Annotated in this window: 313 protein-coding genes, 3 tRNA genes, 1 other RNA gene and 4 pseudogenes; 192 read left to right on the top strand and 129 right to left on the bottom strand. The window is 71.4% G+C overall.

Annotated elements, in window-relative coordinates; translation table 11 throughout:
• Positions 1-64: 64 nt before the first annotated feature.
• From ACFPFQ_RS39385 to ACFPFQ_RS39370, 4 genes are all read right to left on the bottom strand, one after another.
• Complete coding sequence (locus ACFPFQ_RS39385) at positions 65-418, bottom strand: nuclear transport factor 2 family protein (protein ID WP_379628267.1); 354 nt, start codon at positions 416-418, stop codon at positions 65-67.
• On the bottom strand, positions 415-1,644 hold the full coding sequence (locus tag ACFPFQ_RS39380; protein ID WP_379628265.1) for an MFS transporter: 1,230 nt from the start codon (positions 1,642-1,644) through the stop codon (positions 415-417). The genes ACFPFQ_RS39385 and ACFPFQ_RS39380 overlap by 4 nt, the downstream gene beginning before the upstream one ends.
• 180 nt (positions 1,645-1,824) lie before the next feature.
• Positions 1,825-2,028, bottom strand: coding sequence for a cold-shock protein (locus tag ACFPFQ_RS39375; RefSeq protein WP_379628263.1), 204 nt, complete (start codon positions 2,026-2,028; stop codon positions 1,825-1,827).
• Positions 2,029-2,309: 281 nt separating this feature from the next.
• Entirely contained in the window at positions 2,310-3,368 is a 1,059-nt protein-coding gene (locus ACFPFQ_RS39370; protein ID WP_379628261.1) for a 3-deoxy-7-phosphoheptulonate synthase, read from the bottom strand.
• 162 nt (positions 3,369-3,530) lie between these two features.
• Here ACFPFQ_RS39370 and ACFPFQ_RS39365 point away from each other — a divergent pair, with 162 nt between their 5' ends.
• Positions 3,531-4,391, top strand: coding sequence for a LysR family transcriptional regulator (locus tag ACFPFQ_RS39365; RefSeq protein ID WP_379628259.1), 861 nt, complete (start codon positions 3,531-3,533; stop codon positions 4,389-4,391).
• Positions 4,392-4,488: 97 nt separating this feature from the next.
• Positions 4,489-4,638 (top strand): tautomerase family protein, encoded by a 150-nt coding sequence (locus ACFPFQ_RS39360; protein WP_379628257.1) that lies wholly within the window; start codon positions 4,489-4,491, stop codon positions 4,636-4,638.
• Between the two features lie 146 nt (positions 4,639-4,784).
• Here ACFPFQ_RS39360 and ACFPFQ_RS39355 read toward each other — a convergent pair whose 3' ends face one another.
• Positions 4,785-5,471 carry a DUF2848 domain-containing protein gene (locus ACFPFQ_RS39355; protein ID WP_379628256.1) on the bottom strand — a complete coding sequence of 229 codons (687 nt, stop codon included), beginning with the start codon at positions 5,469-5,471 and terminating at the stop codon, positions 4,785-4,787.
• A gap of 86 nt (positions 5,472-5,557) precedes the next feature.
• Here ACFPFQ_RS39355 and ACFPFQ_RS39350 point away from each other — a divergent pair, with 86 nt between their 5' ends.
• Positions 5,558-6,880, top strand: a complete 1,323-nt coding sequence (locus ACFPFQ_RS39350; RefSeq protein WP_379628254.1) for an MFS transporter — start codon at positions 5,558-5,560, stop codon at positions 6,878-6,880.
• On the opposite strand, the gene ACFPFQ_RS39345 is transcribed toward ACFPFQ_RS39350, so the two are convergent.
• Complete coding sequence (locus ACFPFQ_RS39345; RefSeq protein ID WP_379628252.1) at positions 6,852-7,499, bottom strand: GntR family transcriptional regulator; 648 nt, start codon at positions 7,497-7,499, stop codon at positions 6,852-6,854. The genes ACFPFQ_RS39350 and ACFPFQ_RS39345 overlap by 29 nt on opposite strands.
• Positions 7,500-7,530: 31 nt before the next feature.
• On the opposite strand from ACFPFQ_RS39345, the gene ACFPFQ_RS39340 reads away from it, so the two are divergent.
• Positions 7,531-8,319: a carbon-nitrogen hydrolase family protein gene (locus tag ACFPFQ_RS39340; RefSeq protein ID WP_379628302.1), complete on the top strand. Its 789-nt coding sequence runs from the start codon at positions 7,531-7,533 to the stop codon at positions 8,317-8,319.
• 462 nt (positions 8,320-8,781) lie between these two features.
• Here the strand turns inward: ACFPFQ_RS39340 and ppk2 are convergent, their stop codons facing one another.
• Genes ppk2 through ACFPFQ_RS39315 form a run of 5 tightly spaced genes read right to left on the bottom strand, consistent with a single transcriptional unit; the run spans position 8,782 to position 12,836 of the window.
• The gene (ppk2, locus tag ACFPFQ_RS39335) at positions 8,782-9,588 is read right to left on the bottom strand and encodes a polyphosphate kinase 2 (protein WP_379628250.1); all 807 of its coding nucleotides are present in this window, start codon (positions 9,586-9,588) and stop codon (positions 8,782-8,784) included.
• 19 nt (positions 9,589-9,607) lie between these two features.
• Positions 9,608-9,904, bottom strand: coding sequence for a 4a-hydroxytetrahydrobiopterin dehydratase (locus tag ACFPFQ_RS39330; protein WP_379628248.1), 297 nt, complete (start codon positions 9,902-9,904; stop codon positions 9,608-9,610).
• 18 nt (positions 9,905-9,922) lie between these two features.
• The gene (locus tag ACFPFQ_RS39325) at positions 9,923-10,783 is read right to left on the bottom strand and encodes an ABC transporter permease subunit (protein ID WP_379628246.1); all 861 of its coding nucleotides are present in this window, start codon (positions 10,781-10,783) and stop codon (positions 9,923-9,925) included.
• Positions 10,780-11,730, bottom strand: coding sequence for an ABC transporter ATP-binding protein (locus ACFPFQ_RS39320; RefSeq protein WP_379628300.1), 951 nt, complete (start codon positions 11,728-11,730; stop codon positions 10,780-10,782). Before ACFPFQ_RS39320 ends, ACFPFQ_RS39325 begins: the two co-directional genes overlap by 4 nt.
• Before the next feature lie 35 nt (positions 11,731-11,765).
• The gene (locus ACFPFQ_RS39315) at positions 11,766-12,836 is read right to left on the bottom strand and encodes a LolA family protein (RefSeq protein ID WP_379628244.1); all 1,071 of its coding nucleotides are present in this window, start codon (positions 12,834-12,836) and stop codon (positions 11,766-11,768) included.
• 89 nt (positions 12,837-12,925) lie between these two features.
• On the opposite strand from ACFPFQ_RS39315, the gene ACFPFQ_RS39310 reads away from it, so the two are divergent.
• From ACFPFQ_RS39310 to ACFPFQ_RS39235, 16 genes are all read left to right on the top strand, one after another.
• Positions 12,926-13,606: a response regulator transcription factor gene (locus ACFPFQ_RS39310; protein ID WP_379628242.1), complete on the top strand. Its 681-nt coding sequence runs from the start codon at positions 12,926-12,928 to the stop codon at positions 13,604-13,606.
• Positions 13,603-14,946 (top strand): sensor histidine kinase, encoded by a 1,344-nt coding sequence (locus ACFPFQ_RS39305; RefSeq protein ID WP_379628241.1) that lies wholly within the window; start codon positions 13,603-13,605, stop codon positions 14,944-14,946. The genes ACFPFQ_RS39310 and ACFPFQ_RS39305 overlap by 4 nt, the downstream gene beginning before the upstream one ends.
• Before the next feature lie 157 nt (positions 14,947-15,103).
• Complete coding sequence (locus ACFPFQ_RS39300; protein ID WP_379628239.1) at positions 15,104-15,931, top strand: (deoxy)nucleoside triphosphate pyrophosphohydrolase; 828 nt, start codon at positions 15,104-15,106, stop codon at positions 15,929-15,931.
• 75 nt (positions 15,932-16,006) lie between these two features.
• Positions 16,007-16,666 carry a type IV toxin-antitoxin system AbiEi family antitoxin gene (locus ACFPFQ_RS39295; protein WP_379628237.1) on the top strand — a complete coding sequence of 220 codons (660 nt, stop codon included), beginning with the start codon at positions 16,007-16,009 and terminating at the stop codon, positions 16,664-16,666.
• Positions 16,667-16,892: 226 nt separating this feature from the next.
• A complete protein-coding gene (gene typA / locus ACFPFQ_RS39290; protein ID WP_379628298.1) occupies positions 16,893-18,800 on the top strand; it encodes a translational GTPase TypA in 1,908 nt (635 codons plus the stop codon).
• A 125-nt stretch (positions 18,801-18,925) separates the two neighbouring features.
• Positions 18,926-20,704, top strand: coding sequence for an ABC transporter family substrate-binding protein (locus tag ACFPFQ_RS39285; RefSeq protein WP_379628235.1), 1,779 nt, complete (start codon positions 18,926-18,928; stop codon positions 20,702-20,704).
• A gap of 345 nt (positions 20,705-21,049) precedes the next feature.
• Entirely contained in the window at positions 21,050-22,834 is a 1,785-nt protein-coding gene (locus ACFPFQ_RS39280) for an ABC transporter substrate-binding protein (protein ID WP_379628233.1), read from the top strand.
• A 3-nt stretch (positions 22,835-22,837) separates the two neighbouring features.
• Positions 22,838-23,827 carry an ABC transporter ATP-binding protein gene (locus ACFPFQ_RS39275; RefSeq protein ID WP_379628231.1) on the top strand — a complete coding sequence of 330 codons (990 nt, stop codon included), beginning with the start codon at positions 22,838-22,840 and terminating at the stop codon, positions 23,825-23,827.
• 35 nt (positions 23,828-23,862) lie between these two features.
• Positions 23,863-24,927 carry an ABC transporter ATP-binding protein gene (locus ACFPFQ_RS39270; protein ID WP_379628296.1) on the top strand — a complete coding sequence of 355 codons (1,065 nt, stop codon included), beginning with the start codon at positions 23,863-23,865 and terminating at the stop codon, positions 24,925-24,927.
• The gene (locus ACFPFQ_RS39265; RefSeq protein ID WP_379628229.1) at positions 24,924-25,925 is read left to right on the top strand and encodes an ABC transporter permease; all 1,002 of its coding nucleotides are present in this window, start codon (positions 24,924-24,926) and stop codon (positions 25,923-25,925) included. The genes ACFPFQ_RS39270 and ACFPFQ_RS39265 overlap by 4 nt, the downstream gene beginning before the upstream one ends.
• Before the next feature lie 6 nt (positions 25,926-25,931).
• Positions 25,932-26,891: an ABC transporter permease gene (locus ACFPFQ_RS39260; protein WP_379628227.1), complete on the top strand. Its 960-nt coding sequence runs from the start codon at positions 25,932-25,934 to the stop codon at positions 26,889-26,891.
• 344 nt (positions 26,892-27,235) lie between these two features.
• Complete coding sequence (locus ACFPFQ_RS39255; RefSeq protein ID WP_379628225.1) at positions 27,236-28,945, top strand: peptide ABC transporter substrate-binding protein; 1,710 nt, start codon at positions 27,236-27,238, stop codon at positions 28,943-28,945.
• 74 nt (positions 28,946-29,019) lie between these two features.
• Positions 29,020-29,952 carry an ABC transporter permease gene (locus ACFPFQ_RS39250; RefSeq protein ID WP_379628223.1) on the top strand — a complete coding sequence of 311 codons (933 nt, stop codon included), beginning with the start codon at positions 29,020-29,022 and terminating at the stop codon, positions 29,950-29,952.
• A 16-nt stretch (positions 29,953-29,968) separates the two neighbouring features.
• Positions 29,969-30,928, top strand: coding sequence for an ABC transporter permease (locus tag ACFPFQ_RS39245; RefSeq protein ID WP_379628221.1), 960 nt, complete (start codon positions 29,969-29,971; stop codon positions 30,926-30,928).
• Positions 30,929-30,930: 2 nt separating this feature from the next.
• Complete coding sequence (locus ACFPFQ_RS39240; RefSeq protein ID WP_379628219.1) at positions 30,931-33,057, top strand: dipeptide ABC transporter ATP-binding protein; 2,127 nt, start codon at positions 30,931-30,933, stop codon at positions 33,055-33,057.
• A 107-nt stretch (positions 33,058-33,164) separates the two neighbouring features.
• On the top strand, positions 33,165-33,599 hold the full coding sequence (locus tag ACFPFQ_RS39235) for a VOC family protein (RefSeq protein WP_379628217.1): 435 nt from the start codon (positions 33,165-33,167) through the stop codon (positions 33,597-33,599).
• 37 nt (positions 33,600-33,636) lie between these two features.
• Here the strand turns inward: ACFPFQ_RS39235 and ACFPFQ_RS39230 are convergent, their stop codons facing one another.
• Positions 33,637-34,779 carry an FAD-dependent oxidoreductase gene (locus ACFPFQ_RS39230; protein WP_379628294.1) on the bottom strand — a complete coding sequence of 381 codons (1,143 nt, stop codon included), beginning with the start codon at positions 34,777-34,779 and terminating at the stop codon, positions 33,637-33,639.
• 194 nt (positions 34,780-34,973) lie between these two features.
• On the opposite strand from ACFPFQ_RS39230, the gene ACFPFQ_RS39225 reads away from it, so the two are divergent.
• Positions 34,974-35,636, top strand: coding sequence for a TetR/AcrR family transcriptional regulator (locus ACFPFQ_RS39225; protein ID WP_379628215.1), 663 nt, complete (start codon positions 34,974-34,976; stop codon positions 35,634-35,636).
• Positions 35,637-35,717: 81 nt separating this feature from the next.
• On the opposite strand, the pseudogene ACFPFQ_RS39220 reads toward ACFPFQ_RS39225, so the two are convergent.
• Together ACFPFQ_RS39220 and ACFPFQ_RS39215 are read right to left on the bottom strand one after the other, a co-directional pair.
• Positions 35,718-35,918 (bottom strand): annotated as a pseudogene (locus tag ACFPFQ_RS39220) (helix-turn-helix domain-containing protein); the annotation flags it as partial.
• A gap of 94 nt (positions 35,919-36,012) precedes the next feature.
• A complete protein-coding gene (locus ACFPFQ_RS39215; RefSeq protein WP_379628214.1) occupies positions 36,013-36,444 on the bottom strand; it encodes a hypothetical protein in 432 nt (143 codons plus the stop codon).
• A gap of 214 nt (positions 36,445-36,658) precedes the next feature.
• On the opposite strand from ACFPFQ_RS39215, the gene mshB reads away from it, so the two are divergent.
• Together mshB and ACFPFQ_RS39205 are read left to right on the top strand one after the other, a co-directional pair.
• A complete protein-coding gene (mshB, locus tag ACFPFQ_RS39210; RefSeq protein WP_379628212.1) occupies positions 36,659-37,528 on the top strand; it encodes an N-acetyl-1-D-myo-inositol-2-amino-2-deoxy-alpha-D-glucopyranoside deacetylase in 870 nt (289 codons plus the stop codon).
• On the top strand, positions 37,525-37,956 hold the full coding sequence (locus tag ACFPFQ_RS39205) for a hypothetical protein (RefSeq protein WP_379628210.1): 432 nt from the start codon (positions 37,525-37,527) through the stop codon (positions 37,954-37,956). The genes mshB and ACFPFQ_RS39205 overlap by 4 nt, the downstream gene beginning before the upstream one ends.
• 13 nt (positions 37,957-37,969) lie before the next feature.
• On the opposite strand, the gene ACFPFQ_RS39200 is transcribed toward ACFPFQ_RS39205, so the two are convergent.
• Complete coding sequence (locus tag ACFPFQ_RS39200) at positions 37,970-38,947, bottom strand: GNAT family N-acetyltransferase (protein ID WP_379628208.1); 978 nt, start codon at positions 38,945-38,947, stop codon at positions 37,970-37,972.
• A 109-nt stretch (positions 38,948-39,056) separates the two neighbouring features.
• Between ACFPFQ_RS39200 and fdxA the strand changes: the two genes are divergently transcribed.
• Positions 39,057-39,383, top strand: a complete 327-nt coding sequence (gene fdxA / locus ACFPFQ_RS39195) for a ferredoxin (protein ID WP_379628206.1) — start codon at positions 39,057-39,059, stop codon at positions 39,381-39,383.
• Complete coding sequence (gene dapC, locus ACFPFQ_RS39190; RefSeq protein WP_379628293.1) at positions 39,383-40,468, top strand: succinyldiaminopimelate transaminase; 1,086 nt, start codon at positions 39,383-39,385, stop codon at positions 40,466-40,468. Before fdxA ends, dapC begins: the two co-directional genes overlap by 1 nt.
• A 65-nt stretch (positions 40,469-40,533) precedes the next feature.
• On the opposite strand, the gene ACFPFQ_RS39185 is transcribed toward dapC, so the two are convergent.
• From ACFPFQ_RS39185 to ACFPFQ_RS39175, 3 genes are read right to left on the bottom strand one after another with little or no spacing between them, the layout of a single operon-like run.
• Positions 40,534-41,484, bottom strand: a complete 951-nt coding sequence (locus ACFPFQ_RS39185) for a CHAD domain-containing protein (RefSeq protein ID WP_379628204.1) — start codon at positions 41,482-41,484, stop codon at positions 40,534-40,536.
• Between the two features lie 32 nt (positions 41,485-41,516).
• Positions 41,517-42,452, bottom strand: coding sequence for a 2,3,4,5-tetrahydropyridine-2,6-dicarboxylate N-succinyltransferase (gene dapD / locus ACFPFQ_RS39180; RefSeq protein ID WP_379628202.1), 936 nt, complete (start codon positions 42,450-42,452; stop codon positions 41,517-41,519).
• 24 nt (positions 42,453-42,476) lie between these two features.
• On the bottom strand, positions 42,477-43,118 hold the full coding sequence (locus ACFPFQ_RS39175; protein ID WP_379628200.1) for a vWA domain-containing protein: 642 nt from the start codon (positions 43,116-43,118) through the stop codon (positions 42,477-42,479).
• 59 nt (positions 43,119-43,177) lie between these two features.
• On the opposite strand from ACFPFQ_RS39175, the gene dapE reads away from it, so the two are divergent.
• The 9 genes from dapE (at position 43,178) to ACFPFQ_RS39130 (ending at position 49,581) form a co-directional block, all read left to right on the top strand.
• Positions 43,178-44,248 carry a succinyl-diaminopimelate desuccinylase gene (gene dapE, locus ACFPFQ_RS39170; protein WP_379628198.1) on the top strand — a complete coding sequence of 357 codons (1,071 nt, stop codon included), beginning with the start codon at positions 43,178-43,180 and terminating at the stop codon, positions 44,246-44,248.
• A gap of 379 nt (positions 44,249-44,627) precedes the next feature.
• The gene (locus tag ACFPFQ_RS39165; RefSeq protein WP_379628196.1) at positions 44,628-45,392 is read left to right on the top strand and encodes a TIGR00730 family Rossman fold protein; all 765 of its coding nucleotides are present in this window, start codon (positions 44,628-44,630) and stop codon (positions 45,390-45,392) included.
• The gene (locus ACFPFQ_RS39160; protein WP_379628194.1) at positions 45,392-45,958 is read left to right on the top strand and encodes a TIGR00730 family Rossman fold protein; all 567 of its coding nucleotides are present in this window, start codon (positions 45,392-45,394) and stop codon (positions 45,956-45,958) included. Before ACFPFQ_RS39165 ends, ACFPFQ_RS39160 begins: the two co-directional genes overlap by 1 nt.
• Positions 45,955-46,818: a dihydropteroate synthase gene (folP, locus tag ACFPFQ_RS39155; RefSeq protein WP_379628192.1), complete on the top strand. Its 864-nt coding sequence runs from the start codon at positions 45,955-45,957 to the stop codon at positions 46,816-46,818. Before ACFPFQ_RS39160 ends, folP begins: the two co-directional genes overlap by 4 nt.
• Positions 46,819-46,839: 21 nt before the next feature.
• Positions 46,840-47,778: a glucosyl-3-phosphoglycerate synthase gene (locus ACFPFQ_RS39150; protein ID WP_379628190.1), complete on the top strand. Its 939-nt coding sequence runs from the start codon at positions 46,840-46,842 to the stop codon at positions 47,776-47,778.
• A gap of 28 nt (positions 47,779-47,806) precedes the next feature.
• Positions 47,807-48,232, top strand: a complete 426-nt coding sequence (locus ACFPFQ_RS39145; RefSeq protein ID WP_379628188.1) for a DivIVA domain-containing protein — start codon at positions 47,807-47,809, stop codon at positions 48,230-48,232.
• Positions 48,229-48,708, top strand: a complete 480-nt coding sequence (locus ACFPFQ_RS39140) for an SRPBCC family protein (RefSeq protein ID WP_379628186.1) — start codon at positions 48,229-48,231, stop codon at positions 48,706-48,708. Before ACFPFQ_RS39145 ends, ACFPFQ_RS39140 begins: the two co-directional genes overlap by 4 nt.
• Positions 48,701-49,255: a DNA-3-methyladenine glycosylase I gene (locus ACFPFQ_RS39135; protein WP_379628184.1), complete on the top strand. Its 555-nt coding sequence runs from the start codon at positions 48,701-48,703 to the stop codon at positions 49,253-49,255. The genes ACFPFQ_RS39140 and ACFPFQ_RS39135 overlap by 8 nt, the downstream gene beginning before the upstream one ends.
• Before the next feature lie 158 nt (positions 49,256-49,413).
• Positions 49,414-49,581, top strand: coding sequence for a DUF3117 domain-containing protein (locus ACFPFQ_RS39130; RefSeq protein WP_084211001.1), 168 nt, complete (start codon positions 49,414-49,416; stop codon positions 49,579-49,581).
• Positions 49,582-49,675: 94 nt separating this feature from the next.
• On the opposite strand, the gene ACFPFQ_RS39125 is transcribed toward ACFPFQ_RS39130, so the two are convergent.
• Positions 49,676-49,813: a hypothetical protein gene (locus tag ACFPFQ_RS39125; protein ID WP_379628182.1), complete on the bottom strand. Its 138-nt coding sequence runs from the start codon at positions 49,811-49,813 to the stop codon at positions 49,676-49,678.
• Between the two features lie 122 nt (positions 49,814-49,935).
• On the opposite strand from ACFPFQ_RS39125, the gene ACFPFQ_RS39120 reads away from it, so the two are divergent.
• Positions 49,936-50,487: a CGNR zinc finger domain-containing protein gene (locus tag ACFPFQ_RS39120; RefSeq protein ID WP_379628180.1), complete on the top strand. Its 552-nt coding sequence runs from the start codon at positions 49,936-49,938 to the stop codon at positions 50,485-50,487.
• Positions 50,488-50,501: 14 nt separating this feature from the next.
• Here the strand turns inward: ACFPFQ_RS39120 and glgA are convergent, their stop codons facing one another.
• Positions 50,502-51,662, bottom strand: coding sequence for a glycogen synthase (glgA, locus tag ACFPFQ_RS39115; protein WP_379628178.1), 1,161 nt, complete (start codon positions 51,660-51,662; stop codon positions 50,502-50,504).
• 163 nt (positions 51,663-51,825) lie between these two features.
• Here glgA and glgC point away from each other — a divergent pair, with 163 nt between their 5' ends.
• Positions 51,826-53,076, top strand: a complete 1,251-nt coding sequence (gene glgC / locus ACFPFQ_RS39110; RefSeq protein WP_379628176.1) for a glucose-1-phosphate adenylyltransferase — start codon at positions 51,826-51,828, stop codon at positions 53,074-53,076.
• A 13-nt stretch (positions 53,077-53,089) separates the two neighbouring features.
• Here the strand turns inward: glgC and ACFPFQ_RS39105 are convergent, their stop codons facing one another.
• Positions 53,090-53,728 (bottom strand): O-methyltransferase, encoded by a 639-nt coding sequence (locus ACFPFQ_RS39105; RefSeq protein ID WP_379628174.1) that lies wholly within the window; start codon positions 53,726-53,728, stop codon positions 53,090-53,092.
• 249 nt (positions 53,729-53,977) lie between these two features.
• On the opposite strand from ACFPFQ_RS39105, the gene sigE reads away from it, so the two are divergent.
• The 4 genes from sigE (at position 53,978) to tatB (ending at position 57,449) form a co-directional block, all read left to right on the top strand.
• The gene (sigE, locus tag ACFPFQ_RS39100) at positions 53,978-54,589 is read left to right on the top strand and encodes an RNA polymerase sigma factor SigE (protein WP_379628172.1); all 612 of its coding nucleotides are present in this window, start codon (positions 53,978-53,980) and stop codon (positions 54,587-54,589) included.
• Between the two features lie 23 nt (positions 54,590-54,612).
• On the top strand, positions 54,613-55,347 hold the full coding sequence (locus ACFPFQ_RS39095) for an anti-sigma factor family protein (RefSeq protein ID WP_379628170.1): 735 nt from the start codon (positions 54,613-54,615) through the stop codon (positions 55,345-55,347).
• Between the two features lie 85 nt (positions 55,348-55,432).
• Positions 55,433-57,028 (top strand): S1C family serine protease, encoded by a 1,596-nt coding sequence (locus tag ACFPFQ_RS39090; protein WP_379628168.1) that lies wholly within the window; start codon positions 55,433-55,435, stop codon positions 57,026-57,028.
• A gap of 16 nt (positions 57,029-57,044) precedes the next feature.
• Entirely contained in the window at positions 57,045-57,449 is a 405-nt protein-coding gene (gene tatB / locus ACFPFQ_RS39085; protein WP_379628166.1) for a Sec-independent protein translocase protein TatB, read from the top strand.
• 102 nt (positions 57,450-57,551) lie between these two features.
• On the opposite strand, the gene ACFPFQ_RS39080 is transcribed toward tatB, so the two are convergent.
• Both ACFPFQ_RS39080 and ACFPFQ_RS39075 read right to left on the bottom strand, forming a co-directional pair.
• Positions 57,552-58,430 carry a spermidine synthase gene (locus ACFPFQ_RS39080; RefSeq protein ID WP_379628164.1) on the bottom strand — a complete coding sequence of 293 codons (879 nt, stop codon included), beginning with the start codon at positions 58,428-58,430 and terminating at the stop codon, positions 57,552-57,554.
• Positions 58,431-58,433: 3 nt separating this feature from the next.
• Positions 58,434-59,582 (bottom strand): Mrp/NBP35 family ATP-binding protein, encoded by a 1,149-nt coding sequence (locus ACFPFQ_RS39075; RefSeq protein ID WP_379628162.1) that lies wholly within the window; start codon positions 59,580-59,582, stop codon positions 58,434-58,436.
• Positions 59,583-59,760: 178 nt separating this feature from the next.
• Here ACFPFQ_RS39075 and ACFPFQ_RS39070 point away from each other — a divergent pair, with 178 nt between their 5' ends.
• The gene (locus ACFPFQ_RS39070; protein ID WP_379628160.1) at positions 59,761-60,240 is read left to right on the top strand and encodes a MarR family winged helix-turn-helix transcriptional regulator; all 480 of its coding nucleotides are present in this window, start codon (positions 59,761-59,763) and stop codon (positions 60,238-60,240) included.
• Here ACFPFQ_RS39070 and ACFPFQ_RS39065 read toward each other — a convergent pair.
• Entirely contained in the window at positions 60,218-60,754 is a 537-nt protein-coding gene (locus ACFPFQ_RS39065; protein WP_379628158.1) for a DUF1003 domain-containing protein, read from the bottom strand. The two genes, ACFPFQ_RS39070 and ACFPFQ_RS39065, sit on opposite strands and share 23 nt — an antisense overlap.
• Positions 60,747-62,069, bottom strand: coding sequence for a magnesium transporter MgtE N-terminal domain-containing protein (locus ACFPFQ_RS39060; protein WP_379628157.1), 1,323 nt, complete (start codon positions 62,067-62,069; stop codon positions 60,747-60,749). Before ACFPFQ_RS39060 ends, ACFPFQ_RS39065 begins: the two co-directional genes overlap by 8 nt.
• Before the next feature lie 172 nt (positions 62,070-62,241).
• Here ACFPFQ_RS39060 and ACFPFQ_RS39055 point away from each other — a divergent pair, with 172 nt between their 5' ends.
• The 7 genes and pseudogenes from ACFPFQ_RS39055 (at position 62,242) to ACFPFQ_RS39025 (ending at position 69,184) form a co-directional block, all read left to right on the top strand.
• On the top strand, positions 62,242-63,201 hold the full coding sequence (locus ACFPFQ_RS39055; protein WP_379628155.1) for an HpcH/HpaI aldolase/citrate lyase family protein: 960 nt from the start codon (positions 62,242-62,244) through the stop codon (positions 63,199-63,201).
• A gap of 129 nt (positions 63,202-63,330) precedes the next feature.
• Positions 63,331-64,236 carry a hypothetical protein gene (locus ACFPFQ_RS39050; protein ID WP_379628154.1) on the top strand — a complete coding sequence of 302 codons (906 nt, stop codon included), beginning with the start codon at positions 63,331-63,333 and terminating at the stop codon, positions 64,234-64,236.
• A 198-nt stretch (positions 64,237-64,434) separates the two neighbouring features.
• Positions 64,435-65,628 (top strand): acyl-CoA dehydrogenase family protein, encoded by a 1,194-nt coding sequence (locus ACFPFQ_RS39045; RefSeq protein ID WP_379628152.1) that lies wholly within the window; start codon positions 64,435-64,437, stop codon positions 65,626-65,628.
• 73 nt (positions 65,629-65,701) lie between these two features.
• On the top strand, positions 65,702-66,160 hold the full coding sequence (locus ACFPFQ_RS39040) for a hypothetical protein (RefSeq protein ID WP_379628151.1): 459 nt from the start codon (positions 65,702-65,704) through the stop codon (positions 66,158-66,160).
• Positions 66,157-66,897: an ATP-binding cassette domain-containing protein gene (locus ACFPFQ_RS39035; protein WP_379628149.1), complete on the top strand. Its 741-nt coding sequence runs from the start codon at positions 66,157-66,159 to the stop codon at positions 66,895-66,897. Before ACFPFQ_RS39040 ends, ACFPFQ_RS39035 begins: the two co-directional genes overlap by 4 nt.
• An 85-nt stretch (positions 66,898-66,982) precedes the next feature.
• Positions 66,983-68,514, top strand: a pseudogene (locus tag ACFPFQ_RS39030) (ATP-binding cassette domain-containing protein).
• Positions 68,515-68,665: 151 nt separating this feature from the next.
• Entirely contained in the window at positions 68,666-69,184 is a 519-nt protein-coding gene (locus ACFPFQ_RS39025) for a general stress protein (protein ID WP_379628147.1), read from the top strand.
• A 13-nt stretch (positions 69,185-69,197) separates the two neighbouring features.
• Here the strand turns inward: ACFPFQ_RS39025 and ACFPFQ_RS39020 are convergent, their stop codons facing one another.
• From ACFPFQ_RS39020 to ACFPFQ_RS39005, 4 genes are all read right to left on the bottom strand, one after another.
• On the bottom strand, positions 69,198-69,680 hold the full coding sequence (locus ACFPFQ_RS39020; RefSeq protein ID WP_379628145.1) for a methylated-DNA--[protein]-cysteine S-methyltransferase: 483 nt from the start codon (positions 69,678-69,680) through the stop codon (positions 69,198-69,200).
• Entirely contained in the window at positions 69,677-71,176 is a 1,500-nt protein-coding gene (locus ACFPFQ_RS39015) for a DNA-3-methyladenine glycosylase 2 family protein (protein WP_379628143.1), read from the bottom strand. The genes ACFPFQ_RS39020 and ACFPFQ_RS39015 overlap by 4 nt, the downstream gene beginning before the upstream one ends.
• 79 nt (positions 71,177-71,255) lie before the next feature.
• Complete coding sequence (locus ACFPFQ_RS39010; RefSeq protein ID WP_379628141.1) at positions 71,256-72,095, bottom strand: chromosome partitioning protein ParB; 840 nt, start codon at positions 72,093-72,095, stop codon at positions 71,256-71,258.
• Positions 72,095-72,742 carry a metallophosphoesterase family protein gene (locus tag ACFPFQ_RS39005; RefSeq protein ID WP_379628139.1) on the bottom strand — a complete coding sequence of 216 codons (648 nt, stop codon included), beginning with the start codon at positions 72,740-72,742 and terminating at the stop codon, positions 72,095-72,097. The genes ACFPFQ_RS39010 and ACFPFQ_RS39005 overlap by 1 nt, the downstream gene beginning before the upstream one ends.
• A gap of 75 nt (positions 72,743-72,817) precedes the next feature.
• On the opposite strand from ACFPFQ_RS39005, the gene ACFPFQ_RS39000 reads away from it, so the two are divergent.
• Positions 72,818-73,642: a class I SAM-dependent methyltransferase gene (locus ACFPFQ_RS39000; RefSeq protein ID WP_379628137.1), complete on the top strand. Its 825-nt coding sequence runs from the start codon at positions 72,818-72,820 to the stop codon at positions 73,640-73,642.
• 572 nt (positions 73,643-74,214) lie between these two features.
• Positions 74,215-75,216 (top strand): DMT family transporter, encoded by a 1,002-nt coding sequence (locus ACFPFQ_RS38995; protein ID WP_379628135.1) that lies wholly within the window; start codon positions 74,215-74,217, stop codon positions 75,214-75,216.
• On the opposite strand, the gene ACFPFQ_RS38990 is transcribed toward ACFPFQ_RS38995, so the two are convergent.
• From ACFPFQ_RS38990 to corA, 3 genes are all read right to left on the bottom strand, one after another.
• Entirely contained in the window at positions 75,192-76,160 is a 969-nt protein-coding gene (locus ACFPFQ_RS38990) for a DUF5914 domain-containing protein (protein WP_379628133.1), read from the bottom strand. The two genes, ACFPFQ_RS38995 and ACFPFQ_RS38990, sit on opposite strands and share 25 nt — an antisense overlap.
• A 9-nt stretch (positions 76,161-76,169) precedes the next feature.
• Positions 76,170-77,702, bottom strand: a complete 1,533-nt coding sequence (locus tag ACFPFQ_RS38985; RefSeq protein WP_379628131.1) for an alpha/beta hydrolase — start codon at positions 77,700-77,702, stop codon at positions 76,170-76,172.
• A 105-nt stretch (positions 77,703-77,807) separates the two neighbouring features.
• Complete coding sequence (corA, locus tag ACFPFQ_RS38980) at positions 77,808-78,872, bottom strand: magnesium/cobalt transporter CorA (RefSeq protein WP_379628291.1); 1,065 nt, start codon at positions 78,870-78,872, stop codon at positions 77,808-77,810.
• Between the two features lie 289 nt (positions 78,873-79,161).
• Here corA and ACFPFQ_RS38975 point away from each other — a divergent pair, with 289 nt between their 5' ends.
• Complete coding sequence (locus ACFPFQ_RS38975) at positions 79,162-79,665, top strand: MaoC family dehydratase (RefSeq protein WP_379628290.1); 504 nt, start codon at positions 79,162-79,164, stop codon at positions 79,663-79,665.
• Positions 79,666-79,697: 32 nt separating this feature from the next.
• On the opposite strand, the gene ACFPFQ_RS38970 is transcribed toward ACFPFQ_RS38975, so the two are convergent.
• Entirely contained in the window at positions 79,698-80,093 is a 396-nt protein-coding gene (locus ACFPFQ_RS38970; RefSeq protein WP_379628129.1) for an NUDIX hydrolase, read from the bottom strand.
• Between the two features lie 106 nt (positions 80,094-80,199).
• Between ACFPFQ_RS38970 and ACFPFQ_RS38965 the strand changes: the two genes are divergently transcribed.
• Genes ACFPFQ_RS38965 through ACFPFQ_RS38945 form a run of 5 tightly spaced genes read left to right on the top strand, consistent with a single transcriptional unit; the run spans position 80,200 to position 82,952 of the window.
• A complete protein-coding gene (locus ACFPFQ_RS38965) occupies positions 80,200-80,352 on the top strand; it encodes a hypothetical protein (RefSeq protein ID WP_379628128.1) in 153 nt (50 codons plus the stop codon).
• A gap of 3 nt (positions 80,353-80,355) precedes the next feature.
• Complete coding sequence (locus tag ACFPFQ_RS38960; RefSeq protein WP_379628126.1) at positions 80,356-80,904, top strand: PH domain-containing protein; 549 nt, start codon at positions 80,356-80,358, stop codon at positions 80,902-80,904.
• Between the two features lie 18 nt (positions 80,905-80,922).
• On the top strand, positions 80,923-81,795 hold the full coding sequence (locus tag ACFPFQ_RS38955; RefSeq protein ID WP_379628124.1) for a PHP domain-containing protein: 873 nt from the start codon (positions 80,923-80,925) through the stop codon (positions 81,793-81,795).
• Positions 81,796-81,822: 27 nt separating this feature from the next.
• On the top strand, positions 81,823-82,674 hold the full coding sequence (locus tag ACFPFQ_RS38950; protein ID WP_379628122.1) for a RecB family exonuclease: 852 nt from the start codon (positions 81,823-81,825) through the stop codon (positions 82,672-82,674).
• Positions 82,671-82,952, top strand: a complete 282-nt coding sequence (locus ACFPFQ_RS38945; RefSeq protein ID WP_379628120.1) for a hypothetical protein — start codon at positions 82,671-82,673, stop codon at positions 82,950-82,952. The genes ACFPFQ_RS38950 and ACFPFQ_RS38945 overlap by 4 nt, the downstream gene beginning before the upstream one ends.
• On the opposite strand, the gene ACFPFQ_RS38940 is transcribed toward ACFPFQ_RS38945, so the two are convergent.
• The 3 genes from ACFPFQ_RS38940 to ACFPFQ_RS38930 all read right to left on the bottom strand — a co-directional run bounded on the left by ACFPFQ_RS38940 (position 82,915) and on the right by ACFPFQ_RS38930 (position 86,991).
• The gene (locus ACFPFQ_RS38940; protein ID WP_379628118.1) at positions 82,915-83,739 is read right to left on the bottom strand and encodes an oxygenase MpaB family protein; all 825 of its coding nucleotides are present in this window, start codon (positions 83,737-83,739) and stop codon (positions 82,915-82,917) included. The two genes, ACFPFQ_RS38945 and ACFPFQ_RS38940, sit on opposite strands and share 38 nt — an antisense overlap.
• A gap of 118 nt (positions 83,740-83,857) precedes the next feature.
• Positions 83,858-85,150 (bottom strand): hypothetical protein, encoded by a 1,293-nt coding sequence (locus tag ACFPFQ_RS38935; protein ID WP_379628116.1) that lies wholly within the window; start codon positions 85,148-85,150, stop codon positions 83,858-83,860.
• Between the two features lie 8 nt (positions 85,151-85,158).
• On the bottom strand, positions 85,159-86,991 hold the full coding sequence (locus ACFPFQ_RS38930; protein WP_379628288.1) for a DEAD/DEAH box helicase: 1,833 nt from the start codon (positions 86,989-86,991) through the stop codon (positions 85,159-85,161).
• A 306-nt stretch (positions 86,992-87,297) separates the two neighbouring features.
• Between ACFPFQ_RS38930 and ACFPFQ_RS38925 the strand changes: the two genes are divergently transcribed.
• Entirely contained in the window at positions 87,298-87,972 is a 675-nt protein-coding gene (locus tag ACFPFQ_RS38925; protein ID WP_379628114.1) for a ferritin-like fold-containing protein, read from the top strand.
• A gap of 121 nt (positions 87,973-88,093) precedes the next feature.
• Positions 88,094-88,318: a DUF3107 domain-containing protein gene (locus ACFPFQ_RS38920; protein WP_379628112.1), complete on the top strand. Its 225-nt coding sequence runs from the start codon at positions 88,094-88,096 to the stop codon at positions 88,316-88,318.
• 89 nt (positions 88,319-88,407) lie between these two features.
• Here ACFPFQ_RS38920 and ACFPFQ_RS38915 read toward each other — a convergent pair whose 3' ends face one another.
• Both ACFPFQ_RS38915 and ACFPFQ_RS38910 read right to left on the bottom strand, forming a co-directional pair.
• A complete protein-coding gene (locus ACFPFQ_RS38915; protein ID WP_379628110.1) occupies positions 88,408-88,755 on the bottom strand; it encodes a DUF4873 domain-containing protein in 348 nt (115 codons plus the stop codon).
• Complete coding sequence (locus ACFPFQ_RS38910) at positions 88,748-89,464, bottom strand: TetR family transcriptional regulator (RefSeq protein WP_379628108.1); 717 nt, start codon at positions 89,462-89,464, stop codon at positions 88,748-88,750. The genes ACFPFQ_RS38915 and ACFPFQ_RS38910 overlap by 8 nt, the downstream gene beginning before the upstream one ends.
• 70 nt (positions 89,465-89,534) lie before the next feature.
• Between ACFPFQ_RS38910 and ACFPFQ_RS38905 the strand changes: the two genes are divergently transcribed.
• Genes ACFPFQ_RS38905 through ACFPFQ_RS38895 form a run of 3 tightly spaced genes read left to right on the top strand, consistent with a single transcriptional unit; the run spans position 89,535 to position 92,235 of the window.
• Entirely contained in the window at positions 89,535-90,437 is a 903-nt protein-coding gene (locus ACFPFQ_RS38905) for an SDR family NAD(P)-dependent oxidoreductase (protein WP_379628106.1), read from the top strand.
• Complete coding sequence (locus tag ACFPFQ_RS38900; protein WP_379628104.1) at positions 90,434-91,333, top strand: AurF N-oxygenase family protein; 900 nt, start codon at positions 90,434-90,436, stop codon at positions 91,331-91,333. Before ACFPFQ_RS38905 ends, ACFPFQ_RS38900 begins: the two co-directional genes overlap by 4 nt.
• Positions 91,333-92,235, top strand: coding sequence for an alpha/beta fold hydrolase (locus tag ACFPFQ_RS38895; RefSeq protein ID WP_379628102.1), 903 nt, complete (start codon positions 91,333-91,335; stop codon positions 92,233-92,235). The genes ACFPFQ_RS38900 and ACFPFQ_RS38895 overlap by 1 nt, the downstream gene beginning before the upstream one ends.
• A 160-nt stretch (positions 92,236-92,395) precedes the next feature.
• Here the strand turns inward: ACFPFQ_RS38895 and ACFPFQ_RS38890 are convergent, their stop codons facing one another.
• From ACFPFQ_RS38890 to ACFPFQ_RS38880, 3 genes are all read right to left on the bottom strand, one after another.
• A complete protein-coding gene (locus tag ACFPFQ_RS38890; RefSeq protein WP_379628100.1) occupies positions 92,396-93,019 on the bottom strand; it encodes a TetR/AcrR family transcriptional regulator in 624 nt (207 codons plus the stop codon).
• A 78-nt stretch (positions 93,020-93,097) separates the two neighbouring features.
• On the bottom strand, positions 93,098-94,684 hold the full coding sequence (locus ACFPFQ_RS38885; protein ID WP_379628099.1) for a hypothetical protein: 1,587 nt from the start codon (positions 94,682-94,684) through the stop codon (positions 93,098-93,100).
• Positions 94,681-95,640, bottom strand: a complete 960-nt coding sequence (locus tag ACFPFQ_RS38880; RefSeq protein ID WP_379628097.1) for a hypothetical protein — start codon at positions 95,638-95,640, stop codon at positions 94,681-94,683. Before ACFPFQ_RS38880 ends, ACFPFQ_RS38885 begins: the two co-directional genes overlap by 4 nt.
• A 457-nt stretch (positions 95,641-96,097) precedes the next feature.
• Between ACFPFQ_RS38880 and ACFPFQ_RS38875 the strand changes: the two genes are divergently transcribed.
• From ACFPFQ_RS38875 to ACFPFQ_RS38865, 3 genes are all read left to right on the top strand, one after another.
• On the top strand, positions 96,098-97,282 hold the full coding sequence (locus tag ACFPFQ_RS38875) for a DUF445 domain-containing protein (RefSeq protein ID WP_379628286.1): 1,185 nt from the start codon (positions 96,098-96,100) through the stop codon (positions 97,280-97,282).
• A 91-nt stretch (positions 97,283-97,373) separates the two neighbouring features.
• Positions 97,374-97,973 carry a DUF6230 family protein gene (locus ACFPFQ_RS38870; protein ID WP_379628095.1) on the top strand — a complete coding sequence of 200 codons (600 nt, stop codon included), beginning with the start codon at positions 97,374-97,376 and terminating at the stop codon, positions 97,971-97,973.
• Positions 97,973-99,790, top strand: coding sequence for a DUF6114 domain-containing protein (locus ACFPFQ_RS38865; RefSeq protein WP_379628093.1), 1,818 nt, complete (start codon positions 97,973-97,975; stop codon positions 99,788-99,790). The genes ACFPFQ_RS38870 and ACFPFQ_RS38865 overlap by 1 nt, the downstream gene beginning before the upstream one ends.
• On the opposite strand, the gene lepB is transcribed toward ACFPFQ_RS38865, so the two are convergent.
• Together lepB and ACFPFQ_RS38855 are read right to left on the bottom strand one after the other, a co-directional pair.
• Complete coding sequence (lepB, locus tag ACFPFQ_RS38860; protein ID WP_379628091.1) at positions 99,791-100,351, bottom strand: signal peptidase I; 561 nt, start codon at positions 100,349-100,351, stop codon at positions 99,791-99,793.
• Between the two features lie 5 nt (positions 100,352-100,356).
• Positions 100,357-101,289 (bottom strand): Abi-alpha family protein, encoded by a 933-nt coding sequence (locus ACFPFQ_RS38855; protein WP_379628089.1) that lies wholly within the window; start codon positions 101,287-101,289, stop codon positions 100,357-100,359.
• 342 nt (positions 101,290-101,631) lie between these two features.
• Between ACFPFQ_RS38855 and ACFPFQ_RS38850 the strand changes: the two genes are divergently transcribed.
• The 3 genes from ACFPFQ_RS38850 to ACFPFQ_RS38840 all read left to right on the top strand — a co-directional run bounded on the left by ACFPFQ_RS38850 (position 101,632) and on the right by ACFPFQ_RS38840 (position 104,309).
• Positions 101,632-102,636 (top strand): alpha/beta fold hydrolase, encoded by a 1,005-nt coding sequence (locus ACFPFQ_RS38850; protein ID WP_379628087.1) that lies wholly within the window; start codon positions 101,632-101,634, stop codon positions 102,634-102,636.
• Positions 102,637-102,695: 59 nt separating this feature from the next.
• Positions 102,696-103,868 (top strand): adenylyltransferase/sulfurtransferase MoeZ, encoded by a 1,173-nt coding sequence (gene moeZ / locus ACFPFQ_RS38845; RefSeq protein WP_379628085.1) that lies wholly within the window; start codon positions 102,696-102,698, stop codon positions 103,866-103,868.
• A gap of 90 nt (positions 103,869-103,958) precedes the next feature.
• Positions 103,959-104,309 carry a hypothetical protein gene (locus ACFPFQ_RS38840; protein ID WP_379628083.1) on the top strand — a complete coding sequence of 117 codons (351 nt, stop codon included), beginning with the start codon at positions 103,959-103,961 and terminating at the stop codon, positions 104,307-104,309.
• Here ACFPFQ_RS38840 and ACFPFQ_RS38835 read toward each other — a convergent pair.
• Positions 104,306-104,896, bottom strand: coding sequence for an Lrp/AsnC family transcriptional regulator (locus tag ACFPFQ_RS38835; protein WP_379628081.1), 591 nt, complete (start codon positions 104,894-104,896; stop codon positions 104,306-104,308). The genes ACFPFQ_RS38840 and ACFPFQ_RS38835 overlap by 4 nt on opposite strands.
• A gap of 158 nt (positions 104,897-105,054) precedes the next feature.
• Here ACFPFQ_RS38835 and ACFPFQ_RS38830 point away from each other — a divergent pair, with 158 nt between their 5' ends.
• The 5 genes from ACFPFQ_RS38830 to ACFPFQ_RS38810 are packed head-to-tail and all read left to right on the top strand — an operon-like array spanning position 105,055 to position 110,251.
• Positions 105,055-106,665, top strand: coding sequence for an ABC transporter substrate-binding protein (locus ACFPFQ_RS38830; protein WP_379628079.1), 1,611 nt, complete (start codon positions 105,055-105,057; stop codon positions 106,663-106,665).
• Positions 106,640-107,716 (top strand): ABC transporter permease, encoded by a 1,077-nt coding sequence (locus ACFPFQ_RS38825; RefSeq protein WP_379628077.1) that lies wholly within the window; start codon positions 106,640-106,642, stop codon positions 107,714-107,716. The genes ACFPFQ_RS38830 and ACFPFQ_RS38825 overlap by 26 nt, the downstream gene beginning before the upstream one ends.
• Complete coding sequence (locus tag ACFPFQ_RS38820; RefSeq protein WP_379628075.1) at positions 107,713-108,612, top strand: ABC transporter permease; 900 nt, start codon at positions 107,713-107,715, stop codon at positions 108,610-108,612. The genes ACFPFQ_RS38825 and ACFPFQ_RS38820 overlap by 4 nt, the downstream gene beginning before the upstream one ends.
• Positions 108,609-109,430 carry an ABC transporter ATP-binding protein gene (locus ACFPFQ_RS38815; protein ID WP_379628073.1) on the top strand — a complete coding sequence of 274 codons (822 nt, stop codon included), beginning with the start codon at positions 108,609-108,611 and terminating at the stop codon, positions 109,428-109,430. Before ACFPFQ_RS38820 ends, ACFPFQ_RS38815 begins: the two co-directional genes overlap by 4 nt.
• Positions 109,427-110,251, top strand: a complete 825-nt coding sequence (locus ACFPFQ_RS38810) for an ATP-binding cassette domain-containing protein (protein WP_379628071.1) — start codon at positions 109,427-109,429, stop codon at positions 110,249-110,251. The genes ACFPFQ_RS38815 and ACFPFQ_RS38810 overlap by 4 nt, the downstream gene beginning before the upstream one ends.
• Before the next feature lie 10 nt (positions 110,252-110,261).
• Here ACFPFQ_RS38810 and ACFPFQ_RS38805 read toward each other — a convergent pair whose 3' ends face one another.
• Complete coding sequence (locus tag ACFPFQ_RS38805; RefSeq protein WP_379628069.1) at positions 110,262-111,947, bottom strand: hypothetical protein; 1,686 nt, start codon at positions 111,945-111,947, stop codon at positions 110,262-110,264.
• A gap of 108 nt (positions 111,948-112,055) precedes the next feature.
• Between ACFPFQ_RS38805 and ACFPFQ_RS38800 the strand changes: the two genes are divergently transcribed.
• The 5 genes from ACFPFQ_RS38800 (at position 112,056) to ACFPFQ_RS38780 (ending at position 118,382) form a co-directional block, all read left to right on the top strand.
• Positions 112,056-112,298 carry a hypothetical protein gene (locus ACFPFQ_RS38800; protein ID WP_379628067.1) on the top strand — a complete coding sequence of 81 codons (243 nt, stop codon included), beginning with the start codon at positions 112,056-112,058 and terminating at the stop codon, positions 112,296-112,298.
• Between the two features lie 614 nt (positions 112,299-112,912).
• Complete coding sequence (locus tag ACFPFQ_RS38795; RefSeq protein WP_379628065.1) at positions 112,913-115,300, top strand: hypothetical protein; 2,388 nt, start codon at positions 112,913-112,915, stop codon at positions 115,298-115,300.
• 75 nt (positions 115,301-115,375) lie between these two features.
• The gene (locus tag ACFPFQ_RS38790; RefSeq protein ID WP_379628063.1) at positions 115,376-116,203 is read left to right on the top strand and encodes a TIGR02569 family protein; all 828 of its coding nucleotides are present in this window, start codon (positions 115,376-115,378) and stop codon (positions 116,201-116,203) included.
• 98 nt (positions 116,204-116,301) lie between these two features.
• Entirely contained in the window at positions 116,302-117,687 is a 1,386-nt protein-coding gene (locus tag ACFPFQ_RS38785) for a nitrate/nitrite transporter (RefSeq protein WP_379628061.1), read from the top strand.
• A 143-nt stretch (positions 117,688-117,830) separates the two neighbouring features.
• Entirely contained in the window at positions 117,831-118,382 is a 552-nt protein-coding gene (locus tag ACFPFQ_RS38780) for a YdeI/OmpD-associated family protein (protein WP_379628059.1), read from the top strand.
• Positions 118,383-118,989: 607 nt separating this feature from the next.
• Here the strand turns inward: ACFPFQ_RS38780 and ACFPFQ_RS38775 are convergent.
• From ACFPFQ_RS38775 to ACFPFQ_RS38765, 3 genes are read right to left on the bottom strand one after another with little or no spacing between them, the layout of a single operon-like run.
• Complete coding sequence (locus tag ACFPFQ_RS38775) at positions 118,990-120,294, bottom strand: FAD-dependent oxidoreductase (protein WP_379628057.1); 1,305 nt, start codon at positions 120,292-120,294, stop codon at positions 118,990-118,992.
• Between the two features lie 27 nt (positions 120,295-120,321).
• Positions 120,322-120,801, bottom strand: coding sequence for a MarR family winged helix-turn-helix transcriptional regulator (locus tag ACFPFQ_RS38770; protein ID WP_379628055.1), 480 nt, complete (start codon positions 120,799-120,801; stop codon positions 120,322-120,324).
• Between the two features lie 56 nt (positions 120,802-120,857).
• On the bottom strand, positions 120,858-121,844 hold the full coding sequence (locus tag ACFPFQ_RS38765; protein ID WP_379628053.1) for a LacI family DNA-binding transcriptional regulator: 987 nt from the start codon (positions 121,842-121,844) through the stop codon (positions 120,858-120,860).
• Positions 121,845-121,960: 116 nt separating this feature from the next.
• On the opposite strand from ACFPFQ_RS38765, the gene nirB reads away from it, so the two are divergent.
• Genes nirB through ACFPFQ_RS38745 form a run of 4 tightly spaced genes read left to right on the top strand, consistent with a single transcriptional unit; the run spans position 121,961 to position 126,673 of the window.
• A complete protein-coding gene (gene nirB / locus ACFPFQ_RS38760; protein ID WP_379628051.1) occupies positions 121,961-124,474 on the top strand; it encodes a nitrite reductase large subunit NirB in 2,514 nt (837 codons plus the stop codon).
• Entirely contained in the window at positions 124,471-124,815 is a 345-nt protein-coding gene (gene nirD / locus ACFPFQ_RS38755) for a nitrite reductase small subunit NirD (RefSeq protein WP_379628049.1), read from the top strand. Before nirB ends, nirD begins: the two co-directional genes overlap by 4 nt.
• A 26-nt stretch (positions 124,816-124,841) precedes the next feature.
• On the top strand, positions 124,842-125,987 hold the full coding sequence (locus ACFPFQ_RS38750) for a uroporphyrinogen-III synthase (RefSeq protein ID WP_379628048.1): 1,146 nt from the start codon (positions 124,842-124,844) through the stop codon (positions 125,985-125,987).
• Entirely contained in the window at positions 125,984-126,673 is a 690-nt protein-coding gene (locus tag ACFPFQ_RS38745; protein ID WP_379628046.1) for a sirohydrochlorin chelatase, read from the top strand. The genes ACFPFQ_RS38750 and ACFPFQ_RS38745 overlap by 4 nt, the downstream gene beginning before the upstream one ends.
• Before the next feature lie 95 nt (positions 126,674-126,768).
• Here the strand turns inward: ACFPFQ_RS38745 and ACFPFQ_RS38740 are convergent, their stop codons facing one another.
• Both ACFPFQ_RS38740 and ACFPFQ_RS38735 read right to left on the bottom strand, forming a co-directional pair.
• Positions 126,769-127,059: an MGMT family protein gene (locus ACFPFQ_RS38740; protein WP_379628044.1), complete on the bottom strand. Its 291-nt coding sequence runs from the start codon at positions 127,057-127,059 to the stop codon at positions 126,769-126,771.
• Positions 127,056-127,844: an alpha/beta fold hydrolase gene (locus ACFPFQ_RS38735; RefSeq protein WP_379628042.1), complete on the bottom strand. Its 789-nt coding sequence runs from the start codon at positions 127,842-127,844 to the stop codon at positions 127,056-127,058. Before ACFPFQ_RS38735 ends, ACFPFQ_RS38740 begins: the two co-directional genes overlap by 4 nt.
• Before the next feature lie 65 nt (positions 127,845-127,909).
• Between ACFPFQ_RS38735 and ACFPFQ_RS38730 the strand changes: the two genes are divergently transcribed.
• From ACFPFQ_RS38730 to ACFPFQ_RS38720, 3 genes are all read left to right on the top strand, one after another.
• Complete coding sequence (locus ACFPFQ_RS38730; protein WP_379628040.1) at positions 127,910-131,248, top strand: ATP-dependent helicase; 3,339 nt, start codon at positions 127,910-127,912, stop codon at positions 131,246-131,248.
• A gap of 182 nt (positions 131,249-131,430) precedes the next feature.
• A complete protein-coding gene (locus tag ACFPFQ_RS38725) occupies positions 131,431-132,351 on the top strand; it encodes a family 16 glycosylhydrolase (protein WP_379628038.1) in 921 nt (306 codons plus the stop codon).
• A 53-nt stretch (positions 132,352-132,404) separates the two neighbouring features.
• Complete coding sequence (locus ACFPFQ_RS38720) at positions 132,405-135,737, top strand: ATP-dependent helicase (RefSeq protein ID WP_379628037.1); 3,333 nt, start codon at positions 132,405-132,407, stop codon at positions 135,735-135,737.
• Positions 135,738-136,010: 273 nt separating this feature from the next.
• On the opposite strand, the gene ACFPFQ_RS38715 is transcribed toward ACFPFQ_RS38720, so the two are convergent.
• Genes ACFPFQ_RS38715 through ACFPFQ_RS38705 form a run of 3 tightly spaced genes read right to left on the bottom strand, consistent with a single transcriptional unit; the run spans position 136,011 to position 137,345 of the window.
• The gene (locus ACFPFQ_RS38715) at positions 136,011-136,484 is read right to left on the bottom strand and encodes a DUF1697 domain-containing protein (protein WP_379628035.1); all 474 of its coding nucleotides are present in this window, start codon (positions 136,482-136,484) and stop codon (positions 136,011-136,013) included.
• Positions 136,460-137,089, bottom strand: a complete 630-nt coding sequence (locus tag ACFPFQ_RS38710; RefSeq protein ID WP_379628033.1) for a GNAT family N-acetyltransferase — start codon at positions 137,087-137,089, stop codon at positions 136,460-136,462. Before ACFPFQ_RS38710 ends, ACFPFQ_RS38715 begins: the two co-directional genes overlap by 25 nt.
• Positions 137,090-137,123: 34 nt before the next feature.
• Positions 137,124-137,345, bottom strand: a complete 222-nt coding sequence (locus ACFPFQ_RS38705) for a hypothetical protein (RefSeq protein WP_379628031.1) — start codon at positions 137,343-137,345, stop codon at positions 137,124-137,126.
• Positions 137,346-137,421: 76 nt separating this feature from the next.
• On the opposite strand from ACFPFQ_RS38705, the gene ACFPFQ_RS38700 reads away from it, so the two are divergent.
• Entirely contained in the window at positions 137,422-138,525 is a 1,104-nt protein-coding gene (locus tag ACFPFQ_RS38700; RefSeq protein WP_379628029.1) for a saccharopine dehydrogenase family protein, read from the top strand.
• On the opposite strand, the gene ACFPFQ_RS38695 is transcribed toward ACFPFQ_RS38700, so the two are convergent.
• The gene (locus ACFPFQ_RS38695) at positions 138,522-138,896 is read right to left on the bottom strand and encodes a hypothetical protein (protein ID WP_379628284.1); all 375 of its coding nucleotides are present in this window, start codon (positions 138,894-138,896) and stop codon (positions 138,522-138,524) included. The two genes, ACFPFQ_RS38700 and ACFPFQ_RS38695, sit on opposite strands and share 4 nt — an antisense overlap.
• Before the next feature lie 124 nt (positions 138,897-139,020).
• On the opposite strand from ACFPFQ_RS38695, the gene ACFPFQ_RS38690 reads away from it, so the two are divergent.
• Complete coding sequence (locus ACFPFQ_RS38690; RefSeq protein ID WP_379628282.1) at positions 139,021-140,019, top strand: potassium channel family protein; 999 nt, start codon at positions 139,021-139,023, stop codon at positions 140,017-140,019.
• A gap of 89 nt (positions 140,020-140,108) precedes the next feature.
• Here ACFPFQ_RS38690 and ACFPFQ_RS38685 read toward each other — a convergent pair whose 3' ends face one another.
• Both ACFPFQ_RS38685 and ACFPFQ_RS38680 read right to left on the bottom strand, forming a co-directional pair.
• Positions 140,109-141,455 (bottom strand): sensor histidine kinase, encoded by a 1,347-nt coding sequence (locus ACFPFQ_RS38685; RefSeq protein WP_379628027.1) that lies wholly within the window; start codon positions 141,453-141,455, stop codon positions 140,109-140,111.
• Entirely contained in the window at positions 141,452-142,114 is a 663-nt protein-coding gene (locus ACFPFQ_RS38680) for a response regulator transcription factor (protein WP_379628025.1), read from the bottom strand. Before ACFPFQ_RS38680 ends, ACFPFQ_RS38685 begins: the two co-directional genes overlap by 4 nt.
• 125 nt (positions 142,115-142,239) lie before the next feature.
• On the opposite strand from ACFPFQ_RS38680, the gene ACFPFQ_RS38675 reads away from it, so the two are divergent.
• Positions 142,240-142,944 (top strand): hypothetical protein, encoded by a 705-nt coding sequence (locus tag ACFPFQ_RS38675; protein WP_379628023.1) that lies wholly within the window; start codon positions 142,240-142,242, stop codon positions 142,942-142,944.
• Between the two features lie 105 nt (positions 142,945-143,049).
• Here ACFPFQ_RS38675 and ACFPFQ_RS38670 read toward each other — a convergent pair whose 3' ends face one another.
• The 3 genes from ACFPFQ_RS38670 to xylA are packed head-to-tail and all read right to left on the bottom strand — an operon-like array spanning position 143,050 to position 146,761.
• Positions 143,050-144,183 (bottom strand): ROK family transcriptional regulator, encoded by a 1,134-nt coding sequence (locus ACFPFQ_RS38670; protein WP_379628021.1) that lies wholly within the window; start codon positions 144,181-144,183, stop codon positions 143,050-143,052.
• Complete coding sequence (xylB, locus tag ACFPFQ_RS38665; RefSeq protein ID WP_379628019.1) at positions 144,180-145,577, bottom strand: xylulokinase; 1,398 nt, start codon at positions 145,575-145,577, stop codon at positions 144,180-144,182. The genes ACFPFQ_RS38670 and xylB overlap by 4 nt, the downstream gene beginning before the upstream one ends.
• Positions 145,577-146,761 carry a xylose isomerase gene (gene xylA, locus ACFPFQ_RS38660; RefSeq protein ID WP_379628017.1) on the bottom strand — a complete coding sequence of 395 codons (1,185 nt, stop codon included), beginning with the start codon at positions 146,759-146,761 and terminating at the stop codon, positions 145,577-145,579. Before xylA ends, xylB begins: the two co-directional genes overlap by 1 nt.
• A gap of 49 nt (positions 146,762-146,810) precedes the next feature.
• Here xylA and ACFPFQ_RS38655 point away from each other — a divergent pair, with 49 nt between their 5' ends.
• Together ACFPFQ_RS38655 and ACFPFQ_RS38650 are read left to right on the top strand one after the other, a co-directional pair.
• Complete coding sequence (locus ACFPFQ_RS38655) at positions 146,811-147,674, top strand: exodeoxyribonuclease III (protein WP_379628015.1); 864 nt, start codon at positions 146,811-146,813, stop codon at positions 147,672-147,674.
• Between the two features lie 111 nt (positions 147,675-147,785).
• Complete coding sequence (locus ACFPFQ_RS38650; protein ID WP_379628013.1) at positions 147,786-149,048, top strand: aldehyde dehydrogenase family protein; 1,263 nt, start codon at positions 147,786-147,788, stop codon at positions 149,046-149,048.
• 380 nt (positions 149,049-149,428) lie between these two features.
• Here ACFPFQ_RS38650 and ACFPFQ_RS38645 read toward each other — a convergent pair whose 3' ends face one another.
• Positions 149,429-150,370: a helix-turn-helix domain-containing protein gene (locus tag ACFPFQ_RS38645; RefSeq protein ID WP_379628011.1), complete on the bottom strand. Its 942-nt coding sequence runs from the start codon at positions 150,368-150,370 to the stop codon at positions 149,429-149,431.
• A gap of 112 nt (positions 150,371-150,482) precedes the next feature.
• On the opposite strand from ACFPFQ_RS38645, the gene ACFPFQ_RS38640 reads away from it, so the two are divergent.
• The 5 genes from ACFPFQ_RS38640 (at position 150,483) to nudC (ending at position 156,269) form a co-directional block, all read left to right on the top strand.
• Entirely contained in the window at positions 150,483-151,502 is a 1,020-nt protein-coding gene (locus ACFPFQ_RS38640) for a carbon-nitrogen hydrolase family protein (RefSeq protein WP_379628009.1), read from the top strand.
• Positions 151,502-152,506: a phenylacetaldoxime dehydratase family protein gene (locus ACFPFQ_RS38635; protein ID WP_379628007.1), complete on the top strand. Its 1,005-nt coding sequence runs from the start codon at positions 151,502-151,504 to the stop codon at positions 152,504-152,506. Before ACFPFQ_RS38640 ends, ACFPFQ_RS38635 begins: the two co-directional genes overlap by 1 nt.
• Positions 152,507-152,722: 216 nt before the next feature.
• Positions 152,723-153,985, top strand: coding sequence for a M16 family metallopeptidase (locus ACFPFQ_RS38630; protein ID WP_379628280.1), 1,263 nt, complete (start codon positions 152,723-152,725; stop codon positions 153,983-153,985).
• A complete protein-coding gene (locus ACFPFQ_RS38625; RefSeq protein ID WP_379628005.1) occupies positions 153,982-155,340 on the top strand; it encodes a M16 family metallopeptidase in 1,359 nt (452 codons plus the stop codon). Before ACFPFQ_RS38630 ends, ACFPFQ_RS38625 begins: the two co-directional genes overlap by 4 nt.
• On the top strand, positions 155,337-156,269 hold the full coding sequence (gene nudC / locus ACFPFQ_RS38620) for an NAD(+) diphosphatase (protein WP_379628003.1): 933 nt from the start codon (positions 155,337-155,339) through the stop codon (positions 156,267-156,269). The genes ACFPFQ_RS38625 and nudC overlap by 4 nt, the downstream gene beginning before the upstream one ends.
• A 50-nt stretch (positions 156,270-156,319) precedes the next feature.
• Here the strand turns inward: nudC and ACFPFQ_RS38615 are convergent, their stop codons facing one another.
• Positions 156,320-156,673: a hypothetical protein gene (locus tag ACFPFQ_RS38615; RefSeq protein ID WP_379628002.1), complete on the bottom strand. Its 354-nt coding sequence runs from the start codon at positions 156,671-156,673 to the stop codon at positions 156,320-156,322.
• Between the two features lie 54 nt (positions 156,674-156,727).
• Here ACFPFQ_RS38615 and ACFPFQ_RS38610 point away from each other — a divergent pair, with 54 nt between their 5' ends.
• Complete coding sequence (locus tag ACFPFQ_RS38610) at positions 156,728-157,312, top strand: hypothetical protein (RefSeq protein WP_379628000.1); 585 nt, start codon at positions 156,728-156,730, stop codon at positions 157,310-157,312.
• A 50-nt stretch (positions 157,313-157,362) separates the two neighbouring features.
• On the opposite strand, the gene ACFPFQ_RS38605 is transcribed toward ACFPFQ_RS38610, so the two are convergent.
• Positions 157,363-157,671 carry a mycoredoxin gene (locus tag ACFPFQ_RS38605; protein WP_379627998.1) on the bottom strand — a complete coding sequence of 103 codons (309 nt, stop codon included), beginning with the start codon at positions 157,669-157,671 and terminating at the stop codon, positions 157,363-157,365.
• Between ACFPFQ_RS38605 and ACFPFQ_RS38600 the strand changes: the two genes are divergently transcribed.
• Positions 157,666-159,726, top strand: a complete 2,061-nt coding sequence (locus tag ACFPFQ_RS38600; RefSeq protein WP_379627996.1) for an ATP-dependent DNA helicase UvrD2 — start codon at positions 157,666-157,668, stop codon at positions 159,724-159,726. The two genes, ACFPFQ_RS38605 and ACFPFQ_RS38600, sit on opposite strands and share 6 nt — an antisense overlap.
• Before the next feature lie 412 nt (positions 159,727-160,138).
• Positions 160,139-160,492 (top strand): WhiB family transcriptional regulator, encoded by a 354-nt coding sequence (locus tag ACFPFQ_RS38595; RefSeq protein WP_379627994.1) that lies wholly within the window; start codon positions 160,139-160,141, stop codon positions 160,490-160,492.
• Positions 160,493-160,969: 477 nt separating this feature from the next.
• Here the strand turns inward: ACFPFQ_RS38595 and ACFPFQ_RS38590 are convergent, their stop codons facing one another.
• Together ACFPFQ_RS38590 and ACFPFQ_RS38585 are read right to left on the bottom strand one after the other, a co-directional pair.
• Positions 160,970-162,310 carry an ABC1 kinase family protein gene (locus ACFPFQ_RS38590; RefSeq protein ID WP_379627992.1) on the bottom strand — a complete coding sequence of 447 codons (1,341 nt, stop codon included), beginning with the start codon at positions 162,308-162,310 and terminating at the stop codon, positions 160,970-160,972.
• A 186-nt stretch (positions 162,311-162,496) separates the two neighbouring features.
• Complete coding sequence (locus ACFPFQ_RS38585; protein WP_379627991.1) at positions 162,497-163,480, bottom strand: hypothetical protein; 984 nt, start codon at positions 163,478-163,480, stop codon at positions 162,497-162,499.
• A 223-nt stretch (positions 163,481-163,703) separates the two neighbouring features.
• On the opposite strand from ACFPFQ_RS38585, the gene ACFPFQ_RS38580 reads away from it, so the two are divergent.
• Complete coding sequence (locus ACFPFQ_RS38580) at positions 163,704-164,195, top strand: M48 family metallopeptidase (protein WP_379627989.1); 492 nt, start codon at positions 163,704-163,706, stop codon at positions 164,193-164,195.
• 35 nt (positions 164,196-164,230) lie between these two features.
• Here ACFPFQ_RS38580 and ACFPFQ_RS38575 read toward each other — a convergent pair whose 3' ends face one another.
• On the bottom strand, positions 164,231-165,700 hold the full coding sequence (locus ACFPFQ_RS38575; protein WP_379627987.1) for a zinc-dependent metalloprotease: 1,470 nt from the start codon (positions 165,698-165,700) through the stop codon (positions 164,231-164,233).
• Between the two features lie 176 nt (positions 165,701-165,876).
• Between ACFPFQ_RS38575 and ACFPFQ_RS38570 the strand changes: the two genes are divergently transcribed.
• The 5 genes from ACFPFQ_RS38570 to ACFPFQ_RS38550 all read left to right on the top strand — a co-directional run bounded on the left by ACFPFQ_RS38570 (position 165,877) and on the right by ACFPFQ_RS38550 (position 172,050).
• Complete coding sequence (locus ACFPFQ_RS38570; RefSeq protein ID WP_379627986.1) at positions 165,877-166,893, top strand: PDZ domain-containing protein; 1,017 nt, start codon at positions 165,877-165,879, stop codon at positions 166,891-166,893.
• A 186-nt stretch (positions 166,894-167,079) separates the two neighbouring features.
• Complete coding sequence (locus tag ACFPFQ_RS38565) at positions 167,080-170,037, top strand: UPF0182 family protein (protein WP_379627984.1); 2,958 nt, start codon at positions 167,080-167,082, stop codon at positions 170,035-170,037.
• Positions 170,038-170,308: 271 nt separating this feature from the next.
• A tRNA-Met gene (locus tag ACFPFQ_RS38560) sits at positions 170,309-170,382 on the top strand.
• Between the two features lie 661 nt (positions 170,383-171,043).
• Positions 171,044-171,117, top strand: a tRNA-Met gene (locus ACFPFQ_RS38555).
• Positions 171,118-171,276: 159 nt separating this feature from the next.
• Positions 171,277-172,050: a putative protein N(5)-glutamine methyltransferase gene (locus ACFPFQ_RS38550; RefSeq protein ID WP_379627982.1), complete on the top strand. Its 774-nt coding sequence runs from the start codon at positions 171,277-171,279 to the stop codon at positions 172,048-172,050.
• On the opposite strand, the gene ACFPFQ_RS38545 is transcribed toward ACFPFQ_RS38550, so the two are convergent.
• Positions 172,037-172,264 carry a hypothetical protein gene (locus tag ACFPFQ_RS38545; protein WP_379627980.1) on the bottom strand — a complete coding sequence of 76 codons (228 nt, stop codon included), beginning with the start codon at positions 172,262-172,264 and terminating at the stop codon, positions 172,037-172,039. The two genes, ACFPFQ_RS38550 and ACFPFQ_RS38545, sit on opposite strands and share 14 nt — an antisense overlap.
• Positions 172,265-172,400: 136 nt before the next feature.
• On the opposite strand from ACFPFQ_RS38545, the gene ACFPFQ_RS38540 reads away from it, so the two are divergent.
• From ACFPFQ_RS38540 to ACFPFQ_RS38530, 3 genes are read left to right on the top strand one after another with little or no spacing between them, the layout of a single operon-like run.
• On the top strand, positions 172,401-173,570 hold the full coding sequence (locus ACFPFQ_RS38540; protein ID WP_379627978.1) for a sensor histidine kinase: 1,170 nt from the start codon (positions 172,401-172,403) through the stop codon (positions 173,568-173,570).
• Positions 173,567-174,256 (top strand): response regulator, encoded by a 690-nt coding sequence (locus ACFPFQ_RS38535; protein ID WP_379627976.1) that lies wholly within the window; start codon positions 173,567-173,569, stop codon positions 174,254-174,256. Before ACFPFQ_RS38540 ends, ACFPFQ_RS38535 begins: the two co-directional genes overlap by 4 nt.
• A 26-nt stretch (positions 174,257-174,282) precedes the next feature.
• Entirely contained in the window at positions 174,283-174,525 is a 243-nt protein-coding gene (locus ACFPFQ_RS38530) for an RNA-binding S4 domain-containing protein (protein ID WP_379627974.1), read from the top strand.
• Here the strand turns inward: ACFPFQ_RS38530 and ACFPFQ_RS38525 are convergent.
• The 3 genes from ACFPFQ_RS38525 to ACFPFQ_RS38510 form a co-directional block, all read right to left on the bottom strand.
• A complete protein-coding gene (locus ACFPFQ_RS38525) occupies positions 174,519-175,328 on the bottom strand; it encodes a transglycosylase SLT domain-containing protein (protein WP_379627972.1) in 810 nt (269 codons plus the stop codon). The two genes, ACFPFQ_RS38530 and ACFPFQ_RS38525, sit on opposite strands and share 7 nt — an antisense overlap.
• 258 nt (positions 175,329-175,586) lie before the next feature.
• Positions 175,587-176,696 (bottom strand): S-adenosylmethionine:tRNA ribosyltransferase-isomerase, encoded by a 1,110-nt coding sequence (locus ACFPFQ_RS38515; RefSeq protein WP_379627970.1) that lies wholly within the window; start codon positions 176,694-176,696, stop codon positions 175,587-175,589.
• Positions 176,693-177,379, bottom strand: coding sequence for an SDR family NAD(P)-dependent oxidoreductase (locus ACFPFQ_RS38510; protein WP_379627968.1), 687 nt, complete (start codon positions 177,377-177,379; stop codon positions 176,693-176,695). The genes ACFPFQ_RS38515 and ACFPFQ_RS38510 overlap by 4 nt, the downstream gene beginning before the upstream one ends.
• 52 nt (positions 177,380-177,431) lie before the next feature.
• Between ACFPFQ_RS38510 and soxR the strand changes: the two genes are divergently transcribed.
• Positions 177,432-177,905: a redox-sensitive transcriptional activator SoxR gene (soxR, locus tag ACFPFQ_RS38505; RefSeq protein ID WP_379627966.1), complete on the top strand. Its 474-nt coding sequence runs from the start codon at positions 177,432-177,434 to the stop codon at positions 177,903-177,905.
• A gap of 67 nt (positions 177,906-177,972) precedes the next feature.
• Here the strand turns inward: soxR and ACFPFQ_RS38500 are convergent, their stop codons facing one another.
• On the bottom strand, positions 177,973-179,097 hold the full coding sequence (locus ACFPFQ_RS38500) for a polysaccharide pyruvyl transferase family protein (RefSeq protein WP_379627964.1): 1,125 nt from the start codon (positions 179,095-179,097) through the stop codon (positions 177,973-177,975).
• A 165-nt stretch (positions 179,098-179,262) separates the two neighbouring features.
• A complete protein-coding gene (locus tag ACFPFQ_RS38495) occupies positions 179,263-180,711 on the bottom strand; it encodes an AMP-binding protein (protein ID WP_379627962.1) in 1,449 nt (482 codons plus the stop codon).
• A gap of 28 nt (positions 180,712-180,739) precedes the next feature.
• Here ACFPFQ_RS38495 and ACFPFQ_RS38490 point away from each other — a divergent pair, with 28 nt between their 5' ends.
• Both ACFPFQ_RS38490 and ACFPFQ_RS38485 read left to right on the top strand, forming a co-directional pair.
• Positions 180,740-181,060 carry an NIPSNAP family protein gene (locus ACFPFQ_RS38490; protein WP_379627960.1) on the top strand — a complete coding sequence of 107 codons (321 nt, stop codon included), beginning with the start codon at positions 180,740-180,742 and terminating at the stop codon, positions 181,058-181,060.
• Between the two features lie 43 nt (positions 181,061-181,103).
• Complete coding sequence (locus ACFPFQ_RS38485) at positions 181,104-181,862, top strand: tyrosine-protein phosphatase (protein ID WP_379627958.1); 759 nt, start codon at positions 181,104-181,106, stop codon at positions 181,860-181,862.
• Between the two features lie 3 nt (positions 181,863-181,865).
• On the opposite strand, the gene ACFPFQ_RS38480 is transcribed toward ACFPFQ_RS38485, so the two are convergent.
• Together ACFPFQ_RS38480 and ACFPFQ_RS38475 are read right to left on the bottom strand one after the other, a co-directional pair.
• Entirely contained in the window at positions 181,866-182,258 is a 393-nt protein-coding gene (locus ACFPFQ_RS38480) for a hypothetical protein (RefSeq protein ID WP_379627956.1), read from the bottom strand.
• Positions 182,259-182,268: 10 nt separating this feature from the next.
• Complete coding sequence (locus tag ACFPFQ_RS38475) at positions 182,269-182,526, bottom strand: hypothetical protein (RefSeq protein WP_379627954.1); 258 nt, start codon at positions 182,524-182,526, stop codon at positions 182,269-182,271.
• Between the two features lie 116 nt (positions 182,527-182,642).
• Here ACFPFQ_RS38475 and ACFPFQ_RS38470 point away from each other — a divergent pair, with 116 nt between their 5' ends.
• The 14 genes from ACFPFQ_RS38470 to ssrA all read left to right on the top strand — a co-directional run bounded on the left by ACFPFQ_RS38470 (position 182,643) and on the right by ssrA (position 197,303).
• Entirely contained in the window at positions 182,643-183,812 is a 1,170-nt protein-coding gene (locus ACFPFQ_RS38470; protein WP_379627952.1) for an acyl-CoA dehydrogenase family protein, read from the top strand.
• Positions 183,813-183,823: 11 nt separating this feature from the next.
• The gene (locus ACFPFQ_RS38465) at positions 183,824-184,840 is read left to right on the top strand and encodes an acyl-CoA dehydrogenase family protein (RefSeq protein ID WP_379627950.1); all 1,017 of its coding nucleotides are present in this window, start codon (positions 183,824-183,826) and stop codon (positions 184,838-184,840) included.
• A 481-nt stretch (positions 184,841-185,321) separates the two neighbouring features.
• Positions 185,322-186,269 carry an ABC transporter permease gene (locus tag ACFPFQ_RS38460; RefSeq protein ID WP_379627948.1) on the top strand — a complete coding sequence of 316 codons (948 nt, stop codon included), beginning with the start codon at positions 185,322-185,324 and terminating at the stop codon, positions 186,267-186,269.
• Positions 186,266-187,213: an ABC transporter permease gene (locus ACFPFQ_RS38455; protein ID WP_379627946.1), complete on the top strand. Its 948-nt coding sequence runs from the start codon at positions 186,266-186,268 to the stop codon at positions 187,211-187,213. The genes ACFPFQ_RS38460 and ACFPFQ_RS38455 overlap by 4 nt, the downstream gene beginning before the upstream one ends.
• A complete protein-coding gene (locus ACFPFQ_RS38450) occupies positions 187,210-189,282 on the top strand; it encodes a dipeptide ABC transporter ATP-binding protein (RefSeq protein WP_379627944.1) in 2,073 nt (690 codons plus the stop codon). The genes ACFPFQ_RS38455 and ACFPFQ_RS38450 overlap by 4 nt, the downstream gene beginning before the upstream one ends.
• A gap of 43 nt (positions 189,283-189,325) precedes the next feature.
• Positions 189,326-191,005, top strand: coding sequence for an ABC transporter family substrate-binding protein (locus ACFPFQ_RS38445; protein ID WP_379627942.1), 1,680 nt, complete (start codon positions 189,326-189,328; stop codon positions 191,003-191,005).
• 76 nt (positions 191,006-191,081) lie between these two features.
• On the top strand, positions 191,082-191,918 hold the full coding sequence (locus tag ACFPFQ_RS38440) for a leishmanolysin-related zinc metalloendopeptidase (protein WP_379627940.1): 837 nt from the start codon (positions 191,082-191,084) through the stop codon (positions 191,916-191,918).
• Between the two features lie 97 nt (positions 191,919-192,015).
• A complete protein-coding gene (locus tag ACFPFQ_RS38435) occupies positions 192,016-192,531 on the top strand; it encodes a PadR family transcriptional regulator (RefSeq protein WP_379627938.1) in 516 nt (171 codons plus the stop codon).
• A 39-nt stretch (positions 192,532-192,570) separates the two neighbouring features.
• Complete coding sequence (prfB, locus tag ACFPFQ_RS38430) at positions 192,571-193,677, top strand: peptide chain release factor 2 (protein WP_379627936.1); 1,107 nt, start codon at positions 192,571-192,573, stop codon at positions 193,675-193,677.
• 116 nt (positions 193,678-193,793) lie between these two features.
• Positions 193,794-194,483 carry a cell division ATP-binding protein FtsE gene (gene ftsE, locus ACFPFQ_RS38425; RefSeq protein WP_379627934.1) on the top strand — a complete coding sequence of 230 codons (690 nt, stop codon included), beginning with the start codon at positions 193,794-193,796 and terminating at the stop codon, positions 194,481-194,483.
• 6 nt (positions 194,484-194,489) lie between these two features.
• Positions 194,490-195,392 carry a permease-like cell division protein FtsX gene (gene ftsX, locus ACFPFQ_RS38420; RefSeq protein WP_379627932.1) on the top strand — a complete coding sequence of 301 codons (903 nt, stop codon included), beginning with the start codon at positions 194,490-194,492 and terminating at the stop codon, positions 195,390-195,392.
• Positions 195,393-195,448: 56 nt separating this feature from the next.
• A complete protein-coding gene (gene smpB / locus ACFPFQ_RS38415; RefSeq protein ID WP_379627930.1) occupies positions 195,449-195,937 on the top strand; it encodes an SsrA-binding protein SmpB in 489 nt (162 codons plus the stop codon).
• Positions 195,934-196,848 (top strand): amidohydrolase family protein, encoded by a 915-nt coding sequence (locus ACFPFQ_RS38410; RefSeq protein ID WP_379627928.1) that lies wholly within the window; start codon positions 195,934-195,936, stop codon positions 196,846-196,848. The genes smpB and ACFPFQ_RS38410 overlap by 4 nt, the downstream gene beginning before the upstream one ends.
• A gap of 75 nt (positions 196,849-196,923) precedes the next feature.
• Positions 196,924-197,303: a transfer-messenger RNA gene (gene ssrA / locus ACFPFQ_RS38405) on the top strand.
• Positions 197,304-197,571: 268 nt separating this feature from the next.
• Here the strand turns inward: ssrA and ACFPFQ_RS38400 are convergent.
• Positions 197,572-198,180 carry a TetR/AcrR family transcriptional regulator gene (locus ACFPFQ_RS38400; protein WP_379627926.1) on the bottom strand — a complete coding sequence of 203 codons (609 nt, stop codon included), beginning with the start codon at positions 198,178-198,180 and terminating at the stop codon, positions 197,572-197,574.
• A gap of 67 nt (positions 198,181-198,247) precedes the next feature.
• On the opposite strand from ACFPFQ_RS38400, the gene ACFPFQ_RS38395 reads away from it, so the two are divergent.
• The 4 genes from ACFPFQ_RS38395 (at position 198,248) to ACFPFQ_RS38380 (ending at position 202,375) form a co-directional block, all read left to right on the top strand.
• The gene (locus tag ACFPFQ_RS38395; RefSeq protein ID WP_379627924.1) at positions 198,248-199,432 is read left to right on the top strand and encodes a cytochrome P450; all 1,185 of its coding nucleotides are present in this window, start codon (positions 198,248-198,250) and stop codon (positions 199,430-199,432) included.
• Positions 199,433-199,545: 113 nt separating this feature from the next.
• Positions 199,546-200,793, top strand: coding sequence for a cytochrome P450 (locus tag ACFPFQ_RS38390; protein ID WP_379627922.1), 1,248 nt, complete (start codon positions 199,546-199,548; stop codon positions 200,791-200,793).
• Positions 200,794-200,795: 2 nt separating this feature from the next.
• Positions 200,796-200,984 carry a ferredoxin gene (locus ACFPFQ_RS38385; RefSeq protein ID WP_379627920.1) on the top strand — a complete coding sequence of 63 codons (189 nt, stop codon included), beginning with the start codon at positions 200,796-200,798 and terminating at the stop codon, positions 200,982-200,984.
• A 134-nt stretch (positions 200,985-201,118) separates the two neighbouring features.
• Positions 201,119-202,375, top strand: a complete 1,257-nt coding sequence (locus tag ACFPFQ_RS38380) for an MFS transporter (protein WP_379627918.1) — start codon at positions 201,119-201,121, stop codon at positions 202,373-202,375.
• A gap of 18 nt (positions 202,376-202,393) precedes the next feature.
• Here ACFPFQ_RS38380 and ACFPFQ_RS38375 read toward each other — a convergent pair whose 3' ends face one another.
• Positions 202,394-203,125 carry a VIT1/CCC1 transporter family protein gene (locus ACFPFQ_RS38375; protein WP_379627916.1) on the bottom strand — a complete coding sequence of 244 codons (732 nt, stop codon included), beginning with the start codon at positions 203,123-203,125 and terminating at the stop codon, positions 202,394-202,396.
• A gap of 103 nt (positions 203,126-203,228) precedes the next feature.
• On the opposite strand from ACFPFQ_RS38375, the gene ACFPFQ_RS38370 reads away from it, so the two are divergent.
• Positions 203,229-203,705 carry a MauE/DoxX family redox-associated membrane protein gene (locus tag ACFPFQ_RS38370; RefSeq protein ID WP_379627915.1) on the top strand — a complete coding sequence of 159 codons (477 nt, stop codon included), beginning with the start codon at positions 203,229-203,231 and terminating at the stop codon, positions 203,703-203,705.
• 1 nt (position 203,706) lies between these two features.
• Entirely contained in the window at positions 203,707-204,462 is a 756-nt protein-coding gene (locus tag ACFPFQ_RS38365; RefSeq protein ID WP_379627913.1) for a DsbA family protein, read from the top strand.
• A gap of 86 nt (positions 204,463-204,548) precedes the next feature.
• Here the strand turns inward: ACFPFQ_RS38365 and ACFPFQ_RS38360 are convergent, their stop codons facing one another.
• Entirely contained in the window at positions 204,549-206,561 is a 2,013-nt protein-coding gene (locus ACFPFQ_RS38360; protein WP_379627911.1) for a S9 family peptidase, read from the bottom strand.
• A gap of 83 nt (positions 206,562-206,644) precedes the next feature.
• Between ACFPFQ_RS38360 and ACFPFQ_RS38355 the strand changes: the two genes are divergently transcribed.
• From ACFPFQ_RS38355 to ACFPFQ_RS38345, 3 genes are all read left to right on the top strand, one after another.
• Positions 206,645-206,717, top strand: a tRNA-Ala gene (locus ACFPFQ_RS38355).
• A gap of 797 nt (positions 206,718-207,514) precedes the next feature.
• A complete protein-coding gene (locus ACFPFQ_RS38350; protein WP_379627909.1) occupies positions 207,515-208,483 on the top strand; it encodes an AAA family ATPase in 969 nt (322 codons plus the stop codon).
• A 124-nt stretch (positions 208,484-208,607) separates the two neighbouring features.
• Entirely contained in the window at positions 208,608-211,007 is a 2,400-nt protein-coding gene (locus ACFPFQ_RS38345; protein ID WP_379627907.1) for a S8 family peptidase, read from the top strand.
• Positions 211,008-211,489: 482 nt separating this feature from the next.
• On the opposite strand, the gene ACFPFQ_RS38340 is transcribed toward ACFPFQ_RS38345, so the two are convergent.
• From ACFPFQ_RS38340 to ACFPFQ_RS38330, 3 genes are read right to left on the bottom strand one after another with little or no spacing between them, the layout of a single operon-like run.
• On the bottom strand, positions 211,490-211,897 hold the full coding sequence (locus ACFPFQ_RS38340; RefSeq protein WP_379627905.1) for a DUF6527 family protein: 408 nt from the start codon (positions 211,895-211,897) through the stop codon (positions 211,490-211,492).
• Complete coding sequence (locus ACFPFQ_RS38335; protein ID WP_379627903.1) at positions 211,894-213,147, bottom strand: ThiF family adenylyltransferase; 1,254 nt, start codon at positions 213,145-213,147, stop codon at positions 211,894-211,896. Before ACFPFQ_RS38335 ends, ACFPFQ_RS38340 begins: the two co-directional genes overlap by 4 nt.
• Positions 213,122-213,403, bottom strand: a complete 282-nt coding sequence (locus tag ACFPFQ_RS38330) for a multiubiquitin domain-containing protein (protein ID WP_379627901.1) — start codon at positions 213,401-213,403, stop codon at positions 213,122-213,124. The genes ACFPFQ_RS38335 and ACFPFQ_RS38330 overlap by 26 nt, the downstream gene beginning before the upstream one ends.
• 188 nt (positions 213,404-213,591) lie before the next feature.
• On the opposite strand from ACFPFQ_RS38330, the gene ACFPFQ_RS38325 reads away from it, so the two are divergent.
• Both ACFPFQ_RS38325 and ACFPFQ_RS38320 read left to right on the top strand, forming a co-directional pair.
• Positions 213,592-213,900, top strand: coding sequence for a hypothetical protein (locus ACFPFQ_RS38325; RefSeq protein WP_379627899.1), 309 nt, complete (start codon positions 213,592-213,594; stop codon positions 213,898-213,900).
• A 26-nt stretch (positions 213,901-213,926) separates the two neighbouring features.
• Positions 213,927-215,021 carry a helix-turn-helix transcriptional regulator gene (locus ACFPFQ_RS38320; RefSeq protein WP_379627897.1) on the top strand — a complete coding sequence of 365 codons (1,095 nt, stop codon included), beginning with the start codon at positions 213,927-213,929 and terminating at the stop codon, positions 215,019-215,021.
• A 339-nt stretch (positions 215,022-215,360) separates the two neighbouring features.
• Here the strand turns inward: ACFPFQ_RS38320 and ACFPFQ_RS38315 are convergent, their stop codons facing one another.
• The 4 genes from ACFPFQ_RS38315 to ACFPFQ_RS38300 all read right to left on the bottom strand — a co-directional run bounded on the left by ACFPFQ_RS38315 (position 215,361) and on the right by ACFPFQ_RS38300 (position 221,615).
• Positions 215,361-218,399, bottom strand: a complete 3,039-nt coding sequence (locus ACFPFQ_RS38315) for a type I restriction endonuclease subunit R (protein ID WP_379628279.1) — start codon at positions 218,397-218,399, stop codon at positions 215,361-215,363.
• A gap of 42 nt (positions 218,400-218,441) precedes the next feature.
• Positions 218,442-219,635 carry a restriction endonuclease subunit S gene (locus ACFPFQ_RS38310; RefSeq protein WP_379627896.1) on the bottom strand — a complete coding sequence of 398 codons (1,194 nt, stop codon included), beginning with the start codon at positions 219,633-219,635 and terminating at the stop codon, positions 218,442-218,444.
• Positions 219,628-221,199 (bottom strand): type I restriction-modification system subunit M, encoded by a 1,572-nt coding sequence (locus ACFPFQ_RS38305; RefSeq protein WP_379627894.1) that lies wholly within the window; start codon positions 221,197-221,199, stop codon positions 219,628-219,630. The genes ACFPFQ_RS38310 and ACFPFQ_RS38305 overlap by 8 nt, the downstream gene beginning before the upstream one ends.
• Positions 221,200-221,372: 173 nt before the next feature.
• On the bottom strand, positions 221,373-221,615 hold the full coding sequence (locus tag ACFPFQ_RS38300; protein ID WP_379627892.1) for a hypothetical protein: 243 nt from the start codon (positions 221,613-221,615) through the stop codon (positions 221,373-221,375).
• A gap of 136 nt (positions 221,616-221,751) precedes the next feature.
• Here ACFPFQ_RS38300 and ACFPFQ_RS38295 point away from each other — a divergent pair, with 136 nt between their 5' ends.
• Genes ACFPFQ_RS38295 through ACFPFQ_RS38285 form a run of 3 tightly spaced genes read left to right on the top strand, consistent with a single transcriptional unit; the run spans position 221,752 to position 226,631 of the window.
• Positions 221,752-222,834, top strand: a complete 1,083-nt coding sequence (locus ACFPFQ_RS38295) for an ISAs1 family transposase (RefSeq protein ID WP_379627890.1) — start codon at positions 221,752-221,754, stop codon at positions 222,832-222,834.
• A 60-nt stretch (positions 222,835-222,894) separates the two neighbouring features.
• Positions 222,895-224,127 carry a tyrosine-type recombinase/integrase gene (locus ACFPFQ_RS38290; RefSeq protein WP_379627888.1) on the top strand — a complete coding sequence of 411 codons (1,233 nt, stop codon included), beginning with the start codon at positions 222,895-222,897 and terminating at the stop codon, positions 224,125-224,127.
• The gene (locus tag ACFPFQ_RS38285) at positions 224,124-226,631 is read left to right on the top strand and encodes a tyrosine-type recombinase/integrase (RefSeq protein WP_379627886.1); all 2,508 of its coding nucleotides are present in this window, start codon (positions 224,124-224,126) and stop codon (positions 226,629-226,631) included. Before ACFPFQ_RS38290 ends, ACFPFQ_RS38285 begins: the two co-directional genes overlap by 4 nt.
• Before the next feature lie 670 nt (positions 226,632-227,301).
• Here ACFPFQ_RS38285 and ACFPFQ_RS38280 read toward each other — a convergent pair.
• Entirely contained in the window at positions 227,302-227,991 is a 690-nt protein-coding gene (locus ACFPFQ_RS38280; RefSeq protein ID WP_379627884.1) for a prepilin peptidase, read from the bottom strand.
• 773 nt (positions 227,992-228,764) lie between these two features.
• Between ACFPFQ_RS38280 and ACFPFQ_RS38275 the strand changes: the two genes are divergently transcribed.
• Positions 228,765-230,060, top strand: coding sequence for an IS256 family transposase (locus ACFPFQ_RS38275; RefSeq protein WP_379627882.1), 1,296 nt, complete (start codon positions 228,765-228,767; stop codon positions 230,058-230,060).
• Between the two features lie 153 nt (positions 230,061-230,213).
• On the opposite strand, the gene ACFPFQ_RS38270 is transcribed toward ACFPFQ_RS38275, so the two are convergent.
• The 14 genes from ACFPFQ_RS38270 to ACFPFQ_RS38205 all read right to left on the bottom strand — a co-directional run bounded on the left by ACFPFQ_RS38270 (position 230,214) and on the right by ACFPFQ_RS38205 (position 248,516).
• Positions 230,214-231,380 (bottom strand): L,D-transpeptidase, encoded by a 1,167-nt coding sequence (locus ACFPFQ_RS38270; RefSeq protein WP_379627880.1) that lies wholly within the window; start codon positions 231,378-231,380, stop codon positions 230,214-230,216.
• A gap of 218 nt (positions 231,381-231,598) precedes the next feature.
• Complete coding sequence (locus ACFPFQ_RS38265) at positions 231,599-232,099, bottom strand: L,D-transpeptidase (RefSeq protein WP_379627878.1); 501 nt, start codon at positions 232,097-232,099, stop codon at positions 231,599-231,601.
• An 87-nt stretch (positions 232,100-232,186) separates the two neighbouring features.
• Positions 232,187-232,639, bottom strand: a complete 453-nt coding sequence (locus ACFPFQ_RS38260; RefSeq protein WP_379627876.1) for a L,D-transpeptidase — start codon at positions 232,637-232,639, stop codon at positions 232,187-232,189.
• 992 nt (positions 232,640-233,631) lie between these two features.
• Positions 233,632-235,986 (bottom strand): penicillin-binding protein, encoded by a 2,355-nt coding sequence (locus ACFPFQ_RS38255; RefSeq protein ID WP_379627874.1) that lies wholly within the window; start codon positions 235,984-235,986, stop codon positions 233,632-233,634.
• Positions 235,987-236,137: 151 nt separating this feature from the next.
• Positions 236,138-237,586: an LCP family protein gene (locus ACFPFQ_RS38250; RefSeq protein WP_379628277.1), complete on the bottom strand. Its 1,449-nt coding sequence runs from the start codon at positions 237,584-237,586 to the stop codon at positions 236,138-236,140.
• A gap of 206 nt (positions 237,587-237,792) precedes the next feature.
• Complete coding sequence (gene ctaD / locus ACFPFQ_RS38245; protein ID WP_379627873.1) at positions 237,793-239,547, bottom strand: cytochrome c oxidase subunit I; 1,755 nt, start codon at positions 239,545-239,547, stop codon at positions 237,793-237,795.
• A 601-nt stretch (positions 239,548-240,148) separates the two neighbouring features.
• Complete coding sequence (locus tag ACFPFQ_RS38240) at positions 240,149-241,570, bottom strand: NADH-quinone oxidoreductase subunit N (protein ID WP_379627871.1); 1,422 nt, start codon at positions 241,568-241,570, stop codon at positions 240,149-240,151.
• Positions 241,571-241,575: 5 nt separating this feature from the next.
• Positions 241,576-243,084: a complex I subunit 4 family protein gene (locus ACFPFQ_RS38235; protein WP_379627869.1), complete on the bottom strand. Its 1,509-nt coding sequence runs from the start codon at positions 243,082-243,084 to the stop codon at positions 241,576-241,578.
• A 7-nt stretch (positions 243,085-243,091) separates the two neighbouring features.
• Positions 243,092-244,975, bottom strand: a complete 1,884-nt coding sequence (locus tag ACFPFQ_RS38230) for a proton-conducting transporter membrane subunit (RefSeq protein ID WP_379627868.1) — start codon at positions 244,973-244,975, stop codon at positions 243,092-243,094.
• A 7-nt stretch (positions 244,976-244,982) separates the two neighbouring features.
• Complete coding sequence (gene nuoK / locus ACFPFQ_RS38225) at positions 244,983-245,288, bottom strand: NADH-quinone oxidoreductase subunit NuoK (protein WP_379627866.1); 306 nt, start codon at positions 245,286-245,288, stop codon at positions 244,983-244,985.
• Positions 245,285-245,848 (bottom strand): NADH-quinone oxidoreductase subunit J, encoded by a 564-nt coding sequence (locus ACFPFQ_RS38220; protein WP_379628275.1) that lies wholly within the window; start codon positions 245,846-245,848, stop codon positions 245,285-245,287. The genes nuoK and ACFPFQ_RS38220 overlap by 4 nt, the downstream gene beginning before the upstream one ends.
• Positions 245,849-245,864: 16 nt before the next feature.
• The gene (locus ACFPFQ_RS38215) at positions 245,865-246,809 is read right to left on the bottom strand and encodes a complex I subunit 1 family protein (RefSeq protein WP_379627864.1); all 945 of its coding nucleotides are present in this window, start codon (positions 246,807-246,809) and stop codon (positions 245,865-245,867) included.
• Positions 246,802-248,175, bottom strand: a complete 1,374-nt coding sequence (locus ACFPFQ_RS38210; protein WP_379627862.1) for a hypothetical protein — start codon at positions 248,173-248,175, stop codon at positions 246,802-246,804. The genes ACFPFQ_RS38215 and ACFPFQ_RS38210 overlap by 8 nt, the downstream gene beginning before the upstream one ends.
• Positions 248,166-248,516, bottom strand: coding sequence for an NADH-quinone oxidoreductase subunit A (locus ACFPFQ_RS38205; protein WP_379627860.1), 351 nt, complete (start codon positions 248,514-248,516; stop codon positions 248,166-248,168). The genes ACFPFQ_RS38210 and ACFPFQ_RS38205 overlap by 10 nt, the downstream gene beginning before the upstream one ends.
• Before the next feature lie 270 nt (positions 248,517-248,786).
• On the opposite strand from ACFPFQ_RS38205, the gene ACFPFQ_RS38200 reads away from it, so the two are divergent.
• Positions 248,787-249,287, top strand: coding sequence for a response regulator (locus ACFPFQ_RS38200; protein WP_379627858.1), 501 nt, complete (start codon positions 248,787-248,789; stop codon positions 249,285-249,287).
• Positions 249,288-249,472: 185 nt separating this feature from the next.
• Here ACFPFQ_RS38200 and ACFPFQ_RS38195 read toward each other — a convergent pair whose 3' ends face one another.
• The 3 genes from ACFPFQ_RS38195 to ACFPFQ_RS38185 form a co-directional block, all read right to left on the bottom strand.
• A complete protein-coding gene (locus ACFPFQ_RS38195; protein WP_379627856.1) occupies positions 249,473-250,132 on the bottom strand; it encodes a tyrosinase family protein in 660 nt (219 codons plus the stop codon).
• A 376-nt stretch (positions 250,133-250,508) separates the two neighbouring features.
• Positions 250,509-251,816, bottom strand: a complete 1,308-nt coding sequence (locus ACFPFQ_RS38190) for a lipopolysaccharide biosynthesis protein (RefSeq protein ID WP_379627854.1) — start codon at positions 251,814-251,816, stop codon at positions 250,509-250,511.
• 599 nt (positions 251,817-252,415) lie between these two features.
• Positions 252,416-252,760 (bottom strand): response regulator, encoded by a 345-nt coding sequence (locus ACFPFQ_RS38185; RefSeq protein WP_379627852.1) that lies wholly within the window; start codon positions 252,758-252,760, stop codon positions 252,416-252,418.
• A gap of 458 nt (positions 252,761-253,218) precedes the next feature.
• Between ACFPFQ_RS38185 and ACFPFQ_RS38180 the strand changes: the two genes are divergently transcribed.
• Entirely contained in the window at positions 253,219-254,970 is a 1,752-nt protein-coding gene (locus ACFPFQ_RS38180; RefSeq protein WP_379627851.1) for an IS1634 family transposase, read from the top strand.
• A 380-nt stretch (positions 254,971-255,350) separates the two neighbouring features.
• On the opposite strand, the gene ACFPFQ_RS38175 is transcribed toward ACFPFQ_RS38180, so the two are convergent.
• Positions 255,351-256,814, bottom strand: a complete 1,464-nt coding sequence (locus ACFPFQ_RS38175) for an ArnT family glycosyltransferase (protein WP_379627849.1) — start codon at positions 256,812-256,814, stop codon at positions 255,351-255,353.
• A 340-nt stretch (positions 256,815-257,154) separates the two neighbouring features.
• Positions 257,155-258,210, bottom strand: a complete 1,056-nt coding sequence (locus tag ACFPFQ_RS38170) for a class I SAM-dependent methyltransferase (protein WP_379628273.1) — start codon at positions 258,208-258,210, stop codon at positions 257,155-257,157.
• 1,250 nt (positions 258,211-259,460) lie between these two features.
• Between ACFPFQ_RS38170 and ACFPFQ_RS38165 the strand changes: the two genes are divergently transcribed.
• From ACFPFQ_RS38165 to ACFPFQ_RS38115, 11 genes and pseudogenes are all read left to right on the top strand, one after another.
• Entirely contained in the window at positions 259,461-262,595 is a 3,135-nt protein-coding gene (locus ACFPFQ_RS38165) for a protein kinase domain-containing protein (protein WP_379627847.1), read from the top strand.
• An 8-nt stretch (positions 262,596-262,603) separates the two neighbouring features.
• Positions 262,604-262,744, top strand: a complete 141-nt coding sequence (locus ACFPFQ_RS38160; protein WP_379627846.1) for a hypothetical protein — start codon at positions 262,604-262,606, stop codon at positions 262,742-262,744.
• 157 nt (positions 262,745-262,901) lie between these two features.
• Entirely contained in the window at positions 262,902-263,132 is a 231-nt protein-coding gene (locus ACFPFQ_RS38155) for a YncE family protein (RefSeq protein ID WP_379627844.1), read from the top strand.
• A 1-nt stretch (position 263,133) separates the two neighbouring features.
• A complete protein-coding gene (locus ACFPFQ_RS38150) occupies positions 263,134-263,334 on the top strand; it encodes a hypothetical protein (protein WP_379627842.1) in 201 nt (66 codons plus the stop codon).
• 219 nt (positions 263,335-263,553) lie between these two features.
• Positions 263,554-265,086, top strand: coding sequence for a multicopper oxidase family protein (locus ACFPFQ_RS38145; RefSeq protein WP_379627840.1), 1,533 nt, complete (start codon positions 263,554-263,556; stop codon positions 265,084-265,086).
• 7 nt (positions 265,087-265,093) lie between these two features.
• Entirely contained in the window at positions 265,094-265,636 is a 543-nt protein-coding gene (locus ACFPFQ_RS38140; protein ID WP_379627838.1) for a hypothetical protein, read from the top strand.
• Positions 265,637-265,763: 127 nt separating this feature from the next.
• A complete protein-coding gene (locus tag ACFPFQ_RS38135) occupies positions 265,764-266,474 on the top strand; it encodes an iron dependent repressor, metal binding and dimerization domain protein (RefSeq protein WP_379627836.1) in 711 nt (236 codons plus the stop codon).
• Positions 266,475-266,637: 163 nt separating this feature from the next.
• Positions 266,638-266,988: pseudogene (locus ACFPFQ_RS38130) on the top strand (divalent metal cation transporter); the annotation flags it as partial.
• Positions 266,989-267,010: 22 nt separating this feature from the next.
• Positions 267,011-267,997 (top strand): NRAMP family divalent metal transporter, encoded by a 987-nt coding sequence (locus tag ACFPFQ_RS38125; RefSeq protein WP_379628272.1) that lies wholly within the window; start codon positions 267,011-267,013, stop codon positions 267,995-267,997.
• A 51-nt stretch (positions 267,998-268,048) separates the two neighbouring features.
• Positions 268,049-268,246: a hypothetical protein gene (locus ACFPFQ_RS38120; protein ID WP_379627834.1), complete on the top strand. Its 198-nt coding sequence runs from the start codon at positions 268,049-268,051 to the stop codon at positions 268,244-268,246.
• A gap of 235 nt (positions 268,247-268,481) precedes the next feature.
• Positions 268,482-269,198, top strand: coding sequence for a L,D-transpeptidase (locus tag ACFPFQ_RS38115; RefSeq protein ID WP_379627832.1), 717 nt, complete (start codon positions 268,482-268,484; stop codon positions 269,196-269,198).
• 398 nt (positions 269,199-269,596) lie between these two features.
• Here the strand turns inward: ACFPFQ_RS38115 and ACFPFQ_RS38110 are convergent, their stop codons facing one another.
• A complete protein-coding gene (locus ACFPFQ_RS38110) occupies positions 269,597-270,817 on the bottom strand; it encodes a HoxN/HupN/NixA family nickel/cobalt transporter (RefSeq protein ID WP_379627830.1) in 1,221 nt (406 codons plus the stop codon).
• Between the two features lie 547 nt (positions 270,818-271,364).
• On the opposite strand from ACFPFQ_RS38110, the gene ACFPFQ_RS38105 reads away from it, so the two are divergent.
• From ACFPFQ_RS38105 to ACFPFQ_RS38095, 3 genes are all read left to right on the top strand, one after another.
• The gene (locus ACFPFQ_RS38105) at positions 271,365-271,646 is read left to right on the top strand and encodes a metal-sensitive transcriptional regulator (RefSeq protein WP_379627829.1); all 282 of its coding nucleotides are present in this window, start codon (positions 271,365-271,367) and stop codon (positions 271,644-271,646) included.
• Positions 271,647-271,712: 66 nt separating this feature from the next.
• Entirely contained in the window at positions 271,713-271,919 is a 207-nt protein-coding gene (locus tag ACFPFQ_RS38100; protein ID WP_379627827.1) for a heavy-metal-associated domain-containing protein, read from the top strand.
• A gap of 83 nt (positions 271,920-272,002) precedes the next feature.
• Positions 272,003-274,330 (top strand): heavy metal translocating P-type ATPase, encoded by a 2,328-nt coding sequence (locus tag ACFPFQ_RS38095; protein WP_379627825.1) that lies wholly within the window; start codon positions 272,003-272,005, stop codon positions 274,328-274,330.
• Here the strand turns inward: ACFPFQ_RS38095 and ACFPFQ_RS38090 are convergent.
• Together ACFPFQ_RS38090 and ACFPFQ_RS38085 are read right to left on the bottom strand one after the other, a co-directional pair.
• Positions 274,320-274,616: a hypothetical protein gene (locus tag ACFPFQ_RS38090; RefSeq protein WP_379627824.1), complete on the bottom strand. Its 297-nt coding sequence runs from the start codon at positions 274,614-274,616 to the stop codon at positions 274,320-274,322. The genes ACFPFQ_RS38095 and ACFPFQ_RS38090 overlap by 11 nt on opposite strands.
• A 391-nt stretch (positions 274,617-275,007) precedes the next feature.
• Entirely contained in the window at positions 275,008-277,071 is a 2,064-nt protein-coding gene (locus tag ACFPFQ_RS38085) for a heavy metal translocating P-type ATPase (RefSeq protein WP_379628270.1), read from the bottom strand.
• A gap of 97 nt (positions 277,072-277,168) precedes the next feature.
• Between ACFPFQ_RS38085 and ACFPFQ_RS38080 the strand changes: the two genes are divergently transcribed.
• A complete protein-coding gene (locus ACFPFQ_RS38080) occupies positions 277,169-277,534 on the top strand; it encodes an ArsR/SmtB family transcription factor (protein ID WP_379627822.1) in 366 nt (121 codons plus the stop codon).
• Between the two features lie 52 nt (positions 277,535-277,586).
• On the opposite strand, the gene ACFPFQ_RS38075 is transcribed toward ACFPFQ_RS38080, so the two are convergent.
• The gene (locus tag ACFPFQ_RS38075; protein ID WP_379627821.1) at positions 277,587-278,291 is read right to left on the bottom strand and encodes a TetR/AcrR family transcriptional regulator; all 705 of its coding nucleotides are present in this window, start codon (positions 278,289-278,291) and stop codon (positions 277,587-277,589) included.
• 41 nt (positions 278,292-278,332) lie between these two features.
• Between ACFPFQ_RS38075 and ACFPFQ_RS38070 the strand changes: the two genes are divergently transcribed.
• The 3 genes from ACFPFQ_RS38070 to ACFPFQ_RS38060 are packed head-to-tail and all read left to right on the top strand — an operon-like array spanning position 278,333 to position 280,102.
• On the top strand, positions 278,333-279,199 hold the full coding sequence (locus ACFPFQ_RS38070) for an alpha/beta fold hydrolase (protein WP_379627819.1): 867 nt from the start codon (positions 278,333-278,335) through the stop codon (positions 279,197-279,199).
• 52 nt (positions 279,200-279,251) lie between these two features.
• Positions 279,252-279,539 (top strand): hypothetical protein, encoded by a 288-nt coding sequence (locus ACFPFQ_RS38065; protein ID WP_379627817.1) that lies wholly within the window; start codon positions 279,252-279,254, stop codon positions 279,537-279,539.
• Between the two features lie 5 nt (positions 279,540-279,544).
• The gene (locus ACFPFQ_RS38060; protein ID WP_379627816.1) at positions 279,545-280,102 is read left to right on the top strand and encodes a DUF2269 domain-containing protein; all 558 of its coding nucleotides are present in this window, start codon (positions 279,545-279,547) and stop codon (positions 280,100-280,102) included.
• Between the two features lie 429 nt (positions 280,103-280,531).
• Here the strand turns inward: ACFPFQ_RS38060 and ACFPFQ_RS38055 are convergent, their stop codons facing one another.
• The 4 genes from ACFPFQ_RS38055 to ACFPFQ_RS38040 form a co-directional block, all read right to left on the bottom strand.
• Positions 280,532-280,696: a hypothetical protein gene (locus tag ACFPFQ_RS38055; protein ID WP_379627814.1), complete on the bottom strand. Its 165-nt coding sequence runs from the start codon at positions 280,694-280,696 to the stop codon at positions 280,532-280,534.
• A 575-nt stretch (positions 280,697-281,271) separates the two neighbouring features.
• On the bottom strand, positions 281,272-281,664 hold the full coding sequence (locus tag ACFPFQ_RS38050; RefSeq protein ID WP_417715047.1) for an ArsR/SmtB family transcription factor: 393 nt from the start codon (positions 281,662-281,664) through the stop codon (positions 281,272-281,274).
• 105 nt (positions 281,665-281,769) lie between these two features.
• A complete protein-coding gene (locus ACFPFQ_RS38045) occupies positions 281,770-283,005 on the bottom strand; it encodes an MFS transporter (protein ID WP_379627811.1) in 1,236 nt (411 codons plus the stop codon).
• Positions 283,006-283,321: 316 nt separating this feature from the next.
• A complete protein-coding gene (locus tag ACFPFQ_RS38040) occupies positions 283,322-283,888 on the bottom strand; it encodes a class I SAM-dependent methyltransferase (RefSeq protein ID WP_379627809.1) in 567 nt (188 codons plus the stop codon).
• A 206-nt stretch (positions 283,889-284,094) separates the two neighbouring features.
• Between ACFPFQ_RS38040 and ACFPFQ_RS38035 the strand changes: the two genes are divergently transcribed.
• From ACFPFQ_RS38035 to ACFPFQ_RS38015, 5 genes are all read left to right on the top strand, one after another.
• Positions 284,095-284,427, top strand: a complete 333-nt coding sequence (locus ACFPFQ_RS38035) for a metal-sensitive transcriptional regulator (protein WP_379627808.1) — start codon at positions 284,095-284,097, stop codon at positions 284,425-284,427.
• Positions 284,420-286,792 (top strand): heavy metal translocating P-type ATPase, encoded by a 2,373-nt coding sequence (locus ACFPFQ_RS38030; protein ID WP_379627806.1) that lies wholly within the window; start codon positions 284,420-284,422, stop codon positions 286,790-286,792. Before ACFPFQ_RS38035 ends, ACFPFQ_RS38030 begins: the two co-directional genes overlap by 8 nt.
• Positions 286,783-287,025 carry a hypothetical protein gene (locus ACFPFQ_RS38025; protein ID WP_379627804.1) on the top strand — a complete coding sequence of 81 codons (243 nt, stop codon included), beginning with the start codon at positions 286,783-286,785 and terminating at the stop codon, positions 287,023-287,025. The genes ACFPFQ_RS38030 and ACFPFQ_RS38025 overlap by 10 nt, the downstream gene beginning before the upstream one ends.
• Positions 287,025-287,711: a DivIVA domain-containing protein gene (locus ACFPFQ_RS38020; protein WP_379627802.1), complete on the top strand. Its 687-nt coding sequence runs from the start codon at positions 287,025-287,027 to the stop codon at positions 287,709-287,711. Before ACFPFQ_RS38025 ends, ACFPFQ_RS38020 begins: the two co-directional genes overlap by 1 nt.
• Positions 287,712-287,824: 113 nt before the next feature.
• Complete coding sequence (locus tag ACFPFQ_RS38015) at positions 287,825-288,172, top strand: response regulator (protein ID WP_379627801.1); 348 nt, start codon at positions 287,825-287,827, stop codon at positions 288,170-288,172.
• Positions 288,173-288,247: 75 nt separating this feature from the next.
• Here the strand turns inward: ACFPFQ_RS38015 and ACFPFQ_RS38010 are convergent, their stop codons facing one another.
• The 3 genes from ACFPFQ_RS38010 to ACFPFQ_RS38000 all read right to left on the bottom strand — a co-directional run bounded on the left by ACFPFQ_RS38010 (position 288,248) and on the right by ACFPFQ_RS38000 (position 289,921).
• Entirely contained in the window at positions 288,248-288,466 is a 219-nt protein-coding gene (locus ACFPFQ_RS38010) for a cation transporter (protein ID WP_379627799.1), read from the bottom strand.
• Positions 288,467-288,566: 100 nt separating this feature from the next.
• Positions 288,567-289,661 (bottom strand): sulfite exporter TauE/SafE family protein, encoded by a 1,095-nt coding sequence (locus ACFPFQ_RS38005; RefSeq protein WP_379627797.1) that lies wholly within the window; start codon positions 289,659-289,661, stop codon positions 288,567-288,569.
• A gap of 116 nt (positions 289,662-289,777) precedes the next feature.
• Positions 289,778-289,921 (bottom strand): hypothetical protein, encoded by a 144-nt coding sequence (locus ACFPFQ_RS38000; RefSeq protein WP_379627795.1) that lies wholly within the window; start codon positions 289,919-289,921, stop codon positions 289,778-289,780.
• 7 nt (positions 289,922-289,928) lie between these two features.
• Here ACFPFQ_RS38000 and ACFPFQ_RS37995 point away from each other — a divergent pair, with 7 nt between their 5' ends.
• A complete protein-coding gene (locus ACFPFQ_RS37995) occupies positions 289,929-290,219 on the top strand; it encodes a hypothetical protein (RefSeq protein WP_379627794.1) in 291 nt (96 codons plus the stop codon).
• A 288-nt stretch (positions 290,220-290,507) separates the two neighbouring features.
• On the opposite strand, the gene ACFPFQ_RS37990 is transcribed toward ACFPFQ_RS37995, so the two are convergent.
• The 5 genes from ACFPFQ_RS37990 to ACFPFQ_RS37970 form a co-directional block, all read right to left on the bottom strand.
• Positions 290,508-290,879, bottom strand: coding sequence for a DUF1707 SHOCT-like domain-containing protein (locus ACFPFQ_RS37990; protein ID WP_379627792.1), 372 nt, complete (start codon positions 290,877-290,879; stop codon positions 290,508-290,510).
• Positions 290,876-291,571, bottom strand: a complete 696-nt coding sequence (locus ACFPFQ_RS37985; protein WP_379627790.1) for a TlpA family protein disulfide reductase — start codon at positions 291,569-291,571, stop codon at positions 290,876-290,878. Before ACFPFQ_RS37985 ends, ACFPFQ_RS37990 begins: the two co-directional genes overlap by 4 nt.
• A gap of 125 nt (positions 291,572-291,696) precedes the next feature.
• A complete protein-coding gene (locus ACFPFQ_RS37980; protein WP_379627789.1) occupies positions 291,697-292,884 on the bottom strand; it encodes a YncE family protein in 1,188 nt (395 codons plus the stop codon).
• 92 nt (positions 292,885-292,976) lie between these two features.
• A complete protein-coding gene (locus ACFPFQ_RS37975; RefSeq protein WP_379627787.1) occupies positions 292,977-293,939 on the bottom strand; it encodes a M56 family metallopeptidase in 963 nt (320 codons plus the stop codon).
• Positions 293,936-294,304 (bottom strand): BlaI/MecI/CopY family transcriptional regulator, encoded by a 369-nt coding sequence (locus tag ACFPFQ_RS37970; RefSeq protein ID WP_379627786.1) that lies wholly within the window; start codon positions 294,302-294,304, stop codon positions 293,936-293,938. Before ACFPFQ_RS37970 ends, ACFPFQ_RS37975 begins: the two co-directional genes overlap by 4 nt.
• Before the next feature lie 278 nt (positions 294,305-294,582).
• Here ACFPFQ_RS37970 and ACFPFQ_RS37965 point away from each other — a divergent pair, with 278 nt between their 5' ends.
• The 11 genes from ACFPFQ_RS37965 to ACFPFQ_RS37915 all read left to right on the top strand — a co-directional run bounded on the left by ACFPFQ_RS37965 (position 294,583) and on the right by ACFPFQ_RS37915 (position 302,227).
• Positions 294,583-294,822, top strand: a complete 240-nt coding sequence (locus tag ACFPFQ_RS37965; RefSeq protein ID WP_379627784.1) for an SHOCT domain-containing protein — start codon at positions 294,583-294,585, stop codon at positions 294,820-294,822.
• 160 nt (positions 294,823-294,982) lie between these two features.
• Positions 294,983-295,951 (top strand): cytochrome c biogenesis CcdA family protein, encoded by a 969-nt coding sequence (locus tag ACFPFQ_RS37960; protein WP_379627782.1) that lies wholly within the window; start codon positions 294,983-294,985, stop codon positions 295,949-295,951.
• Entirely contained in the window at positions 295,948-296,652 is a 705-nt protein-coding gene (locus ACFPFQ_RS37955; RefSeq protein ID WP_379627780.1) for a redoxin domain-containing protein, read from the top strand. The genes ACFPFQ_RS37960 and ACFPFQ_RS37955 overlap by 4 nt, the downstream gene beginning before the upstream one ends.
• A gap of 83 nt (positions 296,653-296,735) precedes the next feature.
• On the top strand, positions 296,736-297,032 hold the full coding sequence (locus tag ACFPFQ_RS37950; protein WP_417715046.1) for a glutaredoxin family protein: 297 nt from the start codon (positions 296,736-296,738) through the stop codon (positions 297,030-297,032).
• A 148-nt stretch (positions 297,033-297,180) separates the two neighbouring features.
• Complete coding sequence (locus ACFPFQ_RS37945; protein ID WP_379627776.1) at positions 297,181-297,906, top strand: TlpA family protein disulfide reductase; 726 nt, start codon at positions 297,181-297,183, stop codon at positions 297,904-297,906.
• The gene (locus ACFPFQ_RS37940) at positions 297,903-298,721 is read left to right on the top strand and encodes a cytochrome c biogenesis CcdA family protein (protein ID WP_379627774.1); all 819 of its coding nucleotides are present in this window, start codon (positions 297,903-297,905) and stop codon (positions 298,719-298,721) included. Before ACFPFQ_RS37945 ends, ACFPFQ_RS37940 begins: the two co-directional genes overlap by 4 nt.
• 57 nt (positions 298,722-298,778) lie before the next feature.
• On the top strand, positions 298,779-299,471 hold the full coding sequence (locus tag ACFPFQ_RS37935; protein ID WP_379627773.1) for a response regulator transcription factor: 693 nt from the start codon (positions 298,779-298,781) through the stop codon (positions 299,469-299,471).
• Positions 299,472-299,568: 97 nt separating this feature from the next.
• On the top strand, positions 299,569-300,885 hold the full coding sequence (locus ACFPFQ_RS37930; protein ID WP_379627771.1) for a HAMP domain-containing sensor histidine kinase: 1,317 nt from the start codon (positions 299,569-299,571) through the stop codon (positions 300,883-300,885).
• Positions 300,886-300,950: 65 nt separating this feature from the next.
• Positions 300,951-301,289: a hypothetical protein gene (locus ACFPFQ_RS37925; RefSeq protein WP_379627769.1), complete on the top strand. Its 339-nt coding sequence runs from the start codon at positions 300,951-300,953 to the stop codon at positions 301,287-301,289.
• Between the two features lie 97 nt (positions 301,290-301,386).
• Positions 301,387-301,722 carry a hypothetical protein gene (locus ACFPFQ_RS37920; protein ID WP_379627768.1) on the top strand — a complete coding sequence of 112 codons (336 nt, stop codon included), beginning with the start codon at positions 301,387-301,389 and terminating at the stop codon, positions 301,720-301,722.
• Positions 301,622-302,227, top strand: a complete 606-nt coding sequence (locus tag ACFPFQ_RS37915) for an ImmA/IrrE family metallo-endopeptidase (protein ID WP_379627767.1) — start codon at positions 301,622-301,624, stop codon at positions 302,225-302,227. Before ACFPFQ_RS37920 ends, ACFPFQ_RS37915 begins: the two co-directional genes overlap by 101 nt.
• 84 nt (positions 302,228-302,311) lie before the next feature.
• On the opposite strand, the gene ACFPFQ_RS37910 is transcribed toward ACFPFQ_RS37915, so the two are convergent.
• The gene (locus tag ACFPFQ_RS37910) at positions 302,312-303,022 is read right to left on the bottom strand and encodes a hypothetical protein (protein ID WP_379627765.1); all 711 of its coding nucleotides are present in this window, start codon (positions 303,020-303,022) and stop codon (positions 302,312-302,314) included.
• 273 nt (positions 303,023-303,295) lie between these two features.
• On the opposite strand from ACFPFQ_RS37910, the gene ACFPFQ_RS37905 reads away from it, so the two are divergent.
• From ACFPFQ_RS37905 to ACFPFQ_RS37890, 4 genes are all read left to right on the top strand, one after another.
• On the top strand, positions 303,296-303,520 hold the full coding sequence (locus ACFPFQ_RS37905) for a hypothetical protein (RefSeq protein ID WP_379627763.1): 225 nt from the start codon (positions 303,296-303,298) through the stop codon (positions 303,518-303,520).
• Entirely contained in the window at positions 303,520-303,756 is a 237-nt protein-coding gene (locus ACFPFQ_RS37900) for a hypothetical protein (RefSeq protein ID WP_379627762.1), read from the top strand. Before ACFPFQ_RS37905 ends, ACFPFQ_RS37900 begins: the two co-directional genes overlap by 1 nt.
• A gap of 135 nt (positions 303,757-303,891) precedes the next feature.
• Positions 303,892-305,274, top strand: coding sequence for a prolipoprotein diacylglyceryl transferase family protein (locus ACFPFQ_RS37895; RefSeq protein ID WP_379627760.1), 1,383 nt, complete (start codon positions 303,892-303,894; stop codon positions 305,272-305,274).
• Positions 305,275-305,452: 178 nt separating this feature from the next.
• Positions 305,453-307,531 (top strand): copper resistance CopC/CopD family protein, encoded by a 2,079-nt coding sequence (locus ACFPFQ_RS37890; protein WP_379627758.1) that lies wholly within the window; start codon positions 305,453-305,455, stop codon positions 307,529-307,531.
• A gap of 49 nt (positions 307,532-307,580) precedes the next feature.
• Here the strand turns inward: ACFPFQ_RS37890 and ACFPFQ_RS37885 are convergent, their stop codons facing one another.
• The gene (locus ACFPFQ_RS37885) at positions 307,581-308,270 is read right to left on the bottom strand and encodes an ArsR/SmtB family transcription factor (RefSeq protein WP_379627756.1); all 690 of its coding nucleotides are present in this window, start codon (positions 308,268-308,270) and stop codon (positions 307,581-307,583) included.
• A gap of 136 nt (positions 308,271-308,406) precedes the next feature.
• On the opposite strand from ACFPFQ_RS37885, the gene ACFPFQ_RS37880 reads away from it, so the two are divergent.
• The 4 genes from ACFPFQ_RS37880 to ACFPFQ_RS37860 are packed head-to-tail and all read left to right on the top strand — an operon-like array spanning position 308,407 to position 312,200.
• Positions 308,407-308,772 (top strand): DsrE family protein, encoded by a 366-nt coding sequence (locus ACFPFQ_RS37880; protein ID WP_379627754.1) that lies wholly within the window; start codon positions 308,407-308,409, stop codon positions 308,770-308,772.
• A gap of 31 nt (positions 308,773-308,803) precedes the next feature.
• On the top strand, positions 308,804-309,577 hold the full coding sequence (locus ACFPFQ_RS37875) for a methyltransferase domain-containing protein (protein ID WP_417715045.1): 774 nt from the start codon (positions 308,804-308,806) through the stop codon (positions 309,575-309,577).
• Entirely contained in the window at positions 309,574-310,935 is a 1,362-nt protein-coding gene (locus ACFPFQ_RS37865) for a rhodanese-like domain-containing protein (RefSeq protein WP_379627749.1), read from the top strand. Before ACFPFQ_RS37875 ends, ACFPFQ_RS37865 begins: the two co-directional genes overlap by 4 nt.
• Positions 310,932-312,200: an MFS transporter gene (locus ACFPFQ_RS37860; protein WP_379627748.1), complete on the top strand. Its 1,269-nt coding sequence runs from the start codon at positions 310,932-310,934 to the stop codon at positions 312,198-312,200. Before ACFPFQ_RS37865 ends, ACFPFQ_RS37860 begins: the two co-directional genes overlap by 4 nt.
• A 484-nt stretch (positions 312,201-312,684) precedes the next feature.
• Here ACFPFQ_RS37860 and ACFPFQ_RS37855 read toward each other — a convergent pair whose 3' ends face one another.
• Both ACFPFQ_RS37855 and ACFPFQ_RS37850 read right to left on the bottom strand, forming a co-directional pair.
• On the bottom strand, positions 312,685-313,086 hold the full coding sequence (locus ACFPFQ_RS37855; protein ID WP_379627747.1) for a TOBE domain-containing protein: 402 nt from the start codon (positions 313,084-313,086) through the stop codon (positions 312,685-312,687).
• Positions 313,087-313,537: 451 nt separating this feature from the next.
• The gene (locus ACFPFQ_RS37850; RefSeq protein WP_379628268.1) at positions 313,538-314,539 is read right to left on the bottom strand and encodes a cation diffusion facilitator family transporter; all 1,002 of its coding nucleotides are present in this window, start codon (positions 314,537-314,539) and stop codon (positions 313,538-313,540) included.
• 266 nt (positions 314,540-314,805) lie between these two features.
• Here ACFPFQ_RS37850 and ACFPFQ_RS37845 point away from each other — a divergent pair, with 266 nt between their 5' ends.
• Positions 314,806-315,171: an ArsR/SmtB family transcription factor gene (locus tag ACFPFQ_RS37845; protein ID WP_379627745.1), complete on the top strand. Its 366-nt coding sequence runs from the start codon at positions 314,806-314,808 to the stop codon at positions 315,169-315,171.
• 52 nt (positions 315,172-315,223) lie between these two features.
• On the opposite strand, the gene ACFPFQ_RS37840 is transcribed toward ACFPFQ_RS37845, so the two are convergent.
• Entirely contained in the window at positions 315,224-316,174 is a 951-nt protein-coding gene (locus ACFPFQ_RS37840; RefSeq protein ID WP_379627743.1) for a cation diffusion facilitator family transporter, read from the bottom strand.
• A 211-nt stretch (positions 316,175-316,385) separates the two neighbouring features.
• Between ACFPFQ_RS37840 and ACFPFQ_RS37835 the strand changes: the two genes are divergently transcribed.
• Together ACFPFQ_RS37835 and ACFPFQ_RS37830 are read left to right on the top strand one after the other, a co-directional pair.
• Positions 316,386-316,739, top strand: coding sequence for an ArsR/SmtB family transcription factor (locus ACFPFQ_RS37835; protein WP_417715048.1), 354 nt, complete (start codon positions 316,386-316,388; stop codon positions 316,737-316,739).
• Entirely contained in the window at positions 316,736-317,467 is a 732-nt protein-coding gene (locus ACFPFQ_RS37830) for a cation transporter (RefSeq protein WP_379627741.1), read from the top strand. Before ACFPFQ_RS37835 ends, ACFPFQ_RS37830 begins: the two co-directional genes overlap by 4 nt.
• 60 nt (positions 317,468-317,527) lie before the next feature.
• Here the strand turns inward: ACFPFQ_RS37830 and ACFPFQ_RS37825 are convergent.
• A pseudogene (locus ACFPFQ_RS37825) lies at positions 317,528-317,632 on the bottom strand (hypothetical protein); the annotation flags it as partial.
• A gap of 191 nt (positions 317,633-317,823) precedes the next feature.
• Between ACFPFQ_RS37825 and ACFPFQ_RS37820 the strand changes: the two are divergent.
• A complete protein-coding gene (locus ACFPFQ_RS37820; protein ID WP_379627739.1) occupies positions 317,824-318,093 on the top strand; it encodes a cadmium resistance transporter in 270 nt (89 codons plus the stop codon).
• A 712-nt stretch (positions 318,094-318,805) separates the two neighbouring features.
• The gene (locus ACFPFQ_RS37815; protein WP_379627738.1) at positions 318,806-319,189 is read left to right on the top strand and encodes a hypothetical protein; all 384 of its coding nucleotides are present in this window, start codon (positions 318,806-318,808) and stop codon (positions 319,187-319,189) included.
• Here the strand turns inward: ACFPFQ_RS37815 and ACFPFQ_RS37810 are convergent.
• From ACFPFQ_RS37810 to istA, 3 genes are read right to left on the bottom strand one after another with little or no spacing between them, the layout of a single operon-like run.
• Positions 319,111-319,554: a hypothetical protein gene (locus ACFPFQ_RS37810; RefSeq protein ID WP_379627736.1), complete on the bottom strand. Its 444-nt coding sequence runs from the start codon at positions 319,552-319,554 to the stop codon at positions 319,111-319,113. The two genes, ACFPFQ_RS37815 and ACFPFQ_RS37810, sit on opposite strands and share 79 nt — an antisense overlap.
• A complete protein-coding gene (istB, locus tag ACFPFQ_RS37805; RefSeq protein WP_379627734.1) occupies positions 319,551-320,345 on the bottom strand; it encodes an IS21-like element helper ATPase IstB in 795 nt (264 codons plus the stop codon). The genes ACFPFQ_RS37810 and istB overlap by 4 nt, the downstream gene beginning before the upstream one ends.
• 41 nt (positions 320,346-320,386) lie before the next feature.
• The gene (istA, locus tag ACFPFQ_RS37800; protein ID WP_379627732.1) at positions 320,387-322,057 is read right to left on the bottom strand and encodes an IS21 family transposase; all 1,671 of its coding nucleotides are present in this window, start codon (positions 322,055-322,057) and stop codon (positions 320,387-320,389) included.
• 253 nt (positions 322,058-322,310) lie between these two features.
• Between istA and ACFPFQ_RS37795 the strand changes: the two genes are divergently transcribed.
• Together ACFPFQ_RS37795 and ltrA are read left to right on the top strand one after the other, a co-directional pair.
• Positions 322,311-322,661 carry a hypothetical protein gene (locus ACFPFQ_RS37795; RefSeq protein WP_379627730.1) on the top strand — a complete coding sequence of 117 codons (351 nt, stop codon included), beginning with the start codon at positions 322,311-322,313 and terminating at the stop codon, positions 322,659-322,661.
• Positions 322,662-323,672: 1,011 nt separating this feature from the next.
• Positions 323,673-325,499 carry a group II intron reverse transcriptase/maturase gene (gene ltrA / locus ACFPFQ_RS37790; protein WP_379627728.1) on the top strand — a complete coding sequence of 609 codons (1,827 nt, stop codon included), beginning with the start codon at positions 323,673-323,675 and terminating at the stop codon, positions 325,497-325,499.
• A 127-nt stretch (positions 325,500-325,626) separates the two neighbouring features.
• Here ltrA and ACFPFQ_RS37785 read toward each other — a convergent pair whose 3' ends face one another.
• Entirely contained in the window at positions 325,627-326,721 is a 1,095-nt protein-coding gene (locus ACFPFQ_RS37785) for an IS110 family transposase (protein WP_379627726.1), read from the bottom strand.
• Between the two features lie 324 nt (positions 326,722-327,045).
• On the opposite strand from ACFPFQ_RS37785, the gene ACFPFQ_RS37780 reads away from it, so the two are divergent.
• Both ACFPFQ_RS37780 and ACFPFQ_RS37775 read left to right on the top strand, forming a co-directional pair.
• Complete coding sequence (locus tag ACFPFQ_RS37780; protein WP_298799458.1) at positions 327,046-328,113, top strand: IS110 family transposase; 1,068 nt, start codon at positions 327,046-327,048, stop codon at positions 328,111-328,113.
• Positions 328,114-328,390: 277 nt separating this feature from the next.
• Positions 328,391-329,098: a magnesium transporter MgtE N-terminal domain-containing protein gene (locus ACFPFQ_RS37775; RefSeq protein ID WP_379627724.1), complete on the top strand. Its 708-nt coding sequence runs from the start codon at positions 328,391-328,393 to the stop codon at positions 329,096-329,098.
• Positions 329,099-329,148 lie beyond the last annotated feature (50 nt).

The following is a 329,148-nucleotide window of genomic DNA, read 5'->3' as shown; positions in this document are numbered from 1 at the left end:
ACCGCTCCGAACTCATCATCGCCGCGATCGTGTTATGGCTGCGCACCGGCTTACAGGACACGCCCTAGTCGTGCCCGGTGTGCTCCAGCGTGTAGCGGACGGTCTGGACGCTGATGCTGTCGCCGTCGAACACGAACGTGTCGACGCCGTCGGTGGCCTGGGTGGCGGCGGCGACCGCGCTCCAGGTGATGAACAGGACGTTGCCCTCGAAGATCTGCGTCGGCACGTCCCACGCTGCGGACGGCAGGTCGGACAGGAGCGCGGTGAACGCGGCGCGGACACCGTCCTTGCCGTGTTGCGTGCCGCTGGGGGAGATGAAGACGGCGTCGTCGGCGTAGTCGGCGACGATCTCGTCGATGTCGCCTGCCATCAGAGCCACCGCGTGGTGCTGGAAGATCTCCTGCGGAGTGCGCGTCATAGCTGTCTCCTTGCGCTAGCGGGCCATGTGACCAACCCTGGCCTCAACGTCCGGAGCTGTCCAGCAGCCCCGGCCAGCGCCAGCAGCAACGCCAGCCCGGCGGCGGCCGGCGCCACGGCGAATGCGCCCGCGCTGCCGTGCTGGTCGGCGAGCACTCCGGCGATCCCGCGGCCGGCCGCGGTGCCGGTCGGCCCGCCCGCGCACAGCGTCGCGATGGCGAGGCCGGCGCGGTGTCGCGGTGCCAGCCGTTCGGTCAGGGCGTAGAGGCTGATCATGTACGGCGCGATGGTGACGCTCAGGATGGCGACCGCGAGCGGCACCGCGAACCCGACGCCCACACCCAGCAGCGGTAGCGAGCCGAGCAGCAGCGTCGCGGCGAACACCAGGTAGCGGGCCCGCAGCGAGAAGCGGGCCGGGAGCAGGCCGCAGGCCATGCCGGCGACGGCGCTGCCGACCCCGAGCAGTGCGTAGATCAGCCCGGCCGCGTCCGGCCGTCCGGTGGTCTCCGCGTACACGGTCACACCGGTCTGAACGGCCCCGAACACCGCGCCCAGCGCGGCCATCGCCAGGAACAGCATCCCGAGATCTCGCCACGGCATGGGTTCCGGCGAGCCGGTGGTTTCCGCCAGGGCCGCCCGCTGCTGCGGTGGCGGGATCGCCGGCGGCCCGTAGCGCAGTGCGAACGGCAACGTGGCCGCCACGAGCAGCGCCGCGCCGGTCGCGAGCGGGACGATCGGACCGAACAGCCCCAGCGCGCCGACCAGGAACGGGCCGACCACCCAGCTCGTCTCGTCGGCGACGGTCTCGTAGGAGAGGGCGGCGGCGAGCTGTCCGGGCGCGCTGCGCTCGCGCAGGAGCCGCGACCAGTACACCCGCACGAGCGCGCCGGTCGGTGGCTGCGTGAGGCCTGCCAGTGCGGCGGCCGCCACGACGGCGGTTCGGTCGACGTCCACGGCGATGATCAGCCAGACGAGCGCGGCCGCGGTGCAGAGGGCACCCGCGGCTCCCACGACCGGATGGCCGTACCGGTCGGCGAGCGCTCCCAGCAGTGGCCCGCCGGCAGCGGAGGCCAGCCCCTGTGCGGCACCGGCGATGCCGGCGAACGCGAAGCTGCCCGTGGCCGAGGCGACGAACACCAGCGTGCCGAGCGGTGCGATGGGCAGGCGGGCCAGGAAGCCCAGAACGAAGAATCCGGGGTGCGCGAGGCGCAGCACGGCAGGCGACATCGGGCGTCTCCACAGATCGAGGAGACGCGCCGCCCACCACTGACGCGTCGAGACCCTGAGCAGTTCGGACGCTAGAAGGCGCCGCAGAGCCCGTCAACCGTCTCGTGCGCCGTGCGGCTCACCAACGGCAGGAGCCCGCCTCCCCGAGGGGAAGCGGGCTCCTGAACGAGCGTGTGAAAATCAGACGACGCGAACGCCCTGAGCCTGGGGGCCCTTCTGGCCCTGGCCGATCTCGAACTCCACGCGCTGCCCCTCGTCGAGGCTGCGGAAGCCACCGCCATCGATCTCGGAGTAGTGGACGAAGACGTCAGCGCCGCCCCCGTCGACCGAGATGAAGCCGTAGCCCTTCTCGCCGTTGAACCACTTCACGGTTCCCTGTGCCATGCGAACTGCTCCCTGCAGGTGAAATGGGCCCGCACCGTGCGGTCCCCGGCGGCCCCGGGCGCCCGCCTCTCTAGGCGAGCACCTGGACGTTCCTGCGAGCGTGCTGCACACGAACACCGAAACAACGACCGTTCACCACAACTCTGCCACGTCTTGGTGCCGAGCGGGGCATCAGGGGCATTCCTCCAGTTGGGTGGATCATTGCGAACGGGCGACGCCGAACGCCCGATCAGCGGCCTCGCAGGCGTTTTCTTAGTCCGTTGGAGTGAATGATCGGCGGTTCAGCGTCGAGCGGACACGCCTGCCGCGAGCTCGTCGAGCAGTGCGGCGGTGGTGTCCCAGTCCATGCAGGCGTCGGTGATGGACTGTCCGCGGGTCATGGTGGGGCCGAGGTTCTGGCGGCCGGCGACGAGGAAGCTCTCCAGCATCACCCCGGTGATGCCGCGTTCGCCGTCGGCGATGCGGGTGGCGATCTCGCGGGTGACCTCGGCTTGGCGGAGGTGGTCCTTGCCGCTGTTGCCGTGGCTGGCGTCGACGATGACCCGGGCGGGCAGGTCGGCTTTGGCGAGCAGCTGCAGGGCGGTCGTGACCGATGCCGCGTCGTGGTTGGGGCCGGTGGTGCCGCCGCGCAGGATCACGTGGCAGTCGGGGTTGCCGGAGGTGGTGATGAGCGCGGCGAGGCCGTCGGGGTTGATGCCCATGAACACGTGGCTGGCCGCGGCGGCGCCGACGCCGTCGATGGCGACCTGGATGTCGCCGTCGGTGCCGTTCTTGATCCCGACGGGCATGGACAGGCCGCTGCAGAGTTGGCGGTGGACCTGGCTGGCGGCGGTGCGGGCGCCGATGGCGCCCCAGGTCACGATGTCGGCGATGAACTGTGGGGTGATGGGGTCGAGGAACTCGCAGCCCACGGGCAGGCCCAGCGCGGTCACGTCGAGCAGGAGTGTGCGGGCGATGCGTAGCCCGGTGTTGACGTCGAAGGTGCCGTCGAGGTGTGGGTCGTTGATGAGGCCCTTCCAGCCGACGGTGGAGCGGGGCTTCTCGAAGTAGGTGCGCATGACGATGCGTAGTTCGTCGGCGGTCTTCTCAGCGTGGGTGGCGAGGCGGGTGGCGTAGTCGAGTGCGGCGTCGGGGTCGTGGATGGAGCAGGGTCCGACGATGACGAGGAGGCGGTCGTCGGTGCCGTCGAGGATGTCCTGGACCTCGGTGCGGGTGCGGGTGACGGTGTCGGCGACGGACCCGTCGATGGGCAGCTCGTGGCGCAGCAACGAGGGTGAGAGCAGCGGGCTGATCCGCGTGGTGCGGTGCTCGTCGAGTGCCGGGACGGCGATGAGCGACATGACGGGGGCTTCCTTTCGGCGACAGCCGCCCCGTCGAGATCCGCGAGCCGGCGTGTCGTCCGGCTCGTGGATGGAGGTTCAGTGCAGCGGTTGACCCGCCGGCCCATCCAGGGCCGGGGCGGTAAACCAGTACGCGCGCTGCATGCCGTCCACAATAGCGCCATGGAACTGCGGCAGCTCCAGTACGTCGTCGCCGTGGCCGAGGAATGTCACTTCGGACGGGCGGCCGAGCGGCTGCACATCGGCCAACCCGCCGTCGGCCAGCAGATCCGACGGCTGGAGCGGGAGCTCGGGGTCGCGCTGTTCGACCGCTCCCCGCGCCACGTGCGGCTCACGGAGGCCGGCCGGCGGTTCCTGCCGGCAGCACGAGACGTGGTCGCGGCCGCCGACCGAGCCCGCTTCGCCGCCGCCGGTACGGCGGTGCTGCGCCTCGGGCTGAGCGCGGGGCTCGGATCGCGCCTCGACCGCGTGCTGGCCGCGCTGCGGTCGCCGTCGCTGGTGGTGGAGCTGGAGACCGCGCCGACGGCGGTCCGGGTGGAGCGGGTGGCCGCGGGGCGCCTCGACGCGACGTTCGTGCGCGGACCCGCTGCGCACGCGCGGGTGCGGGCGCTGCCGGTGTGGCGCGACGAGCTGGTGGCGGCACTGCCCGCGGACCACCCGCTGGCGGCGGGGGCCGATGTCTCGCTGGTCGACCTCGCCGCTTTGCCGCTGCGGATGACGGCGCGCCGGAACAACCCGCCGCTCGTGGACCTGGTCCTCGCCGCCTGTCAGGACGCGGGGTTCGACCCGATCCCCGGCCCGCCCACCGACGCGGTGCCGGACCTGCTGGCGGGCATCGGGTTCGGGACGCCGATGTGGACGGTCATGTACGCGGCCCAGACGGAGGTGCTCGTGCCGCGCGGGGTCCGGTTCCTCCGGTTCCGCGGCGACGGGCTGTGGATCACCGCATCGCTCGTCGTGCGCCGCGGGGCACCGACGGCGCACCTCGACGCGCTGTTGCGGGCCTGCGATCACGAATCGTGATCGCTGTCGGTCCGGATCGCGCCTGGTTCGCGCGCGTACTCGGGCCTGGAATGGGTGGGCAAGCCCGACAACCCGCCCGTCCGTCCAAGGAGAACCGATGCCGATCGTCACCGTCCAGCAGGGTCCGCGCACGCCCGAGCTGCGCCGGGAGCTCGTCAAGAAGGTGACCGACGCGTTCGTCGACGCCCTGCAGATCCCGCCCGAGAGCGTGCAGGTCTGGATCCACGAGGTACCCACCGACGCCTGAGCATCGGGGGCAAGCTCCAGTCGGATCGGTAGGGGCCGCTGCCCGCTCGCTCCCGGACTGCTGCGATGTGGGGTGGGCGCTGCTGACGTTCAACTGCCGCTCGACGTCAGGAGGGACGCCCTGCTGGCATCCGGAGCGGCGGCGCGCTACCCGATCGGCTCCGGCATCCGCTCCACGGCGTAGGAGAGGTCGACCGTCTCCCCGCGCACCGGGTCGGTGAGCTCCACCCGCCACCGCGCCGCGAACTGGTCGACGCCCGGCAGCATCGCCACCGTGCCCGAGAGCAACACGGTGCCGGGCACCAGCAGGTCGGCCGCGTTCTCGAGCCAGTGCCGGGGCGACAGGAGCGCGGCGAGCGGCGAGTCCTGGATCAGCGTCTCCACGCCGTCGTCGGTGACCCAGGCGCGCAGGCGCAGCTCGTCGAGGTGGTCCTCGACGTCCACGAGACGCCAGGCGCGCCGCCCCAGCACGTCGGGGCCGGCGTTCTTGCTCCACGCGACTCCGTGCACCTCGAGGTCGCGGTCAGTGTGGTCGCAGGCCACCGTCAGCAGGAGGTCCTCGGGTGCCTCCCCGGCGACGACGAGCGCCCACTCGGCCTCGCCGGAGGTGCGTCCGTGCTGCACCGGGACGCCGTCGACCTGCGCGGCGAGGTAGGGCGCCACCGGGTAGAGCGCCGGTGTCACCGAGGGGGCCGGGACGCCCAGTTCGGCCAGTTCGGCGATGTGTGCCGCCACCTCGTCCTGGGCGCGGCCGGCGTAGCCGGCGTTGAGCAGTCGGGTCACCGTGACGGTGGCCTCGGAGCCGTCGGGAAGGGCGAAGACGAGCGGGGACATCGGTGATCCTTTCGTTTCAGGACTTGCGCATGCCACTTGTATACAGCAAGTATGACGATCTCGCCACACACTGAGGAGGCCTCCGCATGGCCGAGATCGACAGACGCTCGCTGGTCAAGGCGTTCACCGCGAGCCTCACCGGAACGTCGCTGGAGTGGTACGACTTCGCGGTCTACTCGGCCGCGGCCGCGCTCGTCTTCCCGCAACTGTTCTTCCCCGGCTCCGACCCGCTGACCGGCACGTTGCTGGCCTTCTCGACCTACGCCGTCGGTTACGTCTCGCGGCCGCTCGGCGGATTCCTGTTCGGCCGCCTCGGCGATGTCATCGGCCGCAAGCAGGTGCTGGTGGTGACGCTGCTGCTGATCGGTGCGGCCACGTTCCTCATCGGCCTGCTGCCCAGCTACGCGACGATCGGGGTGGCGGCGCCGATCATCCTGGTGCTGCTGCGGTTCGCCCAGGGCATCGGCGTCGGCGGCGAGTGGGGCGGCGCGGTGCTGCTCTCGAGCGAGTACGGCGATCCGCGCAAGCGCGGCTTCTGGTCGTCAGCGGCCCAGATCGGCCCGCCCGCGGGCAACCTGCTCTCCAACGGCGTGCTCGCGCTGCTGACCCTGATCATGTCCGATCAGGCGTTCCTGGACTTCGGCTGGCGGATCGCGTTCCTGCTGTCGGCCGTGCTCGTCGGATTCGGGCTGTGGATCCGGCTCAAGCTCGAGGACACACCCGTCTTCAAGGCGATCAAGGCCAGGGGCGACCGGCCGGACGCGCCGATCCTGGACGTCTTCCGGACGCAGCGCCGCGCGCTGCTCGCCGCGATCCTGTGCCGCATCGGGCCGGACGTCGCGTACGCGCTCTTCACCGTCTTCGTCCTGACCTACGGCACCACCGTGCTGGGGCTGGGCCGCGGTCAGGTGCTCACGGCCATCCTCATCGGGTCGGCCTGCCAGCTGGCGCTGATCCCGCTGGCCGGAGCGATCTCCGACCGGATCAATCGCCGTGTCGTCTACGGCGTCGCCGCGGCGGCGGCCGGCATCTGGCCGTTCGTGTTCTTCCCGTCGATCTCCGGCGGCTCGATGCCGCTGCTGGTCGTCGGCACCGTCGTCGGGCTCGCCCTGCACTCGTTCATGTACGGGCCGCAGGCCGCGTTCATCACCGAGCAGTTCTCCGCCCGGCTGCGCTACACCGGCAGCTCGCTGGCCTACACGATCGCCGGCGTGTTCGGCGGCGCCGTCGCCCCGCTGGTGTTCACGGCGCTGCTGAGCGGCACCGGGACGTGGGTGCTGGTGGCGGGCTACGTGGCGGTCGCCGCGCTCGTGACGCTGGGTGGCCTGGCGCTGGGTCGCAATCCCGACCCGGCCGAGGACGAGGCCTACCTCGCGGTGTTCACGACTCCAGGAACAGCTGCAGCGTGATCCGCAGATGATCGTCGATCGCCGCGTGGGCGGCCGGCTCGTCGCCTGCCGCCAGCGCGTCCACGATGCGCCGGTGTTCCGTGCAGACGGCCAGCCTGCGGTCGGCCGTGCGGAACAGCGCGGCGACGCCGACGCGGACCTGCCGGGTGCGCAGGCTCGCGTAGGTGCGGGCGATCAGGTCGCTGCCCGCCGCATCCACGAGCGCCTGGTGGAACCGGCGATCCCACTCGATGAACTGCTGGGCGTCCGGGGCGGCGGCGGGATCGATCATCCGTTCCTGCTCGGCGAGCGCGGCGCCGATCTCCTCCAACGGCACCGTCCCGGCCCTGAGCGTGACGGTGGCGGCGTGGCGCTCGAGCAGGCTGCGCAGCTCCATCAACTCCTTGATCTGCCGGCCCGACAGCGGCGGGACGTAGGCTCCCCGCTTGGGCACCATCTCGATCAGGCCGTCGGCCGCCAGCAGGAGCATGGCCTCCCGCACCGGAGTGCGCGAGACGCCGATGGCCTGCGCGAGCTCCACCTCGTTGAGGAAGGTGCCCTGCACTCCCGGGTCCACCAGCACGACCTCGCGCAGGTGGCGATAAGCACGGTCCCGGCCCGACCCCCGCACGTCCTGCATGCAGTAGGTATACATCAATCGGAGGCCCGTGTTGCGCATCGCTCTCGCCCAGATCGCGTCCACCCCCGACGTGGCGCACAACCTCGGCCTCATCGCGGACGGGGTGGCCCGCGCGGCCGCGGCGGGCGCTGAGCTCGTCGTCTTCCCGGAAGGGGCGATGTGCTGCTTCGGCGTGCCGCTCGGGCCGGTGGCCGAACCGCTCGACGGCCCCTGGGCCACGCGGGTGCGCGCGCTCGCGGCCGACGCCGGCGTGACCGTCGTGGCCGGCATGTTCACCCCGGCCGACGGCGACCGCGTGCACAACACGCTGCTGGCCACCGGCGGTGGCGTCGAGGCGCGCTACGACAAGATCCACCTGTTCGACGCGTTCGGGTTCGCCGAGTCCCGCACGGTCGCGCCGGGCACGACGCCGGTGTCGATCGCGGTCGGCGGCGTCACCGTCGGCCTCGCCACCTGCTACGACCTGCGCTTCCCCGGGCTGTTCCAGAAGCTGGCGGGCGACGGCGCGTCGGTGATCGCCGTCCCGGCGTCGTGGGGAGACGGTCCCGGCAAGCGCGAGCAGTGGGACCTGCTGGTGCGAGCCAGGGCTCTCGACAGCACCTCGTTCGTCGCGGCCTGCGGGCAGGCCGACCCGTGGACGATCGGCCGCGACCCCCGTGGGGCTCCGGCCGGGATCGGCGCGAGCGCGGTGGCCGGGCCGCTCGGGGCGTTCGTCGGGCAGCTCGACACGGCACCGGACCTGCTGGTGGTGGACCTGGACCTGGACGAGGTCGCCGCCGCGCGCAAGACCGTGCCGGTGCTGGTGAACCGGCGGTTCTGAGTGCGGCGCCAAGTCACGGCGGGGCCCGTGCCTGGTTGCTGGAAAGCCACTTTGCTGCAACGTCGTTGCGGCAAAGTGGCTTTCCTGCCATCGCCGTGCGAAGGCGGCCTACCAGCGGGACCTACCGGGAACCGCACCCGACACCCCCGCGCCGGCCCCGTTGCGAGAGCCCGCCGCGCCGGGCGAGTGATCAACGCCCACCGGTTCCGGTTCGATCATGAGCCAGTGCGCGCTCGACCACCGGCGCGAAGATCAACGCCCACTGGGTCATGGTCAACACCGAACCAGTGGGCGTTGATCACCCCACCCGCACCGCAGCGCCCCACGCCGGGCCCTCCTGTTGATCTGCCGGCCCGGCGACGGCGCCGTAGCGCGGGGCACGCCCCCCATCCGCAGCCGACGTCCCGTTCTCAGCTTCCATGGCGGCCGAAGGCCATGACGGACTTCCTGCAACCGGAGGTCCTACGGCGCCAACAGCGTCGCGGCGTGGTCGGGCACCTCGTGGAACAGCTCCCGGGGCGGCCGCTCGTAGCCCCGGGTCGGGGGCCGCTCGGGCAGCTCCAGCTCGCGCGAGGGCACCTGCTCCCACGCCACGCTGGACAGCAGGTGGGCGATCATGTTGATCCGCGCCCGGCGCTTGTCCTCGGCCTCCACCACGAACCACGGCGACTCGCGCGTGTCGGTGTGGGCGAACATCTCGTCCTTCGCCTGCGAGTAGTCCTCCCAGCGGCTGATCGACTCGAGGTCCATCGGGGAGAGCTTCCACTGGCGCATCGGGTCGGTCATCCGCGAGCGGAACCGCTTCTCCTGCTCCCCGTCGCTGACCGAGAACCAGTACTTGCGCAGCTGGATCCCGTCCTCGACCAGCAGCTGCTCGAACACCGGGCACTGCCGCAGGAAGCGCGCGTACTCGTCGGGCGTGCAGAAGCCCATCACGCGCTCGACTCCGGCGCGGTTGTACCAGCTGCGGTCCAGCAGCACGATCTCACCGGCCGCCGGCAGGTGGTCGACGTAGCGCTGGAAGTACCACTGCGAGCGCTCGCGCTCCGACGGCGCCGGCAGCGCCACGACACGGCAGATGCGCGGGTTGAGGTACTCCGTGATCCGCTTGATCGCCCCGCCCTTGCCGGCGGCGTCGCGCCCCTCGAACACGACGACGAGCCGGGTGCCGCTCGTGCGCACCCACTCCTGCATGTGCACGAGCTCACCCTGCAGGCGCAGCAGTTCCTCTTCGTAGGGCTTGCGCGGCAGTCGCGGCGTAGACGTCATCCGGACAGTGTCGCAACCCTCAGCCACCGCCGGCGGCGATCTCGGCCGAGATCGCCCCGCAGAGCACCACATCGAGGTCGGTGATGCCGCCCTTGGAGTGCGTCGAGCAGCGGAACGTCAGCGTGCGCCAGCGGATGTCGATGTCGGGGTGGTGGTCCTGCGACTCGGCGATCTCGGCGACGCGGCCCACCACCGCGATGGCGGCCGGGAAGCTCGGCAGCTCGGCGGTGCGCACCAGCGCGTCACCATCGCGTTCCCAGCCGGCGAGATCGTCGAGCGCTGCGGTGACGGCGGCATCGTCCAGGAGTTCGGCCATGCCGCCATCATCGCGCGATCAGGCGTCGCGGCGCAGCATCCGGTACACGGTGAGCCCGCCGCCGACCGCGGCGTAGCAGAGCGCCCGCAGCGAGCTCTGGATCATGCCGTCGAACGGGACGGGGTCGCGCAGCGCGTCGGTGCCCGCCGACCAGCCCGACGTCAGCAGGTAGGGCTGCAGCCAGTCCAGCGTCGGGATCGCCGAGAGCACGCCGAACACGATCAGCCCGCCCAGCACCGACGCGAGCACGACGAGCGGGTGCTCGGTGACCGCGGAGATCGCCATCGCGATCGCGCCGACGGCCACGAGCTGCCCGACGGTCCACAGCACGACGAGCGCGATCCGCCCGATCGCGGAGCCGAGCCCGACCGACGTGCCCGACAGCGTGACGAGCTGACCCTCCGCACCGCCGATGACCACCAGCCCGGCGAGCAGGCCGACGGCCGCGATCACCACCGTGGCGAGCACCGCCACGACGAGCACGCCGAAGGCCTTCATCCCCACCAGCCGCAACCGGCTGACCGGGGAGAGCAGCAGCCCGCGCAGCGTGCCGCTGGCGGCCTCGCCAGCGATGGCGTCGGCCGCCGACATGGCGACGGCCAGCGGCAGCAGCAGGGTGAGTGCCAACGTCATCGCGACAACGGGCAGCACCAGCCCGTTGCCGCCGATGGCGGCGATCAGCCCACCCCCGGGGCCACCCGCCCGCCCCGCCGTGGCGACGCCGATCGCGATCAGGACCGGGATCAGCGCGAAGATGCCCAGCAGCACCAGCGTGCGCGGCCGCCGCAGCACCCACCGGACCTCGGCCGCGAGCAACCGGCCGAGCGGGGCCTGGCGGGGTGACCGGGGCACCACGTCGCTCGCCACTGCGGCGGTCATGCCGTCTCCTCCGTGAGCCGTGCGAACAGCTCGTCCAGGTTGGCCCGGGTGCGCCGGGCCTCGTGCACCGCGACGCCCGCGCGCACCAGCAGCGCGACCACCTCCGGCGTCGGCGGCCCGTCCTCGCCGACGACAACGGCCGGCTCGTCGCCCTCGTCCAGGTACGCGGTGGCGCCCGCGGCGCGCAGCGTCCGGATCGCCAGCTCGACGTCGGGTGTGACCACGACGAGCCCGCCCGTGCCCGTGTCGAGCAGCGTGCGCAGCTCACCGGCGGCCACCAGCGAGCCGGCCTGCAGCACGGCGACGTGCGTGCAGGTGGCCTCCACCTCGGCGAGCAGGTGCGACGACACGATGACCGTGGCGCCACCGGCGTGCAGCTCCGCGATGATCCGCCGCACGTCGCGGGTGCCGGCCGGGTCGAGCCCGTTGGTCGGCTCGTCGAGCACCACGAGCCTGCGGGGGATCAGCAGCGCCGCGGCCAGCCCGAGCCGTTGCTTCATGCCGAGCGAGTAGCCGCGGAACCGCCGGTCGGCGGCGTCGGCGAGCCCGACGCGTTCCAGCGCGATCCCGACGGAGTCGGCGATGTCGGCGGAGGCCAGCAGCGGCTCGGTCGCGGCCACCCGCGTCAGGTTCTCGCGCCCGGACAGGAACGTGTGGAACCCCGGACCCTCCACGAGCGCCCCGACGTGGGGCAGTGCGAGCTCGGCGGCGTCCGGGACCGCGTGGCCGAGCAGCTCGGCGGTGCCGGACGTGGGCCGGGTCAGCCCCAGCAGCATGCGGATCAGCGTGGTCTTGCCCGACCCGTTGGGGCCCAGCATGCCCAGCACCGAGCCGGCCGGGACGGCGAGATCGATCCCGTCGACCGCCACCGTCGAGCCGAACACCTTGCGCAGGGCCGAGGCCCGCGCCGCGAACGCCGTGCCGGCGATGGCTTCCACCGCCGGCACGATAGCGACGTCGGACTCGACCGTGGGGGACGTCGTCACTTCGCGAGCGCTTCGGTCAGCACCTGCTCGGGAACGGCGCCCACGGCGATCCGGCCGTCGTCGGTGATGATCGCGCTGCCGACCGCGGTGGAGATCAGCGTGCCCTTGCCCCAGGTGCCCGAGACCGGGGTGCCGAGCGCCGCGAGGTTCGGCATCGCGCCGCCGGGACGCGCACCCTCGGGAGCGGGGGACTTCGTCGCGTCCTGCGCAGGCATCTTCGCCACGAGGACGGTGTCCCAGCCGTCACCGACGGCAGTGGGCTCGGCACCCCCGACCTTCTCCGGCTTGCCTGCGGGCGCGCCCGCAGGCGCCTTCGGCTCCTCGACGGTGGCACCGGGCGGCGGCGTGAACGTGAACAGCGCGGGGTCCTGTGCCCCGAACGTCAGGTCGGTGAAGCCGATCTGCAGCGCCGGGGTGGTGGAGCCGTTGGCCAGCACGGTCAGCCGCAACGGGGTGCGCTTCTCGGCGTCCACCGCGATGCGGACCTCCCGCAGCAGCGTGCGCTCCGACGGCGCGGGCGCGAGCACCAGCTCGTAGGCGGCGTGCCCGGCGACCTCGGCGGTGCCGTCGACGCGGATCTGGCTGGTGGCCTGCAGCGCCCCGAGCGCGGTGACGGCGGCCTCGGCGGGGTTGGCCGCCGCCGCCTCCGGCGCGATCTTGTCCTTGCCCTCGGGGGCCTTGGTGACCTTCTTGCCGTCGGAGTTCCATGACCAGAGCGTCTGGCCGTCGGCGACGAAGGACTGCTCCCCGCTCGCCGTCGGCAGCTGCAGGCGGCCGCGACCGTCCCCGTCGGACCAGACCCGCACGGTGCTGGAGCCGTTGGCGGCCTGCGGGAGGTTGGGCAGTGCCGGGAGCCCGAGGGCGTTGGTGATCGTGACGGTGCCGCCGAACGGACCGGGGTGGGCCGCGAGCACCGAGCTGACCAGGTCTTCCGCCGACACCGGTGGCAGCGCGGGCGCGGCGCCCGCACCCGCCGGGATCGCGATCAGACCCAATCCCACGATGCCTGCCACCGCGATGCCCGCTGCTGCTGTCCGTCCGGCCCTGCCCGATACCCGCATTCCCATGTGCCCAGCCTGACTGATGCGTGCTGAGAGTGTTCTGAGGTGCTGAGAGGGGTCTGAGGACGGTGGTCCCTGTAGCGTCCCGTCGCGAGATGGCACGCGTGCTGGTGGTCGACGACGAACCGGGGATCCGGACGGCGGTGGCGCGCGGCCTGACGGCGGAGGGCATGGAGGTCGTCGCCCTCTCCGACGGCCCGTCGGCGCTCGCCTCGGCACTCACCGGCAGCTTCGACGCGATCGTGCTCGACATCATCCTTCCGGGCCTGTCCGGCTATCGGGTGCTGGAGCAGCTGCGTGCCGCCGGCGTCGACACCCCGGTGCTGCTGGTGTCGGCGAAGGACGGCGAATGGGACCAGGCCGACGGGCTGGACCTGGGCGCCGACGGCTACCTCGTCAAGCCGTTCGCCTTCGTGGTGCTGGTGGCGCAGCTGCGCGCGATGCTGCGCCGCCGCGACGCCGCGCTGGGCCGCACCGGGCAGCGGGTGCGGCTCGGCTCACTCGTCGTCGACCCCGTCGCCCGCTCGGTGAGCTGGGACGGCGAGTCGGTAGAGCTGTCGCCGCGCGAGTTCGCGCTGCTGCACGCGCTGGCCAGCCGCCCGGACACCGCCGTCGCCAAGGACGAGCTGCTGCGCATGGTCTGGGGCGACGAGCAGGCCGCGAGCCGCAACGTCGTCGAGGTCTACGTCGGGTACGTGCGACGCAAGCTCGAGGCGGTCGGCGCCGAGCACGTGCTCAAGACGGTGCGCGGCTTCGGCTACATCGTCAGCTCGTGAGCGGGCGGGCGCGGCTGCGGGATCGCCTGCGCCGCTGGTGGGCGGCCCGTACCCTGCGCTCCCGGATCACGCTGGTGGTCGGCACCGTCGGGCTGGTCGCGCTGCTGGGCCTCAGCCGGGTCGGTGCCGGGCTGCTCTACGACGCGATGCTCGGCGCCGCCGACGTCGAGCTGCGCGACAAGGCGACGGCCGTTGCCGTGCAGGTCTCGGCTGGCACCCCGCCCACGGCGCTGCGCACGCCTGCGGTGCGGGTGCTCGACACGGCGGGCACGCCGGTCGACGGCGGCCCACCGGTGTCGCTGCGGGAGATGCAGCTGCGGCGCGTCGCGAGCGGTGACGCGGTCGTCGAGGTGAACGGGTCGGAGATCAGCCGGTGGGTGGCGGCGTCCGCGGTTGCGCCGGACGGGTCCACGCGGCTCGTCGTCGCCTCCACGGACCTCGTCGGCGGCGCGGTGCTGCTCGGCCGGGCCATCGGGGGCTTCCTGCTCGGCGGGCTGGTGGTGGCGCTGGTCGTCGCGCTCGCGGCGTGGGTCGCGACGCGGGCAGCACTGCGTCCGGTGGACCGGATGCGGGCGGCCGCCGCCGCGCTGCCACCGGGCGAACGCCTGCCCGTCCCGCCCGCGCGGGACGAGCTGCGCGCGCTCGCCGAGGAGATCAACCTGCTGCTGGCTCGCCGCGACGACGCCGTCGCCCGGCTGGAGCGCTTCACCGGCGACGCCGCCCACGAGCTGCGGTCGCCGGTGGCGGCGATCCGCGCGCAGGCGGAGGTGGCCGTCGCCCACCCGGACCCGGAGCTGGTCGAGGAGACGCTGCGCTCGGTCGCAGACGAGGCCGCGCGCCTCTCGACGCTGCTGGCCGATCTGATGGCGCTGGCGCGTGCCGACGCCGGCCAGCGGCTGCCGTCGCAGCCGGTGGACCTGGTGGCCGCGGCGAGCGCCGCGATGGTGCGGGCGGAGGTCCCCGGCGTCGACGGGCCGGTGCTGGCGCTCGTGGCGCCGACCCCGGCGACGGTCGCTGCCAGCCCGTCGGAGGTCGGGCTGGTGCTGGACAACCTGGTGTCCAACGCCCGGCGCCACGCCCGCTCGCTGGTGCGGATCAACGTGCTGCCGGCCGGCCGCTGGGTGCGGCTGGTGGTGGAGGACGACGGGCCCGGCATCCCGGCGGCGGACCGGCAACGGGTCTTCGACCGGTTCCTGCGGCTCAACCCGGAGGCGGGTGGGGGAGCGGGGCTCGGGCTCGCGCTGGTCGCGGCGCTGGTGCAGGGCCGGGGTGGCACGGTGACGGCCGGTGCGACCCCGGGTGGCGGGGCGCGGATCGAGGTGCGGTGGCCGGCGGGGTGAGATGGGCCGCGGTTGGGCGGCCACAAGGTTCCATGTGGCGGTTGCCGACTCCGCTGGCGAGCCACAAGGTTCCATGAGGCACCGGACGGGCGGCCCCGGGCAGCCACCAGATCCGGGTGCCACCCAACCCCCCACCCCGTGCTGCGACGATCACCCCGTGCCCGTGCTGCGTTCGACTGTCCTGATCGACGCCGAGCCCCGCACCGTGGCGGGCCTGCTGCGTGACGTCGCGACCTGCACCGCAGCCTTCGAGCGCGCCGGTCACCGATGCGAGGCCGACAGCCGGCTGCTCTCACCCGGCGACGAGCTGCGGGTCCGGGTCGCGGTCCTCCCCGGCCTGCGGATCGCCGTGTCGCTCGTCGTGCGGTCGATCTCCGACGCGGGCATGGTCGCGGTGTCCGCGGGCGGCCACACCCGTGCCGCGCTCACCACCACGCTGACCGCGACCGGCGCCGGCACGCTGCTCATGGACGAGCTGCGCTGGGTGTCGCCGCTGGGCCCGCCCGGAGACGTCGTGCTGGTCCGGCGGCTCGTCCTGCGGCTGCTGGCGGCTCGCTCCGCCGTGCTTGTCGAGCAGGCCGCAGCGCTGGCCGCTCGCCCGGTCGTCGTGGCCACCGCGCTGGTCCGCGATGGTCGGGTGCTGGCCGCGCAGCGCACCCGGCCGCCCGAGCTCGCCGGCCGCTGGGAGCTGCCGGGCGGGCGGGTCGAGAGCGGGGAGTCCGAACCGGACGCCGTCGTGCGGGAGTGCACCGAGGAGCTGGGCACCACGGTCCGCGTCATCGGGCGGTTGGGCACCGATCTCCCCATCGACGCGGGCGTCCTGCGGGTGCACGTCGCCGAGCCGGCGCCGGGCGCGCCCGAGCCGCAGGCGCTCGAGCACTCCGCGCTGCGCTGGGTCGCACCCGCCGAGCTCGCGCACGTGGAGTGGGTGGCGGCCGACCGCGCGGTGCTGCCGGAACTGGGTGCGCTGCTGCGCCAACCCTGACCGGGAGGCAGCGCCGGGCGTTCGCAGCTGCAACCGTTGGGGAACCGACCGGCCGCGCCCACCGTCTCACCCGGCATGTCCATCGACGCCATCCTCACCCGGCAGGCCGGCGTGATCAGCCGCGCGCAGGCGCTGGCGGCGGGCATCACCCCGGGCGCCGTCGACCGGTGCGTCCGCGTCCGGCACTGGCTGCCCCTGCACCCGCGGGTCTACCTCGTGGGCGTCCCCGCCGATCCGGACGAGGTGCGCGTGCGCTCCGCGCTGCTGTGGGCCGGGCCCGCCGCGGTGCTCGGCGGTGCCGCGGCGGCCTGGTGGCACGGCCTGCTCGGCAGCGCTCCCACCACGCTGGCGATCACCGTGCCCGGCCGGCGCGCCGGGGCCCGACCGGGGGTGCTGGTGCACCGTCGCGTGCTCGCCGCCGCCGACGTCACCACCTGCCGCGGCATCGCCGTCACGGCCGAAGCGCTGACGGCCGTCGAGGCGGCCGTCGAGCTGGGGCCGTGCGGGGCGGCGTTGCTGGACCGGTGGCTGCGCCGGGGCGTTGGGCTCGGCGACGTCGAGGAGGCACTTCGACGCAACCCCGGCTCGGCCGCCGCCTCCCGGGTGCTCGCCGCCGCGGTCGAGCGCCGCGCCCGTCACATCCGCTGCCGATCGCCCCGCCATGACGTGATCTCGGACACGTCGAGATGGGATCATGGCCCGACGAACGGTCCCTCCGGCCTGCGATCGGGGTGAGCGGCGCCACCGCCACGGCCTGCCGGAATACCGCCCGGCCCGCGATCATTGCCGCTCGTCGCGCCGAAACGGGGGATCGGTTCAGAAAACCGCGCCGCAAGTCCGGACATGCCGGTCGGCCGAACGCGTTGGGCCGTCCGGCTCGTGGAGTGAGGCTATGCTCATATTTGGGCGGTTCCGGCCTCCGGACGGGCTACCTTGAACTGTGAGCACTGCAGCATCCACCATCGCGGCCCCCGCCGACCAGTCTCGCGCGAGCCGTGGCACGGAAGCGCAGTTGCGCAACGTTGCCATCGTCGCGCACGTCGACCACGGTAAGACCACCCTCGTCGACGCCATGCTCCGCGCCTCTGGCGCCTTCGGTGAGCGCGCCGCCGTTGTCGATCGAATCATGGATTCGGGCGATCTCGAGCGCGAAAAGGGCATCACCATCCTCGCCAAGCACACGGCGATCAACTGGCACGGCATGACGCTCAACGTCGTCGACACCCCCGGCCACGCCGACTTCGGTGGCGAGGTCGAGCGCGGCCTGTCGATGGTCGACGGTGTCGTCCTGCTGGTCGACGCGAGTGAAGGCCCCCTCCCGCAGACCCGTTTCGTCCTGCGCAAGACGCTCATCGCCGGCCTCCCGGTCGTGCTGGTGGTCAACAAGACCGACCGGCCCGACGCCCGGATCGCCTCCGTCGTCGACGAGAGCCTCGAGCTGCTGCTCGAGCTCGCCGACGAGCTGGAGCTCGACGAGACGATGACGTCGCACCTGCTCGATCTGCCGGTCGTCTACGCGTCCGGCCGCTCCGGCCGCGCGTCCCGCAACCGGCCCGCCGACGGTGAGCAGCCCGACGAGCCCGGCCTCGAGTCGCTGTTCGACGTCATCGCCGAGACGGTCCCGCCGCCCGCCGACGACGTCAACGCGCCCCTGCAGGCGCACGTCACCAACCTCGACGCCACGCCGTTCCTCGGCCGCATCGCGCTGTGCCGCATCCGCGCGGGTGTCATCCGCCGCGGTCAGCAGGTCGCGTGGTGCACCGCCGACGGCAAGACCACGCGCGTCAAGATCACCGAGCTGCTGCGCACCGAGGCGCTCACCCGCGTGTCGGCCGAGTCGGCCAGCGCGGGCGACCTCGTCGCCGTCGCCGGCATCCCCGAGGTCACCATCGGCGACACGCTCGCCGACCCGGAGAACCCCGTCGCACTGCCGCGCATCCACGTGGACGAGCCGGCCATCTCCGTCACCATCGGCATCAACACGAGCCCACTGGTGGGTCGCGACCCGCACCCGGGCACGAAGCTCACCGCCCGCCAGGTCAAGGGCCGGCTGGATTCCGAGCTGGTCGGCAACGTGTCGCTGCGCGTGCTGCCCACCGAGCGCCCCGACTCGTGGGAGGTGCAGGGCCGAGGCGAGCTGGCGCTGGCCATCCTCGTCGAGACGATGCGCCGCGAGGGCTTCGAGATGACGGTCGGCAAGCCCGAGGTCGTCACGAAGACCGTCGAGGGCAAGGTCCACGAGCCGTTCGAGCAGCTCTCGGCCGACGTCCCCACCGAGCACCTCGGCCCGGTCACGCAGCTGCTCTCGGCCCGCAAGGGCGAGCTGGTCAACCTGGTGCACGGCGACACCCGCGTGCGCATGGACTACCGGGTCCCGTCGCGCGGCCTGATCGGCTTCCGCACCGAGTTCCTCACGATCACCCGCGGCGCGGGCATCGTCAGCCACGTCTTCGACGGCTACGGCCCGTGGGTCGGCGAGATCAACAACCGCCTCCGCGGTTCGCTGATCGCCGATCGCTCCGGCCCGGTCACCGGCTACGCGGTCGACGCGCTGTCGGACCGCGGCGTGCTGTTCGTCGGGCCGGGCACGCTCGTCTACGACGGCATGGTCATCGGCGAGTACACGCGCAACGAGGACCTCGAGGTCAACATCGTGCGCGAGAAGAAGCTCACCAACATGCGCAAGTCCACGAGCGACGAGCTCGTGAAGCTGACGCCGCCCACCATCCTCACGCTCGAGCAGGCGCTGGAGTTCTGCGCCAACGACGAGTGCGTCGAGGTCACGCCGGAGTCGGTGCGCATCCGCAAGGTCGAGCTCGACTCGCACCTGCGTGGCCGCGCGCGCTCGCGCGCGAAGGCGGCCGGCTGAGTCCGGAAGCAATGCGTATGAGGCACCGGGAACCGCACGCTCGACGCGGTCTCCGGTGCCTTTTCCATGCCTGCGAGGATGGCGGACCCGCGGGCCGCCGGTCCGCCCCGCTGCGGAGGTCCACGGTGTACCGGACGAGGGTCGCGGTGATCCTGCTCGTCGGGGCCGTGCTGGCCGCCTGCACGAACCAGCCGGTGGATGCGCCGGCACCGCCTCCACCGGTCGTGGCCACGAAGGCGCCGAACCCGGCACCGACCAAGCTCGTCGTGGGTGTCGATGCGTTGCCTGCCGGGTTCAACCCGCACCTGATCGCCGACTCGTCGCCGGTCACAGCCGCGGTCGCCGGCCTCGTGCTGCCCTCGGTGTTCCGCTTCGACGCGCAGGGCGTGGCCCACCTCGACCCCACGATCGCCACGAGCGCCACGGTGACGTCCACCGCGCCGTTCACGGTGAGCTACGAGCTCAACCTGCAGGCCTCGTGGACCACGAACGCGCCGATCGCCGCAGAGGACTTCGTGTACCTCTGGGAGCAGATGCGCAGCCAGCCGGGCGTCGTCGACGCCGCCGGCTACCGGATGATCACCGATGTGCGCTCCCGCGCCGGCGGCAAGGCCGTCGACGTGGTGTTCTCCCAGCCCTACCCGGCGTGGCGGCAGCTGTTCACCGACCTCCTGCCGGCCCACCTGCTCAAGGACGCGCCCGGTTCGTGGGTCGGTGCCACGGTCGGCGGCCTGCCGGCGTCGGCGGGCCCGTTCAAGATCATCTCGATCGATCAGGGCCGTGGCGAGGTACAGCTCGCCCGCAACGACCTCTACTGGGCCACGCCCACGGTGCTCGACCAGCTGGTGCTGCGCAAGGTCGACGCCACCACATTGGCAGCGGGCCTGATGTCGGGTGACGTGAACGTCGCGATCCCGGAGGCCGATCCGTCGCAGCGCACCACGCTCGGCACCGTGCTGCCCGCACCGCACCTGCAGACCGCGCCGCAGCCCACCGTCACGCAGCTGGGCATGCGGGGCGACTCCGGCCCCGTCTCCGACCCGCGCGTGCGGCAGGCGATCGCCGCGATCGTCGATCGCGTCGCGGTGCGTGCCGTGGCGGCCCCGGAGTCGCTGCCGGCCGACGCGCTCGGGCTGGCGCCGTCGGAGCCCGGGTACACGCCGACGGCGCCGCCCCGCCCCGATGCCAACGCCGCTGCCGCCCTGCTGACCTCGGCCGGTTGGACCCGCGACTCCACCACCGGGCGCTGGTCGGTCGGCGGTGCGCCGGTGCAGCTCACGATCGGTGCGGCCGCCGAGCGTCCCGAGGACCTGCGCGTGGCCGAGGCCGTGGCAGGCCAGCTCCGGGCGGCCGGTATCGCCGTCACGGTGGTGTCGCCGTCGGCCGTCGACCTGTTCAGCAAGGCCACGGTGCCTGCCACCCTGCCCAGCGGGTCACCGACGCCCAGCCCGACCCCCACTCCCACCGCGGCACCCTCGGCGACGCCCACCCCGACCGTCGTCCCGAGCACCACCGGGCCCCCGGTGCCCGCCGGCAGCGCGCAGGTGGACCTGATGGTGTTCCCGCGCTCGATCGGTGGTGACCTGGGCACGGAGCTGTCCTCCGACTACGGCTGCCCGTTGCCGTCGGCACTGGTCCGGGAGCCCCCGCGTTCGACCACGGGCTTCTGCTTCCCGGCGCTGCAGCCGCTGCTCGACGAGCTGCTCTCGCCGTCCCCGCGCCCGGACACCGCCGCGACGGTCGAGAAGATTCTCTGGCAGCAGATGCCCGTGCTGCCGCTGTTCCAGCCCGTGAGCCTCGTGGTGAGCACGGCGGCGGCCGACGCGCTGACGGGGATCGGACCGGGCCCGATCGGCACCGGCCCGCTCACCGGCGCCGAGACCTGGCGAGCCCCGAAGAGCTAGCCAGCGCTCGCACACACCGCGCTGTTGCCGCGCACACCGTGCACGATGTGTGCGGCCACGCTTCGGTGTGTGCGAGCCGGGGATCGTCGTTATTGCGCGTTATCGGGGGAGTTGCGTGGCGAATGCTGTTTCGCCGCGGGCGGTTTGGGCGCGCCTGGTCCGCGTTTCCCGCAGCGTCCTGTCTGTGTGTCGGCTATGAGTATGCGCTGGTCAAGGCGCCGGTAATGCTTGCGTCAACAACCTGATCACCCTTTGGTCACGATTGCCGGCAACGCCTGACGCTCGATGCTGAGCATTTCTAACGTCACCGGAATGGGTAGAACGAAGACCATGTCGCTCATCGCGATGAGCGCGGTCACGGCAGTCGTGTTAGCGGCGTGCGGCAACACCGGCGCCTCCACCGCTGCCCCGAGCGCCGACGCAGGCGCCCGCAACGGCACGGCCGACGGCGCGGTCCGCGGCGGAACGCTCAACCTGCTGGGCTCCGGCGACGTCGACTACATGGATCCCAACGTCAGCTACTACTCCCCGAGCTACCTGGCGCTGCGGCTGTGGAGCCGGCAGCTGTTCACCTACCCGGCGGACCCGGCAAACAACACCAAGGCCGTGCCCGACCTCGCCGAGGCCGTGCCCACCGCCGACAACGGGGGCATCAGCGCCGACGGCAAGACCTACACGATCTCGATCCGGCAGGGCGCGCAGTGGGGGACCACCCCGGCGCGGCAGGTCACGGCCGCCGACGAGGTGCGGGGCGTCAAGCGCACCTGCAACCCGGTGCAGCCCTTCGGCGGCCTGCCTGACTACCAGGACCTGATCGTGGGGTTCCAGCAGTTCTGTGACGGCTTCAAGAAGGTCGGGCAGGACGCGGCGTCGATCAAGAACTACGTCGAGAACACGCCCCTGCCGGGTGTCACGGCGAAGGATGACCACACGGTGGTGTTCACGCTCAACCACCCGGCCGCCTACCTGGTCGACATGCTGACGCTCACCGCGTTCTCGCCGGCGCCGGTCGAGGTGCTCGACCACCTCCCCGGCAGCTCGGACCTGGGCACGCACCAGGTCTCCGACGGCCCCTACAAGATCGATCTCTACGACCCGACGAAGCGGATCGAGTTCAGCCGCAACCCGGCCTGGAACGCGGCGAGCGACCCGATCCGCCAGGCGTTCGTCGACAAGGTCGTGATCGACGAGACGGTGAGCCAGGAGTCCACGCAGCAGCAGCTGCAGACCGGCAACGCCAACGCGGACATGGAGTTCGACAACTTCGTTCCGGCGGCCCAGATCCCGGGCCTGCAGGCGGCAGCCGACCCGAACCTCAACCTGGGTGACACCGCGTCGAGCAACCCCTACATCGTCTACAACACCCGCTCGCCGAACAACAACAGCGCGCTGGGCAACGTCAAGGTCCGGCAGGCGATCAGCTACGCGATCAACCGCGCCGACATCATCCAGGTGCTGGGCGGCCCCGAGGTCAGCCCGCCGCTGACGCACGTGCTGCCGCCCCAGATCGTGGGCTCGAAGGACTCCGATCCGTACCCCTACGATCCGGCCAAGGCCAAGCAGATGCTCGCGGACGCCGGGTTCCCCAACGGGATCACCCTGAAGCTGCTCTACCGCAACGCCTCCGCGGGCAGCAGCAAGGCGTTCGCCACCGTCCAGCAGGACCTCACGAAGGCCGGCATCACGGTGCAGGGCGTGCCCTCGCCGAACGCCGACTTCTACACGAAGTACCTCCAGGTGCCCGACGTCGCGACGCGGGGCGTGTACGACATGGCGATCGCCGGGTGGGGCGCGGACTGGTACGGCAACGCCGCGCTGTCGTTCTTCAACCCGCTGTTCTCCGGTGCGCCGTCGTTCCCGCCGGTCGGCAGCAACTTCGGCTACTACGACAGCCAGGCCACGAACGCGCTGATCACCCAGGCGATCGACGCCCCCGACGCGGCCACCGCATCGGACGCGTGGGCCAAGGCGGACGCGCAGGTGATGGCCGACGCCGCGTTCTTCCCGATCACGGCGCCCCGCCAGCCCAACTACCACGCCGCGCAGGTGCACAACGCCGTCTACATCCCGTCCTTCCAGGGCTTCGATCCGTCGAACGTCTGGCTCGACAAGGACAAGCAGGGCGGCTGAGGCGTGGCACTGCTCGAAGTCGACGACCTGCACGTCTCGTTCGGCACCCCCGACGGGGTCGTGCGCGCGGTGCGGGGCGTGTCGTTCTCGGTGGACCGGGGACGCACGCTCGGCATCGTCGGGGAATCGGGATCCGGCAAGAGCGTGGCGACGCAGACGATCGTCGGCCTGACCCGGGGCGCGCGCGTCTCGGGCCGGGCCACCCTCGACGGCGAGGACCTGCTGGGGGCCGATGTCGCTGCGCTGCAACGGATCCGTGGCGCCAAGATCGGCATGATCTTCCAGGATCCGCTGTCGAGCCTGCATCCCTACTACAAGGTCGGCTGGCAGATCGTCGAGATGATCCGCGCCCACGAGCGCGGCACGTCGAAGGCGGCGGCGCGCAAGCGGGCGATCGAGCTGCTCGACGCGGTCCGGATCCCCAGCCCGAAGATCCGCATCGACAACTACCCGCACGAGTTCTCCGGCGGCATGCGCCAGCGCGTGATGATCGCGATGGCCATGGCGCTGCGGCCGTCGGTGCTCGTGGCCGACGAGCCGACCACGGCGCTCGACGTGACGGTGCAGGCCCAGGTGCTCGACGTGATGCGCGACGTGCAACGCGACTTCGGCACGGCGATCGTGCTCATCACACACGACCTGGGCGTCGTCGCCGACATGGCCGACGACGTGGTGGTGATGTACGGCGGCCAGGTGATGGAGCGCGCGGCCAAGCGTGACCTGTTCTACCGCCATCACCACCCCTACACCGAGGGGCTGCTGCGGTCACTGCCGACGGCCGGCAACGCGGGCATGCTCGTGCCCATCGCGGGCACCCCGCCGAGCCTGCTGAGCCCGCCGCCCGGCTGCCCGTTCGCGCCGCGCTGCACCTACGCGTTCGACCGCTGCTCCGAGCGGCCGCCGCCCGCCGAGATCCCCGGCGGTGGGGCCCACACCTCGGCGTGCTGGCTGCCGGTGGAACGCGCGGACCGGCAGCGGGCGGTCGCGTCGTGAGCGGTCTGGATCCGGGCTCGGCGCCCGATGTCCTGATGCGCCTCGACGGCGTCCGCAAGGAGTTCCCGATCGGCAGGCGCCGGCTCTTCGGCGGCCCGCCACCGGCATTGCGCGCCGTCGACGGCATCAGCATCGACGTCCGGCGCGGCGAGACGCTCGGTCTGGTGGGGGAGACGGGGTGTGGCAAGTCCACATTGGCCCGCTGCATGACCCGGCTGGTCGATCTCACGGCCGGCAGCATCACGTTCGACGGCACCGACATCAGCACGCTCGGCCGGGCCGAGCTGCGGCCGCTGCGCCGCGAGATGCAGGTGATGTTCCAGGATCCCTACGGCTCGCTGAACCCGCGGCGGCGGGTCGGGTCGATCATCGGGGACCCGTTCGCGATCCACGGCGTTGCCGACGGTGCCGAGCGCAGGCGCAAGGTGCAGGAGCTGATGGAGCTCGTCGGGCTCAACCCCGAGCACTACAACCGGTTCCCCGCCGAGTTCTCCGGCGGCCAGCGCCAGCGCATCGGCATCGCCAGAGCACTGGCGCTGCGGCCCAAGCTCATCGTGTGCGACGAGCCGGTGTCGGCGCTGGACGTGTCCATCCAGGCGCAGGTGATCAACCTGCTCGCCGAGCTGCAGGACCGGCTCGACCTGACCTACGTGTTCATCACCCACGACCTGTCGGTGGTGCGCCACGTGAGCGACCGCATCGCGGTGATGTACCTGGGCCGGATCGTCGAGATCGCCAACGTGGACGGACTGCACGAGCGCACCCGCCATCCCTACACCCGCGCGCTGCTGTCGGCGGCGCCCACCGTGGATCCCGACGAGGCGCTCGGCCGGGAGCGGATCGTGCTCACCGGGGACCTGCCCTCGCCTGCCGCGCCGCCGTCGGGCTGCCGCTTCCACCCGCGCTGCCCGAAGGCGCAGGCCCGGTGCGTCACCGAGATCCCCGAGCTCGTCCCGCGCCTCGACGACGGCCCGGAGCACGCCGTCGCCTGCCACTTCCCGATGGAGCCCGGCGAGCTGCTCACCATCGCGCATCCGGCGATCGGCGGCCGCGACCTGCAGTTCGACCCGACAGCGGTTGACGGTGGGTGGACGCGGTGACCGCGCCCGACGTGCACGACGCCCAGCAGCCCGTCCCCGAGCCCGCACCCGGGACCGCGGTGCCTGCCGCGCTCCAGCTCGAGGGCGCGGCCGGGATCCGGGGTCGCAGCCCGTGGGAGCTGGCCTGGGCCCGGCTGCGCCGCGACCGGGTGGCGATGATCTCGTTCGTCGTGATCGTGCTGATCATCCTGGTTGCGCTGCTCGCCCCGGTGATCGCGGCGTTGATCGGGCACGGGCCCGACGACCAGTTCCGGGCGGCCGGGCTGACCCCCGCTGGCCTGCCGGAGCCGCCCACCGGGCAGTTCCTGTTCGGCACCGACGACCTGGGTCGCGACCTGCTGGTCCGGGTCGTCTACGGCAGCCGCATCTCGTTGACGGTCGGCGTGCTGTCCACGCTCGTCGCGGTGGCCGTCGGCGTGGCGATCGGGCTCACCGCCGGCTACTTCGGCGGGCTGGTCGACTCGGTGCTCGCGCGCCTGCTCGACGTCGTGCTCTCGATCCCGTTCGTGCTGGCCGGGGTGGCGGTCGTGTCGGTGACCGGGCCGAACCTGACGGTCACGATCCTCGTGATCGCGTTCTTCAGCTTCGCGGCGGTGGCCCGCATCGTCCGCGGTCAGATGATCTCCATTCGGGAGCGGGAGTACGTGGAGGCGGCCCGCTCGCTCGGCGCGAGCGACATGCGGATCATGTTCATCGACGTGCTGCCGAACGTGCTCGCGCCGGTGATCGTCTACACGACGCTGCTGATCCCGGCCGCGATCGTCGCGGAGGCCACGCTGTCGTTCCTCGGCCTCGGAGTGCCCCCACCCACCGCGACGTGGGGCGGGATGCTCGACGGCGCCACGGAGTACTACCGGGTGGCGTGGTGGTACCTGGTGTTCCCCGGACTCGCGCTGCTGATCACGACGCTGGCGTTCAACCTGTTCGGTGACGGCGTGCGCGACGCGTTCGACCCGCGCTCGGACCGGCTGTTCGCCCTCGCACCCGAGGAGGACTGAGCAGCGATGATCCGCTTCCTCCTCCGTCGCGTGTTGCAGGGCGTGCTGGTGATCTGGGTGATCACGCTGGTGCTGTTCGCGCTGTTCTACGTGGCGCCGAGCAACGTCGCGCAGACGCTCGGCGGTCGCCAGGCGACGCCGGAGACCATCGCGCTGATCCAGCAGCGACTCGGACTCGACCGTCCACTGTGGCAGCAGTACCTCGGCTTCGTGGGCAACGCGCTGCGCGGCGACCTCGGCTACGACTACTACAAGCAGGTGCCGGTCACGTCGATCATCGCGGACGCGCTGCCCAAGACGTTGTCGATCGCGGTCGGCGCCGTGGTGATCTGGATGCTGCTCGGCGTGACCAACGGCGTGGTCTCGGCACAGCGGCCGCGCTCGTTCGTCGACCGCGGGCTCACCGGCTTCGCGCTGTTCTTCTACTCGATGCCGACGTTCCTGCTCGGCCTGCTGCTGCTGTTCTTCCTCTACTTCCAGCTCAGCCTCGCCGGTCTCAAGATCTTCCCGGCCGGCGGGTACGTCGATCTCACGAGCAGCCCGGGGGGCTGGGTGCAGCACCTGATCCTGCCGTGGATCACGGTCGCGCTCGTGTCGGCGGCGGCGTACACGCGGCTCACCCGGACGTCGATGCTCGAGGTGCTGGGGGAGGACTACATCCGCACGGCGCGCTCGAAGGGCCTGTCCGAGCGGCGGGTGCTGCTGCGCCACGGGCTGCGCAGCGCGCTGACGCCCGTGCTCACCCAGTTCGGCATCGATCTGGGCGGGCTGGTGGGCGGGCTGGTCGTCACCGAGACCGTCTTCTCCATCGACGGGCTGGGCCGAACGGCCGTCACCGCGATCAACCAGCAGGACCAACCCGTGATCATCGGCATCGTGCTGCTGGGCTCGGCGGCCGTGGTGGTGGCCAACATCGTGGTCGACCTCGGGTACGCCGTACTGGATCCCCGGGTTCGGCTTCGCTAGTAAACCTCCAACACTTCAACCCCAGGTCAGGAGACTGCAAGCCACTTCGAGGAATGTCGAAGGATCCTCTCACCAGCTGGGCTCGATCTGCACGCAGTGCGTGGAATGTCCGTTAGGGAACGTTCACATCGCACTCGGTTACCAGCAGGTAGTGCAGCGTGTCGCTGTGTTGTTGTCCGGTCACCCTTTGGTCACGATCGGAGGGGCGACGATGACGCGCGCCGTCGCGCTTCCTACCGTGCCGTGGGTCGGTGCGCCTGTTCGCTACATGGATGTGGCACATCGCGTCGATGCAGCCGAGGCGTCCGACCGGGACCGTCCAGCAGAGAGAGGTCAGGAAGTCCATGAGGAGATCGAGGGCAGGTCTCGCGGCCGTCACGATGACGGCAGCGGTGGGTCTGGTGTTGGCGGGGTGCTCGCAGCAGAGCAATCAGGGCACCAGCTCCGGCAATGCCGCGCAGCCGGCCGTGGGATTCCCCGAGACGGCCGACCTGCCCGCGGTGCCGGGCAAGCCGGGAGGCACCTTCCGGCTGGGTATCACCGAGCCGACCGCGATCGACCCGTACAACGTGCAGGAGTCCGAGGGCTCGACCGTCAACAAGGCGCTGTTCACCGGCCTCGTCGACGCCAAGCCCAACGGTGACGTGATCCCGGGTGTCGCCACCAAGTGGACCCCGAACGCCGACTGCACCCAGTGGACGTTCGACCTCAAGACCGGCACCACGTTCTCCAACGGTGAGCCCGTGGACGCGGCCGCGTTCAAGCGTGGCTGGGACCGCACCTCCGCCAAGGCCTCGGCCTCGCAGGTGTCCTACCACCTCGACGAGATCGCCGGTTACGACCAGATGCAGGACGGGAGCGCCACCACCCTCTCGGGTGTCGACGCCACCGACCCGAAGACGCTCAAGGTCACGCTGTCGAAGGCCGACTGCGAGTTCGAGCTCCGCACCATGCACCCCGTGGCCAGCCCGGTCCCGACCGTCGCGGGCGCTGCGGACAACAAGACCTACAACGACATGCCCATCGGCAACGGCCCGTTCAAGATGGACGGCCCGTGGCAGCACGAGAAGGGCATCAAGCTCGTTCGCAACGACACCTACGGGGCCGGCCCGAAGGCCAACCTCGACGCGGTCGAGATCACGATCACGCCGTCTGCCAACGGCAACCAGGTCGAGACCGACGGCTTCAACAACGGCACGTTCGACTGGGCGCGCATGCCCACACCCGTGCTGACGTCGGAGCGGGCGGCCAACGAGCCGAAGAACCAGTGGATCTCCAAGAAGACCGCCGGCATCGACTACCTGATGACGATGGACACCACCAAGCCGCTCGACAGCGCCGACGCCCGCAAGGCGATCTCCATGGCCATCGACCGCAACGCGATCGCGCAGGGTGTGTTCCAGGGCTCCAAGGCCCCGGCCACGTCGCTGCTGCCGCCGTCGTTCACGAAGGCCTACGTCGAGGGCGTCTGCACGGCGTGCAAGTTCGACCCCGCTGCGGCCAAGGACCTGGCCGCCAAGGCCGGACTCACCCCCGGCACCGAGGTCAAGTTCCAGTTCAACACCGGTGGTGGCCACGAGGAGTGGACCGCCGCGGTCAAGCAGCAGCTGGAGACCAACCTGGGTCTCAAGGTCACCTACAGCGGCGTCCCGTTCAAGGACATGCTGACCAACCAGCGCCAGCCGGGCGCCAGCGGCTTCTACCGCTCCTCGTGGGGCGCCGACTACCCGACGCCGGGCAACTTCATCGGCCCGCTGCTGGCCACCTCGTCGATCGGTGCGGCCACGCCCGCCGACGTGGCGACCGGTGACAACAAGGGTCGCTACAGCAACCCGCAGGTCGACGCGCTGCTGACCAAGGCGGCATCGACCACGGACGAGGCCGCCCGCAACGACCTGTACAAGCAGGCCGAGAAGATCTCGATCGGCGACGACCTGGGCATCATCCCGATGTTCATCCGGCAGCAGTTCCGCCTGGCGAACACCGCGAAGTTCGGGAACGTGAAGATGGACTTCTTCGAGAACCCCACCCTGGCCGAGATCACTCTGAAGTGACCAGGTGGTGACGGCCTGCGGACCCGCGAACCGGGTCCGCAGGCCGTCACCGTGTCGGGCGGGAGCTCCACATCATGGGCAAGTTCATCCTGCGACGCAGTGCCCAGGCGATCCTGGTCATCTTCGTCGCCACACTGCTGATCTTCCTGGCCACCTTCGTGCTGGGCGATCCCTTCGGGTCCACCGGTGAGAAGACGGTGCCGCCGGAGATCGCGGCGCTCAACCGGGCAAAGTTCGGCCTCGACAAGCCGATCCCGATCCAGTTCCTGACCTACATCGGCAACATGGTGACCGGCGACTTCGGCATCGACTTCAGCCAGCGCCGCGAGGTCTCCGAACTGCTGGCCACGACCGTGCCGAACACCATCCGGCTCGCGCTCGTCGCGATCCTCATCGACGTGGTCATCGGTGTGACCGCGGGCGTCATCGCCGCCGTCAAGCGCTACTCGTTCTGGGACGTACTGGTCACCATCAGCACCACGTTGCTGATCGGGATCCCGACGTTCGTCCTCGGCATCCTGCTGGTGGCCAACCTCTCCGGGATCGGGCCGTTCCCGATCGTCCCGCGAAGTTTCACGGTCGAGGTGCCCTGGTACCAGGAGGTCCTGCTACCGGCCTTCACGCTCGCCATCGTGGACGCTGCGTTCATCGCGCGGCTGATGCGCGGGTCGATGCTCGAGGTGCTGCGAGCCGACTACATCCGCACGGCCCGCGCCAAGGGTCTGTCGGAACGCGTGGTGATCGGCAAGCACGCCATGCGCAACTCGATGATCCCGGTGGTCACCTACATCGGCATCTCGCTCGGCGTGCTGTTCGGCGGGGCGATCATCACCGAGTCGATCTTCCAGTACAACGGCGTCGGCTACCTGCTGTTCAATGCCATCCGCAACAGCAACGCACCCGTCATCATCGCGATCGTCGTCTACTCCGTCGTGACGTTCGTGGTGCTGAGCCTCATCGTCGACATCCTCTACGCCTATCTCGACCCCCGGATCAGGCTGAACTGAGCGAGGCCAACCCTCCATGACACTTCCCACATCCTCACCCGGTGGCCCGTCCGCCCCGATCGACCCGGGGCTCGAGACCGCCGAGCCGCCACCGCCGTCGTCGGGCCGCAAGGACAAGAAGGCCGACGGGCAGGTCGCCGACATCTGGCGCCGGTTCCGGCGCAACAAGCTGGCGATGGTGGGCCTCACCATCGTCACGCTGCTCATGATCATCGCGATCTTCGAGCCGATTCTGACGCCCTACAGCCCGTTCGAGCAGAACCTGGTCAACGTGCTGCAGCCGCCGTCGGCGCAGCACTGGCTCGGCACCGACGTGCTCGGCCGCGACCTCTACTCGGGGATCATCTACGGCACCCGGCTGGCGATGATCGTCGGCGTGAGCACGGTGGCGGGCTCGCTGATCGTCGGTGTGACGCTCGGGGCCATCGCCGGGTTCAAGGGCGGCGCCTGGGACGCGGTGATCAGCCGGATCACCGACATCTTCCTGTCGTTCCCCGGCCTGATCGGCGCGATCCTGGTGGTCCGCCTCTTCGGCGACGGCGTGGTCCCGGTGATCGTCGCACTCGTGGTGTTCGGCTGGACGACCGCCGCCCGGCTCATGCGTGGCCAGGTGCTGTCGCTGCGGGAGGCCGAGTACGTCGAGGCCGCTCGCTCCATCGGAGCCGGTAACGGCCGCATCATCCGCCGCCACATCCTGCCCAACGCGATCGCACCCGTGTTCGTCTACTCGTTCACGAGCATCGGGGTCACGGTCGTGGCGATGGCGTCGCTGTCCTTCCTCGGCATCGGCGTCCCGCCCGACGTGCCCGAGTGGGGCCGCCTGATCTCCCAGGCGGTCGGCTTCCTGCGCGTGGAGGGCAAGTCACACCTGTGGCTCGCACCCGCAGGCGCGATCGCCATCACCACGTTGGGCTTCGCGTTCGTGGCCGACGGCCTGCGTGACGCGCTCGACCCGAAGCTCCGCGGGGGCAACTGACCATGGCAGACACCACCACAACACGCTCGCCGCTGGGCGCGGAGGACGTGCTCGGCAGCTCCGGGGGTGCCAAGGGCGCTCCCGTGCTCGAGGTCAAGGACCTGCGGGTGCACTTCAAGACGCCCGCCGGCACCGTCAAGGCGGTGGACGGCGTCAACTGGCACGTCAACGAGGGCGAGACGCTCGCCATCGTCGGCGAGTCGGGATCGGGCAAGTCGGTCTCGGCCATGACGATCCTCGGCCTCGTGCCGACACCGCCCGCGGTGTTCCCGAGCGGGCAGGTGCTGCTGCGCGGCCGGTCCCTGCTGGACATGCCGGAGGCGCAGCAGCGCAAGCTGCGCGGCAGCGAGATCGCGATGATCTTCCAGGACCCGCTGACGGCGCTGAACCCCGTGTTCAAGGTCGGCGACCAGATCGCGGAGATGGTGCGGGTCCACCAGAAGGTGGGCAAGCAGGCCTCGTTGCGCAAGGCGGTCGACCTGCTCGGCGAGGTCGGCATCCCCAGCCCGGCCGTGCGGGCCGGGCAGTACCCGCACGAGTTCTCCGGCGGCATGCGCCAGCGGGCCATGATCGCGATGGCGCTGGCCAACGACCCGCAGGTGCTGCTCGCCGACGAGCCCACCACGGCGCTCGACGTCACGGTGCAGGCGCAGATCATGCAGCTGCTGGTGAACCTGCAGGAGAGCCGCAACACGGCGATCGTGCTGATCACCCACGACCTGGGTCTCGTCGCCAGCCACGCCGACCGGATCGCGGTGATGTACGCGGGCCGGATCGTCGAGACCGGCACCACCGACGACATCTTCGCCGCGCCGCGCCACGCGTACACCTACGGGCTGCTGTCGAGCCTGGCGCGCATGGACCACGCCCGGCCGGAGAAGCTGGAGCCGATCCCGGGCCAGCCGCCGAGCCTGTCGCGGGTGCCGTCGGGGTGCGCGTTCAACCCGCGGTGCCGGTTCTCCAGCGAGGACTGCACCGTCGACGTCCCGCAGCTGCTGCCGATGGCCGCCGGGTCGGACCACCTGCACGCGTGCATCCACCCCGACGAGGTGGCGGCGGCGTTCTCCGCCCCCCGCCCGCCGGCGGCGAAGGCCGAGGCGGCGGTGCGGTCGACCACGCCGCCGGTCGTCGAGGTCACGGAGCTGGTCAAGCACTTCCCGATCCGGTCGGGTGTGTTCATCCGGCGCCAGGTCGGCACGGTGCAGGCCGTCAACGGCATCAACCTCGCCATCCAGCCGGGCACCACGCTCTCGCTGGTCGGCGAGTCCGGCTGCGGCAAGTCGACGGCCGCCCGCACGATCCTGCGGCTGCACGAGCCCACGTCGGGCACCGTGCGCCTCGGTGACCGCGACATCACCGGGCTGTCGCTGGGCGAGCTGCGCAAGGCCCGGGAGGACATGCAGATCGTCTTCCAGGATCCCTACGCGTCGCTGAACCCGCGCATGACGGTGCGCCAGATCCTCACCGAGAAGTACGAGCTGCTCGGCGGCGAGGTCACGAAGAACACGATCTCCGAGCTGCTCGACACGGTCGGGCTCTCGGCCGAGTACGCCGACCGCTACCCGCACGAGTTCTCCGGTGGCCAGCGCCAGCGCGTCGGGATCGCGCGGGCGATCGCGCTGAACCCGAAGTTCGTGGTGCTCGACGAGCCGGTCTCGGCACTGGACGTGTCGATCCAGGCCCAGATCCTCAACCTGCTGGAGAACCTGCAGACCGAGTTCGGGCTGACCTACCTGTTCATCGCACACGACCTGTCGGTGGTGCGCCACATCTCCGACCGGGTCGCGGTGATGTACCTGGGTGGGATCGTCGAGCTGGCCGACCGCGACGACCTGTTCGAACGGCCGCAACACCCCTACACGCAGGCGCTGATCTCGGCGGTGCCGATCCCGGACCCGGCCGTCGAACGGGCCCGGGAACGGATCCTGCTCACCGGCGACGTGCCGAACCCGGCCAACCCGCCCAGCGGATGCCGGTTCCGGACCCGCTGCTGGAAGCACCTGGAGCTGTCGGAGACCGACCGGCAGAAGTGCATCGACGTGCCGCCTGCGCTCACCATCAGCAGGCAGTCCGACCAGCACTCGGTGGCGTGCCACTTCGCGGGCACCCGCGAGGTGCTGCGCGGCTGATCCCGCCCGTCGTCGAGAACGCACTCGCCGTGATCAACCGGGCCGGTTGATCACGACAGGTGCGTTCTCGACGGCTGCAGGGTGCGGTGGCGTGGCAGGCTGGGCGCATGTCTGACGCGAGTCCGCCCCCTTCGACGGCGGCGTCCATCGGCGCGCTGCACCACGTCGAGCTGTGGGTGCCCGACCTCGGCCGCGCCGTCGAGGAATGGGGCTGGCTGCTGGGCGAGCTCGGCTACGCCGGACACCAGGACTGGCCCGCCGGGCGCAGCTGGCTGCTCGGCGCCACGTACCTGGTGGTCGAGCAGTCACCAGCGCTGTCGGACGCCACCCACGAGCGGCGCCGGCCGGGGCTCAACCACCTGGCGTTCCACGCGGGTGACCGCGGCGCCGTGGATGCGCTCGTGGCGGCCGCCCCCGCACACGGATGGCACCAGCTGTTCGCCGATCGCTACCCCTGGGCGGGCGGGCCGGAGCACTACGCGGGATACCTCGAGAACACCGACGGATTCGAGGTGGAGCTCGTGGCGGCGCGGGCGGGCTGATCGTTTCGTTCCCTGCCGACAGGGGGAGCTGCCGGGCCTACTGCCCGCCCGGGCCGGAGCCGAAGAACTCGGTCATGCGCTCCAGGCCGTCCGCGCCGAACATGATCTGCAGGCTCTCGGCGGAGTCGGCGGCGCTGGCCTCGCTGCGCGGGAAGAGCGCGTCCTCGTAGGCGGCCAGTGCGGCCTCGACGTCGTCGGGGTGCGCGGCGATCGCCCGGCCGAGCTCCGCTCCGTCGAGCATGGCCAGGTTCGCGCCCTCGCCTGCGAACGGGGACATCACGTGGGCGGCGTCGCCCAGCAGCGTCACGCCAGGTCTGCGTTCCCAGCGATGTCCCACCGGGAGGGCATGGATGCGACGTGGCACCAGTGCACCGTCGGCAGCGGAGATCAGCCCGCGCAGGTCGTCGTTCCAGCCGGGGAACTGAGCCAGTACCGCCTCCCTGGCGACCGCGGCGTCGGTGAAGTCGACGGTGTCCGCCCATCCCTCGTCCACCTTGAGCGCGGTGTAGACGTGGAGGCTGCCGTCGGTCTCCCGGTGGGCCAGGAAGCCACGCTCATCGCCCAGGCAGATGAAGAAGCCCCTGCCGATGACCGCTGCACTGCGCGGGTGGCGGGTGGCGGCGTCCAGCAGGTCGGACTCGACGAAGGAGATGCCGGTGTAGGCGGGCAGGGCGTCCGAGAGCAGGGGTCGGATGCGTGACCAGGCGCCGTCGGCTCCGATCAGGAGGTCGGTGGTGATGGTGGATCCATCGGCGAACGTCACTTCGTGACGCCCGCCGTCCAGTGCCTGCGCGCCGGTGACCTTCCGGCCCCAGTGGATGGCGCCGTCGGGGAGCGAGCTCAACAGCAGCTCGCGCAGGTCTCCGCGATCCACCTCGGGCCGGCCGCCGTTGCCGTCGTCCTCCGTCGAGACGTGGACGGTGCCGTCGCGCCCCACCAGGCGCATCGCCTGACCGCCCTCGTGGATGATCTTGATGAAGTCGTCGTAGAGGTTCGCGGCATGCAGTGCCTGCTGACCGCTCTCCTCGTGGATGTCGAGCATGCCTCCCTGGACGCGGGTCGCCGCGGACGGCTCCAGCTCGAACAACGCCGCCTCGATCCCGTTGGTGTACAGGACCCGGGCGGCGGTCAGGCCGCCGAGGCCGGCGCCGATGATCGCGATCGGGTGGTGGGTGCTCATTGCGGTCTCCAGGGGTCGAGCCACGTCGGCAGATGCTGCACCCAGCGTAGACGAACACGATCGTTCCGAACAGGTTCGTGACACGATCGACGATCGCCCAATCGCTGTGTGGGAGGTCCACGCAGTGCGGCAGTGCGCGGGAACGGGGCCGTTAGGATGATGTTTCCGCAGGTCGGAGGCAGGGGAGGAAGGCGATGACAGACCGGCAACGGCGCGCGCGCAGCCGAGCGGACAAGCAACCGCTCAGCCTGGACGCGTTCGTGTCGGCGGCCTTGTCGCTCCTCCGGCGGGGTGGTACCACCGCGCTGACCCTGCGCGGCGTCGCGCGGGAACTCGAAACGGGTCCAGCCTCGCTCTACGCCTACGTCGACACGATCCAGGACCTGCACGAGCTGGTCCTGGACGCCGTGCTCGGTGAAGTGGACCTGCACGAGGTGCTGCGGGCGCAGCCGCGCGAACGGCTACTGGCGGTACTCGGGTCCTACCGCGAGGCGCTGCTGACCCACGAAGGGCTCGCCCAGCTCGCCGCCGGCACCCTGCCGAACGGCCAGAACTCGATCCGCCTGACCGACACCGTCCTCGGGTGCCTGCTCCGGCTCGGCGTCGCCGATCGCGTGGCAGCCTGGGGCTACGACCTCCTGATGCTCCACGTCACGGCAGGCGCCGCCGAGCGCGACCGCTGGCGTACCCAGCCCGACCCGGTGGCTCGAGCCCGCGGTGCGTACGCAGCAGCCGACGCAGTGGCGCACCCCCACGCTGCGCATCTGCACGACGAGCTGTTCTCGGGCAGCGCGCCCCAGCGCTTCGAGTGGGGACTCACCACACTGCTCACCGGCATCGAGCAGACCCGGCCCTAGGTGTCCCTCGAACACCACGATGATCGCGACGTCGCCGGCTGCCTGCCGAAACTGTCGCGGGAAGGGTGCGGTGGGCGGTTCCCCGAGAACGTCGTGCAGTTTCCGCACCGTGGCGGAGTGGGGTCGTCGGGAGTGTCCGCACTCGAGTTTTCGCAGGCCCCGGACGCTGATCCCGGCCCGCTCCGCCAGCTGCTCCTGCGTCAGCCCGGCCCGGATGCGTTGTCGGCGGATCTGTGATCCGAAAGATTCCGCAATTGTTGAATCCGCAACTGGTGAATCCACAGCGCCCCCCAGCGATCTGCTTCCCCGTTCTGCAGATCGACGGGGGGCGCGTGGTCGTTAGCCCGATCCGGGAATTGCCCGATCCGCGAACTGCTCAGCCTCGGTGCAGCGAGGCGACCACCCCGGTGTGCAGGTGCTGCTGGTCGTCCACCCAGCTGGCGTTGACCTGGTAGTACCGGTGGGCCGGGTCGAATGCGACCGTGCCGGTGCTCAGCGCGTTGACGTCGGCGGCGGTCTTCGTGACCACCGGCACGCACCTCCCTGCGTCGTCACAGCCCATGAGCGTCAGCAGGACGCCCGCGAAGGTGCGGCCCTGGTCGAGCAGCACGTAGCCGTAGACCCGGTTGGGTGGTGCGGCCGACGCCGTGATGCAGGCCTGCCCGCCGTCGAGCGACCCCGAGCAGACCACCTGCGACTGCGGTCCGAAGGACTCGTCCGTTGCGGCCGATGCCGGAGCGGCGACCGCCAGTGCGGCGAGTGCGGCAGCCGCCGTGGTCGCCGCGGCCCTGATGAGGATGCGAGACATGGTTCCCCCTGTGGTCCGTGGGCTGCCGGACCCCCGCGGCCGGTCGATGCCCACGTCCCGAGCAAACCGTCGTGGCGACGTTCGCACCAGGAACAACGGACCGGCACAATCGGGGTGCCGGGGCGATCAGCGCCCACTGGTTCGGGTTGGATCATGAGCCGGTGCGCGTTCGGCGGCGGCCATGGCGATCAGATCACCGCACTAGTCTGGGAACGTGAGTGCGATCCCCGGGCGTCGACTGCTGCTCGTACACGCCCATCCCGACGACGAGACGCTGGCCACCGGCGGCACGATGGCGCACTACGCGGCGCAGCCGGACACGTCGGTCACGCTGGTCACGTGCACGCTCGGCGAGCAGGGTGAGGTCATCCCACCCGCGCTCGCGCAGCTCGCCCCCGAACATGCCGACCAGCTCGGCGGTTACCGGATCGGCGAGCTCGCCGCGGCCTGCGCCGCGCTCGGCGTCACCGACCACCGGTTCCTCGGCGGTGCGGGTCGCTGGCGCGACTCCGGCATGGCGCTGGCCGGGCACGGCGTGCGGGCCGCCACCCCGGAGGTGCTGCACCCGCGCGCGCTGGCCCGGCCGGAGTCGTTCGACGAGCAGGTGGACGCGCTGGTGGCCGTGCTGGAGGAGGTCCGGCCGCAGGTCGTGGTCAGCTACGCGTCCGACGGCGGGTACGGGCACCCCGACCACGTCCGCGCCCACGAGATCACCGTGGCCGCCGTGGCCCGGGTGCCGGCGCGACGCTACGAGTGCGTCATCGGCCGCGCCACGCTCGACGCCGGGCTCGCGCGCGTGGCCGGGGTGGCGGACCTCCCGTTCCGGGTGCCCGCCGCCGACGAGCTGCCCTCCGTGCCGGACGCGGTCGTCACCACGCGCATCGACGTGGCGGCGCAGCGGCAGCGACGGATCGCCGCGATGCGCGCGCACGCCACGCAGATCGCCCTGCACGAGCGCGGCGACGACCTCGTGCTCGCCATGAGCAACCTCGTGGCCCAGCCGCTGCTCGACGTCGAGGAGTTCGTCGCCGCCGACGGCGCCCCGCCGCCGGCCGCCGACCTGTTCGCGGAGGTGTCCCGATGACCGATCACACCGACGGTTCGCCACCGCTGCTCCCGTATCCCGCGCGCGACGACGTCCCCGAGAGCGACGGCGTGGTCACGTTGACGCTGCTGACCGTCGACGGGGCGTTGCTGGCGGCGTTCGGGCTGGTGTTCACGCCCCTGTACTGGAACGCGATCCCGGTGCCGGTGGGTGCCGTGCTCTCGCTGCTGATCATGCCGTGGCTGGTGCGCCGCGCCGGGCTGCTCGACAGCAGGCCGTCGATGGCGGGCGCGCCGCTGTGGGCCTGGCTGGTGATCGTCGCGGTGCTCGGGTTCGTGGGGCCGGGGGGTGACGCGATGATCTCCACCACCTGGCAGTCGCTGCTGCTGATCATGGGCACGCTGGCCACCGGGCTGTGGGCGCTGCGCGGGGTGCTGCTCACCGAGTACGGGCGACCGCGCGGCTGACGCGCGACGGGTCTCACGCCGGTCTGACCGCACCGGTGGCGGGGGGCGGGATCAGGTACCGGTACTGGTGGTGCTCGACGAAACCCAGCCGCTCGTAGAGCGCCACGGCGCCCACGTTGTGCAGCGCGACCTGCAGCACGCCCCAGCGCGCTCCGTGTTCACGACCCCAGGCGGCGACGGCGCGCAGCAGCATCGTGGCGATGCCGGTGCGACGGGCGGCCGGCTCCACCTCCAGCATCGACAGGTGCAGGTGATCGGCGACGACCGTGCCGCGGGCCTGTCCGGTGATCCGCCCGTCCGAGCCGCGGACCTGGGCGAACGTCGTCAGCGGAGATCCGTTCGGGTCGAGGACGTGGCGCTCGGCGGCGCTCGGGTCACCGCCGACGGCGAGCGTCCACCAGTCCGGATCGGGCCGCTCCGGCAGCTCCACCGCGGCCTGGGCGGCGGCGATCGTCGCCAGCTCCGCGACCTGCACCGAGACCTCCGCACCCTTCTTGTGCCCGGCGTCGAGCACCCAGCCCGCGGCGGCGACGGCGCGGTCCCACGGGGAGCCGACCGGCACCTGCACCCGCGGCCCGATCCCGGTGCGCCGCGCGAAGGCGTGCACGGCGTCCAGTGCCGCGGGGAGTGGCAACCCGGGCGACCCGATCGCGAGCGCCGAGTTCGCGCGGCCGGTGTAGCCCCCCGCCGCCCGCAACCGCCAGGCGCCGAGCGGCTCGTCGACCTGTGCCGGCCACGCGTCGGCGCAGAGCGACTCGAGCGCGGTGACGGCGGCCAGCGACGCGCGGCGTGGCACGGGTGGTGGAACCGCGCGCACGGCGACCACCGCCGGCTCGTCCACGGCGACCGGACCGCGGCGGGTCAGCACCGTCAGCGCGTCGTCCACGCGGGTGAGATCGCCCACAGCGTCGCTGTAGAGCGGCCTGCCGTCGCGCTCCCCGACGAGCTGCCGCAGTGACACACGCTGCCCGATCAGCCGTTCCAGCTCCACCCGGACCTCCTCGAATTCGACAGGCGTCACACTGCCCCGGCGCTGGATCCGATCGCCACCCGATACATACTGTGCGGTAGCCCCTGTCGGTCGAGTGGAGGACCACCCCGTGACGTACGTGATCGCCGAGCCCTGTGTCGACCTGCTCGACAAAGCGTGCATCGAAGAGTGCCCGGTGGACTGCATCTACGAGGGCGGCCGGATGCTCTACATCCACCCCGACGAGTGCGTCGACTGCGGTGCCTGTGAGCCGGTCTGCCCCGTCGAGGCCATCTACTACGAGGACGACGTCCCCGAGCAGTGGGCCGCCTACACCAAGGCCAACGTCGACTTCTTCGACGAGCTGGGCTCGCCGGGCGGTGCGTCCAAGGTCGGCAAGACCGAGAAGGACGTCGAGCCCGCGCTGAGCCTGCCGCCGCAGCAGCACGACGAGTGATGCAGAAGGTCGGGCTCCCCGACTTCCCGTGGGATTCGCTGGCGGCCGACAAGGCGCTGGCCGCCGCGCATCCCGACGGGATCGTCGATCTGTCCGTCGGCACGCCGGTGGATCCGATCTCGCCCGCGGTACGGGCGGCGCTCACCGGCTCCGCTGCCGACATCCCCGGTTACCCGACCACGCACGGGCCCGCCTCGCTGCGCACGGCCGTCGCCGACTCGCTGCAGCGGCGGTTCGGGGTCACCGTGGACCCGGTGTCGGTGCTGCCGACGATCGGCTCCAAGGAGCTCGTCGCGTGGCTGCCCACGCTGCTGGGCCTGGGTGCGGGCGACACGGTGGTGATCCCGGAGCTGGCCTACCCCACCTACGAGGTCGGGGCGCTGCTGGCAGGTGCCCAGCCGGTCCGGTCGGATTCCACGGCAGCGCTCGGGCCGGCCAGGGTCGCGCTGATCTGGGTCAACTCCCCGTCCAACCCGACGGGCCGGGTGCTGCCGGTCGCGCACCTGCGCAAGGTCGTGGACTGGGCCAGGGAGCGCGGCGCCGTCGTGGCGTCCGACGAGTGCTACCTGTCGCTGTCCGACGGCGCCCCTTCCCTGCTCGACCCGCAGGTGTGCGGCGGCTCCCACGAGGGCCTGCTGGCCGTGCACTCGATGTCGAAGACGTCCAGCCTCGCCGGGTACCGCGCCGGGTTCGTCACCGGCGATCCCACGCTGGTCGCGGCGCTGCTGGAGGTGCGCAAGCACGCCGGGCTGATCGTTCCGTGGCCGGTGCAGGCGGCGATGGAGGTCGCCGCGGCCGACGACGAGCACGTCGCCACGCAGGTCGGGATCTACGGCAGGCGTCGCGCGCAGCTGCGCACGGCGCTCGAGGCCGCGGGCCTGCGCGTCGACCACTCCGAGGCCGGCATGTACCTGTGGGCCACAGCGGGTGAGCCCGGCCGCGTCACGGTGCACCGGCTCGCGGAGAAGGGCATCCTCGTGGCGCCTGGCGAGTTCTACGGCCCCGCGGGCGCCGAGCACGTCCGGGTGGCGGCCACGGCCCCCGACCACCTGATCACGGCCGCGGCCCAGCGCCTCACCGAATGACCGTCGAGAACGACGTTGTCATGATCAAAAAGCCCTTTCGATCATGACAACGTCGTTCTCGACGGTTACAGGTCCTCGGTGCGGGCGCGGACGTCGAGCCACGCCGGCCACCACAGCGTGCGCTGGTGCGACGCCCGGGTGCGCTCGCGTTCCACCAGCCGCCCCGCCACGAACACCACGAAGGCGTCGGGCATGTCGCCGAGCCCGTCGAGGAGCTCGCGGATGCGCTGCTCGGCCACGCACGCGTCCTGGTGGTCGCCCAGCACCTCCTGCAGCTCCGCGGTGGCCGTCAACAGCTTCTTGACCGCGACCCCGACGTCGGTGCCGCGCAGCCCCGGCTCCACCAGCTCGCCTGTGTAGCGCACGCGCTTGCCGTTGATCCGCAGCGCGTGCAGCACCTCGTCGGGCGGGTTCTCACCCGCCCGCTCGACGGCCTTGCGCAACTTGCGCGCCTCGACCCGGACGAGATCGGTGAGCTCCGGCTGCGCCTGCGTGGCCGACGGGGTGGGCAGCGGCAGCCGGATCGCGTCGGCGAGGCGCTCCAGCAGCGCCGTGTAGCGCGGGGCGTCGAGCGCGGCCAGCATCTCGGCGCGCGCCTGCGCGTGCTCGGCCTCGAGCGCCTCGACGAGCACGCCGCCCGCCTCCTGCTCGAGCTCGGGCAGTACCGCGATCTCCGCGCGCAGCCGCAGCAGCATCACGTCCAGGTCGCGGACGGGGCCCAGTGCCCGGCCCAGCCAGCCCAGCTCGGCGCGCAGCCCGTCGGCCCACGCGGCGTCGAGCAGCGGGCGGGCCGCCTTCAGCGCTGCCCGCATCCGGCGCACCGACACCCGCATCTGGTGCAGGTCCTCGATGTCCGCACCGGTGCGGGTGCCCGGGTCGTGGTCGAGCAGCGCCCGCAGCCGCAGGTCCAGCGCCGCGCGCACGTGGTGCGCGGGCGCGTCGGACGGTGCCGCGACCAGCGGCTCCGGCAGGTCGAGCAGTGGCCGGCGGGAGCGGCGGGGAGTCGCGGTGGGCACGACGACGAACTCTAGTGGTGCCGGGTGAACGGTCAGTGCGCGTGCAGTGCCTCGTTCAGGACGATCCCGTTGCCGGTGCGGGCGAGCACCTCGACGGCGCCGGTGACGGAGTTGCGGCGCAGCAGCATCCCGGACTGGCCCGACAGCGTCTTCGCCTTGGCCGTGGAGCCGTCCGGCAGCGTGACCAGCGTGCCCGCGGTGACGTAGAGCCCGGCCTCGACGACGCAGTCGTCCCCGAGCGAGATGCCGATCCCGGCGTTGGCTCCGAGCAGGCAGCGCTGCCCGATGGCGATGACCTCCTTGCCCCCACCCGAGAGCGTCCCCATGATCGACGCGCCACCGCCGACGTCGGAGTCGGCGCCCACGACGACGCCGCCGGAGATGCGGCCCTCCACCATCGCCGTGCCCAGCGTGCCGGCGTTGAAGTTGACGAAGCCCTCGTGCATCACGACGGTGCCTTCGGCGAGGTGGGCGCCGAGCCGGACGCGGTCGGCGTCGGCGATCCGGACGCCGTTCGGCAGCACGTAGTCGACCATGCGGGGGAACTTGTCCACCCCGTACACCGTGACCGCGCCCCGCGCCTTCAGGCGGGCACGGACGATCTCGAAGCCGGGAACGGGGCACGGGCCGTGGTTGGTCCACACCACGTTGGCGAGGTGCCCGAAGATCCCGGTGAGGTCGGCCTCGTGCGGCTTGACGAGCCGGTGCGACAGCAGGTGCAGCCGCAGCCAGACGTCGTGGGCGTCGACGGGCGGGTCGGCCAGCGAGTCGATCACCGTGCGGACGACCACCGTGGTGACGCCGCGGGCGTCGTCGGTGCCGGCGAGCGGCGTCAGGTCGGCCGTGGTGTCGGGCGCGTCGGGACCCAGCGCGGGCGCGGGGTACCAGGTGTCGAGGACCGTTCCGTCTGCGGTGACGGTGGCCAGGCCGGTGCCGGAGGCGCCCTCGCGGCGCGGTGCGGTGCTCACGGGCGTCGACGGTATCCGGCCCGGTCAGGTGGTGGGAGCAGCGCCCTGCCGCTCGGCGTCGCTGAACCCCGCCGCGGGCGCACCGGGAGCCGCCATGGACCGGCTCGCGTAGGCCGCGACCGCGTGGTACGCGCCGCGCACACCCGGTCCGGACGCGCCGTAGGTGAGCGAGCGGGCCGCGTCGAACCCGAGGTGCTGCCCGACGGTGACGGCGTCGATGTTGGCGCCGAGGAACAGGAACTCCCAGCCGTAGGTCTGCTCCTGCTGCGTGATGAGCGCGCGGATGGCCGCGGGCGTCCACTCCGTGCTGGCGTTCTCGTGCCCGTCGGTCATCACCATCACGATCACCTTCGACGGCCGCTCCGGCTCGGGGCGCGCCGCCAGCTCCGCCCCGACGTCGGTGACGAGCCTGCCGATCGCGTCGAGCAGTGCCGTCGTGCCGCGCGGTTCGAGCTGCAGTGCGGGAACGTCGGCCACCGGACGCTCCGAGTAGACAGCGTCGTAACGGTCGTCGAACTGGGCGAGGGTGACGAGCACCTCACCGGGCTCCGCGCGCTGGGCCTCGACGAACGCGTCGAACCCGCCCTCGGTGTCGGTGCGGATGGACTGCATCGAGCCCGAACGGTCGAGCAGTGCGGCGATCAGGGTGCGGCCGGGCTTCGTCACGGTGCTCCTCGCTGGTGGTGGTTGCGAGCCATCCAGGATAGGCACGTAGTTTCGATGCCGTGGCCGTTCCGGAACTTGATCTCGCCGCCGATCCGATCGAGCTGTGCGCAGCACTCGTCGACACCCCGAGCGTCTCGGGGGACGAGGCCGCGCTGGCCGACGCGATGGAGGCGGCGCTGCGCAAGCAGGCCCCGCACCTGGAGGTGCTGCGCTCGGGCGACGCCGTGCTCGCCCGCACGCAGCTGGGCCGGGAGCGTCGCGTGCTGCTCGCCGGGCACCTCGACACCGTGCCCATCGCCGACAACGTGCCCAGCCGCCGCGACGGGCACCTGCTCTACGGGTGCGGCACCACCGACATGAAGTCCGGCGACGCCGTGATCGCCCACATCGCGGCCACGCTGACCGACCCCCGCCACGACCTGACCGTGGTGTTCTACGACTGCGAGGAGGTCGAGGCCGCCCGCAACGGCCTGGGCCGCATCGAGCGTGAGCACCGCGACTGGCTGGCCGCAGACCTCGCGATACTCGGCGAGCCGACGAACGCCGGCGTCGAGGCGGGCTGCCAGGGCACGCTGAAGGCCGAGATCCGCACCTCCGGACGGCGGGCGCACTCGGCCCGGTCCTGGCTCGGCACCAACGCGATCCACGCGATGGGGCCGGTGCTCGACCGCCTGCGCGCCTACGCGCCGCGCGACGTCGACATCGACGGCTGCGTCTACCGCGAGGGCCTGCAGGCCGTGCGGATCGGCGGCGGGGTGGCGGGCAACGTCGTGCCCGACGAGTGCGTGGTCACCGTCAACTTCCGGTTCGCCCCCGACCGTGACGGCGACGCCGCCCGCCAGCACGTCCACGACGTGTTCGACGGGTTCGACGTGGCGATCACCGACTTCGCGCCCGGCGCGCTCCCCGGGCTGACAGCGCCGGCCGCGGCCGAGTTCATCGCGGCCACCGGTGCCGTACCGGCGGCGAAGTACGGCTGGACCGACGTCTCCCGTTTCGCGGCGCTCGGCATCCCGGCCGTCAACTTCGGCCCGGGCGACCCCAACCTCGCCCACACACGCGACGAGCACGTGGACACCACGCAGCTCACCGATGCCACGGCCGTGCTGCGCCGGTTCCTGACGGGGTGAGGGTGCGGCCCGCCGCCCCGCCCTCGCGTTGCAAGAGCCCGCCGCCGCGCCGGGCGAGTGATCAACGCCCACAGGTTCCGGTTGGATCATGAGCCAGTGCGCGCTCGACCATCGGCATCACCCCACCCGCACCGCAGCGTCATCGACAGGGCCGTGGCGTGCGGCTCGCGCACCCCGGGAGGGCACAACCTCCTCCTGTTGATCTGCCGGCCCGGCGAGGGCGCGGTAGTGCGGGGCACACTCCCCATCCGCAGCCGACGTCCCGGTTCTCAGCTTTCATGGCGGCCGAAGGCCATGACGGACTTTCCCGCAATCGGTGTGACGCGGCCACCGGCACGTCCGAACGGGCCTGAAACGCGTCGTCACTACCCTGGCACCCATGACCGCAAGCGGGGACCGGCGCCCTGACGAGAAGCAGCGAGGGCCGGTGGTCCTGCGCCGCGAGCGCCGGAACGAGGCCACCACCACCGACCAGCGGCTGCTGGACTCGCGGGGGCCGAGCGACTGGGTCCACACCGACCCGTGGCGCGTGATGCGCATCCAGGCCGAGTTCGTCGAGGGCTTCGGGATGCTGGCCGAGCTGCCCCGGGCCGTCACGGTCTTCGGGTCGGCACGCACCAAGCGCGACCACCTCGAGTACGCGCAGGGCCGGGCGCTGGGCACCGCGCTCGCCGAGGCGGGCTTCGCCGTGATCACCGGCGGCGGTCCGGGTGTGATGGAGGCGGCCAACAAGGGCTGCTCCGACGCCGGCGGGCTGAGCGTGGGGCTGGGCATCGAGCTGCCGTTCGAGCAGGGGCTCAACGACTGGGTCGACCTGGGCATCAACTTCCGCTACTTCTTCGCGCGCAAGACGATGTTCGTGAAGTACTCGCAGGCGTTCGTCTGCCTGCCGGGTGGGTTCGGCACCCTCGACGAGCTGTTCGAGGCGTTGACGCTCGTGCAGACGAAGAAGGTCACCAAGTTCCCGGTGGTCCTGCTGGGCACCGAGTACTGGGGCGGGCTCTACGACTGGATCAAGAACACGGTCATGCCCAGCGGCAAGGTGGGGGAGAAGGACCTCGCGCTGCTGCACCTCACCGACGACGTCGACGACGCGGTGAAGGTCGTCCACGAGGCCTACCGCGCCTGGGAGGAAGCGCACTGATGGCGTTCTCCGTCTGCGTGTACTGCGCGTCCATCGAGGGCATCGCACCCGCCAACGTCACGCTCGCCGCCGATCTGGGCACCGCGATCGCGGAGCGCGGGTGGGAGCTCGTGTCGGGGGGTGGCCTGCGTTCCATGATGGGCGCGGTCGCCGTGGCGGCGCGCGCCGGTGGCACCCGCACCACCGGGGTCATCCCGCAGGCCATGGTCGAGCGGGAGTGGGCCGACCACGACTCCGACGAGCTGCTCGTCGTCGACACCATGCGCGAGCGCAAGGCGCTGATGGAGGCGCACGCCGACGCGTTCATCGCGCTGCCCGGCGGCATCGGCACGCTCGAGGAGCTGGTCGAGGTCTGGTCGTCGGGCTACCTGGGTTTCCACCCCAAGCCGGTGGTCATGCTCGATCCCGACGGGCACTACGCCGGGCTGCTGGCGTGGATGCGGGAGCTCGTCGACCGCGGGTTCGTCGTGCCGGCCGCGATGGATCGGCTCATCGTCACCACGGACGTCGCCGCGGCGCTCGACGCCTGCACCGCGCCCGCAGACATGCCACGCCCGCGTTCATGATCCGCTTCGGGACGCGCACGCCTGCCCAGGACCGCGCGCTGGTGATGGCGATCGTCAACCGCACGCCGGACTCGTTCTACGACCAGGGCGCCACCTTCTCCGACACCGCCGCCATGGCCAAGGTCGACGCCGTGGTCGCCGAGGGTGCCGACATCATCGACATCGGCGGCGTCAAGGCCGGTCCCGGTCCCGACGTCGACACGGCCGAGGAGATCCGCCGGGTCGTGCCGTTCGTCGCCGCCGTGCGCGATCGCCACCCCGACGTCGTGATCAGCGTCGACACGTGGCGCGCCGAGGTCGGCAGGCTCGCCGTCGCCGAGGGTGCCGACCTGCTCAACGACACCTGGGCCGAGGCCGACCCGGCGCTCGGCGAGGTGGCGGCGGAGTTCGGCGTGGGCATCGTGTGCTCGCACACCGGCGGCGCGGTGCCGCGGCGGCGCCCGCACCGCGTGCGCTACGCCGACATCGTGGCCGACGTGCTGGAGGAGGTCTGCGGCCACGCCGAGCGACTGCTCGCGCTGGGCGTCCCGCGCGAGGGGATCCTCATCGACCCCACCCACGACTTCGGCAAGAACACCTTCCACGGGCTGACGCTGCTGCGCCGGTGCGACGAGCTCGTGGCCACCGGCTGGCCGGTGCTGATGGCGCTGTCGAACAAGGACTTCGTCGGGGAGGCGCTCGGTGTCGCGGCCGTCACCGACCGGCTGGAGGGCACCCTCGCGGCCACCGCGCTCGCGGCCGCAGCGGGCGCGCGGGTGTTCCGGGCGCACGAGGTCACGGCCACGCGACGTACGGTGGACATGGTCGCGGCCATCGCGGGTACCCGCCCACCAGCACGAACGGTGCGCGCGCTGGCCTAGGAGCACGCCCCGAGGAGCCCGATGCACCCCGTCACCGAGCAGTGGTTCGCCCGCCGCACCTGGCAGGAACCGGCGTGGACGGTCGATGGGCTCGTGGCCGCCAAGGCCGGGCGCTGGGTGTCGGTGGTGCTGCCCGCACTCGACGAGGAGGAGACGGTCGGGGCCATCGTCGCGGCCATCGTGCCGATGACGCTCGGACCGGCGCCGCTCGTCGACGAGCTGGTGGTGATCGACTCCGGTTCCACCGACCGCACCGCGGCCCGCGCTGCCGCGGCCGGGGCAAGGGTGGTGCAGCGCGCGGACGTCGTGCCGGAGCTGGCCCCGCGCCCCGGCAAGGGGGAGGTGCTCTGGCGGTCGCTGGCCGCCACCACCGGCGACATCGTCTGCTACCTCGACTCCGACCTCGTCGACTTCGATCCGGCCTTCGTGCCCGCGCTGCTCGGCCCGCTGCTCACCGAACCCGGTGTCGCGCTGGTCAAGGGCTTCTACCGGCGGCCGCTGCGGCTGGAGACCACGCAGGCCGACACCGGCGGTGGCCGGGTCACCGAGCTGCTGGTGCGCCCGCTGCTCGCGGCGCTGCGCCCCGAGCTCGCCGGGGTCGTGCAGCCGCTGGGCGGGGAGTACGCGGGCACGCGGGAGCTGCTGGAGTCGTTGCCGTTCGCCGCCGGGTACGGGGTGGAGATCGGGCTGCTGCTCGACACCCACGCCCGGCGCGGCCTGGATGCGCTCGCTCAGGTCAACCTCGGCGTCCGCAAGCACCGCAACCGCTCGCTGCTGCAGCTGGGTGTCATGGCGCGCCAGATCATGGCGGCCGCGCTGGTGCGCTGCGGGGTGCCCGACGCAGGCGGCGCGCTCACCCAGTTCGTGCAGGTCGACGGGGAGTGGCTGCCCTCGTCCACCGACGTCGACGTTGCCGATCGGCCCCCGATGAACTCGCTGGAGCGTGGCCGCGTGCGCTGATCCGCGGGCCCATGGTGGGATTGCCCGGGTGGGGACCGCGCTGATCTATCTGATCGTCGTTGCGGCGGTCGCTGCTGTCGTGTTCGGGATAGCCGCTGTCGTGTTCGGCCGCGGCGAGGAGCTCGCACCGCTCGCCCCGGGCGCCACGCCCACCCGGTTGCCCGCCGGCGAGATCGGGGGCGACGACGTCCGCGAGCTGCGCATCCCGCAGGCGGTGCGCGGCTACCGGATGACCGAGGTGGACTGGGTGCTCGACCGGCTGGCCGGTGAGCTCGACCGTGCGGCGGCCGAACGTGAGTCGCTGCGTGCGCAGGTGGCGCAGCTGTCGGGGGTGCCTGATCCCGAACCCGATCCCCGGCCCGGCGCCCTGCCCGGCCCGTCACCGGAGCCCGATCGCGACCTGCAGCCCTACCAGGCCAACCACCGCCGGGCCGTCGACGGCGAGGACGGATGACCGGGCGCGCCGAGCTGGAGCTGACCGTCGACATCGGGGCGCCCGCTGAGCTCGTCTGGCACACGGTCACCGACTGGCCCGCCCAGGGCGAGTGGATGCTCGGCACCCGCGTCGAGGTCGTCGGTGCCGGAGACGGCAGGCGGGCCGGTGCCCGGCTGCGGGCGGTCACGGGTGTCGGACCCTTGGCGTTCACTGACCCCATGGAGATCGTGGAGTGGGCGCCGCCGCACCGGTGCGTCGTGCGCCATCACGGCAACGTCGTGCGCGGCGGTGGCACGTTCGAGGTGCGGGAGCTGGGGCCGCAGCGGGCGCGCTTCGTGTGGGGCGAGCAGCTCGACCTGCCGCTGGGGGCGCTCGGCAGGCTCGGCTGGCCGGTGGTGCGCCCGGCGTTCCGGGCCGGGGTGCAGCAGTCGCTGCGCAAGCTCGCACAGGTCTGTGAGCAGCGGTTCCGGGATGGAGACCACCGGCATGGATGAGCGCGTGCGGTGCGGCTGGGCCGGTTCGGCACCGGAGTACGCCGCCTACCACGACGACGAGTGGGGCCGACCGCTACGCGGCGTCACGGCGATGTTCGAGCGGATGTGCCTGGAAGGGTTCCAGTCCGGGCTGTCGTGGATCACGATCCTGCGCAAGCGCCCGGCGTTCCGGGCCGCGTTCGCCGGCTTCGAGCCGGCGGTGGTCGCCGCGTTCGACGACGCCGACAAGGAGCGGTTGATGGCCGACGCCGGCATCGTCCGCAACCGCGCCAAGATCGAGGCCGCCGTCCACAACGCGGGCCGGGTGCTGGAGCTCGACGTCCCGCTCGACGAGATGCTGTGGTCGTTCGCTCCCGAAGCCACGCATCGCGTGCGGCCTGCCACGCTCGCCGACGTCCCGGCCATCACCGCGGAGTCCACGGCGATGGCCCGCCACCTCAAGAAGAACGGCCTGCGATTCGTGGGACCCACCACGTGTTACGCGCTGATGCAGGCCACCGGGATCGTCGACGATCATGTGCAGGACTGCTGGCGCGCGGCGACCTGACCGTCGCGCAGGGTGAACGACCGAGGCGTTGATCGCTCCGGTTGCACTCCGATGCGGCGGATAAGGAAAGATGTTCGCAGCATCCCCGCCGTGCGCTCCCCCCGCGCAGCGGCGCCCTGCACGCACAACGACTCGTACGACGATGGAGGGAGCAGGAGATGGCGGCGATGAAGCCCCGGACCGGCGACGGTCCCCTGGAGGTGACCAAGGAGGGTCGGGGCATCGTGATGCGCGTCCCCCTCGAGGGTGGTGGCCGGCTGGTCGTGGAGATGTCGGCCGAAGAGGCCAGCGACCTCGGTGACGCGCTCAAGGCCGCTTCCGGCTGACCGAGTCACCCCGCACGCCGAAACGGCGCTGCCCCATCCACTCCCCTCGGGGGCGGATGAGGCAGCGCCGTTTCGTTTCTCCGCCGGCCGCCGATCAGCTCGCGGTGGCGGGCTCCCATACGGGAGCCGCTCGCGTGCCGTCGTCGTCCAGCGTCACGATCTCGATCGACGTGACACCGCACACGCAGCGTCGGTAGCGCACCCACCCCTCCGACGTGTGGTGGGTGGACACCACCCGCATCTCGTCGCTGGGCCAACCGCAGTGCGCGCACCGCATGGCCGCGCCCCCTCTCGATGTAATATGTGTTATTAGTTGAGAGCTTACACCACGGGGCAAGCGGAGGTAATAGGCCAGTGGACTTCATCGGTTACCGCAGCGACGCGCTCGGCGCCGCCGTCACGCTGGTGAACGCGGTCACAGCCGCACCCCGCGAGCAGCAGCCCGCCGCCGACCAGATGCGAGCCATCCTGGTCGACCACGGTTACCTCGCCGGCCGCGCTCCGGCGAGCGTCGAGCCCGCCGTGCGGGCCTGGGCGCGCCGCCTGCGCACGCTGTTCGACGCCACCGACCTCGACGGCGCCGCGGTGGCCCTCAACGCACTGCTCGCCGACGTCCGGGTCGAGCCGCACCTGTCCAACCACGACGACCAGGGCTGGCACCTGCACTACTCGCCGCCCGAGGCCGACGTCGTCGCCCGGCTGCGCTCGACCACGGCATTCGCGCTCGCGATGCTCGTCTCGGAGTACGGCACCGACCGCCACGGACGCTGCGCGGCCGAGGGCTGCGAGCGCGTCTACGCGGACACCTCCCGCAACGCGGCGCGCCGCTACTGCTCGCCGGCCTGCGCGAACCGCTCGGCCGTCGCCGCGCACCGGGCCCGCGCGAAGGCACAGCTGCGAGCCTGACCCCGGAGCTCCGGTCAGGTCAGGGCGTTGTAGATCTCCACGGTGCGGGCGGCAGCCTGCTCCCACGCGAAGTCGCGCTCGGCGCGCTCCCGTCCGGCGGCTCCCATCGCCGCGGCGCGGGCGGGATCGGCGAGCACCTCGTTGACGGCGTCGGCGATGCCGGTGCGGAACGCGTCCACAGCATGCTCGTCGTAGTGCACCAGCAGGCCGGTGCGACCGTCTTCGACGACCTCGGGAATACCTCCGACGTCCGAGGCCACCACGGCGGTGCCGCAGGCCATCGCCTCCAGGTTGACGATGCCGAGCGGCTCGTACACCGACGGGCAGACGAACACGGTGGCCGCGGACAGGATCTGGCGGACCTTCGCCGTGGGCAGCATTCCCTTCACCCACACCACGCCGGGACGGGCCTCGCTCAGGTCGGCGACGGCCTTCTCCGTCTCCGCGGCGATCTCCGGGGTGTCCGGCGCCCCGGCGCAGAGCACGATCTGCGCGGCGGGGTCGATGTGGTGCGCCGCGGCGATGAGGTGCCCGAGGCCCTTCTGGCGGGTGATGCGCCCGACGAAGACGACGCTGGGCCGTTCCGGGTCGATCCCCGCTCCGAGCAGGGCGTCGCGGGCCGGGTCGGGGTGGTAGAAGTCCGTGTCGATCCCGTTGTGCACCACGTGGACGCGCGCGGGGTCGAGCGCCGGGTAGCAGTCGAGCACGTCGGTGCGCATGCCGGCGCTCACCGCGATGACGGCGTCGGCTGCCTCGTAGGAGGTGCGCTCCACCCACGACGACAGGCGGTAGCCGCCCCCGAGCTGCTCGGCCTTCCACGGCCGCCGTGGCTCCAGCGAGTGGGCCGTGACGACGTGCGGGATCCCGTGCAGGATCTTCGCGAGGTGGCCCGCCATGTTGGCGTACCAGGTGTGCGAGTGGGCGATGTCGACTCCACCGAGGCCCGCCACCATCGACAGGTCGACGCCGAGCGTCTGCAGCGCCGGGTTGGCGTCGGCCAGCGTGCTGGAGGGGCGGTGCGCGTACACCCCCGCCGCGCCCTCGCGGGGTTCACCGAAGCAGTGGACGTCGACATCCACCAGCGCACGCAGCGCCGGGACGAGATGTTCGACATGGACTCCCGCTCCTCCGTAGACGTCCGGTGGGTACTCGCGGGTGAGCAGGCCGATGCGCACCCCGGCACGGTAGGCCATCGGAGCGGGATTCCACCGGTCTGCCCGCAGAGTTCGCCGGTTCGCCGCTTCGCCCCTGTGGCCGGGCACCCGGCGAGAGCACTAGTGTCCATTGCGTGACGACGCTGCGGGCCGTCCCGGCCGGGGAACTGACCGGACGGCTGCGATGACGGGGGCACGGGTCTCGTCCGCCTCGCAACTGGGCTTTGCCGCCAATGTGCTGGGCATCGTGCTCGCCGGCGGTGAGGGCAAACGGTTGTGGCCGCTCACGGCCGACCGGGCGAAGCCTGCGGTGCCGTTCGGCGGCAACTACCGCCTGATCGACTTCGTGCTGTCCAACCTCGTCAACGCGGGGATGCACCGGATCTGCGTACTGACGCAGTACAAGTCGCACTCGCTGGACCTGCACATCTCCACCACGTGGCGGCTCTCGAGCGTGCTCGGGCAGTACATCACCACGGTGCCTGCGCAGCAGCGCCTCGGCCGCCGCTGGTACACCGGCAGCGCCGACGCGATCTTCCAGAGCCTCAACCTCGTCTACGACGCGAAGCCCGACTACATCGTGGTGTTCGGTGCCGACCACGTGTACCGGATGGACCCGAGCCAGATGCTCGCGCGCCACATCGAGAGCGGGGCCGGCGTCACGGTGGCCGGTATCCGGGTGCCGCGAGCGGAGGCCAAGGCCTTCGGGTGCATCGCCTCGGACGAGACCGGGCTCATCACGGAGTTCCTCGAGAAGCCGTCCGACCCACCGTCGGTGCCCGACGACCCCGACGTGACGTTCGCCTCCATGGGCAACTACATCTTCACCACCGACGCGCTGCTGGACGCGCTGCGGGCCGACGCCGAGGACGGTGACTCCGACCACGACATGGGCGGCGACATCATCCCGCGCATGGTCCGCGAGGGCGACGCGCACGTGTACGACTTCGCGGAGAACGTGGTGCCCGGCGCCACCGACCGCGACTCGGGCTACTGGCGCGACGTCGGCACCATCGACGCGTACTACGAGGCGCACACCGACCTCGTCTCGGTGCACCCGATCTTCAACCTCTACAACGAGCGCTGGCCGATCCGCACGGCCACCGCGCCGCTGCCGCCCGCGAAGTTCGTGGAGGGCGGCATCGCCCAGGATTCGATCGTCGGCGCCGGCACGATCATCTCGGGGGCCATCGTGCGCCGCTCGGTGATCAGCCCGAACGTCCGGATCGACGCGGGTGCGGAGGTGTCGGACTCCGTCGTGCTGCCGGGTGCTCGCGTCGGACGCGGCGCGGTCGTGCGCGGCGCGATCCTCGACAAGAACGTGGTGATCCCCGACGGCGCGCTGGTGGGCGTCGACCTGGCCACCGACCGCGCCCGCTACACCGTGAGCCAGGGCGGCGTGGTGGTGCTGGGCAAGGGCATCACGGCCCTCTAGGGCCGCGTTGCACTCAGGTGCCCGTCTTGACCGCGGCCAGCAGGCCGTCGCCGAGCGGCAGCATCATCGGCACGAGGCGCTCGTCCTCGCGGGCCTGGCGCGCCGCCTCGCGCAGCGCCGTGCTCTCCGCGTCGTCGGAATCGGCGAGAACGCCCGGGCCGAGCACGCCGTCGAGCGCGACGATGCCGCCGGGGCGCAGCAGCCGGACCGCCTCGTCGAGGTAGCGCGGGTAGTCGGCGCGCGTGGCGTCGATGAACACGAGGTCGTAGCCGCCGTCGGTGAGCCGGGGCAGCACCTCGAGGCCCATGCCGTTGATCAGCCGCAGCCGGGACGGGCCGTAGCGGGCGGCCGTGAACGCGCCGCGGGCGGCGCGCTGGCATTCCGGATCGACATCGATCGAGGTCAGGACGCCATCGGGGGCCATACCGCGCAGCAGCCACAACCCGCTGACGCCCACCCCGGTGCCGACCTCGACCACCGCGCGGGCCCCGATCGTGGCTGCCAGGAAGCGCAGGCCGGCCCCGGCGGCGCGCTCCACCGGGATGCAGCCGAGCGCAGCGGCCCGGCCCCGAGCGTCCGCCAGTACGTCGTCCTCGGCGAGGTAGTCCTCGACGTGGGCGCGCAGCGCGCGCAGGTCGTCCGGGCCCGTCATGGTCAAGAGGCTACTGGCCACGTCGTCGCAGCTCGCGGCTAGCCGACCCGGAAGGCGCGCTGTCGGCTCCCGTTCACCTTTTCGCATTCACAGGTTCCTCTCAGACGACTCTCACCCCTCGTTCACAGGCGTACGGCAACGTGAGCGTCATCGGTCGGGGTCGTCGGCCGGTGGGGGCTCCGGGAACACTCGGGAACGGTGCTTCGTTGGGCAAGAGGCACGACCCGCCGCAGGAGGTGCCACCGCACGATGTCCGAAAGCTCAGTCACGTCCCTCAGCGGCACGGTGCTGCCCGGGGACGGCGCCGAGTGGACGCCGCCGAGCTGGGACGAGGTCGTCCGGGAGCACGCCGACAGGGTCTACCGGCTCGCCTACCGCCTCACGGGCAACCCGCACGACGCCGAGGACCTCACCCAGGAGACGTTCGTCCGGGTGTTCCGTTCGCTGGCGTCCTACAAGCCGGGCACGTTCGAGGGCTGGCTGCACCGCATCACCACCAACCTGTTCCTGGACATGGTCCGGCGCCGGTCACGCATCCGCATGGAGGCGCTGCCCGAGGATTCCGACCGCCTCCCCGGCCTCGGCCCGGAGCCGGAGCAGGTGTTCTCCGACACGCACCTCGACCCGATGCTGCAGGACGCGCTCGACGAGCTGCCGCCCGAGTTCCGGGCCGCCGTCGTGCTGTGTGACGTCGAAGGCCTTTCCTATGAGGAGATCGGCGCCACTCTCGGCGTGAAGCTGGGTACGGTGAGGAGCAGGATCCACCGCGGCCGGGCCGCGCTGCGCAGCTCGCTGGAGCGGCGCAGGGCCGAGCTGGCCGAGGAGTCCGGGCGTGGAGTCTTGGAGGAGGTTCACGGGTGAACGGGTCGCGTCGACGGTTCTCGGTGACGGTCCCCGACTGGGGTCAGGATCACCTGTCGTCCGATGCGATCGTCGCCTACGTGGACAACGAGCTGGCCGACGGACCGCAGCAGCGGGCCACCCGCCACCTCGCCGAATGCCCTGAGTGCGCGGCCCAGGTCGTCGCGCAGGGCCAGGCGCGTTCCGCGCTGCGCGCGGCCGCCTGTCCGAGCCTGCCGTCGTCGCTGCTGTCGAGCCTGCGCTCGATCCCGCAGGACACCGATCTTCCCGGCCCGCCGCCGGGGCTCGCCATGACCGCCGACGGCCAGCTGGTGTCGGTGCTGCGCCCGGAACGCTCCGCCGCGCCGATGCCGCACGGGATCGCGGGCCCCCACCACGTGTCCGGGCCCATGTCCGGGCCCCTTCCACTGGACGAGCCACCCGCCGGCCTCGCCGGCGAGTCGCTCGTGCCGTCGCAGGAGCGGCGGCCGGTGCAGCGCCGGATCCGGCTCGGCGCCGGTGCGGCGGTGTCCGGTCTCGCGCTCGGCGCGCTGGCCTTCACCGCGCCCAACGTCGAGAACGCGCCTCCGCCCACCGCGTCGATCGACCGTGGCGTGCTCGGCGGTTCCGCGTTCGGCACGTCGGCGTTCGGCACCTCCGCGTTCGGCACCACGGCCGACGTCACGGATGCGAGCCTGCGGGTCGCGCCTGCCGGCCAGCTGGAGCCACTGCTCGACCGGATGAGCCGCGTACCCGGCTCGTTCCTCGGCCAGCACTGAGCGCGCGGCTACGCGGACTTCACCGCCGCTGGGGCACGCTGGTGGTCGGATCTGTCCGCATCCCGCACAGGAGCCTCCCACCGCAATGACCGAGCGAGAGCCAGCGGTGGACGACGAGCGCGACAACGGTCCGCAGGCAATGGCACCCGGCGAGGCAGCCGTGGCACAGCCCGCTCTCGTGATCGAACCGGCCGACCGCAACGGTGGGCCCCCGCGCCTCGGACCGCGCCCCCTCGACCGTCCCGCGATCGATCCCGGCTCCGCGTCGGTCTTCGGCCGCCCCGACGGCGTCGACGGTGCCTTCGCGGCACCGCAGGCCCAGGCGGCCGCCACCCGCACGGCGCTGGCTGCACCCCCACCCGCGGCGCTGGCCAGCGCGTTCGGGCGGCCCGATCCCGAGGCGCCGACGCTGCAGCGGCCCCCCACCAACGGGGTCACCGCCGATCCCGGCGAGGGCCCCTTCTGGGGTTCCGACGCCGACGCGGACCCGTGGCGAGACCCCGACAGCTCCGTGGCGCTCGGCCCGCCCGTCGACGGCGAGCCGGAGCCCGCTGCGGCCCCGCTGCCGGCCGGTGCCCGGCTCAGCCTGCGCGACGTCCTCTTCGGCAAGCGCGTGGAGGCGCGCGCGCTGATCGTGCTGGCGCTCGTCGCCGTGCTGGTGGGCGCTGCCGGGGGCCTGGTCGGTCGCGTCACGGCCGAACGCGCCAGTGGCCTCACCGACCCCGACCCGCAGATCACGCAGGCCATAGCGGGCAAGGAGCGCCCGGTGGGCTCGGTCGCCGAGATCGCCAGGCGCACGGTGCCCGCCGTCGTGTCGATCGAGACCCGGGTGGGCAACGAGGGTGGCACCGGCTCGGGCGTCGTGATCGACCCCAAGGGCTACATCCTCACCAACAACCACGTGGTCTCTGCCGCGGCAGGCGCGGCGCAGGCCACGATCGAGGCGATCTTCCAGGGCGGTGCCCGGGTTCCGGCCAAGATCGTCGGCCGCGATCCCAAGACCGACCTCGCGGTCGTCAAGGTCGACGTCGCCAACCCGGTGGTCGCCACGATCGGCGCCACGTCCAACCTCGCCGTCGGCGACAGCGTCATCGCCATCGGTTCGCCGTTCGGCCTGGTCGGCACCGTGACCACGGGCATCGTCAGCGCGCTGGACCGGCCGGTGCGGCTCGACGGCGGCGGCTCCGACACCAACGCGGTGATCGACGCCATCCAGACCGACGCCGCGATCAACCCCGGCAACTCCGGCGGGCCGCTCGTCGATTCCACCGGCGCCGTGGTCGGCATCAACACCGCCATCCGCAGCCTGAGCCAGGGGCAGTCCGAGGGCGGCTCGATCGGGCTGGGCTTCGCGATCCCGATCGACACCGCGCAGGTCATCGCGGCCGACCTCATCCGCACCGGGGTCGTCAAGCACGCCGAGATCGGCATCAACGCGCGCTCGGTCAGCGACGGCACCACCGACGGCGCGCAGGTGCAGAACGTGCAGGCGGGCGGCGCGGCGGCGAAGGCGGGCATCATCGAGGGCGACGTGATCGTCAAGGTCGGGGCCCGGCCGATCCCCGGCTCCGACGCGCTCGTCGTGGCCACGCGCGAGCACAAGCCGGGCGACTCCGTGCAGGTCGATCTGGTGCGCGACGGACGTCCGTTGACGGTGCAGGTCGTGCTCACGTCCGATTAGCCTCTAAGGTGGAGCTGTGTTCGACAGTGTCGGCTGGGGCGAGATCCTGGTGCTCGTCGTGGCGGGCTTGTTCATCCTCGGTCCCGAGCGGCTGCCCGGCGCCGCCGCGTGGGTGGGCCGCAGCATCCGTCAGGTCAAGGAGTACGCCAGCGGCGCACGCGACCAGTTGCGTGGCGAGCTCGGCCCGGAGTTCGACGAGCTGCGCAAGCCGTTCGACGAGCTGCGCGGCCTGCGCGACCTGAACCCGCGCGGCATGGTGCAGCGCGCGCTGTTCGACGACCCGCCGGAGGTCAAGCCCAACGGCTTCGCGACCGGTGCCGGCGGCGCGTTGAACATGAGCAAGGACACCAACCCGCAGACCGCGGCCCCGGAGAAGCTCGGGCCGGGCGAGCGGCCCCCGATCGACCCCGACGCCACGTAACTCGCGCCGCTACCCTCTGTCACCCAAGCCCGTCGAGAACGACGTTGTCGTGATCAAAAGGGCTATTCGATCATGATAACGTCGTTCTCGACGGTCGGGTGGTTACGCGAAGTCGCCGTCTGCGGGGCGGCGACCGAAGAGCTCGTCCGGGGGCAGCGGGGACGCTTGTGCCGTGGCATCCGTGACGGGGTGGGCGCCGCCGGTGAAGCGGTCGAGCTCGGGCCCGTGCTGGACGCGGCCGGGTGCCGGATCCGCGGTCATCGCCGTGGCGATCGCGGTGACGGGCAGCTCCGCGTGCGCGGCCAGCAGGATCAGGTTGCCGAAGCGGCGCCCGCGCAGCACCGGCGGGTCGGCGATCAGGCAGGCGTGCCCGAACACGGCGCGCACGGTCGCCACCTGCGCCTTCGTGAACGCGAGCGCGCCGCCGTCGGCGATGTTGACGGCGTACCAGCCGCCGACGTCCAGCGCGGCCGCAGCGGCCGCCACGAACTCGACGGACGTGAGGTGCGCCGGGGTGCGGGCGCCTGCGAACACGTCGCTGACCACCAGGTCGAACCGGCCGGGTGGGGAGCGCACCAGCTGCTCGCGCGCGTCACCGGTGCGGATCTTGAGTCGCCAGTTGCGGTCCAGCGGCAGCTCGCGGCGCACCAGCTCCACGAGCGCCCCGTCGACCTCGACGGCCTGCTGGGTGGAGCGTGGCCGCGTGGCGGCGACGTAGCGGGCCAGCGACAACCCGCCACCGCCCAGGTGCAGCGCCCGCAGTGGCTGCCGGGGTGGGCGGGCGAGGTCGACGAGCCGGGCGAGCCTGCGGATGTACTCGAACCGCAGCTCACCCGGGTCGTCGAGATGGACGTGGGACTGGGGTGTGCCGTCGATCAGCAGCGTGAACGCGCGGGCGGCGTCGCGGTCGGCCACGAGCTCGGCGAGCCCCGACCCCACGCGTTCGCGCAGAACCTGCGGCGCCGCGCGCCGTCCCGCCACGGTCTACTTGCTGACGGGGCTGATGCTCAGGCTCATCCCGGCGAGGCCGCGCGCCCGGGTGGTGAGCTTGTCGGACACCGCCTGCAGCGCCTTCGCGCTCGCCGACTCCGGGTCGGCAAGCACGATCGGGGTGCCGGAATCGCCGCACTCGCGCAGCTTGGGCTCCAGCGGGATCTGGCCCAGTAGCGGCACGGACGCGCCGAGCATCGTGGTGAGCGAATCGGCGACGGCCTGGCCGCCGCCGGAGCCGAAGACCTCCATGCGGGAGCCGTCGGGCAGCTCCATCCACGACATGTTCTCCACCACACCGGCGAGGCGCTGGCGCGTCTGCAGCGCGATCGAGCCGGCCCGCTCGGCCACCTCGGCCGCTGCCATCTGCGGCGTGGTGACCACGATCAGCTCGGCGTTGGGCACCAGCTGCGCGGTGGAGATCGCGATGTCGCCGGTGCCGGGCGGCAGGTCCAGCAGCAGGACGTCGAGATCGCCCCAGTAGACGTCGGCCAGGAACTGCTGCAGCGCGCGGTGCAGCATCGGGCCGCGCCAGACGACGGCGTCGTTGCCTGGGGTGAACATGCCGATCGAGATGACCTTCACGCCGTGGGCCTGCGGCGGCATCATCATGTTCTCGACCTTGGTGGGCCGATCGGTGGTGCCGAGCATGCGCGGCACCGAGTGGCCGTAGATGTCGGCGTCGACGACCCCGACCGCCAGCCCGCGCGCCGCCATCGCTGCGGCGAGGTTGACGGTGACCGAGGACTTGCCGACCCCGCCCTTGCCCGAGGCCACCAGGTAGACGCGGGTGAGCGAGCCGGGCTGGGCGAACGGGATGACCGGCTCGGCCGCATCGCCGCGCAGTCCGCGCCGCAGCTCGGTGCGCTGCTCGTCGCTCATGACGTCGAGCTCGACCTCGACTCCGCTGATGCCCTCGACCGCCGACACCGCCGCGGTGACGCGCTTGGTGATGGTGTCGCGCATCGGGCAGCCGGCCACCGTCAGGAACACACCCACGTGCGCATGCCCGTCCGGGGACACCGTGACGCTCTTGACCATGCCGAGATCCGTGATCGGTTTGTGGATCTCGGGATCGTCGACGGTGGCGAGCGCGGCCCGAACGGCCTGCTCGATGGTGGTGGTGTTGCCGGAGGTGGACATCAAAGCCTTCCCTGGTGACGCGGACGCGGCTCACGCCGCGACTGCAAACCATGTTACGGCCGTGCCACGAAGCTGCTTCGTCCGTAGCATCGGCTGCCTTGACTGCAGTGCAGTGGTCTGTGGACACGTGCCGCTGCAGTCGGGTCCGGCGCAACCTGCGCCGAGTCAAGGGGGAGATATGACGGAGATCGCCGAGAGATCGGCTGCAACAGCACCACCGGGGCGACCGGGACCGACGCGGGCCCAGCTGGCCGCGTGGCGGGCGTTCCTGCGGGCCCACGCCACGATCACGCGGGCGATGGAGGCCGAGCTGGTAGCGGAGCAGCAGCTCTCGCTGGCGGCCTACGACGTGCTGGTGCAGCTCGCGGAGGCACCGGGGCGGCAGCTGCGGATGACCGAGCTGGCCGACGCCGTCCTGCTGTCGCGTTCGGGGGTGACCAGGCTGGTCGACCGGCTGGAGAAAGTGGGATTGGTCACCCGGTGCCCGGTGGAGACCGACGGTCGGGGAGTGGCCGCCGGGCTGACCGAGGCCGGGCTGCAGCGCCTGCGGATCGCGTCGCGCACGCACCTGGCGGGTGTCGTGCGGCACTTCGCCGCGCGCCTGGACGCCGACGACCTGACGGCGCTGGAGCGGATCAGTCGTCGGCTGGCCGACTGACACGGCCGTTGGCCTGGTCGAAGGATCGGCCCGACCGGCTCGCCCGCGGTCGTTCCGCGATGCGGTCGGCGAGCCGGTCCAGCTCGCCCCGCAGGTAGTCGCGGGTGGCCATCTCGCCCACGGCGAGCCGCAGCGCCGCGAGCTCGCGCGCCAGGTACTCGGTGTCGGCCTTGGTCCGCTCGGCCCGGGTGCGGTCCTCCTCGAGTGACACGCGGTCGCGGTCGTCCTGCCGGTTCTGCGCGAGCAGGATCAGCGGGGCGGCGTACGCGGCCTGCGTCGAGAAGGCCAGGTTGAGCAGGATGAACGGGTAGGGATCCCACTGCAGGCTCAGCGCGAACAGGTTCAGCGCGATCCAGATCACGACGATCACGGTCTGGATCGCGAGGAACCGGCCCGTCCCGAGGAAGCGGGCCACCCGTTCGGACAGCTTCGCGAACCCGTCGGGGTCGATCTCGAACCGCGCGCGGCTCTGCCGGGGCTGGTCCAGCCGCCGGTAGGTGGTCACCTCAGGCATCTGCCACCTCGCTGTCCTCGGTCCGGCCGCTCTCCGGGTAGGTGTCGTCGTCCTCGTGCGCACCGTTCCCGTTCGGGTCGCTGTCGTTGAGCCGGTCGCGCCAGTCCGGGGGCAGCAGGTGGTCGAGCACGTCGTCGACGGTGACCGCGCCGAGCAGGTGCTCCTCCGCGTCGATGACGGGCCCGGCCACGAGGTTGTACGCCGCGAAGTAGCGGGTGATCTCGCCCAACGGCGCGTCCGGGTGCAGGGTGGCGAGCGCGCTGTCGACGAGCCCGGCCACCAGCTCGAACGGCGCCTCGCGCAGCAGCCGTTGGATGTGGACGCAGCCGAGGTAGCGTCCCGTCGGGGTGCCGGTCGGCGGGCGGCAGACGAACACCATGCTCGCCAGTGCGGGCGGGATGTCGGGGTTGCGCACGCGCGCGAGCGCCTCGGCGACGGTGGCGTCGGGCGCCAGCACCACCGGCTCCGGCGTCATCAGGCCGCCCGCGGTGTTGGACGAGTACGTCAGCAGGCGGCGCAGCGGCGCGGACTCGTCGGGCTCCATCAACCCCAGCAGGGCCTGCGCATCGGCGTCGGGCAGCTCGGCCAGCAGGTCGGCCGCGTCGTCGGGGGACATCGCCTCGAGCACGTCGGCGGCGCGCTCGACGTCGAGGTGCGAGATCAGCGTGCGCTGATCCGCCTCGGCCATCTCCTCGAAGACGTCGGCGAGCCGCTCGTCGTCGAGGCTGTCGATGACCTCCAGCCGGCGCTTCTCGGGCAGCGCGGCCAGCGCTGTGGCGACGTCGGCGGGTCGCATGGTGTCGAACACCGACAGCAGCCCGGCGGTGCCCTGCCGGTCCGACAGCGTCAGCCCGGTGACGTCGCCCCAGGCGACCACCTGCACCTGGCCGCGGCGCGTGAGGCCGTGCCGGCGGGTGCGCACGGCGAGCCTGCCGACGATCCAGTCGCGGGAGCGGACCTGCTCGATGGCCGCGTCGACGACCATCACCTCGGTGCCGGAGTCGACGAGCTGGACGTGCGCGTCGAGCAGTTCGCCGATGAGGGCGGTCTCGTTGGGGCGCTGCACGAACTTGCGCAGGCTCACCGAGCCCGTGGCGAGCGTCACCGCGCCGGGGTCGATCGTCGTGACGCGCAGCATCGGCACGAAGATCCGACGGCGGGTGACGAGCTCCACGACCATCCCCAACACGCGCGGCGGCGTCGCGTCGACCCGCAGCGTGGCGATCAGGTCGCGCACCTTGCCGACCCGCTCGCCGTCCGGTCCGAAGACGGCGAGCCCCACCAGCCGTGCGACGAAGATCCGATCGGTGGCCATGGGCGACAGCGTAGGGCGCCGGGGTACCCGTCGGACGTCTCCCGAACGTGGTCGGGAGACGTGTCGGCGGACGCGTCTGGGTGAGAAACCAATCACCTGGGGGCGCAGCGGGCCGGTCGCCGTGTCAACATCCTCGACAAGCTGTGCCGACCTCGATGAGGAGTCCGCAACCGTGACGTCGAAGATCCGTGCCCGTCGGTCCTGCCTGGCAGTCCCGGGATCCAGTCAGAAGTTCATCGACAAGGCCCGCACGCTGCCCGCCGACCAGGTCTTCCTCGACCTCGAGGACGCGTGCGCGCCGCTGGCCAAGCCCGGTGCCCGCAAGACGATCGTCGCGGCACTCAACGAGGGCGGCTGGGGCGAGCGGATCCGGGTCGTGCGGGTGAACGACTGGACCACGGAGTGGACCTACCGCGACGTCACCGAGGTCGTGGAGGGCGCGGGCGCCAACCTCGACGCGATCATGCTGCCGAAGGTGCAGACGGCCGAGCAGGTCGTGGCGCTGGACCTGCTGCTGACGCAGATCGAGAAGACGATGGGCTACGAGGTCGGGAAGATCGGCATCGAGGCGCAGATCGAGAACGCGCTGGGGCTGATCAACGTCAACGCGATCGCCACGGCGTCGCCGCGCGTCGAGACGATCATCTTCGGCCCGGCCGACTTCATGGCGTCGATCAACATGAAGAGCCTCGTGGTGGGGGAGCAGCCGCCCGGCTACGACGTGGGCGACGCCTACCACCACATCCTCATGAGCATCCTGATGGCGGCCCGCGCGCACGACAAGCAGGCCATCGACGGCCCGTACCTGCAGATCAAGGACGTCGACGGGTTCCGCCGCGTCGCCGGCCGCTCCGCGGCGCTGGGCTTCGACGGCAAGTGGGTGCTGCACCCCGGCCAGATCGACGCGGCCAACGAGACCTACAGCCCGCTGCAGAGCGACTACGACCACGCCGAGAACATCCTCGACGCCTACGACTACTACACGTCGGAGGCGGGCGGGAAGCGCGGCGCCGCGATGATCGGCGACGAGATGATCGACGAGGCCAGCCGCAAGATGGCGCTGGTGATCAGCGGCAAGGGCCGGGCGGCGGGCATGGACCGCACCGACAAGTGGACGCCGCCGGAGAGCTGACCAGCTCGCACACACCGCAGCACCACCGCACACACCGTGTGCGGTGTGTGCGGGCACCGGGGGGTGTGTGCGACCGGTGAGTTCCGCCGTTCGGGCCCGCGGCGGCCGTCGCTCCCGCATGCTTTTCGCGTGGACGTTCCCGAGGTCGTGCTGCGCCGCCGACTCCGCGCGGAGGGCTTCCCCGATCACGAGGTGCTGCGCATGCTGAGCGCGGGCGGGCTCACGCCCGTCCGCCGAGGTGCGTACATCATCGGGGGCCTGCCCGCCGCGGCCGAGCTGCGCCATGCACTGCGCGTGCAGGCGGCGGTGGATCATCTGGCGGACGCTGCGGTGGTCAGCCACGTATCGGCGGCCGTGCTGCACGGGCTGCCGGTGTGGGGCATCGCGCTCGACACGGTCCAGGTCACGAAGCCGCGTCGCAGCGGCGGCAGGTGTGGCAGGGAAGTGCACGTCTACACCGCTTCGCTCGCCTCGGACGAGATCGTCGTCGCCGAGGGCGTGGACGCGACGTCCGTTGCGCGCACTGTCGTCGATCTGGCGCGCACTTCGGGATTCGAGCAGGCAGTAGCCGTGGCGGACGCCGCGTTGCACGCTGAGCTCGTCAGTGCCGCCGAGCTGGATGCCGCCCTCGTGCGGGCAACGGGATGGCCAGGCGTACCGCAGGCCCGGCGGGTACTGGCCTTCGCCGACGCGCGGTCGGCCAGCGTCGGGGAGTCACGCAGCCGGGTCGCGATCGCTCGCGCCGGCCTGCCCACGCCCGTGCTGCAGTGGCAGGTGATCGGCCGATCCGGTTGGGTCGCTGATGTCGATTTCGGCTGGCCGAAGCTGCGCACTGTCGGAGAGTTCGACGGCGAGATCAAGTACGGCAGGCTGCTCAAGCCCGGCCAGTCGGCATCGGATGTGGTGTTCGCCGAGAAGCAGCGCGAGGACGCCATTCGCGACGAGGACCTCGGCGTGGTCCGCTGGATCTGGGCAGATCTGAGCAACTTCGCGGACACCGCGAAGCGCCTGCGCCGGCGGTTCCGCTCGGCTTGAACCGCTCGCACACACCGCAGCGTGGCCGCACACACCGTGTGCGGTGTGTGCCGGCACCGGGGGGTGTGTGCGAGCAACCGGCGGTGTGTGCGGGTCTTCACACGTCCGCGACGTGCTTGGGATGTCACTCGGGGGGATACTGCTCAGTAGCCCAGCGCCGGGAGCTTCGCCCCGGCGCCTTCCCCGGAGGTGTTCCTCATGGCTCGGCTTGCTCAGACCGCCGGTCTCACCGAGATCCAGCAGGAGATCCTGGCCACGGTCAAGACGTTCGTGGACAAGGAGATCATCCCGCACGCCACGGCACTCGAGCACGCCGACGCGTACCCGCAGGACATCGTCGACGGGATGAAGGAGATGGGCCTGTTCGGACTCACCATCCCCGAGGAGTTCGGCGGGCTCGGCGAGTCGCTGCTGACCTACGCGCTGGTGGTCGAGCAGATCGCGCGCGGCTGGATGAGCGTGTCCGGTGTGATCAACACACACTTCATCGTGGCGCACATGATCGCCCACCACGGCACTGACGAGCAGAAGCAGCGCTACCTGCCGCAGATGGCGCTGGGGGAGACCCGCGGGTCGTTCTCGATGTCGGAGCCCGACCTCGGTTCGGACGTCGCCGCGATCAAGACGAAGGCCGTTGCCGACGGCGACGACTTCGTCATCGACGGCGCCAAGATGTGGCTCACCAACGGCGGCACGTCCAACCTCACCGCGGTGCTGGTCAAGACGGACGAGGGGCAGCCCAAGCCGTACCAGAACCTCACCTGCTTCCTCGTGGAGAAGCCCGTCGGCTACGGCGAGGTCGCGCCCGGGCTGATCATCCCCGGCAAGATCGACAAGATGGGGTACAAGGGCGTCGACACCACGGAGATGGTGTTCAAGGGCCACCGCGTGGCGGCCGGCCAGATCCTCGGCGGCAAGCGCGGCGGGGGCTTCGCCCAGATGATGGACGGCGTCGAGGTCGGCCGGGTCAACGTCTCGGCCCGCGCCTGCGGCATCTCCATCCGCGCGTTCGAGCTGGCCATCGAGTACGCCCAGCAGCGTTCGACGTTCGGCAAGCCGATCGCCGAGCACCAGGCCATCGCGTTCAAGCTCGCCGAGATGGCCACGAAGGTCGAGGCAGCGCACGCGCTCATGGTCAACGCCGCGCGGCTCAAGGACTCCGGTGAGCGCTTCGACGTCGAGGCCGGCATGGCCAAGCTGCTCGCGAGCGAGTACTGCGCGGAGGTCACCCAGGAGTCGTTCCGCATCCACGGCGGCTACGGCTACTCGAAGGAGTACGAGATCGAGCGACTGATGCGCGAGGCGCCGTTCCTCCTCATCGGCGAGGGCACCTCCGAGATCCAGAAGACGATCATCAGCCGCGGCCTGCTGAAGGAGTACAAGCTCCGCTGACGTCCCGTTTCGCCTGGTCCAGGCGTTTGATCCGGGAAGACGAGCAGGGTCGGCAGGCCCTACCGTCAAGATCGTGGATGCTGGATCTGCGGCCGTCCGGGCCTGGTCCCACGGCCGGCAGGCGACCCGCCTGTTGTGGGCCGCCGGCCGGGCGTTGACGGTGGGTGTCGCCCTCTGGGTGCGCGCCGGCGCCGTCACTCCCGCCGTCGTCGTCGCCGCGCTCGGCGCCGTGGTGGGTGACGTCGCCGACGCCGTTCGCGACGGGTTCGGTGCGGTCGACGTGCAACGCATCGCGATCGCGCTGGTGCTCGCGGGCATCGCCTACGCGTTCTTGCCGGTCCTCGACCCGGTCGGTGCGGCGCTCGGCACGGCGGCGCGCTCGCGGATCACCGGGTCGATGCAGGCCCGGTTGCTGCGCGCCGTGTCCGGCCCCACCGGGATCGGGCACCTCGAGGACCCGGCCGTGCTCGACCGGCTGGCGAGCGCGGAGGGCAGCCTCACCGGCGTCTTCCCCGGCGACGCGCCCGTGTGACGTTCTCCTACCCCGGCCGCTCCGACCCGGTACTCGACGGGATCGACCTCGAGCTGCGCGCCGGCACGTCCACGGCGGTGGTGGGCGTCAACGGCGCCGGCAAGACCACGCTGGTCAGCCTGCTGTCGCGGCTGCGGGAGCCGACCACGGGGCGGATCACCGCAGACGGCGTCGACCTGCGTGAACTGGATCCGGCCGGCTGGCAGCGCACCGTGGCCGTGGTGTTCCAGGACCCGGTCCGCTACCCGCTCTCGGCCTACGACAACGTCGCGCTGGGCGCGATCGAGCACCACGGAGACCGCGAGGGTGTGGAGGCCGTGGCCGAGCGGGCCGGGTTCGCCGGTGTCGTCGAGGGGCTCCCGCACGGCTGGGACACGCTGCTCACCCGCGAGCTGCCCGGCGGGGTGGACCTCTCGGGCGGGCAGTGGCAGCGGCTGGCGCTCGCTCGGGCCCTGTTCGCGGCCCGGCACGGCGCGCGGGTGCTCGTGCTCGACGAGCCGACGTCCGCGCTCGACGTCCGCGGCGAGGCGGCGTTCTACGAGCGCTTCCTCGACATCACCCGCGGCCTCACGACCGTGGTGATCTCGCACCGGTTCGCCACGGTGCGCCGCGCCGGCACGGTCTGCGTGCTCGACAGCGGTCGCGTGACCGAGCGCGGCACGCACGACGAGCTCGTCGCCGCCGGCGGCACCTACGCGGAGATGTACGCGGTGCAGGCGGCGAGGTTCGCCCCATGAAGGCGAGCACGGGGACGCCGCGCTGCTCATCGGCGGGCTGCTCGCGGTGGGCTGGGTGCTCTCGGGCGTCGGCGCGATCGAGGCGATGACGCTCACCGACCGGATCAGCGTGTTCCGCACGGCATCGGTCATGCGGCTGATCGGCAGCATCCCAGGCCTGTCGCACCTGGAGCGGCCGGAGTACCTCACCGAGGTCGAGCTGATCACCAAGAACCGCCGGATGCTCGCCGCCGCACCGCGGCAGCTGCTGGGTAACGTCACCTCGCTCGCCCGGATCGTCGCGCTGCTGGTCCTGCTCGCATTGGTGTCGTGGTGGCTCGTGCTGCTCCCGGTCTGCGCCCTCCCGCCGATGGCCGCCGACCGGCTCGCCAAGCGCATCGTGCGGCGCTCCGAGAACGACGCGAGCCACCCGCGTCGGCTCGCGGACCTGATCTTCGGGCTCGCGACGACCGCCGGATCGGCGGCCGAGCTGCACACCTACGGCCTCACCGATCACCTCGCGGCACAGCACCGGCGGCTGATCTCCGAGCTCGACCGGCGCTCGGGCCGGCAGGCGCTGGCCGTGCTGGCGGTGCAGGGAGCGGGCTGGCTCGTCTACGCCGCGGGGCTGATGGGGGCGATCGCGTTCGTCGTCGTCCGGGCATCGGACGGGCTGCTCTCGATCGGCTCGGTGCTGATGGCGGTCTCCCTGATCCGTCGCTCCCGCACCCAGCTGGCCACCGCTGCCCAGCGGTCCGGGCAGCTGGTCACGACGCTGACCACGGCCGACCGGCTGTTCTGGCTCGAGGACCACGCCGCGCGGGAGGCCGCCGAGCACGGCACCGCCCGGCCACCCGAGGAGCTGCACGACGGCTTCCGGTTGGACAAGGTCACCTTCTGCTACCCCGGCACGGAACGGGTCGCGCTCGACGGTGTGGACCTGCACCTGCCCGCCGGGTCGACCGTCGCGATCGTCGGGGAGAACGGGGCGGGCAAGACGACGCTGGTGAGCTCCTGCTGGGGATGTACCGGCCCGACAGCGGCTCGATCGAGGTCGACGGCCTGGGGCTCGGCACCGTCGACCCGCAGGGGTGGCACGCCCGGTGCACGGCGGCGTTCCAGGACTTCGCGCGGCTGCACCTGGCGGTGCAGCAGTCGGTCGGGGTGGGTGACCTCCCGCGGATCGACGACGCGGCGGCCGTCACGACGGCGATGGACCGGGCCGGGGCCGCCGACGTGCTGACCCGGCTGCCCGACGGGTTGGACACGATGGTCGGGTCCGTGCACACCGGGGGGCACGGCCTGTCCGGCGGGCAGTGGCAGAAGCTCGCGCTGAGCCGGGCGTTCCTGCGCGACGACCCGCTGCTCGTGGTGCTCGACGAGCCCACGGCGAGCCTCGACGCCACCGCCGAGCACCGGCTGTTCCAGCGCTACGCGGCGGCAGCGCGGCGCAACGCCGAGCGCAACGGTGCCGTCACGCTGCTGATCTCGCACCGGTTCTCGACCGTGCGCACCGCTGACCTCGTCGTCGTCATGGAGGGCGGCCGCGTGCTCGAGGTGGGTGACCATGACCACCTCGTCGCCGCAGGTGGCCGGTACGCCGAGTTGTTCTCCCTGCAAGCAGCCGGGTACCGCTGACTACGCTCGGTCGTGCGGGCACGTCCGTTTCCCACCGGCACGCGGTTCGTGTGATGATCGCCGTTACGGGCACTTCGTCCCTGGTCGGCTCGTTGACCAGGGAGACTCCGGCACGTCCCGGAGCCCCCGAACCGAGGAACTGGAGGCCCCCGTGTCCACACCGTTCGGCGGGCCCGCGCGCAATGCGCCCGGCCTGCCCAACCTGCCGACCCCGCCCACCGGTTGGCCGGTCGGCTCCTACGCGAAGTACGAAGAGGCGCAGCGGGCCGTCGACCACCTGGCGGAGTCCGACTTCCCCGTCCGTGATGTCACGATCGTCGGCGTCGACCTCATGCTGGTCGAGCGCGTGATCGCCCGGCTGTCCTGGGGGCGGGTGCTGATGTCCGGTGCCGCGTCCGGTGCGTGGTTCGGCCTGTTCGTGGGTCTGCTGCTGAGCTTCTTCACGCCGGCCGGCAGCCCGTTCGGCCCGATCCTCGTCGGGCTGGCCAGCGGCATCCTGTTCGGCCTCGTCTTCGCCGCCGTCGGCTACGGCGCCTCTCGTGGCCGTCGCGACTTCACGTCGGCGAGCCAGATGGTGGCAGGCCGCTACGACGTGCTCTGCCAGCCGCGCAACGCCGAGAAGGCGCGCGAGCTGCTGGCGAAGCTCGCGATGGGAACCGGCCTGGCCTGACCGTCCGGTCCGATCACCCGCGGGGACGGCGGCCGCGCTCCAGGTCGAGCAGCGCCTGCTTGCGCTGCACGCCGCCGCCGTACCCGGTGAGGCTGCCGTTCGTGCCGACGAGCCGGTGGCACGGGATGACGATGCTGATCGGGTTGTGCCCGTTGGCCATCCCGACGGCCCGGGCGGCGGTGGGACGCCCGATCCGCTCGGCGAGCTCGCGGTAGGTCCACGTCTCGCCGTACGGGATCTGCTGCAGCTGCGCCCAGCAGCGCTGCTGGAACGGCGTGCCCCGCGGTGCCACCGCCAACGTGAACGCCGTCAGCTCACCGTCGAAGTAGGCGCGCAGCTGCTCCCGCGCCTCCGGGAGGCAGTCGGGCTCCTCGGCGCCGAACGTCGTGATGTCGGGCAGGTAGAGCTGGCTGTCCATGTACAGGCCCGACAGGACGCCGTCGGTGGCGACGAGCGTCAGCGGGCCGATCGGGCTGGTGACGACGGTGTGGGTCATGCGTTCCCCGCAGGCAGGCGGTTGATGGGATGGTCGCCGGTGGCCCAGAGGTACTGCACGGCGTAGGCGCGCCACGGTCGCCAGCGCTCGGCGTACCGGCGCAGGGCCGCCGGGGGATCTGGCAGGCCGAGCGACTCGGCGGCGCGGCGGACGCCGAGGTCGGTGGCGATGAACGCATCGGGATCGCCGAGCGCGCGCATGGCGATGGTCTCCACGGTCCAGGTGCCGATGCCGGGCAGGGCGGCCAGCGCGGCGCGCGCCTGCTGCCAGTCGGATCCGGCGCCGAGGTCGACGGTGCCCGCGGCCAGCGCCGTGATCACCGTCAGGAGCGCCGCCCGGCGGGCACGGGGGAAGGCCAACCGCTCGACGTCGAGCGTGGCCAGCGCGTTGACGTCGGGGAACAGGTGGGTCAGGCCACCGTCGGGATCGTCGACGGGCGTGCCGTGAGCGAGCACCAGCCGCGCGGCGTGGGTGCGTGCCGCCGCCGTGGACACCTGCTGGCCCAGCACGGCGCGCACGGCGAACTCGTCGGCGTCGACCGTGCGCGGCACCCGCCGTCCGGGGGCCTTCTGCACCAGCGGGGCGAGCGCCGGATCGGCGGCCAGGTGCTCACCGACCGCCACGGGGTCGGCGTCGAGGTCGAGCAGGCGGCGGCACCGGCTGATGGCGATCGGGAGATCGCGCAGGTCGGCGAGGGTGAGGCGGCACTCCACCCAGCGGCGCGCCGGATCGTCGACCGGCGGGCGCAGCGCGACGATGCCGTGGCCGTGCGGGAGCCGCAGCGTGCGCCGGTAGGCGCCGTCGCGCCACTCCTCGACGCCGGGTACCGCGGTGGCGGCGAGGTGTCCGAACAGGCTGTCGGGGTTCAACGGCGCGCGGAACGGCAGCCGGACGGTGAGCGTCCCCGGGCTGGTGCCGGTCGTCGCCGGGGCCTGCCGGGCCCGGGCGCGCAGCTGGGTGGGGGTGAGCGCGAAGACCTCGAGCACCGTCTCGTTGAACGTGCGGATGCTGGCGAAGCCCGAGGACATCGCGACCTCGCCCATCGGCAGCGCGCTGGTCTCGATCATCAGCCGGGCCGTCTGGGCCCGCTGCGCCCGTGCGAGCGCCAACGGCCCGGCGCCGAGCTCGGCGGAGAGCTGCCGCTCGACCTGGCGCGTGCTGTATCCGAGATGGGCGGCGAGACCGGTGACGCCCTCGCGGTCCACGACGCCGTCGGCGATCAGGCGCATGGCCCTGGCCACGAGGTCGGCGCGCTCGTTCCACAGTGGTGACCCGGGGCTCGCGTCGGGCCGGCAGCGCTTGCAGGCGCGGAAGCCTGCCTGCTGCGCCGCGGCGGCGCTGGGCAGGAACCGCATGTTCTCGGCCTTGGGTGGCACCACGGGACAGCTGGGCCGGCAGTAGATGCCGGTGGTGCGCACGGCGGTGATGAACCAGCCGTCGAACCGCGCGTCCTTCGACCGCACGGCGGCCAGGCAGCGTTCGACGTCTTCGTGCACCTGTCCAGCATCAACCGGTTCCGCCCTGACCGCTGGCGAAAAAGCGACATCGAGATCGCGGGCCGGAAAGCGTCGGATCTCAGCCAGGATCCAGGCGGAGCCGGTCCAGGACCTCGTCGTCCCAGCGGTGCGTGCGCATCAGGCGGTAGCGCTGGCAGGCGAGCTGCAGGTAGGCCTCCGCGTCGGTGCGGTCGCCGACGAGGCCTGCGTGCTCGAGCATGCGCACGACGGGCCGGAACTCCTCGCCGTACCAGCGCCTGGCCACCGTCTCCCGGTCGAGGTAGCGGCTCTCCTGCTGCATCAGCCGGAAGCCCCATGCCTCGACGGTCTCGCTGAGCACCGCGTACGACCACGCCGACGTCACCATGATCGTGCACAGGGCCGGCCCCGTCAGCGGGACCCGATCGAGGAACACGCGCCGCAGGTCCTTGGTGATGAGGTCGCCGCGCCGCGAGATGCCGGTGGCGTCGACCCTCGTGGTGACCTGCGTGACGTACGCGTCGATCTGCCGCAGCCCCATCGCGTGCGCCACCGACACGCGGTGGTGGCCGTCGTTGACGAAGTGCAGCTCACCGATGCGGAACACCTCGATCGGCGGGATCGACTCGCCGCGCCGCTGGGCGCGCGCCAGCCGCTCCCAGCGCTCCCGCGTGTGTTCCGAGCGCGGCCGGAACCAGCGGTCGAAGTCCTCCGTGCGATCGACGCTGCCGACGATCGTGTCGACGTCGATCATCTGCAGCCCGAGCACCCGCTCGCCGGTCGGGCCCAGCGCCGCGACGACCTCGTCGAACGGGAGGATCTCGGAGACGTCGTCGGGTTCGCGGCGCAGCCACGCGGCGAGCCGGGAGAGCACCTGACGGCGCCGGATCCGCTGGAAGTCGTTCTCGGCATCGGACTGCGAGAAGCCCGTGCTCGCCATCAGAGCTCCATGATGCGGCGGCCGACGACGTTGACCACGCGGGTCTCCCCGAGGAAGCGGTCGGGCGCAGGCTGCCCGTACGGGTGAATGTGGCCGTGCAGCAGCAGGCGGGGCGCCAACGCGGCCACCACCCCGTGCAGGCAGTCGAAACCGTGGTGCGGCGCGTCCTCGCCGTCGCCGCAGTGCCGTGGTGGGGCGTGGGTGAGCAGGACGTCGACGCCCCGGCCGTCGCGGCGCCGCATCCTGCGTGCGGCGCGCACCAGCCTCCTGGCCCGGCGCGCCTGCTGGCTCTGCGTCCACTGGTTGGGGCCGGGGCGGTAGCGCACGCACCCGCCGAGACCGGCGATCCGCAGGCCCGCGACATCGACGATCCGGCCGTCGGCGTCGTCGAAACCCGCAGGTCCCGGCCAGGTGTCGGGCAGTCCGGCTCGCGTGCAGAGGCCCGTGCTGTCGGAGAAACCGGACAGGTCGGGGTCGTGGTTGCCCGGTACGAGCACCCCCGGCCGGTCGACGGTGTTGCAGAGATCGGCGAGGTAGTCGAACGGCAGATCACCCGCCGCGATGATCACGTCGACGTCGCAGCGCCGGGGTGCGCACGCGCGCAACCCGGCGTCGACCTCGTCGCTGACCACCAGAGCTCGGACCATCGCGCGCCAGGGTACGGCCGATGGCTCCAGCGAGGGAGCGCGACGCGACGGCCCCGATGCGCCAGACTCGGTGGTGTGAGTGCTGCACGATCGGGTCGGGACGAGCTGAGCGTGCCCCGTGCGTTCGACGCGCAGGCGCGCTTCTACGACAAGCTGGTGGGGGCCAATCCGGGCTACCACGAGCACCTCCGGATATCGGCGCGGCGGATGGGCCTGCCCAACCGCGGTGCCGGGCTGCGCCTGCTCGACCTCGGCTGCGGCACCGGGGCGTCCACCGCGGCGCTGCTGGACGCGGCGCCGGAGGCCGACATCACCGCGGTCGACGCGTCGGCGGAGATGCTGTCGGTCGCGCGGCGCAAGACCTGGCCAGCGGGGGTGCGGTTCCTGCACGGCAACGTCGACGAGCTCGACCGCATCAAGATCGTCGGCCAGTACGACGGGATCATGGCCGCCTACCTGGTGCGCAACCTCTCGGACCGCAACGCCGCGCTGCGGGCGTTCCAGACGCTCCTGCGGCCGGGCGCGCCGCTGGCGGTGCACGAGTACTCGGTGGCCGACTCCGCCCGCAGCCGCATGATCTGGACGGCCGTCAGCTGGGGCGTGATCATCCCGATGGCCCGGCTGCGCACGGGTTCGGCCACGCTGCACCGGTACCTGTGGCGCAGCGTGCTGGATTTCGACGGTGTCGAGGCTTTCACCACGCGCATGGGTGCCACGGGCTACACCGATGTGATCGTGTCCACGATGCCGGGCTGGCAGCAACACATCGTCCACACGTTCCTGGGGCGCAAGCCGGGGCGCCGGGAAACCGCCGCGCCCGCCGACCTGCTTGCGGAGGACCCGGCCGACGCCCCCACCCCGCCGGTGGGGATCGAGATGGGGAAGAAGCCGGGGGCGTAGGGCTGGCCGCGCGGTCCGGCCGGCGGGCCCACCGCGCCAACGCATTGGCCACCGCGCCGATGTCACGACATCGGCGCGGTGGCCACAACGTTGGCGCGGTGGGTGGGGGGGTTGGGCGGCGCCAACGAATTGGCCTCGGCGCCGACGTCCCGACATCGGCGCGGTGGCTGCTGGGTTGGCGCGGTGGTGCGGCCCCCGCCGCTGGACGTCCCACATCGCAGCATGGTGGCCATCCTGCGATCTGACGCTGGGATGGCCACCATGCTGCGGTCCGTCGGGGTGCGGCGCCGGGACGTCAGCAAGGTGGCCTTCCAGACGTTGGACGTCAGCAGGGTGGCCCTCCTGACGTGCGGGAGCCGCCACCCCGCTGGACGCCGGGGAGCTGCGCCCCCGAGAAACCCGAGGAGCCCGGCTCCATCGGGTGCTACCGTTCGCCCGTGCACAGCCTCTTCCCGATCACCCCGCCGCCCGCCTCCTAGCGGGGCCCGGCGCCTCTGTGCGCCCCAGGTGATCATCCGGCACGGCCCCGCTTCGCGACCCCTTTCCCCCTGTCGCAGGAGCGCAGCACAACCATGTCCCTCTCTCCGTCCCGCACTGCCGCGCGCCCGCTCTCGGGCGTGCCCTTCCTCGTCGTCGCCGGCCTCCTCTGGGGCACCGGCGGCCTGTTCGGACGGCTGCTCGCCGAGCAGTCCGGCATGTCCTCCATCGCCGTCGCCACGTTCCGGTTGGGGGTCGGTGGCCTCCTGATCTGCGGTTACCTGCTCGCCACCGGTCGCAGGGTCCCGGCCACCGCCGCGGCATGGCGGCGCGTCGCCGTCATCGGCGCGCTGGCCGCGCTGTTCCAGGGCTGCTACTTCGCCGTCGTCACCCTGACGACGGTCAGCACCGCGACGCTGGTGACGATCGGGTCGGCGCCCGTGCTCGTCCTCCTCGCCGAACGGCTGACGGGGCGCGGACGGCCAGGGGTTCGCTCGGTCCTCGCGGTCGGGCTCGCCCTCGCCGGCCTCGCCCTGCTCGTGGGGCTGCCGTCCGATGGTGCCGGCAACGTGGTCGCCGGCGCGTTGTTGGCCGTCGTCTCCGGTGCCGGGTTCGCCGCGATGACGCTCGTCTCGGCCCGTCCCGTTCCCGGGCTCGACGCACCCACCTGCACCGGGGTCGCGTTCGTGCTCGGCGGCGCGCTGCTGGTGCCCGTCGGGCTGATCGCGTCCCCGGCGGGGCTCGGGTTCGCGGTCTCCCCGGCTTCGGTGGCGCTCCTGCTCGCGCTCGGCATCGTGCCGACGGCGCTGGCGTACTCCGCGTTCTTCCGGGGACTGCGCACCGCACCCGCCCGCGTCGGCGCGCTGCTGGCACTGCTCGAGCCGCTCACCGCCGCCGTGCTCGCCGCACTGCTGCTCGGGGACCGGCTCGGGGCCACCGGCATCGTCGGCGCCGCATTGCTCGGCGTCGCTGTCGTCCTGGGCAGTGCGCATCAGCCGCGCGGGCGCGGAGGGGCGGATCAGCCGCGCGGGCGCGGAGGGGCGGATCAGCCGCGCGGGCGCGGCGGGGCGGATCAGCCGCGCGAGCGCAGCGCGTAGCGCCGCTCGGCGTAGGCGATGTCGTCGCGCCACAGCCGCCGCGCACCGCTCGCGATCAGCGGGCGCAGCGCGGCGGCGACGTGGCGGGCGTGGCCGAACCCGGGACGGTCCGAGTGCGCGACGACGGCCTCGATGACGGCCGTGCGCGGCCGCCCGTCGGTACCGGGGCGCAGCGGCGTCGCATGCGTCTCGATGACCGAGCCCGCACCCTCACCGTCGACGATCTCCATGGTGATGGTGCGGGCGTCCGGACACGTGAACTCGGCGCGGACGGGGACGCCGAGCCTTCGGCTCACGGCAAAGGTCACTTCGACGAGAAATCGGTCCGCCGCAGGCGAGGGCGCGGTGAGCACCCGCAGCGAGGCGAACGAGTACGGGTGCAGCCACACCCCGTGCCACGGGTCGAGGCGGTTGGCGAGCACGTCGCGCGGCTCGCAGCGGCCGATCACCGTGGCCACCGCGTCGAGGGTCGCACCGGTGGGCCGGGGGCCGAGCACCGGCGCCGCGGTGGGTGTCTCGCCGACGTCGTCGAGCCGCACCCAGGCGAGCACGCCGTCGTCGTGGACGGGGAAGGGCGCCCAGCCCGGACGGGCCCGCCCGTCGAGAGCGAGCCCGTGCCACCGGCACACCAGCCGGCCGTCACGCACCGGGGCATCGCACAGCGCGGCCCCGAGATGCGGGCAGGCACCGGGGCCGGCGTGCAGCCCACCTCCCGCGTCGCGCCACGCCACGACCTCGCGGCCGGCGACGATCCGGCCGAATGCCCGGCCGGGCCGGATCTCGCGGCCGCCGGCGAGCACGAACCAGCCGCCCGGATCGCGGGCGATTGCCCGATCGAGCGCGGCGTCGATGAGAGCGGGTTTCGCCGCGCCCCAGGTGGGGCGCTGCTGTGCCCACTCCGGACGTCGCAGCCTGCGCAGCGGATTGATCCGCCCGGCGCTCATCGCGCCAGGCTAGTGCGGCGGAAGCGCGGCACTGGCGGGTGGCTCCTGCTGGCACGTCGCCCCGGGGTCCGGCAGGGCGGCGCTGAGCAGGTAGGCATCGACGCGCTGGTCGATGCACGGACCCGAGGACCGGTAGGAGCCGTGCCCCACTCCCTCCCTGGTCAGCAGCGTGGCCGACGGGATGCCCGCCGCCATCGTCACCGCCCACGGGTACGGCGTCTGGGAGTCCGACCTGCCACCGATCACCAGGATCGGGGGAGCACCCGCGGCGGTCGGCGGGGCGGCGGCGGAACCGTGGACGGGCCAGAACGCGCACGGCAGCAGGAGGTAGCCCGAGATCGACCCGAACCGGTGCACCTTCGCCTTGATCTCGGCCGCGTTGCGGTCGTGCGCGCCGAGGTCGGTGGGCACCGCACGGTCGAGGCAGTTGACGGCCGCGTTCGCCTCGACCAGCCCCGACGGCGAGCCGTCCGGCGTCCGGTTCGGCGCGGTGGCGAGCGCCAGGAGCAGGGCGCCGTCGCCGCGCTGCGCAGCGACGAGACCGGCCGTCAGTACCGGCCACAGCATGCGGTCGAACACCGCGGTCCGGGCGGCGATGAGCACGCCGGCCCCGTCGAGCCTGCCACCGGGCGCGGGGCCCGTCGGGGCAACCGTGATCGGGTTGCGCTCCAACGCGACGACGAGCGCGTCGAACGCCGCCGCCGGGTCACCCGCCCCGAACGGGCAGGCCGGCCCGGCGGCTGTGCAGGACGCGAACCAGAGGTCGAGCAACTCCTCGCCGCCCAGGGCCTGCTCGACGGTGGCGCCGAGCGGGTCAGCGCGCCAGCGCGCGGGATCGACGGGCGCGTCGAGCACCATCCGATCGACCCGCTGCGGGAACAGCGTGGCGTAGGTCGCCCCGAGCAGCGTGCCGTAGGACTGCCCGAAGAAGCTGATCCGTTCCTCGCCCAGTGCCGCGCGCACCCGGTCGATGTCCGCGGCGACGACGTCGGTCGAGAGGTGGCCGAGCAGGTCCGGGGCGACGCCCGCCGCGCATCCCTGCGCGAGCGTGCGGGCAGCGGCGACGACCTCCGGTTGCGGCAGCCCACCGGAGAGCGTCGGGTCGAGATCGGCGGCGAGGTTCTGCTCGCGCTCCGCGTCGGACAGGCAACGCACCGGCTCGCTGCGACCGACGCCGCGCGGATCCATCCCGACCACGTCGTAGCGTGCGGCCACCGCATCCGAGGCGATCCTGGAGACGCCGAGGGTCTGGATGAACTCGGTGGTCGGGGCGCCCGGTCCACCGGGGTTGTAGAGCAGCACCCCGAGGCGCCGGGCCGGGTCGGTGGCTCGGTGTCGCACCAGCGCGATGCCCACCGACCGGCCCTCCGGTTGCGCCGGATCGACCGGGACCTGCACCGTCGCGCAGTCGAGGCCGGCACCGCACGCCTCCCAGGCGGGAGGTGGCGATGCGGCTTGCGGCTGCGGCTGTCCGGCGCACGACGTGACCGCGACGGCCGTCACCGCGAGGACGACGAGTGCTCTGGTGAGTGGATTTCGCACCCCATGAGCGTGTCGTCCGGATCGGGGACGCCCCAGTCGCCGCCGTCACCGGTTCCCGTGACAGCGACGGCACGACGGCGTGACACGCGTCATGCCGTCGATCCGTCAGAGCCAGCGGGACTTGCGGAGCTTGCGGAACACCCCACCGCAGATCAGGACGATGACGATCCACACCATCGGGTACCCGAACGACCAGTGCAGCTCCGGCATGAACTCGAAGTTCATCCCGTAGATCCCGGCGATCATGGTGGGGATCGAGATCAGCCCGGCGTACGCGGTGATCTTGCGCATGTCGTTGTTCTGCCGCATCGTGATCTTCGCGAGGACCGCGTCGACGAGCGTGGTGAGCAGTTCGTTGAACCCCGCGATCCGCTCCGTGACGGTGACGAGGTGGTCGTCGACGTCGCGGAAGTACGAGCGCACCTCGTGGGGTACGAGCGAGCTGTACCCCTCCGTGAGCTTGCGGACCGGCGCCCCGAGCGGCACCACGGCCCTGCGCAGTTCGAGCACCTCGCGCTTCATGACGTAGATCTGCTCGGAGTCCATCTCCGAGCGCGGGCTGAAGACCAGCTGCTCGATCTCGTCGATGTCGTCCTCGATGGCCTCGGTGACGGCGAGGTAGCTGTCCACGACGTGGTCGGCGATGGCGTGGAGCACCGCGGCGGGCCCCAGCGCGAGCTGCTCCGGATCGGCCTCGAGCTTCGCGCGCACGTCGCGCAGCGACGAGTGGTCACCGTGGCGGACGGTGATCACGAAGTCGGTGCCGACGAACGCCATGATCTCGCCGGTCTCGACGATCTCGTTCTCGGCCTTCGGGGCGGTCTTGCCGATGTAGCAGACCGTCTTGAGCACCATGAACAGCATGTCGTCGTAGCGCTCGAGCTTGGGTCGCTGGTGGGCGTGCACCGCGTCCTCCACGGCCAGCTCGTGCAGCCCGAAGATGTCGGCGATGCCGGTGATCTGCTCCTCGTCCGGCTCGTGCAAGCCGATCCAGACGAACGCGTTGTCGCGGCGCCGGACCTCGGCCAACGCCCGATCGTGGGTCCACCTACCGGGTAGGCGGAGGCCGTCGACGTACACGGCGCAGTCGACGATGTAGGCCGACAGCGGCACGCGCAGCTTCGGCAGCAGCGGCTCGTTCTTGGACGGCCGGGTACCGGTGACGCGGATGGTCGGCCGGAATGAGGACAAGGGCGGCACGAGGTACCTCCGTGGAGGGTGCGGGACGCGCGCAGCGCAGCGAGCTCGGCGCGCGAATGTGGATCACGCGTCCCGACCGGGGAGACCTCAGCAGGTCGCCAGGGCGAGAACGCGGCGACTACTGCAACCGGGTGCCGTCGGCACCGCGCTCACCTCCCGTTCTGTGCTCAAGGCCATTCCCGCGAGGGCGGCCCGTCGATCGACCACGGGCTAGATTACCCCCAACCAACCTGGCTTATCGGCGATGGAGGCGACAGCGTTGCAGTTCGGTCGGTACTACGAGGAGTTCGAGGTCGGGGCCGTCTACAAGCACTGGCCGGGCAAAACGGTCACCGAGTACGACGACCACCTTTTCTGCCTGCTGACCATGAACCACCACCCGCTGCACATGGACGCGAACTTCGCCGAGGAGACCACGGAGTTCAAGCGCAACGTGGTGGTCGGCAACTACATCTACTCGCTGCTGCTGGGCATGTCGGTGCCGGACGTGTCCGGCAAGGCCATCGCCAACCTCGAGGTCGAGTCGCTCAAGCACACCAAGCCGACCTTCCACGGCGACACGATCTACGGCGAGACCGAGGTGCTCGACAAGACGCCGTCGAAGTCGAAGGACGACCGCGGCGTCGTCTACGTCGAGACGCGCGGCTACAAGCAGGACGGCACGGTGGTCTGCACCTTCCGCCGGAAGGTCATGATCCCCAAGAAGTCCTACGGCGACGCCCGCGGCGGGGAGCAACCGGGCCGTCCGGTGCCCCAGACCTGATCACGACCCAGAGCTGATCGCAGCGGTCGGCATCAGCGGGGGAGCGCTCCCCACCCCTCGAGCGTGACCAACAGCTCATCCACCAGCGGGAGCTGCCGGAGGTCGGCTGCACTGCACCAGCGCGCGTCGGCGGCGTCGTCGCCGGCGCGCAGGTCGCCGCCGAGCACGGTGCAGCGGTAGTCGGCGATCGCGTAGTGGCCACGCTTCACCCGTCCGATCAGCTCACCGGGTTCGACCGTCAGGCCGGTCTCCTCCGCCATCTCCCGGACGAGTGCCTCGGCGTCGGATTCGCCCAGCTCCACGCGGCCGCCGGGCACCGACCAGAGCCCGCGGCCGGGATCGTTGCGCCGCTGGACGAGCAACAGCCGACCGGCACGATCGTAGGCAAGGCCCCCCACACAGGGGACATCGTCGTCACGAAGCGTCATCGGGCCGCTCCATTCGGGCCCGCGTGCCGTATACCCTGAGACCTCCAGGTGCGGTACAAATCAACTGGAACGATCCTCCTTCGAGCCAGGAACGGCGGTTGTGAACGTGAAGAAGATCGTTGGGCTTCTCGTGATCGCGTTGCTCATCTTCTTCGTCGTCGCACAACCGGACGGCGCGGCCAACTCCTTGCAGAACATCCTCGGGATGCTCCGCGATGTCGCGGTGAACGTCACCCGCTTCGTCACCCACCTCGTCTAGTCCGTGCTCGCGCCCCGGGAGATCGACGAGTACCTGCTCCCCACGGAGCGGCGGGTCATCCGCGTGCGCCAGCACTGGGCGTTCATGTGGAAGCACGTCACGCAGACGGCGCTGTTCCTGCTGATCGTGGTGCTGGGGCAGCGGTACATCCCGACCACGGGCAGCGCCGCCGTGCTCGTCGACAACCTCGCCTTCTACCTGGCGCTGGTGGCCGTGCTGCGGTTCACGGTGCTCACCATCCTGTGGTGGATCGAACGCATCGTCATCACCGACAAGCGGGTGATGCTCGCGCAGGGCATCATCGTGCACAACGTCGGGATGATGCCGCTGGGCAAGGTCACCGACCTCACGTTCCAGCGCACGCTCGGCGGGCGGATGTTCGGCTACGGCACCCTGATCGTCGAGTCGGCAGGCCAGATCCAGGCGCTCAACCGCATCGACTACATGCCGCGGCCGGAAGAGGTCTACGAGGCGCTCTCCGAGCTGGTGTTCGGTGAGAAGGGCAAGACACGGGCCACCGGCCTGCTGGCTCGCCCGCGTTGGCGTCGATAACCCCAGATAGGGTGGTGTGTGGCCACCGCACGGATCGACCTGCACGCACATTCCACGGCCTCCGACGGTACCGACAGCCCGGGTGAGCTCGTCGCCGCCGCTGCTGCCGCCGGTGTGGACGTCCTCGCCATCACCGATCACGACACCACCGCGGGCTGGACGGCCGCCGCGGCGGCGCTGCCGCGCGGGATGCGGCTCGTGCGCGGTGCCGAGTTCTCGTGCGTCAGCCCCACCGGCCGCGGCGACCGGGACGTGGCCGTGCACCTGCTCGGCTACCTGTTCGACCCCACGCACGAGGCCATCGTCGTCGAGCAGGCGCGGTTGCGGGGGGAACGCGACGACCGGCTGCGGCGCATGACCGAGAAGATGGCGGCCGACGGGTACCCGGTCGATGCGGAGGCGGTGTTCTCGCTGTTGCCGCCCGGTGCGAGCGCCGGTCGGCCGCACCTCGCGAGGGCGCTGGTGGCCGCCGGCGTCGTCGAGTCGGTGAACGAGGCCTTCGCGAAGCTGCTCTACAACGGCAGCCCTTACTACGTCCCGAAGGCGGACACCCCCGTCGAGACGGCGATCGGCATGGTGCGGGCGGCCGGTGGTGTCACCGTGTTCGCCCACCCGCTGGCCCGCAAGCGCGGGCGGGTCGTGGAACCCTCGATGATCGCGACGCTCGTCGCCGCGGGGTTGTCGGGAGTCGAGGTGGATCATCCCGACCACAGCCCGCAGGACCGTGACCTGCTGCGCGGCATCATCGCCGAGCTGGGCATCGTCGGCACCGGTTCGAGCGACTACCACGGCACCAACAAGACCACGCCGATCGCCGAGGAGACAACCGCGCCCGCCGTGTTCGAGCAACTCGTGGCAGGCGCCGACGGCGCGGAGGTCCTCGTCGGCTGACGCCGCGTCACGGCTACGGTGGGCTGCGTGACGGCCGGCGCGCAACTCGGGTGGGACTTCGACCTCCCGCGGCTGGTCCGGGTGACGCCCGCGAAGCTCGCGAACTGGGCCGACTGCCCACGCCGTTACCGGATGACCTACCTCGACCGGCCCGCTCCGGCCCGTGGCGGGGCGTGGGCCCACGCCACCCTCGGCGCCGTCGTGCACCTGGCGTTGCGCTCGCTCTTCGCGCTGCCCGCCGCGCGCCGCACCCCGAGCGCCGCCGCCGCGCTCGTCGACAAGCACTGGGTCGGCGAGGGCTTCCGCGATGCCGCGCAGGCGCGCGCGTACCGCGAGCGGGCCAGGGGCTGGGTCAGCGACTACGTGGAGGACGGCGCGGCAACACCCACGGACGTGGATGACGCCGCGGTCGCTCTCGAACAGTGGGTGACGGTCTCGACCGAGCGGATCGTCGTCGAGGGTCGCGCCGACCGGATCGACCGCCGCGGCGACGAGCTCGTGATCGTCGACTACAAGACCGGCCGGTCCCCCCGCGCCGACGAGGCACAGACGTCCCGCGCGCTCGCGCTCTACGCCGTGGCCGCCGAGCGCACCCTGCGCCGGTCCTGCGTCCAGGTGGAACTGCACCACCTCCCGACGGGTTCGGTCACGGCGTGGCGCCACGACCGCGCGTCGCTGGCCGCGCACGTCGCCGCCGCGGAGGAGACGGCCGCCGAGCTGAGCGCCGCAGCCGATGCGCTCGCGGCGGGCGGTGAGGCCGACGCGCTGTTCCCGGCCCGGCCCGCAGCCCGTTGCGGCAGCTGTGACCTGCGCCGGAGCTGCCCGGAGGGCCGCGCCGCCGCACCGGAGCGGGAGCCGTGGGCGCTGCTCGCGCCGTGAGGCGCCGACGAGCGGGATGGCTGCGGGGGCTCTCGGGTCTGCTCGCGGCGGGCCTCGTGGTGCTGGCGCTCGTGGTGGTGGGCGCGGCGGTGATCGGCGGCCGGGCCGGCTCACCGGGACCGGGTGTCGGGACGCTGGTCACGCACGTGACGGCCGCGGTGGTGGCGGTGCTCGCGCAGGTCTACGCCGACCGCCACGAGGGCCCGCGTGGGGCCGCAGCTGCGGTCGGGGTCCTCGCCGTCACCGCGGTGGTGCTGGTCGCCGAGTGGCTCGTCTGACGCCCAGCAGCGTGCCCCGCAGCGTCCACAGCCCGGCGGTGGTGGCGGCCTCGGCGGCCCAGGTGGTGCCGGGGATCCGCGGCAACCCGTAGAGCTGCTTCGCCCAGGGCGGCAGCAACCCCAGCGCGACCGTCGCCACGCCCGTCCACCCGGCTCTGGCCGGTGTGAGCAGCTCCAGGCGCCGCGGCAGCGGTGCCATCGCGAGCCGCCGGGCCGCGCGGACGGCGACGGGGCTCGCCACCAGATCGGGACGGACGGCAGCGAAGTAGGCGTCGACCTCGGCGCGGCTCGCGGGCAGCTCGGTGGCACCCAGCAGCGAGCCGGCCAGCACCTGCTCGGCGAGGAAGGTGTCCTGCTCGGCGTCGTCGATGAGGCCGAGCCTGCGCACCGCGGCCGCGAACGAGCTGACCTCGCAGACGTGCACCCAGCGCAGCAGCTCGGGGTCCTCCGCCGAGTACTCCCGGCCGGTGACGGGATCCACCCCGTTGACGGAGCGGTGGATGCCGCGGACCCGTGCCACGGCGGCGTCGGCGGTGGCCGTGTCGGCGAACGCCAGCGTGGTGACGTAGCCCGCCGTGCGCTGCAGCCGTGGCCAGAAGCCCGCCGGGAACGCGGAGTGCTGGTCGACCCCCGCCATCGCGCGCGGGTGCAGTGCCTGCAGGAACAGGGCGCTGAGGCCACCGATCAGGGCGGCCGGGTCACCGATCACCTTGCGCGTGACGCTCCCGGGCGGGAAGTAGTACGCGGTGCCGGTGGTCTCGGCGGCAGGCTCGGTTCCGGCGCTCACCTGCTCCAGCTTCCTCGCGCCCACCGCCGGTCGCCAGTCGACTCTCCTCGCACACCCTCGTGGGTCGTCGCACGCGCCCCGCACCATGCGACGACCGCGCTGGGTATGCGACGTGCGCTCAGGGGGTGGGGGTGAGGGCTACTACCTCCGGGCCGCGCTTCTCCACGAGGACGTCGCCCGCCGCTGCGATCCGGACGGGGGCGTCGGGGTCGGCGCGGGTGACGGGGATCGTGCGCCGGACGGTGCCCCGCTCGGGATCGACGTCGGCCAGCCCGCCGCGCACCGGGACGAGCAGGCTGCTGCCGTAGGCCGCGGCCGGGCCGAGCGTGGCCGGCAGGGTCCACATCGGGGTGAGGTCGAGAGCGTTGAGGGCCACGGTCTCCGAGCCCGTCCACCAGAACAGCGTGCCGGCCGCGGCCTGCACGGGTGCGACCCGGCCGGGCAGCTCTCGGGTGAGGTCGGCAGCCGGGACGTCGAGGGGCGAGGTGGTGATCGCGAGGCCGTCCTTGTCGAGCACCATCAGGCGCGCCGGGTTCGGCAGCGCCACCACTTCCCGGTCTCCCGACACCGCGACCAGCGTGGCGCCGGCGGCGGGCAGGAGCACCGAGAACAGCTGCTGGGGCTTGTCCGACCCGTCCTTGCCCTCCGGCGAGATGACGCTGAGCCGGTCGGTGGCCTCGCCGGGGCAGCGCTCGATGACGCCGAGGCGCCCATCGGCGATCGCGGTGGAGCCGTACGCGCAGCCGGTGCGCGGCTGCTTGTCGTTCTGCACCGGCGTGGGGACGTTGCCGTACTCGAGCGTGAGGACGAGGTCGTAGCGCAGCACCTCGATGTAGTCGCCGCCGGTGCCGGCCACCAGCGTGCTGTTGCTGATCAGCTGGGTGCCCGGGCGCAGGTCGGGGTTGCGGGCCGCGGCCCGCGCGCCGGTGCCGGCGTGCAGCTCGGTGAGCTCGCTGCACCAGCCGGTGTGGCCCTGGTAGAGCGCCAGCACCCGGCCGAGGCCGTTGTCGAGTGTCGGGAACGCGGATCCGACCGTGCACAGCGGCACATCACGCGTGTAGCTCCACAGCGTCGCGCCGGTGCGGGCGTCGTGCCCGGTGACCGCCGACCCGTCGGCCGTGACCACCCCGGACCCGGCGACGAGCAGCTCCGGCGTGGCCGCGCTGGGCGCATGCCACGCCTCGGTGAACCCGGCCGGTACCGCACCCGCGGGTGCGGTCTCGGCGAAGGGTGCGGTGGCCGTGACCGACTCGGTGCCGGCGGCGTCGCTCGTGCGCCACAGCACGATCGCGGCAGCGAGCAGCCCGAGCGTCAGCACCACGGCGACGATGACGTCGCCGCGGCTGCGACGCTCGGGACGGATCCGCTGCCGCGGTCCCGTGCCGGTACTGGACGCGACGCGCGTCGGCATCGACGGGATCAGCTGGCGGCGACGTCCTGGGCGGCGACGTCCTGGCCCGCGGAACCCTCGATGTCGGCTCCACCCTCACCACTGCGGCGGCGGGCGCCACCCCGGCGGCGACGGCGACGCGGCCGCGTGGCCGTGCCCTCGGCACCACCGGCGTCGGACCCGGCGGAGTCGGGCCCCGCGGACGGGGCAGCAGACGCTGCGACAGCGCTGGTGGTTGCAGCGGTGGCGGATCCGGCGGACGCAGCGGCGGGGGTGCCGTCGCCGCCGCCGTCGGTGCCACCCTCGAGCGTGACGCCACTGCGCGTGCGGGTGCGGGAGCGGGCCTGGCGCGGCCTGCGGGCCGGCGCGACGACGTCCTCCTCGCGCGCCTTCTTGGGGCCGCGCTTGTTGCGGCCGCCGTGGTCGCCCTCGGTGTCGACGTACTCGGCGTCCAGCCCGGCGCGGGTGCGCTGCGAGTGCGGCAGGCGCCCCTTCGCGTTGGTCGGGATCTCGAGGTCGGTGTAGAGGTGATCCGAGGTGGAGTACGTCTCCGGCGCCTCGGGCATGTTCAGCCCGAGGTCGTCGCTGATCGTCTTCCACTTGTGCAGCTCGTCCCAGTCGACCAGCGTGACCGCGACTCCGGTCTTGCCGGCGCGGCCGGTGCGGCCGATCCGGTGGACGTAGGTCTTGGAGTCCTCGGGGCACTGGTAGTTGATGACGTGCGTGACGTCGGTGACGTCGATGCCGCGAGCGGCGACGTCGGTGGCCACCAGCACGTCGACCTTGCCGGAGCGGAACGCGCGCAGCGCCTGCTCGCGGGCGCCCTGGCCAAGGTCACCGTGCACGGCGGCGGCGGCGAAGCCACGGTCGGCGAGGTCGTCGGCCACCCGCTGCACGGTGCGCTTGGTGCGCGCGAAGATCATCGTGAGCCCGCGGTCCTTGGCCTGCAGCACGCGGGTGAGCAGCTCGACCTTGTCCATCGCGTGGGCGCGGTAGACCAGCTGCTTGGTGTTCTCGTGCGTGGAGCCCTGGTCGGCCTCCTCCGCACGGATGTGCGTGGGACGGCGCAGGAACGCGCGCGACAGCGCGATGATCGGGCCCGGCATGGTGGCCGAGAACAGCATCGTGTGGCGCTGCTCCGGCAGCATCCGCATGATCCGCTCGACATCGGGGAGGAAGCCCAGGTCGAGCATCTCGTCGGCCTCGTCGAGCACGAGCGCCTTGACGCGCCCGAGCACGAGGTGGCGCTGCTCGGCGAGGTCGAGCAGGCGCCCCGGGGTGCCGACGACCACGTCGACGCCCTTGCGCAGTGCCGCGAGCTGCGGCTCGTAGGCGCGTCCGCCGTAGATGGCGGTGACGCGGATGCCCAGGTGCCTGCCGGCGTCGGCGAGGTCCTTGGCGACCTGGACGCACAGCTCGCGGGTGGGGACGACGACGAGCGCCTGCGGGACGTCGCGGCTGCGGTCGGCGGCCTCGCCCTCGACGGTGGCGGCGGGCTGCTCGGACGGCGGCGTGACGCGCTGCAGCAGGGGGACGCCGAAACCGAGCGTCTTGCCCATGCCGGTGCGGGCCTGGCCGATGACGTCCTCGCCTGCCAGCGCCAGCGGGAGCGTCAGCTCCTGGATGGCGAACGTGCGGATGATGCCCGCCTCGGCGAGCGCCTTGACGATCTCGGGACGGACCCCGAGCTCGGCGAAGGTGGGGGAATCGGGCTTCACGTCGGCCCCCGCCTGCAGCGGGTGGGCCTCGACGGGCTCCAGCTCGGTCGCGCTCTCCGGGGCTTCCGGAGTGGGGTTCGCGGGGAGCGAGTCCTCGGGGGTGATGCTCTCGGACGTGGTGTCGTTCAGGCCGGACAGGATGATCGCCTCTCTCCGCGCACAGGAGCCCAGGGCCGGTTCATCGACCGCCGGTGACCTGAGCTCGAACGGCGCAGGTCGCGCGGGGCGGGAGAGCCGACGAGGCGCTGCACGCACATGTCGTTGCGGCTCGGTATTTCCGCTCCGATGAGGAACATCAGCCGGGGGCCGCGGGTAGGCGCGCACCCAGTGCGGACGCAGCGCTGCCGCACATCTTACCCGTAAGCGCTCGTCGCGGGCAGTGCGGCGCCCCTACGGCATGGGTGACGTTCACCGCGTCGGCGGTCACCTGAACCCCCTAAGCTGCGATCCATGGTGACTGCGCACGCAGGTGAGGCCGGACCGACCGCAGCCGGACGGGCATCCGTCGACCTGCTCGGGGTGCTGGCCTACGGCGAGCTCTCGGCGTTCGACCGGCTCGCCGAGGACGCGCGCTCGGCGCCGACGCTCAGCGGCCGGGCCGCGCTGTCGGCGATGGCCGCGGCCGAGATCGGCCACTTCCGGCTGATCGAGGAGCACCTGGGTGGCCTGGGCGTCACCGTCGAGGACGCGATGCTCCCGTTCGTGGGCACCTGGAACCGCTACCACGCGTCCACCGCGCCGCGCAGCTGGCTCGAGTCGCTGGTGAAGGCCTACCTGGGCGACGGGCTGGCGGCCGACTTCTACCGCGAGGTCGGGGGCTGGCTGCCCGGTGCCACCGGTGAGCTCGTGCAGCGGGTGCTCGCCGACACCGGGCACAGCGCCTTCGCGGAGCGCGAGGTGCACAAGGCCTGCGAGTCCAACCCGCAGGTGCGCGACCGGCTCGCGCTGTGGGGTCGCAGGCTGCTGGGCGAGGCCGTCACGCAGGCCCAGCACGTGGTGGCCGAGCGCGACGAGCTCGCCGAGTTCATCGTGTCCGGGTCGGGCGACCTGTCCGGGATCGCCACCCTGCTCAAGCGGCTGCAGTCCAACCACGGCAAGCGGATGGCGAAGCTCGGCCTCAACTGAGCTCGCCCGTACCCGCGGTGAACGGCTGTTCGCCGAGGGCGCACCGCCCGTCGCGGCCCCGGTGGCGCCCCTCGACTAGCCTGGGCTGCGCTATCACAACGTCACGACCAGGAGGTTCCCGGTGGAGGTCAAGATCGGCATCGCGGAGAGCGCGCGCGAGCTCGTGGTGTCCAGTGGCCAGACTCCGGACGAGGTCCAGGCACTGGTGGACGCCGCGTTCGACAAGGGCAGCACGCTGGTGCTCACCGACGACAAGGGCCGACGCTACGTGGTGAAGGCCGCGAGCGTCTCCTACGTCGAGATCGGTCCGGAGGACGGCCGCCGCGTCGGCTTCACCATCGGCTGACCTCGCACCTCAGCCCTCAGCACGAGCACGAACGGCGCGCTCGTCCACCCGTTGTGGACGAGCGCGCCGTTCGTTCGTGGCGGCCTGCCTCAGTCCTCGTCGAGGAGCGGGTCGTCCAGCGCGAACGGGGGCGTGCCGACGCCCGTCACCCGGTAGCGGCCCCACGGGTCCACGTCGCCCACCTTCGCCGCCGCCCGGCCGCCGGGCGTGCTGAGCTCCACCGGCCCGGTGCCCGCGGTGATCGCCGCGACCAGTTCGGTCTCCGCGGCGTCCGCCGGACTCAGACGCACGCGGCCGAACCAGTGCATCCGCCCGTCGTGCGGCTCGTGGCGGGCGTCGAGCAGGGCCTCGACGGCCAGCGCGCGACCGGCCACCGTCAGCGTCGCGGGGCCGGTGTAGCCGTCCGCGTGTTCGTCGCCCGGCGCATCCTCAGCCATGTCCCGCACCGGGCTCCCGGTTCGTGGGGAGGAGGTGCAGCGTGGCGCCGGGCGCCTCGGGGATCCCGAGAACGCTGGAGATCCCGCCCCAGATGATCGTGGTGAGGTAGCCGGTGAGCGCGGCCCGGCTCATCGTGCGCCGCTCCAGCCACCAGTCGCCCGCGCTCTGCACCATCCCGACGAGCCCCTGCGCCCAGGCCTCGGCGCCGCCGGAGTCCACGCCCAGCTCGCGCATCCGGTCGCCCATCAGCGTGGCGAGCATCCGGGCGATGTGCTCGCGGGCGTCGTCCACGATCTCGGCGCCGGGTGCTCGCTCGATCGGGTGGTGCACGACGAAGCGCCAGAGCTCGGTCTCCTCCTCGATGACGCCGAGGAAGGCGTCGACGATGCCGCTGACGACGGCGCGGGGCTCGCGCTCGTCGAACGTGAGGTGGGGCGCCATGCGGCCCAGCAGCATCGCTGCCGCTTCCTGGCCGACGGCGCGCTGCAGGTCGGCACGGTCGGTGAAGTGCCGGTAGAGCACCGGTTTCGTGATGCCGGCGGTGGCCGCGATCTCGGCGACCGACACCCCGGGGCCGTGGCGGCGGACGGCCTCCATGGCGGCCTGCACCATCTCGGCGCGGCGCTCGGCCCGGCGTTCCCTGCGGTGCGTTGCCGACGGTGACTCGGGGGGTCGCGGGGTATTGACAGGAGTCTCGTCGAGAGGCACGGTACCAGTGGTAACAGTTACCACTGGTAACAGCAAGGCTCTGGTACCAGCAAGGCTCTGGAGGATCGCCATGGCGGCAACCGGCATCACGGCAGGCCACCGGGTGCTCGTCACCGGCGCGGCCGGTGGCTTCGGAGCGCCCACCGTGGACCGCCTGCGCGCGCAGGGTGTGCACGTGGTCGGCATCGACCGGGTCGGTGATGCGCGCGAGAGCATCATCGCCTGCGACATCACCGACGACCAGGCCGTCGACGCCGCGGTGCTGGAGGCGGTCACCCGGCTCGGCGGGCTCGACGCCGTCGTCCACTACGCCGGGATCGGCACGCCCAACGACGCGGGCGGCCCGCTGCACCCCGACGCCATGCGCGTGATCGACGTCAACCTGCTCGGCGCCTGGCGGGTCACCGCCGCGGCGCTGCCGTCCCTGCTGGACGGGCGGCCCGGCCGCGGGCAGCGGGCGCGCGTCGTCTTCGTCTCCAGCGAGCTGGCCTACCTGACGCTGCCGTTCGTCTCCGCCTACAGCGTCGCCAAGCGCGGGATGACCGCCTACGCCGACGCCCTGCGCCTCGAGTACGGCACCGAGCTGCACGTCAGCACCGTCTACCCGGGCTACGTCGCCACCCCGATCCACGACGCGGGCCGCGAGGTCGGCCTCGCGCTGGAGGGGCAGGTGCGCCGCGAGGAGGTCGACGACATCGTCGGCACCGTGCTGCGCACGCTGGGCGCCGCCCGCCCGCCGCGCGACACCGCAGGCACCTTCGGGGGCGCGCTCGAGCTGTTCGCCGGGCGCCACTTCCCCGGTGTCGTCGGCGCGGCGGTCGTCAACAGGCTCCGCAAACGGGCCGCAGCCGGCCACTTCGACACCTCACCGATCGCCGCCGGGCTGGTGCGCAGGCTCACGGGCCGCGACGTCACCGCGGCGGTTCCGCCAGCACCGCAACCGGCATCGTCGCCGGAAGGGAGCAACCGATGAGTGCACCAGCCAAGGACGTCAACACGCGCGAGGCCACCGCCGAGCGGCTGCTCCGGTCGTCGCTCGAGCACTCCTACGAGCCCAGCATCGACATCGACTGGGTCGCGCCGCTCGTCGAGGGCAAGTGGGGCATCCCGGAGCACCGCGTGTCGCTCTACGGCACCACGCTGTGGGACGGCCTCACCGACGAGCAGCGGCGCACCCTCTCGGTGCACGAGCTCTGCAGCATCGCCCGCATCGGACTGTGGTTCGAGATGATCCTCATGCAGATGCTGCTGCGGTACTCCTACGACCGCGACCCGCGCCGCCAGCACATCCAGTACGCGCTCACCGAGATCGCCGACGAGTGCCGCCACTCGATCATGTTCGCCAAGATGACCGAGCGCTGCGGCGTTCCCGACTACGCGCCCCGCACGCTCGTCCACGAGGGCGGTCGCCTGTTCAAGACCATCGCCTACGGGCCCGCGATGTTCGCCGGCACGCTCTACGTCGAGGAGATCCTCGACCAGTTGCAGCGGGAGGCGATGAAGGACGACACGGTCCAGCCGCTCACCCGCATGGTCAACAAGATCCACGTGACCGAGGAGGCCAGGCACGTCCGCTACGCCCGCGAGGAGCTGATGCGGATCATGCCGAACTGCAACGCGGTGGAGCGCAGCATCGGCCGCCAGCTCTCCGCGGCCGTGGCGTTCGTGGTGGCGCGCAACATCATCCATCCCGACGTCTACAAGAGCGTGGGCATCGATCCCGCGGTCGGGCACAAGGCGGCGCTGGCCAACCCGCACCACCAGGAGACGCTGCGCTGGTCGGCCCGCAAGCTGGTGCCGTTCCTGCGCGAGCAGGGCATCATCGGCGGGCCGAGCGAGGCGCTGTGGCGCCGGGCCCACCTCATCTGATGGCCGCCCACCTGGTTCCGGGCGCCGACGGCGCTTCCCTGAACGTCCGCATCGACGGCCCGGCCGACGCTCCCGTCACGGTCGTGCTGGTGCACGGCTGGACGCTCGACCTCGGCACCTGGGGTCCGGTCGCGGAGTCGTTGCTGGCCACGACGCCGGCCCGGGTGGTGCGCTACGACCACCGCGGCCACGGCCGCTCCGCCGCCGTCGACGAGTCGACGATGACGATCGAGCAGGCCGCCGACGACCTGGCCGCGGTGCTCGACCAGGTCGCGCCCAGCGGGCCGCTCGTGCTCGCGGGCCACTCGATGGGCGGCATGACGATCATGGCGCTGGCCGAGCAGCACCCGCACGTGCTGGCGCGGGTGGCCGGGGTGGCGCTGGTCAGCACGGCCAGCGGCGGCCTGGAGCAGGCCACGCTCGGCCTGCCCGGCCCGGGGGTCGTCGCGTTCCGGGCGGTCGAGCGCAGGCTCTACCCGTCGCGGCGGTGGCGCACCCAGCAGCGGCTGGGCAACCCCACCCTGCTGCGGCCGGCGCTGCGCTGGCTGCTGGTGGGCCCGTCGTCCTCTCCGGAGGCGGTGCGGATCACGGTCGAGACGGTGGCGGCGTGCCGGCCGCTGACGGTCTCGGGCTTCCGGGCGACGCTGGAGGCCCACGACCGCGACGTCGCGCTGGCCGCGTTCCGCGAGATCCCCACGGTGGTGCTCGTCGGCTCGCGCGACAAGCTCACGCCCGTCCGCTACGCCCGCAGGCTGGTGGCGGCGCTGCCGAACGCCTGGCTCACGGTCTACCCGGGGGCGGGTCACATGCTGCCCGTCGAGCGGGTGACGGCCGTGTCGGCGCGGATCCGTGGGCTCGTCGATCGGGCGCTCGTCCCGGCACCCACCCCGGCCACGCCGTAGCACCCCGGTGACGTGTCCCGCGCGGCATCGGGCCTCTGCGGGACGCGACTCGGGCCGCTGTCCTGGGCTCCTGGGACAGCGGCCCGAGGTCTGGCTGACGCACACCGTCAGGTGTCGGCGCACACCGTTGGCGGTGTGCGCCACCCACTCACGGTGTGCGTCAGCCGTGGATGAGGGGGAAGCCCGCCAGGCCGCGCCAGGCCAGGCCCGACATCAGTGCGACGGCCTCGTCGCGGGGGATGTCCTGGTCGGAGTCGAGCCAGTACTGCGCGGCCACCTGGCTCAGCCCGACGAGCCCGACGGCGAGCAGGCGCGCCCGTGGCATGTCGAGCCCCGCGTCGGCGGTGACGGCGGACGCGACGGAGTCGATGCACCGGGTCAGCGCGCCGTCGACGACGGCGGCGGCCTCCGGCTCGCCGCGCAGGTCGGACTCGAACACGAGCCGGTAGGCCTGGCCCTCGCCCGCGACGAAGTCGAAGTAGGCCGAGACCGCGGCGTGCACCCGCGCCTCGTTGTCGGGGGTGGCGGAGATGGCGCGCTGGACGCGCCCCACCAGCTCGTCGGCATAGGTGGTGAGCAGCGCCCGGTAGAGCTCGAGCTTGCCGGGGAAGTGCTGGTAGAGCACCGGCTTGCTGACGCCCGCCTTCTCGGCGATGTCGTCCATCGCGGCGGCGTGGTAGCCCTGCGCCGCGAACACGTCGCGCGCGGCGACGAGCAGCTGGGCCCGCCGCGCGCTGCGTGACAACCGGGCGCCGCGATGCACCGGAGCCGTCGCCTCGCTCATGCGGTGTTGCCTCCTGCGTCAGATCCGGGCTGGAGCGCATACCTTACCCGCCGGTAGCCCCGGACGGGTGCCGCCGCGTCAGGCGGTCGGGCGCTCGGCACGTCCGCGCACCGTGCCGATGGTCACGCACAGTGCTCCGAATGCCGTGGCCGCCCCCGCTGCGGAGGGACCGATCAGCCCAGCGGCGGCGGGCAGCAAGAGGAGCGCGGGGGCGAGCAGCACGGCGGTGACGGTGGCCCGGACCCTGCGGAACGCGCGCCGGGAACGCCGGATCTCCGCGACGACCGACGGCGCGTCGGGCCCGCCGACGGCGTCCGGGCCGAGGTGTCCGGCGATCACGGCGGCGTCCGCACCGACGATCGCCACGGCCCGGCCCGGGCGGCGCTGCGTGCTGATGGCGACCGCCCGTTCTGCGGGTTCGGTGCCGGTGTCCTCGGTGCCGGCCTCCTCGGTGCTGGCGAGCACGTCGGCCGCGGGGATCCCGACCGCGGCGGCGGCCGGTTCCGCGGCGGCGGGCTCGTCGGTGAGCAGCACCGGGGTGAGCCCGGCGGCGCGCAGTTCGTGCACGGTGGCGAGCGCGGCCGGTGCGGCCACGGCGGACAGCGTGATCACGGCCCGCGCGTTGCCGTCCCACGCCACGACGATCGTGCGCAGGCCCTCCGCTGCTCCCGCGCGCCGCACGGCGTCGAGCTCGGCGGGCAGTGCGATGCCGAAGTCGTCGAGCAGGGTTTCGCGGCCCACCACGACGGCATGGGCCAGCACGGTGCATGCCTTCGGTTCTGCGGGATCTCCCGAGAGCTCGGCGACGACGCCGATCACGCCGTGGCCGGGCTTGCCGTCGAACTCGGCGACGTGCGGCAGCGTGCCGGCGCGGTCCTGACCCGCCCGGGTCAGCGCCGCGGCCACCGGGTGCTGCGGGGCACCCAGCGAGACCGAACCGGCGAGCCGCAGCACCTGGTCGGCGTCCTGCCCTGCCACCGGGTGCACGGCGTGCACCTGCATGCGGTCGACGGGGAGCAGGCCCCGTCCGAGCAGCACCGCCCGGTCGGCACGGCGGGCGCCCTCGCTCACGGGACCGGCGCGGCGCAACGCGGCCGGGGTGGCGAGCAGCAGCGCGCCGGGACACCCGACGAGCAGCACGGTGACCGCCGCCGCGGCGGCCGCGGCGAGCGCGCCCGTGCCGAACCGGAAGCCGAAGGCGGCGACCGCGACCGCGATGACGATGGGCACGTACGCGCCGGCGGCGCGCTGCAGCGGGCGCAGCGCGGCGGGCGGGATCCTCTCCTCGAGGAGGCGGCCGGCGAGCAGGAGCGCGACGAGCCCGGCGGCCACCGACAGGGTGAGCGGGGCCGTGGTGGTGGTGGCCGTGACGGGCTGGATCGACCCGGTGCGCCCGTCGGATCCGAGCAGCAGGCCGTACAGGGCCCATGCCAGCGCGGCGCCCGTAGCGAGCGAGCCCAGCGTGTCGATGGTCGTGCGCCCGTGCAGCAGCGCCTGCCCCGCGCCGCGGTGCAACGGCCACGCCCCCCAGACGGCGACCGGGCAGGCGAGTGCCAGCACGATCCACTGCCAGTGGTCGAACTGCAGTGCGGGCACGGCCGTGAGCGCCGTTGCCACCACGGCGAGCGTGGTCGAGCCGGCCAGCCGATGCTGGAGTGCGGTCACGAGGCTCCGCTCGCGACGGTGAAGTCGGCCGTGTGCACCACGTCGCCCTCCCGGAACTCCAGGAACAGCCGGTAGGTGCCGGGCAGCGACACCGACGCCGTGAAGGCGACGGCGGGCCCGGCCCGATCGGTGGGTGCCGGTTCCGCGGTGGAGCTGGCGCTGGGATAGACGTGGAGGTAGGAGAAGTCCTCCTGCCGCAGCGCCACCAGGTGTCCGAACGCTCCGAGGTAGGGCTGCAGGTCGGTGACGGCGGCCCCCGCCCGGCTGACGGTGGCGAAGACCTGCGACGGACTGCCGGGCACCAGCCGGCCGTCGAGCCGCACCGTGAAGCCGTCCACCTGCGCCACCCGGGACAGCGGTGGCGTGGTGAAGGCGAAGTCGCCTGCGGCGAAGAGGTCGGCGCCCAGCACCAGCGCCGGCCCGCCGGACGGGATGAAGTCGGCGAACGCGCGGTAGACCCCGGGCGTCGCCAGTGCCAGCGGGACGTGCCAGGTGCCGTTCGCGTCCCGGGACGGGAGCAGGTGCTGGAAGCCGGTGCCGTCGCGGCGCGCGACGACCAGGTGCATCTGACGGCCGTGCAGCTCGTCGAACGCCGTGACGGGCCTGCCGTCGGAGCCGGTGATGGTGAACGTGAAGTCCACCGCGGTGCCAGGGGTGAGGGTGGGCGTCTGCGGCACGAACGTGTAGCCGGCCGACGTGGTGGTCAGGCCGCCGGAGTCGGCGCCTGCCGGGCTGAGCGGGGCCGCGGTCGGTGCCCCGCCGCCGGATCCACCCATGCCGGGCATGCCATCCATCCCGGCCATGCCGTCCATGTCGTCTCCTGTGGACGGCGCTCCGGACGGCGCCGGGGCGGCCGCGGAGGGGGTGGCACCGACCGAGGTGCCGACGCCCCAGGCGACCCCGAAGACCAGCGCGAGTCCGGCGAGGTACGCGATCAGCCGAGCCACCGTGTTCATCTCCGCCGCCCTCCGTTCCCGCCGCTGCCCATTCTCTACAACGGCGAAGTGCGCCGATCGTTAGCTCGGGTGTCTTGACAACAGGGTGGCCAATTGCGTTACCTTTGGTAACAGTAACCGCCGGTAACGCCTCGTGATCGCGGTTGTGTCGTGACGGCGGCAGCGGCGTCCCGGGCAATGTCGCAGGCAGTGTCACAGGCAGCGTCACGGCCAATATGGATCATGATCGGCGAGCCTTCCGGCCACTCCGGGCGGCGAGCTGGGACCCTCTGGAACCGCCCACCGGCCGAAAGCCGCAATCCGGCGAATGACGGTGATGCACGTCACGTATGGCGCAGTACGCTGCGCTGGATCACCCACACGGGGATGGGCTGTCCGAGGTAGTACCCGGCCTGGGAGGGGTGGATTGGACGAGATTCTCCGGGATTTCGGCGCGAACTGGTACATCTACCTGTCCATGCCGGTCCTGGCCGCGGCCATCGGGTTCGTCACCAAGGTCGTCGCGATCGAGATGATGTTCCGGCCGATCGAGTTCATCGGCAAGCCACCGATCTTCGGCTGGCAGGGCATCGTCCCGCGGCGGGCGGCGCGGATGGCGAGCATCGCCTGCGACACCATGACGGCCAAGCTGATCAGCCCGGGCGAGATCTTCGCCAGGCTCGACGCCGAGCGGGTCGCCAAGGAGATCGAGAAGCCGCTCCTCGACAACATCGAGGAGATCACCCGCCAGGTCGCCACCCAGTTCCAGCCCGGGCTGTGGGAGTCGATCCCGGAGGCCGTGCGCAAGCTGGTGATCGGGCGCGTCCAGAAGCAGGCGCCCACGATCGTCCAGAACATCATGGAGTCCATCAAGGACGACATCGACAGCGTCTTCGACCTCAAGGACATGGTCGTCACCAACCTGGTGCGCGACAAGGTGCTGCTCAACCGCATCTTCCAGGAGGCGGGCGTCAAGGAGTTCGCGTTCATCCGCCGGTCGGGCATCTACTTCGGATCGATCATCGGCCTGCTGCAGATGATCACCTGGGCCATCTTCCGGTTTCCCCTGATCATGCCGTTCTTCGGGCTCGTCACGGGCTGGTTCACCGACTGGCTCGCACTGAAGATGATCTTCAATCCGAAGCATCCGGTGCGCTACCTGGGCATCTTCGAATGGCAGGGGCTGTTCCTCAAGCGCCGCAAGGAGGTCGCCGCCGCGTACGGCGCCCTCATCGCGAAGGAGATCATCACGCCCCACAACGTCATCCAGGCGGTGCTGCGCGGTCCGATGTCGGACAAGCTGTTCGCGATGGTCCAGAAGGAGGTCCAGCACGTGCTGGACTCCCAGACCAGCATCGCGCGCCCGCTGCTCGTCTTCGCGGTCGGCAGCACGAGGTACCAGGAGATGAAGCGCGTCGTCAGCGCGCAGGTCATGGCGGCGCTGCCCGACACGATGCTCTACGTCGAGGACTACGCCGAGGATGCGATGGACATCCGCAACACACTCGTCACGAAGATGCAGGAGCTCTCGCCCGAGGAGTTCGAAGGCCTGCTGCGGCCGGCGTTCGAGCAGGACGAGTGGATCCTGATCACCGTCGGGGCCGCGCTCGGCTTCATCGTCGGTGAGCTCCAGCTGTTGATGGTCGAACACCTCACTCATTGATCTTCCCCACGCACGGTCCGTAACGGAACCGACGTGGGAGTCGTTTACCGGTGCGAGTCACCCTTTCGGGTGACGGTGAAAGGGGTCCTCGATGGTCGCGGAAGCCGAAGGACGCACCCGCTGGGGTGTGTTCGCACTGGTCGCGGCACCCTGCGCGGTGGCGGTGGCCGTCATGGCGGCCGCCGTGCTCAACGGAGTGCTCGCGGCGTCCGTCGCGCTGGCCGGGGTGCCACTGCAGCTGAAGGTCGACAGCCTCGACGGCAACGGCCTCTCGCTCTACGCCACCTCGATCCAGCCGCTGGTCGGCAACACCCTGCCCGTCGCGGCCGCCGGCATCAGCGAGGCGAAGATCAGCGGGCTGTGCCTCGGCATCGGGGCCGACGTCCCGATCCTCGGTCCGATCGGCATCAAGGCCACCTCCAACTCCGACATCACGGCCAGCAACCTCGTGCTCAACGCCGAGTCGCTCGGTGGCGACCTCAAGGCGGGCAACGCGGTCGTCGGGCAGGACGCCAGCGCGTTCACGGTGGGCCCGGCCGCCAACCGCGGCGCCCCCGGCACGCTCGGCCTGCAGGCCGAGACCGTGACCCTCAGCAACGTCACGAACAAGTCCTACGGGCTCATCGCGGGCACGCTGTCGATCAACGGCGTCAGCATCAACGTGGTTCCCGGCTCCACCTCGCCCTGCTGATGGCCCGGCGTCGGACTGCGGGCCCGGCAACCGGGTTCCGGGCGTGGCGCAGATCCCGGCCGTTCTGGGCGGGTGTGTTCACGATCGCAGGCGGCTTCGAGATCATGGTCCTGCCGCTGACGCCGATCGCCAGCCTCGTGCTGCTCGGTGTCGCCGGGGTCTCGAGCCTGCTCACCGGTGTGGTGATGGCCGTGCTGGGACTGTTCATGTGGCTCTCGCCGCCGAACCGGACCCTCGCCGGGGTCCTCACACTGATCTTCGCGCTGGCCTCGTTCATCATCTCCAACCTCGGCGGCCTGATCGTCGGGATGGTGCTGGGGATCATCGGTGGCGCGCTCTGCCTGGCCTGGACGCCCACGAGCCGCAGCGGCGGCGGCAGGCGGCGGTTGGGCCGTCGTGCGGAGCCGGTGACCCAGCCCGTCGCGGCGGGCCCGGGCGCCGACGACCCGGACACCGAGGACTACGCGCCCGGAACGTTCGGGTCCGGCGAGTTCGTGCTCGGCCCCGATCCCGATCCCGACGAGCCGCACCCCGGGTCGCCGCCGGTCGAGCGGCGGCGGCCCTCGCCCGCCCCGCGTCCGGTCGACGGCTCGGGCGGCCCGCAGTTCGGGAGCCTGATCCGGCGCCGCGCGAGCCGTACCGCCGTGGTGCTCGGGTTCGCGATCACCGCGGTGCTCGGCCCTGGCGTCGCACCGGCGCTGGCAGCGCCCGCCGACACCTGCCTGCTCGGGCTGCTGTGCCCGCCCGGTGGTGATTCGCCCGCCCCGACCACGTCGCCCGCCGCGCCGTCGCGACCCCCGCCGACGAGCGCACCCGCCCCGACGCTGACCCCGTCGCCGCAGGCGGTGGCACCAGCGCCGGGAGCGGCGCCCACCCCGACCCCGGCTCCGCTCATCCCCGGCCTGCCGCTGCCCAACCCCCTGCCCGGGGTGCTGCCCACGCTGCCGCTGCCGGACGTCACGGCGCCGGGCGGGCTGCTCCCGGGCCTCACCGAGCTGCTCCCGTCCGGGCTGATCACCCCGCTGCTGCCGCAGCTGGCCGCCGAACCGGGGATCGAGGTGTCCGGGCGGATCGGCACCCTCACGATGGACACGCTGTCGGTCACGAACTTCCAGTTCCTCGGCGTCGTCGAGCACCGCACCCCGAACGGCACCATCAAGGCGCTGCGCATCGTCGTCGACTCCGCCGACATGGGCAACCTCGGTGTGGTCATGCCAGGGCCCGCGGCGTCGGTGCTGGTCAACCAGCTGCCCGGGGCGCCGCACGCGTCCACGGGGCGGCTGACCCTCGACATCCAGAAGATCTCGCTCACGCTGTTCGGCGTGCTGCCGATCGAGTTCTCGTTCGCGCTGCCGCCGCCCCCGCTGATCGTCCTGCCGGTGCTGAGCGCCACGAACGTCAACATCTCCTTCGTCGCGGTCCAGTCGAACCTGAACGGGCCGAACCTCGACATCCGGCTCGGGCCCGGCTCGACCGGCCCCGGATCGAACACGGCCACCGGACCGGCGCCGCCCGCGGCCACGCTGGTGTCGCTCGCGTCGTTGCTGAAGCTGCCCGGACTCCTCGTGCCCTACGGGTTGACGCCGCAGCAGGCCGCCACCGTCGTGCAGAACCACGATGCCGGCCGGGACCTCACGACGCCTGCTCCCGCGGCACCACCGGCGGCCAGCCCGCTGACGCAGGCGCTGGCCGGAACGGGCCTGCCCGCCGCGGCCGGCGCCGACCCGGAGGCACCCGCTCCCGCTGCGGCGGCGAGCCCGACCACGGCCCCGAAGCCGCCTCCCAAGCTGCTGGGGATCCTGCCGCTGGGGCCGTGATCACGGCGCTGTCAGCCGGAACTCCGGTGCCGTCGCCCCGGATCCGAACAGGACGGTCCCGCGGAGCCGTTTGGCGGCCACGAAGCCCTGGCGGCGGGAGTCGATCGAGACGGCGCGGTTGTCGCCGAGCAGGAAGTAGCTCCCGGCCGGGACGACCGCATCGGCCGGGACCGCGCTCGATCGGCCGTCCGCGCCGCAGCAGGCCTCGGCGCCCGTCCACGGCAGCGTCCCGGCTGCGGTCGCCCGCAGCCACGGGCCGGTGCCGGACACCTGGACCTGCACCTCGGGACCCGCAGGGCCGGCGGGGACGATCCGGACGCGGTCGCCGGGCAGCCCGATCACGCGCTTGACCGCGGCGCCGCCCTCTGCCGGGAGGTACACGACCTCGTCGAACCGGGCGGGGGAGTGATCGGCAGGGTTCGCGAGCACGACCGCGCCGTCGGTGAGTGCTGGCTCCATGCTCGGGCCGTGCACCCGGTAACCGCCCAGCGCCAGCGCCCCGCCGACGAGCACCGCGACCACCGCGATCGTCAGAGCAGCGGCGATGGCGGCCCGGCGCACCCCGATCAGCCGTCGCCGGCGGGCGACGTGCCGTTGCGCGCGGCACCGGACGGGGTGGCGGGTTCGAAGTGGGCACCGTCGCCGGGCAGCGCCGTCGGTGTCGGTTGGATGGCGGGAATCGGCTCCGGGGGCAGCAGGTCCTGCCAGTGCACGGGTTCGGCGACGGCGTCGGCCTCGTGCGGATGGCAGGCGTCCCACAGCTCGCGCCCCAGCGACGAGATGTGCACCGTCTGCCGCACGATGCGGGCGCGACCGGCCTCCCGGGCTAGCTCCTCGGCCGTGCGCACCCTGTCGTCGGTCAGCAGGATGTCGTACTGCACCGACAGCGACGGGTCGGCGTCGCCGATCTCGACGAGGTCCAGGTGCAACAGCCGCGTCAGGTAGCGGGGCACGGAGGCCAGCTCGGACGCGCCCGCCGCCCGCCCGACCGTCGAGGCGTTGGACAGGAGGCGTCGCGAGCCCGAGACGCCGTGGCGGCAGTCGACGTGGATCACCGGGTAGGTGCTGCCATCGGCCAGTGCCGACAGGATCCGCGCCTCGTCGGGCAGCAGCTGGCGCAGCACCGCGAGGTAGAGGTACTCCTTGGCGCGCTGCTTGGTCTGCTCCATGGAACGCAGCAGCAGCTCGGCCATGGCGACGCGCAGCGGCTCGGTCTGCTTCGGCGGGGCCACGGCCCGCGCCGGGCTGTCGAGCGTGCTGCCGTCGGCGGAGCGCCCGTCGTGGAGGGGGTCGACGTTGTCGAGGCGGCGGCGCAGCTCGCCGAGCACGGTGCGTTCGAGCTGGTGGAGCTCGGTCTCCACGGCCGCTGCGCCGGGCAGCTTGCGCGCGAGATCGCTGGTGGTGCGGGTGGCCCAGCGGACGAGCTGGCTCGCCTGCGAGACGAGAGCGCCGGCCCGCTCGTCGAAGCGGTCGGGAGACGGGGAGGTCTCGCTCGGCACACCGGCCTCCGCAACGCGATGACGTGGAACAACTTGGGTTACCAACGGTAACGAGTACCGACGGTAACAGCAAATCGGCGTCGGTGGCGTGATGCTAGCGCGATCCCGATCACCGCCGGCCGCACCTTCCTTCCCGACTCGCGGTGCGTTCTGTCCCAACTCGCCGGGCCGTTCGTCCCAACTCGCGGTGCGTTCTGTCCCAACTCGCCGGCAAGCGTCCGTCCCGCCACCCGCGAGTTGGGACGGATGGGCCCGCGAGTTGGGGTGGATGGGCCCGCGAGTTGGGGTGGATGGGCCGGGCGATCCTGGCGAGGGGGCCGGGCGTTGAGTCATGCTCGACGGGTGTTCTCCCTCTCGCCGCCTGCCGTTCGCCCGTTCGCCACCCGCACGACACCCGCGCGACCGGCGGCGCTGCTGGCCGACCCCGGCTCCCTCCCCGCGCTGGACGTGCACCGCGGGCCGTGGCCGGGGCGCGATGTCACCAGCGGGGGTGTGACGTTGCACGTGCGCGAGACGCCTGGCCCGGACGGCACGCCCGCCGTCTACGTCCACGGCCTGTCCGGCTCTGCCACCAACTGGACGGACCTGGCGGCGCAGCTGAGCTCGCGGGCTGCGGGCACGGCTGTCGACCTCCCGGGCTTCGGGCTGACGCGGCCGCTCCCGTCCTGCGACTACACCCCGAACGGTCACGCCGACGTGCTGCTCTGCTTCCTCGCCGGGCAGGGCAGGCCGGTGCACCTGCTCGGCAACTCCCTCGGGGCGGCCATCGCGCTCAAGGTCGCCGCGCGGCGTCCCGAACTGGTGCGCACCCTGACGCTCGTCTCACCCGCGATGCCCGACCGCAGGCCCGACCCGCGGCGCGTCTCGGATCCGCGGATGCTGCTCGCGATGGTGCCCGGCGTGGGCCGCCGGGCCCGTGCCGAGCTGGCCGCGCTGAGCCCGCGCACGCGGGCGGAGCAGGTGGTGCGGCTGTGCTTCGGCGATCCGGGTGTCGCGCCGGAGCACCGGCTGGACGAGGCGGCGGCCGAGATCGCGGCGCGGGGCCGGCAGGTGTGGGCGGGCGAGGCGATCGAGCGCACGGCGAAGGCGATGCTGGCGAGCTGGGTGCGCGGTGAGTCGCTCTGGTCGGTGGCCGCGCGGGTGACGGCGCCCACACTCGTCGTCTGGGGCGATCGCGACCGGCTCGTCGCGCCACGGCTGGCCGCCCGCACCGCCGCGGCCGTGCGGGGCAGGTTGTTGATGCTCGCCGGGGTCGGGCACGTCGCCCAGATCGAGGCCCCGGTCGCCGTGGCGCAGGCGGTGGCGGGCATGTGGGACGCCGTTGCGGATGGCACCTGGGAAGATTGAGCCGTACCGAGACGTTGCCCCAGCAGAGGCACGCACGTCGATTCGAGGAGTTCTCAGATATGGGGCTACCGCCGCTCGTGGAGCCGGCCGCCGAGCTGACCAAGGACGAGGTGGCGCGCTACAGCCGGCACCTGATCATCCCCGATGTGGGGATGACCGGTCAGAAGCGGCTCAAGAACGCGAAGGTGCTGGTTGTCGGCGCGGGCGGGCTGGGTAGCCCGGCGCTGCTCTACCTGGCAGCCGCCGGCGTCGGCACGCTCGGGATCGTCGAGTTCGACGAGGTCGACGAGTCCAACCTGCACCGCCAGGTCATCCACGGCCAGTCCGACATCGGACGTCCGAAGGGTGAGTCGGCTCGCGACTCGATCAAGGAGATCAACCCGTTCGTCGAGGTCGTGCTGCACCCGGTGCGGCTCGAGTCGTCGAACGTGCTGGACATCTTCCGCGACTACGACCTGATCCTCGACGGCACCGACAACTTCGCCACGCGCTACCTGGTGAACGACGCCGCGGTGCTGCTGGGCAAGCCGTACGTCTGGGGTTCGATCTACCGCTTCGAGGGCCAGGCGTCGGTGTTCTGGGAGGACGCCCCCAACGGCAAGGGTCTGAACTACCGCGACCTCTACCCCGAGCCGCCACCCGCCGGCATGGTCCCGTCGTGCGCCGAGGGTGGCGTGCTGGGTGTGCTGTGCGCGTCGATCGGTTCGATCATGGTGAACGAGGCCATCAAGCTGATCACCGGTATAGGTGAGACGCTGCTGGGCCGGCTCATGGTCTACGACGCACTCGACATGACCTACCGCACCATCAAGCTCCGCAAGGACCCCGAGGCGAAGCCGATCACCGAGCTGATCGACTACGACGCGTTCTGCGGCGTGGTGTCTGACGACGCGCAGGCCGCGGCGGCGGGGCACACGATCACGGCCACCGAGCTCAAGGCCATGTTCGACGCGGGCAAGGACTTCGCGCTGATCGACGTCCGCGAGCCGCACGAGTACGAGATCGTCAAGATCGAGGGCTCGGTGCTCATCCCGAAGGACCGCATCCTCTCGGGTGAGGCGCTCTCGGAGATCCCGCAGGACAAGCCGGTGGTGCTGCACTGCAAGTCGGGCGCCCGCTCGGCCGACGCGCTCGCCGCGCTGCACCAGGCCGGGTTCAAGGACGCCGTGCACGTCGGCGGTGGCGTACTGGCGTGGGCCAAGCAGGTGGACCCGAGCCTGCCCACGTACTGACCGAAACTCCGTCGAGAACGACGTTGCCATGATCATCCAGGCCTTTGGATCATGACAACGTCGTTCTCGACGGTCGGGCATGATGCGGGGGTGGCCGCTCCTGTATCCGCGCTCGACCTCGACGGGCGCCGCTTCGCGATGGTCTCCTCCACCGCGAGCGACGTCGATCCCGTCTCGCCCACCGTGTTCGCCTACCACGAGCGCGACGGCATGATCTGGGGCGAGTACGAGGGCGATACCGTGCGCGTCGGCCGCTTCGTCGGCACCCGCGTCGAGGAGCAGATCTCGATCCGCTTCACCCACGTCGTCGACGCCACCGGCGAGGTGGTGGGCGGTGCCGCGCAGAGTCGGATCGAGCCGGTCGACGGGGGCCTGCGGCTGGTGGAGGACTTCCGCACGGCCGACGGCGAGCAGGTCAGCATCTGTGCTGAGGTCCGCTAGAGGGAGTCCAGCCCGGCGTGCCCCTCGCCGGCCCGGATGAACCGCGTCATGCCCACCTGCTGCGCCACCGGCGCGACGGGCGGGATGTCGCTGGGCAGCAGGTACGGCCTGGCCAGCACCTCGTCCATCACGAGCACCGACTCCACCGCCCGGATCTCCGGCAGCACCGACAGCTCCTCGGTGACGAAGTGGTGGACCTCCGCGACGTCACGGGCGCGCACCAGCAGCATTGCGTCGTGCTCCCCGGTGGTGACGGCGCAGTACTCCACCTGGCTCATCTCGGCCACCCGCCGCCGGAACGAGACCCACGTCTGCGGGCGGACGCTGACGAACACCAGCGTGCAGATGCCGAAGCCGACCTTGCGCGGGTCGACGCGGGCGCTGAAGCCGGTGATCACGCCCGCGGTCACCATGTTCTCCACGCGCGTGTAGACGGTGGCCCGCGAGACCCCGACCTGATCGGCCAGTGCGGACATCGAGATGCGGCCGTTGTCGCGCAGGCCGGCGAGTATCCGCTGATCGACGTCGTCGGTCAGACCTTCAGTTCGTCCAGGTGGAGAGCCACCGGACTCCTGCCCTCTGGACATTCTCGGGCCCCCTGATCAGATCGGGTGGATTCCGTCCAAGGTGACATGCATCCTCTGGACGAACTGAAAACCAGTGGAGCATGATACCGCCGAATCGTCCAGACAATGCTGGCCGCGGGTGCAATCCGTCGAGCAGCGACAGGCGTGCGGAGGTGCACATGACCGGTCCGATATCCATCCGCGGCCGTAGCCGTTCGATGGTGCTGGCGGCAGCGGGCCTGGCGGCCGCCCTCAGTATCGCCGCCTGCGGCTCGGGCTCCTCCGGAGGCTCCGGCGGCTCTGCGACGGGCGGCGGCACGCTGGTGCTCGACTCGAGTTTCGACCTCAAGACGATCGACCCCGGCCGCGAGTACGAGCTCACCGGGCAGATGCTCACCAAGGGCATGTACGAGACGCTGCTGACGTTCGCGAACAACGACCTCACGAAGCCGGTGCCGGACCTGGCCGCGTCGTTCGAGCTGTCCCCGGATGCGAAGACCCTGACGCTGCCGCTCGCGCAGGGCCGCGTCTTCTCCGACGGCTCCCCGATCACGGCCGACGACGTGGTGTTCTCGCTGAACCGGCTGATCGGCATGAAGGGCAACCCGTCGTTCCTGCTCGACGGCGTGACCGTCAGCAAGTCCGACGCCACCACGGTCGTGCTGACCAGCGCGAAGCCCAACGCCGCGCTGCCGTTCATCCTGCCCAACCCGGCGCTGTCGATCATCAACTCCAAGGTCGTCACCGCCAACGGCGGCACCACCGACGACAAGGACGGCGCCGAGAAGTACCTCAACGGCGCGTCCGCGGGCTCGGGCCCGTACCTGCTCAAGACCCTCGACGTCGCCAGCCAGGCGGTGCTGACCAAGAACCCGAAGTACAACGGGACGGCCAAGCCGTTCTACGACAACGTCGTGATCCGCAACGTCAAGGCCGCCACCCAGGTCCTCAACGTCCAGAAGGGCGACTCGCAGGTCGCGGTGGACCTCTCCGGTGACCAGGTCAACGGGCTCGACCAGAGCAAGGTCACCGTCACCAGCGGGGCGTCCGCCTACACGATCTTCCTGTTCCTCAACCAGGGCGCCGACGTCTCGCCGGCCACCAGCAACGCCAAGTACGTCTCGGCCGTGAAGAAGGCCATCGACTACACCGGCCTGCTGGGCGTGGCGGGCAAGGGCTCGGTGCAGCCCGCGGGCGTCATCCCGTCGCTGCTGGCCGGCACCCTGCCGCCCGCCAAGGCGCTCAAGCAGGACGTCGAGGGCGCGAAGGCCGATCTCGCCGCCAGCGGTGTCGCGGGCCAGAAGCCGAAGCTCGCCTACCCGAGCGACCTCACCCTCAACGGGCTCAGCTTCCAGACGCTCGCCGAGAAGCTGCAGTCGCAGCTGGCCACGGCCGGCATCGCCGTCGACCTCGCACCGGCCCCGGTGGCCACCGAACTGGACAACTACCGCAACGGCAAGGAGCAGATCGGGCTCTGGTACTGGGGACCGGACTTCCCGGACCCCTCCAACTACCTGGCCTTCGCACCCGGCGGCTTGATCGGCAAGCGCGCCAACTGGCCGGCCACGGCGGCCCCGGACATCGACAAGGCGGCCACCGCGGCGTCCACGGTGGCCGACACCGCGCAGCGCGACGCGCTCTACCAGCAGTTCCAGGAGGACCTGAACGCCTCGGGTCCATTCATCCCGTTGGTGCAGCCGCCCACCAACATCGTCACCGCGAAGTCCGTGACGGGTGCCGGCTACAACCCGATCTGGACGGTCGATGTCAGCGGTATCGGAGCCAAGTAGCGCCCCGCAGCAGGTCGAGTACCGGGCCGGCCATCCGCTGGCCCGGTACCTGCTGCGCAGGCTGGGCGTCTCCGCGCTGCTCATCGTCGGCGTCACGCTGATCACGTTCGTGCTGACGAACCTGGTGCCCGGCGACTCGGTGGCGGCCAACCTCGGCCAGCGCTCGGCCGAGGACCCGGCGATCGTGGCGGCCTACCGCGCCCACTACGGGCTCGACAAGCCGCTGCCCGTCCAGTACCTGACCTACCTGGGCAACCTGACGCGCGGTGATCTCGGCGAGTCGCAGCAGACGCACCGCTCCGTGCTCACCGACCTGCAGTCGGCCGTGCCCGCGACGCTGGAGATCGCCATCGGCGCCATCGTGTTGTCGGTGCTGATCGGCGTCGGCTTCGGCGTGATCGCCGCGGTCCGGCGCGGGCACCTGGCCGACAGCGCGCTGCGCGTCGTGTCGCTCGTCGGGATCTCGGTGCCGACGTTCTGGCTGGCGCTCGTCGCGTTCTACGTCTTCTCCTTCAAGCTGGACCTGGCGCCGGGGTCGGGAAGGCTCTCGCCCGCGACCTCGGCGCCGCCCGACGTCACCGGTCTCTACACGGTCGACTCCCTGCTCGCGGGCCAGTGGGAGACGTTCGCCGACGCCGTCGCGCACCTGATGCTGCCGACGCTGGTGCTGACGCTCTACACGGTCGGGCTGCTCACCCGCTTCACCCGTTCCGCCGTGCTGGAAGTGCTCGACCAGGACTTCGTGCGCTCCGCGCGGGCGAAGGGCCTGCCGGCGCGGACGGTGCTGTTCCGGTACGTCCTGCGCGCGGCGATGGTGCCGATCCTGACGGTCGTCGGGCTCGCGTTCGGTGCGCTGCTCTCGGGCACGGTGATGGTCGAGCAGATCTTCTCGTGGCCGGGGCTCGGCTCCTACGCCTACCAGGCGGCGTCGCACCTGGACCTGCCCGCGGTGATGGGCGTCGGGCTGTTCGTCGGCATCATCTACCTGGTGATCAACCTGGTCGTCGACCTGCTCTACGGCGCGATCGACCCGAGGGTGCGGGTCTCATGACGGCCACGGTCGGCGACCCGCTGCGCGCGGGTGGGGTGCGGGCGCGGTTCCGCAAGAGGATCCCGCAGGCCTGGCGCACGCCGCTGGGCATCACCGGAGCCGTGGTGGCGGGGCTGTGGATCCTCGTCGCGGTGCTCGGCCCGGTGCTGTGGCCCTACGGCCCGCTCGCCCAGGACTTCCCGCGCCTGGAAGCTCCCAGCGGTGCGCACTGGTTCGGCACCGACGAGCTGGGTCGCGACGTGCTGACGCGCGTGCTCGCCGGCGCGCAGGTCACCGTGCCGCTGGCGCTGCTGCTCGTCGGGCTCTCGGTGGTGATCGGCGGCATCCTCGGCCTGGCCGCCGGGTTCTTCGGCCGCTGGGTCGACGAGACGGTGATGCGCCTGACCGACCTGGTCATGGCGTTCCCGACGGTCATCCTCGCGATGGTCGTGGCGGCTTCGCTGGGCGCGAGCCTGATCAACGCGGTGTTCGCGGCGCTCGTCGTGTCGTGGCCCGCATACGCACGCGTCACCCGCGGTCTCGTGGTCGGCATCCGCACCGCCGACTACGTGCTGGCCGATCGGCTGCTCGGCTTCACGGCCATGCGGTCGCTGCGCACCGACGTCGTGCCGATGGTGGTGGGTCCGGTGCTGATACTGGCGAGCCTCGACATCGGCACCGCCACGCTGCTGCTGTCGGGGCTGTCGTTCCTCGGGCTCGGCGCGAAGCCGCCGACGGCGGAGTGGGGCTCGATGGTGGCCACGGCGATCCAGAACTTCGACTCGTGGTGGATGGGTGTGTTCCCCGGACTCGCGATCCTGACCGTGGTGATGGCGTTCAACTTCCTCGGCGACGCGCTGCGTGACGCTCTCGACCCGCGCACCGCGGGGGTACTCGGGAAGGCCGAGACCCGATGAGCGAGCCCGTTCTCGAGATCACCGGGCTGACCGTCGCCATCCGCGGCGCGCAGATCCTGCGCGGCGTCGACCTCGTGCTGGAGGCGGGCCGGATCCAGGGGCTGGCGGGCGAGTCGGGCTCTGGCAAGACGATGACCGGGCTGGCTGTGATGGGGCTGCTCCCGGCAGGCGCCGACGTCGGCGGGGCCATCACCCATGGCAAGCAGGACCTGCTGGCACTGCCGCCGCGGCGGCGCAACGCGCTGCGCGGCACGGAGATCGCGATGGTGTTCCAGGACCCGTCCACGAGCCTGCACCCGATGCTCAGTGCCGGCGCGCAGCTCACCGATCACCTGCGCCACCACCTCGGCCTGGGCCGGGCGGCAGCGCGCGAGCGCGCCGTCGAGTTGCTGGACCGCGTCCGGATCCCCGATCCGGCGAGCGCGCTGCGGCGGTTCCCGCACCAGTTCTCCGGTGGCCAGCGCCAGCGCATCGCGATCGCGATCGCGCTGGCCTGCTCGCCGAAGGTTTTGATCGCCGACGAGCCGACCACCGCGCTCGACGTCACCGTCCAGGCGGGGGTGCTGCACCTGCTGCGCGACCTGGCCTCGGAGATGGGGCTGGCCGTGCTGCTCGTGACGCACGACCTGGGCGTGATGAGCGCGATCGCCGATCGCGTCGCCGTGATGCGTAGCGGTGAGGTCGTGGAGAACGGCGACCGGTTCCAGGTGTTCACCGCGCCCGCGCACCCCTACACGGCGTCGCTGCTGGCCAGCCTGCCCGGCGCCGCCGGCGGCGTGCAGACCCTCGATGACGTGCGCGCGCTGGAGGAGTTGTGAGTCCCCTGCTGGACGTGGCGGGCCTGCAGGTGATCTACCGCGGCCGGCCGCCGGTGCGGGCGGTGGACGGCGTCGACCTGACCGTCACCGCGGGGCAGGTCGTCGGGCTGGTGGGGGAGTCGGGCTGCGGCAAGTCGACGATCGCACGCAGCGTGTGCGGGCTCGTGAAGCCGGCCGCGGGCACCGTCACGTTCGACGGGATGGACGTGCCGCCGCTCGGCCTGCGGCGCCGTCCGGCGGAGCTGACCCGGATCCAGATGGTGTTCCAGGACCCGTACGCGTCGCTGCACCCGCGACGCCAGGTCGGGGCGCAGATCGGGGAGGGTGTCCGCGCGGCGCTCGCCCGCGGCGCCGAGGCGCCGGATCCGGCCGACTGGCTGGTGCGCGTCGGGCTGGAGCCCGACGCCGCGCGGCGCTTCCCGCACGAGTTCTCCGGTGGCCAGCGCCAGCGCATCGCCATCGCCAGGGCACTGGCAGCGCGGCCGGACCTGCTGATCGGCGACGAGCCCATCTCCGCACTCGACGCGTCGACGCAGGCGATCGTGGCGGCGCTGATGCGCGACCTCGCCGTCGACAGCGGCGCCGGGCTGCTGTTCATCTCCCACGACCTGTCGGTGGTGCGGCTGATCGCCGACCGGCTCGTCGTCATGTACCGGGGACGGGTGGTGGAGTCCGGCCCCGCGCAGGCGATCTGGGACGACCCGCAGCACCCGTACACGCAGGCGCTGCTCGCGGCCGTACCCGTGCCCGACGGCTCCGGCACGATGCCCGCCCCACCCGTCGACGGCGTCGCCTACCCGTTGGAGCCCGTCCTGCGCTGAACCCCGTCGGTCAGTCGGTGCCGTCCACCGTGCGCAGCACCCACGGCGCGAAGTGTTCCGAGCGGGTGTGGGCGTGGCTCATGCGCAGCAGCTCGTAGGGGCGGTTGCGACGCTCGTAGCGCAGCCGCTCGATCACCTTCCAGCGGAACGCCTCGAGCCTGCCGTTGATCGGCACCGACTCCCAGCGCTGCGCGAACCGCGGCAGCACGAGGTTCTGCAGGACCCCCGGGTAGTAGCGCTCGTCGTCGCCGTCGATCGTGTAGACCCGGGAGCTGCGCAGCAGCCCACCCGGCAGCTCGCTGGACTCGTGCAGCGTGTGCAGCGCGCGGCCGGAGAAGCTGCGCTGGTGATCCTCCGGAGACGATCCGGGCTGGCAGAACTCCAGCACCGAACGTCCGCGCCCGGCCGAGCCCTCGTTGAGCTTCGGGGTGTCGGCCACGAGCAGCCAGTCGAGGGCGTCGAGCGAGACGAACCGCAGGTCGAGGCGGTACTCGCCGGCGTTCGGCGCCCAGGCCATCACCGGGTCGGCGTCGTCGGCCCACATCGTGATCTTGTGGGCGAACACCGTGCGGCCGTCATCGAGGCCGTGCGTGGCGAACGTGCGCGCCCGCTCGGCCATCGCCGCCACGTCCGCGCGTGCGGCCGCCGCCACGCCGTGCAGCGCCGCGATCGCGTTGTCGAGCAGGCCGTAGTGCGGGAGCACCACCATCAGGTCCAGGTCGGACGCGCGGTCGTCGGGCCGCGCCCCGCGCACCGTGAAGAAACGGCCGTAGTTCACCGAGCCGCCCAGGATGCCCGCCGTCGGCACTCCGGAGAGCACCCGGCGCAACGCGTTGACGTCGCGGTAGCGCCGCGCCGTCTCCACCAGCGACTCGAACGGTCGCGGCCGCCGCCCCGCCGGGCCGGCGTAGGGCCGGAACCGGTCGAACCGGCTGTCGCTGTAGAGCCGCTCGAACAGCGCGGGCGAGATCGTCTCGGAGCGGTCGATGTTGCCCAGGATCGCGAGCGCGTGCAGCACGAGCTCGTCCTCGCGCCCGTAGTAGTTGGCCGCGATCCGCCCGAAGGACTCCGCGAGGAAGCCGACGATGCCCTCGGGGACGAAGTGCGCGTGCTGGTCGCCCGCGATATCGACGCACTGACGGTAGACCCGCTCGACGAGGTCCCAGTCGGCCGTCTTGCGCGCGGCGGCCATCACCTCCGGCACCCGGTGCTCCCGCGTCGTGAAGACGGGGACGGGCGCGGTGATCGGATCCGGCCGGATGTGGCTCAGCTGCGCGAAGGCGATCATCGAGAGCATCTCGTCGGCGAGTGCGGAGAGGATCTGCTGCTCGTAGCCCTTGCGGAACCGCTCCACGCTGACGCCCTGGGCCTGCGCGGCGGCCTTGCGACGGTCGGTGGCGGGACGCAGCTTGGTGCCGCGCGCCAACCCGAACGTCTGCAGCGCCGCGTGCGCCTCTCGGCTCTCACCGAGGCGGTCCACCGCGGAGCGCAGCAGGCTCTCGACGGCCTCGCCGATCGGTTTGCCGTCGTCGAGGTGCCCGAGATCGGACGCGGCGTCGGTGAGGAACGGGATGGCGATGTCGCGCGCCCTGGCCAGCCCCTCCACCCGCAGCACCCGCAGCTCGGCGCTGAGCCGTTCATGGCGCTCGCCGTCGGCCACCGGCAGCACCACGGGGTCGTGCGGTGCGGCGGCCATGACCTGATCGTGCCCGGCCGATGACCTGTTCTCAACCGGGGTGCGACCGGGTCCGCGTGATCTCCTCGGGGTGTGCCGCTCCCAGCGGCACGTGAGGAGGTGATAGCGATGACCGGAACGATCCTCCTGATCGTCACCGGCCTCGCGTTCCTGGTCGGGATGGCGATCGGAGTGGGGGTCCAGGAGGCCAGCACCCGGCAGCGGGAGCGCCGGATCGCGGCCCAGCGCCGCGAGCTGGCCGAGCGGGCCGAAGCGGCGAGGGCGGCCCGGCAGCGGCGTGACGCGGCGCTGCCGACAGCCCGGGCACTGGTGATCGACCAGAACGGCGACGTCGTGACCCGGGCGTCCTGATGGTGCGCTGTTGCGCAGCATCGAACGTGATGTGGGACACGCTCCACGGCCACCGTGTGCGACGGCCGGCGCCACGCTCGCGCCGGCTCCCCTCGCACGGTGGCTACCGGCCTGCTTACCGGCCCGCAGGCGCCGACCGGCACGCCCCCGCCGCCGTCCGCGGGCCGCGCCCGTTCGCCGGTCGCTGACGGTGCATGCCGCCGAGCCCGTTAGCTGGAGCGGCCCCACGGCCGGCAGGACCGTCTCACGCTGCGTGACAAGATCGTCCAAGATGTACGCAGCGTGACCCTGACCAGGCATTGATCTCCACTTGGAGCAGTGACAAGTCTTCACCCGGCCGGGTAGCGTTCCGTTCCCTGAAAGATCAAGACCGATCATGCGGCGCCGCGGGGTCGGGGGCGCATCGCGCAGCCACGGTGGCCTGACGGAGTGCCATCGTCAATCCGACGGGACTCCGTAACCCGGCGATGGGGGTCGCACTGGTGGACGACACTGCGAGGCGCTGTGCTCTGCCCGGATGCTTTGTCCTGATCGAGGACATTCCGGGCCGGCCGGCCCGCCGCTACTGCACGGCCGCACATCGTGCTGCCGCACGGCAGGCTCGGCGAGCGTCGATGCAACCCGAGCAGCAGGCGCGGCTCAGCTCTGCCCTGCCCTGGCTGCGGGAACCGGAGGACGAGGCGCCACCGACGCTGCGTCCCGGCCGACCCGCGGACCTGCCCGCCGCGCCGCCCGCGCCGGCTGCCCGGGCGAGCTCCACCGCGGCGAGCCCGCCCATCCCGCCGCGTCGCTCGCGCCGGCCACCGCGCCGGGCCGCCGGTGGCCATCCCCGCAGGCGGCGGGCCATCGCCGTACTGGGTGCCGCGGGCATCCTCGCCGGCGGCTACGCCGTGGCCGCCTCCGACGCCGCACCGTCCTCGGCGCCGGCACAGGCCGAGCAGCTCGCCCGGTCCGAGGCCGAGTGGGCCGCCCAGGCGCAGGTCACGCTCACCGCGGTCAACCGGCAGCTCGACACCATCGCGCAGACCGAGGAGGCCTGGAGCCGGCTCCCCGACGACAAGAAGGCCACCAGCCCGGCGGCCCCGGTGAAGGCGCTGCAGGACCGCAAGGCGCTGTTGCAGCGGCGCAAGGCCGCGCTGCAGTCACAGCTCGACAGCTACCGCTCGCTCGCCGCCACGCAGCACGACCTCGCCGATTCCGAGCAGCACCTCAAGGCCGTCGAGCAGGCGCTCGGCGATACGCCCGCCCAGACCACGCGCTCCCCGGAGCAGGCCGCCGCCATCGCCGCCCTCGACGAGCAGCGCGACCTGCGGCAACGCCAGCTCGACGCGAAGAAGGCCGAGCTCGCGAGCCTGCAGAACAACGTGCAGAACGCGGCGAAGGCACCGTTGCCCAACGACGGGGACGAGACCACGACCGTCGCCAACAAGGTGCTCGACGTCATCAAGCGCGACGGCAAGCCCGACGCGCCCACCCCCACCCAGCAGCCGACGCGTCCCGACGTGATCGCCGGTCGGGAGGGGCAGGGCCGCGAACGCTCCGACATCACCCAGAGCGCGCCCCCCGACCCGCGCGGACCTCGCGACGAGTCGCAGGAGCGTCCCGACAGCGCGCGCGCCGCAGCACCGGGTGGCGGGCCGGTGGGCAACCTGCTCGGCACCGTCGGCGGCCTGCTGGGCGGCGGTTCGGGCCCGTCCAAGCCGGACGCACCCAAGCCGGATGCGTCCAAGCCCGACGCGTCCAAGGTCCAGGCGCCGAAGGTTCAGGCAGCCAAGCCGGAAGCCCCCAAGCCGCCGGCATCGAAGCCGGAGGCGCCCAAGCCGGCAGCCCCGAAGGCAGACTCCAAGCCTGCGGGGAAGGGACTGGTCGAGCAGCTGGGCGGGGCGCTCACCGGCTCCGGCGGGCAGGCGAAGGCCGACCCGAAGCCCACGTCGCCTGCCGACGGTAAGGCGGCACCGGCCGGCGCCGACGCCGGCAAGGGCAACGCGTCGACGAACGGTGGCCTCGTCGGTGCCGTCGGCGGGTTGCTCGGGGGCGGTGACACCGGGGCGTCGCCGAAGGCCGATGCTTCCAAGGCCGATGCGTCCAAGCCCGAACCGCAGAAGGCTGACGCTGCCAAGCCGGCTGCCCCTAAACCCGCTGCCCCCAAACCCGCTGCCCCCAAGCCCGCTGCCCCCAAACCCGCTGCCCCCAAACCGGCTGCGCCCAAGCCTGCTGCCCCGAAAGCCGCAGCTCCGAAGGCTGCCGTCCCGCAGGCGGCTCCGGCACCGCAGGCCACCATCCCGGCTCCGCGGTCCTCGTCGGGTGGCGGTGTCTCCGCGCAGGATGCGCAGACAGCGCGTTCGGTGGTCTCGTCGGTGCCCGGTGGGTCCGTCGCGGCGCCGATGCTGGATGCGGCGCTGGCGGCGCAGGGCAACCCTGCCCCGTCCTCGGGAGGCAGCTCCACCGCCCGCTCCGCGACACCGCAGACCAGCCCGACATCGGGCACCCGGTCGAGCACACCGCAGCCGAAGAGCCAGAACTCGACGCCCCAGAACTCCACGCAGTACACACAGCTGCCGAGCTGGTTGACCGCCGGGGGCCAGTCGGGAGGCTCGGGCTCGGCCGACTCCACGGGCTCCACTGCCGGCTCCGGCTCGGATGCCACGTCGGTCACTCCCGCGCCCACCACCACGTCCACCACCACGTCCACACCGCAGTCGAAGAAGCAGCGCACCACGCAGCGGTCACAGACCACCACCCAGCCGACCTCCACCGACACGTCCGGTGCCAGCTCGACCGGCAACACGACCACGCGCAACAACAACAACGGATCCGATGCCGACAGCACGTCGCAGGTGAACGTGAGCCGCAATGGCAGCGGTGGCACCACGATGACGCGCAGCGACAGCTCGGGCACGAGCACGTTCACCTCAACGGGCGACGGCGGCTTCACGGCCACCCGGGTGTCGCCGGACGGTGAGCGCCAGACGGTGTCGGTCGGGTCGGGCAGCGAGGGCTGAAGCCACCGCACAGGTGGCATCGCTCTCCGCGTGGCAGCCTCGATCGGCGCTGCGACGCAGGTAGCGTGCCTGACCGTGACAACTGCCCCCGTCCGCGCGCCCGCAGGCCCGTCAGGAGCCGCGCTCCCTCCGCACGTCCGCACGGCGTTCGGCGTGAAGGACAGCGAGCCGAAGCCGGTCGTGTGGGCCGGGCGCCGGGCGTGGCACTGCGACGACGTCCTGATCCGTGCCGTGCCCGACAACGCGGTCGCCGCGTGGTCGGCAGGTGTGCTGGACGGCCTGGAGGTCGACGGTCTGCGGATCGCTCGCCCGGTGCGTTCGTCCGACGGGCGCTGGGTGGTCGGCGGCTGGGCGGCGAGCCGGTTCGTGGCCGGCACCCTGGAACCCCGCTACGACGCCGTGGTCGAGGCGAGCCTGCGGCTGCACGCGGCCACCGTCGCCGTCGAGCGGCCGCGGTTGCTCGACGACGACGACCTGCTCGGCCGTTCGGCCGCTGCGGCCTTCGGCGAGCAGTGGATCACGTTGGACGCTGCCGGCGGTGGCGACATCTACACGCGGCTCGCCGCGCACCGGGAGCCGATCCGGCTCGCGTCGCAGGTGGTGCACCCGGAGCTGTTCGGTGCGGTGCTCTTCGACGAGGACGGCGTCCCGGCCGTGATCGACCTGGTGCCGTGCTGGCGGCCGAAGGAGTGGGCGGCCGCCGTGGTCGTGGTGGATGCGCTGGCCTGGGGCGGAGCCGACGAGTCGCTGCTGCGCCGCTGGGACCATCTCGCCGAATGGCCGCAGGTGTTGCTGCGGGCCGTGCTGCACCGCCTGGCGCTGCACGCGCAGCACCCGGACGCGTCGCCGAGCACGTTGGCGGGCCTGCAGCGCGCTGCCGATCTCGTCGCCACGCTCGTCTGAGCAGCTCACAGGGGGCTCGGCCCGGCCGTGCGATCAGTGTTGCGTCGCCGTCACACACCGACCGCGACCCGGTAACCGCCTGTTCCTAGCGTGGGCGCGTGACCACGACCGCAGCCCAGCCCCCGCCCACCCGGTCCCCGCTCCGCGGGCGCTGGATCGACGAATGGAACCCTGAGGACGCCGGGTTCTGGGAACGCACCGGTGCCCGGATCGCCAACCGCAACCTGTGGTTCTCGATCCTCTGCGAGCACATCGGCTTCTCGATCTGGACGATGTGGTCGGTGCTGGTCCTGTTCATGGGCCCCGAGTACGGCATCGACGCGGCAGGCAAGTTCTTCCTCGTCGCGGTTCCCACCCTGGTCGGCGCCGTGCTGCGGCTGCCCTACACGTTCGCCGTGGCGCGCTTCGGCGGCCGCAACTGGACGATCATCAGCGCGGCGCTGCTGCTGATCCCGACGATCCTCGCCGCGATCGTCATGCAGCCGGGCACGTCCTACGGAGTGTTCATCGCCGTCGCTGCGGTGGGCGGGCTGGGCGGCGGCAACTTCGCCTCGTCCATGGCCAACATCAACACGTTCTACCCGGAGTCCCGCAAGGGCTGGGCACTCGGCCTCAACGCGGGCGGCGGCAACATCGGGGTGCCGGTGATCCAGCTGGTCGGGCTGCTGGTCATCGCCACCGCGGGCATCGCGGCGCCGCGGACCCTGCTGGTGATCTACATCCCGCTGATCGTGCTGGCCGCGGTGCTCGCGGCCGTCTCGATGGACAACCTGTCGTCGGTGCGCAACGACACGGGTGCCTTCCTCGAGTCGCTCCGGGAGCGCCAGACGTGGGTGATGTCGTTCCTGTACATCGGAACGTTCGGCTCGTTCATCGGCTACAGCTTCGCGTTCGGCCTGGTGCTGCAGAACCAGTTCGGGCGGACCCCGCTGCAGGCCGCGGCCGTCACGTTCATCGGACCGCTGCTGGGCTCGTTGATCCGCCCGGTCGGGGGCAGGCTCGCCGACCGCATGGGCGGGGCGCGGGTGACGTTCTGGACCTTCATCGCGATGGTCGTGGCCACCGCGGTGATCATCGCGGCGTCCGCGATGGGCTCGCTCGGGCTGTTCACCACCGGGTTCGTGCTGCTGTTCGTGCTGAGCGGGCTGGGCAACGGATCGACGTACAAGATGATCCCGGCGATCTTCCGGGCCCAGGCCACCGCGGCCATCGCCGGTGGCACCGACGAGCAGTCGGCGCTGCTGCGGGCCCGTCGCGTGTCGGGGGCGGTGATCGGCGTCGCGGGCGCGATCGGCGCGCTGGGCGGGCTGTTCATCAACCTGGCGTTCCGCCAGTCCTTCCTCGTCGCCAAGTCCGGTGACCCGGCCTACTGGTCCTTCCTCGCGTTCTACGTGGTGTGCGCCGTGGTCACCTACGTCGTGTACCTGCGCGCTGTCTCGACCGTGGGGTCGGCGCACCCGCGGCCGGCGCACGCGGGCGTCTGAGCGGGCCGGCGTTCACACATGCAAACATTTCCGCGATTATTTTGAGTGCGGAGAGTGAGCAGGGTCGGTGACCCGCCGTGGTCGCGGCAAGCTCGTGCTTAACGTGCTCAGTACATGCGCACTTTTCCCGGGAGACTGGGTGCATGGACGTGGAGAGCGTGGCCTTCGAGACCGCTGACGAGTGGCTGGCGTGGCTGTCCGAGCACCACGACACGGCGGCCGACGTGTGGCTGAAGATCGCGAAGAAGGGGTCGGCGATGCGGACGCTGACGCTGACCGAGGCCCTCGACGTCGCGCTGTGCTTCGGGTGGATCGACAGCCGGCGCCGGGGCGGCGACGCGGCGCACTACGTCCAGCGGTACTCGCGCCGCCGGGCGGGCGGGGCCTGGTCGAAGATCAATGTCGCGAAGGTGGAGGTGCTCTTCGCCGCGGGACGGATGCAGCCTGCCGGCATCGCGGAGGTCGACGCGGCGAAGGCGGACGGGCGCTGGGAGGCGGCGTACGCGTCGCAGAAGGAGGCCACCGTGCCGCCGGACCTCGCGGCCGCGCTGGACGCCGACCCCGCGGCGCGGCGCGCCTTCGAGCAGCTCGACCGCACCAACCGGTACGCGGTGATCCTCGGGCTGCTCAAGGCCCGGACGCCGGCCGGGCGGACGGCGCGGTTGGCGAAGGCGCTGGCGGGGCTGGCGGGGTGAGGCGGACCCGCGCTCAGGGATGGCAGGAAAGTCCGTCATGGCCTTCGGCCGCCATGAAAGCTGAGAACCGGGACGTCGGTTGCGGGTGGGGGGCGTGCCCCGCGCTACGGCGCCCTCGCCGGGCCGGCAGATCAACAGGAGGGGGTTGTGCCCTCCCGCCGACCTCCCTGACGGGCTATCACGCGCCCGCCCCACGCGCAGGCTTGGGAATGTGGCATCGAGGTGGCGGGGTGGCTGCGCGTGGGGCGGGCGCATGATCGGGCCCTTTCTTGACAGAGAGGGCCAGGTCGGCGGGAGGGCACCACAGTCACCCGGCGCGGACGAGCCGCACCCCGCGGTCCTCGGGACGGCGCTGTGGTGCGGCTCGCGCGGATCATGCTCGCCGAGGCGCACAGGAGGGCCCGGCGTGGGGCGCTGCGGTGCGGGTGATCTTCGTGCCGGCGGTCGAGCGCGCACTGGCTCATGATCGAACCGGAACCTGTGGGCGTTGATCACTCGCCCGGCGCGGCGGGCTCTTGCAACGAGAACCCCGCGGCTGCGGTAGCCCCCGGTCCCCACCGCGCCAACCAGTCACGACGGACGGGGCCGCCGACGGGGCCTCCGCCGCTCACCCGTCCCCGAACCCCGCGAACGCCTTGCGCTTCAGCGCCGGGATCGCGTTCATCGCGCGGAACGCCGTCCGGCCCATGACCCGCCCGATCCCGTTGCCCGAGACGGCCAGCCGCGCCGCGGCGAGCGAGGCACGCACCGCCTCGAAGCCGTAGTCGCGCATCGCGGTCTCGTAGGCGTGGATCCCGTCGAGCAGGGGCGCCTCCCCGAGGTCGGTCGCGACCAGCGCGCGGCGCAGTGCCTGTGCGTCGCGCAGCGCGGTGTTGGCGCCGACGCCCCGGAACGGCGTCATGCTGTGGATGGCGTCGCCGAGCAGCGTGTCGACCGGCTCGGTCGTGCTGATCGGGATCAGCACGACCGTGTCGGTGTCGGTGTCGGTGCCGGCCACGAGGTCGCGCAGCCGCTCGCCCCAACCGCTCGTCACGGTTCGGGCGAGCGCGTGCAGCTCCGCGCCGGTCAGCGACTCCAGCGGCCGGTCGGTGGGGTAGTCCGCACGCTTCGCAGCATGGGCCCAGAAGACGTAGGGCGGGGTGTTGTCGAACAGCGCACCCGGGTGCAGCGCGGCGGCACCGTCGTTGCCGCCCACACCCACAGGCACGACCCGATCGCTCGTGAACTCGTGCGGCGCGACGAACATGCCGCTGCTGTGCGGCGAGATGACGCCGGCCGGGCCCTCGAGGAAGGCGGTGGGGAGGGTGCGGCGGGTCTCGTCGGTGAGCGCGTACTTGCCGGCGATCGTGACGATCCCGGTGTCCACCCGGCGCGCGTGCGGCAGGTACTGCGCGCGGACCAGCGAGTTGCCGCCGTCCGCGCCCACCAGCACGTCGCCGGTCGCGGTGCTGTCGTCGGCGAAGTGCGCGGTGATCCGGCCGTCGGGTCCGTGCTCGTAGCCGCTCGAACTCCTTGTCGAAAGCCACGACGTCGTCGAGGCCGGTGAGCAGGATCTGGCGCAGGGTGATCCGGCTGACGCCGTAGTGGGACTCCGACCGCTGCGTCGCGCCGCCGGTGGTGATCGACTCGTCGAGGTGCAGCAGCTCCGTGCCCTGCTCGGTGAGGAACCGGTACTCGTTGCCGCGCCTGCCGCTGGTGGCGACGAGCGCGTCGAACAGCCCGGGTGGCAGCAGCTCGTGCAGGGCCCGGCTGCCGTGCGGGCTGATGTGGATGCGGATCCCTGCACCCGGTCGGTGCGGTGGCGGTCGCGCTCGTACACCGCGACGCCGACCCCGGCCCGGCGCAGGCCCTGGGCGAGCGCGAGCCCGCCGATGCCGCCGCCCGCGATGATCACGTGGAGGTTCTCGGACATGGCAGTTCCCTTTGGGTTCGTGGGTGATCAGCTCTCGCTCCAGTCGAAGCGCCGCCGCGTGCGCGCGGCCCGCTGCTGCTCCGCGCCGCGCGCTGCCCAGGCGTCGATGAGCCGGTCGAGAAGGGCGGTGAGCGCGACGACGTCGGCGGCCGGCCAGTCGGCCACCACGGCGTGGAAGACCTCGGTCCCCGTGGCGCCGAACTGGGCGGCCTGCTCGCGTCCGGCGTCGGTGGCCTCGATGAGGGAGGCGCGCCGGTCGGTGGGGTCGACCGCGATGCTGACCAGCCCGGCATCCTGCAGCGCCTGGACGTGCCGCGTGGCCGAGGACGGCAGGACGTCGAGCTCCTCGGCGATGGCGCCGGGACGCAGCGGTCCCTGCTCGACGACGACGGAGAGGATGCCGACCCGTACCGGGTCGTAGGCCCGGGACTGCCCGCGCCGGGTGGCGTCGAGCATGCGGGTCACGGTGCGGCTCAGCGCCGCAGCGTCGTCTTTGCTTGCTGGCATGAAGCAAATACAAAAGAGTTGTTTCACCGAAGCAAGTAATGTCGGAAGAGGGCCGCTCAGCCGGGGGTCGTCGAGCGGCGGCGGTGCACGCCGATCTCCAGCTCGCGGACGGTGCCGGCCGCGGCCGACCCGTCCAGCAGGTCGAACAGCAGCCGCGCACAGGCCGCGCCCGCCTCGCGCGGGTGCAGGTCGATCGCGGTGACCGGCGGGTCGGTGAGCAGCAGAGCGGGGCCGTCGACGCAGGAGGCGACCAGCACGTCCGTCCCGACGACGCGGCCGGCATCGCGCAGCGCGGGCAGCGCGGCTGCCGCGGACCCGTCGGGGGCGCAGATCAGCGCGTCCAGGTCGGGGTCGGCGGGGAGCAGCGCGCGCACGCAGTCGGCGGTGGCCGCGGGCGCCGAGCCGAAGGCCGGTTCCCGCTGCAGGACGCGCACGCCGGTGCGCCCGCACCACTCCCGGAAGGCGCGCTGCAGGCTGGCGCCCCAGTCGCCCAGCGCCGTCGACGCGATCAGCGCGGGCCGGCGGGCGCCGGCCGCGTGGAGCTGGTCGAGCAGGACGGTGAGCACCGCCGCGTGGTCGGACGCGACGATGCCCGCCGCCCGGGCGTCGCCGAGGAAGCGCTCGCAGGTGACCACCGGCACCGCTGCGTCCATGAGCGCGTGCACGACGGGATCGGCGGCCAGCGGGTCGGCGAGCACCAGCCCGTCCACGCGCAGCCCGCTGGCCCGTCGCGCGGTGAGCAGCGTGACGTCGTGCTCGTGCCGGGTGGCCTCGTCGACGACGCCGAACACGAAGGACATGTAGTACTCCGAGCGCGTGACGATCTCGGGCACGTGCAGGCCGATCGTGGCCGTGGTGGCCGAGCGCAACGACTGCGCCGCGCGGTTGGGGGAGTAGCCCAGCCGCGCGGCCGTCTCGGCGACGAGCACGCGGGTGGCCTCCGAGACCCGCCCGGACCGGCGCAGGGCGTCGGACGCGGTGGTCTTCGACACGCCTGCCGCCTTCGCGACGGCGATCAGCGTGACGGGAGTGGCGGTGGTCACCGCGTGGACGGTAGTCGCCGGGGTTCACGGTCGCGGGTGGCCGATGTGCGAACCGTGTTACGCCGATGTCACGAAGGGGAGCGCGGGTGTAACCGCGTCTCCTTACCGTCGGCCCGGTGACGCGTGAACTGCTCGTGATCGGCAACGGCATGGTCGGGCACCGGCTCGTCCAGGCGCTGCGCGACCGCGACGTCGAGGGCCGCTGGCGGATCTCCGTGCTCGGCGAGGAGACGCGGGCGGCCTACGACCGGGTCGCGCTCTCGTCCTACGTGGACGGGGTGAGCGCCGAGGAGCTGACCCTTCCCGATGTCGACGACCCGCTCGTGGCCCGGCACCTGGGAGACCCCGCCGTCGCGCTCGACCCCGCGACGCGCACGGTCCGCACGGCCGCCGGTCGGGAGCTGCACTACGACGCGCTCGTGCTCGCCACCGGCTCGGTGCCGTTCGTGCCACCCGTCGCGGGCCGGGACCTGCCGGGCTGCTTCGTCTACCGGACACTCGACGATCTGGACGCGATCAGGGCAGCCGCCGCCGCAGCGGTCGCGCTGCCCCGGCCCGGCCGCCGCTCGGCCGTGGTCGTCGGGGGCGGGCTGCTCGGGCTGGAGGCGGCCAAGGCGCTGCGCTCGCTCGGGCTCTCGCCGCAGGTGGTGGAGATCGCGCCGCGGCTGATGCCCGTTCAGGTCGACGAGGGCGGCGGGGCGCTGCTGCGCCGGCTGGTCGAGTCGTCGGAGCTGGCCGTCCGCTGTGGCGTGTCGGTCACCGGCATCGCGCGGGACCGGGGGCGGCTGCTCGCCACCCTCTCCGACGGCGTCGAGCTCGACGCCGACGTCGTGGTGTTCTCCGCGGGCATCCGCCCGGCCGACACGCTCGCGCGCACCGCCGGGCTGCCGCTGGGCGAGCGCGGCGGCGTGCTCGTCGATGCCCGGTGTCGCACGTCGGACGAGCACATCTGGGCGATCGGCGAAGTGGCTGCGCTGGAGGGCCGCACCTACGGGCTCGTCGCGCCCGGCTACGCGATGGCCGAGGTGGTGGCCGACCGGCTGCTCGGCGGCACCGCCACCATGACACCCGCCGAGCTGGACATGTCGACGCAGCTCAAGATGCTCGGCGTCGACGTCGCCAGCTTCGGTGATGCGCAGGCGGCGACGCCGGGCGCGCTCGAGGTGGTGATCAACGACCCGGTCGCGGGAACGTACGCGAAGCTCGTCATGTCCGACGACGCGCAGACGCTGCTGGGCGGCGTGCTGGTCGGCGACGCGTCGCGCTACGCCACGCTGCGCCCGCTGGTCGGCTCGCCGCTGCCGGCCGACCCGGTGACGCTCATCGCGCCCGGCGGGGTCGAGCTGGGGGCCGACGCGCTGCCGGACTCCGCGCAGGTCTGCTCCTGCAACGCGGTGACCAAGGGCGCGATCTGCGCCGCGATCCACGACGGCGCGCACGACGTCCCCGCGATCAAGGCGTGCACGCGCGCGGGTACCAGCTGCGGGTCGTGCGTACCGCTGCTCAAGACGCTGCTGGTGCAGGAGGGCGTCGAGGTCTCGAAGGCGCTGTGCGAGCACTTCACGCAGAGCCGGGCGGAGCTGTTCGAGATCGCCGCCGCCACCGGGATCCGGACGTTCTCGGCGCTCGTCGCGCGCCATGGCACGGGCCGGGGCTGCGACATCTGCAAGCCCGCCGTCGCGTCCATCCTCGCCTCGCTGGGGGGCGGTCACGTGCTCGGCGGAGAGCAGGCCGCTCTGCAGGACACCAACGACCACTTCCTGGCCAACATGCAGCGCAACGGCACGTACTCGGTGGTGCCGCGGATCCCCGGCGGCGAGATCACGCCGGCCGGGCTGATCACGATCGGCGAGGTCGCCCGCGACTTCGACCTCTACACCAAGATCACCGGAGGGCAGCGCATCGACCTGTTCGGCGCGCGCGTCGAGCAGCTCCCGGCGATCTGGCGCCGCCTCGTCGACGCGGGCTTCGAGTCCGGTCACGCCTACGGCAAGGCGCTGCGCACGGTGAAGTCGTGCGTCGGCACCACGTGGTGCCGCTTCGGCGTGCAGGACTCCGTCGGGCTGGCGATCGCGCTGGAGCTGCGCTACCGGGGGCTGCGCGCGCCGCACAAGATCAAGTCCGGGGTGTCCGGGTGTGCCCGCGAGTGTGCCGAGGCGCGGTCGAAGGACTTCGGGGTGATCGCCACCGAGAACGGCTGGAACCTCTACGTCGGCGGCAACGGCGGCTTCACGCCGCGCCACGCCGACCTGCTCGTGTCCGATCTGGACACCGACACGCTGATCAGGGTCATCGACCGCTTCCTCATGTTCTACATCCGCACCGCCGACCGGCTGCAGCGCACCGCGCCCTGGATCGAGGCCATGGACGGCGGGCTCGATCACCTGCGCGCCGTCATCGTCGACGACAGCCTCGGCATCTGCGCCGACCTGGAGGCAGCCATGGACGCCCACGTGGGCAGCTACGCCGACGAGTGGCGCGGCGTGCTGGACGACCCGGTGAAGCTGGAGCGCTTCGCCTCGTTCGTCAACGCGCCGGAGACGCCCGACCCGACCATCGCCTTCGTCACCGAACGCGGGCAGCCGGTGCCGGCGCCGGTGGTGCTCGGCCTGCCGGGGGTGCGGGTATGACCATGCTGCTGCCCGACCCGACCTGGGTCGACGTGTGCCCGCTCGCGCGGCTGCTGCCCGAACGCGGTGTCGCCGCGCTCGTCGGCGGTGTGCAGGTGGCCGTGTTCCTGATGCACGACGGGGTGGTGCACGCGATCGGCAACCACGATCCGTTCTCCGGCGCCGCGGTGCTCTCGCGGGGCATCGTCGGCGATCGCGGGGGCGTCCCGACGGTCGCGTCGCCGGTCTACAAGCAGGTCTTCGACCTGCGCACCGGCCGTTGCCTCGACGATCCGAGCGTCTCCGTTCCGGTGTATCCGGCCACGGTGTCGGCCGCGCGGCTGCGGGTCGGGATACCGTGACCCTCGCCGTGATCCCAGAGAGCGTGATGACCGAGAACCGAACTGCCGAGGTGCCGCCGCTGGCCGGCTTCACCGTGGGCATCACCGCGGCCAGGCGGGCCGAGGAGCTGGCCACGATGCTGGAGCGCCGCGGCGCGGCCATCCTGCAGGGCCCGGCCCTGCGGATCGTCGCGCTGACCGACGACACCGAGCTGCAGCGCGCCACCCGCGAGCTCATCGCCCGGCCGCCCGACATCGTCGTCGCCACCACCGGCATCGGGTACCGCGGCTGGATGGAGGCCGCCGACGGCTGGGGCATCGGGGAGGAGCTGCTCGCGGCGCTCGGCGCCGGACGGTTGCTCGCACGGGGCCCGAAGGCCCGCGGCGCCATCCGGGCGTCGGGGCTGGTGGACGAGTGGTCACCGCCGTCGGAGTCGTCGGCCGAGGTGCTCGAGTACCTGCTCGACGGCGGCGTCGAGGGAGCTCGGATCGCGGTGCAGCTGCACGGCGAGCCACTGCCCGACGTCGTCGAGGCGCTGACGCTCGCGGGTGCCGAGGTCGTGGAGGTGCCGGTCTACCGATGGGCAGCACCCGCAGACCTGGGCCCGCTGGACCGGCTCACCGACGCCGCCCTCGCCGGAGCCATCGATGCGCTGGCGTTCACGAGCGCGCCCGCGGTCGCCAGCATGCTCGCCCGCGCCGCCGAGCGCGGCCTGCGCGATGACCTGATCACCGCGCTGCAGGGACCGGTGCTCGCGCTGTGCGTCGGGCCCGTCACCGCGGGCCCGCTGATGGCCGTGGACGTGCCGACCGTGCAGCCCGAACGGTCCCGGCTCGGCGCGATGGTGCGCAAGCTGGAGGCCGCGCTGCCCGAACGGGCTCCGCACCTGCCGGTGGCGGGGCACCTGCTGGAGCTGCGCGGCCAGGCCGTCGTCGTCGACGGGGTGCTGCGGCTGCTGCCGCCCACCGGGATGGCCGTGCTGCGGGCGCTGGCGCGGCGCCCCGGCCGGGTGGTCACGCGCGCCGATCTGCTGCGGGTGCTGCCCGGCAGCAGCGACGACGAGCACGCCGTCGAGACGGCCGTGGCGCGGCTGCGCGGTGCGCTCGGGGAACCCAAGCTCGTCCAGACGGTGGTCAAGCGCGGGTACCGGCTCGCGCTCGACCCGGCAGCCGGGCCCGGCGGGCGCTGTTGACCGCCCTGCTGCTCGTCGCACACGGCACACGGGACCCGGCCGGAGCGGTGGCCACCGAGACGCTCGCCGCGCAGGTCCGGGCGGCGCGCCCCGGATCGGCGGTGGCGGTGGCCTACGCCGACGTGCGCGGCCCGACTCCGGCCGACGCACTCGCGTCGCTGCCGGGACCGTGCGTGGCCGTCCCGATGTTCCTGGCGGCGGGCTACCACGCCCGGGTCGACGTGCCGGCGCAGCTGCAGGCCACCGGCCGCGAGGACGTGGTGCTCGCCGACCCACTGGGCCCCGACCCGTTGCTGGTGGCGGCCGCGGCGCAGCGGCTCGTCGCCGCGGGTGCCCGGCCGGGGGACGCGGTGGTGCTGGCCGTTGCCGGGTCGAGCGATCCGGTGGCCCACGCCGACACGGCGACCGCTGCGCGACGGCTGGGCCGGTTGCTCGGCGGGCCCGTGACGGTGGCGACGATCGGGGCCGGTGGCCCGCGCGTCGGCGAGGCGGTGACGATGCTGCGGGTCGAGGGTGCGCGGCGGGTGGCCGTCGCGTCCTGGCTGCTGGCGCCGGGGCTGTTCCAGCAGCGGCTCGACGGGTGCGGGGCGGATGTGGTGGCGGCGCCGCTGGCGGGGCACCTGGCGTTGTGCGAGGTGGTGCTGGCACGGGCCGGGGTGGCGGTGCGGGGGCGGTTGGCGGCCTGACGGCGGGCCCGCGCGTTGCAGGAAAGCCACGTTGCCGCAATGTCGTTGCAGGAAAGTGGCTTTCCTGCAACGGAGGTACGCGGGGCTCCCACCCCTCAGCGCCCCCGCTTCTCCTTCGGCAACCGGCCGTCCACCATCAGCACACCCTCGGTGCGCAGCCGGGCGCTCTGCTCCTGCGCGATGTGGGGTGCGCAGGTGCCGTTCGAGCGCAGGACGCGGTGCCACGGCACGTCGTGGCCGTCGTCGGCCAGTATCCGGCCGACCAGCCGCGGGGTGCTCAGCCCGGCTCGCCGCGCGATCTCCCCGTAGGTCGACGTCTCGCCGGGCGGGATCGCGAGCACGAGCGCCCGGACCCGCTCCACCGTCTCGTCGTCGAGCTTGCTCATCCCCGGAACTCCCGGGCCAGGAACCCGCGGATGTGGTCGGCCACCTCGGCGGGGCGTTCGAGTATCAGCATGTGGCCGGAGTCGATCTCGGCGACGGTGAACGCGTCGCCGAGCTCGGCGCGGCAGGCCTCGACCCACGCCGGGTCGACGTAGTCGGCCTTCGCCGCGGGCAGCAGCAGCGTCGGGACGCCTGCGGGCGGGGTGATCGCGGGTCGGGCCATCTCGCTCCAGGCCGTGACGACGGCCGACTGGCAGATGCGGTAGCGGAAGCGGTCGCCGTCGGCCACGAGGTGCTCGGCGATCTCGGCGGTCACCAGCTCCGACGGCACGTCGGGGCCCCAGCGCTCGGCGCGGTCGGCGGTGGCCTCGGCCACGGTGGCGAAGGAGAGGTCCGCGCGTGACTGCTCGGCCGTCTCCAGCATGTGCTGGGGGTCGAGCCCGAGTGCCGGGTCGAGCAGCACCAGCCGCTCGACGCGCTCGGGCGCCAGCCGCGACAGGTGCACCGCGATGGCGCCACCGAACGAGTGGCCGGCCACGGCGACGCGGTCGAGCCCGCGGGCGTCGAGCACCGCCAGCACGTCGGCGACGTGCTGTTCGAAGCGCCACGGCGGGGTCCACGGCGAGCGGCCGTGGCCGCGCAGGTCGACCGCGATCAGCCGGACGTCGGGCAGCTCCGCCGCCAGCGCCTCCCAGCGCGCCGCGTGGCCCGTGACGCCGTGCAGCGCGAGCAGCGGCCGTCCGGCGTCGGGACCGTAGAGCCGGACGTTGAGCGCGTCACCGTTCACGTCACCGATCGTGCCATCCGGCGGGCCGCGGCCACCGCTCCGGTTCGGCGTGGTTGCATCGCTGGGTGTCTCGTCCCGGTTCTGCCCCGGCCGGCCTGTTCGGCCGGTCGCGCCCGGCCGCGCTCGCGCCCGGCCTGGTCCGCAGGCCGCGCGTCCTCGGGCCCGCACCGGTGTGGGACGCCGCCGGGCAGCGGGTGCTGTCGCATGCGGCGGGTGCGTTGCGGGTGCTGGGCGGGCCCGGCACGGGAAAGACCACGCTGCTGCTCGCCGCGGCGGCGGCCCGGGTGGCCGAGGGCGCCGATCCCGCGCGCACGCTGGTGCTCGTCGGCAGCCGCCGGGCGGCCGACGAGCTGCGGGAGCGGCTGGCCGACCTCCTGCAGGATCCGTCCGACGACGCCGGGCGCACGGCCCGCGAGCCGCTCGTGCGCACGGTGCACTCCTACGCGTTCGGGGTGCTGCGCCTCTATGCCGCCCGCCAGGGCGATCCGCCGCCGCGCCTGCTCGCCAGCGCCGAGCAGGACGCCGTGGTCCGCGACCTGCTGGCGGGCGAGCTGCTGGAGGAGGTGCCCGACTCGGGCTGGCCGGAGCGGTTGCGGCCGGCACTGGGGCTCCCCGGTTTCGCCGCGGAGCTGCGGGAGCTGCTGCTGCGCGCCGCCGAGCGCGGGCTCGGCCCCGAGGAGCTGCATGCCGTCGGCCGTCGCCACGAGGTGGCCGAGTGGGCCGCCGCGGGCCGGTTCTTCCGCAGCTACGAGCAGGTCAACCTGCTGCGGGGGGCCGCGGGCCGCGGTGCGCCGCAGGCCACCGCTCCCGCGCTCGACGCCGCCGAGCTGGTGGCCGCCGCGCTCGACGCGCTCGCGGCCGACCCCGAGCTCCTCGACGCCGAGCGGGCCCGGGTGCGCCACCTCGTCGTCGACGACGCGCAGGACCTCGACCCGCAGCAGATGGAGCTCGTGCGGGTGCTCGGCGCCACCGCCGCCACCGTGCTGCTCGCAGGCGACCCGGACCAGGCGGTCCTCAACTTCCGGGGTGCCGACCCGTCCGGGCTCAAGGCCGTCGAGGCCGAGACGGTGGTGCTGAAGGTGGACCACCGCAGCAGCCCGGCCGTCCGCGCCGCGGGTGCCCGGCTCGTCGCCCGCCTCCCCGGTGCCGGCGAGGGCCGCGAGCGCGTCGCACCACCCCGCGAGCCCGAGCGGGAGGGCCCAGAAACTGACGGCCCGGAGCGTGACGGCAGCGTGTCGGTGCGCATCTTCAACTCCGCCGCGCAGGAGGCCGGCTGGGTGGCCGACCAGCTGCGGCGGGCCCACCTCACCGACGGCGTCCCGTGGTCGCAGATGGCCGTGCTGTCCCGCTCGACGCGCCGCTCGCTGCCCACGCTGCGCCGCGCGCTGCTGGCCGCCGGGGTTCCCATCGCCGCCCCGCCCGACGAGCTGCCGCTGGCCCGCCAGCCCGCGGTGGTGCCGCTGCTGATGGTGCTGCGCTTCGCCACCCGCCCCGGTGAGCTCGACGCCGACGCCGCGACGGCGCTGCTGACGTCCCCGCTGGGCTCGGCCGACCCGATGCGGATGCGTCGCCTGCGGCGGGGGTTGCTGCGACTGCACGCGGCAGCCGCCGACGTCGCGCTGCCGCCCGGCGACAACGTCGACGCCGAACGCCTCGGCAGCGACCCGTTGCTGGTGGAGGCGCTGCGCGCGGCGGCGCTCGGCAACCCCGATCCGCTCGCGGCGCTGCCCCGCCACGAGACGGCGCCGCTGCGGCGCGTCGGCAACCTGCTCGCCATCGCCGGGGATGCCGCCCGCGAGGGGGAGAGTGCCGAGGAGGTGCTGTGGCGGATCTGGCAGGCGTGCACGCTCGGCCAGCGCTGGAGCGAGCTGTCGGCCCGCGGCGGCCCGGTCGGTGCCGCCGCCGACCGGGATCTCGATGCCGTGCTCGCGCTCTTCGACGCCGCGGCCCGCCATGCCGACCGGCTGCCGGGCGCCGACGTCGCAGGGTTCACCGAGTACCTCATCGACCAGCAGCTCCCGGGTGATTCGCTCGCCGCGAGGGCACCGCGGGGCGAGGCCGTCTCGCTGCTGACGGCGCACGCCTCCCGCGGCCGCGAGTGGGACGTCGTCGCCGTTCCGGGCGTGCAGGAGGGGAGCTGGCCGGACCTGCGGCTGCGCGGGAGCCTGCTGGGCAACGAGCGCCTCGTCGACCTGATCGCGGGCGTTGCGGAGCCCGTCGGGTCCACGGTGTCCCGGGTGGCGCCGCTGCTGGCCGAGGAGCGGCGCCTGTTCTACGTCGCGTGCACCCGGGCCCGCCACACGCTGCTCGTCAGCGGCGTGCAGGGCGAGGACGAACAGCCGTCCCGCTTCCTCGACGAGCTCGATCCGGTCCCGGCCGGTCAGGCCGACCGTCCGGTCTACAAGCCGGGGCGGGCGCTGGTGCTCGCCGAGCTGGTGGGGGAGCTGCGCCGGGCCGCCTGCGGGGCCGAGGACGGCGCGCGGGCCGAGCGGGCCGCCGTCCAGCTGGCCCGGCTGGCCGCGGCCGGTGTGCCCGGTGCGCATCCCGACGACTGGTACGGCCTGGAACCGGTGTCGAGCGGGGTGCCGCTGCGGGCCGAGGGCGCCATCGTGCCGGTCTCGCCGTCGGACATCGAGAAGATCATGCGCTGCCCGTTGCGGTGGGTACTGGAGCGCCATGGCGGCGGGGAGGTCGGAGCGCTCAGCGCCGTCACCGGGTCGCTCGTGCACGCGCTGGTGCAGGCGAGCGCGGCAGGAGCGGCCGACGCCGAGCTGGAGGGCGCGCTGCAGTCGGCGTGGGACAAGCTCGACGCCGGCGCGCCGTGGTTCAGCCGCCGCGAGCTCACGCGCGTGCGCGGCATGCTCACCGCCTTCGACGGCTGGGTCCGCTCCAGCCGGGCCGAGGGGCTGCGACTGGTCGCGGTCGAGCACCCCGTCTCGCTGGACCTGGCCACCGAGGTGCCGCGCGGCGGCCCCCGCCTGCGCCTGCGCGGACGTGTCGACCGGTTGGAGGTCGACGCCGAGGGCCGGCCGGTGGTGATCGACGTCAAGACGGGCAAGGTCGCCGTCAGCGTCAGGGCGGCGGCCGAGCACCCGCAGCTGGCCGTCTACCAGCTCGCTGCCGCGCTCGGCGCGTTCGGTGAGCTCCTGGCGGCCGGTGCGCCACCCGGTGGCGCGCGGCTGGTCTACGTCGCCGACCAGAAGGCGGGCGGGGTGGCGAAGGAGCCGATGCAGCCGCCGCTGGACGCCGAGGAGCTCGCGCGTTGGAGCCAGGTGGTGCACCAGTGCGCGGAGGAGACGTCGGGGTCGCAGTTCATCGCCCGCGTCGGGTCCGACTGCGACCGCTGCCCCGTGCGCAGCAGCTGCCCGGTGAGCGAGTCGGGCCGGCCCGTCACCGAGGCTTAAGCCGAACGAGTGAACATCGGCCGCCGTCCGCCGTGCTCTTGATGATCATCCGTAGTCGACGGCTCGCAGTGGCGACACAAGCGGGTACGACATTTGGTCGCGATCGGGGGGCCCGGTACGGTCGGCGCCACGCTGGTGCTCCCCGAGCTCCCCGACCGGCGTCGATCGAGGAGGTCCCTTTCGTGTACCGCATTTCGCCGCGCCTCCGCGTGGTCGTCGCGTGCGCTGCCGTGGCAGTCACGCTCGCGGCGTGCGGTAACCCGTCGATCGCCGCGGCGCCGGAGACCGGTCCGGACCTGTTCGAGTCGCTCCCGGCCACCCCGACCGTCCTGCCGAGCATCACGCCGTCGCCCACGCCCACGGCGAAGCCGACCGTCAGGCCGAAGCCTGCCGCCAAGCCGGCGACGCCCGCCGGTGCGCAGGGCGCGGCACCGCACGGGCCGGTCGGCGGCGCCGATCCGGGTTCCGCGGGCTGGCGCAAGGTCGGCGGCGACGAGTTCAACACCGACACCGTCGACACGACCCAGTGGGGCCTCTACGACAGCAAGGGCGGCTTCGGCACCGGGTACCGCAAACCGGAGGCCATCAGCCAGTCCGACGGCCAGCTGCACATCACCGCTCGCGAGGACGTCTCCGGCGGCATGGGCAACACGTTGGGCCAGCTCTACGGCCGCTGGGAGTTCCGGGCCAAGACCACGCCGGGCCGCGGCTTCGGCTCGGCGATCCTGCTGTGGCCGGACTCCGGCAAGTGGCCCGACGACGGCGAGGTCGACATCATGGAGGTGCCGAGCGAGAACCGCGATCTCGCGCACTTCGTCCTGCACTGGGGCAGCACCAACCAGATCAACGGCAATGCCGTGCCGGGCAACTACACGCAGTGGCACACGTTCGCCGTGGAATGGCTGCCCGATCGCATCACCTGGTACGTCGACGGCGTCAAGCAGTACGAGAACACCGACAAGGCCGCCATCCCGACCACGCCGATGCACCTGACGGTCCAGCTCGACCAGGGCCCGCAGAAGGACTGGATCCTGCCGCGCGACGACACCACCCCGGCCGAGGTCAGCCTCGACGTCGACTACGTGCGGATCTACGCCAAGTAGCACCGACGGTGGGCGCGCGGGGTCCCGTCGGGGTGCTCCGGTAGAACGGGCACGTGGACCTCACCCCGCGCGCGCTGGCCACCGCACTCGGCGTGCCGCCGCCCACCGCCGAGCAGGCAGAGGTGATCGCGGCGCCCGCGGGTCCGGCGCTGGTGGTGGCCGGTGCGGGCGCGGGCAAGACCGAGACGATGGCGGCGCGCGTCGTCTGGCTCGTGGCCACCGGCGAGGTGCTGCCCGAGCAGGTGCTGGGCCTCACGTTCACCCGCAAGGCCGCGCAGCAGCTCGGGGCCCGGGTCCGGTCGCGGCTGCGCCGCCTCGCCGGCTCCCGGCTGCTCGACGAGCTCGATCCCAGCGGGGAGCGGCGTGCCGCGGTGCTCGCCGGCGAGCCCACCGTCTCCACCTACCACGCCTATGCGGGTCGGCTCGTCGCCGAGCACGCGCTGCGGCTGCCCGCCGAGCCGGCCGCGCGGCTGCTGAGCGCCACGGCGTCCTGGCAGCTCGCCCACAGGGTGGTCAGCAGCTGGGCCGACGATCTCGAGCTCGACATCATGCCGGCCACCGTCACCGAGCGGGTGCTCGCGATCGCCGGTGAACTGGGGGAGCACCTCGTCGATCCCGACGCGGTGCGGGCGCACGCCGAGCGCATGATCGCGGCGATGGCCGACGCGCCCCGTGGCAAGGGACAGCGCGCCGAGCCGTCGCTCACCTACAAGAAGTGGGTCGAGGCGCAGCGCCAGCGCGCGGCGCTGCTGCCGCTGGTCGCGGCGTTCACCGCCCGCAAGCGCGCGGAACGCACCGTCGATTTCGCCGATCAGCTGGCCATCGCGGCCCGGGTCGCGGCGGTGCACCCGGAGGTCGGCGCCGCCGAACGCGCCACCTACCGTGCGGTGCTGCTCGACGAGTACCAGGACACCGGGTACGCGCAGCGCGTGCTGCTGCGGGCGCTGTTCGGCACGATGCCCGGCGAGCCGGTCCGCGCCGCGGGCCCGGCCGTCACCGCCGTCGGCGACCCGTGTCAGTCGATCTACGGGTGGCGCGGCGCCAGCGCGGGCAACCTGATCCGGTTCCGCACCGATTTCCCGGCGCCCGACGGCACTCCGGCCGAGGAGTTCGGCCTGCTCACGAGCTTCCGCAACCCGCCGGAGGTGCTCGCGCTGGCCAACGCCGTCTCGGCGCCGCTGCGGGAGGAGCCCGGCGCCGTCGGGGTCGGCGAGCTGCGGGCGGGGTCCGAGGCCGCCGCGGGTGACGTCCGGGTGGCACTGCTGGCCGACATCGGCGCCGAGATCGACTGGATGGCCGACGGCGTCGCGGAGCAGTGGCAGCGTGCGGAGGCCGCCGAGGTGCCTCCACCCACGTCGGCGGTGCTGGTGCGCCGCCGCGCCGACATGGACGCCATCGCCACCGCGCTGCGGGCCAGGGGCCTGCCCGTCGAGGTGGTGGGGCTCGGCGGGCTGCTCGACACACCGGAGGTCCGCGATCTGGTCAGCGCGCTGCACCTGGTGGCCAACCCGCTGGCGGGCCCGTCGGCGATGCGGCTGCTCACCGGTGCCCGGTGGCGGCTCGGGGTCGCCGATCTCGCGGCGCTGTGGTCACGCGCGCGGGAGCTGGTGCCGGCGATGCCGTCGCGGTCCGGCCCGCTGACCCCGGCTGAGCTGGCGCTGGGCGCGCTGCCCGGCGAGCAGGCCGAGCAAGCGGGGCTGGTCGACGCGCTCGACGATCCTGGCCCGCCCGAGCAGTACTCGCCGGCGGGGTTCGAGCGGATCGCACGGCTCGCGCGTGAGCTGCAGTGGCTCCGGTCGCGGGGTGCGGCGCCGCTCACCGACCTCGTCGCCGATGCCGAGCGGATGCTGCTGCTCGACGCCGAGACCGCGGCGCGTCCGGGCCCGGTCGGGCGGGCGCACCTCGATGCCTTCGCCGACGTCGTGGCCGAGTTCGCGGCCGGCGCCGACGTCGCAACGCTGCCGGCCCTGCTCGATTACCTCACCACCGCCGAGCGGGCCGAGGACGGCCTGTCGCCCGGCGAGATCGACGTGGCGCAGGATCGCGTGCAGGTGCTCACCGTCCACGCGGCCAAGGGCCTGGAATGGCAGGTGGTGGCCGTGCCGCACCTGGTCACGCAGGTGTTCCCCGGGCGCAAGATCGGCGGCACGTGGCTCACCAGCCCGGCCGAGCTGCCCGTCGCGCTCCGCGGTGACACGGCCGACCTGCCCACGCTGGTGCTGGTCGACGGCGCCGATCGCAAGCAGCTCGAGACGGCCGTCAAGGAGCACTCCGAGGCGCTCGACGAGCGGCGCCTCGCCGAGGAGCGCCGGCTGTTCTACGTCGCGCTGACCCGTGCCGAGCAGGTGCTGCTGTGCTCAGGGCACTGGTGGGGGCCCTCGGGTGACCGCCCGCGCGGCCCGTCGGAGTTCCTGGTGGAGATCGCCGGCGTGCACCCGGCGCAGCAATGGGCCGAGGAGCCCGCGGGCGACGCGGTGAACCCGGCCACCGAGCTGGCACCGGAGGGGCTGTGGCCAGCCGATCCGCTCGGGGCCCGCTCGGCCGACGTCCACGCCGGTGCTGACCGCGTCCGGGCGGCGTTGCGGCACTTCGACGAGCTCCGGGCCGCGCAGGCCGATGCCGCCGAGCCGGGGTCGCAGCTGGAGCTGATCGACGAGCCTCCGCCCGAGGAGGAGTTCCCCGAGGAGCCCGATCCCGAGGAGGACGACGGCGACCCCGAGGGCTGGGCGGCCGACGTCGGCGTCCTGCTCGCCGAACGGGCGGCCTCCCGCGCCCGGCCCACCGTTGCGTTGCCGTCGCAGCTCACGGTCACCCAGCTCGTCGACCTGGCCGCCGATCCGGCCGGGCTGGCGGCGCGTCTGCGCCGGCCGTTGCCACTGCCGCCCAACCCGTATGCCCGGCGTGGCACGGCCTTCCATGCCTGGCTGGAGCAGCGCTTCGGGGCGTCGCAGCTGCTCGATCTCGACGACCTGCCCGGCGCGGCCGACGAGGGCGCGGTGTCCGACGACGCGCTCAGCGAGCTGCAGGAGGCCTACCTCGCCTCGGCATGGGCGGATCGGCGGCCGATCGAGGTGGAGGTGCCGTTCGAGACGGTCGTGGCGGGCATCGGGGTCCGCGGCCGGATGGACGCGGTGTTCGTCGACCCCGATGGCGGCTACACGGTGGTCGACTGGAAGACCGGCTCGCTGCCCGACGCGGAGCGGATGCCGGCCGTCGCGGTGCAGCTCGCGGCCTACCGGATGGCATGGGCCGCGCTGGCGGGATGCGCGCCGGAGCAGGTGCGCGCCGCGTTCCACTTCGTGCGCCAGGACGTCACGCTCCGCCCCACCGACCTGCTCGACGCCGCAGGCCTGCGCGACCTCATCGCCGCGGTCCCCCTCGCCTGACCCGCGCCCCGAGCCGGGAAGGATGTACCCGCGAGTCGCGACGGATAGCCCGGCATCGCTGATTTCGCCTTCTCAACACGCCGATTTCGCGATCTCGACACGCCGTGTACGCGATCTCGACACACCCGCGGCGGGCAAGGCGTGTCGGATCGGCACACACACCGTGTCGGATCGGCGAAATCAGCGTGCTGGATCGGCGAAATCATCTCGCCGGAACCCGACTCGGGGGCAGTTCGTCCCGACTCGCGGGACCGTCTGTCCCGACTCGCGGGGTCAGAGGAGGTCGGCCAGCTTGGTCAGCGTGTTCCAGTTCCGCGCCGTGACGGCCACGCCCAGCTTCTTCTCCGCGAACGTCGCGATCTGCGGAGCGTCCAGGACACCGTCGGGGCACCACTGGTAGAGCACGCGGTCACCGAGCTGCGCGCGGTCGGGGTCGAGCGCCACCGGGTCGTGCTCGGCCAGCAGCGCCGCATCCGGCGTCGCGGCGAGGATGTGGGCCATCATCCGGGACCCGTTGTCGGCGATCTCCGCGAACGGGTGGCCGTCGACGATCGTGCGCACGTGTTCGGTGGTGAGCACGAGGCACCGGACGTCGAGCCCGAGCTTGTCGGTGATCGCAGCCTCGATGGCGGCAGCCTGCTTCGTCGGATCGGCCTTCCGTCCCGTGACGACCGCGTTCCCGCTGTTGAGCACGGTCTTGACGTCGGTGTAGCCGAGATCGGTCAGCAGCGCGCGCAGATCGGCCATGGCCACGCGCTTGGCCCTGCCGACATTGATCCCCCGGAGCAGGACGACGTAGCGGGACATGGCTGCTCCTCGTGGGTGGTGGTCGCGGGCGCCATCATGGCAGCGGCGACGTCCAGCCGTCGCACGAACGGCAGCAGGGCGTTGTCGTCGCCGGGCGCGGCGATGACCGCGTAGTCGAGCAGGCGGCGCGCCCCGCCCAGACGCAGCCGCGCCACACCGTGCGCGACGAGCCAGGTCGCGATCCCGCGGCGTCGGTGCCCCGGTTCCACCCCGAGGTTCCAGACGTCTGCCCGGCCGGCCAGGCGCGACCGCGTGCCGCCGACGCTGAGGTCACCCTGCACCTCGTAGATCGCGACGACACGCCCGTCGAGCACCGCTGACAGCTGCGTCGCGTGCGGTCCGAGCGCCGTGGCCAGCGTGAGCCCGGGCAGCGGTGCCGGGCCCGGTTGCGGCAGCTCGGCGACGTCGGCGACGAGAACCGCCTCGACGCGCCCGGACGGCCGGTAGCCGGCGCGCTGCAGCGCGGCCACGACGTGCGGCCAGCGATCGGGGACGCCGTAGATCCCCGGTACGGGAAGTGCGCACCCGGCGCCCGCGGAGGCCACCCCCACCCGCCGAACACGCGCAGCGCGGCAGCGGTCAGCGCCTCACCGACGGCGCTGCTGCGATGGCGACGAGCGGCTGGCGCGTGATCACCCACCGATCCACGACGTACTCGCCCGGTTCCCGCTCCAGCTGGCTGAGCACGGCGTTGGGGGAGACGCTCACACCGGGCAGCACCGCATCGATGTGGGCGTTGACGAGGTCGGTGAGCTGGTCACGGTCGCTGCGACGGAACGGGCGGATCTCGATCGATGGCACGGCGCATCCCTGATGATCGCGTGTGAAGGGGCCGCCACCGGTGCGGTACACCGATCAGCCTACGTAGGGTTCGACCATGACGTCGAGGATCGTGCTGCTGGGGGCCACGGGCTACACCGGTGGGCGCACGGCTGAGGCCATGGTCGCCCGAGGGCTGAGCCCGGTGCTCGCCGGTCGCAACCAGGCGCGGCTCGGCGAGCTCGCGCAGCGGCTCGGCGGGCTCGACACAGCGGCAGCCGACGTCACCGATGCGGGATCGGTCGTGGCACTCGTGGACCGGGGAGACGTGCTGGTCAGCACCGTCGGGCCGTTCCAGACGCTGGGCGGGTCCGCGATCACCGCTGCGATCGACGCCGGCGCGATCTACCTCGACTCCACGGGTGAGCCGCCGTTCGTGCGTCGCGTGTTCGAGCAGCACGGTCCGGCCGCCGAGCGCACCGGCGCCGCGCTGCTCACCGCGTTCGGCAACGACTACGTGCCCGGCGTGCTCGCCGGGGCGCTCGCGCTGCGGGAGGCAGGAGCGGGTGCCGCGCGCGTCGACATCGGCTACTTCATCACCGGGGCCGGCAAGGGCCAGGTGTTCTCGCGGGGCACGCTGCAGTCGTTGCTCGGCGTCGCCACCGAGCCCGGGTACGCCTGGCGCGACGGGGAGCTGCGGGTGGAGCCGGCAGGTGCCCGGCTGCGCACCTTCGACGTCGACGGTGTGCCGCAGCCCGGCGTCACGATCGGTGCGAGCGAGCAGTTCGCGCTGCCCCGGCTCGCGCCCGGCCTGCAGGTCGTGGACGTCTACCTCGGCTGGTTCGGGCCCGCATCCCATGCCGTGCACGCCGGTTCCCGCGTAACGTCGCTGCTCACCAAGCTGCCGGGGGCGGCGCGCGCCGTCGAGGTGCTGGGCGGCATCGCCACCAGCCGGGTCGCGGACGCGCCGTCGCCCGAGGCGATCGCGAGTGCGACGTCGCACTTCCTCGCCGAGGTCTTCGACGCTGACGGCACGCTGCTGGCCCGCACCCACCTGACGTCACCGGAGGCCTACGCGATCACCGCCGACCTGCTCGCCTGGGGCGCGGGCCGCGCCGCGGAGCACGGGGTGAACGGCACGGGAGCGCTCGACGCCGTCACGGCGTTCGGGCTCGACGAGCTGGCGGCGGGGGCGGCCGAGGCCGGGATCGTGCCCCGCTAGCGGCCCGCGTCGCGGCGGACCCGCAGCGCCCAGAGGATCAGTGGCAGTTGCAGGGGCAGCCGGCCGTAGGCGACGGCACGGGCCGGTACGGAGCGCTGCGACCAGTCCACGGCCATCTTGACGTTGGCCGGGAACACGGCGACGAACAGCCCGGCCGCGGCCAGCGCACCCCACCTGCGGGTGCGGGGCAGCGCGACGGCCGCGCCGATGCCCAGCTCCGCCGCCCCGGAGACCTGCGTCCACAGCCGGGGCGAGCCCGGGAGCTGCGCCGGAACGATGGCATCGAACTGCCGGGGAGCGAGGAAGTGCATCGTGCCCGACCCGATGAGGAGGGCAGCGAGTGCCGCTGCGGGGCGGGGGCGTCGAAGGATCACGAGCTGATCGTCACACGGGCGGTGCAACCTGCGGTAACGGCGGGGCGCTATCGTCCGCGGCGTGAGCAGAGATCGGCGGCGCCGTTCCATCGCCGAGTCGGCTTTGGTCGGTCCGATCCGGATGCCGGATTCCGGTGTCACCCCGCTGGTGTCGCTGCTGCGCAGGCTCGCCATCGCGATCGGTGCGCTGGTAGCCACCGCGCTGATCGTGTACTTCGGCCGCGACGGCTACCTCGACAACAACAACACCGACGGCATCAGCCTGCTCGACGCCTTCTACTACTCCACGGTGTCGGTGTCGACCACGGGTTACGGCGACATCGTGCCGGTCTCCGACCATGCGCGGCTGCTCACCACGATCTTCGTGACGCCCCTGCGGCTGATCTTCCTCATCACGTTCGTCGGCACCACCGTCGAGCTGCTCACCGAGAGTTCCCGGCAGTCGTTCCGGGTGCAGCGCTGGAGGTCCCGAGTGCGCAACCACACGGTCATCGTCGGTTACGGAACGAAGGGCCGCGCCGCCGTGGACACCCTGCTCGGGGACGGGGCCGAGCCCACGGACATCGTCGTGGTCGACACCGACCGCACGCAGCTCGATGCGGCGTCGGCGCTCGGGCTGGTCACGGTCACGGGCAACGCCACCCGGTCGAGCGTGCTGCGGATCGCCGGTGTGCAGCAGGCGAAGGCGATCGTGGTGGCCACCAACCGCGACGACACCGCCGTGCTCGTCACGCTGACGGCGCGCGAGCTGGCGCCCAACATCCGGATCGTGGCCTCGGTGCGGGAGTCGGAGAACGTGCATCTGCTGCGCCAGTCCGGGGCCACCTCGGTGGTGGTGTCGGCGGAGACGGCGGGCCGCCTGCTGGGTGCTGCCACGATCACCCCGGCCGTCGTCGAGGTGATCGAGGACCTGCTGACGCCCGATGCGGGCTTCGCGATCAGCGAGCGGGAGGTGGAGGAGTCCGAGCTCGGTGGGTCGCCACGGCACCTGCCCGACATCGTGCTCGGCGTGGTGCGCGGCGACGACCTGTACCGGGTGGACGCCTCGGCCGTCGATGCGCTGGAGCGGGGCGACCGGCTGCTCTACGTGCGGAAGGCGAGCCCGGCCGACGACGGCTGAGGGGCGGGCAGCCGGGTTGCAGGAAAGCCACTTTCCTGCAACGTCGTTGCGGCAAAGTGGCTTTCCTGCAACGGGAGACCGCGGGCGGCTCAGAGCGGCAGCGTCAGCTCGAACGCCGCCCCGGCTCCTCCCGGCGGGTCGACGCACCGCAGGTCCCCACCGTGGGCCCGCGCGATGCCGCGGGCGATGGCCAGTCCCAGCCCGGCCCCGCCGTCGTGCGCGGTGCGTGCCTCGTCGAGGCGCACGAGCCGGTCGAAGATCCGTCCGCGGTCGCCGGCGGGCACCCCCGGACCGGTGTCGGTGACCAGCACGCTCGCCATCCGCCCGGCGCCCACCTGCACCGCCACCTGACCGCTCGTCGCGGCGTAGCGCCGCGCGTTGTCGAGCAGATTGGCCAGTACCTGGCCCAGCCGCGCCGCGTCACCCGCGACGGTGACGGCCGCCCCGTCCACCGTGATCGTCCGCTCCGGGTCGAGCAGCCGCACCCGGTCGGCTTCCGCCCGCGCCAGCCCCAGCAGTTCGACGGGCTCGCGCCGCAGCTCGATACCGGCGTCGATGCGGGCCATCGCGAGCAGGTCGTCGACGAGGCGTCCGGCCCGGTGGCTCTCCCGCAGCAGCAACAGGTGCAGGCGTTCCCGCTCGTCGGCGGGCAGCTCCGGCGCCATCGCCGCCTCCGCGACGGCCTGGACGCCTGCCAGTGGCGTGCGCAGCTCGTGGGCGGCGTCGGCGACGAACCGCCGGGTCCGCGCCTCCGACGCGAGCGCCGCCTGCTCCGATCCGCGTGCCTGCCGTTCGGCGCCCTCGAGCTCGTCGAGCATGTCGTCGAACGCGGCGGCGGCCCGCCCGAGCTCGGTGTCGGTGCGGGCCGGAGCGAGCCGGCGGCCGCGGTCGCCGCGGGTGATGGAGCGCGCCAGCGCGGTCATCGCGTCCAGCGGGGCGAGCGCGAACCGGGTGGTGAGCATCGTGACGATCCCGCCGACCGCGAGCGCCCCGATGCTCAGCAGCAGCAGGGTGCGCCGCAGGCGGTCCTGGGCGTCGGTCGTGGGCGCCGCGCTCGCGACGAGCGTGAGCTGGGCACCGTCGTCGAGCGGCTGGCGCAACACCTCGTCGTCGGGTCCGCGGCGCGGTCGGGGCGGCCCGGGATCGTCGGTCGGGTCACCGAACGTGGCGCCGTCGGCGTCCACGATCGCGGCGCGGATCCCCGGGGCCCGCAGCCGGTCGAGGATCTCTGCCTCGCTGTAGCCCTCGGCCTGCAGTGAGGTGGCGATCTGGGCACGCAGGGCCAGCTGGTTGCGCATGTCGACCCGGCTCTGCGCCGCGAAGATGACGTCGGTCAGCACCCCGACGACGATCAGGACCGCCGCCAGCACCAGCATCGACAGCGCCGTGACCCGCGCCCGCAGCGAGTAGCTGCGCAGCCGGCCCGCTTGCGTCATGCGTCGGCCCGCAGGACGTAGCCGAGGCCGCGCACCGTGTGCACCAGCCGCGGTTCGCCGAGCTTGCGCCGCAGTGCCGAGATGTGGACCTCAACCAGGTTCGGGTCGTAGTCGGTGTACCCCCAGACCCGCGTGAGGATCTGTCCCTTGCTGACGACCCGGCCGCGCTGGGCGGCCAGGTAGTCCAGCAGCCGCAGCTCGGTGGCGGTGACGTCGATCGGCACCCCGCCGCGGCGCACGGATCCGGCACCGGCGTCGACGACCAGGTCGCCGACCTCCACGGTGGCCGGCGTGCGCCCCGTGCGCCGCAGCACGGCCGTGACCCTGGCGACGAGCTCGGCCAGCACGAACGGCTTCACGACGTAGTCGTCGGCCCCGCCGTGCAGGCCACGCAGCCGGTCGTCGACGCCGTCGCGGGCGGTCAGCATCACCACACCGGCGTCGCTGTGCTTGCGCACGACGTCCAGCAGCGCGAACCCGTCGCGGCCGGGCAGCATGATGTCGAGGATCACCAGGTCGGGGCGCAGCGCAGCCAGGTCCACCTCGAGCGCCTTGCCGTCCGAACGCCCGGTGGTGGCGTAGCCCGCGGCGGTGAGCCCGGCCAGCACGGCGGCACGGATCGCCTCGGCGTCCTCCACCACCAGCACTCTCGCGGTCACGGCTCCATTGTCGTCCCTCGTGGACGGACCCGCCTGAAGATCGGCTGAAGGTGGCACCCGGTTCAGGTCCCGCTCAGGTGCAGGCGCCAGGCTGGTGGCGTCACACCGTCCGTGAGGAGCACTCGATGACCACGCCCACCCCGCCCGTCACCCCACCGGCTCCCGAGCCGGCCCCGGCGCCGCGGTCCCGGCTGCGCAGCCGCGGTGGGGTGATCGGAGCCGTGGTGATCGCGCTGGTCATCGTGGGGGGCGTGGCGGCGGCGCTGATCATCCCGGGCGGCCCGGGTGGGCGTCCACCCGCACCGGGAGTGGGCCTGTCGAGCGATCTGGGGCCGCTGCGGGGGCCGGAGGGCGGCTCGCCCCGCCCCGGGCCGCCGAAGGGAAGTGGCATCGACGGCTGGCTCGGCAAGGACGCGCTGCTCGCCGGATCGGTCGTGTCGGTCAGTGACGGCACGCTCGTCGTGGCAGTCGACGGTGGCGGGCAGCGCACGCTGAAGGTCGACGACCGCACGCGGGTCCGCGGCGACGGCGCTGCGGCGCTGACCGGGCTCAAGCCCGGTGAGCGGGTGGTCGTGCGGGTCACCGGCACCGGCGACGCGGCCACGGCCGTCTCGGTGATGTCGCCGCAGGCGCGGATCACGGGCACGGTCACGGCGCTCACCGGCGACAGCGCCACGGTGATGGGCATCGACGGCAGGCCGGCCACGGTGAACATCGCGGCGCTGACATCCAAGCCGGCCGTGGGCGACATCGTGATCATCACCGGCACGGTGACGGGCGGCAGCACGATCAAGGCCGAGCAGGTACGGGTGCTGCCGAAGGCGTCGTGAGGGTGGGCCGGCCGCGCGTCCCGGATTGCAGGAAAGCCACTTTCCCGCAACGACGTTGCAGCAAAGTGGCTTTCCTGCAACGGGGCGAGGGGTCGGGGCGCCCCCTCACACCACCCGCACCGTCGGGTCCCGCAACTGCTCCCGCACCGCCGCCGTGGCCGCACCGCGCAGGGCCCCGTCGGCCCCCAGCGTCGAGAGCCGGATCTGCACCGGCCGCGCCGCCACCCGTCCGGAGAGCTCGACGGTGACCGCCTCCAGCAGCGGAGCCCCCAGCCGCGCGTAGAGCCCGCCGAGCACGACAGCGGGCAGGTCCAGCAGGTTCACCGCCCCCGCCAACGCGACGCCCAATGCGCGACCGGCCGTCGCGATCGCCGCAGCCGGCCGGGGCTCACCGCCCCGCGCCACGAGCGCCGCGACATCCGGGACGTCGGCCGCCCGCAGCAGTGCCTCCTGTCCGGCGGCCTGCTCGAGGCAGCCCCGGCCGCCGCAGCTGCACGGCGGCCCGTCCGGATCGACGACGACGTGGCCGATCTCGCCCGCCCGCCCGCCCGGTCCGGCGAACAGCTGCCCGTCGAGCACGATGCCGCCGCCGACCCCGATCTCGCCGGAGACGTGCAGGAAGTCCGCCGGTGCGCCGCCGAACCAGCGTTCGGCGAGCGCCGCGAGGTCGGCCTCGTTGCCCACGCTGACGGGCAGGCCGTCGAACAGGTTCGAGAGCTGATCGCTGACCGCGACGTCGGCCCAGCGCGGCAGGTTGGGGGCGCGCTGCAGCACGCCGTCGTGCCCGACGACGCCCGGCAGCGCCACCGTCACGGCGGCGACGCCGAGCCCGGCCTGCGCCGTCACCTCGACGGCGAGCGCGGCGGCGCGTTCGAGTGCCACCGCCGGTTCCCGATCGCGGTGTTGCGACGGAGCGGTCTGCTGCGCGCGCACCTGCCCGGCCAGGTCCACCACACAGGCGCCGACGTGGTCGACGCCGACCTCCAGTCCCAGCCCGGCCGGTCCGGACCTGTTGAGCTGCAACGGATTCGCCGGCCGGCCGGGTCCGGACGCGGTGGCGCCGAGCTCGGTGAGGAAGCCGCCGAGGAGCAGCTGTTCGACGAGTGACGACACCGTGCTGCGCGTCAGCCCGGTGCGCTGGGCGAGCTGGGCGCGCGAGAGCGGCTCCCGGTCGGCGACCTCACCGAGCACCAGCGCCAGGTTCTGGCGCCGCATGTCGACGCCGCGGGACGCGGTCACGGCATCCGGGTGGCCGTGAGGTCGCGGACCTGCGCGTAGCGGTCGCGTACGGCAGGTGTCGGCTCGGCCCGGAACTCCTCGGTGTCGGCTGCGGCCCACACCGGGGGCGCCGCCGATCCGGCCAGCACCCATGCCGCCTGCCGCGCCGCCCCGTCGGCCACGTACTCGCCGGGTGTGGGACGCAGGACCGGCCGGCCCAGCACCGCAGGCGCGATGGCGGCGACGGCGCCGGAGCGGGCGGCGCCGCCGACCAGGAACGCCCGCTGCACGGTCACCCCGGCCGCCACGATCGCGTCCAGCGCGTCGGCCAGCCCGCACAGCAGCCCCTCGACGGCGGCCCTGGCCAGGTGGGCAGGCGTCGACGTCGCGAGCGTCAGCCCGTGCAGCGCGCCGGTGGCGTCGGGCCGGTTCGGGGTGCGCTCACCCTCCAGGTACGGCACGAGCGCGAGCCCGCCCGCCCCGGCAGGCGCCGAGAGCGCGAGCCGGGCCAGCTCGTCGTGGTCGACGCCCAGCAGCGTGGCCGCGGCGTCGAGCACCCGGGCCGCGTTCAGCGTGCAGACCAGCGGCAGGTGCTCGCCGGTGGCCGAGGCGAAGCCCGCGATGATCGCCGTGGGGTCCGCGGTGGCGACGCTGCTCACCGCCGACACGACGCCGGACGTGCCGAGCGAGACCACGACGTCGCCGGGACCGGCCCCGAGCCCGATCGCGGCACCGGCGTTGTCGCCTGCGCCCGGCCCGAGCAGGACCCCGTCCGGGGTGCGTCCGGCCGACTCCGACGGCCCGAGCACCCGCGGCAGCACGACGTCGGAGCGGCCCAGCCCGAGCTCGAGCAGGTCGAGCCGGTACTCGCCGGTGGCCCCGGAGAAGTAGCCGGTGCCGGACGCGTCGCTGCGGTCGGTGACGAGGTCGGCGAGTTCACCGGTGCCGCGCAGCTTCCACGTCAGCCAGTCGTGGGGGAGGCACACCGCCGCGGTGCGGGCGACGCTGTCGGGCTCGTGGGTGGCCAGCCACCGCAGCTTGGCCACGGTGAACGCCGCGAGCGGGACGCTGCCGACGGCGTCGGCCCACTGCTGCGCGCCGAGCTCGCTGACGAGGTCGGCGGCCGCGGCAGCCGAGCGCGTGTCGTTCCACAGCAGCGCGGGCCGCACGACGTCACCGGCTGCGTCGAGGCAGACCATGCCGTGCTGCTGGCCCGCCACCGACAGCGCCGCGACGTCGCCGAGCCCACCCGCGTCGGCGACAGCCGCCTGCAGCGCGTCCCACCATGCGGCCGGGTCGACCTCGGTGCCGCCCGGGTGCTTGGCGTTGCCGCTGCGCACCAGCGCACCGGTCTCGGCGTCGCGGATCACGACGGTGCAGGACTGGGTCGACGAGTCGACCCCCGCCACCAACATCAGCGCGCCCCCAACACGTGCTCCACCGCCAGCTGGTTCAGCCGCACGTAACCGTAACCGCGCTCGCCCTCCTTGTCGGCGTCGTAGTCCTCGAACGTCGACCGGTCGGCCACCAGGTCGGCCACCGTCTCCCCGACGTTCAGGGTGGGCTTGGCCAGGTCGGCCACGCCTGCCGCCGCGAACGCCTCGATCACCTCGGGGTCGCTGCGGAACGCGGCTGCGCGCTCCTTGAGCAGCAGGTAGGTGCTCATGTTCGCGGCCGCGGACGCCCAGACGCCGTCGACGTCCTCGGTGCGCAGCGGCTTGTAGTCGAAGTGGCGCGGCCCGTCGTAGCGGTTGCCGCCGCCGGGGGCACCGTTCTCGAGCAGGTCGACGGTGGAGAACGCGTTGAGCAGGTCGCCGTGGCCGAAGACCAGGTCCTGGTCGTACTTGATGCCGCGCTGGCCGTTGAGGTCGATGTGGAACAGCTTGTTCGCCCACAGCGCCTGCGCGATGCCGGCCGTGTAGTTGAGCCCGGCCATCTGCTCGTGCCCGACCTCGGGGTTGATGCCCACGATGTCGCCGTGCTCCAGCTCCGCGATGAACGCGAGCGCATGGCCGAGCGTGGGCAGCAGGATGTCGCCGCGCGGCTCGTTCGGCTTGGGCTCGATGGCGAAGCGGATGCCGTAGCCCTGCTCCTTGACGTACGCGGCGAGCAGGTCGATGCCCTCGCGGTAGCGGTCGAGCGCGGCCTGGATGTTCTTGCCGGAGTCGACCTCGGCGCCCTCGCGGCCGCCCCAGAACACGTACGTGGATGCGCCGAGCTCGGCGGCGAGGTCGAGGTTGCGCAGCACCTTGCGCAGCGCGAACCGGCGCACGCCGCGGTCGTTGCTCGTGAAGGCGCCGTCCTTGAAGACGGGGTGGGTGAACAGGTTGGTGGTCATCATCGGCACGACGAGGCCGGTCTCGTCGAGCGCCGCCCGGAAGCGTGCGATCAGGCGGTCGCGCTCGGTGGCATCGGTGCCGAACGGGATCAGGTCGTCGTCGTGGAACGTGACGCCGTAGGCGCCGAGGTCCGAGAGCCGGTGCACGGACTCGACGGGGTCGAGCGCGGGGCGGGTGGCGTCGCCGAACGGATCGCGGGCGGGCCAGCCGACCGTCCAGAGTCCGAAGCTGAAGCGGTCCTCGCGGGTCGGCTGTGCCATGGTGGCCCCTTAATTTGTTCAGACACCGTACTAACTAGTCCACGGTAGCGTGCCGTCCGTGCGTCTGGCTACGTGGAACGTGAACTCCGCCCTCTCCCGGCTCCCGCGGCTGCTGCCGTGGCTCGACGAGCGCGCGCCCGATGTCGTGTGCCTGCAGGAGACGAAGCTGTCCGACGAGGCCTTCGCCGAGGCCTTCGCCGAGCCGCTGACCGAGCGGGGCTACGCGGTGGCCCACTTCGGTGAGGGCCGCTGGAACGGCGTCGCGCTGCTGTCTCGCGTCGGGCTCGACGACGTGGTGCGCGGGCTGCCCGGTGAGCCGCACTTCCCGGCGCCCGACTCGCCCGGTGAGGCCCGCGCCGTCACCGCCACCTGCGGCGGCCTGCGCGTCACATCGGTGTACGTGCCCAACGGTCGCACCCCGGACGACCCGCACTACGCCTACAAGCTGGAGTGGCTCGCGGCGCTGCAGGAGTCGGTGGTGGAGCCGGCCACCACGATCATCGCGGGCGACGTGAACATCGCGCCCACCGACGACGACGTCTGGGACATCGGGCAGTTCGTCGATTCCACGCACGTGACACCCGCCGAGCGCGGGGCGCTCGAGAAGATCAAGGGACTCGGCCTGCACGACGTGGTGCGCGACCGCTGGCCGTCCGACCGCGTCTTCAGCTACTGGGACTACCGCGCCGGCCGGTTCCACCAGGACAAGGGCATGCGGATCGACCTGGTACTGGCCGGCAACGATCCGGCCGGGCGCGTGCAGGCCGCCTGGATCGACCGCAAGGCGCGCAAGGGCACGGGCCCGAGCGACCACGCACCCGTGATCGTCGACTTCGACACCGCGCCCGACGGCGACATCGGCCCGGTCGTGCCGCCACCGTCGGCGCCGGCGAAGCGGCCCGGGCGCGCGTAGGCGCGACGTCGCGCCCCGCGACGTCAGGAGGGACGCCCTGCTGACACTGGACGTCAGGAGGGACGCCCTCCTGCGCATCCGGCGCACCGTGTGACATGGCAACCTTGTCCGGTGAGCACCGCATCGAGCATTCCCGAGGCCATCCCTGAGGCCATCGCCGTCCGCGAGGCAGCCGAGCGCGCCGCCGCGGCCGCCCCGGGCGTGCGGGCCGCGGGTGGCCCGGCCATCGACGCCGCCCTGCGCACCGCGGCCGAGCTGTTGCGCGAGCACGCCGAGGCCCTGCTCGCCGCCAACGCCGCCGATGTCGCCACCGCCGAGCAGGGTGGCATGGCCGCAGGCCTGCTCGACCGGCTGCGGCTCACACCCGAGCGGCTCGCCGAGATGGCCCACCAGCTCGAGGTACTCGCCGCGACGCCGGAGCCGCCGCTGCAGCACGCGGTCCGCACGCTGGACTCGGGGGAGCGGGTCTTCGAGCGCCGCGTCCCGGTCGGGGTCATCGGGGCGGTCTTCGAGGCGCGGCCCAACGTCACCGTGGACGTCGCCTCGCAGGTGCTCAAGGCCCGCAGCGCCGCCGTGCTGCGCACCGGGGCGGCGGCGCTGGGCAGCGCCCGCGCGCTCGTCGAGCTGGTGATCGCGCCCGCGCTCGCACGCCACGGCATCCCCGAGGGCGCGGTGCAGCTCGTGCCCACGCCCGGTCACGCCGGCGCGGACGCGCTGGTCGGCCTGCCCGATCTCGTGCCGCTCGTGGTCGTGCGTGGCAGCGGCGATGTCACGCGTCGGCTCTCCGCGCTGGGTGCGGCGGCGGGTACCCGCGTGCTCGCCCACGCCGACGGCGGCGGCGTGCTCTACCTGGACGCGAGCGCCGACGAGGCCACCGTCGAGCGGCTGGTCACCGAGGGCACCGACCGGCTCGGCGTCTGCAACCGGCTCAACCTGCTGCTCGTCGACGCCCCGGCCTACGACCGGTTGTGGCCGGTGGCGGAGAAGGCGCTGCGCGCGGGCGGCATCACCCCGAGCCTGGCCCCGCACGCCCACCCACTCGGCCACGAGTGGGCGCTCGACTCAGGGGCCGAAGCCCACGTCACCGTTGCCACGGTCGCCGGCCCGGTGGACGCGGCGCTCACCGCGGCCCGTGAGACGTCCGGGCTGGCGGCCACCGTCTGCGCTGCCGACGAGGACGCCGCCACGGCGTTCATCGACGCCTACACCGGCACGGGGGTGTTCTGGAACGCCACCACCCGCCTGCTCGACGGCTACAAGCTGCTGGGCCTGCCGGAGACGGGCATCAACGTCGACCACACGCCCGGTCCCCGCGGGCCGGTGACGTACCTGGACCTGACCCTGCGCCAGTTCGTGGTGCTGCCGCCGGCCTGACTCCCGTTGCAGGAAAGCCGTCATGGCCGGAGGCCGCCATGAAGGATGAGAATCGGCGCTCTCGGGTGCGGTTGGGCAGTGTGCCCCGGCTTCAGGGCGCCCTCGCCGGGCGGGCAGATCAACAGGAGGGCACAACTGGGGTGATCAACGCCTACTGGTTCGGTGGTGACCATGAGCCTGTGGGCGTTGATCTTCGTGCCGGTGGTCGAGCGCGCACTGGCTCATGATCCAACCGGAACCTGTGGGCGTTGACCACTCGCCCGGCGCGGCAGGCTCTCGCAACGGGGCCGGCGCGGGGGCGTCGGATGCGCCTGACAGCCACTATCCCGCAACGACGTTGCAGGAAAGTGGCTTTCCTGCCATTGCTGCGCAGCGCCCGATCACCCGCCCGCCCGCACCTCCCGCGCCGTGCACCCGAACCGGGCCCGGAAGGCCCGGCTGAAGTGCGAGGCGTCGACGAATCCCCAGGCGAAGGCGAGGTCGCTGATCGTGCGGTGGCGCAGCGTCGGATCGCACAGGTCGGCGCGCACCGCGTCGAGTCGCTGCGCCCAGATCCACTCCGCGATCGAGGTGGGTTCGCCCGCGAACGCCCGGTGCAGCGTGCTCACCGAGGTGTGCAGCTGTGCCGCGATCGCCGCCACCGTCAGCCCGGGGTCGCGCAGGTGCGCGCGGCCCACCGCCTTGACCTGCTCGCGCCGCGCCGCCAGCGACGGCTCGGGCACCGGCTCGTCGGCGGCGAGCGAGCTCAGCCCGGCCACGACGATGTGCTCGACGCTCTGCGCGACGGCGGCGGCCGCTGCGGGTTCGAGCACGGCGATGTCGGCCGCGAGCGTGCGGATCATCTCGATCATCAGGTGGCCGGCACCGCGGGCGCCGCGCACGCTGCGCGCGGTGAGAGCGGGGGCGCCGCGCAGCTGCGAGCGCAGCGTCGGGCCGGGCAGCATGAGCACGTACTGCTGGAAGTCGCCGTCGAAGCGCAGCGCGTAGGGGCGGGTGGAGTCGTAGAGTGCGAAGTCGCCGGGGTGCAGCTCGGCCGTGCGGTCGTCCTGCGAGATCAGTCCGACGCCGCGGGTCTGGATGCTCACCAGGAAGTAGTCCTCAGCGGTGGCCGCGATGAGCGACGGCGTGCGCCGCACGTGTTGCGCCGTGGCCGTGACCTGGGAGAGCTCCAGGGTGGCGAGCGAGTCGACCTTGATGTCGCCCACGACGTCGGAGCCGGGCGCCTCGCAGGTGAGCTGCACGTAGGCCGCGGAGACGGCGTGGTTCCAGTAGTCCAGCCGGTCGCATGCGTCCACCTCGTCGGTGGTGAGCAGGCGCGGCATGCACCGACGGTAGGGACACCGCCTCCACCAGGCAAGACGTTGCTCCGCAGAGTCAAAGAGAACGACACGCACGGACCAGCGCCGGCCGGCCGGGGCCGCGACGCTGGCACCCATGAGCATCCAGCACCCCACGTTCCGCGCGGCGGCCGTGCAGGCCGCCCCCGAGTTCCTCGACCTCGACGCCGGTGTCGACAAGGCGATCGCATTGATCGCCGAGGCCGCCGCCAACGGCGCCAAGCTGATCGGCTTCCCGGAGACCTGGCTGCCCGGCTACCCGTGGTTCATCTGGCTGGACTCGCCCGCGTGGGGCCTGCAGTTCTTCCAGCGCTACCACGACAACTCGCTGCAGTACGGCACGCCGCAGGCGGAGAAGCTCGCCGCGGCCGCCCGCCAGCACGACATCACCGTCGTGATGGGCCTGTCGGAGCGCCAGGGCGGGAGCCTCTACATCGCGCAGTGGATGATCGGCCCCGACGGCGAGACGATCGCGAAGCGCCGCAAGCTCAAGCCCACCCACGTCGAGCGCACCGTCTACGGGGAGGGTGACGGCAGCGACCTCACCGTCTACGACACCCCGCTGGGCCGCCTCGGCGGGCTGTGCTGCTGGGAGCACCTGCAGCCGCTGTCGAAGTACGCGATGTACGCCCAGGACGAGCAGGTGCACGTCGGGGCGTGGCCGAGCTTCTCGGTCTACCGCGGCGGCGCGTACGCGCTCGGCCCGGAGGTCAACACCGCCGCCAGCCGGGTCTACGCGGTCGAGGGTGGCTGCTTCGTGATCGCCCCCTGCGCCACGGTCTCGCCGGAGATGATCGACCTGCTGTGCACCGACGACACCAAGCGGGCGCTGCTGCTGCCCGGTGGTGGGTTCGCCCGCATCTACGCACCCGACGGCCAGCAGATGCACGAGTCGCTCGCGGAGGACGAGGAGGGCATCGTCTACGCCGACCTGGACCTCGGCATGATCTCGCTCGCCAAGGCCGCCGCCGACCCGTCGGGCCACTACGCGCGGCCCGACGTCTACCGGCTGCTGCTCAACAAGACCCCTGGCGACCGTGTCGTCCCGTTCGCCGCCCCCGGTGTGGAGATCGGCGGCGAGATCGAGCCGGTCGCGGCGCAGCGGGCGAGCGTCTGATGGAGTCGGCGATCCCGGGTCACCTGGTCGTCGAGCGCTCCCGCCACCGCCGCGTCCCCGACGACTACGCGCCGCCGTACCCGTCGTTCGTGGCCCGGTCCTCGACCGCGGTGCAGCAGGTCGTGATGGCCTACCTGGGGCTGCAGTTCACAGGGGAGCAGCCGGCGCTCACCGCGCTCGATGCCGCGTTCGACGCACCGGACGGGCCGGGCCACCACGACCGCGCCCGCCGGGAGGGCCCGGACGGCACCACCGAGATCGTCTCGATCGCCTACTGGGACGACCCCGCGGCCTTCGACCGCTGGTTCGCCGCCCACCGGGAGGTGTGGCTCGGGGACGCCGCGCGCGACGGCAACGGCCGCTGGGCGGAGATCCTGCGCCCGACCGTGGAGGAGCACGAAACGCTGTTCTCCTCGCTCGGGCGGCCCGAGGGCGTCGCGGTCATCGCCGACGGGCTCAGCGGCGAGATCCAGGAGCACGCCTACTGGGGCGGGATGCGCGACCGCATCCCGGCGTCGCAGACCGACGCGATGGCCCCTGCGGGGGAGCCGGTCGTGGAGCGGGACGGCGGCCGCGTCCGGGTCCGCCCGGCCGACGGTGCCTGCCTGATCCGCTCCGGCCAGGACTGGACCGACACCGACGGCGACGAGCGCCGCATGTACCTCGACGACGTCGAACCGGTGCTGCGCGCCGGGATGGACTTCCTGACCGCCGAGGGGGCCGCGATCGGCTGCTGGTCCAACCGCTACCTCACGGTGGTCGAGGACGGCGTGGCGGTTGACCGGACGTTCGGGCTGAGCTGGTGGCGCAGCCTGGCGGCACTGGAGCGGTGGGCGGAGTCGCACCCGACGCACGTCGCGATCTTCGGGGCGGCGATGAAGTACTTGATGACGATGGGTCCGGCCGCGCGGCTGCGGCTCTACCACGAGGTCTCCGTCGCCACGGCCGACGAGCAGTACTTCGAGTACGTCGACTGCCGGGAGGGCACCGGCCTGGCCGGCTGACCGGCGCGCCCTCGCCCCGACTGCAGCATGGTGGCCATCCCAGCGTCAGATCGCAGGATGGCCACCATGCTGCGATCCCGAGGTGCCGTATTCCGCGATGCTCCGATCCTCACACGGGCGCCTCAGGGCCCGGTCCGCACGAGCGCGCACCGTCCACCGCGGACTAGATTCGGTTCCGTGCCAGTCGAACTGCATCGGGCGACCCTCCCCAACGGGATGCGCGTCCTGATCGTCCCCGATCCCGCTACCCCCGTCGTCGGCGTCGCGGTGCACGTCGACGTCGGGTTCCGTTCCGAGCCCGAGGGCCGCACCGGTTTCGCGCACCTGTTCGAGCACCTGATGTTCCAGGGCAGCGAGAGCCTCGAGAAGCTGGCGCACTTCCGCCACGTCCAGGGCTCCGGCGGGGTCTTCAACGGCTCCACCCACCAGGACTACACCGACTACTTCGAGGTGCTCCCGGCCGCCGCGCTCGAGCGCGCGCTCTTCCTGGAGGCCGACCGGCTGCGGGCTCCCAAGCTGACCGTCGAGAACCTGCGCAACCAGGTCGACGTCGTCAAGGAGGAGATCCGGCTCAACGTGCTGAACCGGCCCTACGGCGGGTTCCCCTGGATCCTGCTGCCGCCGGTCCTCTACGACACGTTCCCCAACGCCCACAACGGCTACGGCGACTTCTCCGAGCTGGAGCAGGCCTCGCTCGAGGACGCCGCGGCGTTCTTCGACACCTACTACGCACCGGGCAACTCCCAGGTCACTGTGGCCGGCTACCTCGACGTCGACGAGACGATGCGGCTGGTCGAGAAGCACTTCGGGGACATCCCGGCCCGGGCCACCCCGACGCGGCCGTCGTTCTTCGAGCCCGTGCCCGGCGCCGAGCGGCGCCAGTCGGTCACCGATGCCCATGCCCCGCTGCCCGCGCTCGCCATCGGCTACCGGCTGCCCGATCCCGCCGCCGACCTCGACGCCTACCTCGGCCACGCGCTGCTGGGCTCCGTGCTCGGCGACGGCGAGGCGGCCCGGCTGCAGCGCAGGCTCGTGCACGCCGACGGGCTCGTCACCGACATCTCGGCGGGGGCCGGCCTGATGGGCTCGCTCGACGCCCGCGATCCCGACACGTTCACGATCACCGCGGTGCACCCGGGTTCGGTCGATCCGGACCGCGTTCTCGCCGCCGTCGACGAGGAGCTCGACAAGCTCGCCGCCGAGGGCCCCAGCCCCGACGAGCTGGAGCGCCAGGTGGCGCGCTGGTCGGCCGGGCTGCACCAGGAGAACGACCGCGTCATGCACCGCATGCTCGGACTCGGCGCCCGCGAGCTGCTCTACGGCCGCGCGGAGATCGCCGTCGAGCTGCCCGACCGGCTCGCCGCCGTCACCCCGCAGCAGGTGCGTGCCGCCGCCGCGGCGCTGCGGTCCGCGGGGCGGGGCGTGCTGCTGGTCGAGCCGAGTTCGAAGCAGGGCCCGGACGAGGAAGGCACGGAATGACCCGCACAGCCGACGAGATCGGCCGCACCGAGACCGGTCCGCGTCCGCTGCCGGAGCTCGGCCCCACCCGGGCCGTGCCGCTGCCCGACGTCGAGGACCGCACGCTGGCCAGCGGTCTGCGGGTGCTCGCCGCCCGCCGCGCCGTCGTCCCGATGGTGGAGCTGCGGCTGCGCGTCCCGTTCGCGGGCGACGCACCGGAGCACCCGGCCGTCGCGGAGCTGCTCTCGGCCACGCTGCTCACCGGCACGCCCACCCGCGACCGCGTCGCGATCGATGACGAGCTCGCCGCCGTCGGCGCCGATCTCGGCGTGAGCGTCGACCCGGAGCGCCTCGTCGTCAGCGGCTCGGGACTGGCCGAAGGGCTGGGCGTCGTTCTCGAGGTGCTCGCCGACGTGCTCGTGGCGGCCACGCACCCCGACGCCGAGGTGGCCCGCGAGCGCGAGCGGCTCGTCGAGCGGATCACCGTGGCCCGGTCGCAGCCGCGCACGGTGGCCCGCGAGGCGTTGCAGCGCAAGCGCTTCGGTGATCACCCGATCACGCGGGAGATGCCGACGGAGGCCGAGGTCGCCGCCGTCACCGCCGAGCAGGTGCGCGCGCTGCAGGCCGCGGCGCTGGTGCCGCGCGGTTCGATCCTCACGCTCGTGGGCGACATCGACCCCGTCGCCGCCATCGAGCAGGTCGAGAAGCAGCTGGCGGCCTGGACGTCCGACGCGGTCGCCCAGGAGCTGTCGGCACCGCCCGCGCCGGTCGCGGGTGACCTGACGCTGGTGCACCGGCCGGGATCGGTGCAGTCGCAGCTGCGCCTGTCGGCACCGGCGCTGCGCCGCCAGGATCCCCAGTACGCGGCTCTGCAGCTGGCCAACCTCGTCTTCGGCGGCTACTTCTCCTCCCGCTGGATGGAGAACATCCGCGAGGACAAGGGCTACACCTACGGCGCCCACTCGGGCACCGAGTTCATCCCGGGCGGCGCGGTGCTGGGCGTCGACACCGATGTCGCCAGCGACGTCACCGCGGCGGCGCTGCTGGAGACCCGCTACGAGCTCGGGCGGCTCACGGCGGTGCCACCGACCGCGGCCGAGGTCGACGCGGCGCGCTCGTACGCCGTCGGCTCGCTACTGATCTCGCTCGACAACCAGGGCGGGCTGGCGTCCACCATCACCGCACTGGCCGCCGACGGGCTCGGCATCGACTGGCTGCGCGCGCACCCGGCGCGGCTCGAGGCCGTCACGGTCGAGCAGGTGGCGGCCGCGGCGCTGCTGTTCTTCGCACCGAGCGCGTTCACCGGCGTCGTCGTCGGCGACGCCGACGTGATCGGCGCGGGACTGCGGGCTCTCGGCGGGATCAGCGCGTCGTGACGTCATTCCACCTGGTCAAGCCGCCAGTGCTCTCGCGCACCGCGGTGCTGCGTGACGAGATGATCCGCGTCGATGCCGAGCGCCAGCTCAAGTGCTGGCCCTCGGCGCAGCTCGTGGTGGTCGACGACAAGGGGCGCACGCCCGTGTCGTGGTCCGACGACGGGGTCGCGCACCTGCGCACCCGGCCCAGCAGCGGCGAGGCGCCGCCCACCGATGCGGTGCTGCTCGGCGAGACCGACGGCGTCGCCTACTGGGCGGTGCGCGGTGAGGTCGACCTCGTCGGCGGCGACGACCCGTCGGAGTGGGAGGACCTGCGCACCACCGGCGCGGTGCTCGACGACCTCGGTGCGGGGCTGTTCACCGGCGCCGTCGCCGTGCTGAACTGGCACGACGCCGCGCAGTTCTGCGGGCGTGACGGCTCGCCGACGCATCCGGCCAACGCCGGCTGGCACCGGGTCTGCGAGGCGTCCGGGCACGAGGACTACCCGCGCACCGACCCGGCCGTCATCTGCCTGGTGCACGACGGCGCCGACCGCGTCCTGCTCGCCCGCCAGCCGATCTGGCCCGCGCGGCGCTTCTCGGTGCTCGCCGGCTTCGTCGAGGCGGGGGAGTCGCTCGAGGCGTGCGTGGCGCGCGAGATCCACGAGGAGGTCGGCGTCCGGGTCACCGACATCGGCTACCTCGGCAGCCAGGCCTGGCCGTTCCCGCGGTCGCTGATGGTCGGGTTCCACGCGCAGGCCGACCCGGCGGAATCACTCGTCCCGGCCGACGGCGAGATCGAGGAAGCGATGTGGGTGACGCGCGCGGAGCTGCGGGCGGCACTCGCGGCAGGCGACTGGAGCGAGCGCGACGAGGCACTCCCGCTCCTGCTACCCGGCCCGGTGAGCATCGCGCGCTCGATGCTCGACAGCTGGGCCGCCCTCAGCTGACGCACACCGTGAGGGCCTGACGCACATCGTTGACGGTGTGCGTCAGCCCCTCACGCTATGCGTGAGTGGGTTATCCACAGGATGTCGATCATGCGATTGCTGCGGTCGCCTTCGCCTTGGACGCTTTTGTCGTGGAAACTCCGCCGCTCACGCTCCGGCCATGGCTCCTGGCCGCCGGGTACTCCGACGATGAAGTGAAAGGCATGCTGCGCGAGCGGCGGTTGTCGCCGATTCGGCGGGGCGCCTACCTCGCGGGTCCACCGCCGGATCGTCTCGCCGACCGCCATCTCCTCCGGGTCTTCGCGGCCGCGGAAATGCTCGGTCCGGAGGCGGTGTTCAGCCATGCCTCCGCGGCCCTCCTGCACGGCCTGCCCGACTGGGGACTGCCGCTGCGTCGCGTTCATGTCACACGGTCGCGCGGATACGGCGGCCGTCGGGGCCGTGAGGTTCATGTGCACGTGGCGACGTTGCAGGCCGACGAGGTCGTGCAGCGGGGCGGGCTGTGGGTCACCTCGGCCGGGCGGACGGTGGTGGACGTCGCGCGGACGGTGCCGTTCGAGCAGGCGGTGGTCACGGCGGACGCGGCACTCGCCACCGGGAAGGTCGACCGCGCTGCACTCGACGTGGCGCTGCACGCCGTGGTCGGCTGGCCCGGTGCCCCGGCCGCCCGGCGAGCACTCGCCTTCGCGGACGCGGGCGCCGAGAGCGTCGGTGAGTCCCGCAGCCGTGTCGCGATCAACAAGGCCGGCCTGCCCCCGCCTGTGCTGCAGTGGGAGGTGCGAGATCAACAGGGTGTCTCGCACTGGGTCGATTTCGGCTGGCCGGAGTTTCGGACCGTCGGCGAGTTCGACGGGCAGATCAAGTACGGCAGGTTGTTGCGCCCCGGTGAGGAACCCGGCGATGCGGTCTTTCGGGAGAAGGTGCGCGAGGACGAGATCCGGGCAACCGACCTCGGAATGGTCCGCTGGATCTGGGACGACCTGGCGGACTTCGCACCGGTCGCCGCGAGGTTGCGTGAGCGTTTCCGCTCACGCACATCATGAGGGGGTCGCGCACACTGTTGACGGTGTGCGCTACCCCCTCATGGTGTGCGTCAGGCGGCGAGCTTCGCCTGCACCTCACGGAGGCTCGGGTTGGTGGCCGTCGACTCGTCGGGGAACAGCACCACCGGCACCGTCTGGTTGCCGCCGTTGACGCTCTCGACGAACTTCGCCGCGTTCGGATCGCGCTCGATGTCGATCTCGCGGTAGCTGATGCCGGCCTGGTCCATCTGCAGCTTGAGCCTGCGGCAGTAGCCGCACCACGTCGTCGAGTACATCGTCACCTGTGCCATGCACGCCTCAACCACCGGGATGGCGTCGCTCTTCCCGTCGGTCCGGGGTGTCAGGATGAGGCGGTGCACGCGCCGACGATCGAAGCCCCGGAGTCCGGCCTCGACGAGGAGCAGCTCGCCGCCGTGATGGCCCCGCGGGGCCCGGTCTGCGTGCTGGCAGGCGCCGGCACCGGCAAGACGCGCACCATCACCCGGCGCATCGGTCACCTCGTGCGCACCGGGCACGTCGCGCCGGGGCAGGTGCTGGCCGTCACGTTCACGGCACGGGCCGCGGGGGAGATGCGCACCCGGCTGCGCGCGCTGGGCGTCGGCGGGGTGCAGGCGCGCACCTTCCACGCAGCGGCGCTGCGGCAGCTGCGGTACTTCTGGCCGCGGGTCGTCGGCGGTCCCCAGTGGCAGCTGATCGACGGCAAGCTGCGCATCGTCGGGCAGGCCGCCTCGCGGCTCAAGCTGGGCACCGACGCCGCGTCACTGCGCGACTTCGCCGGGGAGATCGAGTGGGCCAAGGCCACGCTCATCACCCCCGATCAGTACCCGGTGGCCGTCGCGAAGCTGCGCCGCGACACCCCGGGCCCCGCGGAGCAGGTGGCCGCCGTCTACGCCGGTTACGAGGCGCTCAAGAACCGCGCCGAGATGCTCGACTTCGACGACCTGCTGCTGCACACCGCGGGTGCGCTGGAGGAGCACGGCGCCGTTGCCGAGGAGTTCCGCGACCGCTACCGCTGCTTCGTCGTCGACGAGTACCAGGACGTCACGCCGCTGCAACAGCGCGTGCTCGACGCCTGGCTCGGCGGTCGCGACGATCTCACCGTGGTCGGCGACGCCAACCAGACGATCTACACGTTCGCCGGCGCCACGCCCAAGCACCTGCTGGAGTTCCCGCGCCGCTATCCCGAGGCCGTGGTGGTGCGGCTGCAGCGCGACTACCGCTCCACCCCGCAGGTGGTGGCCACCGCCAACACGCTCATCGGCGCCGCTCGCGGGCGGGTCGCCGGCAGCCGCCTGCAGCTCATCGGGCAGCTCGAGCCCGGCCCCGAGCCCGATTTCACCGAGCACGACGACGAGGTGGCCGAGGCCGTCGACGTCGCGGCGCGGATCCGCAGGCTGATCGCCGACGGCACGCCGGCCAGCGAGATCGCGGTGCTGTTCCGGATCAACGCGCAGTCCGAGGCCTACGAGCAGGCGCTCACCGACGCGGGCATCCCGTACCAGGTGCGGGGCGGCGAGCGGTTCTTCCAGCGGCCCGAGGTGCGCCGGGCCATGATCGCGATCCGGGCGGCGGGCACCGCTGCCGCCCCACTCGTCGACGCCGTGCGCATGGTGCTGGCCCCGATCGGTCTCACCCCGGATCCGCCCGGCGGCGCCACCCAGCGCACCCAGTGGGAGTCGCTGCTGGCGATCGTCGAACTGGCCGAGGAGCTCCTCGCCGTCGAGCCGGCGGCCGACCTGCCCCGCTTCGCCGCCGAGCTCGACGCGCGCGCCGACGCCGCCCACCCACCCACGGTCCAGGGCGTCACGCTCGCATCGCTGCACGCGGCGAAGGGGCTGGAGTGGGATGCGGTGTTCCTCGTCGGGCTCGTCGACGGCACGCTGCCCATCCAGCACGCCGACGGCGACGAGCTCGCCATCGAGGAGGAGCGCCGGCTGCTCTACGTCGGCGTCACGCGGGCCCGCCGCCGGGTGCAGCTGTCGTGGGCGCTGAGCAGGCAGCCGGGCGGCGCCCGCCGCAGGCGGCGCAGCCGATTCCTGTACGGGTTGATCCCGGAGCGTCACCCAGCGTCACGCATTGCCGGCGATGCCGGGCGCAATGCCGTGAAGCCGCGCTGCCGGGTCTGCGGTTCGCCCCTGGTCGGCACCGATGCCATGAAGCTGCGACGGTGCGGCGATTGTCCGTCCGATGTGGACGTCGAGCTGCTCGACCGGCTGCGTGAGTGGCGTGCTGGCGTGGCCAAACAGCAGCAGGTGCCCACCTACGTGGTGTTCACCGACTCCACACTCACGGCCATCGCCGAGCACCGGCCCGTCGATCGTGCAGCTCTCGTGACCATTCCGGGTATTGGCGCGCGCAAGCTCGACAGGTATGGTCCAGACGTCCTCGCGCTCGTCTCCGACGACGCAGAGTGATTGATCAGAGAAGTACCGCTTAAATAGGTTGTGCAGCCGCCACGGTGTGCATAGCGTGAGTCCGGACGGACTCACCAGGCCCGTCTCCACCGCGCCGAGACCCTCGAAGGGGGTGCTCAAAGTGATCACGAAGTCGAACTCCGCCGAAGTGCCCACGGGCACCCGCACGCGAGTGATCTCTGTCGTGGGGATGTACGCGCATGCATGGCGACCGTCCGAGGTCATCCTCGGCGGTTTCCTGGTCACCGATAACAGCACAAGTGTGTCCGCAGCCGAAGAGTGTCGCCTTTTATAGGCGACACGCCACCGGCGCCAGAACCAAGGCCGCGGACCCCTAACCGGGATTCGCGGCCTTTTTTGTTTGTCCTGCCTGATCACCCAGGAGGTAGAAGTGCTAGTCCGATCAGTTCCGTTGGACGGCGGAGCGATCAGTCCAGAACAGTTCGGCAGCGACAGCGCCGGACTGGGGTCCCTGCTCGACGCGGCACCCCGCGCCGGCCTGGACCTGCCGTGTCGTTCCGGCGACGCCGACCTGTGGTTCGCCGAGGCTCCCCAGGAGCTGGAGCGGGCCAAGTCGCTGTGCGGTTCCTGTCCTATCCAGGCCGAGTGCCTGGCCGGCGCGGTGCGCCGGGAGGAGCCGTGGGGCGTCTGGGGCGGCGAGATCTTCGAGCGTGGGGCCGTGATCCCGCGCAAGAGGCCTCGTGGCCGGCCGAGCAAGGCAGATCTCGCCCGTGACCGGGCGTTCGCCGCGATCGTGTCCGCCTGATCGTTCGATCCCACCGACCAGACAACTTCGAGGAGACCGATTTCTGTGAATGAGCCGATGTTCATCCCCAGCCTTGCCGCCGCACCCACTCCGCTCGTCCGCCACCGCGAAGGAAACGCAATGTTGCTCCATGAAGCCCTGGCAAGATCTCGACAGAGAGAAGCTGAACAAGTAGCCCGGGAGCACGCCCGAGCCCGCAGCCTGACCGCAGGCCGTGGCTGGGCGATGCTCGCCGGGTTCGCCGCCCGGCGCGCCGACCGTGCACGCGCGATCGCCGCCTCGGCCCCACCTTCCGCGGTTTCCTGGTAACGGATCGCCGGTAGGTGCGAAGGCGCGGCGCCGTCTGAGTGCGCCGCCCCGGCGCGGCGGCGTCCCCGGGTGTTTCTCCACGGCCCGGGGGCGCCGTCGGCGTCCGCCCGAACGAACGGCACTCCCGCCATCGGCGGGAGTGCCGTTTGGTGTTACTGAGGGTGCCGCTCAGTTGCGCCGGTCGGCCGCGTCGTCGTCAGGGTCGAAGACCCAGGGCTGCCAGTGGCGCACGATCCCGCGCAGCGAGACGTCGGCGTCGAGCTGGCACAGCACGCCGAGTGTGCCCATCGTGACGCGGTGCACCAGCAGGTACTGCGGGGGCAGGTTGAGCTCGCGACCGGTGTGGAACTGCGGGCTGCGCAGATCGCCGACGCGCTCGGCCTGGCGCTGCAGCCAGCGCCGGTTGAACCGGAACGTCTCCGAGCGCAGCGGTTCGGTGAACGGCGCCAGGTACGCCAGCGCGTCCTCGCCGGTCATCTCCGACTGCTGCAGGACGAAGCCCTCGGACCGCATCAGCCGGATCAGGTCGTCGGGACGGTCGGCGAGCGCGAGCCCCGTCATGATCGACAGTGGCCGCGGCAGCCCGTCCGGGAGGCGCGCGACAGCGCCGAAGTCGATGACCATCAGCCGCCCGTCGGGCAGGACCTGGAAGTTGCCGGGGTGCGGATCGGCGTGCAGCAGCCCGACCCGGGCGGGTGCGGAGTAGTGGAACTCGGCGAGCAGCGCCGCGGCGGCGTCGCGCTCGGCCTGCGTGCCGTCGCGGATGACGTCGGACAGCTTGCGCCCGGTGACCCACTCGGTGACCATCGCCCGCGGCGCCGACGCCACGACGCTCGGAACCCTGACCTTCTCGTCGTCGGCGAACGCGGCAGCGAACGCGCGCTGGTTGTCGGCCTCGTCGCGGTAGTCGAGCTCCTCTTCCATGCGCTCGCGCAGCTCGTTGATCAGTGGCTTGATCTCCAGCCCCGGCACGAGCGGCTGGATCAGCCTGCTCATCCTCGAGAGCTGGCGCAGGTCGGAGCGCAGCGCTTCCTCGGCACCGGGGTACTGGACCTTGACCGCCACCTCGCGCCCGTCGCGCCACACCGCACGGTGGACCTGACCGATGCTCGCCGCGGCGGCGGGCACCTCGTCGAACTCGAGGAACCGGGAACGCCAGCCGCGGCCGAACTGCTCGGCAAGCATGCGGTGCGTCTCGGCGGTCGGCATGGGGGGTGCCGCGGACTGCAACTTGACCAGTGACTCGCGAAACGGTGCCGCGAACTCGTCGGGGATGGCGGCCTCGAACACCGAAAGGGCCTGGCCGAACTTCATGGCCCCACCCTTGAGCTCCCCGAGCACCGCGAACAGCTGCTCGGCGCTCTTGGCCATGAGCTGGGCGGAGATCTCGTCGCGATCACCGCCCACCAGCTTGCGGCCCCAGCCCGCCGCAGCTCGGCCGGCCACACCCAACGGGAGGCTGGCGAGCTTCGCTGTGCGTGCCGCGGTACGGCGCGGGATATCGGTCACGACGTGTCCCCGATGGCACGTGGCAGTTCCGCAAGCTCGTTCACCCCGTAATTGTGTCCCCTTGGTGCCGCTCCGCGCTCGTGACTACCCCGTGGCGCATCCCACCGAGTCGGATCTGAACACTCCTGGACGTCATCACGTGGCTGGACGTCATCACGTGGCTGGACGCCATCGTGTGCCTGGACGTCATCGTGTGGCTGCCCGGCACGGACAGCCGGGCACCGCAGGCCAGTGCCGGCGCACCAGCTTCGCGGCGGTGGCGTCGAGTTCGAGGGTGGCGTCGAGTATCGGTGGGGCCGGACCGGCACCTGCGGCGCCGTCGAGCGCAGCGATGGACTGTGCCGTGGCCAGCGCAGCGGTGGCGGCGATGCAGGCCTGGTCGGCGGTTCCCCGGCGGCCGATGAGCTGCGCTGCGACAGCGGGCCAGCTCTCGTCACGGGCCGTGCGGTGCAGCTCCAGGCACCGCAGGCAGGCCGAACGGCCGGGCAGCACCAGCGGTCCGACGATCCCGACACCATCGCGAAGCCGGGCGACGACGTGTGCGGTGCCATCCGACATCAGCCCGAACAGCCGGGCCGGATCGGGTGTCTCGTCAGCCAGCACGACGAGATCCGGGACGAGCCGCCGCGGTGGCGGACCGGTGCGGGAGCTGGGCACGAGCCGGGTGACGGCGGCCCGTATCGCGGCGAGCCGGGGCGATCCGACGTCGGCGTCGTGCAGGCCGGTGCCGAGATCACCCACCCGCACCGTGCCGTCGATCACGGTGTGCACCGCGCCGATCTGCGAGCGGAGCAACCCGATCACGATCCCGACGGCGAGCGGACCCGATCCGACCACGACCGCGGAGCTGCGCCGTCGATGGAGCGCGATGCGGTCGACGGTGGTGGCGTCGATCAAGGCGCCCGCGTCGACGAGGTCGTGGAGCAGGTCATCGGCCGCCGCCGCCTCGGCGCCCCGGGCGACCGCCCCCGCCACCAGCTGGTCGGTGCGGACCGGGCCGCCGAGGTCGTCGAGCATGGCGGCCAGCGGCGGTGACAGATCCCCGACGACGAGTGCCGTGTCGGGATCGAGCCCGAGCATTCGCTCACCGGGGCCCGACGGCAGCACGGATCGGTGCGGTGGGAGGCGGAGCAGCGCCGGCAGCGGCCGGTCGAGCGGTTCGGTCGTCATCACGCGATGGTGCCCGGCCGCCGCCCTCGTCCACACAGCTTGTCCACAGGCTTCGGTCGTTCCTGTGGACAACCTGGATGGTGCCCCGTGGAGCGGGCTCGGGGCATAAGGTGAGCAGATGGCGCACCCCGCGGTCGTCGAAGTCAGACGAAGTGATCGCCGCCGGCGAATGGTCAGTGCCCGGCGCGAGGGCGACACGGTGATCGTCTTCATCCCGGGATGGATGAGCGATTCCGAGGAACGTCGCTGGGTCGACGAGATGGTGCGCAGGCTCGAACGCAGCGAGGCCCGCCGCCGCTCACCCGCTCGCAAGGGCGACGACGAGCTCCGGCGCCGCAGCCTGGAGCTGTCGCGACGGTTCCTGGAGGGTCGAGCCGAGCCCACCACCGTGCGCTGGGTGCCGCCCATGCGCACGCGGTGGGCGTCGTGCACGCCGGCCGATGGCACCATCCGGATCAGCGAGCGCCTGCGCGACACCCCGAGCTGGGTGGTCGACTACGTCCTCATCCACGAGCTCACCCACCTGCTCGAACCGGGCCACGACGCGGCGTTCTGGGCCTGGGTGCACCGCTACCCGCGCGCCGAGCGCGCGATGGGCTACCTCGAAGGGCTCTCCGCGGCTGCCGGGCTGGGCCTGCTCGGCATCGACGGCGACGAACCGGCCCCCGAGGCGGCCGATGACGACACCGCCGAGGACGCAGCCGAAACCGCCTGAGATCGCCCGGCCGTGCCTGGACGGCGACCTCGGCCTCAGGTGGTGGGGGTGCCGCCGTCCTTGCCGTCGTCGTCCTGCGGCGTGTCCTTCTCGTCGGTCGACGGCTTCGGGGTGCTGCCGTCGTCGGCGCCCGGCTGGTTCGCGAGCTTCTCCAGCTCCGCGATCGGGTCGCCGATCTCCTCACGCCCGACGAAGCCGGCGGGGTCGTCGAGGTCGTCGGCCGACGGGATGAGGTCGGGGTGGGCCCACAGCGCGTCGCGGCCCGCGGTGCCGCGCTGCTCGCCGAGCAGCTTCCACAGTTCGGCGGCGGCACGCAGCCGCCGCGGCCGCAGCTCCAGCCCGACGACGGTGGCGAACGTCTGCTCGGCCGGACCGCCGGACGCCCGCCGCCTGCGCAGCGTCTCGCGCAACGCGTCGGCACCGGGCAGGCGCTCGCCGACGGCCTCGGCGACGACGGCGTCGACCCAGCCCTCGATCAGCGCGAGCAGCGTCTCGAGGCGGGCGAGTGCGGCCTTCTGCTCCGGGGTGGTCTCCGGGGAGAACATGCCCGACTGCATGGCCTCCTCGATCGCGCCCGGGTTGGACGGGTCGAGGCCCTGCGCGAGCTCCTCGAGGCGCGAGCTGTCGACGGTGATGCCGCGCGCGTACTCCTCGACGGCGCCGACGAGGCGCTCCTTGAGCCAGCCGACGTGGCTGAACAGCCGCTGGTGGGCGGCCTCCCGGGCGGCCAGGAAGATCATGACCTCGCTGGCCGGACGGCCGAGGTCCTTCGTGAACTTCTCGATGTTCTCCGGCAGCAGCGCGGCGACCCGGTCGGGGCCGACGGGGATGCCGATGTCGGTGGAGGTGAGCACCTCGGCCGCGAGCTGCGCCAGTCCGTTGCCGAGCTGGCTACCGAAGGCGAGCCCGCCCATCTGGCCGAGCATCGCCATCATGGGCCCGGCAGCGGCGCGCGCCTCCTCGGGCAGCGCCTCCACCCAGGCCCCGGCGACGCGCTGCGCCACCGGATCGCACAGGCGCTTCCACATGGGCAGGCTCGCGTCGACCCACTCGCTCGCCGACCATGCCTTGGTCTCGGTGGCGCCGGCGGGGAAGTCGGTGGCGGCGTCGAGCCACAGCTCGGCCAGCTTCACCGCATCGCTGACGGCCATGCGCTGCGCACCCGTGAGCGACGACGTGGTGGCGGCGAGCTGCTGGCGGGCCAGCTGCGCGGCGAGGTCGTAGTTGACCGGGCCGCTGCCGGAGGCCTGCGTCTGGCTGAGCATCTGCCCGAGCTGCGTGAGCATCTGGCCGAGCTGGCTCACGTCGAAGCCCTCGGTGCCGCCCATGCCGGGGAAGCCCTGGAACCCGGGGATGCCGCCGGGCGGCATGCCCGGCAGGTTCCCGAAGCCGAACGGATCCGCCGGACCGTCACCGTCGCGACGCTCAGGACTGTTGTCCTTGTTCTCGTCGCCACTCTTGTCACGGTCAGCGGGCCCGAAGCCGAACGGCGGGTCATCGCTCATCGCACGGCCTCGCTGCGCTCGCCCGACGCTGCGCGAAGGCGCTGTGACATAGATTCGCTCGCACGCTCGCTCATGCCGTCCAAGGTACGCGTGACGAGCCTGATCGGGTGTTCGCCGTCAGCGGTAAGACCCGACCGTACGAAGAATCCACAGGCGATCCCCATAGGCTCGTGATCGTGAACCGTCGCACGTGGACCTCCGTTGCACCAGGATTGCTCGCGCTGACGCTGTGCGTCCTCGCCGTGACGGTGCCGGTGCCGATGGTCGCGCTGGGCCCGGGGCCCACCTACGACACCCTGGGCGATGTCGCGAACACCCCGGTGGTCAAGGTCGACGGCCTGCCCACCTTCCCGACCACGGGGCACCTGAACATGACGACGGTGTCGGTCACCGCCGACCTGACGCTGTTCAACGTGATCGGCTACTGGATGGCCAGTGACCACGGTGTCGTGCCGCGCGACTCCGTCTACCCGCCGCAGAAGTCCGACGCGGAGGTCCAGCAGGAGAATGCCGACGCCTTCACCGCCTCGGAGGCCAACGCCGAGGTCGCGGCGCTGACGCAGCTGCACCTGCCAACCCGCGTGGTCGTGGGCTCGGTGGTTCCCGGTTCGCCCGCGGCCGGCCTGCTCGAGGTCGGTGACGAGATCGTCTCGGTGTCGGGCAAGGCCGTCGACACCCCGATCGCCGTCACCGACGCGCTGGCGTCCACGAAGCCGCAGGAGACCGTTCCCATCACCTACAAGCGGGGCACCGAGCAGCGCGACGCGCAGGTGGTGCTCGCCACCAGCCCGTACGGTCCGCAGGGGATGCTCGGCGTGCGTCCGGGGATCGAGCCCCGGGCGGGTGACATCACGATCAGCCTCGGCGACATCGGCGGTCCGTCGGCCGGGCTGATGTTCGCGCTCGCGGTGATCGACAAGCTCACCCCCGACAACATCGCCGACGGCCGCTTCGTCGCCGGCACGGGCACGATCACGCAGGACGGGCAGGTCGGCCCGATCGGCGGCATCCCCTACAAGATGCTGGGCGCCCGCGGCGCCGGGGCCACCACGTTCCTCGTGCCGGCGGCGAACTGCGACGAGGCCAAGGCCAACGCGCCCGACGGCCTGCAGCTGGTGAAGGTGGGCACGCTGGGGGAGGCCGTGACTGCGCTGACGGCGCTGCGCGAGGGCAAGCCGACCACGTCATGCTGATCTTTGCCGGAAAAAGCCGACGAAACGCACATTCGGGGCCCGAACGGGAACCCTACGTCCCGTCCGTAGAGTTGGGTGAGCAGAGCGTGCCCGTCACCCGAACCACCGGCAGTACTGCCACCTGAACTGCACCGACGGGCCCGATCGGCGCCACACCCCGACATCTCTGGAGCGTGCCCAGTGGCCATGCGGCCCCCGGTGGGAGCACCGACGCTGTCCCGCCGTACCCGGATCCTCCTCATCGTCGCGGGCGTGCTGGTACTCCTGCTGCTCGGTGGCTCCCGGCTGATCAACCTCTACATCGACTGGCTGTGGTTCACCGAGGTCGGTTTCCAGCAGGTGTTCAGCACCAGACTGTTCACCCGCATCGTCGAGTTCATCATCGGCGGCCTGCTGGTCGGTGGCCTCGTGGCGCTGTCGCTGTGGATCGCCTACCGGTCGCGGCCGGTCTTCGTGCCCGTCACCGGGCCGGAGGATCCGATCGCCCGGTACCGCACGGTGATCATCCAGCGGCTGCGGCTGTTCGGGATCGGCATCCCGCTCGTGGTCGGCCTCATCGCGGGCTTCGCCGCGCTGGGTGACTGGCAGACGGTGCAGATGTTCCTGAACTCCACACCGTTCGGCACCAAGGATCCCGTCTTCGGCATCGACGTCAGCTTCTACGCCTTCGAGCTCCCCTTCTACCGGTACCTGCTCGACTGGCTGTTCGTGTCGGTGGCGATCAGCTTCGTCGTGGCCCTGATCACGCACTACATCTTCGGCGGCATCCGGCTGTCCGGCAGGGCCGGGCAGGTCTCCGCGGCGGCAAGGGCCCAGCTGGCGATCATCGCCGGCGTGTTCGTGCTGCTCAAGGCCGTCGCGTACTGGCTCGACCGGTACGAGCTGCTCTTCTCCGACCGCAGCAACATCTTCACCGGCGCCACCTACACCGACCTCAACGCGGTGATGCCGGCCAAGCTGATCCTGCTGCTGATCTCGATCATCTGCGCCGCAGCCTTCTTCTTCGCGGTGTTCCGCCGCAACCTGCAGATCCCGGCCATCGCCACGGTGCTGCTGGTGCTGTCGAGCGTGCTGGTCGGCGCGGCGTGGCCCGCCGTGCTGCAGCAGTTCGTGGTGGCGCCCAACGCCAACGAGCGGGAGGCCACGTCGATCCAGCGCAACATCGACGCCACCCGCCAGGCCTACGGGCTCACGCCCGACAAGGTCATCGAGAAGGACTACAAGAGCAGCTCGGACCTGCCGCCCGTCGCGCAGGTCAAGGCCGACACCGCCACGGTGCCGAACATCCGGCTGCTCGACCCCGCCAAGATCTCCGACACGTTCAACCAGCTGCGGCAGGGCCGCTCGTTCTACGGGTTCCCGTCCAAGCTGGACATCGACCGCTACACGGTCAACGGCAAGACCCAGGACTACATCGTCGCCGCTCGCGAGCTCAACACGTCGAGCCTGGCGGGCAACCAGAGCGACTGGATCAACAAGCACCTCGTCTACACCCACGGCAACGGGCTGGTGGTGGCTCCTGCCAACCAGGTCAACGCGGCGCTCGACGACTCGGGTGGGGCCGGTGGGCTGCCGAAGTTCACCAGCGTCGACATCACCAACAACGAGGCGCCGACCACGCCGGAGGCGCTGCGGATCAAGGATCCGCGCGTGTACTACGGCGAGCTGATCACCGACTACTCGATCGTCGGCGGCAAGGACGGCGTCGCGCCGCTGGAGTACGACTCCGACACCCAGCGCAACAGCTACACCGGCAAGGGCGGCGTCCCGGTGGGCAGCCTGCTCAACCGGCTGGTGTTCTCGCTCTACTACGGCGAGCGCAACATCCTGTTCAACGGGTCCATCAACGACGACTCCAAGATCATGTACGTGCGCAACCCGCGCGACCGCGTGCAGCAGGCGGCCCCGTGGCTGACGCCCGACTCCGACCCGTACCCCGCCGTGGTGGACGGGCGCCTGCAGTGGATCGTCGACGGCTACACCACGCTGGCCAACTACCCGTACGCCCAGCAGATGTCACTCGGCCAGGCCACCACCGACGCGCTGCAGCCGCTGCAGCAGCAGCGCCCGGACCTCAACCGCAACATCAGCTACCTGCGCAACTCCGTCAAGGCCACGGTCGACGCCTACGACGGCACCGTCACGCTCTACGCGTTCGACGAGACCGACCCGGTGCTGAAGACGTGGGAGAAGGTCTTCCCCGGCACCGTCAAGCCGGCCTCGGCGATCTCGCCGAGCCTGCGTGACCACTTCCGGTACCCGGAGGACCAGTTCAAGGTCCAGCGTGAGCTGCTCACCCGCTACCACGTGGACAACCCGATCGAGTTCTACGGCAACGTCTCGTTCTGGGGTGTGCCGTCCGACCCGACCGTGGCAGGCGGTGGTTCCACCGGAGCCCCGCAACCGCCGTACTACATCCTGGCCGGCTCGACCGAAGCACCCAACACGCCGTCGTTCCAACTCACGAGCGCGCTGGTGTTCAGAGGCAGAGAAATCCTCTCCGCCTACGTCTCGGCCAGCTCCGATCCGGCGACCTACGGCCAGATCACCGTGCTCCAGTTGCCCCAGGATCCGCAGACCAGAGGCCCACAACAGATCCAGACCGCGTTCGTCGGCACCCCGGCGCTCAGCCAGGACATCGGGCTGCTGTCCAGATCGGGGCAGAGCACGGTCGAGTACGGCAACCTGCTGACGTTGCCCGTGCTCGGCGGCATCCTCTACGTCGAACCCGTCTACATCGAGAGAGCCGGGCAGGAATCGTCCTATCCGCAACTCGCGCGCGTGCTGCTGATGTACGGCGAGAAGGTCGGATACGGCGCCAGCCTGCAAGTGGCGTTGGAGCAGCTGTTCGGCAAGGGAGCGGGCGACAACGTCGTCGGCGGCACCCCCGGCACACCCGTACCCACCACCGGCGGCACCTCACCGCCCCCGGTCGCCGGGACCGGCGGCACGTCGAGCCCCGAGCTCGCCGCCGCCGCAGCCGACATCAGCAAGGCACTGGCGAGCCTGAAGGCAGCACAGGCCAGCGGTGACTTCGCCGGACAGGGCACGGCACTCGCCGCGCTCGACGCCGCCGTCCAGAAGTTCCAGAGCGTCCAGGCAGCAACCCCGGCAGCACCGGCAACACCGGCCGCGCCGCGCTAGGTCGTGTTTACAAAGGGATGATCGATGGCCTTCGTGATCCAGATTGTTTCCTGAGCTGGCGCCGCCGCGAGCCGTCGTACCTGGTGTACCCGGTCGTGGTGGCAACGCAGCCAGGGACGATCTGGGCGCGGAGGCCGCGATCAGGACTTTGTAAACGCGGCCTAGACCCGCACGAACACCAGCGCCCGCCCACCGGAATCCGGTGGGCGGGCGCTGGCACGTCACCCCCGTGGCGAACACATGTCCCCCACGTGTACTGTCGATTTCGCAACGCGGGGTGGAGCAGCTCGGTAGCTCGCTGGGCTCATAACCCAGAGGTCGTAGGTTCGAATCCTACCCCCGCTACGAGATCGGGAGCCCGTGTCCGCGGAAAGCGCGGATGCGGGCTCTCTTCGCTTTTCCTGGGGGTCTCCCCCCAGACCCCCGGCCAGGGCGGGCTCCGCCCCCCTGGACCCCCCATTCGGGCTCGGCTTCGCCATCGCCCCTCACCTGCGGGGCTCGGGCTTCGCCCATCGGCGCTGCGGGGCTCGGGCTTCGCCCATCGGGTCCGCCGGGGAGGGCCGCCCCGCGAGTTGGGATGGAACGCCCCGCGAGTTGCGGCCCAAGGTCGCGAGTTGCGACGGAGTGGCCCGCGAGTTGCGACGGAGTGGCCCGCGAGTTGGGATGGAACGCCCCGCGAGTTGCGGCCCAAGGTCGCGAGTTGCGACGGAGTGGCCCGCGAGTTGGGATGGAACGCCCCGCGAGTTGCGGCCCAAGGTCGCGAGTTGCGACGGAGTGGCCCGCGAGTTGGGATCGACTGCACCGCGAGTGGGGACAGGACGCCCCGCGAATTGGGGCGAAGTGCCCCGCGAGTTGCTACGGAATGCGTCGGGCTCGGGCTGCCGCAGCGCATCGGGCTGCCCTCCGGGTCGGCCGGTGGCCGGGCCGTTCTTCGAGGTCCAGGGGTTGCCGGGGGGCGGTGTGCGGGGGTGCTGGGGCGCGTTGTATGGTTTGAACACAACAACGGCGCGGGGTGGAGCAGCTCGGTAGCTCGCTGGGCTCATAACCCAGAGGTCGTAGGTTCGAATCCTACCCCCGCTACTACCGCGGAACGGCCCTCAGGATCATCTGGGGGCCGTTCCGCATTTCCGGTGGAATTGCGGCGCGGCCGGCCCGCGTGATCTGGGAGAGTCCACCGATGCCGCCAGCCCTGGCCCACTGACCGTCGCCGTGCCGATCCCGAACAACGACCGTGCGCGCGTGATCGCCCGCCTGCGCGCCGCCGGCTGCGTCTTCGCCGAGGACGAGGCCGACCTGCTCATCGCCGAGGCGACAACCCCCGACCGGCTCGACGCGATGATCGAGCAGCGCGTCACGGGGCTGCCGCTCGAACAGGTCGTGGGCTGGGCCGAGTTCCGCGGCCTGCGGATCGTCGTCGACGCCGGCGTCTTCGTGCCGCGGCGGCGCACCGAGTTCCTCGTCGAGCAGGCGATCGGCCTCGCGCCGGCTCGGGCGGTGGTCGTGGACCTGTGCTGCGGCTCCGGCGCGCTCGGTGTCGCGCTGGCCGCCGCCGCCGACGTCGCGGAGCTGCACGCCGCCGACATCGACCCGCGCGAGGTCGCCTGCGCACGGCGCAACGTGGAACCCGCCGGCGGGCACGTCCACCTCGGTGATCTCTTCACACCGCTGCCCAGCGGGCTGCGCGGCCGCGTCGACGTGCTGCTCTGCAACGTCCCGTACGTGCCGACCTCCGACATCGCGCTGCTCCCGGCCGAGGCACGCAGCTACGAGCCGCGCGTCGCGCTCGACGGCGGCACCGACGGGCTCGACGTCCTGCGTCGCGTGCTCGTCGACGCCCCGCGGTGGCTGGCCCCCACGGGGGCGCTGCTCGTGGAGACCAGCGAGCGCCAGGAGCCCCTTGCGGTGGCGGCCTGTACCCGGGCCGGGCTGCTCGCCCGCGTGGCCTCCTGCGACGAGCTGGGCGCCACTGTCCTGATCGCCACGCTCCCGGCCGGAGACGTCACCGCGTCCTGACCCGCCCGGTGGCGATCAACAGCACCGCACCGAGCGCGGCGACCACCAGGTTGGCGAACACCTCGCGCCCGGTCAGCACCGAGACCTGCGGGATGACGTACCGGTTGATCGCGTTGAGGAAGCCCAACACCGGCTGGTGGACGAGCCGGTCGACGGTGCCGCTGATGCCCATGACGAGCAGGAGCAGCCCGAGTAGCTGCAGGATCGTGCGCATGGGTCGACGCTAGGTCCGCCGGGACGCACCCGGATCGGGCGCCGGGATCCGCGCCGCCGACGAAAGTACCGACGTAGCCGGCATCGGTATCGCGACGGCCCCGAGGCCGCGGCCCCGACCGTAGGATTTCGGGGCGATGGACGAGCTGACCGCAGAGCAACCGAGGACCGCCCCTGCGGTGCAGCGCAGCGTGCGCGACTGGATCGTCGACACGCTGATGTTCCTCTGCGCCGCCGGCCTCGCCGTGTACATGACCAACGACCGACTCTCCGTCGAACCGCTGCCCACGTGGATGTTCGCGGGCGAGCAGGTCCTCGGGGTGCTCAGCTGCCTCTCGATCTGGCTGCGCAGACGGTGGCCGGTGCAGCTGTGTTTCGTGCTGACGTGCCTGTCGGCGGTGTCCGACATGGTGGGCGGGGCCGCTGTCGTCACCCTGTTCACCGTGGCGGTGCACCGCTCCCTGCGCTCCACGGCGTACCTGTTCGTGCTCGGGCTGGTCACATCGGCGATCTTCGCTGCCCTGCGTCCGGACCCCACGGCGTCCTTCGCCACGGTGATGGCGATCAGCGTGCTCCTCCAGGGTGGCCTCGTCGGGTGGGGCCTGGCCGTCCACCACCGTCGGCAGCTGGTGCTGTCACTGCAGGACCGCGCCGCCCGTGCCGAGACGGAGGCCCACCTGCGCGCCGAGCAGGTCCAGCACCAGGTCCGGGAGGCGATCGCCCGTGAGATCCACGACGTCCTCGGGCACCGGCTCTCGCTGCTGAGCGTGCACGCCGGTGCGCTCGCCTACCGGCCGGACGCGCCGCCCGCTGACATCGCGCGGGCCGCCGAGATCATCCGGGAGAGCGCCCACGATGCCCTGCAGGACCTGCGGGAGGTGGTCGGCGTGCTGCGCGCCCCGGTGGGGGAGCTGCTGCCGCAGCCGACGGTCGGCGACATCGGTGCGCTCGTCGCGGAGTCGGTGGCGGCCGGGATGGCGGTCGAGCTGCACGAGGACCGCGGCGGCGCGGTGCCCGTCACAGCGGGCCGTACCGCCTACCGGATCGTGCAGGAGGGCCTCACCAACGCCCGCAAGCACGCTCCGGGGGCCGACGTCGGCATCCGCGTCGAGGGGAAGGCATCCGAGGGGCTCACCGTGGAGGTCGTGAACGGGGTACCGACGGCGGAGCCGGTGCCCGCCGCGACGTCAGGGCACGGGCTGGCCGGGCTCACCGAGCGCGTCGGCCTGGCCGGGGGCCGGCTCGAGCACGGCCCCACCGGGGCCGGTGGCTGGCGCGTGCGGGCCTGGCTACCGTGGCCGGCATGACGAGCAACGATCATGAGTGGCCCCCGGTCGGGGTGCTCGTCGTCGACGACGACCCGCTGGTGCGCGTCGGGCTGGTGATGATGCTCGGCGGCGCGCCGGACCTGCGGGTGCTCGGTGAGGCGAGCGACGGCACCCAGGCGCTGGCCATGGTCGAGGAGCTGCGGCCCGCGGTGGTGCTCATGGACATCCGGATGCCGGCTCTGGACGGGCTGGCCGCCACCGAGGCGCTGCGGGCCCGTCCGGGCGCACCCGAGGTGATCGTGTTGACCACCTTCGACGCCGACAAGTACGTCCTGCGCGCATTGCGGGCAGGCGCGGCCGGGTTCCTCCTGAAGGACACCCCACCCGCGGAGATCGTGCAGGCCGTACGCCAGGTGGCGCAGGGCCGGCAGGTGCTCTCGCCCGCCGTCACGCGCAGGCTGATCGCGCGGGTCGCGGAGTCCGATCAGGACCAGCGCAGGACGGCGGCGGGCAGGCGGCTCGCGCTGCTCAACGACCGGGAGCGCGACGTCGCCGTCGAGGTGGGGCGCGGGCTGTCCAACGCCGAGATCGCGGCGAGGCTGTACCTGAGCGTCCCGACGATCAAGACCCACGTCTCGAGCATCCTGACCAAGCTCGACCTCAACAACCGGGTGCAGGTGGCGCTGCTCGCGCACGACGCCGGGCTGGTCGCCCCGACGGATTGATCGGGCGGCAATGACACGATGAGCGCGTGACCCGTTCCCCCATCCAGGACATCGAGCTCGCCGAGGTGCCGATCCGGCTCGGCCAGTTCCTCAAGCTCGCCGGTTTCGCCGAGCACGGAGCCCACGCCAAGCAGCTCCTCGAGGACGAGGAGGTGCAGGTCAACGGCCGGATCGAGACCCGGAGAGGCGCCCAGCTGCACATCGGCGACGTCGTGGTGGTCGGTGACCTGCGGGCCCGACCGGTGGCCCCGCAGCAGCAGGATCAGTAGCCGACGTACCCGCCGGAGCCGTTGCTGCGGCCACCGGCCTGCAGCGTGCCCACGCCGTAGTGGGCGATCATGTAGCGGATGCCCGCGGTGATGTTGGCGACCGGATCGGTGATCGGACGGTCGGCCAGCGACGGGTGCACGTAGTTGCGGTAGGTGACCGGGATCGTCTGCATCAGGCCCTGCGACGGGCTGCCGGCGCGGGCGTTGCTGTCCCAGTTGTTGATCGCGTTCGGGTTGCCGCCCGATTCCTTCATGATGATGTTCTTGACGCCCGGTGCGAGCGACTGCGGGAGCCCGAGGATGCGCAGTGCCTCGGCGATCCAGCCGTTGAGCCCGCCGGTCTTGATGATCTGGTCGATCCGGGCGTTCTCGGCGGCGGCGCGCTCGGCCGCAGCGTGCTGCTCGGCGAGCTGTGCGGCGATGTCGGTGGCCTTGCCCAGCATCGCGAGGTGCTGGTCGGCTGCGGCGAAGCCGGACTGCGTGTCGTCGGTGTAGCTGACCGGCAGCATGTCCGTCTGGGCCGTGGGGCCCGGGGTCATCAGCGTGCTGGCCGCCGCGAGTACCGCGTGGAACGGGTTGTCCTCGGCCGCCGAGGCGGTGGTGGTGACGCCGTCGCCGGGGGTGGGGATCAGCGCGGTGAGAGTGCCGGTGGAGACGGCGCCGATGGCAGCCGCGGTGGCGATGACGCTCGTGCGGAGCGAGGGCCCGTTCGGTGCCGGCCGGGGAGCCGACAGGTGGCGGGCGAGGGTGGCCTGGGACTCCTGGCGCGCACGACGACCACGGGGGGAGCGGTGTCCTGACACGAACCTGCCCTTCAGCGCTCGGGGGAGCGACCCGGTCGAGCGCAGCCGGTCTGGGGAACCGGATGAGGTTCGGGTGGGGAGTCCCGGGACCTCGTTGTGCTCGTGATCGGATCGTGACGCTAGGCGAGGACCTTACGAGAGCCATGTGATCCGCGACAAGCCCTGAACCGGCCTGTCGGCGCAGCTCGACGGCCGCTCGTCGCTCTGTCGGCGGCGCAGGGCATCGATCAGCGGTGCCGCTCAATAGTCACCGCTCGACTACGGACAGCAATCCTCGGACCCCTGCCGTGCCCGATCGGGAAGCAGCAGGCAGGAGTCGCCGAACTCGTGCCACAGGTAGCCGGCGCCCAGCGCTGCGGCGTATGCGGTCCTCACCAGCGCGGGACCGGCGACGGCCGCCAGCAGGAGCAGATGTGAGGCCTCCGGCTCGTGCCAGCCGGTGATGAGCCCGTTCACCACACGGGTGGCGCGCGCCGGGCCGAGCACCAGCTCGGTCCAGCCGGACCCCGCTCGTACTAGGCCGTTCGGCGCAGCGACGGTCTCGATGGCGCGGGCCGCCGTGGTGCCCACCGCGACGACGCGACGGCCCGCGGCCCGCGTGGCGTTCACCGCGGCAGCAGTGGCTGCCGGTACCCGGTACCGCTCCGGCAGCGGGTGCTCTCCTGCCTCGAGCGACGAGACACCGGTGTGCAGTTCGACCTCCGCGACGGCCACCCCGCGAGCACGGAGCCCGGCGAGCACCACCGGGCTGAACGGTCGGGCCGCGCTGGGCATCTCCGCGCTGCCGAACGGGTCGGTCCGCGTGGCGAACACCGTCTGGTAGTCCGCGAGCGGCCAGCGCCGCGGCACGTAGGAGTAGCGGATCGGACGCCCGGTGGCGGCGAGCCAACCCGTCAACCCGGTGGGCGTCGGGATCCGGGCGATCCACAGCCGGCTCCCCGCGCTCTGCCACGGATCGGGGTGGCCGGCGAGCAAGGTGGCCCGCACACCCCGGGGCAGCGTGACGACCTCGCCCGCCGCCGCGTCGGTGACCCGCCTGCCGTCGGGTGTGCGCAGCTCGACGACCATGGTGTCGGAATCGGCCGCACCCGTGGGTACCGGGCCCGATACATGCAGCACCACGCGCCGCCCGTCGCCCCGCCCGCCGTCGACGGCAGCCGGCTCGGTCATCGAGGTGTTGACCACCAGCAGGTCGCCCCGGCGCAGCGCCACGGGCAGATCGGTGAAGCGAGCGTGCCAGACGTCGGCCCGGTCCGGGCCGCAGGAATCCCGGGCGACCAGCAGCCGGACGCCGTCGCGGGCGATGCCGCGGGCTTCCGGTGGCGCGGTGGCCGAGAGCTCGGGTGGCACCCGGAACGCGGTGGTCACGAACGGCTACTGGCGCTGGTGTACCGGCCGCTGTCGGGACGGTCGGTGAGCAGCTCGAGCAGCGCGGGCACCACCATCGCAGGCTCGGGCCGGTCGGAGATGTCCTCGCCGGGGAAGGCGCGCTGGTGCATCGCGGTGCGCATGTCCCCGGGGTCGAACGCGTACACGCGCAGCGCGGGCTCCTCGACGCCCAGCACCGCGGCCAGCTGGTCCAGTGCCGCCTTCGCGAGCCCGTAGCCGCCCCAGCCGGGATAGGCCTCGACCGCGGCGTCCGAGCTGAGGGTGACGACGGTGGGCGCCGCTGCGGCACGCAGGAGGGGCAGCGCGAGCTGGGTCAGCGCCAGTGGCGCCAGCACCGTGGTCTCGAGCACCGCGCGCAGCGCGCCGAGCGGGTAGCGGGCCAGCGGTGGCAGCGGCGACGGGCCGAGCTCGCCCGCGTTGTGCACGAGCAGGTCCAGCCCACCCGCGGAGCGGGCCGCGTCGACGAGGGCAGCGCGCGCGTCCGGGTCGGTGACGTCCGCGGGCACAGCGAGCACGCCGGGCAGCGAGGCGGTGGCGGTGCGCAGGCGGTCGGCGTCGCGGCCGCAGGCGATCACGGTGGTGCCGGCGGCGGCGAGCGCTGCGGTGAGGGCCAGCCCGAAGCCCTGCCCGGCTCCGGTGACGATGGCGACGGGGGTTCTCATGCGGCTACTGTGCGACTTGAAGTCAGGTTCAGGTCAAGGGATCGGGGGACGGATGGACGCGAAGGACCTGCTCACGATCGGCGAGGTGGCCCACCGCAGCGGGTTCCCGCAGTCGGCGCTGCGCTTCTACGAGCGGGAGGGGCTGCTCAGAGCCACCCGCACATCGGGCGGGCAGCGGCGCTACGAGCGCTCGGTGCTGCGCAGGCTCGCGTTCATCCGGGCGGCGCGCACCATCGGCGTCGGGCTCGACGAGGTGCGTGAGGGCCTCGACAAGCTGCCCGACGGCCGCACCCCGACCCGGGCCGACTGGACGCGGCTGTCGCGGTCGTGGCGCGGGCGCCTCGACGAGCAGATCGCGGCGCTCACCGCGCTGCGCGACGGGCTCGACTCCTGCATCGGCTGCGGGTGCCTCTCGCTGAAGCGCTGCGCGCTGTCGAACCCGGCCGACTTCGCGGCCGAGAACGGCTCCGGCGCGCGCTTCCTCCCGGCACTGCTGCGCCGAACCCCGGCCGAGGGCATCGGCTGACGCACATCGTCAGGTGCCCGCGCACACCGTTGACGGTGTGCGTGAGCACCACGCGGTGTGCGCCGGGTCAGGAGGACAGCAGGCGGGGCCGGGCCGACCAGCGGGCCGGCAGGGTGCGGTCGACCCAGGCGTAGAGATCCTCCACCGGCGGGCGGGTGCTGATGGCCGACTGCTCGTGCTCGGCGAGGAACGCGGTGGTGCGCTCCTCCCAGCCGACGCCCAGGCAGGGCACCCCGGTGGAGACGGCGAAGACGAGCGCGTGGATCCGGAGCCCGAACAGCGCGTCGGCCTCGCCGACCACGGCCTTGGCGAGAGCCGGGGGGAGCTGCGGGCCCAGCACCGGGATGTGGCGGCCGATGCGCTCGCCGAGCTCGGCGATGAGCACCTCGTCGCGGCGGGCCAGCCCGAGCCCGTAGTCGGCGTGCGTGCTGATGGCGAGGCCTGCGACCGCGCCACCGCGCTCGATCCAGCGCCGCGCGAGCGTCTCGGCGGCGTCCTGCAGCGCGTCGACGAGGATCGGGTTGGGCAGTGCCTTCGGCGCCACCAGCAGCAGCGGGACGGCCGGGTCGACGCCCGCGGCCGCGAGCGCGCGCCGGGCGTCGGCCGCCGGTGCGGGGGCGAGACCCATCGCGAGGTCACCGACGACCGGAGCGACGATGTCGTCGCCGAGGGTGGCGGCCGAGACCTCGTCGCGGACGGAGATGCGGCCGGGCTTGCGCACCGAGCGACGCAGCAGGTCGAGCACCCGCTCCGGGGTGCCCGGGTAGACGCCGATGGCGAGGTAGGTGATGTCGCGGCCACGTGCGGTGGCCGCCCAGATGATGGCCGGCAGGGCCTTCACCAGCGGCGACGCGCCGGTACCGAACAGGCCACCGCCGACGACGGCGATGCCGTCGCACCACTTGAGCGCCTTGGTGAAGGACAGGCCCTCCATCGGTACCGCGGGCACGTGGTGCAGCGCCTCGACCATGCGCGGGTTGCGCGAGACGATGCGCACCTCGACGTCGGCGGGCAGTTCCTGCAGCGTGCGCGCGAGCATCGCCTCGTCGCCCGTGTTGCCGTTGCCGAAGTTGCCGATGACGAGCACGCGGGTGGCGCGCGGGGTAGCGCTCCCCGCGTTCGCCTCGGCGGCATGCCGGCGGCCGAGGTCGGCGAGCTGCTGGCGGATCAGGCTGGTGCGGGGGTCCGTCATCGAGTTCCTCGGGTTGGGAGGGGCGCCACTCTCTGTGATCAACGGCAGGAGGCGTCGGACGGTTGCGCAGCCGCGATCACTCGTTCGCCGCAGACTACGGGGTGCTCCGATCCGACCGGACAGCACGTTCGGGGAACAGCCTTCCCGAACGTGCCGGCCGACCGCTCAGCTCCCGGCCCGTGCCGTTCGCCACGCCGACCGCCGGATCTTGCCGGTGTCGTCGCGCAGGGGGACGTCCACCCGCTCGAAGGACGAGGGCACCTTGGCCCGCGCCAGCCGGTCGGCGACGTGGGTCTGCAGGTCGTCGTCGGACACCGGTGCGTCGAGCTGCACGATGGCGTGGACCCGGGCGCCCAGGTCGTCGTCGGGAAGCCCGATGACGCAGGACGACAGCACGTGCGGATGCGAGCCGAGCGCGGCCTCGACCTCGGCCGGGTAGACGTTCGACCCGCCGACGAGGATCAGGTCGTCCCGCCGGTCGGCCAGGTAGAGGTAGCCGTCCTCGTCCATGTTCCCGAGGTCGCCGATCGACTCCCAGCCGTCCTTCTCCCGCGCGGTGGCGCCCACGTACCGGTAGGTGACGGTGTCGGCGGGCGGGCGCATCCAGACCTCGCCGACCTCGCCGAGCGGCAGCGGGTTGCCCTCGGCGTCGCCGATGCGGATCTCGCCGGACACCGGCCGTCCGACGGAGCCGGGGTGGGTGAGCCAGTCAACGCCGTCGATCATGCAGACGGCCTGGGACTCGGTGCCGGCGTAGAGCTCCCACACCTTCTCCGGGCCGAGCCAGTCGATCCACTCCCGCTTCACCGGCTCCGGGCACGGCGCGCCGACGTGCAGCAGCGTGTGCACGGCCGACAGGTCGGCCGCCGCGCGCACCTGCGCGGGCAGCCGCAGGATCCGGCCCAGGAGCGTCGGCACCGCGTAGAACCAGGTGACGCGGTGGTGGGCGACGGCGGTGAGCACGGTGGCGCCGTCGAAGTGGTCGAGCACCAGCAGCGTCGCCCCGTTCATCAGCGCGATCAGGGAGAACATGAACGGGGCGTTGTGGTAGAGCGGCGCGGTCACGGCGAACACTTCGCCGTCGCCGCGGATGCGCAGGCGCGGGGCGCGTTCCAGCACCGCGCTGGTCCACCCCGGCCGGCCGGCCACGATGATCTTCGGACGGCCGGTGCTGCCACCTGAGGTCGGCGCCTTCCAGCTCGGTGGCAGCACCGGTGGCAGCGGCTCGGCCGACAGCGTCTCGTCGGGGGACCAGGTGGCGGGCAGCCACGGCCGTCCGGTGGCCTCCAGCCCGACGACGATGGGCGAGCCGGCCAGCTCGACGAGCGCGGCGAGCTCGGCGGGCGGCAGCTTCGCCGAGACCGGCTGCGGGATCGCACCGAGCTTCCAGGCGCCGATGACCGCCGCGTAGAAGGCGGCGCCGTTGGGCAGCCCGATCGTGACCAGGTCACCGTGGCCGACCCCGAGCGCGGCGAACTCCCGCGCGGCCCGGCTCGATGCGGCGGCGAGCTCGGCGCGGGTCACCTGCGCGCCGTCCGGGCAGATCAGGGCCACGGCGTCGGGGGACCGCGCGGCCAGTTCGTCGAAGCCGGTTCCGACGGGCACGTCGCTCATCGACACCCTCCAGGTGCAGGATCGAGGCATGATCTATGAGATTCGGGAGTACACGACTGTCCCGGGCCGGATGCCGGCGCTCGTCGCGCGGTTCCGAGAGCACACCACGCGGATCTTCGCGAAGCACGGGATGGAGCTCGTGTTCCTCTCGGTCACCGAGCTGGGCAGCAACTCCAACAACGAGCTCGTCTACGTCCTGCGCTTCGACTCCTACGACGACATGGTCGCGAAGTGGGCCGCCATGCAGGCCGATCCCGAGTGGTTGAAGATCAAGGGCGACAGCGAGGCCGACGGTCCGATCGTCGCGTCGATCAACCGGAGAGTGGCGAACCCCACACCGTTCCTGTGAACGTCGGGGCTGCCTCACAGGAGCCCGCGTTAGGGTCGGGTACGTGACGCAGACCGACCGCTGGGTGAAGCTGGAAGGCGCCGACAACGTCCGCGACGTCGGCGGGCTGCCGTTGCGCGACGGCGGCCGCACCCGGAGCGGGGTGTTGCTGCGCAGCGCTACGCTCCACTACCTCACCGCCGCCGACGTGCAGTACCTCGTGCACGAGTTCGGGCTGCGGCTCGTGCTCGACCTGCGCCGTCCCGAGGAGATCGACCGCGACGGCCCCACCGCGGTGGCGGACGCCGGCGTCGAGACGGTCGGGCTCACGTTCATCGGCGAGGGTCGCGAGTCGCTGCCGGAGCATCCCGACGACGACATCGACCCGATGTTGCGCAACTACCTGCTCTACCTGTCCGACCAGCCCGGCAACGTCATCGCGGCGGTTCGGCGGCTCGCGGCGGCAGACGGCGGTCCGGCGCTGGTGCACTGCCTCGCGGGCAAGGACCGCACCGGCACGCTCGTCGCGCTGGTGCTCGACGCGATCGGCGTCGAGCGCGACGCGGTGGTGGCCGACTACGTGCTCTCGAGCGTGCAGATCGAGGCCATGTTCCGGCGCTGGACCACCGCGTCCGGCGAGGAGATGCCCGACGACCTGTCCGCGCACACGCCCCGTGCCGCGGTGATGGCGACGATGCTGGCGCGGCTCGACGCGGAGTACGGGGAGAACGGTGCCGGCGGCGCGGAGGGCTGGTTGCGCAAGAACGGCATCTCCGACGACGAGCTCGACAGCCTCCGCGCGCGCCTCACCGTCTCGGTCTGACCGTCACGGGAGCTCCTCGATCGGCATCGCGGCGTCGAGCTCGCGGAGGTTGCGCGGTTCGCCCGTGACCGCGGGCCAGCCGCGGCGCCGCGCGCTGGCGGCCACCTGGCCCGTGGCGATGTCACCGTTGCCCGCCGCGGCCATCAGCAGTCCCGACTCCTGCGCCGACACCGAACCCAGGTCGTCGATCACCGTGTTGGGCAGGTCCAGCAGCACCTGCAGCGCGGGGTGGTCCTCGGGCGCGAGCAGCGCCCAGGCGCGCCCGAGCGCCGCGCTGGGCACGGCGAGCACGATGTTGGCCTCGACGGCCGCCCACACCAGCGCCCGCATGTAGACGGGACGGCCGGTGGCGAAGGCGGTGAGCGCGGTGCAGTCGAGCACGCGCCCGCCGATCATCGGGCCGCCATCAGACGGTGGAGGGGCTGCTGGAGCGCGGCTGCGGCAGGAGGCGCAGCGTCTCGCGGGCGTGTTCCAGCTCGGCGGGCGGCGGTGGGCCGCCGTAGAGATCGGCGAGCGTGGCCAGCGACCGGTCGCGCAGCTGGCGCGCGGACACGGCCTCGGCGATGTAGGCGGAGATGCTCGGCGCCGCTCCGCGGCCGACGGCGGTACGGGCCTCGGCCAGCAGCTCGGCCGGCAGGCTCACCGTCACACGCTCTGTGCGCATGGCCGGGACCCTACGCCCGAAAGTGGCATCCCAGCAGGGTGCACCGGGATGCCAAGTTACCGACGGGTATGCCAAGGTGGGACGGAGACGGGTGCCTGGCGCGCGAGGAGGCCGCGATGGATCTGACCTACACCGCAGCGGAGGAGGAGTTCCGCAGCGAGCTGCGCTCCTGGCTGCAGTCGAACATCCCGGACGCCTGGTCGGCCCCGGGGTTCTGGGACGCGCTGCCCGACGACGAGAGCTTCGGACTGCGCCGCGACTGGGAGCGCGACAAAGCGCTCGCCGGGTTCGCCGGCATCCAGTGGCCCACCGAGTTCGGCGGCCGCGGCGGCACCCCCGGCATGAAGGCGATCTACGACGTCGAGATGGTGCTGGCCAACGCGCCGCGCACCGTCAACCCGCTCGGGCTGACGTTCCTCGCGCCGACCGTGATGGCCATCGGCACCGAGCAGCAGAAGCGCGACATCATCGGGCCGATGCTGCGCAACGAGGTGATCTGGTGCCAGGGCTTCTCCGAGCCCGGCGCGGGATCCGACCTCGCGGCGCTGTCCACCAAGGGCGTGCGCGACGGCGACGACTTCGTGGTCAACGGCCAGAAGGTGTGGACCACCAACGCCGTACACGGCGACAAGATCTTCACGATGGTGCGCACCACGCCCGGCAGCGAGAAGCACCGCGGCATCTCGATGCTGCTCATCGACATGCACCAGCCCGGCGTCGACGCGCGCCCGCTCAAGCAGATGAGCGGCGCCAGCGAGTTCGGCGAGGTCTTCTTCGACGACGCCCGCGTGGCCGCTGCCGACTGCCTCGGCGCGATCGACGAGGGCTGGCGCACCGCGATGCTGCTGCTGTCGTTCGAGCGCGGCGCGTCCGGCATCGGGCAGTACACGGAGTTCCGCCGCCAGTACGACACGGTCGTCGACGTCGCGCGCAAGCTGGGCCGCGACGCCGACCCGGTGGTCCGCGGGAAGCTGGCCAAGGTGCTCACCGACCTGGAGTGCCTGCGCTACCACGCCATGCACGTGCAGACCCAGGTGGAGCAGGGCCGTGACCTCGGCTTCGAGGCGTCCATGACGAAGCTGATCTGGTCGGAGCCCTCCCAGGACCTGTGGGAGGTGTTCGACCTGATCCTCGGGGAGGACGCGACGCTCGACGAGATCGACGGCGTGGATCTCCGGCCGCTGCACGGCCAGGCCATGTGGTCCCGGTCGGTCACGATCTGGGGCGGGTCCTCGCAGGTGCAGCGCAACGTCACCGCCGAGCGCGTGCTCGGCCTGCCGCGATAGGGGTCGGGCACATGTACTTCGCACTCACCGACGACCAGCGTGAGTTCGACTCCGCGGTCCGGTCCTACCTGGCCGAGCGCTTCGACCTCGCCGCCGTGCGCGAGGTGGTCGAGGCTCCCGACGGGGACGGCCATCCGGCCTCGCTGTGGAAGGCCGCCGCCGAGCAGGGCTGGCTCGCCGTCACGGTCCCCGAGGAGCACGACGGGCTCGGGCTCGGGCTCGTCGAGGCCCAGGTCATCTCCCGCGCCCTCGGTGCGGGAGTCGCACCCGGCCCGTGGCGCGGCAGCGTCCTGGCCGCCGAGGCGATCCGGCTGGCCGGCTCCGCCGAGCAGCAGGCCGCCTGGCTGCCCCGGCTGGCCTCCGGCGACGCGGTGGGCGCGTTCACGCTGCGTGGCTCGGCGCCGGGCACCCTGCGCACCGTGGAGTACGGCGCGATCGCCGACGTCGTCGTGGCCCGCTCCGGCGACGGACTGGCGCTCGTCACCGGCGCCGCCGCCACCCCGCAGGGCTCCTACGACGGCACGACCCGGCTCGCGAGCCTCGATGCCGGTGCGGGGGAGACGCTGCCCGGCGCGACGGCCGACGTGATCGACCAGCTCACCGCGCGGGCCACGGTGCTCGTGGCGGCCGACCTCGTCGGCATCGCCCGCGAGGCCATCACCCGCACGGTGGCCTACGACCGGGAGCGCCAGCAGTTCGGCGTGCCGGTGGGTTCGTTCCAGGCGATCAAGCACGCGCTGGCCGACCTGCACGTGGCCGTGACGCTCGCGGAGCACGCCGCCCTCTACGCCGCGCACGCGGTGGACGTCGGCCTCGACGGTGCCGACCTCGCGGTGGCCGTGGCCAAGGCCAAGGCCAGCGACGTCGCGTTCGACGCCACGGCCGCGATGATCCAGTACCACGGTGGGATCGGCTACACGTGGGAGCACGAAGCGCACTTCTTCTACAAGCGGGCGAAGCGGCTGGCGGGGCAGTTCGGCGACGGTGACGCGCAGCGGGCCCGGATCGCGGAACTGACCATCGGCTGAGCCGGTAAGGCGGCACTCCCCGGTTGTCGATCTGGGCTGTCGTCTATCTGGGCGGGACCTCACCCAATGGTTGGTCCTGATCCGGCGGCCGCGCATTCGGTCGATCATGCGCGGCCGGCGGCGCACTGGCGGCAAGCCCGAACGGGTGACGTCCCGACACCGCCCGTCGTGCCCGATTTGCGCGTTGTGAGATCGATCTGAAGGACAGACGGGCTGGTCAGGACAGGGTTCATCGCCGGTCGGGTATGGGTCGAGGCTCGGTCGGCGAAACGTCACGAATGGGTATCGACTGCTGCGACTGGCTGTGTCTGCAACATTCCAGTATGCAACGGTGACCGCTGATCGCGCTACGGAATTTCTTCGTGCGGACGTTATGCGTTCGCTGTGTGGTCGCACGCGCAACCGCCCGCCCCGCGCCTAGAAAGTGAGCACTGCGCAGGTGCTGAGATACCTCTTCAGGAAGGTCCTCGGTTGGGCAGCCATGATCATCGTGGCTACCAATCTGACCTACTTCCTGGCCAACCTGTTCCTCGATCCACGCGCCAACTACCTCCAGCTGCGGCCACCCCGCTCGCCGGAGCAGATCGCGCGTTCGCTGGCCCAGTACAACCTGGATCCCGGCACCCCGCTGTTCGGCCGGTGGTGGACCTGGATCACCGGCATCGTCCTGCACTGGGACTGGGGCACCTCGCCGGTCGGTGACAGCGTCAACACCCAGATCGGTTTCCGGATCGGGGTGAGCGCGCAGCTCGTGCTGTTCTCGCTGATCTTCGCCACGGCCATCGGCATCGCGCTGGGCGTGTACACGGCCTCGCGGCAGTACCGCTTCGCAGACCGCTTCAACCAGGGCCTGTCGATCATCACGCTCAACATCCCGACCGTGGTCGCCGCGCTGGTGGTGGTGCTGCTCGCGATCTCCCTCAACCAGGGCCTCGGCACCACGCTGCTGTTCGTGGCGGGGGCCCAGTCGCCCACCGTCAGCGGTTTCTGGCCGCTGGTCGTCGACCGCATCCAGCACCTCGTGCTGCCCACCGTCTCGCTGACGCTGATCAGCTACGCGGGCTACCACATGCTGCAGCGGGCGCTCCTGCTCGACAACATCAACTCCGACTACGTCCGGATGGCGCGGGCGAAGGGGCTGACGCGGCAGGAGGCGATCCGTCGCCATGGCCTGCGCACGTCGCTGATCCCGGTGGCCACGTCCATCGCCTTCGCGATCCCGGCGCTCTTCACCGGCGCCGTGATCACCGAGACGATCTTCGCATGGCAGGGCATGGGCCAGTACTTCACGCAGACGATCAGCAAGAACGACGTCCACGGCGCTGTCGCGGTGGCCGCGTTCGGAGCCTTGATGACGGCGGTCGGCGCGATCCTCGCCGACATCGCCGTCGTGGTGCTCGACCCGAGAGTGCGGGTGACCGGATTATGACCGCCAACCTTCCCGAACTGCAGCCGACGCTCGACGACCTCGATGCGGAGCTGTCACCGGACGAGAGCCTCAGCGAGCGGCGCGGCCGCCACATGAGCAGGCGCACGCTCTACACGCGCCGTTTCCTGCGCAACAAGGGCGCCGTGGTCGGGGTCGTGATCCTCGGGCTGCTGGTCCTGTTCGCGGTGTTGGGTGGGTTCCTCACCAGCTACACCTACAGCGACGTCGACTTCACCAACCTCAGCTCGGAGCCGTCGCTGGATCACCTGTTCGGCACCAACGGCAGCGGCAACGACACGTATGCCCAGGCCGCACACGGCCTGGGTCGATCGATGATCATCGCGCTCAGCGTCTCGTTGCTGACCACGGTGATCTCGGCGTTCGTCGGTGCGGCGGCGGCCTACTTCGGCGGCACGGTGGAGCGCGCGATCCTCGGGCTGGTGCACTTCCTGCTGGTCGTGCCGGCGTTCCTGATCCTGGCGCTCGTGTCGCAGAGCGCAGGCGGGGACTGGCGGGCCCTGATCATCGTCCTGACGGCACTGGGCTGGATGTACAACGCGCGCGTGGTGTGGTCGCTGAGCACCTCACTGCGTGAGCGCGAGTACGTGCAGGCAGCGCGGTTCATGGGAGTGGGCTCGTTCCGCATCGTGTTCCGGCACATGATCCCCAACATCGGATCGTTGCTGATCGTCACGTTCACGCTGGGCGTGGTGGCCACCGTGCAGGGCGAGACGGCCCTGTCGTTCATCGGGTTCGGCGTGCAGTTGCCCGACGTCTCGCTGGGCACGATGCTCAGCGACGGCGCAGGCTCGCTGTCGAGCTCGTGGTGGCTGTTCGTCTTCCCCGCCGTGCTCGTCACGTTGCTGACGGTGTCGATGGCGCTGATCGGCGACGGGCTGCGGGATGCGCTCGACCCCACCTCGCGGTCGGGAGGCCGGGCATGACCGCGCCGGGCCCGCCCGTTCTCTCGGTGCGCAACCTCCAGGTCTCCTTCCCGTCGGAGGCCGGCCGGGTCGACGCCGTGCGGGGCATCGAGTTCGATCTCCACGCCGGCCGGACGCTGGGCATCGTCGGCGAGTCGGGTTCGGGCAAGTCGGTCACGTCGATGGCGATCATGGGACTGCTCCCCGACTACGCGGTGGTGTCGGGATCGATCGCGCTGAACGGGCGCGAGGTGCTCGGCCTCGACGACAAGGCGATGTCCAAGATCCGTGGCCGCGACATCGGCATGATCTTCCAGGACCCGCTGTCCTCGTTGACACCGATCTTCACCGTCGGCGCCCAGATCGTGGAGGCGTTGCAGATCCACCAGGACATGGGCCGCGACGCCGCGTGGAAGCGCGCGGAGGAGCTGCTCGACCTGGTCGGCATCCCCGACGCCAAGGCGCGGGCCAAGTCGTTCCCGCACGAGTTCTCCGGCGGCATGCGCCAGCGGGTGGTGATCGCCACGGCGATCGCCAACAACCCCCGCCTGATGATCGCCGACGAGCCGACGACGGCGCTCGACGTCACGGTGCAGGCGCAGATCCTCGACGTGCTCAAGCTCGCGCAGACCGAGACCGGCGCGGCACTGATCATGGTGACCCACGACCTCGGCGTGGTCGCGGGCTCCGCCGACGACGTGATGGTGATGTACGCCGGCAAGCCGGTGGAGAAGGCCGGGGTGGAGGAGCTGTTCGCCGAACCGCGGATGCCCTACACCGTCGGCCTGCTCGGTGCCATCCCGCGCGTCGACGTCACGGAGCGGCGGCCACTCGTGCCGATCATGGGCAACCCGCCGTCGATGGTCGACCTGCCGCCCGGCTGCCCGTTCGAACCGCGGTGCCCGATCGCGATCAGCGAATGCCGCGAGGAGGAACCCGAGCTGATGGCGGTGCAGGCCGCAGCCGGTGGTGCGCACACCGCGGCCTGCATCCGTGCGCACGGCATCCACGGTGGCCTGATCGACGACGCCGAGATCTACCCGCTCGGCCCGCTGCTGGAACCGGCGGTGGCGTCGATCCCGCGCGAGCGGCGCGCGCCGGTGCTCGAGCTCACCGATGTCCGCAAGACGTTCCCGCTGCTCAAGGGTGCGATCCTCAAGCGCAGGGTCGGCTCGGTGCACGCCGTGGCCGGGATCGACCTCGACATCCGGGAGGGCGAGACGGTCGGGCTGGTCGGTGAGTCGGGCTGCGGCAAGACCACGACGCTGCTCGAGATCATGAACCTGCGCAAGCCGGAGACGGGCAGCATCCGGGTGGCGGGCGTCGACGTCGCCGGACTCAAGGGCCGTGGCGAGGAGCGGGCGCTGCGGCGGAAGTTGCAGATGGTGTTCCAGGACCCCATGGGTGCGCTGGACCCGCGGATGACGGTGTTCGACATACTGGCCGAGCCGCTCACCGCGATGGCGGAGAGCAGCCGCAAGGTCATCGAGCAGCGCGTCGACGAGCTGATGGCGCTGGTGGGGCTCGACCCGGGCCACAGCGACCGGTTCCCCACCGCGTTCTCCGGCGGGCAGCGCCAGCGCATCGGCATCGCCAGGGCGCTGGCCACGAACCCCGCGCTCGTCGTGCTGGACGAGCCCGTGTCGGCGCTCGACGTGTCCATCCAGGCCGGGGTCATCAACCTGCTGAACGACCTGAAGGCGAAGCTCGGGCTCTCGTACCTGTTCGTGGCGCACGACCTGTCGGTGGTGCGCCACATCTCCGACCGCGTGGCCGTGATGTACCTGGGGCGCATCGTGGAGATCGGGTCGGTCGACGACCTGTTCGACGACCCGCAGCACCCGTACACCCAGGCGCTGCTGTCGGCGGTCCCGGTGCCCGATCCGAAGGTCGAACGCGCCCGCGAGCGCGTGATCCTGCGCGGTGACCTGCCCAGCCCCACCGACGCGACGGCGGGGTGCTCGTTCGTCAGCCGCTGCCCGCTGCACCTGACCCTCGACGAGACCAAGCGCGCCCGTTGCACGGGTGAAACGCCGGAGCTGACCGGAAAGGGGGATTCCGACCAGCTGAATGCCTGTCACTTCCGCTGATGTGACTCTCACCCTCCGCACCTCGCGAGAAAGAACACACCACATGCATGTCCTGAAGAAATCCGCTGCGCTCGTGGCCACCGCCGCGGTGGCGGTGGCGCTGGCCGCCTGCGGTAACTCCGGGTCGAACAGCGCTGCTCCGGCCGACACCGCAGCAACGCTCGCCGCGAAGTCCGCCTACAACCCGCAGCCCTACGACAACGTCAAGGACGGCGGCACCCTCACGACGCCGACGGCGGAGATCTCGCCGCAGTTCAACATCTTCCAGGGCGACTCCACGAACTACTCGACGCTCCTGTGGCGCTGGTACAACCCCGACCTGATCAGCTTCACCGACGACGGCCAGGCCGTGTACAACCCGGACTACCTGACCGACGTCAAGCAGGAGGAGGTCGGCGGGAACACGAAGATCACGTACACGATCAACCCGAAGGCCAACTACAACGACGGCACGCCGATCGACTGGAAGTCGTTCGAGGCCACCTGGAAGGCCAACAGCGGCAAGGACGAGGCGTACAGCGTCAGCAGCAGTGACGGCTACGACCGCATCACCTCGGTGACCAAGGGCGTCGACGACCGCCAGGCGGTCGTCACGTTCGACGGCATCAACCTGTGGTGGCAGAGCCTCTACAACTACGTGCTCAACCCCGAGGCCGTCACGCCCGACGTCTTCAACAAGGGCTACATCAACACCCCGCACGTCGAGTGGGGCGCCGGTCCCTACACCATCCAGAAGTTCGACCAGCAGAACAGCACGGTCGTCTTCGAGCGCAACCCGAAGTGGTGGGGCAAGAAGGGCAAGCTCGACACGCGGACGTTCATCGCGATGGAGTCCGCTGCCTTCATCAACGCGTTCAAGAACGGTCAGATGGACGCCGTGTCGATCAACGGCAAGGACCAGCTGGCACAGGTCAACGGTCAGGCCGGCACCGAGCTGCGCAAGGCGGCGTCGCTGCAGACCGACTACTTCACGCTCAACGGCACCAGCCCGAACCTCTCCGATCCCGCCGTCCGCAAGGCGATCATGGAGGGGATCGACCGCAAGCAGATCACCCAGTTCCACTTCCAGGGCCTGGACTACTCCTCGGACCCGATCGGCTCGATGAACCTGCTGCCCTTCCAGAAGGGCTACCAGGACAGCTTCGGCAAGGTCATCCAGTACAGCCCCGACCAGGCCAAGAAGGATCTGGACGCGGCAGGCTGGGCGGTCGGACCGGACGGTTTCCGGGTGAAGGACGGCAAGACGCTGGAGTTCACCTACGTCAACACCGGTGACGACGCCGTCGGCAAGGCCGTCGCGGGCGGTACGGCGGCGATGATGAAGAACATCGGCGTCAAGATGGACATCCGCCAGGTCCCGTCGGCCGACTTCTCGAAGATCGTCACGGGCAAGCAGTTCGACATGTTCTACTCCGGAGCCGTGCAGACCGACCCGTTCGGGATCGCGTACATCTGCCAGCTGTTCTGCTCGGACACCCAGTTCATCAAGTCCGGGGTCAACGACCCCAAGAACGATGCGCTGATCAAGTCCGTGAACACGCTGCCCACGCCGGAGGAGCAGTACACGAAGGCCGCCGAGGCCGAGGTTGCCGCGTTCAGCACCTACGGCGTCGTGCCCACGGTGAACCTGGTGGCGATCTACGCCGTCAAGAACGGCCTCGCCAACTACGGCGCAGGCCGCTACTTCACCACCCCGCCGGAGAACATCGGCTGGCAGAAGTAGCCGTCGATCGGTGGATCACGGCGGGGCCCGGCACCACATGGTGCCGGGCCCCGCTGTTTCTGCTAGACCACTGATCGTGACCGACTCCTACCTGGCCGTGGCCGACGCCCGGCGCGCCGCCGTACTCGCCGCCACCGACTCGCCGTTCACGATCGAGGTGCGGTTCCAGGGCGGACTGACCGAGCGGCAGCAGGCCGCGTTCACCGCGGCGGCCGACCGGTGGGCCCGGGTGATCGTCGGCGACCTGCCGCCGGTGCAGATCGGCAGCGAGACGATCGACGACGTGCGGATCCTCGCCGAGGGCGCCACCGTCGACGGTCCCGGGAAGGTCCTCGGCCAGGCCGGGCCGACGCACCTGCGCCCCGCGGCGGCCGGGGTCGCCGCGATGCTGCCCGCGCAGGGCTCGATGACGTTCGACACCGCCGACCTCGCGGCGATGGAGGCCGACGGCACGCTCGACGACGTCATCACCCACGAGATGGGGCACGTGCTGGGCATCGGCACGATCTGGGACCGGAAGGACGTGCTGGTCGGTGCGGGCACCGCCGACCCGACGTTCACGGGTGCCGGCGCGATGGCCGAGTACGCGACGCTGACGGGCAAGGCCGCCGTCGCGGTGCCCGTCGAGAACATCGGGGGGCCGGGCACGGCAGGCGGGCACTGGCGCGAGTCGGTGTTCGGCAACGAGTTGATGAGCGGCTTCATCGCGGCTCCCGGCAACCCGCTCAGCCGCGTCACCACGGCGAGCCTGGCCGACCTCGGGTACCAGGTGGACCTCGCAGCGGCCGAGCCGTACACGCTGCCCGTGCCGGCGCCAGTCGGCAGCGGCTCGGTGCGGTCGGGCCACGGCGGGCTCGGCCGGATGCTGCCGCGCGAGCCGGTCGTGCTGCCCGCAGGGAGCCTCCGGGGCTGATACCCCGGTTCCCGGTCCTCTCCCTTCGTGTCGGTTGTGTACAGCCCGTTGACCACAATGGATGCGGCGACGCCGTTCGGGTGGCACGGTGGGGGGTATGCCGCCCGTACGAGCGACCGCCGTCAATTCCACTGCAGCCGCACTGCTCGGGCTCCTGCACGGGAGCCCCATGACCGGAGGGCAGCTCGTCGCTGCCGCGGGGGAGCGGTTCGGCTCCTTCTTCTCCGTCACCCGAAGCCAGGTCTACCGGGAGCTCCCGGTGCTCGCCGAAGCCGGCCTGCTGAAGCTGGGCAAGCAGGGCCCACGGGCCTCCCAGCAGTACGCGATCACACCGGCGGGCAAGCGGTCGTTCAAGGCGTGGCTGGCGGCAGGCGGCGGGGTCGACGCCGTGCGCAGCCCGCTGGTGCTGCGGCTGCTGCACGCGGGCACGTTGACGCCCAAGCAGCGCGCCGAGCTCGTCAGCAGCAGCCGGGAGGCCTACGCCACGTGGTTGGAGGGAGCGCGCGCCGCCGCGAAGGGGGAGTCCGACCCCTACCTCAAGCCGGTGGCCGACTTCACCGTCGCCCACGTCCGCGCGATGCTCAAGCTGCTCGACGCCATCCCGGCCGACTGAGGAGCACCCGACTCGGAGCGGCGCGTAACCTGGACCGTTGTGAACCCCGACGCCGCGGCCGACCTGAAAGAGCTCACCACCACCCTGGAGAGCATCGAGGCGGTCACCGACCTGCCAGCGCTGCGCGGTGAGATCGCCGACCTGTCCGACCAGGCCGGTCAGCCCGACCTCTGGAACGACACCGAGGCCGCGCAGAAGGTCACGAGCCGGCTCGCGCACGCCCAGGGCGACCTGCGGCGGCTCGAGGAGCTCCGCCGCAGGCTCGAGGACCTGCCGGTGCTCTACGAGCTCGCCGAGGACGAGGCCGACGAGGGCGCCATCGCCGACGCCGACGCCGAGCGCTCCAAGCTGCGCGACGACATCTCCTCGCTCGAGGTCCGCACGCTGCTCTCGGGTGAGTACGACGCGCGCGAGGCGCTGGTCACCATCCGCTCGGAGGCCGGTGGCGTCGACGCCGCCGACTTCGCCGAGATGCTGCTGCGGATGTACCTGCGCTGGGCCGAGCGCCACGGGTACCCCACCGACGTCTACGACACCTCCTACGCGGAAGAGGCCGGCATCAAGTCGGCCACCTTCGCCGTGCACACCCCGTTCGCCTACGGCACGCTCTCGGTCGAGCAGGGCACCCACCGGCTGGTGCGCATCTCCCCGTTCGACAACCAGGCGCGCCGCCAGACGTCCTTCGCGGGCGTCGAGGTGGCGCCCGTCGTCGAGACGAGCGACCACGTGGACATCGACGAGAAGGATCTGCGCGTCGACGTCTACCGGTCCTCGGGTCCCGGCGGCCAGGGCGTCAACACCACCGACTCGGCGGTGCGCCTCACGCACATCCCCACCAACATCGTCGTGTCGTGCCAGAACGAGCGCAGCCAGATCCAGAACAAGGCCTCGGCGATGGTCGTGCTGCAGGCCAAGCTGTTGGAACGGCGCCGTCAGGAGGAGCGGGCCCTGATGGACTCGCTCAAGGACACCGGCTCGTCGTGGGGCAACCAGATGCGCTCCTACGTGCTGCACCCGTACCAGATGGTCAAGGACCTGCGCACCGAGTACGAGGTGGGCAACCCCGGCGCGGTGCTCGACGGCGACATCGACGGCTTCATCGAGGCGGGCATCCGCTGGCGGCGCAACCACGCCGCCGACGCCTGACCCCAGCCGTTCGCCCGCCCGGTCGGCCGGGCAATCTGCCGAGCGGTAGCGGCTGGTCGCCGAGGGGGCGGGGCGGATGGGGAGCCTCGGGCGCCCGACCGGTAGCGTCCCCGGACGTGATCCGCCTCGAACGCGTCACCAAGTTGTACAAGACCTCTACGCGCCCTGCGCTGGACCGGGTCTCGGTGAATGTCGAGAAGGGCGAGTTCGTCTTCCTCATCGGCCCATCGGGTTCGGGCAAGTCGACGTTCCTGCGGCTGCTGCTGCGCGAGGACGTCCCCACCCGCGGCAACATCTTCGTGTCCGACCTCAACGTGGCGAAGCTCCCCCGCCGCCGCGTCCCGCGCCTGCGCCAGCGCATCGGCTGCGTCTTCCAGGACTTCCGGCTGCTGCCCAACAAGACCGTCGGCGAGAACGTCGCGTTCGCGCTGGAGGTCATCGGCAAGCAGTCGGCAACCATCAAGAAGGTGGTGCCGGAGGTGCTCGACCTCGTCGGGCTCGACGGCAAGGCCGACCGGCTCCCGCACGAGCTCTCCGGTGGTGAGCAGCAGCGCGTGGCGATCGCGCGCGCCTTCGTCAACCGGCCGATGGTGCTCATCGCCGACGAGCCCACGGGCAACCTCGACCCCGACACCAGCCAGGACATCATGTTGCTGCTCGAGCGGATCAACCGCACCGGCACCACGGTCGTCATGGCCACGCACGACCACTCCATCGTCGACTCCATGCGCCGCCGTGTCGTCGAGCTCGACCTCGGGCAGGTCGTGCGCGACGAGATCCGCGGCGTCTACGGCGTGGGGCGGTAACGGGGGATGCGTTCCGATTTCGTCGTCCGCGAGGTCCTCACCGGCCTGCGCCGCAACGTCACGATGACGATCGCGATGGTGCTCACCACCGCGATCTCGCTGGGACTGGTCGGCACCGGGCTGCTCGCGGTCCGCACGATCGACCGCACCGAGCAGCTCTACAGCGATCGCGTCGAGGTGCAGGTCGCGCTGACGGCCGACGTCTCCGCGGCCGACGCCGACTGCAGCCAGCCGATCTGCACCGGCATCAAGGCGATCCTGACGAACTCGCCGCTCGTCGAGTCGGTGAAGTTCGAGAGCCAGCAGCAGGCCTACGAGCGCTACAAGGAGCTGTTCGCCGGCCAGTCACTCGCCGACGTCGTGCGACCGCAGTCGCTGCCGGCCACGCTGCGGGTGAAGCTGTCCGACCAGGTCGCGGGCGCGCAAGCGGTGCGCCAGGCCATGAACGGCCAGGTCGGCGTGCGCAACGTCATCGACCAGCGCGACGTCGTTGCCAAGCTCTTCGACTTCCTCGGCGGCGTCCGCAACATCACGTTCGCGCTGGCGCTCGTGCAGGCCATCGCGGCACTGCTGCTGATCTCCAACACCGTCCAGGTCTCGGCCTACACCCGGCGCACCGAGGTCGGCGTGATGCGGCTGGTGGGCGCCACGCGCTGGTACACGCAGCTGCCGTTCCTCATCGAGGCCGTCGTCACGGGTGTGATCGGCGCGCTGATCGCCGCGGGCGGGCTGCTGGCCGGCAAGTTCCTGTTCTTCGACCAGCTGCTCTCGGGCATCGTGTCCAACGGCGTGGTGCCGCCGATCGAGGTCTCCGACATCATCTGGGTCTCACCGATCCTCGTGATGATCGGCGCGGGCATCGCCGCGGTCACCGGCTACGTCACGCTGCGGGCCTACGTCCGACTCTGACGGTGTTCGGCCGCAACAGCGTGAAACCGGTGGCCCGGTCCGCGTAGGCTGGACAGGTGAAGGAGAAAGGCCGATCGGTGATCGCGCAGAACCGCAAGGCGCGCCACGAGTACACGCTGCTGGAGACGTTCGAGGCAGGCGTGGCGCTCGTCGGCACCGAGGTCAAGAGCCTCCGGATGGGCCGGGCGTCGCTCGTCGACGCGTACGCCACCATCGACGACGGTGAGATCTGGCTGCGCGCCCTGTACATCGCCGAGTACTCGCAGGGCACCTGGACCAACCACGAGCCCCGGCGCACCCGCAAGCTGCTGCTGCACCGCGCCGAGATCGACAAGCTCGTCGGTAAGATCCGTGAGGGCGGGCTGACGCTGGTGCCGCTGTCGCTGTACTTCAACGACGGCAAGGTCAAGCTGGAGATCGCGCTCGCCAAGGGCAAGAAGTCCTACGACAAGCGCGCCGATCTGGCCAAGCGCGATTCCGATCGCGAGATCCAGAAGGCCTACGGCCGGGCCGCCAAGGGCCGGGTGCGGGAGCTGCGCGGGTGACCGTGCCCGTGTCGCCCGCGAGCGACGACGACCTGCCGCGCTTCCTTGCCGATCTCGGCCTGCCGGGCCTGGTCGACGCGCACGTCCACTTCCTGCCGGAATCGGTGATGCGCAAGGTCTGGGCGTACTTCGACCAGGGCAGCACCCATTACGGCATGCCGTGGCCGATCCACTACCGGCTCCCCGAGGAGGAGCGCGTCGCCGTCCTCGCCAAGCTCGGGGTCATCGCGTACGCGCCGCTCGTGTACCCGCACAAGCCGGGCATGGGCCGCTGGCTCACCGAGTGGGTCACGGAGTTCGCCGCGCGCACCCCGGCCGCGGTGCCCACGGCCACGCTGTACCCCGAGCCCGACGTCGCCGACTACCTCGGCACGGCCGTCGAGGGTGGTGCGCGAGCGGTCAAGGTGCACGTCCAGGTGGGTGGTTTCGACCCGCGCGACCCGCTGCTGCGCCCGGCGTGGGGACTGCTCGCCGAGGCGGGCGTCCCGGCCGTCGTGCACTGCGGCCACGGCCCGATCCCCGGCTCGTACACAGGCCTCGACATCTTCGCCGAGGTGCTCGCCGCACACCCCCGGCTGCCGATCGTGCTGGCCCACGCCGGGATGCCGGACTTCGGCGCGGCGCTGGATCTGGTGGCCCGCTACGAGCGGGTGTACCTCGACACCACGATGGTCGGCACCGCGTTCTCCCAGTCCATGGCACCGCTGCCGCCCGACTGGCCCGCCCGGCTGGCCGGCATCGCCGACCGCGTCGTGCTGGGCACGGATTTCCCGAACATCCCCTACGCCTACGTCGAGCAGATCCGGGCCATCACCGACTGGGCCGCGGCCGACGAGCGGCTCGGAGCCGGATTCCTGCGCGCCGTGCTGCACGACACCCCGGCCGCCCTGCTGCGGCTCCGACCCGCGTGAGCGGGTAGGTGAATCCGGGATGAACCCCGGCCGCAGACGCGTTACTCTGTAGCGACGCCCGCAGGGGGCGCTGACGGGGGTGAACGGTTTCGACTCTGGCTGTAGATCAAGGGGAAGCGTGCCGAGGAAGGCGACGATGCACTCGTTAACCACACGCGTCGCAAAAAAATAAATGCCACCCATAAGGTGAGCGCGCAGTCCGATTTCGCCCTCGCGGCCTGATCTGACTCGCTGTCGGCCCGGAGGAGTTCCCGCTCCGGATCCCGGCATCATTTAGGGGACTTACCTGCTCGCCCGGTCGTCGGGGCGGGTGGGGAAATCAAACAGCGACTGGGATCGTCACACCGACATGCTCGCGCGATCGGTGGGTCCGAGTAGAGGCACAGCGAGCTGCGCACGGAGAAGCCCTTGTGAAGCAACAGAGGACCCGGGTTCGATTCCCGGCACCTCCACTCGTGGACGGCTCATGCTCATGGAGAGCATGAGCCGTTCTCGTTCTCGGGTGTCTTCTGGGGGCCGAGCCCCCAGACCCCGGCCCGGAGGGGCTTCGCCCCCCGGGACCCCCCTTCGGGGCATCGCTGCGCTCGCCCCCAGCTGCGGCTTCGCTGCGCTCGCCGCCGAGGTGGTGCTGGGTGGCTTCGCTGCGCTCGCCGCCGAGGTGGTGCTGGGTGGCTTCGCTGAGGTAGCTGCTGGGTGGTTCGGAGGGGCGTTCTCGAACCCACCTCATCCGACGGTCTTGCCGTCCAGGGGCAGCCCGCGCTCCAGGTGCGCAAGCGCCCGGTCGACCTCGGCCATGCCGTCCAGTTCGGGGCGGCGGACCCACTCGAACCACGCCGCCATGATCACGCCGACGATCGCGCCCGTGACGTTGCGGACCTCGACGTCGCCCGGCGCGCGCCCGGCCCGCTCGGTGAGGAGTGCCTCGATCGCCCGCACCGCCCCCATGACGTTGTCCAGGCCGGCTGCCCAGAGATCGGGCACCGAGACCATCAGCCGTTCGCGCTCCAGCCCTTCGCTCAGCTCCTGCGGCGTGCGGGTGGTGATGACGGTGTGGAGCGCGTGCCGCACCGCGGGCACCGGGCCCAGCTCGGCGGGTGCCGCGGCCAGCGCGTCGAGGAAGACCGGGGAGCTCTCCAGCAGGACGAGGTCCTCCTTCGTCGGGAAGTAGCGGAACACCGTGCTGGCAGCGACCTCGGCGGCCTCGGCGATCTGCTCGACGGTCGTGGCCGGGTAGCCCTGCTCGCGGAACAGCCGCAGCGCCTCGCGCTGGATCAGCTCGCGCGTGCGGGCCTTCTTGCGCTCCCGCAGGCCCGGGACCGATCGCTCGCTCATGGGGGAGATTCTGACAGACGTCCACCTTTTGCTAGTCGACTAGTATTTAGGAGTCTACTCTCGAAATATGCAGACGTTGACAGAGATCCCCGCCCGCCGCCCGAGCGTGTTCGATCCGCCGTCGGAGCTGGCTCGGCTGCGGCCGGTCACCCGGCTCGTCTATCCGGACGGCCATCTCGGCTGGCTGGTCACCGGCCATGCGGAGGCGCGAACAGTGCTCGCCGACCCCCGCTTCTCGGTACGCCAGGAGCTGCGCCACCCGCCGATCCGCTCGATCCGGGTGGGTGATGCGACGGCGCCGGCGCGACCCGGGTGGTTCGCCAACATGGATGCGCCCGAGCACACGCACTACCGCCGGCTGCTGCTGAGTCAGTTCACCGCCCGCCGGATCAGGGAACTCGAGCCCCGGATCACGGCCATCGCGCACGCGCACCTCGACGCGATGGTGGCCGCCGGGCCACCCGTCGATCTCGTCGCCGCCTACGGCCTGCCGATCCCGTCGCTCGTCATCTGCGAGCTGCTCGGCGTGCCCTACGCCGACCACGGCTTCTTCCAGGAGCAGGCGGCTCGGGCCATCCGGCTGGACGCGGCTCCCGAGGAGTCCGGCGCCGCGATGCAGGCGCTCTACGACTACGTCCACGGCCTGGTGCGAGCGATGCGCGCCGATCCGGGTGACGGCCTGCTCGGTGGGCTCGTCGCCGCGGGTGAGCTGACGGACGAGGAGCTGGCCAACATCGCCCTGATCCTGCTGGTGGCCGGGCACGGGACCACCGCCAACATGATCGGGCTGGGCGTGTTCGCGCTGCTGGAGCACCCCGTGCAGCTCGCGGCGCTGCGCGCGGATCCGGCGCTGCTCGACCCGGCCGTCGACGAGCTGCTGCGCTACCTCACGATCCTGCACCTGGGGGCACCGTTCCGGGCCGCGCTCGCCGACGTCGAACTGGGGGGTCGGCTGATCCGCGCCGGGGAGACGGTGACGATCTCGTTGCCGGCCGCCGACCGGGATCCGGCGGTGTTCGCCGACCCCGATGCGCTGCGGCTGGGCCGCCCCGGGGCGAACCGGCACCTGGCTTTCGGCTACGGCATGCACCTGTGTCTGGGTCACCAGCTGGCGAAGCTCGAGCTGCGGATCGCCTTCGCCGCCTTGCTGGACCGGTTCCCCGGACTGCGCCTCGCAGTGGGACCGGAGGCGATCAAGCTGCGCCCTTCGGTTGCCGTGCTGGGCGTGGAGGCGCTGCCGGTGGCGTGGTGACCTGGTTGCGGAGAGTGGTTCGACTGTCACTCAGTAGTAGTAGCCTGTCGACCGGCTAGCGGGTTATGGTCAGGTGGTCAGCATCCCTGATAATCGAGAGAGGGAGGTCGGCGATGACGGGGACGATCGCCGAGCGACCCGCCCACGAGGCGGCAGAACTACCCGGTTTTCCGATGAGTCGCGGGGGCTGCCCGTTCGACCCACCACCGCCGCTGGCCCAGCTGCGCGAGGAGCGCCCGATCGGGCGGGTCACGCTGTTCGACGGCAGCACACCGTGGTTGATCACACGCCACGCCGACGTCCGTGCGGTTCTGTCGGACCCGCGGATCAGCTCCGACTTCCGTCGGGAGGGCTTTCCGATGATCAGCCCCGCGCGGTTCCGCGGGGCACAGGCCGGGCCGCCGTCGTTCATCTCGCTGGACGACCCGGAGCACTCCCGCCTGCGCAAGATGCTGATCAGCGACTTCACGGTGCGCTCCACCGAGGCGTTGCGGCCGATGGTCGCCGAGATCGTGGAGGAGCTGCTCGACGCGATGGCGGCGGGCCCGCAGCCCGTCGACCTCGTCACGGCGTTCACGTTGCCGCTGCCGTCGATGGTGATCTGCCGGCTGCTCGGCGTGCCGTACTCCGATCACGAGCTGTTCCAGCGGCTGTCGGCGCAGCTGCTCAACCTCGACACCGATCCCGAAGTGGCGATGCGGGCCGCCGCCGAGCTGCGGGACTACCTGCGGTCACTCGTGGAGGCCGAGCTCGCTGCGCCCGAACCGGGCGAAGCGCTGCTCGGCAAGCTCGTGGTGCGACGCGTGCGCACGGGCGAGCTGACGGTCGACGAGGCCGTGGCGATGGGGTTGCTGCTGCTCGTCGCAGGCCACGAGACCACGGCCAACCAGCTGGCGCTGGGCACGCTGACGCTGCTGCAGTACCCCGAGCAGGCCGAGGTGCTGCGCACCACCGACGACCCGGCCGTGGTGGCCCGGGCGGTGGAGGAGCTGTTGCGGCTCCTGACGATCGTGCACCGGGCCCGCGTCCGCGTCGCGGTCGAGGACCTGGAGGTCGACGGCGTCCTGATCCGGGCCGGTGAGGGGGTGCTGGTGTCCAACGAGTCCGCCAACCGGGATCCGGCGGCCTTCGAGAACCCCGACACGCTCGACATCCACCGCTCGGCGCGCCACCACGTCGCGTTCGGGTTCGGGGTCCACCAGTGCCTGGGCCAGCCGCTCGCGCGGCTGGAGCTGCAGGTGGCCTACCCGGCGCTGCTGCGTCGGTTCCCGAACCTGAAGGTGGCCGCGGAGATCGACGACCTGACGTTCCGGTCCACCAACGTCGTCTACGGCGTCAGCGCACTGCCGGTGACGATGTGAGCGTGCATGTGGAGACGGCCAAGGACCGCTGCATCGGGGCCGGCCAGTGCGTCCTCGCGGCGCCGGAGGTCTTCGACCAGGACGACGAGGGCACCGTGGATCTGCTGGTGCCCGACCCGTCCGCGGCGCAGGAGGCCGCGGTGCGCGAGGCGGTGCACGTCTGCCCGGCGCAGGTGATCACGCTGCGCTGATCGCCCCAGCCCACCCGGAGGTCAGGAAAGCCACTTTCCCGCAACGACGTTGCGGGAAAGTGGCTTTCCTGCAACGGGGGGCCGGGCGAGCCGGTGGCGTAACGTGACCGGGGCTGAGTGAGAGGGAGTTCCGGGTGGGCGTCGGCAAGCAGCGCGACGTCGCGCACGCCCGGGAACGGCTGCCGCGCGAGATCTGGGTGCTGGTCGGCGCCTCGTTCCTGATCGCCGTCGGGTACGGCCTCGTCGCCCCGACGCTGCCGGCCTTCGTCCGCAGCTTCGACGTCGGCATCACCGCAGCGTCGCTCGTGATCAGCGTGTTCGCCCTGTCGCGGCTGGTGTTCGCGCCGCTCAGCGGCCGGATCGTGGCCCGGTTCGGCGAGCTGCCCGGCTACCTCGTCGGGCTGTGCGTGGTCGCCGTGACGACCGGGGCGTGCGCCTTCGCCACCGAGTACTGGCAACTGCTCGCGCTGCGTGGGCTCGGCGGTATCGGGTCCACGATGTTCACGGTCTCGGCGCTGTCGCTGCTGCTGCGCCTGGCGCCGGTGCGCATGCGCGGACGGGCCTCCGGGATGTGGGCCACCGGGTTCCTGCTCGGCAACATCATCGGCCCGATCGTGGGCGGCGTGCTGTCCGTCATCAGCATGCGCGCCCCGTTCCTCGTCTACGGGGCCGTGCTGCTGCTGGTGGTGGCGCTCGGCTGGTTGATGCTGCGCAACCGCACCACGGAGACGGCTGCCGAGATCAGCGCCGCCGGCCCGCCCGCGCGGTTCGTCGTCGCGCTCGGGCACCCGGCCTACCGGGCCGCCCTCGCGGCGAGCTTCGCGAACGGGTGGGCCGTGTTCGGCGTCCGCATCGCGCTGGTGCCGCTGCTCGTCGTCGAGGCGCTGGGGGAGCCGGCGGCCTGGGCGGGCTTCGCGCTCGCCGTGTTCGCCGCCGGCAACGCGGCCACGCTCATCATCGCCGGTCCGCTCGCCGACCGACGCGGTCGCCGCCCTCCGGCGCTGGTCGGTCTCGCCGTCTCGGCGCTCGCGACCGGGGTGCTCGGGTTCGTCGGCGACCCGGTGCTGTTCCTGGTCGTGAGCCTCGTAGCCGGGCTGGGCAGCGGGCTGATCAACCCGCCGATGAACGCGGTGGTCGCTGACGTCATCGGGTCGAAGGCCCGCGGCGGCACCGTCCTCGCCGGCTTCCAGATGGCCGGTGACCTGGGCAGCATCCTCGGCCCGGTGCTCGCCGGGGTGCTCGCGGAGACCGTCGGGTTCGGGGCGGCGTTCGCGATCTGCGGGATGGTGCTGCTGGTCGCGCTCGTCACCTGGGTGCTCGCCCCCGAGACGTTGCCGGGGCACGTGCCGACGGCTGCGGTGGAGGCCGCGTGCCCGGCCGGATCCGGCTGAGCCGCCGCCACCGCGAGCTCAGCCGGCGATCCCCACCCCGATCAGCATGCCGACGAGGTACGTGGCACCCGCCGCGATCGCGCCGAACAGCAACTGTCGCGCCCCGCTGAACCACCAGCTGTGGGTGGTGAACCGCGAGGTCAGCGCGCCGACGACGAACAGGCCGACCGCGCCGACCAGCAGTCCCACCGCCAGCGTCGACGAGCCGAGCAGGAACGGGACCAGCGGGATGATGCCGCCGACCGCGAAGCACAGGAACGACGAGATCGCCGCGACCCACGGCGAGGGCTGCTCGTCGACGTCGACACCCAGCTCCTGAGAGATGTGGACCTTGACGGCCAGCTCCGGGTTGGCGTGGATCTCCCGTGCCATCGACTCCGCCGTGGCGCGGGTGAGCCCCAACCGCTCGTAGGCGTCGGCGAGCTCGGCGCGTTCGACGTCGGGATGGCGGCGGATCTCCTCGCGCTCGACGGCGGCCTCGTTCGCGACGGCGTCGTTCTGCGTGCCGACGGAGGCGTACTCGCCCAGCGCCATGGAGAACGCGCCCGCGACGAGGCCCGCCATGCCCGTGAGGATCAGCAGGTGGCGGTCGCCGCCTCCGCCGCCGACCCCGGCGATCAGCGCGATGTTGGTGACCAGGCCGTCCATGGCGCCGAAGACCGCGGCGCGCAGCCAGCCGCCGGAGATGTTCGTGTGATGGTGGTCCTGATCGTGGGCGAGGAGCTCCGCAGGATCGGGCGGTTGCATCATGCAACGAGGGTAGCGCCGGAACCGGTCCACCTCGGCTGTCGGTGCGCCGCGGTCGAGGCGGGCCGAACATCCCTCCGAGCAGCGGCGTCGCTAGGCTGATCGTGTGAACCGGACCGCGGCGCTCGACATCGTCGGAACGCCGGCGCGGCTCGGCCTCGCGGCCGTGTGGCTGATCTCGGGCACGCTGAAGGCGTTGGACCCGGATCAGACATATGTCGCGGTTCGGGCATACGACGTGCTGCCGCGTGGCAGCATCGACATCGTCGCCGGGGTGCTGCCGTGGCTGGAGCTGGTACTCGGCGTGCTGCTGCTCGTCGGGTTCGGCACCCGGGCGGTCGCGATCCTGTCGGCGCTGCTGCTGCTGGCGTTCATCGCGGGCGTGAGCCAGGCATGGGCGCGGGGGCTCTCGATCGACTGCGGCTGCTTCGGCGGCGGTGGTGCGGTGGAGCCGGGGAAGACGGCGTACGTGCAGGAACTGCTGCGGGACACGGGGTTCCTCCTGCTGGCGGCGTGGTTGATCGTGCGGCCCCGCACACTGTTCGCACTGGAATCGCGGCTCGCGCCAGCGGGAAGGACCTGACATGAGCGGATCGTCGCGGAGCGAGAAGAAGCGCCGCCAGGACGACAGGCAGCGGCGGCTGGCAGCGGCCGGCATCCAGGTGCCGCAGAAGGTGACCGCCACCAACCGCACGCCGTTGATCGTGATCGCCGTGGTGCTCGCGGTCGTCGTCATCGTCGGCGCCGTGGTGCTGTACCAGCGCTCGAAGACGACCTCGGTCGACCCGACATACACGGCCACCGCCGCGGGCGCCGTGGTCACGGCAGGCTCCGGGCCCACCGTGGTCGACGTCTACGAGGACTACCTCTGCCCGCTGTGCGACCGGTTCGAGCAGACCTACGGCAACGAGGTCACCACGGCGCTCAACGCCAAACAGATCACCGTGCGGTTCCACACGATCGCGATCCTCGACAAGAGCACCACTCCCAACGGGTACTCGACGCGCGCTGCCGACGCGGCGCTCTGCGCGGTGCCGGCCGGCATCTACCCGAAGTACCACAAGAAGCTGTTCGAATCGCAGCCCGCCGAGGGCAGCGCCGGGCTCACCGACGACCAGTTGATCGCCTTCGGCACCGAGCTCGGGGCCACCGGTGACTTCGCCGGCTGCGTCCGTGGCACCACGCACGACGCCGCGATCACGGCCGAGACCAACACGTCGGCCGGTACTCCCGCGCTGCAGACCAACGGGCAGTTCGGCACCCCGACCGTCGCGGTCAAGGGCGCGAAGATCAACATCGGTGACGCGGACTGGCTGAAGAACGCCATCGCCGGCAAATGATGCCCCGACCCCTGATGCCCCGACCCCTGATGCACTGACGCTGCTGCGGCGCCGTTGCCCACCCGGGCGGCGGCGCCGTTCGCTTGTCACGCGTTGCGGCTGGGGTGGTCCCAGGTGATCTCGGGCCGGCGCCCGCCGAGGTGTCGCCCGAACCAGTCCAGGATGATCTCGGCGCGCTGGACGCGGTGGCGTGGTGAACCGCCGCGCGAGAGCCCGTGCGACTCCTCGGGGAAGCGCCAGTACTCCACCGGCTTGCCGAGCATGCGCAGCGCCACGAACATCTGGTCGGCCTGCTCGACATGGCAGCGCAGGTCGTTCTCCGAGTGGAGGATCAGCACCGGCGTCGAGATGTCCTGGACGTAGCTCATCGGCGAGAGCCTGCGGTAGACCTCGGGCGCCTCCAGGTGCGTGATCCCGAACTCGTAGCGGAAGAAGCCGGCCGCGTCGGAGCTCCACTCCTCGGACTCCAGGTTGTTGCAGGCGCGCTCGCTGCACGCGGCCGCGAAGCGATCGCCGTGCGAGATGAGCCAGCTCGTCAGGTAGCCGCCGTAGGAGCCACCGAGTACGCCCACGCGGTCCGGGTCCAGCGTGCTCTCGCGCGCCAGCGCGGCGTCGAGCACGGCGAGGACGTCGTCGGCATCGATGCCGCCCCACCCGGTGCCGGGGACCTCAGCGGCCTCGGGTGGGCGGATCGCCCGCGCCCACGCCTCGCTCCGCCCCGTGGACCCGTGGGGGTTGGACCAGACGACGGCGTAGCCGGCACCGGCCCACAGCTGCACCTCGTCGAACCAGGTGGCGGTGTACTGGCTCATCGGCCCGCCGTGGATCGACAGCAGCAGCGGCACCCGCTCACCGTCGGCGGCGCCGGCCGGTCGGACGAGCCAGGCGTCGATCTCGCCGTCGCCCGCGGGGGAGGGCACGGTGAAGTGCTCGGGCTCGAACACCGGCACGGCCCTGTGGAACGGTGCGCCGATCGAGGTGAGCTGCCGCTCCTGCCCGTCGACCAGCACGAACAGCTCGGCCAGCTCGGTGGGTGTGCTCGCGACGAACGCCAGCGTGCCGCCAGCGAGGTCGAAGCCGGTGACGGCGCGGGTGCCACCGATGAGCAGTTCGGGAGCGGCGGACCCGTCGACGGCCACGCGGTACACGTGGACGTTGCCGCGGTCCTCGAGGCCGAACAGCAGGTGGTCCTCGTGCCAGATGGGCGCGCGGGCGCCCGGGTACGGTGCGCACTGCAGGTCGAGATCGCGCGTGAGCTCGCGCTGCTCGCCCGTGACGGCGTCGAGCACGGCGATCTGGCTGTGCGACGGCACGATCAGGACGTTCTCGGCCACCGTGGCGATACGGGAGCCGTCGGGGCTGAACGAGGGCCAGCCGTGCGACAGGTCGCGCTGGGTGAGCGGGCGCAGCTCGGCGGTGGGCTCGTCGACGTCCACCAGGTGGACGTCGTGGATCATCTCCAGATCCCAGTCCTTGCCGCGCGAGGTGGTGACGGCCAGCGTGCGGCTGTCGGGCGACCACGCGAGCGCGTAGTGCTCGTAGGGCCCGCCGGCCACGATGCGGGCCGGGCCGGAGCCGTCCACGTCGACCACGAACACGCTGCGTGGACGGTCGATCGTCCAGCCCTCACCGTCGACGCGGGAGAAGAGGCGGTCGATGCGCCGGGGTGGCCGGGCGCGCTCGTCGTCGCCGTCGTCGTAGCGGCCGGTGCGCTCCCGCGACGCGAACGCGATGCGCGAACCGTCGGGCGACCACGCCGGCCCCTCGATCGGCTCGACGCGCTCGCACAGCGTGATCGTCTCGCCCGGGGCGCCGATCGGGACGATGTGCAGCGTGCTGTGCTCCGAGGTGGGCGAACGCCGGCTCGTGAACGCCAACCGCCGCCCGTCGGGCGACCACACCGGCTGCCCGTCGCCGTGCTCGCCCGCCGTGAGCGGATAGGGCGGAGTCGAGCCGTCGGCGGCAGCGAGCCAGACCGCGCTGCGGTACCGGTTGCCCTCCATGTCGACCCGGCGGACCACGAAGGCGACCGTGCTCCCGTCCGGCGAGACCCGGGGATCGGAGACGGTGACCACACGCGCGATGTCGGCAGGCTGCACGATACCGACCGTAGGTGAGGTCAGCGGGGGTGGCGACCCCGTTTCAACGTTCGTCGAGGGGTCGTGTAGGTTCTTCCACGCAAGGGGCTGTGGCGCAGCTGGTAGCGCACTTGACTGGCAGTCAAAGGGTCAGGGGTTCGAATCCCCTCAGCTCCACTCTTGCGTCCGAAGCCCCGCTACCTGAGTAAGCCCAGGTCAGGCGGGGTCTTCTGTTGTTATCGTTGATCTTCAGTGGATCATGGTCAGTCAACTTCGGTTGACAACCTGGAGCAAATCTGGAGCACGGTGGCTGCAGCTGCGAAATGGGGTCAACGTCTGCTCCAGACATCTGCGTCGGCTGGGCGCCGTTCGCGCCGGTCGAAGACGGTTGGGTGCGGTTGCTCAAAATGATCATAACGGGCTCGCTTTGGGGTGCTGTGGGCGGTCAGGGGATCAGCGATATGGATGGCGTTCTCAGCGTTGGCCGCAGGGTCGGGACATGATGTGACTGGGTGCGGTTGTGCCGATGGGCTTGTTCTCCGGCGGCAGGCGGACTGACGGGGCCGGGACGGCCGTCCTGGCGGCGCCGGGGGTGGGCGGGTCTTGCAGGGTCTGTGCCCGGCAGGACACTGCACAGATGGGACCGGCCGGTTGGTAGTCAGCGGGGTGGTCTCGCTTCACGTAGTACGGGGACTCCGGCTGTCTCTGACGGGTCAGGGTTCGAGCAGAACGCCTACGGCGGAGTTTGGGCATCGCTACCCAAACGGACTGCGCTGGTCTGCCCGGAGGCGCGGTCGCGTCGCCATCGCCGTGTTGGTAACGACCTCCCGTCGCCGTACTCGGGCCGTCCGTACAGGAGGATGTCGTTCCCGACGTTGGCGGTGTCAGAGTGATCAGGCAACGCGGGGCCGCCGCCCCGGTAGCGGTCTTGGCCCTAGACTCGCGAGGGAAATCCGGAAGCGAGGAGGTGAACGTTGGCTGGCTCGGGTGAGCACATCAAGGCCTTGGTTCGCAGCCACGCCAGCGGAGACGACGACGCCTTCTACTCCGTTGCTCTGCAGGTGGCCGCGCAGGCCGCACGTCAGGGGCATCACCGGCTCGCGGGGGACCTCAAGGCGGCGGTCGATCGTTCTCGTACCGACCGTCCCGGGAAAGTTACCTCGATCGCACAGCCGCGAGGAGACCTCGCAGAGCTAGTCGTCGCGACCTACCCGACCGTCGAGCTGAAGGACCTCGTGCTGCCCGAGCGGCTAGACGGGCAGTTGCGCCGGGTGCTGGCCGAGCAGCGTCAGCGCAAGAACCTCCTCGATCGTGGCTTCGAGCCGGCCCACCGGCTGCTCCTCGAAGGCCCGCCCGGTACGGGCAAGACCATGACTGCCGCAGTGCTGGCCCACGAGCTGTCGCTCCCCCTCCTCACGGTCCGCCTGGACGGATTGTTGAGCAAGTTCATGGGTGAAACGGCGAGCAAGCTCCGCACCGTCTTCGACGCGGCGGAAGGGCAGCGCGGCGTCTACTTCTTCGACGAGTTCGACGCGCTCGGAGGCGACCGGGCCGGGAACGACGTGGGTGAGGCACGGCGGATCCTCAACTCCTTCCTGCTATTCCTGGAGAGCAGCAGCAGTGCCAGCCTGGTCATCACCGCGACCAACCACCGCGCGATCCTCGACCACGCGCTGTTCCGGCGCTTCGACATGGTGCTGCACTATGAGCTTCCCGATACAGCTCAGGCCACGGCCGTGATGCGTCGCCGTCTGGGCGCTCTCGCGTCCCGGATCCAGTGGGCGGGCCTCGCCGACGTGATCGGCGGCTTGTCCCATGCTGACCTCGTGAGAGCTGCTGAGTCGGCGGCCAAGAGTGCCATCCTCGCTGGGGACGGGCGGGTCGGGGTCGACGATCTCCGTGCCGCCCTGCAGTCGCGACACTCGGGTAACCGTGGCTCCTGAGTTCGTCCACCTCAGTCATCTCCTCGTGGTGGACCGGTCGACCGACGAGGACTTCCGCCGCCCCGGTCGAGGCAACGCAAAGGTTCGCCAGGTCGAGGACCGAGCCCGGCACGGCGTGGGCAGGTTGGACGAACTTCAAGCCTCACTCGCGTCCGGCGGCGGGGCCCGCGAAGAGTTGCTGACCGCGGACGAGCTGCGAGCGCTGGGCACGATCGTCACGCTCGAAGGCGGCGACGCCGCGTTCCCGCTCAGGGTCGACGCTCTCGAACGCTTCACCACCCACCGAAAGGCACCGAAGCGGGCTCGGTGGCTACTGCTCTCCGTGTTCCCGCCGGATCCGGCGTCCGGGCGATCGGAACGGGCAACGGTGTGGGTCAGCGACGAATATCGCGATGCGTTCGTTCAGCTGTTCGAGGACTACCTCCAGCGCGAGACGAAGACCGGGAAGCCGAAGAACAACGGGTTGATCGCCAACATCGCTCACATCCGATCGACCGTCCTCGACGATCTCTGGCAGTCCGACGGGGACCCACCGCGGAGCGGCCGGGTGTGGTGGGAGGTGTGGTTGCGCCCCACGACGGACGGACCCGACCTGTTGCGCCGGTACGCGCAACCGCTGGCACTGACGGTGTCCCCGAGGATCGTGCGATTCGCCGACCGGCACGTGCTGTGGGTCGAGGCGACGTGGGCCGACCTCACTGCCCTTCCCTTCACCGCTGTCCCGGTTGCGGAGATCCGCCGACCCGAGTTCGTCGACACGATCGAGGATCTGTCGCTGGAGGAGCGGGCGGAGTACGTCGATGACCTCGTCGCACGGGTGGAGCCGGCTGACGACCTCGCGCCGGCCGTCTGCCACCTCGACACCGGCGTCGCCCGCACGCACGTGCTGCTGACGGAATCGCTCAGCCCGCAGGACCTCCACACGGTGATCGGCACGAGCGGGTTCGACCGCACCGGCCACGGCACCGCCATGGCCGGTCTCGCGCTGCTGGGCCACCTCGACCACCACCTGACTGGGACTGAGCAGGTCTCGCTCCGCCACCGTCTCGAGTCCGTCCGTATCCTCCCGGCGCCGGACGAGCCCCGGCCACACCCCCTGGCTTACGGCGACGTGACGGCGCAGGCTGTGTCGTTGCCCGAGACCGTCGCCGTCAGGCGACGGGTCTTTTGCATGCCGGTCACCGCCACCGGCGACACACCGGCCCGACCAGGACAACCGACGCTGTGGTCGGCCACAGTTGATGCGCTGGCCGTCGGGACCAGCGTCACGCGGGACGGTGAGGACCTCAGTCTGCTCGGTCCGCCCGACCCGGACGCCCGACGGCTCGTCGTTGTGTCCGCGGGCAACGTCGACCGGTGGGTGCGTGATCACCTGGCCGAGTCCGACACGTCCCCCGTGCAGGACCCCGCTCAGGCCTGGAATGCCCTGACGGTCGGGGCGCTGACCGAGCTGGACATGGTGCCGACCGATCCGACCTACACCGGGTGGGAGGTGGTTGCGCCTGCCGGGGAGCTGTCCCCGCACAGCCGTACGTCGCTCCTGTTCGGCGAGCGTCCGTGGCCAATCAAGCCGGACATCGTGATGGAGGGCGGCAACGTCCTCCACGACGGCGGATCGATGTTCGAGGACCGCCATCCCGCACTCACGCTGAGGACGACGGGCCACAAAAACGATCTTGCGGTGGCGTCGGCGAACGCCACCAGCGCGGCGACCGCGCAGGCAGCCCGGCTCGCTGCACTCACGATGGCCACCTACCCGGAGTACTGGCCTGAGACGGTCCGCGCTCTGCTCGTGCACGCCGCCGAGTGGACCCCGGCCATGCGCCGCCAGCTCATGTCAGCAGATGGCCGGAAGCGGCGGCAGGCGATGCTGAGGCGCTACGGGTGGGGCGCCCCGACCGAGGATCGCGTGCTCTACTCGACGGGCCAGGCCGTGACCCTCGTCGTCCAGGACGAGTTCGTCCCCTTCGTCGGCGACCAGTTCCGGTGCCCGGCCTTCCGCCTTCACGATCTGCCTTGGCCACGCGAAGCCCTGCAGGAGCTGGGTGCCACACCGGTCACACTGCGTGTCACGCTCTCGTACTTCATCGAGCCGACCGCATCGCGGCGGGGCTGGCGCCAGCGCTACGCCTACCCGTCACATCAGCTGCGCTTTGACGCGCAGCACCCGTTGGAGACCGAGGGCGAGTTTGTCCGGCGGATCAACCAGGAACGACGTGACGAGGAGGCGGGCGCACGACCGACCAGCACCCAGGTGTCATGGCTCGTCGGTCCGAACCAGCGCAACCTCGGCTCGCTGCACCAGGACATCTGGGAGTCCTCGGGCGTCGAGCTGGCCCGCTCCGGCAGGCTCGCCGTCTACCCAGTCGGGGGCTGGTGGAAGAACAACGGGACGTCGTCCCGCGTCGACCAGCCAGTGCGGTACGCGCTCGTCGTGTCACTGAAGACCCCGGAGACGGACGTTGACCTCTACACGCCGATCGCCACCCTGCTCAAAGTCCCCACGTCAATCCCTATCGAGTGATATGGAGAAGAGCCTCGGGAGCGTCCGGCTTGGTGCCGTTGAGGTGGGCCACGAGGTCGGCGAAGTAGCGCAGGCACGGGATGCTCAGTTGCAGGAAGGACCAGCGGTGGCCGCTTGAAAGGAGTTCCAGCTGACCGGAGACGGGCCTGATGGAGGTCGATGACGACCAGCCGAAGCACCAACCCGCGCGGCGTTTCGAGTGCAACGCGGTGCGCATGACCTGTGCAAACAGCCGAGATCGGTGCCCCCGGCAGGGACTGGGCAGATGGGGAACCGGCCGGTTGGTGGTCTGCGGAAGGTCTCGCTTCAGTAGCCCGGGGACTCCGGCTGTCTCTGTCGGGTCAGGGTTCGAGCAGAGCGCCTACGGCGGAGTTAGGTGCTATTCGAACTATGCCGATCAGTAAACACCCTCGCGTGCCGCGACGTGATCGCGGTCGTGGAGTGCCGCGTGGATCCGCTCCCTGTCGTTGTGGCGTTCAGCGTCAGCTGCGGCTCAGGATCTTCCGCCCCCACGCTGAGCATCGACGCCACCACGCTGGCCGAACCGCGGTTTGTGCGTGCAGGTTTCGGAGGGCTGCCCGGTCACGCTCGCTGGCGGCGGTGGTCGCGTTGGCGGACATGTCCCGTGCCCAGAGTATTCGGTCCTGGCGGATGTAGTAGTGGGAGCGGCAGGGGAGCTGTCCGTTGCCGATCGACGGTCTCAGGCTGACGGTGCCGTCGAAGACGAGTTGCCAGTCGGCCGGGCCGAGCGGCGTGACGACCTTGGAACTGCAGCCGCAGGCGCACAGGTGCACAGCGGTCGCATAGCCCAGCGAGATGTAGATGATCCCCTCGTCCAGATCAGCCGGGATGTACTGGCTAAAGGTGGGCCGCAAGCTCGTCTCCCTCACGCAGCGACCTCCGGCTCGTGATCGTCTGTCGGGTCCGCCGAGGCGGCGGCCGTCGACAGGTCGGTCTGCCCGTACCGGCTGTGGATCTCGTTGGTGTGGGTGACGTAGACGGAGTGCCGCTCGTCCTCCGCGTCGGCATAGAAGCCACGCAGCTTCTTGAATCGCATGATCGCCTGGACCGCGGCCATCATGTTGAGCTCGGCGACCTGCAGGTTGGTGTCGTACTCGGCGTCGTCTCCGGCAACGTAGGAGATCAGCCCGTTGCGGCTGATGTGGCCGGTGCGCCCCGGGGTGGATGTCGTGACGCGGATCTGGCCGGCGATGCCGTTCGAATCGTTGCTGACCCCGATGCCGGTGTCAATGAAGGGCACGCGCGCGTCGGTGAGCGCCTCGACGATGGTCTTCTTGTCGGGGTTGGAGTCCATCGTGAGGAACACGAAGTCGGCGTCGAGGAGTTCAGCGACGTTCTCGGATGTCACGTGCACGGCGTGCGGGCGGATGCCCCGGTGCATGCGGGCGTACGTCCGCTCGTAGTAGCCGACCTTCATCAGCCCGGCGCGGAGGTCTTCGAGGCTTGCAGCTCCGGGGGCGCGGAACGCGTTGTGGGTGCCGAAGATGTCGTCGTCGTACAAGTGGATCTCGTGGATCGGGGTCTTCGCGAGGAGATCGAGCAGATAGCCGCCGGTGCCTCCAAGGCCGACGATCACGGCCTTCCTCATCGCGAGGTTCTCGTTGAGGGTGGTGATGCCGGCCCGGCTGGAGAAGGTGTCGACGTAGACGAAGACGCCGTCGTCTTCGTCGGTCGCGACCGCCTTGGCCGTCAGCGCCGAGACGCGGAGGTCCAGCGCCCGGGCCTGATTGACCACCATGGCGGCGTAGTAGCTGACCTTCTCGTAGTAGTCGCTGTAGCCATCGGCCTGCGGCTTCTGGGAGAAGCCACAGACAGCGACCAGATCGGGCGAGGCGGCCCATCGCTCGACTCCTGTATTGATCAGACCGTCGATCGGCTGACCGTTCTTGTCGCGCGGTTCGCCTCCAACGAAGCACATGACATGCGTGCTCGGCTTGGCGGTGCGGTCGCCGTGGAGGTCCAGCGGGCAGAGGAACGCGCCCCGCCGGACCTCCGCGGCGTCGTTGACGAACGGGATGTCGTCGACGACCAGGTAGCCGTTGACGACGCGGATCGAGTAGCCCTCATCCAGCAGGCGGGTGAGATCAGGGCTGTTACGAACGAGTCGTGAGCCGGACATCGAAGCTCGTCCCCTCCTTCTTGACGCGGACCGACTCGCCGGCCACGAGGGTGCCGCTGCCACCGTGGGGGCCGATTGCACCGCGGTAGGCGACGGAGAACATCGCCTGGGGATCGTGGCCGGGGTAGGCCAGGTTGCCGAGCTGCTCGTAGGTGACGGTGTCCTCGTCGAGCTCGTGGGGGGTCCCGTTGATCACTACCTCGTAGTTCTTGTCCTTCTTGTCGCGCTCGGTCACGGGTCCGCTTGCCTGGGTCATCTGCAGCTCCTTGCACGGGGAGAGGTGGTCGTCGATCAACCTCCTTGGCACGATCATGCTACACCCGTCTTCACCCCTTGGGTGATGGCAGTATTCCAAGACTCGGGCACGCTGCGCGCATCGCTTTAGGTCGACACCCGCTAACGTCACGCGCGTCATCGGTCAATGGGTGATGGAGAGAAGCTGACGTGGACAGGGAGTACCTGGATGAGGCGCTGCGGCGCCTCGCCACTGACGCCGACTACCGGCCGGAGGGGTGGGATGACGTGGAGATCGCGGACTACCGGCTTCTCGTCCAATGCGCACGCGCTGCGCAGGGCGACGCCGATCTGCGGAACATGCGGGTCCTACGGCTGCGTCCCGACGATGGCAGCCCCGAGGTTGCACGTGCTCGCCTCGGGGCCGGTCGAGTGATCGTCCTCAGGTTCAAGAGCTCCGACGGCCATGTCGCCGTGACGTTAGAACTCCCGACCACCAAACCGAAAGCGTCCCGATGAACCCCTCGCCTCACGACCCACTGCCGGTGGCCCACATCCCGGTCGGCGAGCTTCTCGGTCGCGAACTCGAAGCACGCGGCTGGACCCAAGGCGACTTCGCTTCTGTGCTCGGCCGGCCGACCCAGTTCGTCTCCGAGATCGTCACCGGCAAGAAGGAGATCACACGCGAGTCCGCCGCCCAGATCGCTGCCGCGCTCGAGACCACGACGGAATACTGGCTCCAACTTCAGGACCAGTACTTACTTGCCGAGCAGGCCAAGAGCGAAGCAACCCAATCCCTCCTCAATGATGTACGACGGCGTGCCCGACTCAACAGCAAAGGGCCCATCTCGCTGCTGAAGAAGCGCGGCATCCTCAAGGGCAACACGCTCGACGAACTTGAGGCCGAGGTTCTTGAACTGTTCGAGATCACCTCCTTTGACGAGGAGGCCGCCTTCCTGGCTGCCGCGAAGCGGTCCAACCACGGTGAACCGGTCGCTCCCCTGCAGGTCGCTTGGCTCGCATGCGTCAGGCGAGAGGCGCGGATCGCCATGCCCATGACGCCCTACTCGCCTACCGCGCTGACAACTCTGGCAGCCAAGCTGCCCCGGATGTTGACAACACCGCAGGCGTTCGCCGAACCTCCTCGCCTTCTCGCGGATGCTGGTGTTCGACTGGTCTACGTCGAGGCTCTCCCCGGCGCCAAGATCGACGGCTGTGCCATGTTCGTGGACGGCGTACCCGTCATTGGGCTGTCCGGACGGGGTAGGCGTCTCGACAAGGTGCTTTTCGCACTTCTGCACGAGATGGCCCACGTCCTCCTTGGCCACGTCGATGCTGACACCCTCATTATCGAATCGCTCGACGACGACTCGACCAGTCCGGCAGGAACCGACCACGATGTCGAATCGGCCAATGAGGCAGCAGCCAACTTTCACGCGAAAGACTGGATCCTGCCCAACGGCCTAAATCCCATTCCCCCGCGAATCGGAGCGCCGTGGATCGCCAGCGTCGCAACACGTGAAGGCATCGCCCCAATCGTTCTCGTCGGACAACTTCAGCACGCCAGGCGGCTCGACTGGCGAACCACGTTGGCACGCGAGGCGCCAACCGTCACGGACATCCTCAAGGGGTGGACCTGAAACCCCTGTGCGCGCCTTGACCTACAGCGCCCGGCCGGTGGTGTCGCTTGCTCCTTCACCTGTGACGCAGTTGTCGACGACATCTTGGTGACGGTTCCCGTCCAGATCGCCACGGTGGACGGTGACGACGAGGTCGGGCGGCCCTGGTGAGCATGTGGCGGTAGCCCACCTGTGGGCGAGTACGCGCAAGACGTGCTCCGGTGCGGATCGACGCGTCGGACGAGTCACTGAACATGGTCTCCGGGGTGGCCGCGGTGACAGAGCTGACCGACCGGCCGCTGCCGGTTTGGCGCGGCTGACCGACTGGCCGCCGCAGGTTGCCGGATCTCCGTGCATTTGTCAGTCAACGAGGTAGTGAGCCTCGATGTAGGCGACAGTGGAGTCGTAGGGCTCCCCCACCGGCTTCAACATGTACCGGCGGAAGACTGCGGCGGTGGCGCGGCGAGCGCCTCGGTTGCGAGCGTCGGCGTTGTCCCATGACCGGGCGAGGGTGTGGGTGACCACCTGGTCGATCTCCTCGGCCAGATTCCTCTCCGTGACTGTCAGGCCGGCCGGTGCGTGGTCGTGAATGATCTGCGACAGGACACCCACGCGGTCGTCATCAAGCACGACGACAGCTTCGTCCGGGTGCTTGGCGGCGTTCACGATTGCGCGAGCGACCCGGAGTGCTTCGGCCAGGAACTCCAGTGCGTCCTGGGCGTTCTGGATGATCCGGTCCCGCAGTAGCCTGATCCGCTCAGCGAGGGCGGTGTACTTCGCGGACCCCGGTTCGACGTCCTTGTCGAGGGCGGCCTTGATGTGGTCCAGGATCTCCGCCGCGGACGGCGGTGTCGTGTCCTCGCCGTCGTCCTTGTCGGGCTTGGGACGGACGAGGGCCAGTAGCTCCTTGAGGATGGTGATGCCCTGAGCGTCCAGGACGAGGGTTTCCTCCTGGGCAGCGGCCACGGAGAAGGAGTGGACGTGGGCATTGATGATCTCCAGGACCATCGGCCCCAGCTCGCTCAGCCGTTCCTTCCTCTCCTCGTCGGAGGACTTCTTGAACAGGGTTGTATAGACGGATCCGAACAGCCCGAAGCCGTCCCGGTACTTGGCGACCCGCTTGTCGGTGTTGATGAGCGGATACAGACGGGCCAGGAGCCGGAAGTCCTTGCTGAACACCTTGGCGGCGCCGGGGTTGGCGTCCAGGAACACGTTGATGGCTCGCAAGGACTCGTATCCGTGAACCGTAAGGTCCAGGCCGTCCACATCCACGAGGAGGTCCTCGATGCGGGCGAAGGTGGTGCGGAACTCGGCGACCAGGTCGGACAAGTCGGTGACGAATCCGCCACCCTTTCCAGCGCTCTCTGACGTGGGGCCGACGACAGCCCGCTGGACTTCTTCGGCCAGGCCGATGTAGTCAACGACCACGCCGGAGGTCTTCGCGAAGCCGGTCGGGGACAGCCAGGTGCGGTTCGGGCGGGTGATCGTCTGGAACAAGGTGTGGGCCTTCAGGGGCTTGTCCAGGTAGAGGACGCCCTCGTTGGGTGCGTCGAACCCTGTCATCAGCTTCGCGGTCACCACCAGGAAGCACAGCGGGTCGTCCGGGGTGAGGAACCGCCGCTTCTGCTCCTCCTCCTCGGCCTCCGAAAGCCGGAAGGCTCGCATGGCGGAGTCCTCGTCCTTGGAGTCCGAGACGGAGATGTTCACCTCGGCGGTGATCCGGTCATGCTTCCCCACCTCGGCGAGTACGTGTAGCGCCTCGAAGCCGTCCAGCAGCTCGTTGATCTTGTCTGTGTACGCGACGGCCAGCTCGCGGTTGTAGGCGACGACCTGTGCCTTGAGGCCGTTGCGGTAGGCGCCGGCCAGGTAGTGGTCGACGATGTCCTGGCAGACCGCGTGGATGCGGTCGGGGTTGGCGAACACCGAGGTGAGGCGCCCGAACTTGCGGGACAACGCCTCACGATCGGGGTCGTCGAGGTCGAAGTCATCGGCGAACTGGTCGAACTCGGCCTGCAACGCTTCGTCGTTCATCTCGAAGGCGACCGGTCGCGGGTCCAGCATGACCGGGACGGTCGACTCATCCAGCAGAGACCGGGACACCGAGTACCGGTGCAGCACCCGGCCCGGGTCGGTCTCCTCGCCGAACAGGGCGAAGGTATCGGTCGCGAGGTTCCTGACAGGGGTGCCGGTCATGCCGAAGAACTTCGCGTGCGGCAACGCTGCGCGCATCTGCCCGGCCAGGGACTTCGACCTGGCGGACTGCGTGCGGTGGGCCTCGTCGACCAGCACGATGATGTTGGCCCGGGTCGAAAGGCTCTTGCCGGCGTCGGCGAACTTGTGGATGGTCGTGGAGATGACACCGCGCACGTCATCAGCCAACAGAGAACGTAAGTCCTGGCTGGTGGCGGGCTGATGGAAATAGGCGTCCCCCATCGCGGAGGTGAACACCCCGGAGGTCTGCCGGACCAGCTGGGTTCGGTCGGAGAGCAGGATGATCGTCGGTGACTCGGTGCGGGTGTCGGCCAGCAGCAACGAGGCGGCGAACACCATCAGCAGCGTCTTCCCGGACCCTTGGTGGTGCCAGATCAGACCTTTCGACCCGCCTTCCAGGATCCGCTCGTGGATCAGGTGGGCGGCCTCCATCTGCGGGTAGCGGGGTAGGTACTTCGTGTCCGCCCCACCCCCGGAGGTGTCGAAGAGGGCGAAGTTGGCGAGCATGTCCAGGATCGTGGCCGGGTTGAGCAGCAGCTCGACGGAGCGCTGCACGTCGGCCTGCCCGGCCAGGTTCTCGTCGTCGGCGGTGGACCGGAACGGCTGCCACAGGTTCGTGGGTGCACCGGCGGCACCGAACCGCAGCTTTAGCCCGTCGGAGGCGACGACGAAGACGCTGGGGGTGAAGAACCACGGGTACTCGGTGGCGTATACGTCGTTGAGCTCGCGAGAGGCGTCGGCCCACCCGGACTTCGCGGTTGGTGACTTCACCTCGACCACGACCAGGGGCAGGCCGTTGACCCAGTACACGAGGTCGAACCGGCGGGAGGTCTTTCCGGGGACGGTGATTGTCACCTCGTCCGACACGACGAGCGTGTTCGCGGTCGGGTGTTCGAAGTCGATGACCTTCAGGGCGTGCCACACACCGTCGGCGGCTCGAAACTCCTTACGCCCGCGCAGCAGGTGCAGCACCTGCTCGTTGGCCCGCACCAGCCCGCCTTCCACGGCGTTAACCGTGGCAACGATCTCCTCGACCACCGCGTCAACGTCGAACCCGTCGACAACCCCAGGGTTGAGTCGGACGATAGCGTCGCGCAGCTGGCCGGCGACCACCGTCTGCGTCGTCTCACGCGGCAGCAACCTGCCCGCTGTGAAGCCCCAGCCCATCGGGAGAGACCACCGGATCATAAGGTTCTGGAACTCGCGCTCCCGGATCCCCTTGGCCACAGGTCAGACCTCCCGCTCCGCGTCAGTCAACTCGACGCTGCGGTCCAGTAAACCGGACAGCAGGGCGGCGCGTACCGCACGCAACCGGTCGGCCTCGGTGTGCACGGCCTCGACGCACGCCTCCAGTGCCTGCAACTCGCAGATCGCCCGCTTCTGCTCCTGAGTCGAAGGCATGCCGACTATCGACTGCATCAGACGTTTGCGGCTCAGTGTGCGGTTGCGTCCCGCGCCGCCGGGAGAGCAGCTGGCCAGGAGCTGTGTGCCCGTCTTGGTGGAAAAGAAAAGTCGAAAGAACTCGACGTCCCCGTCACCGGGCCGCCGGTAAGCCGGAAATCGGTGAGATCCGCAGTAGCCCTCGATCTCCGGGGGCACAATGGCGACTGCGCCCTCCCAGGCGAAGACGATGTTTATGACCAGGTCGCCGGGCTCGACCCCAAACACCTTCTTGGATCCGAGGGACTCTCCGGTCACCGCCTCTTTGGTGAACAGGCCGCGCCCGTGGGACCTGATCCCGATCTGCCAGTACTCGGCCTCAGGGTCGACTGCGATCGGGCGCTTCACCTCTTCCAGAACCTGGCCGATCCGCAGCGGGGTGCCAGTCGCAGCATAGTATGCGAACAGTTCTTCCTTGCGCCCCCGAAACAGGGCATCTAGCGCGTCGGCCTCGGCGTCGAGTGCGGCGACTTGGTCGTCTACCGCGCCGATAATCTCGACGATCCGATCCTGCACCGGCGCAGGCGGGATGGGAATCTCGATCAGGTTTAGGTTTGCTCCCGAGATCCGCACGACCTTCGTCTCGGACACGTACTTGATCTTCTGCTCATGGAACAACGATGAAGCAAAGAAGTACGAGACGTACGCAGGATTGAGACCATGACGGAAGATGTAGCAGTCATCGTGTACTGCAACGTCGTCGCCGCCTAGCCACGCGACGGCTTTTCCGACTTCCGCTACATTCTCGCTCGTCGCGGCAATGACCAGGTCGCCAGGGTGAGCAAGTCGCATCCGCGGACGCGATGATTCCGGAAGGAACGTGAGAGGATGCCTCGCAACGGCCTCGAAATGAGTGAATACTTGCGAATAGTGGATGCATCCGAGTCCGGTCTCGACGTAGTCATTCTTAGTGAAACGACGACCACGGGCCAGTTCTCCTACATCGGAAAGAGGCTTGTGCTCCCACTCCGCTTGATCACCCATTGAAGCCTTCGATTCCGGCGGCGGCGAGAACGGTCAGCATGTGCTGCTCGGTCTTCTGGCGCTGAGCTCGCGCGATGTTATGGGCGTCGATGAGTGTGCCGAGATCCGCCTGTTCAGCGGCGGCCTGCTTTATGTAGCGCCCGATGTTGAGGTCGTACCCATTCGCCGCGATCTCCATGGTGGGAGCGAATCGCGCCGCGAGTCCGCCGCCGTCCGCGCCGACCGCGTTGCCGGCGGAATCGAATTTCGAGTGGTAGGTTGTCACGACGTCGGCGATATGGGCGGCGGTGAGGATGTTGCGATTCTTGGCCTTGGCGAAACGCTTAGAGGCATCAATAAACAGCACCCCGTCCCGGCGCTCCTCGGTCTTAGTGCCGGGGGCCCGGAACACGAGGACGCAGGTCGGAATGGTAGTTGAATAGAAGAGGTTCGCTGGGAGGCCAATCACAGCTTCCAGGAGGTCGTCGTCCAGAACGCGCTGGCGAATGGCTGCTTCCTGTCCACCGCGGAAGAGGACGCCGTGGGGCAAGACGACGCCGGCGCGCCCATTTTTGAGGCCCATCGACGCGATCATATGCTGTACGAACGCCCAGTCAGCCGACGACTGCGGGGCGACACCACCGATGACGCGCGGATCTTTGATCCACGGCTTCCATTTCAGGCTGTAGGGCGGGTTGGCGACGATCACATCGAACTGCGCGATGGACCCGTCCGGCTTCTTAAACCGGGGGTCCTTCAGGCTGTCGCCGACCTCGACCTGGAACTGGGTCAAGTTGTGCATGAACAGGTTCATGCGTGCCACACCCGCGGTGTCCGGAACGGCCTCCTGCCCGTACAGGCTGAGCGTGTAGCCACGCCCACCGTGGGCCTTGAGAAGGTTCGCGGAGGCGATGAGCATGCCGCCTGACCCGCAAGTCGGGTCGTACACCGACTCGAAGCCCTTGGGGTCCAGGACCTCGACGATCAGCTCGACGATTTCACGTGGGGTGAAGAACTGGCCGGCGCGGGTGCCGGACCCGTCGGAGAACCGCTTCAGCAGGTACTCGTACGCCCCACCGAGCACGTCGTGGGACATGTTGCCCTCGTGCATCTTCGGGGTGCGGTCCATCGCCTGCATGACCGCTGCCAGAACCGCCGCAGACAGCACCTCTTCGGAGGTCCAGGTCATGGACCCGAACAGGCGGGAGAACTTGTCCGGGTTGGCTGTCTCGATGGCCTGCAGGGACGTGCGGACCCGCTGGCCGAGGCCCGGCTGGGTGATGGTGGCGAGGATGGACGACCAGGAGGCGCGACGCTTCCGGACGGTACCGGGGTAGATGAACGGGATCTCGAACGACTGGTAGTCGCGGTACTCGATCTCGCGGACTTCCTCGGCTGAAAGGCCGTCCAGACCCGCATTGTCGTCCAGGAACTCCTGGTGGTGGTGCTCCCACGTGTCCGACAGATACTTCCAGAACATCAGCGGGAAGACGACCGACGAGTATTGCGCTTCGGGCATCGCGACGCGCAGCTCGTCGGCGGCGTCCCACAACCGGTTCTCGATCTCCTGCTGGGTCACTGGCATCAGTCGGTGGTGTCCTTGCTCGTCAAAGGGCGGCGACCCGAAGGCCGTGGTGTCCTTCGAACACCCTATTGCGGTCGGGCAACCTGTCCGTCGGCGCGCGCTGCTGGAGGGCTGCGTCAGTAGCCAAGTTCCCCGGAACGTCGGCGCTGACCTGCTCGGACTGCGCCACTGCCTCAAGCCCGCCGGCCAGCGGCGGAGCCGACGGGCGTGGTCCGGCGTTCTACCGCGTACTGCGCGCAGGTCTCCGCCATCCCGGCCAGTACGGCGACCTGATGTGTGCTCGGGACGAGTGCGACGACAACGAGGACCATGACCTCGACGGCCGCGGGCCACGCGGCCACGGCAAGCACTGCCGGCAGCCACTGCTCGATCACCGTGGCCGCCGAACGAACGGCGAGGACGCCCCCCGGCGACACCAGGGCCCCGGCAAAGTTGTGGATGAGGTCGGCAGGGCGCTCGCGACACGCCGGGACCTGCGGGTAGTGGTGCGGGCACGACCCTCACGTTGATCATGGCGGTTCCTACGCCAGCCGTGATCACCTGAAGAGAGCCATGCCCGCGCCCGCATCCTCGCCGATCCCTGCCGCGTTCGCCCAACTCGCCACGCTGCAGTTACCCGATCCGGTCGCGGCGCTGCCCGGGTTGCTCGACGTACTCGCCGCAGTGATCGATCCGTGGGCCCGTCGGGGTGTGCGCCACCGGTTGGTGACGATCTTGGCGGTGTCGATCTGCGCGGTGACCGCGGGCGCGCTGTCCCTCGTCGCGATCGCCGAATGGGCCGATGACCTGCCTGTCGATGTGGCGAACGCCCTGGATCTACGACGTCGTCCACCGTGCGAGTCCACGATCCGCCGGGTTCTGGCACGGGTCGACGGCGACGGACTCGATCTCGTCCTGAGCACCTGGATCGCCGCGCGCCTGGATGCAGAGCACCCCCGCCGAGCGGTCGCGGTGGACGGCAAGACCGTCCGCGGCGCCCACACCCCCAGCGGGGACGGTGAGCCGCCCGGCCCGGCCCGGCATCTACTCGCCGCGATCGACCACGACGCCCGCGTCGTTGTCGGACAGGTCGCCGTCGACGGCAAGACCAGCGAGATCGCGCGGTTCGCCCCGCTGCTGGACTCGCTCGACCTGCGGGAGGTGGTGGTGACCGCGGACGCGCTGCACACGCAACGCGGCCACGTCGACTACCTGCACGCCCGGGGCGCGCACTGGGTGCTGACCGTCAAGGGCAACCAGCCCACCCTGCGCCGCCAGCTCGCCAGCATGCCCTGGCGGGCGGTGCAGGTCGGGCACCGCAGCACCGAACGCGGCCACGGCCGCCGCGAGATCCGCACCCTGAAGGTTGTCACGATCGCGGCCGGGATCATGTTCCCGCACGCCGCTCAGGCCATCCAGCTCGTGCGCCGACGCCGGCAGCTGACCAGCGGGACGTGGCACACCGAGACCGTCTACGCGATCACCGACCTGCGCCCGCACCAGGCCCGACCCGAGCAGTTGGCCAATTGGATCCGCGGGCACTGGCAGATCGAGAACAGCCTGCACTGGGTCCGCGACGTTACCTACGCCGAGGACCTGTCGCAGGTCCGCACCGGCCACGCTCCCCAGGTGATGGCCAGCCTACCTGTTAACTGAACTACCTGCGGCGTTTCTGCTGCTCAGTGACCGTTTGCCGGTTGTCTCGTTGATCTGGCCATGCAGGAGTCCGCACGGGATCTGAGCGCTCTGGTCGTGCCGCAGGTCGGTCGTGTCGTCGCGACGGACGACGCGTGGGAGCGCTATCGGCTCGTCGACGCCGACGGGATCGCGGTGGAGTCGGTCGCGGCGTATCTGCGGGATCTGCAGGCGGCGGGTCGGTCGGCGGCGACGGCCCGCTCTTACGCGCTGGACCTGTTGCGGTGGTTCCGGTTCTTGTGGGCTGTCGAGATCGGCTGGGACCGGGCGACCCGGGTCGAGGCCAGGGACTTCTGCCGGTGGATGCAGATCGCGGGCAAGCCGAGGCGCCAGCACTGGCGCCGCCGAGACGAGCCGACGGCGACCGGTGCTTGGCCGGGTGGCGGGCTGCGCGCCCGGCCGTACGCGGCGTCGGTGCGCGCGCACAGCGAGACGGTGCTGCGCAGCTTCTACGACTACCACCTCGACGCCGGCACCGGACCGATCCTCAACCCGTTCCCGTTGGATCGGTCCCGGCGAGGCCACCGCGCGCACGCGCACCGCAACCCGATGGACCCACCACGCAACGAGCGGGCCGGGCTGTATCGCCCGACGGTGCCGACCCGGTTGCCGCGCAGCATCCCGGACGAGGAGTTCAACGACATCTTCGCCCGGCTGGGCTCGCACCGGGACCGGGCGTTGGTGGCCTTCTACGTCTCCACCGGAGCGCGGGCGAGCGAGCTGCTGTCGGTCACCCAGGGTGGAGCCGACCCGGGGCGCGGGCTGATCACAGTGGTGCGCAAGGGGAGCCGCGAGATCGCGCAGCTGCCGGCGTCGCCGGATGCGTTCGTCTGGTTGCGGCTCTACCAGGTCGAGATGGCCGAGCAGATCCCGAGGGGACAGACCCACCCACTGTGGTGGACGCTGCGGGCGCCGTCCCGGCCGCTGACCTATCACGCGGTGCATCGAATGTTCGAGCGGGTCAACGAGCGCGCCGGCACCACCGCGACGCTGCACTCGTTGCGCCACACCGCCGCCTACCGGATGGCCGAAGACCCGGGCCTGCCGCTGACCGATGTGCAGTTCGTCCTGGGCCACGCCCAGCTGACCACGACGCAGATCTATCTGACGCCCCGCAAGCAGGACGTGGTCCGTCGGGTGCTGGCCCACCACGAGGAACAGACCCGACGGGCCGCGGCCCGGGTCGCTCCCGCCGTGGCGCCCGGTTACCGACCGGAGAGCCTGGCGGTGCTGTTCGGGAACCAGCCGTCGTGATCACCGACGTCGTGATCACCGACGTCGTGATCACCGACGTCGTGATCACCGACGTCGTGATCACCGCCGCCGAGCAGGATGTCGCGGTGGGTGATCGCGGTGGCCCGGTGCCGCCGCCAGGGGCGCCGCCGCGCGTCGAGACCCGGTTCGCGCCCCGAGCAGCGGCCGCGGGATGGCCGGGCACCAGCCTGGACCGCGAGCAGGCGCTCGAGCGGTTGACGGTCGGGCCGTTCGCGCTCGACAGCGGCGGCGGCCGGAAGCGACGTCGCCACGGGGTGAGCACGTTGCTGGACTGGCTCGGCGAGCAGCCCGGCCAGACCTGGCAGGACCGGTGGCTGGCCAGCGGGGCCGACGCCGCCGGCACGGCGTGGCGCCGGATTCCCGCGCAGTGGTTGCACCTGACCGGCCGATACTCCCCGGCGCGGGCCGACGCGATCGGCGCGGCGTTCACGGTCGCGATCTGCGCCGATCTCGTGCGACCCAGCACCGGCTGGCTGGTGGCCGCGGTGCCCCGCGGTGGCGCCCTGGTCCGCGGCATGGCCCAGGCCCGTGACGTCGACGGGTTCGCCCGGCTGCACCAGCAGAGCGAGCTCGACGCGCACCTGCCCGCCGCTGCTGGCACACACACTCTGCATCGGGCCGCGGTCATCCTCGGCGCCAAGGGCGGCGTGCTCGGCGAGGTCACCGTCGGCGACGTCCTGGAACTGCTCGACGTCGAGACCGACACTCACCGCAGCCCGATGGCGCACGCCACGGCGTTCTACCGGGCCTTGCACCAGTTGGGGATCTTCGAGTCGGCCGCGCCGACCCAGCTGCAGGAGCTGCGCAGCGCCGGCCAACGCACGCCCGCGCAGCTCATCGACCGGTTCGACCTGGCGTGTCGACCGGTGCGCGACCTGCTGGTGGACTACCTGTGTGAACGCGCACCGGCGTTGGACTACAGCAGCCTGCGCGCTCTGGCCGCCGACCTGGGCAACGTGTTCTGGAAGGACCTCGAACGCCACCATCCCGGCATCGACAGCCTGCGCCTGCCCGCCCCGGTCGCCGCCGGGTGGAAGCAGCGGCTGCGCACCCGGACGAAGACGGTCACCACCGCCGCCGGCGAGAAGACGACACTCACCGTGGAACGCCTCGGCTACCGACAATGCCTGACCCCGGTCCGGGCGTTCTACCTGGACCTGGCCCAATGGGCCTTCGAGGACCCCGCCCGCTGGGCGCCGTGGGTCGCGCCCTGCCCGATCGGCGAAGAAGAGATCAACCAGCGCAAGCAGGCCCGTCGGCGCAAGTCGCGGATGGATGCCCGCACCCGCCAACGGCTGCCCGTGCTACCGATCCTGGTGCGCAGCGTCGAGGCGCGACGCAAGACCACCGACGCGCTCCTGCAGGCGGCCCGCGCAACCCGGCCCGGGGAACGTTTCGCTGTCGCCGGTCACACCTTCACCCGCTCGCTCACCACGGGGCGCAGCGACAAGGTCTGGATCGACGACCCGACCAGCGGGAAACGGCGGGATCTGGCGATGGAGGAAGACCTCGCGTTCTGGGCGTGGGCCACGGTCGAGGTCCTGAGAACCACCGGCGTCCGGATCGAGGAACTGCTGGAGATCACCCATCACAGCCTCGTGCAATACCGGCTGCCCGGCACCGGGGAGCTCGTCCCGCTGCTACAGATCGCGCCGTCCAAGACCGACGTCGAGCGGCTGCTGGTCGTCAGCCCGGAGCTGGCCGACGTGCTGTCCACCATCATCGGCCGGGTCCGCGAGAACACCGGGCCGGTTCCGGTCACTCCCGCCTACGACCGAGCCGAGTGCCTATGGCTGGCGCCCGCACCCTGGCTGTTCCAACGCAGACTCGGCGCCGAGCACCGCAGGATCTGCCCGGGCGCGATCCGCAACATGCTCAACACCGCCCTCGCGCACAGCCCGTTGACCGACCCGGAGACCGGCGGCCCGCTGCACTTCACCCCGCACGACTTCCGGCGGATGTTCATCACCGACGCCATCCTGTCCGGTCTGCCGCCGCACATCGCTCAGATCATCGCCGGGCATCGCGACATCAACGTCACGATGGGCTACAAGGCCGTCTACCCCGACGAGGCCATCCAAGCCCACCTGGCGTTCCTCGCCCGCCGCCGAGCACTACGCCCCAGCGAGGAATACCGCGTCCCGACCGACGAGGAGTGGACCGAGTTCCTCGGCCATTTCGAACGCCGCAAGGTCTCCACCGGCACCTGCGGCCGGGCGTTCGGCACCCCCTGCATCCACGAGCACGCCTGCGTCCGCTGCTCGATGCTCTGGCCCGATCCCGCCCAACGCGAACGGCTCGTCGAGATCCGCGACAACCTCACCGCCCGCATCGCCGAAGCGCAGCGCGAGGGCTGGCTCGGAGACGTCGAAGGACTCCAGATCAGCCTCGACGGCGCCAACCACAAACTCGCCCAGGTCGAACGACGCATACGCCCGGCGGCAGTCGACCTCGGCATCCCCGCCCTCACACCGAGATCCTGACCGGCGAGCACGCACAGCGCAGGTTGAAGATCAAGTTCAGAGAATGCGCAACTTCGCCATCAGCGCCCACCGCCTCGCCGGCGCCGACAACATCGCCTCCGCGCTACGTCACTGCGCACGCAACGCGACCCGCCCGCTGGCAGTACTCGGGATGATCACCTGACGACTTTGCCGGGGCCCTGCCGGCGACACGGCCATGATCTGTTTGACGCGGCGTCTCAGCTTCGCCCGGACCCGTTCACCGTCCGACTCGGGCAGACCGCACGACATCGCAGCCATCTGCCAGGACGTGCCTCCGAGCATTTTGGCCGTCACGGTCAATCTGATAACGGTCTTCTGATATCATGATTCCGCCGGGCAATATTTCTAGAGAATCGCGATAATGAGCAATATCAACATAAGGATGATGGTCACCGAAAGTATGATGCGGCGGAACTTGTGTCGTCGCTCGACGTGCTGGATAGGCCAGACCTGGTGTCGACGTCTCGGGTGACGTCTGCGTCGGCCACGAGGTTGCCTCACCGCTGCGTCCGTCTGGAGTTAGCGATTGGACTGAGACATACAGGGCCAACTACTTGGTTTAAACGGTGGCTGCGCACACCACAATGGACGCTCGATAGGACCAAGAGGGCAAGTGAAACTTCAGACTACGTGATGAGCGGTTGCGTAGTCAGTAGAGCATGATGCCCAGCAATGATCCGAAAAGCAGAAATGGGCCCATAGGGACGGAGCCCCACGGACGCTTCTTCGCGCAACGGATGGTCAGCAACGTGAGCGCCGCCGCGGTCCAGCCAAGGAGGGTGCCGCCGAGGACTGCCTCCCAGCTCTGCCAACCCGACGCGAGACCTAGCAAGCCGCCTAGCTTTACGTCACCGGCTCCGAGCCCGCCGCGGGATACCAGGGCGACGACCAGGTAGGCCCCGATAACCAAAGCAGATGCACTGAGTGCACGTAGCAGATCCGCGAAGGTGTTCTTTGTCAGCGCACCCACGGTGAGCAGACTGACGAGCGCCAGGTAGCTCGGCAAAACAACGACACCGGGAAGCCGCCGCTCGAGCACGTCGATAGATGACAGCACGATCCCGGCAGCAGCAAGACAGCAGAAGGCCAGTAGCCCGACACCGCCGAACCGTGCGGCGAGGACTGCGAACGTAAGACCTGTGGTGGCCGATCCGACAGCTATGAGCGGCCGGGGGCGCGTCGGGCGTACGAGGGCGCGCGGGGTGATGGTGGCGGCGAGTACCGCTCCGACGACCACACCAACGCCAGCCGACACAAGGACGGCAGCAAGCGAAGGGGTCCCTGCCATCAGCGCCCAAGATTCCGCCGCGCGGGACCCGTAGCCCGATCGGGTGAACATCGGCCTATCCCACTTTCCGACCTGAAAGTCCGTGTTGGCGGACTTCCAGGTCCGTAGGGGTCGAGGGTGTAATTGTGCTCAGTATCGCCTCATGATCAGGGGCGCGGGAGCCGCCAGGGAGGCGTTCGGTGGGTGGCAATGAGTCGGTGCGTTGGCAAGCGTGTGTCCTTGCGGTGCTCGTCGTCGTGGGCTCCGTGGCCGGGTGCTCGGGGTCAGCGCCAATGCCAGCGCCAATGCCAGCGCCGCCACCGGTCTCGACGACGCCGTCAGCGCCGACGGCCGCACCGTCGCCCCAGGACCTCGCAGGAAGGGATGCGCTCGCGGCGTACCGCGGGATGTGGGCGGACTTCGTCTCTGCGGCAGCAACATCGGATTGGCAGTCGCCGGACCTCGGCCGGCATGCGACGGGTGTCGCGCTGACAAACCTGTCGCGGGGGCTTTACGCGGACAGCGCGAACGGTCTGGTGACTCGAGGTGACCCGGTGCTGTCACCTGCCGTGTCATCCGCGGAACCCGCGAGCGCGCCCGTCCGCGTGATTGTCACTGACTGCGGTGACTCATCGAACTCGCTGAAATACAGGAAGTCGGACGGCTCGCCTGTGGGCGCGGGGTCCGGGGGGCGACGGTTGATCAACGCCGTTGTGGCGCGGCAGTCGGACGATGAGGTTGTCCCGGATCTCGTGGAAGTTGAGGTGGCGGTCCCCGCCTGAGTCCTGCCGTGCGGTAGGTACTCGGGTGAACCGCCAAGAACACCACGAGGACAGGGGACCGCCGTGCGCAAGCACTACCAGAACGAGAAGATCGACACGAGCCAGCCCGCCGTGCCCGACACGGTGAGCGTCGCGCTGGCAGAGCTGGCCGGGGAGATGCGCGAGGGCCTGCTGGCCCTCGCGGTCGGGACCGGTCTGCAGGTGATGGCCGCGCTGATGGAGGCCGACGTGACCGCGGCGTGTGGCCAGAAGGGCCGCCACGATCCCGAACGGGCCGCGACCCGGCACGGCCGCGGCGCCGGATCGGTGACACTGGGCGGGCGCCGGGTCCCGGTGGAGCGGCCGCGGATGCGCGCGACTGATGGCTCCGGCGAGGTGGCGGTGGCGTCCTACGAGCTGTTCTCCGACACCGAGGTCCTGGGTCGGATGGCGCTGGAGCGGATGCTCGCGGGCCTGTCGACGCGGCGCTACCCGGTCGCGCTCGAGCCGGTCGGGGACCGCACCGAGAAGACCGCCACGTCCACGTCGCGCTCGGCGGTGTCGCGGCGGTTCGTCGCCCAGACCGAGACCGCGCTCGCGGCGCTGCTCGCCGCCGACCTCAGCTCGCTGGATCTGGTGGCGCTGATGGTCGACGGCGTGCACTTCGGTGAGCACACCTGCGTGGTCGCCCTCGGGATCGACATCGACGGCACCAAGCATCCGTTGTCGCTGGTCGAGGGCTCGACCGAGAACACCACCCTGGTCACCGAGCTGATCGTCGGGTTGCGGGAGCGCGGCCTGGACGTGACCCGCCCGGTCCTGGTGGTCCTCGACGGGTCCAAGGCGCTGCGACGCGCAGTGCTGGATGTGTTTGACCGGCCGGTGCTCGGTCGCTGCCAACTCCACAAGATCAGAAATGTGGCTGATCATCTCCCGGAGAAGCTGCGTACGGTCGTCACCTCGCGGATGCGGCGGGCCTATCACGCCGACTCCGCGCTGGCCGCCGAGGCCGAACTGTGCGCCCTGGCTGCCGAGCTCGACCGCACCCACCCCGGGGCGGCGGCGAGCCTACGTGAGGGCATGGCCGAGACCCTGACCGTGCTGCGTCTGAACATGCCGCCCACCCTGGCGCGGACCTTCCGCTCCACCAACGCCATCGAGTCGATGATCTCGATCTGCCGTGATCACGCAAGCAACGTCAAGAACTGGCGCGACGGCACGATGGCCCTGCGCTGGTGCGCCGCCGGCATGGTCGAGGCCGGCAAGCAGTTCCGCCGGGTCAACGGCCACATGCACCTGCGATCGCTACGTGACACGCTGGCTCGGGTCACCGAAACCGTCGGTGCGACCGGTCATGATGAGACCGTCAACGCCGCCTGATTGATCACCAGGCCGCCACCGAAGTTCCACGGAACTCGGGACATCCTCAGTAACCCACATAACATCAGTTGCACGGATCATTGACCGCCCTCACTTGCGGCGAGCCGGTGACCTTCAAACGGAGTCTGCCGATGGGAGATGGGTGTGCGGCTCCTATCGTGTCGTGTTGCCGCCTCGCCATTGGTTCCACGGCATCTCCCAATCGCCGTAGGTGTCCCAGAGCGGCAGGGGCGGGCCGCCGGAGTTGATGATCTCCACGACGTCACCGAGGCCGAAGTGGTCGTAGAACCATTGGGCGTTGGTGGGGGAGAGGTTGACGCAGCCGTGGGAGACGTTGCTGGTGCCTTGTTGCCCGACCGACCAGGGTGCCGAGTGGACGAACTCGCCGTCGTTGGAGATTCGCTCATCCAGGGCGACCTGTTCGCGGTAGTAGCCGGGTTGGCCCTGGCAAACCCCGTACGTGCAGGAGTCCATGATGATGCTGGGTTGTTTGTCGGAGATGACGTGCGGTCCGGAGTGCGACGGGAACCCGGGCGAGCCGAGGCTCATCGGCATCGTCATGACCGGCGTGCCGTTGTGGAAGATCTGGAGTTGCTCGGTGGCGCCGTCGGCCTTCGCGATCCACGCGTCGTGGATGCGATACGTGACGGTACGGTCGGTCTGGCCCCAGGCACCGCCGCCGAGGTTGACCCCGAACACGCTGGCGTGCACGGTGACGGTGCTGCCCGGCTGCCAGTAGGTTTGCGGCCGGTAATGCACGGTACGGTTGTCGATCCAGTACCAGCCCCCGGTCTGCTCGGGCGTGCTTGTGACAGACAGGGCCTTCTCCGCGGCGGCCCGGTCGGTGACCGGGTGGTCGAACGACACGCCGATGATCTGCCCCACCCCGAAGGTCTGCGTGGTGCTGGGCGCGGGTATCAGCGACGGGTAGGTCTGGGTGGCCGGCGACACCGTACGCACGGTGCCGGTCTGCTGCACCGCGCCGCCGTCCGCGCGGACGGCGGTGGCGTTGACCCGGTAGGTCGATCCGTAGCCCAGGACGTTGCTCGAGGTCCAGGACATGGCGTCAGGAGAGAGGGATCCGGCGACGACGGCACCGCTGGCCGTATCGGTCACCGCCACCGCCGTGATCCGGGCACCCGAGGTCTGAACCACGATCGGGGTGCGCGGACTGATCGACGGCTTGTCGGCCGGGACGATACGCATAAAGGACGCAACCCTGTCGGCGCCGACCCCGGGATTCCCACTCCCCGCGGAGCCCGGTCCGGCAAGAGGTGCGACCGGCGAGAGCGGAGAGGCCGCGGACGAGGGGATCGCCACCGCGAGTCCCGAACCCAGCGCTAATGCTACCGCTACCGCCAGGGTCGCTACCCGCAACCGGTGGAGGCCTCCGGCTCGGCCACCCGCCTCAGTACCCACAAAGCCTCCCTTTCGATCTTGCCAGGTTGCGAGCCACCCGACGTCGCCGCTGGTTAACCGCTAGCGACGGACGCGGTGCGGCGAGTCTGTCCTGCTGCACCAACGGTTGGCCATGCCGGTCACTGTAAGATCTGGACGCGGTCGTTGGGTTGCAGTGCGTCGAAGAACTTCTGCGCATTAGCGGGGTCGAGACGGGCGCAGCCGGCGGACTGGCGTGCCGGGTCGCCGGCATGGAAGGCGCGCCCGTTGGTGTCGAAGAACACCGCGTAGGGCATCGGAGCGTTGTTGAACTCGCTACTGCGATGATTCCGATCTTTCCATTGAACGGTGAACATGCCGGTCGGGGTGGGCGTCTGGGAAGCGCCATCGTTCATCAGTACTGGCCCCAACGTGGTGACTCCGGCACCGTCGGTCAGCCATGCCTGGTGCGTCGACAGGCGAACACAGGCTTTCGCGGCCGTCTCGCACGGTGACGCTTCTGGCCGCCCGCCACTCGGTGCCGGGATCCCGGGTGCGGCCGCCGCGACACCGGCCACCGACACGGCGCCGAGCACGGCTATCGACACCGCCCCTACCAGCAGCTTGCGCCGCGCCGTCGTCTTCGTATGCGTGCCCATCATTCTCCGATCTGCTGACCCGTCCGGGTCGCGAAATACTTCGTCTCCGCCACGATGTTGGGTTCGACAATCGGTCTGGCCCACCGCGGGTCAACGCACCTGGACCTGATCGCCCACCTGCAGGTAGCCGAACCACGCCTGTGCGTCGGCGGCGGTGAGTTTCACGCATCCCGCTGAGGGGGTGTCTTGGCGCCCCTCATGGAAAGAGATTCCGCCGGGGGCGAAGAACACCGAGTTCGGCATCGGGGTGCCGTACTCCCGGCTGACCCAGTGCTGGGCCTTCCACTCCACCTTGTAGGTCCCGCGCGGGGTCGGGGCAGCGACGTCACCGTCGGCGAACGACACCGGCCCGCGCACGATCCGGCCTTCGCTCAGGAGCCACGCCGTGTGGGTGGCCAGTTCCACGCATGCTTTCGCCGTCACCGAGCACGGTGTGCCCGCCACCGGGTTCGCCGACATCACGGTGTCGGTGGGGTCACCGGGCGCCGCCGAAGCCACCCCTGCCCCCGCCGCGCCGACCAGGACGGCGGCCGCGACGGCCACCGCCGACCGGGCCGACCCGAGCCTCGAACCCGAACCTTGCCACCACCGCGTCACCAGCCACCTCGCACCTTCAATGATGTCAACATCAACCTGAGCCCTTAACGACGAAGTCGCGGACCGGTTACTACGCGTCGTAGGAGATGCACGATCCGTTGTCAGGCCCGGGATCACCTGGTGCCGGACACAACGCCCGGCGGTGTCACGATCATCACCGGGTGCGTGTGGTGCATGTCGACGATGTGTTGGGGCGTTGGGCCCGAGCCACAGCACCCGCCGCGACTCGAACCGGGACTGCCACACCACCTCGTGGCCGGCCACGCCGAGCTCGGCGGCGACCAACCGGGCGGCCGCGGCGGCCTGCCGCGAGCTGTGCCGCTCCCCGTCCTGTCGGCCGGCGGCGGCGTCCGGGGCCGCGGGAAACCGAGTGCACAGTGAACACCAGCCGTGCGTCTGGCGCGCACCACTGCGGGAAGAAGCGCCCGCACTGCGCCAGCGGTGAGTAGCAATGTACCGGAGGTGGCCGAAGAATAGCCCAGCTTGATCAGCTCAGGGGCGCCGGCCCGACCAGGTCGGGGGCCCGGGCCATGTCCTGCCGGTTCGTGGAGTAGCCGCCACAGGCTCTGGTGGTGCATACCAGCGCCCGTTCCACGCCGCAACTCGCTATGTCCGCGACGGTGTCTTCGACGAGCGGGTGCCAGCTGTGGTTGCCGACTTGGACGGCAGGTCCCTGCGCTCCCCGATGGGGCGGCCAGCTCCGGTTGCGGGGGTTCATCAGGGAGACGCCGTCGAAGGCAGGTCCTGCTGCGCGACGGCGTCGAGTCGCAGAGATGGATCCGGTGTCCGCGGGTGATGTTGTCGACGAAGAGGCGGACATCGTCGGTGTCCTCGGAACCCCCTAATGACAGCACCCGCATGGCAACAGCAGTTATCCCGATCATGAGACCCGAACTCACGGTCCGAGCCCGACCCCATTGCGACGGCGATCATCTCGGTCATCTCGGTGGCGGGGTAGCGCTGACGTAGAGGGTGATGGTGGTTCCCGGTGCGGCATTGCCTTGTGGGCTCTGTCCGACCACGACGCCTGCCGGGGCGGTCGAGTCGATCGTCTGCGTGATGGCCGGGTAGTCGGCCTGCTGCAGTGCTTGCATTGCAGCAGGACCGGTCCGGCCGATTACCAGCGGCGTGATCGGGCGCTCTCCCTCTGCGAGATAGGCGGGGTCGGGCCCGAGAATCGGGACGTCCGGCTTGCCGGCGAGGATCTGGTTCATCGCGGTGAAGTACGGCGGGGCGGCAACGGTGCCACCGAACGCGCCGTTGCCGCAGTTGCCCAGGTAGACCGGTCGGCCTGGGCAGATCGGCCTCGGCCGGGACCCGTCGGCGAAGACCATCGAGGCGGCCGCGTAGCCGTCTACTCCGCCGACGAAGGCCACCGACTTGCTCTCGTTGGTGGTGCCGGTCTTGCCGATGTCCGGGCGGGTCCAGCCGGCGTTACGGGCGGCCGCCGCGGAGGTCCCTGTGGTGGAGTCCTTGCTCAGCCCCGCGGCCAGGGTGCGTGCCAGACCCGGTGAGACGACCTGTTGGCACGGTTCCCGGATGACGTTGACCGGTGTTCCGGTGCGGTCGGTGAGCGACAGAATTGGCTCCGGTGGGCACCACACTCCTCCGGACAGGATCGTTGCGGTGACGTTGGCCATTTCCAGGGTGCTGATAGGGCTGACACCGAGGGTGAACGAGAGCAGCCCCTGGAAATACCGCGACTGGGGTTGGTTGTACTGCGGGTTGCTCGAGAGTGGATCAGCCGGATCGGTCACCGGGATGCCGCCGACGTTGTTGGACGCCAGAGTCTGTCGTAGTCCGAGGCGCTGGGCCATCTGGACGACGGCCGGGACACCGGTCCTGGCCTCCAGCCCGACGAAGGCGACATTTGGAGAGGTGGCCAGCGCGTCCTGCAGACTGATGGGGTCGGGATAGGACGTGCTGTAGTTCGCCACGGGGTAGCAGTTGGTGTAGCGGTTGCTGCTGGGCGGGGTGAAACAGTCCGAGCCCGGGTTGGGCAGCGCGGAGGTGAACCCCACCGAGCCGGTCTCCAGTGCCGCCGCGGTGGTGAAGATCTTGAACGACGAGCCCGCGCCGAAGACGTTGCTCGGGTCGGACACGATGTTGGTGGACCGTTCCCCCTGCGCGGCGTCGGTGCCGTAGTTGCGGTTGGACACCATGGCCAGCACCTGGTGCCCGCCCTGGCCGGGCTGTACCAGCGCGAACGTGTTGGCGACGCCGTCCTGGGTGGTGGGTACGTTCGCCTCGACAGCGTCCTTGATCGTCCGGCTGGCCTGCCGGTCCAGGGTGGTCGTGATCGTGTACCCGCCCGTCGAGATCTGGTCGCCTGTGAAGCCGGCCCGCTTCAGGTATTGCACGACGTAGTCGCAGAAGAACCCGGTGTCCGGAGCGGCTGCCATGCAGGTGCTGCCCGGCACGATCGGCCCGTCCGGCACCACGCCCAGCGGAGCGGTTCTCGCCGAGGCTGCTGTGTCGGCTGCGAGCGACCCGGTCTGCACCATGGCGTCGATCACGGTATTGCGCCGCGCGAACGCCTGATCGGGACGGGTGTAGGGGTTGAAGCGGTTGGGGTTGTTGACCATTCCCGCGAGCAGCGCCGATTGCGGGATGGTCAGCTTGTCCGTCGTCGTGCCGAAGTACGCCTTCGCCGCCGCCCCGATTCCGTAGACGTTCCCGGAGAACTCCACGACGTTGAGGTAACCGGCGAGGATGTCCTCCTTCGGCACGCTCTGCCCGATCTGCAACGCGAGCTCGGCCTCCTTGACCTTGCGGGAGAACGTGTCGGCGCGGTCCTGTCGCTGCGCGGCCGGGTTCTGCCGGTCGATCACGTTGATGAGGTAGTTCTTCACGTACTGCTGGGTGATCGTCGAGGCGCCCTGGGTGCTGCCACCGGAACTGTTGTTTAGCGCCGCGCGCAGCACTGACCGTGGGTCGACGCCGGCTTCGGAGAAGAATCGCCGGTCCTCGATCGCGACGATCGCCGCCGTCATCGTCGGGGAGATCTGCCCGTAGACGACCGGAAGGCGGTACTGGTCGAACAATTGTGCGAGCGGGGCGCCGTTGCGGTCGAGCACCGTGGTCACCAGCGGCATTTGCGTGGAGGTCAGTTGCGACGCGGTCACGTTGCGGGCCGCATCGTTGACCGACCCGCTGACCTGGTTTGAGAGCAGCCCGGCGCCGATCACGACCGGCGAGAGCATTCCGGCAAGCACTATCCCGGCCAGCAGGCACAATCCGGCCAGCCGACCGACCGAACGTAGCGGATTCCCGGTGCGGATCCCCCAATTCATCGACCGTCTCCTATCAGTTCTGTTCTCCGACACGGCGCCGGATCCGTTAATGTCGGCGAGACCGCCGGTGGAGCGGCGCTCCAGGACGGGCCGCCGCACCGGCCGGGCGTTGCTAGTTGTGACGTCCGCCAGATGGTGCGGACGGTCGCGATCATGCGCATCCCATTGCGGACGGTGGCGGTGTCACCACTGCACTCGAAGCAGGAGGAGGCGCCCCGGCAGCGAGGGGTTCGGGCTCGACCGAGGCCGCGGGTGGCGAGGACGTAAGGGCGTTCTGCACCACGTGACGCATGAACTCGATGTCCGCGCGGCTGGTGTTGAACCTGCCATCAGGCTCGTCCCGGTTGGGCAGGTTCGGATCGAATGAGACGCTGTCGAGCGTTATGGCCTTCCCTCCGAGTAGCGATACCAGCGACGGGAGAACCTCTTGAGGGATGTTCGTGGCCACGCTGTCGGTGGTCGCCGCAACGATGGCCTGAAAGCGTGCCAGCACGTCGGTTGGGCTCTTCTGCGCCAGAATGGCCTGCAGCAGGCAGCGCTGACGGCCCATACGGGAGTAGTCGTCGGAGTCGCGGCGCGAGCGGGCGTACCACAACGCCTGGTCGCCGTTCAGGTGTTGCGTTCCCGCCGGGACGAAGCCGTCGGGCGTGACGTGCTGGCCGTTGGGCAGCACACCACCGATCGGCAGCGGTTTCGGGCCGACGTCGAGGGTGACTCCGCCCAGCGCGTCGATGATCGCGGCAAAGCCCGACATGTTGACTTCGATGAAGTAGTCCAGCTGAACTCCGAGCATGTAGCCGACGGTCTGCTGCAGCAGGTTGAGACCCGTGTTGCCGGTGGGCGTGCTGGGGGCCACCTCCGGGTTCTCGAGGCCGTAGGCGTACACCGCGTTGAGCAGGTAGTCCCCTGAGTTCGCGTTGCCGTTCGGATCGTGGAAGCCGCCGGGGAACTTCGCGGCCATCGGTGTGCCCGGCGGGAACCGCGCATAGCCGATGTTGCGGGGAAGCGAGAAGAGGGTGGTGCGGGCCGTAGTCGTATCGACGCTGGCCACCATCATCGTGTCGGTGCGCGCGCCGGTGCGGTCGGGCCCCGCGTCGCTGCCGACCAGCAGGATGTTCAACCGCGGCTTGCTGATCGCCTCCGCCGCGGAGGTGCCCCCACCACCGGTGAACACGTCGTTGAGCAGGTTGCGCTGGGTGTTGGCGAGATTTGCCGCGTAACCCAGCGGGGCCGCGACGACCAGACACAGTGCGGCGACGGTCGCGCCTCCGACGATTTGCCTGCCCCGGTCGAGCCCACGAGGGCGTCCGATGACGTAGGTGCGCACGATGACCACGACCCACGCGGCCGCAGCGAGGAGCAGACCGATCGAGGCGATCGCGAGGGTTCGGGTAGAGAGCAGGTTCTGGATCAGCGCCGGGCGGCCCGCACTGGCTGTGGCCGCGCCGAAGGCGACCCCGACCAGCAGGAACAGCGCGAAGATCAATCCGCCGGTGCGCCGGTGGCGCAACATGAGATGCCCAGTGCCGGGCGCGATCGTGGCGGCCGCCGTCGCCAGCAGCGCGCTGCCCAGCGAGCGGGGCGCCCGCCGTGGAGGCATGCGGTCCACGACAGCGCACCCACGGTTGTCGTCGGCCTCGGCCGGTCGGGGCGGCTCGCGGCGCCGGTCAGCCCGCGGTCGGGGTAAGAGCTCAGGCATGCGACCGTCCGCTCAGGTCCATGCCCGCCATGAGCTTTCGCCGCATCGTGGTCACGGCGTCGGGACTACTCATGATCCGCTCCAATGTCGTGCCGTTCCCAGGCTCGTCAACGCGAGCGCGGGTCCGCGCCCGGGTGTGTCTCGGCGGCCGTTGCCTGTGCGGCCAGCTCGGATGGTGCGGCGTGGCCTCCGGCGTGGGCCTCTTCGCGGAAGCGTTCCACCAGGTGCGGGTAGTGCAGCTCGAAGGCCGGCCGCTCCGACCGGATCCGCGGCAGCTCGGTGAAGTTGTGCCGCGGCGGCGGGCAGGAGGTGGCCCACTCCAACGAGTTCCCGAACCCCCACGGATCGTCGACGGTGACCACCCGGCCGTAGCGGTAGGACTTGAACACGTTGTAGATGAACGGCAACGTCGACGCCCCGAGCACGAAGGCACCGATGGAGCTGATCATGTTCAGCGTGGTGAAGCCATCGGTGGGCAGGTAGTCGGCGTAGCGGCGCGGCATGCCCTCGGCGCCGAGCCAGTTCTGGACCAGGAACGTCAGGTGGAAGCCGATGAAGGTCAACCAGAAGTGGACCTTGCCGAGGGTTTCGTCCATCATCCGGCCGGTCATCTTCGGGAACCAGAAGTAGATACCGGCGTAGGTGGCGAACACGATCGTGCCGAACAGCACGTAGTGGAAATGGGCGACGACGAAGTAGGTGTCGGAGACGTTGAAGTCGATCGGAGGGGACGCGAGGAGCACGCCGGTGAGGCCGCCGAACAGGAACGTGACGAGGAAGCCGAGCGCGAACATCATCGGCGTCTCGAAGGTGAGCTGGCCCTTCCACAGCGTGCCGATCCAGTTGACGAACTTCACGCCCGTCGGGATCGCGATGAGGAAGGTGGTGAAGGAGAAGAAGGCCAGCAGGACCGCGCCGGTGGCGTACATGTGGTGGGCCCACACGGCCACGGACAGTGCACCGATGGAGATGGTGGCGTAGACGAGGCCCTTGTAGCCGAAGACGGGCTTGCGGGCGAAGACCGGGAAGATCTCCGAGACGATGCCGAAGAACGGCAGCGCGACGATGTAGACCTCGGGGTGGCCGAAGAACCAGAACAGGTGCTGCCACAGGATCACCCCACCGTTGGCGGGATCGAACACGTGGCCGCCCAGCTTGCGGTCGACCAACAGGCCCAGCAGGGCGGCGGTAAGCACCGGGAACGCGATGAGGATCAGCAGCGCGGTGACGAAGATGTTCCAGGTGAAGATCGGCATCCGGAACATCGTCATACCGGGCGCGCGCATACAGACGATGGTGGTGATGAAGTTGACGCCACCGAGGATCGTGCCCAGACCGGAGACGACCAGCCCGACGATCCACAGGTCCGTCCCGGCGCCGGGGGAGCGGATGGCGTCCGAGAGCGGGGTGTAGGCGAACCAGCCGAAGTCCGCGGCACCGCCGGGGGTCAGGAACCCCGACAGCACGACCAGGCCGCCGAACAAGAACAGCCAGTAGGAGAACGCGTTGAGCCGCGGGAACGCCACGTCCGGCGCCCCGATCTGCAACGGCACGATGTAGTTCGCGAACCCGAACAGGATCGGCGTCGCATACAGCAGCAACATGATCGTGCCGTGCATCGTGAACAGCTGGTTGTACTGCTCGGTGGACAGGAACTGCATGCCGGGGCGAGCGAGTTCGGCGCGCATCAGCAGTGCCATGGCGCCGCCGGCGAGGAAGAACCCGAACGCCGTGACCAGGTAGAGGATCGCGATGTCCTTGGGGTCGGTCGTGTGCAGCATCTTCAGCAGCATCGAGCCCTTCGGTGAGGGCCGCACCGGATCGGGGTGGGAGGAGATCGGTCGGGGAGCCACAGCAGTCACAAGGATCTTGTCCTGTCCTGAGCCCGGTGAAGGCCCTCGACGCCATCTACTACGTACCATAGTAGGTTTAGCTCTACGTACCGTAGAAGGCGGTCGGCACAGTGCTCACCGCGAGCGTCGGCGTCCAACACGGACGGCATATCAGGCCTGTCGAACACGGTGTCAGGCGAGCGAGCGCTCGGGTGGTGGGGTGGGGTGGGGTGGGGGGCCGTGTTCCCGACGGATTGGCGCGACGACAGAACCGGAGACGGAGACCGTGACGGATGCCGACTCCTGAACGACCGGGCGGGTTCAGACCGTTCCGGTCAGGGCGTTCTGGGGGCGCCCCGGTGTGATATCGCCTACGTATCATAGTAGAGGGCTCCTGGGTGAGGACGCGTGGGGGCCGTGGCTAGCGTCAGGCCGGCACCGAGGCTCACGCGGCGGAGCAGGACACGAGCGGCGACCCGGCAGCCGAATTGGTCGATCACGGCCAGGAGCGCCGCGGGCAACAGCAGCCCGCCCGCACCGACCGCGGCCCTGGCTCCTTCACGACCCTCCGAGGGAGGGGTAGTTCATGACCGCGGTGGCCCCGTTCGGGGCACGTGTCGAGGCGGGGGGTTCAGCGGGTGAGCGGCCCGTCCAGTAGCGCCAGTAGCGCGCCGCCGCCGACGCCCAGCGCCAGCGACAGGCCGGCGGCTGCGTAGGCCGCGATCTTCGACCACGTCCCGGCCGGTGTGAGCACACCGACGGATTCCTCGTCGGTGGCCGGCCGGAAGACCGGGACGATCCAGCGCAGGTAGTAGAAGACGCTGGCGACGGTGTTGGCCACGGCGAGCACCGCGAGCCAGGCGAAGCCGCCGTCGACGGCGGCGGTGAAGATCGTGAGTTTGCCCAAGAAGACCACGGTGGGTGGGGTGCCGATCAGCCCGAACAGGCACACCACCAGCGCGGCGGCGAGACCGGGATGCGCGCGGGCGAGACCGCGGTAGTCGGTCAGGCTGCGGGCCGCGGGGAACTCCGCGACGACCGCGAACGCGCCGAGGTTGGTGACCGCGTAGCCGGCGAGGTAGACCAGCAGGGCGGGTAGCGCGCCGGGTGCGCGTCCGGCGACGGCGGTGGCCATGAGCAGGTACCCGACCTGGCTGATCGTGGAGTACCCGAGCAGCCGTTGCACCGAGGTCTGGAAGAACGCGGCGAGGTTGCCCAGCGTCATGGACGCGGCGGCAAGAACGGCGAGCAGCAGCGGCCAGTCCAGCACCTGCGCCGGGATCGCGACGGCGAGCAGCCGGTAGACCGCGACCAGGGCACCGATCTTCGGGATGGTGGTGACGATCGCGGCGACCGGGGCGGGGGTGCCGTCGGTGACATCAGGCACCCAGAAATGCGCCGGGGCGGCGCCGGTCTTGAACAGCAGCCCGGCGAGGACGGCGACCAGCCCGACGGCCACGGCCGCGGCCGGTGCCCCGGTGAGAGCGGTGGACACAGCGGGGTAGCCGGTGGCGCCGCCGGCCCCGTAGAGGATCGCCGTGCCGGTGAGCATGACGACGCCGGCCAGCGCCCCGGACAGGTAGTACTTCATCGCGGCCTCGACCGCCATCGCGGTCTTGGCCCATCCAGTCAGGGCGTAGAGCGGGACGCTGGCCAGCAGGAACCCGGCGAAGGCCAGCAGCAGGTCGTTCGCGCCGGCGAGCACGATCGCGCCCAGCGCGGCGAGCAGCAGCAGCACCACGAACTCGGTCTCCCGGCGGTGCCCGCCGATGGTGTCGACGCCGATGGCGAGCGCGATCGGGGTCGCGACGAGCACGATCACCCGCACGGCGTGGGTGGCGGTGTCGATGGCGTAGCTGCCGCCGAACACCACCTGGTCCGGCCCGGTCGCCGCCACGACCGTGGCCACCAGCCCGGCCGCGCACGTTGCCACGGCCAGCACCCGGACCAGCGACTGGCGCCGCCGCGGCAGCCACGCCCCCAGCAGCAGCCCGGCGACGGCGGCGAGCAGCAACAGCAGTTCCGGGATGAGCGCGGCGGGGTTCTCGTTCATCCCGGTCACCGCGCCACCAGGTGCAGCAGGGTGGTGGCTGCGGGTTCGATCACGTCGAGCAGCAGCCGCGGGGCCAGCCCGATGATCGTCGCGAGCGCGAGCAGGGGCGCGATCGCGGCGGTCTCGCTGGGGTGCAGGTCGGCGAACACGCGCGGCGTGCCCGGCGCGTCCGGTGTGCGTAGCTCGCCGAGGAACACCCGCTGCAGCGCGAGCAGGAACAGCGCCGCGGTGAGCACGATCCCGAGCACGGCGATCCCGGTCGCGATCGGGGCCGCGCCGAGCGATCCGGTGAAGATCTGGAACTCGGCGATGAACCCGGAGAACCCGGGCAGCCCGAGGGAGGCGAACGCGGCGACGGTGAACAGCCCGGCGAAGCGCGGGGTGCGGGCGGCGAGCCCGGAGTAGGCGCGCATGTCGTAGGTACCGCCGCGGTCGCGCAACACCCCGGTGAGCAGGAACAACGCGCCCGTGATCAGCCCGTGCGACACCATCTGGGTGACCGCACCGGTGGCGGCGAGCTGCCGGGCCTGCTCGTCGCTGCCGGCCAGCAACCCGGCGGCGCCGACGCCGAGCAGGACGTAGCCCATGTGGTTGACCGAGGTGTAGGCGATCATGCGTTTGATGTCGGTCTGGGCCAGCGCGACCAGCGCCCCGTACACGACCGAGACCACCCCGACAATGACCACCACCAGGGCGTAGTGCCGCCAGCTGGTCGGCAGCATCGGCATCGCGATCCGCACGAAGCCATAGGTGCCCATCTTCAACAGGACCCCCGCCAGGATCGCCGACCCGGTCGCCGGGGCCTCGGTGTGGGCGGGCGGCAGCCAGGTGTGGAACGGCACGGTCGGGGTCTTGACCGCCAGACCGATCCCGATGGCCAGAAGCACCAGCCCGCCGTAGACCCCGCCGCCGGCCAGCGGGTTGGAGGCGATCAGGGTGACCATGTCGAAGGTGTGCGGCGTCGCGGCCAGGGAGAGCCCGATGAACCCGAGCAGCAACGCCAGCGAACCGAGGAAGGTGTAGAGGAAGAACTTCAGCGCCGCCGCCCGCGCCTGTTCGCCGTGGCCCCAGCCGGTGATCAGGAAGTACATGACCACGATCGACAGATCGAAGAACAGAAAGAACAGGATCAGGTCCAGCGCGACGAACAGCCCCAGACACACCGTCTGCATCGCCAGGAACAGCACCACGTAGGCCTTGACGCGGCGGGTCTCGCGCAGCGCGAACACCGCACAGGCTCCGAACAGCACCGCGGTCATGGCGAGCAGCGGCAGCGACAGCCCGTCCACCCCGACGTGGTAGGAGATCCCGGCGCTCGGGATCCACGGCACCTGCTCGACGAAGGAGAACCCGCCACCGGGTGTCATGCCCAGCCACACCGCCACGATCAGGGCGAGATCGACGGCGCTGACCACGATCCACGCCCCGACCAGCACCCGCCGCCCGGTACGGCGGGGTACCAGCAGCAGCGCTAGAGCGGCCACAGCGGGCAGGAACACGATCACCGACAGCACGGGGCGCTCACCTCACCAGGATCAGGAACACGGCCAGCACCACCAGGGCGGCGGCGGCCTGGGCGTAGTACTGGTGGATCTGCCCGGTCTGCGGGCGCCGCGCCCACCGACCCGACGCCCGCGCCCCGGCGGCGACCGCCCGGACCAGCCCGTCCACGGACGGCTCCACGCGCCGGGCGACCACCTCCGCCAGGCCGCCCGTCGCGGCGGCCACCCCGGTGACCGCGCGGTCCAGGACGAGGTCGTCGAACCGGGCCACGCCGCGGGCCAGCGCGAGCGTCGGACCGACGACGAGCGTGTGCGCGGCCCGCTCGAGCCCCAACCACCCCACGAACGCGCGCGGCACCGGGATCCGCTCGGCGAGCCGCCACGTCACCGCCACCGCGGCGACGGCGAGGACCCCGGACGTTGCGAGCTCCCAGCCCGACGGCGCAGGGTCGACCGCCAACGGCAGTGCGAGCACCCCGACCCCGGCGGCCAGCCCGGCCAACACCACCAACGGGGGCGCCATCGACGCGGCCACCCGCCCCGTCCCCGTCCCCGACCACGCCCCCGTCCCCGTCCCTGTCCCTGTCCACGCTGCGGCGGGGTCCGCGGCGGTGGCGCGCCCCCCGATGACGGGCCCCGGGGCGTCGTTGCGGACGGGGGCGGGCCGCCACACGAACCACACGGCCTTGGCCGCATACATCGCCGACACCACCGCCGCGGCCAGCCCGACCGCGTACAGGGCGGGGCTCCGGGCCAGGGCCGCGGCGAGCACGGTGTCCTTCGCAACCCACAGCGACAGCGGCGGCAACCCGGCCAGGGATGCCGCGCCGATCGTGAACGTCACCCCGACCAGCGGGAACCGGCGCGCCGCTCCGCGCAACCCGTCCAGACGCCGGGTGCCGAGCGCGACCAGCCACGCCCCGGCGGCCAGGAACAGCAGGCTCTTCGTGGCCGCGTGCGCCACCAGCTGCAGCGCCCCGGCGGTCGTGGCGCCCGTGCCGGCGGCCAGCACCATGAACCCGATCTGGGCACAGCTCGACGCGGCGAGTAGCTGCTTGAGATCGGTCTGTGCGACCGCGACAGCCCCGAGCAGCAGCGCCGTCGCCGCACCCACCCACGCCACCACCGGGCCCGCCCACCCGGCCACGGCGAGCAGCGGACCCAGCCGCAGCAGCAGGTACGCCCCAGCGGCGACCATCGTCGCGGAGTGCAGCAGCGCCGAGACTGGGCTCGGGCCTTCCATCGCGCCCGAGAGCCAAAAGCTGAACGGCAACTGCGCCGATTTCCCCAGCGCCGCCACCACGACCCCGGCCGCGACCACGTGCACCCAGGGGCCGCCGGTGCCCGGCAGCTGCGCCAGCGTGAGGGTCCCGACGCCACCGGCGAGCGCAGCCCCGGCGGCCACGTACAACCCGACGTCGGCCAGGCGGGTGGTGAGCAACGCCGTGTGCGCCGCGGACACCGCCGCCGCGCGGCGCCACTGATACCCGATCAACGCCCAGCTCATCGCGCCCATCACCTCCCACGCCATCAGCAGCGGCGCCAGGGTGGTGGCGGTGACGGTCACCAGCATCGCCCCGGCGAAGATCAGCACCAGCCCGACGAACCGCGCCGTGCGCAGGTCGGGCTCGCCCGCGGCGAACACCAGCACCGCCAGCGTCGCCCCGGCCACCGTGATCACCATCAGCGCAGACAGCCCGTCCACGCCCAGCCCGGCCGACATGCCCGCGAACAGCGGTGCGTCGATGACCGGACGGGTGAGCGCGGCGGCCACGGCCAGGGCGAGGGCCGCGCCGGCGAGGAACACCCCGACATCGGCGGCGACCCGGTCGACGCGCCGCCCGCCCGCCGCGAGCAGCCCGCCGCCCAGCAGCGGAGTCATGACCAGCAACCAGAGCGCCATCCCGGGGTCAGCCTTGCAGGTCCGCGGCGTCATCGGTCATGTCGACCTGCCGGGTCCGGTAGAGCACCGTGGCCACGGCGAACCCGGCGGCCATCTCCACCGCCATCGCGGTGATCACCACCACGATCAGGACCTGCCCGTCGGTGCCGGCCGGGGCCAGGTAGTGCCAGAACGCGGCGGTGGCGACGATGACCCCGTTGAGCATCAGCTCCAACCCCATCATGATCATCACGATGGACATCTGGGACAACGCCCCGTACAGGCCGATCGCGAACAACCCGGCCGCGAGCAGCAGGAACCCCTGCAGCGTCACCGCCCCACCCCTCCCGGGATCGGGTCGTCGGCGACGGGCCGGTCCAGGTCGTCGCCGAGCCGGTCGTAGCGACCCCGGTCGGTGGCCAGCACCACGGTCGCGACGATGGTCGCGAACAGCGCGACCCCGAGCGTCATCATGGTCAACATCTGCGGCCCCATCAGCGCCTCCCCCAGCGCGAAGGTCGGGTCCGGGGCCGCGCGAGCGGGACGGACCGGCCAGTCCACCAGCAGGATCCCGGCACCCAGCACCACGAAGGTGCCGATCGCGATGGTCATCGAGCCAGCCTTGTTGTGGTACATCGACATCGGCATCAACCCGGCCGGGTTCATCATGTACATGATCATGAACACGGCCATGATCACCATCTCGATCACCATCATCAGCGCGATCACCACCCCCAGGTAGGACAGCCCGAGCAGCACCACCAACCCGGCCACGGCCAGGAACGAGGCGAGCAGCGCGAAGGTCACCCGTGCCATCGAGTTCAGCCGGAACACCGCGAACCCGAACACCACCGCGGCCACCGCCAGCACCCAGAACACCACCACGGTCACGATCTCCTCCTTCCGCCGGTCATCGGGCGAGCACGACCAGGGCGACGACCAGCGCCTGGGCGATCGTGAGTGGGATGAGCACCAGCCAGGCGAACTCGGTGTAGCGGTCCATCCGCACGGTCGGGAACCGACGGCGCAGCCAGACCAGCAGCGCGAGGATCGCGGTCGTCTTCACCGCGACCCACGCCCACGCCGGCAACAGCGGCCCCGCGCCGCCGCCCAGGAACAGCGGCACCGCCGTCGCCGCTGAGACGACCAGCAGCAGCCACCGGCCCCCGGCGAAGACCAGCCGGTCCACCCCGGACAGCTCGGCCGCGGCCCCGCCGGCCAGGTCGCGGCCGACCGGGGCGTCGAACGGCCCCCAGAACGCCATCGCGACGGTCGAGAGCAGGAACACCACGAACGCGACCGGCATGATCGCGACGAACCACAGGCCGGTCTGGGCGTCGACGATCGAGGTCATCCGCAGGCTGCCCGCGGCGAGCGAGGCAGTGATGATCGCGAACATGTGCGGCAGCTCGTAGGCCAGGCCCTGGGCGACGAACCGGTAACCCCCGACCAGGCCCAGCACGCTGTTGGCGCCCCACCCGACCATCCACACCGACGCCCACGCCAGCACTTCCATGGCGTTGAACCACACGACCCCGACCGACAGGTCCGCGACCGGGCGCTGTCCCAGCGGCAGCACCGCCGCGCCCAGCACCGCGGCGACCGGCAGCACCGCGCCCCCGACCCGCCACAGCACCCGGTCCGCGGCGGGGGTGGTGCGCCGCTGCCCGATCAGCAGCCGGGCGGTCTCCCGCAGCGGGGCCAGCACCGCCGCGCCGCCGGCCGGGCTCCCCGCGGCGCGGGCGGTCAACGTCCCGTCCAGCGCCACCACCGCCCAGGTCATCACCGCCAAAACCGGAGGCAGTACCAGCACCGACCACCCCGGCAGGGCACCCGGCAGGCTCGGGTCAGCCATGCGGAGTCCCCGAGTGCTCGCCGTGCCCGGGGTGATGGCCGGTGTTGGCCTCCGTTGCGGTGGCCGTGCCGCCACCGCCACCGCCACCGCCACCGTCGCCGTCGCCGTCGTCCTGGGTGGCGGCGGTGTCGGTGTCCGGGTCGAGGGCGGCCACGATCAGCCGGACCGCGGCCAGCTCCGCGCCCACCAGCAGCGACGCCCACCCCGACCCGGCGACACCGGGGGCAGGCGGGTGGGCCTCGGCGGGGGCGGCGGCGGCGCCCGGCGGTGGCGCCGCGAGGGACGCGGTGACCGCTTGCATGCGTTGCTGCAGACGGGCCAGGACGTCCAGGGCGCCCCCCGGGACGGCGCGGGTCAGCCAGCGCAGGGTGCGCGAGCGTCGAACCTGCCGCCCGAGCTGGGCGGTGCGGGCCATCAGCTGCTCGGCGGGGGTTCCGGCAAGCAGCTCGTCACGCAGCCGCCGGGTCCGCGCCGCGACGTCGTCCCAGCCGGTCACGGCGAACAACCGGCCCAGCGAGTCCAGCTCCCGTGCCGCCGGATGTACCCCGTCCCAGAACGACGCACCAGTACCCGGGTCCAGGACCTCGACCCGAGCCTGCTGGACCACGTCGCCCTGCAGCACCACATGCACCACCAAACCGGCGGGCCAGTCCGGCAGCGCCGGACCGAGCCCGACGTGCAGTTGATCGAGCGTGAGCCCGTCGCGGTCGGCACCCAGATCGGCCATCGGCAGGCCACCGGGCATGTCCATCCCGGCGCCGTGGTGCCCCGCGTGATGGCCACCTTCGTGCCCCGGCTCTCCGCCGTCGCCGGGGTCCACGGATTCGCCGTGCTCGGCGAGGGCACCGTTCGGGTCGTCGGCGTCGACCGGGGGATCCGACATCGGCATCAGGTTATGGGCGGGATCGTGGCCCGTCGCGGTGCGGTGAGCGTGGTCGCGACGTTCGGCCCCTCCCCGGTGGTGGCCGTCCGCGGCGGCCGCGAGGTGGTGTGCGGCCGGGGAAGGCGCCGCCGAGGCAGATGGGGTGGGGTGGAGCGCGGGCGGTCGCTGCTGTGAGGCATCAGCCAGGGCCGCCGCGGCGCGATCGAGTTCGGCGGCCGCGGTCGGCGATGTCCGGACATCGGCGCGGGCGCGGGGAGCGGGAACTTGTCGCCACACCGCGTCCACGACCTCGGCCAGCCGCGGCCCTGGTGTTCCCGCCACAATCAGCAGGTCAGTGTCGGCCGGGCTGCCGGCCCTCGGCCAGCCGCGGCGTACGAGCTCGGCCTCGACCGCCAACCGGGCCGCGGTCCCGCCCACCGCGGGCACCACGAACACGTGCGGGCGGACCGCGGTGAACCGCAACAGCCGCGCGGTCAAGTCCACCGCAACGCTCCCTCCCGCCAGGCGTAGAGCACCCCGGCGAGCAGAATGGCGAGGAACCCGAACATCTCGATCACCGCCGAGGCCCCGACCCGGGACACGACCAGCGTCCACGGGTACATGAACAGCATCTCCATGTCGAAGGCCAGGAACACCAGGGTCACCGGGTACCACCGCACGTGGAACCGGGAGTACGCATGCTCGACCGGCGCCAGGCCACCGCTGAAGGGCGCCACCTCCACCACCAGCGGCGCAACACCGACCACGCGTGACAGGCCGTAGCACAACCCCACTACGCCCACCGCGACGCCGAGCAAAGCCAGAACCGGCACGAACTCAGCCATACCCCTCCCATACCCGTACCTGGTGTAGGCATACTGGCCGCTCGGGGCCCGGGCTGTCCACCGCCGCGCCGGCCCCGGGCGAGGACGAGGAGGAAGACCCGACGGTGAGTAAAACGATTGTGCGGAGCAGCGGAACGAGCACCGGACGGGTCACCACGAGCGGTGCAGCAGCTCACCACTGTCCAGGGTTGACCGCGACCGGGGAACGAGGCGTGCATGCCTGACCTCGTGAGCGCTGTCAGCGCTGCGTGGGCAGCAGGGTGTAGCAGCGTGTCGGACGGCGCCGTGCGGGATCGCGGCGCGACCGGCGACGAAACGCGCACCCCAGCGGTGTGCCGCGTGCTGGTGGTCGGCGCCACACCGTTGTGTACGTGGCTGCGCGACCAACTCGAACACGACGGCCACGACGTGCGGGCCGTGCCGCGCGCCGAGGACCTGCACGTCACTGAGCCCCACGGCCCTGACGCTGCTGCCGCTGCCGTCGTCGACCTGCCGACCCGACCCGACCCGGATCGGCTTGCCGGGATCGACGTCGTCATTGTGGCCGACAGCGCCGCGGGAATCCGGCTATGTCGGCTGCTGCGCCGGAACGTCCAGACGGTCCCGATCCTGTTGGTCGGTTCCGGTGCGACCGGTCGGGATCGCGCCGCAGGCCTGGACGCGGGCGCGGATGACTACCTCACCGAACCGATCGACACCGACGAGCTCCGCGCCCGCGTCCAGGGCCTCCAGGTCCTCGCCCGACGCCGACACCGCCCGCGACACGAGTGAAAGCCACGCGGGGGCCAGTCTGCGTGACGAGCCGACGGACCCACCGCGGCCGAGAAGCCGACCCGGTGATTCCAACGCTGCGACGCGACCAGCGGCTGCTCCGCCCGCTCCGCCTCTGCACTGGAGCGTGGTCAGGATCGCGGAGATGTCGTTGTCGTAGCCGGCCCGGCCGGGAAGGCGCTCGTCTAATGGGCACGCCAGTGGTCGTACACGTTGAGCAAGAACGCGTGCAGCGGCCAGAACAGCGGGTCCGACGGCGAGGTGGCCGGGAACGGTAGTTGTCCGCCCGCCGCGTTGTGCACGCGGTTGTGGTAGTCGACCATCTCGGCGTTGACGGCGGTGTAGTTCGGGATGGCAGCGATGGCGCCGGGGCGCAGGGCGTCGGGCAGCGGGAGGTTGGGGGCGGTGTTGCCCTTGTCGAGCTCGACCGGGATGGCCGTCGCGGGGTCCCAGAAGGGCAACGGAACCATGTCGGCGGCTCCGTTGACGACGAGCCAGTTCTCCAGCTTGCCGACGAACACGGCATGCCAGGCCAAGAAACCCGTGTCGTGAATCATCAGGCCCGGGTTGTTCTGAGCGGCGAGGTGCTCGCCGACCGGGTCTTGCGTGGTGATGTAGGTGTCCAGGAGCTGGCGCAGCCGCGTGCGGTCCGCCGCGGTCAAATCCGCGGCGGAGCGGCTGTGTGCACTGGCATGCAGGACCGGGGTGTGTGGCATCATCTCGCCCTTCTGACGGTCGGGATCACCGGTCTCACGGGGAACCGATACCGAGGTGCCGGGACTCGTGTCGGTGATCGGGCATACGTTCAGAGCGCGACACTGCCTGCGCTGATACGCCGCCACCACCTACGCCTGCGTCTGGTGACCAGGTGCTCGAAGCGGGCGTACATCTCCTCACGCCGCGCAGGCCGCGGCGAAGTCTTTCGCCGACCAGCTCACCCGAGCATCGATGTCGGCCTGATCTCGTTTGCCGGGACTGCCGGGACTGCCGGGACTGCCGGGGTGCTGGTGCCCCGCGCCCCGATCGGGACGCTGTCAAAAACATGCGATCGACCGGCCGCAGTTGGCAGAGTCAACCGCGCAAGGGGGAGGCCGATCTTCGCCGCGCTGCAGACGGTCGGCCCGTTCTCCCGGTCCGTCGCCGCGACCAGCGGCGCGGATGCGGGGCACGACGACGCCGACCGTCGGTCGCGGCCCGATCGACGTCCCGGGTTGACTCCACTCAAGCCCCGAGTGGGGCCGGTTCAGCATGCGTCGCCCGTTCGGCGGGGGTCTTCTCCCGCAGGATGTTGATCAGCGGGATGAGGACGACGGCCCCCTCGAGTACCACCGCGATGAGGTAGGCCAGCGCGACACCGTTGATGCCCAACGGTCCGACCAGCAGCAACGCCAGCCCGATCGTGATGAGCGCCGAGGACAGCTGGATAGCGACGACGCGGCCCATCTGCTGCCGGACCCGGGCGGTGGTGCTGTAGAGCGCTGTGATGACGAGGAACGGGATGGCACACGCGAGGATCCGCAGCACCGTGGACCCCTCGGCGGCGTAGGCGCCGCCGAGGAACGTGAGCAGCCACGGCGCCCCGATCAGCATGAACGGCACGCCGAGCCCGACGATGAGCAGGTTGAGCCGGATGGTGCGCCGCAACAGCGCGGCCGCCCGGGGGCCGTCGTTGGAGGCCTCGACCATGTAGGACGAGCTGATGTTCCACAGCAGCATGTTGAACGCCTCGCTGAGCATCCACGGCAGCGTGTAGAAGGCGTTGGAGGCGGTTCCCAGCTGCGCGACGATGATCAGAGGCAGGGCCATCGGCACGGCCACCGTCATGATCCCGGTGGCGTACTCGCCGACGAAGATGATGCCGAGCGCGCGACGGCCGGGGAGCTGCGCGGCACCCGGCTCGGGCGGGGGCCGGCGCGGCAGCACCCGGAACACCACGATGGAGCTGACCACGATCACCGCCAGCGCCGCGGGCACCACCCACGACAGCACGATCCCCCCGACGGGGAACAGCGCAATGAAAACCACCAGCAGGCCCAGCTTCACGAGCGCGAAGATCAGCTGCTCGAGCGGCACCCAGGTGGACGCCCTCAGCCCGATGAGCACCCAGTCCTGCAGCACGAACAGCGACAGAACCATCGTGAAGACGGGGAACAGGAACCGCTCGAGGTCGGAGACGAACAGGGTGCTGTGGAAGAACAGCACGAACCCCGCGCCGAGCAGCACCGCCACCCCGGACGCCGCGGCGTAGCCGCCGAGCACCAGCTTGGCCGATCGCCCGCCGGCGCCGGGCAGGAACCGGCTGATCAGGAGCCCGACGTTCTGGCTGGCCAGCGCACTGAGCAGGGTGGCGGTGGTGATGATCGCCGACGAGCGGCCGACCTCCGACGGGGGGACTCGGGTGGCGACGGCCCAGAACACGAGGCCCACCAGCGCCGTGATCACCGAGGCGACCATCAGCGACAGCGCGCTGAGCTCCAGACCACGGCCGAGACGGAACCGTCCCCACCGCTGTCTGCGCGTCTCGGCCACGTTTGCAGGGTACTGACGGATGCTCTGTGCCCACCGCACCCCGTGCCGCTGCATGGGAATCGGCACCGTGACGGGACCTCTGTGTACACCGTCTCTGCCGACTCCACCGCGACCATCGCCGGGAGCTCACCGGTCCCGGGGCGCCGGGCGACCTTTCCACTGCAGCCTCCGCCGCCTCGGCGGGGTTGTCAGCAGGAGTACTGCACGCCATCAGCGACGACCACGATGTCTCGGTCACCGGCCATGCCAGGCCGGGGATCGCGCAAACCGGCGTCGCTGCGGCACCGGCTGCTGGCCCGCCTCGCTGCCGCGACCCAGATCCTCAGCCGACGCGCTGCCTCGGCCTCCCATGCCCGTGCCCGCACCGGCACCATTCGCGCCCAGCTAATCCACACCCCGGCATGGACCAGTGTGACCTTCGACCCCCGTACGGACGGGCTGTCAGCAATCTTGTCTGAACGATGGAGCAGTTCGCCTGACGGCCAGATCGGCCAAAGCAGGGCTGATCGGACGATCATCAGGGCACCAGAGATTTCCTATAGGACACAGCGCAAAAGCACGAGTGCCTAGCAGTCCGTTTCCGGAAGCTCAATCTGTGGTTACGCTTCGCGGATAGCGTCGAAGAGCAGCGTGTATGGGGCGGACTTCGACAGGCAGTGACGCGCTCCGGCACGGAGCGCCCGTTCGGCGAGACTGCAGCGAGGGGACGCGGTCAAGATGATGATCACGATCTCCGGATGGTCGCTCAGGATCTGACTGGTCGCGTCTGCCCCGTTCATGACCGGCATCTGAAGATCCATGACTATGACGTCGAGCATCACTCGGTCCGCGGTCTCGACCGCATCACGGCCGTCAATGCACTGCGCGACGACGTCGAACTCGTCCTCAAGCTCCAGTAGCCGTGCCAATGACTCCCGAAGGAAAGGGTGGTCGTCGACGATCATGATGCGCTTCACTATCGAAGTCCGTTCATGCCGTGGGACCCCTCGCTAGTTTTCCCGCCCCCGCGGACCGTACGGCGATGTCCTCGGATGTCCTATGGATCATAGTAGAACGCCCGCAGCCTGACCATCGAGGGTTGCTTCTGGACCACGCTGCTCGCCCAGGCGCCGGCCAGGCCGAGCATGCCTCGGCCCGGAAGGATTCCGATTGAGTGCTGGTGGGCATGGGCCTCCGCGGCCGCCGACGGCGCCACCAGCATCTTCGACGTCGCGATGCTGGCTGATCAGACCGCGAAGTTCGGCCTGCGTTCCGCGTAATTCGGCTCGCCTGGAGGTCCTGGCCGGGTGACGTCCGAGGTCAGGGCGGTGCGGGCTGCTCCTGAACCGAGAATCGCCTAGAGACACGCCTCTGACGGATACCTGCTGTTAGCGGGCAGTTTCAGGGTGTAGGTTCTAGAGCGATGTATGTGAAGACAACGGCGCGGAAGACGAAGAGCGGCCCGGTGCGCTACCTGCACCTTGCCCACAACCAGTGGGACCCGGTCGCCGGCCGGTCGGTCCCGAAGATCCTCTACGGGTTCGGTCGTGAGGACCAGCTCGACCGGGACGCGGTCAAGCGGCTGGTCGGGTCCCTGGCCCGACTGCTGGATCCGGCCGATGCGCTGGCCGCGACGGCGGGCGCGGATCTGGAGTTCCTGGAGTCACGCCCGTTGGGTGGCACGTTCACCCTCGACGCGCTGTGGAAACGCCTGGGCATCGACGCCGTGCTCAAGGGTCTGGACGCGACACCGCGCAGGGGCCGACCCCGCGGGGTCGAGGTGACCGAGCGGGTGCTGTTCGGGCTGGTCGCGAACCGGGCGCTCGCGCCGTCGTCGAAGCTGGCCGCCGCGGACTGGATCAACCACGACGTACACATCGACGGCCTGCCCGAGACCTCCGACGATGCCTGCTACCGGGCGATGGACTGGCTCAACGACGTCCGCGAACGCCTGGAGGCCGGGGTGTTTCACCAGGTCGCGAACCTGCTCAACCTCGAGGTCGACCTGCTGTTCTTCGACACCACCTCCACCTACTTCGAGCTGGAGGACCCCGACCCCCCGGTGGATCGCGACGAGCACGGCCACGTGCTGCCCACGGACGGCCCCGAGAACGACGCCCACGGCGACGGGAGCGGCGGGGCGAGCGAGGCGGCGAACAGTGTCGGGTTCCGGACCTACGGCAAGTCGAAGGACTCCCGCGACGACCTACCCCAGATCGTGATCGGGATGGCCGTGACCCGCGACGGGATCCCGGTGCGGGTGTGGTGCTGGCCGGGCAACACGAACGACTCCAAGCTGATCCGCCAGGTGAAAGACGACATGCGGGACTGGACCCTGTCGAAGATCGTGTGGGTCGCCGACCGCGGGTTCTCCCCCGATGCCAACCGCCGCTACCTGCGCCAAGGCGATCACGCCTACATCATCGGGGAGAAGCTCCGCTCGGACTCGGTGGAGATCAAGGCCGCCCTGTCGCGGCAAGGCCGCTACACCGACATCGCGGAGAACATGCGCGTCAAGGAGGTGAAGGTCTCCGAGACCGAGCGGTTCGTGATCTGCCACAACCCCGACGCCGCCGAGCGCGACGCGCACATCCGCGCCCAACTCGTCGCCCAGCTCGAGGAGTTGATCGCCGGGTCAGACACGCTCCCGATCATGAAACGCGGTGAGCTGCGCGGGCTGATCTCGACCAAGCCCGGTCTGAACCGGTACCTGCGGGTGACTCCCGGCGGGCTGCTGCGCATCGACAAGGCGAGGATGAAGACCGAGGCCAACCTGGACGGGAAGTACCTGCTGCGCTGCTCGGACCCGCACCTGCCGGCCGCCGACATCGCGCTGGGCTACAAGCAGCTCCTTGAAGTCGAACGCGGCTGGCGCGACATGAAGCAGATCCTGGACCTGCGCCCGGTCTATCACCGCCTCGAGGAACGCATCCGCGCCCACGTCGTGCTGTGCTGGCTCGCGCTGCTGCTCATCCGCATCATCGAGACCAGCACCGACGACACCTGGCACAACGTGCGTCGTCACCTCGACCGGCTCCACGCCGGGACCTTCACCGGCCCCACCGGGGTGTTCCGGCAACGCACCGAGCTGTCCAAGCCCCAACGAGACCTGCTCGCCAGGCTCGACATCCCGGCCCCGAAGCAGATCATCGAACTCGCCCCCGCAAGCCGCTGACCAGCGGCAACACCACCACCTAGAGACACGCCCCACCGGGGCGCCGCTACGCGTTTCCCCAGGTCAACCCAAGATCATGACCTCTAGTCCATCTGAATTACGCGGAACGCAGGTTCGGGCCGGTAGCGTCGGAGTCCGGGATTTGGTCGCTGCTCGACCGAACCACGGTCTACGGGCCGTCAACCGGCACTCGTTTCGAGAGGCCAGCGGGTCGAGGCAGGCAGCCCAGGTTGGTGATAGCCGAGCTCGGTGATCGCGGCATCTCCACCGGGCCATACCTGCACTTCGAGGTCATCGACGGCCCCGGGTGCAGGCTCGACCCGCTGACCTGGCTGGACGCCACGACGCCGGCTACGGCTGTTGCACCCCTCCGTCCGACCTCACGCCAGTCGGAGTGCCCAGATGTCGCAGCCGTCAGTAGCAGCCGACCGGAGATGCCTGGCGTTGCTCAACAGCCACAGTGCCAATGGACCGTCAACCGGGACCAGGGCCGGTTCGGAGACCACGAGGTACTTCGCGCCCTGCTGCGTGTAGGCCTGCACAGTCCCGGGTTGGTGCTGGTCGGCGGCCAGGCTCCAGCCCTTCCGGTCGCTGAGGTAGAAGATGGTGGGGTCCTGGAAGTTGTTGGGCAGCCCGCGATCGGTGGACAGGCTCGTTGTGCTGATCACCGCCAGGTCGGACGGCGCCGAGACCTGTGTCAGCAACTCAGAACACCTCCCGGCGACGCCGCTTCGGTCGAGGAACGACTGGGCGAAGACGTTCGCGCTTGAGGCGAACAAGGCGAGCGCCACGACCGCGGCCAGACCGGCACGGAGCTTCACGGAGGACCGGCCGCGTAGCCACTGAGCTGCGCCGGCGAGTCCGATGCCGGTGAGGATCGCCGCGACCGGCAGCGAGAAGATGTGGTACTGCGGTCCCTCCTCCTCGCTGTAGCGGGCCACGGCGGCGTAGAAGACGACGAGGGCGGGGATTGCTGCGGCGAGGATGGCGGGCCCCCGTCGGCGCCACGCCAGCCAGGCCCCGAGCAGGGCGAGGGGTACGCCGGTCACCCCGAATATCAGCAGGGTCTCGATGGTCAGGTTCCCGGTGTAGAACAGTTTCGACGTCCAGTAGCTGATGTTGCCGAACTTGCTGTCGCCGCCGGAGGCCAGGCCGAACGTGTTGCCGTAGGTCAGGTACAGATTCCGCGCGTGCCACAGCCACAGGGCAGGGAGAAGCAACGCCGCCACCCCGGCCGCGTAGAGCGAGGGTCGGCGCAGCCGGTCCCGCGCGGAGATCAGCAGCCAGATCAGTAGAATGAGGAACACGTGCAGCGAGGTGGGCTTGGCCAGCGCCGCCACCGACGCCGCAGCGGCCGCGGACGCCAACCATATCGGACGGTCCTCGACCAGCCACCGCTGAAAAGACAGCAGCGTGAGCAGGTAGAAAGATAGCACCGTCGCGTCGGGCATGAACGCGTTGCCCCAGGTCATCAAGGCCGGGGATGCCGCGAACGCGATCAACGCCCAGCGGGATGCGTCCGCGGGCAGTACTCGCCGGGCCAGTCCCCAGAACGCGGCCGTGCCGAGGAGCATGAACGCCACCGACACCAGGCGACCGACCCAGGCGTGCTCCCCGAACACGAAGTACAGCGCCGCGGAGATCCACGGCAGGATCTGCAGCTCGGCCTCGACGTAGCCGGGACCGGCCCCGCCCCAGTCGATCTGTGGGTAGAACAGGTTCATCCCGCCCACGAAGAAGTTGTGGGCGATGCTGGCCGTGTCGGCGGGACGCCAGATGTCACCCAGCCACGGCATCGGCAACACGGCACGCACCGCCGACAGCGCCGTCACGATGCCGACCACGCCGAGGATCCAACGCCCCGGCGCGTTTCCTCTCAACGCCGGCAACGAGACCGTTGAGTCGGCGGTATGCGTCGCTCGGTGGCGGTCGGGGACAGCGGCGGGGGCCCTCACCGTCGTGCTCCCGTGCCGCCTCGCCGGGCCGGCTCGAGACCTGAGGCCGTGCGCAACCCCGACCGTCCGGTGTCGACGGGGAGGTAGGCGACCCCCGCGACCGTTGCGGACGGATGGGATTCGGTGTCGATCCGAGGACGCGTAGCCGCTCGACGGCAACGGAACGGGGTCGGCATGTACTGACCTTTCGACGAGATGGGGGACTCCGAGATGGCCAAAGCCTGCATGGTCACCCGGGAGAGGTCGGTGGGTGTCGTGACCCGAGCAGTGATCGCGTCCGAGTCAGCGCGCGGCGTGGCAGCGCGCGGGCGATCCGTCGTGGGGGGCTGACCAGCGTGGCCCAGTCCCATACTGTGCGCCGCGCCCGGGCGAGGCCGTAGTCGTCCACCCTCCGGTAGGCGATGAGGCCTCCGCCCAGATGAGTGATCGGACAGAAGCCGGCACGGAGCAGATCGTGACGTGCCCGCAGGTCGTCGTCATGGAGGTGCCACGCCGTTTCCGGGGCGGGCGACCGAATGTCGAAGTTGGCGATCAGGATCCCGTCCCGGCTGAGCGCACCGCGCAGCTCGCACGCCGTTCGGTGCACATCGGGCACGTGCGCCAGAGTGTCGATCGCCGTGATGGCGTCATAGGCGCCGGCGGGCAACGCCTGCCTGTGGAGATCGAGGTAGTCGGCTACCTGGTCTCGTCGCTCAAGCCGGAACCGGGCGAACTCGAGCAGGGTGGAGGACAGATCGGCCAACGTGCTGACCCATCCGTTGGCCACGAACAGTTGACTGGTCGCACCCACACCGGCCCCGAAGTCGAGGTGCCGACGGCCGGCGGCGTTCGCCTGCAGGAATCGCAACGCCATGACGCTCGACGGCTCGGCAAACATCTCGGCCTGCAGGTACGCCCACCACAGCAGGTCGTAACTCCATGATTGCATCGTGCGATAGAAGGCCACCCTCCCGGCGTCGTCGTCGGCGTTGGCCGCCTCCCACTCCTGGACGCTGCGCTCCTCCCATGTGAGACAGCGAAGTCTCGCTTCCTCGGGGGTGATGCCGTGATACGTCGCAAGATCGTCGAGTACCGACTCGCGCAGGTCGCGGCCCGGGATCCGGAGGTTCTCCCGGAACGCCGACATCTCCGGACTCGCGAACGCCGTCGCATAGGCGGCCCCCCATGACGCCGGATCCACGGGGAGCTGATCGGCCGGGTCCACATGACGGCCCTGGGCCGCCTGGGGCAGCCGGGCCTCCACGGCGCCACGCAGCAATTTCACCGCTCGCTTGGCGGGGGGCATGAACGTCACCAAGGACTCCTCTCGTCACCGCGCTGATGGCGGCGGTTCTTACGACCGCGGCTCGATCCGTACCGGCGGTGACGACGTTGCTCGTGTCGAAGACCGTGACCGGACTACTATGAGCGATAGTAGTTATCGGGTGTCGGGCTGCGCAGCACCGGGGGCCTGACCGGATGTCGATGAACCGGCAGCTGCTCTCCCAGTGGGTAGGGGCAGTGGGCCTCTGAGCCGGTATTCAGAGGGCACCCCCTACGGTTCCGCTCGTGCCGCGCGTCGCCACCGTCCCAGTCGACCGTGCACGGGGAGCACCTCGACTCGTCGGCTCGGCCGCACGGGACACAACGGCACTCGTGGGATTGCCCAGCCCCTACAAGGAGGGCTCAGTGGCTGCGCGGGGGCGTGCCCACGGTCGACCGCACCGGACTGGCCATCGTTGCTGTACTGCTGCTCTTCGCCCAGAGCGCGCAGATGTTCGCAGCGTCGTTGCGGACCACAGCGGCGGGTGCACGGGGGCGTGCGCCGAACTGGGCGTGCGCCGAACTTCTCGACGAGGGGGGTTGGTTGGTTGAGCGCATCGTTCGTCGGCTTCGGGCGCGACCCGCCGGGGTGGGCCGGGCGTCTTGAAGCCGGTATTGCCGGGGGTTGTGACCGCACCGCTGTCAGGGTCAACTGCAGCCGTTCGACTCCGGGGGTGTGAAGGGATCGCGCGGAGTGCCTCGAGAGCTGTTCGAAGCGGGCGTCCTCGAATTGGTCGCCGGCGAGCCGATCCGCCGCCACCGACGACTCACGAGGTGGACGACGTGCCGCGCCCGAGCTCCGGTGGACAATCGTAATCGTTTCGAGACCTGCTTGGGTGTCTCTGGATCAACGGTCTCGATCTCCCATCCCGGGCTGGATGACTTTTCTCTCGGCCGGGCTGACTGTCGGTTACCGTTCACATCCGGATGGGTCGTGTGGAGCGAGCAGGTCAAGTGGACAGCGGCGCGATGCGCTGAATTCGGGCAGCGGGGGAGAACGATGAGGGCTCTTTCTGCAGCGCTTGGCGGAGAGCGGACTCTGGTGTCGCCGGAGCCGTTCGGCGGTCAGGTGTGGTGTGTCCCTGCGGTGCTCGCGAGCTCCGCGCCGCCGGCGCAGGTCCCGACTGCGGGACGAGCCCGTCCCAGAGGGCTGCGCGAGGAGAAGGCGCAGGCGGTGTCGTGACGAGCGGACAGGCACCGGCACCGACTGGTGGGGGACAACAGCCGGTCGGCATGGACCTGGCCAGGGTCGGGTTCACCGATGCGGTCGAGGTGGGTCGGGGCGGGTTCGGTGTGGTGTTCCGGTGCAACCAGGAGGCGCTCAACCGCACGGTCGCGGTGAAGCTGTTGCACACCGATCTCGACACGGTCAGCCGCGAGCGGTTCTTCCGCGAGGGCCGGGCGATGGGCGGGCTCTCAGGCCACCCCAATGTCGTCGACGTGCTGCAGGTCGGGGTCACCGGCAGCGGCCGGCCCTACATCGTGATGCCGTTCCAGGCGCTCGACTCTCTGGCCTCCCGGGTGCGCCGCGAGGGCCCGCTGGAGTGGGCGGAGGCCACCCGGCTCGGGGTGCGGCTGTCGGGTGCGCTGGAGAGCGCGCACCGTGTCGGCACCCTGCACCGGGACGTGAAGCCGGCCAACATCCTGCTCTCGGACTACGGCGAGGCCCAGCTCACCGACTTCGGCATCGCCCGTATCGAGGGCGGTTTCGAGACGGCGACGGGCGCGTTCACCGGCTCGTTGTCCTACACCGCCCCCGAGGTGCTCAACGGGCACCCGCCCACGCCGGCGTCGGACATCTACGGGCTCGGTGCGGCGCTGTTCTCGATCATCGCGGGGCGCGCGGCGTTCGAGCGCCGCGAGGGTGAGGAGATCATCGCCCAGTTCCTGCGCATCACCGGCCAGCCGATCCCGGACCTGCGCGGCCACGGCGTCCCCGACGAGCTGTGCGCGGTGCTGGAGCGCGCGATGGCCAAGGACCCGGCCGAGCGGCCCGCGTCGGCCGAGGCGCTGGGCCACGAGTTGCAGGAGGTGCAGCGCGCGGCCGGGCAGCCGGTGGCCGAGATGGCGTTGCCGGTGGCCCCGCGCTCGGCCCCGGTCGACCCGGACGTCACCACGACTGCGGCGCCGCAGGAGCGGTCGCCGCGTCGGGTGTCGGGCCCGGTGCCGCCAACCGAGCGGCCACGGACACCGACGCCCCACTCCAGATCGCAAGCGAAGGCGGATGCGTCACCGATTCCCACCTCGTCAGCTGACCCGTCGACGCCACTGATGTCGACTCCCACCCGGGTTCCCGAGCCGGACGGCGCGACGGCCGGGGTCGAGTCTGGTGTCACATCGAGCCCGAGCCCGAGCCCGAGCCCGAGCCCGAGCCCCCGTCCGCGTCCCGCTCCGCCGCCGCCCGGGGTGTCGCCTACGACACCGTCGCCTGGGTCTCCTCCCGCGCCGAAGCCCGCGACCGCCCCGCGGCGTCGACTGCGCATGGTCGCCGCAGTGGTCACGGTGCTGGTGCTGCTGGCTTCGCTTACTGTCACCGGTGCGTTCCTGTTGCGGGACCGGACCGCGGCTGCGGCAGCACCCCCCCGCACGCCGTCGGTGACCGGGGGTGTCGCGGCCAGTGTGTGGCGGGCTGCGGCGAACGACCCGACGCCGCGGCAGCAGGTGGCCACCACCGTGGCCGATGGGGTCATCTGGGTGATCGGCGGGCTCACCGACTCCGGGGCCACCACCAAGGTCGAGGGATACGACCCGGCGATCAACACCTGGAAGTCCGCGATCAACCTGCCCGTGCCGCTGCACCACGCGATGGCCGTCACCTACCGCGGCGAGATCATCGTCCTCGGTGGCTGGCAGCCCGATGGCGCGAACCTCTCGGCGATAAGCTCGAACAAGGTCTACGCCCAACGTGGCGGCGGCTGGGTGGAGCTTCCACCGATGCTGTCCCCGCACGTCGCGGGTGGGGCGGTCGTGATCGGCGACCAGATCGTCGTCTCCGGCGGCCAGGCGAACGGCAAGCTCGTGCCCACCACCGAGGTGTTCAACGGCAGCACATGGACCGCCGTACCGAACCTGCCGACGCCGCGCGAGCACCTGGCGATGGTCACCGACGGCAGCTACGGGTACGTGATCGGCGGGCGCGCGCTGTCGTCGGACAAGAACAGCGGCGCCGTGGAACGATTCGACCCGACGACGAAGACCTGGGCGACGCTGGCGGCGCTTCCGGCGCCGCGCGGCAGCATCGGGGCCGCGGTCGCGGACGGACGCATCGTGGTACTCGGCGGTGAGGACCCCACCCGCGTGCTCGCCAGCGTCGACGCGTTCGACCTGCGGTCCGGGCGGTGGACCGTGCTACCGCCAATGACCGATCCGCGCCACGGGCTCGCGGTCGCCGCGGTCGGGAAGACCGTCTTCGACTTCGACGGGGCGACGAAGCCCAGTCACACCGCGTCCACCGGCGTCGGGCAGGCCCTGGACCTCCCGCCGCGGCGGACCCAGCCCGCAGCCACCTGGCGGTGGCTGAAAGATTCCCCGCTCGCCCGGCAGTTCACCGGATCCACCGACGCCGGCGGCGCTGTGTGGGTGACCGGCGGGTTGGCGGCCGGGGAGGCGACCGCAGCGGTACAGAGCTACGACCCGGGCACTGACACCTGGAAGGCGGGGCCGGACCTGCCGGTGGCGCTCAGCCACGCCGCCGCGGTCACCTACCGCGGCGAGGTGGTCGCGATCGGCGGCTCGATCCCGGTCGGAGGCAACATGTCGGGAACCACCGCAGACACGGTGTCCGCGCTGCGCGGGGGCGCCTGGGTGGCGCTGCCGCCGCTGCACCATCCCCGCGCCGAGGCGGCGGCGGCCGTGGTCGGGGACAAGATCGTGGTCGTCGGCGGTCAGGCGAACGGCGCGCTGGTGTCCCCGACCGAGGTGTTCGACGGCACCTCCTGGACCGACGCCGCACCCATCCCCACCCCCCGCGACGTGCTGGCGGCCACCACCGACGGCACCTACGTCTACGCCGTCGGCGGCCGCAACCTGTCCGCGGACAAGAACACCGCAGCCGTCGAACGGTTCGACCCCGCCACCGGCACCTGGACGAGGCTGCCCGACATGCCGACCCCCCGGGGCGGGCTGGGCGCCACCTACGTGGACGGCCGGATCGTCGCCGCCGGCGGCGAGGAACCCACCCGCGTCCTCGGTGACGTGGAGGCCTACGACATCGACACCGCCACCTGGGCGACATGGGCACCGCTCGGCGTCGCCCGCCACGGCATGACATTGGTGACGGTCGGCACCACCGTGCTCGCCCTCAACGGCGCCAACCGCCCCACCCACACCGAATCGGTGGCGACGGTCGAAGCGCTCGACTTCTCCTGACCGCGCCGATGGAGGATGAGCTCCTCACCGGGCAGGGCAGCGCGGGCGTCGCAGCGGCGAGGACCGAGGACATCGCCGACCGGCACGACCATGTCCCGGCTCGGTCGATCGCGGGCTCCGGGGCCGACTGCCAGGTCGAGCGCGTGTGACTATGGCGGTCCGCCGGGGTGAGCGTCTCTCGGGGCGCTCCGCCGGTGCGGCGAGGATCGTTGAGCTCATGCACCGCACCCTGCTGCGCATGATCGACATGCCGACGCGCAACACGACGACCGGGCCCAAGACATCCGGCTGGCCCCTGATGGGTCGGTGTTCTACAACGCCGACAGCCAGCAGAACGGCGTCTGGGTACCGGACGGAGCCGCAACCCGCGTCGTGCGGGAGATCCCCACCGGGCGGGGTGCGCATGGGCTGTATCTATCTCGTGATGCCACCCGATTGTTCGTCACCAACCAACTGGAGGGCACGGTCAGCGTGCTGGATGCCTACAACCGGCGCCACCCGGACCACCTGGACGATCCCCGGAGGCGGCAGCCCTAACATGGGCAACCTCAACGCCGACGGCACCCGGTTGTGGCTCTCGGGCCGATACAGCCGCGATGTCTACTTACTGTCCACCACCACCGACCGGGCGCCCGAGTCGCGTGTCCTCTGGGCTCCCCACGCAGCGCCGCTGGCGTTCAGCATCGTCGGACGTTACCCCGTGATGGTCGCCACCTCGGCCCTGCGACCCGCCTCCTGATGATTGCTCGCGGTGACGACATCGACCTGGCTCGACCCGGCGGGCGACGGCATCGACCTGGCTGCCGGCACGAGTGGACGACACACTCGAGTCTTCGACGGGTAGGTCACTCTGCTGGTCGGATCCGCCCTGTCGTGCCGTGCCGCCCTCGGCTGTGTCGATCGTCGGTTTACTATCGGTCGTAGGAGACCTACGGCGCAGAGCCGGAGAAGGAGCATCATGCGACGTCCAGCCCAGTCGGGCCCGGGATCCGCGTTCGACCGCCGCCGGTTTCTGATCGGGGCCGGCGGTGTGGGCGCGGGGCTGGTTATCGCCGGGTGCGGGTCCAGCACCGGTGCGCCGCCCGCCGGAGGGGAGACACTGCTTCGAAACCGGATCGGGCCGGGGGCGCCGCTGATCGCCGCCGCCGAGCGGGCCCGCCAGACGGTCGGGCAGCGAATGGTGGATGTCGGGCTGTCCCCGTCGGTCGGCCCGGTCGATCTCGGCGGGGTCGTGGTGCAGACGTGGTCCTACGGTGGGCAGCTGCCCGGCAAGGAGATCCGGCTGCGCCGCGGGGATCTGCTGCGCGCGCAGCTGACCAACCGGCTGCCGGCCCCGACCACGGTGCACTGGCACGGAATCGCGTTGCGCAACGACATGGACGGCGTCCCCGTCCTGACCCAGCCCGAGATCGCCGCGGGCGCGGCGATGCGCTACGAGTTCACCGTCCCCGACCCGGGCACCTACTGGTTTCACCCGCACGTCGGGACCCAGCTCGACCGCGGCCTGTACGCACCGCTGATCATCGAGGACCCCGCCGACGGCGCCGGCTACGACCAGGAACTGGTCGTGGTGTTCGACGACTGGCTCGACGGCACCGGCCGCACCCCCGATCAGGTCCTGGCCGATCTGAAGGCCAACGGCATGGGCGGCATGGGCGGCGGCATGCAGATGGCCCAGTCCGCGGCGCTGCACGGCGACGCCGGGGACGTCACCTACCCCCACTACCTGGCCAACGGACGCATCGCGGCCGCGGCCCGCTCGTTCACCGCGAAACCCGGGCAGCGCGTCCGCCTGCGCATGATCAACGCCGGTGGGGACACCGCGTTCCGGGTCGGGGTACCCGGCACCCCGATGACGATCACCCACACCGACGGCTACCCGGTGACCCCGACCCGGGCCGACGCGGTGCTGATGGGCATGGGCGAACGCATCGACGCGATCATCACCATGCCCGCCACGCCGACCCCGCTGCTCGGGCTGGCCGAGGGCAAGAACGGCATCTCCCAGGTACTGCTACAGCCCGGCCGCGGCGCGCTACCGGACCCGGCCGCGGCCGCGGCCGCGTTGATGGCGCGCCCGGTGATGTTGGTCAACGACATCCACGCCGCGGCGGCGGTGCAGCTGAGCTCGCGCACTCCCGACGTCACCCACGACATGACGATCGCTGGCCCGAACCCGGGCTACGCGTGGACGATCAACGGGGAGGCGTATGACCCGAACCGGGGCCTGGAGGTCCACCAGGGTCAGCGGGTGCGGCTACGGTTCGCCAACACCACCACGATGTTCCATCCGATGCACCTGCACGGGCACACCTTCCAGGTCCGCGGCGCGGGCGGGATGGGGCCGCGCAAGGACACCGTTATCGTGTTACCCCACCAGACCGTGGAGGTCGACTTCGACGCCACCAACCCCGGCCAGTGGCTCACCCATTGTCACAACATCTACCACGGCGAAGCCGGGATGATGACCGTGGTGTCGTATGTGGCGTAGCGACGTCATGGCGGCTACCCGGGGGTGGCGACTCGCGCGGGCGGCCGCCGCGACGGTGGTCACAGCGGTGCTGCTCGGCGTGCCGACCGACGTGCTGGACACCCCGCTGTTCACCCGGATGACCCCGGTGCGCGGGTGGGAGTACCCGATGCTGGCCGCGACCGCACTGCTCGCCGGTCTGTGGGCCGGGCTACCCGGGCAACCCGGCGGAGCGGGCAAGGTGGGTGTGTCCGGTCTGGTCACGACATTGGCCATCGGCTGCCCGGTGTGTAACAAGGTCGTGGTAGCCCTGCTCGGTGTCTCCGGGGCGCTCGGCGTCTGGGCGCCGATCCAACCGCTGCTCGGGATCGCATCGGTGCTGAGCCTCGCGGTAGCGGTGGGCCTGCGCTGGCGAGGTACTCGGGCGACCGCCTGCCCCACCCCGCACACCGCGGAGCCGCACGGCACCGCTCCCGACGCCGTCAAACCCGACGATATCCACCAGATCAGGGGAACAGTCGACCTCGCCCGACCGGTGGATCATCATGCAGCCCCGCTGCGGACCGGATGACAGCCGGCACCCCCACCGCAGCGCAGGAGCGTCCCCGCGGCCACCCGCCCCGACCCGACGCCAGCACGGCGAACGTCGCGAGCTCCGTGGACGATAGGGCGAAGCCCAGCCTCGACCACGCTCCTCGGTGCTGATCCAGTGCGTGGGCGGAGTCGATCGCGGCAACGTTGACGTCGTGGTAGACGCGGCAAACAATTCTGTTCATGGTGGTGATGTCACGGGAGACCAAGGATTACTCAAGACGGTATATGCGCTGACCTCCAGCGGAGAGCCGGTCACGACCGGGTTGCTCGCGCATGAGCTGGGGGTGTCCTCGCCGTCGGTGTCGGCGATGGCGAAACGCCTGACCGCCGAGGAGCAGTTCCTGGAGCGCCCGGATGGGCGGGTGCTGCGGTTGACCGAGCTGGGCGAGCATGCTGCGTTGCGGGTGATCCGCCGCCACCGGCTGCTGGAGACCTTCCTGGCCACGATGCTCGCCGTGCCTTGGGACGAGGTACACGCCGAGGCTGAACTGCTCGAACACGCGGTGAGTGACCGGTTGGAGGACCGGATCGACGCAGCGCTCGGTCACCCGACCCGGGACCCGCACGGTGATCCGATCCCGCCGCGGACCGGCCCGCACGACGACGTGTGGGGCGAGGCCCTGGACGCGGCGCCGGCGGGGTGCTGGTTCCGTGTGCAGCGGGTGTCGGACCGCGACAGCGCCGCGTTGCGTTACCTGGGCGGGTTGGGGATCGTCCCCGGTGTCCCTTCTGCAGGGTGCAGGAGCAAGACCCCTTCGCAGGTCCGCGCTGGGTGCGGCTGCACGGTGAACGCCACGCGCTGGGTGTCCCGCTGACCCGGCTGCTGCACGGCCAGATCGTGGCGGCCGGCACCGATGACCCGCCCCAGAACAGCCACCCCGCTCCCGCCGCCGGTAGCGACCGTGGCCCCGCCGGTAGCGACAGTTCCGCAGGCCGCGGCCGTGGCGGCCCGTCGGGTGAGCGGCCGGTCGGCGATCGATGAGCCCCACCGACGGCGCCACCGGTCCGCTGTTGACCGAGGAGGACCTCGCCCGTTCCCGGGACCGGGAACGGGTGGTGACCGCGCGACAGGCCGGGCAGCGGGGGCGTCTGCTGTGGTTGCTGGTCGGGCCCGGGGTGCTGGCCATGCTCGGGGAGAACGACGGCCCCAGCATGATCTCCTACGCCACCGTCGGAGCCAGCTACGGGCTGGGGTTCTTCCTGCCGTTCATCGTGGTGCTGTTCGCGATGGCGTATGTCTGCCAGGAAATGTCCATGCGGATCGGGGCGGTGACCCACCGCGGCTACGGCGAGCTCGTCCTGCACCGATACGGCGCGTTGTGGGGCTGGTTCGGGGCCGCGGACCTGGGTACTGACCAACCTGGTCACCCTGGTCGCGGAGTTCGTCGCGATCCGGGTCGGACTGGCCTACTTCGGCCTCGGGGCCCCGGTCGCGGTCGCCCTGGGGCTGGTGTTGATCGTGTTGACGCTCGGCGGGCGCCGCTACTGGCGGTGGGAACGGGTCGTGCTCGGCCTGGCCGTGTTCAACGGCCTGTTCCTGGTGGCCGCAGTCGGGGTCAAACCCGATCTGGGAGCGGTCGGGGCCGCGTTCGCGACCTGGGGCCCATTGCCCGGCGGCGGACTGAGCACGCTGTTGCTGTTGTTGACCTCGACCATCGGCGCCACCGTCACCCCATGGATGATCTTCTACCAGCAGGGGGCGTCCGCGGACAAAGGGATGACCCCGCGCGACATCGGACACGGCCGTCTCGACACCGCGCTCGGCGCGGGGCTCGCGGCGGTGTTCGGCGTCGGCGCGCTCATCGCCGGCGCTGCACTCGCCACCCACGGCGGCGCCACCATCCAAGGGCTTGACGGTGCCGGGTTCCCCGCCGCGCTGGCCGCGACCGCCGGATCGGCGGTGGGGGCGGTGTTCGCGCTGGGATTGATTGAGGCCGGCGCGGTGGCGATCCTGACCATCTCCGCGTCGACGGCCTACGCGGCCGGGGAATGCATCGGGATCTCGCATAGCTTCAACAGCTCACCGCGACGCTCGGCGCTGTTCTACCTCGCCAACATCGCCACCGCCGCGCTGGCCGCCGCGGTCATCCTGATCCCCGGCGCCCCGCTGCTCGCGATCGCGCTGAACGCGAACGTGCTGGCCACCGTGCTGCTCCCGGTCGCGCTGATCTTCATGCTGATGCTGGCCAATGACCGCGACCTGATGGGCCGCTGGGTCAACACCCGCGCCACCAACATCCTCGCCATCACCGTTGTCGGGTTCGTCGCGGTGTGCGGCGCCGCCTACGGCATCGACTCCTTCCTGCAGACCGTCCACCTCATCGCGGCCCCACCCTGAACCGGCCCTTACCTCCGCCGGCTCGATCGAACCCATCCTTGGACGGAACGCATGACCCCACCCGCAGCACACACCGACACCGGGCTGGTCGCGTTCCTCGAACCCGACCAGCTCGTCGCCGATACCCGCCGCCGGGTCCCCCCGGCACGGCTACGCCGCCGCGCCCGAGCAGCACTCTGGGCGCTACGAGTCTTCGTCCTGCTGCTCAGCGTCATGGTCATCTATACCTTCATCTCCCAACTCACCTAGCTCCTACTCGGTGCGACCGGGTTCTCCACGACGACGAGACCGATGGCCACGGCGAGGACCCCGGCGGTGGCGGCAACACCGATGACGGGAAGATCGTCCATCGCCCCGGGCCCGACGAGGCGGTGGCACACCCCCTGAGCACGGGTTGGGCCCACCTCGGGCGCCGGTCCATCCGCCGGCCGTTCACATCTATGGGCGACGACCCCTGCCTCCTGACGGCACTGTCCGGATTAACGTGTTCGTTTCGAACGAGGTGAATGCCCCGAAGACGGGAATTGTCCCGGCGGGGTTGTTCGTCGAGAAGAATGCCGAGCGCGCCACCGGATCGGGCCGTCACCTTCTCCTACGCTGCGTCGTTGACGGGGAGGACATCGGACAGGGCACTACAGGCATGGGCGGTCGCGCAGTGGGCAGGCATCGGAAAGAATCAACCCGTCGCTGGAGCGGGCCCGCACGGGCAACGGTCCTCGCCGGGGCGCTCGGCGCCGGGATGCTCGGTGCGGGCACCGTCGCCATCGCCGCGCCGGCCATCGCGACCAGCCCCTCCCCGACCCCGGCCGGTAACGCCGCCCCGGCCGGTAACGCCTCGTCATTGGTGGCCGGCACGCCCTGTACCGCGACCGCGAAAGCCTGCGTCGATCTGGCCCACAACCAGGCCTGGCTCATCCGGGACGGCCGAGTCATCCGCGGACCGGTTCCGATCACCCAAGGCGCCACGGACCAGACCACACCGGTCGGGACCTTCGGAGTGCAGTGGAAAGACCAGCACCACCGCAGCAGCGAGTACAACAACGCACCCATGGAGTACTCGGTGTTCTTCGCCCCCGGCGGGATCGCCTTCCACGAGGGCAGCCTGCAGAAGCAGTCCGCCGGCTGCGTTCATCTGTCCGCCGACGACGCCGCCGCCTGGTACAACTATCTCCAAGTCGGCGACCAGGTCCAGGTTCACTGAACCGGATAATCCACTACAACGACACGGCCGTGCAGGGCAGGACCGTGGGTGGAGAAGACCGAGCCCGTTGGCGCGGACCGCGTCGGGGTGATCTTGTGAAATCCGGGCGCAGCAGGTGCCGGGGCAAACCCGTGACCTGCTAACTCCCGGACGGCTATGGGATCGACCTTCCCCGGCCTCACGTCTATGAGCCAGGGGGCGACGTGCGCGGTGTGATCACGCACGCCGGCGAGTACGACCACGGGCGTCGTTGATGGAGGAGCCCCGGTGGTCATAGCGTCGACGCGGAGTTCTGCGATGTGGTGACGACGCCGGTGCGAGGCAGTCGCCTCGCCGGCGATGGCGCGTCAAGTCCTGGTCCTGCCCGACGAGCTTTCCCCTACCCCGTCCTCTCGCGGCTACGGCCTGCGGCCCTCGCCTGCGCTTGAGGTGTGCTCGGTGGCCGCGCGCGTGCTGGTGACCCGACCGCCGCTGGCGCCACGGGTGCCGGCCCCGGTGCTGGTGCCGTCGCCGTAGCGTCGGTCGAACTTGCGGATCTTCCAGTAGGCGACCGCGCCGATCCAGGTGAGCAGGAAGACCACGACGATGAACTGCCCGGCGGTGTTGATATCGATGCCGGACAGGAAATCCCAGGGCTGCCCGGTCAGCCCGAGCTGGCCCGAGAGCAGTCCGAGCAGCTCAATGGTGCCGATCACGAACGCCACGAAGATCGACAACCCGGTGGTGGTGATGTTGTAGTAGATCTTGCGGACCGGGCTGACGAACGCCCAGCCGTAGGCCTTGGACATGAACACCCCGTCGAAGGTGTCCATCGTCGACATGCCCGCGGCGAACAGGATCGGCAGCGCGATGATCGCCAACGGCGGCAGCCCCCCGACCACCGCGCCGGCGCCGGCGACCGCGATCAGACCGACCTGGGTGGCGGTATCGAACCCCAGCCCGAACAGCAGCCCGACCGGGTACATCTGCCAGGAGTTGTTGATGAACTTGTTGTACCGGCCGCGGAAGATGCGGTTCATGAACCCGCGCTTGGCCAGCAGCTCCTCGAGCTCCTCCGGGGAGTACTCGCCGCGCTTGGCTTGGCGCCAGGCGCGCACGATCCCGCCCAGCACCGCCAGGTTCAGCCCCGCGATCAGGTAAAGGAACAACCCCGAGACCAGGGTGCCGATGATGCCGCCGGTGGACTTGAACGCCTCCTGGAACGCGGTGGCCTGCGCGGCGACCAGGGCCAGCGCGGTCACGAACCCGAACACCACCGAGGAGTGGCCCAGGGAGAAGAAGAACCCCACCCCCAGCGGTCGTTTTCCCTTCTGCAGCAGATAGCGGGTGGTGTCGTCGATCGCCGAGATGTGATCGGCGTCGAAGGCGTGGCGCAGCCCGAAGGTATAGGCCAGCGCCCCCGCCCCCGCGTAGACCAGGGTGCCGTCGCTGCCGGTGGCGTTGTGCAGCGCCGGGATGGAGTTGTAGTGGATGAACAACCCCCACCCGATCACGTGCAGCGCCGCGATGAAACCGAACATCCCGAGCAGCCGGGGGATCTCGTCGCGGGTGAACCGGATCCGCTGCTTATCGGTCAACGGCGGCCCGGCCGCCGTCGCCGGCTGCACGTTGGTTGACATCGAGCACTCCCCATCTGACGCTGCTATCAGCCGTCACCCACCGGTGCGGCACATCCCCCACCCTGCTGCATGGTAAATGCAGTAGCTAGCGTTGGGTAGCGCCGGTCGGGAGTGGTTCGTCCACCGCAGGTCCCGCCTCGATTGGCGCCGCCGTCGACTCGGGTGGCGCACCGGCGAGACCGCCAGCGGAACGGGGTAGGTCGACGTGGCCGGGCGCGTGCAGCGGAGCCGCGATGACGCCGATCTCGCACCTCGGCAGTTGCACGTACGTCGGCTGCTCGTCGAAGTGATCGGAAGTCGTCGCGATGCGTTGGAGCGGTGGGGTTCGTTCTGGCCGCATCTCCGCCCGTGCTGCGCCTCACTGCGTGCTGTGTACCGCAGGGCTGAACATTGCGTAGCAAGGGACGTGGCTGAGGCATGCATAGCCCGGTCGGGATCGGCAACCCATCGAGCCGGGAGTGCGGTGGGGGTGCGACTACTCCTCTTTGACTACGGTACCCCCCTAGGGTACCGTATCTCGTGTGGCGGACGGCGTGGGAGACAACTCGTGAACGGATACACCCAGGACCGGGTTGCCTATCTCAAGCGACTGCGCCGTATCGAAGGTCAGATCCGGGGGATCGCGAAGATGGTGGAGAACGACGAGTACTGCATCGATGTACTCACTCAGGTGTCCGCGGCCACGAAGGCCCTCGAAGCCGTCGCGCTCGGTCTGCTCGACGAGCACCTGCGCCACTGCGTGGTGCAGGCCGTCGCCGAGGGCGGCCAGGTTGCCGAACAGAAGGTCGCCGAGGCCAGCGCCGCGATCGCGCGCCTGGTCAAGTCCTGACCCCACGCACCTGTCCGCACTCGTCCATCCCGCGCCCCGCATCGGGGAAGAACGGAGAAACCCACGATGAGCCAGCACACCTACACCGTCATCGGGATGACCTGCGAGCACTGCGTCGCGTCGGTCACCGAGGAGATCAGCGAGATCGACGGGGTCACCGCCGTGGCGGTTGAACTGACCACCGGCGCGGTGACGGTGACCAGCACCGGACCGGTCGACCCGGACCAGGTCGACAAGGCGGTCCACGAAGCCGGCTACCGCCTGGTGGGTTGACGAGGCACGCGCTTTGCAGCCCTCCGGCGACCAACCGCCCGGGCTCTCGATGTTCAATGCTGCGCGTGCTCAGGGAGGTTTCGATGACCACGACCACACCCATTGCGGCGGGGGAGCTCACCGATGTCGAGCTGTCCATCGGCGGGATGACCTGCGCCTCGTGCGCGAACCGGATCGAGCGCAAGCTCAACAAGCTCGACGGGGTCACCGCCACGGTGAACTACGCCACCGAGAAGGCCCGGGTGAGCTCGCCGACCGGGATCGATCCGGCCCTGCTGCTCGCCCAGGTCGAAGCGGCCGGATACACCGCCGTGCTGCCGCGGCCCTCGACTGAACCGGCAACACCGGGTGGTGCGGACTTCGATGCCGAATCGGGCGTTGGGGGCGAGGAGCCTGATCCGACGCGGGCGCTGCGCCAGCGGCTGATCACCAGTCTGGTGCTGTCGGTCCCGGTCGTCGCGCTGGCGATGATCCCGGCCCTGCAGTTCACCTACTGGCAGTGGATCTCCCTCGCGCTGGCCGGGCCGGTAGTGGTGTGGGCGGCGGCGCCGTTCCACCGCGCGGCCTGGGCGAACCTGCGCCACGGCGCGGCGACGATGGACACCCTGATCTCGATGGGCACCCTCGCCGCGTTCGGGTGGTCGCTGTATGCGCTGCTGTTCGGCACGGCCGGGATCCCCGGCATGACCCACACCTTCGCCTTCGCCGTCGCGCACGGCGACGGCGCCGGGAACATCTACCTCGAGGTCGCCGCCGGGGTCACCACGTTCATTCTGGCCGGACGCTATTTCGAGGCCAGCTCCAAGCGCAGCGCCGGCGCAGCGCTGCGTGCGCTGCTGCAGCTGGGCGCCAAGGACGTTGCCGTGCTGCGCCCGGACACCACCGGTGGCGGTGTGGCGATGGTCGAGGCCCGCATCCCCATCGGCCAGCTTCGTGTCGGGGATCGGTTCGTCGTGCGGCCGGGGGAGAAGATCGCCACCGACGGGGTGGTCGAGGAGGGTGCCTCCGTGGTCGACGCGTCGATGCTCACCGGTGAATCGCTGCCCGTCGAGGTCGGACCCGGCGACACCGTCGTCGGGGCCTGCGTCAATGCCGGTGGTCGGCTGGTCGTGCGGACCACCCGGGTCGGCGCCGACACCCAGCTGGCCCACATGGCGCGGCTCGTCGAGGACGCCCAGACCGGGAAGGCGCAGGTGCAGCGTCTCGCCGATCGGGTCTCGGGGATCTTCGTGCCCATCGTCATCGTGCTGGCGGCCGCCACGCTGGCGTTCTGGTTGATCGTCGGCGGCGGAGCGGGGGTGGCGTTCACCGCGGCGGTCGCCGTTTTGATTATCGCCTGCCCGTGCGCGCTCGGGTTGGCCACTCCCACCGCGCTGCTCGTGGGGACCGGTCGTGGTGCCCAGCTCGGAATCCTGATCAAGGGCCCGGAGGTGCTCGAGTCCACCCGCCGTGTCGACACTGTGGTGCTGGACAAGACCGGCACGGTCACCACCGGGCAGATGTCGCTGCTCGAAGTGCACGTGGAGGATGGGCGGGACGCTCTTGAGGTGCTGGGCCTGGCCGGTGCGGTGGAGAACGCCTCCGAACACCCGATCGGTGCGGCGATCGCCCGCGGCGCCCGCGAACGGGCCGGGAACCTGTCCGATGTGACCGAGTTCATCAACCTTGAGGGCCTTGGCGTGGCGGGAGTGGTGGACGGTCACGCCGTCTTGGTCGGGAGGGCCGCCCTGCTCGAGCAGCGCAACCAGCCCCTGGGTCGGGACCTGGTCGCGGCGAAGGCGGCGGCCGAGCAGCAGGGGCGGACCGCGATCGCGGTGGCGGTCGACGGTGCCGCCGCGGGAGTCCTCGTGGTCGCCGACACCGTCAAGCCGACTTCCGCGGCGGCTATCGCCGGTCTGCGGGCGCTGGGGCTGACCCCGATCCTGCTCACCGGCGACAACCCCGCCGCCGCCGCGAGTGTCGCCGCGCAGGTCGGGATCGACCCCGGGCCCGACACCGTGATCGCGCAAGTACTGCCGGCCGACAAGCTCGAGATCATTAAGCGACTGCAGGCGCAGGGCACGGTCGTGGCCATGGTCGGTGACGGGGTCAACGACGCCGCGGCGCTGGCCCAGGCCGACCTCGGTCTGGCCATGGGCACCGGCACCGACGTCGCGATCGAGGCCAGCGACATCACCCTGGTCCGCGGCGACCTGCGCGCCGCGGTCGACGCGATCCGGCTGGCCCGCCGCACCCTGGCCACGATCAAAGCCAACCTGTTCTGGGCGTTCGCCTACAACGTCGCCGCCCTACCCCTGGCCGCGTCCGGCCTGCTCAACCCGATGTTCGCCGGAGCGGCCATGGCTCTGAGCTCGGTGTTCGTGGTCAGCAACAGCCTACGGCTGCGCCGGTTCCGCAGCATCAATCGGTAGAACCTGGACCGGAGTCAGTCTGACCCCACCGCGGACGCAGCTCAACACCGATGATCGAGTCGTCATCGTCGTCGTCGCGCGGCAGTGCGATGACCCAGGTTTGATCGATCAGTGCGCCGGCATCGATGTCGGTCCAGCGCTGCTGGTGTTGTGCGTGCGGGGTGGACGGTGGGAAGGGCAACCTTGCCCACAAGGTCCGGTCGTTCGGGGCGACCACCCCGGACCTGCTGGACCGGCGGGACTGGCTGTCCGCGGCCGGGGAGACACAGGTGACGATGAAGTCCACGGGCGTCTACTGCAGGGCGCCGTATACATGTGGGAGGGACACCTTCGAAGTGTTGCTGCCAACGCCACCCACCTCAAGCACGTCCCAGGCCGCAAGACTGATGCGATCGACGCCCAGTGGATCGCCGAGGTGGTGTGTCGGACGTCGCGATGTGGACGATCCCGTTCGGCACCACGACGTCGGGGCCGCCGCCGCGGGCCCGACAGCGCCGTTGGGTCCACCAGACCGCGACCAGGATCCCGGCGATGGTGCACAGCGCGTAGGCCCGGATCGGGCCCGGCCCGGCCCGGATACCAGACCGCCTGCGGTGGGCTGGGTAGATATGCCAGGTTCATTGCTCTCGTCCTCTTCCGCGCCGCTCTCGACGGCCCGAGGTGGCGGCTGGTCGGGTCTACCGGCTCAGGCCGACACGCTCCCGCTCGGGGAGTTCGGCTGTGACGGCGGGGTCGGATCGGTCGGCGCCGGCGCCTCGCCAGGCGGCCTTTCGGAGCAGCCGCAGGCCGTTGAGGCCGACCAGGACGGTGGATCCTTCGTGTCCGGCCACGCCCAGGGGCAGCGGCAGGACCGCGGTGAGGTCCCACACGACCAGGGCGGTGATCACTGTGGCGGCCAGGGCGAGGTTGGCGCGCATGACCCGGTGCGCCCGCGCGGACAGATCGATGATCTTCGGGAGGATCGCGAGTTCGTCGCGGACGATGACCGCGTCGGAGGTGTCGAGGGCCAGGTCGGAGCCGTGGCGGCCCATCGCGACACCGAGATATGCCGCGGCCATCGCGGGGGCGTCGTTGACGCCCTCCCCGACCAGCAGGACTCGGTGCCCATCGCCCTGCAAGGCGAGGACATGGGTGACCTTGTCGGCCGGCAGGAGCCCGGCGCGCACCTCGGTGATGCCCACCTCCGCGGCCAGCCGCGCCGCGGCACCGGGGTTGTCCCCGGTGAGCAGCACCGGGGTGGCACCGGTCAACGCGGTCAACGCGGTCACGGTGGCGGCCGCGTCCGGGCGCAGCCGGTCGACCAGCCCGAGCACCCCGGCCGGGACCTCGTCGATCAGGATGACGACCGCGGTGGCGCCGTCGTCCTCGAGCTCGGCGACCACCGCCCGCGCCACCGCCAGGCCGGCAGCCGCAGCGAGGCCGTCGAGCAAGACCGGGGACCCGACCTGGATCCGGCGGCCGTCGACGGTGGCGGTGACGCCGCGACCCGGCGCGGAGCCGAAGTCGCTGGCGCGGGGAAGGGCCAGGTGGCGGTCATGGGCCGCGGCGAGGATCGCGCGGGCGAGCGGATGTTCGCTGGGATGTTCCGCGGCCGCGGCCAACCTGAGCAGCCCGACGGCATCGAGCCCGGCCGTGATTCCGGTGTGGGGCAGCAGCCGGATGTCGGCGACGCGGGGGGTGCCCTCGGTCAGGGTGCCGGTCTTGTCGAACGCGACGACGCTGATCTCGCGGAACTTCTCCATCACCACCGCGGACTTGACCAGCAGGCCGTGGCGGCCGGCGTTGGCCATCGCGGACAGCAGCGGCGGCATGGTGGCCAGCACTACCGCACACGGCGACGCGACGATCATGAAGGTCATCGCCCGCAACAGGGTCGGCTCGAACGCAACCCCCCACACGAGCGGGATCCCGAACAAGGCCAGGGTGGCCACGACGACGCCGATCGAGTAGCGCTGCTCGACCTTCTCGATGAACAGCTGGGTGCGGGCCTTGGTCGCCGAGGCCTGCTCCACCATGGCCACGATGCGGGCGACGACCGAATCGGCGGCGGCGCGGGTGACCCGCACGCGCAGCGCGCCGGTGCCGTTGAGAGTGCCGGCGAACACCGGGTCCCCGGTCTGTTTGAGCACCGGCAGCGGTTCCCCGGTGATCGAGGCCTGGTCGAGCTCACTGACCCCGGCCAGGACCTCCCCGTCGGCGCCGACCCGCTCCCCGGGACGGACCAGCACCACATCGCCCACCTCAAGCTGCGCGGTATCGACCTCCTCCTCCGCGTCGGTGTCGTCGCTGGAGCCCGCCTCGCCGTCCGCGCGGCGCACCCGGGTGGCCCGCTCCGGGGCCAGGTCGAGCAGCGCCCGCACCGAGTCCGCGGTGCGGCGGGTCACGAACGCCTCCAGGGCGCCGGAGGTGGCGAAGATGACGATCAACAAGGCGCCGTCGACGACCTGCCCGATCCCCGCCGCGACCACTGCAGCGACGATCATCAATAGGTCCACGTCCAGAGTTCTCTCCCGCAGCGCCCGCAACCCGGCCAATGCCGGTTCCCACCCGCCGGTGACGTAGCAGGCCAGATACAGCGCCCACCACACCGGCTCCGGCGCGCCGGACAGTTGCGCCACCCCACCGAGGGCGAACAACCCGGTCGCGATCGCCGCCCAGCGGATCTCGGTCAGATCCCACAACCGGGCCCACACGCTCCGTGCCGGGCGCACCACCCGCGGTCGGCCCTGCACCATCGTCATCACCAGGGACACTCTATATGCGTGACAACGCAGGTACGTAGTGAGCTTGATAGCTGAACAGCTCGACAGGTGTACATCTCGGCGGTAGATTGGGGGTGTGCATGATGCGCTGCCGGGGTTCCAGATGCCTGATGACCTGCTGGTCGAGCGGGCTGCGGACGCCTACCGGCTACTCGCTGACCCGACCCGGATCAAAATCTTGTGGGCGCTGGCCCAAGGCGAGACCTCGGTGGCGTGTCTAGCCGAGCTCGTGGGCGCCGCACCGACCGCGGTCAGCCAGCACCTGTCCAAGCTCCGGCTGGCCGGGCTGGTCCGCGGTCGCCGCCACGGCACCTTCGTCTACTACCACGCCGTCGACGACAAGATCACCCAGCTGCTGAGCGTCTCGCTGGACCGCCCGGTCCCGGCCGACACCGTCTCCGTCGGTGCGGTCTCGGTCGGTGCGGTCGCCGGCAGCCGCTGACTGGCTGAGCATCCCGGGCGCGGCAAGACCGAGGATGTCGCCGCCGTCTTCGTCAATCCAGACGTGCCTCGCTACGTCGAGTGGCCTCGTCATGGACGGTGTGGACCCGCGGCGTGACCTGGTCTCCTGACCGGATCCCGTCGGCGGCGTGCGCGGCTACGCCGGTCATGGTGAACGCGACGAGCCGGTGCACCGCGGCGCGGGAGGGCAGCGTGGCGGCGGCGGTGAGGGCGTGCAGGCAGAAGCTCGCCAGTTCGTCGGGGGCGATGTCGTCGCGCAGGTCGCCGGCCGTCGCGCCCGCGGCCAGGAGGTCTTGGATCATCTCGCGTAGCCGGCGTTCTGCGGCTCCGACCTGGTCGTCGCGATGGAGGACGGCGGCGAGATCGGAGCGGTGGTGGCGGCGGGATTGGTGGGTGATGAGGGCGTAGGCCTCGAGGACGGCTTCGAGCTGCTGTGCGGGATTGCCGGTGGTGTGGTCGCGGATGTCGGCGAGTTGTTGGAGGTGGCTGGTGATTTGGCGTTCGTGCCAGGCGAGCAGGATCGCCTCGACGTCGGGGAAGTACTTGTAGAGCGTGGCGCGGCCGATCCCGGTCGTGGCGGCGATCTGCGACATCGTGACCGAGGTCAGCCCGTGTTCGGCCACCAAGGCTGCTGTCGCGTCCAGGGTGGCGTCGCGCACCGCGGCGCGGTGCGCGGCGATGGTGTCGTTCCAGAGCCTCGGCACCGGTGGAGTATACGCACCGACGGGAACCGACAAGACGTCTTGACAGATACACTCTGTCTCGCAAAACTGGGTGGATGATCCTGCCGGTCGAGCTGAAGGTTCCGGGTGCGCGCTTGTCCTACGAGGTGCGCGGCGAGGGCCCGTTGTGGGTGGTGGTCCCGGGCGCGGCCGGGGACCGGGCGCCCTACCAGCAGCTGGCCGTCGAGTTGTCCGGCCGCTATCGGGTGGTGACCTATGACCGGCGCGGGTTCTCCCGCAGCCAGCTGCATGGCGCGCAGGACTACGCCCACCGGTTCGAGGTCGACGCCGACGACGTCGCGCGGCTGATCGGGCATCTTGGAGCGGAGCGGGCGACGGTGTTCGGTAACAGCTCCGGCGCGCTGGTGGCGCTGCAGGTCCTGATCGACCACCCCGGGGTGGTGGAGAGGGTCATCGCGCACGAGCCGCCGGCGGTGCGGCTGCTGCCCGACGGTGAGGACTGGGTCGCGTTCTTCGACGCGGTCTATGACACCTACCGGGCGGCGGGGCCGCATCCGGCGCTGCGCCAGTTCAGCGAGGGGATCACCGGCGGCATGGTCGGACGCGGCGGCGTGGTCGGGCACCGCAGGGATCCCGACACCGGCGCCCGGCCGGTGGCGAACCTGCTGTACTGGTTCGAGCGGGAACTGCGCCAGTACCCCCGAGTCGAGCTCGACGTGCCGGCGCTGGCCGCCTACGCCCACCGGATCGTCCTCGCCGGCGGGGTTGAGTCGAAGCAGTTCATGACCTACCAGCCGGCCACCGTGCTGGCCACGGCACTCGAGACGCCGATCCTGGACCTGCCCGGTGGCCATCTGGGGCTGCTCGCGCAGCCCGCGGAGTTCGCGCTCGAGCTGCTCGCCGCCGTCGCGCAGCCCAGCCCGCGCGGCGGCGAGACTCCGGCGCCCCGGGAGCCCCGGTAGCCCCGGCCGAGCATTCGGGCGGGACCGTCACTCCGACGACCGAAGGAAGACCATGACCGATCCACCCCATCCCGACGCCCACGGGGACATCCGAAACGAGAACACCGAGAAGGCGGGTGGGTCGACCACCGGGCCGCCCCGATGGGTGAAGGTGTTCGGGATCATCGGCCTCGTCCTGGTCGCGCTGATCCTGATCTCGCTGCTCACCGGGCACGGCCCCGGCCGGCACATGACCGGTGGCCTGGGTGGACCGGCCACACCGGTCACGCAGCCCAGCGCCGTGGAAGCCGGTGCTCGCAGCGGCGGTCCCGTTCTGCTCCGGGTCGGCGCTGCGTGGTGAGGGTGATGACGCCGCGGCTGCGACAGTTCGCGCGCACCGTGCACGTCGTCGCCTCGGTGGGGTGGCTCGGCGCGGTCGTGGGGTTCCTCGCGCTCGCCGTCGCCGGCCTGACCGCAGCGGACGTGCCGGCATTGCGTGCGGTCTACCTCGCGATGGACGTGATCGGCTGGTATGTCCTGGTTCCGTTCAGCGTCGCCTCGCTGCTCACCGGGCTGATCAGTTCCCTGGGCACCCGGTGGGGGTTGCTGCGGCACTACTGGGTCCTGGTCAAGCTGGTGATGAACCTGTTCGCCAGCACCGTGCTGGTGCTGTTCATGACGATGTTCATGCAGCCGCTGCGCCGCCTCGCCGACGCGGCGGCCACCGGGTCGGCGGGTGCCGAGCTGCGCAGCCTCGCCCCGATCGTGCACACCAGCGGCGCGCTGATCCTGCTCGTCGCCGCCGCGGCCCTGTCGGTGTACAAACCGCGCGGCCTGACCCGTCACGGACAACGCACCCAACCCCGGCGCGCAGCCGCGGCCGCGAAGCCCACCGATGTGGTGGCCGGTGGCTGGCAGGGGTGAACACCCGGCTAGCGCGACATCGGCCTCGGTCGGGAGCACGGTGATGCCGCTCAACAGACTCGGGTGATCGGCGCGCCGAGGTCGCGGTGGTGATCTCGCAGCCATCCGACGGCATGCACGACCGCCGACAGCACGAAGCCCGAGATCAGAGCCCAGAGGAGCTCTCAGGCCATCGACCCGGCCAGGGCCAGCGCGTGCCCGATTGGCAACCATCCCCGATTACCCCCAAACACTTATGGGGGTATTGGTGGTGCCTGTTCCATACCCCTGTCTGGTTACCCGAGTCACCGCCCTGACCACCGCGCCCGGAATCCTCACCGGACTGGGTGTACGGGCCAATCGTCGTCCTGACGGCTTGCCCGTGCGACCGATTCCCGCAGTGTGGTGCCTGGCTGGGGGCGTCGCGGCGGAGCAGGAGCGGCTCCACGGTCAGCAGCAGTCTTCGCCGCGCCAGGCCGCCCGTCCCTCGCGGATCGCGATCGCGGCCAGCGCGAGGGCGATCACCGGGTCGACCCACCTCCAGCCCAGGGTGGCGGTGAGCGCGAGGCCGAGCAGTACCGCGCCGGCCTGCGCGGCGCACAGCAGGTTCTGCACACCCTCCCCGGCGGTCGCCCCCGAGTCCAGGATCCGTCCGAGGCGTTGTTTTGGCGATCCCGAGGACCGGCATGAGCAACAGGCTGGCCGCGGTCACCACGATGCCCAGGACGGTGGGGTCGGCGCGCTGGCCGATGATCAGGTCCCGGACGGCCTCGACCGCGATGTAGGGGGCGAGCAGGAAGAACGAGACGGCGACCGCCTTCTGCGCGCGGCCCTCCGCGGTCGACGACAGGGTGCGGTCGCCGGTGAACCGCCAGATCACGATGACCGCGGCCAGGCCCTCGATCACCGAGCCCAGCGCCCACCCGATAAGCGCGATCGACCCGGCGGTGGCCCCGGCGATCAATCCGAGGACACCCTCACCGGTCATCCAGGCCAGCGAGAACCACGACAGCGCCTTGGCTCGCCCGGCGGCACGGTGCCACGCCGCGCTGCGCCCTGCCGGGGTGGGCGTGGAGGCCTCGCAGCAGTCGTCCGCGCATCCGATCGGACCGGTGCGCGGCGTGGCCTGCTCGACACGTTGCACGGTGATCTGGGGGGGGCGATCTGCGCGGTGGGCCGGTTCGGGTTGCTCATGGCTGCTCCTGCGGGTCGCCGTAGATGGGACACAACGCCACGGCGTTACCGGTGGCGGCCAGGACCTGCTCGGCGGCGGCGAACAACTCCAGCAGCGAGGGCTGGGCCAGCGAGTACACCGACGCCCGCCCCACCGCGCGCACGCTGACCAGGCCGCAGTCACGCAGGCACGCCAGATGCGCCGACACCGTCGCCTGCGCCAACCCCAGCCGCGCGGTCAGGTCCACCACCCGCGCCTCCCCGTCGCCCAGCCCGCGCAGAATCGTCAACCGCACCGGATCACCCAGCGACCGGAACAACGCCGCCGCCGGGCGCAGCTCGGCGCGCACCGACTCACCCACAACATCGTCATGCGGCGATGATAACGCTGTGTGGCGTCCGAAAAGCATCGCTCCTCGCCACGCAGCGGGCCACCAGACCTGGGCAACCCATGTGCAGATGCGAACGAATACGCGGTGCGCGGCCTTGGCGGTGACCGGCCGCGCTACCTGCCGCTACTGGCGTTCCCTCGGCCGCCTGGAGCTTCCGCAGCGCGGGTGGCGGTCCATCCGATGCCAGGCAGCGAGCAGCAGCAGGACGGCGCCGAGGTAGTAGACGGCCTGGATGCCGAGGGCGACGGCGAGGGCTCCGCCGATGAGCAGGGAGATCAACCGGCCGAGCTGCCAGAGCAGGTCGAAGCTGGCGAAGATCCGGCCCCGAGCATGGTCGGGGGTGTGTGCTTGCAGCAGCGAGGTGAAGGTGACCGCGCCGCTGGAGGTGGCCAATCCGTACGCGGCGAGCCCGACCAGAGCGACGGGAAGGGCGGTGAAGCTCGCGAGGGCGATGTCGACCAGGCCGCGCAGCACGTAGGGCCCGAACACGAACGCCGGCCGGCGTGGGTCACCGATCAGCCGGGTCAGCAGGAACGGGCCGAGGGCGGCGCCGACGCCGATCGCACCCAGGAGCAACCCGAAGCCCGAGGGTGGCAGTGCGAGGTGGTCGCGGGCGAGGACGACAAGCAGCGCACTGGTCGCACCGGCCGACAGGGCGGCAAGCAGCTGCCCGGCGCCCAGCGCCCGCAGCAGCCGGTCGGCGGCCAGCAGCCGCACCCCGGCGGCGGCGTCGGCGAAGAACCCGCGACGTCGGGTCGGTGTCGGGGTGGCGGGGAGCCGCAGTCCGACCAGCACGAGGGCGCTGAGCGCGAAACTGGCGGAGTTGATCCCGAACGCCGGGCCGGCGCCGAGCGCGCTGTAGAGGATCCCGGCCAGCGGGGCCAGCGCGATCTGCGACAGCACCGCCGCGGTCCAGATACCGCTGTTGGCCGCGACCAGTTCGGTGTCGGTCACGAGCGTGGGTAGGGCGCTGCCCGCGGCGGGGTTGAACGCCACCGCGCCGACCGAGAGCCCGAATGCGATCGCGTACACAGCGACCACGTTGTGCCCGAGGAAGATCAGCGAGCCGGCCAGCACGGCGCGCCACACATCGGCGGCGACCATCACCGCCACTCGGGGCAGCCGGTCGACCAGCGTGCCGGCCAGCGGGGCCAGCGCGAGCACCGGGATGATCTCGGCGAACACGACCGCGCTGACCCCCAGCGCTGTCCCGGTGAGGTCGAACACCAGCAGGGCCAGGGCCACGGTGGCGAACACATCTCCGGCTTGCGACACCGTGCGCGCGGACCACAACCGGCGGTAGCCGGGGTGGGCGAACACCGCGCGCAGCCCGACCCGCGATGACGGGGCGCGGGTCACGAAGACGTCAGCCCGGCCGGTGCGGCTGGAGCGAGCGTGGTGATCAGACAGGCCCCTGCGGCCGGCGGCCGGCAGATCTCGGCGATGGTCACGGTGCTCCTGTCGATGAGGCTCGTTGGGGGGCGCGGCGCGGCGCGGCGTCGCGGGTCCGGGTCGTTGGTGATCTCGTCGGTGGGTTGGTCGAGTTTTCACCGGATCAGGTGGGGCAACAGGCGCGGGCATGGTTCACGCATCGCGCCGGCGCACGCGCGGGCACTGCACGGTGACGACGGGGGTGCCGCTGCGCCGGCCGGTGCCCCGCCCGCGCGGGCGTGGGTCAGGGGAGCTTGGTGTCCGGGTTGCGGGCGGCGAGGCGTTCGACGAGGCCGGCGGCGAACCGGTCGTGTCGTTCGATGTTCAGTCCGGCGGCTCGGACCAGTTCGATGGGGCGGCGTTGGAAGTGTTCCCCGCCCAGTGGCACGCTGGCCAGCTCGGCGAGGCGTTGCACCGCTCGCAAGGCCGGGTGCGGGGCGACGACGTGATCGGCGAGCAGCAGAAGCCCACCCGGGCGCAGGACCCGCACCATCTCGGTGACCGCGCGGCGGTGATCGGGTATGGCGCATAGCGAGAAGGTGCACACGACGGTGTCGAAGCTCGAGTCGGGGAACTCGAGTGCTTCGGCGTCGCCGGTCCGCAGGTCGACGGTGCGGTGCTGCTCGTGGGCGCGTCGCCGGGCGAGCTCGAGCATCGCCGGACTCAGCTCGATCCCGGTCAGGGTGATTGGGTCGGGATAGTGGCGCAGGTTCAGCCCGGTGCCGATGGCCACCTCCAAGACGTGTCCAGTGGCCTGCGCGCACACCCAATCGCGAGTGTCGCCGAACAGGACGCGGTCCATGAAGCCCATCTGGCGGTCGTAGCCGCGGACCTGTCGGTCCCAGTGCCGCCGCCAACGTTGGCGCTGCTGGAGGGTGGGCGCTAACCCACGGCGAGTTCGATCCGCCTTCTTACCGCGTGCCCGTCGCATGACTCACCCTTCCACCTCATGACGGTGTGTCGACCGTCTCTCTGGCTGAACCTACCCCCCCTGGGGTGGGGTGTAGGGTCTGCGGTGTGGATACCCATCAGCGGTCGGTGATCAACCGGCTGAAGACCGCCCGGGGTCAGATCACCGGGATCGTGTCGATCATCGAGGCGGACGCGTACTGCCCGGATGTGATGAAGCAGCTCTCGGCGGTGCAGGGCCTGTTGGAGGGCGCGAGCCGGATCATGTTGCGCCGCCACCTGGAGACCTGTGTCGCGAAGGCGATGCAGGAGGGCCGGACCGCGGAGATCGTCGATGAGCTGATGGAGACGTTGAAGTTCGACAGGCACGTCTTCCGCCCGCCGCAGGTCTCCGAGGACGACCTCGCGGCAGCCGAGCCGGAGGGGAACGACCATGCCTGACACGGCCACCCACACCGCTACCCGCCCGGACACCACCGACACGACCGCGGGGCACGCGGAGGGCCCGGGGGACCGCGGGTCGGCGACGTTGGACTTCGCGGTGCGCGGGATGACCTGCGGATCGTGCGCCAACCGGGTGCAGCGCACGCTGGGCAAGCAGCCCGGGGTGGAGCGGGCGGAGGTCAACTTTGCCACCGCCACCGCGCACGTGGTCCTGGCGGCGGAACCTGCCGCATCCGAGGCGCTGCGGGCGGCGGTGGCGAAGGCGGGCTACCAGCTCGACGCGCCGCCGGCCCCGGCCGGCGCGGACGGCGGCGGCGGGGACCCGGCGGGGGAGGACGACGAGGCGGCGGTGCAGCGGTCGTGGTTGTGGCGGGTGTTGCTGGCCTGGCCGCTGGGGCTCGCGACGATGGTGATCGCGTTCTGGCCGGGTCTGCTCGAACAGGCGTGGGCGCCGTGGCTGGAGCTGGGGTTGGCCACCCCGGTGCAGTTCGTGGTCGGGTGGCCGTTCCTGCGTGAGGCCGCGCGCCGTGCCCGGGCGCGGTCGGCGAGCATGGACACGCTGATTGCGATCGGCACCCTGACCGCGTACACGTTCTCGCTGGTGGAGCTGTTGCGCGGGCGCACCGAGCTGTACTTCGAGACCGCCGCGCTGCTGATCGCGTTCCTGGCGCTCGGCCGGTACTTCGAGGTCCGTGCGCGTCGCAGGGCCGGGAAGGCCATCAAGGCGTTGCTGGAGCTGGGCGCGAAGGAGGCCCGCGTGCTGCGGGACGGGGTCGAGGTGATGGTCCCGGCCGAGCAGGTCCGGGTCGGGGACCTGCTGCGGATCAGGCCGGGGGAGAAGGTCCCCACCGACGGTGAGGTCGTGGACGGGTCCTCGGCGGTGGACGAGTCCATGCTGACCGGTGAATCCGTGCCGGTCGACAAGGCGCCCGGGGCGAGCGTGGTCGGGGCGACGGTGAACACCAGCGGCGTGCTCACCGTGCGTGCGACGGCGGTCGGCTCGGACACGGCGCTGGCCCAGATCGTGGCGCTGGTGTCCGCGGCGCAGGCCGGGAAGGGCCGGGCACAGCGCCTGGCCGACCGGGTCTCGGCGATCTTCGTACCCACCGTGATCGGGCTCGCGGCCGCCACCTTCGTCGGCTGGTGGCTGCTGGCCGGGGACCCGGTCAAGGGCTTGATCGCCGCGGTCGCGGTGCTGATCGTGGCGTGCCCGTGCGCGCTCGGGCTGGCCACCCCGGTGGCGATCATGGTCGGCACCGGGCGCGGCGCGAGCCTCGGCATTCTGATCAAGGGTGTGGAGGTGCTGGAACGTACCCGGAAGATCACCACGGTGGTGTTCGACAAGACCGGCACCCTGACCAAGGGCGAGATGGCCCTGACCGACACCGAACCCGGCGACGGGACCGACCCGGCCGAGCTGCTGCGCCGGGCCGGGGCGGTGGAGGCCGACAGCGAGCACCCGATCGGGCACGCCATCGCCGCCGCCGCACGGCAGGCGTACGGCGCGCTGCCCGCGGTGACCGGGTTCGACTCGGTGGCCGGGCACGGGGTGCGCGCTGACGTCGAGGGCGTCACGGTGTGGGTGGGGCGGCGCAAGCTGGCCGCCGAGGCCGGTCTCACCCTGCCCGACGAGCTGACCCGCATTGCGGAGGAGCTGGAGGGCCAGGGCCGCACGGCGGTGTTCGCCGGCTGGGATGGGCGGGTCCGCGGGGTGCTCGCGGTGGCCGACACCCTCAAGGACGGTGCCGCCGACACCGTCGCGGAGCTGCACCGGATGGGCCTGAAGGTCGCGATGATCACCGGGGACAACGCGCGGACGGCCCGCGCGGTCGCCGACCGGGTGGGGATCGACACGGTGCTGGCCGAGGTGCTGCCCGCGGACAAGCAGTCCGAGGTGGCGCGGCTGCAGGCCGCCGGTGAGGTGGTGGCGATGGTCGGGGACGGCGTCAACGACGCCCCCGCGCTGGTGGCCGCCGATCTCGGGATCGCGATCGGCACCGGCACCGGCACCGATGTGGCCATCGAGTCCTCGGATCTGACTCTGATGCGCGGTGACCTGGGCGGGGTGGCGACCGCGATCCGGCTCTCGCGCCGTACCTACCGCACGATCTGGCAGAATCTGGGGTGGGCGTTCGGCTACAACGTGGCGCTGATCCCGCTGGCTGCGCTCGGGCTGCTCAACCCGATCTTCGCCGGCGCGGCGATGGGGTTCTCCTCAGTCAGCGTGGTCGCGAACTCGCTGCGGCTGCTGCGCTTCCGCGACCCCCGCACCGCCACGTCCCGCCGACCCACCGCACAGGCCACACCGCCAGCGACGCCCGGGCAGCGCAGCGCGACGCGGACTACCTGCGGGTGCACCTGAGCACCGGTGGCTGGGTCGAGGGCCACCGCCGCAGCTCCACCGGGAGCAACGAGCGGGTCCTGCTGCTCGACCCCGTCACGGTCCACCACCCCGACGGCGGTGCACGCCCACCGCGGGCCGTCGATGGTTTCGTCCCGGCTTGCGACACCGAGCGCATCGAGGTGCTCACCGCACCCGGCGCTGCCCCCGCCCCCCGGTTCAACCGTTGCCCGCGCGCTACAGGAGTCCGCTGATGCCCATGCTTCCCGAGGAGATCACCGCCACCGCACTGCGGCCCCGCTGGCGCGGGTATGACCGCGCGCAGGTCCAGACCATGCTGGGTCGGGTCGGCACCGACTACACCGGGGCCATCGACAAAATCGCCGACACCGCCGCGGACCGGGCCCGTGTGCGCACCGAGTGCGACGAGCTGCAGCGTCGTCTCGACGCGGCCACCGCGTCCGCGGGCGCCGACGCAGCCCGGGCCCGCACCGAGGCCGACGCGGATGCCGCGGCTATCCGGGCCCGCACCGATCAGGCGGTATCGCTGGTGATGCGGCAGGCCGAAGAGGCCGCGGAGGCGCTGACCCGTCGCGCGCAGGCGCTGCATGCCGCCGCGCAGGCCGACGCCGACGCGGCCCGGGCGCGTCTGGATGAGGCCGACCGCCGTGCGCGGCAGCTCGAGGACGCCGCGCGGGACCGGTGGGAGGCGCTGCGCGCCGAGACCGAGGCCCGCTTCGAGCAGCTGCAGATCGCCGAGCGGCGCTTCGTCGACCGGACCCGCCACATCGAGACCGCGCTGGGTGCGCTGCGCTCCCAAGTGGGTCTGCTCGATCAGGTCCACCGGATCGAGCAGAGCCTCACTGCGGTCCGCGCCGACAGCCCTGCAGGCCCGGCCAGCGGCCCGGACAGCGAGCACAGCAACGGTCACCAGCGCTGACGGGCAGCTGACGGGCAGGTGATGGTCATCGGTACCCGGCAGGGTGGGCTGCGGTATCCGGAGCGATACGGCATCGGCGGACCGCATCGGAGCGCCGGCATGTGATCCGGGTGATGGTGGTCGATGACCACGCCTCGGTGCGGCGGCTGGTGACCAGGATCCTGGCCGCTGAGCCGGACATCGAGGTGGTTGCTGACTGCGCCGGCCGCGAGCAAGCCGTCCGCGTGGTCGCCGACGCCCATCCGCAGGTGATCCTGATGGATCTCGCGATGCCCGGGATGGACGGCGCCGCCGCCGCCGCGCAGATCCTGCACCAGCGTCGCGACATCCGGATCTGGCTGCACACCGCCACCCCGCAGGACCCGCGCATCGACCTCGCGCTGGCCGCGGGCGCCGTCGGGGTCCTCCCCAAGTCCGGCGACCCGCGGGCGATGCTGGCCGCGGTCCGATCACGACCGTGAGGCGCAGAAGGCCGCCGCGGCCCCGCCGCCTCCGGTTGCCCCAGCACAGACACCGGGTGGGCGGGGGCAACGTGATCAGGTCTCGGGGTGGGCGGTGTAGCCGAGGTCCCCGATCGCGGCGATCACGTCGGCGGGGGTGGACTTGTCGGCGGTGAGCTCGACGGTGCTGCGGCCCTGTTTCATCGAGGTCTGGGCGCGGGTGACCCCGGGGAGGTCTTCGAGGGTGTCGTCGATGAGCAGCCCGCAGCTGGCGCAGTGCATGCCCTCGACGCGGAAGGTGTGGGTGGTCGACATGGGAGCTCCTTGGTGCGGCTGGGATGACCCCGTCGCGCGGTTGTTGGGGGGCGCCCGGGTGGATCTCAGGGGCGCGATGTGAGGCCGGGGTGGCTGGTGGTCAGGTGGCGGTGATGGTGCCGGTGTACATGCCCATGCCGCACGAGTAGCGCAGCGTCCCGGGTGGGAGAACCCCGAGGTCGATGCGGGTCTCGCCCTGCTCGGGCAGGATCACGTCCACCCCGTGGCTGGGCACCAGGAACGCCCGCACACAGCCCTGCGGGTTGTCCGAGCGCACGACCAGCGTGGTCGGGATGCCGGCGCGCACCGCGACGTTGTCGGGGCTGTACCCCACCCCCGCGGTGATCACCACCTGCTGTCGCCCGCCGTGGGTGGTGACGGTCGAGGTGTCCGCGGGTGCGGTCGGGGCGGCGAAGGCCGCCGCGACCCGGGACACCGCCAGCGGGGATCCGGCCAGCTCGAGGCCGCCGTTGAGGGTGTAGAGGCCCATCACGACCACGACCAGTCCGGTGGCCAGGGCGAGGCGGCCCCGCCAGGCCGTCGCGGCGCGGCGCGCGGCGTAGCCCAGCAGCGCGAACAACGGCGCGGTGCCGGCCACGAACAGCGCCATGATCACCGCGCCGGACAGCGCCGATCCAGAGGCCAGCGCGAGGGCCTGCACCGACAACGTCACCCCACAGGGGATGAGCACGGTCGCCAGGCCGAGCAGGGCCGGGGCCAGTGCGGATCGTGAACGGGACCGGTTGCGCACGACCCGCATCCAGGACTGCGGTGGTTCGATCACGACCCGGCGGAACCCGGGGACGCCGAGCTGGGCCAGCCCGAACACGATGATCAGGGCTCCGGCGAGCAGTTGCAGGGTGGTTCGGGCGCTGATCGAGAGCGCCGCGACGCCGCCCAGCGCGCCGAGCAGGGCACCGAGCGCGGCGTGTGAGACGAGCTTGCCGGTGAGGAACCCGCCGACCGGGGTGATGTCGTCGGCGATCCTTTGGACCCGGGTGCGGGGCGACGTCGGATCGTCGTCGGTGGCGGCGCGGTGGCGCCCCGGGGTGGCCGCAACGGCGGCGGGAAGGGCTGGGGATCCGGCGGCGGCGCGCTGCCGGGCGAGCAGGCCGGTGAGCAGGCCCCCCTGCACGGCGGCGCACGAGACACCGCCGGCGAACAGGCCGGTGGCGAGAACTGCGGTGAGGTTCACGGACAGACTCCTGCGGGAGTGGGAACGGGGGCGGGGAACACGTGCCCACGGTTCGACCCGTGAGCGCCGCGGCACGACCCTGGGGAGGGGTCGCCCGCCGGGTGGACCGCCCGGTTCTAGGTCCGCAACACGCAGAGTTCGGCCAGCGTCGGCGGCCGCGCGCAGCGCGTGATCAGCATCGGCGCGCAGCGCAGCGCCACCGCCGGCGTGTGGTGGGAGCGGGGACGGCGCAGCCAGCGCAGCGCCACGAGAACCACCATCAAGACCGTGATGCAGGCCAGCATCGACGCGCCCGACCACGGGCGCGACGACCCCACCGCGGACGACCCCACCGCGGACGACCCCACCGCGGACGACCCCACCGCGGACGACCCCACCGCGGACGACCCCACCGCGGACGACCCCACCGCGGACGACCCCGCGGCAGTCGACCCCACGGCAGACGACACCCCCGCCGAGGACTGCGCCCCGGAGGGCGCCGAGACCCGCGTGCCGACCCGGCACGGCTCGACGCCGGCTCGCACCGCGGCGCAACCGGCACCCGACGTGGGGATGTGAGCGGTAACGACGGTGGCGGTGGTGGGGGCGGTGGATGAGCCGGCGATCGGCGTTGCTGACATCCCGGCGTGACACACCGGGATGATCAGCATCAGCACGCCCGCCGCGACGACCAGGACCATCGCGAGGCGCAGGAGGAACCGTCGTGCCGCCTCGGCATGATCGGAGGGCTGCACCCAAGTAGCCTAATAGATACGGCTATACGACCGTATCCATCGCCGCGTCATTGGCCCGTTCGGGTGACACAGCGAAGCGGGTCCGCTGAGGCCGGGCCGAGGGCTGACGGTGTCAGTGGCAGAAACCGGCGGCGCCGGGAAGCACGGATGACAGGGCGGTCAGCGCCAGCGCCAGGAGCACGATCCCCACCAACACGGTCGCGGGCAGCGCGCTGCCCAGCAGAGCCAGGCCACCGGCGGGGGCACTCGTCGCGGGCTGCACCGGCAGGTCGTCGAGGTCGGGGAGGTCGGGGAGGTCGCGGTGCAGTGCGGCGAGTTCACCGATGGTCGGGGCCCGGTAGGCGGCGGCGGCCCGCTCGGAGAATTCCGTCAAGCTCAGCCGTCCCGCGGCGACATGTCGCTGCAGCCGGCGCACCATCTGCTCGCGGTCGGCGTCCGAGGCGCGCATCGTCGGATCCATCACCGCCACCTCCTTGTCGGTCATCGGGCTGCTGCGGGTCGGGTCGGGTCGGCCACCACTTGGCGGATCTCCTCGACAGAACCGAACACCCGCGGCGCGACGAGCTGCGCCGAGCCGTCGGGGCCGATCACGAAGCTGAGGGGGAGCACCCGCGGACCCCGCAGCGCCCGCTGCAGGGCGCCGTCGGGATCGGTGACCGACGGATAGTGCACGCCGAGCGAGGCCACCAGGTTCAATGCGGCGCCCGGGTCGTCCTGAACGTCGACACCGAGCACGGCGACCGCGTCCGGTTGCGCGGCGTAGGCGGCCAGCACCGGCATCTCCTCGCGACACGGCCCGCACCACGACGCCCACAGGTTCACCAACCCGGGCCGCCCGGCCAGCGCCGCACCCACGTCGACCGCGCCCGCCGCGCCCAGACACGGCACCACGATGCCCGACAACGGCCCCGACGGCCGGGCCGCTCCCGGGCGCGGGGCGGGGCAGGGCTCCATTGCGGCCCGGGCCCGCACGCCGGCCAGCGCGGCGTCGTCCGGGGCCGGCGAGGTGAGCGTCGCGGACTGCGAGAGCACCTGCGGAACCGGTCCGGGCGCCGACGCCCCGTCGTGGACGCCACCACGTGGCCACAGCGCCACCACCGCCGCGACACCGAGCACGAGCACGACGGCCGTCCACCGTGCCTCGGGACTCGACCACACCCGCTGCCGTTCGCTCATCGGAGAATTCGGCGCCCGTGCTGTGTCATCCGGCTCCCGTCACCGCAACTGAACCCATCTCCGTAGTACGACCGTAGGATAGCCGGGGTCGGCGTGTGGCCCGCGCGCTCCCCGCGATGCGCCCGTCAGCGGGTGATGCCAGTGTGGCCCAGCGAGTAGCGCCCGGGTTGCGGCCACACGGTCAGGCCGTGCGGTTCGTTCCCGACCGGGATCTTCGCCAGCAACTTCCCGTCGGTCGTGGAGAGCACATACACGACCCGGTCATAGCGGCCCGAGAGCCACAGCTGGGTGCCGTCGGCGGTCAGGTTGCCCATGTCGGGGCTGCCGCCACCGGGGATCTTCCAGGTGGCCAGCAGGGCGCCGGTGTAGGCGTCGAGCACGCTGATGGAGCCGTCGTGGCGGTTGGTGACGAAAAGCCGTGTCGCAGCGCGGTCGAGGTAGAGCCCGTGCGGGCCGAGCCCGGTGGGGATCTGGCGCAGCACCTTCGTCGCGGCCCCGTCGAGGACCCACAGGGCGTTCTGTTGGCTGTCGGCGATGTAGAACACCGATCCGTCGGGGGCCAGCTTGATGTCCTGGGGGCCCATCCGGGTGTTGCGGACCGGCATGTCGATCATGCGCAGGAGTCGGTGGGTGGCGATGTCGACGACCGCGACCCGGCCGGCGAACTCGCAGGTGAACACGGCCGTGCGCCCGTCGGGGGTGAAATCGGCGTGGTCGATGCCGGCGCAGCCTGGGGTGTCGAGGGTGTCCTGGATCTGCCAGGTGTGCGGGTCATAGAAGACCAGCTTGCGGCGCGCTTCGGCCACCGAGATCGCCGAGTGACCGTCCGGGGTGAAGTACAGGTTGTACGGGTCGGTCACCGGGATCGCCGCGCCGGGTCGCCCGGTCGCGGGGTCGAAGGGGACGAGTTTGTCGGTGGTGTCGTCACTGGCGTAGAGGGTTCTCAGGTCGTAGGAGGGGATCATGTGCTGCAGTTCCCCGCCGAGCGGGTATTTCGCGACGACCGCGAACGTGGCCGGGTCGATCACCCAGACGTCCCCGGATTTGGAGTGCGGCACGTACACCAACGGGCGGGTGGCCTTCGCGACATCGCCGAGCATGCCGGCGCCGGCGGCGGCGTAGATGTTGTGCGGGTCGGTCACCGGTGGCATGCCCGGTAGCCCGCCCGGCACGCTCGAGCCGAGGCCCGCAGCGGTCGGCGGCCCGGGAGCGGCCGCCGGCCCGGGCGGGGGACCGGTCGTGCACGCGGTCACGCCGAGCGCCACGACCATCAGCAGGACGGCGGCGAGGCGCGCCCGGGGCCGCCGAGTCATGATCGGGCCCCTCTTCTGCACCGTCATACCGCTCGCAGCGCCGGCTAGGCCCGGCCTGGTCATGACGCGAGCACGGCGTTCGTCGGGCGGGATCAGCTCAACGCCGTGATACACAGCGGGGACTGGCTCACGATCAGCGCGGCCGCGACGAGCGGCCCGATCAACAGGGCGCCCAGCGCCGCGCTCTGGGCCCGCCGCGCCGGGCCCGGGGCCGGCGGGAACAGCAGCCGCTCGACGCGGTCGGCGACCCCGACCGCGGCCGCGCCCAGCGCGGGTGCCGGGGCGGGCGGGCGCGGCCCGAGGGTGAGCGCGAGCAAGGCCCCGACGACGGTGTCGGCGGTGTGGCGCCGCGCGGCGACGTCATCGGCGCACATCTCGACCAGCCGCGCGATCTGCGCGGCGCCGTCGGTGAACAGCGCCATCCCGGGCAGGATCTTGGCTAACGCCCCGGTCAGGGCGAGCAGGTGGTGGTGGCGGCCGTTGAGGTGGGCGTGTTCGTGGGCCAGGACCGCGGCCAGCTGGGCGTCGTCCAACGCGCGCAGCGCCGGGCGGGTGATCACGATCGTGCGCCGCGGGCCGGCCACGCAGTACACGCTGCGGTGTTCGGCGTCCACGATCAGCGAGCCGCCCGGGCCCCGCGGTGCGCCACGGGCGGCGAGGTGCGCGGCGTCGGCGTGGCGCCGGGTGTGGGTGTGGGTGCCGTGCACCGCGCGCACCATGCGCCCGGCCAGTGTCACCAGCGTGGCCAGGGCCAGCGCGGCGAGCAGCGACAGCCCGGCCTGCAGCACGGTGCCGTAGCTGCCCCCGATGAGCGCTTTGAGCGTTGCGAAACACCCGGCGAGCAGGCGGTTGACGTCACCCGAGGCGCGCAGCAGATCCGATGCCAGCAGCACCGCCACCGCCACCCAGGAACCCACTACGCTGGCCATCGCGGTGACCCAGACGGCGATGCCCAGCCGTGGCACCGTCCCGGCGTGGGTGACCCGGCGCAGCAGCGGCGGCCCGAGTACCGCGACGACCATGCTGTAGGTCAGCAGGCAGGCGGCCAGACTCATCGGCCGCTCGCCCGGCCGCCGCGGGCGAGGACCTCCTGCAGCCGGGCCAGCTCGTCCTCGCTCATCTCGCCCACGAAATGGGTCAGCACCGCGTCGGAGTCCTTACCGGTGCTCCAGGCCTGCCGCATCAGTGCGGCGGTGTGCTCGTCGTGGCTGACCACCGTCTGGAACCGGTGGGCCTTGCCCACTCGCTCCCGGGTGAGGTGACCCTTGCGGTAGAGGTTGTCCATGGTCGACAGCACCGTGGTGTAGGCGATCTCCCGGTCGGTCTGGATGAGCTCCAACACCTCGCGGACGGTGCCCGACCCGTCCAGTGACCACAGCCGGTCCATCACGACCGCCTCCAGCTCTCCGAACCCGCGCACACCGCACCATCTCCCTGAAACCCGCTCGATCCCCACCGTCGACCGCGCCGCGCACTACAACACCCACCGGCGGCGACGTCCGGTCCTCACCCCCAGCATAGAGGTACGGTCTCCGTACCGAGACAGTAGATTCTGGAGTCGCTGATAGGCCCGGCGTGTCCGGGCGGGTAGCCCGCAACACGGCGCTTCCGGTGCGGCGCCTACGTCGCCGGGGCCGATGGTGGATGCACCTCGGCTCAGCGCGGCGGCGGGGACGAAGGAGAGAGGGTTCGCTGGTGATGAACGGATGGATGGCGGCCGGGATGGGGCTCTGGGGGCTCGTGCTGATCGTGGTGGTGATCGCCGTGCTGGCCCTGGCCGTGCTCGGTGGCGTCGGGTTGGTACGCGGGAGACGAGCCGGCGACGTCACGCCCGCACCCGAGGACGACGCACGCCAGCGGCTGCGGCTGCGCTACGCCGCGGGCGAGATCGACGACGAGGAGTACGAGCGCCGCCTCTCGGCGCTCACCTGGCACTGATCCGGTGTCGGCGGCAGGTCGGGGATCACTCGCGGCGTCGGAGAGTATGTGGGCGCGAAAGTTGGGGCGTTGCGCCGCCCGCACAATCCTGCTCGCCCCGCTGCTACGATCTCCGTACCGAGACCGTAGTTAGTGCTTCGAGGGGTTGGATGGTTCGGCGATGAGTCAGTTACTCGTGGGGACCACCCTGCTGGTGTCGTTCCTGGGCGGGATGGTGGCGCTGCTGGCGCCGTGCTGTGTGTCGGTGATGCTGCCGGCCTACCTCGCGACCGGGTTCCGCCAGCGCGGCGGGGTGCTGGCCGCCACCCTGGTCTTCGGTGCCGGGGTCGCCACGGTGATCCTGCCGATCGGGCTGGGTGCGGCCGCGTTGAGCCGGCTGTTCGTCGATCAGCACCTGTGGGTCTACCTGATCGGCGGGGCGGCGATGTTCCTCGGCGGGATCGCGGTGCTGGGCGGATGGTCGCCGAAGCTGCCGATGCCCGGCGGCCGCGGCGCCGCGGGCGGCGGGCTCGGCTCGGCGTATCTGCTGGGCGCGTTCTCCGGAGTGGCCAGCGCCTGCTGCGCGCCGGTCCTGGTCGGTGTCGCGGTTCTGTCCGGGGCGGCGGCGTCGTTCCCGACCGCACTGGGGATCGGCCTGGCCTACGTCGGTGGGATGGTCGCGCCGCTGGCGGTGGCCGGGCTGCTGTGGGACCGCCACCGCGACCGCGCGACCCGGCTGCTCTCCGCGCGCACGGTGCGCCTGCAGCTCGGTGGGCGGCAGCGGCAGATGCCCGTCGGGGTCCTGGCCAGCGGCCTGCTGATGATCGGGATGGGCGTGTTGTCCTGGGTGCTGGCGTTCGCCGGCCCGGGCATGGACACCGACGGCTGGCAGACCCGCCTGAGCGCCTGGCTGCAGCACACGGCCACGATCGCCGCGCAGGCGCTGTCCTGGGTGCCGGGGTGGGCGGTGGCCGCTGTGTTGGTCGCCGGCTTCGCCCTGTTGCTGCGCCGCGGCCTGCGCAACCGCACCGCTGACACCCCCGCTGTTGGCACCCCGCACGCTGACGGGGCTGCGGGCGTGGGTGCGTCTGTCCCGGGCCAGGAGCCGGACTCGGCAGATCTGGCCGACGATGAGAAGGAGCTTCGATGAATGCCAGCCGGCCCAAGTCGCCCCCGCGCGCCCGGGCGGGTCGCTCCCCGGTGCGCAGCGCGCGGCGCGCCCAGCGTTCCCGCATGCCGTGGATCGTCGCCATCCTCGTGGTGGTCGGCCTGATCGGGCTGTTCGCGATCTACAAGAGCAACTCCAGCGGTACCGCGGCCGCCAGCGATCGCTACGATGTGGGCAGCCCCGGGATCGGGGCCACGGCACCGGAGTTCCAGCTGCCCGACGCGACGGCGCCGGCCGCGGCGGGCGGTGGCCCGGCGACGACCCGGCTCAGTGACTACCGGGGCAAGACGGTGCTGCTGTACTTCCACGAGGGTCTGGGGTGCCAGCCGTGCTGGGACCAGATCCGGGACCTGCAGAAAGATCCCGCCGCGCTGCGCGCGCTGGGCGTGGATCAGCTGCTGACCATCACCAGTGGCCCGCTGGATCTCGTCGCGCAGAAGATGCACGACGACGGACTCACCGCGCCCGCGCTGGTCGACACCAACCTGGCGGTCTCGACCCAGTACCAGGCCAACCGCTACGGGATGATGGGCACCTCCCGTGACGGGCACAGCTTCGTCCTGGTCGGACCGGACGGGAAGATCGACTGGCGGGCCGACTACGGCGGCCCGCCCCGGTTCACCATGTACGTCGCACCCGATCAGCTCGCCGGTGACCTGCGCGCCGGCCGCCAGGGCTCGTGACCACGCCGATGACCCGAAAGCCCCACACCCCGGCACCGACGACCCCAGAACCGACGACCCCAGCGCCGACAACCCCAGCGCCGATGGTCGAGGTGACCGTCCTGACCCAGCCCGACTGCGGGTTCTGCGAGATCGCCCAGGCGGTGCTGGCCCGGGTCGCGCAGGACTATCCACTCGCCGTGCGCTGGATCGAGTTGGGCAGCGAGGACGGCCGCGACCTGGCCATGCGCCACGGGGTGCTGTTCGCCCCGGGCGTGCTGCTCGACGGGGAGATGTTCAGCTACGGGAGGCTCTCGGAGCGTCGGCTGCGCCGCCACCTCGCCCGCCGATCGGTTTCCGCCGACCCGGTGGGCGGCGACCAGGGCGCGCATCGCCGGTGAGCACCGTCATCCCTGCGCCGAGCGCGGCCACCCGCGCACCACGGCGCGCGCCCCGACTCCCCGCCGCCCGGCACCACCCGCGTCGCCGCCGGCCCGGCGGTGACCCAGACCTGATTGCCGCATCGGGCGCCGCGTCGGTCGAGGGCCGATGACGGTGCGCAGATCGAGCCGCCGCGCCGTCGGGGGCACCGCTGCACCCGCACCGCTCCCCGGCCTCGCACGCCACCGACCCGGCGGCGCGCGTCGGCGGCGGCTGCGCAGCGTGGCGGCCGTGGCACTGTGTGCTCTGCTGCTGACGGCGTGCGCGGGCACCAAGGACGCGGTCGCCCAAGCCAACACGTTCACCTTCGTCGCGCCGGGCGGGCAGACCCAGATCTTCTACGACCCGCCGGCGACCCGCGGGGTGGTGCGCGGGCTGTCCGGGGACAGCCTGCTCGAGCCCGGCCACACCATCGGTGTCGACGATTTCCCCGGGCAGGTCGTGGTGATCAACATCTGGGGTTCCTGGTGCGGGCCGTGCCGGGCCGAGGCCGCCGGGCTGGAGCAGACCTACCAGCAGACCCGCGCGTCGGGGGTGACGCTGCTGGGGATCGACGTGCGCGATGACCGCAACGCCGCCGCGGACTTCGTCCGCGAGCACGCCATCACCTACCCGTCGATCTTCGACAACCCCGGCCGGTCACTGCTCGCGCTGGCCGGGTTCCCCCGCAACACCGTCCCGTCGACGATCGTGCTGGACCGCCACCACCGGGTGGCGGCAGTGTTCTTGACCGCGCTACGGGTGGCGGAGCTGCTACCGGTGGTACAGCGGGTCGCGGCCGAACCGGCCGACCCAGCGGCAGCGCCCGCCGCCCGTGGGGGAGCGGGATCGTGAGCGGGTTGACCGATCTCGCGATCTCCGGGCCGCTGCTGCTGGCCACGCTGATCGCGCTTATCGCGGGCGCGGTGTCGTTCGCCTCGCCGTGCTGCCTACCGCTGGTGCCCGGCTACCTCGCCTACCTCGCCGGTCTCGCCGGCACCCCGGACGCCGCCACGCCATCGGCCACCGGCGACACCCCGACCGGCAGCCCCGGTGCGGGGGTCACCGTGGCGCCTCCGACGGGGCGGCTGCGGCTGGTGGTGGCGTCGCTGCTGTTCGTGGCCGGGTTCACCGTGGTGTTCACCGCCGGGATCATGAGCGTGCTGGGCCTCTCGGACCTGCTCTACCTGAATGCGGATGTGCTGCAACGCCTGGGTGGGGTGGTGACCATCGCCATGGGATTGGTGTTCCTCGGGCTGATCCCGCCGCTGCAGCGCGAGATGCGGATCCACCGCCGCCCCGGGCGCGGGCTGTGGGGCGCCCCGGTGTTGGGCGCGGTGTTCGGGCTGGGCTGGACCCCGTGCCTGGGCCCCACCCTGACCGGGGTCCTCGCCCTCGCGGCCGGGACGCAGGTCGGGCCGGCCACCCCGCGCGGGCTGCTGCTGGTGCTGGCCTACAGCCTCGGGCTCGGGCTGCCGTTCGTCGCGCTCGCCGTCGGCGCCGGGTGGGCGGTGCGGGCGACCGGCTGGCTGCGCCGCCACGTCCGCGCCGTGCAGATCGCCGGCGGGGTGATGCTGGTGGTCGTCGGGTTGTTGCTGGTGACCGGGCTGTGGGGTGTGTTCATCGCGTGGCTGCGGGTCCCGATCGGCGGCTTCACCACCCCCCTCTAACACCCACGCAGGGCGCCCGATCGGAGAGGCCAACGGGACACCACAGGAGGCAAGGGTATGGCGGTGATCGTGGTGGTCGACGACGAGGCGAAGATCCGTCAGCTGGTGCGCGCCTACCTGGAGCGCGAGGGCCACACGGTCATCGACGCTGCCACCGCCGCCGCGGCGGTGGAGCTGGCCGGTGCGGCGGACCTGATGATCCTCGACCTCGGCTTGCCCGACCGGTCGGGTCAGGAAGTGGCCCGCGAGGTCCGCCGCGGCGCCGACCTTCCGATCATCATGCTGACCGCCCGGGCGGGGGAAGCGGAGCGGATCGCCGGGTTGCGGTTGGGCGCCGATGACTACGTGACCAAGCCGTTCAGTCCCGGTGAGCTGGTCGCCCGGGTGGCCGCGGTGCTGCGCCGCACCGCGGGCGACGCCGCGGCTGCCGAGCTGACCAGCTACGGGGAGGGCGTGCTGCGTATCGATACCGCGCGCCGCGAGGTGAACGTCGATGACCGACCGGTTGCGTTGACCCGCTCGGAGTTCGACCTGCTCACCGCGCTCGCCGCCCGCCCGGGCCGGGTCTGGTCGCGGCGAGAGCTGACCAGCCGGGTCCGCGGGGAACGCGACGGCGACGCCGCCGAACGCGCCATCGACGCCCACGTGAAGAACCTGCGCCGCAAGCTGGGCGACCCACCCGCGGCCGCGCGGCTGGTGGCCACCGTGGCCGGAGTCGGCTACAAGCTCGGGCTCGACCGTGATGACTAGATGTTGGGGGGCGGCCGCGATCACGACGCGGCAGCGACGGGGTCGGGTCGCTCGACGGCTCGCGCTGGCGTTCACCGCGACCGCTATTGCGGCGGCCGTGCTGACGGCGATCGTGGTCAACGTGGCCTTCAGTGCCCGCTTCGATGGCTATCTCGCCACCCAGCAGCAGGCCCGCGCCCAGCAGATCGTCACCCTGCTGACCGCCGACTACCAGGCGCAGCAGGGCTGGCGGGCTCAGGCGTTGGACCGGTTGGCGCCGGGACTGGTGATGACGGGTTCCACGGTGCAGGTCCTCGGATCCGACGGTCGACTCGTGTGGTCCTTGGCCGACGCCGGGGTCGATCCCGCGATGACCGCTGTGCACCGGCAGATGATGGGGGTGCCCGACCTGACCGCGACCGTCCAGGACCCGGTGATGGTCGACGGGAGACAGGTCGGCACCGCGGTGCTGCAGGTGCCCCAGGCCGTGTCCCCGGTCGCGGACGTCGCGTTCCGCGACGGAGTGAACCGGCTGCTGCTGCTCGCCGCGGCCGGGGCCGGCGCGGTGGCGCTGCTGGTCGGGTTGCTGCTGGCCCGGCGCACCACCGGTCCGCTGGCCGAGCTGACCGCGGCCGCCGACGACCTCGCCGCCGGGCACCGCGACCGCCGCGCCCACGTGTCCTCCCCTGATGAGCTCGGGGCGCTGGCCCAGTCGTTCAACGCGATGGCCGACGCGGTGGACCACGAGGACGCGCTGCGGCAGGCCTTCGCCGCCGACATTTCCCACGAGCTTCGGACCCCGCTGGCGATCCTGCAGGGCCAACTCGAGTCCGTCCGCGACGGCATCACCGCACCCGACGCGGCGCTGATCGCGTCGCTGCACGATGAAGCGCTGCGGATGGGCCGGCTGGTCGCGGACCTGGAGACCATGGCCGACGCCGGAGCCGCCCGCTTCACCCTGCACCGCCGACCGGTAGCCCTGGCGCCCCTGGTGGGGGCCGTCCTGGACGGCCTGGCCAGTCCTGTCGCCGCACTCGGCATCAGCATCGTCCGTCGTCTCGACGAGGTCACCGTGTTCGCCGACCCGGGGCGGATCAGCCAGGTCGTCACCAACCTGGTGACCAACGCCGCCACCTACACCCCACCCGCAGGAACAATCACCATCACTCTGACCCGCGGCAGCGACGGCGCCGAGCTGGCTGTGGCCGACACCGGCCCGGGCATCCCCGACGACGAGATGGCACGCGTGTTCGAACGTTTCTTCCGGGGCGCCGCCGCCCCACCCGGGGGCTCCGGTATCGGGCTGGCGGTGGCCGCCGACCTGGTCGTCGCCCACGGCGGCAACATCAGCGTGGACAGCCGCCCCGGAAGCGGCAGCCGCTTCCTGGTCCGGCTCCCCACCACGATCCCGGCGACCTTCATCGGATCTTCATAGCCCCGACCTAGCGTCGTGGATGTCGACCGAAACTCCTCGGTCCGGCACCACGATGGAGGTACAACATGATGAAGACGAACAAGATCCGGACCGGGCTCGCCGCGGCGGTGCTGGCGATCGGACTCGGTGCCGCCGGCACCGGCGTCGCCTTCGCCGCCACCCCCGCGCCGGCACCCCCGGCCGCCGAGAGCGACACCGCCGCGCCGGCCGACCCGACCGCGCAGCTGCACCGGATGGACCAGATGATGGCGACGATGGTGGCGAGTGTGCCGGCCGATCAGCGCGCTGCCGCCACGCGCATGCACGAGCAGATGCGCCCCGCCATGACGAAGATGCTGTCGGAGGGCGGGATGAACGGGATGGGACAGATGGGCTCGGACACGCACGGCATGACCGGCGGCTGACCCGCGCGCTCGGCGCACTACGCAGGCGCCCGCCGCCTGTGTCACCCCGGGATCTCGGCTGTGAGCCGTCCCCGACACCCCGCAAAGGAGCAATCGCATGAGTCGCCAGGACGTCCTGGTCACCCCCCACTGGGCCGAGCAGAACCTCGACACCGACGGCGTTGTCTTCCTCGAGGCCCGGCTCAACATGTACCGGTGGCATGCCCGGCACCTGTTCGAGGAGGTGACCCTGCGCGCCGAGCAGCACGTCCCGACCCTCGATCTGCTCGACGTCACCCCGGAGCAGGCCGCCCGGTTCGTCCGCGCCCAGTGGCGGATGCCGGCGGCCCCCGGTGCGGCACCTGGCTCAATGGCTCGAGGCCGCCGGGTGTCTGCTGGTCGGCGAGGACTTCGCCACCGCCCGGGTGGACGGGCTCTCGCAGTGGGTGGGTGAGCACCCGGTGATCCTGTTCAACACCGCCGCTCCACCGGATCGGCTGCGCCTGACCCTGGCCCACGAGCTCGGCCACCTGGTGCTGCACGCCGATGCGCTGTCGGTCGACGACGTCGAGGCCCAGGCCAACGCGTTCGCCGGGGAGTTCCTGATGCCTGCCGAGGTGATTCGGCCGTCGCTGCGCAACCTTAAGATCGGGCGGTTGCTTGATCTCAAGCGCGAGTACGGCGTGTCGATGCAGGCCCTCGTCGAGCGCGCCTACCACTTGGGGCTGCTCAGCCCCATCCAGCGCACCAGCTTGTACAAGATGTTCAGCGCGAAGGGCTGGCGTAGCCAGGAACCGGGCAGCGACGACATCGCCGCGGAGCGCCCCGCCCTGGCGGAGTCGATCGGGCACGAACTCGGTGCCCGCGGCCTCAGTGCCGCCGAGGTTGCCGCCATCGCGGGGTTCGCCGAGCCCAAGGACAACACCCTGTTCCGCACTGGTGGACTGCGCGCGGTCTGACCGGTTCGGACGCTGAAGTCGCTGCCGGCCAGTTGGAACACCAGCCCGGTTGGCCGGCCTGTGGTGGGGGCGGGGTCGGCTCGGCTACAGCCCCGCAGGGAAGGTGTGGGGCCGCGGGGCGGTGCGCACGCCACCGAGGTCGAGCTGGATGACCGCGTGCTGGTCAAGCGCGATCGCGCGGGGGTCACCGGTCACCGGGGTCCCGTTGACATAGGCGGTGACCGGCCCGCTGGCCGGGCCGATCTGGTTGGGGCTCAGGGGCTGGTGCCAGATGTCAAAGAAGTCTCCGAGGGTGAAGGTGCGTCGCTGCGGGGACTCGATGTGGATCACACCGGTGTCGTCGTGGGTGTGCAGCCAGTAGAAGGCGCTGCCACCGTTGACGAACTGGCCGTCTCGGGAGGTGGCGAGCTGATAGGGCAGCACGATTCCGATGCCGTAGGGGATGAGCTTCGGGTTGCCGTTGATGTAGATCGCCAGGTGGGCGTGGATGTGGAACAGCACCTGTTCGGTGGAGCTGGACGCGATCCCGTCGACCGTGGCGCCGCTGGCCTGTCCGCCGGTGCTGGCCAGCAGTGCCGGGTTGGCGTCTTGCTGCGGGTTCGCGGCCGCCGTGCCGGCCCCGGGGTGGCTGAGGGTCACCCCCAGGATGACCACGACCGCCACCACGAGGACGATCGCTGCGACGCCGATCCACCAGCCGCGCCCGCTGTTGCTGCGCCGGGCCGAGGCGACGGCGGCGCGGCCGGCCCGCGTCTGCGCCGTGGTCGCTGTCTTGTCTCGGGGCTTCCTCGCCATCACGCACCTCACTCCGTCCTCGGTACAGAGACAGTAGTTGGTGTAACGACTGACCTCTCGCCGAGGTGGGGGTCCGCGAAGTAGCTGCGGTGTCGCGGCCCGTCGGACTGCTGGAGGTCGCGGCGATTGGAACCTCGTCCAGGCGAGCCCTTCCCGGATGGTGGCAACCCTCGGGGCGTGACAGGCACTCGGACACCGGCTACTGTCTCGGTACGGAGATAGTAGTTGGTAGCGGATGGTGTCGTGCCGTCCGCCGGGGGTCGAGGGAGAACCATGCAAGCGTTGCTCTACGGCGTTGCCGTGTTGGCCTGTCCGGTCGGGATGGGCGTGATGATGTGGATGATGATGCGCGGGCAGCGCACCGGCGGCGGGAACGCGGGCGGGGACGCGGGTGGGGCGCAGGCCGGTGACCCGAGCGCGCAGGTCGCGGCGTTGCGCGCGGAGATCGACCAGCTCAAGTCCGACCGGTCAGCGCAGCGCGCACCGGGCGGGCAGTGATGCCGACCTGGTTCGCCGCGGTGATCGCGGTCGCCGCGATCGCCGCCACGTACTTCTTCTGTGTCCGGCCGGCGCTGCGCGGGCGCTGCGCGATGACTGCGACACAGGGGCCCGGCGTCGAGGCTGACCGGGAGCTCGCCGAGCTGCGGGAAGAAGTGCGGGCGCTGCGCGCCCAGGACGCCCTCGACAGCGGCCGGGTTCCCAGCCGCCGGCTGACGCCCCCCACCGATGCCTGATCTGCCGCACCCGCATCCCGGGCCCGGCTGCGAGACGAGGAACCCGGTTGCCGTCGGACTGGATCGCGGCGACCGGCAGGAAGCCGAGGGTCGGTGACCAACTCCCGGAAGCGGTCGACGCCGAAGAAGCGATCCGTGAACCGACCGGCCGCGACGACTCCCGCCGCCGTGACGAGCGCGGTGGGCGACCCGCAGGAGCTGACCCGGTTGACCTCCGCGCTGGCCGCGCGGGAGGGCCGCGCCGTCACCTCAGCCCACCCCTCGGGGTTCGTTGCCGGGCCGGCTCCGCTAACCCGACGCCCGAACGACCCGGTGGAGACCGGGCCGTCCGGTGGTGAGGGACCGCACCGGGGAGCACCCGTCCCGACCATCATCACGCCGGCCGGGGTGATGCCCACCCCGGCGGCACGAGCTCGGGAGGCGACGGTGCAGGCCGTCGCCGTGGCCGGCTGCGCGGAGAAGCTCGCAGATGGTCTGCCGGGTGATGCGGTCGGACTGGCCGCCACCTATTGGCTCGACGTGGACGAGCTCGCTCTGGTGTCGACGACGTCGGCGACGGTCCGCTTCGTCGGGCGCCGGGTCGGCGCCGACGGTGACGACCCGAAGGACCGCTTCGACCGCACCGAGCAGCTCGACGGGCTACTACCCGGCAGCGGCCGGGTCTCGATCACCACCAAGGTCGTGGGTGTCCGTCCCGGCCAGTGGCAGGTCACCGCCTCCGCCGCGGTGGGCGACACCGCACGGCCCGCCGGAGTGGCGACGCGGATCCGGCCTGCGGTGGCGCGGCTGACCGCGTTGACCCGCCCGGTGGCGCTACTGCACGGCCCGGGAGTGCGACCGTGGGTCTGGCCCGTCCTGGTCCTGCTCGGTGTGCTGGTGGCCTTGGCGACGCAGGCCCTGTTGTTGCAGCGCGGAACCGGGCAGTGGGGGAGCGCGGCCGGTTTCTCGGTGGCCGCGGTCGTGGTCGGCTACCTGGCCGCGAAGATCTGGTATCTGGTTCTGCACCGCCAGGGCCTGCGGAAGTTCGTGGCCGCGGGGACCTGCATCCAGGGTTTCCTGCTCGGCGGCTTCGGGACCCTCGGGCTCGGATCGCTTCTGGTCGGGACCCCGGTCGGGGTGCTGCTCGACGCCACCACGCCCGGGGTGTTTCTCGCCATGACCATGGGGCGGCCGGGATGCTTCCTGGGCGGTTGCTGCGCGGGGCGCCCGACGTTGTCGCGGTGGGGCCTGTGGTCCTCCGACCGCCGGATCGGAGTCCGCCGCATCCCGGTGCAGCTCCTCGAGGCAGCCATCTCACTACTGATCGCCGTCGCGGCGCTGGCCCTGGTGTTGGCCGGTCGGTTGCCACTGCCCGGGGCGCTGTTCGTCGGCGCCCTCGCCATCTACACCGTGGCCCGGCAGCTGCTGTTTCCGCTGCGGGGCGAACCGCGCCGAACCTCGGCCGGGCGACTGCTCACCCTCGCCGCCGCCGCGCTGGTCGCCGTGCTCGCGGTTCTCGGGTCGCTCCTCGCGGCATAGCCGCAGAACGACTCTGACCCGAATCCGGCTCCGTGCCCCATCCAGCAGGCCGCGATGTTCAAGGGGCGCAGGTGTGCGCACGACTGCTCAACCGCGTCGACTACCGTCTCGGTACGGAGGTAGGAGATGTGGCTGGTTCGGAGCGTCGGCTGATGCCGAGGTGAGGTCCTCTGCTGCGGTGCAGCCAGGCCGTTCTGGGCCATCTCGTCTGTGGGCGAGCGCCGCCCGCGGCCGCCAGCTGAGGCTGGCGCTCCCGGCGCTGGTCGCGCTGCTGTGGTTGGCGCTGCCGGCCCCAGCCGCCTCGGCGCACGCGTATCTGCTGGCGAGCACCCCACCCGGCGGTTACGCGGTGGCCACCTCACCGGCGGCGATCACCCTGGACTTCGACGAGCCCGTCAGCATCGGGACGACGGCGCTGTCCCTCACCGACCCCGCCGGCAAGCCTTCCCCGCTCGGTCCCGCGGCGCTGTCGCTGGGCGGGCGTCGGCTGTCCGCGCCGGTCCCCGGCCAGCTGGCCGAGGGCGGCTACCGCGTCCACTGGCAGGCCACCGCCGATGACGGTGACCTCGTCTCGGGCAACATCACCTTCGCCGTCGGCACCGGCGCGACACCCGTTGCCGGCGACAGCGCGGCCCCCGTCGACTCGCCGGTCGTGGTGACGGCGCGATGGGTGCTGTTCGTCGGGCTGGCCCTGGCCCTGGGTGGCCTGGTCGGCCACCGTCTCGAGCGCCGCGTCGGCCGGGAGGTCGACCACGCCGGTCCCACCGGCCGCACGGCATTCGTCGGGCTGCGGCCTGCGGTGGTGCCCGGTGCGGTTCTGGGCTTGCTGGCTGCGGCGGTGCTCGCCGCCGATCAGGTCGGGCTCGACCCGTCCCGGCTGCTCAGCACCGCACCGGGCCGAGTGCTGCTTGTCGAACTGGCCGGGTTCCTGCTCGCCGCCGGGCTCGGCGTGCTCGCCCGCACCGCCCGGGGATCGGCGCTGTGGGCAGTGGCTGCGGTGCCGCTGCTGGCCGTTGTGGCGGCCGAGGGCTTTCGGGCGCATCCGCATGCGAGCAGTCTCGTCTGGGGTACCGCGTTGACGATCGTGCACCTGATCGCGGTGAGCGTGTGGATCGGCGGGCTGGTGCACGTGCTGCGCGTCGCCCGGCACTGGCGGCGTCAGCCCGGCGAGATCGGGTTGACCCGTCTGCTGCTGTATGACTACTCCCGCCTCGCTCTGGCCCTGGTCGCGCTGGTGATCGTCACCGGCACGCTCGAAGCGGTGCTCGTGGTGCCCACCCCGGCGGCGTTGATCGACAGCACCTACGGGCTGGTGCTGGTGGCGAAACTCGCCCTCGTCGTCGCCGTTCTCGTGCTCGCCGCGCTGGCTCGGCGCCGGCTACGGCGCTCGACGATCACCCCGAGCCCGAGCGAGCACCCGCTGGGCCGCGCGGTCCGCGGGGAGGCCGCCGGCCTGATCGGTGTCCTCGTCGTCACCGCGGTCCTCGTGTCGGTCGCGCCCGCCGGACCGATCACGACCGCGCTCGCGGCCCCGCCGCCGCCGGTCGGGCCGGCCGTGTCGGCGGGCACCCTGGCCGGGCAGATCACCGTGATCGCCACCGTCAGCACCGGACAGCTCGTGGTCCACATGACCGCACCGGGCCGCGACGACCTCGGCACCGACAACGCCGACCCGAGCACCGCAACCGGTGACGGCGGCACACCTGCGGCCCGGCCCGCGGACTACCGGGCTACCGCCGTGCTGACCCCGCCCAGCGCCGCCCCGACGACCCTGACCTTGATCGGCTGCGGGGCGGGTTGCTTCACCAGCCCGGTGGACTGGCGTGACGGGATCAATCAGCTGAGCCTGGACATCGCGGCCCCGCCCTCGCCTGCAGCGACAGCGAACCTGACGATCCCCTGGCCCCCACGCCCCGACCCGACGCTGCTGGCGAAGGTGCTCGCCGCCATGCGCGCGGTCCCCAGCATGACCGTGCACCAGGCCGTGACCAGCGACTACACCGGATATCCGGGGGAGGAGACAGCGCTGCCGTTCACCGGCCCGGACTTCCTGACCACCGAGCCCTACGACAACGGCGGCGGCAACCCCGTTGTCGTCGCCACCGGGTCCGGTGACACCGAAATCCGGCTCGGGTTCCCCCAGGGCATCGCCATCCGCCTGTTTGCCGGACCGGACTTCCGGATCCTGCGGGAGGAGGCCACCACCCCCAACCATCTCATCACCTCGACGTTCGAGTACCCGTCCGGCCACGGATAGACGCGCAGCAATGGCCCGGAGACGTCGACGGGCTGTCCCGAGGCCGGGACTATCCGGTCATGGAGTGGTCGGTCTCGGAGCCGACAGCGACGGGAAGGCCGGCGTTGCGCCATTCCGGGAAGCCGTCCTGCAGCCGGGTGGCCTGGACGCCTGACTCGCGGAGCTGTCGAACGGCGTCGTCGGCGTAGACGCAGTACGGGCCCCGGCAGTACGCGACGATCTCGGTGTCGTCGGGCAGGTCGCGGAGTCGGCGGCGGAGCTCGGCGAGGGGGATCGACCGGGCCCCGGCGATGTGCCCGGCGGTGTACTCCGGGGCGGGGCGGACGTCGAGCACGATCACGTCGCCGCGGCGCATCCGCTCGACGAGTGCGCGTCGGTCGATGGCCTCCAGCTCGGCGCGGTCGCCGAGGTAGGCCTGGGCGAGATTGTCCAGCCCGGCCGCGTGTTCCTCGGCGACGGCGCGGACCGCCGCCCACATCTGCTCGACCCGCCCGCTGCTCAGCGCGTAGAAGATGCGGGTGCCGTCGCGGCGGGTGGTGACCAGCCTCGCGCGGGCCAGGGTGCGCAGGTGATGGGAGGTGTTGGCGACGCTCTGGTCGATCTGGTCGGCAACGTCCTCGACGGAGCGCTCGCCTTGGGCGAGCAGGTCGACGATCTCGGCTCGCCGCCCGGACCCCAGCGCGGCGGCCACCTCGGCGAACGCGGCGAACAGCGCGTCTTTCGCCACCCGATCACCCATGCGTCGATGCTCCGTCCGGGCACGACCTCCTGTCAAGTTCATACAAGTACTTGACAAGCTTGGTCAGGCCGAGGATGTTCAAGTATCAGCTTGAATATGAGCGGCGGATCCGCTCCTCGACCGCACGGGAGGACCCATGAGCGACAAGGTGATCGTGAACCTGGCCACCGGCATGGAGGACTCCGAGCGGGTCACCGTCGCGTTCCTGGTCGGGGTCGCCGCGGCCGAGCGGGGGCAGCCGGTGCGGATGTTCCTGACCAAGGAGGCCGTGCGGCTGGCGTTGAAGGACGGCGCGATCGGGGTGGCGTGCGAGGGGTGTCCGCCGCTGCCGGATCTGGCCGAGCGGTTCGCCTCCGCGGGCGGACGGCTGCAGGTATGTCCGATCTGCTTCAACGCGCGCCGGCTCGACGACACCGCGCTGGTCGCGCACGCCGAGATCGCTGGCACCGTCCCGCTGTTCGACTGGCTCGGTGGCGAGGCCGCCACGGTCTTCAGCTACTGACCACCCCCGGTATGGAGAGGAAGACACGGCGATGAGCGACATGCTGGTGGACCCGTCTGTGCTGCGCGATCAGGTCCGGGAGAAGTACCGCGAGGTGGCCACCGACCCCGGCGCCACGTTCCACTTCCACACCGGACGTCCGCTCGCCGCCCGGCTGGACTACCCCGACACGGTCGTCGATGCGTTGCCCGACGCCGCGGTGGAGTCCTTCGCCGGTGTCGGCAACCCGTTCCTGCTGCGCACTCTGGAGCTCGGGGAGCGGGTTGTTGACGTCGGCTCCGGGTCCGGGTTCGACAGTGTGATCGCCGCCGGGCAGGTCGGGCCCGGCGGGCGGGTCGTCGGGGTCGACATGACCGAGGAGATGCTGACCAGGGCGAGCCGCACGGCCGCACAGCTCGGACTGGACCATGTCGAGTTCCGTGCGGGGCTTGCCGAGGCGCTGCCCGTGCCCGACGGCTGGGCCGATGTGGTCATCTCCAACGGCGTGATCAACCTGTGCGCGGACAAGGCGGCGGTGTTCGCCGAGGTCCGACGGGTGCTGCGGCCGGGTGGGGTGCTGCAGTTCGCCGACATCGCCAACGGGCGGCCGGTCCCGATCGAGGCGATGCGCGATGTCGACCTGTGGACCGGTTGAATCGCCGGTGGGCTGCCCCGTGCGGGCTGGCAGGCGATGCTCGAACAGACCGGATTCACCGACGTACAGATCGGGCCCGCGTGGGACACCTTCGGCGGGGCACCGGGGGAGGGCAACGCCCGCGCCTTCGAGGTCTACGGCTACCCGTTCCTCGCGAGGAGCCCCGGGTGACCGCGGCCGTCGAGGTGGTCCCGATCGTGGATGAGGGGCTGGGCAACTCCAGCTACCTCGTCGACCTCGGTGACGGTCGCGCACTGGTGGTGGACCCGCCGCGGGACCTGCGTGCGGTCCGGGCCGTGGCCGCGCGTCGCGGCGTGGCCGTGGGATTCGCCGCGGACACCCACCTGCACGCCGACTTCCTCTCCGGCGCCACCCAGCTGGCTCATGACGACGCCGCGCAGGTGCTGGCGTCGGCGGCAGGACGCCGCGAGTTCGCCCATCGCGGGCTGGTCGACGGCGAGGACGTCGACCTCGGTGGCCTCACCCTGCGAGCCCTGGCCACCGCCGGGCACACCGACGAGCACCTGGCGTTCCTGCTGCTCGACGGTGACACCCCGGTCGGGGTGTTCAGCGGGGGGTCGCTGATAGTCGGGTCGGCGGCGCGGACCGACCTGCTCGGCGCCGACCGCGCCGAGGCACTGGCCCGCGCGCAGCATGCCTCGCTGCGGCGCCTGGCGCTGCTGCCGTCCGCCACCGCGCTGTGGCCCACCCACGGCGCCGGGTCGTTCTGCTCGGCCCCGCCCGGCGCCGAGCGGACGTCCACCATCGGCCGCGAGCTGGCCACGAACCCGCTGTTGGGGATCGCGGACGAGGACGCGTTCGTAGCGGCGTTGCTGGGTTCGCTGGGTAGCTACCCGCCCTACTTCCTGCGCCTGGGCGAGCTCAACCGGCGCGGCCCCGCCGTTCTGGGGAGCCAGGGTCTCCCCGAGCTGGGGGTACCGGTGGTCCGCGAGCTGCTGGCGGGGGGAGCCCTCATCGTCGACGTGCGCCCGGTCACCGACTACGCCGCCGCGCACGTGCCGGGCTCGGTGTCGAACCCGTTGCGTGCGCAGTTCGGGACCTGGCTGGGCTGGCTCGTCGAGCCGGACACCCCGCTGGTGATCCTCCGCGGCCCCGACCAGGACCTCGACGATCTGGTGTGGCGGGCGCTCAACGTCGGCCACGACCGGCTCGCCGGAGAACTCGCGGGCGGCATCGACGCATGGACCGCGGCAGGGGAGCCGATCGCGGCTACCGAGCTGGTCACCCCGGACCGGATCACCGACCGACACGTGCTCGATGTCCGACAGCGCCCGGAGTTCCGCGCCGGGCACCTCCCTGGTGCCGTGCACGTCGAGCTCGGTGACCTCGCCGGGACCGCGGAGCGGCTTCCCGCCGGGCCCACCGTGGTCATGTGCGGGCACGGGGAACGCGCCGCCAGCGCCGTCAGCCTGCTCGAACGGGCCGGTCACCGACATCTGGGCGTGCTCGTCGGCGGCCCCCCCGACTGGGCCGCCGCCACCGGCAACCACCTGCGGACCGGGCCATGACCCGAACGGACCCGGTGCGAGCCCCCCAGCTGGGGTTACGCGCGAACCTGGCCCAGTTCTGCCTGCTCGTCGCGGTGAACGCGCTGGTCGGTGGCATGCTCGGGCAGGAACGCACCGTGCTGCCGCTGCTCGCCGAGCGGGAGTTCGGGCTCACCGCCTACACCAGCGCGCTCACGTTCATCCTCGCCTTCGGCGCCACCAAGGCCGCTACCAACTATCTCGCCGGCACCCTGTCGGACCGCTACGGACGCAAGCCCGTCCTGATCGCCGGCTGGATGTTCGCCATCCCGGTGCCGCTGCTGCTGATCTGGGCACCCGGCTGGGGCTGGGTGATCGCGGCCAACGTGCTGCTCGGGATCAACCAGGGCCTGACCTGGTCCACCACCGTCATCATGAAGATCGACCTCGTCGGGCCCGCGCGGCGCGGGCTGGCGATGGGTCTCAACGAGGCCGCCGGCTACCTCGCCGTCGCGGCCACCGCGCTCGCGACCGGCTACCTCGCCGCCCGCTACGGGCTGCGCCCGCAACCGTTCTACCTCGGCATCGCCTTCGCCGGCCTCGGCCTGGGCATCTCGACGCTGGCGGTGCGCGAGACCCGCGGACACGCCCGCCTCGACGCCGCCTCCCACACCACCCGTCCCGACGGACGCCACGAACACCTGCACGCGCAGCTGACCGACCGGCAGGTCTTCACCCAGACCAGCTTCCGCGAACCTGCCCTGTCCGCCGCGTCGCAGGCCGGGATGGTCAACAACCTCAACGACGGCCTGGCGTGGGGGCTGTTCCCGGTGCTGTTCGCCGCCGCGGGGCTGTCCATCGCCCAGATCGGGGTGCTCGCCGCGCTCTACCCCGCGGTGTGGGGACTGGGGCAGCTGGGCACCGGGGCCTGGTCGGACCGGATCGGCCGCAAACCGTTGATCGTCGCCGGGATGCTGCTACAGGGCGCCGCGCTCGCCCTCGTCGCGGTGGGGAGCTCGTTCGCGGTGTGGGCGGTGGCTGCGGTGCTGCTGGGAGCCGGCACCGCCATGGTCTACCCCACCCTGCTGGCCACGATCGGCGACGTCGCGCACCCGGCATGGCGGGCCCGCTCGGTCGGGGTCTACCGCCTCTGGCGTGACGGCGGGTTCGCCGTCGGCGCGCTCGTCGCCGGGCTGCTCGCCGACACCTTCGGCATCCCGGCCGCGATCTGGGTGGTGGCCGCGCTCACCGCCGCGTCCGGGCTGCTGGCCGCGGCGCGCATGTACGAGACACACCCACGCGGATAAGGACTCGACCGCCGGTGGCGGCCGCGCCGACCCCACCGCACGGAGTCGGGGACGGCGGTGAACCCGGCAAGGTCGGAGGCCATCGCCCAGCAGCGGCCTGCGCGGCGTCGCGGCGCGGGAAGAACATCCAATCCGTATGTCCGACGCCCTGCTCGGTGAGCGCGACCAGGGTGGCTCGGCTCGGTGGGTGTGGTCCTCGCGACACCCGTCGTGCGTTTCGAGTGCGTCGATCAGCGCGGTGGTGCGTCATGGAGTTCGGTCCCGCCGCACTGCTCGTCGAGGCCGTCCACGATATCCGGGGAAATGTCATCGCCCTGGGCGGCCTCGACCTGTCCCGCGCCGGCACCGTCGCCCGCCTCGGCTGAGCCACGGCGCCGATCCTTCGCTCGCGCGACCGCCCGTGATTGTGCGCCCCACGACAGGTGATCCGTTCGCCCGGCCAGGACGGTCGTTGCGACTGCGCGGCACTTGCCGGCAGTGGCAGTCACTGCTGTCCGGGTGTCTCGATCACGACGTTGGTCGACTTGATTACCGCGACGGCGAGCACACCGGGTTCCAGACCCAGCTCCAGCACAGCTTCACTGCTCATCAGCGACACCACCCGGTGCGGACCGCATTGGATCTCGACCTGCGCCATCACCCGGTCCGAGACCACCGAGGTGACCAGGCCGACCAGCCGGTTACGGGCGGATCGCTGGACCGCCGAGGGGTCCGGCGCTGCGCGGGCGTGCTCGCGGGCGAACACCGCAAGCGCGGCACCGTCGACGACCCGGCGATTGGACTCGTCGCGCGCCACCGGCAACCTCTCCGCCTCCACCCACCGCCGGACCGTGTCACCGCTGACACCGAGCAGCCCAGCGACTTCGGAGATCCTGAACTGCGACATGACGCGAGATCCTAGGGCCGCGGGTTCGCCCGACGATGGCCACCGCGCGAGCTCCCGGGCTGCCCGGCCTTCTCAGCCCACCTGCAGGGGTCACCGTCCACGGCGACCTACGGTCGTGGGCTGCCGTTCGGAGCGATCACCGGTTGACGCAAGATCGCCGCGCTGCTGAGGAGCGCTGCTGGTTGACCGCGTTCAGGTATCGCACGAACACGTCCTGGACCTGCTGCAGGCTGCGGAACACCGTGGGCGGGCTGGAGTTGCAGGTCCTGCTCACCGCACTGGTCGACCGATTCCCGAACCTGGCCACTGCGGTGCCGGTCCAGGATCTCGCGTCACGCACCGATCGGCTCACCGGCGGCCTCGACCCCTGCCTTTCGCCTGGTGACCGGACTAGGGGTAAGGATGTGTCACCGGCGATTGATCGACAGATTGGCGGCCGGCTGACGCCTGGCTATTGGGTGATGGCGCCGGGCTCCAGGGCGGTGGGGTGGTGGGCGAGCTCGGCGTGGTGGTCGTGTCCGGCGGTGTCGCGGGGGCTGACGTGCACGGTCGCGGCCGCCAGTTTCGGCACGTCGTGGAGCAGGGTGTGCTTGGCGGCGGTGGCGATGTCGTGCGCGGCGACGATGCCCAGGGTGGGGTCGACGGTGATGCCGGTCTCGGCGCGGATCCGGTGTCCGATCCAGCGCAGCCGCAGTTCCTGTACCGCGATCACCCCGGGGACGGCGAGCAGGCTCGCTTCGGCGGTGTCCACGAGCTCGGGATCGACCGCGTCCATCAGTCGGCGGTAGATGTCGCGGGCGGCGCCGCGGAGCACGACCAGGATGGCGACGGTGATCAGGATGCCGATGATGGGGTCGGCCAGCGGGAACCCGGCCAGCACCCCGAGCGCGCCGATCACCACGGCCAGCGAGGTGAATCCGTCGGTGCGGGCGTGCAGCCCGTCGGCGACCAGTGCGGCCGAGCCGATCCGGCGTCCGATCCGGATCCGATAGACCGCGACCACCTCGTTGCCGGCGAACCCGATCAGCCCGGCCGCGATCAGGATCCCGATGTTGGTCACCGGCTGCGGATCGAACAGCCGACGGACCGACTCGTACCCGGCGACGATCGAGGACAGCGCGATCATGGCGACGATGAACACCCCGGCCAGGTCCTCGGCGCGCCCGTACCCGTAGGTGTAGCGGCGCGACGCGATCCGGCGCCCGAGCACGAACGCGATCCACAGCGGTACCGCGGTCAAGGCGTCGGAGAAGTTGTGGATCGTGTCGGCCAACAGCGCCACCGACCCGGTCAGCACCACCACTATCGCCTGGGCGATCGAGGTGGCCAACAGTGCGACCAGGCTGATCTTCACCGCCCGGATGCCGTCGGCGCTGGCCTCCAACGCCGGGTCCACCGAGTCCGCCGCGTCATGGCTGTGCGGGCGGAAGATCGACAGTATCCAGCCCCGCACGCCACCCGGGTGGTCGTGGCCGTGTTCATGCCCGTCGCCGTGCTCGTCGGGCTGGCCGTGACCGTGGCCGTGCTCCGATTCCGGCGCGGCCGCGGCCGCCGGCGCGACCCCGTGGCCGTGCCCGTGTGCGTGGTCACCGGGTTGCGGCTGATCGTGCTCGTGGGGGTGCTCGCCCGGGCCGCCCGCACCTGCACCCGCGGTCGGGTCTGCCGCTCGTGTGTCGCTCACGGTTGCCAGGATGCGCGGACCGGGCGCATTATGCAACCATGCGCGCGCACAATGACATGGCTGTTGCCGCGGAACCGCAGCAGCCCACCGACGGTGATCAGCTCGGGCTGGCCGCGCAGGTGCTGGGACATCTGGCCGACCCCACCCGGTTGCACCTGCTGCGGCTGCTCGCGGTCGGTGAGCAGGACGTGAGCACCCTCACCGCGCAGGTCGCCGCGTCGCGGTCCTCGGTGTCGCAGCACCTGGGCCGGCTGCGCCTGGCCGGGCTGGTCTCAGCCCGACGCGACGGGCGCCGCATGCTCTACCGCCTGGCCAGCGATCACCTGCGCGGGCTGGTCGAGGAGGCCTACCAGTTCGCCGGGCACCTGGTACACGACATCCCGCACCACGACATTCCACGCTGAGCGCTGCGCCACGTGAGCCGGGCGTGAGCATGGCTGCGCGGAGGGGGTTGACCTAGTGCGGGTGGGGTTCGTCGCGGTGCACGGCCCCGTGGCTGGTGTCGCAGTGTGGCACGGCCAGCGGGAGTCCGGCGACGTCGGCCGGACGCCGAGAAGGTGCCGCACCGGCGTGGTCAACCTGCAGGGTCGTATGGGTGATCCGGTAGTCGGCGGCGAGCTGCTGTTCGAGGTCGCGGCGCAGCGCGTGGCAGTCCGCGCCCCGCTCGACCAGCACGTGCGCGGAGAGGGCGACGTCGCCGGAGGTGATCTGCCAGACGTGCAGGTCGTGGACCTCGTCGACCTGCTCGAGCGCGACGAGCCGGTCACCCAGGACATCGGGGTCGATCCCCGCGGGCGCGGCTTCGAGGAAGATCCGCCCGGACTCGCGGACCAGCCCGGTGCCGGCGCGCACCATCAACACCACCACGACCAGCGAGGCGATCGCGTCCGCGCGGGTGAACCCGGTGGTCAGCACCACGGCGCCGGCGATCGCGGTGGCGATGAACCCGTACAGGTCGGTCAGGATGTGCTGGAACGCGCCCTCGACGTTGAGGCTCGACCGGTTGGCGTGGCTGATCGCCCACGCGGCAGCGAGGTTAACCACGATCCCGACCACCGCGGTGATCACCACCAGCCCGCCGGCGACCTGCGGCGGGTCGATCAGGCGGCGGATCGCCTCGTAGGTCAGCCACACCGACAACAGCAGCAGGGTCAGCCCGTTGGCCTGCGCGGAGAGGATCTCGGTGCGCTTGAGTCCGAACGTGTAGGACCCGCGGGCGGGCCGGGCGGCCAGGCGCATCGCGACCAGCGCCAGCACGATCGAGGCGGCGTCGGTGAGCATGTGCGCGGCGTCCGACAGCAACGCCAGCGACTGCGCCAGCACACCGACCACGACCTCGACGGCCATGAACCCGAGGATCAGCCCCAGCGCGACGCCCAACCAGCGGCGGTCGGTCTGCGCGGACACCCCGGAACCGTGCCCGTGCCCGTGCGCCTGGCCGGGGCCGGCCGGCTCATCGTGCTCGTGCTCGTGCTCGTGCTGGTGTTCGTCGCTGGTGCCCACTGACCACTCCCTCATGACAACCACTACCACTCATGCGTATCTCTGCATGGTTTTCGGGAGCGTATCGCGCGTATCGCTTCTCGTCGGAGTGGGGCGTTATCATCGTCGGGTGGCGATACCGGTGGGTGAGGCTGTGCGGGCCGGGTTGCGCCCGGCCGCGGCGTTGTTTAGGTCGTTGGGGGATCCGGCCAGGTTGGAGATCCTGCGGGGGCTGGCCGACGGGGAGGCCCGGGTGGTGGACTTGACACAGCGTCTCGGGCTGGCCCAGGCCACCGTGTCGGCGCACCTGGCGTGCCTGCGCGACTGCGGCCTGGTCGAGGCCCGCCCGGTCGGACGGGCCTCGGTGTTCTCGTTGACCCAGCCGGCGCTGCTGGACCTGTTCGCCGTCGCCGAGCAGGTCCTGGCCGCCACCGGCAACGCCGTCGCGCTGTGCCCCACCTACGGCGACCCGCAGGAGACGACGCGATGAGCAGCCCGGACCGGCCCGCCGCGCAGATCACCGCCCAGAAGATCACCGATCAAGCCATCCCGATCGACGATCAGGGTGGATGCGCAGACGCCTGCTGCGAGGCTGCCGCGCCCGCCCCAGCGGAACGCAGCCCGGCATGGTACCGCGCTGCCGCCCGCGCGAAGGCGCTGTCGTGGTTCTCGCTGCTGTGGATGACCGGCGAAGGTGTTCTCGGCTTGATCGCCGGGGCGACCGCCGGGTCGATCGCGCTGATCGGGTGGGCGCTGGGCTCGGTCATCGAGGGTGTGGCCGCGGTCATCGTGATCTGGCGGTTCACCGGCAGCCGCACCCGGTCGCGGACCGCGGAGGGCCGCGCCCAGAAGGCGGTCGCCGTCTCGTTCTACCTGCTCGCCCCCTATATCGCGGTCGAGGCCGTCCGGGACCTGCTCACCGGCCAGCGGGCCGACACGACCGTCCTGGGCATCGTGCTGACTGCGGCGAGCCTGCTCGTCATGCCCCTGCTCGGGATCGCCAAGCAGCGCCTGGGCCGCACCCTCGACTCCGGGGCCACCGCCGGAGAGGGCGTGCAGAACCTGATGTGCGCCGCCCAGGCCGGCGCGGTCCTGCTCGGTCTCACCCTCACCGCCCCCCTGGGCTGGTGGTGGGCCGACCCGATCATCGGCCTGGCCATCGCCGCGGTCGCGGTCAACGAAGGTCGCAAGGCCTGGCGCGGCGAGGACTGCTGCTGACCCGCCGCCGGCGTCCTTGACCTGTGTGCTGCAAGCGATCCGGGATGGCGGAGCCGAGGTTCAGGCCGCGCGCGGCGCGTACATGATCACCGCGACGCTAACCAGGCAGATCAGCGCGCCAGCCACGTCGAACCGGTCCGGGCGGAACCCGTCGAGGAGCATCCCCAGGCCTGCCGACCAGCTGCTCACCCGCGTTGAGCAGGCTGCTTGAAACAGACTCTGGTCAGTCGGCTTCGTTGGGCAATGGCAGGCTGGACAAGGCCGCGCCGGCTCACCCTTGCGCTAATCCGCCGACGGCGTGATTGCGCCGGCGGGAGGTGGTGTCAGGGCGGTGTAGCCGCAGACAGGACAAAGATGTGAGCTGCGGATTGGTCGGGCGGGCGATTGGGCTGTTCGCGGTCACCAACATCGACGGCATCGCCGTCCTGGCGTTGTTCTTCGGCCAAGCCGCTAACCGCAGAGGTGTGCCGCGGGGCGTCATCGGGCAGTACCTGGGCTTTGCCGCGATCCTGGCCGCCGCGATCCTCGGGGCGCTGGGCGCGGGGCTGCTGTCTGAAACGGTCATCCCCTACCTGGGGTTGGTCCCGCTGGTCCTGGGCCTGCGCGCCCTGGATCGCCTGGGGTGAATACCGCACCCGCGCCGCCGACAACTCCGACACCGCCGAGAACCATGACGCGGCGACCGACGAGGAGGCCGGGGCAGGGCCTGGGGTGTTCGCTGTGGCCGCGGTGACCGTGGCCAACGGCGGGGACAACATCGGGCGTGTAGGTCCCGGTTTTCGCTACCGCGGGCGCGGGTGCGCTGCTCACTACGTCGGGTGTTCCTAGTTCTGATCGCGGTGTGGTGCGCCGCGGGGCACTTCTTCACCAGCCGGCCTCTGACAACGAGCCCCGAGCGATCCCCGCCGCGAGCGTGATCCGGCACTGTTGGGTCTCTTGAGGTGGTCGACGATCTTGTGATCTGGCTGGTCGACTCGCCGGGGTTGGGGAGTACAGTCCAGCCGCCGTCCCGGAGCCGGGACGCAGGTGTGGGTGATGGTCATGGGCGAGTCGTGGAGGAGGTGGGCGCCGTGGGTGGTGAGCCTCCTAGTCCACGCGGCGCGGCCGCCACAGAGCTGGTGTGTGGGTTGCGCGCCGCGCCGCGGGTGCTGTCCGTTCCCGTTCCCCGCCCGGCTGGTCTGACGTCACCGGTATGACGTTGTAGGCCTCCGGGGCGGGTTCCCCGCCCCGGAGGTCCTGATGTCCTCGCTGTCGCTGTCGTTTCCGCTGTCATTGCCCCGTCCGCCGTTGCCCGGTGCGGACGCTCTCCGCCGCCATCTCGGGGCGAGTTCGCCGCGGGTGACCACCACCCGCGCGGTGCGCCAGGCGATCGTGTCGCTGGCCGGGCTGCTCGGCGAGCGGGTGCTCAACCAGTCCGGCGAGGAGGTCGGGCGGGTCGTGGATGTGGTGGCCCGGCTCTACGGCGAGGAGCGCTACCCCCCGGTGACCGGGCTGGTGGTGCGGATCGGGCGCCGCCGCGCGTTCCTGCACGCCACCGCGATCGCCGCGGTCACCCACCGCACCGTCACCCTGCACAACGCGCGGCTGGACCTGCGGGAGTTCACCCGCCGCCCCGGTGAGGTCCTGCTGGCCCGGTGGCTGTGTCAACCAGAACTGGCCCCGGAGTTCTCCTCTGATTCGGCCCCATCCCGGGCGGTTGGGCCGTCGAGTGTTCTTCTCTGATCTGGCCCCACCCGCTGTTGCGGGATCTGTAGCCGGGCTTGCTCGGCCGCGTGACGGGCGTCGGTGGCCATCTGTCGGACTTGCCGGCTGTAGTCGTCGACGCGGGTCCGTTCGGCGCGTCGTGCGATCCGGGTGAACAGCTCGGCCTTGCGGGACAGGAACGCGGCCCGCTCGGCGGGATCGATGACGGTGTCGATGACGCCGCCGCGGGGGCTGCAGCGCATCTCGGTGAACTGGTGCAGGAGGTCTGCGATGTCGCGGGCGGTGACCCGGTCGTAGGCGTTGTCGTAGTCGCGCTCGAAGGTCTGGGGGTAGCCGGGGTCGTAGTCGAAGGTCGGTGGGTCGGCAGCGTGGTCGGCGTTCATGGAGTGCTCCTTTCCCGGTCCCGCGCGGCGCTGGTTTTGGCGTGTTTGCGCTGGCTCGAGCGCAGCCGGAAGGACTGGGTGCCGGTCTCGACGATGTGGGCTTCGAAGGTGATCCGGTCCACGATCGCGGCGCAGAGCCGCGGGTCGGTGAAGGTGCGGGCCCATTCGGAGAACGCGGAGTTCGACGCGACCGCGACCGAGGCGCGTTCCTCGCGTTCGGTGAACACCTGGAACAGCAACTCCGCGCCGCGGCGGTCGAGTTCCAAATAGCCCAGTTCGTCGAGGCAGAGCAGATCGACCCGGCCGTAGCGGGCGATGGTGCGGGAGAGGTGTTTGTCGTCGGCGGCCTCGACGAGTTCGTTGACCAGGGCGGCGGCGGTGACGTAGCGGACCCGGTAGCCGGCCTCCGCGGCGGCGATCCCGAGCCCGATCAGCAGGTGAGACTTCCCTGTGCCGGAATCGCCGATCAGGCAGAGTGGTTGCCCGGCGCGGATCCAGGCCCCTTTGCCCAGGGTGTGGATCAGTCCGGGGTCGATGAGCGGGTTCGCGGTGAAGTCGAAGTCGTCGATGCGTTTCGGGCGAGGGAACCCGGCGTCACGGATCAGCCGGGCTTTGCGGCGGTCCTCGCGCTCGTCGCACTCCATGGACAGCAGCTCGACCAGGAATCCTTTGTAGCCGGCCTTCTGCCGGGTGGCGGCTTCGGCGACGCGGGCGTGGTGTTCGCGGATGGTGGGCAGCCGCAGGATCCGGCAGGCCTGCTCGATCGCGGCGTCCGCGGCGGCATCGGTCAACTCGTCCCGGGAGGAAGGGGGACGGGAGGGGGCGGGTCTGCTCATGAGCTGCGCTCCTGGGCGTGGTCAACGACGTGATCGGGGCGGGGCTGGCGGTGGGCCAGCAGCTGGTCGTAGTCGGCCACCGACGGCGCCGGCCGGGCATCGGCCGGGAGCGCGGCCTGGCGGCGCGCGCCGAGGGTCACCACCGACGCCCGCGACCGTTGCGGTGCCGCACTCGGCGCCACCGCAGGCTCACCCGCCTCGGCGCTGGTGATGGCGTGTTTGCGAGCCTCGATGGCCACCACGTCGGCGGACACGCTGCCCGCGGCCAGCGCGGCTGCGATCCCGGCCAGCACCGCGTCGCGGCGCAGCCGCCGGTGCAGCAGCAGCACCTCGATCAACGCCCGGGTGCCCGCGCCGTCACCGTGTTTCGCGCGCGCCGCGGCCCAGAACGCCTCGTGCGTGGCGGTGAACTTCCCCGCCTTGCGGGCCTGCGCCAGCGCGGTCGACCCCGGCAGCGCCCCCGGTTTGCCCAGCAGGATCTCCAGGTAGTGATCCAGCTCGAGAACCGCGTCGCCGCGAGAGAGCACCCGCGGATGGGTCGCGACCCGTGTCGCACCGTCGAACACCGTCAGCTGCGACGCCGCGAGCGCGACCCGCACCCTCGATCCGATCAACCGGGCCGGGACCGAGTAGCGCACCTGGCGGACCATGATCTGGGCGTAGCGATCGACCCGCGCGGTCACCGACAACGCGGTGTCGAACCGCTCGAGCGGCAACGCCGCCAGCAACGGCGCCTCGCCGGCGAACGCCGCCCCCACCGACTCGCCGCGGCCGTCGATGTGCCGGTCGTCATCGACCAGATCGGCGGCGACCAGGCGCGCGTTGAGCTCGGCCAGCGTGGCGACCTGCGGGACCGGAACCAGGTGCGTGCGGCGGAACCGGCCCCCGTCGCCCTCGACACCGCCCTTCTCGTGCGCGCCCTCGACACCGGGCTGGCAGTAGAAGGCGTCGAACCCGTAGTGCGCCCGGAAGCTCAGCCAGCGCCCCGACTCGACGCGGTTGCGCCCGAACAACACCCGGTGCACCGCCGAGCGCAGGTTGTCGTAACGGATCTTGTCGAGCGGGACCCCGCCCAACACCTCGAACGCGGCGACGTGGCCTTCCAGGAACGCCTCCTGGCCCTGGGAGGCGAACACCCGGTGCACCGCGCGCCCCGAGTGCGACAGCCGCAGCGTGAACAGGAAACACTTGGTCATCTCCCCGTCCAGGCGCACCCACAGATCGGCGAAGTCGACCTCGGCCTCCGCGCCGGGCGGGTGGCACTGCGGCACGAACCCCGCCACCACCCCCGCCTTCGCAGCGTCACGCGCCGCGGCCTGCGCGATAACCTGCGGGCGCCGGCGCGCCACGTACTTCGCGACGTAGGAGTACGACACCGCAGCGTCGTGCTCAGTGCGCAGCCGCTCGATGATCCGCTTGGCGGTGTGGCGCTGCTTGCGCGGCGCCGCGAGGTCCTCGGCGAGCATGGCGTCGATCAGTTCGCGGACCGCGTCGAGCACCACCGCCGAGCGCACCGGCACCCGCCGTGGCGGCGGGATCGGGGACTCGACCGCCTCGCGCACCGTGCGCCGATGCACCGAGTACTTCTCCGCCAGCGCCCGGATCGACATCTGATGGCGCTGCCGATCGAACCGGATCGCCGCGTACAACTCCACCCTCGACCCCATCCCGGCCCCTATGCGCGAGCGGACGGACGAGCAACGGACGACACCACGATCCGCCCGAGCCCGAGATCCACGAAGCACCGCGGCGGCGTGTCGACCGACGACATCCCCGCAGGTGGGGCCAACTCACAGTGCTACGCCCGCACCCGACCCGGCCGCAGGTGGGGCCAGACCAGAGAAGAACAGTGGGGCCAGATCAGAGTGCTACAGCCAGGCCCGGGACCTGCTCGATCACCAACTGGTCGACGTCGACGGTGTGCAGGTCATCCGGGCCGCGGATCTGTACCTGGCCCCGGTCGGTGAGCAAGTGCTCCTGGTCGGGGTGGATGTCAGCGTGCAGTCGCTGCTGCGCCGCCTGGGCCCCAAGCGGCTGCGCGGACGTCCCACCCCGGACCGGGTCATCGACTGGGACGCAGTCGCGCCCTTCGCCGATCAGGCCACTGACGGGCCGGCCACGGTGCGGCTGCGCGACCGGCAGGCCGCGCTGCACCGGCTGCGCCCCGGGGAGCTCGCCGACCTACTCGAAGACCTGATATGGAGTCCGGTTTGTCAAGTGGGCAGGGTGAAGCGGTGTCCACGACCGTCGCCGTGGACACCGCTCCGGTGACCGGACGAGCACTGGTGGTGGCGAGCGTGTCGGTATCGACGCGTCGTCAGTCTGATATGCGCGGGTTGGTTACCGCAGGACGGTCTGTTCGGCTTTCGAGCGGTTCCGCTGTCTAGAACCGAGCGTCGCCTTCCCCCTTCTGCCCCCCCGTGCCCGGGGATGGCTGGAGGAGGTTGGTGCTCATAGGTCAGTCGCGGGTCGCTCGCAGGCGCTGCCGTCACCACCGGTGCTCATCCGGGCGTCATAGCCCCCGGCTCCTCCGTCCAAGCGATCACTTCTCGGTGCGTGGGAGGTGTCAACACGCAGCGCCCGCAGCGCAGCGAGGACGAACGGTGTGTGCGACGCGAGGTCGCACAGCGCAAGTGAACGCATCGGATTGGAGGGTCGGCTGATGTCGAAGGTGTAGTTCCGAGCCAGTGCTCAAGGCTCGTCCCCGTCCTGGCGGGCGTCGTGGGTGACCGCGGGGTCCGAAGCCCAGGGTGAAGCCCAAGGGTCCTCGTTCCATCCGGGGGCCACAGGCGAGGGGAAGGTCGGACGGGTGAAGCACGTGAACCCTCGGTGATGTCCCGTTATCGTCCACCCCCGATCAGATGGAATGAGTTAGCGGGGTATAGGGCTGGCCGCTAGAGAAGGCGGCGGGTGCCGGCTGGAGAATGTCGACCGGCCGGGAGAGCACCACCGTCCCGGGATAAAGAGGGCACCCACCCCGGCCGAATCTTGCGCGTGCGGAACGTGGAAACCCCGTCAGGGTCCAGGTAGCAAATCTGGTAGGCCGACCGCAAGGAGAGCTGAATTCCCAGCGGGAACAGGATGCCCAAGAAGCAAATGCCGGTGGCCGAAAGGCGACAGGAAACCACAGGCGATATGGCTGCCCCTCCAAGTGGCTGCCCGTGGATAACTGGCCGGATACCGGACTTGTGAGCCGGACCTGAAAGGGTTGCTGACGTGGGCAGGTGAGCCTTTGAAGGACTGATGCAGGTGACTGCCGGAACCGAAGGACAAGTTGGACACATGACGGGATACTCTTTTTCCACCCCAGCGGTGGCGACGGGCACCCGCAACGTGAACGGACCCGAGGACGAGACCCTCGACTGGGACGCCATTGACTGGCGCGCTCACGAGGGCCGAGTACGGCGGCTGCGGCGAAGGATCTTCAAGGCGCCGCAGGAGCAGGACTGGGCGCAGGTCCGGTCGCTGCAGAAGATGATGCTGCGATCCTGGTCGAACACGCTGATCAGCGTGCGCCAGGTGACGCAGCGCAATGCTGGCCGCATGACCGCAGGGGTGGACGAGGAGATCGCGCTGACTTCCGTCCGCAGGATGGAGGTGGCGGTGCGCGTGCACCAAACTATCTCCTCCTGGCAGCCCCTGCCGGTCAGGCGGGTGTACATTCCGAAGGCCAATGGGAAACAGCGCCCACTCGGTATCCCCGTGATTATGGACCGGTGCCATCAGGGACGGGTCCGCAACGCGTTGGAACCCGAGTGGGAGGCCCGGTTCGAACCCAAGTCGTACGGGTTTCGGCCGGGTCGAAGCTGTCTGGACGCGATCGAGGCCCTGTTCAACACGCTGTGCGGCAACGCCCGGCGGGTGTGGATTTTGGACGCGGATCTGTCCGCGGCGTTCGATCAGATCGACCACGACCACTTACTGGCCATGCTCGGCTCATTCCCTGCCCGGGGCATGATCCATGCTTGGCTGAAGGCGGGCGTGTTCGAGAAGGGCAACGGATTCGCTCCGACCGAGGAGGGAACTCCGCAAGGTGGGGTGATCAGTCCGTTGCTATTGAATGTCGCGCTCCACGGGTTGGAAGAGGCCGCGGGAGTCCGGTATCGCAGCACCGACCACATGGCCGGGACCACGATACCGAGCGCCCCGGTGCTGGTGAGATACGCCGATGATTTCGCGGTGTGCTGCCGATCGCGGCAGCAGGCCGAGCAAGTCAAGGCGCGGCTTGCCGCGTGGCTGCAACCCCGGGGTCTTGCCATCAACGAGGACAAGACCCGGATCGTCCACCTGACCGAGGGGTTCGATTTCCTGGGGTTCAGCCTTCGCCGCTACCAGGGCAAGCTGCTGATCAAACCGAGCAAGGCGGGTATCAGGCGCCTCCGGAACCGGCTCGCGACCGAGGTGCGCACGTTGCGCGGCGCGAACGCGAGGGCGGTCATCGCCCGGCTCAACCCGATCATCAAGGGGTGGGCCTCCTACTACCGGGGAGCGGTGTCCAGCAAGGCTTTCTCCACGCTGGACGCCTACGTGTGGCAGCTCACCTACAAGTGGGCCAAGCACAGCCATCCGAACAAGTCGAAGACGTGGCTGGTCAGCCGCTACTTCGGCAAGTTCAACAAGTTCAGGAACGACCGCTGGGTATTCGGCGATCCCGCGCTCGTCAGCGCGCGAGGCGGCGTCGTGCACCTGCTCAAGTTCTCCTGGACGAACATCGTCCGGCACCAGACGGTCAAAGGCACGGCGTCCCCCGACGACCCTGCCCTGGTCGACTACTGGGCCGCGCGGCGGCGACGCATCAAACTCCCGTTGGACAGCTACACGCTGCGCCTGCTCGACCGGCAGGACAGCCGCTGCCCGCTCTGCGGGGATCCCGTGCTCACCGCCGACCAGCCACCCAGCTCGCCCCAGCAGTGGGAGAACTGGTGGCTGGCGGTCACCCGCAAGGCCATCCAGCACGACTACCTCGTGCACCACGGACGGCCCGGGCGACCCGGCACTCCGGACGGTGATCAAACCCGCCTGGTACACGCGTCCTGCCAACGGGCGCTTCGCGCCCGACACCGCAGGACGACAGCACATCAACCCTGCATGCCCTTGCGGCTTGCTTGAGCCGTGTGCCGTGAAAGTGGCACGCACGGTTCTGAGGGGGCCGGAGCACGGCAACGTGCTCCGGCTACCCGACTGACACCGACAAGCGGCGAGAGACGATCAACGACGGAGGCAAGGGGAGCTGCGGTCAGTCGAGGACGGCCAGTGACCAGCACCAACCGGCCAGCTCCCGGGCGATCGCGGTGTTCGCGACCACGGGCCGCTTGTGACGGGCGTCGAAGGACACCCAGCGGTCGTGCAGGCGCCGGTTTCCCCGCTGTCCACGGTCCCGCGCCGCCGGCGTGGCGCTTTCCTGGCGGCGGCGCAGCTCGGCCCCGAGCCGGTAGGGCTGGCGGTGATGCCACGCCGCCTCGACCAGCAACCGCCGCGCGTGCCCGTTGCCGGTCTTGGTGATCGAGCCCTGAGACCGCGACCCGCCCGAGGAGGACTCGGTGGGCACCAGGCCCAGATACGCGCCGATCGCACGGCCATCCAAGCGGCGCCAGTCCCCGATCTCCACCGCCAGCCCGAACGCGGTCACCGTCGCGACCCCGCGCAGACAGCCCAGCCGAGTCACCACCGGGGTGAACTCGCTGTCGGCGGCCATCACACCAATCGCGGCGTCCAAGCGGTCGCGGCGGGCGACGGCGGCCAGCATGGTGTCGTAGGCGATGTCGAACGCCAGCTGCAACCCGGGCACGGTGAACTGCTGCGATCGCAGCCAGCGGTCATGCACGCCGGTCCACGCCGCGCCCTGGTAGTAGACGATCCCCTGGCGCAGCAACAACTTCGAGAGCCGGTGCCGCGCCGACATCAGATCCCCTCGCACGTCCTCACGAGCCCGCACCAGGTCCCGGGCCGCTTCCTGCTCCACACCCGGCACGGTCACCGCGACGATCTCCCCGAGATGCAGCAGCCGGGCCAGGTGCCGCGCATCCCGGACGTCGGTCTTGACCCGGTCCCCCGACGGGCGCTGCAACCTCGACGGCGCCGCGACCTGACACTCGATACCCCTACCGATCAAGAATCGGGCCAGCCCGAACCCGGTCGGGCCAGCCTCATAGGTCACCGCGACTGGGCCAGGCAGAGACCGGATCCACGACTCGATGTCGCCGTGATCCGGGGTCAACCGACGCTCGAACAACTCCCCCGTCCGCCCGTCCAGGCCGCACGCCACGACCGAGCGTGCGTGCACATCCAGACCGACACTCGTAGCATTCGCGCTCACTGGGGCCTCCCACATCTGTGGCTCTACCGGCCAGGACCCGCTCCTGCCCGGCAACCCACGATCTGTGAGTGTCGTTGCGGTGCTCCTGGGTGGAGGACCACCAGGCTCGGTGCCGGTGACCGTGGCGTGACTCGCTCAAGATCTGGCCGCTTCGGCGTGCCCTTCATGTGACCTGTCCGCTGTGGTTGCCGGCACCGGCCTGGCCCACCAGTTGGCTTGATCAGAAGTCTGTCCGCCCGTGGGCGTGACTCGTCACAGATGTGCCACTCCGGTGACCCTTACCCAGACCGGTGCCGACCGTTTGACCCGCTCCCTACGGAAGGAACCAGGCCGGTGCCCATGCTGGCAGAACTCGTCGACGCCGTCGTCGGGGTCGACACCCACCGCGACACCCATCAGGTCGAGATCGCGCTGCCCAACGGCGCTCCGATCGCCCTCACCACGATCAGCAACGACACCACCGGCTACGCCGAGCTGCTGGCCTGGATCGTCGACCACGCCCCCGGCCCGCGGCTGGCCCTCTCGATCGAGGGCACCCGCAGCTACGGCGTCGGGCTGGCCCGCGCCGCGGCCGCGGCTGGCCTGATCGTGCTCGAGTGCGAACAGCCCAACCGCAAAGCCCGGCGCGGGAAGGGCAAGTCCGACCCGATCGACGCGCACCTGGCCGTGCTGGCCGCGTTGCGCCTGGACGCCGACCGGCTACCCGTCCCGCGCGCCGACGGGGACCGCGAGGCCCTGCGAATCCTGCTCACTGCACGTCAGGAACTCACCACCACCAGCACCGCGCAGACCAACCGGCTGCGCGCGCTGCTACTGAGTGGGGACGACACCGACCGCCACCTCGCCCGCGGCACCCTCACCGACGCCCGCCTGGCCAGCGTGGCCCGGCGTCGGCAACCGCGCGAGGCCAGCCGGGAGCAGGCCGTGCGGCACGCCGAGCTCCGCCGCCTCGCCCTCGCCTTGCGCGAGGCCGCCCGGACGCTCAAGGCCAACCGCATCCAGCTGCAGACCATCGTCAACGACGTCGCACCGGGGTTGACCGACCGTCGCGGTATCGGCCCGGTCAGCGCCGCCCAGGTGATCGTGTCGTTCTCCCACCCCGGGCGCTGCCGCAACGACGCCGCGTTCGCCGCCCTCGCCGGCGCCAGCCCCCTGCAGGCCAGCAGCGGGCGCACCGTGCGGCACCGGCTCAACCGGGGCGGGGACCGTGCCCTGAACCGGGCGCTGCACACCATCGCGGTCACGCGGATGCGCTCGTGTCCGACCACCCAGGCCTACGTCGCCCGCCGCACCGCCGAAGGCAAGAACCCCAGGGAGATCCGGCGCTGCCTCAAGCGGTACATCGCGCGGCAGCTCCACCGCACCCTCACCACCGCGATGACCCCCGCCGCCGAGGCCACCGGATGACCGAGCAGCGCGAATACCGTTACACACCGCCCCCGACCCCAGGACCATGCCCGGACCATGCCGCCTGCCTGGTCCTGCGCTGCCGGCGCTGGCTCTGCCAGCACACCTTCCACCAGCCACTCATCCGGCGCGGCCAGCCCCGCCGATTCTGCCGCCCGGCCTGCCGGGTTGCCGAACACCGCCGACTCCGCATGTGATCACCGAGACGACCCGCGACCGAGCCGCCATACGGGGGAACGGCCTCCAGGACCCCTTGACACACATAGAAGTGTCACATGTGGCGAGGCCCCAGCCCGGACCTCCATACCGTCTAGGCCGCCCGGGCCGCCAGGAGCTGCTGGCCAGCCTGGCCCGGGAGACCGCCGCGGACGCGCTCGAGGAGATGGACCCCGACGAGCTAGAAGGGCTGCTGCGCGAATCGGAACCCCAACAGGCCGCGGAGCTGCTCACCGCGATGGAACCCGACGAGGCCGTGGACGCGCTGCGCGACCTCAGCGGGCACGAACGCCAGGAGCTGCTCGAGCGGATGCCCGAAGCCACCCGCCGCCAACTGTCCGGACTGCTGGACTATCCCGAAGACCGCGCCGGCGGGTTCATGACCACCGTGCTGGTCACCGCCACCGAATCCGACACCGTGGGCGAGATCCGAGCCCGGCTGACCCAGCACACCGAGCACCGCAACGAGATCGACGCGGTCGCCGTGTGCGACCCGCAGGGCCGCGTACTCGGCGACGTCCCGCTGTTCGACCTACTGACCGCGCCCGCCGAGCAGCGGTGCGAGGTGTTGCTGCGCGAGGGCGGCCACACCGCCCCGGTCGTCGTCGGCCCGCAGGCCGACGTGGGCGAGGTCGCCGCCGCGCTAGTGGACTCGCGCCGCTCGTCGCTGCTCGTCGTCGACGACGACGGCCGCCCGTTGGGCCGGATCCTCGCCGACGACGTCCTCGACGCATTGACCCCCGAGACCGGACCTGCGTTCCGCAGCTGATGGGGGATCCTGGGACATGTCGGAGCGATACGGGCAGGTCAGCGGCGTGC

The organism is Pseudonocardia sp. GCM10023141, assembly GCF_042653605.1.
This window is presented reverse-complemented; position numbering and strand designations above follow the sequence as displayed.

Bases quoted from the DNA above. Each gene is read 5' to 3' on its own strand.
- ACFPFQ_RS39385 (WP_379628267.1), bottom strand. From the start codon at position 418: ATGACGCGCACTCCGCAGGAGATCTTCCAGCACCACGCGGTGGCTCTG.
- ACFPFQ_RS39380 (WP_379628265.1), bottom strand. From the start codon at position 1,644: ATGTCGCCTGCCGTGCTGCGCCTCGCGCACCCCGGATTCTTCGTTCTG.
- ACFPFQ_RS39375 (WP_379628263.1), bottom strand. From the start codon at position 2,028: ATGGCACAGGGAACCGTGAAGTGGTTCAACGGCGAGAAGGGCTACGGC.
- ACFPFQ_RS39370 (WP_379628261.1), bottom strand. From the start codon at position 3,368: ATGTCGCTCATCGCCGTCCCGGCACTCGACGAGCACCGCACCACGCGG.
- ACFPFQ_RS39365 (WP_379628259.1), top strand. From the start codon at position 3,531: ATGGAACTGCGGCAGCTCCAGTACGTCGTCGCCGTGGCCGAGGAATGT.
- ACFPFQ_RS39360 (WP_379628257.1), top strand. From the start codon at position 4,489: ATGCCGATCGTCACCGTCCAGCAGGGTCCGCGCACGCCCGAGCTGCGC.
- ACFPFQ_RS39355 (WP_379628256.1), bottom strand. From the start codon at position 5,471: ATGTCCCCGCTCGTCTTCGCCCTTCCCGACGGCTCCGAGGCCACCGTC.
- ACFPFQ_RS39350 (WP_379628254.1), top strand. From the start codon at position 5,558: ATGGCCGAGATCGACAGACGCTCGCTGGTCAAGGCGTTCACCGCGAGC.
- ACFPFQ_RS39345 (WP_379628252.1), bottom strand. From the start codon at position 7,499: ATGCAGGACGTGCGGGGGTCGGGCCGGGACCGTGCTTATCGCCACCTG.
- ppk2 (WP_379628250.1), bottom strand. From the start codon at position 9,588: ATGACGTCTACGCCGCGACTGCCGCGCAAGCCCTACGAAGAGGAACTG.
- ACFPFQ_RS39330 (WP_379628248.1), bottom strand. From the start codon at position 9,904: ATGGCCGAACTCCTGGACGATGCCGCCGTCACCGCAGCGCTCGACGAT.
- ACFPFQ_RS39325 (WP_379628246.1), bottom strand. From the start codon at position 10,783: ATGACCGCCGCAGTGGCGAGCGACGTGGTGCCCCGGTCACCCCGCCAG.
- ACFPFQ_RS39315 (WP_379628244.1), bottom strand. From the start codon at position 12,836: ATGGGAATGCGGGTATCGGGCAGGGCCGGACGGACAGCAGCAGCGGGC.
- ACFPFQ_RS39310 (WP_379628242.1), top strand. From the start codon at position 12,926: ATGGCACGCGTGCTGGTGGTCGACGACGAACCGGGGATCCGGACGGCG.
- ACFPFQ_RS39295 (WP_379628237.1), top strand. From the start codon at position 16,007: ATGTCCATCGACGCCATCCTCACCCGGCAGGCCGGCGTGATCAGCCGC.
- ACFPFQ_RS39280 (WP_379628233.1), top strand. From the start codon at position 21,050: ATGAGCGCGGTCACGGCAGTCGTGTTAGCGGCGTGCGGCAACACCGGC.
- ACFPFQ_RS39270 (WP_379628296.1), top strand. From the start codon at position 23,863: ATGCGCCTCGACGGCGTCCGCAAGGAGTTCCCGATCGGCAGGCGCCGG.
- ACFPFQ_RS39260 (WP_379628227.1), top strand. From the start codon at position 25,932: ATGATCCGCTTCCTCCTCCGTCGCGTGTTGCAGGGCGTGCTGGTGATC.
- ACFPFQ_RS39255 (WP_379628225.1), top strand. From the start codon at position 27,236: ATGAGGAGATCGAGGGCAGGTCTCGCGGCCGTCACGATGACGGCAGCG.
- ACFPFQ_RS39250 (WP_379628223.1), top strand. From the start codon at position 29,020: ATGGGCAAGTTCATCCTGCGACGCAGTGCCCAGGCGATCCTGGTCATC.
- ACFPFQ_RS39245 (WP_379628221.1), top strand. From the start codon at position 29,969: ATGACACTTCCCACATCCTCACCCGGTGGCCCGTCCGCCCCGATCGAC.
- ACFPFQ_RS39240 (WP_379628219.1), top strand. From the start codon at position 30,931: ATGGCAGACACCACCACAACACGCTCGCCGCTGGGCGCGGAGGACGTG.
- ACFPFQ_RS39235 (WP_379628217.1), top strand. From the start codon at position 33,165: ATGTCTGACGCGAGTCCGCCCCCTTCGACGGCGGCGTCCATCGGCGCG.
- ACFPFQ_RS39230 (WP_379628294.1), bottom strand. From the start codon at position 34,779: ATGAGCACCCACCACCCGATCGCGATCATCGGCGCCGGCCTCGGCGGC.
- ACFPFQ_RS39225 (WP_379628215.1), top strand. From the start codon at position 34,974: ATGACAGACCGGCAACGGCGCGCGCGCAGCCGAGCGGACAAGCAACCG.
- ACFPFQ_RS39215 (WP_379628214.1), bottom strand. From the start codon at position 36,444: ATGTCTCGCATCCTCATCAGGGCCGCGGCGACCACGGCGGCTGCCGCA.
- ACFPFQ_RS39205 (WP_379628210.1), top strand. From the start codon at position 37,525: ATGACCGATCACACCGACGGTTCGCCACCGCTGCTCCCGTATCCCGCG.
- dapC (WP_379628293.1), top strand. From the start codon at position 39,383: ATGCAGAAGGTCGGGCTCCCCGACTTCCCGTGGGATTCGCTGGCGGCC.
- ACFPFQ_RS39165 (WP_379628196.1), top strand. From the start codon at position 44,628: ATGACCGCAAGCGGGGACCGGCGCCCTGACGAGAAGCAGCGAGGGCCG.
- ACFPFQ_RS39160 (WP_379628194.1), top strand. From the start codon at position 45,392: ATGGCGTTCTCCGTCTGCGTGTACTGCGCGTCCATCGAGGGCATCGCA.
- folP (WP_379628192.1), top strand. From the start codon at position 45,955: ATGATCCGCTTCGGGACGCGCACGCCTGCCCAGGACCGCGCGCTGGTG.
- ACFPFQ_RS39150 (WP_379628190.1), top strand. From the start codon at position 46,840: ATGCACCCCGTCACCGAGCAGTGGTTCGCCCGCCGCACCTGGCAGGAA.
- ACFPFQ_RS39140 (WP_379628186.1), top strand. From the start codon at position 48,229: ATGACCGGGCGCGCCGAGCTGGAGCTGACCGTCGACATCGGGGCGCCC.
- ACFPFQ_RS39135 (WP_379628184.1), top strand. From the start codon at position 48,701: ATGGATGAGCGCGTGCGGTGCGGCTGGGCCGGTTCGGCACCGGAGTAC.
- ACFPFQ_RS39130 (WP_084211001.1), top strand. From the start codon at position 49,414: ATGGCGGCGATGAAGCCCCGGACCGGCGACGGTCCCCTGGAGGTGACC.
- glgC (WP_379628176.1), top strand. From the start codon at position 51,826: ATGACGGGGGCACGGGTCTCGTCCGCCTCGCAACTGGGCTTTGCCGCC.
- ACFPFQ_RS39105 (WP_379628174.1), bottom strand. From the start codon at position 53,728: ATGACGGGCCCGGACGACCTGCGCGCGCTGCGCGCCCACGTCGAGGAC.
- sigE (WP_379628172.1), top strand. From the start codon at position 53,978: ATGTCCGAAAGCTCAGTCACGTCCCTCAGCGGCACGGTGCTGCCCGGG.
- ACFPFQ_RS39090 (WP_379628168.1), top strand. From the start codon at position 55,433: ATGACCGAGCGAGAGCCAGCGGTGGACGACGAGCGCGACAACGGTCCG.
- ACFPFQ_RS39075 (WP_379628162.1), bottom strand. From the start codon at position 59,582: ATGTCCACCTCCGGCAACACCACCACCATCGAGCAGGCCGTTCGGGCC.
- ACFPFQ_RS39070 (WP_379628160.1), top strand. From the start codon at position 59,761: ATGACGGAGATCGCCGAGAGATCGGCTGCAACAGCACCACCGGGGCGA.
- ACFPFQ_RS39065 (WP_379628158.1), bottom strand. From the start codon at position 60,754: ATGCCTGAGGTGACCACCTACCGGCGGCTGGACCAGCCCCGGCAGAGC.
- ACFPFQ_RS39060 (WP_379628157.1), bottom strand. From the start codon at position 62,069: ATGGCCACCGATCGGATCTTCGTCGCACGGCTGGTGGGGCTCGCCGTC.
- ACFPFQ_RS39045 (WP_379628152.1), top strand. From the start codon at position 64,435: ATGGCTCGGCTTGCTCAGACCGCCGGTCTCACCGAGATCCAGCAGGAG.
- ACFPFQ_RS39020 (WP_379628145.1), bottom strand. From the start codon at position 69,680: ATGACCCACACCGTCGTCACCAGCCCGATCGGCCCGCTGACGCTCGTC.
- ACFPFQ_RS39010 (WP_379628141.1), bottom strand. From the start codon at position 72,095: ATGGCGAGCACGGGCTTCTCGCAGTCCGATGCCGAGAACGACTTCCAG.
- ACFPFQ_RS39005 (WP_379628139.1), bottom strand. From the start codon at position 72,742: ATGGTCCGAGCTCTGGTGGTCAGCGACGAGGTCGACGCCGGGTTGCGC.
- ACFPFQ_RS38995 (WP_379628135.1), top strand. From the start codon at position 74,215: ATGTCCCTCTCTCCGTCCCGCACTGCCGCGCGCCCGCTCTCGGGCGTG.
- ACFPFQ_RS38990 (WP_379628133.1), bottom strand. From the start codon at position 76,160: ATGAGCGCCGGGCGGATCAATCCGCTGCGCAGGCTGCGACGTCCGGAG.
- ACFPFQ_RS38970 (WP_379628129.1), bottom strand. From the start codon at position 80,093: ATGACGCTTCGTGACGACGATGTCCCCTGTGTGGGGGGCCTTGCCTAC.
- ACFPFQ_RS38935 (WP_379628116.1), bottom strand. From the start codon at position 85,150: ATGCCGACGCGCGTCGCGTCCAGTACCGGCACGGGACCGCGGCAGCGG.
- ACFPFQ_RS38925 (WP_379628114.1), top strand. From the start codon at position 87,298: ATGGTGACTGCGCACGCAGGTGAGGCCGGACCGACCGCAGCCGGACGG.
- ACFPFQ_RS38915 (WP_379628110.1), bottom strand. From the start codon at position 88,755: ATGGCTGAGGATGCGCCGGGCGACGAACACGCGGACGGCTACACCGGC.
- ACFPFQ_RS38905 (WP_379628106.1), top strand. From the start codon at position 89,535: ATGGCGGCAACCGGCATCACGGCAGGCCACCGGGTGCTCGTCACCGGC.
- ACFPFQ_RS38900 (WP_379628104.1), top strand. From the start codon at position 90,434: ATGAGTGCACCAGCCAAGGACGTCAACACGCGCGAGGCCACCGCCGAG.
- ACFPFQ_RS38895 (WP_379628102.1), top strand. From the start codon at position 91,333: ATGGCCGCCCACCTGGTTCCGGGCGCCGACGGCGCTTCCCTGAACGTC.
- ACFPFQ_RS38890 (WP_379628100.1), bottom strand. From the start codon at position 93,019: ATGAGCGAGGCGACGGCTCCGGTGCATCGCGGCGCCCGGTTGTCACGC.
- ACFPFQ_RS38880 (WP_379628097.1), bottom strand. From the start codon at position 95,640: ATGAACACGGTGGCTCGGCTGATCGCGTACCTCGCCGGACTCGCGCTG.
- ACFPFQ_RS38875 (WP_379628286.1), top strand. From the start codon at position 96,098: ATGCCGGTCCTGGCCGCGGCCATCGGGTTCGTCACCAAGGTCGTCGCG.
- ACFPFQ_RS38870 (WP_379628095.1), top strand. From the start codon at position 97,374: ATGGTCGCGGAAGCCGAAGGACGCACCCGCTGGGGTGTGTTCGCACTG.
- ACFPFQ_RS38865 (WP_379628093.1), top strand. From the start codon at position 97,973: ATGGCCCGGCGTCGGACTGCGGGCCCGGCAACCGGGTTCCGGGCGTGG.
- moeZ (WP_379628085.1), top strand. From the start codon at position 102,696: ATGGGGCTACCGCCGCTCGTGGAGCCGGCCGCCGAGCTGACCAAGGAC.
- ACFPFQ_RS38835 (WP_379628081.1), bottom strand. From the start codon at position 104,896: ATGTCCAGAGGGCAGGAGTCCGGTGGCTCTCCACCTGGACGAACTGAA.
- ACFPFQ_RS38830 (WP_379628079.1), top strand. From the start codon at position 105,055: ATGACCGGTCCGATATCCATCCGCGGCCGTAGCCGTTCGATGGTGCTG.
- ACFPFQ_RS38825 (WP_379628077.1), top strand. From the start codon at position 106,640: ATGTCAGCGGTATCGGAGCCAAGTAGCGCCCCGCAGCAGGTCGAGTAC.
- ACFPFQ_RS38820 (WP_379628075.1), top strand. From the start codon at position 107,713: ATGACGGCCACGGTCGGCGACCCGCTGCGCGCGGGTGGGGTGCGGGCG.
- ACFPFQ_RS38815 (WP_379628073.1), top strand. From the start codon at position 108,609: ATGAGCGAGCCCGTTCTCGAGATCACCGGGCTGACCGTCGCCATCCGC.
- ACFPFQ_RS38805 (WP_379628069.1), bottom strand. From the start codon at position 111,947: ATGGCCGCCGCACCGCACGACCCCGTGGTGCTGCCGGTGGCCGACGGC.
- ACFPFQ_RS38800 (WP_379628067.1), top strand. From the start codon at position 112,056: ATGACCGGAACGATCCTCCTGATCGTCACCGGCCTCGCGTTCCTGGTC.
- ACFPFQ_RS38795 (WP_379628065.1), top strand. From the start codon at position 112,913: ATGCAACCCGAGCAGCAGGCGCGGCTCAGCTCTGCCCTGCCCTGGCTG.
- ACFPFQ_RS38780 (WP_379628059.1), top strand. From the start codon at position 117,831: ATGGACGTGGAGAGCGTGGCCTTCGAGACCGCTGACGAGTGGCTGGCG.
- ACFPFQ_RS38775 (WP_379628057.1), bottom strand. From the start codon at position 120,294: ATGTCCGAGAACCTCCACGTGATCATCGCGGGCGGCGGCATCGGCGGG.
- ACFPFQ_RS38770 (WP_379628055.1), bottom strand. From the start codon at position 120,801: ATGCCAGCAAGCAAAGACGACGCTGCGGCGCTGAGCCGCACCGTGACC.
- nirD (WP_379628049.1), top strand. From the start codon at position 124,471: ATGACCATGCTGCTGCCCGACCCGACCTGGGTCGACGTGTGCCCGCTC.
- ACFPFQ_RS38750 (WP_379628048.1), top strand. From the start codon at position 124,842: ATGACCGAGAACCGAACTGCCGAGGTGCCGCCGCTGGCCGGCTTCACC.
- ACFPFQ_RS38740 (WP_379628044.1), bottom strand. From the start codon at position 127,059: ATGAGCAAGCTCGACGACGAGACGGTGGAGCGGGTCCGGGCGCTCGTG.
- ACFPFQ_RS38715 (WP_379628035.1), bottom strand. From the start codon at position 136,484: ATGGCCGATCTGCGCGCGCTGCTGACCGATCTCGGCTACACCGACGTC.
- ACFPFQ_RS38700 (WP_379628029.1), top strand. From the start codon at position 137,422: ATGACGTCGAGGATCGTGCTGCTGGGGGCCACGGGCTACACCGGTGGG.
- ACFPFQ_RS38690 (WP_379628282.1), top strand. From the start codon at position 139,021: ATGCCGGATTCCGGTGTCACCCCGCTGGTGTCGCTGCTGCGCAGGCTC.
- ACFPFQ_RS38685 (WP_379628027.1), bottom strand. From the start codon at position 141,455: ATGACGCAAGCGGGCCGGCTGCGCAGCTACTCGCTGCGGGCGCGGGTC.
- ACFPFQ_RS38675 (WP_379628023.1), top strand. From the start codon at position 142,240: ATGACCACGCCCACCCCGCCCGTCACCCCACCGGCTCCCGAGCCGGCC.
- xylB (WP_379628019.1), bottom strand. From the start codon at position 145,577: ATGTTGGTGGCGGGGGTCGACTCGTCGACCCAGTCCTGCACCGTCGTG.
- xylA (WP_379628017.1), bottom strand. From the start codon at position 146,761: ATGGCACAGCCGACCCGCGAGGACCGCTTCAGCTTCGGACTCTGGACG.
- ACFPFQ_RS38645 (WP_379628011.1), bottom strand. From the start codon at position 150,370: ATGCCGCGCCTGCTCACCACCGACGAGGTGGACGCATGCGACCGGCTG.
- ACFPFQ_RS38640 (WP_379628009.1), top strand. From the start codon at position 150,483: ATGAGCATCCAGCACCCCACGTTCCGCGCGGCGGCCGTGCAGGCCGCC.
- ACFPFQ_RS38635 (WP_379628007.1), top strand. From the start codon at position 151,502: ATGGAGTCGGCGATCCCGGGTCACCTGGTCGTCGAGCGCTCCCGCCAC.
- ACFPFQ_RS38630 (WP_379628280.1), top strand. From the start codon at position 152,723: ATGCGCGTCCTGATCGTCCCCGATCCCGCTACCCCCGTCGTCGGCGTC.
- ACFPFQ_RS38625 (WP_379628005.1), top strand. From the start codon at position 153,982: ATGACCCGCACAGCCGACGAGATCGGCCGCACCGAGACCGGTCCGCGT.
- ACFPFQ_RS38615 (WP_379628002.1), bottom strand. From the start codon at position 156,673: ATGAACGCGACGCAGCGGCAGTCCCCAGTCGGGCAGGCCGTGCAGGAG.
- ACFPFQ_RS38585 (WP_379627991.1), bottom strand. From the start codon at position 163,480: ATGACGACCGAACCGCTCGACCGGCCGCTGCCGGCGCTGCTCCGCCTC.
- ACFPFQ_RS38580 (WP_379627989.1), top strand. From the start codon at position 163,704: ATGAGCGATTCCGAGGAACGTCGCTGGGTCGACGAGATGGTGCGCAGG.
- ACFPFQ_RS38575 (WP_379627987.1), bottom strand. From the start codon at position 165,700: ATGAGCGATGACCCGCCGTTCGGCTTCGGGCCCGCTGACCGTGACAAG.
- ACFPFQ_RS38565 (WP_379627984.1), top strand. From the start codon at position 167,080: ATGCGGCCCCCGGTGGGAGCACCGACGCTGTCCCGCCGTACCCGGATC.
- ACFPFQ_RS38545 (WP_379627980.1), bottom strand. From the start codon at position 172,264: ATGCGCACGATCCTGCAGCTACTCGGGCTGCTCCTGCTCGTCATGGGC.
- ACFPFQ_RS38540 (WP_379627978.1), top strand. From the start codon at position 172,401: ATGGACGAGCTGACCGCAGAGCAACCGAGGACCGCCCCTGCGGTGCAG.
- ACFPFQ_RS38535 (WP_379627976.1), top strand. From the start codon at position 173,567: ATGACGAGCAACGATCATGAGTGGCCCCCGGTCGGGGTGCTCGTCGTC.
- ACFPFQ_RS38510 (WP_379627968.1), bottom strand. From the start codon at position 177,379: ATGAGAACCCCCGTCGCCATCGTCACCGGAGCCGGGCAGGGCTTCGGG.
- soxR (WP_379627966.1), top strand. From the start codon at position 177,432: ATGGACGCGAAGGACCTGCTCACGATCGGCGAGGTGGCCCACCGCAGC.
- ACFPFQ_RS38500 (WP_379627964.1), bottom strand. From the start codon at position 179,097: ATGACGGACCCCCGCACCAGCCTGATCCGCCAGCAGCTCGCCGACCTC.
- ACFPFQ_RS38495 (WP_379627962.1), bottom strand. From the start codon at position 180,711: ATGAGCGACGTGCCCGTCGGAACCGGCTTCGACGAACTGGCCGCGCGG.
- ACFPFQ_RS38490 (WP_379627960.1), top strand. From the start codon at position 180,740: ATGATCTATGAGATTCGGGAGTACACGACTGTCCCGGGCCGGATGCCG.
- ACFPFQ_RS38480 (WP_379627956.1), bottom strand. From the start codon at position 182,258: ATGATCGGCGGGCGCGTGCTCGACTGCACCGCGCTCACCGCCTTCGCC.
- ACFPFQ_RS38475 (WP_379627954.1), bottom strand. From the start codon at position 182,526: ATGCGCACAGAGCGTGTGACGGTGAGCCTGCCGGCCGAGCTGCTGGCC.
- ACFPFQ_RS38470 (WP_379627952.1), top strand. From the start codon at position 182,643: ATGGATCTGACCTACACCGCAGCGGAGGAGGAGTTCCGCAGCGAGCTG.
- ACFPFQ_RS38465 (WP_379627950.1), top strand. From the start codon at position 183,824: ATGTACTTCGCACTCACCGACGACCAGCGTGAGTTCGACTCCGCGGTC.
- ACFPFQ_RS38460 (WP_379627948.1), top strand. From the start codon at position 185,322: ATGATCATCGTGGCTACCAATCTGACCTACTTCCTGGCCAACCTGTTC.
- ACFPFQ_RS38455 (WP_379627946.1), top strand. From the start codon at position 186,266: ATGACCGCCAACCTTCCCGAACTGCAGCCGACGCTCGACGACCTCGAT.
- ACFPFQ_RS38450 (WP_379627944.1), top strand. From the start codon at position 187,210: ATGACCGCGCCGGGCCCGCCCGTTCTCTCGGTGCGCAACCTCCAGGTC.
- ACFPFQ_RS38445 (WP_379627942.1), top strand. From the start codon at position 189,326: ATGCATGTCCTGAAGAAATCCGCTGCGCTCGTGGCCACCGCCGCGGTG.
- ACFPFQ_RS38435 (WP_379627938.1), top strand. From the start codon at position 192,016: ATGCCGCCCGTACGAGCGACCGCCGTCAATTCCACTGCAGCCGCACTG.
- ftsX (WP_379627932.1), top strand. From the start codon at position 194,490: ATGCGTTCCGATTTCGTCGTCCGCGAGGTCCTCACCGGCCTGCGCCGC.
- ACFPFQ_RS38400 (WP_379627926.1), bottom strand. From the start codon at position 198,180: ATGAGCGAGCGATCGGTCCCGGGCCTGCGGGAGCGCAAGAAGGCCCGC.
- ACFPFQ_RS38395 (WP_379627924.1), top strand. From the start codon at position 198,248: ATGCAGACGTTGACAGAGATCCCCGCCCGCCGCCCGAGCGTGTTCGAT.
- ACFPFQ_RS38390 (WP_379627922.1), top strand. From the start codon at position 199,546: ATGACGGGGACGATCGCCGAGCGACCCGCCCACGAGGCGGCAGAACTA.
- ACFPFQ_RS38375 (WP_379627916.1), bottom strand. From the start codon at position 203,125: ATGATGCAACCGCCCGATCCTGCGGAGCTCCTCGCCCACGATCAGGAC.
- ACFPFQ_RS38365 (WP_379627913.1), top strand. From the start codon at position 203,707: ATGAGCGGATCGTCGCGGAGCGAGAAGAAGCGCCGCCAGGACGACAGG.
- ACFPFQ_RS38335 (WP_379627903.1), bottom strand. From the start codon at position 213,147: ATGTCCGGCTCACGACTCGTTCGTAACAGCCCTGATCTCACCCGCCTG.
- ACFPFQ_RS38330 (WP_379627901.1), bottom strand. From the start codon at position 213,403: ATGACCCAGGCAAGCGGACCCGTGACCGAGCGCGACAAGAAGGACAAG.
- ACFPFQ_RS38315 (WP_379628279.1), bottom strand. From the start codon at position 218,399: ATGATCCGGTGGTCTCTCCCGATGGGCTGGGGCTTCACAGCGGGCAGG.
- ACFPFQ_RS38310 (WP_379627896.1), bottom strand. From the start codon at position 219,635: ATGGGTGATCAAGCGGAGTGGGAGCACAAGCCTCTTTCCGATGTAGGA.
- ACFPFQ_RS38305 (WP_379627894.1), bottom strand. From the start codon at position 221,199: ATGCCAGTGACCCAGCAGGAGATCGAGAACCGGTTGTGGGACGCCGCC.
- ACFPFQ_RS38295 (WP_379627890.1), top strand. From the start codon at position 221,752: ATGCCCGCGCCCGCATCCTCGCCGATCCCTGCCGCGTTCGCCCAACTC.
- ACFPFQ_RS38290 (WP_379627888.1), top strand. From the start codon at position 222,895: ATGCAGGAGTCCGCACGGGATCTGAGCGCTCTGGTCGTGCCGCAGGTC.
- ACFPFQ_RS38280 (WP_379627884.1), bottom strand. From the start codon at position 227,991: ATGTTCACCCGATCGGGCTACGGGTCCCGCGCGGCGGAATCTTGGGCG.
- ACFPFQ_RS38265 (WP_379627878.1), bottom strand. From the start codon at position 232,099: ATGATGGGCACGCATACGAAGACGACGGCGCGGCGCAAGCTGCTGGTA.
- ACFPFQ_RS38255 (WP_379627874.1), bottom strand. From the start codon at position 235,986: ATGAATTGGGGGATCCGCACCGGGAATCCGCTACGTTCGGTCGGTCGG.
- ACFPFQ_RS38250 (WP_379628277.1), bottom strand. From the start codon at position 237,586: ATGCCTCCACGGCGGGCGCCCCGCTCGCTGGGCAGCGCGCTGCTGGCG.
- ACFPFQ_RS38240 (WP_379627871.1), bottom strand. From the start codon at position 241,570: ATGAACGAGAACCCCGCCGCGCTCATCCCGGAACTGCTGTTGCTGCTC.
- ACFPFQ_RS38230 (WP_379627868.1), bottom strand. From the start codon at position 244,975: ATGGCGCTCTGGTTGCTGGTCATGACTCCGCTGCTGGGCGGCGGGCTG.
- ACFPFQ_RS38215 (WP_379627864.1), bottom strand. From the start codon at position 246,809: ATGGCTGACCCGAGCCTGCCGGGTGCCCTGCCGGGGTGGTCGGTGCTG.
- ACFPFQ_RS38205 (WP_379627860.1), bottom strand. From the start codon at position 248,516: ATGGCTGAGTTCGTGCCGGTTCTGGCTTTGCTCGGCGTCGCGGTGGGC.
- ACFPFQ_RS38185 (WP_379627852.1), bottom strand. From the start codon at position 252,760: ATGATCGTCGACGACCACCCTTTCCTTCGGGAGTCATTGGCACGGCTA.
- ACFPFQ_RS38180 (WP_379627851.1), top strand. From the start codon at position 253,219: ATGTATGTGAAGACAACGGCGCGGAAGACGAAGAGCGGCCCGGTGCGC.
- ACFPFQ_RS38170 (WP_379628273.1), bottom strand. From the start codon at position 258,210: ATGCCCCCCGCCAAGCGAGCGGTGAAATTGCTGCGTGGCGCCGTGGAG.
- ACFPFQ_RS38165 (WP_379627847.1), top strand. From the start codon at position 259,461: ATGGACCTGGCCAGGGTCGGGTTCACCGATGCGGTCGAGGTGGGTCGG.
- ACFPFQ_RS38160 (WP_379627846.1), top strand. From the start codon at position 262,604: ATGGAGGATGAGCTCCTCACCGGGCAGGGCAGCGCGGGCGTCGCAGCG.
- ACFPFQ_RS38150 (WP_379627842.1), top strand. From the start codon at position 263,134: ATGGGCAACCTCAACGCCGACGGCACCCGGTTGTGGCTCTCGGGCCGA.
- ACFPFQ_RS38145 (WP_379627840.1), top strand. From the start codon at position 263,554: ATGCGACGTCCAGCCCAGTCGGGCCCGGGATCCGCGTTCGACCGCCGC.
- ACFPFQ_RS38140 (WP_379627838.1), top strand. From the start codon at position 265,094: ATGGCGGCTACCCGGGGGTGGCGACTCGCGCGGGCGGCCGCCGCGACG.
- ACFPFQ_RS38120 (WP_379627834.1), top strand. From the start codon at position 268,049: ATGACCCCACCCGCAGCACACACCGACACCGGGCTGGTCGCGTTCCTC.
- ACFPFQ_RS38110 (WP_379627830.1), bottom strand. From the start codon at position 270,817: ATGTCAACCAACGTGCAGCCGGCGACGGCGGCCGGGCCGCCGTTGACC.
- ACFPFQ_RS38100 (WP_379627827.1), top strand. From the start codon at position 271,713: ATGAGCCAGCACACCTACACCGTCATCGGGATGACCTGCGAGCACTGC.
- ACFPFQ_RS38095 (WP_379627825.1), top strand. From the start codon at position 272,003: ATGACCACGACCACACCCATTGCGGCGGGGGAGCTCACCGATGTCGAG.
- ACFPFQ_RS38085 (WP_379628270.1), bottom strand. From the start codon at position 277,071: ATGACGATGGTGCAGGGCCGACCGCGGGTGGTGCGCCCGGCACGGAGC.
- ACFPFQ_RS38070 (WP_379627819.1), top strand. From the start codon at position 278,333: ATGATCCTGCCGGTCGAGCTGAAGGTTCCGGGTGCGCGCTTGTCCTAC.
- ACFPFQ_RS38065 (WP_379627817.1), top strand. From the start codon at position 279,252: ATGACCGATCCACCCCATCCCGACGCCCACGGGGACATCCGAAACGAG.
- ACFPFQ_RS38060 (WP_379627816.1), top strand. From the start codon at position 279,545: ATGACGCCGCGGCTGCGACAGTTCGCGCGCACCGTGCACGTCGTCGCC.
- ACFPFQ_RS38050 (WP_417715047.1), bottom strand. From the start codon at position 281,664: ATGCTTTTCGGACGCCACACAGCGTTATCATCGCCGCATGACGATGTT.
- ACFPFQ_RS38040 (WP_379627809.1), bottom strand. From the start codon at position 283,888: ATGGGCTTCATGGACCGCGTCCTGTTCGGCGACACTCGCGATTGGGTG.
- ACFPFQ_RS38030 (WP_379627806.1), top strand. From the start codon at position 284,420: ATGCCTGACACGGCCACCCACACCGCTACCCGCCCGGACACCACCGAC.
- ACFPFQ_RS38020 (WP_379627802.1), top strand. From the start codon at position 287,025: ATGCCCATGCTTCCCGAGGAGATCACCGCCACCGCACTGCGGCCCCGC.
- ACFPFQ_RS38015 (WP_379627801.1), top strand. From the start codon at position 287,825: ATGGTGGTCGATGACCACGCCTCGGTGCGGCGGCTGGTGACCAGGATC.
- ACFPFQ_RS38010 (WP_379627799.1), bottom strand. From the start codon at position 288,466: ATGTCGACCACCCACACCTTCCGCGTCGAGGGCATGCACTGCGCCAGC.
- ACFPFQ_RS38000 (WP_379627795.1), bottom strand. From the start codon at position 289,921: ATGGTGGTTCTCGTGGCGCTGCGCTGGCTGCGCCGTCCCCGCTCCCAC.
- ACFPFQ_RS37990 (WP_379627792.1), bottom strand. From the start codon at position 290,879: ATGACCGACAAGGAGGTGGCGGTGATGGATCCGACGATGCGCGCCTCG.
- ACFPFQ_RS37985 (WP_379627790.1), bottom strand. From the start codon at position 291,571: ATGAGCGAACGGCAGCGGGTGTGGTCGAGTCCCGAGGCACGGTGGACG.
- ACFPFQ_RS37980 (WP_379627789.1), bottom strand. From the start codon at position 292,884: ATGACTCGGCGGCCCCGGGCGCGCCTCGCCGCCGTCCTGCTGATGGTC.
- ACFPFQ_RS37975 (WP_379627787.1), bottom strand. From the start codon at position 293,939: ATGAGTCTGGCCGCCTGCCTGCTGACCTACAGCATGGTCGTCGCGGTA.
- ACFPFQ_RS37965 (WP_379627784.1), top strand. From the start codon at position 294,583: ATGAACGGATGGATGGCGGCCGGGATGGGGCTCTGGGGGCTCGTGCTG.
- ACFPFQ_RS37960 (WP_379627782.1), top strand. From the start codon at position 294,983: ATGAGTCAGTTACTCGTGGGGACCACCCTGCTGGTGTCGTTCCTGGGC.
- ACFPFQ_RS37955 (WP_379627780.1), top strand. From the start codon at position 295,948: ATGAATGCCAGCCGGCCCAAGTCGCCCCCGCGCGCCCGGGCGGGTCGC.
- ACFPFQ_RS37950 (WP_417715046.1), top strand. From the start codon at position 296,736: ATGGTCGAGGTGACCGTCCTGACCCAGCCCGACTGCGGGTTCTGCGAG.
- ACFPFQ_RS37945 (WP_379627776.1), top strand. From the start codon at position 297,181: ATGACGGTGCGCAGATCGAGCCGCCGCGCCGTCGGGGGCACCGCTGCA.
- ACFPFQ_RS37935 (WP_379627773.1), top strand. From the start codon at position 298,779: ATGGCGGTGATCGTGGTGGTCGACGACGAGGCGAAGATCCGTCAGCTG.
- ACFPFQ_RS37925 (WP_379627769.1), top strand. From the start codon at position 300,951: ATGATGAAGACGAACAAGATCCGGACCGGGCTCGCCGCGGCGGTGCTG.
- ACFPFQ_RS37920 (WP_379627768.1), top strand. From the start codon at position 301,387: ATGAGTCGCCAGGACGTCCTGGTCACCCCCCACTGGGCCGAGCAGAAC.
- ACFPFQ_RS37910 (WP_379627765.1), bottom strand. From the start codon at position 303,022: ATGGCGAGGAAGCCCCGAGACAAGACAGCGACCACGGCGCAGACGCGG.
- ACFPFQ_RS37905 (WP_379627763.1), top strand. From the start codon at position 303,296: ATGCAAGCGTTGCTCTACGGCGTTGCCGTGTTGGCCTGTCCGGTCGGG.
- ACFPFQ_RS37900 (WP_379627762.1), top strand. From the start codon at position 303,520: ATGCCGACCTGGTTCGCCGCGGTGATCGCGGTCGCCGCGATCGCCGCC.
- ACFPFQ_RS37885 (WP_379627756.1), bottom strand. From the start codon at position 308,270: ATGGGTGATCGGGTGGCGAAAGACGCGCTGTTCGCCGCGTTCGCCGAG.
- ACFPFQ_RS37880 (WP_379627754.1), top strand. From the start codon at position 308,407: ATGAGCGACAAGGTGATCGTGAACCTGGCCACCGGCATGGAGGACTCC.
- ACFPFQ_RS37860 (WP_379627748.1), top strand. From the start codon at position 310,932: ATGACCCGAACGGACCCGGTGCGAGCCCCCCAGCTGGGGTTACGCGCG.
- ACFPFQ_RS37855 (WP_379627747.1), bottom strand. From the start codon at position 313,086: ATGTCGCAGTTCAGGATCTCCGAAGTCGCTGGGCTGCTCGGTGTCAGC.
- ACFPFQ_RS37845 (WP_379627745.1), top strand. From the start codon at position 314,806: ATGCGCGCGCACAATGACATGGCTGTTGCCGCGGAACCGCAGCAGCCC.
- ACFPFQ_RS37830 (WP_379627741.1), top strand. From the start codon at position 316,736: ATGAGCAGCCCGGACCGGCCCGCCGCGCAGATCACCGCCCAGAAGATC.
- ACFPFQ_RS37810 (WP_379627736.1), bottom strand. From the start codon at position 319,554: ATGAACGCCGACCACGCTGCCGACCCACCGACCTTCGACTACGACCCC.
- istA (WP_379627732.1), bottom strand. From the start codon at position 322,057: ATGGGGTCGAGGGTGGAGTTGTACGCGGCGATCCGGTTCGATCGGCAG.
- ltrA (WP_379627728.1), top strand. From the start codon at position 323,673: ATGACGGGATACTCTTTTTCCACCCCAGCGGTGGCGACGGGCACCCGC.
- ACFPFQ_RS37785 (WP_379627726.1), bottom strand. From the start codon at position 326,721: ATGTGGGAGGCCCCAGTGAGCGCGAATGCTACGAGTGTCGGTCTGGAT.
- ACFPFQ_RS37780 (WP_298799458.1), top strand. From the start codon at position 327,046: ATGCTGGCAGAACTCGTCGACGCCGTCGTCGGGGTCGACACCCACCGC.